Consider the following 379,903-nt stretch of genomic DNA (forward strand, 5'->3'; position numbering starts at 1 on the left):
AGTGATGTCTGGCGGCGGAAACGAAAATTACTTGATCTTCGTTTCCTTGAAGTCGACGTGCTTGCGCGCAATCGGGTCGTACTTTGTCTTTGTCATCTTTTCCGTCATCGTGCGGCTGTTCTTCTTCGTTACGTAGAAGAAGCCGGTGTCAGCGGTCGACAAAAGCTTGATCTTGATGGTCGTAGCCTTGGCCATATCGAAATACCTGCTCTTTCATGATTAAACCGCTGCGAGTCTCGCCAATTGGCTAGAAGCGGAAATTCGGCGCGACACTACGGATTGAGGGCGAAAAGTCAACCCCGCTTCTTCCTTTGAACAAGTCTTATCGCAGCAAAGAGTGCAAAAGCTGCAAAAAAGATGCCGAGAGTGAGTGGAAAGCCCTTTGGTCCCATGGCATCCATGCCAACACCGACCGCTTGAGGTCCGGCGAGCATGCCGATTGCATAGCAGAAAACAAAGGCGGCGTTTGCGGAAGCCAACTCGCGGCCGGTCAGCTCAGAGCCAAGATGTGCGAGGCCGACCGTGTAAAGTCCAGCCACGACACCACCCCATAAGAACAGGACGGCTGCCATCAGATACCAGCTTTGCATGAGGTACGGCAGTGCGATCATACCTATGAGGCCTGTCACAGCGCAGAACAGAAGCAGCTTGCGCCGGTCTGAAATACGGTCGCTTATGATGCCGAGCGGTATCTGCATCAATACATTGCCAAGCCCGATCATTGTCAGCAGCAGCGCAGCATCCCCTTCACTATATCCGACTCGCGCGCCAAAGACCGGGAAGAGAGCGAAACCGCCTGTTTCAACGGCACCGAATACGAAGACAGCCATCGTTGCTGTCGGAACGGCAAAGATGAATGGAAGGAAGGGGACATGGTCGCCTTCCTCGAAATCCGGGCTGTCGCGCCATGCGAGTAGCACAGGTATGGTAGCCACTATGATGATTGCAAAACCAACATAAAAGGGCATGCCCCCCGCACTCCCGATCTTCGAGAACAGCCACGGGCCGAGTGCGAAACCAAGCGAAAGAGATGTCGCATAAATACCGAGCACAAGTCCGCGCTTTTCAGGCGGGGCGGAGGCGTTAATCCAGTATTCAGATAAAACGAACAGCACGGTCAGGGCAAAATGTAGAACGATTCGCAAGGCGAACCATGCCCAGAGCGGCTGTAGGAAGTGGAAGCCTAGAAAAGCAACACTGCCGATGACAAGCATCAGCACAATGGCGCGAGCAACGCCGAGCCGGGCCGCTATCGGTGCCGCGAGTGGTGCGGCGACAATCGACGCAAGGCCAGCGACAGCCGTGTTGGCGCCGATCAGGCTTGCTGAGTGACCACGTGCTTCAAGAAGCACGCTCAGAAGCGGTATGCCCAAGCCAATTGCAGCGCCCATGGCGCTGATCGTAGCAATTGCTGCAGCAAGCGAACGCCAATGCATCTGGCCCTCTTTCGGCCCGCCTTCCGGTTCCCGGGAGGCAAGATCGGTAGGGTGGATTTCTTTGTTCATATGGTCAGATCACTTCGCGGACAAAGCGGCCATGCCGCTTGCTGTATTGTGCCACAGGCAAAGTGGCAGGCAGGTCGAGCCGGGTTTCTGTGAGCAGCATTCGCGCTTCCTTTAGAATGGCCTGAGTAATTCGGGCGACGTCGAGTTTATCAACTTCATCAATGGCCACCCAATCCAAATCTTCCAGTTCCCCACTCGGAACAAGTGATGCTCGTTCAAGTTCCGGCAGGCTGTCGCGAAAGGCGATAAAAAAACGCGCATCAAACCGACGGACATTGCCGGGTGGCGTTACCGCTCGAGCGAAATAGCGTAGATCACCAAGCGCTGGCAACGCACCACGTTCAAGGAATGCACACCAATCCTTGTTATCAGGCATTATTATGTTGGTGGATGGCAAACGTCGGGCAGAAGAGGTTTGATCGGAGGTCGGCTTATCAAAGGATGTACGTGCAATCCGTAGCCCGGTTTCCTCAAAAGTTTCTCGGATAGCACAAAGTCCAAGTGCACGAGCCCTGCGCTGCGAAGCGCGCGTTCCCATGCCTGTCATCAGTTTTTGGGTATCGTTCTGACTGAGTTCTGTTGCCGCCGCTACCGCGCCGTCCCCTGCGTCTGCCCGTCCACCGGGGAAGACAAATTTGCCTGGCATGAAAACCAGACTGGAATGGCGTTTGCCCATCAGAATGCGTGGTGTGCGACCAGTCCGGTCAATCAACAACAACGACGCTGCATCGTGTGGACGCAGCGCCGATTTAGTTGATGACTGATTGGAAGGGGCGGGGGAGGCCACGGCAGAACCGCCTGTTATGTGACGTCGCCGTAATCGCCTTCGCCCTGTCCACCAAAACCGTGCATGAACAATGCCCATTGCAGGCCGATGGTTGCGCCCTTGATAGGCTGTAGCAAGAGCAGGGACATGATTACAATCATCGGACCCCATATCGCCATATGAGCCCACAATGACAGGTTGGTCGTGGCTTCCACGCCCATGAATGCGCCAACTACGATGTGTCCGACGATGAGGATCGTCAGGTAGGCTGGAAGATCATCAGCGCGCTGCTCGGTATAATCTTCTCCACAGACAGAGCAATGATCTACTGGCTTTACAAAGGCGCGAAACAGCTTTCCCTCGCCACAATGCGGGCAGCGGCATTTAAATCCGCGCCAGAGAGCCTGGCCGAGAGGGCGGCTCGGACGCGCGGTTTTCTGGCTTTCGCCGCCGAAAACCTGAACATGACTATTTGTGGAATTGGCCTCTAACGTGCTCATCTGCGACCTTTTCTCTTAGGACCTGTTTTCTTGGGTCCTGTTTTGGGGGAGCCGGAAAAGCCTGCTGGCTTTCCCTTGCGCCCGCGCATTCCCTTGCTTGCCTTATGATGCGAACGTGTCGACATCGGCAGGGAATGCGGTTCGGAAACCATCTCAAAACGAAGCGCACCCGCAACGGGGAGCGCTTCTACAAGCCTTACCGTGACAGTATCGCCCAGACGGAAGCCTTTTCCGCTTCTTTCTCCGGCGATCGCATGGTTCGCTTCGTCATATAGATAGTATTCATCACCCAAAGTTGAAATGGGCACAAGTCCGTCTGCGCCATATGTCGCAAGAGACACGAAAAGACCGGCTCTGGTGACGCCTGTGACGCGGGCTTCATAATCGTCACCAAGATGGGCAGCGAGGAAGTGTGCGATAAGACGATCAACAGTTTCTCGTTCGGCGAGCATGGCGCGACGCTCAGTCGAAGAAATCAGCGCCGCAGTTTCTTCAAGTTGCGATTCTTCTATCGCGGTCAGCCCATCATTACCCAGGCCAAGGGCCTTGATCAGTGCGCGATGGACAATGAGATCGGCATAACGGCGAATTGGCGACGTGAAATGCGCATATTTGTGCAAATTCAAACCGAAATGACCGATATTATCAGGGCTGTAGATAGCCTGACTTTGTGTGCGTAGCACAACCTGATTGACCAGATCCTGATGATCTGTGCCATCAACAGCTTCCAAGATGCGATTGAACTGGCCCGGCCTGAGTTCGGCACCCTTTGCGAGGTTCATATCAAGCGTGCGCAGGAATTCACGCAGGCTTTCCTGCTTTGCCAGTGCAGGCGCATCGTGAATTCGGAAGATCAGCGGCTGGCGACGCGCTTCAAGCACTTCAGCCGCGGCCACATTGGCCTGAATCATGAACTCTTCAATGAGCTTATGCGCATCAAGTCGTTCGGGCACTATGACCTTGTCGACCTTGCCATCGGGTGCCAGCAGAATTTTCTTTTCTGGCAGGTCCAGCTCAAGCGGTTCACGTGCATCACGACCACGCTTCAAGGCTGCATAGGCATTCCATAGCGGCTTGAGAATGGTATCAAGAATGGGTGCGGTCTTATCGTCGGTCGCACCGTCAATCGCTGCTTGTGCCTGCTGATAGGCTAGTTTTGCAGCTGAACGCATCAGAATGCGGTGGAACTTGTGTGACTTCTTGTGACCGTTGGCGTCAAACACCATACGCACCGCAAGCGCTGGACGATCTTCCAGTTCACGCAATGAGCAGAGATCGTTGGAAATGCGCTCGGGCAACATCGGTACAACGCGGTCGGGGAAGTAGACCGAATTGCCGCGTTTCAGCGCTTCACGATCAAGTGCAGAATTCGGGCGAATATAAGCAGCGACATCGGCAATAGCGACGATAACAATATGTCCGCCAGCATTATCCGGGTCAGTATCGGGTTCTGCATAAACCGCGTCGTCATGATCCTTTGCATCTGCCGGATCTATGGTGACGAGCTGAATCTTACGCCAGTCTTCCCGATTGCCATCAAGCGTCGCAGGCTTGGCGCTTTCAGCTTCGCGGATGACATCATCCGGGAAAATATGCGGGATTTCATGTTCATGGATTGCAATCATCGACAGCGCTTTTTCACTGTCGATGGAACCGACTACCTGACGCACCTTGCCGGCTGGCAGGCCATAGCGACGCGACGATGTAAGCTCGACTTCAACCAGATCGTCGCTTTGAGCATCCAGCAGCGATTGTGGGTCAAGCTGCACTTCCGGCTGCTTGCGGTTAACCGGTTCCAACCGCCATTCGCCGTTGCTGAGCTTGCGTAACACGCCGAGTACTGCATTATTGCTGTGGTCGATTACTTTGATCACGCGAGCCGAATATTCCGGGCCGTCATTTTCCTTGCTGCGGAAAATCTTGGCCAATACCCGGTCACCAACACCCACGGTGGGACCGTCGGAGGCTTTATTGAGGCGCGTACGGCGGATCAGTACTATCGGCGCTTTACCATGTTCGACTTCGTCCCAATCCGTTGGACGCGCAACAAGACCACCGTCATTGTCCCGTCCGGTTACGTTCAAAGTTGTGATCGGGGGCAGCGAACCCGGTCGCGACAATTTGCGATCGCGCTTTTGAACGAGGCCTTCATCGGCAAGTTCACGCAACAGGTCTTTTAGATAGACGCGTGCGTCGCCCTTGATGTTGAAGGCTTTGGCAAGTTCACGCTTGCCAGCGCGATCAGGATTTTCCTCAATGAACTTGAGAACTTCGTCACGCGTCGGCAAAAAGGAAATCGGATCGCCAGATTTCGCCGCGTTTGATTTTGCTGTTGTTGCACGCCGTTCGGTCCGCGCGGATCGTCCGGTATCTGGTTTGGGGAAACGGCGCGCCAAGTCTTACTCCTCTGCCGCTTTCGCCTTGCTTTTTGATTTAGCAGCAGGCTTCTTTGCGGCGGTCTTTTTCGTTGTTGTCTTCTTTTCAGCAGTCGCTGACTTGCTGGCGGCTTTACGTGCCGGAGCCTTTTTGGGTTTCGTGCTGCCAGCTTTTTCCGTAATCAGGGCGAGCGCTTCTTCAAGCGTCACACTTGCCGGGTCTTTGCCCTTTGGCAGAGTCGCATTGACTTTGCCCCAGTTGACATACGGACCATAGCGGCCATCACGGACGGTGATTGAGCCGCCATCAGGATGATCGCCAAGCGTAGCAAGCGCTGCAGGTGTGGAACGCCCGCGACCAGCGCCCTTGGACTGTTTGTCGGCAAGCACAGCAACCGCACGGTTAAGGCCGACCGAGAAAACTTCGTCAGCATTTTCGAGGTTCGCGAACGTACCGTCATGGCTGACATAAGGACCATAGCGTCCAATGCCGGCTGAAATCATTTTGCCGGTTTCAGGGTGCTGTCCGACATCGCGTGGCAGCGACAGAAGGGCAATCGCCTTTTCATGATCAAGCGTATCGACCGACCAACCTTTTGGCAGGCTTGCGCGCTTGGCTTCTTTGCCTTCGCCGCGCTGGATATAAGGTCCGAAGCGTCCGGTGCGGGCAGTGATTTCTTCGCCGGTGAAAGGATCTTTGCCGAGCGACTTTGGCTCGTCAGAAGCTGCCGCATCCCCATTGCCCTCGCCTCCAAGCTGACGGGTGAACTTGCATTCGGGATAATTGGAGCAGCCGACAAATGCGCCATACTTGCCGAGCTTCAGCGAGAGCTGACCAGTTCCGCAAGTCGGGCAGGTGCGTGGATCGCTGCCATCACCGCGATCCGGGAAAGCAAGCGGTGCCAGTTCTTCATTGAGCGCATCGAGAACATTGGTAACACGCAGTTCCTTGATGTCGTCGACAGAGCCCGAGAAATCACGCCAGAAATCGCGCAGAACGTCCTTCCACGACAGCTTGCCATCGGAAATCAGATCAAGCTTTTCTTCCAGATCAGCCGTGAAATCATATTCGACATAGCGCTTGAAGAAGCTTTCAAGGAACGATGTTACCAGACGGCCTTTCGGGTCTGGCGTCAGCTTGCGCTTGTCAATGGTGATATATTCGCGATCACGCAAGGTGGCGAGTGTCGCCGCATAGGTTGAAGGGCGGCCAATGCCGAGCTCTTCCATCTTCTTGATGAGAGAGGCTTCTGAATAGCGCGGTGGTGGTTCTGTGGAGTGCTGCGTGGCATCGATCTTTTCGCGCGCAATCGTTTCACCAGAGCGGATTTCCGGCAGTTTTGCGCTGTCTTCATCCTCGTCCTCTTCCTCGCGATGATCCGTATATGCAGCAAGGAAGCCGTCGAATTTCGTGACCGAACCATTGGCGCGCAGCATTGCCGACTTCGAGCCGTTCAAGGCTTCGATGTCTGCTGTCGTGCGTTCGATGTCGGCAGCCTGCATCTGACTTGCGATAGCACGCTTCCAGATCAGCTCATAAAGACGTGCCTGATCTTCATCGAGATAGCGGCGCACTTCTTTGGGGTGGCGCATGAAGTCAGTCGGGCGGATTGCTTCGTGCGCTTCCTGAGCGTTCTTTGCCTTGCTGGCATAATAACGTGGCTTTTCCGGCACGTAGTTCGGCCCGAAACTTTTGCCAATGGCGTCACGTGCTGCAGTGATCGCTTCGGGTGCTATTTGCACACCGTCGGTACGCATATAGGTGATGAGACCGGTGGTTTCACCACCAATGTCTACGCCTTCATAAAGGCGCTGCGCCACCTGCATGGTGCGCGAAGCGGAGAAACCGAGCTGACCTGACGCTGCCTGCTGCAGGGTCGAGGTTGTGAATGGAGGTCCGGGGTTACGCTTGGTTGGCTTTGCTTCGACCGAGACTGCCTTGAAGCTTGCGCCTTCAAGCATTGTGCGGATCGCGCTTGCCTGCTCTTCATTCTTGATGTCGAGCTTGCCAAGACGTTTGCCATCGACAGCTGTCAGGCGTGCCGTGAAGTTATCATTGCGTGGTGTTTTTAAAAGTGCGGCAATGTTCCAGTATTCTTCACGGATGAAGCGCTCGATCTCGGACTCGCGATCACAGACCAGACGAAGTGCTACTGACTGAACGCGGCCAGCCGAGCGCGCACCTGGCAGCTTGCGCCACAGGACCGGCGACAAGGTAAAGCCGACCAGATAATCGAGAGCACGGCGAGCCAGATAGGCGTCAACCAGAGGCTCGTCGATGTCACGCGGATTGGCGATAGCATCAAGGACAGCCTTCTTGGTGATTGCATTGAATGCAACGCGTTTTACCGTTTTGCCCTTAAGAGCTTTCTTTTGATTGAGAACTTCCAGCACGTGCCACGAAATGGCTTCCCCTTCGCGATCAGGGTCAGTTGCCAGAAACAGGCCATCGCTGTCCTTCAGCGCTTTAACAATATCTGCCAGACGCTTGGCGGAATTGCTGTCCACTTCCCAAGACATGGCAAAGTCTTCGTCCGGGCGGACGGAACCGTCCTTAGCTGGTAGATCTCGCACATGACCAAACGAGGCCAGAACCTTATAGTTCGAGCCGAGATATTTGTTGATAGTTTTGGCCTTGGCAGGCGATTCGACAACGACAACGTTCATTAAAGCAGCCTAGATTCGCGACCTTCTAAGGCAAAATGCCTATTCATCGCGTTCAAATTGTTGCCTTTCACATGAACAGCGGTTTGCGTTTGGTCAAGAGCATGACGACAAAATTCGTCAAATACAACTTAGGATTGCTGTTACTAGTTATAAAACCAATGGTAGTATTAAGGTGGGGTATATCCGATGGGTTTGAACCAGGAGGGTGATTTTCACGTGATGGAAACAGAAACGTCGTGGGGGCATAAATGGTTCAACGGGAGACAGCTCACCGTGAGACATTGGCGTATATCGAAGAAATGTTGCAAGAACTCGTCAAGATGGCAAGGACAACCGATAGTCATCTTTTGGCCTATCTGATGGACATGGCATTGCAGGAAGCGCGAGACAATCAACATAGCTATACATATGACTGACTTTATAAATGCTCCTCTTGCGGCATAAGAGCTACCTGATTGCCGGGATAGCGTAACAGCCTCCCGGCAAGATCAAGCTCGAGCAAGATCAGTTGTGCGGTACCGGCGCTGATGCCGACATGCCTGACCAAAGTGTCCACATCAATCGGTACAGGGCCAAGTGCGTCGACCATCAGATCGCGCTCCATGTCTGTGGTGATGGGCTGCAACACTGCCGGTTCTTCATCAAGCTGGTTTAAGAGATCAGCCAGTTCCAAATCGGATAAAATGCTGCCATCGGGCATAAGTGGTGCAAGAGATTCGATAACGTCGTCTGCGCTGGTAACGAGTGTTGCGCCTTGCTTGAGCAGGGCGTTCGTACCGCGAGCACGTGGGTCGAGGGGGGAGCCCGGCACAGCAAAAACGGTACGGCCCATTTCGCCCGCCATGCGTGCGCTGATAAGCGAGCCGGAGCGTTCGGCCGCTTCAATGACAATCAGACCCAACGACAGTCCTGCGATAATTCGATTGCGTCGCGGAAAATCCCGCGCGCGGGGCTCGGCACCCATTGGCATTTCTGTAATCAATGCACCGCCATTTTCGGGAATCGCACGATAGATCGGTAAGTTCTCGGGCGGGTAGGGCCGGTCGAGGCCACCGGCCAGGACGGCAACGGTGCCGCTCATCATGCTGGCCTTATGGGCGGCTGCATCGATGCCGCGTGCCAGCCCTGAAACGATAGCGAAACCGGAATCGCCCAGATCGCGTGCTAATTTTTCGGTGAAACGTGCGCCAACGACAGACGCATTGCGCGACCCAACGATTGCTACGGGTGGTTTGCGAAACACATTCGCATCGCCCTTGATGATAACCAGCGGTGGCGGTGCTTCGCAATTTTTTAATTGTTGCGGATAGTCGGGCTCGCCCATGCCAACAAGGCGGGCTCCCATATTCTCAATGGCTTCAAGCTCACGCTCGGCATCGTCCAAGGACGAAACACGCACTGGCCGCGAGCCGCCGCCACGAATATTGAGGTCGGGCAATCGTTCGATTGCGTTGGCTGCGGAGCCACAAAAGAGAATCAGGTCGCGGAAAGCAACCGGACCGATGTTTTCGGTCCGGATAAGGCGTAGCCAGTTGATCCGCTGGCGGTCGGAGAGGCGAATTCCAGTCTTCGAATTCGCGCCCTCTTTCATCCCTTTTTACCGATCTTGCTTTCGGTGCCGCTTAGGAGCCGCGAAATGTTGGCATGATGTTTGATGAAGATGATAATTGTCATGACAGCAAATAATGCTGCAATCGCAAGATCTCCACGCACGTAAAGTGCTATTGGGACAATAAGGGTCGCGACAAGAGCCGAAAGCGACGAATAGCGGGTGAGCAAGGCCGTGATGATCCAGGCGGCGATGAATACCAGCGCACCGGGCCAGGCAAGCCCAAGCAGGATACCCAGATAGGTCGCAACGCCCTTGCCGCCTTTGAAGCCGATCCAGACAGGGAAGAGGTGCCCGATAAAAGCACCAAACCCGGCTGCAATCGCAGCATATTCACCAAAGCGCAAAGCAATCAGGACAGCGACTGTGCCTTTAAATGCATCAAGAAGAAGCGTTGCAGCAGCGAGTTTCTTATTTCCGGTGCGCAGGACGTTGGTCGCGCCAATATTGCCGGAGCCGATGGAGCGCACATCGCCAAGTCCGGCAAACCGGGTCAGGATAAGCCCGAAAGGAATAGAACCGAGAATGTAACCGAAAACCAGCGTGCCGAGCGACACCAAATTGAACAGACCTGCTTCGGCCATGAAACTCCCCATATGTTCCATATATAAATTATCGCGTTTCGAGCAAAAGTACGAAGCGGCTTTGTGTAGGATAATACGTCAAAACAAATAGTTAGAGCAGTTTCAACGATTCAGCCTCCACTGAACCGCTCTAATTAAAGCATTTCCAGCAAAAGTGCGAAGCGGTTTTGCGTTGGATAATGCGTTAAAACAAAGAATTAGAGTGGTTTCAACGATTCAGCCTTCACTGAAACCACTCTAATTGAGAAGAAAAGCCGCCCAAAAGCAAGACGGCTTGCCCAAATTTGTTAGGCCGAATAAACCGTTTTGCCGCCAACTACGGTGCGGTTCACACGTCCCTGAAAGCGAGCGCCCTCAAAGCAGCTGTTCTTCGAGCGCGAATGCAAATCCTGCTCGCGAACGACCCAAGGCTCGTCGAGATCAACAATGGCGAGGTCAGCTTTTGCACCGGGCTTGAGCGTCCCGGCATCAAGGCCGAAAATACGTGCGGGCGCGGTCGAAAGGACTTCCGCAAGACGCAGCAAAGGAATGCTGTCATTGTGGTAGAGACGAAGGGCCGCTGCGAGCAGTGTTTCCAGGCCAATCGCACCGGCTTCTGCATCTGCGAAGGGAAGACGCTTAGTGTCGACATCCTGCGGGTCATGGGCAGAAACGACGATATCAATCGTACCGTTTTTGACCGCTTCAACCATCGCAAGGCGATCTTCCTCGCTGCGCAGAGGTGGGGAAAGACGAAAGAATGTCCGGAATTCACCAATATCGTTTTCGTTGAGCGACAGATGATTGATAGAAACACCGGCGGTGACTTTCGTGCCGAGTTCTTTTGAGCGGCGCAAAGCATCGGCAGACATGGCGCAGGAAATCTGGGCCGCGTGATATCTGCTTCTGGTCAGCGCAGCAAGGCGCAGATCGCGCTCGAGCGGGATGACTTCAGCTTCACGTGGGCTGCCGGACAGGCCGAGCCAGCTTGCGAAAAGACCTTCATTCATCACGCCATTTGCGCCGAGATAGGTGTCGCGGGTTTCGCAGGCTATGACCGCGTCGAAGTCGCGGGCATAGGTCAGCGCACGCCGCATCAACTGCGTGTTGGCAATCGTATGTCGTCCTTCGGTGAAAGCCACGGCTCCCGCATTACGAAGCAGGCCGATCTCTGTCATTTCCTCGCCACGCAACCCTTTGGTGATGGCTGCCGCAGGATAGACATTGACGATGGCCGTGTCGCGCGCTGTCCGCTTGACGAATTCGACAAGTGCGACATCATCGATGACCGGATCGGTATCAGGCATCATGATGATGGAGGTGACACCGCCGGCTGCGGCCGCGCGGCTTGCGGAAGCAATGGTTTCGCGATGTTCGGCACCGGGTTCACCAATGAAAACACGGGAATCGACTAGACCCGGTAGGATCGCCATGCCGTTGAGATCGATAATTTCTGTGCCTTCCGGAGCGCCTTGATTGCGAACATCGGCACCGCTGGCAACAATCTTGCCATCCTGGATGAGCAGGCTGCCGCTTTCGTCCAGTCCACGCGAAGGGTCAACGATACGGGCATTTTCAAATAAGGTCGTGCTCATGCTCGCTCTCCGTCGCTCGTCTGGTTACGTCGGGGATCAAGCAGCGCTTCCATGACCGCCATGCGAACGGCGACGCCCATCTCAACCTGCTGCTGGATCATGCTTTGCGGACCATCGGCAACATTCGAGGCGATTTCTACGCCGCGGTTCATCGGACCGGGATGCATGACGAGTGCGTCAGGCTTTGCATATTTGAGCTTTTCGTTGTCGAGGCCATAGAAATGGAAGTATTCGCGCACCGAAGGTACGAAAGATCCTGCCATCCGCTCACGTTGAAGGCGCAGCATCATGACGACATCTGCGTCTTTCAGGCCTTCTTCCATGGTGTTGTAAACTTCAACACTCATATCGGCGATGCCGGAAGGTAGCAGGGTCGAAGGGGCGACGACGCGAACGCGTGCGCCAAGCGCATTGAGAAGCAGAATGTTGGAGCGCGCAACGCGCGAGTGTAGCACATCGCCGCAAATGGCAACGATCAGGTTTCCGATGTCGCCCTTGGCGCGGCGGATCGTCAGCGCGTCGAGCAGCGCCTGTGTCGGGTGCTCGTGCGCACCGTCGCCAGCATTGACGACTGCACAGCCGACTTTTTGCGCAAGGAGCGCCGCAGCACCGGCAGACGCATGGCGTATGACGAGAATGTCTGGCTGCATGGCGTTCAGCGTCATCGCGGTGTCGATGAGCGTTTCGCCCTTCTTGACCGACGAGTTGCCGACCGACATGTTCATCACGTCCGCGCCCAGCCGTTTTCCGGCGAGTTCGAACGATGATTGCGTTCGCGTCGATGCTTCAAAGAAGAGGTTGATCTGGGTGCGACCGCGCAGCACGGACTTTTTCTTCTCGGACTGTCTGGAGACAGCCACTTCCTGATCCGCAAGATCGAGAAGACAATTAATGTCCAGGGGCGATAGCCCCTTGATGCCAAGCAGGTGGCGATGAGGGAAAATCGGTGAGACCGTTTGATTTGTCATGGCAAGTCATCCGTATAGAGCTGCGAAAGCTGGACCGCAACCGCCGTTATAATGGCTTTGGCGGATTCACAAAGAAAAACCTGTATTCTTTGGGCATAAAGCGGTGAGCTGTCGGAAAATGTTAGTAAATTACAATGCAAGAACGCATAGAATGTCAGCTCTGCGCGCCTCAATCGGCTCGCAAGCTGATTTTGAGTTGAACAAAGCCGAACGGATAAGCCTGTGAAAACGCACGAAGTCACCAACCAGACACCGTCCATGACGGGCACCAATGCATATCTGGGCGACCCGCTTCTGATACAAATCGCAGCACGTTTTCCGAAAGAACTCCATACCGATCTGGAGAATACCGGACGTTTTGTCTTGTCAGTGGAGGCGCAAGATCTTGCGCGCTTGGCAAATACTGAGCTGCCGAAACTTCGTACGCATGACCGACAGGGACGACGCGCCGATCTGGTTGAATATCATCCAGCTTACCACGCCTTGATGCGCCGCTCGATTGCGCAGGGGCTGCATTGCTCGATATGGGAGGCGAATCCTCTTGAAACCGGACGCCGTCATCAGGCACGTGCCGCGCGTTTCTATCTGACAGCGCAACTTGAAGCGGGACATCTTTGTCCGTTGACGATGACGAACGCGTCGCTTGCCGCTGTGATGGCTTCGCCTGATCTTTACAAGGATTGGTCGCCGCAGATTCTGTCGCGCAAATATGATTCCTCGCAAAAGCCTGCGTTTAGCAAGCAGGGTATCACGCTCGGCATGGGTATGACCGAAAAGCAGGGCGGCACAGATGTGCGTGCCAATACGACCCGTGCAGAGCGCAATGAGGATGGTACTTACACGCTGAGCGGCCACAAGTGGTTTATGTCGGCTCCAATGTCGGATGCGTTTCTCGTATTGGCCCAAGCGGAAGAAGGACTTTCTTGCTTCCTGTTGCCACGTTTGACCAATGAAGCGGACGGAAATGGCTTTTTCTTCCAGCGTCTGAAAGACAAGCTGGGCAATAAGTCGAACGCTTCCGCAGAAGTCGAATTCGACGGTGCTATCGGCCATCTCGTCGGAAATCCCGGCGAAGGTGTGAAAACCATCATGGATATGGTGACGCTGACCCGTCTTGATTGTGCGGTTGCTTCTGCCGGTTTGATGCGTTCAGGTCTGGCTGAAGCCGTTCATCATGCGCGTCATCGCGTGGTGTTCGATAAACCATTGATAGAACAGTCGCTGATGAGCCGTGTTCTCGCTGATATGGCGCTGGATGTAGCGGGTGCGACTGCACTTTCCATGCGCCTTGCCCGTGCGTTCGACATGGCGGCAAGCGACCGGGCGGAAGCCGCTTTCGCTCGCTGCATGACACCAGTCGTCAAATATTGGGTCTGCAAGATCGCTCCAGCACTGCTTTATGAAGCGATGGAATGCCTTGGTGGGAATGGCTATATTGAGGAGGGCAATCTCGCCCGCGCCTATCGTGAAGCCCCTGTCAACGCGATATGGGAAGGTTCCGGCAACGTTATGGCGCTCGATGTGGCGCGGGTGCTGTCGCGCGCACCGGCACTTTTTGATGAAGTGCTAGACTGGATCAGCGAACAGTTGGGCGTGCGTGGGCAGGGCACAATTGATGTACTTCAGGCTGCATTGCAACTGACTGAGACCGATCAGGGTGTCGCGCGTCTTCTTACAGAACAGCTCGCCTATGCCGCTGCCGCCGCCGAACTGCGTAACCTTGGTGCAGATGACATTGCAGATGCTTTCATTGAAACCCGGCTCGGCGGGCAGTGGCGCTCGACCTATGGCATGTTAGACGCGCGCCACAATGCCAACAGGATTCTTGATCAGCTCTATCCGGCGTCGTAATCACTATCGTCTTGATTCGATGATCGAAGCAGGTGCAAGCGATCCAGCGCGCCTTGCAGAATGAATGAAGCAGCTGCTGAATCAATGCGTTCGGCCCGCTTGCCGCGCGAGACATCCATGCCGATCAATGCGCGTTCTGCAGCAACTGTCGAAAGCCGTTCGTCCCAGAAGACGAATGGTAGATCAGTAAGTGGCTGCATGGTACGGACAAATGCACGCGTCGCCTGAACGCGTGGTCCGGCAGTGCCATCCATGTTCATTGGCAGACCGATAATGATGATGCCAACCTTGTCGGCTCGCAAGGCTTTGAGCAGCACCTGTGCATCGATTGTGAATTTGGCGCGTTTGATAACAGTGCGAGGGTTGGCGAATGACAGGCCAAGATCGGAAACTGCAAGGCCGATGGTTTTGGTGCCAAGATCAAGCCCCGCAATGGTTTGGCCGGGCTGCAGGATTTCCAAAACGTCTTCGATTTCAACGACGGCCATTGTTCCTCATAGCTTTCTGATCAGGGCAATTTGATCAGGCGTCATATTGCCTGAAACTTCATTGGCGTAATATCTGTTTTAAAACTGAAAATCGAGCCGCAAGGAGTACTGCAATGAAAATCACCTGGTTGGGCCACGCAGCCTATCGTGTTGAAACGGACAAAGCGGTCATTCTGATCGATCCATTCATCAATGGAAACCCTGGCGCCAAAGGCATCGATTTTAAGGAAGCAACGCAGGGTGTCACGCATATTACGCTAACCCATGGTCATGGCGACCATATTGGCGACACTGTCGAAATCGCCAAAGAGCATGGCGCAACGGTCATTGCAAACCCTGAAATCACCGGCTGGCTCGGTCGCCAGGGCCTTGAAAAATTCAGCATGGGCAATACCGGCGGCACCATTGTTCGCGACGGCTTTAGCGTGACATTTGTTAATGCGCTGCATTCTTCAGCGCTCATGACAGAAGACGGCATCACACAATCGATGGGCAATCCGAATGGTCTGGTTTTCCATTTTGAAAATGCTCCGACACTATATCATATGGGTGATACGGATATATTTTCCGACATGGCGCTGATCAACGAACTACATCAGCCAGAAATCGGCATCGTGCCGGTTGGTGATCGCTTTACCATGGGTGGTGCTGTTGCAGCCCTTGCCTGCCAGCGTTATTTCAACTTCAGGACCGTGTTGCCGTGCCATTACGGATCATTCCCATTCATAGAAAAGACCGCCGACAAGTTCGTTGCGGCGATGGCCGATCATAAGGAAACGAATGTTCTGGTGGCCAAACCCGGCACTGTTCACAGTTTCTAGAGCGTCTTTCGATCTGATGGAATCAGACAGGCGCTCTAGCGATTATCTATAACGCGCATCTTGTCCGAAAGCCGCTTCACACTTTTCGGGATGCGCTCTAACTGCGTATGGAAGCGCAAGAAATGTTGCGCTTCCCCACCTGCACCGTTATAGCCGGTAAAAGAACCTTTTCGGGGCAGCTTCATGCTGCCCTAATCAAGCATTTGCGGAGAACAGGATGTCCGTCGATATTTCCACCGTCAAGCGTGTAGCGCATCTCGCGCGCATTGCTGTCAGCGAAGATGAAGCTGAACGCATGACCGGGGAGCTCAATGCAATTCTGGGCTTTGTCGAGCAGTTGAACGAAGTCGATATTGATGGCATTGAGCCGATGACATCGGTCTCGCCGATGAAGATGCGTTTGCGTGAAGATGCAGTAACAGACGGTGATATTGCCGATGCTGTCGTTGCGAATGCGCCGGTCACGGAAGATAATTTCTTCGTCGTTCCAAAGGTCGTGGAGTAAGTCATGGCTGTTCGGGTTTCCATCGAGACCCCGTTGCAGGATGATGTGCGTGATCTGGTTGAAGCCTTGAACGCACATATGTTGCCGCTGTCGCCGCTCGAATTTCAGTTCAAGATGACGGTTGAGCAGATGGCAGAGCCTGCGACAACGGTTTTCGTGGCTCGCGATGAAGACGGTAGGGCTGTCGGTTGCGGTGCATTAAAAATGCACGAAGACGGTGTGGGCGAATTGAAGCGCATGTTCACCCGACCTGAAGTCCGCGGAAAACGCGTAGGCTCGCTACTTGTCGAAGCGATTGTTGAGCTGGCAAGAGCCAAAGGTGTTTCGCGTCTGGTCCTTGAAACGGGCACTGGTGCCGGTTTTGATGGTGCCTGGCGGCTTTATGAGAATTCAGGTTTTGCGCGCTGCGGTGTGGTTCTGGATTATCCGGAATCCGAATACAGCGCCTTTTTTGAAAAACGCCTTGCTGAGGCGTGACTTTACAGGATTTGATGATGAGCGAACTGACCGCACTGACCATTGCCGAGGCGCGCGACAAGCTGAAGGCCAAGGCGATTACCGCGACCGAACTGACGGAAGCCTATATTGCGGCGATTGATTCCGCCAATGAGACGATCAATGCCTATGTTGCCGTGACGCCTGAAAAGGCGCGGGAAATGGCAAAAGCTTCGGATGCGCGCATTGCTGAAGGCAAAGCTGGCGCTCTTGAAGGCATTCCACTTGGCGTGAAAGATCTGTTTGCGACCAAGGGTATCCATACTCAGGCTTGCTCGCATATTCTCGATGGCTTTAAGCCTGAATATGAATCAACCGTCACGGCCAATCTTTGGGCAGACGGTGCAGTCATGCTTGGTAAGCTCAATATGGATGAGTTCGCCATGGGCTCGTCGAATGAAAATTCCTATTATGGTGCCGTAAAGAATCCGTGGCGCGCGAACGGCTCCGATGTCGATCTGGTGCCAGGTGGTTCGTCTGGTGGCTCAGCAGCGGCTGTTGCCGCGCAGCTTTGCGCGGGCGCCACTGCAACCGACACCGGCGGTTCAATTCGTCAGCCAGCTGCTTTCACAGGTACAGTTGGTATCAAGCCGACCTATGGCCGCGTGTCGCGCTGGGGTGTCGTTGCTTATGCGTCGTCGCTCGATCAGGCTGGTCCGATTGCACGCGATGTTCGCGATGCTGCGATCCTGTTGAAATCCATGGCCTCGCTCGATCTTAAGGACACAACTTCGGTTGATCTGCCGGTGCCTGATTATGAAGCAGTCATTGGCAAGTCACTCAAGGGCATGAAGATCGGCATTCCGAAAGAATACCGTGCCGACGGCATGCCGGAAGAGATTGAGGCGCTCTGGCAGAAGGGCGTTCAGTATCTCAAGGATGCTGGTGCAGAAATCGTCGATATTTCGCTGCCCCATACCAAATACGCGCTCGCTGCCTATTATATCGTTGCCCCTGCGGAAGCCTCGTCCAATCTCGCACGTTATGATGGCGTGCGTTATGGTCTGCGTGTACCGGGTAAAGACATTGCCGACCTGTATGAGCAGAGCCGTGCTGCAGGCTTTGGTAAGGAAGTGAAGCGCCGTATTCTGACCGGCACCTATGTTCTATCGGCTGGTTATTACGATGCCTATTATCTGCGCGCGCAGAAGGTACGTACGCTGATCAAGAAGGACTTTGAAAACGTCTTCGCGAGCGGTGTCCATGCAATCCTGACGCCAGTCACGCCTTCTGCTGCATTCAGCATCGGTGACAAGGAACTGGCGAACGATCCGGTCAAAATGTACCTCAACGACATTTTCACAATTACGCTCAATATGGCGGGTCTGCCGGGTATTTCAGTTCCAGCGGGTCTGAACGATCAGGGGCTGCCGCTTGGTTTGCAGCTTATCGGACGTCCATTCGAAGAAGAAACGTTGTTTCAGGCTGCAGGCGCTATTGAACAGGCAGCTGGACGCTTTACCCCTAAGAAATGGTGGTAAAATCTGAACTTCTTATTCGCCGGGCCAAAACGCCCGGCGAAACTGTTTTTATGGCTGAGTTAGCGGTTCGCGCATGGCAAACTGCTGCTCGTCACCACATTGAAGTGACGGATGAAAGCCGGGCTGCACTACACACCAAATTCCTGTGCGATATCAACGAGAATGCCGATGGAATTCTGGTGGCTGAGCGACAAGGTCAGGTGTGCGGCTGGGGCGCACGCATACCCAAATCCAATTATATCTCCGATCTTTGGATCGATCCCGCCTATCACGGCCAGGGGCTGGGTGGCTTGTTGCTCAATGCGTTGATGGCGCAGATTCTTCTTGAGAGCTTCGCAGAAGCGGAAATCGGAACGCACGCTGATAATCTTCCGGCAATCGGGCTCTATAGAAAAGCTGGCTTCGCTGTTTACTGGCAAGAAGAAGAGTGGTCTGAGAGCTTTGGTCGTCGGGTGGAAAAGGTTCGCATGAAGGTCGGCTTATAAAGCCCCCCGTAAAGCTCCATTGTCATTTGCACATATGCGCCTATCCTCTTGTAAGGAATCAATTTTCAGGAGGAGGGGCTTATGTGGATCATGCTTACTGATGTCAGCGGTGAAAGAGTTGCCGTGAATTTCAACCACGTTCTTTCCTATAACGCATATGGGACAGGAACCCGCATCGTAACGCTGAGCACCGATCTGACTTTCTTTGTTAAAGAATCCACCGAAGAGATTGAGAGCAGGCTCGGTATCGACGTGAAAAGCTGAGTTTCTAAACAAGAACGGCAACCCGGGTTGACGAGTTGCCGCTTTGGTATTTACGCCTTCTTATTCGAATGAACTCGATCAGATGTCGAGTTCTTCCACGAAAGCTGCACGATCCTGAATGAAGCGGAAGCGGGCTTCTGGCTTGGTGCCCATCAGATCGTCGACCGTGTTGCGGGTTTCATCGATATAGTCTTCATCGACATGTACTCGCAAAAGCGTACGCTTCTTGGGATCCATGGTCGTTTCTTTGAGCTGCTCGGCGCGCATTTCGCCAAGGCCTTTGAAGCGGCCAATTTCAATCTTGCCACGCCCTGTAAACAGCGTGCGAAGCAATTCATCCTTGTGTGCATCATCACGTGCATAGGCGACTTTACCGCCTTGGCTAAGACGATAAAGCGGCGGTACGGCGAGATAGAGATGACCGTTACGAATGAGGTCCGGCATCTCCTGATAGAAGAAAGTAATCAGAAGCGATGCGATATGCGCGCCATCCACGTCAGCATCGGTCATGACGATGACGCGGTCATAGCGAAGGTCATCTTCGCGATAATTCTTGCGCGTACCGCTACCAAGCGCCTGCACGAGATCAGCAATCTGCTGGTTGGCTGTTAGCTTTTCGCGGCCTGCACTTGCTACGTTCAGAATTTTGCCGCGCAGCGGCAGGATTGCCTGATTGGAACGATTGCGCGCCTGCTTGGCGGAGCCACCAGCCGAGTCACCCTCGACGATGAACAGTTCTGCGCCTGCGGCCGCATTCTGCGTGCAATCAGCAAGCTTACCCGGAAGGCGCAGCTTACGCGTAGCACTTTTGCGGACAGTTTCCTTTTCCTGACGGCGACGCAGACGTTCCTCAGCGCGGTCGACAACCCAGTCGAGCAAGCGCGAAGCTTCCTGCGGCGAAGCTGTGAGCCAGTGGTCAAACGGATCGCGGATGACATTTTCCACGATACGCTGCGCTTCAACGGTCGCAAGCTTGTCTTTGGTCTGACCGACAAATTCGGGTTCGCGAATGAAAACCGACATCATGGCCGCCGCCGAAATCATCACGTCATCGGTGGTGATAATTGAGGCGCGCTTGTTATTAGTCAGTTCTGCATAGGCTTTCAGGCCACGCGTCAAAGCGATGCGCAGGCCCGCTTCGTGCGTGCCGCCATCGCCTGTCGGGATCGTATTACAATAGGAGTTGACGAAGCCGTCCCCGCCATACCACGACACAGCCCATTCAACTGCGCCATGCCCACCCTGTTTTTCTGTGCGGCCCGCAAAAATTTCGCGCGTAACCTGATGTTCCTTGCCGAGCGACGCAGAAAGATAATCTTTCAGGCCACCTGGGAAGTGAAACACAGCCTTTTCGGGCGTTTCTTTTTTCGGGTCGAGAAGAGCTGGGTCGCAGCTCCAGCGGATTTCCACACCACCAAATAGATAGGCTTTCGAACGCGCCATGCGATAAAGCCGGTGCGGGTCGAAATGCGCGCTTTTGCCAAAAATATCCGGGTCTGGATGGAAGCGGACGCGCGTGCCACGACGGTTATGCACCTCACCGGCGTCTTCCAGACCACCCTGCGGAATACCGCGTGAAAAGCGTTGGCGATAAAGGCGGCGATTGCGCGCGACTTCCACTTCCAGAACATCGGAAAGCGCATTGACGACGGACACACCGACGCCGTGCAGACCACCGGATGTTTCATAAGCTTTGCCGTCAAACTTACCGCCCGCATGCAGCTTGGTCATGATGACTTCAAGCGTGGATTTTCCTGGCACCTGTGGGTGTTCATCCACTGGAATGCCGCGACCATTGTCGCTGACGGTTATGAAGCCTTCAGCATCGAGGCTGACTTCAATGAAGTTGGCGTGGCCTGCAACCGCTTCGTCCATCGAGTTGTCGATGACTTCAGCGAAAAGATGATGCAGAGCCTTTTCGTCCGTGCCGCCGATATACATGCCGGGGCGCAAACGGACAGGCTCCAAACCCTCAAGAACGCGAATGGACGACGCATTATAGTCGTCACTTCCCGACGAAGCAGGTGGTGCCTTGGTGGCAGCAGGCGCGGACTTTGGGGCAGATGGCAACGGCGTCGCTGCCGGCTGCGCAACAGGTCGCGGAGCGGGCGCCTTTTCAGACTGTCGCTCCTGCACCCGTTCGCGGGCATTGTTGACTACTCTGGAAAAGAGATCGTTATCGTCCATCTTTGTCCGAAAAGCTTTCTGTCTGAATTTACGATGGCTGCGTCATACACGCTTAAGCCGAAAATAGTGTGTCTGCGAATCACATAGATGATGCCACGGGAAATCACGAAAGGCGACCAAAGTTCGCCTTACGTTCTGATCTTGTCGGGCTTTATCAAAGGGTTTTATTCATCCGCACCAGGATTTGCACCAGAAACGTGGCGAAAGTCAAACCGCACGCTTTTCCGGGGCTGTTTAAGATGGAAACGAAGAGCCCATTCGCGTAAGCGCAAGGGGTAGCGAGGAAATTGCGAGTGGTGAAATGCAGGGCAGGGCAGCAGTTAGCGTAGAAGCGCATGTGAGGGGCATGGCAATCATGGTGCTCTCGGTGTTGTTGCTGCCGCTTATGGATGCCATCGGCAAATGGCTTGCCATGATGGATAATATGCCGCCCGCAACAGTCACCTTTATGCGTTTTTTCATCCAGTCCGTGCTGATGTTTCTGGCGTTGATCGTCATGGGCGGCTTGGCCGCTTTGCGGACGACGCACCTTACCGGCAATCTGGTTCGCGGTGCACTGATGGGGTTTGGCGGAACGTGCTTTTTCACCGCCGTCAAATATATGCCTCTGGCGGATGCTATGGCGGTGTTTTTCGCCGAACCACTGATCCTGACGCTGCTTTCTGCTGTGTTCTTGAAAGAAAAAGTTGGCTGGCGCCGCTTCAGTGCAGTCGGAATCGGATTGATCGGTACGATGATCGTCATTCAGCCGAGTTTTGAGATTTTTGGGGCCGTATCGCTGCTGCCATTGGCGACTGCTGTCACCTTCGCAATCTATCTTATCCTGAACCGGAAATATGGCGCTAAGGAAAGCCCTGTCGTCATGCAACTCTATGCAGGCATTGGCGGTGCTTTTCTCGCAGGTCTGGCCATGGTGCTTGGTACGGCCATCGGCATTGAGGATTTGACGTTCTCGCTGCCGCACAGCCTGCAACCATGGTTATTGTTACTTTTGCTGGGCACGATTGGCACGGTCAGTCATCTGTTGGTCGTGCAGGCGTTCAAGCTCGCGCCCGCATCCATGCTTGCGCCATTCCAATATCTGGAAATCGTCAACGCTGTTCTGGTCGGACTGATTGTTTTTGGTGATTTTCCAACGCCGTCGAAATGGTTCGGAATCGCAATCATCGTCGGGTCAGGCTTCTATGTCTTCATGCGCGAGCGACGCGTAAAGCCGGTCTGATCTTATTTTGTCTGGCGAGGGCCAAAAACGCTTTCGAAGGCCCTGCCGAGCGCGACGTCCACGTCGCCCATAGCCACCGGCAGCCCCAGGTCGACCAGGCTGGTAACGCCATATTCGGCGATGCCGCAGGGGACGATGCCGCCGAAATGTTCGAGTTCCGGCTCGACATTGATTGCAATGCCATGAAAGCTGACCCAGCGACGGAGGCGAATGCCGATGGCTGCGATCTTGTCTTCGCACATGCCACCATTGGCAAGCGGCGGCTTTTCAGGGCGTACAACCCACACACCAACGCGATCCGCACGTCGCTCACCCTTGACGTTGAATTGTGCAAGTGTCTCGACGATCCATTGTTCGAGCGCGGTTACAAAAGCGCGCACATCTTCACGGCGCCTTTTGAGGTCGAGCATGATGTAAGCCACCCGCTGACCGGGACCATGATAGGTGTATTCACCTCCGCGTCCGGTGTTAAAGACCGGGAAACGATCCGGTGTCAGCAGATCTTCAGTGTGGGCGCTTGTGCCTGCTGTATAAAGTGATGGATGCTCGACGAGCCAGACAAGTTCGTTCGCTGTGCCTTCACGAATGGCCTGTACACGCGCTTCCATGAAGGCGAGTGCCTCTTCATAATCCGTCAAACCATCAGCGATCAGCCATTCGACTGCCGGAGCGTCGGCAGATGTCGGCAGGAAATGCACTTCACCGGTCGCAACATTGTGTGTGGAGGGCGATGGTTCATCCGTATGGACTGTGAAGAGGGGGGCTGAGCTATCGTTCATGATCGCAGCATATGGCGCTTTTTTTGCGCCTTTGCCAGATGTCAAAATGCCTCTACGTATCGACGTCGAATAAACTCAGGCGATCAATTGACCTGACTTCATCTTGTGGTCGAACCCAGGAAACACATCAGGCGTGATCGGCGCCAGGACATTGATTGTCAGACCTGATGGTGCGAAATCAATGTCGCATCGTGCTTTCAGTTCTTCTGCCAACACCAACCGCAACAGGCGCTGGCCAAAACCGCGGCGGGATGGGCGTGCGACAGACGGGCCGTTGGTTTCCACCCAGCGCATCTGGAATTTCTTTTGACCCTCATCATTGACGATGTTCCAGCTGAAATCGATGCTACCTTGTTCATTGGATAGAGCGCCATATTTGACGGCGTTGGTAGCGAGCTCATATAGCCCCAGCGACAGTGCCACGGTTACGCGGTCACTCACGAACAATGAAGGACCGCTCATGCGGATACGGTTGCCAAATGTTCTGTTGAATGGAGCCAGCGCCATGTCGGATATTTGCGGGATGGTCGCGCCGCCCCAATCCTCTTGGAGCAACATATCGTGCGCTTGTGCGAGCGCATGCAGGCGTTCGTTGAAGAGCTGACTTGCCTGCTCGGAATTGCTGGCATTGCGCAATGTCTGGTTGGCAATGGATTGCACCATTGCCATCGAGTTCTTGAAGCGATGGGAAATCTCGCGGGTAACGAGGGCTTTATCGGCTTCGGTTTGCTTGCGTTCAGTGACGTCTAGCATGACACCAAGCAATGTTGGGTGTTCACCGAGCAGCGCTTTTGCGCGCGTTTCCACCCATATGGTTTCACCGGCTCTGTTAACGATCCGATATTCCATGGAATAAGGCTCGCCTGTCGCGAAGGCCTCTTCAGTTTGTTGTAGCACTGCCATTCTGTCTTCAAGCACCACCATATCGATGATCTGGTCAAAATGGATATTCTCGTTTTCCTTAAATCCAAAAATCCGCCGACACTCGGCTGACCCAGTGACGTTGCCGGTATTTAGTTCACGTGTCCAATAGCCGATATTTGCAACATCTACGATATAATCGAGATGGTTTTGACGACGCTTGGTTTCATTGGAGAGTGTGTCCCGTTCGTGTTGAAGTTCGACAAGACGTTTGAGTTCAAGCGTAACGTCGAGCTGAGTGGAGACGAAATGCTGAATTGTGCCATCAGGGCCTTTGACTGGTGAGATATGCAGTCTGTTCCAGAAAGCTTCGCCAGATTTTTTGTAGTTCAATATGTCGATATCGATCGACTTTTCCGCTGCTAAAGCGGTCCGGATCGCAGTCACATGCTCAGGGCAGGTGCCCGAACCCTGTAGAAACCTGCAATTCTTTCCGATGATTTCATCTGCCGAATAGCCTGTAACTTGCAGGAAGGCCTTGTTTGCATAGACGATGGGGTTATCCGACAAGCGCGGATCAGTGATGAGCATCGGGGTAGGCGTATGCTCTACCGCAGCCAGAAAAGGGTTGGTATCTTTCGACATCAAGCTTGAAGCGAAATTGCTGGCCGATTCCAATTCAGTTGACACGACACCCCCAACGCACACAAGCCGCTACAACTCTAGTTAGAATGTTGCGAAACTATCTGATAATTGCAGCAATTGCGAATAAAATCACATTTACTCTTAGCTATCATCACGCTGGAACGGCACCAAGCAGGTTTTACGTTAATTATGTTTGAGTTGAGCTCAGGCGCATCACTTGTCAGATATATAGCGTGCTATATATTCCTAGCTATCATTCAGCACACGTTCATCTAGCATCAGCCATGATGTGTGCAGTTGAACTGGAGAACAAGATGATTACCACCTTGAAAAAAATGATGGTTGGCTTAATCGGCGCAACTTTTATGATCGGTGCGATGGCACCAGTTTCTGCTGCTCCGGTCTTGCTCACTGCACAGGTCGCTGGCAGCGATAACGTCGTTCCTGTTCGGAATGATCGTTGGGATCGTCGCGGTCACGGCAATTGGAATGGTCATCGTCCGGGTCGTCCAGGCTGGAATGGTCACCGTCCAGGTCGTCCAGGCTGGAATGGAAACCATCGCCCACGCCCAGGTTATTGGAACGGTCATCGCGGCTATAACCACTATCGTAATGGCTATCGTCGTCATAATGACGGCTGGTGGTATCCGCTGGCAGCCTTTGGTGCTGGTGCAATCATAGGCGGTGCGATTGCGCAGCCAGCGCCTCAGCCGGTTTATCGTTATAGCAACAACCACGTTCAGTGGTGCTATAACCGCTACAGGTCTTACCGTGCTTCGGACAATACGTTCCAGCCTTACAACGGTCCGCGTCAGCAGTGCTATTCGCCTTACCGTTGATAAACTAAGCTTTCTGAAAATAGCCGCCTCAAAAGGGCGGCTGTTTTTGTTTGGCGGGTAATTCGAACGTGCTCTAGCCGCCGCGCTGTTCGTATCCTTCAACGTTCTCACCGGTCATCTTATGATGTAGATACTGCTTGAGCCGGTTGATCTGATCTTCGCTCCAGCCATCGACGTCTGCGACTTCAATCCAAGCATCTACATAGTGTTCTGGCGCATAAACGTGGCCATACCCCATGGGAGTTGTCGTCGCGAAAGCCATATCCAGCGCCAATTGTAACATCGTAACCACCGGATACCATCGCAGTTGCGGTGAAACATCATGTCCGCGAGGAGCATTCATCCACTCCGGTTGACGATAGAATGCATGACTGTCAAAGAAGACCACCGCATCGCTCGCATATTGCAAATAGACGATACGAAGTGGTCCCCACCGTGTCCCGTTGCCGGGAGCCTCTCCATTCTGGTTCATGAAACGAGCGAAAGCGCCGTCCCGGAAAACCGGCAGCCATTCCGGTGTACCTTCATTCCTGTCACGCGTGATCTGTTTCCAGTCGCGGCTCGGGAAGGGCGGACCACTCCACAATGCGCCGTTGATCGGATCTTCCAGCATCTCAAACAGTGAAACCGACTTCTCGGAATTCATTGCACCCAGACTGAGACCATAGAGATACAGACGCGGACGCTGGTCTTTCGGCAGGGTCTTCCAGTAGTTATAAACGGTTGTGAACAGTGCCCGCGAGGCGTCAGCGCCATATTCGGGCTGGAAGAGCAACGAAAGCGGACTGTTGAGATAGGAATATTGCATAGCGATGCTGGCAACATTGCCATCATGAAGAAATTCGAGGCCGTTCATTGCCGCCGGGTCGACCCATCCCGTGCCTGTTGGTGTGATGATGACAAGGATGGAACGATCAAAACCGTTCTGCCGCTTCAGTTCTTCAAGCGCGCGTTCTGCACGCTGTTTTGGTTCATCGGCAACATTCAGTCCGGCATAAACGCGGATAGGATCAACCGCCTGACGTCCTGTTAACGACGAAATTTCGTCTGCTGTCGGTCCTGACGCCACAAATTCACGGCCCGCGCGTCCCAGTTCATCCCATTTCAGGAGAGACGCAGCACTTCCGGTCTTATCGGCAGCAACAGGTCGAGGGCGGTCTGGCTCGATCAATGCATCAAACTCGCGGAATGAACGATCGAGCACCTCGAAGGTTGACTGGATAAGAAGACCGTTCGCAACTGTCCAGATCAGAACGACTGTCAGCGCTATGCCAACGACATTGGCCACTCGTCTAGGGACGACATGGTGTATCTTTGCTGAAATGTAGCGTCCAAGCCAGATCAGGGCGCGAGCCAACAGCAACAAGATCAAAAACGTAACGATAGCCAGCCCGCAAACGCTTGCGGGGTAGGCGCTTGGAACAGGCTCCATGCTCATTGCGGATCGCACGGAGTTCTGCCAACCGGCTGACCGATAAAGCGCCACTATCGCGACCACTAGACAAGTAAGTCCGACGATCAGATTAACGCGGCTGCGCAAACGATCGTTGGGCTCAGGCAATTCGAGGTAATGCCAAATCCAACGCCAAAAAACGCCAAGACCATATCCTGAACCAAATGCCACGCCACACAAAATGCCTTGCATCACATATGTTCGTGGAACGAGGCTCGGGGTGAGAGCTGCTGCGAATAGCAGAGTACCCAGGGCCAGCCCGATGCCGGAAAGGGAATGTCTGAAACGAAAAAACGCGTTTGTGACAAATGACATGAAAAACCGAAACGTTGGAATGAATTACACGGAAGAGCCTACAGTATCATTTCAACAACCGGAATCGATTTCTGGAATCATTTTTGGCTCTTTGTAACCGCTATTGAGTTGCGCGATTCTACCTTTTCGGAAGGCAATAGATCAAATTCTCTGCCAAAAAGCCGAACTCAAGCGTGGCAATTTCACCGACAAGCCCTGTGGGCTCGAAGTTTCTATCAATTGGCACTGCTTTTTTGGATTTATGTTGGAGAAACTTGATTTTATGGTGTTGACCAATGCGAAAGCCGCCCTTATGTTCCGCCGCACTTCCAGGGACGATTTGTTCCTCAAGGGAGCGCGTAGCTCAGCCGGTAGAGCAACTGACTTTTAATCAGTAGGTCCAGGGTTCGAATCCCTGCGCGCTCACCACTTCCAATGACTTAGCACCATTTCAAAAGTTACCATTTTACAGGTCACCTTTCATTTTACAGTTTGGCGCTTATTTTGTTCCCTTTCTGATCGCCTCAATCACATCACCACTGCCAAGATAATTCTTGCGAATTATGCTTGCACATTCTGATTTGGAATGACCGGATATTTCAGCGATACGCTCAATGTCCATGCCGTCAGCGTAGGCATAGGTGATGCGTTTCAGTTTAAATCACTATCTGCTGTTCATTTAGATGTTGTATGTCTTTGACGCCTAAGGAGACACGACGTGATCGGAACAACTCCAACACTTGTAACCGCCCGCCTTACACTTAGGCCGCTGAAGATAGAGGATCTGGCTGCCTACGAAACATTCTTGATGTCTGAACGGTCAACTGGAATGGGAGGGCCGTTCGACAAGTCCACGGTTTGGGGACTATTTTGCGGCGACGTAGCGATGTGGCATTTTTTCGGTCACGGCGCACTTATGGTTGAACTGACAGCCACAAAGCAATGTATTGGACAAGTCAGCGTTAACGACGGGCCTAAGTTTCCTGAAAAGGAACTTGGATGGTTCCTGTATGATGGTTTTGAGGGACATGGCTATGCTACGGAGGCCGCTAGTGCGATGCGAGATTGGGCCTTTGAGGAATTAGGGTTGCCTACACTGGTCAGCTACGCATCCCCCAAAAATCTCAGATCAATTGGCGTCGCAGAAAGGTTAGGCGGAATTCTCGATCTGACAGCTCCCAGAGACGATTTGGAAGACGTTGTGTATCGTTACGCTAAGGCATGAGAGGTGCCTTCGTTCTGACAGCAATGCCAAGAACCCCAAGGGAAAACCTCAGTCTGGTGTCGCGCCGACCATCCTTGTGCTTGAAAAGCGCAAAAATAAGCTCTTTAAATTCTTTCTCGTCCGGTTCTCGTATTTGTCGCAGTGACAATCTCACCAAGGGATGAGATGAGCGATTATGAGCCTCAAAGCCAGAATAGTCGGCAACAAGTTTGAAGCTGCCCTTTGGGCGGCATCAATCGCGCTCGTCATTCTGTTTCAGGGGATCATAACCTCTTACGCGCAAGCCTCGATGGTTGCGTGGTCGAATGGCCAAACTTCAGTCATTTGCTCGATCCATGACGGTCAAACCAATGGCGATGAAGCTCCGCTAAAGGACCTTGCGCGTTCGTGCTGTTCGGCACTTTGTCAAGCCGCGTGCGCTGTTGGTGCTGGCCTCGCTGCTCAAACACTGTCGTTTGCCTACCACGCAGTATTTGTTGCCCGTTATCATCTCGTGCGGCTCGTGGTTCACGGTCCGCCAAATTCTCTGGGCCAAACCTATCTCCCTAGAGGACCACCTGCACTTCTCAGCTGATGCATGGATCAATTCCGGCGCTATGCAGCTTGCGCGTTCTAGAGCATTTCCTGTTTAAGATGAATTGCAGAAAATGTTCTATCTATTTGTTTTTACGCATGTCTTTAACCCAAAACAGGTTCCCATTTTTGGGAGACATGCTCAAGCGTACATCTCGAAAAGCGTGAAGCGGTTTTCGGATAAGATGTGCTTTAAACAAACACTTGAGAAGCGCAGTTGCCTATCGTCCGGCTTTTTCACACAGGCTGGAGATGCCAATGTTTTCTTTTTATTTATCTGCAGACGCTGCACGAAATGAGGTGCAGCCATGACCGATGCCATATTGCCAAAAGCACAATCAAAGAGCGGCTCTGTTGAGGCAACGCGCGTTGCCGGTTCGAGTTTAAAGGCCTTCATCACCAGACTGCACTTTTATGTGGGTCTGTTCGTTGGCCCATTCATCTTGATTGCCGCAATCACAGGCACGCTTTATGTACTGACGCCGCAACTCGAAGACATGATCTATCGTGATCAATTGCGCACATCGTCATTAGGCACTGTGCAGCCATTGGCTGATCAGGTTAAGGCTGCCCGCGATTTTATCGGTGACGATCCGAGGCTGTTTGCTATCCGCCCATCGACAGGTCCGGGCTGGAATACGCGCGTTATGTTCATCGAGCCGGGTTTAGGTGAATCTGAAACTCGAGCAATTTTTGTCGATCCAATAACGCTGGCAATCAAGGGAGATCTCGTCGTCTACGGCACGAGCGGCGTATTGCCGTTGCGTGCGTCTATCGACTATTTACATCGCAATCTGATGCTCGGAGATTTTGGCCGCTATTATAGCGAACTTGCCGCTTCATGGTTGTGGGTCGCAGCGCTCGGCGGTGTTCTGCTATGGTGGTGGAAGCGGGATGTCCGGCGTAGTTCAAACGCCAAAGAAAATGCGCACTTGCGTACGCGGCGTCTGCACAGTCAGATTGGCATCTGGATCGCTGTAGGTCTGGTTTTTCTTTCGGCGACTGGCATGACATGGTCGCAATTAGCAGGTGGGCGAATTGACGATTTTCGTGCGGCAGTCGGTTGGATAACACCGTCTGTTTCGACCGCTCTTGATAAACCCGCTGTGGCTGCCGACCCGCATGCCGAACACCGTGATCATGGTAGTCAACAGGACCACAGTGCCGCTGCATCGACAATCGATTATGTCAGCCAGCTTGACGCTGTAAATCTCCTGTCGCGGCAATCCGGTCTTCAGTCGCCAATGCTGGAAATTCGTATTCCGCGAAATGCTGATCAGGCTTGGCTGGTCCGCGAATATGACCGCTCCTGGCCTACGCAGGTTGACACGCTTGCTATCGACCCGCGCGACATGGCGGTAATCAGCAGGGCCGATTTTGAAACATTCCCGATCATTGCCAAGCTCATTCGCTGGGGAATTGATCTGCACATGGGTGTTCTGTTCGGCGTTGCCAATCAGATTGTTATGGCTTTGTTGGGCTTGGCGCTGATTGGCATGATAATCTATGGCTATCGCATTTGGTGGCAGCGGCGACCGCCTGCGGGTTCTATGCCGCGAACCCTGATTCAAAGCTGGCTCTATCTCAAAGTGCTGCAGAAGCTGCTGGTCGTGCTGATCGCGGTTGTGATTGGTTGGGCTTTACCGATGATTGGTCTGAGCCTGATCGCATTTTTGCTGATTGATCTTGTGCGCTGGAAATTAGGTGGTCGGAAGGCTTTGAAAGTATGAGTAAAAATGGCACCGACAATATTGTCGGTGCCATTTTTTAACTCGCAGGGCGCGGTGGCAGACCTGCGCGAGCGCGCATCTTATCAAGCAAAGCCGCTGCAATCGGCTCATAGTTTTCATCGAAATGATGACCGCCGGACAGCTTCATAAGGTCAGCACCTTTAAGCTCTGGCGCTGTGCAGGCAGTATCATCTTCTTCTTCGCCATAGACGCAGACAACGCGATCAAGCGGGATGGTGGTAATAGCTGGTACGACGTCCTTATCGCCATCCATACCAAGCCAGCCTTCAATAGAAACCTGGAATGTCGTGGTGGTTTCAACGCCGAGAAGCCCCACCATCTTCGTGCGGTCCTGCAGGGCTGGATCGAGATATTTCCACGCAAATGGGAATGTATCAGCTCCGAAGGAATAGCCAAGAATGGTAACCGGCAATTTGCCGGTCGGATCAGCCTTCTCGATCATCGCCGTTGTGTCTCGAGCAATTTCTTCAGGCGTGCGTTCGGACCAGAAATAACGCAGAGAGTCGACGCCGATGACATGAACGCCATTGGCTTGTAGCCACTCGCCAATTGATTTGTCGAGATCGCGCCAGCCGCCATCGCCTGAATAAAAAACGGCCACCATATCGCTTTTGCCGCCCTTTGCGGGAAGGTCAACGATTGGCAACGCTTCGTTCTTTGCATCCTGATCGGCCATAGCGACGACGTTATCGACCGCCATCTTCATGCGTGCCGGGAAGTCCGACCCGGATTGCAGCACGGCAATCTTTTTCTGACGTGCATCGACAGGATTATTCACGGGCGAGCCTATCGGCCCAATCACAAGTGTCGGGGCGGGCATATTCGCTTCATAGCCGTAGGTGAAGCCGCCACCAGGCGCTTTGGTGGCTTCAGCCGCTTCGGTACAGGAGGGCAGGCGCGTTTTCGCAGGTGTAGGATCAAGAACAATAGCGCCTGCGATGGTCGCATCAGGTGAATCTGACGCTGCTGCATAGGCAATCGTTGCACCCTGACCAATGCCAGTTACGACGGGATGGAAATAAACGTCAAGATCAAGTCCGCGAAGGGCTTCTTTGGCAATAGCTTCAAAATCGGAGTCGAGATAGTTGCACTCGCCATCTTCCTTATCGAGCGCTGCCCGCCACGGACCAAGCTCGACGGGCAAAACGATTATGTTTCGCGCCAGCATCGCATCCATATAACTGCGTTCTTTGTCTCCGACGCCGCTTTCATCACTCAACAGGATGGCAAGACCGACCGGATCGCCTTTCGGCATATAAACCGGAATATTTGAAAGCCGCTCGGCGCTTGCATGAATGACAGGCTCATCGGCATTGAAGAACTGTGCCCATTGGCGTGCAATCTTGCCGGGATGAAGTGCCGCATAGGCACCTGCACCTCCAATCAGCGCCAACCCAAGAACAGTTAAAAGAATGCGTCGCTTCTTCATTTGCGGATGAACTCCAGAGGGCTACCATTGATCAGAGTTGTGGCATCGATAAGAGCACGGGGTGTTTCCAGACCACCGGGACAAACCATATAATGTGGGGTCCAGATCGGGTCGAACTTCTCTTTGAAGGCCTTGAGGCCGTCGAAATGGTAGAGGTCCGCACCGCGTCGATAGATAAACGAGCCGAAACGATTCCAGCGTGAAGCAAGTCTGCTGCGGTTTAAGCCAGAGAGCGGTGCCGCGCCCAGATTGAACCATTTATAGCCCTGATCCTTACTATACATAAGCAACTTGGCAAAAAGTGCGTCCATCAGAAGCTTGTGCACGTCGGGCATATAACGCATGAGGTCTACTGTGATTTCGTATTTGTCGGCCCCACGCCACAAGTTTGCGAAGGCAACAATCTCACCGTCTTTTTTCATCACGGCAACATCGAAGCGCTCCATGTAATCATCATCGAAATAACCGAGTGAAAAGCCCTTTTCGCTGCCGGACTTATGATCGAGCCATGCATCGGAGATTTCGCGCAGGCGAGGGACGAGGGACAGCACATCTTTCACGTCGATGACGTCAAAGGTCAGTCCGTCCTTGTCGACCTTGCGGTCAGCATAGCGGAATGGTTGACGGCGAGGACCTTCAAGCGAGAAATCAGTCAGATCGACGCGAGCAACTTCGCCGAGCTTCAGCGCGACCAATCCCATATCCAGAAACAGCGGCAGACTGTCAGGGCCAACACCATAAAACACCGTGCGCAATGCCATTTTGTCGGCAAGGCCGTGGAACGACCACGCAAGTTCTCTGGCAGCTTTTTTGTCTCCGATAGGTTCACCCAAGGCGATCAGGCTACCACCGGATTGCGCATACATAATGAACGCGTTGTTATCGGGTGCGAGCAAGAATTGTTTGTCGCCAAGCATCGCAAGTGCTGCATCTGTGTGCGGGCATGCTGCCACAAGTGCAGGAACTGCCTCTGGAATAGAATAATCGCGTTTGCGCTTGCGCTGGCTGTGCCGGTTGATCATTGAATGAAGACCGACTGCTGCGACGACTGCGAAGACCAGAACGGTCGCACGCAGGAAGCGTGGCGCATTGTCATTCCATGCAAAATCCCACCAGAGGTCATTGGAATATTCAACATGTCGATAGACGAAGAAGCCAAGCCACGTGGAAACAATAACGGTGGTACCGACGGATGTAATCCAGCTCCAGCTCAGTTCAAACGGGCCTGAGATCGGGCGACGGTAGAAGGAATCGCGAAAACCCCACAAGGCAAAGGCAAAAAGGCAGAGGATGGTTGCTTCTTCCCAGTCCAAGCCTTTTGTAAGTGAGAAAACTGCGCCGAAAAGCAGAAGGATGAGGGCCGCGATCCACGCGCGTTCAAGCCGCTTGAATAGGCCACGTGCGACGATGAGCAGAGCGACACCCACAAGACTTGCTGCAAGATGCGATGTTTCGACGAAAAATTCCGGCACCACGTCGGAGAGAATTTTTACCCGGTACCGCATATCCGGAGTTGCGCCCGACACCAGCAGAATAATGCCGCCGAGGAATATAATACTGGCGGAAAGTCCAGGTATCAGAGGTTCGACGAGGCGCTTGGCAAACTTGGCTTGCCGTCCAAGCATCTGCCTGCGCCGCATGATTTCCCATATCAAAATGCCTGCTGTGGCGACCACAAGCGGCATAACCGTATAGATCACACGATAAGCAAGGAGAGCCGCGATAGCATCGGGTTGGCTGCCGATACCGAGACCAGCGATGATTGTGGCTTCAAAAGCGCCAAGCCCGCCTGGCGCATGACTTGCGATGCCGAGCACAATGGCGATGACATAGACGAGCGCGAAGACTGCAAAGCTTGGAACTGCATCCTGTGGCATCAGCACATAGAGTGTTGCTGCCGCAGCGCCGACATCGACAAGACCTGCAAAAATCTGTGTAATCGCACCCTTGGAGTTAGGCAGGCGCAAGCTTAACGAGCCAAGGCGCAGTGTGCGCTCTCCATGGGAAAGCCAGTAGATGAGCCAGCCGATACCGCCCAGAATGATGATGCCTGCAACAATATCCAGACGAGAGTCGATCGTCGAAATCCACGGTACATCCTGTGGGTCGATAAGAAGGGCTGCTCCCACCATGATGATGAGCGCAAACCAGATGGCAAACCAGGACGTGCCGACGATCTTGCCGATGTCAGCAAGGCTGATTCCTTCAGCCGCATAAATCCGATAGCGAAGCGCACCACCAGTCAGAAGCGAGAAGCCAATCGCATTAGAAATCGCATAGCCAGCAGCCCCTGCCACCGCAGCGATACGGCGTGGGATTTGGTTGGGCGCAATCGTGTCCACCGCAACCACATCATATAGCGCCACGGCTGCATAGCTGAGCATCGTGAAAAATACAGCGAGCCCAATGGACGTCCACGAAATTGCATGAAGTGCCTCAAGCGTGTCCTTGCGTGAGGTATTCTGGAGCAGATTTTCCAGAACATAGATTGCCAGCAGGGCAATGGCGATGCCCGCTATGGGAAACAGAAAATGCTGGTATCGCTTCAGCAATCCGAAAGACTTATTCTGTCTAGTGGATGCTGAAGAAGGTTCTTCATTATCAATTAAGCTCATCGGAGCGTCGTCCAGTTGGAGCAATCTAAAATTGCGCAAGTGATCCTGATTTAGGGCGAACTTATGTTCGAGCGAGATGCCGCATTGAAAATATTCAAAGTAATGCCGAAGTTGGGTTATAAGGCCAGCAAACGGCGTTCGCCGCAAGCATTTTGAGGAAAGTCGGAAAGTTAGATATATTTTCCCTACTTTGTTCAAAAACAAATCAATAGAATGACTTATCTGGTTTAGATGAGAAATGTTCTATATGAAAACGAGGTTTTGGTGCTCAGTGTTTCTTATCTGACGGCTGCCGGTGCAGGTGCGCTGTCGTTCTTATCGCCTTGCGTTCTACCGCTGGTTCCACCCTACCTATGTTATATGGCGGGTGTGAGCGTTGAGGATTTTCGCGCTGAAAAAGAATCGCGCGTTGCTGCCGCTTCCTTGCAGCGTCGCTCACTGGCATTGGCTGCGATCTCATTTGTGCTTGGCTTTACCACAGTTTTTGTAGCGCTTGGTGCTGGTGCTTCGTCCATTGGCGCGTTCTTGCGCATGTGGCAGCAGGAAATCGCCATGGTGGCGGGTGTCGTCATCATTTTGATGGGCCTTAATTTTCTTGGTATCCTGCGGTTTTCATTCCTGTCGCGCGAAGCCCGTTTTCAGGCGCGAAGTGCGCCCGCAACGCCATTGGGTGCGTATGTCATGGGCTTGGCGTTTGCGTTCGGTTGGACCCCTTGTATAGGCCCGGTTCTAGGACCAATTCTCACATTGGCGGGCGGAAGCAGCACGGTGATCGAAGGCGCTGCCCTTCTGGCCGTTTATTCGCTGGGCTTGGGAATTCCTTTTTTGTTCGCCGCCCTTTTTTCCGGCGCATTCATGCGGTTTTTGTCGAGGTTCCGCGTTCATCTTGGCAAAGTTGAGAAGGTTATGGGCGCTCTTCTCGTTATTGCCGGTGTCCTTTTTCTTACCGGCGGCATGCAGTCGTTTTCATTCTGGTTGCTTGAGACCTTCCCGGCCTTAGGTCGATTGGGATAAGCAATCTGTAAGTTTCCATATACGCTTTAATGCTATGAGCAGATGAGCCTCAATATTTCTGGACGATACAATGACAGACCGTACCTGCCTTTCCATCGTGCTTGCCGCTGGCGAAGGCACGCGTATGAAGTCGAGCTTGCCGAAAGTACTCCATCAGGTGGCAGGGCTTCCGCTGGTCTGCCATGTGGTGAAGGCTGTTCAGGGCACCGGCAAGAGCGATGTTGCGCTGGTCGTCGGGCGTGGCGCGGATAAAGTGCAGACGGCTGTCGAAAAAGTTGCTGATGCTGTTTCCTCTTTTGAGCAGACCGAGCGTTTGGGCACTGCTCATGCCGTGCTGGCAGCGCGTGACGCTATTGCGCGTGGCTATGATGATCTGCTGATCGTCTTTGGGGATACGCCGCTTATTGAAGCGCAATCGCTGCAGGCTGCACGCGGTAAACTCGCAGAGGGTTCTGATGTCGTCGTGATTGGTTTTCGTCCGGCCAGTCCGCAAGGCTATGGTCGATTGATCGAAGAGAATGGCAAGCTGGTTGCTATTGTCGAAGAAAAAGAAACAACTGACGCTCAAAAGAAAATCGGCTTCTGTAATGGCGGGCTTATGGCTGTGCGTGGTGCGCATGCGTTGGCCTTGCTTGACGCAGTTGATAACAAAAATGCCAAGGGCGAATATTATCTCACCGATATTGTGGGTTTGGCCCACAAAAAAGGTCTGAATGTTACGGCACTTGAAGTGCCAGTCGATAATGTCATCGGCATCAACAATCGTGCAGAACTGGCGGAGGCAGAAAACATCTGGCAGAACCGTAAGCGTCTGGACATGATGCTGGCAGGTGTGACGCTGATCGCACCCGAGACCGTTTTCTTCTCGCATGATACATTGATCGAAGCCGACGTCATAATCGAGCCGAATGTATTCTTCGGACCTAAAGTCTGTGTTGCATCGGGCGCGCTGATCCACGCTTTCTCACATATTGAAGGCGCCAATATCGGCGAGAAAGCTGAGATTGGGCCGTTCGCACGTTTGCGTCCGGGCGCAAATCTTGGCGAAAAATCCAAAGTCGGCAATTTCTGTGAAGTGAAGAATGCTGAGGTCGGCAAGGGTGCAAAAATCAATCACCTGACTTATATCGGCGATGCGGTTGTCGGGGCATCGAGCAATATCGGTGCAGGTACGATCACCTGTAATTATGATGGCTATAACAAATATAAGACTGTGATCGGCGAAAACGCATTTGTTGGCTCCAACAGTTCGCTTGTTGCGCCCGTATCGATTGGTGACAATGCCTATATCGCATCCGGCAGCACGATCACGGATGATGTGCCTGCCGATGCTCTGGCATTTGGCCGGGCTAGACAGGAAACCAAAGAAGGGCGGGGAAAGATCCTGCGGGAGAAGTATGCTGCCATCAAAGCGGCTAAAACGTCTTCGAAATAAATCGACGATTAGATGAAGAGAACGGCAGTCCCTTGGGTTGCCGTTCCGCGTTAGACTCTTTAAATCGCGGCTATACGCGTGAATATCGGATTTGGAGCACCCTATGTGTGGAATTATCGGCATTATTGGCAATAACGAGGTCGCACCGCGTCTGGTTGATGCGCTAAAGCGACTTGAATATCGCGGTTATGATTCTGCCGGCATTGCCACGCTCCAGAATGGTAAGCTCGATCGCCGTCGTGCGGAAGGCAAGCTCGTCAATCTCGAAAATCGCCTTACGGGCGAGCCACTTCCCGGGGTGATCGGCATTGGCCACACGCGTTGGGCCACCCATGGCAAGCCGGTTGAGCGCAACGCGCATCCGCACATCACCGCACGTCTGGCTGTGGTGCATAACGGCATTATCGAAAACTTTGCTGAACTGCGTACCATGCTTGAAGCCGAAGGGCGCAAATTCGAGACCGAGACTGATACCGAAGCTGTCGCGCACCTCGTGACGCGCGAGCTGGAAAAGGGCAAGTCGCCGGTTGAAGCCGTGCGTGACAGCTTGCCATTGTTGCAGGGTGCTTTTGCACTTGCTTTCCTGTTTGAAGGCGATAAAGAAACTCTGATCGGTGCGCGTCAGGGACCGCCGCTGGCTGTCGGATACGGCGAGGGTGAAATGTTCCTTGGTTCCGACGCCATCGCGTTGTCACCATTCACGGACACAATTGCATATCTGGAAGATGGCGATTGGGCTGTGCTGACACGCAAGGGTGTAACCGTCTATGACGAAACCAATGCCGAGGTCGAGCGCGAGGTCCAAAAATCACAGACTGCAAATATGTTGGTGTCGAAGGGAAATCATCGCCACTTCATGCAGAAGGAGATGTTCGAGCAGCCGGAAGTTATTTCCCATACGCTTGCAAACTATCTCGATTTCACCACCGGAAAAGTGCGTGAAGAAGCAGTCGGCATTAATTTCAGCAAGGTTGATCGTCTGACCATTTCTGCCTGTGGCACCGCTTTTTATGCAGCCTCAGTTGGCAAATACTGGTTCGAGCAGATTGCGCGTTTGCCGGTCGACAGCGATATTGCATCGGAATTCCGTTATCGCGAAATGCCGCTTTCAAAGGATTCGCTGGCGATGTTCGTTTCGCAATCCGGCGAAACGGCTGATACTCTGGCTTCGCTGCGTTATTGCAAGCAACAGGGCTTGAAAATCGCCTCTGTGGTCAATGTGACCGGTTCGACCATTGCGCGAGAATCGGATGCTGTGTTTCCCACGCTTGCCGGTCCTGAAATCGGTGTTGCTTCGACTAAGGCATTCACCTGCCAGCTTTCGACCATGGCGTCACTTGCAATTGCTGCCGCAAAGGCGCGCGGGGTGATTGACGACAAACGCGAACAGGAGCTGGTGCGCCAGCTTTCCGAAGCGCCGCGTTTCATCAATCAGGTGTTGAAGCTTGAAGACCAGATTGCGGCTGTTTGTCATGAGCTGGCCAAAGTCAATCATGTGCTTTACCTCGGTCGCGGCACGTCCTTCCCACTGGCGATGGAAGGTGCGCTGAAGCTCAAGGAAATTTCCTATATTCATGCTGAAGGCTATGCGGCTGGTGAGCTGAAGCACGGACCGATTGCGCTGATCGATGAAACCATGCCGGTAATCGTCATTGCACCGTCGGATCGTCTCTATGAGAAGACTGTATCCAACATGCAGGAAGTGGCAGCTCGTGGCGGTCGTATTATTCTGATTACTGATAAGAAGGGTGCAGCGGCAGCAAGTCTTGATACGATGGCAACCATCGTTCTGCCTGACGTGCCAGAATTTATTACGCCGCTGGTCTATGCTCTGCCGATCCAGATGCTGGCTTATCACACTGCGATTCTTATGGGTACTGACGTCGATCAGCCGCGTAATCTCGCGAAGTCGGTGACTGTAGAGTGAAATAAAAACAGTCTATTATAGATAGACTTTGATAAATGGATGGAATGGCCGCAACAATGCGGCCATTTTTGTTCTAATTTTTATGCATGTCGTTATAGGATCGTAGCGGGATCAGAAATCAGTCCAGTGGACTGATTTCCCCGCGAAGGCGGTTTCCACTTTTCCGCGACAAGGTTTATCCTGCCCGAAGTAGGCGGATCGCTTCATCACGACCAAAGAGATAGAGCAGCACTCGCAGCGCTTGCCCGCGTTCGCCCTCTAGATCGGGGTCGCTTGCCAGAATATAACGGGCATCTTTGCGCGCAATTTCCAGTAAATCACCATGTGTTTCTATGGACGCAAGGCGAAAACCCGGTGTGCCGGACTGGCGGGTGCCGAGCAGTTCTCCTTCGCCGCGCAGCTTCAAATCTTCCTCGGCAATGCGGAACCCGTCTTCCGTTTCGCGCATCACCTTGAGACGTGCCTGACCGATTTCTCCGAGCGGGCCTTTGTAAAGCAGCAGGCATGTGGAAGGCTTGTCGCCCCGACCGACACGTCCGCGCAGCTGGTGCAATTGGGAGAGACCGAAACGCTCGGCATGTTCGATGACGATGATTGTCGCATCCGGCACATCAACACCAACTTCAATGACAGTCGTTGCTACCAGAAGCCGCGTTTCCCCCTGTTTGAAAGCGCGCATGGCTTCGTCTTTCTCAACGCCAGTCATGCGGCCATGAATGAGCCCGATCTTGTTGCCAAAAGCAGATTTGAGCGATTCAAAGCGTTCTTCGGCCGAGGTCAGCTCGACAACCTCGGATTCTTCCACGAGCGGGCAAATCCAGTAGATTTTTTGCCCTTCGTTCACAGCTTTACGGATGCGCTCAACGAGTTCACCCAAGCGCTCTATTGGCAGAATAGCCGTGGTGATCGGTTGGCGGCCGGCTGGCTTTTCGGTGAGCTTGGACACATCCATATCGCCAAATGCGGTTAGAACCAGCGTGCGCGGAATAGGCGTTGCCGTCATCACCAGCATATCGGGCGCGCTGCCCTTTGCCGTCAGCATCAGTCGCTGATGCACGCCGAAACGATGTTGCTCGTCAATAATAACAAAGACAAGATCGTGATACTCGACCTTTTCCTGAAAAAGCGCATGTGTGCCGATGACGATATCGACGTCACCGCTCTTGAGGCCTTCGAGAACAGCTTTGCGCTCTTTCCCTTTATCGCGTCCGGTGAGGAGGGCAGTTTTCAGGCCAACTTTTTCAGCCAGAGGCGCAATGGTTGCAAAATGCTGTCGTGCCAGCACTTCTGTTGGTGCCATCAAGGCCGATTGCCCCCCAGATTCTGCTGCATGTGCCATCGATAAAAGGCCCACTACGGTCTTACCCGAGCCGACATCGCCTTGTAGCAGGCGAAGCATACGCTCTGGAGATTTTAGATCGGTGATGATCTCGTGAACCGCCTGATCCTGACTCCCGGTCAGTTTATAGGGGAGGTGGCGCATGATTTCAGCAACGATGCGGCCATTGCCTTCAAGCGGGCGACCTGAAAGACGGCGTGTTTTGGCACGCACTAGTGCCAAAGCCAACTGCCCTGCCAGAAACTCGTCATAAGCCAATCTGCGCCGCGTGATGCTTTCGAGCGCAACATCGCTCGGGTCTTCCGGCAGATGCATTGTATCGAGTGCATCTTTGAAAGCATGAAAACGCTCGCGCGCGAGGAGCGGTGGATCTATCCATTCTGGTAGCACTGGTACGCGTGTGAGTGCTTCTTTCATCGCCCGCCCGAGTGTTTTGGACGAAAGCCCAGCCGTCAGTGGATAGACCGGCTCAACCATCGGCAGGTTAGCCGCATCTTCCAAGCTTGCGATATAATCCGGATGTACCATCGAGGCGCGCCCGTTGAACCATTCCACCTTGCCGGAGACAACGACAGTTTCACCTTCGGGCAGCATTTTTTCAAGCCACGGCAATTGCGCATGGAAGAAGGTGAGAATGATTTCACCAGTATCGTCATGGGCAATCACGCGATGGGGAACATTTCCTCTACCGCGTGGCGTGGGCTGGTGTTGATCGACCATCACCTCCAGTGTAACGATCGCGCCTTCCTGCGCAAAAGCGATGCCGGGGCGATTGCGCCGGTCGATCACACTATGTGGCGGCAGAAAGAGAAGTTGGCCAACTTTCGGCTCGGTACCGGGGACATCCGTTCCTAAAAGCTTGCCAAGCAAAGCAGCCACTTTCGGGCCAATGCCTGAAAGTGAGCGGACGGAAGCAAAAAACGGATCGAGTACAGACGGACGCATGGTGGCGAGCATTAACTGCTTTGCTTTTCTGTGCAAGCCTTTGAAATGGTTTTTGTACTATTTTTGTTCTAACGCATCGACCCGAAAATCGGAATCGATTATTGGAGAGTACGGTCACCGGTTTCAACTCTTTAGAGCGGCCTTTGCGGGACCAATTGGGTGCACAGTGCTCTGACGGCTTAAAGGGTTCCCAGATGAGCAGCAGATGCTATATACCGGCTTCGAACTTTATAAATGGAGCGCTTGAACAATGACTGGCAGCACACTTGCGGCGGGAAATCTTGATGTAAGGCGTCGCAAGCTTCTGTTTCGCGCCTGGCACCGTGGTATGCGCGAGATGGATCTGATCCTTGGACAATATGCGGATCAATATCTCGCTGGCTTCACCGATGCTCAACTTGATGAGTTTGAGCAGATTCTTGAAGTGCTCGACCGTGATCTTCTGAAATGGGTGACAGGCGAAAGCCCGACACCTGAAGAACATGATACGCCCCTGTTCCGCGATATTATCGATTTCCGCGACCGCATCGAATTCTGAGAATAAGTCCCCATGCCCGTATTCAGCAAACTCGGTCTTAAAACCAGTCCAGGCGTTAAAAGCAGCAAGCATATCGTTATCGACGGCGTCGCCGATGGTTTCGAAGCGTTTTGCCTTGCGCGTCTGGTCGAGGAGATCGGTGAACGCGGTCCCGTCATGTATATTGTCCGCGATGGCCAGCGCATTGCCGATCTGGAACAGGTACTGAATTTCGTTTCGCCTGATCTGCCGGTTCTGCATCTACCGGCGTGGGACTGTCTTCCCTATGATCGCGTATCGCCGGGGGCTGATGCCAGCGCGCGCAGGCTTGCGGCACTTGCCGCTTTGGCGTCCTTGAAAAAATCGCCGCATCCAGCAGTCATCATCACAACGGCGAATGCCATTCTGCAAAAGCTGCCGCCACAGGCCGCGATCGCCGAGCAGGTGATTTCAGCGCGTCCCGGCAATCAGCTCAACATGAACGATCTGGGTGCACGGCTGGAACGCAACGGTTTTGAGCGTGTCTCGACTGTGCGTGACATTGGCGAATATGCTGTGCGCGGTGGCATTCTTGATCTTTTTGCACCAGGTTCAGAGGAGCCTCTGCGGCTCGATTTCTTTGGCGACACGCTCGAAACAATCCGCGCGTTCGATCCGGCATCGCAGCGCACCACAGGCGCGCGCAAGGAATTCGTGCTTCAGCCTATGAGCGAAATTTCGCTCTCGCCGGATATGATTAGCCGTTTCCGCAAGAATTACGTGGCCATGTTCGGCGCGCCGCAGCGCGACGATGCACTTTATCAGGCAATCAGTGAAGGGCGACGCTTTGCGGGCATGGAACACTGGCTGCCGCTTTTCTACGACAACCTTGAAACTGTGTTCGACCACGCGGGCGATATGCCAGTGGTATTCGATCATCTGGTGCATGAGGCGCTGACAGAACGCCATACAATGGTGGTCGATCATTACGAGGCACGCCTGCGACAGGCCGAAGGTAAAGAGCCGGGCAGCGATGCTATTCCTTATAAGCCGGTTAAGCCGGAAACGCTTTATCTGACGCCACGGGAAGTTGAAGCGTTTGCCGCGTTGGTCGGCCTGCGTATCGATCTGACGCCATTTGGCACACCAGAAGTCTCTGGCCGTTCGATCATTCATGCTGATGTGCACAAGGGCCGCAACTTTGCTGAAGAACGTGCTGCAACCGATGTGAACCTTTTTGAAGCGGTGGTGAAATACATCGCCGATTTGCGCGTCGCGGGCAAAAAGGTGCTGGTGGCGGCGTGGTCCGAAGGTTCGCTCGACCGTCTGCTGCAGGTGCTGGATGAGCACGGACTTGAGAAAATCGAAACCGTTGATCGCCTTTCGATGGTCAAAGCACTCTCGCGTGACAAGATTACAGCGGCGGTTCTTGCCGTTGAGAGCGGCTTTGATGCGGGCGATCTGGTCGTCGTTGCCGAGCAGGATATTCTCGGTGATCGCCTTGTGCGCCGCACCAAGCGCCGCAAACGCGATCAGGATTTCATTTCTGAAGTAGCATCGCTCTCAGCTGGTGATATCGTCGTCCACGTCGATCATGGTATCGGTCGGTTTATTGGCCTCAAGACAATCACGGCGGCGGGGGCGCCACACGACTGTCTGGAGATTCATTATGCAGGCGATGATCGTCTGTTTCTGCCGGTCGAAAATATCGAGTTGCTTTCACGCTTTGGGTCGGAAGGGTCTGAAGCCGTTCTGGATAAGCTTGGTGGCGGCGCATGGCAGATGCGCAAAGCGAAGCTCAAGAAGCGCTTGCTGGAGATTGCGGGGCATCTGATCCAGATTGCCGCTGAACGCCAGATGCGCGGCGCGCCATCCATGACGCCACCCGACGGACTTTATGCTGAATTTGCAGCGCGCTTTCCTTATGATGAAACCGAAGACCAGCAGCGTGCAATCGATGCCATTGCCGATGACCTTGCGGCAGGCAAGCCAATGGATCGTCTCATCTGCGGTGATGTTGGTTTCGGCAAGACAGAAGTAGCATTGCGTGCAGCCTTTGTTGCAGCGCTAAGCGGGTTTCAGGTGGCGGTGGTCGTACCGACCACGCTTCTGTCACGTCAGCACTTCAAGACTTTTTCCGCACGTTTCCACGGCCTGCCAGTCAATGTAGCCCATGCCTCGCGGCTTGTTGGCGCAAAAGAACTTGCCGCCACCAAAAAGGGCCTCGAAGACGGCACTGTCGATATCGTCGTTGGGACGCACGCTCTGCTTGGCAATTCTATCAAGATCAAGAATCTTGGCCTGCTTATCATCGATGAGGAGCAGCATTTTGGCGTCAAGCACAAGGAACGGCTCAAGGAGCTGAAGTCAGACATTCATGTGCTGACGCTGTCAGCAACGCCGATCCCACGCACATTGCAGCTCGCTTTGACGGGCGTGCGCGAGCTGTCGCTTATCACGACGCCTCCTGTTGATCGTATGGCTGTGCGCACTTTCGTCTCGCCATTTGATCCACTTGTGATCCGCGAAACATTGCTGCGCGAACGCTATCGCGGCGGTCAGAGCTTCTATGTTTGTCCACGCATTGCCGATCTCACCGAAATTGAGGAGTTCCTCAAGGAACATGTTCCCGAGCTGAAAGTTGCTGTGGCTCATGGTCAGATGGCACCAGGTATGCTTGATGACATTATGAATGCCTTCTACGACGGCCAATATGACGTGCTTTTGTCCACGACCATCGTGGAGTCGGGCCTCGATATTCCGACGGCCAATACAATGATTGTGCATCGCGCGGATATGTTTGGTCTGTCGCAGCTTTATCAGTTGCGCGGACGTGTTGGACGCTCCAAGCAGCGTGCCTTTGCGCTCTTTACGCTTCCTGCCGGACGCACATTGACGGCCACTGCCGAGCGTCGCCTCAAGGTTCTACAGTCGCTCGATACACTCGGTGCAGGCTTCCAGCTCGCAAGTCACGACATGGATATTCGCGGTGCAGGCAATCTGCTAGGCGAAGAGCAGTCGGGTCACATCAAGGAAGTGGGCTTTGAGCTTTACCAGCAGATGCTGGAAGAGGCTGTTGCCACCCTCAAGGGCACAATTGAGGTCGAAGACAGCCAGTGGTCGCCACAGATTGCGATTGGTACGGCTGTTATGATCCCGGAAGCTTATGTGCCGGATCTGCAGTTGCGTCTAGGACTTTATCGCCGTCTCGCCGATCTGGCTGAGCCACAGGATATCGATGCCTTCGGCGCAGAACTGATCGACCGCTTCGGCCCGATGCCGGAAGAAGTGCAGCATTTGCTCAAGATCGTCTATATCAAGGCTCTGTGCCGCCGCGCCAATGTCGAAAAACTCGATGCCGGTCCAAAGGGCGTGGTTATCCAATTCCGCAACGCAACCTTTGCAAACCCAGTTGGTCTCGTGAAGATGATCGGGGAACAGGGATCAATGGCCAAGATCAGACCAGATCAGAGTATCGTTTTCATCCGCGACTGGGCAACACCAGAAAAGCGGCTTAACGGCTCGGCAGTTATCATGACTCAGCTTGCAAAAATCGCTACTGGTGGCTGAGTCACACAGAGATTAAACACTGAGGGTTCGGAGTCGCCTGTTGGTTCCGAAGTTTAAAACGGAGAGAACTTTGATGTTTAAGAATGCTTTGCGCATTTCCTGCACTGCTGCTGCATTTGTTTTGGCTTCCCAATCGGCTTTCGCTCTGACCACACTCAACTGCAAGGTTGAAGGTATTGAGAATTTTGTCACGCGTTTCAGCCACAACATTGTAATTCAGGAAGCTCAGACCGCAAAGACAGTCATCTTTGAAGGCCTCGATATGGAAGCTGATCCAGAGCCAAAGAAGACAAGCAAGGAAGTTCCACTCGCTGATGTCGAATGGCCGGTGATGCCAGATATGGCAACCCTGGATCGGCAGAAGCTTCAGGCTGAATACAAAGATGCCGCCAATGGCAATATGGTCGTTGTCATCAAGGGCACGGATGGCGGCGAGTATATGGAATACGAATTTGCCAAGCAGCCATGCTGGACTCTGGTTCGCGTGTCTGATCAGAGCATGTAAGCATTCTATTGATATTCAAACAAAAAGCCCGTGCTCCATCTGGACGCACGGGCTTTTTGTTTGATGTGCTTTATTGTCAGCGATCTTCGGCAATACCCGGTTCAAATCCTTCGGCCGTCTGTTGAATAGCTTCAGCAAGTACAGCGGCTGACTGCGCGCCCATGACGGCATATTTCTGATCGATAATGAAGCACGGCACCCCACGGACACCGATGCGATTGGCGGTGTCAATTTCCTCGCGGATCGTATCCGTGTCAGCATTGCTTTGCAGAAGCCGGGCGACAATTGGTGCTTCCATGCCAATGCTGGCTGCAGCATCAACAAGCACGTCGTGATCGCCAATATCCTGTCCCTGCTCGAAATAGAGTGAGAACAGGGTGCCGACGAGCTTATCCTGCTTGCCAGGACCAGCTTGTGCTGCCCAATGGATCAGGCGATGTGCATCAAGAGTGTTCGGCGCACGTGTGATAGCCTCGAAATCGAAGACGATGTCGTTCTCTTCGCCAAGCTCAGTGAGTTGCTTATGAATGTCGTCAATCTTCGAGCCAGTGCCGAATTTTTCGCGCATATAGGCCTGACGATCTTTGCCCTGCGCAGGCAAAGACGGGTCCAGCTGATAAGGGCGCCAGCGGACCTCGGCATCGACGTCGGGCGCTAGTGCAAGGGCCTGTTCCAGCCTTTTGCGGCCAAGGAAGCACCATGGGCAGACGACATCTGAAACAACATCGATGGTGATTTTTCTTGCGGTCATAAAGGTGCTCCGTTCGACGAGCAGGAGACGTATTCTCCTGCTCGCTTATCTTTATAATTCCAAAATGTAGGGTGAATTACGGCCTTATCAACTGGAGCTATTTGGCAACCTGCCACCATGTTGGGAGCTGATAACCATACAGCGATGTCTTCTCAGGATGTCCGATCCGATCCCAGCGCGCAACCCACTGATAAGGCAGGTAATAGAGCGGGATATAGTAGTCTCCGGATATGAGAATGCGGTCGAGCGCGCGTACAGCGCTCACGAAATCCTCACGTTTGCGTGCTGCAAGCATCGCTTCGATCATGGCATCAACCGCCGGATCGGCGACGCCAGGATAATTGAAGCTCCCCTGGGCTTCGCGCGATGCTGAGCCCCAGCGCTGCCATTGTTCGTTGCCCGGCGACAGCGAGCCGGTCAGGGCGCCGAGGATCATATCATAGTCGAAGGTTTGCAGGCGTTGCTGATATTGTGCATCGTCAGCGCTGCGAATTTCGGCATCGATACCAAGGCGTCCAAGATTGCGCTTATAGGCAAGCGCTACTTTTTCCTCGTCCGGCGAGCGCGTCATGATCTCAAATTGTAATGGCTTGCCGGATGGATCGATCGCTTTGCCGTGTTCGAAAGAGAAGCCAGCCTCAATCAGAAGCTCATAGGCTGTCTTTGCTGGCCCACGATCATGACCACTTCCGTCTGTGATCGACGGGTGCCAGGACCCGTCCAGAACGTCCTTGCGAACCGCATCAGGGAACGGTGCCAGCAACTCACGTTCGCGCGCGTTTGCGGGCTTGCCTACGGATGATAGCTCAGAGCCTTCCCAGAAGCTTTGCAGGCGGTTGTACTGATCGGCAAAGAGATTGCGATTGGCCCATTCAAAATCAAACAGCAGCCCAAGCGCCTGTCTCACGCGGCGATCTTCGAAAACCGGGCGGCGTGTGTTGAAGACAAAGCCCAGCATGTTTGCTGGTGTGCCTTTTTCGAAGTTTTCTTTGATGACCTTTCCTTGTATCACTGCCGGGAAATTATAGGATTTTTCCCAGCGTGTTGGATTGCCTTCAAGAAACACATCAAGCAGTCCTTTCTTGAAGGACTCAAACAAGGCCGTTTCGTTGCGATAATATTCGATGCTCAGGGTTTCGAAATTATCGAACCCGCGTCGGGCGGGTAGGTCCTTACCCCAATAGTCAGGGTTCAGTTTATAGATGATCCGCTGACCTGGCTGTATGCCGGATACAGTGTAAGGACCGCTGCCGACCGGCGCTTTAAGCGTCGAATTGCCGAAAGTCGCGGGGTCAATTGCATGCTTGGGAAGCACCGGCATGGTTGCTGCAATCAGCAGAGGAAATTCACGGTCTGACTTGTCATTGAAGACAAAGCGCACCGAGCGCTCGCCTGTCTTCTCGATCTTTTCAATCCGGCTCATACGGTTGTTATAGGGCGGGCGACCTTTTTCGGTCAGAATCTCATAGGTGAAGATGACATCATCCACAGTGACCGGCTTACCGTCGGACCATTTGGCTTTTGGGTTAAGCGTAAACTCCACCCATTTGCGTTCTGGATCGATTGCAACTTTTTCAGCTAACAGTCCGTAAAGGGTAAAGGGCTCGTCCCGTGAGCGCTGCATGAGCGTTTCATAGAGCAGATTGCCGAAGTCTAGATCGCCGAACAAACCGCGGGCGGTCGTGCGCATGCTTTTGAGCACGAACGGATTGAGACTATCGAATGTACCGACAACACCCATTTTAAGCGCGCCACCTTTGGGCGCTTTCGGGTTCGCATAAGGAAAATGCGTGAAGTCAGCGGGCAGGGCCACATCGCCATGCATTGAAAGCGCATAATTTGGCGATGCGTTATCTTCTGCCCATGCTGGAGCAATACCCGCAAAGAAGCCGAGCAGGCTTGCTAAAGCTGTGTTGCGGAAAAGAGCAAACAATCCAGTCAACTTTCTCGCGTCCCCGTTCAACTTAATAGGTCCATTGTAAATAAGTGTGAGTTTAGTATCGATTCGTGTGGCGAAATTAGCATGAACCTTGCGTTTGTGCGGATTAAGAGCGTGTCTGGCGCGTGACAGTGCTGATTAAAACAAAAAATATGGCGTATTTTGCTGTCTGAATGCAGTCGACCATCTGGATTCATATCAGAAGTCGTTGTAACACGGCCCTCGGATTGGGACGATAAGTTCCGGAGGTCACGCTGTTGCCGCATTTTCAAATCAGTGACGGTCTATCGCTGACTCAAACCAGAGACGGAAGATCAAAGCCTTGAAAGGAAACTGTTGATCATGACCAGCACGAAGACAATCGCTGCCGCATCTGCATTTGCTGGCGCGTTCGCCCTGCTTGCCTCTGCGACGATACCTGCAGCCGCACAGCAGCAGCCGCCACAGGGCTGGTTCAAGGTTTGCTCGAAGCAGGAAGATAACGACATCTGCAACACGCAGAATATTATCACGGCTGACTCCGGCCAGCTGCTAACCGCTGTCAACCTCATCGAAATCAAGGGCAAGATCAATCGTAAGATTTTTCAGGTCACTGTTCCGATTGGCCGCTTGATCCCGGCTGGCGTTGGTTTGCAGATCGACAACAACAAGCCAACCAAGCTTGAATACGGCATCTGCTTCCCAGATCGCTGCATTGCGGAAGCTCCGCTTTCCGATGATCTGATCAATGCTCTCAAGAAGGGCAGCAAGGTAACTCTGACTTCGGTCAACTACCAGAACAAGCAGAACCCGATTCCAGTCGCACTGACCGGCTTCTCAGCAGCTCTTACGGGTCCAGGCCTGAAGCAGTCTGAACTTGAAGAACGTCAGAAGGAACTTCAGGACGCTGTTGCAAAGCGCCAGAAGGAATTCGAAGAAAAGATGAAGGCTGAACAGGCCAAGGCAAAGGGTGCAGCTAACTAAGCTGTTCTGATGTCATGAAACAAAAAGGGCGCTTCAAAGCGCCCTTTTTGTTGTGCCTTCTAATCAGAAATGACCAGAAAAGTTCAGTTTGCGTGCAGTTTCACGCGATATGATCCGTTTTCCAGACGCTCAAACATATCGTTGAGCTGCGGATGGCGAAGCGGCTCATCGCTGAGATCCGGGATAAGATTCTGTTCCGAAACATAGGCCACATATTCCGAATCTGAATTCTCAGCCAGCAAATGGTAGAATGGCTGATCGCGACGCGGACGCCCTTCTTCGGGAATGGATTCATACCATTCTTCCGTATTGGCGAATTCCGGATCGACATCGAAAATGATTCCGCGGAACGGAAACAGTCGATGCTTGACCACCTGTCCGATCTGAAACTTAGCGTGTTTTATCTGTGCCATACTCATAAGACATATGTAGTTCACCGCGCGCCGAAATAAAGCTGCGGGAGGTTTCAGGTTCGTTTATTGGGGCGTTTTATTGCTTTGGTGAAGTTTTCCCGGGTTCGCCCAAGCTTGGAAGCTTGGGCATAAACTGCGAAAAACCACTGCCGGGACGCAAACCCTCGCGCATGAAGAATGCTCTGAGCGGTGCAAAAGAACGCAGCATTTCAAGTCCCACGCCGCGTGCAATCTGTGCTGGCAGCATTGGTGACAGGAGCGACCGGTTCAGAGCATCAACAGACCCTGTACGCGCCAGAATGTCTGGGCGACGACCACGATCATAAGCGCGCGTGACACGATCAGAACCCGGATCTGATGGATCACTCGCGATGGCCTTCACAAGTGTTTCCACATCGCGCGTCCCAAGGTTAAGGCCCTGTGCACCGATTGGCGGAAACACGTGAGCAGCTTCGCCTATCAGCGCAGTGCGCTTGGCGGCAAAAGCATGCGGAACCAGACCAGACAGTGGCCATGCCTGCGGACGGACGTCCAGAGTGACCTTGCCGAGCATGGACTGCATCATCTCTTCGATGCGCTGACCAAGTGTTTCATCATCAAGTGCGAGCAGCGTTTCTGCACGTCCTGGATTAACCACCCAGACGAGGCTGGATCGTTTACCCTTTAGCGGAACCTGTGTGAACGGGCCTTCCTCGGTATGGAATTCGGTCGAGATGTTTTCATGGTCGACCGTATGACTGAACGAAAGCACGACAGCTGTTTGCGGATAGCTCCAACGGCGCGTACGAATGCCTGCAGCCTCACGTGCACTTGAGTTGCGGCCATCAGCGGCAACAACAAGGCGCGTATGGAGTGTATCGCCGCCTGCAAGCGTGATTGTCACGTGGTCATCGTTGTTGCGATATTCGATTGCCGGAAGCGTGATGCGTTCAATCGCACTGTTTTTCTCAACCGCCTCCGCAAGCTTCTGATTGAGTGTTGCGTTTGGAATGTTATAGCCAAAAGCCACTTCGTCGATCTCGCCGGCCCGAAATGTAACAGCTGGGCTGCGAATGAGGCGACGCGTTGCATCAACAATGCGCATGGAGGCGAGAGGGGCTGCTTCCGGCGCAATGTCGTTCCAAACGCCAATCTCATCGAGAAAGCGAATTGCAGGCATCATGAGTGCGGTCGTGCGGCGGTCGCCCTTGTCGGTTTCGGGGCCGAGCAATGCTGTCCGATAGCCTTTTGCGTTCAAAGCAAGTGCTGCCATCATCCCGGCTGGTCCACCGCCACTGATGACGATCTCGGTAAGGGGCTTCTCGACAACCACGTCATTCATCGTATTCTATCCTTCGCCAAAATGCTGGCCGAAAGCGATTCTTATTCGTTCTGTTTCAGCCGCACTTAACCGCAAATAGGCTGAAAAGGCCAATGTCGCGTTAATTAAAACCTAATCTTTGGTGGAATGAGGGCGGTTTTGTCTCATGACTTACTTGCTCTTTTCACCTTATTCGGGGAAAGCTTTATGCAAGATCACGGCTTTTTGGCTTAGAGCCTCAGAGTCATATTGGCTGACCCGCACCCGGCAGGATGAATGCTGGAAGATTGAGGGTAGCCTTCAAGAGAAATGGCGAACGGCGTGAAAACCAGACTGACCGGAAAACTCAAAGCCAAGAAAGTGACCGCGCCGCAGGCGAAGGCATTTTCCGTGCATCTGCTCACCGCGTCGGGATCGTTTCTGGCGTTTTTGTCTATCGTCGCGGCAAGCGATGGCCGCTACACCGCAATGTGGTGGTGGTTGGGTCTGGCTCTGTTTGTTGATGGTATTGATGGCCCGATCGCGCGCAAGCTCGAAGTCAAATACGTGCTACCCAACTGGTCTGGTGAGCTGCTCGATAACATCATCGACTATGTGACTTACGTGCTGATACCGGCCTTCGCACTTTACCAAAGCGGGTTTATGGGGACGAACCTGTCCTTCATATCGGGCGCAATCATCGTGGTTTCGAGCGCCATTTATTACGCCGATACGGGCATGAAGACGAAAGAGAACTTCTTTAAAGGCTTCCCCGTTGTCTGGAATATGGTGGTGTTCACGCTCTTCATCGTCAGACCCGGCGAATGGGAAGCCTTCGCCATCGTCGTTGCTTCAGCGATCCTCTCATTCCTGCCTATCAGCTTCCTGCATCCGGTGCGCGTGGTGCGTCTGCGTCCGCTGAACCTGACCGTCTTCTTGCTGTGGTGCGCTTTCGGTGCGGCAGGCCTGTACTACACACTTGATGCGCCGCTCTGGGTGCGTGTCGGTATCACCGTGACCGGGCTTTATATCTACTTCATCGGTGCCATCATGCAATTTTTCCCCAATCTTGGCCGGACTGCTGCGGTGATTGCCGCTGAGGCTGCGACTGCTGCAGCATCGGCCCAAAAATCGGAATCGATTTTTGGAAAGCACGATACGTAGGTTCAATAGTTCAAAGTGTCCTTATGTAGCGCCCAAGAGGCGCAGGACGCTCTAGGAAAACAACGACTGGAGAAGCATCGTGATCAATGCAATTCGCGTCCATCAGACTGGTGGCCCTGACGTTCTGCAATATGAACAGATTGAAATTGGTGCGCCGGGTCCGGGTGAAGCGAAAGTGCGCCACGAGGCGATTGGCCTGAATTTCATCGATGTCTATTTTCGGACTGGGCTTTACAAGGCGGCTCAGATGCCGTTCATCCCCGGTAATGAAGGCGCAGGCACTGTCGTTGCTGTGGGTTCTGGCGTCGATAGTATCAAGGTTGGTGATCGCGTTGCTTATGCGGCGACACCAGGTTCTTATGCCGATGAGCGTATTCTTCCAGCTGATCGTTTGCTGAAAGTGCCGGAAACGATTGAGCTGAAGTCGGCCGCTGCGATGATGCTCAAGGGCATGACTGCGCAATACCTTCTGCGTCAGACCTTCGTCGTCAAACCCGGCCACACGATCCTATTTCATGCGGCTGCAGGCGGCGTTGGGCTTATTGCAGGCCAGTGGGCCAAGCATCTTGGTGCGACTGTCATCGGAACGGCAGGTTCAGAAGACAAGGTCGCGCTTGCCAAGGCTCACGGCTATGACCATATGATCAACTATCGCACGGAAAACTTCGTCGAACGCGTCAAGGAACTGACCGGCGGCGAAGGTGTGGACGTCGTCTATGACTCGGTTGGGCGCGACACCTATATGGGCTCGCTCGATGTGTTGAAGCCGCTTGGCATGTTCGCCTGCTTCGGCCAGTCTTCTGGAACAATCCCGCCATTTGATTTGAACATTCTTGCGCAGAAGGGATCGCTTTTTGCGACCCGTCCTACATTGTTCAACTATGTGGCGAAGCGCCCTGATCTGGAGAGAACTGCAAACGATCTTTTCGACGTTGTAGCAAACGGTGCAGTTAAGATAGAAATCAATCAGTCTTACGCGCTCAAAGATGTGCGTAAAGCGCATGAAGATTTGGAAGCGCGCAAGACGACGGGCGCGAGTATTCTGCTCCCATAAGGATATCGAATTGTGCTTCGGCAATATCGGCGGTGTGCATATGTCCTCCGCCGATTTCTTTTTGGCTTTTCAATTGCGGTCTTGCTGGATAAGGTCGTAAAAAAATAACCTCGGGGAACAATGTCAGCGCCTTTATCCGACCGGCCTCTTTTAGATGTCCGCCGGCTCACCAAAGTATTTGGTCAACTCAGAGCCTGCGACGCGGTAGATCTCGTCATTGCAGAGGGGGAAATCCACGCGCTTCTGGGCGAAAATGGTGCTGGGAAATCCACCTTCGTTAAAATGCTATTCGGTGCGCTACAGCCGCTGGAGGGCGAAATCGTCTGGAAGGGCGAACGCGTTACGATCACCCAGCCCGCCACAGCAAGAAAGCTGGGCATCGGTATGGTTTTCCAGCATTTCTCTCTATTTGACTCGCTGACTGCTGCCGAGAATATTGCATTGTCACTTGACGGTTCACTGCCGCTTCCTGAAGTGGCGAAACGTGCGCGCGAGATCGGAAAAGCATATGGCCTGCCTATTGATCCGCAGGCGCATGTTGGCGATCTTTCGGTGGGTGAGCGTCAGCGTATCGAGATTGTGCGTTGTCTCCTGCAAGAGCCGGATCTGATCATTCTCGATGAGCCAACATCGGTGCTGACACCACAGGAAGCAGATCGGCTGTTTGAGACGCTGGAGCGCCTGAAATCAGAAGGCAAGTCGATCCTTTATATCAGCCATCGGCTTGAAGAGGTGAAGCGGCTTTGTGATCGCGCAACCGTGCTTCGTCATGGCAAGGTGGTCGCTCATTGCGACCCGCGAGAGCAAACGGCGGCATCGCTTGCACGCATGATGGTTGGCAATGACATCAAGGTCGTAGCCCGCAAACCGATTGATGTAGCTGAAACCACGGCTACACCATTGTTTGAAATTAAAAATCTGTCTCAGGCACCGCGCGGCCCCTTTTCGACGGCTCTCGACAATATCTCGCTTTCGGTAAAAGCAGGTGAGGTTGTCGGTATCGCGGGAGTGGCGGGCAACGGGCAGGGCGAGTTTTTTGAAGCTGTATCCGGCGAGTTTCTTCAATCATCAGAGTCAGCCGTGCGTATTCGGGGCAAAGATGCAGGTAAACTCGGCATCAGCGAAAGGCGTTTGATGGGTGCAGCCTTTGTCCCCGAAGAACGACTTGGTCACGGTGCAGTGCCATCCCTGCCGTTGACGGATAATCTCTTCCTGTCGCGCTATAAAACTGACGCGAAAACGTTTTTGCGCGGTGGTAAACTGAAGCTGATTGCCGAAAGCGCGCTGCGTTCCGCTGCAAAGCGCATTATCGAGACGATGGATGTTCGCAAGAGCGCTGAAAACCCACCGGCCTCTGCATTGTCTGGTGGCAATCTCCAGAAGTTCATCATCGGTCGTGAACTTGATCGCGCTCCATCTGTCATGGTTGTGAACCAGCCGACATGGGGCGTGGATGCCGGGGCTGCTGCGCATATCCGTCAGGCACTGCTCGATCTGGCGCGCTCCGGCTCTGCCGTTCTTGTCATCAGCCAGGATCTCGATGAACTGCTTGAAATTAGCGACCGTATTGCTGTCATGAATCATGGCGCGCTTTCTGATCCCATGCCCATCGCTGAAGTGACGCTGGAAAAGATCGGCCTTCTCATGGGCGGGGTATCCGGCACGGATCAGGCAGGGGCAGCATAATGCGTATAGAACTGGTCAAACGGCCTCAGCCTTCAAAAATTTTTAGCGCAGTATCGCCTTTGCTGGCGCTGGCGCTCACGATGGTGTTCGGCGGTCTCGCCTTTGCACTGATGGGCAAAGACCCGTTTCAGGCGCTTTATGTCTTCTTTGTCGAGCCATTGCTTGATGTGTGGTCATGGCACGAGTTGCTGGTCAAGGCGACACCACTTATCTTGATTGCTGTTGGCCTTTGCGTGTGCTTCCTGTCCAATAACTGGAATATCGGCGCCGAAGGTCAGTTCATTATCGGTGCGATCACCGGCTCCGTTTTGCCAGTCATGTTTCCAGAATTGCAGCTTTGGATCGTTCTTCCGCTGATGATGCTGATGGGTATGGCGGGCGGTGCCGCTTATGCATCCATTCCGGCGCTGCTCAAAGTTCGTTTCAACACCAATGAAATTCTGACCAGCCTCATGCTGGTCTATGTCGCGCAGCTGCTCCTTGACTGGCTGGTGCGCGGACCATGGCGCAATCCTGAAGGCTACAACTTCCCGGAAACACGCCAGTTCAATCCAAGTGCCGTTTTGCCGGAAATCTGGAGCGCATCGGGTCGCGCCCATTGGGGCTTCATATTTGCAATCGTTGCTGCTGTTGCAGTGTGGTTCCTTCTGGCCAAAACGCTGAAAGGCTTTGAGGTCAAGGTCATCGGGCAAAGCCCAAGGGCAGGCCGGTTTGCTGGCTTCAGTTCTGGCAAGCTGGTCTTCTTTGTCTTCGCTGTTTCAGGTGCGCTCGCAGGTCTTGCCGGTATTGCGGAAACATCTGGCGCCATTGGACAGCTTCGCCCGGTCATTTCTCCTGGCTACGGCTTTACGGCAATCATCGTTGCTTTCCTTGGTCGTCTTAATCCGATCGGCGCTATCGCTGCAGGCTTTGTGCTTGCGCTGTCTTATCTGGGCGGCGAGGCCGCACAGGTTGCCATTGGCATATCGGAAAAATCAGCCCGTGTGTTTCAGGGCATGATCCTGTTCTTCGTGCTCGCCTGCGACACGCTCATCCATTATCGCATCCGCTTTGTAGCGGGCCGTTCAGCAGGGAAGGTGTGATCAATGGACCTGACACAGGCAATTCTTCTCACCATTGCAACCGCGGCAACCCCCTTGTTGATAGCGGCAATTGGTGAACTGGTCGTCGAGCGCTCTGGTGTGCTGAACCTTGGCGTCGAAGGCATGATGTTGATGGGTGCGGTTTCAGGCTTTGCCGCCGCACAATACACAGGCTCGGCCTGGCTTGGCATGCTGGCTGCTATCTTTGTAGGCAGTCTCTTTTCAGGCATTTTTGCATTTCTGACGCTCACACTTGTGACCAATCAGGTTGCGACCGGTCTGGCGTTGACCATTCTCGGTATCGGTGCTTCGGCTATGCTTGGTGAGAGCTTTGTCGGTATGCCGGGTGTGCGGCTTGAGGCAATCAGCATTCCATATCTCAGTGATATTCCTTATGTCGGCCGTTTCTTGTTCGGGCAGGACCCGATCTTTTATATATCCATTCTGCTGGTTGTTGGGGTGACGTGGTTTCTGTTCCGCACGCGGGCGGGTCTGCAATTGCGTGCCATTGGTGACAGTCATGGCTCGGCCCATGCGCTCGGCGTGCATGTGGTACGCACCCGTTATCTTGCTGTGTTGTTTGGTGGCGCTTGCGCCGGGCTTTCTGGTGCACAGCTTTCGCTCGTTTATGTGCCGCAATGGGTTGAGAACATGTCGGCAGGGCGCGGCTGGATAGCGCTCGCGCTTGTCGTGTTCGCCTCATGGCGTCCGTGGCGTGTGCTGATCGGCGCTTATTTGTTTGGTGCGGTCACAATTGGCCAGCTGCACGCGCAAGCGCTTGGCTTCGGCCTGCCATCGCAGTTTTTGTCGGCCTTACCTTATATCGCGACAATCGTGGTTCTGGTTATCATCTCACGCAACAGGCGTTTGACGATGATGAACACGCCTGCATCGCTCGGCAAGCCTTTCGTGCCGGACAGGTGACAGTTTTGAACGGCATCTCGGCTCCCACGGGTAGCTGTTTTATTTTGAGGGTGAAAAAGGAGCGCAGGGAACATGAAAAAGACGTTGTTGGCAATCGCCACCGCGGCCAGCTTTATGCTTGGTGGGGCGGCACATGCAGAAGACAAGCTGAAGATCGGCTTCATCTATATCGGACCTCCAGGTGATTTCGGCTGGACATACCAGCACGACGTTGCCCGCAAGGAGATGATCGAAGCTCTCGGTGACAAGGTGGAGACGACCTTCCTCGAAAACGTGCCCGAAGGTGCGGATGCCGAACGCTCGATTGAGCGTCTGGCGCGTGCAGGCAATAAGCTGATCTTCACAACCTCTTTCGGTTACATGGACCCGACACTCAAAGTGGCGGCCAAGTTCCCGGATGTGAAGTTTGAGCACGCAACCGGCTACAAGACTGCAGACAACATGTCAGCATACAATGCGCGCTTCTATGAAGGACGCTATGTACAGGGCCAGATTGCTGCCAAGCTGTCGACCAAGGGCGTTGCAGGCTACATCGCGTCAGTCCCCGTGCCGGAAGTCGTACAGGGCATCAATGCATTCATGCTCGGCGCACAGTCGGTCAATCCAGACTTCAAGGTCAAGGTCATCTGGGTCAATTCCTGGTTTGATCCGGGCAAGGAAGCGGATGCTGCTAAAGCTCTCGTCGATCAGGGTGTAGACATTCTCACCCAGCATACGGATTCGACCGCACCGATCCAGGTTGCGCATGAGCGTGGCATCAAGGCATTCGGTCAGGCTTCGGACATGATTAAGTTCGGTCCTGAAACCCAGCTTACGGCAATCGTTGATGATTGGGGCCCATACTATATCGACCGTGCCAAGGCAGTTCTTGATGGTTCGTGGAAGACTCAGAACATCTGGTGGGGCATGAAGGAAGGCCTCGTGAAGATGGCGCCTTACACCAACATGCCTGATGACGTTAAGAAAATGGCTGAAGAAACTGAAGCCAAGATCAAGTCGGGTGAACTTAAGCCGTTCACTGGCCCGATCAAGAAGCAGGACGGCTCCGAGTGGCTCAAGGAAGGCGAACAGGCTGACGACAAGACCTTGCTCGGTCTGAACTTCTACGTTGCTGGCGTTGACGACAAGCTGCCGCAATAAGCTGTGACACATTTAAATAAAGAAAGGGCGCTTCAAGCGCCCTTTTTATTTGCCGAGCGCGTTTCGATCCTCGCTTCACTCCGGCTGGCATATGCTCTAAAGCGACAGTTTCATACCTTCATGACTGTCAACGAAGCCCAGCGATTTGTAGAAGCGTATGGCATCGGAACGAGATTTATCGGTTGTAAGTTGCACCAGACCGCAGTCATGTTCGCGACATTGCTCAATTGCCCATTCGATCATTTGCCTGCCGATGCCGCCGCCACGTGTGTCACTGGCGATGCGCACACTTTCGATTTGCCCGCGCCACATACCTTTGCGCGATAGCCCCGGAATGAAGCTGAGCTGTAAGCAGCCTGTTACTTTTCCATCATGCTCGACGACGGCGAGTAATTGGTTGGGGTCGCTATATATGGCTTTAAACGCATCAGTGTAGCATCGGTTGAGCGGACTGCTGTTGTCCTCGCGTGTGGTCCCTAGCGCATCATCCGCAAGCATGGCTACAATTGCCGTAAGATCAGCCTCAATGGCTTTGCGAATGGATATGGTGGCATCGGTCATAAGAAACTTCCACGGGCTTGGATTCTGAAAAAACCAAACCTATGCGTTCGCATATCGTTACGAAAGACAAAACAAATAAAAAAGCCGGAGCAAAGCTCCGGCTTAAAGTTTTACTCAACCGAATTTATTCGGCTGCGTCGGCAGGTGCTGCGTTGAGCATGCCGTAACGTTCTTCGCCAATCTTGGCGAGCAGATCGAGCTGGGTTTCGAGGAAGTCGATGTGACCTTCTTCATCTGCCAGAAGCTCGTCAAAAAGCTGCTTGGAAACATAGTCACCGAGTTCATCGCAGATTTCGCGGGACTTCTTGTAGGATGCGCGAGCGTCGTATTCGCCCTTAAGATCGCATTCCAGAACTTCCTTGACGTTCTGACCGATGCGCAGTGGCGCAACCTGCTGCAGGTTCGGATGGCCTTCAAGGAAGATGATGCGGTCGATCAACTTGTCCGCATGCTGCATTTCTTCGATGGATTCTTCACGTTCTTTCTTAGCAAGACGCGTGAAACCCCAGTCGTTGAGCAGACGGTAGTGCAACCAGTACTGGTTTACTGCGCCAAGTTCGAGAAACAGTGCCTCGTTAAGCCGCTCGATGACCTTTGGTTCGCCTTTCATTCCATGAACTCCCGAATTTGTCTCGTAGAGAACGCACACGATCCATGAACAGGACCACGTTTTCGTCCATTTGGTTGTGACGAAGATGGTATTCTTCGGTCACCCTTATGATCGTTTCTACGACGTTTGGGAAGCAGCCACAGCAGCGACCGCTCTTCGACATGGCGTTATAGACGGTGCCAGGAACAATTAATCGCCAGCAATCTTCATCGAGAAGCTGTGTGACGACGATCTCAATATCTTTATCGGTAATAACGTTGCAGCTGCAGACTAGCATGAAAAGTAAACTCCAGCATCTGCAATACGCTGTGATTGTATAAAACTCACAATGCGGAGTGACGCACTTTGTTCGTTGCTATTTTGACCATTAAAAATACGGCGTGTCGCGCCGATTTTTACTTCAATATTGGCAAAATGCCGTGTTGAACCGAACAAAGGTTCCTCCAATCGCAGGGGTTAAAGGCCCGAACATCAAAGGTAGACTTAGGTAAGTCTTCAAAAACCCACCAATTTAAGTCAGGTTATGGCTGGGGAGGGGTGGTTCTGTCAAATTTTATGTTTTTGAAACGTTCTAAAAATCAATAACTTAGAATTATTCTAAATATGAGTTAAGCGCCCATCTTTAAACGTTAATTAGACTTTTACATAGGGTAAAACAGGGCAGTTTTTGCCCTGCTTAAAACTTATGCGCCATTTCGCCGCATGATGTGGAAAACATCGCGCGAGAGTGGCTCAAACGCCTTCCACGGCCTCGAATCCCTCGAACTGTGGTGGACCTGCATAGAGTGGCTTGTTGTTGCCAGCGTTGCGGTGAGCGTTGCGGAATTGTTCGGATTTTGTCCAAAAGACGAAATCATCACGTGTGCGCCAGACAGTGTGGGAAGAATAGAGCGTATAGCCTTCTTCCTCGTTGGTCGCACCACGCAGCAGGTTGAAGCTTTCAAAGCCGGGAAGCTCAGAAAGTTGGGAATCGCGGTTTCTCCAGACTGTTTCGAAATCGGCTTCGTTGCCGACGAGAACTTTGAAGCGATTCATTGCGATGAACATTGCTGATCCTTTTCTTTGCAAAGATGGACTGGCTACAAAATTTTTCAGAACAATTGCACAGATGTTGTGCCGTGTCCTGTTGGTTTTCCGGCGAGTGCGGTGGTAGGGCCCGCACTCGCCGCGCCGTATCTCGGGATATGAAGGCCACAGCCGCGGTCAGAGATGGGTGGACTTCGTAGACACGACGATCAGTGTTCGGAAGGTTATAGCCTCCCGAAAAGTGTTAGAACTGGAACTGTGTCGAGACGAGGAACGTACGTCCCTGACCAGATCCAGAGGTGCTCAGGAAGGGCGTATAAGTCTTGTCGAACAGGTTGTTCACCTTAAGCGTCAAATCGACATTCTCGGTAAACTTGTAGTTCGCGAAGACATCGACCAATCCATAGCTGTCTGTCTTTTCGACACCAGCGAAAGCAACAGTCTCGCCGGAAGATACGTAAGAGTAACGACCGCCGACGGTCAGTTTGCGTTCAAGGAACCGCGCGCCACCCGTAACGGAGAAGATGTCGTCAGGGAGATACTGGCCAGCACCGAGACCTGGGGTCTGGGCTGGAAGATCAGACTTCGAGTGGGTGTAGGTCAATCCGCCAAATGCCATTCCAGCGTCATACATCGCTTCAAGTTCGAAGCCTCGTACCTGGGATGTGCCGTCGATGTTCACAAACTGATATTTGCGATAGGTCGGGTTAAACGCAGACGCGATGTAATCCTCGACATCCATGTCATAGTAATCGGCTTTCAGGCGGAATGAATCCCCAGCTAAGAAGAGGTCATTCTTTTTGACGTTGACACCGATCTCCCAGCCCTTCTGAACCTCTGGAGAGAGAGTAGGGTTAGGAAGGAAGCTGACGCTTGTCGAACCTGGATGGTCGCCGCCAAGCATTGTTTCCTGCAATGTTGGTGCGCGCATGGTCTGCGAATACGTAATATATGGCTGCAGCCAGTCGGTCGCATTGATCGCCAGTGTGATCTTTGGATCAAGACGTTGCTTTGACAAGTCTACGTCGTAGACGCCGTTATTGCCAAAGCCTGGCAGGCCGCTATCTGCGGTGCCAGAAGACTTGTAGAAATCATAACGAAGCCCGGCGATAAGATCGACAATACCATAGCTGAAGGTAGTCTCGGAAAAGATACCACCGGTGCTGCTGCGACCATCGACAGGGTTCACGCCAGAATTGCCGCCGGTAACATCGTCGCGGAAATATTCAACACCGTAATTCCACTTAATGCCCAGATCGCCGGCCGTGAAGCGAGATGTATTATGAATGTCGAAGCCGATGCCCTTATCGGTGATTTTACGACCAGTTGCAGAGCCCGGGAGACCTGTGCTCAAGCTATTGTAGTAGGTCATATCGTAACGATTGTAATAACCATTAATATGAAGGTCTATCAGATCATTATCTGACGGATTATAGCTATAGTTAGCGGTGAAGGTCTTGTTCTTGATGTTCTGGTCGTAAGAATTTGCGCCAAAATCGTTGTTGTAGAACACTCCACCAAGCGCCAGCTTGTGATCTTCGCCAAAACCAAACTCGGTTTTAATCAAGCCTGACGTCAGTGTCTGGCCGGTGTCGGCCTGTTTGATGCCGTCACCATTCTCGAAATCTTTTGAATCGCGTCGGCTGATCGCGCCAGCGATACCCATAGAGCTCACTTTTGCACCAGCGGCGAGCATTTCCGAGAAGCCAACGCCATTGCTGCCCCAAGAGGCTCGACCGAGGACACCATATTGCTGACCCTGACGAACGATGTCATCAACGCCAAGGGTGCGGAAATTTACGCTACCAGCGAGTCCACCACCGCCGGCGCCTGTGACTGCTCCGCGCGAAACGTCGATATCGGCAAGCAGGTTAGGATCGATATAGGTAAAGCCTTGCGCCTCATGACCGGTAAAGCGAAAGTTCTGACGCACGCCGTCGACCATCATGTTAACGCGTCCCGAACCTTCAAAGCCGCGAATATTGACGGCCACGCCTGGTTGCGAAGCATTCATGCGGGTAAACGTGCCGGGTACATCGCGAAGCAAATCATCAAGCTTCACATCACCGAACCGGTTGACTTCTTCTTTTGAAACGGTGCTTACCGCTGCTGGCGCCGAATATGGCGCATCAGCTTTAGCGGCAGTCGCATTCTGAATCGTGATTGTTTTTAGCGCGACACCGTCCGCTTCTGTCGCTGCAGCCTGTTCCTGCGCGAAAGCGTTCTGCGTCATTGCTATTAGAATAACGGCAAGGCTGGTACTCGCCAAGAATGACCGCTTATGTTCCCCGTTTATTGCCCGCATTGCCTAGTATCTCCTGAAGGACAAAGCAAAATTCTCACGCCCGTCTGAGGTGAGAAAGTTAAATTTCTCAATAGGTTACATCCTCCCCATCCCGAGGGGAGCGTCAGCGCTGGCTGGAAGGAGAAACCTTCGGGCTTGCTCTGGAAAAAACAAGATTTAAACTTGACTCGATTAATCCAGTAAGGCAGTGATTATTAAACATGACTTTAGATGTCAACTAATGATTTGGTCGACATTCGGTCAGTTAACAAGACGGCTCCATAACTGGCGCAGAGGCAGAACAATGAACAGGCGTATTCACATCGACATGCAGGTGCGGTTGCCGCGGGAACGCGTCTCCAGCCGCATGCCCGAAATCCAGTCCCGCCTTGCAGCGGACGGACAAAACAAATCGCGCACTTCTGAATCTCCGCTCGAGCCGCAGCTCCAGACTTATGGCAGCCGTGAACTCTTCAACGGTTCCCGCGAAGTGGCGATAGAGCATGGCGGCTCTCTCTATCGTTTGAAGATCACCCGTCAAGGCAAGCTCATCCTGAACAAATAGGCAAACAACAGATGACGACCCAGACCAAGCCCTCCCCAGAGCAGATTCTCAAGGCACGGGCAGATAACCCGAAAATGCGCGAGCGTGATTTCGCTCAAAGTCTCGGGATATCAGAGGCCGATTTCATTGCGGCTTACACCGGTGCAGATGCTGACAGCTCGATCTCCGCGCGCCGCATCCGTGCAGATGTGGAAACCTTGCTCAAACATGCGCCTTCGCTTGGCGAAGTCATGGCGCTGACGCGGAATGAGAGCGCTGTGCATGAAAAGATTGGCCCTTTTGAAAAGACGATATGGGGGCCGCATGCGTCCCTTACGCTTGGTAAGGAAATCGATCTCCGTATTTTCCCAAAGCATTGGGTGCATGGCTTTGCTGTAGCAAAACTTGATGGTGAACATGTTCGCCGCAGCTTGCAGTTCTTCGATGCGTCAGGCGAAGCCGTTCACAAAATTAATCTTCGCCCGGCGTCCAATCTGGAAGCCTATGAGCAGATCGTTTCCGAATTGCTGCTTGACGATCAGGCTCCTGCAATTGAAACAAAGCCAATCGCTGTAAAGCCAGAAAAAGCTGACGTTTCAACAATTGATGGCGATGCATTCCGTGAACGCTGGGGCTCTCTGACCGACGTTCATCAGTTTGTCGGTCTCTTGAAAGATTTTGGTGTCGATCGTCATCAGGCCGTGCATCTTGCCGGACAGGACTTTGCTTGGCGCGTTGATCTTTCGGCAGTTGAAGCCATGATGAACCACGTGGTTCAGGAACAAATTCCGATCATGTGCTTCGTTGGAAGCCGTGGTTGTATCCAGATTCACACTGGCAAGATCGCGGAGATCAAGATGATGGGCCCGTGGCTCAATGTGCTTGATCCAACGTTCCATCTGCATCTTCGAGCAGATCATATTGCTGACGCTTGGGTTGTTCGCAAGCCGACGAAAGACGGCCATGTCACTTCGCTCGAAGCTTATGACGCCAATGGCGAACTGATCATTCAGTTCTTCGGTGAGCGTCATGAAGGTGAAGTTGAACTTGCTGACTGGCGCATGATTGCCGAAAATCTCCCGCGTCTGCCTCAGTCGACGGCTGCTTAAAAAGTAGCCAAGCCTTTGTTTTGAGGTGCGGTCCGGAAGTGTCTTTCATTTCCGGACCACACTCAGAACCATAGTTTTTACGCACGTCTTTGGCGGACCCTCGGTTCTTAATTTTCCGCGACGTGCTTTAGGGAAACAGCAAATGTCAATCATTTCATCCAGCATCGGGCGCTGCGCAATTTTGGCTGTACTGGCTGCTTCAGTTGCCTTTGGCGGAATAGCAAAAGCCGATACGGTTGAGAAAATCGCCGATACATCGCGTCTCGTTTCCGTCGGCGGCGCCGTCACTGAAATTGTCTATGCGCTTGGTGCGGGCGATAGGCTCGTGGCCCGCGACCAAACCAGCACTTATCCAGAAGAAGCTAGGAAGCTTGTTGATGTCGGCTATATGCGCCGTCTTTCGCCAGAAGGTGTTCTTTCGGTCAATCCCACTGGTATCTTGATGCTTGAGGGTAGTGGCCCGCCAGAGGCGCTTGAAGTTCTGAAAAAGGCTTCGGTTCCGATGGTTGTTATTCCCGAAGAGCATACCGGCGAAAGCGTAATTGCCAAGATTGAAGCTGTCGGTAAGGCACTTGGACTTGAGGAAAAGGCCAAAGTGCTGGCAGCAGATGTATCGCGCGATCTGGAAGCTGCGCAGAAAATTTCTGCAAACCAGAACCCTCGAAAGCGTGTGCTGTTCATCATGTCGGCGCAGGAAGGGCGCATCATGGCGTCTGGTACCGGCACAGGTGCCAACGGCATCATCGTCCTTGCGGGTGGTGTGAATGCCATAGAATCCTATCAGGGCTATAAGCAGCTGACAGATGAAGCTGTCGAAAAGGCGGCGCCTGATCTGATCCTCACCATGGATATCGGCAAAGACAGTGTTCAGAAAGAAGACCTTCTGAAGAACCCGGCGCTTGCCAATTCCCCTGCCGGGCGTAGTGAGAATATCGTTCAGATGGATTCACTTTATCTGCTCGGATTTGGTCCGCGCACGGGTGCAGCCAGCCGCGAGCTATCTGAAAAGCTCTATGGCAAGCAGGCCGCAAACTAAAACTTATGTCTGCACCGGCAGGCATATCGCGGAAGCCCGCAATGAGGACATTTCAAAATGACCAACCAAGATCGTGTGGCAAAACCCGGGGGCTTTGCCATGCGTGATCAAGCCATCAGCAAGCATGCCGGAGATCGCTCTGTACGTGCGCGTCTAGCTATTTTAATTCTTGCTGTATTTTTGTGCCTCACAGCACTTTTCAGCCTGACAGCAGGGGCTTCGGACGCTTCTGTTTGGAGTGTTGTGCGTGCACTTGTTTTCGGCACACAGGAAAGCGCTGAAGCATTTAGGCGCGATCATCTGATCATCATGGAAATACGTTTGCCGCGTATTATCATGGGAATTTTGGTTGGCGCCGCACTTGCAGTTTCGGGAGCCGTTATGCAGGGACTGTTCCGCAATCCTCTCGCTGATCCAGGTCTTGTTGGCGTTTCTGCCGGTGCCAGTCTGGGTGCCGTGTCGATGATTGTTCTGGGCGGTACGACGCTTGCGCCGCTTTATCTTCTGCTCGGCCTTTATGCCTTGCCACTCGCCGCATTTTTTGGCGGGCTTATCACCACGCTTCTTCTTTATCGCGTGGCGACCCGGCGTGGCCGCACGTCTGTAGCAACAATGTTGCTGGCCGGTATAGCGCTTGGTGCTCTCACAGGCGCTGCCACAGGCGCGCTAGTCTATATTTCCGACGACCGCCAGTTACGTGACCTGACTTTCTGGGGGCTTGGCTCGTTGGCCGGGGCAACATGGGGCAAGATCGGCACCGCAGGTCCGATTATTACGGTTGTTCTGGTCGCAACGCCGTTTTTGGCGCGCGGCCTTAATGCGTTAGCCTTGGGGGAGGCTGCTGCTGGCCACCTTGGTATTCCTGTTCAGCGCATCAAGAACGTAGCAATTGTCACAGTGGCAGCCGCGACCGGCGCAACGGTGGCCATATCCGGTGGTATTGGCTTTATCGGTATTGTGGTTCCGCATATGCTTCGTCTGAGTATCGGGCCGGATCATCGCTATCTGTTGCCTTCGGCAGCACTTCTCGGGGCTATCATGTTGCTGCTTGCTGATGCTGTAAGCCGAACGATCGTCGCACCTGCGGAATTGCCAATCGGCATTATCACGGCCGTCTGCGGCGCTCCGTTCTTCCTCTGGATATTGCTGCGGCAGCGCGGCGTTCTTGATCTGTGAGGCACGAGATGATTGAAACCAAAAAACTCGGTGTTTCCATCGGCAGCGTACAGATCATCGAGAACATCGATTTTGTTGCACGGCCCGGTGAGGTGACAGCAATCGTCGGTCCCAACGGCTCTGGAAAAACCACTTTGTTGCGCGCACTTTCGGGCGATCTTTCCTACACGGGTTCGGCTTATCTCGACGGTGAGGATTTCGCCCGGATCAAACCATGGCGGATGGCAGCGCGTCGTGCAGTATTGCCTCAGGCCAGTGCTTTGTCTTTCCCATTCACGGTCCGCGAGATTGTGCATATTGGACTGACGGGTGGCTTTAGCGGCGTAACAGGCGCTGAACAGGAAAGGCTACCTGATCTTGCGTTACAGAAGGTCGATCTTGCTGGCTTCAGTGGCAGGCTGTATCAGGAGCTCTCCGGCGGTGAACAGCAGCGTGTGCAACTTGCGCGCGTATTGTGCCAGGTCTGGAAGCCGGTTGTTGATGGCAAGTCACGTTATCTGTTTCTGGATGAGCCGATTTCGAGCCTCGATATCAAACATCAGATCACAGTGATGGAAATCGCGCGCGATTTTGCTGCAGCAGGCGGCGGTGTGGTTGCTATCCTTCATGATCTCAATCTGACAGCTATGTTCGCCGACAGCATTGCAGTCATGCACAAAGGCCGACTCGATGCTATCGGTACACCGCAGCACACTCTGACGGATGACCGGCTTGAACGGGTTTATGAATGTTCTTTGAGAGTGGGGGTTCCGCCAGCAGAGGGGGTTCCGTTTGTGCTGCCACAGTCGGCTTATGCTACTGCGCTATAAAAAGCTCTAACAATGAGTAAAGGCTGAGAACTTACCCAGTTCTCAGCCTTTTTGCATTTTCCGGTTGCCGCTAAACGTCAGCTGGCAACGCGTTCCACTTCAACTTCATCGATACCAAGCAGGGCGCGAACATTTGGACGAGCCTTAACCAAATCCGCAATGCTGTATTTCATCAGAACGCCGAAGAAGGCATTGAGTGCTTCACGAAGGGCTGAATTCAGGCCGCAGCTATCAACAAGCGGGCATTCAGTAGCGTCGTTTTCGAAGCACTCGGCCATGGCAAAGTTTTCTTCTGTCACGCGCACAACGTCGAACAGCGAAATATCCTTAGCCGCACGTCCGAGACGCACACCACCATTGCGGCCGCGTACTGTCTCAACCAGCTTATGCTCGACGAGAGGCTGCAAAATCTTGAAAAGAAAAAGCTCCGAAACACCATAAGCGCGGGCAATTTCCGGAACGCGGCTCAGTTTGCCGTCATTGGCGGCACAATACATAAGCATGCGAATGGCATAATTCGTCTGACGAGTAAGACGCATTGATTATTCCTTTCAGCACATACTCAAGCTTTCCACATGGTCTTTTCCATAGGAAAACTCTGCTTTTGTTACGTCACAGTCCCATCCGAAACCGGAATTTTCAAGGGCATGTGCCAAGCGAGTGCATTCATCTCGAATCCACTTTAGAACTATTCTTAAAATATATGAAGTCTTTTATCACCTTTAAAGAGGAAAAAAGCGCTTCAATCATCACGTGATCGCGATCAGTCGTTGTCGATGATGGCTGCTCTCATTGGCAAACATCAATCCATTCAGCCGCAACAAGTTCAGCCATTTTTTGCGGTGTTATCCGCACCGCACTATTTGTGGCGCCAGCGGCTGGCACAACTTCTTTAAAACTTTTGAGCGACAAGTCACAAAAAACGGGCAGGTTACTCGGCAACCCAAACGGACACACGCCACCAACAGGATGGCTTGTCTCGTTCAAAACGCTTTCGGCATCCAACATACGTGGCTTGGTACCAAAGCGGTCCTTAAATTTACGATTATCAATCCGCGCGTCTCCACGCGTAACGATCAGAATGGTTTGATCTTTCGCTGCGAAGGAAAGTGTTTTGGCGATCTGTCCAGGCTCCACACGATGTGCTTCAGCGGCTAATGCAACCGTCGCGGTGCTGGTCGGCAATTCGATCACTTCGATTTCTGGTGCCTTGTCCGCGAAAAATGCCTTGACCGATTCCAGGCTCATGAGTTCCCTTTTCTTTATGACTATTACTTTCAAGTTTAGACTTCATTAACGATGAGAGCAAGACTTTCAGCGATTTAATAGCGGATGATAGCAAGTGGCAGATTGACGCTGCTATTTGATAACGATAAAGAGGCGTTCAAGTCTGCTTCGTTCAGATGCGGAGGGGTGGCCGAGCGGTTTAAGGCACCGGTCTTGAAAACCGGCGTGCGAGAGATCGTACCGTGGGTTCGAATCCCACCCCCTCCGCCATGACCATTGTTTTCATTAGATTTTTTGATCTTTTTTATCGTTTGTCATAACCGCGATAATTGTTAGGGTGCCGTGATTATGCTGCCCTTTCCCCTATGCGCTCATCAATCCACTTCTCGACCTCCTCCCTCACATATGCGATTCTTTTGACGCCAATTTTCACGGGAGGCGGAAATTTACCCTCTTTAGCCATAAGCGATATAAGCACCCGTGACATTGTGGTCGCCTGCGATGCTTCCCTTGGTGACATGAGTCGCGGCTGATCTTGGTTGCTCATGATTTCACCTCAACATGGTGCGGGATGCTTGGGCGCCATTTGTACGCGTTATTCATGGTTATTCTGCCTCCCACAGCCAAACGAGATTTGAAGTCAGGGCAATGACATGCCCGATTTGAGGAATTGTAGGGAGAAGAACAGCGGCTGCAACAGACGCAATCATTCCGGCGGATAGCGCTAAATGTACGTGATAACGTGGCATGCCCTATTCTCCAAAACCGGTGAGGAGAAAGTGAAGCACGATCACTAGGAAGCCGAAACCAGCAAGAAACGGGACGTATTCGTGTTTCGCTATGCTCACAACGCCCAGATAAGCTGTATGAGCGAAGTGTTCGCCATGCTCTAATGGCTTGCCTAGCTTTTCACCGACAGAACGGCGAAGGTTGAGGAAAGACTTAAAAAATTGGTTCATCCTAAAAACCGATCAGGTGGGGCGTGAGCGAACACGCCCAACGCCCGATTGGTTGAAACTGTTAGGGATTTAGTTCACGCCGCCTTGCGTTTGCGGGTTCCACTGTTCAAGCTGAAAGCTTTCCATCCAGAATGACACAACGTGTTCGCCGTCCACACGAATGACACGGATATCGAGGCGAGAACCAAAATCAGATGATCCAGTGGAACCGTTGAGGTTTCTCAGCGGCGTTGGAGCTACTTCAATGACCATATGCGGAACACCGCGACCATTATAAGCGCCACCTTTGCGGGGTGTGATGATGTCACCAACCTTGAAAGGATTTCCAACTAAATAGCGGTCCTTCACTTCGCGGAGGGTGCAAATCTGGGCTTCCGGCAACGCCTTATTTCTGACTTTCTTGATTTCTTTGTCTGCAAGAGCGCCGAGAATATCGGAGAGATTAAATTCTGGAACAGGCATGTTGATTTCCTTTAGATGTTTGTCTTGGGGTGAATCTGGTCGTTCGGAGCGACGAATTGTCGTTTCCGTTCGGCCAAAACTGGAGATTGGTTTGTAATTACTGGTGGTAATTGACTGGACGTCCAAAGACGTCCCGTTTTCGAGCAGGAAGCTCTTTTTTCAGGCGCTTCGGCTGTCTTTCATGCTTCAAAAAAACGGCGCTTTTGATGTTTCCTTTCGGCTCAATGATGCCCGTATGTTTGCGTCTTTGGCCGTTAATTTTGGCGCGAATGGTGGCTTCCGCTTTGGTCTTGCTCTTGTGTTCATCGTCGGTGATTGCTTGAAGGTTGCTTTCGCAGTGCTTACCCCCAAGCCACAGCGGCGTTTTATGGTCGAACTGCGGTTTAGCGCCGGGTCCAAATCTCACGCCAGAGACTGCACAAATCCCGCCTTGTCGCTCAATTACCCTGTCCTTAACGCTGTTGGGTATTTTGGCGTCATCGCTTTTTCCTACCCATTCGTTGACCGTGCGGCTCATTTACCACCTCGTTGTGAAGCCAAGCTCATAAGCCAGCTTTTCTGCCATCAGCGTTTCAAGCTCGATTTGTAGGTGGCTGCTTGCCTTCTTTCGGCGTCTTGCGATTTCGATTTCTGCCGCTTTGGCTTTGATTTCAGCGTCTAAATCGCGCTCTTCAAAGGCAGGCAAAACGCGATTCAAAAGCTTTGCAATGAATGAAATAATCATGAAAAATATCCCGGTAATTTATCTGTGTCGCTCCATCGGATCTGGTGCCTGTCTCCGTACTCTTGAATACAGGTTATAAGATCTGCCATCTGCCGGACGGTTAGACGTGAGGATTTGAAACCCAGAGGAAAAGGGCCGGATGCGTCTAGCCCTTCACAGAATTTCACTTGATGACCCAGAACATGCATAAAAGCGCATTTCCAAGTCTCAGGGTTCCACTTGCGCCCCTCTGGCTTCGCCCGCGAAATATCTGAAAGCATCGCCCACATTTTCGCGTTCTGATCGTTCGAACGGTTTGCCTCTCTGATCGAAACAACAGCGTCAGTCGGTGCAATCTCAATCAGATGCTTTGCAAAGTGGCGCTGGCTGTCTCCGCGAAGAATTACTGTCTGCGACATGGCCGATCTTAGAACGGGATTTCGTCGTCAAGGTCACGGCTAAATCCGCCCGATTGACCGTTGGGCTGGACCAGCGTTTCTTGTCGCCGGTCTGACTGATCGGATCGCTCGCTTTGGCTATCGAGCATCTGCAATTCTCCTCGGAATTTCTGCAAAACAACTTCGGTCGAATACCGATCATTGCCGTTCTGATCTTGCCATTTCCGGGTCTGGAGAGCGCCTTCAAGATAAACCTTTGCGCCTTTGCGGAGATATTGCTCGGCAACCTTTGCAAGATTTTCATTGAAGATGACCACGCTATGCCATTCAGTGCGGTCTTTACGCTCTCCAGTGTTCCTATCACGCCAGCTTTCTGACGTGGCAATTCGTAAGTTGGCGATCATGTCGCCGTTGTTGGTACGGCGTATTTCTGGATCCGCGCCCAGATTGCCAACTAGAATAACTTTATTTACTGATGCGGCCATTATGCTGCAGCCTCTGTCTTAGAAGTTGGTTTTTCAGCGAGCTTCATTTCAATGATCTTTTTGAGCTCAAGCGCGTCACGCGGGCATTTTGCCCAGAACACCTGCAGTGGCTGCTTGTTGGCATCGTGCCAACGCCTGACAATTTCGACCGACGATGATTTCACGAAGTCAGCTGCTCTGTCTGCAAATTCACCAAGGGGCACATTTTCAAGCTGCCATCCATCGCCCCATGTGATGGTGATCGCATTATGTGCACCTATGCGCTTGGCGCGTTCTTCCTCCGCGTTGTGCGCGACAATTTCAGATGCAGTCAAATCAAGCGTCTTGGCCCGGTCGAGTTCTTCCTCAACGTAAATGCCACTGAACTGATCAGGCCAGCCCGCACGCAAAGCTTGAGCTTCTGCGCATTTGGTGATCATAACGACAGGCATTTTCGCCCAATTTCCCGACGTATCGAGTGTTTGGCGCCCGGTTTTCTCGCCGCGTCCTGTTTCTGGATTTTCTGCCCATTCGTCTTTAAGGGGCGCAAATTCATCCCAATACGCCTCGCCGACAACTTTGAACCATTCGCCCTTGTTATCTTGCTGCCAGAGATAAACGCGTGCGTAATCAATGCCTTTCGGGTTCGTTGGAGCCTTCATTTCCTCGTTAAAGATAACTTCGGCGGGCTCAGATGCTGGGCGATAGTTCTTGCAGCGCTGCGCAATGACACGAAGTCCGTCGCGAGAAACGACAATTGACATGCGGCGCTTAGACTGGTCGCGCGCTGCCTTGCCGAATACAAGCGGCATGATCTGCTTGCGGAATGGATCAAGGCCATACGAGCGGGCCGCTTCCATGAACAGATTGAACTCGTCGTCATTGCAGTCTTTTGCAATCGTGTGCTTAACAAGCGCGATCTGCTTAGGGGTATGTTCAAGAACGGTAACTGTTCCCATTATTTCCTCCGTACGGTCAGGATTATTGAGCCATTGTCGAGGCGAGCGCCTGGAATTGTTTCGCCAGCCTCAAGGGCTTCGAGCAGGATTTTTTTGTTGAGTTTCGGTGCGGGTGTTTCCTGTGGCGTCCAAAACCTCGAAGGTATTTCCGCCTCTGTTTCAATGACTGTTCCAGGCTTCACCTTGCGTAAGGTCAGGGTCGCTGTAGGCAAGCGCATAGTTTCCTGCTCTGCGATGAGCATGGCCTGCTCAATTGATGTGCGCAGAAAGTCCTTCTGTTTGCGGATCGCGTTCCGTCGCTCTGTGAAGGCCTCGATTTTAGCCGTCAAACCTGCATCGAGGACGTCATCCTCATCAATCTTGTCGAGTGCTTTACTGATCACTTCCAGAAGATTTGTTTCGCTTTCTATGGCGATTTCAAAGCTCTCTTCGTCGTCAATTCCCGCCTCTTTGAGCTGCGCTAAAATTGTCTTAGCGGCTTCTTTCTGACGCAAAAGCGAATGAGAAATACTCTTCATGCTGCCACCTGCGCTTGCGAAGTTTCAACGCGCTCACAGCGTGTAATTTTCCACGTTGAGTAATCGCCGCAAGAGGTTTCAAGCCAAGCATAATCGCCTTGAATGGCCAGCACTCGGCCCTCTGGTTCACCGGGAACGGATGAGTTCTTGATTAGATCTCCGACCTGAATGTCGTTCCGCACGAGCGTCACTTTATCCGTATCGATGAGGATCGCGGAATATCCGTTTGGCTGGAGAATGCTAAGCTCGGTCTCAGAATACTGATACTGAACAACGCACTCGATGCTCACGACATCGCCTTTGCGAAATCTTGTCATGTCAATGAACTCCAAAGGCCCGCAATGAAAAATGGGAAAACAAATGCAAAAATAGAAAGGCTAATTGCTTCAAAATGGCTGAGTTCACGCATCAAAGAGTGCGTCCCGCCGAATTAGCGTGAAGCGACAGGCGCGGAATGAATGTTTCACCGACCAGAATTTGCTGCTCATGCTCGTATTCGACTTCACCGGCAAATTCGTCGGTTACATCTCGGCACGTGCCTTCAATGAAATTTACACAAAAGACTTTCAGCACATTGCCTTCACGATAAGCATCAAGGGCGCTTTCGCGGGTCAGGTCTGTAAACTTACCGCCGCCATCAATTGAAATTTCGCCAGCATGATCAAGCCAGATGACCTGATAAACATCGCGGTCAAGGAAGAGGTTGACGGTTCGTGCCGGTATGTGCTGTTCGATGTTCACTTGCTTGCTCCATCGTTCGTTGATGGATGCATAATACCAAAACGGTATTATCTGTCAATACCAAAATGGTATATAATTTTAATAAATACCACTGTGGTATTGCTTTGCTTTACGAGAAAATTAATCCTGCTAGAATCGCCATATCCCGAAAGGGCATCGCAGTATGAAAAACCCCGCCGTTCTGGTGAAGGGCGGGGCTAATGAGAGGATTGATGAATATGAATACTGAGAAAGCGAACGAGGAGTTATTTCTCAAAAATTTATCGGAAGCCATCTCTTCGAGGTCAGCCAATAAAGATGATGTACTGCGTATAATGGAATGCCCGGCCATCGAAATAATTTGCTACGATGGTAGGGTCTTTAAGGTGTACGCAAACGGCCTGACGGAAGGCTTCCCGGACGGCACTATAATCAATCAAATACCCACGATGCTTAGTCTCGTTCAGGCGTATGGTCTTGAGGCTGTAGATGAACGAATTCCGGGCTATCCGATGCCGGATTACTCTACAGATTAACGGGATTATGTCTCAGATCGCCAATATGAAGCTCTGCGCCTGTAGGTATTTCGCATTGCTGTATTCCCCACAAGTTGCCATCAAAAATTTTTACCGTTTCGGGTGTGAAGTACAAGATTAAGTGATTTCCATTTTTCTTCTTATACATTGCGGATTTTGCTACGGCTTCATGCCCTTCGCTTGCGCTACCAATCATAAGACACGATGAAAAGCACTCCATAATTTGAGCTTCTTTCGCTAGATGATTGAGATGGTCTTTAATTTCAATCTTACGCCACATTCTAAGGCTCCTTTTTTGAAATCAAAAACTGCATTCAAGATTCCCATTTTGGAGTCGAGGCAGCGGCTTGGTGCAGGCGTAACAACCTCGTGATTAAATCGATGTAAATCCATTTATTGCACAATTACAATGATTTGCTAATACAACAGCGTATGTAACGCGTACAGGTGGCGCGTCCACAGGCTTATCCACCGCGTTAACTACTCTGTAACCATGTTCTTGATTTGTTCGACCAAAAGAGTCAGCATTCCTGACATATTGAGGAGTGCTGTTTTGGATATTGATTATGACGTAAGGAAAGATTGGTCTTTGTTGGCCGATGATGAGAAGGATGCTCTTATTCTTTTTTTGCGGCAGCGAGTGAACGCATTAGCCTTAAAACAACCTCTTGATCATCCTCTCCAACCTGAAAAAATAGCTCATTGAACTCATTCCATTTCTGGTCTTCAGGGATTTCCTTACTATCTGGAAAAAGAAGGGTTTCTGCTGAAATGGAAAGGTGAGGAGCCAATCTTTCGGCCCATTCCTTTGTGAGTTTACGTGCGCCATCTTCCAGCCGCTTGATCTGCGGTTGTGAGGTTCCAGCCATCTCAGCCAACTGCGCTTGGCTTAGGCCCTTCTCTTCTCTGAGGCGACGAATTTCATTCATTTCTGGATGATATGCCGAAACGGTATTATATACAAAAACCATAGTGGTATTTTTACTCTTGCGTTCAAATACCAAAATGGTATTAAAGGGTATGGAAAAGCTACGCTCTTACCTTCATAAAAACGGCATATCTCACGAGGCCTTCGGCGGAATTGTTGGGGTGACACAGGTCACTATCAACAGATACGTTCGTGGTGATCGTTTCCCTTCGCCCCAGATGGTCCTGAAAATAGCCAAGGCGACAAAGGGCGAGGTCTCTGTAAATGATTGGTACTCACCCTTAGCAGTAGGCTCTTTTCGTCGCCAATCTAAATGCGCCCGCGATGTGGCTGCATGAAACCCCAAAACCCCTAGTCATATAAGGAATACCCAATGAGCGACGATATCACATCCGACGCCCAAGTTATTGCAGTCGGCCAGCTTCGCGCCTTCATCGAGCGCATTGAGCGCCTTGAAGATGAAAAGAAAACCATCGGTGACGATATCAAGGAAGTCTATGCCGAACTCGATGGCAGTGGCTTCGATAAGAAAGTCGTCCGAACAATTATTCGCCTACGCAAAAAGGAAGACCATGAGCGTCAGGAAGAAGACGCCATGCTTGACCTTTATATGTCGGCGTTGGGCATGGAGTAAGTCGGGGACAGGTAAGTCAGCAATGTCTGGCTTTCGCTCAATCTCCTATTCCGGAATTAGTGGGGCGCTTTTCGCGCGTTCTTTCAAGTTCAGCACGAAATCCCACTATGGAGGGCGCGGCGTGCTGGCGTGCGGTTGCAGGTCTCTTAGCGTGAACCTTGAACACCAGACCGCGCCTTTCCGCGTCCTCGTCATTTCTTCGGAATATCGCGGCTTTGCGAGCGTTTTGCAGAACCCTCCAAGCCGCGTTGCCCAGGCTAATTATTGTTTCAGTATTTTCAGCCGAGTTTTCGCTCGGTTCATTTGTGTAATGCGTAAAGTCTTCTGATGATTTCGTAAGTCTCTCTTTCATCGCGTCAACAATAGCGATGGAGAGAGACAAGGTGTTGTCAAAGCGTGACAAGAGTACGTCAATGAGTGACACGACATTTTCAATGAACGCAATAAAACAAGCGTTCCCTGAGACAAGGTATGGCAGCGTAAAGAACGCTCAATATGAGGCGTTTCGCTTCCTTACTTCCCGTGTGTCTAAACAAATTACTTTACGCCGTATCCGTTCCATTTGGGAAGGGAAGGCGCGCCGCATAGACGGTGAAGAGAAAGACGCCCTTCGACGGGCACAGCTAGAGGAAACCAAACGTGAGCAACAGTTCCTTCGCAAGCGGCTTGCAGAAATTGATACTGCACTTGCCGCAGTGGCTCAGGCTGATGATTGCGCGCCGTTTCCAGAGGTCCGCTAACCATTGCGCTGCACTGGCTGAGTGGATTTGTCCAGAACTCCGCGAGGATTAGAAATGGCTGATCATATCATTATGAATGAGCACCTTACAAAAGCTGGCTTTGATGGTGCTGTGAGCAAGACATATCTTGGACAAGCGCATTTTGCCGGAACGGGGCCAACAGGAAAGACGTGCCGTGAATGCATCTTTTGGCATCAATGGAAATGGAAGAAACCTGCCAATGGCAAATACGAGCGAGTTTCTTGTTCCCCAGATCGCTATGGGAAAGCGCATAGAATTCATGCTGGTGAGCCAAAGAAGGCACGTTGCAATCGTCCGATAGCAAACAAGGCCAATCGTCTCATACCTCACTTTGCGGAAGCCTGCCGACTGTTCGAGCCGGGCAATAATATCATGCCTTTGCACCAGTATAGCGGGGTCTCCAATGATTACTCTGCATGATAAGCTTAACCGCGTTGAAAAAATCATTCGCGAAAAGCAGTGGTGGCTTGGTGATTTCTCATCAGGGCGAAATAAGCGCCCCGATTTGGAGATAGCAGACAAGCGCGAAGACGTGAGGATTTTGTCTGCAATCGCAGGCGACATTCGTGCAGGGATTGCTCGTCGTGCAGCAGAAGGCGAGGCGGCATGAGGCGCGCAGCTAAGCGAGATTTCAGCGAGCCGGAAATAGTCACAGCACTCACTCAGTGCGGGTTCAGCGTTTATCGTCTGGATCAGCCTGTAGATTTGCTCGTGGGCTTTCGGGGTAAAAGCTATCTGGTCGAATGCAAGACCGGACACAAAGGCTATGGCAAATCCCTCAACGACAATCAGCAGAAGTTTGCAGACCAATGGCGCGGGTCGCCAGTGGTGAAGCTCTGTAGCGCTCAAGAGGCGATTGATTGGGCTGTCGATGTGGCGGCAGGAGCAAAGCAATGAGCATTTCATCAGCTATTCGCCGCATGCTTGAAGCTGGTTTGACCATTGAGCAAGCCCTGATTGCTTCCGAAGCTATGGAGCAAGAAATCAAGCCTGCTCGCACGGCGCGTCAGGATCGCAACCGCCGCTATTATGAGAAGAAAGCGTCTGAAAAGCGTCTTAATAAGACGGAACAAGACGTTTCAGACGTTTCAGACGTGGTTTCCCCTAAAAAAGAAACCTCCCCCACACCCCCTAAAGAAAAAACTACCCCTTCCACAATTTCGGAAGCTAACGCTTCCTCAATTTCGCTCGAAACCGAGTTCGAGCAACAGTTTTGGCCAGCCTATCCCCGTCGGGTCGGCAAGGGGCAGGCTCTCAAAGCCTTCCGTGCTGCTCGAAAGCAGAACGATATCGAAACGATCATGGCCGGCGTTCGCCGATATGCCGGCAGCCGCCAAGGCGAAAGCCCTGAATTCACGAAACACGCTTCCACCTGGCTAAACGGACAATGCTGGCTCGATGAGCTGAGCGTAAAGCCAGCTTCACAGCAAAACCAAATCCAACAATCCGAACTTGATGACCCGCGCGTCATGTGGCTGCGCCTTGGTCAAAAGCTGGAGCAACGAAATGCAGCAAACCCAGATTGCGACGAACGATTTGTACACGAAACTAGCGGACATGCAGGACGTGCAGCGGGCAATGATGCGCCTCTCCGAATTGCCTTCTCGCAGACTTCCTGAGGGTTTGAGCGACGCCGAGAAAGTTGAATTTCGCCGCGTTCAGGTTGAGAACATGTTGGCAGCACTCAAGGGTGTCACGGCTTATGCACTCTCCGAAGCTGTTGACTGCGTCATGCAAAACAAACTCGGTCACAAGTTCAAGCCAGAGCCGCCAGAACTTCGCGGTCTGTGCGATGAGATCATGAGGCCAATCAGCGAAGCACGGGCATGGGATTCCCATGATAGGAAAATCCGCGATGAAATGGCGGCGGACATGAAGCGCGCCAGCGATAGCGAGGTACGTGACGAAGCTTTCCGCGAACGCCAGCGCAAACGCATGGCCGATTTCCACGCCTTTATGGATATCGATAAGAAAGGTGCTGAACACAATACATTTGATGCAGCCTTAAGCCGCTTGCAGGCTTTAGCCGAAGCAAACGGTAAGACATTTGATTTGTACGGGCTCCCGTCCTCACCAAGCGATTATTTTAAGCAAGTTGGGAAAGCAGCATGAAGACAGAAGCAATTTTGATTGACGAGTACATTGCAAAAAGAGGCGTCCGCAGGTTCGAGCGTGGTGCATCGTCTGGGTATGACTCCTTGCAGCGCTTTTTCTTAGAGCGCGGTTACGACATGCGGCGCATTCAAACCACTTATGCTCTTTGAAAGTTAGGCCAGAAAGGGCCGGGGAAGCGCATGGGGTGGGTAAAGCTCATCGCAATTGTCGATGAAATGCGCTTGGCCGAAGGGCTTGAGCCTTTAGCAGCCTCTCACAAACTCGCCGCATAGGATCTGCCATGACACGGAAACAATCACCGGCACTAAAGTGGCAACCACAACAAGCAGTGGTCCACATGCGAGCTGATAATCCAGATTTTAATTCGTCGCGCGCTGAAACAAGCGGCAATCGACGCAAAATCAAACTTCCACATAATGCCAAGGAAAGCGCCATCATCACGATGGCAGCACGCGGCCATTTGAATGCAGCCCAGCTTCAGGCAGCAAAACGGTTTTGCCATTATTACGAGCGTTTGGGCGGGTCCGGTGCCGGGTCTTTCGATTATAGCAGGGAGCCTGTAGACGGTGGCGGGGTGCGAACGACTATAAGCGAAAGCCAGATTGAAGCAGGGCAACAGCTTAAGCAGTGCAGGGAGTTACTCGGAGTAGTGGGGTATGATCTGGTCAGCAAAGTCGCAGGGCAAGGCTTAAGCCTAGACGGAATTTGCAGCGATAAACGGCGTAAAAACTATGCCGCTGATCACCTCCGAGATTGCCTTGATGTCTTGGCCGTCCATTGGGGATATATTTCACCAAAAATCACGAGTTGGAGGGCTTGACCCGGTAAACCGAAAGAGTGATTAAGTAGTTATGGTGGTGATTTGCGCGTAGATTACTTGTCGCGCGCGAGTCTTTGTATTTTAGAAATTTCTGAACTTAAGCTATTTAGATTTTTATTTTATCTCGTCTATCTGGCGAATCATGCTTTACCGTCTACTCAACTTTATTTGTTGCGGGAGCAGACGGTTGGAAAAGACTGCACATTATCGTAGAGCCTTGTGGGTGGCAGCTGGAGGATCAACTCTTGAGGCGGTGTTGAAAGCCGCACTTAAACAATGTCCCCAACCCATCGACACAAAGTTTGCTTATTCGAGCACTGTGGAAGCGCATATTGCGTCAAGAAGCCCGGATAGCACGGGGGCATACATCACTATATACTCTGCTGGGCGTAAGGCTGGGACAGTGCAAGCTGGGGGAGCTAAAGTCGGGCGTCAGCCACCCCCGAAAGGGCAAGAATTTCTCAGAACGGGCATTTACATAAAGGTTTCAGGCAACAATTTGGCATATGTCGCTGACGGACACACAAATGATGGCCAAATCACTCTGCTGTTGCAGAAATTCTTTGAGCACGCGAAAAGGCCTAAGAGAGCCACACAGTTTGGATTATATCCAAAAGGGGATAAAAAACTCATAAAAGAGCTGATTAAGTCTGGCGTGAAGACGATTGACCTCGGTCTGGCATCGTATCTGCCAACCGTTAAACAACTTAACGAAGACGCAAAAAAATCAGGCGCTTTTGTTGTTATTGATCCCCTTTTGAAGGCGCTATCCGCGTTAGGAAAAGCAGCCGCCAATCAATCCGAAACCGACGCTATGAGCGACATTGAAGCAACTATACATCTCGGATACGATGGGCGCACCTCTAATCAGTTGGTACCCCAGCTCATGTCAAAGCTGGCAAATCAAGTTGCTGACGCGAACGACGAGTTTAAAATTGTCACACGTGACGGAAATATTATCACTCGCAGTAAGATTGCCATTCGGGCGGACGTCGATATCAGCGGTGATGATATCGCCCTTGATCCGCAGGACGCATTTAAGGTTCTTTCGGGGGTAATGAAGCAATGGAAGACAGCTGGCGTGTTCGACTCCTAACGGTGGTCAACTGGGTTTTCTTCATATCGGCGTTTGCTTTCTCAGTATGGGCGGGTCGGAAGTATGGCAACCTATTAGAACAAGCTGAAAGTGCACTCTCAGGTATCTTGGGAGTGTTCTCAATTCTAGCTGGTGTTTTGGTGGCAGTTATCTCGATAATTGGCGACCCATCAATGCTGCTAAGTGGTAGCTGGCGAACAGGTTACACTCACGCTGAACAAATTCAGCTGAGGCTTGCGAGATTTTCACACCTTGTGTTTATTTACATCGTAACTTTAGTTCTTGTCTTGGTCGCAACCGTAGTGCAGGAGAACAAAGTTTCTGGTTTTTCTGTATTGTACCAATTTGTGATGGGATTTACTGTATTTGCTGTAATTCTTTCACTTCCTTTGCCTTACATACTGATGGCTATCCAAAAGGACCGCATGAAGGCCGAGGTTAAAAGGCGTCAAAGCGGTGTGCAGAGCACCGACTAAATTTCGTTGTCAAACAAATCCGAAAAGTAATTTGAAGTGGGCTCTTAAAAGCCCACTTTTTATTTTGTTCTTGCTGATTGCGCTAAGAAAGAATGGCGTTTGAAGTTGCACTGATTTGAAACAGTGTCGATAGCTATAAATCGCCGCTCTCAGCAAACTAATCAAAACTTGGTCCAAGTAATGGCTCTCTCACCAGAACAGATTAAAGCTATAGCGGATAGGGCGGAAGCCAGAGCAGGCCAGCCGGTTAAGAAGGGCAGGCCAACAGACTTCACACCAGAGATGGCAACTTACATCTGTGGTGAACTATCAGCCGGGGTTTCATTGCGCACTATATGTAATGATCCCGGCATGCCTGATCGTGGCACAGTTTTTCGATGGCTTTCAAAGGATGAAGACTTTCGCAACCAGTACGCACGCGCACGCGAAGCTCAGGTTGACGCGATGGCCGAGGATATTCTGGAGATTGCGGACGAAGGAAATGAAGAAGACACTCAGAGGGCTAAGCTCCGCATTGATGCCCGTAAGTGGCTCATGTCAAAAATGGCACCGAAGAAATACGGCGATAAGCTTGCAATCGGTGGTGATGCCGAAATGGACGCTATCAAGGTTCAGGCTGTCAAACGTGTGATTGTCGATCCTAAGGCGGATTAATGAAGCCCAGAGAATTGGAAATTCCAACAGCGAGAGTGTTTCTCCCGCTGCTCGAACCCGCGCGCGATAAAGGCGCATGGGGTGGTCGAGGTTCCGGCAAGTCGCATTTCTTCGCCGGGATGATGATAGAGGACAGTCTCGCAGAGCCGGGCAACAGCGCAGGTGAAGGCTTAAAGTCTATCTGCATTCGGGAGGTCCAGAAAGATCTTGCTCAGTCGTCAAAGGCGCTGATTGAGGCAAAGCTATCATCATTCCGGCTAGGAGAGGCCGACGGGTTCAAAGTTTATCGCGACGTGATCCGCACGCCCGGCGATGGTCTGATCATGTTCAAGGGCATGAATGACTATACCGCTGATAGCGTTAAATCGCTGGAGGGCTTCAAGCGGTCTTGGTGGGAAGAAGCACAAACTGCCTCCTCAACATCAATTCAGATGCTTCGCCCGACAATGCGAACCTCTGGCGCACAAATGTGGTGGAGCTGGAACGCCAGAAAGAAAAGTGACCCCGTTGATGTGATGTTGCGGGGAGAGGAAAAGCCAAAGGGCGCTATCGTCGTACAGGCAAACTGGCGGGATAACCCTTGGTTTAACGATGAGTTGGAGCAGGAGCGGCAGGACTGCTTACGCATGACGCCTGATGATTATGCGCATGTGTGGGAAGGTGGTTATGTCACTGTTGCCTCTGGCGCATATTATGCGAAGTGCTTGAACGAAGCGCGGCTCGAACGCCGCATAGGGCGGGTTAGTTTCGACCCACTGATGCGGGTTAAGATTATCTGCGATCTTGGCGGAACGGGCGCTAAGGCTGATGCTTTCGCAGCATGGCCTGCTCAGTTCATTGGTAGAGAGATACGCACGCGCGATTATTATGAGGCACAAGGCCAGCCAATCGCAACGCATGTGGCGTGGCTGCATTCGAAAGGATACGGCCCAGATCGAGCAGATATCATTCTGCCTCATGATGGCTCAACCAATGACCGCGTGCATGACGTGTCCTTTGAAAGCGCGTTTCGTGATGCTGGCTATGATGTGACTGTCATTCCCAATCAAGGCAAAGGCGCAGCAAGAATGCGTATTGAGGCCGCGCGACGAATGTTTCCCTCTATCTGGTTCGATGAGGAAACAACAGAAGGCGGTCTCGATGCGCTTGGCTGGTATCACGAGAAGAAAGACGACACACGCGGCATTGGTCTCGGCCCAGAACATGATTGGTCGAGCCATGGAGCCGACGCTTTCGGCTTAATGTGCGTTGCGTATGAACAGCCTGCGGGCAAGCCGAAGGAAACGGGCCGCTATCGTGGCTCATTCGGCAATTCCCGTTCATGGATGGCCGGTTAAGGAAAACTCAATGACAGATGATGACGACGATAAGTCGCCGGTCGAACAGGCTGGCGAAAGCGACCTGTCGCGCCTTGATCGTGAAGCCCTGACGCGCAGGCTAAAGGGGTGGTATCGGCAGGACGTGACGCACGCCAACGAATGGCGAAAGGAAGCCCGCGAGGATTACGCTTTCTATAACGGCGACCAGTGGAGCCAAGCCGATGAGCAGGCGCTGAAAGAACAGGGCAGACCTGTCATGACATTCAATCGCGTTGCGCCTTTGGTGAACGCGGTTCGTGGGTCAGAGGTGAACAACCGGCGCGAAGTCCGTTTCATTCCGCGTCAGCTTGGTGCAGCGGAAGCGAATGAGCTTTTAACCAGTGCAGGCGAATGGTTCCGCGACGAGACAGACGGTGAAAGTGTTGACTCTGATGCGTTCGAAGACGTTTCGATTTGCGGTATGGGCTGGACTGACACACGCTTAGACTTTGACGATAACCCGGACGGCGCGCCGTGCATGTCTCGTCTCGATCCGCTCAAATTCGTTTGGGACAAGAATGCGGTAAAGCCCAATCTTGAAGACGTGACGCATCTCTTTTACGTCGATGAGAAGCCACTGTCCGAAGTACAGGAGATGTTCCCGGATATCGCGCCGGAAATGCTGCATGCAGGTTGGGCGAAGTCCCTTATGGATGATCCAACAGGCCTGCACGACCAGACTGAGGCCAATTTCTACACCGGCGATCAAAACGATATCGCAGACCAGTACCAGAACAATCTTTGCACCATCGTAGAATGTCGGTGGCTGGAGCGTGAAACCTATTATCGCGGTCCAGACATGCAGACTGGACAGATGCGGGAATACTCAAAGCAGCAGATCGATTTGCTCACAAAGAATATTCCGGGCTTCAAGCATGTGAAGCAACGGCGCAAGGTTGTGAAGCGCGTTTTCATTGGTCGAGAAGTTCTTGGCGATCCCGACAAGCCTTTGATCCCTGCCGGCACATTCGGCTGGGAGTGCATCACGGGCTATCGGGATAAGCTGAAAAAGCAGTTCTATGGTGTTGTGCGTCCAACGAAGGACCCGCAGCGATGGTCAAACAAGTTTTTCAGCCAAGTAATGTATCTGCTTAACAGCCAGTCGAAAGGTGGCATTATTGCAGAGCGGGGAGCGTTCGAAGACGACCGGCAGGCCGAGGAGAGTTGGTCGAGAGCTGACAGCATCACATGGGCGAAGCAAGGCAAGCTCAGTGCGGATGCGATCCAGCCAAAGCCAACTGCACAATTCCCGACCGGCTTTTTCCAGCTGTTCAATGAAAGCAAGGAAGCAATCAACGATGTAACCGGCCTATCGGCTGAATTCATCGGGACGCGTGAAGTCGATCAGCCTGGCATTCTCGAACAGACCCGAAAACAGTCGTCGCTCAACCTCCTAGCATCGCTGTTTGACAGTCTTAGGCGCTATCGTAAGCGGCAGGGAAAAATCATTCTGCACCTCATTCAGAATTATCTGTCTGATGGGCGGCTTATTCGTATCGTGGGACAGGACAAGCAGGAGTATGTGCCTCTTGTTCGTCCAGACAAAACGAACATCGAATATGAAATCATTGTCGATGATGCACCGACCAGCCCGAACGAAAAAGAACGGACATGGGCGGTTCTTCAACAGATGATGCCATTGCTGCAGAACGAAATGACACCGGATGTCATGCTGCAAATGCTGAAATATTCCCCGCTGCCCGCAACGCTTGTGGATCAGTGGACGAAGGAACTCCAGCAGAAGCAGCAAGAGCAAGCACAGCAGCCGCCACCACCAGACCCACGTCAGCAGGAATTGCAGATGCGCGTGGCGGAAAAGCAGGCGGATTTGCAGCACAAGCAGGCCAAGAACCAGCTCGATCAACAGTCGGGCCAGATCGCGCTCTATGTACAGCAACAACAGGCGCAAATGGATCTGCAAACTACGCAGGCTAAAAACCAGCTCGCACAGCAACGCTTGGCGATTGATGCCACTCAGAACGCAATCCGCCAACGCAATGCGGATGCGAATGTAACGCGCGCCGCAGGCGGCAGATAACCCAACAGGTGAACAATGGACGAAGAAATTGACAACGGCTTCACAGCCGACGAAGCCGCTTATTTTGAAAGCGAAGGCGAGAATATAGCGCCTAGCCTTGGCGGGGATGGTATTAGCGAGGCTGATCCCGCGCATACCGATGCGCCTGATCCTGATGCGCAGGAAGCGGGCGAGAAAGACGCTGAGAAAAAGGGCGGTACCGTCCCGCATGGTGCACTTCACGCCGAGCGTGAGGAGCATAAAAAAACCAAGGCGATTCTTGATGAAGTCCAGCGCACTCAGGCGGTTCTAAATGACCGGTGGAACACGCTGCTCTTACTCCAGAATGGTGGTACGCAGCCAACAGCCGAAACCAAGCCGGCAGAAGACACTCCACCCGATCCTGCCGCCGATTTCTTGGGCTATGTCATGTGGCAGGGCCGTGAAATGCAGCGCAGACAGGCGCAAGAGGATCAGGAAAGGCAGCAGAGCGAAACGGAACGGGCTGAGGCTCAGGTCTGGGGCGCTTGGGATTATTCCGTTGCTCAGGCAAGGGCGGCAAAACCTGATTTCGATCAGGCGACACAGTTCCTTTCCGACATGCGGGAAAAGCAGCTTGAAGCGCTGGCGGTTGTGAACCCACAGTTTGGTGACGTTCGCGGGCGTGTGGCGCAGATCAATGTCGAGTTGAAAGACATTGTGCGGCAGGCTGGGCAGTTGGGGCGCGATCCAGCAGAGCTTATCTATCAGATGGCGCAGAGCTTTGGTTATGCTCCTCATGCTGCACCATCAGACCCGCAGAACATCCAGCAGCAAACGCTGGATAAGGTGGCGGCACTTGATGAAGCTCAACGCGCTTCACGCACGCTTGGCGCATCGAGCGGGACAAATACCGGCGACCCACTGACGGCGGAAGCAATCGCCAATATGTCACCAACCGAGTTTACCGCATGGATGGCCGATCCAAAGAACGAACGTCTATTCGACAAACTAATGGGCGGTGACAACGCCTAAACTGTATGAGGCCCAGAGCATGGCCCTAAACTGCTCTTCGTTTTGCTGGAGCGTCATACCAGCACCGCGACGGCGGTTATCGTCTTCGTTCGCTCACAACGTCATGTGCGGCATCAAAACCCAAACAATTCAGGATAATTCCACATGGCTACGACCAATTTCGGCGTCAATGACGCTTTGGCTAACAAGCTGTGGTCGAAGAAGCTCAGTGTAGAGACCTCGAAAGCAACTGCTATCGCGCCTCTTATGGGTACTTCGACCAACAGCATCATTCAGATCAAGAACGAAACCCAGAAGGCCGCAGGCGATAAGGTGACGTTTGGTCTCCGCAAGCAGCTCGTCGGTGATGGTGTTTCAGAAGACGAAACGCTGGAAGGCAACGAAGAAGGTCTTTCCACCTATTCGGATGCGCTCATGATTAATGAGCTTGCCCATGCTGTAAAGGTCAAGAACAACGGCAATACTATCGACGCGCAGCGCGTGCCGTTCAATCTGCGTCAGGAAGCCAATGACGGCCTGACAGACTGGTTCTCGGACCGCATGTCTATGATGGCTTTCATTCAGTGGGGCGGCTACACAGCGGCGAAGCTTCCATTTGAAGGCCGCTTGATCAACCTCAAGCCAGTCCATTACGGCTTCAACACGCCGCTCGTACCGTCGCCGGGCCGCATTATCCGCGCAGGCGGTAAAGCATCCGACGAAGAACTGACGGAAGACGATATTTTCGACCTTACCTTGATCGACAAGGCGGTTGAACGTGCAAAGCTTGCCAATCCAAAGCTGCGCCCGGTCAATGTGAACGGCGAAAAGGTCTATGTGATGTATCTGCATACAACGCAGGTTACGTCATTGCGCACCAACACCAGTGACGGCCAATGGCTCGACATTACCAAAGCCGCATACACCGGATCGCGGAAGAACAACCCGATTTTTGATGGTTCGCTCGGCCTCTACAACGGTGTCATTCTGCGCGAAGCAGAACACGTTGTTCCGGGTGTCGCTACCAATGGCAAGATGGTGGACACGGTGCGCCGCGCTGTTCTGCTCGGCGCTCAGTCGGCTGTTGCTGCCTATGGCATGAAGAACAACCCCGACAAGTTCAAACGCGTTGAAGAGCTGTTCGACTATCAGCGTCAGCTGGGTGTTTCTGCACAGACCATTCTGGGCATGAAGAAAACCAAATTCGACGGTGAAGACTTCGGCACAATCGTTGTTTCCACCTACGCGAAACCCGCAGAATAAGGAGGCTTAAAACATGGCCACCAATGATCCACATCAGCCAAAGCGTGGGCGTCAGCTTGATATTCAGGTGTCGCACATTCTGCGCAAACGCGTGTCGTATGACGACCTTGGCCTTGAGGGCGAAGTGGGCGTCTTGCCTGACCGTGCCGTCATTCTCAACGCGCGCGTTTATGTCGTGACACCATTCTCAGCCGGTACAATGGAAGTCGGTGACGAGAACGGCGCTCCCGATGCTTTCGGGGCTGCAATCGCGCTCGGCACTGTTGCCATTACGAGCTTCGGTTCTGCCGCAGAGGCATATCGTCCGATTGAAACCGTTGTGACCTTCACGCGCAGCGAAGAGGCCACAGCCGGCGAAGCGATTATCGTCATCGAATACGCGGTCGATAATTGAGGGGAGGGCTTCGGCCCTCCTTTCTTTTTGAAAGGAAATCCGAATGAAAATAACCGGAACCTGTTCGCGCTATCAGTATCAGCGCATGTTGGTGGGTAAGCTCTTTGTCAATGGTGTTGAAGTCACGCCGGGCGGTGGCAGTTCGTCAGTGAGCTGGACTGATATCACTGGCAAGCCTTCCACCTTTCCGCCGACAATTGGCACCACCGCCACCACGGCCTTGGCTGGCAATACCCAGCTTTTGGCGCTTGGCACCACTGCCGCGACCGCAGCAGCTGGCAATCACAGTCACGAGGCGGCGACCACTACGAAGTTAGGCTTTCTCAAGATGGCCGCAGCGCAGGACAACAGCACCGCCACAGACATTGCTGGAATTGTTGCGGACTTCAACCGCGTTTTGTCAAAACTCAAAGCCGCTGGCCTGATGGCCGCCGCGTAACAAGCGCCCTCCGGGGCGCTTTTCTTTTATGTGAGGTATTTCGATGGCTATTACCGTTCAAACCGGCGGACCAAATAACACAATTCCGTCGCTACTCGATCCTGCAGATCGCACGTTTTACGACATGTTGACGGTGATATCGGACGAGATTGACGATACGACCGGGGAATACCTCAATCAAATCCAGACCTGCATATTTAAAGCGATACGCGTCTGCGAGCGTGAGCCCTATTACTTCAATGAAACGCGGGACACGACCTTCCAAACGGTTGCAGGTCAAGAATGGTACGATAGCCGTGACAACCCGAATATTGCCTCCCTTGTGCGCATTGTTGCAGCCTATAGCGAAGACGGCGATGCACAGCGCCGCGTGTTGACCCGCGTAAGTCCGGACGAGCTGGAAACCCTTTCTTATGGCACCGCCGCAAAGGGTCAGCCGAACAGCTTTACATACTTTGGGCAACGTATCCGGCTCTATCCAATCCCCGGCGAACAAGAATACACAATCCGGCTCCAGCTTGGACCGTACCGTCTCGCCCCGGTTCAGTCCGCAGACGACAGCAATGTGTGGTTTACGGAAGCCTTTGACATGGTGAAGGCCCGCGCGAAGTTCGAGCTTTACCGCAACTACCTGCAAGACGAGCAATTAGCCGTCGCATCCCTCGATGATTATCGGGAGCAAGATGGCCTGCTTAAAGCCGAAACATCCAGACGAAATGGGAGCGGTCGCATAAAAGCGACTGCGTTCTAACATGCTGATATCCGCCGCAGAGTTTCGGCCCGATGTTGCTGATCTCAATTCTGCTTTCACCGATGACGTATTGAACGTTCTTCCGGGGCAGGATGGTTACATTCCCATGCCCGCCTTTAGCGATTTTACGCAGGCATTTCCAGAAAAGCCATTAGGCGCGTTTGCGTTTCGCTCGCTCGATGGTGGGGTCTTTGTGTTCGCAGGCACTGGATCAAAGCTTTACCGGCTCGATGCGACAGATCTGTCATGGGCAGACGTTAGCAAGGAAGACACGAGCTACTCAGCAGACAATGAAGCTCGATGGTCGTTTGCTGCATTTGGCGATTTTGTGATTGCAGTCAACCAGAACGATAACCCCCAAGTCTTCGAGATAGGCAAGGACGAGAAGTTTCGTGATCTTGGGGGCAACCCACCGCGCGCCGGTCTTGTGCGCATCTGGGATAACTTTGTGTGTCTCATGTGCATGCCAGACCTACCGAATGGTGTGCAGTGGTCTGCGCTTAACGATGCGGAGTTTTGGACGCCGGGACAGCGTAACTCTGACATTCAGATATTCCCGGACGGCGGCACGGTGCAGGGGTCAAGCGAGGCGACCAATCCAATTATCTTCATGCAGAACGCAATCTATCTGGGAACCTTCATTCCCGGCTCTCAGTTTGTGTTTTCCTTCGTGAAAATTCAAGACAAACGCGGCGCAAAGTCTCCCTATTCAATCGCCAGCCGTGGGGCTTTCACATTCTATGCAGATGAGGGCGGCTTCTTTCAGATCGGCTCTGACGGGGGTATCAATCCAATCGGCTTTGAAAAGGTCGATAGATCGATTTTCACCAAGCTCAATTCATCGAACATTTCCGACATGATCGGGGTGATCGATCCATTTTATTCCCGCGTTTATTGGGCCATGGATTACAACGGCACCGGAATTTATAATGAGATGCTGGTGTATGATTGGGGTTTGCAGCGCTGGAGCCTAATCGAAATTCGCGCCAGTGCGATTATGCCGATCTATACAGAAGGCTACACGCTCGACGGGCTTGATGCTGTCTCAACTGATGTGGATGCACTGCCCTTTTCTCTCGACAGTAAAGCGTGGCAGGGCGGCGCGCCTATTCTCGGCGCGTTCTCACCTGATTTGAAGCTTGGTTCGTTCTCTGCTGCCAATATGGAAGCCACGATTACCACCCAGGAATTCGGGGCCACCAATGGTCAGTTGAACAAAACCGAGGCTGTTTATCCGGTTGTGGATACGGATCAGGTGTTTGTGAGCGTCGGGATACGCATGCGGCGAAACCAGTATGAACCCGTTCATTGGCTGGGTGAACAGACACCATCAAACAACACCGGCCTTGTGCGTAAGCGATCCCGCGCACGGTTCCATCGGTTCCGCATGAGGATACCAGCCGGGGAAACTTGGAGCCACGCAAAAGGCTTTGACGTCGATTTCATTCCGGCAGGGTTTCGATGACACTTTCAATTCATCTTACTCAAGATTGGCCGCTGGAGCGTCTGGCGAAATACGGACCAGAAATCACTGCAGCCATGAACAAGCTTGTGGCGCGGTTCCCAGATGAGCTGTCAGTACGAACGATCGCTGATCAACTCTTATCTGGAGAGCAGCAGCTTTGGCTAATTCTCGACGAAAACGAGAAATTCCAAGCTTTTGCTACATCAGAAATCATCGTCAGCGAATTTACAGGCCGTAAGCGAGTGATGCTTTGCGAGCTAGCGGGTGATGGAGGCACTGACTTGGTTCAGATGATTGAGCCATTCGAGGCATGGGCGCGAGAGATCGGCGCTGATGAAGTTTGTTTTGTCGGTCGAAGCGGCTGGCGCAAGGCATTTGCAAAACACGGCTATGAGCCGTTTGTCATGAGATTTAAAAAGGATTTGAACAATGGGCGGTAGCTCCTCCAAACAGACCACCACAAACGCACCTCCATCGTGGGCGCTGCCAAACGACAAGCAGGCTGCAGGCGATGCTCTCAATCTGTATAATTCGGGACAGGGTGGGAACGTCTATCAGGGTCAGCGCGTCACAGATTTGAGCGGCCAGACCACAGGTGCCGTCAATGGCCTGACAGATGCGGCAGGCATGTATAAATCGGATGCTGTCAACAGACTGGCAACCGGTCAAACCTCCAGCGGCACCAACCTTGCAAATATGGCTTCTGGCAAGATGGTCGGCAATAATCCCTATTTCAATGACTCCTTGCAGGGCCAGCTGGACCAGACCGCCAACCAGACAATGAGCCAGTTTGCAGGCGCAGGCCGTTATGGTTCTGCGGCCAACACCAACGCCATGACCACATCGCTCGGCAATGTGCGCAGCAATGCCCTGTCTAATCAGTACAATCAGGATGTTCACAACCAGATTGCAGCAAACCAGCAGATTGACGCGGCCAATCAGGGTCAGTTGAACAGCCTCAACAATCTCTATCAGGGCTACAGCAACGCCGAACGCAACGCGCTCACTGGTGGGCAGGTCATCGACAAGAACAATCAGGATAAGCTTAACGCTGATTGGGACAAGTGGTCTGAAACAGACAATCGGGGCTGGAACCGGATCAACATGCTCAACGGCGCTACGCAAGGTGCAGCAGGTAATTACGGGACGCAAACAACAACGTCAAAGCAAAGTGGCAATCCGCTGCAAACCGCTGGCGGCATTGGTTCGTCCATTATGAAAAAATAGGTGAAGTCATGCCAATCGACAATTCTCAGCAGCCGGGACTTATCAACCGGCTGATTGCATCAGTGTTGCCCGGTCCCCAGAATTTCCTTACCAACCCGCAGGCAGCACTCTCGCAAAACAATCAGGCGCAACCACATGCCGAGCCGGAGAGCTATCAGAATGTTCCGGGTTCGCTGTCTCCACGGTCACCGGATCAGCACCCAGATCCATGGGCCGGAATGCGCCAGCCCACTGGAAACCCTACTTCGCAGCAGTCTGGCAGCGGTAGCGGCTTTATCGACAAGTGGAAGGACTTCGACAAGTCAGACACCGGGCGCTGGCTGGGAAACATGTTTCAAGGCTGGGCGCAGGGCAACTCTGTCAGCGATAGTCTTGCAAAAGGTGGTCTGTCTGTCGCACAGGGCGGGCGCGAAAACCAGACTATCAAATATCTGACGAACAACGGCTATAGTCAGGAAGATGCGCAGGCCATTAACGGTAACCATGATGCGCTCAATCTTGCGCTCAGCAATATCTTCCGCAAGCAAGACCCTTCATATGCATTGCAGACGCAGCAGGCGCAGGCCAATCTTGACAAAACGCAGGCTGAAACGCGTCAGTTGAATGCCAAACCCACCACGAAATACGGCTTCTCTACGTTGCCTGATGGCACAATGGTGCGCACCAATGAAGCGGCGGGCAGTGTTGAGCCGATTTATAACCCATGGGGGCAAGGCGGAACTTCGGGCCGTGGTGCGCCGGGGACGCCACTGTCAGCGGATGAACGGGCGCAGTTCGGTATTTCTGACACGGATAAAACGCCGTACATCCATAATGAAAAGGGTCTTCCAGCACCTCTATCGCCAAGCCTCGTCAATCTCAGCAATGCCGGAGAAACGGCAGAGGAAAAGGCACTAGGAGAGGCCAGAGCCAAGAATATCATTGGCTATATGGACGCTGGACAGGATGGTCGAAAAGAGTTGCAGTCTCTCAATCTCATTGAAGACGCATTTAATGCGGGCAATGGCAATATTGCGACAGGTCCGGGAGCAGATAGTGTCGTCAAAGCCAAGAGCATTATGCAAAATCTTGGTTATGACGTCAAAAGTCTCGCTCCTTCAGAGCTGGTTGGCAAGTTGGGAACACAGTTTGCGTCAACCGCCGCCAGCGGCATGACTTCTCGCCCTACTCAGTTCGACTTCCAGACATTCCTAAAAAATAATCCGGGTCTTGCTCTGAGTGAGAAGGGCAACCGAGCGATGATCGACATCTATAAACAGCAGGCGCAGCAGAAAATCGATCTTGCTCACATGGCGCAGTCCTACAAAGGCCATACCGCTGATTGGAACGATGTGGTTGCTCAATATGACAAAGAGCATCCGATCATTTCACCATTCACACATAAACCGCTCGGCGCGAATGAAAGAGTTGACGGTATGGACGAGAAAGCGCCGGCCCCGCAAGGTGTTGACCCGTCTATATGGGGCGTGATGACGCCAGAGGAGAAAGCATTATGGACGAAATGACACTTGAACAGAAACGCGCTGTAGCAATGGCCTCGGCGCGTCTGCGCTTGCAGCAGCAGGGCGGAAATCAGTCCTTTACCAATGACGGCACAGTCGGCCCGACGATTGCCAGAGGTGGCACGGCAATGCAGCCAGACGGCAGCGTCAATTCTGAGAACGTCATGCGCACCATGATTGACAGTATGCCCGTTGCTGGTCGGTTGCTCACCAAAGCGGGCGCTGTAATTGATGCAACGCTCGATGACACGCCAATCGGAAGCCATGCCTATCCGGGTAAATCGTGGGACGAGCGGTACCATCAAGCCTATGATGATGGTCAGGGCAAGCGGGATGCGTTTGCCAATCAGCACCCCTATGCAAGCACCGCAGCCGGATTGACTGGTGGCGTGCTTGGCACCCTGCCGATGCTTGCGGCGGCACCAGAGGCCGCAGGCTTGCGGTTGGGCGCGGGGCTGCTTGGGCGCAGTGCTATTTCTGCTGGAACCGGCGCTGTTATGGGCGGTGCAGATGCGGGCGTGCGCAGTGATTTTGATCCTGAAAAGATGAAGTATGGCGCTATCTCTGGCTTCTTGGGTGGCGCGGCTGCTCCTGCTGCCGGACAGCTAGTAGGCGGTGCCATTGGCAAGGGTGTGAATGCTGTAAAAGCATGGAATACCGCCCGCAATGCAGGTTTAACGGCGGGTGCCCTAAAATACCTCGCCGAGAAGGCGGGGCAGGACGGGCTTAGCGCATCGGCAATTCAGCAGCATCTTGACGAACTTGGCCCAGAAGCAATGTGGATGGACCTTGGCCCGAATTTGAAGGGAACCGCAAGCGCGCTTGCAAATCATCCCGGCGAAGGACAGGCCATTATCAAAGACGCATTGACCAGTCGTCACGCAGGTGCAAACGCGCGTATTCAGTCCGGTATCGATGATGCTCTTGGCCCGGTTACTGGACCGCGTTCGATCAATGATCTGGTGCGTGAAGGGCAGCGCGCTACCGAGCCCGCCTATGAGGACTCTTTCAAACAGGCTGTTCCGGTCGATACATCGCACATAGCCAATCATCTCGAAACGCAGTCCGCTATCTTGCGTGGACCGGCACAGTCTGCCGCGAAGAACATTCGCAATATGCTCAATGTGAACAACGGCAATACGCTGGATACTAATCCGTACACACTGTTGCAGACCAGAAAAGCAATTGATGGCCTTCAAAAAAATGAAGTTAACCCGCAAGTGTCAAGAATACTCACCGAAACGCGGCAGATGATCGATGATAGTTTGGCGCAGCATGTTCCGGGTATCAAGATGGCCGACGCCCAGTTTCAGGAGCTTGCACGACAGGATGAAGGGCTTGATATCGGTCTAAAGGCGCTCGACAGTGGTCGCGAGGCATTACGGCCTGAGGAACTACAGCAGGAGGTTCTAAAAGGCGTTAATCCAGAAGGCTTGATGGTTGGCCCATCTGCAAAAACGTTCCGTATGCAGCAATCCGCCCGTGCTGACATTGATCGTCAGATCGGGACCAAGGCCAACGATTTGGTTGCGCTCAAGAATATTATCAAGGGGGAGGGTGACTGGAACCGCGACCGAATGGGTACGCTATTCGGTCAGGATCAGACAAAAAGTGCGCTTGATCTTCTCGACAGGGAGGCATTGTTTGCGACGACAAAACATGATGTCGTAGACAACAGCTTCACGGCAGCACGGCAAGCAGCTCAGAAAGAGCTTGCCCCGCCTGCTCCTCCTGCTTTCGGTATAAAGGAGGCATATTCTGCTCAAGGGTCATTGGGGGCGTTGCGGGCTGCTGGCGTAAAAACCGTTGGTCATGTGATGAAATTGATCCAGCAGCAGGCCATTGAGAAGCGAAACACCCAGATTGCGCAAGCGCTAGCCAGCAATCGGCCCGCCTATGCTGAAGCCCTAAACCTGATGCAGCACATGAAAGTAGGTGCTCCACAGGTTCAAAAGGTTATTGAGGCTATCACGATGGATCGGGCAACCAAAGGAGGGAATATGACCCACCAATTACTTTCTCGCCTCGATGCGCTGGCAAATTAGGCATATTGTGAAAATGAAGCACCCACCAAATATGAACCCCCAAGCAAAATCTCCACCGAAAAAGTTTTGGAGCGTGATCGCCCCCATGCTGATGACGTGCATGATCAGCGCCATAATAGCGACAGCGATAACGTAAAGGATTGCGTACATCTTCATTCCTTTCAAACTTGAGAGGAATGTAGTGTATCGCTGTCGCTAATTGGTATCCCTATGAGTTGGGGTTCTAATTACTGTTGCAGGTAACCGTATTGCCGAAACTATTGCAGGTAGTCATCACATTCCGAGGGACGGAATTTGCTGTTATCATTCTGGACACAGCCATTTGATTGCTTGCGCGATCTTTTGAAGATCGTGACTCCGTCATGATACATTGCGCCATTTCAGGGGTCCCGGCTTTGAAGCCATAGGCAGAACAACGTTTGCTGTAATAAGCTATCTGCTGTTCGGGCGTGGCGGTTAGAAACCACATCGGGGACTCAGGCATACCAACCCCGCCGCTCTGACACCCTGAAACACCCAGAAGAACAGCGATAAGAATAAACGTCTTCTTCAAAATTTCCTCCATCAAAAACGGAGGAAACTTATTCTAGGAGGCGCGCTAATAGGTATCGCTAACAGTTGGGTAATTAAGCTGCGTGTTTTTCGGTTTGCACAGTGAGTTGCAGGCCGAGAGCTTTCATGACTCCGAGAAGTGTGGAGAGCTTCGGATCGCCCTTTTCACTGAGAGATATGTAAAGTGCCTCGCGGGTAATGCCAGCTTCTTTTGCAATGTTGGTCATGCCTTTGGCTCTAGCGATATTGCCGAGCGCAACAGCAATGACCTTGGTATCGCCATCTTCGAAGGCGGCTTCAAGGTACGCTTCAATAGCTTCGTCGTTTTGCAGATAGTTTGCTGCATCCCATGGAATGGTTTTAATGGTCATATTAAACTTCCTTTGCCATTTCTACGGCAGCTTTTATGTCCTTGCTCTGCGTTGACTTATCACCGCCGCTTAGGAGAATAACCACGGTATTACCGCGTTTTACGAAGTAAAGCCGATAGCCGGGTCCGTAGTCGATACGCACTTCGCCTATTCCGTCGAAATATTTCACGTCGCCAAACAGGCCAATTGACAAGCGGTCGATGCGAGTTTGAACGCGTGCTCTTGCGCGCACATCTTTAAGGTTCTCGAACCAAGTTTTGAATTTGTCTGTTTGGCTAACTTCGATCATGTGTAATTTTTATATTACATAAATCGAGTTGTCAACATATAACTTGATGACCCGCCGTCCAATATGGGCGGCTTTTTTTATGGAGCAAACCGTATGACCCCAATTGAACAATATATCCGGCAGGCCGCATATCAGCGCGGCATCAACCCGGACATTGCAGCGCGTGTTGCAGGTCACGAAGGCATGAACGTCTTTGACCCGTCAAAGCCCGATCACGGTGGCGATGGCGGTTCGTCCTTCGGTCCTTTCCAGCTCCACTATGGCGGTATTAATCCGGCTATGCCTCACGCGGGAATGGGCGACGACTTCACCAAAGCAACCGGCCTTGATGCGCGCGATCCGTCGACGTGGCAGAAGCAAGTCGACTTCTCACTTGACCACGCTAAAAAACGCGGCTGGGGCAACTGGATGGGCGCGAAGGCGGCGGGCGTTGGACCTTGGGACGGCATCAACATGGCATCTGGCAATGTTGCAGCACAGCCAGCCTCTCCGCCACAGGCCCCCGGCACGCCAGCACCAGCTATGGGTCAACCTATCAACGTTGGAATGCCACCGGCCCAGCCAATGCAGCAGCCGCAGCAAGCGCCGCAAGTTGCGCAGAACCAACCACCGCAGCCAAGCATGACGACCGCGTTCAACGACTTCAAAAGCGGTGACGTTAAGGGCGGCTTGTCGAATGTATTTGGCTCTTTGTCGGGGATGGCGGGCTCATTCGACGGTGGGGCAGCAGCACCAGCACCGGCTGCACCACTTCAAGGACCATCACAACAGCAGATGCAGGCACTTAGCCAGGTATTATCTGGACTTGGTCGCCGCAGGAACAATCAGGCTTAGGAGGTAGACATGTCGAGCATTTACGACTGGAGTCTGCAGGCGGCGAACAATGCCAACTCAGACGATAATATCAATTGGGCAGAAGGCCAGCCCCCAAGCTCGGTTAACAACTCAGCCCGCGCGATGATGCAGCGCATCAAGGAATACATTACCGATATCGGCGGCGCTGCGACTGTGCAGGGAACACCGAATGTCATTTCGGTCTTTGCGAAGTCGCCATTCAATAAATATGTCGACGGTATCCGCATCAATCTGCGTGCAGTGAGCACAAACACCGGTCCGGCATCTCTCAACGTCAATGCTGTGGGTGCAAAGCCGATCTATTGCATCAGTCTTTCCGGTGTTGTCCCTATAGGAGCCGGACAGATACAGGCAGGCGGTATTTACGACTTCATTTATTGCTCGGCACTTGCTGACAATGCGGGCGGCTGGTTCATGTTCAACCCGACCCAAACGCAGAGCATTCCTGCCGGTCTGATTTTTGCGGTAGCCGCTCCTATCGTGCCGCCTGACTGCCTTTACTGTAATGGTCAGGCTATTTCTCGTACGACCTTCGCACGACTCTTTAACGTGATCGGTGGTCGCTATGGTGTTGGCGATGGCAGCACAACCTTCAATGTGCCGGATTTGCGAGCCGACTTTATCCGTGGTTGGGACGATGGCAGGGGCGTTGATCCGGGGCGTGTCTTTGGCAGTGAGCAGGGTAGTCAAAACCTTTTACACGAACACCCTTTTTCAGGGCAAACCGCCGCAGCTGGTGGCCACGATCATGACGCGGGGCCGCGTGAAGGCGGATATGGCGGCGCCGTTCACATCAGCAGAGCAATGTCGAGTTGGAGCGGCAACGCACCAAATCGCACCTCATGGGCTCCAGATCATTCTCATCCGTTCGCAGGCACGACAGCCGGAGATGGCGGGAATGAGGCGCGTCCGATCAATAAAGCAATGTATTTTGTGATCAGAACATGATGCAGGTGACAGATAACATCATCCTCACGCCGGTTTCAGCGATTACTGACACGGCCAACGTTCGCGTGGTTCTCTACGCGAATAACCGGCTTATTCACGCGCCGCTTGGTGAAATCCTGAAACCACTTCAAGACCAGATCAACGCGCTCACTGCGCGCGTCCAGACATTGGAGGGCCGATAATATGGCCGTGCCTTATCATACACATGACTTTGAAATCCCGATTGCAACGAAAGATGATGTTGTAGCGGGTGTGTCGAACAGCAAGGCGCTGACGCCTGCCTCTGTGGGCAATGCTGCCGCGCGAAACGTTGAAGACTTTGCAACGGCGGAACAGGGCGTGAAGGCCAGCACTGCCGTGCAGCCTGACGACTTGGCGAAAGTCGCAACGAGCGGCGACTATAACGACTTGAACAACCGGCCAGCGCTGGGAAGCGTTGCGAGCCGCGACATCACAGAGGTCGCCACAGCTGCGCAAGGCGCACTTGCTGACACAGCGGTCCAGCCACATGATATTGGCACAGCTGCAGCGCATGATGAAGCTGACTTTGCGACGGCTGGACAGGGCGCGACGGCTGATAGTGCATTGCAGGCACCGGGCGGCACGGCGGGGCAGGTTCTCACGAAGTCGAGTGACGGTGACAATGAAGTCGAATGGAAATCGGTGGCATCTGCAACCGCAGTTTCTTACGGTCCTCAAGAGCTTGTTGAAGCCGAAAAGAAACAAGTTCGCGATAACATCGGCATTGCGTCAGGCTTTTCAACCGCAGGCGAGTTGATAGTTACCGCTTCCGATGACGAGAGCGGCTATGTGTCTCTGACGCCGGGCGACAACACTCATACAGGCTATGTCGGTGGTTACTTCCCCGATAAAAAACGCAGCTGGTATCTTGGCTGGGGCGTAGAAAATGGTTACGTCACTATTGGCCTCGAAAACGGCACGAAGGGCATTTCGGTCGTAGGTGGCGGCTTCGATATTTCCAGTGGTCTCTTGACGGCACATTTGGGGGCTATGTTTAGCTCTGGAACGTCGAGCACACAATCTTACCCAATTCAAATGGGCTGGACTGGTGCGGCCTATGCGCATTGGAGATGGGTCTTAGAGCCAAGCTCATCGGGAAGCGGAATAACGCTTTCAAATTTCAACGCACAATCTGGCGCATACAACAAAACAGCGATGACCATCAATTACGATGGGGCTGCGAATTTCCCGATCAGCATTGTATCCGCTTACATTGAAAGCCGAGGCAATGTGAAAGCAAACAACGCTCTTGTGTGCGGCCCTTCCTATATGGACACGAGCGGCAACATCAATGGCACCGCGTGGGGTGGCCCTCTCAGTTCTTACATTGAAGGTCGATGTGCAGCCTTTGCCGACGACAGAAAGAACGGCTCTGTCACGGATACCCGCATCGCTGGCTGGGTCGAGTGGGCGTACTCGGATGTTATACTCAATCAATGGAACCAAGCGAGCGGATACGTCTTGACTGCATTTATGAGGGCTGGCGCGGGCAACCTCACAACCTCTCACTTTGCAGCGCGTCAGCCGCAAGTTTTTATCGCTTATGTTGGCTGGAGAGCCTTAGGACCGTACTAATGAAAAATTTTGGAAAATTAACTCCCATCTCGAAACGCTTCGACATTCCGGGGCCAATGCACATCAACGAGAATGGCGATACAGTCCACGGACCAATGCAGTCTGTAATTGTTAGCCTGTTCTGTACTAAAGACGGCAAAGATATCTGCGATGCGGCGAAGGATGATCCTCATCCTTTTTACATTGCGGTAAATGAGGACGGTCTAATCTTTTCAATGACAGATGACATTGAGCATTCTCAACTCGGTGGTTTTGACGTCATTGGCATAGATAGCAATTATGGTTTCACCTTTGGCCCCGGCGGCACTGTCTACGGCAAGAAATGGACCGGCTCGGAAATCGTTGATCCGATCAGTCTCATGACAGTCGAAGAATTGCGCACGATCATGCCGGAGCTTGAACGATGGCGGCTCAATGTCGTGATTAATCTGCGGTCTGGTTTGCATGACAAAATCGTCGCTGGATTGGAAGCTTTGCCAGATCCGAGCAAAACAATTGCTTTGGCCAAAATCGCCGACAAGCCTATGTTCCTACGCATTGATCCATTGTTTGATCAGATTTTGTCGATCCCTGAAATCGGTCTCACAGATGAAGACATTGATACGATGTGGAAGCAAGCCGCAGAATTGAATTGATACTGCCGTAAAATTCAAAATGACGCCGCCCTTTGAGGCGGTTTTTTATTGCCGAAAGTTTGAAAATGGAAATTAGTCTATTAATCCCGCTGATCCGGCAGGTCCTGCAGGCCGTGGGAAGTTACCTAATTGCACGAGGATATCTCGATACCGGCGCAGCGGACGCGCTCACCGGCGCACTGGTGAATGGCATCGTCTTTGTATGGTGGCTTGTTGAACACCTCCACATTCGCCAGAGGCTTAAAGCCACGGAAGTGCAGGAGGCCAAACAGCTATGAGTGATGAATGGCGATGGTTCCTTGATACTGACGTGCAAGTCGTTGGCTTCTGCATCTCAACACTGATTGTTGCATTTCGCATTCTCTCAAAGGCGATCAAGGACGGTGACGATGAGTTGCATCACCGCATCAATCAGGTCCGTGACGAATATGTTAGGCGGGTCGAATTCGATGCGCATTTCGATCTGTTGCGGGAGGACGTGCGCGAACTTCGTGAAGACCTGAAAGGGACAAACAAACGGCTTGATCAGCTTATGTCAGTTCTGGCGCAGGATAAGAAATAAGGGAGGCACTCTGAACCAAGGAAGGGGGGGCTCTGTTAATTCAGAGTGCGACACCTGCATAAACGGGTAAATGCAAGCGTGACGTCAATCAACCACGTTGGTCGGAGAATGCCAATCGCAAGAGGGTGGGAGCAAGATGAGCGGAAACAGTATGCCAAGTTCCAATACATCCCCCCTATCGAGGGCGTGACTTTCAGGGGATCTCTGATCGCAAGTGTCGTTTTAGTAGCTCTACAAATGGTTGCCTTCTCCGATACTGCGCCAAGCAGAGATAAAAATTTGATTCACTTAGCTTCAACATGAACCTCTGTGCAGCACTTACCAATGCGTGTGGAACTTCTATAATGTTTAGAGAATCAATCGGGGGTCCTGCCATGAAATTAAAGAATATCCAGTTTGGTAATGAGGCATTCCGTAAGCTAAGAAATCTTAAGATTAATTTCGCTCCTCGCATAACCGTCATTTCAGGACACAATGGGATTGGAAAGTCCACCATTCTAGGTCTTGTCGCGAATTGTTCGGGCCTATCGGGCGGCAGTGAGAAATCTTTATTCTCAAAACTCTTTCAATCAAACTTCCAAGAAGTATTTTATTTAGATTATCATAATGATCTTGAGAAATATTCCAAAAAAACTCCTAAGTTTATAATTAGTTACGAAATGCCAGATGGAGAAATTTTCTACAAATCTTGCAGTGTCAGTTCGCAAAGGCATCAGATAGACGCTTCGAAGTTCAAGAATCACATGGTTAAAGCTCCGCCTGCCAATAAAGCAGAAAAAGCTGCTGCAGGGGGAGAAGACGCACTCACCGAAGATGAGTTGGACGATGTTCTGGATCTCGTCGGCCCCGTAGTAGAAAAAGAAAAAGTTGACATTTGGCGACTGAGAATCATTCCGCGAAACTATGAGGGATCGCCTATACCCGGCACGATGAAGGAACTTGAAGAAAAGTATAGTATTGGTGGGTCTATGAAAGTGCCCATTCCGACTCTTTATCTCGGTATGAGTAGAATGTCTCCAATCGGAGAGTTTGAATCGGAGTTGATCCTAAAATCAAGAAAGAACATTTCAGAAGAAGATGCGAAATATATTATAGATTGCTTTAATGCTGTTTTACCATATTCAAAGCAAGAGATGAACCCTTCCGGCACAGTCACATTCCATGCTTTTTCTCAGTCGAAGAAACAGTCGATAGCACCCAACTTTGATCATAACTCGCTAGCAATCTCGCTCGGACAGGATTCAACAAGCTCGATAGTAACTGCTTTGGCGTCCTTCAATAAGCTTCAGCGGTCGGAAAATTACGAGTATAAGGGCGGAATACTTGTAATAGATGAAATAGAGGCCGGGTTACACCCGCGAGCTCAAATAAACTTAATGAATCTATTGAAGCGGGAAGCGAAGAGATTAAGTTTACAAATAATCGTGACGTCCCATTCTCTGACAGTCATAAAGAATATTTTTGATGGGAACGCGTCAGTAGAAGAAAAATATCAACAGGACTCTGTTCTTTATCTAAGTGATACGGCACTTCCAAGACTCATGAATGACGTCAGTTACACGAAGATTAAGAATGATATGGTTCTTTTGCCTCTTAGTGACGACCCTGTATCAAAAGAACCTGAATTGAATGTATATTTTGAAGATAATGAAGCATTATTTTTCTTTGAATCCATATTAAGATACAAAGAGATAACGGATACGTATAGTAGTTTTGGTTATAAATTGAATTTAGTATCCGCCAATCTAGGTGTCCACAATATTTATGCGCTCAATAAAGCATCAGAGCATTTTCGCCAGTCACTTATCGTTTTAGATGGCGATATGTCAGATACTCACGATTCCCATAACAAAAAGGGAAAGATAGTCAAAGCGGACAACATATGTGCGCTGCCCGGCCGACTTAAGCTGACTACAGGCGAATATCTTGAGGATTTGCCTCCCGATCGCATATTTTTCCGGTACCTTAAAGACAAGCTAGACAACGCTCAGGCAAATGCAGATTTTTGGATTGGTATGCCGGATCAGTTTACAACTGACAACGTCAGGGAGAATGTTATTTATTCGCGAGATTATGAAACCATTCCAGAACATCAGCGTAAGCGTGAATTTTATAAAAAATGGTTTAAGCACAATCAAGGAGCGATCGAAAAGTCGAACTTGATAAAGGCGTGGTGCAATGAGCACGCTGATGACGTTGACGCCTTTATAGACAAACTTACCAAGAGGGTTGATACACTAAAAAATAATTCTGGCCAAAACGCTTGAGAATTGATATTATTGAGAAAATTGAGAAGCGATTGGTATGATCATCAGACAAAACACGCCGCTGAGATATCCGGGGGGAAAAGCAAAATTCTCGCCATACATAAAATGTCTGATGAAAGAGTATCAACTTGTGGGAGGTCACTATGTTGAACCGTTTGCAGGCGGAGCTGGTGTTGCATTGGAAGTCCTATTCTCCAAGCACTCAACGGATATTCATATCAACGACATCGACCCTGCGATATACGATTTTTGGAACTCCCTTGTAAATCAAACGGACGATTTCCTGCGCCTGCTTAATGATACGGAAGTCACCGTCTCAGAATGGCATAAGCAAAAGGCAATTTTAGACAATCCGCAAGAGTACAGTAGGCTCGACCATGGTTTCGCGGCGCTTTTCCTCAATCGCACAAATCGTTCAGGTATTCTGAAAGCGGGCATAATTGGGGGGAAGGCCCAGACGGGAGCGTACAAGATTGACGCTAGGTTTCAAAAGAAAAATCTCATCCGAAAAATCGAAAAGATTGCAGAGTATTCGTCCAGGATTCACACTTACAACTTGGACGCCGTGGATTTCTTGAGGAAGATAGACAGGATAATTCCCGATAAATCATTAATTTACCTTGATCCGCCTTATTACGTCAAAGGGCAAGGATTATATCGCAACTATTATACGCATGAGGATCATGTCGAGATTCAGCAAGCGTTGATTAATGTGAAGAATAAGTGGATCGTATCATACGACAACTGTGACGAAATTCGCGATCTATACTCCAGTTATCGGCAGGACGAGTATCTGTTGAATTACTCAGCCTATCATAAGAAGAAGGGTGCCGAAGTAATGATATTCTGCGAGGAATTTAGTGATTTTACAATGAAGATAGGTTCTTTGAACGTTCCCCGGCCACGACGGCGGGCAAGCGTCTCCTCTGAGCCTTCTGTTTAGGTGCCATCATTGGAAATGTATCCTACAGTGCTCGTTGGTCAAGTCTTTCATAATTTTGTGGGCACAGCCACCATCAACTACGGCGCAAGAATTCGTTCCACTCGTCCATCATTGCTCGCCGTTTTGCTAAAGCAGTGCCGCGTCTGTACGCGGCTTCTGTTTTATCCCTCAGTACATGCGCTAATGCCGCCTCCGCGATATCGCGCGAGTAATTTGTCTCGTCGCCTGCCCAATCTCTGAATGAGGATCTGAGGCCGTGCAAAGTAGCGTTTCCAGCACCGGAAGAGCGAAATATTTTAATAAGCGCCGTATCGCTGATTGGAGTTGCTTCTTTCTCACCTTCAAATATGAGATCGCCGGTCGCACTCTGTCTCTGTATGTTCAGAATGTCGACGCCTCTGTCAGACAATGGAATTTCGTGGTCTCTTGCCGCCTTCATACGCTCGGCGGGGATGGTCCACAATTTTTCTTTGAAATTGATTTCGGACCATTTGGCAGAGCGGGCTTCGTTAGATCGCGCGGCGGTCAGGGCGATAAATTCCACTGCGCGCGCCGAAACTGTGTCTGATTGACGAAGGTTCGCTATAACCGCTGGAAGATCCTTATAGCTCACTGCCGCGTGATGCCCTCGTGAAAGCTTGCTACGCGCGGGGAGAAGCTCTTTGAGGCCTCCGCGCCAGTCCGCAGGATTATCGCCGACAAATAGCCCTCTGGCTTTTGCATGGTCGATTACTGCTGCTATGCGCTGACGCGTTCTGTCTGCTGTTTCCGGTATTTTTGTCCAGATAGGTTTGAGAACGGCCAAGACGTCGTCGCGGGTAATGTCAGCTATTGCTTTCGTATGCAGATCCCTTGCATACTTCTCGAGCGTCATGTTCCACTGGCTTTTGTGCTTCTCGTTCTTGAAGCTTTCCCGCTTCACAGTAAGCACATCGTCCATCACCTCTGCGAAGGTTGTCTTACGGGCCATGTTTTCACCGCGTGCGAGGCGCTGGCGTATATCTTCGGCCTTTTCGCGGGCGAGTGCCAGCGATACCGGTGCGGTGCCTTGGCCGTAGCCGCCTAGGCCCGTTTCCGTTCTCTGGCCTTTTCGTTTATGTATGAAAATCCACTGTTTAGAGCCGCTAGTTCGAACCCGTAAATAAAGGCCGTCGCCGTCTGAATAAATGCCCGGCTTCGTGAGGGTCTTTATCTTCGTTTCAGACAGCTTATTACGCGGCATTGTCGTTTCCCGTTGCCATAACTTCACGATGGAAAATACGGAAAAAATAGCAAATTGCAATGAGACCAGTGTAATAATATCAATAGCTTATATATCATGGCGGGCACCCCCTCCGCCATTTAGTTTTCTATGCACATCTCTATTTGTCGAAAGCCCATGAAACTCTGGGCTTTGACTTCTATTTCTACATCCATCCTCGTCTATACATAACCACTGCAAGGGGCACGCTTTGTGTATATTCTGTGTAGTGAATGGGCGGGATGAAACGACGTGTATACGGTGTGGAGAATGCTTACATTGCCATACGCGGCGATCAAAAGAGCACATCCAAAAGAGACATCTTGCCACGCTGCTGAATCGCTAGGATTTTCGGCTTTTATTGCGCCTGTTGGTGTTACAGTCTGGTACAATTGCTAGGGAGGACAGGGTAGGGGATGAAAGCTTTGTTGAAAATTACGATCCAGTTGAAAGTTGTCGTGCTTTTGTTGTTCGTGGCGTCAACTTAGGGGATGGCTGCCACGGCCGAAACTCTGTCCAAAGAAAAGGAAGCCCTTTGGATAGAGGAAAATCGACCGCTTCTCCTTGAGCGACTGAAAGATTCTGCCGATGCTAGGTTCAGCGACGAATTTGTGTCCTATAGGTCAGGCTCTCCAGTCGTATGCGGGAGAGTGGAATCGAAGAATAGCTTTGCTGGCAACGGCGGCAGCAGGCGCTACATGGGAGCTGGGAAAAGCATAGGCGCATTCACCGAAGACGATACCGTTGAATTCGCAGAAGTTTGGGATGCGGCCTGTTCTTAAAAGATTGAAAAGGCAATGATTTGTGGGCGCCAATGGGCCCTCTCTGTTGAATATGGAACCAATCTAGCCGCCGCTCATTGGGCTATTGCATGGTTTCGAGATAAACGGGAGGTATTGATCCATGAAACAGGTCAGCCCGCGTGAAGCACGGCAAGGCCGAGAGGGCAAACCAGTTCTGATTATCTTGCTGGTGAGTATTGCCGCAGCAGCAGTGGTTTGGTTTCTCGTCGAAATTTTCGGTAATGTAATTGCTCCTGACGTTCCTTCAAATAGCGAAGGCTCAATTCCGCCAGCAGCAACAGAAACGGTGCCTCCTGCATCAGGGCAGGGCCAGTAAAACGATCCCTAATTAGGGCATCAAAGGCTTTTCTATCCCAGCGAGTTGGAACAAAAGCCGTTCCTTTCCGTTGAAGGGAATGGAGCAATTCTGGGCCGAATTTACACACGACAATTTAATAAGCTTGCCAGTTGTTCTGGCGCGTATGCTGCTGGCAACGTTGCTGGGAGCAATCATCGGGCTTGAACGTGAATGGCGGCAAAGACCTGCCGGATTAAAGACCCATATGATGGTCTGTTTGGCTTCGGCGCCCTTTACCATCGTCTCACTTGAACTGGTGAATGTGCCTGAGTTTGATGATCAGAATATCCGCATGGACCCGTCACGTCTGGTAGAGGCGATCACAAGCGGTGTCGCATTCCTGGCTGCGGGCTTCATCATTTTCGCCAAAGGCAAGATAACAGGAATAACCACAGGTGCCGGCATGTGGTTAGCCGCGGCAATTGGCTTGGCCAGCGGCCTTGGGCTTTGGCATATCGCAATCATGGCGACAGTCATTGCTGTCGCCATGTTGATCCTTGTCGGTAAACTGGAGCAAAAGGTTGCTTCGGACAATAGCAAACCGAGTTAAGCACTCTGCTTACAAGAAACAGCTCAGAGCGGAGCGAGAGCCTGTTCGATTGTGTCCTTCAAAACGAGCCGCTGTTTGCGAAGGTTCGTTTCCTCCTCCTGGCTGACGGGTGCGATCTTAGTTTCCGCGCGATGGATACGGTCATTGACTGAATCGTATTCTTCAAGAATGCGGGCAAAGCGTGGATCAGCTGCCTTCAGCGCATGAATAGTGACAAGCTTTCCTGGAAACTCCTCACCGAGGGTGTGTGGTGTATTGGACATATAGTTCTCCTTCCTTTGATAAGAAGCAGGTTGGCAGTTGTCCGACGGAGTCTCATTGATCCCGATCAATAGGGAGGAATATCAGCACATGCAGATAACGCATGGCTGACATGCAAAGTCCGATGTTTAAACAGCGACTGAACAACACCATCTTTTAGGAAGCGGACCAGTAGAGCGTCCGTGATGGAGATGAAAATGTTTGCCCGTTTTAATAATCGTTTCGGTCGTGCTTTTGCGCAATTCGGCAGTGCCGTCCGCGCGTCTGCTGCCCTGCGAGTCGGTCATCAACCGACTGCCAGAGACCTTGAGACGCTCGGCATCGACGTGGCTCAGTTCCGTAAAATCAATGACTAAGATTATAATTGCTGAATGACATAAAGCCCCGGTTTGCCGGGGCTTTTTGCTTTTTAGTCTTCGTCGGTAGCCATTTGCTTGAGCAATTCGCCTTTGCCACGTTGACGCATAATCATCGGCACGACCACAGCGGCGAGTGCCAATGCGATCAATGTCACCGACACCCATGAGTTTATCAGCGTCATCGGGTTTCCCTGACTAATCTGCAGTGCTTGGCGGAGGCTTTTCTCTGCCATCGGCCCAAGAATAAGTCCCACGACGACAGGAGCAATCGGGTAGGAAAAGCGCCGGAGCACATAACCGAGCAGGCCGAATGCCAAAAGCAGGCCAAGCTCGAACGAAACCGGGAGGCCGAATAGCATCGATGTCGATGCATTGGCGCCAATGGTGCCGAGTGTGGCGAACACCAGAATGCCCGCATAAAGCCAGTGGCGTGGGATGGTGAGCATCTTCACCCATAGACCGATAAGCGGCAGGTTCAGAACCAGCAGCATCAGATTGGCGACCAGAAGACTTGCGACAAGCCCCCAAACCAGTGGAGCATTTGTCACAAAGAGCAACGGTCCAGGCTGCAGACCGAATTGCTGGAACCCGGCAAGCATGATTGCAGCCGTCGCTGTCGTTGGCAGCCCGAGCGTAAGCAAGGGCACGAGAGTACCTGCAGCTGATGCGTTATTCGCGGCTTCCGGCCCTGCAACGCCCTCGATCGCGCCTTTACCGAACTCTTCCGGATGTTTGGAGAATTGACGTTCTGCCGAATAGGAAAGGAAGCTCGACACGTCTGCGCCGCCTGCAGGCATTGCGCCGATAGGAAAACCGATTGCCGTTCCTCGCAACCATGGCATCCAAGAGCGCTTCCAGTCATTCTTGGTCATCCAGACAGAGCCTTTGACCGCAATGACTTCATCGTCAGGACTCAATTTCTTGGATACGACTGCAAGCGTTTCTCCGATCGCAAAGAGTGCCACCGCGAGCGTGGTAACATTGATGCCGTCGAGAAGGTTCGGTGTCCCCATCACAAGACGTGCCTGTCCGGTCAGTTGATCTATGCCGATCAGGCCAAGCGTCAGGCCGACGAAAAGTGAGGTGAGGCCGCGCAAAGTGGAATCGCCAAAGGCTGCCGACACCGTCATGAAAGCGAGCAGCATCAATGCGAAATACTCAGATGGACCGAAGGAGAGGGCGAATTTCACCACCCAGGGGGCAACGAATGCCAGTGCCAGTGTAGCGATAAGCCCTGCAATAAAGGAGCCGATGGCGGCGGTCGCCAGTGCTGGCCCTCCACGCCCCGCTCGGGCCATTTTATTGCCCTCCAATGCAGTAACGATGGAAGCGCTTTCTCCCGGTGTGTTCAGCAGGATCGATGTGGTCGACCCCCCATACATACCGCCATAATAGATACCCGCGAACATGATGAGCGATCCAGCAGGATCGAGCTTATAGGTAACGGGTAGAAGCAATGCCACAGTGAGTGCGGGACCGATGCCCGGAAGCACCCCAACAGCCGTACCAAGCGTGACGCCAATCAGCGCATAAATAAGGTTCGCTGGTTCAAGCGCCACCAGAAGTCCGTTGGCGAGAAGAGTGACAGTATCCATTGTTATCTCGCTCTAAACCAGATGCTCAAGCCAGCCTGATGGCAGCGAAAGCTGCAGGCCGCGTGCAAAAATGAACCAGATTACGAATGCAAAGACGATGCCGACAGGGACGCTGATCCAGAATTTGCGATAACCAAATCCGCGCGCTGTTGCTGCAAAGAGCAAGCCTGTTGCAATGGAAAAGCCCAAGGTCTTCATAGTCAGCATTTGAATGACCAACCCACCGACGATCCAGGCCATTGGCGCAATTTCCTGATGCTCGCGCTCTGGAAACTCACCCTTAAACGCGCTGATCACCGTCCATATAGACAGAATGAACAGCCCGGCTGCTATAATGTAAGGAACGGTTTTCGGTCCGACCGGTGAGTACGAAAGAACGTTATTTCCATAGGCCGTGGACCAGGCAATTGCGATAGCAACCGCCCCCAGAATGAGGGCGATCACAAGAGCTGCGTAATCTGGCGCCGTTCCTGTGGAACGGCGCTCTGCCTGCTGTTCACGTCCTGTCATTTGACGAGGCCGATTTCCTTGAGGATAGTTTCAGTAGACGCCACATCTTTGGCAAGCTGCTCCTTGAACGCATCGCCTGCGAGATAGGTGTCGGCCCAGCCTTTATCCTTGAGGGCCTTCTGCCAGGATTCCGACTTTACCATCTTCTCAACATCGGTATTGATAACCGCTACTTGTTCCGCAGTAATGTCGGGAGCAGCGCCCACCATGCGCCAATTCTGGATCGAAACATCAACACCGCTTTCCTTGAAGGTCGGTGCATCGATGCCCTCAAGGCGTTCGTCACTGGAAATACCGATAATGCGAAGCGTGCCAGCCTTGATCTGTGGATCGAACTCGCCGTAGCCTGAAATGCCCACGGTGACCTGATTACCTAGGATAGCTGCAAGTGCCTCACCGCCACCGGAGAAGGCAATGTAATTGACTTTTGTCGGGTCAACGCCAATGGCTTTGGCGAAAAGTCCAGCGGTGATGTGATCCGTACCACCAGCAGAACCGCCGCCCCAGGAAACAGAACCGGGATCGGCTTTGAGCTTGGTGACGAGATCACCCAGATTTTGAATATCGGAAGAAGCTGGAACAACGATGGCTTCATACTCGCCGGTAAGGCGAGCAATCGGGGTGATCGCATCAAGATTGACGGGAGAATTGTTGGTCAGAATTGCGCCGACCATGACATATCCACCAACAATAAGCTGGCTCGGATCACCTTTGTTCTGATTGACAAATTGGGCGAGGCCAATGGTGCCGCCTGCACCCGGAACGTTGATAACCTGAACGCTACCGGAAATCTTTTCATCCTGAAGCACGCTTTGCATTGTGCGTGCTGTCTGATCCCATCCGCCGCCCGGTGCTGCTGGCGCCAGAACCTTATAATCTTCCGCCGAAGCTGCTCCCGCTATCGCGAGCGCCGTCACGGATGTGATGGCCAGAATCCATTTACGCATAAGTCCTCCCTGAATGCACTTTGCGTGCATTTGCTGCTGTCTTTTGACAGCCCTCCTCAAAATCCTCTGCTTCCCGGGCAGAGACTACTGATCTGGAGACTACAGCAGAGAATTGCAATATACCAGCAAGGCTCCCGGCAACTTTTTACTCGTTTAACAGCATTAGCAAAAAGTCTGATGCGACCGTTTTATATAGCCGAATAAGTCTTCGGCTTCGCTTGACGCGTATAATGCCAGAATGTAATACAGTTACGACGGTTCCCCCGACCGAGAGTGAAGGGGATTAATAGGGAACACGGTGAGGACGACCCAAAAGGGGCCGAGACCGTGGCTGCCCCCGCAACTGTAAGCGGATTGCCGTTCATCCTCGTGACGCCCTAAAAGCGTCATGCCACTGAGTCTCTACAAAATGGCTCGGGAAGGCAGATGAACAGCGAACATCCGCGAGCCAGGAGACCTGCCGTCTAACGTAGTCCATTGTCACGGGCGGGGATGCCCGGAGCAGGAGTTGGTTATGACAGCTTTAAACGTCGCAAGACGTCGCCTCCCATTGTCATTCATATCCCCGGATATGTCAGTCTGCTTCATGCGCCGGATCGCTTCCGCCGTTTGATGCGGCTTTTTCTCATGTCATTTCGGGGATTTAAATGAAACTTTCAGGCCAAGTGCCATATAGCGCACTTCTAGGCGCAGTCGTTCTTTTCGCAACCGGTTTCGCAGCGCAGGCAGCTGAAACCCAATATCCGCTAACACTGAAAAACTGCGGTCGCGATGTAACCTTCAAACATGCACCGGAGCGGGCAGTGGCCGTTGGTCAGAGCAGCACCGAGATTCTCTACAGCCTTGGCCTGGGCGACAAAGTTGTGGGTACGGCCGTTTGGTTCGGCCCAGTCCTCAAAGGCTTTGAGGATGTGAATGCCAAGGTAAAGCGCCTGGCAGATAACGATCCGAGTTTTGAAAGCGTACTGGCGCAAAAGCCAGATATCGTTACAGCGGATTTCCAGTGGCACGTTGGCCCAATGGGCATTGTCGCAAAGCCGGAACAGTTCGAAGAATTAGGTATTCCTGCCTACACATCGCCTTCCGATTGCGTTGGCAAAGATAATTCAGGTGGCGGCGATGGTATTCGCACAGCGCCATTCACGATGAATATCGTCTATCAGGAAATCGGCGAACTGGCTCAGATCTTCAATGTACAGGATCGTGGTGAAAAGCTGATTGCAGACCTCAAGGCACGTGAAGACGCGGCCCGCCAAAAGATCGGCTCCTCTGATGGCAAGCTCTCAGCGGTTGTCTGGTTCTCCAGCACGCAGGTTGATGCTGATCCGTATGTTGCCGGTAAGTTCGGCGCTCCTGCCTATATTCTTTCTGCACTCGGCATCAAGAATGTGATTGAGAGTGAAGAAGAATGGCCAGCCGTGGGCTGGGAAACCATCGCCAAGGCAGGGCCGTCGATGATCGTTGCAGCGAAGCTTGATCGTCGTCGTTATCCTGCTGATGACATTGCAGTCAAACACGAGTTTCTCAAGTCTGATCCGGTGACGAAGTTGATGCCTGCTGTTGAAGGTGGGTATGTTTTTGATATCGATGCGCAGTCGATGAGCACGTCGTTGCGAGTGATCGAAGGCATTGAAACGCTGGCTGCTGATATCGCCGGTTCGGATATGAACAAGTGACGTCAAAGGCAGCCACAGCGGGCATTTCACTGAAAACCACGATGAGTTCCCGGGTGCTTTTGGGAGCACTTGCGCTCGTCCTGCTCTTTGTTGCTTTGTGGCTGGGTGCTGCCATTGGCGAAACCGCAATACCTCTGGACGTGGTGGCTAAAACCATCGCCAACCGCGTCTGGAATGCCGGTTACCCACTCGCGCCGATTGATGAAGGTATCGTTTGGAGCTATCGGCTGAGCCGTGCTGTTGTCGCAGCTTGCTGCGGTGCGGCACTGGCCTTGTCAGGTGTGGTTCTGCAATCGCTTCTCCGCAATTCGCTGGCTGATCCCTATATTCTGGGTATTTCTGCCGGGGCTTCAACGGGGGCAGTGAGCGTTGCTATTCTCGGAATTGGTGCTGGTGTGCTCTCGTTGTCAGTGGGAGCGTTTATTGGCGCAATCGTTGCTTTTGTTCTCGTTTCCTTGCTCGCATTGCGGGCAGGGCGCGGAAACAGTGCGATCATTCTAGCCGGCATTGCTGGTTCGCAGCTTTTCAACGCGCTGACATCTCTCATCGTCACGAAGGCAGCAAACGCCGAACAGGCGCGCGGTATCATGTTCTGGTTGTTGGGGAATCTTTCTGGTGTGCGCTGGCCGGATGTGGCGCTCGCTTTGCCCGCCTGTGTGGCGGGGCTTCTGATCTGTCTTTGGCATGCCCGTGCGTTAGATGCTTTCACCTTCGGTTCGGAATCCGCTGCGTCGCTTGGAATTCCCGTGCGGCGCGTCTATGCCGTTCTGATTGGTGTCAGCGCCATGATGACAGCGGTGATGGTGTCGATTGTCGGTTCCATTGGCTTCATCGGTCTGGTCATTCCCCATGCGGCCCGCATGCTGGTCGGTGTGCGTCATGGCAGATTGTTGCCTGCGGCAGCACTTATCGGGGCAATCTTCATGATCCTGGCCGATATTGTGTCCCGCATTATCATTCCCGGTCAGGTTTTGCCGATCGGAGTCATTACGGCATTGGTCGGTGCCCCAGCATTTGCGCTGCTGCTTGGACAGAGAAGGGCACAATCATGATGCTTTCTACAAACAACGTCTGCTGGTCGGCAGGAGGCGTTGAAATCCTGCGCGATGTTTCACTCGATGTGACAGAGGGCGAATTTCTCGGCATCATCGGGCCAAATGGCTCGGGTAAAACGAGCTTTCTGTCTTTGCTCTCAGGTGTAAGGCGAAGCCGCTCAGGTGAAGTCAGACTTTGCGACAAGCCAATCCAGAAATTCAACCGGCGTGAGATTGCGCGCAAGCTGGCACTTGTTGAGCAACAGGCCGGAACGACTGAGCGTATCACCGCGAGGCAGGCGGTGGAGCTGGGGCGCACACCATATCTCGGCGCTTTATCTCCATGGTCAGAACAGGACGATGCCATTGTCGATCGCGCCCTGACCAATGTCGATATGGCACATCTGGCGGATCGTTACTGGCATACGCTCTCAGGTGGAGAGCGTCAACGTGTGCATATCGCCCGTGCATTGGCACAAGACCCGCAGATATTACTTCTGGACGAGCCGACAAATCACCTCGATATCGGTCACCAAATTGGGTTGCTCGATCTGGTCAGGCGCCAGCAATTAACTGTTGTCGCCGCACTTCATGACCTCAACCATGCTGCCATGTTCTGCGACCGTATTGCAATTATGAACAAGGGGCGGATTGTAGATTTGGGGACGCCGCGCGAGGTTTTACGAGCCGAATGTATTCGCAGTGTTTTCGGCGTCGAGGTGGATGTCGAATATCACGGTGTGCATGGATGTCATATTCGCTATCGTGTGCCGGGTTATGCCGCGCTAGAACTTAAGCAATCGGCATAGAAATCATTCATTCGCCTTTGGTAATATTCGTCAATTAAGATCGAAATAAATAGGCGTTATTTAAAGTAGTTTCTAATATATAGAATGATTATTTTTTACTAAGTTTGTGAAAAGCTTCATTTTTTTCTTAAGTTTATCACGTCGTTGTGAGTGGTTTAGTTGACAAACTGTTTCCATTTCATTGACGGTTTGTTTATATGGGCGCATGTCGCATTTGGAAAAACGCTTTCTCAATTGTAAAAATTGAGATCACGTCACCAGAGTGATCGATGCAATCATATTGCGATGCATCGTTATTTCGGGTTCCAGATGTGTGAACCTAAATCGGTTTCCATGGGCGATTTCGTGGATCGATGATGGTTCAAATTTGAATAAGGTATAGATGTTGGCATGTCTGTGCTGCGGGGGCAGAACCTAAAGCGGGCATGTGGCTAATGTAATTTTTCAAATGAATTAGTTTAAGATTTATTCAACGGAGACCAGCCTTTTCGGATGGTCGCCGTACTTTATTCAGGGATACTGTGCGCCTGTGACCGTCAGATAAACCGCATAGAGCGATTTGGTTGCGGTGATAAACAAACGATTGCGGCGTGGTCCACCAAAGGTGACATTTGCCACTGTTTGCGGTGTCTTGATCTTGCCGAGAAGCTCGCCCTGCGGTGAGAAACAATGAACGCCGTCGCCCGCACTGGTCCACAGATTGCCGTCTGTGTCGAAACGGAAGCCATCTGGCAGGCCATTATCGACGGTGCAGAGAATCTTGCCACCTGTCACACTCTTGCCGTCATCCGCGACATCGAAAACGCGGATATGGCGTGGTGCATTCTCGTCATGACTATATGCACTATCGGCAACAAAGAGCTTTGTTTCATCGGGTGAAAAGGCGAGGCCATTTGGTTGATTAAAGTCAGTGATGACTGCCTTAAGCTCGCCGGTTGTCGGATCGAGGCGATAAACATTGCGTGTCGCTTGTTCCGGTTCGGCCTTGTAGCCTTCATAATCCGCCATGATGCCGTAGGTCGGATCGGTGAACCAGACAGCCCCATCTGAACGCACGATGACATCATTGGGAGCGTTTAGTTTCTTTCCCTGATAGCTGTCGGCCAACACGGTGATGCTGCCGTCGATTTCCGTGCGTGTAACGCGACGTCCGCCATGCTCGCAGGTAACGAGCCGTCCCTCGCGGTCGCGTGTGTTGCCATTGGCGAAATTGGACGGTTGCCGAAAAACAGAAACTCCGTCTTCAGGAACCCAGCGCAAGATACGCTCGTTAGGAATGTCGCTCCACAACAGACAATTATGATCGCTGAACCAAACCGGTCCTTCGGCCCAACGACAGCCCGTATAAAGTTCATCAAGATCGGCGCTTGCCACGATCATCTGCTTGAAGCGCTCGTCGTGGATTTCGTAAATTGAATTATTCTGGGACAAGAAAATTACTCCAGGAATGCTGTTTAACGCTCAGGTCTGCGGCTGCTGGCCAGGAAGATCACCGCAATGATGGTGAGTCCGGTCAGAACGAGACGAACACCGGCACCGAAGCCATAGGTGTTGAGCATGGAGACTATGAGGAACATGAATAGTGCGGCACCCCAAATACCGGGGATGTTGGAATCGCCGCCTGCAACAGCTGTGCCACCGATGATGACCACGGCAATCGACATCAGCAGATATTCAGCGCCCATGTTGAGTGCCGCTCCGCCCGAGAAACAGGCAAGCAGAAACCCACAAAGAGAAGCGAGAACAGCGCAGAGCAGATAGGTGATGAAACGCGTACCATCGACCGGAACGCCTGCCATGCGTGCAGCAAACGGGTTTTGCCCAATGGCCGAAATCCACCGACCATAGATGCTTCTTTTAAGAAGCACCCAGCCAATGAGGGATAGTACCAGCGCCACGATTGCGACGTTGGGGATGCCAAGCGTTGACGACGTGGTGAACTGAGCCAAAACTTCCGGCGGCTTTACACGTAAGCCCCGATTGCTCCAGATTGCAGTCGACTGAATAAGGAAGCTCATCGACAGGGTCGCGATGATGGGTGGAATGCGCAGCAGCTTGATCAGCGCATAGTTGCAGATGCCAATTCCAAGCCCGATCAGCAGGGCAACAGCCAAACCTGCCAATACCATATTGTCCTGGGAATCCATCAGCTTGAGAGCCAATGTTGCAGCCAGCGTCATAGTAGCAGGCACTGACAGATCGATGTTGCCGGGTCCCAGCGTTATGACGAACATCTGCCCAAGACCAACAATCACGGAGAAGGAGGCGAAAGTGAAGGCCGCATAGGACAGACCATGTGCACCGGCCCCGCCTGTAAACAGGACAGTGATAATCCAGACCGCGATCGTCGCAACGAAAGACCAAATCCATGGACGACTTGTGAGAACAGAAATTGCGGTCATTGCTTTTTCTCACGGCTGTCGAGACGGTTGAGGAAGAGACGCAGGGCCAGAACGACGATCAGAATTCCTCCTTGCGCGCCAATCTGCCAGTCTGGCGAAATACGCATGAAGGAAAGGAATGAACCTGCAAGCGTCAGCGTCAGTGCGCCGATGACGGCACCGATGGGAGAGATACGTCCGCCGACAAATTCACCGCCTCCGAGAATGACACCTGCTATCGAGAGCAGCGTATAGCGCAGCGCAATATTGGCATCGGCTGAAGTCGTGAGGCCAACAAGTGCAATACCGGCAAGAACGGCAAAGAAAGCAGCCAATGCATAGGTACCTGCACGGATTGCGGTGATGGACCAGCCCGCGCGCTCGATGGAACGCGTATTGCCGCCTGCGCCGCGCATCAGCACGCCGAAAGTGGTCCGCATGACGATGAAATGCGTGACGATTGCGATCAGCACACTGGCAACGATAGCCATTGGCACAAATGGCGGCTTGGTGGTCATGATCCAGCGCGCCCAGTCTGGTGCCTGACCGCCGGGCGAGGGCAATAGCAGAACGGCCAGTCCGCCCCAGACAAAGCTCATACCAAGTGTCACGACAATGGACGGCAGATTGCGCAGGTGGATGATTGCACCCAAGGCCGCGTAGGCGGCAATGGCTGCGGCCAGGATAAGCACGCCGATGACCGGATTGGTGTTGAGATAAGTCGCGGCCACACAGACCACGAAGCTCACAAAAGTTCCCATCGAAAGATCAAGGTCGTTGACCGCCATGATGAGCATTTGCGCAATCGTAGCGAGTGCAATCGGCACCGCCAGATTGAACAGGAGATTGAGGCCGGTATAGCTCATGGCGCGGGGCTGCATGTAGAAGACAGCGGCCAGCAACAGAGCGAGTGAGAAAACCGGTGTTAGGAGGCGAAGGGATGATGCGGAGAGACGCATTATTCGTGTCCTCCCTCAAATGATGCAGCAAGCACGCTTTTTTCCGTGATTTCATCGCCGACGAGTTCTGTCACGATTGCACCGTCGCGGAAGACATAGACGCGATCACACAGTTCGATTTCGTCCATTTCGGTGGAATACCAGACAAAGGTTCGGCCATTTTCAGCTTCATGACGCAGGATTTCGTAGACTTCCTGCTTGGTGCCGACATCGACGCCGCGCATGGGGTCATCCATCAGAATGGCATTGGCGCTTGTCGCGAGTGCGCGCGCAAAAAGCACTTTCTGCTGGTTGCCGCCGGAGAGTGACAGAATACGATTGCCCATATCCGGTGTGCGGATCTGGATCTTGTCTTTCCACTGTGCGCCAAGCGTGTCTTCGCGGCTCTCATCAACGAGTTTCATGGATGACAGACGGTCAAGCGAACCGATTGTGAGGTTGTGAAGGATGCTCCAGAGCGGAAACGTTCCGTTGAGGCTGCGATCACCCGCAACGAAGGCTATCTCGCAATTGCGTGCAGGCAGCCAGTTTGGTCGGCGAGCATAATAAAGATCGAGCAACATCTTTGTTTGGCCATGACCGGCAAGCCCCGCAAGCCCGATAACTTCGCCTCTGAAAGCCTGAAACGGCTTAATGTCATTGGCACGCTTGGTGGATGCAAGCACAGGTTTGCCGCTTGAATCGACCTTTGCAGCCCGACGAGCAGATTTCTCGCGTTCCACGCTGCCCATGGCTTCCACAAGGCTACGATTGGTGAAATCTTTTGCCGCACGATTGGCAACGACCTTACCGTCCTTCATCACGACGATGCGGTCTGAGGTCGAGAGAATTTCACCAAGCATATGTGAAATAAGGATAACCGAGCCGCCTGTACCCACAAAGCGGCGGACATAGGCCATCAGCTGAGCCGCAATACCCGCATCAAGCGACGAAGTAGGTTCATCGAGAATAACCAGTTTAGGTGCTATGCTTGGTGCTGTAAAATTAATGGAGATTTCCACCATCTGCCGTTCGGCAATCGTGAGCTCATCGATTGTTGAAGAGCAATCAATCTTATGGCCGGGAAAAATCTCGCTGAGCTTGTGCGAAATGAGGTCAACCGCCTTGCCGCGCCAGTTCGCGCCCGTAAGGTCGCGCTGCATGATGCGCACATTTTCGGCAATCGTCAGATTAGGAAAGAGTGATAATTCCTGAAAGACGCAGCGAATACCGTGCTTGCGCGCAGTCACCACGCCGTGGCCTTCTTCGCCATGGTAGGAGATGCTGCCTTCATGCGGCGAAAGTCCGCCATTAATGACGTTGACGATGGTGGATTTGCCCGCGCCGTTATGGCCGACAAGTCCCACGCATTCGCCTTCATGGATCACAAGCTCAGCGCCATCCAGTGCCTTTACCGCACCGAACTGCACGCGAATATTGCGTGCGGCGACAACCTCGCGTTTGTCGATTGTTTCAGACATGCACCCGAACTGTATTAGAGATGAGGGAGGGGCAGGCATGAGACACGCCTACCCCGTGAGGAAAAGGATTACTTCGCTTCCGCGATGACCTTCTGTGCGTCTTCAAGCGAATATTCGACATTCGCAACGCCACCCTTTTGGGTGTTGCCGAGGTCCTTTTCGAGCGATTCCTGGCTGACGCTCAGGAACGGAACGACGAGGTCTTTCTTGACTTCCTTGCCGTCGAGGATCTGTTGCGCGACCCAGAAAGCAAGTGTTGAAACACCCGGCGCAATCGAAACCGACATGGTTTCATAGTTGTTCGCGTCTTTCTGCTGCTTCCACCACTGCAGTTCGTCCTCACGATTGCCCATGATGATGATCGGTGTTTCGCGCTTTGCAGCAGCAAATGCTTGCGCAGCGCCATAACCATCGCCACCCTGCGTCACGACTGCATCGATTTTAGGCAGGCTTGGCAGAACACCGGCAACCGCGCGCTGTGCAACGTCGGCCGCCCAATCGCCATGGACTGAGCCGACGATCTTGAAGTTCGGATGCTTTTTGACGCCTTCCTCGATACCAGCATGCATCTGGTCATCCACCGAAACGCCAGCTAGGCCGCGAATTTCAAGCAGATTGCCGCCTTCAGGCAGGCGCTTTGCAAGATATTCGACCTGACCTTCGCCCATCGCCTTGAAGTCCACCGCAATGCGCCATGCGCAAGGCTCGGTTACGATGCCGTCGAAGGAAACAACCGTGATGCCCGCATCGCAAGCTTCCTTGACTGCACCATTGAGTGCCGTCGGCGAAGCTGCATTGATGACGATAGCGTCGTAACCCTGCAAGATCATATTCTGAATTTGCGCGGCCTGCTCTGTCGCCTGATTTTCTGCGGTGGTGAAAGCGTCTGCTGCAGAAACCGTACCGGCAGTGACAGCTTCTTTCGTCACTTTGTCCCAGCTCTGAAGCATGGCCTGACGCCATGAGTTGCCAGCATAATTGTTCGAGAAGGCGATCTTCTTCGACGCTGTGTCGGCAAATGCACCGCCAGTCGCCATCACAGTGGCGAGTGCTGCGGATGCCAAAAGAATTTTCCCAAGCTTCATTTTATTCCTCCCAGTTACAAATTTGCGGTGCCGCAGCGTTCTTGACGCTTCGGTCCGTTTGAATCCTTATGTGCGAAGCCTCCCGCACAACCGCTCCTCAACGGTCCCAGTTTGCGCATCACATTACCTATTGTCTTGTGGGCAATTTTCTGGTGAAGCGAGAATGAAATAAATGCGTTGTCCTGTGAAGGCTGATCGAAGCAACCATGGTGCGGTTTCCTGCAGCATAATTGCGGGAACCCGCAAGACGTGTCACAGCATAATTTCTTAAACTGTAATCAGTTTAAGATGAAATTACGCAGCTATTTAAGATATTAGAGCGACTTTAATACGCCCGGTAGGGCGCAGCGCTCTATTGGCTAACGGCGTATGATAAGAAGCAAAGCAATCTGTCTTTGGGAGGAGAGTCGCTTGCTGGAATTAGCGCCTGAGCGCCTGCTCGACCATTATCTCAATATTTCGAGATTGCTGGCTGGCCAGCTGGATTTTGATTCCATCATTCAAGCGGTGGCAGCCGAGATCAATCATATCCTGCCCTATGACCACCTCGACGTTTGTATCAAGATGGTCGATGGCAAGTTTCACATCGCTTATGAAAGCGGGATCGAGACGGCCTGGAGCCGAAATCCGCCTGCGCTTCTATCAGGCAGTCCAATTCGCACTCTTCTATCGGGTGAAGTTGAATATCTGCTAACGGACGATGCGCGCACCGACACTCGGTTTCATTTCGAGGGGTCGTTTTCAACGCCGATCATCGAACATGATCTCAAGGCCCGTCTCCATGTACCGCTAAAGGCGCAAGGGGATATTATCGGGGCGCTGAGTTGCTCCAGTTTGCAGTCGGGCTGCTATTCAACACGGGATGTTGAAAACGCGCAGTCGATTGCCGATCTTCTGGCTCCATATTTCTTTGCGATCCGTGCTGCGGAACAGGCCAAACGGTCAGCTATTGTCGAGACGGAAGCGCGGGCGAGGGAGGAAGGATTGCGCTTTGGCGCCCTCAAACTCACCGAAGCGCTGGAGATTGAGCGGCATCGCATCGGCATGGATCTGCATGATCAGACGCTGGCAGACCTGACCCGTTTAGCGCGTCATGTCGAACGTTTGACGCGAGCCCCCGATCTTTCCGGCGAGCAACTGGAACCACTGTTTCGTGGCCTACAGCACTGCATGCAGGATTTGCGTCAAATCATTGAAGAAGCAAAACCTTCTGTGTTGCAGCTTTTTGGCTTCGCGCAGGCGACAGAGAACCATCTTGATCGTTCAATTCGCGAAAGCGGGGCTGCAATCGAGTGGTTTCTCGACGACTATAGCGAAGGTATGACGGAGAAGCTTGAGGAGACGGTTGCGACCTCGCTTTTCCGAATTGTGCAGGAAGCGATCAACAACGCGATCCGCCATGCGCTCGCCGGAGAAATCCGCGTTCGTCTTCGCGATAAGGGCGGGCGGCTTCTCGTCGAAGTTATGGATGATGGTATTGGTATGGACCGTCAGGCGCAGCGTACTGGTCATGGTATCGACAATATGCGCACACGTGCGCGGCTGATTTCGGCGAGCTTTGCCATCAGAAAGAATACGGAGGGCAGCGGCACATGCGTGACGATCCATCTGCCACTGGAAACATGTCAGTCAAGTGGAGGCTAGGATGCAGGTTCTGATCGTGGAAGATGATCCGTTGCATCGCACTTATCTGGGCGAAGCGATCCGCGCAGCATTGCCGGAGTGCAACGATGTGCTGGAAGCAGACAATGGTTCAGCGGGCGAGAAGCTCGCGCGGATGCATCGTTCTGCCCATATTGTAATGGATTTACAAATGAGCGGGCGAAATGGCATCGAAGCGGCTCGCACAATCTGGAAGGAAAATCCGGAAACCCGCATCCTGTTCTGGTCGAATTATGCTGATGAAGCCTATGTGCGCGGTGTCTCGCGCATCGTGCCGGAAGGGGCCGCCTACGGCTACGTGCTGAAGTCGGCATCTGATGACAAATTGCGACTGGCGTTGCGAAGCATTTTTGTCGAAGCGCAATGTGTGATCGATCGCGAAGTGCGTGGTTTGCAGCAGAAAAGCCTTGGTCACGCCAGCGGTTTCAGCGAAAGCGAATATGAAATTCTGATTGATATCGCACTCGGGCTGACTGATCGGGTGATCGCACGGCGGCGCAATCTGTCACTGCGAAGTGTGCAGAACAGACTACAGCAACTCTATGAAAAGCTGGGTGTTTATCAGGATAAGGGTGAGCCGGAGGAAGGACGTTTCAACCTCCGAGCTCGTGCAGTGACAGTCGCGTTTTTGCGCAAGCTTTTGAATTACAGCGCGCTGGAGCGCGCCGAAATTGAACTTAACGACTGGCTCAGCCGACAGCCGTCTTTAAACGACGCTGTTCCAGATCGAGGCCGAGCTCCTTCGCGCGAGCAATGATTGGCGCAAAGCGACGCTGCTTCTTTTCTGCGTGATTTGAAGCAATGTCAGCAATGCGGTGCTTGAGGAACGGGTTGAGGAAGCGCTCGCGAACGGTAACAACATAGGCTTCCGCCTGTTCGCCAAGGCCATCTGCGGCAAAAACCGGCAGAACTTCTTCGCGCCAAAGCGCTTCAAGTTCATTGCGGATCGTTTCGTCGTTCATTGCTTCCAGCACGATTTCATCTTTCGGACGATTGCCGTTCAGCCACTGTTCGGCAATGAAACTATGGCCGAGGTTGAGCAAGTAAAGCTTGAGACGCTCATAGAGCGCAAGATTATCCGTCAAGACGATATCGGGATGCGTGCAGGGCAGCGTCAGGCCATTCGCCTGCTCGATTGCCCAGATTGCATAGGGTTCGGCAATTGCGCCGACCGGATCAATCGGTTCTGATACGATGCGGTCAACGAGGCTGTTGGCAAAGACGCATTTGCTTTCGACCCATTGCGTGAAAGCCTTTGGCAGGCTCCATCTCTCAGCGAGATCAAGCACAATTGCGCGCAGCTTGTCGCCATTACGTGAGATCAGCTCACAAGGAAAAAGCGACAGCGGTGCATCTGGATTGACTTGCCAGCGATGGTGCAGCAGCACAAGCAGCTTGGCTGGAAAGCTCTTCGGAAGGCGGTCGGTTTCGGTGAGCAGAGTAACGTCATCGCTTGCGTCAAGTTCAAAACCCTTGTCGCCCGTATTGGACAGGATGACCTTAATCTTTGTTGCCAGCGTGCGGACCGTCTGCCAATCCGTATGAGCGGAATAGGCGGCAGTCACGCTTTTGGCTTGATGTTTCTCATCAATTGGTTCGTCACCTGTAAGGCCGCGAATGATGACCGGATAACCTTCGCCGCTATTAAGCGCTGCGATGCGCCGCGCACTTTCTGGATTGGAGGTGGTCTGAACGATTGCGATCGTTCCGATTGCGTCGCCCTTTGCAAGCGCTTCCGAAATGAAGAAATCCGCATGTCCGAGCAGAAAGCGGCTCGTTCCGAACTGTAGAATCGATGGCTGATCGGTCATGAAGTCCTCCCTTGAATAGGTTGGAATAGCTATTCCAGCGAGTAAAATTGGTCAAGCCACTCTTTAAAAGTCATCTAAAGCAAGCTGCGACAAAACTGACAAAATCATCAAAATCATGCAATAACAATGATATAGGTGATATTGCACTTTTTGCGTCTTCAAAATATGGTAAGGCCAATTTGGGAGATAGCATGAGTGAGCACATCGGCTCCGTGGAACCACGGAGGCTTTACCAACAGATTGCCGACCGGGTCAGGCTGTTGATCCGTGAGGGGCATTTTCCGGCTGGAAGCAGGCTTCCCGCTGAGCGTGAACTTGCGCATCAGCTGGGCGTGTCGCGACCGTCATTGCGTGAAGCACTCATCGCGCTTGAAATTGCAGGCAATGTTGAAATCCGCATGGGCTCCGGCATCTATGTTGCGGCCGAAGAAACGCGACTTCCAGCACAAGGCGGCTCGATTGGCGAAAGTCCGCTTGAAATCATGCAGGCGCGCTCACTGATTGAGGGTAGTGCTGTGCTCATGGCGTGCAGCCATATCACGCTTGATGCGCTGGATCGCCTGCGTGGCAACCTTGATGCCATGCGGTTGCAGATTGAGGCCGGTCGCAAACCCATCGAACTGGATCGACAGTTTCATCTCATTATTGCCGAGCAGTCTGGGAATTCGGTCGTGATGCGTATTGTACGCGACCTGTTTGATGAGCGGCATAGTCCACTCACAGCGCAGATGCGTACGCGTTACGAGAACGCCGAAACATGGACATATGCTTTGGCGGAACACGAGAAGATTTTTGCTGCCCTTGAAGCGAGGGATCCGCTTCTGGCACAGGCAGCGATGCGAACGCATCTGGATACATCAAAGCAGCGATGGATGGAGAACGAGCCTCGGGATTAGGTTCGAACATTTGCTGTAGCGGATTTGGGAGTGAGGTCAGAACTATGAACGATAAGGCTATTTCGGCTGTGACGCCGGTAATCCTTTTACATCCGTCCGACGATGTGGCGGTAGCGCGCATTTCGGTCCGTGCAGGAGACCCAATTGGGCTTGGCGATATCATCGCGCGCGATCTGATCGGGCGTGGCCACAAGGTGGCTTTGCGCGATATTTCGGCCGGCAAGGAAGTGCACAAATATGGTCAGGTGATTGGTGTTGCCATTCAGGATATTGCTGTTGGCGAGCATGTTCATCTGCATAATCTCGCAATGCTTCCATCAGAACATGAGCATCAGTTTTCGGTTGATATCGAAGAACGCGGAATGCTGCCGCAAGCAGAGCGTCGTCAGTTCATGGGTTATGATCGCGGGTTCGGCGGTGTTGGTACGCGTAACTATATTGGCGTCATTTCATCGGTAAACTGCTCGGCCACGGTTTCGCGCTATATCGCGGATTATTTTAACCGCATGGGCGGTCTCGATGGCTTCGAGAATGTCGATGGCGTGGTGGCGCTAACCCATGGCAGTGGCTGTGCGCTTAACACCAAATCGGAAGGCTATCGCCTGCTGACCCGGACAATTCAGGGCTACGCCAAACATCCGAATTTCGGTGGCATTCTGCTGATCGGTCTTGGCTGTGAAACCAACCAGATCGCGCCGATTATGGAGCATTATCGCATGGAAGAGGGTACGCGCCTGCGCACCATGACGATCCAGCAACATGGCGGTACCCGCAAGACCATTGATCACGCAATTGCCGAAATCAAGGAAATGCTGCCGCTGGTGAATTCTGCCAAGCGCACACCACAGCCTTTGTCGAAGCTGAAAGTCGCGCTCGAATGCGGTGGCTCTGACGGTTATTCGGGTATTTCTGCAAATCCGGCTTTGGGTTATGCGTCTGATCTTATCGTGCGTAATGGTGGCACGACCGTTCTATCTGAAACGCCAGAAATCTATGGCGCAGAACATCTGCTGACGCGCCGCGCTGTTACGCCTGCGGTAGCTGAGAAGCTGTTGCAGCGTATCGATTGGTGGCGTGATTATACGGCGCGCAACGGTGACGAGCTGAACAACAATCCATCGCACGGAAACAAGCTTGGTGGCCTGACCACGATTCTTGAAAAGTCGCTGGGTGCTGTTGCCAAAGGTGGCTCGATGCCGCTTAAGGCCGTCTATGAATTTGCTGAGACCGTCACGGAACAGGGTTTCACATTCATGGATACGCCGGGCTATGACCCGGTTGCTGTGACGGGGCAGGTTGCCGGCGGTTGCAATGTGATCTGCTTCACGACTGGTCGCGGATCGGTCTCAGGTTTCAAGCCAGCGCCCTGCATCAAAATCGCGACCAATTCCGAAATGTACGAGCACATGAAGGAAGACATGGACTTCAATTGCGGTGGCATCGTCACAGGGGACGAAACCATCGAAGAGTCCGGTACGCGCATTTTCGAACACATTATCGCAGTCGCTTCGGGTGAGCAGACGCTCAGCGAAATCTACGATTATGGCGATAACGAATTCGTACCTTGGCAGGTCGGTGCCGTAACCTGATCTGCCCTTTATTCAATGACGACTGACAGGAATATTTCGATGGTCAAAGCTCTGCGTATCGAGAGCGAAAACGTTACCCGTTTTGCTAAAATTCCCGAAGCACCCCTCCTGCCTGGTCATGTCCGGGTTAACGTGCGTCATGTGGGACTTTGCGGCAGCGATCTGAATACGTTCAAAGGACTAAATCCTCTGGTCGAACTTCCCCGTATTCCGGGTCACGAAATTGGCGGCGAGATCATCGAAGCAGGTGAGGGCGTGAGTGCTGCTTATGCCAAGGGTAAGCGCGTTATCGTGTTGCCTTATACCAATTGCGGTACCTGCTCGTCGTGCCGTAAAGGCCGATTGAATGCCTGTCGCTACAATAAGACTCTCGGCGTTCAGCAGAATGGCGGACTGGCAGAACAGATTGTCCTTCCAGCCGAAAAGCTCATTCTGAACGAAAGCTTGGCACCACGTCATCTGGCATTGGTTGAACCGCTTTCTGTTGGATTTCATGCTGTTGAGCGCGGGCGCGTCGAGGCTGGCGACACGGTTGCCGTTCTCGGCTGTGGCATGATCGGTATGGGCGTGCTGATCGGTGCGATTGCGCGTGGAGCCAAGGTTATCGCGATTGATCCAAGTGCGGAAAAGCGCGAACTGGCGCTGAAGTTTGGCGCTACGCACGCTCTGCCGGGTGGTGAAGGTGTGGTTGCATCCGTGCAGGAACTTACCAATGACGATGGTGTGGATATTGCTTTTGAAGCGGTCGGACTGCCGATCACTTTCACTCAGGCGGTTGACCTCGCAGGCTTTGCTGGTCGTGTGGTCTATGTCGGCTATTCCAAGTCGCCAGTGACCTATCAGACCCAGTTCTTCAATCTCAAAGAACTTGACATCATGGGCTCGCGCAATGCGACGCTCACCGATTTTGAAGCTGTCATCGCGCATCTTGAAAAGCTCGGAAACGATGCAGCTCTGCTTATCTCGAAGGTGTTTCCATTTGAGGAAGCTGAACAGGCGCTGTCTTATTGGGACGGCGACCGTAACATCCTGAAAATCATCATTGAACGCAACTGAATCGAAGCAAATGCTCCGTGTCGGGAAGGACGGCATTGAGCGCTAGTGGAGGAAACCGGCCTCGTGGCCATTGTTTGAAGACCCCAAAAGGGAGGAATATCATGAAGAAACTCGTTACCGGCATGATCGCCGCTGGCATGTTGTTGGCAGGAAGCGTGGCAGTCTATGCTGCCAACGTGTCGATCAAAGTTGCCTATGAAAACAACCCGGGCGAGCCTTTTGATGAGGTGATGCATTACTGGAAAGACGATCTTGCCAAGCGCAGCAATGGCGAAATCACGCTTGAGCTTTATCCAAGCTCGCAGCTAGGTTCCAAGAAGGATGTGACCGAGCAGGCCATGATGGGCCTCAATGTCGTGACGATTTCCGATGTTGGCTTTCTGGCAGAATATGATCCGGACCTCGGCGTGCTTTATGGCCCGTTCCTGACGGATGATCCGGCACAACTTTTCAAGGTGTATGACGGTCCTTGGTTCAAGGAGAAAAGCGAAGAACTGAAAAAGAAGGGCATTCACATCGTAATGCCGAACTATCTTTACGGTATTCGTCAGATCATTTCCAAGAAGCCGATCCGCACGCCTGAAGACCTTAAGGGCCTGAAAATCCGCGTGCCAAACAACGTCATGCAGATCAAAACCTTTGAAGCCATGGGCGCTACACCAACTCCTATGCCTCTGGGAGAAACCTTCCCGGCACTGGCGCAAGGTGTGATCGATGGCGTCGAAAATCCAATTTCGGTTCTCTATGGCCAGAAATTCCAGGAAGAAGCCAAGTATCTGAGCAAGGTCGGGTATCTGACCAACGTTGCACTCATCGTCGGTGGTGAAGCCTTCTTCTCGACGCTGCCAGAAGAACAGCTCAAGATGATCCATGAATCTGCTTATGATGCAGGTCTCTACAGCCAGAAGCTTACGATCGAAAAAGACAATGAAATGATCGAAAAGATGAAGGAAGCAGGCGTCGAAGTGATCGATGTCGATCGTGCTCCTTTCAAGGCGCTTGCTGAAAAGGTCTACACGCAGTTCCCGGAATGGTCGCCAGGTCTTTACGAAAAGATCAAAGCTGAACTGAACTAATCCCCTTCAATCCGGATATTGCCATGTCGCAGATTGGGTCGTGACCCTCGCTGCGGCATGGCTCCGTCATGGAATTTAATCCGATGAAACTTTTTGAAAAACTGATCGACTGGTTGGCCGCAGCGCCGCTTTTCGTGTTGCTGGCGATGTTCAACGCCGCGGTCGTCATGCGCTATTGGATGCATCAACCGCTGCAATGGACTGAAGAGATGGCCGGTCTGTTGATGATCTGGATCATTATGCTGGGCAGTGTTGCGGCTGAGCGCACTAACCAGCATCTCGCAATTCCGATGCTCGTGGACATGTTCTCATACAAGGTCCGCGACATCATCAATTCTGTGATCGGAATTCTCTCCGGGCTCTTTCTGCTTTATGTGTCCTATGCCGGTTATAAGCTTTCGGTCGCAGCGCAGTTCAAAGTGACCGATGTGCTTCGCGTTTCCTATTTCTGGATCGACATCGCAGTGCCTGTCGGCTTTGTGATTATCGCTTGTTACATGTTCGCTGGCGCTTTCAAAACCTTGCGCGCCGCCTTTGCGGGAGGCAAGGCATGAATCTGACCACTATCGTTCTCATCATGCTGGCGCTGATCGCGCTCAACATGCGCCTGTACGTTGCTATTCTGATTGCCGTTTTCACTTACTTCATCTTCTTCAATCAGATGCCAATCGCAATCGCTGTTCAGCGTTTTATCAGCCCTGCACAGAATACGTCTCTGCTCGCTATTCCGTTCTTCATCATGCTTGGCACCGTTATGTCGCATACCGGTATCGCCGAGCGGCTAATCAAGGTTGCTGATATTCTGGTCGGCCGTATGCGCGGTGGTATGGCGCTGACCAACATCATGGTTTCGACCCTGATGGGGGGTGTCAGTGCGTCCAATCTTGCAGATAGCGCCATGCTTACCCGCATGATGGTTCCGGAAATGGTCAAGCGCGGCTATGACAAGGCATTCTCCTGTGCCGTGACAGCTGCTGGCTCGCTCATTACACCGATCATTCCTCCCGGTATTGCGCTGATTATTTATGGTCTGATTGCTGACGTATCGATTGGCAAGATGTTCATGGCGGGTGTCATTCCTGGACTTCTTGGCGCGGTCATTCTGATGATTGCAGCCTACATCACTTCGGTAAAGCGTGGTTACAAGCCAAGCCGGGAGACGCGGATGAGCGGTGCGGAAGTTGCATCCACTCTTGCATCTGCCTGGCCTGCGGTATTCCTGCTGTTCGCCATTATCGGCGGTATCCGCATGAATATCTTCACGCCGACAGAAGCCGGCGCGGTCGCGGTTACGCTCGTGCTGATCATCGGGTTTGTGATCTATCGCGAAATGCGTGTGTCACACGTAGTCGACTCGCTGATCGAAACCGCGAAATCGACGGCTTCCGTCATGCTGGTTATCATGGCCTCATCGGCACTCGCATGGGTGTTTTCGCTCGAGCAGGCCGGTCAGTCACTGATGCAGCTGATTTCGTCCTTCACGAGCAATCCTTATGCATTCCTGCTAGCGGTTAACGTGATCCTGCTGCTTCTTGGCGCATTGATCGAAGGTACAGCACTGATGATTGTGCTGGTTCCACTGTTGATGCCAACTGTGAAGGCTTTGGGCATTGATCCGGTGCATTTCGGCATTGTCGTCATCGTCAATCTTTCGATTGGAACGCTGACACCGCCCGTTGGTACTGTCATGTTGATGGTGTGTAATATCGCAAAGGTCAGAGTGGGTGACTTCACCCGTCAGGCATTCAGCATGTATCTGGCACTGTTCATCCTGCTTGCGCTGGTAACTTATGTGCCATTCATCTCTACGTTTCTGGCACATTAGAGCGCGTTTCGATCTGATTGGATCAGATTGGCGCTCTAACGCATTCTATTGAAAGCATAATCTTATCGATCCTCGTTTCACTCCGGTCGGATTATGCTCTAATGAAAAAAGCGCGGGAGGCTTCCCGCGCTTTTTGTTTTACGCCCAAGGGTTATCTACACGCGGCCATATTGGCCGCGTCATTTTTTGGTAGTTCGTAGCTCTCGGATTGACGGGATAAGAACTCGGTGCGTCGACATAGATGATCTCGGCTGCAATGGGCGCAAACCCTGCATGAAAATGATTGGTCGATTTGACGACCAAAATGTCTTTTAGCATCGGATCAATACCGATATTGGAGAAAACATCCGGCTCAAAAGTTTGTGTGCGGTTGGTATTGAGAATGACGTCGATTTCGGTCCCGTCAATACGCACAACTGCCGACGGTCCGAGCGTCACACGACTAAGACCAAAGCTCTGCCAGCCTTCGGGCAAAACTTTCATAACCGTCACGCGCGCATCAATTGGTTCTCCGGCCTGTGGACCAGATTTGCCGCCTATGCGCAGATCAATCACGGCGCCTTCGCCTGCCGCATGGCAGAAAGTGACGGCCAGTGTATCCCATATGGTCGCAACCGCGGCTTTCCGGATACCGCGCTCTATCAAGCGGCGCAGAATATGGGTGCCGTCGCCCGCAACGCCACCACCTGGATTATCCCATACATCGGCAATGACAGCGGGCTTTGCCGGGTTGACCGCATGTGCCGCAATCGCGCGGTCAATGCCGTCATCGATGCTGTACATGGTCATCAATGTCTGCTCGCGCATCCCGATAAGCTCTTGCCCCAGTTTTTCTGCGAGCGCATCGCCTTTTGCGCGGTCGTTGTCGGTGACGACAAGAATGCGCGTCCCCATTTCAGGAACATCCGCTGCCATGAAACCATGAATGACGGAGATGGATAGAATTCCGTCCCGGCCATGCATGGCCTTGATACGATCGATGAACGAGCGCATCGGTTCCTTGCTTGTGGGGAACACCCCGATCATGCGGCAGTCAAAGGTGGAAATGATCGGCTTGATGTTGCCCTTTAAGGTATCGAGCGCCATCGACACGACATGTTCGCCGCGTTCATAAAAATCCGTGTGAGGAAATTCGAGGAAAGCAGCGTAAATATTCAGGTTCTGGACACGTTTTTGGGTGAGATGGCTATGCGGGTCGAACTCGCTGGCAACCAGAATATCCGGTCCCACGATTGCGCGTACACGCTCAAGCAGATCGCCTTCGCAATCATCATAGCCTTGGGCAACCATGGCGCCATGCAGGCCAAGTACCACGGCGTCCACCGGCATCGCAGCTTTCAACTGTTCAAGGATTTCATCACGCAGTTCTTCAAAGGCTTGCTTCTGCAGCAAGCCGCCAGGTTCAGCCCAAGTGGCTGTGCCTTCGATTACTGTCAGCCCTTCTGCAGCGGCTCGCTTTCTCAATGCCACGATTGGCGATGAACACAGCGTCGGCGTATCAGGGTGTTTGCCCGGTGCGGCATAAAAAGCCATTTCAAACGACGCGCGGTCGGTTGGTACGGGCGAAAATGTATTGGTTTCAGTAGCAAGCGACGCGGTGAAAATACGCATATTGTCTGCCCGGGCTATTTTTGCGGTGCGTAGGCGATGGCTTCGATCTCGATCTTGATGTCAATCATCAGACGGGATTCGACCGTTGTGCGTGCAGGAGGATCTTTCGGAAAATACGTCGCGTAAACCGCATTCATACGCCCAAAATCACGCGCATCTTCGAGCCAGATGGTCGTTTTGACGACGTCTTCCATGCTGGCCCCTGCAAGGGCCAGCGCTGCTTTGACATTTTCGAGCACTTGGGCGGTTTGTGCTTCGATCCCACCCTCGACAATTCTGCCATTTGCGCCCATTGGCACCTGACCGGAAATATAGACGGTGTCGCCAGCACGCACGGCGGGGGATAGCGGCACATGTGATGCGCCGAATGCCTGTTTCTTGGACATGTTGAACTCCGCTTATTTTACAGCGCCGAGCGAAAGACCTTTGATGAGGTAACGCTGCAGCCATATGAATAGGATCGCGACGGGTAGAGTGGCGACAAGCGTTGCGGCCATGACATAGTGCCATTCAACGGTGTATCGGCCTGCCACCAGCGAGAAAACCTGGATTGGAAGCGTGTAACTGTCCTGACTGCGCAACATGGTCAGAGCCACCACGAATTCGTTCCATGCATTGATGAAAGTGAAGATCGCAGTTACGGCGATGGCAGGTATGCAGAGCGGCAGAAACACTTTGACGAGCGTTTTGAAGCGGCCAGCACCTTCCATCCAGGAGGCTTCTTCAAGGTCCTTGGGAATGGTGTCGAAATAGCTTTGCAACATCCAGACGGTGAAGGCGATGTTAAAGGCCATGTAAATCGCGCCAACCGCCGAGACGCTCTCGATCAATCCGTAAGCTGCAAGCAGACGGAACAGGCCCAGCACCAGAACGATCGGCGAAATCATCTGTGAGACAAGCAGGAACTGACGGAACGCACCATGACCTGCAAAGTGAAAACGCGACATCGCATAGGCAGCCGGGATAGACACGATGATTGCGCCAACCGATGCGATGACCGACACATAAAACGAGTTCAGCAATGCGTTGCCGAAGCCAGTGCGTACCCACATTTCAGAAAAATTCTGCCAGCGGAATTCGCTTGGCCACCATGTTGGCGAGAGCACTTCCTGTGGCGGTTTCACGGCAGTCAAAAACATGACCGCAAAGGGAAACAGCGTCAGCACGATCAGCGGCGCGAGGATAATCCAGGCGAGGATGGTGCGTTTGACTTTGGATGCGATCATGTGCGTTCGCTCCGCATGGATAGCCGGATATAGATGGCTGTGAAAACCAGAAGAATGGCGAGCATGATCAGCGAGACAGCCGAAGCTTCACCGAGTTTTCCGAGCCTGAAAGCCAGCTTGTAAAGATGGGTCACAAGAATATCGGTCGTGTTTGCCGGTCCACCCTGCGTCATGACCCAGATGATCGGGAATGAGTTGAACACATAGATCGTGTTGAGAACGATTGCGATGTTCACGAAAGGCTTGAGCAACGGCAAGGTGATTTCACGAAATTGCTGCCAGAGGCTGGCGCCTTCCAACGACGACGCTTCATAAAGATCGTCTGGAATGGAGGAAAGGCCACCAAGAAAGATTGTTGTTGTGAACGGTACAGTAACCAGAATGCCGACAAGTATCTGCATCGGAAAGGCTGTTGTGGCACTGGCCAGCCATTGGATGTTGCTGTCAATGATACCGAGATTGCGCAATGCCGAGTTAAGCATGCCGCTTTCACCGTTCAGCGCCCAACGCCAGACGATGGCTGTCATAGTCAAAGAGACGGCCCACGGCAGCATAACAATGACGCGCGCGACGGACCGACCGTAAAAATCCATATTCAGGATGATCGCAACCGGTATGGAAACGACAAGCGCACCACCGACAACGGCTACGGTCCAAACGGCTGTTCGCCACAATGCGTTCAGAAAATCCGGTGACGCGAAAAGGGCTGAGAAGTTTGCACCATCGTTGAAATCGCGTAATTGCCCGAAACGGTTTACATCGTGCGTGGCAATCTCAAAGAGATGCACGACCGGCCAGAAGATCACTACCGCAGCCAGCAGCAGGCTTGGCAGGATCAGAAAATAGGGCAGGGTGCGATTTTGCATCGGCCAAAAATTCCACGGAAGAAAAGGGACCCGGCAGCAGAACAGTTTAAACTGTCTACAGTTTCCGTCCGCTGCCGGGGTGATGGGATTACTTCTTCAGGATTGCATCCGCCTTAGCGGCAGCTTCCTTAAGAACAGCTTCCGGTTCGCCTTGACCAAGATAGATGCTCTGCATCGCATTGGACGTAATATCGGCGATTTCTTCCCAGCCCGGAATGATTGGCGCAAAGCGCGCATCAGGGAGCAAGGCAGTGAAAGCAGCGAGATCGGCATTATTGACGTAATAATCCATCTTCGCTTCTTCCTTGTTCACAGGAAGGAAACCTTCACCCTGTGTGAACTTGGCGCGCCATTCTGTCTGGAACAGGAAGTCGAGAACCTTCCAGGCCTCTTCCTTGTTCTTCGAGTTCTGGAACATGATAACGGAGTCCGTTACGCCATAAGTACCACGTGCGCCCGTTGGACCAGCAGGAATTGCAGTCACACCATATTTCAGATTTGGTGCTTCTTCTTTGATCTGGTTCGACAGGAACGGCGCAGTGATCATCATGCCGACCTTGCCCTGCTTGAAGAGGTTCTGAACATCTTCACGCGCATAGGACGTAACGCCCGGCTGGGTAAGACCACCATCGATCATCGACTTGTAGAGCTTGGCAGCTTCAAGCGCACCCGGTGTACTCAGGCCAGAAGTGCCATCCTTGTTGAGGATTTCTGCACCCTGCGACCACATCGCATAATAGTAATAAACGTCAGTTTCGATTTCTTTGCCCTGTAGACCGAAACCGTAATTCTCACCGCCAAGTGCCTTGATCTTCTCTGCTGCGGCCTTTACCTCATCCCAGTTTGCTGGTGGATTGGCGACGCCAGCCTTTTCGAGCAGGTCTTTGTTGTAGTACATAGCGCGAGCCGATGCAGCGATCGGCAGGCCGTATGTCTTGTCTTCCAGCACCGAAGGCGACAGGAATGTTTCGATGAAACGTCCCTTGAATGCATCGTCCATATAGCCATCAAGTGGCTCTGCGATGCCCTGCTGTACGAAGTCGATCAGCCAGCGCGTGCCAATGATCGAAAGATCGGCATTGGTGCCAGCTGAAATGTCGGTGGTCAGTTTCTGAAGAAGTACATCCCATGGCACGATCTCGAACTTGAGCGTGATGCCTGGGTTCTCGGCTTCGAAAGCCTTCTTTACTTCTTCAAAGTATGGGCCGGTCTTCGAGCTGTATTCAGCGACCGTCATACGCACTTCGCCAGCCTGTGCAGCTGAACCAATTGCCAGAATGCTCAATCCAGCCAAAAGGCCGGCCTTCCATTTATTGATAGACATTTTCCCGTTCCCTTGTTTGCCCATGCTTCATGTGAAGACGTCTTGATTTTTGTTATTTTCTTACATTATCGGCAAATTTTGCGCTTTCAAGTAAAAAGTTTTGTTGCAAACTTACATTTTCACTTTTAGGCTGGTCTGAATAAGTATGCGCGAAAAGTGCTTTTAAAGGGGAAGAGAGTGGAGCATTCAGGCGAATTTGCCGGAAAATCCGTATTGATTACCGGCGCCGGGGGCGGTGTCGGCACAGCGCTTGTGAAAATGTTTTCATCGCGCGGAGCGAAAATTATCGGCTGTGATTCCAGTCTGGAAGTCATGCAGGCTGATAATTTTTACAGTCGTCATGTATTTGACCTGCTTGACCGCAATTCGCTGCAGTCTGCCGTAAACACCATTACAGATGCCGACGGCGTGCCTGATATTGTTATCAATAATGCCGGATGGACCCGAGCGGAATCATTTGAAGAGCTTGATCAGGCGCGAATCAACCAGGAGATTGATCTCAATCTGACTGGGGTCTGTTCATTTTCTACAGCGCTTGCACAGAAGATGGCGGCTAACGGCTGTGGGGCTTTTGTCTTTATATCATCAGTTAACGCACTTTCGCATTTCGGCAATCCAGCCTATGCGGCGGCCAAGGCCGGTATCAACGCTTTTGCGCGCGCTCTCGCAGTTGAATATGGGCAACAGGGGTTGCGTGCCAATGTTGTATGCCCCGGCTCTATTCATACGCCTGCATGGGATCATCGCATCGCGAAAGACCCCGCTATTCTCGACAAGCTCAAGCGCCTTTATCCGCTGGGACGTATTGTCAACGTTAATGAGGTGGCCGAAGCGGTTGCCTTTCTCGCATCTAACCGGGCGTCCGGCATAACCGGCACAATTCTGCCGGTCGATGCCGGACTCATGGCCGGTTGCAGACCTTTTATTGAAGATATCTTAGGTGGGAACTGAGTGATGAAAAATGTTTCCCTGCGTGGAATTACCAAATCTTTCGGACAGATGAATGTTCTGGATCGCGTTGATCTGGAGATTGAGGATGGCGAATTTCTCGTCCTCGTTGGTCCGTCCGGCTGTGGTAAATCCACACTTTTACGTATGGTCGCGGGACTGGAGCCAATTTCCGGTGGCGATTTGATTATTGGTGGCGAACGCGCCAATGAATTGCCACCGCAAAAACGCAATATCGCGATGGTGTTTCAGTCTTATGCGCTGTTTCCGCATATGACGGCGCGCGAAAATATCGGTTTTGGTCCACGCATTCGGGGTGAGGATAGCTCGACCACGGCGACAAAGGTGGACAAAGCCGCATCGATTCTCAATCTGCATTCTTATCTCGATCGCTATCCGCGCCAGCTTTCCGGCGGGCAGCGTCAGCGTGTTGCGATGGGCAGGGCAATTGTACGCGAACCGTCAGTGTTCCTGTTCGACGAACCCTTGTCCAATCTGGATGCACAGCTTCGTGTTCAGATGCGCACTGAAATCAAGGCACTGCATCATCGGCTGAAATCAACTGTAATCTATGTGACGCACGATCAGATTGAAGCCATGACCATGGCCGACCGCATCGTGGTTATGAATCAGGGCAAGATTCAGCAGATCGGTGCGCCGCTGGAGTTATATGACCGTCCTGCCAACAAGTTTGTAGCTGGATTTATCGGCTCACCTTCGATGAGCTTTATCCCCGGTGCTGTGATCGAGGGTGGTAGGTTCCGCACAACTGACGGCGAAGAGATTGCTACGCCGGGCCGTACGACGTCAGAGCGCGGTGCGGAACTCGGTATCAGGCCGGAAAATTTCATTGTCGCGAAAGACGGCGAGGGGCTTACGCTTGCTATTGAGGTCGTCGAACCCACGGGGCCGGAAACCCATGTTTATGGGAAAATTGCCGGTGAAGCTGTGCGGGCAGTATTCCGCGAGCGTATTCACCTTGCACCGGGAGAGCGAGTCCCTGTAACGGCAAAGCCTGAACACATCCATCTCTTTGATAAGGAAAGCGGTTTGCCGCTGTAGAATTCGCATGAGCAAGGTTGCAGACATCATCACAAGGCTTCATGCCGCAGCACAGGAAGGGTCAAAATCTGACCGCCGACTGGCTGCATTGGTGTTGTCTGATCCTGATTACGCATCCAAAGCTGCTATATCTGAAATAGCGGCGCGTGCGGAAGTAAGTGAGCCCACAGTCACGCGGTTTTGTCGCGGGTTGGGGTGCGATGGCGTACGCGATTTCAAGTTTTTCCTAGCGCAAGCGCTGGCAATTGGTGGTCAGTACCTGACGGCGGAAGCGCCCGCTCGCGATATTCGCGAGGCGCGCATTGCCTCTGCTGTTACAGATGCCGCAGTTGCGGCTATTCATCGTGCCAGCGATAATCTCGACATGTCTGTCGTCATGAAAATTGCCGAACGGATTGCCGTTTCGGGCTCGGTCCTTTGCGTGGGCTCGGGTGGCATTTCTTCCATGATGGCGACAGAGTTGCAAAATCGGCTGTTTCGACTTGGCATTCCGGTTCTAGCGCAGGTGGATGGTCAGTTGCAGCGCATGTATGCGGCGGTGGCAACGCGTGAGACGACGGTGATTGCATTTTCGGTTTCTGGTTATGCCCGCTCTGTGGTCGAGGCGATTTTGGTTGCCCGGCAATATGGTGCGGAAACTGTGGCTATCACCGCACAAGGATCTGATCTCGCAAAAGCTGCCAATACCGTCATTCCGTTTCAAGCCGATGAAGATGGTAATTTGTATAAGCCGACATCGTCGCGATTTGCCTTGATGGCAATACTGGACATGATTGCAACTGCAACGGCTGAAGTTCATGGGCCGAAGGTGCTTGAGAGTCTGCGTCGTATCAAGCACAGTTTAAACACACTCAAGATTGATGATCCGCGCTTGCCCCTGGGTGACTGATGAGTGACTGATGGGAGACTGACCAATGACACGGCCTAAAACTGTCTATGAAATCGATACGCCTGCGATTCTGATTGATGTTAATCGTGTCCAGGCCAACATCAAGAAAGCGCAAGCTCACGCCGACGCTATTGGCGTAAAACTTCGCCCGCACATCAAAACGCATAAACTGCCGTTCTTTGCGCGCCGCCAGATTGAGGCAGGTGCTGTAGGGATTACGTGTCAGAAGCTTGGCGAGGCCGAAGTTATGGCCGATGCGGGAATTATCGATATTTTTCTGCCATACAATATTCTCGGTAAGGAAAAGCTCGAGAGACTTTATTCTCTCCATCAGCGCATTACGATTTCTGTCACGGTCGATAATGCCACGAGCCTTGATGGACTGGAAAAGCGTTTCACCAATGAAGGGCGCCCGCTCACTGTGTTGGTAGAATGCGACACTGGTATGGGGCGCTGTGGTGTTCAGACGCCAGAAGAGGCGCTGGAACTAGCGCGCCATATCGATCAGAGCAAGGGGCTCAAGTTTGGTGGGTTGATGACGTATCCAGCGACGGGCAAAGCCGAACAAGCTGAACAATGGCTTGTTGAGGCACGTAATCTGCTCGCTGCGAACGGCCTCCAATGTGAAACCATTTCAAGCGGCGGTACGCCGGATATGTGGCGTTCTCCGAAAGAAAGCGTGGTCACCGAATATCGGCCCGGCACCTATATTTATTTCGATCGTTATCAAGTCGGGCAGGGGGCAGCAACGCTCGATGACTGTGCATTGACTGTGCTTTCAACGATCGTCAGCCATCCAACACTCGACCGTGCAATAATTGATGCCGGTTCCAAGTCGCTTTCGAGCGACACCTTGGGACTTGCTGATTTCGGAGAACTGGCCGGGAGGCCAGATGCGCGTGTCACAGGCCTGAGTGAAGAACACGGCACGCTCAAGGGCGATATTGCCGGGTTGAAAGTGGGTGACAAGGTGCGGGTCATTCCCGACCATGTGTGCGTTGTATCCAATCTCTTTGATGAAGTGCATCTCATATCAGGCGACGATGTTATCGACATCTTGCCGGTAGCTGCACGTGGAAAGCTGAATTAATAAAGGGGCCAGTATGAAAGAAGCCATCAATCCATTTGCCGGCGACAAGGATCGTGAGCAGATTTGGGAAATGCTCGTTCGCCGCGATATCGAGGCGTTTGTCGGCCAAAACTGGGCGCTTGTTGCCGATGATTTTGATGAGCCGCGGTTCCTGGGCATTCATGCCCATGGAGAAGCTAATCCTGACAAATGGGATGCTGCGTTTCCAACTTTAACCGCCTATCGTGATGAATGGTTACGCCAGGCTGCCGATAGTGTAGCGACCGAATATGCCGAATCTCTGGCTGATGGCGTGTTTCGTGCAACGAATCTTAGCGTTATTGACATCAATGGCGACATTGCTATCGCGCGCAAAAAGTTCGATGGAACGATCGCAAAGGCCGACGGAACACATGATCGGCTGGATTGGCAGACACTTTATTTTTGCCGTCGGCACGCTGAACGTTGGCGTATAACGGGCTTCATTGGATATATGGTTAATAGCTAATTTAGACCGGTTTCGATGTGAGAATTTTATGGGCGCGGATTGCTTGATCAGCGCCCATTTTTATGGCAAGTGGCACCAGATAAGGCAAAAGTATAATCACACAAATTTACTGCAATTAAGCGAAATTATATTCTACGAATACTAAATTGCCTCATGTCGCAGCTAATTGCATATTTGTCGCAGCTCGCTCGTGTGCAGCGCTTTCACAGGATTACTATTGTTGGTAGGCTGGCCGATTATTTCTGATAATCGGATGTGTCGGTTAGTCCGCATATTTCGTCGCGCAACCCATCAAAAACAAACAAGGGGACGGGTCGCGCAGAGATGAATCCATGACTGTGGGTGGACATGTCGGGAAATGGTCTATATAAATACGTCACACCAATCGCTAATCATTCTCTGCGGGTCGTTCGCTGCCTGCAAGTTGCGCATGTCCAATTCGCGCAAGAATGAAGAAATAATGATGTTAAAAAGGAGATTAAACCCGCCAGCACAGCGGGGTTAAGCATAATGCATGGTATTTTATACAAGGAAGATAGTATGAAGTCGCCTGCTAAGACAAAGATAAGCTTGAGTGGCGTGTTTAAAGTCTTCGGCGACGATCCGGAGCGCGCAATGCAGGAATTGCGTGCAGGCAAATCAAAGGCCCAGATTCACAGTGATCATGGTGCCACAATCGGCGTAGATGACGCGACCTTCGATATTAAAGAAGGCGAAGTATTCGTCATCATGGGCCTCTCAGGCTCAGGTAAATCTACACTTCTGCGCCTGCTCAATCGCCTTATCGAACCGACGGCCGGTTCCATCGAAGTGGATGGTCGTGACATTGTCAAAATGTCAAAGCGCGAGTTGATCGATCTTCGCCGCCGTGACATGAGCATGGTGTTTCAGTCTTTTGCGCTGCTTCCCAATCGCACGGTATTGAACAACGCCTCTTTCGGTCTTGAAGTGGCTGGAATGGGTGAAGCCGAGCGCCACGAGAAAGCATTGAAAGCGCTGGCCGCTGTGGGGCTCGAACCCTATGCCAATAGTATGCCAGATCAGCTTTCAGGCGGCATGAAGCAACGTGTCGGCCTTGCGAGAGCGCTGGCGAGTGAGCCAACAATCCTGCTGATGGACGAAGCTTTCTCCGCGCTCGATCCTTTGATCCGCACGGAGATGCAGGATGAGCTGAAACGCCTTCAGGCCGAAAACAGCCGCACAATCATTTTCGTGAGTCACGATCTCGACGAGGCAATGCGAATAGGCGACCGTATCTGCATCATGCAGCACGGCAAGGTTGTTCAGGTTGGAACGCCGAACGAAATCGTTTCTTCACCTGCCAATGATTACGTCCGCTCATTCTTCCGCAATGTTGATGTTTCGCGCGTTTTCAAGGCGTCGGATGTCGCTCGGGATGACGAGCTGATCATGTTCGACCCAGCACAGTTGGCTTCGGCATTAGAGCGCCTTGATGCGAGCGGACAGACATATGGTGTCCTGCTTGACGCTGACAGAATTTATCGCGGCGTCGTTACCCGTGATGCTCTTGCCAGTGGAAGTTTCAAACCGGGCGATGATCAACTCGACAGTGCAGCTGCCATTCAGGCTGATGCGCCACTCTCCGGACTTCTAATGCGTGTTGCTGAAAGCCCATGGCCGGTACCGGTGACAGACCGGAACAACCGCTATCTTGGGGCGATCAGTAAATCAGCTCTGCTTGAAACGCTCGGTCGCGCTGGCTGAATTCCATCGCGCAAATGCCTGCCGGGCAAGAGCCCGACAATTAATAGGATTGGTCCAATCCAGAGGCAACAAAATCTGAAATGGACGGTAAAATATGGAATTGAATTTTAGTATTGGCGGATGGGCAGACGTGGTGGTCAACTACATTCTTGACCACTTTACGCCAGCGCTCGATATGATTGCCGCCACAATTGGTTTCGTCACAGACGGAATTCAAAATGCACTTCTTTCCATCCCACCTGTAGCGGGTATCGGAATTCTCACATTGCTCGCGCTTTGGCGTGTGGGCTGGAAGTTTGCGATTTTCACTGCACTTGCGCTGGCACTCATCATCCATATGGGGCTGTGGAACGGCACAATGGAAAGCTTGTCGCTGGTACTGGCGTCCACAATTATCGCGGTGGTGATTGGTATTCCGCTTGGTATCGCCATGGCCCGCAGCGATGCGGTGGCCTCCATTGTTCGCCCGGTGCTTGATCTCATGCAGACTATGCCTGCATTCGTGTATCTCATTCCAGCCGCTATGTTTTTTGGTCTTGGCGCTGTGCCGGGCACGATTGCAACCGTCATCTTTGCGATGCCGCCGGTTGTGCGTCTAACCAATCTTGGTATCCGTCAGGTTCATGCGGAGTTCGTTGAAGCAGGATTGGCATTTGGTTGCACCTCACGGCAGCTGCTGTTCAAGGTCCAGCTTCCAAATGCTATGCCATCAATCATGGCGGGTATGAACCAAACCATCATGCTGTCACTTTCGATGGTGGTCATCGCATCGATGATTGGTGCCGGTGGTCTTGGGAACACGGTTCTTACGGGCATTCAGCGTCTTGATGTGGGCAAGGGTTTTGAGGGTGGTCTCGCCGTGGTCATTTTGGCCGTTATTCTCGACCGCATTACGCAGAGCTTTGGCAAAGGAAATTCCGGGGGCGTGTTGGGCTTCTTCAAAAAGCTGTCCTTTATGAAAAAGACGACAGGTGAGCAGTCCTCATCTGCGCTCCGTAAGCAGGAAGTATGAATACAAAGCATTTCCAACAAAAGTGCATGAGCCTTCTGCGTTGGATAATGCGTGAACACAAAAAGATTGAGCGGTTACTGCGCATTCATCTTTGCTGTGACTGCTCAAATAAACGGGAACGACAGTTAATCGGAAAAGGAGAAGCCATGTTAGGCAAGCTAACAAAATTCGGTCTCGCAGCAGTAGTTGCAGGCAGCATGACTGCCGGAGCAGCTTTCGCGCAAGACAGCAAAACAGTCAAAATTGGCTGGGCTCCATGGTCTGACGCAGAATTTGTGACCAAACTTGCTGCGAAGCTTATCGAGGACAATCTCGGTCAGAAAGTGGAGCTGGTGCAGACTGACGTAGCGCCGCTTTATCAGGGCGTTAGCCGTGGCGACATCGATGCGATGATGATGGCCTGGTTGCCTGAAACTCATGCCGATTATTACAAGCGCGTCGAAGACAAGGTCGAAAATCTTGGCCCGCTATATGAAGGCGCAAAGCTTGGCTGGATCGTTCCGGACTATATTCCTGAAAGCGAAATCAGCTCGATTGAAGATCTGAAAAAGCCAGAAGTTCGGGAGAAGCTTAAGGGCGAAATTCAAGGCATCGATCCGGGCGCAGGTTTGACCCGTCTTTCGGACGAAGCAATCAAGAAATACGGGCTGGACTATAAGCTCAATATTTCCAGTGAAGCCGCGATGCTGACGACCGTCGACCGCGCAACCCGTTCCGATGGCTGGTTTGTTGCAACGTCGTGGAGCCCGCACTGGATGTTCGGCAAATATAAGCTGCGTTATATTGCTGATCCGGAAGGCGCATTGGGCGGCGCAGAACACGTTGACGCGATTGCACGTAAGGGCTTCAAGGAAGATAACCCAAAGGCGGCCGCTTTCCTCACCAAGATGAGCATTCCGATCAACGAGCTTGAAACAGCAATGTTTGAAGCGCAGGAAACATCTTACGAGAAGGCAGTCGACAAGTATATTGCCGAGCATCCTGATCGGATCAAGGAATGGCTGGCTGAATAAACAGCGGTTCGTTAGAGTGGTTCCAGTTAAGTTACAATCGTTGGAACCGCTCTAATTATTTGCTCTTACGCATTATCCTGGAGCGTGTCGCGCTTAATCGCACCCATAACGCTCGCTCCAGATTCTTTTAACTGTCGCATGTTCGCGGGAGTTCAAAGGAATCCATTTGAGCGCGACATGCTTTAAGCAAAGCCGCTCGCTGTTTTGCTGCAAATACTTTAGAGCGCGTTTCGATCTGATTGGATCAGATCGGCGCTCTAATTATCTGTTTTAACGCGCACCTTTGTCCGAAAACCGTTTCACACTTTTCGGGATGCGCTCTAATGAATATAATAAAGCCCCGGTATTTGCCGGGGCTTTTTGCATTTGTGATGTTTAGTAAAATGAAAAGGAGCAGGCTCCTCCCCAAGAACCTGCTCCTGAATGCATCGCCCCCCGCCAAGGGTTGGTCGATGCTTGACCTGATACTGTCAAGATTAGGACTAACTCATTGAGGTCGCTAAATCTTGTGTGGGCAACTTTAACGCACGTTTTATTATGGATGCAACCAGATTCTTGCTCGCCTTATGCCGAATTTGACATTTTTAGGCTTTAACGGAAAAGCTGATATTTCTGCGAGGTTTTCACTCAAGTCCGCAAGCGCGGAGAAACAGTGTTGAAACTTCTTTCTCAATGCGTTCAAGATCGAGTGGCTCGTCCTTGCTCAGTTCCATCATGCTGCGCACTTGTGTTTCAAAGTCAGCATAATGCTGTGTGACAGCCCATATATGCATTTGAAACAACAGCGGATCGACTGACTTGATACGACCATCATCGACCCATGACTGGATGAGCTTTACCGCATTGTGCGTCGCACTGACGTGTTTTGTCCAGTGACGGCGGAGATAGGGCGCACCGTTGGCAATCTCGGTAGTAAATAGCCGGGAGGCTTTAGGGTTTTTCTGACTATAGACGAGTTTTGCGCGAATATATTGCCGGATCACCTTGGCGGGATCCTGCTCGGTGCTGGCTCCGAGGAAAATCTCTTCCCACTCATCAAGGATGAAGACAATAATGTCCTCGTAGAGCTCTTCCTTGCTGGAAATATAGTAGTGAAGCTGCGGCTTGGTGAGGCCTGCGCGTTGAGCAATCCCTTGCGTTGATGCGCCCACCAGTCCTTTTTCCGCAAACTCATCGATAGCGGCTGTGCGAATAGCACCTTGAATGCGACGCCTACGGCCGAGAACTTTGTCTCGTCCGGTTAGTTCGTTGTCGTCATTCTGGTCATCTGTTGTCATATGTGCCAGCCGCTATCTAAAATATAGGCGCTTATTGGCCCAGTTGCTTCTTGATGTCGAGACCTGCGCCTTTGTTTACGAACGCGTCGGTGGCAACCTTGGTCATGTCCAGTTCGTCACCGCTGACGATGCCCGACTTGCGAGCCAGTTCGTAGAACTCCTTGACCCGGTCCATGTCGATTGCGCCGATGCCCTTTTCCAGCGTGTCGCCACTGTCTATGAGCTTGAGGTCCTTAAGACGTGCAAGCTCTGCATCGAGCGTTTCCTTGCTCATATCAGCATTGTCTTTGAGGATCATCTCATAGGCCTTGCTGTTGTCGCCATAGAGGAAGTTGGTCCAGCCTTCGATGGAAGCGGTCACAAAACGCTGTACGAGATCAGGGTTCTTTTCGATCAGATCCTGACGCGTTTCGATGGTGTTGGCATAGGTGCTATAACCCTGATCTGCGAGCAGGAAAGTTGCAACCTTGGCACCTTCTTTCTCGGCATAGATTGGTTCAGCGGTCGCATAGGCCTGCTGCACCGTCTTTTTGTCGCTGAGGAACTGAGCCAGGCTATAGCCATAAGGACGAAGCTGCTCGTCCTTGAAGCCGAAATCTTTGACCAGCCACGGCCAGAACGAGAACTGGCCATCCTTGGAAATCAGGATCGTCTGCGCATCGGCGAGGTCTTTGAAGTCCTTATATTCGCCTTCATGCGCCATCAGCGCCTGCGGGTCTTTCTGATAGAAAGCTGCAACAACTGTGGTCGGCACGCCATTGGCGACGTTGTTGAACGACAAAAGCAGATTGCCGGTCAGAAGAAAATCGAGACGGCCAGCCGCCAGCATCGGACGATTGTTGACCTGCGGTCCACCCATTTCGATCTTCACGTCGAGGCCGTATTTTTCATAGGTGCCGTCGGCAAGAGCCTGGTAGAAGCCGCCATGACCTGCCTGTGCCAGCCAGTTGGTGCCGAGCGTCACTTTGTCGAGCGCATAGGCCATCTGTGCGGAAAGGCCCATGGATAGTGCAGCGAGCGCTGCAACGAGTGTCTTTTTCATTTTGGTTCCCCTTGTTTTAATTCTTCAATGCCATGTCGGCCGTCCAGCCGCGAGTTTTGCCGGGATTGAGCAGACCGTAAGGATCGGCCTGCTTCTTGAATTCGATCTGAACATTGTCGATTTCCTTCATGCCACCGTCTTCGATTGTGTAGGCATGTGGATCATAGATGTCGCAGCCGTCGACCTGTTCCAGCTCCTCGATGAGGCGATACATTTCATCACGGCCTTCAAAGCGCACCAGCGGTAAGGCAAAAATTTGAACTTCACCGTCAAGGCGCGCCATTTCGTGATGCATATATTGCGTTTCGCCATAGCGTTCGATCTGGCGATTGACCAGTGCCACGTCAAACGGGCGAGGATAGGCAACCTGCAAATAGGTCCAGCCGGGTTCAGCTTTCAGCGCCTGGAGGGTTGTGTGGTTCCAGCCACATTCATAAGCGGGTTGGAGACCAGCCTTGTGCAATTCATCGAGCGTCATCGAGAATGAAACCTTGCCGCCGAACTCGGTTGCAAGCGCCTCAAAACGTGCGACTTCCTCTGGTGCGATCATCGCGAAAACGGCATCCTTATCGGATGGGAAGAGTTCGCCAAACTTGGTGTAGAAGCGCGCAAAACGGCGATCCACAGTCGTCAGTAGATAGCAGTCGAGGTTGTTTTCCAGCGCCTTCAGGCAGAAGTTCAGCGTTGCTTCGTAAGTATCGAACAATGCAGCCGTGTGCACCCATTCCGTTGCCTTCGTCAGGCCGATTTCAAGCTCAAGAATGATGCCGTTTGTGCCATAAGCGTGCTGCACCTTATGGATATCACGACCTGTCAGTTCGATGATCTTTGGCTCTGGCTCAACCGTCAGCACCTTCACGGAAAAGACATTGCCGTCATCACGCAACATGCCATGACGCAGCGAACCGATTCCGCCTGAACCGCCCGAGAAAAAGCCGCCAATGGTGGCGATGCGGCGGGTGGATGGATACATCAGCAATTCCTGACCCGTTTCACGCACCGCATCGTCGAGGCGCGAAATACGTGCACCACCTTCAACGCGAACCTTACCTGGTTCAATTGCGATGATGCGGTCGATCTTGGTCATATCGAGAATAATGCCACCTTCAAGTGGAACGCATTGGCCGTAATTGCCGGTGCCGCCACCGCGAACGGTGATCGGAATGCGAAGCTTGGCTGCAGCCGCTGCCACACGGCGCACTTCATCCTGATCTTTCGGGATAACGACGAGATCGCCCAAATAATGGCCGATATCTTCGGTCAGGATCGGGCTGTACCAGAAATAATCGCGCGAACGCAGTTCGACCTGCTTGGGGTCGTCATAAATGCGGATGCCTTCGATTTCGGTGCGAAATGCGACCCAGTCATAGATGCGCTGTGGTGCGGCAGAATTCATGGGGTTCTCCGATTAAATTTTTGTACCATTACGCCATATGACGCGACGCGCCTGCGGACGGCTGATAAGGTCGTTAATGTCTGTAGCGTCATGCCAGATAAGATTCGCAGTCCCGCCTGCCGACAGCGCCTGTACGCGGTCGCTTCCGATGAAACGCGCGGGCAGGGTGGTGATGCTGTCGAGCCATTCATCCGGCTCAAGGTGGCAGACCGGGGCTGCGAGGCGCAGAACCGAAAGCGGATCGTAATCGCCATAGGGATAGAAAGCGTCGCGCACATTGTCGGAACCAAGCATGGCGTCCATGCCTGCCCGACGCGCTTCTTTGAGCGGCGCTACACCACGCTGGCGCGGCGATTTTCCGCCAAGCCTGTCTTGCAGATAGAGATTGGAAGTCGGCAGCGAAACGAGAGCGGTTCCCGCATCCGCAGCAGCATCGAGAATGCCGCTTAGTTCTTGCGGTGAACGCAGAGATAGTGAGCAAGCATGGCCGCAAAGAACGCGTCCACTCATCTTGTGGCGTTTGGTTGCAGCCACGATCAGTGAGAAGCCATCAGCTTCTGGTTCAAGCCCTTCATCGACGTGAAAGTCGAGCTTGAGATCATGCTGCACGGCAAGACGAAACATCTCTTCGATTTTGGCTTCAAGATCTGCATTGCGATAGAAGAAAGCGCCAAGAACGCCGCCATCTTTTGCCACCCGCTCGGCAATTGCTGGGCCTGCGTCGAGCACAATATCGCCATGGATGAGAGCGGCAAGCTCAAGATCGATGCGGTCTTTCCATTCCTGACGCAACTCGTTCAGCACCGGCCAGGCGGTCGGTACATCAGGTGTGGTCCAATCGACATGACTTCGCATGGCACCAACGCCCTGCGCATAGGCTGCTTCAAGACCGTGTGTGGCGCGTGCGCGAATATCGTCGGCGTTCCAGCTCTCACGGTCGATATTCATCAGGTCGATCGCATCGAAGAGACATTCGACCTTGGCACTACCCCGTTGGGCAATACGCTCAATGGTGAACGTCTTGTCGAGATGCACATGAACATCAGCGAGAAGCGATGTGATAAAGCCGCCATTCTTTGTCTGTGAAGGCGTCAGCGATGCAATGCGTCCGCCATCGATCCCGATGTTGTAGTGACCGCTGATGCCAGCAATTGTGACACCCATTAACATCTTAGCGTTCACGACGGATCTCGCTTTCATGCCAGCGTCCAAGGACAAGGCGCGACAGCCAGCTTGTGATGAGGAAGATCACGATGCCGAGCAGTGAAACGAGAAACAGTGCAGCAAACATGCGCGGGATTTCGTTGCGGAAGCTCGATTCCAGAATACGCGAGGCGAGGCCGGTGCTTTGGCCGGCGCTGCCTGCAACAAATTCTGCCACCACAGCACCGATCAGCGAAAGCCCACCAGCGATCTTGAGCGCTGCCATAAAATAAGGCAGGGCGCTTGGCGCAAGCAGATAGCGCAAACGCTGCCATGGCGAGGCACGATAGAGCTTAAACAGATCGCGCAGATTATGATCCGCACTACGCAGACCGATGACGGTGTTTGACAGGATCGGGAAGAAGGCGACGATCCATGCACAGATCAGCAATGCGGAAAACGTATCGCGTACATAGATCAGAATCAGCGGTGCAATGGCAATGACCGGCGTTACCTGAAGAATGACGGCAAATGGAAAGAAAGCCATTTCAATCGGTCGCGACAGCGCGAAGATCATGCCAAGCAGAACGCCGCCGACAATCGCGCAGAGCAGCGAGATCAGCGTGAGCTTGACCGTAAACCACATGGACGTCATCAGCGACGGCCCGTCTTTCACCAGTGTTTCTGCGATGAGCGACGGGGCCGGGATCAGATAATGCGGCACATTATAATAGCGCACCAGGCCTTCCCAGATACCGAGCGCGATGATGATTGCAAGCGTCGGCATGATGATGCGCAAATTGCGATCGCGGCGGGCGAGGCGGTGTTGTTCTGAATTAAGGACCGGCAGTTCGGTTTGCATCTGGTTCATTTTCTCGCCCGTAAGTTTTTTCGTCGCATTATCCTCACGCAAAACCGCTTCACACTTTTGCTGGAAATGCATCAATGGTCTATATCTTGAGACGAAAGTGTCGCGGTGAGTGCATCGGAAACGCGTGCGCAATCCTTTGCATAAGCTTCCGTGGTGCGGAAGTTTTCAGCGCGTGGATAGCTGCCCTCAATGGCAATATCGGCAACAACACGCCCCGGGCGTGCTGCCATGACGATCACGCGGTTGGACAGATATACAGACTCATAAACGCTGTGCGTGACGAAGATCACCGTCAGCCCATGCTCTTGCCAGAGCCGCAACACGTCATTGTTAAGCTTGAAGCGGGTCATTTCATCCAATGCTGCGAACGGCTCATCCATAAGCAAAAGACGAGGGCGCGTGACCAGCGCGCGGGCAATCGACACGCGCATTTTCATGCCGCCGGACAGCTCGCGCGGATAGGCGCTGGCAAAACGGGATAGCCCGACCTGAGTCAGCACCTCGTCCACGCGCGGCGTGGCTTCTTTGCGAGAAAGGCCGGAAAGACGAAGAGGCAGATAAACATTGTCGAAAACGCTGGCCCACGGCATCAGCGTTGGTTCCTGAAACACAAAACCGATATCCTGAGCGCCAACTGGGCCTTTGCCCGGTGTGTGGCCGTTGACGTGAATATCGCCTGCGGAAATGGATTCCAGACCTGCGATCATGCGAAGAGCTGTGCTCTTGCCGCAACCCGACGGGCCGAGAAAGCTAACGAACTGGCCTTGTTCGATTTTGAGCGACATATCGCTCACGGCCATGACACCGGTGCCGTACTGCTTATAGACGCCGTTGATATCGATCAGGGAAGATGGGGTTTGCGAGTTGGGGGCCACGCTCATCATCCTTACCAGGCAGGTTTGTTTGCGAACCACGAGAGTGGCGCACGTTCGATTTCATCCAGCACCTCCACCAACCGCTCAGCAGCGAAATCGATGGTTTTGCGGCCTTTTTCGGCCGTTGCAAGCGTTGCATCACCCGCCGCGCCGTAAGGATTGATGTCCTGTATCTGCCAGGCGGGCTTTGCGCCGCCACTCAACGAAAGATGCTTGTATTCGCTTGCAAAAGCTTCCGTAAGCGTTCGGAAATCCTGCGCCTTCGACATGTCGACCAAATCTGGATGCAGTTCCAGCATCACTGATGTTTCCATGTCGCCCGCGTGAATGCCGTGCTTGAGATCGTGCTCGCTGTAGATGCCTTCGGGCATACCGAGTGCAAACCAGTTGACGCTGACCACCATCATGTTGTGTTTGATGCGCAGCTCTCTCGCGACAATATCCATGACACTGATCTGGCCGCCATGGCTGTTAAGCAGCACCATCTTGCGCACGCCGCTTGCGGCGACACAGTCGCCAATCTCGCACCACATGCGGATGATCGTTTCAGCAGAGAAAGTCAGCGTGCCGGGATAAAGGCTATGCTCATTGCTCTTGCCAATGGCCTGAGTTGGGAGAAACAGCGCGTGGCTTTCGTCAGGCAGGCGCGCGATGGTTTCCTTGACCATGCCGTCCACAATTGCCGCGTCGACAGCGACCGGCAGATGGGGCCCATGCTGTTCAATCGCCCCCACGGGCAGAACTGCCACGAGCTTCTCACGATCAAGGCGTGAGAACGCTTCGCTCGTATAATCGGACCAATATCGTTTCAAGGTGGCGCTCCTTGTTTGCCTCGGGGCTTGCTTTTGGGCTGGCTGCTGGCGACGGGCTGCATGCTGAAGCACAGAACTTACTAAACAATCTGACCGATCGGTCAAACTAAATGTTTAAAATTTCAAGGATGCATGCAATTAAGGTGTGAATCCGTGACGAATTCGCCACGCGACAGCCCGCCATCATGATTATGATGCGTGGGAATTTTCCGGAGGTCCTATGGACAACAGATGCATAATTATTGGTGCGGGCCACGCCGGCTCGCAGGCTGCAATCAGTCTGAGGCAGGAAGGCTATGCTGGCGAAATCGTGCTTATCAATGATGAGCAGGATATTCCCTATCACAAGCCGCCTTTATCCAAATCTTATCTGAAAGCTCCTGAAAGTGGTGTTCTGGTGCTTCGGCCGGAAAACACCTATCGCGATAACAATATTGAGATGCTTTTCGGTCACCGCGTCGATGGCGTTTCGCTGACTGACAAGACTGTCACTCTTGACGACGGTGTTATCCTGACCTGGTCGGAATTGGTGTTCGCCACTGGCGCGCGCCCGCGTATCCCGGACGTTCCGGGCGTCGCTCTTGAAGGTGTCGTCACGCTGCGCCGTCTGGATGACGCGCGCCGCATAGCAACAATGATGCCTAATGTGCAGAATGTCGTGATTATCGGCGGTGGGTTTATCGGCCTCGAAATGGCGCATAGTGCCATAGCACTTGGTAAAAAGACCGTACTGATTGAGGCTGCTTCGCGCGTTCTTGGGCGTTCTGTTGCAACGCATATTTCTGCCCATGTCGAAGCACGCAGCCGCGCTGCGGATATTACGCTTTTGACCGGACTTGGTGTCACTTCTATTGAAGGTGAAAATGGACGTGTGACAGGTGTAACGGCGGCAGACGGCACAGTTTATCCTGCGGATATGGTGGTACTTGGTACGGGCGCAGTTCCAAATGTCGAACTTGCGACCGAAGCCGGACTTGCCGTCGATAATGGCATCATAGTCGATGAGCATATGCGCGCATCCGTCGAGCATGTTTATGCAATAGGTGATTGTGTCAGCTATCAACATTTTCATGCCGGACGGCGCGTGCGCCTGGAATCGGTTCAGAATGCCACCGATCAGGCCAAGCATGTTGCACGTTCGATTGTCGGGCGCGGCACGCCTTTCCGCGATGTTGCGTGGTTTTGGTCGGATCAGGGTGACATGAAATTGCAGACGGCTGGGCTGTCCTTTGATGCCGACCGTCATATTCTGTCGGGCAATCTGGAAGATAATGCTTTCTCGGTGTTCCATTTTGCAGGCGACAGGCTGGTTGCTGTCGATTCAATTAATCGTCCGACCGATCACATGATTGCACGGCGCCTTTTGGCTGCGGGGATAAATCCCACAGAAGATGACATTGCATCAGGTCCAGCGCGTCTCAAAGAGCTGCTCGCGTCAGCACCGAAGGTTTGAGGATTTACGATGACTGTTTTGAAACATCTGTTGCCTGCCGATATGGCGGCTCCCTTTGCTGCCTATAGCCACGGCGTGAAGGTAAGTGCCGGTGCAGAGCTGGTTTTCTGTTCTGGCCAGCTTGGCATTGGACCAGATGGTTCGGTACCTGAAGACGTGGGCGCACAGGCAGAGCTTTGCTTTGAGAATATCCGCCGCATCCTGCGCGACGGTGGCATGGAACTCTCTGACATCGTGCGTATCAATGCCTATGTAACGGATCGTGCATATATGCGCCCTTATATGGACGTGCGTGACCGGCTGTTTCCTCAGCCAGCACCAGCCTCGACATTGATGATTGTTTCCGGCTTTACGCGGGAGGAATTCAAGGTCGAAATCGAGGCTGTTGCGGCGCGCTGATACGATACCACATCACAACAATGCGTATCGCCTTTGCCTGAAAGGAATGGTAGGGTTGTCCGACATCCTCCACTCCCTTCAGGCTCATTCATGTCTCAGTTAAAGTCCTCCGCTGCGCTGCGGGAAACATCGCCGCGTGCATCCGCAAGGCCTGCAGAACTTGCACTCGCCATCGGCGGCTTCGGTATTGGCACCGGAGAGTTCGCGATCATGGCGCTTTTGCCCGATATCGCGCGCGATCTGAATGTCACCATACCAAGCGCCGGGCATCTTATCAGTTCCTATGCTTTGGGTGTGTTGATTGGTGCGCCTGTACTGGCCGTTCTGGGTGCAAAGCTCGATCGTCGCAAGCTGCTGTTTTTGCTGATGGGGCTTTTTGCTTTCGGCAATCTCGCCAGCGCATTCATGCATGACTATACCGGTCTTTATATAATGCGCTTTGTTGCAGGCTTTCCGCATGGCGCTTATTTTGGCGTGGCCTCGTTGGTAGCGGCATCATTGGCGGAGCCTGGCAAGCGTGCGCAGGCTGTTGGGCGTGTTATGATGGGGCTGACCATTGCCACATTGTGCGGAACGCCTTTGGCGACATGGCTGGGACAAGCTGCTGGTTGGCGCGCGATGTTTGCAGCCGTTGGCCTGATTGCCATTCTCACAATGGTGCTGGTCATGATTTATGTGCCGAAGCAGCCTGCCGATGAAGGCGCATCTCCATTGCGAGAACTGGGTGCATTTCGCCGCAAACAGGTTTGGCTGACGCTCGGTATCGGCGCTATTGGAACCGGCGGTCTGTTCTCCGTCTTTACCTATGTGGCTGCCACAGTGACGGAAGTCTCGCATATCGACGCAAAGTGGATGCCGGTTGTATTCGCCACATTCGGTCTTGGTATGGTGTTGGGCAATGTCGTTGGCTCAAAACTGACCGACCGCACTGTCATGGGAACAGTGGGAATGGTGCTGCTTTATGATATGGCCGTCATGCTGGTCTTTCCGTTTCTGATGCAACATCCAGCCACGGCGTTTTTAAATATCCTGCTTGTTGGCGGCGGGTTTGCTCTTGTTCCAGCTTTACAGACACGCTTGATGGACGTGGCCGCTGACGCACAGACGCTGGCCGCAGCGCTCAATCATTCTGCACTCAATCTCGCCAATGCAATTGGCGCATGGCTTGGCGGGTTAGCGGTGGCGTGGGGCTTTGGCTGGACATCGACGGGAACTGTTGGCGCGTTACTGGCCGTTGCAGGCCTCGGCGTGTTCGCGTTGTCGGTTGTATTGGATCGCGCAGGCCGGGCAAAGGCATTACTTGCATCTTAATGAAGTGCACAAAAAACAACACCCGTCGCAGGGGAAGCGACGGGTGTGTTTAGGGTAAGACCGGATTGGGAGGAGGAGTTCCGATCTTTATAATCACCGCGGCTAATGGGAGGAGGGATGCCCCGGCGATAATTGGAAAACTGTGAGGACCGCACGGTTTGTAGGGCGCGGTCCCTAATAGGCCATCTAGGGGCCTGTATTCGGCGCTTGCTTTCCGAAATCAGCGTCGCTTGTTATACAACCGCTTTACGCTTTTCGGAATTCGCTATCAGCGAGCAGCAGCCTTGCGTGCGACGAACGGAATTTCCGAAGGCATGATGCCGAGGTCGTTCAGTTCACGTGGGCTCAGGCGGCTCAGTTCGTTTACAGTGTTACGGTAACGGCGCCAGTTGTTGTACGAGCGGATCAGGTTCATTTCTCTCACCTAGTCAAAAAATCAAATCTCTTTGTTGCCAACAGCATATAGGTGGGTTGATCTGAAAGTTGCAGAGACAGATTTGCATAGCTGCTGTGCAATTTAGCCTGTCGATTGCACGTCTTTTGCGCAGCTTGGTCATTATGTGATCACAATCATCAGGCGCACTGACCAAATCACTCTTTTTTCGGTGGTTTGCGGCCATTTAAAAGCATGGGGCCGCGCAGAGCATTCTCGCGCATGCTCTTTGTTATCTCTGATGAAAAGCCCAGATCTTCATAATCGCAGTTTTCGGTTTTGATGCGCTCAATCGCATTGCTTGCGGTTTGTTCGTCGTCGATCTGAAACCCGCTGTCTTTGATGTCATTGAGTGTTGCAGGAAGATTTTCATTAAAGGCAAGTATTTCACTTGCGATTTGATGTTGTGCAATGATTGAAGCGCGTCCGAGATCGAATTCGGGCGATAGTTCTGTGATGCCGACCCAAAAATCACGCGGCGTTTTCAGGGTAAAATCCATCTGGTTTATTTTCCCATCTTTCACCGCATCAAAGAACTGTTTGCCGAGTTCAAAGCCCCGGCGCGTAAACTGTATGCCGGTTATATTGTGGCCCATAGCGGCTTCATGCAGATAGCCGCATTGAAAATGCTTCCATGATCGCTCTGCAAAAGAAAGGTAATCTGCCTTGGATGGTTCGTCACTATAAGCTACGGATGCACTCGATAAAGACAGAATGATTGCCAAACCAATTTTACGTCTACACAAGAGAATATTCCTTCGAATGAAATGACTGTGCAATGCGCTTGCTGCCTATTGCCATGTTTGCATGAAACTTAAAGTTATTCTTTCGGCTTATTGGGAAAGAGCTGTGCAATTTTTGTCGCAAAATCCCCGGGAATTGTCGTCTTGTGACAATAATTCTACATGACTCCAGAAACGGTTTAAGCTAAGTGACTTATGTCGTGTGGTGGAGCATTACGTTTTACGAGGATGTTCCGTCACTGTTTGTCTGCGGGAGAGAGCTGACGCAAGTTGGCCACCGAAGGGGAAATCGCCCGAAATCTCTCAGGTACCATGAACCGCAGACGGGTAAGGCAACTCTGGAAAGTCGGGGGAAACCCCGCGCCGAAGGTGTAAGTATGGCTTTCTGTACAGCCATGCGAGTCTCTCAGGCCTGAGACAGAGGGGCACGAAGCAACCGCATTTCGCGGGGGCATACGTGCGACTCTGGAGTTGTTATGGGCGATACCGCATTTTTGAATACTCTGCCTTTGCATGACCTGCATGAAGAAGCTGGCGCACGCTTTGGCGGCTTTGCTGGCTGGAACATGCCGATCACTTATCCGCTCGGCGTGATGAAGGAGCACCTTCACACCCGAGTTCATGTCGGTCTTTTTGACATCTCCCATATGAAGCTGATCGAAGTGTCCGGCCCGGAAGCGGCGGAACTTCTGGAGCAGACCTGTCCGCTTGATCCCTCCGCGCTTGGGGTAGGGCAGTCGAAATATACTTTCTTCCTCAATGAAAAAGGCGGCGTTCTTGACGATCTTATCGTCACGCGCCTTGGCGAAGATCGCTATATGGTTGTCGCCAATGCGGGCAATGCAGATGCGGACATTGAGCATCTCAATGAAGAAGCCGCTGGCAAGGACGTAAAGGTCAATCCGCTTGACCGCGTTTTCATCGCCATTCAGGGACCAGAAGCAGATAGCGTCATTAAAGATTTGGGACTTGCTGGTTCCGATCTTTCTTTCATGAACGGTTTTGAGCCAAAGGCTGGCTGGTTCATGACCCGCTCAGGCTATACCGGTGAAGACGGCTTTGAAGTTGGCCTGCCTGCCGACGAAGCGCGTGAACTGGTGAAGAAGCTTCTCGCCGATGAGCGTGTCGAGTGGATCGGCCTTGCCGCCCGTGACAGCTTGCGCCTTGAAGCCGGACTGTGCCTCCATGGTCAGGACATTACGCCGGAGACCGATCCGGTTTCGGCTGGTCTCACCTGGGCAATTTCCAAGCCAGTGCGCGAAAAGGCTGCTTTTAACGGCGCGCCAGCCGTGCTTGCGAGACTTGAGCAGGGCGTTGACGCAAAGCGCGTTGGTCTGAAGGCTGAAGGTCGCCAGCCAGTGCGCGCAGGCGTTGATCTTTTTGACGAGAGCGGCCGTCAGGTCGGCACCGTCACTTCGGGCGGTTTTGGTCCGTCCGCTGGTTTTCCGGTCGCCATGGGCTATGTCGAGCTTAGTCTCGCAAAGCCCGGCACCCGCATTTTCGCCGAAGTACGCGGGAACAAGGTTCCCGTTGACGTCTCAGCGCTTCCCTTCACACCACATCGCTATCGCAAAGGATGATATCCATGGCCAATATCCTGTTCACCGAAGATCATGAGTGGATCAGCGTCGAAGCTGGCGTTGCCACTGTCGGCATTACGATCCACGCACAGGAACAGCTCGGCGACCTCGTATTCGTTGATCTGCCGGAAGTCGGTCGCACCGTTTCCAAGGGCGAGGGCATCGTCGTTGTAGAGTCCGTCAAGGCTGCTTCGGACGTTTATGCGCCGGTCAATGGCGAAGTGGTTGAAGTTAACGACGCCGTATCGAGCGATCCAGCACTCATCAATCAGGCCGCAGAAGGCGAAGGCTGGCTGTTCAAGCTGAAGCTTTCCGATGAAGGCCAGCTTTCGGGTCTTCTCGATAAGGCCGGTTACGACAAACTCGTAGGATAATGAAATGACGCAACAGGTTCTCCCCTTTGTTGCCCGTCATATCGGGCCAAGAGTCGAAGACGAGCGCGCAATGCTTGCAGCGCTCGGCCTTCCTTCCATGGAAACGCTGATCACGCAGGCTGTTCCGGCTTCTATCCGGCTCAACCGCGCGCTTGATCTGCCAGCAGCTTTGAGCGAGCATGCAGCGCTTGCGGAACTCAGCGAAATTATGGACCGCAACGTGGTGAAGAAGAGCTTCATCGGTGCGGGCTATCATGGTGTGCTGACGCCGCCAGTTATCCAGCGCAACCTGTTTGAAAATCCGGCATGGTACACGGCCTATACGCCTTACCAGTCGGAAATAAGCCAGGGCCGTCTGGAACTGCTGTTCCATTTCCAGACGCTTGTTGCCGAGCTTTCCGGCCTGCCGGTCGCCTGTGCATCGTTGCTGGATGAAGCAACTGCCGTGGCCGAAGCTGTTGGCGTTGCCGTTCGTCATCATCGCGACAAGCGTGAGCGCGTTCTGCTTGCAGGCGATCTGCATCCGCAAACTGTTGACGTGATCAACACACGTGCGGAACCACTTGGCTGGCAGGTTGAAGCTGGAAGCACGGTTGATGACAACACCGCTGCTGTCATTGTACCTTGGCCGGATACCCGCGGCGTTTATGGCGACTTCACCGCGGTGATTGCTGAAGCCAAAGCCAAGGGTGCTCTGGTGATCGCTGTCGCTGATCCACTGGCGCTGACTATTCTGGAAGCCCCTGCAAAGTGGGGCGCGGATATGGCTGTCGGCTCCATGCAGCGCTTCGGCGTTCCAATGGGCTTTGGTGGTCCACATGCTGCATATCTTGCAGTATCCGAGCCGCTGACCCGCATCATTCCGGGCCGCATTGTCGGGCAGTCGGTTGATGCACATGGCCGTGCCGCCTATCGTCTGGCGCTTCAGACACGTGAGCAGCATATCCGTCGTGATAAGGCGACTTCCAACATCTGCACCGCACAGGCGCTGCTCGCCAATATGGCTGCATCCTTCGCCATCTGGCATGGCCCGACAGGCCTTCAGGCCATTGCAACGCGTGTTGCCGGTCTTGCGTCGCGCTTTGCCACGGGCCTCAAGGCTGCTGGCGTCGAAATCGCAGGCGACAGCCTATTCGACACTGTCACGATTAAGGTTACGGGCAAAGCCGCAAGCATTGCAGACGAAGCCGACAAGGGTGGTCGTTTGATCCGTATCGTCGATGCGGATACGGTTGGTGTGACCTTTGATGAAACCTCGACCGAAGACGATCTTGCAGCACTTGCCGTTCTGTTTGGTGCAAAGCCAGTCGGCAATGACGATCTGCTCGTGCCATCCAAGGGACGTGGCGAAGGCTTCCTGACTCAGGATGTGTTCCATTCGCATCGTTCCGAAACAGAGATGATGCGCTTCCTGCGTCGTCTGGCTGACAAGGATCTGGCGCTTGATCGTGCGATGATCCCGCTTGGCTCCTGCACGATGAAGCTCAATGCGGCAGCAGAAATGATGCCGGTGAGCTGGAACACGGTTGCCAATCTGCATCCATTTGCTCCAGCCGCGCAGACCACCGGCTATGCCAAGATGACGTCTGATGTTGAAGCATGGCTTTGCGAAATCACCGGCTTTGCGGGTGTTTCGCTGCAGCCAAATGCCGGTAGTCAGGGCGAATATGCGGGTCTTCTCGCAATCCGTCACTATCACCAGTCACGCGGCGAAGGTCATCGTAACATCTGCCTTATTCCATCCTCGGCACATGGCACCAATCCTGCCAGTGCATCGATGGCAGGCATGAGCGTTGTCGTCGTGAATTGCCGTCCTGACGGCGATATCGACATTGATGATCTGAAAGCCAAGGCTGAGAAGCACCGCGACAATCTTGCGGCGTTCATGATTACCTATCCGTCGACCTATGGCGTGTTCGAAGAAGGCATCAAGGCTTTCTGCGAAATCGTCCATGACAATGGTGGTCAGGTCTATTTCGACGGCGCAAACCTCAATGCGCTCGTTGGCCTTGCTCGCCCTTGCGATATTGGCGCTGACGTCTGCCATATGAACCTCCACAAGACCTTCTGCATTCCGCATGGCGGCGGCGGTCCGGGTGTTGGTCCGATTGGTGTGGCCAAGCATCTGGTGCCTTATCTGCCGGGTCATGTTGATCTCGGTTCCAAGCATGCAGTCTCGGCTGCACCTTTTGGTAGTGCATCCATTCTGGTCATTACGTGGATGTATATCCGCATGATGGGCGGCGCGGGTCTCAAGAAGGCAACCGAGGCTGCAATCCTCAATGCCAACTACATCGCGCATCGTCTGAAGGACGCTTACCCGATCCTTTACACCGGCGCGCATGATCGCGTGGCGCATGAGTGCATCGTGGATACGCGCGTGCTCAAAGACAACGCAGGCGTAACCGTTGAAGACGTGGCCAAGCGCCTGATCGACTACGGTTTCCATGCACCGACCATGTCGTGGCCGGTTGCCGGAACGCTGATGATCGAACCGACTGAGTCCGAGCCGAAGTCGGAAATTGATCGTCTTTGTGATGCTATGATTGCCATTGCAGGCGAGGCGAAGAAGGTTGCCGACGGCATCTGGCCAAAGGATGACAATCCGCTTGCCAACGCGCCGCATACGGCAGGTGATACGCTGGCAACAGAATGGACGCATCCTTACACCCGTGAGGACGCTGTGTTTCCAGCACGTGCCTTAAGCGGAGATTTTGACACGACGGCAAAATACTGGCCGCCGGTCAGCCGCGTCGACAATGTCGGTGGTGACAGAAATCTCATCTGCTCTTGCCCGCCAGTTGCATCTTACGGCTGATACAGCTCATCGGTCGTATTTTAACGCTTTGTAAAGCGACAGGTCGGAGCGGTACTCTATCGCTCCGACAGAAATAAAATTACCGGGTCCGGATGCCGCTTTTGTTTGTCGGCGAAAGAATTGGGAACGTCTTTTTGCAGCGGGAATGATGATGAGAACCATGTTCTTGGACAGTCATTTCCGTCAGAAAACTGCCATTGTTTTTGAAAGCGCTGCGGTAACGTAGCGCTTTTTATTTTGGTTCTAACTTACTGAAATTTAGGCAAAAAAAGAGCCGGACTAAAAAGTCCGGCTAAGTTATGAAGGTGCCATAAAGGCAAACCTCCAGAGGGGAACACTTACCGCGCGCAATGGGAGGAGGCGCAAGCGGTAAGCACCTGTCATATGGATCAGTTGAAGCTATTCTTCAACCCCTGAAACGCGAAATTTTTGACCATTTCGGAAAATTCTGAAACTTTTCGGAGTTTTGACAATTTCAGGCAGTTGATTGGTCAATGTTTGAGCTCGTTATGCAGGCTCACGGTGCTCCAAATCGAAACAATCTCCTGTTGTATTGCCCAGGCAACTGCGACTCGTGAATCAAGCCCCTAAGTTTTGCGGGTGTATTCGCGTGGCCTCATGTCTAGAGTATAGTCGGGAAATTGATCGGCATCGCTGCGAACGGGAGAGTTCATGGATTTGCGGCTGCTTCTACTTATGGTTATCGCCGGGATAGGGCTTGGCGTACTGGCAATTCATTTTTTGGGTGGGGGAACAAAGCGCAGCATTCTTGCTGACGACGAAACGGTCAAAGAGCGTTTCCATCTTGATTATCCCGAAATCGAGATGGGTGAAATTTGTTACACCGAAGATCGCGGCACAGCATTTTTTCCGCTGGCAGGACTTGGAACGGGGCTGGTGCATAGCGTTGGGGATCGGTTTTTGACGCGCTGTCTGGTTGCGTCCGATGTTCTCGCACTTGTGGAGAACGGCAATACCGAACTCATACTGCATATGAAAGATTTCACCTGGCCCAAGGTCAAACTGGTCTTTACCGATGCGATAGATCGGAAGAAGGTGAAAGACTGGCTGTCGGTTCCATCTCACGAGGGGAAGCTGCATGAATAGCAATCCGGTATTCTTAGATGTGACGCGCCTCGCAATTCCACTTTATGTATTGGGAATTTTGATCGAGCTGGTTGCGATCCGCTACTGGAAACGGAGGGGAGAGTTCGAAACACGCGACGCTCTGACCAGCCTGTTGATGGGGGCGGGGAATGTTGCAGCAGGTCTGCTGCTCGGTTTTGTCTCCGTCGTTGCGCTATTGTGGGTGTGGCAGTTCCGGTTCTTCGACCTGGGCCTGCATTGGTGGGTTTTCGTTGTCGCCTTCATTTTCGATGATCTGCGTTACTACTGCTACCATCGCATAGCGCATCGCGTGCGTTGGGTTTGGGCCGAGCACGTCAACCATCATTCAAGCCAGCATTATAATCTAACAACCGCTTTGCGGCAGTCGTGGACCGGGCAGATGACCGGCATGTTTGTGCTGCAAGTGCCGCTGGTTTTGCTCGGGTTTCATCCTGCGGTGATCGCCTTTGTTTACGGCTTTAATCTGATTTACCAATTCTGGATTCATACCGAAGCCATCGACAAATTGCCCCGGCCGATTGAGTATATCTTCAATACGCCGTCGCATCATCGCGTGCATCATGCAACGAACCCGCGCTATCTGGATGCCAATTATGCAGGCACCCTCATCATCTGGGATCGAATGTTCGGCACCTTTGTGGAAGAATTGCCGGAAGATATGCCTCGTTACGGCATTGTGAAGAACGTCGGAACGTTCAATCCCGTGCGCGTAGCGTTCCATGAATGGTTCGGTATGTTGAAGGACGTGTTCTCGCCGGGCCTGACCTTGCGCCAACGTCTTCTATATATGGTCGCGCCACCCGGCTGGAGTCACGACGGAAGCCGTAAAACATCGGAAGATTTGAAGGCTGACTATGTGAGGCTTAACCCGTCGGAAGCGGGCAAAGCGGGATTGCCCGGAAATATTAAACGGTAATTCGGTAGAGTTTCGGACGGTAGCCGAGGCTTGATAGCCGCCATTCAATACGCGAAAAGGCTTCAGTATGAAGCCTTTTCAAAGGCTTACTATACCTCAAAAGAACTTGCAGTCTCATCAGGGGTAGCTAACTTACATCGCTGTAAGTTTCTGAAATAGTTAGAATAATTCTAAAACATTCCCATGGTAGTCAACTTCATTTGGCTTGCAGTGGTGCGCGCGTAGATATAGAAAGATGACAAATAGACGAAGGCTTGTGCCGGTTGTGAAGAGTGTCAATCAAGGGGCGGATTGATCACTCTGCCTTTTGGATGAACTCGAATGCTCGTACCATTTCTCATCATGTTCCGCGAAGGCGTGGAAGCTGCGCTAATCGTTGGCATTATCGCGAGCTATCTGCACCAGACCGGACGCAGCGCCTGGATGCCGGTTGTTTGGATTGGTGTGCTGCTGGCCCTGGCGATGTCGCTGGCAGTTGGCGCAATCCTCCAGCTTGTAAGCGCAGAATTCCCGCAAAAGGCGCAGGAGCTTTTCGAGGCCATTATCGGGCTCATAGCCGTTTTCGTGCTGACGTCCATGGTTTTCTGGATGCGTAAGGCGGCTCGTTCCATCAAAGCGGAACTGCATCATTCCATTGATGCGGCATTTGAAACGCCCACGCATAAGGGCTTCGGCCTGATCCTGATGGTGTTCTTTGCTGTGGCCCGTGAGGGGCTTGAGTCGGTCTTCTTCCTGCTCGCCGCATTCCAGCAGAGCGAAGGTGGCGCGGCACCGCTTGGCGCATTGCTCGGTGTTCTGCTTGCCGCTTTGGTTGGTTACGGTATCTATCGTGGTGGCCTGAAACTCAATCTGCGCCGCTTCTTCCGCTGGACCGGTGTTTTCATACTGATTATCGCAGCGGGCATTCTCGCAAATTCGGTGATGGCGCTGCATGAGGCTGGTATCTGGAACCACTTCCAGACGGTCGTGTTCGACACGAGCGAAATCCTGCCGCTCGACAGCACGCTTGGCTCGGTTCTGGCTGGTATTTTCGGCTATATCGCAACGCCGACGATCAGCGAAGTGGTTGCCTATCTCGGCTTCCTCGTGCCTGCGCTCATTATTTTCCTGATGCCGTCTTCCGCACCTGCGCAGAGCGCAGCCGCGAAGCACACAGTTTAATCGAAGAGATTTTCCATGACCAAGCCGCAAAGCCCAAAACCTGTTGCACCATTCTCCCGCAACCTCGTGCGAGCGGTTCTGGTACTGGCCATTCTGCTGGTGCTGGCGGCAGGTGCTGCTTTCTATTACGCCTCGCGCGTTTCAGATAAATCGCGCCATGCAGATGGTGATGGCAAAGTGCAGATCGTGGTCAACGCGAAAAGCTGCGATCCAAATGAACTGACGGTTCCGGCTGGGCGCACGGTTTTTGAAATCGTCAACAAGTCCGACCGCTCGGTTGAATGGGAAATTCTCGACGGCGTGATGGTTCTCGAAGAGCGCGAGAATATCGCACCGGGCTTCAAGCAGACACTTTCCGCCAAGCTTTCGCCGGGCGAATACCAGATTACTTGCGGCCTTCTTTCCAATCCGCGCGGAAAGCTGATTGTGACACCATCGGCAAGCAGCGAAGCCGAAAAGGGTAAGATGCCGCTGACCGCTTTCCTTGGTGCGTTGGCTGAATATCAGATTTATCTGGCTACCGAAGTCGCTGAGTTCCAGAAGGCTGTTGCAACGCTTTCGGATGCCGTTTCAAGCGGCAATATCGAAGCCGCACAGGCTGCTTATGCACCGGCGCGCGAAGCCTATGCCCGTATTGCTCCCGTTTCAGAAGCTTTCTCTGATCTTGATACAGCGATCAATGCGCGCGCCGATTTCTTTGAAAAACGTGAGCAGGACCCTGCATTTGGTGGCCTGCATCGCATTGAATATGGGCTGTTTGAACAGAAGTCGCTGGACGGCTTGCAGCCCGTCGCCACAAAGCTTGTTCAGGACGCGGCTGGTCTGAAAGATCGTATCCGCGCGTTGCGTATTTCGCCTGACCGGATGCTGGCAGGCACATCGTCAGCGCTCAACCGCTTTGCGTCTACCGCTGCTGACGCAGGTGACGATCGCTACGCACACACAGATTTGCAGGTATTTGCAGGCCTTGTTGAAGGCTCCGCAAAGACGGCGGACGTATTGCGTCCGATCGTCGTCAAAGTCGATCCCAAGGCATTTGAAGGGATTGATGCTCAGGTGTCTGCCGTGAAGGCGCTGCTAAGTGCTCAGAATGGCAAGGCATACAACACGCTTTCTACTGACGAGAAGGCGAAGATCAAGGACGGCGCGACTGCTCTCGCCGACCAGTTTTCAAAACTCCGCGATCAACTTGGAGTGGATTAATGACCAAGAAATTTTTCAAAGACGATAGTTCTGAAACAGACAATCCAACGTCGCCAACGCGCCGCGCCCTTTTGCTCGGTGCCGGTGCTACAGGTGTCGCGAGCGTGCTTGCATCGCAGGCGGCTAACGCACGCGCCTCTAACAACGCGCTTTCATCGGAAAGCGTGACCAATGCACCTGAAAGCGACAAGCTGCAGGAGAGCCAGCCATTTTATGGCGTGCATCAGCCCGGCATTGTGACACCACGCCCTGCAACTGGTCTCGTGGCCTCTTTCGATGTTCTGGCGCGTGATCGCGCGGGTCTCGAACGCATGTTCAGACTTTTGACAGAGCGCGCAGCTTTTCTCATGGAGGGTGGCGAGCCACCGGCGCTTGATCCAAAGTTTCCGCCATCCGATTCCGGCATTCTCGGGCCGACCGTTACCCCTGATAACCTGACGATCACCGTGGGTCTGGGCAGCTCGCTTTTTGATGATCGTTTTGGGCTCAAGCCGTTCAAGCCAAAACAGTTGCAACGCATGACGGGGTTCCCCAATGACGCGTTGCAAAAGGATTTGTGTCATGGCGATCTGGTAATTCAGTTTTGCTCCAACACTGCAGACACGAATATCCATGCGCTGCGCGATATCATGAAGAACATGCCTGATCTTCTGATGGTGCGCTGGAAACAAGAAGGCTCAGTGCCGGTTCAGCCGCCTCATTCGCCCAAAGCGAAGGAAAGCGCGCGCAATTTCCTCGGTTTCCGCGATGGCTCTGCCAATCCTGATGCTGCCGACAAGGGATTGATGGATCGAGTTGTCTGGATTCAGCCGGGCAAAGATGAGCCGGAATGGGCTTCTCACGGCAATTATATGGTCGTGCGTCTCATCCGTAATTTCGTCGAGCGCTGGGATCGCACACCGCTGCAGGAACAGCAGACGATTTTTGGTCGCCATAAGGATAGTGGCGCGCCATTCGACGGTAAAACCGAAGCTGACGTTCCGGACTATTCGAAGGACCCGGAAGGCAAGGTTACGCCGATGGATTCACATATTCGGTTGGCCAATCCACGCGATGCCAATGCCGAGCAGCATCTGATTTTGCGGCGTCCATTCAACTATTCCAACGGGGTCACGAAGTCCGGCCAGCTCGATATGGGGCTGCTGTTCATCGCTTATCAGGCCGATTTGGAAAAGGGCTTTATCACCGTTCAGAAGCGCCTCGATGGCGAACCTCTGGAAGAGTATATCAAGCCCGTCGGCGGCGGTTATTTCTTCACGCTACCCGGCGTGAAAAATCAGGATGACTTTTACGCAAGTGTTCTTTTGCAGGCGAGTGGGCCGCAGAACGCGCGTGGGTGAAGGTCTTATCACCACGGAGAGGTAAACATGAAATATCGTCTGCCACTGCTCGCGTCGGCTTGTGTCGTCGCTCTGTCCCTCAGCTTCGGTGCTGCAAAGGCCGAAGTCTCCCCACTCGATCTGGTTCAGCCGATTGCTGATTACAAGATCTACGTTCAGGACAATCTTGATATTCTCGTGAAAGACACAAAGGCTTTCACCGATGCGATCAAGGCTGGCGATCTGGCGAAGGCGAAAGAACTTTATCCATCCTCGCGTGTTTCTTACGAAAAGATCGAACCGATAGCAGAGCTTTTTGCAGACCTCGACGCCTCCATCGATAGCCGCGCAGATGACCATGAAGATGCAGAAAAGTCTGACGACTTTACTGGCTTCCATCGTCTCGAATATGGCCTATTCTCGCAGAACTCGACTGAAGGTCTCGATAAATATGCCGATAAGCTCTATTCGGATGTTGTCGAGCTGCAGAAGCGCATCAAGGACATGACCTTCCCACCTGAAAAGGTTGTTGGTGGTGCAGCAGCCCTTATGGAAGAAGTCGCAGCAACCAAGATTTCGGGCGAAGAAGATCGCTACAGCCACACGGATATCTGGGATTTCCAGGCTAACGTTGATGGTTCGCAGAAAATCGTTGAACTTTTCCGTCCGCTGATCGAGAAGGAAAATCCTGAGCTTCTCAATAAGTCGGATGCCAACTTCAAAACCGTCAACGACATTCTTGTGAAATACAAGAAGGGTGATGGCTATGAATTATACGATAAGTTGACCGAGGACGATCGTAAGGTCATGGCAGGCGCTATTACGACGCTTGCAGAAGATCTTTCGACGCTGCGCGGTACGCTCGGCCTGAATTAAGGCGCTTAAACAGTATGTAAAATGGCGGGCTTTGCCCGCCATTTTCATTTGTAATGAACGATACTTATAAAGAGATATTGCCCGCCGCGAGATCAGGCCATAGGCTGGGTTGTCTGGATTCATCGAGGAGGATTATGGTTATGACCAAGCTGTCGCGAGCAACGCTCAAGAGCTTCAACAAAGTTCACAAGCCTGGTTATGATCCGGCAGACCTTGTACCCGGGATAGTTCATTTTGGCGTGGGTAATTTCCATCGCGCGCATCAGGCCGTTTATCTCGATGATCTGTTTGGTCTGGGGCTCGATCACGATTGGGCTTTGGTCGGCGCTGGCGTGCGGGCCAGCGACGATGCAATGCGCGATACGCTTAAAGCCCAGGACTGGTTGACGACTGTTGTTGATCAGGAAGCGGAACACTCGGAAGCGCGAATTACCGCTTCCATGGTTGATTATGTGACTATTTCGACGGAGGAGGGGCGTAAAGCCCTGATGGATTATCTCACGTCGCCCGATATTCGCATTGTTTCTATGACGATCACTGAGGGCGGTTATTATATTGACCCGGCTAGTCAGCACTTTGATGCGGCTCATCCTGATATTGTCGCTGACGGAGCATATCCTGATAAACCGAAGACCGTCTTTGGTCTCATGGTGCAGGCGCTGAAACAGCGCCGCGCGGCAGAAGTTGAACCCTTTACGGTGATGTCCTGTGACAATATCCCGGGCAATGGTCACGTGACGGAAGATGCGGTTGTCGGGCTCGCAAAACTCAGCGATCCAGACTTCGCAGACTGGATTTCAGCGAATGTCGCATTCCCAAACTCCATGGTGGATCGCATCACACCTGCAACAGGTGTACGTGAACGCGAAATCGCTTTGAATGAGTTCGAAGTGGAAGACGGCTGGCCAGTTTTCTGCGAAGGTTTCAAGCAGTGGGTTGTTGAAGACAATTTCCCAACCGGGCGTCCAAGGCTACATAAGGTCGGTGTTACCTTTTCCGATCAGGTTGATGCCTATGAGCTGATGAAAATTCGCATCCTCAATGGCGGCCATGCGGCAATTGCTTATCCGGGTGGACTTCTCGACATTCACTTCGTTCATGAAGCGATGGAAAACCCGTTGATCCGGAAATATCTGGAAAAGCTCACCAAGGAAGAAATCATCCCAGAAGTGCCGCCAGTGCCGAATACTGTTCTGGAAGACTACCGTCTGCTCATCGACAAGCGCTTTGCCAATCCGAAGATCGGTGACACGATCCGTCGTCTGTGCCTCGACGGCTCGAACCGCCAGCCGAAATTCATTCTGCCGACTGTTACGGACCGTCTGGCCAAAGGCCACTCGGTCGCTGGGCTTGCTTTGGTGTCTGCTCTCTGGTGCCGTTACTGCTACGGAACGACAGATAGTGGTGCGGTTATCGAGCCGAATGATCCGTCATGGGATCGTCTGGTGAAGCATGCGGTACTTGCCAAGGATGAACCGTCACGTTGGCTCGAAATGACCGATATTTTCGGTTCACTCGCTTCCAATCAGGCTTATGTTGCCGCGTTCTCTGCAGCGCTTAAGCGCATCTGGCATGATGGAACAGCCAAAACGCTTGAGCGTTACCTGGCAGACGAAGCGCTATAATGCCATATTGGTAAGGGAGGACGACACGCCGTCCTCCCTTAATGCTTTTAAGATTTATTTTGAAGTTCTGCGCAATATTCGAGAATGTCACCGGGCTGACAATCCAGATAAGTACAAATAGCTTCTAGTGTACTGAAGCGAATTGCCTTCACTTTTCCCGATTTCAACAGAGACAGATTGGCTTCGGTAATTCCTATTGCCTTCGCCAATTCGTTGGAACGTACTTTGCGTTTTGCCAGCATTACATCCAGCCGAACCACGATTGCCATGGGTTTAAACCGTTAACGCAAGTTCGTCATTGATGAGCCTCGCTTCGTCCATCGCTTTGGCAATCGCCAGAATAATAAGTCCGAGACAGACTGATCCGAACGTAGATGAGCTAATACCTAACGTAATCACGCGTTGCCCCTCAGGATTATTGTAGGTTAGGGCAACGGCAAATAGCGGGGAGGTTAACAGATCAATTCCTGCATATATAATGAAACTGAATCCTGTGTCCCGCAAAGCGGCGATGTTTTCGCGCGAAAACAGAATTCCCCGCGCATAGAGTGAAAAAAGTTGCCTTAGACGAAAAAGTGCAAAAATGATCGGTGATATGGCAAGCAGAGAAATCAGGAAACCAAAAATACGTTGGCCAGAAGTGATCTCCGATATGTGCCAGTTTGTACCGTTCACAAACGCGAGCAGAGCGCTAAGGTCCGCCGTCATCCAAAATGTGAACAGCAGCAGCGGAAGGATAGGAACCAAAGCCGCGCATAACCAATATAGACGCTGACCCGTAGTGCTAAGTGGGGATTTATTCATTTTGTATGACCTTGATTGCTTAATTAACAGCTTCATATTATACAGAAAATAATTATTGTAAAACGATAATTACAGCACGCCCGGATAAACCCTTACCGGGCGGTTGTCTTTCACCGACTCCATCACCACAAAGGTGGAGGTGCTTGCCACATTCGGCAGGCTCGAAATCTTTTCGCCCAGCACCTCGCGGTAACGTCGGATGTTGGGCGTTCGCACTTTCAAGAGATAGTCGAAGGAACTCGCGATCATGTGGCATTCTTCGACTTCGCGTATCTTGCGCACAGCGACGTTGAACGCTGTGAGTGCAGTCTCACGTGTGTCCGATAGTTTTACAGTCGTAAAAGCGATATGATCGAGGCCGAGTTTTTCCGGATTTATGGCCGCGCGAAAGCCTAAAATATAGCCCTCATCGACCAGCCGTTTGACGCGCGCCTGACACGGTGTCTTGGAAAGACCGACTTTTTTTGACAACTGGGTCATAGCGATGCGACCATCGTCGCTCAGCACTTCAAGAATGCGGCGATCGAACTGATCCAGATCGTCTACAGAGTCTATCTTTCGCATTCAAACTGCCTCTAGAAGTCACTTTAATAAGATCGAATTGTCTTTATATGGATCAAATGAAGGCAGAATGCAATTTGCGCTGATGATAGTGTGCCCCCACATAAAGGCACAGTTGAACTGGGCCTGAGCCTGTTTTCGCGAGCATTGCACCATGACTGATAAGATATCCGCTCCCACTCCTGTTTTCCAGAATTTCGCGCCGCCGATCCGCGAGGAGACGTCCCTGCGCAAGGCAATCACCGATGCCTACCGTCGGCCTGAAGCAGAATGCGTAACCGCGCTGGTTCAGCAGGCAACCTTGCCTGAAGAAACGGTAAAGCAGGTTCGCGCGACAGCTCGTAAGCTGATCGAAGCGCTGCGCGCCAAGCATAAAGGCACAGGCGTCGAAGGTCTGGTGCATGAATATTCACTGTCGAGCCAGGAAGGCGTGGCGCTGATGTGCCTGGCCGAAGCTCTGCTGCGTATTCCGGATATGGCAACGCGCGATGCGCTGATCCGTGACAAGATTTCGAACGGCGATTGGAAGTCGCATGTCGGCGGTGGTCGCTCGCTGTTCGTTAATGCCGCGACCTGGGGCCTTGTTGTCACCGGCAAGCTGACGAACACCGTTAATGACAGCGGCCTGTCGGCAGCACTCACGCGCCTCATTGCTCGTTGCGGTGAGCCGGTTATCCGTCGTGGCGTGGATATGGCCATGCGCATGATGGGCGAGCAGTTCGTCACTGGCGAAACCATTGATGAAGCACTCAAGCGTGCAAAGTCGCTTGAAGAACGCGGCTTCCGCTATTCCTATGATATGCTGGGTGAAGCAGCCACCACGGCGGCTGATGCAGAACGCTATTACAAGGATTATGAGGTTGCGATCCACGCGATTGGTCGCGCGTCGGCCGGTCGCGGCATCTATGATGGCCCGGGTATTTCAATCAAGCTTTCGGCACTGCACCCGCGTTATGTTCGCGCGCAGAGCGAGCGCGTCATGGACGAGCTTCTGCCAAAAGTGAAAGCGCTCGCAGCTCTTTCCAAGAAGTACAATATCGGCCTCAATATCGATGCTGAAGAAGCAGATCGTCTGGAGCTCTCGCTCGACCTTCTGCAGAGCCTTTGTGAAGACCCAGATCTCGCTGATTGGGAAGGCATCGGCTTTGTGGTCCAAGCTTATGGCAAGCGCTGCCCGTTTGTACTTGATTTTATTATTGATCTTGCGCGTCGCACCAATCGTCGCGTCATGGTTCGTCTGGTCAAGGGCGCCTATTGGGATGCGGAAATCAAGCGCGCGCAGGTAGACGGCCTTGAAGATTTCCCGGTCTATACCCGCAAGGTTCATACCGACGTTTCCTACATTGCTTGCGCCCGTAAGCTGCTTGGCGCGCGGGATGTAATCTTCCCGCAGTTTGCAACACACAATGCGCAGACGCTCGCCACGATCTACCATCTGGCAGGTCCAGACTTCAAAACCGGCTCTTATGAATTCCAGTGCCTGCACGGCATGGGTGAGCCTCTTTATGATGAAGTGGTTGGTGCATCAAAGCTTGGTCGTCCGGCACGTATTTATGCTCCAGTTGGTACGCACGAAACGCTGCTTGCTTATCTGGTGCGTCGTCTGCTTGAAAACGGTGCCAACTCGTCCTTCGTCAATCGCATTGGCGATAAGAGCGTGTCGGTTGATGAACTGATTGCCGATCCTGCAGAAGTCGTTCGTTCGATGGCTGTGGTTGGCGCGCGCCACGACCAGATCAATCTGCCTGAAGGCCTTTACGGTATTCGCAAAAACTCGGCAGGTTTCGATCTTTCCAACGAAGAGCAGCTGGCCGCACTGAGCGAAATACTTAAAACCAATGCCTCGCGTGCCTGGACTGCCGAGCCGCAGGTTGCGGGTGCCAAGGTCAAGGGTGAAACACGTCCGGTTCTTAACCCCGGCGACCATTCCGATGTGGTTGGCAAAGTCACGGAAATCGCAGTAGCCGATGTTGCAACGGCAATGAAGGCGGCCGAAAAAGCAACCGCAAGCTGGTCTAAAGTTTCGCCGGCTGACCGTGCAGCTTGCCTCGATCGCGCGAGCGACATCATGCAGCGCGAAATGCCGGAGTTGCTTGGCCTCATCATGCGTGAAGCTGGCAAGTCCATGCCAAATGCGATTGCAGAAGTGCGCGAAGCTATCGACTTCCTGCGTTACTATGCAGAACAGACCCGCCGCACACTGGGCGTTGCTCACAAGCCGCTCGGTCCCATTGTTTGCATCAGCCCGTGGAACTTCCCGCTGGCAATCTTTACCGGACAGATTGCAGCCGCTCTTGTTGCGGGCAATCCTGTTCTGGCAAAGCCTGCCGAAGAAACCCCACTCATTGCAGCGCAGGGCGTTCGCATTCTGCACGAAGCTGGCATTCCTGTTGATGCATTGCAGCTTCTGCCTGGCGATGGCCGTATCGGTGCAGCACTTGTTGCAGCGCAGGAAACCTGTGGCGTGATGTTCACCGGCTCGACCGAAGTTGCACGCCTCATTCAGGCGCAGCTTGCTTCGCGTCTGCTGCCAAATGGCAAGCCGATCCCGTTGATCGCTGAAACAGGCGGCCAGAACGCAATGATCGTGGATTCTTCTGCGCTTGCAGAGCAGGTCGTGTTCGACGTGATTGGCTCGGCTTTCGACAGCGCCGGTCAGCGTTGCTCGGCGCTGCGTGTGCTTTGTCTGCAGGAAGATGTTGCCGACCGCATTTTGACGATGCTCAAGGGTGCGCTTAAGGAGCTTTCCATTGGCCGTACCGACCAGCTCAAAGTTGATATCGGTGCAGTTATCACACAAGAAGCCAAGGACATTATCGAAACGCACGTTCAGGCGATGCGCGATATGGGTCGCAAGGTGGAGCAGCTTCCGCTTGGATCGGGAACCGATAAGGGCACTTTCGTAGCGCCAACAATCGTTGAGATTGATAGCCTCCGTGATCTGAAACGCGAGGTGTTTGGCCCGGTTCTGCACGTGGTGCGGTACAAGCGTGATGACATGGATCGCCTGATTGATGACATCAACGCAACCGGTTATGGTCTGACCTTTGGTCTGCATACACGCCTTGATGAAACCATCGCTCATGTTGCCGACCGCATCCGGGTTGGTAACATCTATATCAATCGCAATGTTATTGGTGCGATTGTTGGCGTCCAACCTTTCGGTGGTCGTGGTCTGTCCGGCACGGGCCCGAAGGCTGGTGGTCCGCTCTATCTCGGTCGCCTTGTCGAAACAGCGCCAATCCCGCCGCGTATGGCTTCGGTTCACACCGATGCTGCGCTTAATGATTTCGCAAAATGGCTCGGCAATCGCGGCATGAACGAACTGGCGCATGCAGCACGCGAAACTGGCAGTGTTTCAGCACTTGGTCTGAATATTGAGCTTCCGGGTCCGGTTGGCGAACGCAACCTCTATGCGCTGCATGCGCGTGGTCGCATTCTGCTGGCCCCACAGACAGAAACAGGCCTTTATCGCCAGCTGACGGCAGTGCTCGCCACGGGCAATACGGCTGTGATCGACGAAGCGTCAGGTCTGCGCAGCGTGCTCAAGGATCTGCCTGCAAGTGCTGCTTCGCGTGTCGTATGGACAAAGGACTGGCAGGCGGATGCGCCTTTCGCCGGTGCGCTTGTTGAAGGAGAGGGCGAGCGCCTGATTGAAATCAACAAGAAGCTGGCCGCGCTTCCTGGCCCGCTCGTGCTGACACAGGCTGCAACCTCGGCGCAGCTTGCTGAGAGCGCTGATTGCTATTGCCTGAGCTGGTTGCTCGAAGAGGTTTCGACTTCCATCAACACAACAGCCGCGGGCGGCAATGCCAGCCTCATGGCCATCGGCTGATAAGCCTTTATAACACTTCGAAAGAGGCGACCTTCGGGTCGCCTTTTTTGTTTGCATATCATTGCAAGGCTGTGCAGAAACAGAATTATTAGATTGTTTCCAGAGTTTTCAGAATGAAATTTACAAAAGCAGATTGACACATAAGCCTAAAAGGCAAAGACTGTGCACAGGCTTGCAAAAAGCCACAGCGTGGAGGCGCTGATCATAGGGAGGAATAATGATGCGTTGGGCACTTATGGCCGCGGCGTTTGCCGCTGGCGTTTCATCATTTGCGGTTTCTGCACAGGCTTCAGGCAATCTCAATCTTATCTGTTCGGCAGACGTCGTGATCTGCGAGCAAATGAAGAATAATTTCGAGAAAGAAACGGATATCAAAGTCAATATGGTGCGCCTGTCTTCCGGCGAAACCTATGCGAAAGTGCGCGCTGAAGCGCGTAATCCAAAGACTGATATCTGGTGGGCCGGCACTGGCGATCCGCATTTGCAGGCCGCATCCGAAGGGCTGACGCTCGAATATAAGTCACCAATGCTTGACCAGTTGCAGGATTGGGCAAAAAAGCAGGCAGAAAGCTCTGAATTCCGCACTGTCGGCGTTTATGCTGGTGCGCTAGGCTGGGGCTACAACACCGACATTTTCAAGAAAAAGAACCTGAAGGAACCGGCCTGCTGGGCTGATTTGCTTGATCCGTCCTATAAGGGCGAAATCCAGATGGCCAACCCGAATTCATCCGGCACAGCCTATACGGCTCTTGCAACGCTCATACAATTGATGGGTGAGGAAAAGGCGTTTGAATATCTGGCAAAACTGAACGCCAACGTCTCGCAATATACCAAGTCCGGCTCTGCGCCCGTAAAGTCGGCAGCGCGTGGCGAAAACGGCATTGGTATTGTCTTCATGCATGATGCAGTTGCGATGACTGCCGAAGGCTTCCCGATCAAATCCATCGCGCCTTGCGAAGGGACGGGATACGAAATCGGCTCCATGTCAATCATCAAAGGTGCCCGCAATCTCGAGAATGCCAAGAAATGGTATGACTGGGCGCTAACAGCAGAAGTGCAGTCTAAGATGAAGGATGCAAAATCCTTCCAGCTTCCATCCAACAAGAACGCCGAAGTGCCGAAAGAGTCACCGCGCTTTGAGGATATCAAGCTGATCGACTACGACTTCAAGACCTATGGCGAACCGACCAAGCGCAAGGAAATCCTTGAACGCTGGGACAAGGAAATTGGTGCCAAGGCCAATTAAAACTTAACCGCATCCGCGGTTGCAATCCACTTTCGTGACGAACCCTCCCGCCTTCATCAGGCGGGAGACGGATAATTGCGTCCACTTTGCAGGCCATGAGCAAAAAATGAGCAGAAAAGCGGATAGAATATGAAACAACACAATCGACGGCTTGATGTGGTTCTGGCGCTGGCTTTGATAGCGTTTCTTATCTTGCCCTGGTACCGCATCGAGCAAGGCTTCTTCCGTTTCAGCTGGCTTGACGGGTTTTTCAGTCAAGCCGAAAACGCGCCGGGCATTTTGCAAATATTCGCTTACGGTCGACCTTGGCTCGCTGTAGTCGCGGTGCTTATGCTCATATGTGGGTTTGCACGTTTTGCGATGTCCCCGGAAAAACGCACCTCTGTTCTGATCGGTGCGAGCCTTTTGGGTGCTGGATTCCTCGCGCTGCAGGGGCTGGCAATCGGCTTTGCCGGCTGGAACTGGGCCTTAAGCGAAACATTCTTCGGGCAGCTTGCAGACGGGCAACCAGCGTTCGGTGCGGGTGCTGTTCTGACAGGTCTATGCTTTCTTTTGATTTTTTCGTTCGCTCTTGCTGAACGTGGGGTGATGAAAGGCGATGCTTTTGTTGTCTCTTCCATCACGTTGCTGGTAGCCCTTGTCAGCGTCTTTGTATTCTATCCGATCATCAGCATGTTTGCAGGTTCGGTTCAGGACTTTGATGGCTCTTTTAATCCCGATGGTTTCATCGGCAACATTCAGGATTCCTCGATCTGGAGCCTTGCCTGTGTGATTGGCGAAGGGCGCTGCGGCGTTGCATGGCGCACGCTGTGGCTGGCACTGATGACCGCCACAGGTTCAACAGTGCTTGGGCTTTCGTTTGCGCTTGTTGCAACGCGTACGGGTTTTCCGTTTAAGAAGGGCCTGCGTATTCTCACGGTGCTGCCGATCATCACGCCACCATTTGTCATTGGTCTAGCGCTCACATTGCTGTTCGGTCGCGCTGGTGTGGTAACTGAACAGATTTCCTACTTCTTTGGCGTTGAACCGGGCCGCTGGCTTTATGGCCTTACGGGTATCTGGATCGCACAGGTGCTTTCGTTCACGCCCATTACCTTTCTGGTTTTGATCGGCGTTGTTGAGGGCGTTTCTCCTTCAATGGAAGAAGCATCGCAAACTCTGCGTGCTGATCGCTGGCGAACGTTTAATCGTGTGTCGCTGCCGCTTATGGCGCCGGGTCTTGCCAATGCATTCCTGATTGCTTTTATCGAAAGCATGGCGGATTTCGGTAACCCGATGGTGCTGGGTGGCAGTCATGGTGTGCTTTCGACCGAGATATTCTTTGCCGTTGTAGGCGCGCAAAACGATCCGTCGCGCGCTGCGGTTCTCGCGATCGTTCTGCTCTGCTTCACGCTGTCCGCGTTTCTTATCCAGCGTTTGTGGCTATCGGGCAAGAACTTTGCGACCGTCACCGGCAAGGGTGATTCCGGCATACATGCCGCGCTGCCAAATGGACTCAAGATCGGCGTCTATGCTCTTGTTATTCCATGGATGATCTTCACGGTCGTTGTTTACTTGATGATCCTTATTGGTGGCTTTGTGCGTACATGGGGCCTCGATAATTCACTGACCTTTGATCATTATCGTCGTGCTTTCTCGGTTGCGTGGACCGATAGCGGCTTTGCCTGGACAGGCGTTGCATGGAACTCCTTCTGGACCACGATGGAGATATCGCTTATCTCCGCACCGCTCACCGCGGCGGTTGGGCTGCTCACTGCTTATCTGATCGTGCGGCAGCGGTTTTTTGGGCGCAGTGTGTTTGAGTTCGCACTGATGTTGAGCTTCGCCATCCCCGGAACGGTCATTGGTGTCAGTTACATCATGGCTTTCAATCTGCCGCCCCTTGAAATGACGGGCACAGCACTGATCCTGATTGCCTGTTTCGTGTTCCGCAATATGCCCGTTGGCGTGCGCGGTGGGATTGCTGCGATGAGCCAGCTGGACAAGAGCCTTGATGAAGCTTCGCTTACCCTGCGGGCAGGTAGTTTCCGCACCATCCGCAAGGTGATCCTGCCGCTTCTGCGACCTGCGATCACAGCAGCGCTCGTCTATTCCTTCGTGCGTGCCATCACATCGATCAGCGCCGTGATCTTCCTTGTTTCGGCGGAATACAACATGGCGACCTCTTACATCGTAGGCCTTGTCGAAAATGGCGAGTTCGGTGTGGCGATCGCCTATTCTTCGGCACTCATCCTCGTCATGGTGGTTGTGATCGTCACCTTCCAGCTTCTTGTCGGCGAACGCAGGCTGCGGCGCGAAAATCGCGTCGCAACGCTCACGCCGATCAAAACCGTTCAACAGGAGAAAGCCGTATGACCACGATTCGTCCCGGCTCCGTTACCTTTCAAAACGTGACGAAGAAGTTCGGTAATTTCACCGCTCTGCCTGATCTTTCGCTCACCGTTGAACCCGGCACATTGGTTACGTTGCTCGGCCCATCCGGTTGCGGGAAGACCACGACCCTGCGTCTGCTGGCGGGCCTTGAACATCCAACCTCAGGCCGCATTCTGATCGGCGACAAGGATGTGACAATGCTTCCCGCCAACGAGCGCGATGTATCGATGGTGTTTCAATCCTATGCGCTGTTTCCGCATATGAGTTCGCTCGATAACGTTGCTTATGGGCTTGAATCTTCTGGATTAAAGAAGAAGGAAGCGCGTGAGCGGGCGGAGGAAGGGCTGAAGCTTGTTGGCCTTGCCGGTATGGGACATCGCCTTCCGGCGGAGCTCTCCGGCGGGCAGCAGCAGCGGGTTGCAGTTGCGCGTGCTCTTGTGCTGGAGCCGCAGGTGCTGCTGCTTGATGAACCGCTTTCCAATCTCGATGCGCGGCTGCGTCGTCGCGTGAGGACCGAAATCAGAGAACTACAGCAAAGGCTTGGTTTTACAGCAGTTTATGTCACCCACGATCAGGACGAAGCTTTGGCTGTGTCCGATACAATTATTGTCATGAAAGACGGCGATATAGCGCAGCAAGGCAGCCCGCGCGATCTATATGAGTCTCCCGCCTCTGCCTTCATTGCAGACTTCATGGGTGAGGCCAATGTCGTGCCCTGTGAAGTCGTTAGCGCAGAAAATGGAGAAGCTGTCATTCGTATTGGGAAGCTCAGTCATCGCCTTGCATCATCACATGCAAGGCTAGGACCAGCACAGCTGGCCGTTCGCCCAAATGCGGTGAGCCTGCAAGCAAAAGCTGGTGGAGATTTTCCGGGCCGCGTGGCCCATTCCGCCTATCTCGGTGATCATATCGAATATGAAATCGAGACTGAACACGGCAAGCTTTTCATTGTCGATCCGGCTGTTGAAGAAGCGCTTCCGCCACAAACGGATGTTGCTATCCATTTCAAGCCACGCGGCCTTGCCATCATCAACAATTGAGCGCATGAACCATGCGCCTTTATTCCCTCCGACTGGAAACCAAGCATGACATCAGACATTTCAAAAGAGCTTGAAGCACGGTTTAAGCTTGCGCAAGACATTGCGCGCGAGGCTGGTGCGCTGGCACTCGATTACTTCAATCGCCGCGAGACGCTTGTGATTGAAATCAAGCGCGATCCGCAGGATGTGGTGTCCATTGCTGACCGCAATGTCGAGCAGCTGATTAACGAGCGCGTTTCGGCAGCTTTCAGCGACGATGGCTTTCTGGGTGAAGAATATGGGCTGAATGCAGGTAGCTCAGGCTTTACATGGGTGGTCGATCCGATCGATGGCACCAGCCCGTTCGTCAATGGAATGCCGAACTGGTGTGTTTCCATTGCGGTTCTCAAGGATGGCGAGCCAGTCATTGGTGTTATTCAGGCACCTTGTTTTGATGAGCTTTACGCATCGGCTAAGGGGCAGGGTGCAACGCTTAATGGCAAGAAACTGACACTTGACCCGTCCCGCAACATTCGCAACTCGGTGACAGGCATCGGCGCGAATAATTATGTCACGCCGCAAGTGGTTGCAAAAATTGTAGAAGACCTGCTTGAAGCGGGTGGCACATTCATCCGCAACGGCTCAGGCGCGCTTATGATTGCTTATGTCGCGGCCGGTCGTCTGGTTGGCTATTATGAGCCTTACATGCACGCATGGGATTGCATGGCCGGTTTCTGCCTCGTCAAGGAAGCGGGCGGCTATGCGCATCCATTTCCAACGGAAGGTGAGCAACTGACCAAGGGCAACAAGGTGTTTGTAGCTGCGCCCGGTGCAATTGATGATCTGAAAAAGGTTGCAAAGCTGTAAATGAAAAGGCCCTGCGTTTGCAGGACCCGGTCATCTATAGAATAGCAATTTCAGCTTGAAAATTGCCGCTTCCGTGCAAACTATTTAGTCCGGCAGCGGCCCGTTTTTGTGGTTTCTTTATCACCGTCATCATAAGCGATGCCAATTTTCTCGCCGGCTAAAGATGAAATCGTGCCACGATACCAATCGCCTGCACCTTTATAGTTGCACTCGACTTTCGTGCCAATTTTCCAGTCATAAGGACGAACCGCGCTAATGCTGACACTCTCACGATCGCCATCGTCATAACGAACAGTAATTTTATCACCCTGCAACTTTTCAATAACGCCCGGAAACCAGCAACCAGCTTTTTTGTAATTTCCAAGCACCCAATCGCCCACCGTCTGTGCACTAGCACCGTAAGCAGTGGACAACAAAACGCCTGCCGCCAACAGCATCGAAGTCATAATTTTCATAACGTGCCCCTCGGGATATCCCCATGCTAGCCCCCAAATAGACTCAGCAACGCTAATTTATAGGACCTTGCTGAAAGCGCCATGAAGATTTAGCACTGTTTAAAATACAGGCGAACGCATCCTGTCCATAACTTTCTCAAGATGGATGACCCGCTTAACTCAGATGAATGTCTATGAGTTGCGCAGAAAATCTCGGACGCGCAGCCGCCCCCGCTAGCCCTGCATATGCGAGGCATTTTTTATGCGGATGGGTTGTCGCGTTTATAAATCCAATCATGATCCGGGTGGTTCTTGAACCGCCATTTGCGGATGGGACCAGCCATGACGTTGAGGTAATACATCTCGTAGCCATAAGGCACGCCGCAAGGATGGTGTCCCTCTGGCACGAGAACGACATCACCGTCAGAGACGGCCATGGTTTCATCGAGACTGCCATCTTCGGTAAAGACCCGCTGAATACCATAGCCCTGCGATGGGTTGAGGCGATGATAATAGGTTTCTTCCAGATAGGTCATATCAGGGAAATTATCTTCATCGTGCCGGTGCGGCGGATAAGATGACCAGTTGCCCTGCGGAGTAAAGACTTCCGTCACAAGCAGGCTGTCGGCCACATCGCGGCCTTCCATGGCAATGTTGAAGATGTTGCGGGTGTTGGCACCTTGTCCACGCGTATCGAATGTCAGGCCTTCCGGTCCGATTTTTTGTGCCTTGCGGCCCGGTTTGCCAGGTGCTGTGCAAACAGCAAGCACGCAATCCGTTGTCGCAACGGCATCCCAATCGCTCTCAGCTGGCACATAGAGGCAATGCGGGGCGAGTTTCTCAAACACGCTCATCCGCTCGCCCATTTCACCGAAATCCTCACCGGAGGCTTTGAGCTTTGCTTTGCCCTCGACCAGAACCAGAATGACTTCTCGGTCACCGGTTTTCTCCGTTGCGGTTTCACCAGCTTTCAGACGATAGAGGCCAAAGCCGACATAACCCCAATTGGCGCTTTCCGGCGTGATGTCGTGCACCTTGCCATGCGTGCCATTGGGTTTGCGTAACAGATTGGCCATTGCTCAGTCTCCTTTATCGAGTCCTGCTTCGTGCGCGAACGCCTTCAAAGACTTCAGCCCCAGCGACTGATATTCAAATGGATTGCGGACATCCGGGTCCTGCTCCGCTTCGATGACCAGCCAGCCCTGATATCCATGTTCAGCAGCAACCTTGAGCACCGGCACAAAGTCGACACCGCCTTCATGATCACCTGGAACAGTGAAAACACCGCGACGCACACCTTCGAGGAAAGACAGGCTTTGATCGCGTACTTCCGTCGCAATCGCCGGGCGCACATTCTTCGCATGGATGTGACGAACGCGGCCCATATGGTTCTTCGCAACGCGTTCCGGATTGCCGCCGCCAAACAGGCAATGGCCTGTGTCGAGCAGTAGCTTGGTGTGAGGCCCGGTATGCTTCATGAGAAGATCGATCTCGTCTTCGCTTTGAACAATCGTGCCCATGTGATGATGGTAGACGAGTGCGATACCTTGTGCTGAGGCATATTCGGCTAGTGCTTCAACGCCTGCGCCAAAAGCCTCCCAGCGGGCTTCTTCCAGAACGGGACGCTCAGAAAGCGGCTTATCGTCATCGCCGTGAATGGCGTTCGACGTTTCGCAAACAATGATGACTTTGCAGCCCATTGCCTTCAGAAGATCAAGCGCTGGCTGCATAGCAGCCTTCTCGTCTTCGACCGAACTGGTCAACAGATTGAGTGAATGCCAGCCAGATACAAAGTGCAGATTGCGTGGTTCGAGTACTGCTTTAAGTTCGCGTGCTACCTGCGGAAATTTATGACCTTTTTCTATTCCGTCAAAGCCGATCTTTGAAGTCTCGTCTAGGCATTGATCAAGGCTTATATGCGCGCCGAGGCTGCGATCATCATCGTTCGACCAGGCAATCGGGTTGGTGCCATAGAGGATCATCGGTCAGTTTCTTTCTTTGATCTGGGCTTCATAATTTTCGCGTGCGGCACGCACTTCTTTGCGTTCCGATACTTCTGGCACTGCCACATCCCACCACCAGCCGCCAGTTTCAGGCGTTGGATAAGGATCGGTATCGATGACGATCACGGTCGTGCGCGGACTGTTGCGAGCCTCGGCAAGTGCATCTTCGAGCTCGCGGACTGAGCCAACCTTTTTGCTATCCGCACCCATCGCACTAGCATGGGCTGCGAAGTCGATATTGGATGGGTTCACATGGGTTGTGTGGTCGAGGAGGTTGTTAAATTCAGCGCCGCCCGTTGCCATCTGCAACCGGTTGATGCAGCCATAGCCGCGATTATCGGTGAGGACGACGGTGATTTTGATGCCCATCGTCACTGAGGTGGCAAGCTCGGAATTGGCCATCATGTAAGAGCCATCGCCTATCATCACGATCACGTCGCGGTCCGGTTCAGCCATCTTGATGCCGAGGCCGCCCGCGATCTCATAGCCCATGCAGGAAAAGCCATATTCCATGTGATAGGACATGGGGCGACCGGCTTTCCAGAGCTGGTGCAATTCACCCGGCATGGTGCCAGCCGCGCACATGACGACGGTGTTTTCTTTTGATTGGCGCTGAACTGCGCCGATCACCTGCATGTCGGTGGGAAGCTGATTGGCATCACCAGGAGCTGCAGTGAAACGATCCGCTGCTTCAAACCAATGCGCTTTGAGCGTGTTGTCGAGAGTGCTGCGTTTATAGTCTTTAAGGCCATTAGAGAGCGTTATAAGCGCAATTTTTGCATCTGCAACGAGCGAAATTGCGGCATTCTTGTGGCTATCATATGGCTGAACATTGACCGAGAGCAGCTTTCGGCCCGGATGTTTGAACAATGCCCAAGAGCCGGTGGTGAAATCCTGAAAGCGTGTTCCCACCCCAATGACCAGATCGGCGCTTGCTGCAATTGCGTTTGCACTGTCTGCACCGGTAACGCCGACCGGCCCGAAATTGAGCGTATGATCCCACGGCAGAGCTGATTTGCCTGCCTGTGTTTCGATAACCGGAATATTGTGGGTTTCGGCAAAGCTTTTCAGCGCTTCATGGGCGCCTGAATAATGTACGCCACCGCCTGCAACGATAACCGGGGTCTTGGCAGCTTTGATTGCGGCAATTGCCGTTGCCAGCTCGTGTTCATCGGCTGGCGGTCGCCGCCAATGCCAAACCTTTGGCGCGAAGAACTCTTCCGGCCAGTCAAAGGCTTCTGCCTGCACGTCCTGACAGAAAGACAGCGTTACAGGCCCGCAATCGGCAGGATCGGTCATTGTGCGGAAGGCACGCGGCAGGGCGGTCAGAAGCTGTTCTGGACGGGTGATGCGATCAAAATAGCGGCTCACTGGGCGGAAACAGTCATTGACGGTCATGGTGCCGTCGTTGAAATCCTCGATCTGCTGTAGAACCGGATCAGGGCCGCGATTGGCGAAAACATCGCCGGGAATAAACAAAACCGGCAGGCGATTGACGTGAGCGAGAGCTGCTGCCGTCACCATATTGGTTGCACCGGGACCGATGGACGATGTTACGGCGCAGGCGCGTTTGCGGCCTAGCTGCTTGGTATAGGCAATGGCTGCGTGCGCCATAGTTTGTTCATTATGGCCGCGCCATGTAACGAGCTTATCGCGGATACCATGCAGCGCTTCGCCAAGCCCTGCCACATTGCCATGGCCGAAAATAGCCCAGACACCAGCAATGAAAGGTTCACCCTCCGGGGTCATCTGGTTGGCAATATAGCGCACAAGCGCCTGTGCGGCTGTCAGTCGAACGGTCTTCATCTTTCCTCCCGGCGGAAATCCGCATTCTCGCAAACTCAGAAGACAGGCCTCCACCTGTGCCAGAGATGCGCTTATTTCTGTCGCAGCCTATCCCAAAGATCGCAGAAACCGCGATAACGTTTTGCCATTTCAGCAACCGCGTCGGCGTCACTCATCTTGCCTGCGAGCCATTGGCGGGCAACATCACCCAGAATGGTGCGACCAATGGCGAAACCTTTAACGAGATCAAAGCCTGCCGCGACTTTAAGGCTTGCTTCAAGTTCTCTAGCAGGGGCATCAAGTCCCAGAACCACAATGCCGCGCGTATAAGGGTCGTTGCGAGTGATCGCGTCGCAAGCGTTGCTCCAAGCTTCTTTTGTCTTCAGCGGTTCGAGCTTCCACCAGTCTGGATAAACACCGATTTCATAAAAGCGTTCAATGACCGCGGCAGTGCTCAAGTCATCAATGGGTGCGACCTTGGACGGAATGATTTCCAGTAGAAACTCGAGACGGTTGCGACGAGCAGCCGTGAAAAGTCGCTTCACGGTGGCTTCCTGTTGTGCCTTTACGTCGGCGCTGTCATCAGGGTGATAGAAGCATAGAACCTTCACGACGTTTTCGACGGGCCATTCAACAAGGCCACCGCAATCGGGGCCGAGTTCAGGCTCAAGCTCCAAAGGGCGTGAGCTGGGCCACTCTGTTGGGCGTCCGATCCACAGGCCAGTGCCAGCAGCACGGTAAAGCGCATCGCGTCCAAGACGACCATCGCAAAGAATGCCATAGCCATTTTCTCCGCCTGAAACCTCTAATGCAGCATTCAGGCATAATTCCTTGAATTCACCAATCTTTTCATCGGTGGAACCGGTTTCCTGTGCCATTTCTTCAAGCTGAATACGGTGGTCAAAAGCGAAGACGCGCATATGCGGCCATTCACGATTACGATTTGTGGACCAGTGTACCTGTTCAAGCGCCAGATCTTTACGCAGCGCCTTGTCGCGAATGCCGGTCTTGAAGAAATATTGCAGCTCTTCCCAGCTTGGATAAGCAGGTGTGCAGCCATGACGCGACACTGCAAAGGCACCGCATGCATTGGCGAACTTCAGGCTGGTTGGCCAATCTTCACCCTTGAGCCAACCGCGCAACAGGCCAGACATGAAGCCGTCACCTGCGCCAAGCACGTTGAACACTTCGATCGGAAAGCCCTGTCCAGATTGTCCCTTGTCGAGATTGTCGGGAATTTCGCCGTCAAAGACGACAGCGCCGAGTGAGCCGCGTTTGCAGACAAGCGCTGCCTGCGTCACTTTGCGGACGGCTTTCAATGCTTCAAGCGTATCGGTAGAGCCGCCTGCAATGTGAAATTCTTCTTCGGTGCCGACAATGAGATCAAAGAGATGCAGCGTCGATTGCAGTTTGGTGGTGACAGAAGCGGACTCGATAAAGCGGTTCTCACCATCGCCATGCCCGGAGAGTCCCCAGAGGTTGGGGCGATAATCGATATCAAGCACGGTACGGCTATTATTTTCGCGGGCAAGCTTGAGTGCCTTGATGACAGCCGCTTCGGTGCGCGGATGCGATAGATGTGTGCCGGTAGCTAACACACAACCAGCCTCGGCGATGAAATCGGGATCGATATCGTCTTCGCAAAGCGCCATGTCAGCGCAGTTTTCGCGGTAGAAGATCAGCGGGAAATGTTCCTGATCGCGAATACCGAGAATGACAAGTGCTGTCAGGCGCTGTGGATCGGTGACGATGCCGCGTGTATCTACGCCTTCACGTGCGAGTTCGCGCAACAGAAAGCGCCCCATATGTTCATCACCCACGCGGGTAATGAGTGCCGATTTAAGGCCCAGTCGCGCAGTGCCAGTCGCAATATTGGTAGGAGAGCCGCCGACATATTTGTTGAAGGATGACATCTCTTCGAGAAGGCCGCCAACCTGTGCACCGTAAAGATCCACCGAAGATCGGCCAATCGTAATCAAATCCAGCCGCTTCATTAAAGTCCTCCCTCGGCGCATGCTTTTATCAGAGCGCCGCACGTCAGAAAGGACGCACAAAGGACGCTCTAACTCTTTATGATCTACGCATCGTGCTTTCCAAAAATCTGAATCGACTTTTGGGCCGATGCGGTAGCCCGGAAAGGCTGCCTGGGACTCACGACACGCAGTAGCCATTCTATTTCTGATTAAAATGGATTTATTATTCCATTTCAACCGAAAAATAGAATGCCGATTAAATATTAAGACTGCTGCTCTGTGCCGACAGCGACAGCAAGCGTAATGGCAAGACACAGCGTTGCGGAAAGAGAACGGAAAGCACCGAAATCAACTTCAGAGACAAGCAGCGACTGGTTGGCAAACTTACTCATTGGGCTGACAATTGTGTCTGTTATCGCAACGACGTCTATGCCTCGTTCACTCGCGTTTTCTGCCATGGCAATGGTTTCTGGCGAGTAGGGCGAGAACGAAATCGCGAGCAGCACATCGCCTTTGCGGATAGCGTGTTGGTTTTCCAGCTTGCCAACGGTACTGTGAAGCATTGCCGGAACCTGCATCTTTTCAAGCGCATAGGCCAGATAGCTCGCAACCGGAAATGCGCGACGAACACCAATAATATGGATGGTTTCGGCATTCGCCAGCAGTTTGACGGCCTTTTCAAGTGCGTCGGGTTCAATCGTCTTCAGAAGGCCTTCAAGCGATGTGCGTCCGGCTTCTGCGAATTCGGCCAACAAGGCAGGGGCGCTGCCCGCTGCTGTTTCGCGTAAATGCTCAAGGCGCGTGGAATAATCGGGCCAACCGCCAGCATAGGAGTCGCGAAAAAGTTTCTGCATTTCCGAAAAGCCGGAAAAGCCCAATATCTGACAAAAGCGCATGAAGGCCGAACTTTGAACGCCTGCACCTTCTGCCATTTCCGCGACCGTCGAGACAGCGATGCGGTCCTGATTGGCAGCAACAAAATCGGCGCATTGTTTGAGACGTTTTGGCAATCGGTCTGCCACTTCGAGCAGTCTCGCTTCAAATTCTTTGACATTCGTCGGGGCTGGCACACTGGCGGAAGTATCGGCTTGTGCTGCAACAGCTTGTTCGGTGTCCATTGCCATCCTTTCAGAAACGTTCTCTTGACATCCCATATATCACAATCTAGCAAAATAGAATAAATATTCCATTGCGCTTTGCATCCGTGAAATAATCAGGAAATGCGCAGAACGGAATAGAGAATCTGTTTTGTCGGTCAATCGTCGTTGGCCGTTTTGGGAGGATGAAGGCAATGGTTACACGTCTTGCTCTGCTTGGCGCTGGTCGTATCGGAAAAGTACATGCGGGCGCAATCGCTTCCGACAAGAGGGCTCAACTGATTGCGGTGGCTGATGCCAATCAGGACGCAGCGCGTGCAATTGCCGATGCGGCTGGTGCGGAAGTTCGTACAATCGACGAGATTGAAAAGTCGACGGATGTGGACGCTGTGCTGATCTGCACGCCAACCAACACACATGCTGATCTGATTGAACGTTTTTCGCGCGCCGGTAAGGCTGTTTTCTGCGAAAAGCCGATTGATCTCAATATCGAGCGCGTGCGGACTTGCCTCGGCGTCATCAAGGAAACTGGCGGCAAGGTCATGCTTGGTTTTAATCGCCGTTTTGATCCGCATTTTGCCGCTGTCCGCAAGGCGATCAATGATGGCCGTATCGGCAAGGTCGAAATGGTGACAATCACCAGCCGCGATCCGGGTGCTCCGCCTGCGGAATATATCAAGGTATCGGGCGGCATCTTCCGCGACATGACCATCCATGATTTTGACATGGCGCGTTTTCTGCTCGGCGAAGAAATTGCAACGGTGTCTGCGTCTGCTTCGGTTCTGGTGGACCCAAAGATCAGTGAACTCGGCGACTTCGACAGTGCCAGCGTCATCCTGACCACCGCGTCGGGTCGTCAGTGCGTGATTTCCAATTCGCGCCGTGCATCATATGGTTATGACCAGCGCATTGAAGTGCATGGTTCGGAAGGCGCTGTCTCGGCTGAAAACCAGCGCCCTGTTTCCATTGAAATAGCATCGAAGGATGGCTATACACGCCCACCGTTGCATGATTTCTTCATGACGCGCTATACGGATGCGTATGCTGCCGAAATTGCAGCTTTCATCGATGCTATTGATAGTGGCAAGGCACCGACGCCTTCGGCTGAAGACGGTTTGCAGGCTTTGGCGCTTGCGGAAGCAGCTCTTCTTTCTGTCAAAGAAGGTCGAACCGTGAAAGTTGCGGAAGTTCTGGCTTAAGCATTCATTTTCATTTGCCTTTCTCTGCGATCGACTGCGATATGCGGGACATGGCTTATGAAATCGACAAGCTGCCGCTCGAAGAGTTTTTTGTGCCGGTGGCGAATGCCACGGCTGCACTGACTAGACTTGACGAGCGGCTTGCACGATCTCCGATCCGCGATGGAATGCTTGAGCGCATGCATATGCATGATGCCGTTGCATCCATGTGGCTTGAGGGTGAACTGGTGCATCTCGAAGATCTCGTGCTGCATGATGCGCTCATGGACACGCGCACACCGAGCCACGCGCTGACGATTGCGCATTCCGTGTTGCGTTTGAGACGTCAGATTTTTGGCCGAGCACCGGGTTGGGCGTTGAGTACTGCAGGGATGCAGCAGGTTCTCGGACGGAATATTGACGTTCGCAGCGAAGAAGGGCGTGACTATAGTCAACGGGAAGACGATGAGAGCGATCCTCTTCTCGATGATGTAGATGCCTTGCTGGCGCGTACCGATGCTCTGCTGAAAGGCATCGTCAAAGAGCAACCCAAACTACAGCCAGTTGACGCGGATTCGCTTCTTTACGACGACGATTGGGATAGCGATGCCCGCCTGCAGGAGTGGCGCGATCTTTTTGCCAGAACGGCTCACTTCCCGCCACTTTTACGCGCCGCACTGATGCATGACGCATGGTATTCACTCGAAGTCGTGCAGCGATCAAACTGGATCGGTCGGCTACTTGCTGCCGCATATTTGCGCCAGTCGGGCATTGCTGCCAATCATTTGCCCGCGCTCAATATCGGTCTTCGCACAAAAAGGCCTGATGAACGGCGTTCAACCAACCGATTGGCGCGGCTTAAGACGTTTTTGGCGGCGATAGAAGAAGCTGTCGAAATGAGCATGAAAGAACATGACCGTTTAATGCTTGCGCGTGAACAGATGCAACGCAAGCTTAAGGGCCGTCGTTCCAATTCGCGGTTGCCGCAACTTGTGGATATGATGATGCGCAGCCCACTGGTTTCAAGCCAGATGGTTGAGAAAGAACTGGAGGTTACGCAGCAGGGCGCGCTGAAGCTGATTTCCGATCTCAATCTGCGGGAGATAACCGGGCGCGGACGGTTTCGCGCCTGGGGCATTCTGTAATTTACTTCTTCATGCAGTGATTTCGCAGATGGTTGGCAAATAGCTGGTATTCATTGCGCCGGGCCGCATTGGCGCGCCATGCTAAGGCGAGGGAGCGGAAATTATTCTGTCCTTCGTAAGGGACAATACTGATTTCACTGCCGCGTGTGACACCTGCCTTGATCGCGACCTCCGGCAACAGCGTTACTCCCATGCCGAATTCTACCAGCTGGACCAGCGTCATGATGCTTGTTGCATGAACATCACCAGCAGCATGTGCGGGCTTCGAACCGATAGCTGCCATCACATGTTCCCGCAGACAGTGACCGGTTTCAAGCAAGAGAAACGGCTGATCCTGCAAGTCGCTGGCATCAATTCTATCGCGATTCGCAAGGGCGTGGTCTCTGCGCACGGCCAGAAAAAACGGGTCCTTGCCAATCTCTGCGACCTCAAAGTCATCGAGATCATAGGGATGAGCGACCAGCGCCACATCTAGCGTTCCAGAACGAAGGCTGTCGAGGAGAGTGCGGGTCAGACCTTCGCGAACGCTTAATTGCAGCTCGGGGAATGCCTGCGCAGTCGTGGGCAGTACCTTTGGCAGCAGGAAAGGGGCAATAGAGGGGATAACACCCAGTCGAAGACGCGTCGTCAGCGGGCGTTCGGCCTGCTTTGCATGTTCCGGCAATTCTTCAATGGAGGCCACAATCTCGCGTGCACGGTTGAGGAAATCTTCTCCGGCAGGCAGCAATTGCATTCGCCGCCCAGTGCGATCAATCAGGGTAACGCCAATCTCGGCTTCGAGCGTCTGAATGGCCGCGCTTAAGGTGGATTGAGTGACACCAACTGCCTCGGCTGCGCGCGAGAAAGAGCCCGCTTTGACAAGGGCTATAAAATAGTGGAGTTGACGAACACTGATATTGAGCATGGTCTTCAGTCTGAAACTTATCCCCATCGTTAAAATCGATGGATTGGATCGTTTTAATCGCTTTGACCGATTGATTTAGAGTGCCTATATATGACTCGCAAGCAGTTAGTTCTGAAATTTCTGAATTTTCTGCATAACAACGAATTTACAGGCAGGTATGAGATGCTCGGTATCGGTGACAAGCTTCCTTCTTTCAAAGTAACTGGCGTTAAGCCTGGCTTCAACTTCCACGAAGAAAACGGCGTTTCGGCTTTTGAAGAAGTTACCGAAGCAAGCTTCGAAGGAAAGTGGAAGGTCATCTTCTTCTACCCTAAGGACTTCACTTTCGTCTGCCCAACCGAAATTGCTGAATTCGCACGTCTGGCTTCGGATTTCGAAGACCGTGACGCAGTTGTTCTCGGTGGTTCGACCGACAACGAATTCGTGAAGCTCGCATGGCGTCGCGATCACAAGGACCTCGACAAGCTGCCAATCTGGTCGTTTGCTGACACCAACGGTTCGCTGGTTGACGGCCTCGGCGTTCGTTCGCCGGATGGCGTTGCTTACCGCTATACCTTCGTTGTCGATCCGGATAACACCATCCAGCACGTTTACGCAACCAACCTCAATGTTGGCCGCGCTCCTAAAGACACGCTGCGCGTTCTCGACGCTCTGCAGACTGATGAGCTTTGCCCATGCAACCGCGAAGTCGGTGGCGAAACGCTCAAGGCTGCTTAAACGGCCAAAATGATCTGAGACAAGGCGGGTTAAGGCCCGCCTTTTGTTTATCTAATACACAAAATGACAAATAATGAGGGTTCCATGTCCATTGATGATCTGAAGTCAAAAATCCCGGATTTCGCCAAGGATGTTCGTCTCAACCTTTCTTCCATGGCGAGCGACGAAACGCTGACGCCACAGCAGAAATACGGCCTGTTCATTGCCTGCGGTATTGCTTCGCGCAATGCGGATGTGCGCAAGGCGCTGGTTGCTGAAGCAGCTGGTAAGGTTGATGCGAGTGTTGTGCAGGCTGCAAAGTCGGCTGCATCGATCATGGGCATGAACAATGTCTATTATCGCTTCGTGCATCTTGCCACCAACAAGGATTACCGCACCATGCCAGCCAAGCTGCGCATGAACGTTATCGGCAATCCAGGCGTGGACAAAGTCGATTTTGAACTGTGGTCGCTCGCTGTTTCAGCAATCAATGGCTGTGGGATGTGCATCGATGCGCATGAAGACGTCTTGCGCAAAGCAAATGTGACAACCGAAGTGATCCAGACCGCTGCGCGGTTCGCGTCGATCATCCAGTCGGTTGCTATTGCTCTGGAAGCTGCTGACACCGAATAAGGTTCAGTCGAACCTACATAAAACAAAAGCCCGCGTGGATCGCTCCTCGCGGGCTTTTTATTGGCAGTCGCGAGGTTTATTCGCCGCGCTTGAACGAAATGAATGCAAAGCCAATCAACGAAATGACAGCCGCAGCAGTCATGTAATAGCCGACATAGGCGAAGCTATAATGGGTTGCGAGCCAAGTTGCGATGTAAGGTGCAACCGATGCGCCGAGAATACCTGCCAGATTGAAGGTAAGCGAAGCGCCGGTATAGCGAACCGAGGTCGGGAATGGTTCAGCAAGAGCTGCGCCAATTGGACCATAAGTCAGACCCATCAGGCCAAAGCCGATAATGAGGAACGCGAGAACGCCGGCAGTTCCGCTGAGGAAAAGCGGAGCCATGATGAACCCGTAGAGGCCGATCAGGACCGTGACAACGATCATCACAGGACGCATACCGTACTTATCGGAAAGCAGCGCTGCAATTGGGATGGTGAGGCCGAAGAAGATCACCCCAACCATCTGCAGGATGAGGAACTGTTCACGGCTATAGCCGAGCGCACGCGTACCCCAACCGAGCGAGAACACGGTCATCAGATAGAACAGAACGAAGGTTGCAACAGCACCGATGGTGCCGAGGAACAGGCTCGCCTTGTACTTCTTGAAAAGCGTTGCGACTGGAACTTCAACGCGTTCAGCCTTGTCGATTGCCTTCTGAAATTCTGGTGTTTCAGCAATCTTCAGACGAATGAAGAGGCCAACACCAACCAGAAGAGCACTGGCGATGAAAGGAATACGCCAGCCGAACGACATAAACTGTTCTTCGGTCAGCAGTTCAGCAAGGATAAGGAAAATACCTGTTGCGAGAATGAAGCCGACAGGCGCGCCGAGCTGCGGAAACATGCCGTACCAAGTACGTTTGCCTTCCGGCGCGTTTTCGGTTGCGAGCAAAACAGCACCGCCCCATTCGCCACCAAGGCCAAGACCCTGACCCAGACGGCAGAGAGCAAGCAAGAGAGCCGCCCATACGCCGATGGATTCATAGGTTGGCAGGAAGCCGATTGCGACTGTGGAAATACCCATCGTCATAAGGGCAGCGACGAGCGTTGCCTTACGGCCAACCTTATCACCGAAGTGGCCGAACAACGCACCGCCGATCGGGCGTGCAAAGAAGGCAATTGCGAATGTTGCTAAGGACTGGAGCAGTGCCGAGTTACCGTCACTTGCCGGGAAAAAGAGGTGCGGAAATACGATTACCGCGGCGGTGGCATAAATATAAAAGTCAAAGAATTCGATTGTTGTGCCGATCATGCTCGCGGCCAGAACGCGGCGCGCAGAATTTTTCTTCGGAACAACTGCTTGAGCGACAGTCATTGTTTCATATCCATATTTGTGGGCTGTACGTTTTGGGGGAAAGCCCGAGATACTGCCTTCTTAGTGCCACAAAATATGAAACCGCAAGCTTAAAAGGGCTTTCGCGTAATTTTCTGATTTCGATTGTGCTGTTTTCGAAACAAAATGAATGCACTACGTAGTTTCAAGGAAAAGAACCAGGGCCTTTTAATTGCCTTAAGGCAGCCTTAAGCTGATTTCCGCAACTTGGAATCACGATGACTGCACAGTCTTTCAGATACGGCATTATTGGCATGAATTTTCGCAAGCACTCTGTTTTGCGAATGCCTTCCCGTATGTTGATTGCTCTATTCTCGTTGCTGTTTCTGGTTTCAACGCAGCTTTGTTATGCCATGGCACATGATTTGCCACAGACTATTGCTTTCACCGATTGTCACACGACTGCGCAAGTTGGCAAACATGATGGCGGGCATTCTACGCCGACTGACCATGGCAAGAAAGCGTCCGCCGCTTGTGTAATGATGAGCTGCGGCGGCATCATACAGCTCGCTTCGGATGTTGCACTTTTCACGCCTGATCAGGAGTTCGGCTTTCCCCCACGCGTTGCAACATTAAACAGTAGCGATCCATTTGGCGTGTTACGTCCTCCAATATCTTACCAGATCTGATCCTCCGAAACGCTGCCACTTCTCGGCGGTAATGAGTGCATCCCGAAATTCGTAAAGCGATTTCGAGCTTGGTGCGCGTTGATAGAGATTTATCTGGAGAATAATCATGACGAGTATGACTCGCCGCCGTCTGCTGACGCTTGGTGCAAGTGCTGCTGTCTTATCTGTGGTGCGGCCTTTTGAGGGCTTTGCGCAGGACGCCCATCAGCAACATATGCAGCACGGCGTGGCCAAGGCACAGACAAAAACACAGGCTTTGCCGATCCCGTCACTAATAGAACCGGATGCCGCAGGCCTTGTGAAGCTGAAGGTTCAAAAGGGGCGACATTCCTTCATCGAAGGAAGCGATGCTGCTTCTGCAGGGATTAACGGCGCTTATCTTGGTCCGGTTGTCCGGCTGAAGAACAGAGAGGCGGTCACGCTATCGGTTGAGAATGGTATGGATGAGGACACAACCCTTCATTGGCACGGTCTTTTCGTTCCCTCCATTCTGGACGGGGGGCCGCATAATGTGATCGCAGCAGGTAAAAGCTGGGAGCCGAAAGTTACCGTCAATCAACCTGCTTCGTTTAACTGGTTCCATCCGCACCTGCATGGCGACACTGCCCGACAGGCTCATATGGGCATTGCCGGGCTGATGATTGTTACGGATGGCAAGGATAGTGAACGTGGCCTGCCTGAGAGCTATGGAGTTGATGACATCCCGCTCGTCTTGCAGGATCGCAGAGTTGTTGACGGAGACAAGGTTTATCAGCCCGATATCATGGATCTGATGCACGGCTTTCGCGGCGATAAGCTAATCGTCAACGGCGTGATTGCCCCACAAGCGCAAGTTCCGCCATCCATTGTGCGGTTACGTATTCTGAACGGTGCCAATGCGCGCAATTTCCATGTGCGTCTCAGCGATGATCAGCCATTGCACGTCATCGGATCGGATGGAGGCTATTTAAGCAAGCTCGATACAGTCCAACGCCTGACGATCAGCCCGGGCGAGCGCTATGAAATTCTCGTCGATTTTTCCAAAACGAAAGGCGCTCTGGATCTGCTCACGGCCAGCGATGACAGCGGTGGTGACGACCTGTCTTTGATGCAGTTCATCGTGGATGACAAAATCGACGGTCCGGTGAAAGCTTTGCCTACTAAGCTTGATGGTCCTGATAAGCCTGACGAAAAGCTTTCGGTGCGCAGGCGGTCATATTTCTTCGATGAACGTATGGCCGAAAACATGAAACTTATGATGGGCGGTATGTCGAGTGATCCACATGCCGGACATAACATGCCAGCTATGAGCGATCACGACATGCATTCGGGTCGGAGCAATACCGACGCCGGACCTTCATTGCAGGCGCTCACATCAGGCGTTCAAATGGCGATCGCAGAAAAGCCTTTCGATATGAACCGCATTGATGCCGAAGTTAAGCTTGGATCCTGGGAAATCTGGGAGTTGACGACCAAAGAAATGGCGCATCCTTTCCATATTCACGGCGCGTCGTTCCGCATTCTTTCGCTGAATGGCGAGACACCGCCGGTCCATCAATCAGGCTGGAAAGATACGGCTTTGATCAATGGCAAGGCCGAAATTCTGGTCCATTTTGATCGCGAAGCTACGCGCAATCATCCGTTCATGTTCCACTGTCACGTGTTGGAACATGAAGACGTTGGCATGATGGCGCAATTCGTAACGGCCTGATCAACAAGTATTCTGCGCGTCGTTCACAAACGACGCGCAGTTTTATAAGTTTCGAACAATTCGCTTCGCTGTGCGTTTACCGCTTATCACCAACCAAATAAGAGGAGGAGATAATGCGATCTTTCGTTCTAGCTTCAACGATGGCACTTATTGCAGCACCAGCCTTTGCCCAAGACGTGACCGTTAAAATGTACGAGGCTCTGGAAACCGGGCAGGGGAAGGAGATGGGAACCGTAAAAGTGTCCCAGGGTACTGACGGCCTTTCATTCAAAGCGGATTTAAATGGAATGCCCGGTGGTGAACATGGCTTCCATGTTCATGAAAAGGGCAGTTGTGCGCCTGCGGAACAGGATGGGAAAATGGTTCCGGCGCAAGCAGCCGGCGGCCATTACGATCCGGAAGGTTCGAAACACCATATGGGTCCGGAAGGTCATGGTCATATGGGCGATTTACCACTGTTGAAGGCTGATGCGGACGGTAAGGTCAGTGAAACGGTTGTTGCCCCTCGCCTTAAATCACTGGACGACATTAAAGGTCGAGCACTGATGGTGCATATGGGTGGAGACAACTATGCCGACCAACCCAAGCCACTTGGTGGTGGCGGTGCGCGTTTCGCCTGTGGCGTAATTGAGTAAAGCTTCATTTGATTTCCCTGCATAGATGCTTCGCACTTTTACTGGAAATGCTTTAACCCCAATTCTCTATGCGGATTTTTGAACCGTCGGAGAAACGCGAAATATGGAACGGCGACGGATCGACCACTGGCGTTTCGCCGCTGACCATATCTGCAACCAGCCGTCCGGCACCGGGGCCGATGCCAAAACCATGTCCCGAAAACCCTGTTGCAACGATAAGACCATCAATATCGAGCAGGGGTGAAATTACTGGAATGACATCCGGCATAGTATCGATGAGGCCGGCCCATTCCTGAGCAATTGTTGCTGATGCAAAGGATGGAATAGCAGCCTTGAGTTTGGCCAATACTGCCGCATTCGCAGCGCGGTGCGGTTCAGGATCAAGTGTGCGGATTTTTTCAAAGACCGAAACTTGATCTGCGGGCCGAAGCTTCCATTGGAAGGCTTCTTCGATGAACCGCTCACCAAAACGGAACCGCAATGATTTCCATTCGGTGGAGAGCGATGGAAGGAAGTCGCGGAAAAAACGGAAACTGTCAGGCACGATATCCGCAATCGATCCACCAAGGCTAGCGACCGTGTAGCCGCCATCAAGCCGCTTACGCAGCGCGAAATCTGAAAACGCAATTGCCGGGTCCACATTTGCCTCAATAGGGGCAGTGCGAAACACCGATGATTTGACTTTGAGTTGCGGAAGGCGGGCCTTGAAGTCCGATATGATCAATCGCGACCAGGCCCCGCCTGCCACCACAATTGCCTCACAGGCAACGCGGCCTTTCTCGGTCAAAACTGCTGAAACGCGGCCATTGGTTGTCTCTATGCCGCGCACCGCACAATTTTGCAAAATGACAGCGCCCAGTTCCTGCGCCTTGGCGGCGAAAGCCGGTACTGCTTTCTGTGGCTCTGCACGCCCGTCAAGCGGGGTGATCATGCCGCCTTTGAGCTGACGCGTGAGACCGGGGGTAAGGCTGGCCGCCTGTTTGCTGCTTAAGAGTTCTGTCTCTATGCCGTGCTCGCCCGCGATTTTAATCCACTGAGCATAGCGTTCGACTTCCTCTTCTTTCTCGGCGGTATATGCGATACCCGTGATACGAAAACCGGTTTCTCGCCCGGTACGCTCATTCATGCCTTCCCAGAGGCGCATACTCTCGACAATCAGCGGCATTTCCCGGCTGTCACGACCAGTCCGGCGGCACCAGCCCCAATTGCGACTTGATTGCTCGCCCGCAATTTCACCTTTTTCAAACAGAGCAACAGGTATCCCGCGCTCGGCCAGGAAAAGGGCTGTCGATACTCCGATCACACCACCACCGATAATGGCAACCTTCGTTTCCTGCGGCAAACGCTCAGCGGTTGCCACCTTGTCGGTGATCGGCCCCATGATCAGACTCCTGCAATGCGAATATCGAATTTGGATGAAAGCAACATTGCGCGATTTGCGAGCTTGTTCAACTGGATAGTGCAGCAAATTGTTGCGTCTTCAAGTGCGTTTCGGAAAATGCCTGACACCTTTGGTCGGGTTTTATTGGCAAAGTCGTTCAAGTGCATTTATATGCGGTTCGATGATAACAGGACTCTCGGCCTCATCTATGGACGCACACACTTTGCAAGACACCAAGCTTGGCAACAATATGGCTCCAGCGCTAACGCTCTCAGGCATTAGTCGCCAGTTTGGAACAGTGCGTGCCGTTGATGATATTTCGCTCGATGTTCAACCGGGAGAGATCATCTGTCTCGTCGGTCATTCCGGCTGTGGCAAGACCTCGCTCCTGCGGATTATTGCAGGGATCGACGCGCCGGATGAAGGTCAGCTTGCCATGGGTGGCAAGACGCTGGTCAGTTGCTCCATCTTCGTGGAACCAGAAAAACGCAACATAGGTGTGGTGTTTCAGGATTATGCGCTTTTCCCGCATCTGACCGTCAGGGAAAATGTGCTGTTCGGTTTGCGCAAGATGCGCAAGGATGAGGCGAAAGCGCGGGTTGATGAGTTACTTGCGCTGGTTGGCCTTGCCGCCATGGGGGATCGCTATCCGCATATGCTTTCGGGTGGCGAGCAACAGCGGGTCGCTCTCATCAGAGCACTGGCACCAAAGCCTGATCTGCTGCTGATGGACGAACCCTTCTCCAATCTTGACCGCGGTTTGCGTGCTCGTGTGAGAAGCGAGACTGTTGCTTTGCTTCGTGCATTGGGTACGCCGGTCATTATCGTGACACATGAGGCCGAAGAGGCGTTGTCCACAGGCGATCGCGTGGTGTTGATGCGTTCCGGAAAGATCGTTCAGGCCGGTTCAGCCCGCGAACTTCATAACCAGCCTGCAACGCGCTACGCTGCGGACTTCTTCTGCGATTTCAATGCTCTTGAAGGTAAGGTAAACGGTGTTGTTGTCCAAACGCCTGTCGGCACATTGACGCTTCCGGATGATATGCGAACAGAAGGAGATGTCGCTGTCTATCTGCGTCCACGGGATATCGAGGTCATATCCTGTGAAGCGTCTGCAAAAGACGGGTTGAGCGGACATATAGAAAACCGAACCTATTTGGGCGAAACCGAGGAACTGACAGTTCGTCTGGATCAACAGGACTTCCGTCTTCGTGTCCGAACAGATCAGCATGTCGCAGCCGATGCAGCGTATGTCACCTTACGGATCGACTGGAGCAAAGCACTGGTTTTTGCGAAAAAATGAGTAAATAACTCATATTTCTTGGCGTGAATTATTGACCCTGAATATGCCAGTTCCTATAATCTTGATGCATTACACATAGTTTCAAATGAACCAAATTCTACCGGAGGTAAAATGCCCAAGATCGCGCGTGCTGGATTGGCTCTAATGGCAGCGACGTTTCTCTCAGGTGCAGCTAATGCAAATGAGGTGAATATTTACACGACGCGTGAACCTGGTTTGATCCAGCCTCTGCTGGATGCCTATAAGGAAAAGACGGGCACCACCGTCAATACCGTTTTCCTGAAAGATGGCCTTGCCGAGCGCGTTGCATCTGAAGGCGACAAATCGCCTGCTGATATCCTTATGACAGTGGATGCAGGTAATCTGGTTGATTTCGTCGATAAGGGCCTCACTCAGCCGATTGATTCAGCTGCTCTCAAGGCAGCTATTCCTGAACAGCTCCGCGATGCCAACGATAACTGGTTTGGGCTGTCGATGCGCGCTCGCGTTGTCTATGCAGACAAGGATCTCGAACTCGACAAGATCACCTATGAAGAACTGGCTGATCCAAAGTGGAAGGGCAAGATCTGCATCCGTGCTGGCCAGCATCCCTATAACACTGCTCTGATTGCCGATTATATCGCTCATCACGGTGCAGAAAAGACCGAAGAATGGCTGACTGGCCTCAAGGCCAATCTGGCGCGTAAGGCAGCCGGCGGTGACCGTGACGGCGCTAAGGATATTGTTGGCGGCATCTGCGATATCGCAGTCGCGAACTCCTACTATGTCGGTCTGATGCGCTCAGGTAAGAGCGGCGACGAGCAGAAGGCGTGGGGCGATGGCATCAAAGTCATTCTCCCAACCTTTGCCGACGGCGGCACGCAGGTGAACATCAGCGGTGCAGCTGTTGCCAAGAACGCGCCAAACAAGGATGAAGCCGTCAAGCTTCTCGAATATCTTGCATCGGACGAAGCCCAGCAGCTTTATGCAAAGGCTAACTACGAGTATCCGGTTAAGGCAGGCGCTCCGGTTGATCCAATTGTCGCATCTTTTGGTGAACTGAAGATCGACAAGGTCCCGCTTTCGGAAATCGTAAAGCATCGCAAGCAGGCCAGCGAACTGGTCGACAAAGTCGGCTTCGATAATTAAAAGCTGACTAGCAGTGAAAAAATAACGCCGGTGCAAAACCATTGCGCCGGCGTTGTAATATGAAGGTCGACAATAGCATGCCGGAACCTTTGCAAGCCGCATCGTCATCCATGCCTTATCGCACCCGCTCGGGGAGAGGCTGGTTGTGGCTCTCAGGATTGATTACGCTGTTGGTTTGCCTGCCGGTGCTCGCACTTGTCATCGAAGCGCTACGCGGTTCTTCCGGCCTTTGGAGCCATCTTTTCTCGACGATCTTCGCTACAGCCTTCACCGATACGATCATTCTGCTGGCGGGTGTCGGGCTTATCACTGCATTTGTCGGCACGTCTGCTGCATGGCTTGTAACGGCTTATGATTTTCGCGGGCGTGGTGTGCTCGAATGGGCGCTTTTGCTACCCCTCGCGGTGCCTACCTATATTATCGCCTATGCCTATCTCGATATTCTGCATCCGATCGGGCCGATACAAAGCGCGATCCGCTTTGTGCTTGGCTATGATACGCCGCGCCAGTTTCGCTTGCCGGATATAAGGTCGATGACCGGCTGTACTATTTTGCTCGGCTTCGTTCTCTATCCTTATGTTTATATTCCGACACGGGCGATGTTTCTCACACAGTCCGCCAGCCTGATTGAAGCAGCGCGGACATTGGGCGTCAGCCGCAGAGGCATTTTCTGGCGTGTAGCATTGCCACTCGCGCGCCCCGCAGTTGCCGTCGGTGTAAGCCTTGCTTTGATGGAAACACTCAATGATGTTGGTGCTGCCGAGTTTCTTGGTGTGCGGACATTGACGGTTTCGATCTACACAACATGGGTCACGCGCTTTGATTTGCCCGGTGCCGCACAGCTCGCCCTGGCGCTTTTGTTATTGGTTGTCGCACTTGTATCAATCGAGCGCTGGGCGCGGCGCAAGCAACGCTTTTCATCCAATATTCGCCACTCGCGTGGCTTTGAACCGCTTAGGGTAAGCGGCATCAATGGCCTCTGGCTTTTTGTGCTCTGTGCTGTACCAATTATCGTTGGCTTTGTCATGCCTGCGACCTATCTCGTGATTGAGGCGGTCAAACGCATGCGTTTTGCGGGCATTTCTCCTCGCCTTGCCGGTGAAGCATTCAACACGGTGATGCTGGCTTCGGTCGCGACCATTCTGGTTCTGTTGTTTGGCATGGTGGTGGCTTATGCGATGCGGCTCTTTCCGGGAACTGCCTCGCGCTGGTTCTACCGTTTTTCGACCATGGGCTATGCGGCACCCGGTACGGTGATAGCAATTGGCATCATGATCGTTTCAGGTGCAGTCGATCGTTTGTTCGATGGAGTTTTCACCTATTTCTTTGGTATTTCAACAGGGTTACTGCTGATCAGTACGGGAGCTGCCATCATCTACGCCTATGCGGCGCGCTTTCTGGCAATCTCTGCCGGAGGCATAGATGCAGGGCTCGAACGTATTCCACAATCGCTCGACCATGCTTCACGCACGCTGGGGCGCGGGGTAACCACAACATTCTGTCAGGTACATTTGCCGCTTTCAAAAACGGCTATCGTTGCCGCTGGACTTTTGGTGTTTGTCGATTGCGTGAAAGAACTACCTGCAACACTTCTGTTGCGCCCCCTCAATATAGAGACTTTTGCCACCCATCTTTATGGCGAAGCTGCGCGCGGAACCTATGAAGAGGCTTCCGTTGCCGCTTTGGCAATTGTGGCAGTCGGCATATTGCCGGTTATTCTGCTTGCGCGTGTCGGGCGTCGATTGGGTGGACAACGCAGTTAACAGCGGAAGTTCTGCAATATCAAATTGTTACAAAGCCGTTATGTATCGCGACTTTAACGCAGCCATACTTTCCCGCTTTCGAAGTTCCATAAATGCAAAAAGTCTAGCTCTATCAAGGGCTTTACAGCGGTGTGTCGGTACACTCTGACCGAGATAGCTCAATGATTTCAACACGATATTTCGCGTGAACGCAATAATATGTGACTGTATTATGAAGGGGTTTCCATGCTTCTACCACGTTGAAGCCACAAAGCGAAAGCTGAATGGGCGCATGGAAACAACGTCTCGGATTTAGACACTATAGCCATACGGGCTGGTCTTAAACACTCCGGGCATGACTTGGATGATGAAAACAATGCTGGATACGCAACAATGGCTCCCGGTCGAGTTGCTGAATATTGGTTTGGCTGCCGCCGTTTTCTTCGCCTGCCTTGTGCACTCTTTGTGGAAGGCGGTCTTTGATGAACTCAACCCCGTTTTCTGGCGCCGTACCGCGGCAGTTCTTTGGGCGGGTGTTGTCATCGTCGCTCTGAGCAGCGGAATTGAAAGCTTCAACTGGCCAATGATTATTGGTTGGATGATGGTGGTAGGCGGTGTCGTTGCGACAGCCATCCGCACAGGCATGGGCTATTATCGCCAGTATTCGGCGCAGAATGTGCGCCGTACCAAATTTACAAATGCGCGCTTTTTTGGCCCACGCGTTTCTGGACGGTGACAGCCATGTTTGCAAAGACTGTTCAAATGCCTCTGCGGCAACACCGTCCACATAGTCTGCGTTCGTTCTTTATCCGCGCTTTTGGTTCTGGACGATACCGTAGATATTCGTAGAGCGGGTGCCTGAACGGCAATAGCCCAAAATAGGGCCTTCGGCTTCAGTGAGAGCCGAGGCCATGTCATCAACATTCTCCTGGGTCAGCTGGCCGCCAACAACCGGGATGTAATAGGTCTTGATGCCAGCCTTTTCGGCAACCTTGGCAACTTCGGCAAAACTTGGCTGATCTTCTCCGCCTTCACCATCGGGACGATTGCAGATAATCGTCTGAAAACCTTCAGCCGCAATATCACGTACATCATCCGGCGAAATTTGCCCGGTGACTGAGTAATTGTTGTCGATCTGCCGAATATCCATCGTTTTTCCACCTGTAATATAAGTCGCTGAAAGGCTCATTTCCGGTTAGCGGGTATAGCTCGTTATCGGCATGATCCGCAAGTGTTGAGCCGCTGGACTTGCTTGCTGCAGAGGTGTTGGATAGTAATTCCACATGCGGGCAGAAACGACAGGCGGCGGAACGATATGACGATGCAGAACATCAGCCAAAGTGTTCCGCGTCTTGCTCGTCGTGAAACCGGTTTTCACGAAAGCGACCGTGACGTCCCGGAAGAAGTGCCTGTAGCCATGAGCTATAATGGCACAACGCATGCCGTCATGATGGCTACACCCAATGATCTCGAAGATTTCGCAGTGGGTTTCAGCCTGACCGAAGGCGTCATAGACTGCATATCGGAAATCGAAGATTTGAACATTGAAGTCTTTGAAAAAGGCATTGATATTCAGATGCGGCTTGTCGGACAGCGGGAGGAAATGCTTGTCGCTCGTCGCCGTTTCATGGCCGGGCCGGTCGGTTGCGGCTTGTGCGGGATCGATTCCATCGATCAGGCAATACGTCCATTATCTGTGATCAAGGCGGATAGCTTTCAGGTGAAAGCTGGATCGATTGTTGCTGCAATGGATGCCTTGGGTGGCGCACAGCAATTGAATAAGCAGACACATGCGGTGCACGGTGCTGGTTTTGTCGTGCCGGATGAGGGGCTTTTTGCGGTTCGCGAGGATGTTGGCAGGCATAATGCGCTCGACAAGCTAATCGGCGCGCTGGCCCGAGCGAACAAGCCTGCAAATAGCGGATTGGTGGCCATTACAAGCCGTGTCTCAGTCGAGATGGTGCAGAAGGCCGTTATTCTCGGAGTGCCGCTGCTTGCGGCGATTTCGGCACCGACGGCGCTTGCCATTCGCACAGCAGAAGACGCTAATCTGACGCTTGTGGCGCTCGTCAGAGGCGACGATTTCGACGTCTATACCCATCCTGAGCGCATCATAAGCGAGTAGCCGACCCAGCAATCGCAAGGTCGGCCAATCTTTACTTAAACAAGCGCCGCAATGCGAGCGCGTTCGCTAACAATCTGCAAAGCTGCATGGGCGGCTTCGACGCCCTTCACCTTGAAATGATTGAAGAAGAAGTCGTGATGCTCCTTGCTGTCGTGGTAATGATGCGGGGTGAGCGATACGCTAAGCACCGGAACTTCGGTCTCAAGCTGTACCTGCATCATGCCATTGATGACGGCAGTAGCAACGAAATCGTGGCGATAAATGCCGCCATCAATCACAAAAGCAGCGCCCACAATGGCAGCATAGCGGCCGGTCTTGGCGAGCGTCTTTGCATGAAGTGGAATTTCATAAGCACCGGGAACGTCGAAAACTTCAACTTCCACATTGGTGCCGGTTTTGGCTGCAAGCTCGGCGATGAAGCTTTTACGTGCTTCATCGACAATGTCCGCATGCCAGCGTGCCTGAATGAAGGCAATTTTGAAGGATGTCTTGTTCGGATAGCTCTGGTTCATAGGTTCCTCACGAAACTAGAATCAGGGCGCACAAAGGAACGCGAGTCACGCCGATTTGAGCGTAACCAAACATTCTTTCGCTCTCTTCCATCCGGACTTTAACCGTCGGCTCCGGCATCTCACCGGATCTGCTGACCCTGAAACAAACTGCCGAATCGGCTTTCTGTTGCAGGCGCTCGCGGGCTCGAAGATCGCTCTTCATACCGCCGGTGGGGAGTTTCACCCCGCCCCGAGAACAAACCCGCACACCATTGTGCGAGCGAACGAAAATTATGCATTCTCGAGGATAATGTCTAGCCCGCTCACGGTAATTTTATACTACTTTAAAAAGCAGAATGCGTTGCGCTTTGCCAATTTTCTGAACTGAGCGAAGTTTTGTCATCAGAAATATGATGAACGAACCAAGTGTTTAATTTTGCTAGTATATTTGGTAGGTTTTTTCAGCTTTCCACACTTGCGGATTGGGCTTCCCGATTTTTCTCACCTAATCCATATTGACACATATCCCGTATTTGAGCCTATCCTAAGAACACATCTTGTCTTGCAGATGATTTTCATTCAAAAAAGACAACGTTGTCAATCGCAGTAGGAGCTGCGAGAAATAAGTGGGATGGAGGTCTCAAAGCAGATTGAACGATCCTCTGGGTGTGCGGGCCTGACGCCTGACGACAGCATCCGACGAAATTTTGTTTTGTAGAGTTCTACGGGAGGTAGACACATGCATAAGTTTTTCAGAATGGCCGCGATGGGCACAGCTGCCTGTGCGATGCTTGCAGCAATGGCACCTGTTACGGCCAGCGCACAAGACAAGCAGAACGTTGAAGTCCTGCATTGGTGGACAGCTGGCGGCGAAGCTGCGGCCCTCGATGTTCTGAAGAAAGACCTCGAAGGCAAAGGCATCAGCTGGACGGATATGCCAGTTGCAGGCGGTGGCGGTACGGAAGCCATGACGGTTCTTCGTGCCCGCGTTACCGCAGGCAATGCGCCAACTGCAGTGCAGATGCTCGGCTTCGATATCCGTGACTGGGCGGAGCAGGGTGCTCTCGGCAATCTCGATGAGGTTGCAGGCAAAGAAGGTTGGGACAAGGTTATCCCGGCACCTCTGCAAGAATTTGCCAAATATGACGGCCACTGGATTGCAGCGCCTGTAAACGTTCACTCCACCAACTGGATGTGGATCAACAAGGCAGCACTCGATAAGGCTGGCGGCAAAGAGCCAACCAACTGGGATGAACTCGTAGCGCTCCTCGACAAGTTCAAGGAACAGGGCATTACCCCAATCGCTCACGGCGGTCAGCCATGGCAAGATGCGACGATTTTTGATGCCGTCGTGCTCTCCTTTGGTCCGGACTTCTACAAAAAGGCTTTCGTCGATCTCGACCCGGAAACTCTGGGTAGCGATAAGATGAAGGAAGCTTTCGACCGCATGACCAAGCTGCGTTCTTATGTGGACGACAACTTCTCCGGTCGTGACTGGAACCTTGCTTCGGCAATGGTTATCGAAGGCAAGGCTGGCGTACAGTTCATGGGTGACTGGGCAAAAGGCGAATTCATCAAGGCTGGCAAGAAGCCAGGCGAAGATTTTGTCTGCATGCGTTACCCAGAAACACAGGGTTCTGTGACCTTCAACTCCGACATGTTCGCGATGTTCAAGGTTGCCGACGACAAGGTGCCTGCACAGCTCGAAATGGCTTCGGCTATTGAAAGCCCAGCATTCCAGTCGGCCTTCAATGTGGTCAAGGGTTCGGCTCCTGCACGTACCGACGTGCCTGACACCGATTTCGACGCTTGCGGCAAGAAGGCCATCGCTGATGTGAAGGAAGCTGCAGATAAGGGAACGATGCTCGGCTCCATGGCTCATGGCTATGCAAATCCGGCTTCCGTCAAGAATGCGATCTATGACGTTGTAACCCGTCAGTTCAACGGTCAGCTCTCATCTGAAGACGCTGTCAAGGAACTGGTTACCGCCGTTGAAGGCGCGAAGTAAGCAGACAGAGATTGTCTGGGGAGCGTCCGGGATACACCCGGATGCTGTCATTGCATACGCTATAATTCAATGAAAATAATGGCTTAATACCGCCCATAACACCTGCGCTCTAAGGGCTTGTCTTAACGCACATCTGATCCGAAAATCATTGTTACTTTTCGGAATGCGCTCTTAAACAAGCTGACAGCAGGAGGCAGTAGCTTAAACAGGATGGCGCAAATATGCAGCGTAACAGCCGACTACAAGAACTGGTGCCCAAGCTGGTTCTCGCGCCGAGCTTCTTGATTGTCCTCGTCTTTGTATATGGATTTATTATCTATACAGGCGTTCTTTCTGTCACAAACAGCCGCATGTTGCCGTCCTACGGCTTTGTTGGCCTGTCAAATTATGAAAAGCTTTGGGCATTGCCACATTGGTGGCGTGCGGTAACCAATCTTGCGATTTTCGCGTCGCTTTACATTATCATTTGTTCGGTTATCGGCCTCTTTCTGGCAATCCTGCTCGATCAGAAAATCCGCGGAGAAGGCTTTCTGCGTCCGATCTACCTTTATCCGATGGCGCTTTCCTTCATCGTGACAGGTACGGCGTGGAAATGGTTTCTCGATCCGGGTATCGGTCTTGAGCACACTGTTCGATTATGGGGCTGGGAAGGTTTCACCTTCAACTGGATCAAGAGCAACACGATGGCAATTTACTGTCTGGTGATTGCTGCTGTCTGGCAGTCGTCAGGCTTTGTAATGGCCATGTTCCTTGCTGGTCTGCGTGGCGTTGACAACGAGATCATCAAAGCGGCACAGATCGACGGAGCTTCGACCGGAACAATTTATCGCCGCATCATCATTCCTTTGATGCGCCCGGTGTTCTTGTCGGCTTTTGTGGTGCTCGCGCATCTTGCAATCAAGGCCTATGATCTTGTGATCGCCTTAACTGGCGGTGGACCCGGACAGGCAACCGAATTGCCCGCGACCTTCATGTATTCCTATACGTTCACCCGCAATCAGATGGGTATCGGTGCATCTTCGGCAATCATCATGCTTGTTATGATATTCTCGATTATCATTCCGTATCTCTATTCGGAAATTCGCGGGGGGTCACGGTCATGAGCGCCCAGACCCAGGAAAACGCCATCAACAGTGGTAAGCTGACACGCGCTTTGATCTATTCTGCGCTGCTGCTCTTCGCAATTTACTATCTGCTGCCGCTCTATGTGATGCTGGTGAATTCCTTCAAGCCGCTGGAGGAAATTCGTCAAGGCGGCATGTTGGGCCTGCCACAACAATGGACAATTGAACCCTGGCTTTCGGCATGGTCGACTGCACAAATCGGCGTGCAGCCTACAGGCCTCAAGCCCTTCTTTATCAATTCGATCCTGATGGTCGTGCCTGCCGTCGCCATCTCCACTGTTGTTGGCGCACTCAACGGCTATGTACTTACCAAATGGCGCTTTCGCGGCTCCAATATTTTCTTCGGCCTGTTGCTGCTGTCCTGCTTCATTCCGTTTCAGATTGTCCTTATCCCAATGGCGCGCGTTCTGGGAATGCTCGGTATTGCGGGCACAATCTGGGGTCTGATCCTCGTTCACGTGGTCTATGGTATCGGCTTCACGACGCTTTACTTCCGCAATTATTACGAGGCATTTCCGACCGAGCTGGTACGTGCGGCGCAAATCGATGGAGCCAGCTTTTTCCAGATTTTCTGGCGCATTCTTCTGCCATCGTCTGGCCCGATCATCGTCGTCTCAATCATCTGGCAGTTCACCAATATCTGGAACGACTTCCTATTCGGTGCTTCCTTCTCTGGTGCAAATTCAACGCCCATGACTGTTGCGCTTAATAACCTCGTTTCCTCCTCCACAGGCGTCAAGGAATATAACGTTCACTTTGCAGCTGCCATTCTGGCGGCGTTACCAACGCTGATCGTCTACATTGTTTCCGGGCGCTACTTCGTGCGCGGCCTGATGTCCGGTGCCGTTAAGGGATAAGTCTGACATGTCATTTCTGAAAATTACTGATCTTTACAAATCCTACGGCAATGTCTCGGTCTTGAAGGATATCAATATCGAGATTGAGGAAGGCGGCTTTCTGGTACTCGTCGGCCCATCAGGCTGCGGCAAGTCCACATTGCTGAACACAATTGCCGGTCTTGAGCCTATTACGTCCGGCGATATTTTGATCAATGATCGTTCTGTTTCCGGCCTGCATCCTTCGCAGCGCGATATTGCGATGGTGTTTCAGTCCTATGCGCTTTATCCGAACATGACCGTGGGCGGAAACATCGCTTTCGGGATGGAAATTCGCAAAGTGCCTAAGCCTGAACGCGAGAAAGCCATTCAGGAAGTCGCAGATATTCTGCAGATCGGCCATCTGCTGGACCGCAAACCAAGCCAGCTTTCTGGTGGTCAGCGGCAACGTGTAGCGATGGGGCGCGCTTTGGTGCGCAATCCACAGGTCTTCCTGTTCGATGAGCCGCTCTCGAACCTCGATGCCAAGCTGCGCGTTGATATGCGTACCGAGATCAAGCGGTTGCATCATCGCATGAAGACCACGATTGTCTATGTGACCCATGATCAGATTGAAGCGATGACGCTTGCGACCAAGATCGCTGTTCTGAAGGACGGCGTTTTGCAGCAATTCGGCACTCCGGCTGAAATCTATAACAACCCGGCCAATATGTTCGTCGCGGATTTTATGGGCTCACCTGCGATGAACCTTCTTCATGCCGGCATCGAAAAGAACGGTTCAGAGCTTGCGGTCGTGCTTGAGCAGGGCGAGGGTGAAACGCTAAGGCTTCCGCTGAAAACAGCACCACAAAGCCTCAGTGAGTATGTGGGCAAGCAAGTCATGTTTGGTATCCGCCCTGAAGCCCTGACCGATCCTGATGGTGCTGACCGCAATGCTCATGCGGTGGTTGAAGGTGAGTGCCTGATTGATGTTGTGGAACCAGCAGGATCGGACACGTTCGCTGTGACGCGCATTGGTGGCAAGCAGGTAGTCGCGCGTTTACGTGCTGATGCCCGCATTGTTGCAGGCCAAAGGTCGCGGCTCGCATTTAATCTCGACAAGTCGGTGTTTTTCGATCCATCAACTCAAGGTCGGATTTTATAGCGGTTCATTTTAACGGGCTATTCTTTGGAATAGCTCGAACAGCGGATTTGACTAGCTTCCAATGCATGGAAACTGAACAGAGAGTTCATGTGATGCATTGGAAGACCAAACTGGCAATCGTGTTGACCGCCACTGTTGTTTCGGGCGTAGCTCATGCTGAGAGCAAAAGTCAGTATGAAGCATTAAGCACGCATCTGATTGCGGGAGACAGGACAACCGCTCTACTGAAACTTGATGCCTGTCAGCAGAAAACTGGTAGCAAGATCAAAGGAACGGCCATTACGGGTGGTGTCGTTGTTCAGTCCTTTATGAAGCTGTCGAACCCCAATCCGTCGATTATATTCTCGGATGCGCATATGACTGTTCGCGAAGACGGTACACCTGTTCTTGAATTTGTCCGTTATCGCGTGATGTCAGACGACAGTGCAACGGTTACCGTTCAAATGCTCTCTCCAAGAACATATGACGTTATAACCGAGAAAAAGGTTTTTGACTGCAAACTGGGTGATGGTTTGACTTTTGCCTATGGTGCGCCTCATTAGAGCGCCGTGCGCCCTCTTGGGCGCACAAAGGTCGCTCAAACAGATTAAATTTGCTGCACACTGCAACCATTCGGAGCGCCGATCTGATTGAAACAGATTGGCGCTCCAAATGAAAAGGGCGCTCCCAAAATTAGGAACACCCTTTTTCATGCTTGCCTGGAGGGCAAAATTCTATTTTGTGGATGCTGCGTCTAACGCAGGAAGTCCAACCCAAGAAGACCGATTGCCAGTGCGGTATTCAGCGAAATGATCATCATTCCATAGACGATCGCTGTTCTTGTAATATCGCTCATTTTCTACCTCCTTGAACCGCGACGCCTCCACATCGGATTCTAAAGCTCGAGAACTGTAACGAAATGTAACAGCCCGTTACGGGTAGCGCAACCCATTTTACATAAATGTGAACGAGTGTAACAGCCCGTGAGAAAGTGCCCAGATCCCCGATATTGGTTGGTTTGTAAGATAGTCACCGCATTGTGACGTGAAATTAACTGGCAAATTTCGCGCGGACGCTACATAAAGCAGAAGTTGTGATTGACTGACGAAGTCGTCCTTAATTCTCTGCTTTTATTCGGATTTTCATCTTGAACCGGATCGTTCCACTCGTGCTCGCAATTGCTCTTTTCATGGAGCAAATGGACTCGAACGTTATTTCAACATCGCTTCCTGCAATTGCCGCGGATATCGGCACCAGTCCAATTGCGTTAAAACTCGCATTGACGGCTTACCTCGTCTCTCTTGCGGTTTTTATTCCGGTGAGCGGATGGATGGCCGACCGATTCGGTGCCAAGAATGTCTTCCGGGCGGCGATTGCAATTTTCGTGGTTGGCTCGCTGGCTTGTGCTGCGTCCAACTCGCTCGCTGCTTTTGTGGTCGCAAGGTTTTTGCAGGGCATGGGTGGCGCGATGATGACACCGGTCGGGCGATTGGTCCTCATCCGTTCGACACCCAGAAGCGAACTCGTCTCAGCCATGGCGTGGCTCACGATCCCTGCGATGGTTGGGCCGTTGGTTGGCCCGCCTGTGGGCGGCTTCATAACGACTTTCTTCTCGTGGCACTGGATATTTCTGATCAACGTTCCGATCGGCGTAATTGGAATTTGGTTTGCGACCCGGTTTTTGCCCGACAATGATGAGCGGATCATAAAGCCTCTCGACTGGCCGGGGTTTTTTCTGTCTGGCATTGCGATGTCGGGCGTGGTTTTCGGCCTGTCGGTTGTAAGCCTTCCGGCTCTGCCGCCGATGATCGGTGTTGTGACAGTCGCTGTCGGGCTGATTTGTTCGGTTCTTTATATCCTTCACGCGCGTCGTGTCAGCGATCCGCTTCTCAACCTGAAACTCTTCGATAATCAAGTCTTCCGCTCTGCGGTTTTCGGCGGCAGTGTGTTCCGGCTGGGTATTGGCGCAATTCCGTTTCTGCTGCCTTTGATGTTCCAGCTTGGTTTTGGCATGACGCCGTTTCAGTCAGGCATGATGACATTCGTTTCCGCGATTGGTGCTATCAGCATGAAGTTTGGGGCTAAGCGCGTCTTTAGTCTGTTCGGCTTCCGCAGAACACTGATGTATGGTTCACTGATTTCAGCGGCATTCATCGCCGCAAACGGCCTGTTCTTTCCTGAAACGCCTTATGGATTCATCATCGGCTTTCTGCTGATTGGTGGATTTTTCCGCTCGATGTTCTTTACCGGCGTCAATGCTTTGGCTTTTGCCGAAATTCCCGATGCCAAGACAAGTCAGGCGACACCGATTACAGCCGTTGCGCAGCAGGTTTCAATTGCACTGGGTGTTGCGATGGCGGGTGGCATTCTTGAAATCAGCACAGCTGTGCGAGGAGCTCCGCTGCAGCTTGCGGATTTCCATATTGGCTTTTTCGTTGTTGCGGCTGTTTCGGCCACAGCGTTCTTCTGGTTTGCAAAGCTGGCGCCAGATGCTGGACGTGAGCTTTCCGGCCCGGCAATCCTCAAGTCAAAGAGCAAAGAGCGCACAGCTTTAGAGGCCGCGGATTCCGCTAACGGCAAATAAAAAGGCGGTTTTGAAAGCCGCCTTTTTCTCAACCTATCTTATCGCGCTATGACTAACCCTTAAAATCGCGGGCAAGCAGATAAAGCTCGACCGATTCTGCACGCGATGCTGGTGGCTTGATATGATGAACGGAACGGAACTTCTGTTTCAGCATTGCCAACAGATCGTTTTCAGTGCCTCCCTGGAATGTCTTGGTGAGGAAGTGCCCACCCGGCTTCAGCACTGATACCGCAAAGTCGGCCGCCACTTCACAAAGATGCACGGTACGCAAATGGTCCGTACGGCGGTGACCAGTCGTCGGTGCCGCCATGTCCGAAATCACCAGATCAGGCTTGTCACCGAGCGCCTCCATCAGCTTCTCTGGTGCCGTTTCATCGAGAAAGTCCATTTCCAGCAAAATAACGCCGGGCAATGGATCAACATGCAGATAGTCGATGCCGACAACTTGCGGGTTTTCATCGGTGGAACCGACAATCTTAGCTGCGATCTGCGACCAGCCGCCGGGAGCTGCGCCCAGATCGATGATCTTCTGGCCTTTTTTCAGAAGGTCGTAGCGATCGTTGATTTCAATCAGCTTATAAGCCGCGCGTGAGCGATAGCCGTCTTTCCTCGACTTGTGCACGTAGGGATCGTTCAGGTGACGTTCCAGCCAGCGCCGCGAGGATTCCTTGATGGTTCCGGCTTTTTTCTTCACGCGAACGCGCAGATTGCTTGTGCCAGCACCACCGCGACCACCGGTTTTCGTGCCGCCTTTGTTTCCGCCTGCTTTGCTCATCTTCAATGCCTGTTTCTTACGTCGGTTTTACCGCCAGCTTTGGCAGTTTGGGCGCGGTTATGGCGCCAGGCACCGTCACGCGACATGAGTTCGGTCAATATGCCCTCGCGTAGTCCGCGATCAGCAACGAGAAGTTTTTCACTGGGCCAGACATTGCGTATGGCATCGAGAATGGCACAGCCAGCCAGTACGAGATCGGCTCGGTCGGCACCAATACAAGGATTGGCAACCCGCGCGTCAAAATCCCATGACAAGAGACGGCTTGTCATCTGTGTCACTTCTTCTGATCCCATCCACATACCATCGACGCGACGCCGATCATAGCGTTCCAGTCCGAGATGGATTCCGGCGAGTGTGGTCACGGTGCCGGATGTGCCAAGCAGGTGAAAACGTGAACTTGCGGTGAGCTGGCCCAGACAATGACGTTCCGCAAACCCGGACAGAAGCTCCGTGACATGGCCGACCATGGCGTCGAAGCTTTCTTGCGTGACGTTACGTCCACCAAAGCGTTCGGCCAAAGTGACAACACCGACGGGGAGGGAAGTCCATGCCGTGATATGTTCGGCAAGACGCGGCGAACGGCGCTGGGATACATCGATCAGTGCGATTTCTGACGAACCGCCGCCAATATCGAAAAGCACGACTGCGTCGGTCTCGCGCGTTACCAGCGTTCCACAACCAGATACAGCAAGGCGTGCTTCTGTTTGGCGGTCAACGATTTCAAGCTCAAGCCCGGTTTCTTCACGGACCCGAGCGAGAAACTCTTCGCCATTGGCTGCCGAGCGGCAAGCCTCAGTGGCAATCAAGCGTGCACGTCTGATCTTACGTGCTGCAAGCTTATCGCGGCAGATTTTGAGCGCATCAATTGCACGCTGCATGGCATGTTCGCTCAAACGACCAGATGAGCTAAGACCTTCGCCAAGGCGAACAATGCGCGAAAATGCATCGACTACGCGGAATTGGCCCGGGCGTGTTGGCGAGGCGATCAGCAAGCGGCAATTGTTGGTACCAAGATCCAGCGCTGCATAAAGCGGTGCTTCCTGCACATTGCTGCGCGGAAGATGCGTTCCACTTTGATTGCGCTTGGATTGCTGTGATTGCCCCTGAGAGTTATCTGAGCGGGGAGCAGCATTCTGGGCCTTCGCTACATTGTCTGCATGCAAAGGCAAACCGCTTTGCTGCCGGGCCTGCTTTTTCTTGCGGGCGCGGCGACGGCGATTCGATATTTTCCCAACTGGTTTGCCGTCGACAGATTTGGCATCGACAGCAGGAGCTTCAGCAACGACTGGCTTTTGCGTATGCGCTTCCGTACCGCGAGATACTTTCCCGCGATTGCGACGGCGTGCACGCTTGCGCTGGCTTTGCGAGCCCTTGCTTTCCGTGTCTGAGCGTCCTGAATCGGAGGCATTGGGTGCCTTGCCGACTTCTGAAACGGCTTCCTTGCGCGGTTTGCGCTTGCCGTTCTCGGGCGGATTCCGGGTCTGTAGATTGCCCGTTTGTCCACCGGACGCCCCTTGATGCGCCATTCCTGCAGGGCGCTCCTCGGGGTTCTTCAAGGTTTTTATCCTTATGGCGCCGCGCGAACCTGAAAGGACGCAAGCAAGGCGCTTCAATTTTTACGTTGTCCTTAATGTAACAGCGCTTTGGGCATTTACCAAGGGGCAGGCAGGGAAGTGACATTGGAAAATTGATAAAACCACGAATGAATTTAATAGGGCACATATGATCAGGGGCTTTCGTTGTGCACAAAAGCCCCTGATCTCGAAGTATAGGTTGTTCTGGTGAGCGTTAGATATCGTAGCTATGTGCCGCATTGATCGTAGCTACGAATTGTTTGGTGCGTTCGCGCGCCGGATTGACGAAGACATCATGCGCGCTGCCAGTCTCGATAATGTTGCCTGACTCCAGAAACACGACATTTTGCGCGATCTTGGAAGCAAGACGCAAATCATGCGTCGCAATGACCATTGTCGTGCCTTCCTTGGCCAGTTTGCTCAACACATCTACAACTTCGGATGCGAGCTCTGGATCAAGTGCTGACGTCGGCTCATCACACAGAAGCACACGCGGCGAAGGAGCCAGCGCACGCGCTATGGCGATGCGCTGCTGCTGTCCGCCGGAAAGGGTTGCAGGCCATGCATCGGCCTTGTGCGCCATTCCGACTTTTGTCAGCAATTCCATTGCCCGTTCCTGCGCCTTTGCCTTTGGCCATTTCAGGACCGTTACGAGGCCTTCCATGACGTTCTGGATTGCAGTCTGGTGCGGAAAGAGCTGGAAGTTCTGAAACACCATGCCGGTTTGGCGGCGGATCGACTGGATCGCCTGCCAGCTTGGCTTATGATCAGGATCGAGCGTAATGCTTTGTCCGCCAAGAACCAGCGTGCCGGAAGTCGGAATCTCAAGCAGATTGATGCAGCGCAGCAAGGTGCTTTTGCCGCCGCCCGACGGACCGACAAGTGCCGTAACCGTGCCTTCGGCGATCTTCACATTGATATCATTGAGGATAACAACGTTATCGAAGCTTTTTACGATATTTTTGAGCTCGATCATGCGTTTGTCTCCAATGTTCCGCCATAGCGTCTGAAGCGCTTTTCGAGCCGTGCCTGAAGATGGGACAGGACAGTGCTGAGCGCCAGATAAATCAGCGCAGCTTCGATATAGAGGATCAGAGGTTCATAGGTCGTAGCAACAATGCGCTGTGCTGACTGGAAAAGCTCTGGCACCGTAATTGCTGCGGCAAGCGAGGTATCCTTTACCAACGAGATAAAGGTATTCGACAGCGGCGGAACAGCAGTGCGGGTAGCTTGTGGCAGAATGGTGCGGGTCAGTGCCTGACGCCAGCTCATGCCAATCGAATACGCGGCTTCCCACTGGCCTTTCGGCACAGAGGAAATAACAGCACGAATGACCTCGGAGCTGTAGGCACCGACGTTGAGCGAAAAGCCAATGACTGCTGCCGTAAAGGCGTCGAGATAAATGCCAGCGCTTGGAAGGCCATAAAAGATCACGAACAGCTGAACCAGCATTGGTGTGCCGCGGAAAATCCACACGTAAAAACGTGCGATGAGCGACACCCAAACAGGGGAAAACAGGCGTACGAGCGCTGTAAGAAGCCCGAGGGACAGCCCAAATATGAAGGACAGAATTGTCAGAGGGATGGTGAACATCAGCCCGGCCCACAGCAGGGTGGGCAGGGAATCCGCCATGAGTAGAAGCCAATCGGGCACGTGTTCGGTCCTTAAATGGGAGATTCCAGAAATGGATGCGCTTCAGAACGGTATATAGGCACAACGAAAGGAAGCCGGAAACATGTTCCGGCTTCCTTAATTGCACTTATTTGAAAATTATTTCGAAACGTCCTGGCCGAAATACTTCTGCGAAATCTTGTCGTAAGTGCCGTCAGCCTTGATTTCATCAAGAGCCTTGTTGATTGCAGCGACCAGATCGTCATCACCCTTGCGAACAATGATGCCTGAAGCGTCTGCATTTTCCTTTTCAGCGACAACCTTCACAGGTGCGTTTGGCTGATGCTTTTTGAAATCAAGGTACGACAGGCTGTCATTGAGCGTCGCGTCGGCACGGCCGGTCAGCACCAGCTGGACCGATTGATCAAAGCCGTCGGTTGCAACCAGTTCTGCGCCAGCTTCTTTGGCAATGCGACCATAATTACTGGTCAGCGACTGAGCAGACTTTGTACCCTTCAGGTCAGCAAAATCCTTGATCGTATCGTTCTTGTCATTGACGATAAGAACAACCTTGGAAACGATGTAAGGGTTGGAAAAAGCGAATTTCTTCTGGCGTTCTTCAGTGATACCAACCTGATTGATGACTGCGTCATAACGCTTGGCATCGAGACCGGCAATAAGACCGTCCCACTTACCTTCGACGAATTCAGGCTTCACACCGAGCTTCTGAGCAACAGCTTCACCGATTTCCACGTCAAAACCGACAAGTTTGTTTTCCTTGTCGTGGAAGGTGAACGGTGCATAGGTGCCTTCTGTGCCGATCTTCAGCACGCCTGCCGATTTGATGGCGTCAAGGTTTTCACCGGCCAGTGCGGTCGAGAGGAGGGCTGCCTGGAGAACACCAACGGTGGCGAGGATTTTTGCGAACTTCATTTTGAGGCTACCTGTAAAATTATTCGGTGAGACGTAAAATACAGGAATTTAATTCTAATGAAGCGTCTAAAATCGCAGCCTTAGCCCCCCATGAAGAAATTATTTCTATTTTATTATCAATTACAGCAATCTGAATCCGCATATCGGGATCTGGCAATTTCTGGTTCTAAAGTACGGCGCATTTTATAATATCCATGCGATCTTTATATTCACGCATGATTTTGTCCCAAAACCGGTTCCCACTTTTGGGAGACATACTGAACCACAATGAAAAACGCCGCCTTTCGGCGGCGTTTGTAGATCGATTGTCTCTGTAATCAGGCTTTACCAAAACCACCGCCTGTTGGCGTCACAACGGTAAAGGCTTCACCTGCTTCAAGCACGGTCTGGTCGCAATTGCCGAGCACCTCAACGGTGCCATCCTTGCGGCGCACTTCGTTGCGTCCGGTCTGACCCGGTTCGCCGCCTTCAAGACCGAATGGTGCTACCCGACGATGACCAGACAAAATTGCAAAGTCGAGCGTCTTCAGTGCACGGATCGTGCGCTTGGTGCCATCACCTGCATGCCACTTGCCCTTTCCACCAGAGCCTTCGCGAATATGGAAGTCTTCCAGCAATACCGGGAACCGTGTTTCCAGAATCTCTGGATCGGTGAGGCGGGAATTGGTCATATGCGTATGGACCGCATCAGCACCATTAAATCCCGGCCCAGCAGGGGCACCGGAGCAGATGGTTTCGTAATACTGATACTCGTCATTGCCGAATGTCAGATTATTCATGGTGCCTTGCGCTGCAGCCATCGCCTTGGTTGCGCCAAACAGACAATTGGTGACTGCCTGACTGACTTCGACATTGCCTGCTACAACAGCAGCCGGGAAGCGTGGAGAGAGCATCGAGCCTTGCGGAACGATGATTTTGATCGGCCTCAGGCAACCGGCATTCATCGGAATGTCGCCCTCAACCAACACGCGGAACACGTACAGCACTGCAGCACGCGTTACGGGTTCGGGTGCATTGAAGTTGTCTGGACGTTGTTCTGAGGTGCCGGTGAAATCGACCGTTGCTTCGCGCTTATCGCGGTCAATTGTGACCCGAACTTCGATCTGGCAACCCTGATCCATTTCATAGGTGAAATGACCGTCTGGCAGCTTGTCGAGAACACGGCGCACACTTTCAGCTGCATTGTCCTGAACATGGCCCATATAAGCTTTGACGACATCTTCGCCGAAGAGGCCGATGATTTTTTTAAGCTCAGCGACGCCCTTTTCATTGGCCGCAATCTGCGCTTTCAGATCGTTGACGTTCTGAGTGAGGTTGCGCACCGGATAGGTCGCTCCTGTCAGAAGTGTTGAGAGAGCATCTTCGCGGAAAGTGCCGCGATCAACCAGCTTGAAGTTGTCGATATAGACGCCTTCCTGCTCAATGTTCACTGCCAAGGGCGACATTGAACCAGGCGCGATGCCTCCAATGTCGGCATGGTGACCACGGCTTGCAACCCAGAACCGAATTTCACGATTTTCATCGTCAAACACTGGCGTGCAGACGGTCAAATCGGGCAGGTGCGTTCCACCATTGTAAGGCGCGTTGATCAGGAACACGTCGCCCGGCTTGATATCTGTGTTCTCACGGATAGCCGTTGCAACGGACGCATCCATGGAGCCGAGATGCACTGGCATGTGCGGTGCATTGGCAACCAGGTTGCCTTCTGCATCAAACACGGCGCAAGAGAAATCGAGACGTTCTTTGATGTTGACCGAATAGGCCGTGTTCTGGAGCGTTACGCCCATCTGCTCTGCAATAGACATGAAGAGATTGTTGAAAATCTCAAGCATGACCGGATCGGCTTCTGTACCGATTGCTGTGCGCAAAGGGAGTGCCTTGATACGTGTCAGAACGATATGATCATGCTGGGTCAGGCGGGCTTGCCAGCCATCTTCGATGACAATCGTCTGGTTCTTTTCGATGATGATTGCAGGGCCGGTAACAGTCTGGCCACGCTGGATCTTCTCGCGAATAACAACGCCTGCATCATGGAATTCCCCATGCGAAAAGAAGCTAGAGCGCTTCGCGGTTTCCGCCTCCAGATCGCTTTCGAGAGAGAGGCTCGTTTCCGTTTCGCCTGCACCACCGCCAACTGCTTCGACTTCAACAGCATCGATGACCAATGCCTTGTTTTCTGCAATGAACCCGAAACGGCGCTTATGTGCGATTTCAAATTCAGAACGCAAACGTTGGGCGTTGTCCTCAGAAGGGAAGGTTGCTTCAATTGAAAGCACCGTATCCGTACCCGCATAACGGATATGCGCACGCAGATGTCGCTTGATGGCATCGGTTTCGATGCCTTGTGTTGTGAGTTCCGCAACGCATTCTAGTGCGAGTTCTTCGGCAAGGACATTCAGTGCGGCAGGTGCCGAAGCATCAAGTGATACGCCTAGAGCTTTCTGACGCGTTGCGCGAATATCCGCGAGGCCCATGCCGTATGCTGAAAGTAGTCCCGACATTGGATGAAGAAGGATGTTCTTCATGCCGAGTGCGTCAGCAACGAGGCAAGCATGCTGACCGCCAGCGCCCCCGAAGCAGCTTAACGCGTAGCGGGTGACATCATAGCCGCGCTGGACGGAGATTTTCTTGATCGCCTCGACCATATTGGCCACAGCAATGCGGATGAAGCCGTCTGCCACTGTCTCCGGCGAACGACCGTCGCCAATCTGAGCGGCCAGATCTGTGAACAACTCACGCACGCGCGCGACATCGAGCGGTTGATTCTGCTCAGGTCCAAAAATCGCAGGGAAGTAATCGGGGATTAATTTGCCAAGCATGACATTGGCGTCTGTGACAGCGAGTGGCCCACCATTGCGATAGCAGGCAGGGCCGGGGTTTGCACCCGCCGAATCTGGTCCAACGCGGAACCGTCCGGCATCGTAATGCAGGATAGAGCCACCGCCAGCAGCGACTGTATGGATCAGCATCATCGGCGCACGAACACGGACGCCCGCGACTTCTGTCTCAAAGGCGCGCTCATATTCGCCATCAAAATGGGCGACGTCGGTTGACGTGCCGCCCATATCAAAGCCGATGACTTGACCGAATCCGGCAGTCTCACCGGTACGGGCGAGACCTACGACACCACCCGCAGGACCGGACAGAATTGCATCTTTGCCCTGAAACAGATCAGCGGCGGTAAGGCCACCCGATGACATCATGAACATAACGCGAGCGCCAGTGCGTTCGACGTCGAGTTCATTGGAAACCTGTGCGACATAGCGGCGAAGGACAGGTGAAAGATAAGCATCGACCACAGTCGTATCGCCACGCCCGACCAGCTTGATCAGGGGAGAGACTTCATGGCTGACGGATACTTGTTCAAATCCGATTTCGCGCGCAATGCGAGCGATTTCGGCTTCATGCTCAGGAAACTTATAGGCATGCATGAGGGCAATTGCGATCGACTTATAGCCCTGTTCTTTAAGAAAACGCAGCGCAGCTGCGGCCTCGGCAGGATCGAGCGTTTTTTCGACTGTGCCGTCTGCACGGACGCGCTCATTCAGCTCGGTCACACTATCATAAAGCGCTTCTGGCTTGATTATTTCGGTCGCAAAGATGTTTTTGCGTTCCTGATAACCGATGCGCAGAGCGTCGCGGAAGCCCTTGGTGGTGATAAGTGCCAGCCGTTCGCCCTTGCGCTCGAGAAGTGCATTCGTGGCAACGGTCGTGCCCATGCGCACTTCGCCAATCAGCCCTGCTGGAACTGGCTCCCCAGCGGTCAGGCCAAGATGCAAACGGATGCCGTGAACGGCCGCATCCTTATAGGCTGACGGGTTTTCGGAGAGAACCTTGCGTGCATGAAGTGTGCCCTGCGGGTCGCGTCCGATGACGTCGGTGAACGTGCCACCACGGTCGATCCAGAAGTCCCACACCCCGCTTCCCGTTCCGCTCATTCTTGGCTCCCTCATGCATGAAGACAGTGTATTTCTAAATCTTTTCGGATTTTCATACTCCCACTTTATTGACAAAATGTCGATAAGATGGTGACATAAAATTCACATAAATAAGGGAGCAGCCATAATGGGGAATAAGAGAGACTCGGAAATAGCGGCAGAAATGCCAGAGCAGGGCTTCGATGAAGTTTCACTGCCAAAGCATCTGCGTTCTGTTGCCTCTCTCGGTCCTATTGTTTCGTCTGCTCATCTCGCCGAAGGCGGCTCTCCCGGTATGTCCGAAGTTGAGTATGGCCTTATCCTTGCATCGCATGCTTTCTCGCGCTGGATGGTTCGCTGCATGGCAGCCGCTGGTTTGCCGGGACTTTCTCCCATCGAAGTGCTGATCCTGCATTCGATCCGCCACCGCGGACGGGAGAAGAAGCTCGCGGATATATGCCTCGTGCTGGATATAGAAGACACGCACATCGCAACTTACGCTATCCGCAAGCTGGAAAAAGCCGGACTGCTGACAACCGGCAAGGCTTCCAAGGAAAAGACGGTCAAGATTACGGAGAAGGGCGCAGAGGCTTGCGCCCGCTATGCGCAAATCCGCGAACGTCTTCTGGTTGATTCCACAGCCAATGCGCGTCCATCTGAAGAGACCTTATCTGAAGTGGCAGCACTGCTGCGTTTCATGTCCGGTGCATTCAATCAGGCCACACGGTCTGCCATCACGTTATAAGAGAGTTACGCTTTTGAACGGAACCGAGTTGAACTTATCTGTTTCAAAACCTCTGCTGACGGTCGAGGGCCTCAGTGTAGAATTCGGCTCGAGCCGGGTGGTCGATGATTTGAGCTTTTCCGTCGCGCCCGGACGTACTCTGGCTGTCGTTGGTGAATCGGGTTCGGGCAAGTCGATTACGTCGCTTTCCATTATGCGGCTCGCAGATATGAGCGGTGCAAAATTTCCGTCCGGTCGCATTTTGTTCAATAGTCCGGATGGCGAGCGCGATCTGTTGAAGGCTGATCAGAAGGCTATGCGCGGCATTCGCGGCAAAGACATCGCGATGATTTTTCAGGAGCCGATGACATCGCTCAATCCGGTGTTTACCATCGGAAATCAGCTTTCCGAAGTGCTTATGCTGCATGAGGGCATGTCTAAAGCTGCTTCTCTCGCAGAAGGTAAGCGCCTTTTGGAAATGGTGCGCCTGCCGGATGCGGAAGGGCTGCTCAAGCGTTATCCGCACCAGCTTTCCGGTGGGATGCGTCAGCGCGTGATGATTGCCATGGCGCTTGCATGCCGTCCAAAGCTTCTGATTGCCGACGAACCAACTACAGCGCTCGATGTCACCATTCAGGCTCAGATCCTGCATATTATTAAGGATTTGCAGAAAGAGCTTGAAATGGCAGTCATTTTCATCACGCATGACATGGGCGTGGTGGCAGAAATGGCTGATGATGTCGTCGTCATGTGGAAGGGAAAGAAGGTTGAAGAGGGTCCGGTTGGCCGTATCTTCGAAGCGCCGCAGCACCCTTATACGCAAACGCTTTTGTCTGCCGTTCCCAAGCTTGGCAGCATGACAGGCGAAGCATTCCCTAAGCGTATGCCGGTCATGATGATGCGCGATGGTGTGCCGGTTCTTTCCGGGGAAGAGCGCATTCAGGATACGGCGAGCTATAGCGACAAGCCTCTATTGGCTGTTGACGATCTTTATGTGCGCTTCCCGATCAAGAAAAACCTTTTCGGTAAAGTCACCCATGTCTGCAACGCCGTATCGAAAGTGAGTTTCGATATATATCCCGGCGAAACGCTGGCGCTCGTTGGCGAGTCCGGTTCCGGCAAGTCAACAATTGGGCGCACGATCCAACAGCTTCAGTCTCCGCTGGCTGGCGATATTCGATTCAATGGCAAGGCCTACTCTCAGATGAGTTCTTCCGAGCGCTACGCTATGCGCCGTGAAGTTCAGTATATTTTTCAGGACCCGTTCGCATCGCTCGATCCGCGCAAGACTGTCGGATTTTCCATCGCTGAACCAATCCGCACTCATGGTCTTCTCGACAATAGCAAGGCCATTAATGCACGCGTGGCTGAGTTGCTTGAGCGTGTAGGTCTTGGACCGGAACACGCAACGCGTTATCCTCACGAATTCTCAGGCGGTCAGCGACAGCGCATCTGCATTGCGCGCGCACTGGCTTCAAAACCCAAGCTGATTATTGCCGATGAGGCGCTGTCTGCCCTCGACGTCTCCATTCAGGCTCAGGTGATCAATTTGTTCATGGATCTGCAGAAGGAACATGGATTGGCTTATCTCTTCATCAGCCACGACATGGCTGTTGTTGAAAAGATGAGCCACCGCGTTGCTGTTCTGTATCTCGGTCAAATCATGGAACTCGGTTCGCGCAGGCAGGTTTTTGAGACGCCATCGCATCCTTATACGCAGCGTCTGTTGTCGGCTGTTCCTGTTGCCGATCCTTCGGTTCGGACTGAGCGCGCCGCATTGGAAGGTGAAATTCCGAGCACCACGCGTCGTATCGATGACAAGCCGACAATCTATAATCATCGCGAGGTTGCGTCAGGGCATTTTGTCGCCGAAAGCGCCTGACCGACCGAAGTAGTTTTCGTCGCATTATCCCTACGCAAAGCCGCTTCACACCTTTGCCGGAAATGCTCCACAAACCCAAAGGGGAAAAATAATGATAAAGAAAACACTGAAAGCTGCTCTGCTGGCTTCCGCTCTGTCAGCGGCTGTGTTCGCATCTGCTCCGGCGTTTGCCGCCGGCAAGCTGACCATTTCATCACCGCAGGACCCGGGCAGCTGGGACCCGATCGACACATTCCTCGTCAACTGGGCGTCGGTCGCCACCAATATTTTTGACGGTCTGGTTTATCGCGGTCCTGATTTGAAGATCGTTCCAGGCTTGGCGACGTCATGGGAAGAACTCGACGAAGGCAAGCGCATCCGCTTCACCTTGCGCGAAGGCGTCAAGTTTCATGATGGTGAGCCATTCAATGCGGAAGCCGTAAAATTCACCTTTGATCGTTTGCTTGGCGAAGATGGCGCGAAAGGTCCGCAGCGTTCCAACTATATCGCAATCGAGAAGGTTGAAGTTATCGACGATAAAACTGTCGATTTCCACCTGAAAACCCCTGATCCGGTCCTGATCACCAAGCTCGCCGGTTATGGCGCGATGATCGTTCCGCCGAAATACATCACCGAAAAGGGTGACGACTATTTCAACACGCATCCGGTCGGAACTGGCCCGTTCAAGGTTGTTTCCTATGAACCGAAGGTCAGCATCAAGCTCGAAGCCTTTGCGGATCATTGGGGTGGCGCACCAAAGCTTTCAGAAGTCGAATACCGCTTCATCACAGAGCCTTCGACTGCTGTAGCCGAACTTCAGGCCGGTCGCGTTGACATTGTCATTCCACCGACAATTCCAATTGGCATGATCCCGACAATTGAAGGCGATCCGAAGTTGGAACTCGTAACGACCTCGGGGCCAACGGTTTACGCTCTGCGTTTCAATACAGCTGACGGTATCACCAAAGATGAACGTGTCCGCAAGGCGCTCATCATGGCCGTGGATCGTGATGCGATCATTCAGTCGATCCTTGCTGGACAGGCTGAAGCTATCGCAAGCTTCCAGGGTTCGCTCTCGTTTGGTTTCGATCCGAACATGAAGCCACTACCTTACGATCCTGAACAGGCTAAGAAGCTGCTCGAAGAAGCCGGCGTGCAGCCGGGTGCAACGGTGCAGATCGACGTGCGTGGTCAGGATGCGAGCTTTAATGAAGTTGCACAGGCCGTCGCAAGCTTCCTGCAGATGGTTGGCGTTAATGCAACCATAAAGCCTTATGACACCAACGTTCTGCTCAACGACATCATCCCGCAGGGCAAGACCGGCGCAATGTTCCAGCAGGCCTGGGGCGGCTGGACCTTCGATTACGATAACACTGCTTACTCGATGTATCATTCGGGCGAAAAGTGGAACCCGTACGACAAGGACGAAAAGCTCGACAAGATGCTCGAAGCACAGCGTTCTGTTCTCGACCGCGGCGAGCGCGAGAAGCTGCTTCAGGAAATCGCGCAATATGCAGCCGATCGGGCTCTCGAAATGCCGCTTTACAACCTGAAGGCAATCTTCGGCGTCAACAAGCGTGTGAAGAACTTCGTTCCGGTTCCTGACAGCCGTCTGCGTCTGACCGACGTAACCGTTGAGTAGTAACTAATACGGCAAGCCGGTTATCATCGGCTTGCCGCAGCATTTCGGAGGCGCTCTGGTGGCCGGATTTCTCATAAAACGAATTTTGCAGGCGTTATTCGTATTGATCGCGATGACGCTGCTCGTCGCATTTGCGATCCGCCTCACAGGCGATCCGGCACTGATGCTGACGCAAGGTGCGGGTAGTATTACTGAAGCCGATCTTGTGCGTATCCGTGAAGGGCTGGGTTTGAACCAGCCGTTCCTCGTGCAGTATTGGCAGTTCCTCAAAGGACTGTTCACACTTGATCTCGGGCGGAGCTTTCTTGGCGGTACTCAGGTCTCGGTTCTTGTTGGAAGCGCGCTGCCTGCAACATTGATGCTGGCCTTCGCGTCTTTGTTCGTTTCTATTGTGATCTCGGTACCGCTTGGCATTAAGGCCGCTGTATCGCGCGGCAAATGGGCCGATCAGCTCATTCGTATATGTTCGCTCGTTGGCCTGTCTTTTCCGAACTTCTGGCTTGCCACCATGCTGGTGCTGTTGTTTGGTATCTACCTGCAATGGCTGCCACCGAGTGGCATGAGCGGTATTGCAAGCTTTGTGATGCCAGCGTTGACCATGGGCATCATTCTGACGGCAACCAATGTTCGTCTGGTGCGGACATCAATGCTCGAAACCCTGCAGTCGCAATATATCATGGTCGCCCGTGCTAAAGGCTTGAGCGAGAACAAGGTACTCTACAAGCATGCATTGCGTAACTGCGCCATTCCGCTCATTACCTATATCGGTCTTCAGTTTGGTGGACTTTTGGGCGGCATCGTTGTGGTTGAACGCGTGTTCAACTGGCCCGGCATGGGTACGCTTGCCTTTGAAGCTGTTGCCAGCCGCGATTATCCGGTTTTGCAGGCCACAATCGCAATTCTGTCGATGCTGATTATCGGCGTTAATCTTCTGGTGGACATCGCCTACGGCCTTGTCGATCCGCGCATTCGTACGGAGTAGAGCAAATGGCGACCAAAACATCGAGCCTCGTGTACTCGCGCTTTGCAAGCCTGGAGTTCATGGTTGGCTTTGCGCTCACCGGCGTAATCTGTCTTGCAGTAATTTTCTCAGGCTATTTGTTTCCAGCCGGTGCCAACAAGATTGATCTCATGGCGCGTCTCATGCCGCCATTCGTCAATCCAGCACATATTTTCGGCGCCGATCCGCTTGGGCGTGATGTGCTTGCGCGCGTAGTCATCGGCGGCAAGATTTCGCTGTTCGTTGGCTTTGTCTCGGTGATCGGTTCAGTAATCATTGGCACCATCATGGGGCTCGTTGCGGGTTATTATCGCGGTTTTTGGGACATGGCGCTCATGCGCTTTGTCGATGTGCAGCTCGCAATGCCGTTCATCCTGCTTGCGATTACCTTCATGGCCATTCTTGGTGGCGGACTGCTCAACACGATCATTCTGCTGATCGTCTCTCAATGCGTGCAATATGCACGATTGGTGCGTGGTTCCGTGCTGTCGCTGCGCGAACGTGAGTTCATCCTGTCGGCTCGTGCGATTGGCGTGAAGGACTGGCGCATCATTTTCCAGCATCTTCTGCCTAACTTGCTGGGTCCTGTCATCGTTTTGATGACGCTGAATGTCGCCAACAATATCCTGCTTGAATCCAGCCTGACCTTCCTGGGCTTCGGCATTGATTCAACCATTCCCAGCTGGGGTGGAATGCTGGCCGACGGTCGTACTTATCTGCAGACTGCGTGGTGGGTAAGCCTTTTCCCGGGCCTTGCCATTCTTTTCACCGTGCTCGGTCTTAACCTTCTGGGTGACTGGCTGCGTGATAGCCTCGATCCAACTGGCAGGACTTCGCGATGAGCGTGATTTTTGAAAAGACCTATCCGCGTTCGATCAATTTGCTGATCGAACGCTTTGCAAAGCCGGAAATGCGTGGTGCGAAGGTTGAGGCCTGGTTGTTCGATGATCAGCCAAGCCGTTATTCAGCGGAAACCAAACTGCGTGAAGCAGGGATCAATGCCAAGCTGCGCTCTGCCTATAAGCCGCTTCTGCATTTTTTTCTTGAAGAGGTAGATGGCGCCGCACTCAAAGCGGCATCAATTCGCTATCCTCGTCATAATAATTGCGTAGAAAACCGCTTTTTGCTGGAAACCTATCCACTATCGGCGCTTCTGCCACAGGCTGAAATTAGCTTTAGCGCATCCGGCAAGGACGATTTCATCTATGAAGTTGACCTTACTTTTTTTGATGGACGTAATGAAAGCCGCCGGGTCTTCGCGCCCAATCGCGTGCATGAAGATTTTATCGGCGAAACGCTTGTTTCACCGACAGGTTGGCTGATCGTCGAACATGAAGGCAGCGTTGAAAATGCGCGCTTTGAGACAGCTTATGAGAAGCTGTTTCATGATACGATTTCGATCGTTGCGGCCCAAGACTGGGGTCGGGGCGAACCCTATTTTGAAGAGCTGAATATTTCAGTCAGCTTGCCGATCACGGATCGGCGCCTTCCGTATGATGAGGAAGCGCTGAGCCTTACTGAGGCGCTGCACGAGGATATTTATTTCTCGCTTCTCGAAGTATTCCAGAAGAAGTCAGGTCGCCCTGTCGGCGATCGTGGATTGCAGCCGGGTCAGATTGTACCGGAAGTGCGCTTCCGTGATACAGAAGCTTCAGTCAAAATTGAAACACGTCCGCTTTCGACGACAGATGCCTTGACTGCCGAGCAGGTGCTTGAAAATGCACAGGCACCGCTTTCCGCTGATCAAATCCGCCGTGAGATTGCAAAGCTTGGCGGCTCGCCTTTTGAAGCAAAAACTCGTTCAGGCCGCACCGTGCGCGCAACCTTTGTCAAAGGTAGCGATGCACCGATGATGATCAGTGCTGGTCAGCATGCGAATGAGACCACAGGCGTTGTCGGTGCATTGCGTGCAGCAAATCGTCTTGCAGCACGTAATGGAGCGCATTTCTCAATTTCGCCGCAGGAAAACCCTGACGGATATGAAATTCACAAGCGTCTCTGTGTGTTGCAGCCGCATCATATGCATCATGCTTCACGTTATACTGCTTTGGGTGACGATCTGGAGTATCGCAGCGGTGAGGGGCTTTATGAGAAGGCTATTCGCGTAGAGGCGGAAGCGCTCACGAATGCGAAGCTTCACGTCAATTTGCATGGTTATCCATCGCATGAGTGGACACGGCCGCTGTCGGGTTATGTCCCACGCTCCTTTGCGATGTGGACACTACCGAAGGGCTTTTTCCTGATTATTCGCCATCATGCGTCATGGGAAAAAGAAGCCGAACAGCTTATGGATTACGTGACCAGGCATCTTGGCGCGATCAACGGTCTTGTTGAATACAACGACGCTCAGATCAAGCTTTTCGAGCAACATGCAGGCGAAACCGGTTTTCGCATCATCAACGGTTTTCCGTGCATGGTCGGTGTTGATGACCGTCACACGGTTCCATTGACCCTGATTACCGAATATCCGGACGAAACCATTTATGGCGATGCCTTTGTGAAAGGTCATACGGCGCAGATGGAAACCGTTCTTTCGGCTTATGATGCCTTGCAGCAACTGTTCCCAAACACACCTGTCGCTTAATCAGAGATAATAAATACCGATGCGATTGCCGCCGATCATTTCGACGGCAATCTCCATCTCGTAAATATCGCGCAAAATATCCGGGTGAATGATTTCTTCCGGTGACCCTTGATGAACGACCTTGCCCTTGCGCATGGCAACGATATGGTTGGAATAGCAGGACGCGAAATTGATGTCGTGTAGGACCAGTACAACTGTTTTCCCAAGTTCGTCTGCCGCACGCCGCAACAGTTTCATCATTGAAGCTGAATGCTTCATATCGAGATTGTTGAGCGGTTCATCAAGCAGGACGTAATCGGTATTCTGACAGAGAACCATCGCTACGAAGGCGCGCTGACGCTGCCCGCCTGATAGTTCGTCCAGAAAGCGTTCACCCAGTTCTTCAAGCCCGAGATAGCCGATTGCTTGTTCAACGTGATTGAAGTCTTCGCGCGTTGGCCGCCCTTTGGAATGCGGGTAGCGCCCAAACGTCACCAGATCGCGCACGGTCAGGCGTGAATTGATCGCGTTTTCTTGCCTTAAGATCGAAAGTCGTTTTGCCAGCACATCGCCCGGCGTGGTTGAAACATCCAGCCCATCTACAGTGACACGGCCTTTATCCATTGGCAGCAGGCGACTGACCATTGAAAGCAAAGTCGATTTTCCAGCGCCATTTGGCCCGATGATTGAGGTAATGCCACGCGCTGGCAATTTGAGCGTGACATCATCGACAACGATTGCATCGCTATAGGATTTACTGACTTTGTTTATTTCGATCAACGTGCGTTCCCCCTGACGAGAAGGATAATAAAGACGAGCCCGCCCAGAAACTCGATGATGACACTGAGCGCGGTGTTGAATGAGAAAACGCGCTCAAGAATGGTTTGACCGCCGACAATACAAAGGATTGCCAGCAAGACGGCGACGGGCAACACGACGCGGTGCTTTGACGAACCAGCAATCATGTAAGCGAGATTGGCGACCAACAGGCCAAAGAAGGTTATCGGCCCAACAAGGGCAGTCGATACGGAAACGAGGATCGTAACGATCAGCAGAATGCGGTGCACAACGCGACGATGATCGACGCCCAGATTGATGGCTGGGTCGCGGCCAAGTGCCAGAACGTCGAACATATTGAGAAAGCGCAGACCGTAAACTGTAACTATCGCCACAATGATTGCCGCAAGAAGCAGAATATCCGCATTCACACTGTTGAAACTTGCAAAGAAGCGGTCCTGAAGTACGGCGAATTCGTTCGGGTCGATCATCCTCTGCATGAGGTTCGACAGGCTGCGGAAAAAGACACCAAAGACAATCCCGACGAGCAGGACGAGATGCAGGCTGCGGGCAGCGCCCGAAAACAGCCATGCATAGAGCGTGCTGGCAAAAACCACCATGATGGCGGTTTCGGCAAAGAAACGCGCATTGGGTCCGATCCCGTTCAAATGGATGGCACCAACTGCAAAGACTGCAAGTGTCTGGATCAAAATATAAAGTGCATCAAACCCCATGATCGAGGGGGTGAGGATGCGGTTATTTGTGACTGTCTGGAACAGTACCGTCGAGACCGCAATCGAATAGGCAACAAGCACCATTGCCGCAAGCTTGGTGCCGCGAAAGCTTAAGATGAAAGACCAACTACCTTTTGCACCCAGCGTCATGAAGGCGATGCAGGAAGCAATAACAAGGATTGCAAGAAGCGCGATGATTAGGCCGGGACGTTTAAGCAAGGCGTGATCCCCGGCGCAAAAGCAGATATAGGAAGATCGCACTGCCGACGACGCCCATCATGGTACCGATGGGGATTTCATAAGGAAAGCGGACCAGACGCCCGACGATATCGCAGGCAAGTACAAGACCCGCACCCAGCACAGCCACCCATGGCACGGAACGGCGCATGTTATCGCCAATGAACATGCTCACCACATTGGGCACGATAAGCCCCAGAAACGGGATCATGCCTACTGTTACAACCACACAGGCGCTGACCATTGAAACGATCACAAGCCCCAGTGTTACGACGCGGCGATAGTTTAGGCCGAGGTTCGTTGTGAAATCCTCGCCCATACCGGCAACTGTGAACCGGTCAGCCGCGATATAGGCAATGACGGTCAGGAAAAACGACAACCACAGCAATTCGTAGCGCCCCCGCAAGACACCGGAGAAGTCTCCCGTTGTCCATGAATTTAGTGCTTGCAGCAGATCATAACGATAGGCAATGAAGGTCGTCACGGCACTGATCACACCACCCAGCATGATGCCGACAAGCGGCACTACGAGAACCGAACGAAGAGGAATACGACGCAGAATGCGTAGGAAAAGGGCCGTGCCTGCGAGAGCAGTGACAGATGCTACCAACATCTTGCCGAAGACCGGTGTGTCGGGTGCAAATAGAATAACCAGCAGAATGCCGAGGCTCGCAGATTCAACTGTGCCAGCAGTTGAGGGCTCGACAAAACGATTGCGGGTGAGCATCTGCATGATCATGCCCGCCACGGCCATCGACATGCCGGCAAGAATGATTGCAAGCGTACGCGGTATGCGGCTGATCAAAAGAACTTCGGCCGCCCGATCGGTGCTATTTGCACCAAACAGTGTGCTGAGCGATACATCGCTGACGCCGATAAACAAGCTGATAAAAGCCAGTATGACGACAACAACTATAGCTGCGGCGAGTGCCTTCACGCTCAATTCCCGTTCTCTTGCCTTGTCATGAAATCGGGCCACAAATTGTGCGGCCCGAAATGACTGGGTTAGAAGATATTGGAGCGGCTTTTGATCTGATTACATCAAATCGCGCTCTAATGGTTTGTTTCAATGCGCATCTTGTCCGAAATTCGGTTCCCACTTTTCGGGATGCGCTTTATTTCGTTTTGTCAAAAGCTTCCGAAAGCTGCCGGATTGTGCTGTGCAGCGCACCAAGGCCACCGCCGACGAGATACCAGTTCTGCGCATTCAGATAGACGACCTGATCTTTCTTCCAGGCGTTGGTCTGACGCACGAGTTCATTGTCGAGCAATTGCTTGGCAGATGTGCCTTCACGACCGATTGCCGCGTCGCGATCCAGTACGAAAAGCCAATCCGGATTGGTTTCCAGAATGAATTCCGAGCTGATTGGCTGACCATGATTGCCAACGGAAAGGTCAGGGGCCGCTGGCTCGACACCAAAGCTGTCATGCAGCACGCCAAAACGCGAGCCGGGGCCGTAGGCGCTGATCTTGCCGCCAGACGTCAGGATCATCAGGCCTTTGCCTTTACCTTTGGCCTTGTCTTTCAGCGCTGCGAGTTCGCTGTTGAGCTTTTCAACTTCGGCCTTAGCTTCCGTCTCCTTGGAGAAAATCTGGCCAAGCTTTTCGACATTGGCTTCGGTGCCGGAAATAAATTCCTTGGCAGGGACGGTTAGGTCGATTGTCGGGGCAATTTTCGCGAGTTCACCATATTTCGCGGCCGAGCGACCACCTACGATGATGAGGTCGGGTTCTGCGGCATTGACGGCTTCGTAATCTGGCTCAAACAGCGTGCCGACTTTGGCGTAATCAGCACTGTCATATTTCTTGAGATACTCTGGGAAAGCGATGCTGCCGGGAACGCCAATGATCTTAACTCCCAGACGGTCAAGGTTGTCGAGCGTCGCAAAATCGAACACAACGACTTTCTCAGGATTTGTCGCAATGGTCGTTTCGCCTTGCGCATGTTTGACAGAGACGTCAGCGGCGTTAGCGCCGGAGGCAAGCGCTGCGACAACAAGTGCTGCGCCGCATAGACGGGAAAAGTGTTGGCTGAATTTCAGCATGGCGTTCAATCCTTTCGTCAATCTTGTGCTTTATAGTCCAGTTTTCCTCCAGTCAAAGCCGGAAGATGGTAATTCAGTTGTTTTGTGTGCCTGGCGTCTCGTTGAGCAGGATGAACTTCAAACTGTCTTCAACCGTCAGTGGGATCATCGAGCCGTGGCTTTCATTGTCGAAACGACGATATGCAACCTCAAATCCGGGCAATTGCTTGAGTTCGGCTTGAATATCCGTGCCTGATGGGCCACCCCGTAACGTCTTCAGGCGATCTGTTTCCTCTTGCGATTGGCTGGGACGTTCGCCGCGCTTGCCAGAGGATTCGATCAGGAGACGCAGAGGTTTTGGATCGACCTTGAAGGCTTTCACAAACTGATCCTTATCGGCCAAAATTGCGCGACCGTTCCACCAGATTGATGGATCACCGGCGCTGTAAGTCTGGAAAGAATCTGTGTGATTGAACAACGCATAAAGCGTAAAAAGACCGCCAAGCGAATGGCCGAACAGAGCTTGTTTGGTTGGATCGATTGGAAAGCGACCTTCAATTTCCGCTTTAACCTGATGATCTAAAAAATCGAAAAAGGCGTCGCGTCCGCCAGTCTTGGGAACATTGAATCGGACTGGGATCAGATCATTTGGTGTTGGCGGCGTGAGATCGAAATAGCGCAGACGAACAATCTCGTCCTTGTCTTCAGTTGGATAGCCGATGCCGACAAAAACGGCGTTAAGCTTCGGATTTTCTTCCATCAGTTTTGCAGCAATTGGAAGCATACGATTTCCGTCAGTCATATAAACGACGGGAAAGCCATCCTTGGGCGCTTTTTCTGCCGGAGCAGCAATAAAAATTCGATAGTTGATGCCGTTCGCCTGCATGTCAAAAGAACCAACTTGCGGCCTCTCTGCCTGCGCGGTTGCATTCACAAGAAAGCTTCCGAGCATGAGGCAAACCTTTATAAAAACGTTCTTCTTCTTGCTCACGAGAGCATCCATTCCATAAATAATGACGCCAGCCAAAAGTAGCTGGCGCCATAGAGTGTCTTAGAAGCGCGAGGTCATGCCGAGCCAGAGGCGACGGCCTTCAACAACATTGTTGAATTCGTCGACACCGATTTTCTTATCGAAAATATTGTAGACGGCCGCATTGAGGGTCACGTTTTCGCTGAACTCGTAAGAGCCGCCGAGGTCAAACGTTGCGTAACCTTTATACTTGCGCGCAAGGACTGTCTTTCCATCCGCTGCGTAGACGGGTGTACCTGCAGTTCCAATACGAGCACCTGCATTTGTTTCTTCACCGTTATAGTTACCAGCTGCCCAAGCTTTAAGGCCATCAATCGGAGTTTCCCAATCACCACGCAGGCTGGCCATATGTTTTGGCGTGCGAGCAAGCGGCAGACCGGCATATGTACCGGTTTTCTGCTCGGAGTCGGTATAGGTATAGTTACCGCGCAAAGTGACTGTATCGGTCAATTCCCAATCAGCGGTAAGTTCCACGCCCTGCATGACAGCATCGTCAATATTGAAACTACGCCACAAACGGTAGTTTGTATCCTGTTCCCAACGTACTGGAAGACCAGTTGCAGGATCTGTTACAAGTTCGTTTGCGATCTTGTCTTTGAAGTCAGTATAAAAGTAGGTCGCACCAAGACGTAAGCCTGACTGATTATCCCAGAGCACACTTGCTTCATAGCTAGTGCTTTTTTCTGGCTGCAATCCGGGTGCACCAAGAATGACACCGCAGGTGCCGTTTGGACCGTAACTACATCCTGCTCCACCCGTTGTGTAAGCATAACCGGGCGCGATCGTGCGAATTTCTGGTGCACGGAAACCGGTAGATATACCGCCTTTGAAGGTGAGTTGTTCAGTTGCATGCCAAACGGCGTAACCACGGGGACTCCAATGAGCGCCATAGATTTCATGGTGATCCATGCGAAGACCACCTGTTAATGCAAAGTCAGGCGTTAGCCACCACTCGTCTTCAGCAAAAAGTGCCCACTGCTTGACAGAGAACTCCTCATCAAGACCGGTACGATTACCTGGATTCTGATCGGTCAGTACCGATTCGATAAACTGCCCTCCCGTCACCAAAGTGTGGCTGCCGTAAAGTTCGAATGGCGTGGTGAACTTTCCATCGAGAATGGAGTTGCGGATATGAGGAGAACGCAGATTTTCGTCATATGCCGCACGAGCTGCATTCCAGTTGAAGTTGGTGCGCTCTGCAGTTTCCTGCAAGAACGAGAACTCTGACGTGGTCGGACCCCAACGACCAGTGTGGCTTATCGACCAATGGTTGCGGTCATTCAGATTATAAGCATCTGTTCCCGAAGCCGCAGTCTTGCCAACCGTTGCATCACGACGCAACTTCGTCTTCCCGACCTCAAGCATGATGTCGTGGTCTTTATTCGGAGTGATGGTGATACGACCCGTAATGTCGATATCGCGCTGTTCCGGCGTGCCACTGGTGATCTGATCTTCCTGTCGCTTGAGGCCACGCCCCCAGACCTGAACGCCAACAAGGTTAGGAACGAGAGGACCGGTAATATAATAAGAGCCTTGCAGCGAGTTTCCGAACTTGGAGTGTTGGTTCAACGTTGTGTCTACGCTGAGCGAACCGCTCCACTTGTCCGATACCTTTTTGGTGATGACATTGATAACACCGCCCATGGCGTCCGAGCCATAAAGCGAAGACATGGGCCCACGGATGACTTCGATTCGCTCTATCGCATTGGCAGGAGGCAGGAAGCTTTGTTCGAAACCGGCATTGCCGTTGGTACGAGCATCACGTGTACTCTGGCGTTTTCCATCAACCAGAATGAGCGTATAGGCACCCGGAAGTCCGCGAATATAGATATCGCGCTCCGCTGCAGGACCAGTCACTGCGACGCCCTGAACTCCTTTCAAGGCATCAGTCAAATCACGATAGGCGCCTTTTTCCAGTTCTTCACCTGGAACAACCGAAATGCTTGCAGGTGCGTCAGTAATGTTCTGTTCAAACCCCGTTGCAGACACCACGATCTGATTGAGTTTGATGCCGCCTTCGGGGCTTACTTGTTCTGCGGCTTGCGCTTCGGCCTGTTTCTTTTTCGCGGCTTCTTCCTCAGCTGAGGTTGTCTGTGCGAGAGAAACAGTTCCACTCAGAATAAGTGCGGTTGAAAGGCATGTGCCCGCAAGAATGGCTTTTGCGAAAAGCGATTTGCTGGCCAATTGCCTGTTCTGCGTACCATGAGCGCGCAATCCCCGAAACAAGCTGGTCATAAATGTCACCCTTAAAGTTGAGTTTTCTGCTCTCCTTATGTATGGCAATAAGATGACGTCAACGGTCATCTTTTATAACGATTCTAAGTTTTGTAAAACGCAACTGAACGGATGAAACAGCAATGTCTGGCAAGCGCATGAAATCACAGGCAGAGGCGGGAATGGCGGACGGGGAAAGCTTGAAACTCGGTCAATTACGTCTGTTGATCGCGCTCGATGCCCTTCTTGTGGAAGGAAGCGTTGGAGGTGCTGCCAAACAGATGGGGTTGAGTATGGCTGCTATGAGCCGATTGCTTGGCCAAATCCGTGAAAAGTTCGATGATCCTATTTTCATTCGGTCTGGACGCAACATGATTGCCACGCCCAAAGCCGAAGCTTTGCGGGGGCGCTTACGTCGTTTGGCAAATGAAACCGAAGCACTGATGAGTTTTGATGGCGAGGACACGTCGAAAGCTCATTGCAAAGGCAGACATGGTTGGGCACGTACGAGCGCCATTGCTGCACCCCCGCCGCTCGGAATCCGGAGAGTCGTGAAACTTGAAAATCACCCAACACCGGAACAGCTCGCGGCACAATTCGCCAATATTCAGGATGAAAACGATCCTGCGCGACGACTGGCAAAATACATAGCAATCACCGGGCGAAAGGTTGGCTATACGCGCCCGCTGGAAATGTATGAAGCAGAAGATGCTTTTAATACGATATTCGCAGGGGAGGCAGACCCCATGCAAATCAGTGCCTTGCTACGACTGATTCATTATCGTGGTGAAACAGCACCTGAACTCGCGGGCATGACACAGGCCGCACGCAAATATTGCTCAACAAAGGCAAATACTCGCTTACCTGCGCTTGATTGGCCTGCCTACCTTTCACCGAATTCTCATCAAGCACCGTGGTTTATGCTGGCGGCAATTCTTGTCGCTCAGGCAGGTTATCCGGTGGCGCTTCACGGCAACTGTGGCACGGGCGAACTTTCAGGCAAGCTTGAGCTGGCCGCTGAAGCTCTCAACATGCCAATTGCCAGTTCGCTTTCGTCGGCTGAAAGTGCCTTGAAAGCACACGGCATCTGCTTCATGCCGGTGGCGGGGTTTGCAGCGCAAGTCCATGCTTTGCTCTCGCTCTATCCGCTATTTGATTCAAGATCGTCCATCAACAGCGTCGCGCATCTGCTCAATCCGATGGGGCTTCCAGCTTCTTTCCTTGGTGTGACGCAGCCGGCTTACCGTGAATTGCATCGTGATGCAGGAGCCTTGCTCGACTTGCCTTCTGTTTCAGTCGTTTCGACAAGCCGCGATGTGGCTGAGTTAGTCCCACATCACACGCATACAATCCACAGATTGTTTAATAGTCAGAAATCAGAGCTGACTCTGCCTATGTTGTCGAAGGTTGGAACTGAGAAACACACTAGCCAGACGACTTTTGAATATTGGCTTGCCGTCTGGTCCGGTACCGCCAGCGATGAGCGCGCTGAGTTGACGGTTATCGCATCAACGGCCATGGCTTTGATGACTGTTCTCCAGGCCGATAATGACAGCTATGGTCAATTCCATAAAAAGGCAGAGGAGCTTTGGAAGGCTCGTCACCAACACTGATTGTCGATGTTTTTGTGATCAATTTTTAAGCAGGCGTCGAAAACTATTCTACTTATACCGTTTTAGGAAAAAGCATTCCGGTTATGGAGGCAGAACAGCAAGCCCATGCTTTGTTTGATGTTTTTATAAACCCTATCGTTCCGCCGTAATTCATAATGCGCAGCGGGGCGATTTGATGGTCAATCCAATATTTGGTGCAACAAGCACGTCCATTTTTGAATCCATGTCGCGCCTTGCCGCAGAAACTGGATCAATTAATCTCGGACAGGGGTTTCCGGAAGGCTTTGAGCCGCAGGAGCTTGTTGAAGCCGCAATTCGGGCATTGCGTGATGGCCCGCATCAGTATCCGCCGATGCTTGGGCTTTCATCTTTGCGCAAAGCGGTTGCAGACAATGCGCGACGGTTTCTCGGATTGGACATAGATTGGGAGACCGAGGTTCTGGTCACGTCCGGTGCTACGGAAGCTCTGACCGATACGTTTCTGGCGCTGCTTGACCACGACGATGAAGTCATCGTCTTCGAGCCTGTTTATGATGCCTATGCGACCCTTATTCGCCGTGCGGGCGGCAAGGTCGTGCCGCTTCGCCTAGCACCGCCACACTGGGAATTGCCGCGCGAGGCGCTGGAAAAAGCTATTACAGCAAAGACAAAGCTGATTGTCGTCAATACGCCGATGAACCCGATTGGCAAGATTTTTGATCCGCAAGAGCTTGAGTTTCTAGCCTCCCTTGCGATTAAGCACGATCTGACGATTATCTCGGATGAGGTCTATGAGCACCTGATCTTCGATGGCAGACCCTTTCACTCGCTCTTAGCTGTGCCTGATATCCGAGATCGCGTCGTGCGGATCGGTTCCGCTGGAAAAAGCTTTTCAGTAACGGGCTGGAAAGTTGGCTATGTGACAGCTTCCGCAAAACTCCTCGCGCCGATTGCCCGCGCTCATCAATACGTGACCTTTACCACTCCGCCTGCCTTGCAAGCCGCTGTCGCTGTCGGTCTTTCATTGCCTGACGGTTATTTCATCAATCTGCGTGAGACGCTGGCAGCGCGCCGGGATCTGTTGCTCAGCGGCTTGCGGGGCGCGGGTTTTGAGATTGCGGATGCCCCGGCAACCTATTTTGCCGTCGCCGATATCAGCGCGCTTGATCCCGATGGCGATGATCTCGCCTTTAGTCGCCGCCTGACGCTTGAGGCCGGTGTGACACCAGTCCCGGTTTCTTCCTTCTACGGTGAGCGCGACGTGAAAAGCCATGTTCGCTTCTGCTTTGCCAAGAAGCAAGAAACCCTTTCAGAAGCTGTCTATCGGCTTGGCCAGTGGTCAGCAAAACAAAACTGGCGCGCGGCTTCCTGAGGCACGTCTCCCAAAAGTGGATGCCGGTTTTGGGATAAAGACATGCGTAAAAAACACCCGCTTAAGAAACGGCCCAAAAAGATCATTTCGAGGAACATTTGCATGAAATATACCCCTTTCATTCGTGGCGCTCTATCAGCGGTTTTGCTTTCTATTCTGGCAGCATCGCCTGCGTTGGCCGAAAAGATACGCCTCGGTGTCACGTCCGGTCCGCATGCCCAGATCGCTGAAGCTCTGGCGCCGATCGCGAAAGCCAAGGGACTTGAGATCGAAATCGTTGAGTTTTCCGATGGCGCGATGATTGATCCGGCAACGAATGATGGTGATCTCGATGCAAATGGTTTTCAGCACACGCCATATTTGAACCAGCAGAACAAGGATCGCGGGCTTAATCTCGTAGCCGTTGGCGGTAACACAGTTCTTCTGCCGATGGCGGGCTATTCACATAAGTTCAAGACGCTCGCAGACCTGCCGGAAGGTGCACAGATCACAATCCCGAATGATCCAAGCAATGCCGGGCGCGCGCTGAAGCTGCTTGAAAAGAGCGGTGTTCTCAAGCTTACACCCGGCGTGACATTCAATGCCACAGAGCTCGACATTGTTGAGAACCCGAAGAAAGTAAAAATCATTCCAATGGAAACCGCCCAGCTTGCTCGTTCATTGGAAGATGTCGATTTTTCGGTAATCACATCTCACTTCGCGCTGAGCGCCGGTCTAGTTCCAAGCCGCGACGCAATCCTGATTGAAGACCAACTGTCCGACTATTTCTGCCTCATCGCCGTTGCGGAAAAGAACAAGGATGCGCCTTGGGTCAAGACCTTGATCGAATCCTACAAGTCGCCAGAAGTCAAAGCCTTTATCGAACAGAAGTTCGAAGGCAATATCATTGCGGGATGGTGAGATGAACCTTTCGGTTCGCATAGCTAAAACAGCACGGAGCCAGGTCGGCTCCGTACCGCCGATCATTGAGGTTAAGTCGCTGACCAAGACCTATGATCCGAAAGCTGGCGCGGTTTTAGACGACGTTTCGTTGCAGGTCGGCAAAGGATCTATACACGGTATCATTGGTCGTTCAGGCGCTGGTAAAAGCACGCTGGTACGATGCCTTAATGGTCTTGTGCAGCCAACAAGAGGTGATGTTTTCGTCGCTGGACGTCAGGTGAGCCAACTGGAAAGTCGTGAACTGCGACAGGCTCGTCGCGATATATCCATGATATTCCAACATTTTAGCCTTCTTTCCTCTCGAAGTGCTGCAGCTAATATAGCTCTCCCTATGGAATTGGCTGGAGTCCCGCGCGCAAGCATCCGCAAGCGCGTTTCTGAACTGCTTGATCTGGTAGGGCTGGATGGAAAGGCCGATGCTTATCCGTCCGAGTTGTCTGGCGGGCAGAAACAGCGTGTGGGCATTGCACGTGCTTTGGCGTTGGAGCCAAGTGTCCTTTTATCAGACGAGGCTACGTCTGCGCTTGACCCTGAAACAACCGAACAAATTTTGGCACTTCTCAAGGATATCAATCGTCGTCTTGGCCTGAGCATCGTTTTGATAACCCACGAGATGGATGTGGTGCGCCAGATTGCGGATCATGTGACAGTACTCGAGGGGGGGCGCGTGGTTGAGAGCGGCCCGACATTTGATGTTTTCGCTTTTCCAAAATCGACCATCGCACGGTCGTTTCTCTCGAGCATCGTAGCGCATGATCTGCCGCCTGAAGTTGCGCAAAAACTGATGCCAGAAGCAATTCCCGGATCGAACCCTGTATTGCGGATTATCTTTTCGGGTGAGGCTGCCCATTCACCGGTGGTGGCAACACTTGTTCAGCGCTTTGGTATCAACCCAAATATCTTGCATGGGCGCATCGATTATATCGGCGGAAAGCCGCTCGGAATCATGACGCTGATCGCTGAAAACGGCGAGCCTGATCTTGCTGACGTCCTCGCATATCTTACTTCGCTCGATCTGCATGGAGAGGTGCTCGGCCATGTTGTCTGATCTGCTTTCACCTGCGCTTGTCAACCTGCTGCTGGAGTCACTCAAGCAGACGATCATGATGGTGGCTGCTTCCGCAATTCTCTCGACCCTGATCGGCTTGCCGCTCGGCATCGCGTTGGTTGTGACTGCTCCGGGACAGTTCCTTGAGCGACCAGTTTTCAACCGCATTGCGGGCACTATCGTCAATTTGGTGCGGTCCACGCCTTTCATCATTCTGATGGTGGCAATCATTCCGTTTACCCGTCTTGTGGCAGGCACGACGGTCGGCACTTACGCGGCAATCGTGCCACTGACAGTTGCAATCATTCCGCTCTATGCGCGCCTTGCTGAGACCGCAATGCGTGAGGTAGATCAAAGTCTTATAGAAGCTGCTGAAAGTATGGGTGCAACGCCGTTGCAGATCATATTCAAGGTTCTTCTGCCCGAGGCTTTACCTGGAATTATTGCAGGCCAGACTGTCACACTGGTGAGCCTTGTCGGTTATTCGGCCATGGCGGGTACAGTTGGGGGTGGCGGTCTTGGCGATCTCGGTATCCGCTTTGGTTATCAGCGTTTTATGCCAGAAGTGATGATCGCCGTTGTGATCATTCTTGTTGCCATCGTTCAGTCCATTCAAGTTACGGGCGATTATGCCGCTCGGGTCGTCAATCATCGCGTAGCGCGCAGCCGCCGCTCACGCTGAAATTTAGAGGAGACATAAAATGACCGCACACTCACATCCGATCAACCTGCCGCTGCTTGATATCTCTCGTTACAATGGTTCACCTGAAGAAAGGAAAAGCTTCATTGATGAGCTTCGCCGCACGCTTCATGATCATGGCTTTTTCTACCTGACAGGCCATGGTGTTGACCCTGAACTGATCTCTGATGTTGTGGCTACGGCCAAGCGCTTCTTCGCCTTGCCCACGGAAGAAAAGCTCAAGATCGAAATGATCAACACATCGCATTTCCGCGGCTATAACCGTGCCGGTCTTGAACGCACCCGTGGCGAGCAGGATTGGCGTGAGCAACTCGATATCAACACCGAAGCAGAACCCACCGAATTGGGTCCTGACAGCCCGGCATGGAAGCGTTTGATTGGCCCTAATCAGTGGCCAGAAGCACTGCCTGAATTGAAGCCACTATTGCTTGCCTATCAAGCGGAAGTCACACGCGTTGGTATAGATGTTCTGAAAGCCATTGCGCAGGCGCTTGGTCAGAGCGAAGATTTCTTCGCACAGATTTATGAGCCTCACCCGTCCCAGCTTCTGAAAATTATTCGCTATCCGGGTCGTGATGTCGCTGAAAGCGAGCAGGGCGTTGGTGCGCATAAGGACGGCGGCTTCGTGACTGTGCTGCTTCAAGACGTTGTACCGGGTCTGCGCGTGCAGCGTGAAGACGGTGTCTGGATTGATGCACCGCCGGTGCCGGGTACGTTTGTTATCAACACTGGTGAGTTGCTTGAACTGGCAACCAACGGCTTCGTGAAAGCCGATGTTCATGGCGTTGTCGCACCACCTGCTGGAACTGAACGCTTCTCAGTCGCCTTCTTCTTGGGCGCTCGCTATGACGCGACGATCCCTGTTATCGATTTGCCGGAAGAACTGAAGACGAAGGAACGCGGCGTAACAGTCGATCCGCTCAATACGCTCTTCCGCGAAGTAGGCCAGAACAACCTTAAGAGCCGTCTGCGCTCACATCCAGATGTGGCACGCGCCCATCATCAGGATCTGCTGGATTCCCCGGAATTCGCCAGCTTGAAGCTGGGCTCCTCTTACTAATTAAACCCATTCCTTGACGGTTGACTGTAGTCATTTTGTATATTCCGTCAAGGAACAGGTTCGGGGCTACCAGGGCATCATGTGCCTGATGTGCCGCTTATGGTAGCTGGCAGAAATCCCAGATAAAAAAGCGCCGGATAACCGGCGCTTTTTGTTTGCTCTGATGAGGTTTATCAGCCGCTGATGAGCTTGACTTCCATGAAGTCTTCGAGACCCCATTTTCCGCCTTCACGACCATTGCCGGACTGCTTGTATCCGCCAAACGGGCTTCCGGGTGCACGCGACGTTCCGTTGATCTGGATCATGCCTGCACGGAGCTTGCGCGCAACACGTTTGGCCCGCTCTGGATTGCCGGTTTGGATATAGGCCGCAAGCCCATAAGGTGTGTCGTTGGCAACGGCGATTGCTTCTTCTTCTGTATCGAAAGGGATCATCGCCAGCACAGGGCCAAAGATTTCCTCACGGGCGATTGTCATATCATTGTTTACATCAGCAAAGATTGTCGGTTTGACGAAGTCACCTTCCGAAATACCATCGGGACGTCCTGTGCCGCCGACAATCAGACGCGCACCTTCATCAATACCCTTCTGAATCAGCGCCTGAACCTTTTCAAACTGGATCGAAGAGGAAAGAGGACCGATATGTTCGCCGTCCTTGGCCGGATCATCAACAGTGGTTTTCGCGGCTGCTTTTTTGGCGAACTCGACCGCCTTATCGTAAACCGAACGTTCAACCAGCATACGTGTTGGGGCATTGCACGACTGGCCGGTATTCTCAAAGCAATGGTTCACACCGCGCTCGATGGCCTTTTCAAGGTCGCTATCAGCGAACACAATGTTTGGCGATTTGCCGCCGAGTTCAAGCGACACGCGCTTGACGGTTGCTGCAGCCGCGCGAGAAACAGCGGTGCCTGCGCGGGTTGAACCAGTAAATGACATCATGTCGATATCGGGATGCTGCGACATCGCTTCACCGACAACCGGGCCCTCGCCATTGACAAGATTGAACACGCCTTTTGGCAGACCTGCCTCATCAACAAACTCAGCAAACAGCATGGCTGACATCGGTGCGATTTCGGACGGCTTGAGGATAACCGTGCAGCCCACTGCAATTGCGGGAATGACCTTGAGTGCGATCTGGTTCATCGGCCAATTCCATGGCGTAATCAGACCGCAGACGCCAATCGGTTCACGCACGATGGCCTGATTGGAATGCTTTTGTGAAAGAATTTCTTCAAACTCGAAATTCTCAAAAGCTGCGATGAACGCCTTGGTATGCGACAGCCCGGCAGCAGCCTGAGATTCACGTGCGAGCTTGATTGGCGCGCCCATTTCCTTGGAAATTGCCTGAGCCATTTCTTCAAGACGGCGTTCATAAATTTCAACAATACGGCGAATATAGCCGATACGTTCTTCAGCGGGCGTTTCGCTCCATGATGGAAACGCTTTGCGAGCGGCTGCAACTGCGAGATCAATATCAGCGGCTGAACCTGCAGAAATTACTGCATAAGGCTTTTCGGTCGCCGGGTTGATGACCTCAATCGATTTTGCTTCAAGTGGGGAGCGCCACGCGCCGTCGATATAGAAATCCGTTTTTTGATCCAGATTTTTCTGAAGCATGATGAAGTCCTCCTTGAATGCCGTCTTTGATGGGAATGTTGTCTTTGAAAGGCGATATTCCACCCGTTTCCCTGATTTGCGCGGAGACTAGCCGCCATAAGAGGCTGCGTCAAAACAGAAGGTTCGATGGATGTATCAATTTTTCTTATTCATTATCGTAAGCTTCAAACTCGATGCCCAGCGTTTCCAGTCCCTCTTCAATGTAATCACCTAGGAGGGGGATACCGAGCAGATACTTTGCCTCGCGTCCATTGTGGCGATCACTTGCGGTTAAGAGAGCCTCTTCCCATTCCTCAGCACTGAAGTCGCCGCGCCCGACCCATACCAAGGCCAATAACTCTACGCTTTCGTCTTCATTGAGAGAACGAATGGCTGCCACCAATTCCTTACGCGTGGGATTGTCGATGGAGGCATCAAGGATATCAATATCGCCGTCATCGGAGGCATTTGAGCCGGAATTTTCATCAACTGCGGGCACCTGAACGTCATATTCACGCGCTTTGGAGATAATGAATTCGATATTCTCGATATTATTGACCAGCTCAACCATGATGTGCCTCCGTTGACGTCATTCACTACTTACCGAACGCGGGACGATAGGTGTGGTTCCGCATTTCTCTAAAGCGCACGTGCTGCACCTCTTCCTGCAGCTCGGCCAGAGAATATGCAGCCTCCGAGGAAAGTCCCTTCCAACGCATTATACCCGTGATAACCACCACCACCAAAGCCTGCTGCTTCTCCAGCTGCATAAAGGCCCGGAACAGGCTCGCCTTTCTCGTTGAGAACAGCAGAATTTAGATCTGTATGCAGTCCACCGAGGGTTTTCCGGGTCAGGATATGCAGTTTGACGGCAATCAACGGACCGTTATTCGGATCAAGCAACGCGTGAAGCGGAACCGCGCGTGTCAGCCGGTCGCCAATATAAGCACGTGCATTGTGGATGGCTGTGATTTGTGCGTCCTTGGAATAACGATTGGTAACTTCGCGATCACGCGCTTCGATCTGGTTGCGGATATGAGCGAGGTTCAGCAGCTTTTCTCCGGTTAGCCGGTTCATCTTGACGACAAGTTCTTCAATACTGGTTGCAGTAATGAAATCCTCGCCATGATCGATGAATGCCTTAACAGGAGGTGGCGGCGATTTGCCAAGGCGGCTTTTGATCAGAAGCTTCCAGTCTTTGCCGGTGAGGTCCGGGTTTTGCTCGGAGCCCGAGAGAGAAAACTCCTTGCGAATGATCTTCTCAGTGAGGATAAACCACGAATAATCATAACCCGTTGCCAGAATATGCTTAAGTGTGCCGAGGGTATCGAAACCAGGCAGATAGGGTGAGGGTAGGCGGTTGCCTTCCGCATCGAACCACATCGATGACGGTCCCGGCAGAATACGGATGCCATGATTGGGCCAGATGGAGCTCCAGTTGCGAAGACCTTCCGTATAGTGCCACATACGGTCGCCATTAATAACGTGTCCACCTGCAGCTACGGCTATGTCGATGCCGCGGCCATCCACATGCGCAGGCACACCTAGCACCATATTTTCGGGTGGGTTGCCGAGCCTGTCGCGCGGCCATGCCTTACGGACACGTTCTGGATCGCCGCCGATACCGCCCGATGTTACGATCACGCAACTGGCTGACAGTTCAAATTGACCGGCGGTGTCACGTGATGACGATTGTCCGCGTGCGACTGTGGAAGGCACAAGAATATCCCCGCGAACTCCACTTGCCTGTCCGTTGGTCATGACAATTTCATTGACACGGTGGCGGCATTTCAGTGTGAGAAAGCCATTTGAAATAGCCTCCCGCATCAGACGTTCAAAGGGAGCGACCACTCCGGGGCCAGTGCCCCATGTCACATGAAAACGCGGAACGGAATTTCCGTGACCGTGTGCTTGAGCACCTCCGCGTTCTGCCCAGCCAACAACGGGAAACCAGCGCATACCGAGACTGTGCAGCCAAGATCGCATCTCACCGGCTGCAAACTGCAAATAGGCTTCAGCACATTGTTTGGGCCAATAATCTTCCGGGCGATCAAATTGCGCTGATCCAAGCCAGTCTTGCCGAGCCAGATCAAGGCTATCCTTTATGCCTAGACGTCGTTGCTCGGGACTGTCGACCATAAACAGCCCACCAAGTGACCAGAACGCTTGTCCGCCGACCGAATTTTCGCCTTCCTGTTCAAGCAGGATGACTTTCCGCCCGGCGCTCGTGAGCTCTTGAGCAGCTACAAGCCCCGCCAGACCTGAGCCAATGATAATTGCATCCGCATTTTTCATACCCGCGTCCTCCCTCACCGGGAGAGTGGCTTATGGGAATGCTGCTGGCAAGGGCTTCTTAAGCCACGAAGAAGGGTACAATCCAATCAGCAATCAGCTTGATTGAAAGTCCGAAAAGCGTCAGCTGAACCAACAGGAAAAACGGACCGTCTGGCATGATGCGGGTGAGCTTTGCGCCGACAAATGTTCCAATAATTGCGGCAGGCAAAAGCCAAAGACCGAGCGACCAGTCGAGATTGGAAAACTGCTGCAATTGCCAATAGGGGATCAGTTTAACCGCGTTGACGATCGCAAAAAGGATGGTCGAAGTGCCGGCAAAGACGAGCTTTTCAAGATGCTGTGGCAACACATACATCTGGAAGGGCGGAGCACCAGAATGCGAAACAAAGCTCGTAAGACCAGTCAGAATGCCCCAGAACGTTCCGCCGGGAATATCCGCCTTGCGCGCCTGACGGCGATATCTGGCGCCCACCCAGACATTGAAGCAGAAAAAGAGGCCAACAAGTCCCACAAGCATCCCAATGAACGTGCTTGAAAGATGTGAGCTGAACAACCAACCAAGCCCGATGCCGACAATAGCGGCAGGAGTAAGGATCGCCAGATTTCGCGCTGAAAAATGATGGCGGTAGAGATATAGGCCGAACATGTCGCTGACAACATAGATTGGCAGCAGAAGAGCGGCGGCTGTGACCGGCGATATAACCAACGCCATCAGTGGAACCGAAAGCGTTCCAACTGACGGCAAGCCGCCTTTCGACAGCCCAACCAGAAAAGCCGCAATAACGGCAACTGTCATAAACAACGGGGTATGTTCAAGCATTCAGACAGTTACCGTGATGCAAGTAAAATAATGGCTTATCAGCGCTTCTATCAGCTATGTGCCCATTCCCAATAGAGCGAACGCGCGCGCTTGGTAACAGCACCATACTCCAGTTTGCGTTCATCAAAGCCGATGATTGGCACAACCTTGCTCATATTGCCGGTCGAAAAAATTTCATCTGCTTCGCGGAAGTCCTGAACCTTAAGTGTCGTTTCGTGAACGTTGACGCCCGCTTCACGCAGAAGTCCAATCACGCGTTGACGCGTAATGCCGTTGAGGAAGGTGCCATTGGGAACAGGCGTGAAAACTTCGCCGCCACGAACCATGAACACATTTGACGTCGCAGTTTCTGCAACATTACCGAGCACGTCGGTCACAAGCGCATTGTGGAAGCCCTTGGCCTTGGCTTCTCGCAGCATGCGGGCGTTATTCGGATAAAGGCATGCAGCCTTGGCATTGACCGGCATCACTTCGAGATAAGGACGACGGAACGATGTTGTCGTAACAGTAAAGCCTTTTGGCTCGACCATGGGAATGGCTTCGAGACAAAGGGCAAAATCGGTCGATTCAGGAGCAGCAGCAACCGTGCTGGCGTCTCCGTCCTCTGCCCAATACATGGGGCGGATATAGACGTCTGTGTCGGGAGCAAACTTCTTCAGGCCTTCGCGGGCCAGCGCTTCAATGTCATTGCCGCTCAGAGTGGGGGCGAGTCCAAGCGCCCGTGCTGAATCATTTGCGCGGGCGGCATGAAGATCAAGATCCGGTGTGACGCCTTCAAATAGACGCGCACCATCGAAAACGAGCGACCCGAGCCAGGTTGCATGCGATGCTGCACCAAGTATGCGCACATCGCCTTCACGCCATTCACCCTTGTAATAGGTCCACATTGCTCGCGTCTCGGTCATTCTATTCGTCCTTTTAAATCTCGTTCTTCCGCGCAGACCCGCGTTCGACGCTTTCGACATCAGACTAATTTTCTGGAAGACGCGCGAGTGCTGGTGGGAATTCCGAGCATGTTATAGCACGTCGCCTGAAACTGGGAACCCGTTTCAGGCCTTTCAAATAATCGGAAAGATCACGAGTGTGCGATATGTGCTGCCTTATTTTTCTTCAGCCAAGGCAGGCGATGGATCGGAAGTGGCAACGGCTGCTGGACCTTCCACGCCGCGCTGGCGTTCGCGTACAAACGTGAACAGGCCTGAAATCGTGATCAATATGATGCCAATAAGCATCGGAAGGTCGATATGGTCGTGGAAGATGAAATAGCCAAACAGGATCGCCCAGAGCATTTGGCTATATTGTGGTGAGGCAATCGCGCTTGCAGGTGCACGATGCGCTGCAAGCATCAGCAGAATGTTGGCAAGCGCCGCAAGCAGGCCATAACCAGCGAGATAGCCCCACTGAATGGCAGACGGGGCTTGATAACTTGGGATCATAAGTACGCCACAGATCAGGATCGGTCCGACAAGCCCGGCCGTGTAAAGTGAGATGCGCTTTTCCTTTTTGCCCATGGCGCGGAAAATGATGATGCTGAATGCGCCGCCCAAGCCTGCACCCAGTGCACCCAGATGACCAATAGACAATTCACGAAAGCCCGGACGCAAAACAACCATAACGCCGATAAAGCCGATCACGACCGCTGACCATCGACGCCAGCCAACCTGCTCTTTGAGGAAAATCACCGAGAGTATCGTCACAAATGCCGGGAGCAGGAAGATAAGCGCAAAAGCTTCGGCCATAGAAAGATGCGTGAAGGCTACGACACTGCCAATGACACCCATTGCAGCGGTGAGTGTACGAAGTAACCAGAGCTTTATATTTGTGGTTCGAAACATATCGAGCCACTGATCTTCGGGTTTCTTGACAAAGGGTATGGCGAGAGAGCCCAGAACAGCACCATAAAAGGCTATTTCATAGGGCGATAGCGTGCCGTCGAGAAACTTGACGCAGGCGTCGCTTACAGCGAATGCAGCATAGGACGCAAACGCGAGGAAAATACCGTAAAGCATGGTGGTGTCCGCAATGGGCTAGAGATAATCTCCTCCGCTGACCGGATTAATCGATTAAAGCCGGTTTTGCAAAAGGCAATTTTATAAAATTCAAAATAATGACCGGTCGCAATCCCCTACGACGTAGGCGATTGCGGCGTTTTCAAGAAGGCGAGCTCCATCGAAAACGCATGCCTCATTTGCAATCATATCCGTGGTGGAATTTTGTGCAAAAGACTATTTAACAGGCATCCAACGAGGAGAAAAGAAATGAACATTCGTCAGAAATTCCAGCAGTACGTTTCCCGTCGTCGCGCAATGCGTGAACTGGGTGCAATGGACGACCATCTTCTTGCCGATATCGGCGTTTCGCGTTCGCAGATCCAGAGCGCAGTTTTCGGTAAGTAATCACTGATGGCGCGGCTGATAATTAATCGCCCCGAAAGTGAAACTGAAATAAAATAACAAAGCGTCGGTACTCCAGTCCCGGCGCTTTTGTTTTTTATATGTATATTGCAAATTTATTCTATCGGTCGCTCATTTTGAACGCCTAGGAAATTTCATAAGAAATCTGCTATCTGCAAGTGGCGTCATATTTATTCGCGCCCGACAGCGATTCCATCCAATGAGACAAAACGATATTCTATTTGGGACATCTGCCACTTGAGTGGAAGGTGGCTGAAGGAGTATTGATGTGATGCGGGGGCTGGCGATGAAGATGGGTCTGTGAATAGTTATTACTGCTAACTCACCTGTCTTCATTGCCGCCAATTTATTGAGTCTTTCATGACCGAAAGTTATTTTAACTGTTAATGTGAAGCATAATTGCATTTTGTTTTATTGCCGAGCATTCACTCTGACTGATTATATGCCTTGCGTGTCGGGCGGTCACACGGTTATGTGGCTGCCCGACGGCACAAGGACCTCACCATGCTCAATCTCATCATAAATGGAACTTTGATCGGCTTAGGCGCGACGATCATTATGGACATCTGGGCATTGGTTCTTGCGCAATTTCCGGGGCAGTCTCGCCCAAATTGGGGCCTTGTGGGTCGCTGGTTCTGGCATTTACGAAACGGCCAGATATTTCATGATGATATTGCGGCTTCAAAACCCTATGCGCATGAAGTTGCCTTGGGTTGGATCGGTCACTATGCGGTTGGCATTCTCTACGGCATTATATTTGCGCTTTATGGCGGCGCGGCATGGTTTGCGAATCCAATTTTCCTTCCCGTCTGGATATTCGGTATCCTGACCGTGGCAGCAGGCTGGTTTCTTTTGCAACCAGGCTTGGGAATCGGCTGGGCAGCATCGCGTTTGCCAAATGCCGGAAATGTCCGTATTCTCAATCTCGTCGCCCATACATTTTTTGCCCTTGGCATGTATGGCACAGGTATTATTCTGAAAACATTAGCTTAATCATATAGATAGGTTTGGTAGCTGTAACTTAGGCAGCTACCATTTTTGAAGCACTTTCAAAAAATAAAGCCCGAATAGGTGACTGGCGCGCTTTCGAAAGTCAGTCCAAACTAAATCACGTTAATAAACAGGCATTCTTGCGGCAGAACTGTGTTTTTGATCGCGTTGGGTGTATGGGGAACAAATCCGCTCGCGCAAAATGCGGCTGCGGCTAACAAATACGGCAATCGCAATAGATTGCACCGATTTTATCCAGCTGATCGCAAGCAATTGCCCTCGGCTGATCATTGGTGCCTTTGAAAGCGAGCTTTTGCCCTGGAGGGATCATGCTGGAAAAGCTGTTCAAATTGCAGGAACATGGCACGTCGGTGAGAACGGAAGTCATCGCTGGTGTGACGACCTTCCTGACGATGTCTTACATTATCTTCGTCAACCCTGATATTCTGTCTACAACAGGCATGGATCGCAACGCAGTCTTCGTTGCTACATGTCTTGCGGCTGCATTGGGCTCGATTGTCATGGCGCTCGTGGCCAACTGGCCAATTGGCATGGCACCAGGCATGGGCCTCAATGCTTTCTTCGCCTTTACCGTTGTCGGTGCTATGGGCTTCTCATGGCAACAAGCACTCGGTGCGGTCTTCATTTCAGGCATTATCTTCCTGTTCCTGACGGTAACGGGTATCCGGCGTTGGCTGGTCGAAGGCATTCCGCATTCGTTGCGTAGCGCGATTGCTGCTGGTATCGGCATGTTCCTAGCCCTGATTGGGTTGAAGAGCGCAGGCGTCGTCGTTGACAATCCAGCAACGCTCGTAGGTCTTGGTGACTTGCGTGAATCTGGTCCTCTTCTCGCTATCGGTGGCTTCTTTATCATCGCAGCTCTTGACGCGCTCAAGGTTCGCGGTGCGATCCTGATCGGTATCCTTGTCGTCACCATCGCATCGATATCGCTGGGCATCACCCAGTTTGGCGGCGTGTTCTCCGCCCCTCCAAGTCTTGCGCCAACCTTCCTGCAGCTCGATATCATGGGAGCGCTGCACACCGGTATCCTGCACGTCATTCTGGTTTTCGTCCTGGTTGAAGTGTTTGATGCGACGGGCACGCTGATTGGCGTTGCCAAACGTGGCGGCCTGATCGAACCAGGCAAGCCAAACCGTCTTGGTAAGGCTTTGTTCGCAGACAGCACGGCAATTCTTGGTGGCTCGCTGCTGGGCACGTCTTCAACGACAGCTTACGTCGAAAGCGCTTCGGGCGTTCAGGCCGGTGGTCGTACAGGTCTGACGGCGCTTGTTGTTGCTCTGCTGTTCCTCGCGGCGCTCTTCATTTCGCCACTGGCTGGTTCCGTACCTGCCTATGCAACAGCGCCGGCGCTCGTTTATGTCGCTTGCCTGATGATGCGTGAATTGTCGGAAATCAAGTGGGATGAAATCACGGAAGCAGCACCAGCAGCTCTTACCGCGCTTTCAATTCCTTTCACCTACTCGATCGCAAACGGTCTTGCTTTTGGCTTCATCAGCTATGTTGTCCTGAAGGCTGTAACCGGCAAAGCGCGTGAGGTGCACTTGGCGACTTGGATCGTGGCGGCATTGTTCGTGATCCGCTTCGCATTCTTCCCAGAATAACAACAAACGCCGGGGCAACACCCCGGCGTTTTTCTTGGTGCATTATCTGGAACACATCCTCAAAAAGTGGGAACCGGTTTTCGAAATGAGATGTGCACAAAAACAAAGATATACAGCATTTCCAACGATTCATCTTAAAAAGGAAATGCTCCAGTCTACCTTATTTGGGAGTTAAGGGCATGACACCGGAAGAATTGAAATTGCTCGAGAAGCTTTTTGATGTCATCGAGCAAGACATTATTCCCCTGACGGAGCAGGGCGTTGCAGATGGCAACAAGGTTTTCGGGGCAGCATTATTGCGCAAGTCTGATTTGTCTCTAGTACTTGCTGAAACCAACAACGAGACCGAGAATCCGCTCTGGCACGGTGAAGTGCATACGTTGAAGCGCTTCTATGAAATGCCGGAGCAGGGGCGCCCGGATACGAAGAGTATGGTTTTTCTGTCAACGCACGAGCCTTGCTCCATGTGCCTTTCGGCAATTACCTGGAGCGGCTTTGATAATTTCTATTATCTGTTCAGTCATGAGGATTCCCGCGACGCGTTTTCGATCCCACACGATCTGAAAATACTCAAAGAAGTCTTCACTCTAGAACCAGGCGGCTATAACCGCGACAATAGCTTCTGGCACAGCCATTCGATCCCCAAAATGGTGGCTTCGCTGCCCGAGCCGGATCGTTCCCGCTTTGAAAAGCGACTTGATGCCATTCGTGCCAAATATGACGCGATGTCTGGTGCCTACCAGTCTTCAAAAGTCGGAAATGCCATTCCATTGAATTAGAGCGCGTTTCGATCTGATTGGATCAGATCGGCGCTCTAATTATCTGTTTTAACGCGCATATTTGTCCGAAAACCGTTTCACACTTTTCGGGATGCGCTCTAAATCAAAGGCCGCATATCAAAAATGATATGCGGCCTTTGATTTTAGATCTTGTCGAGTAGGTTGCGCTTCTGCAGGTTCTGGATCAGCGCACGAATGCCAAACGTCCATTCTGCGCAATTATCGGTGCGATCCACCCAATTGACCAGACGCCCAAGCTTTGGTGTCGAAATTTCTACCTTGTCACCAATTTCATGGGTAAAGCCCTGACCCGCGCCACGACGGTCTTTGACCGGCGCAAACATGGTGCCGAGGAAAAGAACGGCGCCGTCTGGATATTGATGATTACGGTTCATCATCTGCCCGGCAAGATTTTCGGGGTCGCGGCTGATTGCTTCCATCGGGCTTTCGCCGGTCATCTCAAAACCATCAGTGCCGTTTACATTCAGCGAAAGCTTGAGCTTGCGCAGGACGTCCATGGTGAAGTCGCCGTCAAACAGTCGGATGAACGGACCAATTGCGCAAGATGCGTTGTTATCCTTGGCTTTGCCAAGCAGCAATGCAGAACGTCCTTCGACGTCGCGCAGATTGACGTCATTTCCGAGCGTTGCACCAACGATACGGCCGTCAGAAGCGACAGCCAGAACAACTTCCGGTTCTGGATTATTCCACTGAGAAATTGGCAGAATGCCAACGGTCGCGCCACAGCCGACTGCAGACATTGGCTGTGACTTTGTGAAAATTTCAGCGTCCGGGCCAATGCCGACTTCCAGATACTGCGACCACAGGCCCATTTCCTGAAGCAATGCTTTGACTTGTGCCGCTTTTTCGGAGCCTGCAGCAACACCGCGCAAGCTGTCCCCGATCACCGGTGCCAGACGATCGCGCACTTCGCGAGCACGGCTTGGATCACCCTTGGCCTGTTCTTCGATTACCCGCTCAAGCATGCTGTCAGCGAAGGTCACGCCTGCGGCCTTGATCGACTGCAGATCAATTGGCGCAAGCAATTTACCCTTTTCGCCGGAAAGATAGTCGTCAAGCGCGCCGAGATCAGCAAATCGGCTTACTTCTTTCAACTCGCCAACCAACTCCTTACGCTCCAGCAAACCTGAGACGGTTGCAGAAATGTTTGAAAGATTATGCACACGGCCGTTTGCGATCAATACGGGGCAGGGACCATTTTCTTCCTTCGACCATACACGTCCGATGAGCACTGCCGAAGCGCTGTCTTCTGGCAGGATGACGGACGAGTTCAGAGTATGCTTGTCTTGCACGGATATTCCTCCCGGTTCGTTCAGTTCAAGATGTGAATGATTGGATTTGCTGAATGAAGGCGTGATGTTCAAATCAAATGCTGGCCGCTTTTGGCCACGCTGAAAACATCACAATCTAGTTCCTCCAAGATTATATTGTTGGGTTGTCTGATAACTATATATTCAATGGTTGAAAACTCTTTTATGCGTCGGGCGCCAGAATTGGAATGAAATAGCATGCCGTGCAGCTGATGTTCGCGTAGATCAGAGATTTATGATGACACAGGTCATGATCGTATGGCTTGAGGTTATAAAATGCGAGAATCGTTCGATATGAATACTGACCGACAAGTAGCACTGAAACAGGCGCTTGGATTGGATATGGTGCTGACCGATCCAGAGGCGATGCCGCGTTATTGCCGCGACTTTCCTGGCGATGTGGAGAATGCCGCCGTAGCCATTTTGCGGCCGCGTAACACAGAAGAGGTCTCGCAAGCTGTCAAGACGTGCCGCTTGCTTGGTCTTGGCATTATTCCGCAAGGCGGCAACACAGGTTTGGTGCAGGGCGGGGTTCCCGATGGTCAAAGCGATGTTGTTATACTGAGCCTTGAACGGATGAACCGCATCCGGCAAGTCGATCCCGACGATTTTTCGGCGATTGTAGACGCTGGGTGCATTCTCCTTGAAATGAAAACGCAACTCGCCGCACAGGGCATGTTCTTTCCGCTTTCATTGGGCGCACAGGGAAGTTGCCGGATTGGCGGTAACGTTAGTACCAATGCCGGCGGTGTCAACGTTCTCCGCTACGGAATGACCAGAGAACTGGTGCTGGGTCTTGAAGTGGTAATGCCTGATGGAGCCATCTTTAATGGGCTTTCAACTTTGCGGAAAGACAATCGCGGAATTGATCTTAAGCAACTGTTTATCGGTGCTGAAGGCATTTTCGGGATTGTCACCGCTGTTGCAATAAAGCTGATGCCTTTGCCCGACAAGATTGAAACTGCAATGCTTGGGCTCAATTCGCTGGAAGATGCAATCGCGCTTTATCGTCGTGCGCGCATTCAGTGTTGTGATCTGATGTCAGCGTTCGAGTTTATGCCACCAATGGCATTTACCCTCGCACAAGAGGCAATACCTGACCTCGTAGCGCCTTTAGGGCAATATCCGGCCTATGTGTTGATGGAAATATCAGGCTCTGGTCTGGTCGATACTGCGGCACTCATGGAAGCTTTTTTGGGCGAAGCTTTGGAAAGCGGTCTTGTGCTCGATGGCACGATAGCTTCTTCACGCATGCAAGCACAAAATCTCTGGCAGTTTCGCGAAGGGATGAATGAGGGGCAGGCGCTCCGCGGCAAGCATTTGCGCACAGATGTATCTGTACCGCTCTCAAAGTTGGCCGCATTTGTGGCCGAGGCTGAGGCTGAACTGGCGGGAGCTCTGCCGGATTGTTTGGCTATTTCTTATGGTCATGTTGGGGACGGGAATGTGCACCTCAACGTCATTCCACGTAGCGATCTGGATAATGCGAGCAAGGACAAGAAGATCAAACTTGCCAAGCAAACCATCAATGGGGTGCTTGATCGCTATGCCGGTAGCATTAGCGCGGAACATGGCATTGGTCGTCTAAAGCGGGAGGATTTCGAGAACCGTCTTGATCCTGTACGCAAAGCGCTTTTAACCCGCCTGAAACACGTTCTTGATCCCGATGCGATCATGAACCCTGGGTGCCAGCTTTCGCTTGACTTGGGCAAAAACTGACGACAAATCAGTGGCAGAGGATATACAGGGAGGAGCAGGACGTGTTCGGTGAAATTAGACGCAACGAGCAGCTACCCGCCCGCATTGCTTCTGAAATTGTGCGCCAGATTACAGAAGGTAGTTTTCTGCCTGGGCATAAATTGCCCACCGAGCACAATCTCGCACAAAGCTTTGGCGTCAGCCGTTCCGTTATCCGCGAAGCAATTGCTCAGTTGCGCAATGAGGGGCTGATCGAAACTCGGCAGGGCGTTGGAGCTTTTGTCACCGAGCCAGATCGTCGTCATGCAATCCGCATCGAACCAGAAACACTTGCTGATCGAGATCATTTCCAAAGCCTATTTCAATTGCGTATGGCTCTTGAGATTGAAGCGGCTGGCCTTGCTGCTGTGCATCACACGGCTGAGGATATGTGCAAACTCGATGAAGCGCTGTCAGCGATGAACGGAAGAGAAAAATGGACGGATGAGGGGATTTCTGCCGATCTGACATTTCATCGCGCGCTTGCAGCTGCAACGCACAATGAATATTTCCCGCTCGTTTTAGGCTTCATTGCAGAGCGGATAAGTCAGGCAATTCGGGCGGCCCGCGCTCGCGCTGTGCTTGAAGAGATCGTCGAAATCACCATTGCAGAGCATACTGCTATTCGAGACGCGATTGCGCTGCGTGATCCCCTGAAGGCGCGCGAAGTCATGCGGAACCACGTCGTTGGTGCGGCAAGTCGCGTTAATCTTCAGCTCGAAACATTTTAAGGAAAATGAAGTTGCACATCATCGTAATGGGAGTTTCCGGCTCTGGAAAGTCGACTGTTGGAGAGAAGTTGGCCGCAGGGCTTGTTCTGCCTTTTCTAGAGGGCGACAGCCTCCATCCTAAAACCAATGTAGACAAGATGGCCTCCGGCATTCCTTTGCAGGATGAAGATCGCTGGCCGTGGCTCGATACAATTGGCGAAAGACTGGCGACAGCAGAAAACGGTATCATTGTGTCCTGCTCATCGCTGAAAAAAAGTTATCGTGATCGCTTGCGCAACGCATCAGATGGCCCGCTGTTGTTCGTGTTCCTCGATGGAAGCTTTGATGTTCTGTACGAGCATATGGGCCACCGTACCGGCCATTTTATGCCGGTGACAATGCTTGAAAGTCAGCTTGCGACCTTGGAAAGCCCTGTCGGCGAGCCGTTTGTATTTCGAGCTGATGTGGCTGACCCGATTGAGAAAATAGTTGCCGAAAGTCTCAGTTGGGTCCAGTCGACTGCGCGTGCAGACAATCTACTTTAACGGCCAGAAGAACATCAGCGTCGGTATCGTTACAAGCGCGATGATGATTGAAAGCGGCAGACCGAGCCGCGGATAATCGCTAAAACGATAGCCGCCCGGCCCCATCACCAATGTATTACATTGATGACCGATTGGCGTGAGGAAGTCACAACCTGCGCCGATCGCCACAGCCATCAAAAATGCTTCCGGTCTGAAGCCAAGCCCCGATGCGAAGCTCGTCGCAATCGGTGCCATAACCAGCACGGTTGCTGCATTGTTGAGGAACGGCGTCACCATCATTGCAGTGACAAGAATGAGCGCGAGAGCGCCAGCAGGCGGCAACTGGTGGCCGATGCTGGAAAGCCATTGAGCAATAAGCTCCGTGCCGCCCGTTGTGCGTAACGCATCGGAAACGGGAATGAGAGCGGCAAGCATCACAAGGATGGGCCCGTCAATTTCATCGTAGACTTCATTGATCGGGATAACTTTAAAGAGCAGCATGGCGACTGCTGCTGCGAAGAACGCAACTGCTACCGGAACTAAGCTGAGTGCAGTGGCACCGATTGCCGCAATCAGTATTGCCAACGGGATCAGACCGCGCCTCACGCTCCCCAGCATGAGTTTTCGTCTTGCGAGCGGCAACAGTTCAAACTCTGTAAGAAAGGTGGACAGGCTCGCCTGTCTACCCTGCAAGACGACCACATCACCAAAGTTAAGGCGTACTTCACTCAGACGCTCCGATATACGCACTCCTGGTCTGCTGACAGCGAGCAGATTGACCTCATGGCGGGCATATAGATCGAGCTGTTGAGCATTTAGGCCGACGAGCCGGGAATTGGTTCCAATAACGGCTTCAACAGCCTCGATCTCGGTCGACCCACTCGTATCGGATGGATTGCGGTTCTTAGACAGGCTGAGCTTTCCTGAGCTAACCACGAGATCGAGCGCCTTGGGATCTCCTTCCAGCAATACAACGTCGTTTTGGAGAAGAACGGTGTCGGGCAGTGGTGTAATGCGGCTCGTCTTCCGAATGATTGATGTCACCATGGCCTCGCCTTCCGCGGGCTTGATGAGGTCGCTGATCCGTTTTCCAATGACGGAGGAATTGGCGGCTACACTTGCTTCTGACGCATAATTCTTGATCTTGATAGCTTCGTCCAGCGAGACGCTTTCGCGTGTGCGCTGGGGTACCAGCCAATAAAAAGTAACGAGATAAATCAACCCAACCGCTGCCAACACAGCGCCAACCGGCGTGAAGTCAAACATGGTAAAAGGCTCGCCCACCATCTCGCCGCGAATACGCGAAACCACGATGTTGGGCGAAGTGCCGACCTGTGTCATCAAGCCGCCAAGAAGCGCACCAAATGCCATCGGCATTAGAAATGTGGATGGCGAAACGTTGGAACGGCGCGCAAACTGAAATGCGACCGGAATCATGATTGCCAGTGCGCCCACATTTTTTACGAATGCGGATAGAACTGTGACGATTGCCACAAGGACAGCAAGTTGCAAACGCACGCTGTTCATTTCTGGAAGAAAACGCTGGACGGCTTCTTGCATGAGGCCGGATCGAGCAACGCCTGCACTAACGATGAGTGCGCTACCAACGATGATAACGATATCGTCGCTGAAACCTGTAAAGGCCTGATCGAAGGGAACGACGCCAACCGCAACAGCCAGCAGTAGTGAGCAAAGAGCCACAATATCGTAGCGAAACTTACCCCAGATAAATGCCCCCATCATGAGAATAATCACGGCAAAGGACAGTATCTGCGGATGGGTCATTCTACGCGCATTCCTCAAAAAGAGAAAAATATTCTACCGTTGTGTAGCGCATAAAAATGAAAACGAAAACGGCTAATTAATTCGCATTCGTATCTATCGGGCGCTCAAAATCCAGAACGCCCGATATTGACATTAGTTGCCTGTGCGGCGTCCATCGGCATCAAAAATATGGATGTCTTTGGCAAGCGCACCAATCTTGATCTTTTCATCAATCGCGTGCTCTGAACGGCCTGCGACGCGGAAAATCAGCGATTTTCCATCGGCGAGTGAGCTATGAATATAGCTTTCCGCACCAACCAGCTCAATGGCATCAATGCGCACTTCGGTGTTGAACCCATTTGCGTCAGCTTCACCGTTTTCGATGATGCGGATGTCTTCAGGGCGTACGCCAAAGGTGTACTTGGTCGAAGGAAGGGGTACAGCATTGCCTGGCTGCCAGACATTGTTGTCACCGCTTTCAAGCAGGTTCATGGAAGGCGAACCGATGAAAGTCGCAACGAAGGTAGAAGCAGGCTTTTCGTAGAGTTCGATTGGGGTGCCAACCTGTTCGATATTACCCGCATTGAGAACGACAAGACGGTCTGCCATGGTCATGGCTTCCATCTGATCATGGGTCACGTAAACGCTTGTCGTTCCAAGCGCGCGCTGCAGCCGCTTGATTTCAACGCGCATCTGCACGCGAAGCTTCGCATCAAGGTTCGACAGTGGTTCATCAAAAAGGAATGCAGCCGGTTCGCGCACGATAGCGCGACCCATAGCGACACGCTGGCGCTGACCACCCGAAAGCTGGCGTGGCTTCCGATCAAGGAACGGCTCAATTTCGAGCGCCTTTGCCGCTTTGGCGATACGGCGTTCGATTTCGTCCTTCGGTGTTTTACGGTTTTTCAGGCCATAGGCGAGGTTGTCGCGCACGGACATATGCGGGTAGAGCGCATAGTTCTGAAACACCATTGCGATGTCGCGTTCAGCGGGCTCCACATCGTTTACAACGCGGTCGCCAATAGCAATCGTGCCAGAGCTGATGCCTTCAAGCCCTGCAATCATGCGCAGAAGTGTCGACTTACCGCAGCCCGACGGGCCGACGAGGACAACGAATTCACCGTCCTGGATCTCCAGCGAAACGCCTTTGATGACTTCAATGTTGCCGCCATAGCTCTTGCGGACATTATCAAGAATGATCTTGCTCATTATTTTTCCGTTTCAACGAGACCTTTGACGAACCAGCGCTGCATCAATACCACCACAAGGATCGGCGGTATGATAGCCAGAATGGCCGTTACCATGACGTAGTTCCACGGCGTGGAAGCATCAGCGAAATCCACCATGCGGCGCAAACCGATAATGATGGTGTTCATTTTTGCATCATTGGTGACGAGCAGCGGCCACAGATACTGGGTCCAGCCATAAATGAAGAGAATGACGAAGAGAGCAGCGATATTCGTCTTCGACAGCGGCAGCAGAATGTCACGCATGAAGCGAAACGGACCTGCATTGTCAATGCGTGCAGCTTCAACCAGCTCACCTGGAATGGTGAGAAAGAACTGTCGGAACAGGAACGTCGCCGTCGCCGATGCCATAAGCGGTAGCGTGAGGCCCGCATAGGTGTCGATCATGCCGAGGTCAACGATGACCTTATAGGTCGGCAGGATACGCACTTCGACAGGCAGCATCAGCGTGACAAAAATCATCCAGAAGAAGAACATGCGGAACGGAAAGCGAAAGAACACGATCGCAAATGCCGACATGAAAGAGATGATGATCTTACCGACTGCGATCAGCATTGCCACCACGAACGAATTCCACAGAAGTCGCTCGAGACTGACACCAACGACCCGCTCAACGCCACCGAAAATGGCATCGCCATAGTTCTCCATCATGTGTCCACCGGGCACAAGCTGGATCGGCGGGCGAATGATATCGCCAGAGGTCAGCGTCGAAGCGACAAAGGTGTAATAGATCGGAAAGGCTACAACGATGATCCCAATGATCAGGATCAGATGGCCTAACAGATTGGAGACTGGGCGTTTTTCAATCATGGTCGCCTCACTCACGAATAATGCACGCGCTTCTCGATGAAGCGGAACTGGAATGCGGTCAGGGCGATCACGATAATCATCAGAATAACCGACTGCGCCGATGAGGAGCCGAGGTTAAGATTGACGAAGCCGTCGTTATAAACCTTGTAGACCAGGGTTTCAGTAGCTTTGGCAGGGCCGCCGCCGGTGACGGCATGAATAATGCCGAATGTGTCGAAGAAGGCATAAACCGTGTTGACCACCAACAGAAAGAACGTGGTTGGTGCCAGAAGTGGGAACACAATTGACCAGAACCGTCGTGCACCGCGCGCGCCGTCAATAGCCGCCGCTTCAATGAGTGATTTCGGAATTGCCTGAAGGCCTGCAACAAAAAACAGGAAGTTGTAGGAAATCTGTTTCCATGCCGCAGCACCCACAATCATGGCCATCGCCTGATTACCATTAAGCAGTGGGTCCCATGCAACTCCGTAGCTGCGCAGCAGATACGCAAGCGTACCCATTGCAGGATTGAACATGAAAAGCCAAAGCATACCAGCAACAGCGGGTGCCACAGCGTAAGGCCAGATCAACAATGTACGATAAAATGTCTTGCCGCGAATGACACGGTCAGCGGCCGTTGCAAGCAACAATGCTGCGCCCATGGCTACAAATGCGGTCAAAAGATTAAAGACAATCGTTACCTTGAAGGAATGCAGATAATTGGGATCAGCCAGAACGGTGGTGAAGTTGGCGAGCCCAACGAATGTAGATTTCAGTCCAAATGCGTCTTCGCGCATGAAAGACTGATAAATCGCCTGACTTGCTGGCCAGAAAAAGAAGATCACAGTCAATATGATCTGCGGAGCCAGCAGGAAGTAGGGTAAGATCTTGTTTGGAAACGTGACTTTCTGCACGGGAAGTTTCCTTGCGGATAGCAATGCCGCCAAACCCTTTTAAGGGCAGGCGGCACGCTCTAGTTCATCAGATTATTGTGCTGCTGCAATCGCTTCGTTTGCGCGTTTTACGGCGTTATCAAGCGCAGTCTTTGCATCCTGCTTGCCGCCTAGCATGGCTTCGAATTCCTCATTGAGGATATCGCGAACCTGCGGCAGGTTGATGAGACGCACACCCTTGGAGTTTTCCGTTGGTGCTTTGCCCATCATCTGGAGGATGGGTGTTTCACGGCCCGGATTCTTTTCATAGAAATCCGAGTTCTTCGTTGCTTCATAAGCAGCCATCGTCACTGGCAAGTAGCCCGACTTTTCATGCAGCTTCTGCTGAATTTTGGTCTGCGAAAGGAAGTTGAAGAACTGAGCAATGCCCTTGTACTGCTCATCGCTGAGGCCAGCAAAGACCCAGAGGCTGGCACCACCCGGGATAGTGTTCTGCGGGCCATGACCTTCATAGTAAGGAAGCTGGCCAATGCCGTAGTTCATGCCTGACTTGATGACATCGCCGAGGCCCCCCGACGATTCCGTCAGCATTGCGCATTCACCCGAGGTGAAGAGCTGTTTGGCTTCAGAAACGCGCCCGCCGTAACGGAAAGTGCCGTCTTTGGCCAGATCAGCGATGGCTTGGAAATGCTCAACGAAAAGCGGTTCGTTGATCTTGAGTTCGACGTTGGTGCCGCCGAGGCCGTTTTCATTGGTGCCGTAGGAAACATTGTTCCAGGCAGCAAAGTTTTCAGTCTGAATCCAGGTGAGCCAGGTCGAAGTGAAGCCGCAGGCTGATGCACCGCTCGACTTGATCTTCTTGGCTGCTTCAAAAACTTCCGGCCAGGTCTTTGGTGGGTTGTTTTCGTCAAGGCCAGCTTTTTTGAAAGCGTCCTTGTTGTAATAAAGGATCGGCGAAGACGAATTGTATGGGAAGGACAGCATTGTGCCGTCTGGCTTCGAATAATAGGCAACGATACCCGGCAGGTACTGCGACTTGTCGAACTTGAAGCCGCCCTTTTCGAGCACTTCAGCTGCTGGAACCATCGCGCCTTCGGCGGCCATCATGACGCCGCTACCGGCATCGAAAACTTGAATGATTGCTGGTGGCTGCTTTGAACGGAATGCGGCGATGCCTGCATTCAACGTTTCAGGATAGCTGCCCTTATAGACCGGAACGATTTTGTATTCGCTCTGGCTTTCATTGAACTCTTTGGAAAGTTCATTGACCATTTCGTTGTTGGCACCGGTCATGCCGTGCCACCAGCTAAGCTCCGTCTGTGCGAAAGCCTGCGAACCAATGGTGAGGGCAAGGGCGCCAGTCAGCGCCGAAGTCGTGATCAGACGGGTAAGCATATTTCCTCCTCGGAAATGAGGTTGCGTGAACATCGAGAGTGGAATCCACCGCTCAGGGTGCCGGAACCTGCATTATTGTTATTACACTTATATGACTGCAATTTCACTGGATCAACTTCTAGATCGCTTTAATAGAATAAAACCGAAAATGTTAATGGTTAAAAGGAAAAAAAACGAAAAAGAATCGATAATATTGGGGAGAAGATGTGGATAGCTTTTCAAGCTATCGCTTTAGCATAACAACAACAGCTCTTGGCCCTTTAGCCAACTCACAAACTGTGCCCTCGTCCATTCTTCACTCTGCAGAATTGAAACGACCTTCCTGCTCCCATCAAGAGCGCTATATAAAATTCAGTAAACTCAGGGGCTTGCGTGAGTGCAAGAATCTCAATTATGTGGCTCCCAACCTGTGAGGATTGCCGTTGGTTGCGCTCAATATATAGTCAACCCTTACAACCAAGAATTAGAGTATTCGCATATATGGAGCAGTTTTCTGTTCCGGAAACCGCATGACGGAGTTTTTATGCCCATTCGCGCCGACTGGAATGCAGCTTCATTGTCTGCAAAGCTTTATTCCAGAACATGGGGCAAGAACGAACCTGGCGGCGTTATTATCGGGTTTGATCCGCAGGGCGTGAAGTTTGCATATGCCGGTGGCTTGGAAAGTCTCGCGACAGGCGTTCCTTTTACAGCCAACACGGTTGTTCGTTACGCATCCATAACCAAGCATATTTTCTGTGCCATGGTACTGCACCACGCTGATGTGATTAGCCTCAATGATCGGCTTGGAGATCATCTGCCGGAGCTGCAAAGCCCATTAGCTGACGTTTCTGTCGGACGGGCGCTTGATATGACGGCGGGTTTGCCGGATGTGCGCGAGTGCCTGACGCTTTTGGGGCTGTCTGTCTACACGCATACCAATGCGGAAAGCCTTCTAGAATTTCTTTCAACAATCAACCGGCTGAACTTTAACGCCGGTAGCGAAATTTCCTATTCAAATACCGGTTATAGGCTTGTTGAAGCAGCCTTTGAGCGTAAAGGACTGTTTTTCAAGGATTTTGTGAAATCCGATATCAGCGATTCCATTGATGTCCCCAATGTTTGGGCCGATCCTGTCAAAGGACTTGCGCCGGGTTATTGGAAGTCTGGAGACAAATGGCAGGAAAGTGCGGCTGGCCTTCAGCTTTCCGCGTCAGGCAGCCTTGCAGGTAGTGGTATGGCGCTGACTAAATGGGCGCAGACTCTCCTAGAAGACCAAGGCTCGTTAAACGAAATGCTTTCGAGACTTTCGACCGAGCGATTTCTCAACGATGGTCGACCGACCGGCTATGGTCTCGGTTTGCGCTGGAATGAAATTGACGGAAAGCGCTTCATTGGTCATGGCGGATCGCATCCGGGTTACAAAAGCTATTTTATGCTCGATCCGGCTGAGAAAACCGGCATGATAGTTGTTAGTAACCGCGAAGACGCTGACACTTATAAAATCGCGCGAGACTGCATGGCAGCGCTCAACGGGTTGGATCTGCCTGATACCAGCTGCACTATTCCAGACGGATTATATGTAACGGAAGCCGGGCCATTCTGGATCGAGATGCGTGAAGGCGTCGCCAATTACCTTGGTGCTGAAGATCGTCTCTACAATATCGGCGATGATTGGTTCTCGTCGTTGTCCCCGTCATCGCCAATGAAGCTGCGTTGGACTGGTGATGCGCTGCAAGGCGAAATCGGCCATGTAGCGCGCGAATTGAAGTCTGTAATCGCTCGCCCCGCAGGCAAAGAGTTTGATGGCCAGTGGGCCGCACGACTTTATGGTGCCTCCTTCACCATCGATAACGGCCATATTATTATGGGAATTGGCCCAACGCGACAGGTCATGCCATTGGAAGACCTCGGAAATGGCCGGGCGTTGTTCACATTGCGCGATGGGCCTTGGAACAAGCGCATCTGTATCCATATGCTCGACAAAGATCGTCTTGAACTGGTTCTTAACCGCAGCCGCATGATTGAATATCAGCGTTGAACAAGCTTCATTGTGTTATTTTCGGAAAATTGATTCCGAAAATGATTTGAATGGAGTGAGCCAATGCTTGAGCAGATGATCGATCAAGGTGCCGGTCGCGAACCCGCCGATATCGTATTGAAAGGCGGCCGCTTCTTCGATCTCGTGACGGGCGAACTCGTTGAAAGCGATATTGCGATTAGCGGTGATCGCATCGTGGGCACCTTTGGCACCTATCGGGGCAAGCAGGAAATCGATATTTCGGGCCGCATCGTCGTGCCGGGTTTCATCGACACGCACCTGCATATTGAATCATCCAATGTGACCCCGCATGAATTTGATCGCTGCGTACTGCCACAAGGTGTCACCACAGTTATTTGCGATCCGCACGAAATCGCCAACGTTCTGGGCGTCGAAGGCCTACAATACTTCCTCGATAGCTCGCTGGAAACGATCATGGATATTCGGGTGCAGCTTTCAAGCTGTGTGCCTGCAACCCATATGGAAACCTCTGGTGCCGAACTTCTGATCGACGATCTGCTGCCTTTTGCCGACCACCCCAAGGTTATTGGGCTCGCTGAGTTCATGAATTTTCCGGGCGTCTTGTCGAAAGACCCTGAATGTATGGCGAAGCTCAAAGCCTTTCAGGGACGCCACATAGATGGTCACGCGCCACTGCTGCGAGGGCTAGATCTGAATGGCTATATCGCAGCCGGTATCCGTACTGAACACGAGGCGACAAGTGCTGAGGAAGCGCTCGAAAAGATGCGCAAGGGTATGCATGTGCTTGTGCGTGAAGGTTCGGTTTCCAAAGACCTGCATGCTTTGATGCCGATTATCACAGAGAGGCACTCGCAGTTTCTGGCGCTTTGCACGGATGACCGCAATCCACTCGATATCGCAGATCAGGGCCATCTTGATTATCTCATCCGCACGGCAATCGCTGGTGGTGTTGAACCGCTTGCAATTTATCGCGCGGCAAGTGTTTCGGCAGCGCGCGCTTTCGGGCTGTTTGATCGCGGACTTGTTGCGCCGGGGCAGCGCGCCGATCTCGTGGTCGTCGACAGTCTTGAAGGCTGCAATGCTGAAATCGTTCTGTCTGCGGGCAGGGTGGTTTCGGAAGAACTGTTCTCAACGCGGGGATCAGTTACGGAAGTCGGTCGCAACAGCGTGAAAGCGCCAACTGTTAGTGCATCAAGCTTCAGATCACAATCCAACAGCGGAAAGACGCGTGCAATCGGCATTATTCCGGGAAAGATCATCACCGAAAGCCTCGAGTTTGATTTGAAAGTCGGACCGCATGGCGTTGAACCCGATCTTGACCGCGACGTTGTCAAAATCGCAGTGGTTGAACGGCATGGAAAGAATGGCAATATCGCCACCGGATTCGTGCATGGTTTTGGCCTGAAGGCCGGAGCCATTGCGTCAACTGTCAGCCATGACAGCCATAATATCTGTGTGGTCGGCGTGTCGGACGAAGATATCGCCGCTGCCGCTAACCGACTTGGTGAAATTGAAGGCGGTTTTGTAGTGGTTCGTGATGGTAAAGTATTGGCTGAAATGCCGCTACCAATCGCTGGGCTGATGAGCATAGAGCCTTATGAAACCGTGCGTGAACAGCTTCGCGAACTGCGACATGCGGCTGAAGAGCTCGGTTCGGTTTTAGAAGAACCATTTTTGCAGCTAGCGTTTGTTGCTCTGCCGGTCATCCCGCATCTGAAGATCACGGATCGCGGGCTTGTCGATGTCGATAAGTTTGAATTCGTCGGCAATTAGTCGGACTAATAAAATTGTCATAAAGGGTTTAAATTAACCTGCTAACGCACTGGCAAAAATCGGATTTTTGACCATGCAATTTTTGAATACCTTTGACCTTTATCCATTCCTTGATACGGCGGTGAGTTTCACCGCCGCCTTTATCTTTGGAACAATGATCGGCGCTGAACGACAGTATCGTCAGCGAACAGCAGGGCTGCGAACCAATGCGCTCGTAGCATTGGGTGCTGCGGCCTTTGTTGATTTGGCTGCGCGTCTCGCAGGCAGCGCGGAATCGCTGCGTGTGATCGCCTACGTGGTTTCCGGGGTTGGTTTTCTCGGCGCTGGCGTCATCATGAAAGAGGGCATGAATGTTCGTGGCCTCAATACGGCGGCCACCCTCTGGTGCTCGGCGGCCGTTGGAGCGTGTGCTGGCACAGATATGCTGGCAGAAGCCGCTTTGCTGACAATCTACGTTTTGCTCGGCAATACGTTGCTGCGGCCGCTTGTTAATCTCATCAACCGCATTCCCATCAGCGAGCAGGCGCTCGAACAGACCTATGAGGTTCGCGTAATAGTCTCGCATTCAGTTATGGAAGAAATGCGTGAATTGCTGGTTGAAAAACTCGAAGAGGCGAAATATCCCGTTAGCGATATAGAGCTTACAGATCGTAATGCAGAGACTGTTGAGATACTCGCAACGCTTGTCAGTACCTCAATCGATCCAGATGAAATCGACACCGTCGCGCATTTTATGGAGACACAGAACGGTGTCTTTTATGCTGGCTGGGAAGGCAGTTCTAAGGATTGATTACCGATCAATCCGCGTCGAAAGAATGATTGAAGACATGGTGCGCTCAACACCTTCGAGCGCCCCGATTTTATCGAGTACAATGTCGAGTTCCTGAATTGACGGCGCTTCCACCACAACAATCATATCGAAATGGCCGCTGACAGAATGCAGCGTGCGCACTGCCATGATGCTGCGCAACGCAGTTTCAACCTTTGGTGCAAACTTGGGCAACGCCGTTACCAGCACATGGGCACGAACCAGATCACGTTCGAATTCCGGCGCGATTCGAACGGTATAGCCCTCGATCACACCCCGTTTTTCCAGCTTTTCCAGCCTGCTTTGCACGGTCGTACGTGACACACCGAGCCGCCTTGCGAGGTCTGCAGTGGAGGCGCGGGCGTTTTCACGCAATAGGGCGATAAGGGTAAGGTCTGCATTTGTCGTCATAATGCATATTAGATACGTCATTTTGCACAAACAAACAACGTGAAATCGTCGGTTTAAATGCTTCTTTTCGCCGAAATTTGTGAGATTCTGTATCCATCGTAATTGCATTACCCAACTTATTTGTTGAAGGGGAAAATACATGAAAGAGATCGTTGTTGTAGGCGCGGGCAAAATTGGCGCGACCATTGCCGATCTTCTGGCTTCGACTGGTGATTATGCTGTAACGGTTGTTGACCGCTCGCAGGCACAGCTCGATGCGCTGGACACTGGTGCGGAAGTTAAGACGCAGGCTCTGGACATCGCAGATGCCAAGGCACTTGAAACAGTTCTGGCGGGCAAATTCGCGGTATTAAGTGCCGCTCCATTCCAGCTGACCACGCTGATTGCTGAAGCTGCAGCCAAGACTGGCGTTCATTACCTCGACCTCACCGAAGACGTTGCCAGCACCAAGCGCGTCATGGAACTGGCACAGGATGCCAAGACTGCTTTCATTCCACAGTGCGGTTTGGCTCCGGGCTTTATCTCGATCGTTGCTTATGACCTCGCAAAGCGCTTCGACACGCTTGAAAACGTGCGTATGCGCGTTGGTGCTCTGCCAGAATTCCCATCGAATGCTCTCAACTACAACCTGACCTGGAGCACCGACGGTCTGATCAATGAATATATCGAACCATGCGAAGCCATCGTAAATGGCAAGCTGACCAAGGTTCCAGCGCTCGAAGAACGCGAAGAATTCTCGCTCGATGGCGTAACCTATGAAGCTTTCAACACGTCGGGCGGCCTCGGCACGCTTTGTGATACGCTTGAAGGCAAGGTTCGCACGCTGAACTACCGCACAATCCGTTATCCGGGCCACGTTGCACTCATGAAGGCGTTGCTCAACGATCTCGGTCTTCGTCATCGCCGTGAAGTGCTCAAGGACATTTTCGAAAACGCTCTGCCAAGCACATTGCAGGACGTTATCGTAATCTTCGTGACCGTTTCCGGCACCAAGAACGGTCGTCTGGTTCAGGAAACCTACGCGAACAAAGTTTATGCCAATCAGGTTGGCAAGATCGTCCGTTCGGGCATCCAGATCACGACTGCTTCTGCCATCTGCGCTGTGCTCGATATGCTGGCAAAGGGCGAAATCGCACAGAAGGGTTTTGTTCGTCAGGAAGACATCACGCTCGATGCATTCCTCGCAAACCGCTTCGGCAAAGCTTATGCGCAAGACGATCATTCGACACGTCTTGTTGCCTGAAAGCACCGTTGAGGCCATACCTGACCCGTTGCGCTAAACGCGCAGCGGGTCATTTTGCGTTTAAGTATGCCTAAAGTTGCGATTGAATTCGTTCTGCTTTGCGGGCAAGCCGGACTGAGAACTTAACAAAGCCCGCGACTAATAACTGGAATAGGGAAGCGATGTTTAAATCAGTTTTGCTGGCCGGTCTGGCCACTGTCGTTTTTGCCATGCCTGTTCAGGCAAAGGAATGGAAAGAAATCCGTATCGCCAGCGAAGGCGCATATCCACCCTTCAACTACATGTCTCCAGACGGCAAGCTGGCTGGCTTCGATATCGACATTGCCAACGCTGTTTGCGAAGCCATGGAAGCCAAATGCGAAATCATTGCCAATGATTGGGACGGCATGATCCCCGGCCTGCAGGCAAACAAGTTTGATGCCGTGATCGCATCCATGGCAATTACGCCAGAGCGCGAACAGCAAGTCGCATTCTCCGAGCGCTATTACACCACACCGCTAGCCGTTGTCGTTCCCAAGGATACCGACATCACATCGCTTGAGCCGTCGGCATTGGACGGCAAGACAGTCGGCGCGCAGGCCGGCACCACGCAGGGCAATTATGCCGATGACGTTTACGGTAAAGCTGGTGCAGATGTGAAGCTTTACCCAACGGCGGACGAAGCCAATGCCGACCTTGAAAGCGGTCGCCTTGATGCGATTGCAGCTGACAAGTTCCTTGCAGCTGATTGGTTGAAGAAACAAGGCGCTGATTGCTGCAAGTTCCTAGGCGATATTCCAGGTTCAGAAACCAAGATTGCGGTAGCTTTGCGCAAGGGTGACGATGATCTGCGTGAACAGTTCAATGCGGCAATCAAAAAAATCCGTGATGACGGCACTTATGAAACGATCCGCAAGAAGTATTTCGACTTCGACATCTATTGATACAAAATAACCGGACGCCTCCAAATGTCTCACTTGAAACATGAGGCGTCCGGTGCTTCATTCAACGAATAAATATGCGGGCGGGAAACCTGCAAAACAGAACCATAACAACGGTCAAGGGGAATATCATGTTGAAATCCATCCTGTTCGCAGGCGTTGCCTCCATTCTTGTTGCGTTTCCAGCGCAAGCCAAGGAGTGGAAAGAAATCAAGATTGCTACGGAAGGTGCATATCCTCCGTTCAATTTCGTCGCGGCTGATGGCTCGTTGCAAGGGCTTGATGTTGAAATCGCCAAGGCGCTCTGCGCGGCAATGGAAGCCAAATGTGAAATCGTTGCCAATGATTGGGACGGCATGATTCCAGGACTGCAGGCAAACAAGTTCGATGCAGTCATCGCTTCGATGAGCGTAACCGAAGAGCGCCAGAAGCAGGTGTCTTTCACCGACAAATATTATTCGACACCGCTTTCGGTTGCAGTTCCAAAAGACAGCCCGATCACAGCGCTTGATGCAGAAGCATTCAAGGGTAAATCAATCGGCGCACAAGGATCGACTACGCAGGCGACCTATGCCGAAGACGTATACGGCAAGGCCGGTGCTGATGTGAAGCTTTACCCGACTGCAGATGAAGCCAATGCCGATCTTAAAAGCGGCCGTCTTGATGCAGTCATTTCGGACAAGTTCCCGATTTCCGATTGGATCAAGGGCGATGGTGGTGAGTGCTGCAAATTGATTGGCGATGTGCCGGGTACGCAGACTGACACCGCTATAGCGGTGCGTAAGGACGACAACGATCTGCGTGAGCAGTTCAACGCAGCAATCAAGAAAATCCGTGAGGACGGCACCTACGCAACTGTGGTGAAGAAATATTTCGACTTCGATATTTACTAGAGCGCCGTGCGGCCATAGGGCGCGCAAAGATCGCTCTAACAGTTTAGACTTGCTGCATAATTTTACCTTAACCTGCTTCATGTTTAGGGAATTATGCAGCAATCCAAGATAAGTTACTTGTAAAAAGTTTCACTCTTTGATGTATGCAAGGGCGCGCTGGCAAATCGTCAGCGCGCTCTTTCGTTTTATGGGATTGGCGGGAATACCATGCAGCAACAAGATGTCATCGTTCTGGGCGCGGGTATTGTGGGCGTTTCCGCAGCTTTGCATTTACAAGCGCGGGGCCGTTCTGTTGTTCTGGTTGATCGAGGTGAACCGGGGCAGGGCACGAGCTTTGGTAATGCCGGCCTCATCGAACGCTCAAGCGTTATTCCATATTCATTCCCGCAGGGCTTTGGCGCGCTTTTGCGCTATGGCCTTAATCGCCGTTCAGACGTGCGTTATGATCCGTTTTATGTACCGCGCATTGCACGTTGGTTGTTTCAATATTGGCGTGAATCCTCACCTGAACGGTTGAAGATTGCAACAAACGCGATGCTGCCGCTTATTGAAGCGAGCGTTAGAGAACATGACACGCTGATAGCTCAAGCTGGATGTGAAAGGCTTGTTCGTTCGCAGGGCTGGATCGAAGTGTTTCGCAATGAACACGCATTTAATGCAGCCGTTCAGCGCCTTCCGCAATTGCAGCCATATAATCTTGCCTATGATGTCCTTGATTCTGATGCTCTGAGGCAGAGGGAAACAACAATTGGCGCGGTTGCTGGCGGCATTCATTGGCTTGATCCGAAGACAATCGTAAACCCGGGCGGCCTTGTGCAAGCCTACGCCGATCTTTTCCGTCGGAACGGCGGAACTCTTTTGCATGGGGACGCAGCCTCGCTTGTTGAAACCGAAAATGGCTGGCAGGTGACAACCGAGCAAGGTCCAATCTCTGCACGCGATGCTGTGGTGGCGCTTGGCCCGCAATCGGGGTTGATTTTCCAGAAGTTCGGTTATGCAATCCCGCTAGGTATCAAGCGTGGTCATCATATGCATTTTGAAATGCAGGATGGTGCGCGGCTCGGTCACACCTTGGTCGATGAGGAAGCGGGTTATGTACTTGCGCCGATGGTGCAGGGCGTACGCCTTTCGACAGGTATCGAGTTTGCTTCACCCGACACGCCTGCCAACTTTATCCAGCTTAAGCGAGCCGAAAAGGTGGCGCGCCGACTTCTGCCACAACTGGGAGAGGCTGTCGAAGCGCAACCATGGCTTGGTTTGCGGCCTTGTTTGCCAGACATGCGTCCAGTGATCGGGCCAGCACCACGCCATAAAGGGCTGTGGTTTGATTTCGGCCATGCCCATCATGGTTTGACGCTTGGACCAGCCAGCGGCCGCTTGTTGGCCGAAATGATGACGGGCGAGAAGACATTTACAGATCCGACGCCATATTCGGCAAACCGTTTCCTATAAGCGGTTTCAAATCTTAGAGAGCGGTCTTGTCAGCGGCGGTGTCCCGGGGTTATCAATTCGACCTCCGTCCAATCCGCGTTCTGCGGCCAAACCGATCCGGAAAAATCTCGTGAAAATGAAAACTTTGGGCCGCACGGGCCTCAATGTAACTGAAATCTGCCTTGGAACCATGACATGGGGCGTGCAGAATACTGAAAACGACGCCCACGAACAGCTTGATTATGCCATTGATGCCGGTGTTAACTTCATCGACACGGCCGAAGGTTATGCCATTCCGATGAGCTCGGAAAGCTATGGCAAGACTGAATCCTATATTGGCAACTGGTTCAAAAAATCAGGAAAACGCGACCGCGTCATCCTCGCCAGCAAAATTGCAGGCGGTGGACGTCAGGAATGGATTCGCGGTGGTGCAAAGCCAAGTCGCGCAAGTGTTGCCGAGGCGGTTAATGACAGCCTGACCCGTCTTAAGACGGACTACATCGATCTTTACCAGATCCACTGGCCATCCCGCCCGCACTACCATTTCGGTCAAGGTTGGAGTTTTGATCCATCCAAAGTTGACCCGAAGGCCGAAACCGCGCAGATTCACGATGTTCTTCTCGGTCTCGAAGATGCAGTTCGCGCAGGCAAAATCCGACATGTCGGCCTTTCCAATGAAACAGCCTGGGGCACGATGCAATGGCTGAAAATTGCCGAAGAACACGGGCTGCCGCGTATGGCGTCAATCCAGAATGAATATGGCTTGCTGCAGCGCCAGTTTGATTTCGACCTGGCGGAAGTTTCCATATTCGAAGACGTTGGTTTGCTCGCTTATTCCACACTCGCTGCCGGGGTTCTGACTGGAAAGTATCTTGGCGGAAAGATCCCGGAAGGCTCACGTGCCTCTGTTACTGACGGCGGCCTTTGGCGCGATAACTCCTATTCAGAACCTGCCATTCGCGCTTACATTGATGTTGCGAAGAAGCACGATCTCGATATCGCGCAGATGGCAATCGCCTTTTCGCTGACACGCCCCTTCATGACCTCGGTCATTATTGGTGCGACATCAGTGGAGCAGCTCAAGACCGATATCGCTGCAAGCGAAGTAAATCTTTCAGACGATGTTCTGGTAGACATTGAAAAAGTCTATCGTACCCATCCACGTCCACTTTAATTATAGAAGGCCAGCCACATATATGGTGGCTGGCCTAACCTTTAAGATAAATCTCGTGTTTTACATGCCAGTCATCAATTGGCGTGTTGCTTGATGAACTCACAATAACAAGACGGTCAAATCGCAGCTTTCGCCTTGAAAGCTTATTGGCGAGGCGTTGCATTTCGGTCTGTTTGAGCGTTGAATCGTCAACACCATAGGCCAGCGAGACATGCGGCATGAAGCTTTGCAAGCTGGCTTCACTGGATATCTCAAGAGAGTCTTGTTTAAGCCGCATCAGGGGCGGTGCTTTCTCAAGCCTCGCATAGAATGAGCGAAAATAGGCTTCGCTTCCGGTCACATCTTCAATCAACAGCTCAAGCGGCCTGCGTCCGATCGCAAGGCTGATCACTTTTGGCAGAAGCTCTTCTGCTGAATAGCTCATGTCAGGGACAAGCGTTGCATGTGGTTCGAATACTGTTGAATTGAAACGCTGGCTTAAATCCCGGACAATTTCTTCAAGAAACTTAAGATCGTCCTGTGCGGGGCGGAGCCATATCGAATAGTCAGACATTCAGGGTTTGCTTCCGTTAGCAGCATTATCAGCTTTGAGTGGCCGCACGCTTCCACGCAGGATCAACGGCGTATCAATCATCACCATTTGAGGGGGGGCGTTGGGTGCACTCTGCCGTTCGTCGAGCAGGCGAACAATCTCGGCTGACAAACGCTCGGCATTCTGGTCGAAAGTTGTGAGCCTGTAGGCACCCCAGCGCGCTTCAGTGACATTGTCGAAGCCAATCACCGAAAGATCATCTGGTATCGAGAGATTGAAGACATCACGAGCGCAATCAATCAGACCGAAAGCCATCAAGTCGTTCACACAGAACACAGCTTCAACCCGGTCACGCTCGCTCAAAAGCAAGGATGCTGCGGCAAAGCCACCGTCGTAGTCTGTCAGTTCGCCACGCTGAACACTGACCTTGAGACCAATGCTTTCGGCACGTGTGATGTAAGCTTCTTCGCGTTCCAACAAATTGGGACTACGGACATTGGACGTGACCAGCCCCAATCGTTTCATGCCACGTGCCGCGAATACGTCAACCGCTGTTTCTGCAGCCTGTCGGTTATTGATACGGATATGATCGGGGCCATCCTCGTTACGACCAACGACAATTAATGTATGTCCATTGCGTTGCGCGAGTTCGACAAACGATGACGACGGCATACCGGACAGAACGACAGTTGCTTCAGCTCGATAGCGGAGAAGCGTCTGGTGCGCCGCGGACAGATTTTCACCATGTTGTCCGGTTGGAATCAGTACGGGAACGCTGCCACGCGCGGTCAACCTGCGTGAAAGCGCTGCAATCTGGCGCGAACGGAAAGGACTGGCTGGATCAGCAGCGATCATGCCAACAATTCGGCTGCGCTTGGCCAACAGGCCACGTGCAAGATCATTGACCTGATAGCCGAGCTTTTCGGCTGCTTTCAGCACCTTTTCTCGCGTGGAAGGCGACACACTGGCACCCGGCGTAAACGTTCGAGACACGGCAGAGCGAGATACACCGGCTTCTACCGCGACCTCATGCGCGCTGATAAAACGGGGCAGATTTTCTGAAAGCTCATCATGACCGCGATCACTATCTGCCATTGCTATCGACCCACTTTGGAAAGCACATCGGCTCTCAGGAAACGCTCAACCACAAACATGAAGGCAATTGAAGGCACCAGCAGGATCAATGCGCTGATCGATGCGATCTGATAATTGCCACCCGAGCTTGCTGTATAGAGCATGAGCGGTAATGTTGTAATGTCGGGTGCGCCCACAAAATATGTCCCGGTGAATTCATCGAGTGATTCAAGAAACACAAAGATTGCGCTGGCGAGCAGGCCAGGCGCTGCAATCGGTAATGTGATGTGGAAGAAAGTCTTCATGGCTGATGCCCCCATGGAGCGCGCTGCCTCTTCCAGCTCTCGATCAATCGCTGAGAACGCAGCGGTCGCGATCCACACGGCATAAACCAGACCATGCGTCACATGCACCAGCACAACGCCGGTAATCGTTCCATTCAGACGCAGCGAATAGAACATCTGCGCGATGTTGACGTAAATCGGCAAGTTTGGAAAGGCTTGCGGGATCAAGAGGATCAGCAACACTAGCCCGCGAAACGGTAGTTTCAATCGTGCCAGCGCATAGCCAGCCGGAATAGCAAGGCCGAGCGAGACGACGACTGTCAGGCTTGCAATAACCACGCTGGTCCCGAGCGATGAAAGCGCATTGCCCCGCGCCGAAAACACATTCGCCCAGAAGGAAAAGCCGTACTGAATAGGCAGCGTATGCGGGAAATACCAGCGTTCAGCGACAGCCCAAAGAAGCAGATTGGCCAACGGTCCGAAGATGGCGAAGGCCAGTAGGCCAAGCACGATGCCGCGTGGTATCCAACGCCAGTCAAATGCAGTGCTCATCAGCCGTGCTCCTTCATGGTTTGTCTAAGATAAATCCACGCGACCAGACTGGTCATCAGGAGCGAGATGGTGCCGAGCGCATTGGCAACGCCATAATCGCCATAGGCATTGATGCGGAAAGCCATATTGGCGGTGATCATCGTTGGAGATTGGGCATTGATCATAAGCGGAACGGAAAGCACCGACATCATGGTGACGAAACTGAGGATCAAGCCCACCAGCAGTGTCGGGCGCACTTGGGGCAGCACGATTTCGATCAGAATGCGCAGGCGTCCTGCGCCAAGATTACGTGCCGATTCAATGGTACTGCGATCAATCGATGCCATTGCGCCAGCCAGTAGCAAAGTGACAAATGGCGTCTGCTTCCAGACAAATGCGATCACGATGCCGCGCCAGTCGAGAAAGCTCATGGCTTGGAGCGGTGTCAGAACACCGCTTTCGATCAGCAGGCTATTCATCAGACCATTTTTGGCGAGAAATGTGCGCAATATCTGGCCGACGACGATGAAGGGAATGAACAGTGGCCAACGATAAAGCCAGCGCAGAACGGTTACGGCGCGCTGATTGGATCCAAGGGTCAAGTATCCGCCAATAGCAATCGCAAAAAGCGCGATCAGCGCTGAGGAGAGGGTGACAATCACAACGGTAAACAGCATATCGCTTGAATAAAGCTCAAATGCCTTTGTGAAGTTGCCGAAGCCCCAGTCTTCACCAACATGAAATGCGCCGGTTATCGAACCAAATAGCGGCACGATGAACAGAAGCAGCACGATGGCCAGCGCTGGAGCGACCAGCAGAAAACCCGTCATTCTCTGCGACATGAATATTCCCCGAATTTTTGAATTATCGACCGGATGCGTGTTTCACGCACCCGGTCTACGCCTTTATCAGTTGCCAACCTGACGTTCGTAAGCTTCCAGTATCGCAGTGTTGTATGGGGCGATTGGGAAAGGCTTGCCGTAATTGGCCAGATCTTCAGGCGAAATGTCGGTGAAAAGCTTGTTCCACGTATCGGCATCAAGCTCCGCCTTGACGTGATCTGCATCAATGCCCGGATACCAGTTGAAACGTTTTACAATGCCTTCAGCCTGAACTTTCGGGCTAGTTGCCAGTGCCACGAACTTCTCAGCAAGTTCCTTGTTGGCGCTCTTTTCAGGGATCACGTAATGCATCGGCTGGCCAGGCATGCCAGGCGAAGGCAGAACGAGCTTCATTTCTGGTGGAAGCTGACCATTGGCTTTCCAAGAATAGAACATGTCCACCCAGACTGGACCCATAGCGATTTCCCCACGGCTCAGCATGTCGAGCGTGCCTGCATTGCCGGGCGTCAGCGTTGCATTGGTGGTGAAATCGTTGAGTGAGGCAAAAGCCTTGTCCCAGTTTTTGGCTTCGCCTTCTTCAAACGGGCCTTTCATGAGTTTGTCGGCATCGCCGCCATAGGCATAAATCCAGCCCATCACAAAGCTTACACCGGAAGCGCCGCCCTTGATGCCATTATAGCCGAATTGCTTCGGGTTTTCCTTGGCCCATGTAACCAGCTCGTCATAGCTCTTTGGTGGATTGGCAACGAGCGCAGGATTATACGCAAGGGCAGTCTGGCTGTTGAACATTGGCATGACATAGCCATCAACATCGGTACCAAGCGCCATTTTGGCGTTGCCACGCGTTACGAGCTTGCCGCTGTCGATCTTGCTGCGGTAGTTTTCTAGAAACTTCTTTTCGACCATTGGGCCAGCAAACTTCTCATGGACGACGGCGACATCCGCGTCCCACTTTTCAACCCCAGCCTTGGACTGTGCTTCAAAGCGCTCGAGAATCTTCTGTGAACCCGCATCGCCGGGGCCGGTGCCAACAACGCGAACCGTCGTGCCGGGATTTTCCTTCTCGAACAATGGGCCGAGATACTCGTTCACATAGTCGACCATATTCTGGTCGCCTGCGGTTAGCACGGTCAGTTCATCGGCTGCGGCGGGTGATGCCGTCAGACCAAGGACGAGAGCTGTTTTCAGAATCGTCTTCATCGAATAATTCCTGCTTTTTTGATCCGCATAGCGGAAGATTTCGACGGTTGGATATTGGATATCCGGTGAGGTGTGATCGGGAATTTTGTGCGGCTGCGGACGGTTGACGGCCCGCAATCCTGTGGTGAGCAGTTGACACTGCTAAGATCGCCTTTCGAGTCAGCCCCTGGAGTGGTGCACACCTGTGCAATGCTCAAGAGCCTACAGTTTGGTCGATCAAATCACTTGTCGAACAAAAATAAAGCCTGTTCGGGAATGCGAATTTCTACCTGTGAACCGGGCTGGTGACTTTCCGCTGAATCGACCAGCAAGTGTCTGCCGCCTGCGCTCACCATGTGCCGCCAAAGACCGCCAGGATAGCTGGTTTGGTCGACCGTTCCGGACAGGATGAGTTCAGGCGTTGTGGCGAAGTTGGGCGATCCCGGCACTGCGAGCTTTGCTGCTTCACTGCGAAAACGTGCTGTTGCTATTCCATCCGACAAATTACGGCGGCCTGCCGGAATTATACTCGCCTTGTTATGTGGTCCGGCAGCAATCTCGATACGGTCAGCTTTGACTGTAACAGGCAGCTCAATGAGGTTTTCGGCTCCCATGAAAGCGGCAACAAAATCGGAAGCCGGATGATTATAGACTTCTTCCGGTGCCCCGGCTTGCGCCACTTCACCATTGTTCAGGATCACGATGCGATCTGCCATAACCATTGCTTCTTCGCGGTCATGGGTCACGTGAACCGCCGTAATACCCAGACGACGCTGCAAGGCGCTGATTTCATGACGAACCGACAGGCGGATGCGCGCATCCAAATTAGAGAGCGGTTCATCGAGCAGCAGAATATCAGGTTCAATAGCCAGTGCCCGGCCCAGTGCAACACGTTGGCGCTGACCGCCTGAAAGTGCGGCAGGCTTGCGATCGAGAAGAGCATCAAGCCCCAAAAGGCGCGCTACTTCCTGAACTTTTTGACGAATTTTGTCCTTTGACGTTCCACGAATTCGCAGACCGTATCCGATATTCTGCGCCACCGTCATATGTGGCCAGAGCGCATAGGATTGAAAAACCAAAGCCATGCCGCGCTTGTCTGGCGGAAGGCGAGTGACATCCTTACCACCGACGCGGATCGCTCCATTGCTCGGCGTGCTGAAGCCCGCAATCGCACGCAGCAAGGTTGTCTTTCCACATCCCGACGAGCCAAGCAGCGCTACGAATTCACCTTTCTTGACCGAAAGGTCTACACCTTTAAGAATCTCATTATTGCCATAACGGACGCGTGCATCCGCTACCTCCAAAAACGCAGGCATTTGCGTATCCTCCCCAGGATCGACGGCCGGTATTATTTTTTCTGCACAGCCGTGCAATCTGGATTGAAGCATTTTTAATTTACCTCGACAAGCGACAAATTGAATTGCAGCGGAAAATCGTGAGCAGCATATATTTGCCGCCCGTTGATATGGCTATCTAACGAGGTTTTATAACAGTCGTATGACTGGCGCTGCGCAGGTGTGCAAAACGTGGACAGCTTTGTAAAGCTGTCCACGCTGCACGCAAGCTGTTCCGATACGTTAGGCATGTCTCCCAAAAACAGAAACCAGTTTTGGGATAAAGACATGCGTCGCGCTTTAAGACAGCCTACAGGTAATTCATTCAGGCCGTTTCAGCATCATGTCGTGCTTCTGTTCGGGCGGTGCGCCAAGAGGAGAACAGAAACGCTACAATGAAAATTAGGGTCATCAGCAGAACGATTGTAGGAGCAGGGGCGCTGTCGATAAAGAAAGACAGATAGACACCCATGAATGATGAAAAGACTGCAACAACGACTGCGACAATCATCATACTGCTGAACCTGCGGGTGAGCAGAAAAGCGATTGCGCCGGGCGCGATGAGCAAAGAGATGGCAAGAATGATGCCGACTGCTTTTAGAACACCGACAATCGTCAGCGAAATGAGACACAGAAGCCCATAATGCAGAAGCCTTACCGGCAATCCGACCGCACGCGCTTGCGCCGGATCGAATGCATGAAGCAGAAAATCGCGCCATTTGACGATGAGAACGCCGGCTGTCACCGCAGCGATGATAGCTGTCTCGATAAGATCGCCCGTGTTGATGCCCAGAATATCACCGAACAGAATGTGATCGAGGTGCACATTTGCACGTACCGATACGTAAAGCACGAGACCCAGCCCGAACATACCGGAGAAAACAATGCCCATCACTGTGTCTTGCTTGATCCGGCTGTTTTCTTTGAGAAATCCGGTTGCCAGAGCGCAAATCATGCCTGCGACGAAAGCACCGATGCCAAAGGGCAGTCCCACCATATAGGCAATAACGACGCCCGGCAGAACAGCATGACTGATAGCATCGCCCATCAGTGACCAGCCTTTAAGCACCAGAAAGCATGAGAGCAGGGCGGTTGGTACTGCAATCAGCACCGAAGCGATCAGCGCATAGACCATAAAATCGAACTGAAATGGCATTAAAAGCATGTCAAACCAGTTCATGACTGCGCCTCCCGCAATGCGCTTGCGGCGCGTCTTCTGGCCGCCAGCATTCCATGTTTTGGTGCGAGAAAGAACACAGTGAGGAAAACGAATGTCTGCAATACGACGATAATCCCACCAGTGGCCCCGTCCATGAAATAGCTGACATAAGCACCGATAAAGCTCGTCAGCGCACCGATAATGACTGCAATCCATAAAAGCCGTGAGAAACGGTCTGTCAAAAGATAGGCCGTCGCACCTGGTGTCACGACCATGCAGATGACAAGAAATGCGCCCACCGTCTGCATTGCTGCAACCGTTGAGGCCGAAAGCAGCGTGAAGAACATGATTTTGAGTGCGGTTGGCTTCAAGCCGATCGATCGCGCATGGCTTTCATCAAAAAAGACCACCATGAGGTCTTTCCATTTCAACAGAAGCAATGCGAGCGACACGAAGCCGATGATCGCTAATTGAACGATGTCGCCGGGGGTGATGGCGAGAATATTGCCAAGCACAATTGTCTGGATGCTGATCGAGGTTGGCCTCAGCGAAATCATGAAAAGACCAAGGCCGAAAAACGCTGTGAAAATAAGCCCAATGATTGCATCTTCTTTGAGCTTGGTGCGCTGATTGAGAAACAGCATCGCCGCCGCCGCAAGCCCGCCGGAGAAGAATGCACCGATGGAAAAGGGCAGGCCCAGCATATAGGCACCCGCAACGCCCGGAACGATGGAGTGGGAGAGGGCGTCACCGATGAGTGACCAGCCTTTAAGCATCAAATAGGCCGAAAGAAACGCGCAAACACCACCAACAAGGGCAGAAACCCACATCGCATTTATCATGTAGCCGTAGTGAAACGGTTCGAGCAGCAGAGCCATCAATCGTGTCCCTTTGCATTTTGCTCGTAGAGAACGAAAGGGCGCTCATCATCGGTAATTACGCCGACAGCTGAGCGATTTTGTTTGGTTGCTTCGTCTAAAACCAGATGGCGCAGAACGCCACCAAACGTCTTTTCTAGATTGGCTTGCGTGAAAATCTCTTCCGTTGGGCCATAGGCGAGCACGGTATTTTTAACCAGAACCGTTCGATCACAGAATTCCGGTACACTGCCTAGATTATGTGTTGAAACCAACATCACGCGACCTTCGTCACGGAGTCCGCGTAGAAGTGTGACAATTGCTTCTTCCGTCTTCACGTCCACACCAGTGAATGGCTCATCGAGTAGGATTACGCGGCCATCCTGAGCAAGGGCGCGGGCAAGGAACACACGCTTCTTTTGACCGCCCGAGAGTTCACCGATCTGACGCTTGCGATATTCGAGCATGTTCACACGGCGCAAGGCGGTCTCGACCGCCTCGTGATCAGCGCGACGGGGAATTCGCATCATGCCCATATGGCCATAACGCCCCATCATGACGACGTCTTCGACCAGAACAGGGAAGTTCCAGTCAACTTCTTCACTTTGTGGCACATAAGCGACAAGGTTTTTCTTGAGCGCTTCTTTAACCGGCACGCCAAGGATTGTGATTTCACCTTTGGCGAGGCGCACAAAGCCCATAATAGCTTTGAACAAAGTCGACTTGCCCGAACCGTTCACACCCACAAGTGCTGTAATCGTTCCGGTCGGGATATTGAACGTCGCATTGCGCAAGGCAGTGTGACCGTTGCGATAGGTTACAGTCGCATCTTTCACGTTCAAACCTTTAGCCGCGCTTTGTTCAAGCGCGGCGAGATTTTCAGCGTGATGACTGATCGGGACATTCATTGTTTGAGGCCTTTTGCGATTGTGCTCGAGGTGACTTTCAGCAGGTCAAGGTATGTTGGCACGGGGCCATCGGCTTCTGAAAGAGAATCAACATAGAGGACACCGCCGTATTTCGCCCCAGTTTCACGCGCAACTTGCTCTGCTGGAGCGGCGGAAACCGTGCTTTCAGAGAACACAGCGGTAATGTTGTTCTCGCGCACGGCATCAATCACCTTGCGAACCTGCTGTGGCGTGCCTTGCTGATCAGCATTGATCGGCCAGAGGTACAGCTCCTTCAGGTTGAAATCTCGTGCGAGATAAGAGAACGCGCCTTCACTCGTCACCAGCCAGCGCTTGTCTGCCGGAATTGAATCAAGCTCGGCATGGATCGGATCAATTGCAGCTTTAATCTGGGCTTTGTAATTTTCAGCATTCGCCTTGTAGGTTTCCGCATTCTCCGGATCATATTTTACAAAGGCATCACGAATATTGTCGACATAGATGAGAGCCGAGGTTGGGGACATCCACGCATGGGGATTGGGTTTGCCACTATATGGGCCTTCATTGATATCCATCGGCACAACCCCGTCGGACGCAACGGCACTCGGCACGTCTTTCAGGCGTGAGAAGAATTTTTCGAACCATAGCTCCAGCCCAAGACCATTCCACAGGATAAGCTTGGCATCTTGCGCTTTTATAAGATCGCCGGGCGTTGGCTGGTATTCATGAATTTCAGCGCCTGGCTTGGTAATTGATTCAACCGTTGCCGCGTCACCTGCAACATTGCGTGCAATGTCCGCAATCACTGTAAATGTGGTTACAGCTTTGAATTTTTCAGCTGCCAAGGCAGCTCCAGATACCGCACAAAACAACACACTCCCGGCAAGGCCAGCGGTGAAAGCCCGCATGAAAGGTCGAATCATTCCCATCTCCTTAATGCTAATAATTTGCAATTGCATAAATTAGATAATGGCGACTCACAAGCGCTTTTGCAAATCATTTGCAAAAGAACCGAATTTAGTTGGTCACAAATATTTGCCAGGAAATGCACCTATAAATTGTATTTCAAATTAATATTGTGTAACTTCGCGCATGGCGGGTACGTCGGACTTAAGGGCGTTTCGGACGATTTTTATATCAACTGCACAAGTAAATTCCGTGATTAACGACGTGCATACACTAGAATTCATTCTCATATTGATTTTTTGAGACGGGGACAGGGATGCGTTCAAATACTGATAATATTAATAATTTACATGAACTTGTGTCTGGTGCAAAAGGGCGAGTAGGATCAAATCTGCACCCCGGAATGGTGGATTGTGTAGTAAGTCGCTTCACCTATGGCATGACTGAATTCGGCCAGCATACTTATTCCTCGGATCAAAATTGCGCAGTGATTTTGCTGGAGCCTGTGCGCAATCTAAAGTGGAAACCTGGATGTGGTGAAGAACGAGTGTCTAGTTTTACTGCTGGAACAGCTTTCGTTATTCCCGCCAACCAAACCCTGGAAATCTGGTGGACAGAAGCTGCGGAGTATTTGCAGCTAACTATCCCAATAGCTGCCAATTTGGTCGAGATTGATAAAGAGAGCGGGACAGATGCTGTGTCTACGGTGGCCGAGATTGTTAATTTCGCTAGTAAGCAGTGTCTGCAGGTATGCCAGCTTGTGATAGAGCAGTTGATGGAACCCGCAGGGGGAGAGCAAAACTATCTTGCCTCCCTTTATTCTGTTCTTGTCCATCTTTTGCAGCGAAATGCGATGATCGTTCAATCTTCAATGGTGACGTCAGCCGGCCTCAGCAGCTATGCAGCTCGTCAAATAGAAGCTTATTTGAAAGATAAGTTCCGTGAGCCAGTGTCAGTACCTGATATGGCTTCGGCACTGGGTATATCAGCGGGGCACTTTGCAACGCGTTTCCGGGAAAGCTTCGGACAAACCCCACATCAGTATCTCATGAGCTTGCGGCTGGATGAGGCCGAGCGATGGCTGAGAGAAACAGATATGCCAATCAGCACCATCGCGGCACGATTAAGTTTCTCAAGCCAGAGCCACCTCACAACAGCATTGCGGAAATACAGACGCCTTACACCTGGTGAGATTAGGCGCCGGAGCTCACACCTAAGATACCGCACGCCCTGAACCGGGACAAACGGAGAGCGTCTGTTATTTAACCGTTGGCAATGACGCTCTTAACCTGCCGTCGTCGTCGAACCGCGCTTTAGCCATTTGCGCCAGATGTGAACTTCGCTTCTGCGTCGCAAGCGACGTACGCGATGAGAGTCGTGAGATAAGACGATTAAACCGAGCGGCAACATCCAAAAGCCGAGGACCGGCAAGAATCCCAATGCTCCACCGACGACGAGTGAACCACCAAGTGTTCGTCGCATCATGACCGATTGCGGCATCGGGATTCGCTTTCCAAGAATCACAATTGCGCGTTTTCGTGGTTTGGGTTCGTATTCTTCGGTCACTCGACATTTCTCACAGGTTAAAATGGGGCGCTTCGTATCTAGAAACGTACCAGAGAATATAGGGTTTCACGATCAGAATGCAAAAAGTTGGAAAAAATCGAAATTAGGGCTTTGCAAATCAGAAATCCTCCTGCTATACGCCACCTCGCTGACGCAACGAGCACCTCTTCCCCGGTAGCTCAGTGGTAGAGCAACCGGCTGTTAACCGGTTGGTCGCTGGTTCGAATCCGGCCCGGGGAGCCACTTACTTTTTGTAAGTATTTGGAGAGACTAAGTTTCTCTGTAAGGCTCAAAATCATATCAGTTCCGTTTTCGAATATATAAGTGGACATTAGACACGCTCGCGATCATTGATCGATGGCTATGGATCGAACTAATGATTCGCTTCTTTGCCTACAAAACAATCTCAAACAGATTTTACTTTATAGAATCGCAGCTTGTTTCATCAAGCGTGGAACCGGATTGCTATCCTCGCAGTTATATCTCTACGTAAGCAGGAGAGAAATATGCTGACCGCAGGTGTGATGTGGCTGTTTGGCGTTCCATTGGTCGCCGTGATTCTAATTTATTTTCTTATTCTTCGTAAGCGCTGATGAGGTTCCAATTTCGAAAACATCAACGATATCGGCATGTTGAAAATACAAAGTGATGACATCGTATCCTGTTGTTCGACTATCCTATCCAACATCGCCAAGTCTCATGAATGGAGAAAGATATGAAGCTTTCTGTGATTTCGCTGGCCGCTGCCATGGCTATGTTTTCATTTGGCGCGAATGCAGCGCCTGTTTCCATGCCAGAGCCGACCAATCAGACCGGGTTGACGCATAAAGTCGATTATCGCTGTGGACCAGGCCGTGTAACGGACCGTCGTGGACGCTGTGTACGTGTGCGTCGCAATGCACCACCGCCACCGCCTCGCTGGCATCGCGATCGACCGTCCCGCGACTGGAGAGGCGAGCGTCATCATAGGTCTGAGAGGCACTATCGCGACCGCGGTAATCGCTACTTCATTCCCAAAAAACGGGAGTCTCACAATTAGAGATATTTAAAATATTCGATCTATAATATTGCCCTGTCAGCTCAGTAGCTGGCAGGAATTTTATTATCTCTTGACTTGGGGATGCATAACTACATTATTAATACTAAGATTAACTGGGTGGGCACTATGAAAAGATCTATTCTTGCTGCTGTTATCGCCTTTTCCGTTTCGCCGGTTGCTGCGGATAGTGTCTATGACAAGTGCATTAAGCAGTCCGATGGAACCAATACTGCTTGGGGGCAGTGTGGTGGTGACTGGTTAAAGCGCGCTGATAATAAGCTGAATGCTGCGTGGAAGAAAGTTTATGGGCGGGCCGACGGACAAACCAAAACTGACCTGCTGGCTGAGCAGCGGCTGTGGAATAGCTATAAGGAATCGTCCTGCAATTTCTACGCAAATGGCGATTGGGGCAGGGAAGGCCAAGTGCTTCATTATCCCGGCTGTAGAGCGAGCGTGATCGAAGCTCGCACAAAACAACTACAGGAATACGACTCGTTCTCCCCCGGCCCATAGAGCCTTAGCGGCCATACCTTGTCGAATTAAATGCAGGTGTCGGAACGTGGTCATTCGGAGAGGTCCACACTTCCCTGCCTGCGCTTTGGTGCTCGACGAGGAAGCTGACCCGAAGGACGACTTGGGTAGGGCTTTATATTCTCTGGTTCCTGCCAAGCATTTATTGGCGGCAACGGTGTTCTTGATCCTTGTTGATGCAAGTAAAGCCCCGCCGTCAAATAAGCATCCTCCAGAGCGCCGTGGCGGGCTCCTACGCGCGACAAACCAATTCTGGAAAGACAATGGTCCAGCTTGGCGGATTCGCCTCCCCAGAGGAGCCTGGCGCGCATCATTGTGCAACGAACCGGCTGGGTAAGCATCTCAACATCCGCTTTGCGAAATTCTCTTTGAATATAACGCATATCGAATTCAGCGTTGTGGGCGACCAGTTCGTCTGCCCAGCTGAACCATTGGTGTAATGAGCTTGCGCGATCAGCAAACAGATCCTGATAGCGTGTCATCCAGTTATCGAAGCCATGAACCGCTCCGGCTTGCGATGAGCTGTCTTTTCTGGGATCGAAAATCAAATAGAGCGACTCGCTTAGTAGCTCATCACCTTCAATCTTCACTGCGCCAAGCGTGATAATTCGATCATAGGGCAATAACCCCGTCGTCTCGGTGTCAAATACAATGATTTTTTTCTTGCGGGTATGAATTGCAGGGGTTGGAATATCTGTCATGCGGTACCTTGTGTATGCTGAACCAAAGCAAGCATATTTTCTGGACAAGTTGAAGGTTTGCAGAGTTGTCAAAGCGACGAAAAGACCTGCTTAAATCTGGTTCCAAAAGCTGTATACGATTGAGCTAAAATATCTGGCACTTAGCCACCTGCAAATTTCGGATGCAGTTACAATCATGGAAGCCGCGTTGTCCATTCAAGAATTGAGCGTTCTGCCTCAGGCTTTCGAAGCATCCGAGTTGCGCTATTCCCCGCGCTTCGGTGATTGTCTTACATCTGCCGCAAAAGAACTTCTCGCAATCACAGCTCGATTGCCGCGCGAAGTACGTTATCTTTCCGACATGCAGAAATGGTTGCTCAGCCAAGCGACGTTTGCCGTCCATTTCGAACACGTAACCAATCCGGATAATCCACCTATCTCGCCGACGAACCTGCTTAACTTTCTTAAAGGCACACCTATTGCCAGCAAAAACACGACGTTGGCATTTCTGCAGGAAACTCGCCACTATAAGTTGCTCGAGGCAATTCCAACCTCTGATCGCCGACAGCAATTGTTCCGTGCGAAGCCGGAAACGGAAGCACTGATCCATTTGTGGCTGACGACACATCTTGCTGCATTGGACTTGATGGACGGCGGCAATCGCGCTCTACTTATGCAGACGAAGCCTGAATTGTTACGATATGCTCAGCCGCTTATGACCCGCGAAGTTTTGCACAACAGCGACTGGTGCAGGCCTGTGGCGAGCATCGCAAATTTTACGCGCGCGGAATCTGGAAACAATATCCTGCACGATGTCGCTTCGCGTGCACCCTGGGAGCTTTCCGGCGACCGTATATGGATAGGGCAGGTGACATCAAACGGCATATCCAACCGATATCGAATGTCACAAAGCAACACGGCACGGATTCTCGCCCGCGCACGCGACGCCGGCCTTATGGGCTGGGAACGCACCGGCAATCGTGGCGATTGCTGGCTGTCTGCCACTTTGGTCAATGATTATCGCTATTGGCAGGCGCTCAAATTCGCAGCTATTTCCAAAGCCATGCGCAGTGCAGTGGCAGCTCTGGGGAGAGGGATCTGAAACAGATCAAAAAAAGCGGCTGGACTTTCAGGTCCAGCCGCTATTCCCCGCCCAAAACTAAACCTAGAGCGTGTCGCGCTCAATCGCACCAATGGCGCTCGCTCTAGATTCCTTCAATTATCGACATGTTCGCGAACGCTAGATGAATCCATTTGAGCGCGACATGCTCTATTCCTCGATGGTATAGGTGCTGAGCTCACAAAGGTTCTGCGTGTCTGTCGTCGTGTCCAGATCGTCACTTTCCTGAAATTCAAAACGCATGTCGTATTTGCACACGCGACGACCGTCGGCGATTGTAATTTCGATTGTTTCGCCTGGATTGAGCACCTGTTGTCCAAAAACGTCGCCTTCCCAGTTGTTGACGCCAACTGGAGAAGTATAAAAATGCGTCAGAACAGAATTCGTACCATTCTTTAGGTCAAAGACCAGATCATCTGCTTTCGCTACACCGACAAGCATAAACAGGGCAGCCGATGCTGCGCCCGCAATTTTTATTCTTTTCATGATTATTACCCACCCGCTCAACATCGAGCCTCTGAACATTATTATCAAATATTTAGGCCGTAAATGATTATGATCATTAAACAATAACCCTTTTTTGGGCGGAATATCGTTTGGGTTTTGCCGATGGTGTTTCTGAAACCCAACCCGTCGGGGCATCTCATAAAAATTATCGCTTATCTCGAAGCCTGATTGAACCAAATCGCTACAGTTGCGTTGTTCATCTGTCATTAACCATGATGGAGGCTAACATGTTGCTATATTCGAAGATTGAAACAGGCGTTGCAGCTGCATTTCTTATACTCGTACCGCTCGCTCTGTTTCTGGTATGAGTAGTATAGGCCACGCATTCCAAGGGCGACATTGAAAGCCACGCGCTTTAAATGTCGCCCAATTCTATTCTAATCACATTGATTTTATTTAATGTTTGGATCCTAATTTATTCATCTCGCGTTCACTCCAGCGACGATACATTCGTATCAACACAAAAGGAGTGTTCCATGATTAAGAAAGCCGTTCTCGCCGCCATTGCTCTTTCGTTTGTTGGTGCGCCTCTTGCACAGGCTCAGGATTACCATCAACCACGTAAGCCCGGTTACAATCGTGTAGAGCCTGCTCGTCCATCACATGGTAAGGAGTTCCAGCGCTATGATCGCCGGGATCAGGGGCACAAGCGTTGGTCGCGTGGTGAACGCTACAGTGACTGGCGTCGTCATCAGGAAATTCGCGATTACAAGCGATATGGTCTTCGCAAGCCAGGCCGTGGCCAGCATTGGGTAAAGGTAGATAACCAGTATTTGCTGGTCACTGCTGCAACCGGTCTTATCGCGGGTATCCTTGCTGCACGGTAAAGCCGACAGCAATCAGAGTTTCTAAGCATGAAAGGCGGCATTAGCCGCCTTTTTTCGTTTGAGTACGTAAACTAAAACACGCTAAGCCACTGGAAAACCCTGAGACGAGCGCTGTGTATGACTTGCCGAATTATATGCAAGTCTGCAATGTAGATTTATTGGAAGCGTTATCCCTGTCACATGATGACAGGTTCTGCGCTCAGATGATGGCGCGTTACCGCGATTCAAGTTAGGACTGGATCGTTGGGACCGCTTCCCACTTTTGCTGGAAATGCTTGAAGCGGAGAGACTATATGAGCGGCTTTCTTGCCCTCCTGGATGATGTTGCAGCGATAGCAAAAATTGCTGCGGCATCAGTGGACGATATATCCGCCAACGCCGTAAAAGCGGGCAGCAAAACCATCGGTGTATTGATTGATGACGCTGCAGTCACACCCAATTATGTGGTTGGCATAACGGCTGCACGTGAATTGCCAATGATCGGCAAAATTGCAATGGGCAGCCTTAGAAATAAAGCTCTGCTTATTCCTGTTCTTCTGGCACTCGATTATTTTCTACCAATAGCAATTACCGCGCTTTTGATGATTGGCGGTGCCTATTTGTGTTTCGAAGGTGCCGAAAAGGTCTGGCATAAATTGTTTCCTGGTGAAGACCAACATGAAGATGGCTCTCAAGAGGATAAAGACCCAACTGCGCTTGAAGAAAAGCGCGTCGCTGGCGCCATTAAAACCGATCTCATTCTTTCCGCTGAAATCATGACGCTGGCTCTTTCGATGATTGAAACCAACTCAATCTGGATCGAGCTTGCCACACTTATAGTCGTTGGCATCATGATTACCGTTCTGGTCTATGGCGTTGTAGCAGTTATCGTAAAGCTTGATGATTTCGGCGTGTTAATGGCGCGAAAGGGTCGTCTTTCGGCTACACGGGCATTAGGACGTTTTACAGTTCGCGCGGTTCCCAAGCTGCTGTTAGTGCTTACAATCATTGGCACAGCTGCAATGCTCTGGGTTGGGGGCAATATATTTATCCATGGGTTGCACGGATTGGGCGTTCATCAGCCTTTTGCGTGGATTACGGAAACTGCCGCCGACCTGGCAGCCTATGTTTCAACAGGCCTCGCCAGCACCGTAAACTGGTTTGCAACAGCCTTTGCAGATGGTGTGTTCGGTTTTGTGCTTGGTTCGCTGATTGTGATTTTCATGGCCAAAATTGCAGAGCCGCTTTGGAATGCCACGACGGGCAAAGCTTGAACCAGAGTAAAGAGCAAGGGAAATCCTCGCTCTTTACCTAATGGAAGTCAGATCATTCCGCCATTTGCACGTAGAACCTGACCGTTAATCCAACGTCCGTCTTCCCCCACCAGAAACGCGACTGCTGCAGCGATATCTTCAGGAGTTCCGAGCCTTTCCAACGGGTTCATTTTTGCCAACCGCTCGATAAGGTCGTCGGATTTGCCGTTCAAGAACAAATCTGTTGCTGTTGGCCCGGGAGCGACCGCATTGACAGTGATGCCGCGACCGCGCAGTTCTTTTGCGAGAATTGCTGTCAGTGTTTCAACGGCAGCTTTCGTTGCAGCATAGACACCATAATTTTCAAGCTTCAGACCCACCACGCTTGTCGAGAAATTGACAATACGTCCACCATCACGCAGGCGCTGGGCCGCTTCCCGCATTGTATAGATGCTGCCTTTGAGATTGATCGCAATCTGGCTTTCGATAACTGAATCGTCACCATCCTTCACAGAAGCAAGCTTCATAATTCCAGCATTGTTGACCAGCACATCAACGCCACCAAAGGTGGATTCAGCGCTTTCAAACATGTGCTTAACGGCTGCCGGATCGCTGACATCTGCCTGATGCGCAACCGCGTGGCCCCCGGAGTGGATAATCTCAGCCACCAATTCTTCGGCTGCTTTTTTGCTACCTGCATAATTGACGATAATAGTGAAATCATCTTTTGCCATTCGGCGTGCGATAGCAGCACCTATGCCACGTGATGCACCCGTAACGATTGCAACCTTGTCATTGTTTGCAGGCATTAGCTTAACTTCCTTTTGGAACGCATCTCAAAGAGAGATGCGCGTTGAAAATAAATGTTTGAGCGTCGATTGGCAAAAATGAACGCTCCACGTTCGAGACAAAACATAGCGCTTCTATAATGCCGGATAATCATGCATAGTTCGGCATCACTATCCGAATATGGCGAATAATATTATGGACCGATTTGATGCCATGCGGGTTTTTACCCGGGTTACAGAACGACGCAGTTTTACACTTGCTGCGGAAGATTTGGGGCTGCCAAGATCGACTGTAACGGATGCGATCAAGCAGCTGGAAAAGCGTCTTGGTGTCTGTCTGCTTCAGCGCACGACCCGTCATGTAAGCCCAACACTTGACGGTGAAGCTTATTATCGGCGCTGCATTTCTATTATCGAAGAATTGGAAGACGCGGAAGGCGCCTTTGCAGGAACCAAGCCGAAAGGAATATTGCGCATTGATGTGCATGGCACGCTTGCCCGCCATTTTCTTCTACCGGCCTTGCCACGCTTCTTCGAAACCTACCCCGAAATTGAGATCTACATGAGTGAAGGCGACCGTTTCGTCGATCTCGTCCGTGAAGGCATGGATTGTGTGTTGAGAGCCGGCATACTGCAGGATAGCGACATGATTGTTCGCCGCGTTGCCTTGCTAAAAGAGATCACGCTGGCTTCTCCAGCCTATCTGGAACGCCATGGGATGCCCAGGCATCCTGACAGTTTGATACACGGTCATCAGATGGTTGGATTTCACTCAACATCGACCGGTGGTTTGCTGCCTTTAGAGTTTGCAGTCGCGGGTAGGGTCGTTGAGATCAGTTTGCCTGCGCCGATATCAGTCAATGCCGCCGAAAGTTATGTTTCGGCTGCGCGCCTAGGGTTAGGCCTGATCCAAGTTCCGATCTATCATGTTACAAAGCTAATGGAATCCGGAGAACTCATTGAAGTGCTTACGGATTTCCCTCCAAAGCCGACGCCTGTTTCGCTGCTTTACAGACGAGAGCGTCAGCTTTCGCCACGCGTGCGCGTGTTTATGGAATGGCTGCAACGAGAGTTCAAAGATGCACAAGCATCCAACACTGATCTTGCATTCTTGTAGTCTTGACGTATGTCAGTGCGCGGGGGAGCGTTTTCGAACATGGTGTGTTTGCAATCTTTCAGGCTAAACATGCGATATGGAGCTATCCGGGCCGGCTTGAACGCAATTGCCTTTTCGGGTCTGGGTAAAATTTTTCCGGCTGCTGGTGGACGCGGCGTGGTCTTCACACTGCATCATGTTGGCCCAAACCAGACTGATGGATTTCAGCCCAATTCCATTCTGACGGTTACACCTGAGTTTCTTACAGAGACAATTCAAACTGTGCTTGAAGCTGGCCTAACGCCCGTTCATCTGCATGATTTGCCTGGACTCCTCACAGACCGCTTCGATGATCAAAAATTTGTGGCCTTCACATTCGACGATGGTTATCGAAACAATGCAGAGATTGCAGCCCCGATTTTCCTTAAGTTTGGTATTCCCTATACAGTTTTTCCGACAATGGGCTTTGTCGATCGTACCCATACAATCTGGTGGGAAACGACAGAAGTGCTATTGAGAAATAATCCGCAGATCAGGTTCGATTTTGGTAAAGGGCTGGAGACAATACGCACCGAAACGGTAGCGCAAAAATATGCAGCGTTTGACAGATTAGCTGCATTTGTTCGTTTTTTTGATGAAGATGAGGCTGTTCGGCGTGTTGACGAACTTGCAACCACGCAATGCAACATTGATCCGCATATAATTGTCGAAAACCTGGTTATGGACCGTGCACAGCTAAAATCGTTGGCGAACGATCCGCTCGTTCACATTGGCGGACACACGATCGCGCATGTTAACCTTCGACGTGTGAATGAAGAACGTCTTGCCCACGAAATAGATGGATCAACCGCTGCAATTGAGGACTGTGTCGGCTATCGACCCAAATCATTCTCATACCCTTACGGTTGGTGCTCGGCGGTCGGCCAACGAGAAATAGAAATGACAGCCAAGGCTGGCTTTGTGGCAGCTGTTACGACTCAGCCAGCAGTTTTGCAGCAATCAGACGCTTTAAAGCCAACGGCTATAAAGCGCATATCGCTCAATGGTAACTTTCAGAAGCAACGCTATGTCAAAGCGTTGATCTCAGGCCTTGCATTCAAGTTTTTATAGATTTGGCTCAGATTCAAGCAGTTCCATGCACAATGCCTTGCTGGCGTCCGAAATATCGGGATTGAATACCAGCCAATAGCCTTTCGTACTCTCGAGGGTCACATCACAAGCAGGAACAAGCTGCCCCCGTTTAATCGCTCCGTCGATCAGTCCGGCCCACCCAAGGGCTACCCCTTGTTCAGCAATTGCCGCCTCTAGCACCAGATTATAGGTGTTGAACACCAACCCATAATTACCGTCGTCAATTTCCTCGTCAATCGCATCAAGCCAGGTCTGCCACGTAAACCAACGATCACCCTGCAAGGTATCGAGATGCAAAAGTGCTGTTGATCTTAACCCCTTTCCATTCGGAAACGGCCCGTGCTGATCGAGAAAGCCGGGGGAACAGACCGGCACAACGGACTCTCCCACAAAAGCAATCGCGTCTTTTGGAAAGTCCTCCCGTGAACCAAACAGAATGGCGATATCTGCCTCTCTGTGATCAAGCGGCTGCAACATGGATGATGCTGTGATGCGAACATCCACCTCTGGATATTTCGGACGGAATTTTGCGACACGCGGCATCAACCAGAAGGCGGCAAAGCCATAATCCGTGGCTATCCGAAGCCCCGGTGTCCGTTGTCTGCGTCTGATTTGCTGAATGGCCTCTTCGATTCCATCAAGGCCAAGACGCACTGCCTCATAAAGTATGCGCCCCTCGGGCAATATTTCTACGCCACGTGCGCGTCTTGCGAATAGTGAAACGCCCAGCCGGTCTTCCATTCGTTTTATTTGATAGCTGACCGCTGGTTGAGTCATGCCCAGTTCGCGCGCCGCAAGGGTCAGATTTTCCAAACGCCCGACCGCTTCAAAAACGCCAAGACTGCCAAGATCCCAAGATGAAGAAACCATAAATATCCTTTATGTCTCCAATAAAAAATGAATGTCTTTTCCCTTATCCTTAAAGATGTTTTCCTTAAAGGCAGAATGCAAGACATAACGAAATTTGATTTTATGGATCGGATTTCGTCAGAGCCAAACAGGGGAAAATGAATGCGCTATCTCAAACTGACGACACTTGCACTGGCAGCGTTCACGGGGCTTACGGGCGTGGCTTCTGCAGCAGATTCTGCAAAGTGCGAAACTATTCGTCTCTCTGATCCGGGTTGGACAGATATTACCTCAACAAATTCCATCGCCAGCGTACTGCTCGACGGTCTGGGCTATAAGGCCGACGTGAAAACGATGTCGGTGCCCATTGGTTATGAGGCCCTTAAAACTGGCAACACCGATGTGTTCCTTGGCAACTGGATGCCAGCGCAACAGAAGTTCCGCGATGACCTCGATAGCGCCAAGGCTGCTGAAGTACTGGTCAAGAACCTTGAAGGCGCAAAATTTACTCTGGCTGTACCAGATTATGTCGCCAAAGACGGCGTGAAGGACTTTGCAGATCTCGCGGCTCACGCCGACAAATTTGGTAAAGAAATTTATGGCATTGAGCCGGGCGCCCCGGCCAATCAGAACATTCAGAAAATCATCGAAGACAAGAAGTTCAAGCTCGATGGCTGGAAGATCGTAGAATCGAGCGAACAGGCTATGCTTGCGCAGGTTGATCGTAGAAACCGGGACAAGCAATGGGTGGTCTTCCTGGCTTGGGCGCCGCATCCGATGAACACCAAGCTCAATATTGAATATCTGTCTGGTGGTGATGATTATTTCGGCCCGAACTATGGCGGCGCCGAAGTTTATACGCTGTCGCGCACTGGCTGGGCGGGCGAATGCCCGAATGCAGCGAACTTTTTCAAGAAGCTCGTTTTCACTGTCGATATTGAAAATGAGGTGATGGACAAGATCCTGAATGAAGGGACCGAAGGTCCAGCGGCGGCTACCGCATGGCTGAAGGCTAATCCGGAACATATCGATAAGTGGCTCGAGGGTGTCACCACCTTCAAAGGCGAACCAGGAGCGGCAGCGGTAAAGGCAAAACTTGGCCTGTAAAATCCGCTAGAGCAGTTCCAGTTAAGACTGAATTGTTGGAGCCGCTCTATCGGTTTGCTTTTACGCATTATCCAACGCAGAAGGCTCACTCACTTTTGTTGGAAATGCTCTAAGCATTCTTTTTCGGCGGGCGTTTTCAGCGTCCGCCGCTCTGCGTTGATTTCTTTTAATTTATGGTCACAGCCAAATGAAAAAGCCGAATATCCTCGTTCTGATGGTTGATCAGCTGAACGGAACCTTCTTTCCTGATGGCCCCGCGGAGTTTCTGCACACGCCGAACTTACGCAAACTAGCCGAGCGCTCTGTGCGTTTTGCAAATTGCTACACAGCAAGCCCGTTATGCGCTCCGGCACGCGCATCGTTCATGTCGGGACAACTGCCTTCCCGAACCGGCGTCTATGACAATGCAGCGGAGTTTTCGTCCGAAATTCCGACCTATGCGCACCATTTGCGCAATGCGGGTTATCAGACGGCCCTATCAGGCAAAATGCATTTTGTCGGCCCGGATCAGTTGCACGGCTTTGAACAGCGCCTGACGACAGACATTTATCCTGCCGATTTTGGCTGGACACCTGATTATCGCAAGCCGGGCGAACGTATTGACTGGTGGTATCATAATCTTGGCTCGATCACCGGTGCTGGAACGGCAGAAATCACCAATCAGCTCGAGTATGACGATGAAGTCGCCTATCAGGCAGAAGCCAAGCTCTACGATCTTGCGCGTGGTCATGATGAACGCCCCTGGTGTTTGACCGTGAGCTTTACACATCCGCATGACCCCTATGTCGCCCGCAAACGTTTCCATGATCTTTATGCAAATATTCCAGAGCTTGATCCGAAAATTGGGCCTTTGCCGGAATGCGAAATCGACCCACACAGCGAGCGTCTGCTGCGCGCCTGTAAGGCCGAAGACTATGATATTACTAGCGAGCAGATAAGAGCCGCTCGGCAGGCATATTTTGCCAATATCTCCTATGTCGATGACAAGATTGGCAATCTGCTTGATGTGCTTGAGCGGTGCGGTATGAGCGAGAACACACTGATCGTATTCACTTCCGATCATGGCGATATGCTAGGGGAACGTGGTCTGTGGTTCAAGATGAACTTCTTTGAAGGCTCTGCACGCGTACCGCTGATGATTGCCGCACCCCAGTTAACGCCGGGATTGGTAGGAGAAGCCGTCTCCACGCTTGATGTGCTGCCAACGCTTTCTGATCTCGCGGGTATAGACCTTAAAGGTATCATGCCGTGGACGGACGGTGTATCGCTTATCGATGTTGCTTCAGGTGTGCAGCCGCGTGGCGCAGTGCCTATGGAATATGCCGCTGAGGGCACCATCGCGCCGATGGTTTCTTTGCGGGAAGGCGAGTGGAAGTTGAATCTTTGCCGATTTGACCCGCCGCAATTGTTCAACCTTGTCAATGATCCGGATGAACTAAAAAATCTGGCTGCTTCGCCTGAACATAAAGAAACACTAGAGCGACTTTCGGGCCAAGCCGCGCAACGCTGGGACCTTGAACTTTATGATAGCCAGATACGGGCAAGCCAGGCGCGCCGCCATGTGGTTTATCCAGCACTCCGCAACGGTGCTTACTATCCATGGGATTATCAACCATTACAGAAGGCATCAGAACGCTATATGCGCAATCATATGGATCTGAATGTTCTGGAGGAAAATCAACGTTTTCCGCGTTAGAGCAAAGCTTGTTCGTTGAATCTGCTCTAACTATTTGTTTTTACGCATTATCCTTATGCAAAACTGCTTCGCGATTTTGCGGCAAATGCTTTAAGTCTGATAAAAAAGCTGATCAAAGATCAGCCTTTTTATTTAACGGAGAATATCGGAGAGGCGCTTTTGCTCTTTTTCCATGCGATCAAGATTGAGGCCGGCAAGTAGGTCCAGAATATGCGTCTTCATCAGGGATTCAGCTTCTTCAACTTTATGCTGCTCAATAGCGTCAACAAGCGCATTATGCGCATGGCTTTCACAGGTCGTTTCCCGGCGCTGCCAATAAAGCGCAATGATAAGCGATGAGCGCGGCAACAGCTCTGCAACGAAACCCGCCAGAATGGAATGTCCCGCAATCTCTGCAAGATCAAGGTGAAAGCGTGCCGAAAGCCTGATTGCATCGCTGTCGCGGCCAGCATGAAGCGCCGCGTGTTCATCATCCAGATGTTTGCGAAGCTTGGCAATATCCTCTGCCGTTGCCACCTTGGCTGCAAGTGCTGCGACTTCGGGCTCAATCAGTGTCCGAGCCTCAAACACTTCTCGCGCTTCTTCCCGCGAGGGTTCTGCAACAAATGCGCCGCGATTGGGTTCAAGGCGCGCAAGTCGATCATGCGAGAGCGCCTGTAGGGCTGATCGCACGACTGCACGGCTGACAGAATATATCGTTGCCAGCTCATCTTCCGGCAGTTTGGTGCCGGGTAGTAACTGATGGCCAACTATTGCGTCACGCAGGCCTTGATAAACGGAGTGCCAGCGCGCGCCCCCATTGCTATTGCCGTTATCAGTTGTGTCTGGTGCGTTAGAGCCAAAAAAATTCATTTGTGTCCGGTTGCCAGGTTATTCAGTTCGCTGGAAACTCTACGAACACGCAGAGCTTCTCACGTACATATCGAACTCACCTCAATAATTGTCAACAAATTCGGCAATTTGATCTACAACATGGGATCGATAGGTTAGACAAAGCGGCTCCCGCCAACCCTCAGTCACTGGAACCGCTCCGTCTTTATGCGCAATTCACCGGCCTGGTGAATATGGTTCAAATATTCCTTCAAAAGCCTTCGTCCGTGGCGGAAGGTATCCGCCTCGTTTGGATGTCTTCAAACCTAAGCTTACCAGCCCTTCACAGAGCTTGACTGCAGCCGTCACGCCATCAATCACCGGCAAACCATGTTCTTGCGATAAGGACGCAGCGAGATCGGCCATGCCCGCACAGCCCAACACAATTGCTTCAGCATGATCATCCCGAATTGCACGCGCTATCTCTTCAGAAATTCGCTTTCTCGCATCAGAGCCGGGAACTTCCAATTCCAGAACAGCAACATCGCTGGCTCTTACACGAGTGCAACGCGTCGCCAAGCCATAACGAACCAGATTATGCTCGATTGCAGGCACCGAGCGGGAGAGGGTGGTCACTACACTGAACTTGCCTGAAATCAGGCTCGCCGTGTGGAACGCAGCCTCACCAATGCCAATCACAGGCATTGTGCTGGCACAACGTGCAGCATCTAATCCCGTATCGTCGAAACAAGCTATGATGCAAGCATCAGCCGACGAATGCTTCTGCATTTCTCCGATCAAGCCAGGAATTGCAAATACCTCGTCGAAGTAACCTTCTATGCTGGGTGGGCCGTCCTTGGGATTGACGGCTATGATATTCGTATCGGCCATTGCTACGCTGCGCGCAGCTTCGCCGATCTTCCGCGTCATGGAAGCGGTCGTATTCGGGTTGACGACAAGTATGTCCATTTCCTCAAACCATCTTTTTTTATCGTTGTTGATGGCTTGAAGCGCACAGCGATTATAAATTCCGCTCCACGCTTCAAGTTGTTATTTTAAAAGGAAATCTTGATCTTGATTTCCGAAAATGCTTTAGGCACAGCATTGCCTCTAAGCCGAATTCGAGCAGCCGTGCATGCCCCCACGACACGGCTGCTGATCTTGTGTCGCGAATTAGATTTCGCCCCCCAGATAGAGTTTCTTCACGCGCTCGTCTGAGATAAGCTCTTCTGAATTACCCGAGAGCACAATCTTGCCGGTGGTGAGCGCATAAGCCCGCTGTGAGATACGAAGCGCCATGCGCGAGTTTTGCTCTACGAGCAGAACACTCACTTTTTCATCACGATTGATGGCCACGATTGAACGAGCGATGTCCTGCACCAGCTTAGGTGCGACGCCCAGTGATGGTTCATCAAGAAGCAACAACTTAGGTTTTGCCATCAGCGCGCGCCCGATGACGAGCATCTGCTGTTCACCGCCACTCATAGTGCCAGCTGCTTGCGAGTAGCGTTCTTTAAGACGAGGGAAGCGGCCCATCACCATTTCCAGCGTGTTGGCAATTTCCGCCTCACCGGATCGCGTAAAAGCCCCCATCAAGAGATTGTCGCGTACGCTCATATAAGGAAAGACACGGCGTCCCTCCGGAACCATAGCGATACCCATTTCAACAATCGTATCCGAACGGGTGCCATCAAGACGACGTCCTTCGAAATAAATCTCGCCTTTGCGCAGTTTGTTCAGCCCTGTAATCGCTCGCAGAATTGAGGATTTTCCAGCACCGTTCGCACCAATTAGGGCGACTGTTTCACCTTGGTTGACCGTTAGCGAAACGCCTTTGAGGGCATAGACGTGATCATAATAGAGTTCAGCATCAGTAACTTTCAGAAGCTCTGTCATGATCAGTATCCAATCGTTTCATCTTCTGCGCCAAGATAGGCCTCGATGACTTTCTCGTTCTCCTGAATCTCCTTGGGCGTGCCTTCCGCAATCTTCTGACCGAAATTGATGACAACGATCCGGTCGGAGATATTCATGACGGCTGGCATATCGTGCTCAACGAGAAGAACGGTAACGCCACGGTCTCGCACCGCGCGCACCATTTCCACCGCCTTGACGGTTTCGTCGTGGTTCATGCCCGCAAAAGGTTCATCAAGCAGCAGGATTTTAGGCTCCGTTGCCAGTCCGATCGCAATGCCAAGTGCGCGAAGATGGCCATGTGGGAGGTTCTGCGCAACTTCATTGCGCTGACTGCCAAGTCCAAGAAAATCCAGAATTTCGTCCGCAGAGCGGCCAAACTCCTCCTGATCTTGTCGAGCCAGCCCCGTGCCGACATAACATCCGAGGAAACTTGCTTTGGCGCGCAAATGATGAGCGACAATCACATTGTCACGCACCGTCATGCCTTTGAAGATAGTTGTTTCCTGAAATGTGCGAACCACGCCTTTACGGGCAACAATATGCGGAGCAAGCCCCGATATACGTTCACCTTTAAAGCGAACTTCGCCAGTCGTCGGTGTGATAAAGGATGCGATCAGCTTGAAAAGGGTCGACTTTCCCGCACCGTTCGGTCCGATCACCGATAGAATTTCTTTTTCCTTGACCGAGAAGGAAACGTCGTTGACCGCCACAAGTCCACCAAAACGCTTCGTCAGCCCTTTAATTTCTAGAAGTGCACTCATGATCTCGATCCTTTCTTGCCAGTCAGTCGAAGGCTGAGCAGGCCGTTAGGCAGGAACAGCATCAGAATGATCAACAGGCTTGAGAAGATAAGGAGCTGGAACTTTCCGGTCTGGAACAGGAAATCCCAACCGAAATAGAGAACAAACGTGCCGATGATGGGACCGAAAACATAGCCAAGGCCGCCAAGGAAGCAGTTGAGCATGAAGTTAACGGAGTCCGTGACGGTGAAGCTTGACGGATAGATTGACTGCGAGATTGCCACAAACATCGCGCCCCCAAGACCGCCAAGGAAAGAGGAAATGGCGTAGGCCAGTACGCGCAGATAGGTGATGTTGACGCCAATGGAGGAGGCGAGTTCTTCATTCTGTTGCAGCGACTGGCAAAGCCCGCCAATACGCGAATGAATAAGCCGATAAAGTCCGGCAAAGCACAGCACCATCAATACAACCGACACATAATAGAAAGCTGCACGCGGGTTCTGTAGCGTTGCGAAATCGGGCAAAATGGTCAGACCGAATATGGATATGCCACCGGGCATCGGAATGCTTACCATGCCTTTCGCACCATTGGTGATTGGCAGGGCCATCGCCAGCAGACGCGCAACTTCTGTGAGCACCAGAGTGACCATGGCGAAGTAAACGCCGCGCAGTCGCAGGATCGGAATGCCGATAAGGATGCTGGCGAAGGCGCAGAACAGACCGGCCAATGGTAGTGTCAGCCAGAAAGAAATGCCGTATTTGACCATAAGAATGGCCGAGACATAGCCCCCCATCAGTGCATAGGCACCCTGACCGATATTGATGCGGCCAATGTAGAAGGTAAGCCACACACCACCGCTGACGATAGATAACAGAGCTACCGAGGTCAGGGTATAATAGAGGTCGCTACGTCCGGTCACTTCGATGAGCAGCGGAATGCCAATTAGCACGAGTGCGAGAAAGGCAACGACACCGAGAATTTTTGTTGTCTTTGTCATGATTGCCCCCATCAACCCCAAGGTTTGCCCATAAGCCCATTCGGGCGAAGACTGAGGAAGACCATCAGTCCGGCAAAGATGACGAGATAGGTGATATCACCGTAAGGGCGCAGCACGGTGAGGCCGACCGACTCCAACATGCCAAGGATGAAGCCACCGGCAATTGCACCGCTGACGACACCTGCGCCACCAATCATCACCATCATGAAAGCCTTGATGGAAATTGCTCCACCAATGCCTGAATTAACACCGGTAATGGCGACCAACAGACCACCGACCAGGCCTGCCAGCATAGCCCCCATTGCGAAGCCGATCATGGAGTAACGGTCAACATTCACACCCATCAACTGCGCAGCTACGCGGTCTTGAGCGAGCGCGCGCATGGCGCGACCGGGTTTCGTGAATTGCATAAAGAGAACGAAAGCTGCGATGAAGATGACGGCGAGCGCGCCGATCAACATGCGGTCATAAGGCATTATCAGCCAATCAGAAACGAAGACACCGTTTATGATTTTCGGTACGCCACGCTGCTTTTCGCCAAAGAGTAGAAGGATAATTGCATCAAGAAAGAACGCGACCGCCGCTGCAAGCAGCATCGTACTTTCATCTCGCAGACTTCGTTTAATAACGGGTCTGAACAACAGCTTCTCAATCAACGCGCCCACAATCATCAATGTGACTGCTGAAGCGAGCAATGCCACGACAAATGGTAATCCAAGCTGGCCATAGATCGTGTAAGTGACGAATCCGCCGAGCACATACATCTGGCCGTGCGCGAAATTGAGGACGTTCATCAGAGCGAAGATCAGCGTCAAACCTAACGCGATCAGTGCATATTGCGCACCAAGATACAGCCCATTGGCTATAATTTGTTCCATGAAGGCAGACTCCCCCTGCGGAGACAGGGCTACGCCAAAGCCTCCGTGACAGTTCTTTATGGTTGGGAGGCCTGATGCGGAATATATCGACACCGCATCAGGCAATTGTTTTAAGCGCTGTCGTTTAGTCGACCTGCGCCACAAACAGCGTTTCGAACTTGCCGTCCTTGTATTCTGTCACAACCATAGGAATGCCGATCTGGCGCTTCTGACCAAATGACGTTGTGCCAACATAAGTCAGCTTCGCGTCATCACCCTTCACGAAAGGATTCTTTGCCGAGAAGGTATCCATGGTCTTCATGAATTCTTTGACATCACCGATTGCTGCCGGATTGGCTTTGATCGTTTCGATAATGTAATCGAGCGCATAAACCTTGGTGTTGGACTCGTCATTATACTCGCCATAGGCTTTGGTGTAGCGATCAACGAATTCCTTCATGGTGTCAGACGCGATTTCTGGCGTAGAAGCACCGCCTACGGAAATGAAGCCATTCGCGAGCTCGCCCGCGCCTTCTTCAAGAACCTTGGCATCCTGTGCGGTTTCGGTTGAAATGAAGCCTTCGTAACCGAGTTCGCGTGCAGCACGGATCAAAAGAGGCGCATTCCCGGGCGCAACGCCAGAAAGAACGAGAAGATCAGGCTTCTGCATGATAATTGGCGTCAGAACCGGCGTGAAGTCACGTGTGTCGTTCTGATAAGCGTCGCTGGTAGAGACCACTTCAAGGCCAAGAGCTTTGGCGGCCTCAATGCCGCTATCGCGCTGGCTCAGTGGATCAGATTCATTGGCGGCGACGAACGCAACGCTCTTAATGTCCTTATTGTCCTTGAGATATTTATAGATCGCCGGACCTGACTGATAGTTAGCGATCATACCAAGAACGGCATTGGATGCTGGCGGCGTGTAAAGTTCTTTCGGGAATGAATAAGGGAAGTAAATAATCCCTTTGGACTCGGCGACTGGACGAACAGCGGCTGCGCCGTCATCGACATTAGGCCCGACAACGTAATGTACGCCTTCCTGAGCCATTTTTTCCATGCCAGCGATGGCGCGTTTTGGATCTTTCTGATCATCGAATGTGACGATATTAATTTTGTAAGTATCGTCACCGATTTTCACACCACCGGACTCATTGAGCCAGTCGGCACGTACCTGCATCGAACGAACGTTGGAAGTACCCCATGATGCAGCCGGTCCACTCGTTACACCGACAAAGCCGATTTTGAGTTCTTTGTCTGCTGCTTGGGAGGCATTGGCGGACATGAGCGCAAAAAGTGACACGGCGCCCAGCGCCGCAGTTTTAATAACTGCGCGTCTGTTAAACATTTTTATTCCCCTTGTTTAAATCACCCCTCTCTCGTTTGATGGAGAAGAGCATGATGGATTGAACGCCACATCTTAAAAATTGTCAACAATATTAATTATCATCATAAACAATATGGAAGTAGCGTGGTCACAATGCTTATTAGAAAGGGATAAAATACTTCATTATAACGGCTTGTCCCTGATCATTTCCTGCAAACGTCACATGCCCAATCAGGGGAATGATCTCATTCAATATTGAATCGTTGAAACCACGCTATCTATTTGTTTTAACGTATTCGTCTTCCACGAAACCGCTTCGCACTTTTGGCTCAAATGATTTAGGGTTTGTTGGATGCAAATTGAATTGCACTCACGTTTGATGCCAACTCCAGACTGAAGAGATCTCATGTCCGTCCAGCGCGTAAGCTTCTACATTCTTCTGGCTCTGGTCACTATAGCCTTCGCATGGCTGCTTATTCCGTATTATTCCGCAGTGCTTTGGGGCGTCATCCTCGCGGTCATTTTCTACCCTGTTCAACAATGGCTGCTGAGAGTTCTGAATGGCCGACGCAATGTTGCCGCGCTGTTGTCGGTGTTGATGTGTATTTGTCTGGTGATCATTCCAACGCTTTTGATCTTTGGATCGCTGGTTCAGGAAGGCAACTCGCTCTATCAGCGGCTCAGTACGCGTGAGTTTGATCTCAATAGCTACATCACCAGCATATTAGGAGCGTTGCCTGACTCACTTGAAGAATGGATGGTTCGTTTTGAACTCGGCAGTTTTGCTGAATGGCGTTCGCGCATTTCATCCGCCATTTTGCAGGGCAGTCAGATCTTTGCTGGCCGGTTGGTGAGTCTGGGCCAAAACACGCTCCAGTTCTTCATAAGCTTCGGCATCATGATTTATCTGCTGTTTTTCCTGTTCCGCGATGGCGCTGAGCTGGGTGCCAAAATTCGCCAAACAATTCCTCTTAGCGAAGAATATACCGGCCAAATTCTGGAAAAGTTCACTGCGGTTATTCGCGCCACGGTTAAAGGCAACATCATCATTGCGCTTATTCAAGGAACACTTGGCGGCTTGACCTTCTGGTTTCTGGGCATCGAGGCGGCATTGCTTTGGGGCGTGATGATGACGATTTTCTCACTGCTTCCGGTTGTCGGCGCTTCTCTCGTATGGGGACCGGCCGCCATCTGGTTCATGGTCAACGGCATCTGGATAAAGGCAGCAGTTCTGATATTCGTAGGCGTTTTCGTGATTGGCCTGATCGACAACTTCTTGCGCCCCCCGCTGGTTGGTAAAGGTACGCGCATGCCCGACTTTGTCGTGCTTATCTCGACAATCGGCGGTATTTCGCTGGTGGGAATTAATGGCTTTGTCGTTGGTCCGATGATCGCTGCCATGTTTATCGCTGCCTGGTCTCTTCTCGCACAAGAACAGAAGACAGATATCGCTCCGCAAAAGAAAACTGATTGAAAAGACTCGGGAAGTGCAGAGGGATAAAGCGCCGTGTGTGCACTTGGGCGCTACATAAGCACGCTCCAAACTATTGAATCTACGCAGCGCGTAGGCATTTCACAGATCTTCGGATGTGCTTTAAAAACAAGAAAGCCCGCTGCACTGGGAGGAGGAGTGTGCAACGGGCTGATCTGTAAAGCGCGGCTGGGAGGAGGAGTGCCGCGCTTCGCGTTCAGTTTCTGGGAGGAGGAGTGAAACTGAACAAGCCCAAAATAGGAGCGAGGCCCGCCACTTACAAGAGGCGATGCTGCAAGGCAGTTATGCATTTATGAATAGCTCAAAAAAAGAGACCGCCCCGCAGCGATAAACGCGCTGGGGCGGCTCGATCCTCCTCCAAGTGGAGCCGACAATAACCGCAAGCGATCAAAAAGCAACCCCTTAATATTCAGCTCTAATTTTCAGAAATTACTGAAATTAATGTACATTTAAGTGTTGATGCAAAATAGCTACCAAGCTTTAATTGCAACGTCTTCATTACCTAACTTACATAGTGTAATTATTTCACCGTTCTGCAAAAAATTACACTATTTGGCATCAGATATGACTTAACCCGGCAAACTTAACGCTGCATTCTTTAATCGATTAAAGCCACGCAGTGCCACGTATTTCACAACCTGCGCGCACCCCTTATCCCCATTCATATAATTAAAGTTGACTCATAATATCAGGATTAATATAGCCTCCAATTAATATGAGTCTTTTTATCATCTTAGTGACATGGCGGTGAAGGCCAATTCGGGGGTTGCAATGAAAATGAAGTCGAGACTTGGCAGCTATCTGTTGGAAACAACAGTTTTGAGTGGAGCAATTGGTTTAAGTCTCCTGATTGCGATGCCCGCTTTTGGGCAGACTGCTCAGAATCAGAAGACAGCTGAGGAAAGACAGCAAGCTCAAAAGAAAGAGCAGGCACTTCAGCTCGATACAATCACCATTTCACCCAATATTCAGAACCAGGCCGCTATTGATGCGATGGCATCAACGAGTGTCATCACGCAGCAGCAGCTGGATCGCATTCAGGCAACTACTGCCGCTGATATTTTCCGTTCGACACCAGGTGTCCATGCCTCTTTGAATGGTGATGATCCGGCGACATCCATCAATATTCGCGGCCTTCAGGAATATGGCCGTGTCGCAGTAACGATTGACGGCGCACGTCAGGACTATTGGCGCGTCGGTCACGGCTCAGGTTCATTCTATATTGACCCGGAAATGCTCAAACAGGTAACGGTTATTCGCGGGCCTGTTTCCAATGCCTATGGTTCTGGGGGTATCGGCGGTCTTGTCGCCTTTGAAACCAAAGATGCCGGCGATTTCCTGCGCGACGACGAAACCTGGGCGTTGAGCGAAAAGCTGCGTTACGAAAGTAACGGAAACGGTTGGATGACCAGCACGGTTGGCGCCTATCGCTTAAACCCAAATTTCGATGTCATTGGCAATATCAACTATCGTGATAGTGATGCCTATAAGAATGGCGATGGCGATGTTGTCCGCTGGACAGGAGAACGCGTCGTCAGCGGTCTGGGCAAAGTCACGATCCGCCCGGCCGATGGTCACGAAGTAAAACTCGGTTTCCAGCGCCAGAAATATAACGACATCATGACAGGCAGCAGCGGATCAACATCCAGCACATTGTCGCGTTATAATGCCGAAACGATCGTCAGCACCTATACCGGCAACTACACCTATAAGCCTGACGATAATCCGTTTTGGGACCTGTCGGTTAATGCCTATTACAGCGACACCGACAATGATCAGTATCAGGTTTGGCCAAAGGCCAGTATCGGCAAGACGCGTTATTACGACGTTTCGACAGCCGGTTTCCGCGCCTATAACAGCTCGCGCTTTGAAACGACGACCATGAGCCATACGCTTACCTATGGCGTTGATTATTATAAGATGCGCGGTAAATCCGACACCGACAACTTCGGCAACGGTGAACAACAGGCTTATGGCGGTGTTATTCAGTGGCAGGGCGATTATCAGAAGTGGCTCGAGCTGATCGGTGCCCTCCGTTACGATGGCTATCGTCTCGACGGCACGACCAAGGCCACCAATGTTCTGCCTTCGGAAGACGTCAGCGTTGATGGCAATCGTGTTTCTCCGCGTTTCAGTGTCGGTGTAACACCGTGGGATGGCGTTCAGTTCTACGGCCTTTATTCGCAGGGTTATCGAGTTCCCCACATGCAAGATATGTTCAGGCAGAACGGAGCGCACGGTTCGGGATATGAACCGAACCTGCTCTTGAAGCCTGAAGTCGCAACCTCTTATGAATTCGGTGTCAATCTTCGCCAGGACGGCATTCTGGATGCAGGCGATCAGATCCGCGCCAAGCTCAACTTCTTCCATACAGACGTCAAGAATTACATCAACACCGTCAAGACCGGCAGTGTGACGACATCTGAGAATGTCGGCGATGCACGTCTGCGCGGGGTTGAGCTTGAAGGCACCTATGACAACTGGTGGGGCTACGTGAACCTCGCAGCTTCTTACACCGACGCGGAAATGAAGGATGGTGTCTACAAAGGCGAAAGCCTAAGCAACACACCGCTCAACAACCTTAGTGCAACGCTCGGCCTGAAGGCGTTTGAGGAAAAGCTCGTCTACGGTGTCGAATATGAAAGTGTGGGCAAGGTCAATCGCGCGCTTACAACAGGCGGCGTCAAAGTCTATCCGCGCGTGGATCTCGTAAATGTCTTTGCCAACTGGCAGGTTACGGACAATGTGAAGCTCGACTTCGGCGTCGATAACCTCTTCAACAAAGCCTATACGGATGCACAGACTGGCTGGGCTACCAGCACGGATATCGAACAGGCAAAGGGGCGTACCTTTAAGGTCGCCATCACCGGTCGCATCGGCGGGTAACTTTGCAGCAGGCGAGGCGATTTGCCTCGCCTGCCATTCCCTAACAAGCCTTAATCAAAATGATAAACTTTTCCAGAATACTCATGTTTATGCTATGAGATTGTGGAAAGAAAAGATTGAGAAAAGCCGTGTCTAAGATGTCATCAGTACCGACCTCCAAGCTGACAAGCCATTCCCATATTAGCCTTCAAAACGGTGAAGCCTATCTGCCGAACATTATTGATCGGCTGCATTCCTATCAGGCGCGATATGGTAGTCATGAAGGTCGCCATTCATTCGGTTACGATTTCGGCCGAATCGAAATCGATGCCGCTGATAGCGGTTATCGCGTTTCGCTTTTCGCTGATGAGGATATCGGCCTGCATCGTCTGAAAGACCTCGCGGCGGTGGCGATCAAGCTCTACACCAAAGAAGAAGCGCCGGAGATTGTGTGGCAAGGCGATCATGCAGGCGAACAGGTTTTGCCACAGTTTCGGTTGATGCGTGTGCTGTCGACGAGCCTGTTCACACCGCATATGTTGCGCGTGCGGCTGGCCGGTGAAGATTTGAAGCGGTTTTCACTTTTTGGCGCAATGCATGTTCGCTTGCTGCTTCCAACAGAAGAGGTATCTCAGCCAGTGTGGCCTATCATGGGACCAAACGGCCTGCCGTTCTGGCCCGATGAAGCGCGCAAACCGGCATCACGTGCCTATACGATCCGTGGTTTGGATATTCATGCGGGCTGGATCGAAATCGACTTCTATCTGCATGAAGTGGAAGGCTTGGCCTGCAAGTGGGCTAAAGGCGCGCAGATTGGCGACACTATCGGCCTGATGGGACCTGTGGGACGTCCGCTGCGCCAGGCAACCCGTTACCTGATTGGTGCCGACGCGACCGGATTGCCAGCTATTGGACGCATGCTTGAGGAGTTTTCCGCAGACGTAACGGGTCGCGTTATCATCGCAGTCGATAGTGAAAAAGACGTACAAACTTTGCAGCATCCACAAGGTGTTTCTGTCGACTGGATTGTGGATTCAGATCAGAAACGTGCCGCAGAAAAATTGACGCAAGTTCTCTGCGAAGCAGAATGGCCAGAAGGCCCGGATAGTTTCGGCTGGTTTGCGGGCGAGGCGGATCAGGCCAAAATTGTTCGACAGTATTGGCGGCAAACACTCGGTAAGAGTAGGGAAAGTACACTTGTTGCCGGTTATTGGCACAAGGATGCCGTTGGTTTCATGGCTGGCTAAAGTAAGCGGAATCTAGAGTGAGCGGTAGAAATACAATCAAACGCCGCCCACTCTATCGTAAAATGTCCTTACCAAAAGAATGCCGATCCCGGAGGTCATAATAACCTTTCACTCGCAAACGGAATGCGCTAGGCACCCTACTAATTGTGAATAGAAGGAGCCATGCCATGGCCGATTTGTTGAAACGCTTTGCCAGCTATTACCGACCGCATCGCGGTTTGTTTGTACTGGACTTTTCAAGTGCTGTGGCCGCGGGTCTTCTGGAACTTGCCTTTCCGATTGCAGTAACGCTCTTCATCGACAGGCTGCTGCCAACTGGCCAGCTCGGCCTTATTTCACTGGCAGCCATAGGTTTGCTGGGGATTTACGTGCTCAATGCGTTTCTTCAGGTTATCGTGACCTATTGGGGACACATGCTCGGCATCAATATCGAGACCGAGATGCGCCGTAAGGCTTTCGACCATTTGCAAAAGCTGTCCTTCGGCTTCTTCGATAATCAGAAAACCGGCCATTTGGTTGCCAGATTGACCAAGGATCTCGAGGAGATCGGCGAAGTCGCCCACCACGGACCGGAAGATCTGTTCATCGCTATCATGACGCTGATTGGTGCGTTCTGCCTGATGATGTGGGTTCACGTTCCATTGGCGTTAATCACAGCGGTTATCGTGCCTCTTTGTGCTTATGTCACGCTGCGCTACGGTGGCCGCATGACCACCACATGGCATGCGCTCTATCGTCGTGTCGGCGATTTTAACGCCCGTATCGAAGAAAATGTCGGTGGCATCCGCGTCGTGCAAGCCTTCACCAATGAAGACCATGAACGCAAACTCTTTGCGGAAAGCAACGAGAACTATCAGAAAACAAAGCTCGCCGCCTACAAGATCATGGCAGCCTCTATGTCGCTATCTTATCTCTCCATGCGCTTTGTGCAGGTCGTTGTTATGCTTGCCGGTGCCTGGTTTGTCTTGCGCGGCGAGCTGACTGCTGGCGGATTTGTCGGCTTCCTGTTGCTCGTCAATGTCTTCTTCCGCCCTATCGATAAGATCAATTCGGTTATCGAGACTTATCCGAAGGGTATTGCCGGTTTTCAACGCTATATTCAGTTTTTGGATACACGTCCTGATATCGCCGATCGTCCGAATGCGAAATCGGTTGCACGCCTCAAAGGTGATATCGAATACCGCGATGTAGGCTTCGGTTATAATTCAGAGCGACCGATTTTCGATGGCCTGAACATGGCTATCAGTGCGGGCGAAACAATCGCTTTTGTTGGTTCGTCCGGGGCAGGCAAGACGACGATTTGCTCGTTGTTACCGCGGTTTTACGAAGTCAGCGGTGGGGCAGTTCTGGTCGACGGCATCGACATTCGCGATATGACCTTGAAATCGCTGCGTTCCAATATCGGAATTGTTAGTCAGGATGTCTTTCTGTTCGCAGGAACAATACGCGAAAACATTGCCTATGGTCGCCTGGACGCAAGCGATCAGGACATTGCCGATGCCGCTCGTCGTGCGCGTCTTGATGCGGTCATTGCTGCAATGCCAGAAGGCTATGACACGGTTATCGGCGAACGTGGCGTCAAGCTATCTGGTGGACAGAAGCAACGTCTCGCGATCGCGCGCATTTTCCTGCGCAACCCACCGATCCTGATCCTCGATGAAGCAACTTCTGCACTTGATACGGAAACTGAACGCGCGATCCAGCAATCTTTGTCGGAGCTTTCCGTAGGTCGCACGACGCTGGTAATCGCGCACCGGCTTGCCACCATCGTCAACGCAGATCGAATTATGGTTGTCGAGGGTGGTCAGATTGTCGAGCAGGGCAGTCATGCTGAACTTCTGTCTGTAAAGAATGGACGCTACAAACGCCTTCATGCGGTACAGGCAGGTTCATCAGGTGACGGGATGTTTTCCGCCGCCGGATGATTGCTGAGTTTGTCCTGAATTGATCTTTTAGGAAAACTTATTATCTATTTGTAATATATGAAATAAAAGAAACGCCCTGAATATGGCAATTCAGGGCATTTTGCTTATCTAGTTTTAATCCGATTTCTATTTTACCACTTGGTATGAACCTTCAGAAGCGCCTTACGGCCTTCGCCATATCCGCAGACGAAGACACCCTGACATCCGGCAACATAATTCTTGTCGAACAGGTTCGTGACGTTGAGATCAATGCCCCAATTGTCCTTTTCATAGCCGACTTTCAAATCGGCGAGGGCAACAGCTGGCACTTTTAGCGTGTTCTCTTCGTCGGCATAAGAGGAACCGACATAGCGGACACCGCCACCCAGAGTTATACCTTCCAGCTTGCCTTCCGGCACCTTGTATTCAACAAAGACCGAAGCCTGTTGTTCAGGCAAAAGATATGGCCTCTTGCCAACGAGTGCTTCATTGCTCTGGTTCTCTTTGATCTTCAAATCATAAGCGGTCACTGAAGCTGTCAGTTTCCATGCATCGGTGATGTTTGCCTGAACTTCCAGCTCGAAACCGCGCGAATTGACCTTGCCAAGCTGTTCGCGAGCGAAGCTGCTGCCAGTCAGTGCGTTTTCTTTGGTCAGATCAAACAGCGATGCCGTAATAAGACCATCGAAGAGTTCGGGGCGATATTTCACGCCGACTTCATACTGCGTGCCTGTTTCTGGCTGGGCATAGCTGCCGTCATAAAGCGTTTCGATGATCGGATTGAAGAAAGTTGCAACGCTCAGATAAGGCGTGAGACCGTTGTCAAACTGATACCCCACACCGGCACGGCCAGAAAGGCGACCTGTATTATACTCATAGGCGGGCAGACCGGTCGCATCGGTCCAGACATAATCGTAGCGACCATTCGCCGTCACAATCCAGCCATCACCAAATTCGATACGATCTTGTGCATAGACGCCAAGCTGATGACGGCGCAAATCCTGATCGATGTAAGGATCCCACATCGGCCCCTGTGGCTCACCATAAACAGGATCATACGGATTGATCGGCGTCGCACCGCCTGTTTGCTGCATCTGATTGATGCGGAAGTAACGGTACTCAGCGCCGAACAGCAAATTATGAGTCAGAGCGCCGGTAGTCACGACACCTTCAAGCTGATTATCGGCCTGAAACGTATGTACAGTCGTGTCGTGTTTGAAGTTGATGCGCGAGACATTCGGATCGCCGGGAGCAGGTTGTGGGAGATAATTATAGCCATATGCATAAAGGCTATGTTCTTTGACATGCGCAAAGCCGTAGCGAACATTCTGGCGAATGGTCCAGTTATTGTCGAACTGGTGTTCGAATTCATAACCGATCTGGGCTTGCTCTCGCTTATAATCGTCCAGATCTGGTTCAGTCAGATTTGTCTTACGCGAAATCTTGCCGAACTCGGTAGGAACGACTGTACCATAATATGGGAGGAAACCGCCGCCATCATGTGTCAGGTCGAGATGCGTATAATTGGCCAGAATGGTCAGACGCGTTGTTTCATCCGGCTTATATTCAATGCTCGGTGAAATGATGCCGCGGAATTCCTTGGAATAGTCAGTGTAGTTGTCGCCACCCTGAATCTTGCCGTTGATGCGGTAATTGACGGTTTCGGTAGCTTTGTCGCCGATATCGAAGCCGAGATAACCGTTACCATAGCTGTTAATGCCAGCTTCCAGATAGCGGATGCGCTCACCGGTCGGACGTCTACTGATATAGTTGACGATACCACCTGGATTGGTGCCGCCATAAAGTGCTGAAGAAGCACCACGCAGAACATCGATGCGCTCTATATCGAAGCTATCGATAAGGAAGCCACCGAAACCATAGCTGAAGTTTTGAAGGCCATTCAGGTAGGTGCCGTACTGCGTCGCTTCAAAACCGCGAATGTAAATCCAGTTCGTATCGTTATCGACGCCGAAAGGCTGGCTAAGTACGCCCGGCGTGTAACGCAAAGCTTCATCAAGCTTCTGTGCGCCAATAGCGTCCATTTGATCGCGCCCAACGACAGAAACAGACTGTGGGATTTTTTCGATCGCCACACTGCTTTTCGAGCCTGTGGTCGTTGCAGCCGGAACAAAGCCTTCTACCGGTGCAATGCCATCCGATGGTTTGCCACTGCCAGTTTGTACGACAACTGTATCAAGACGGATCGATGTGTCAGCATCCTGTGCGTAAGTCGACGCGCCTGTGAGTGGAAGCAGGGCGAGAGCCGTTCCGCTTGCCAACAGCATCATCATTTTTTGCTTCATCGATATTGTCATACGGCTATGGCCCCTCATGTAAATTGATAAGTGCCTGCGTAACGCGAGAGTTTCCTCTCCGGGTATATTCTCAGGCACAATCATTGCGAACTCTGAGCAAGTTGCAAGTTAATATGAGTATTTACATCAGGATATATCGCGAAGATTGATAGATATTCTGCTAAATTGAACGATATTTCGCTAATATGACGAAACAGCCACAGGATCGTTTTATGATTGCAAACGTAACCATGCGGCTGGCGTGATACCGGTCAACTTCTTGAATACGCGTGTAAAATGGGCCTGATCAGAAAAGCCGGTGACAGCCGCTATATGAGGCAGAGAAGCACGAGGCTGCAGGAGAAATAACTGCGCATGTTCAATGCGCCGCTTCATCTGCCATGCATGAGGTGAAACGCCGGTTGATGCTTTGAATGCGCTGCAGAAATAGGATTCTGACAGCTCTGCCAGTGAAGCCAGCTCCTGAAGGCGGATAATGCGATAATAATTATCCTCGATGAAATCAGTGACACGTCGCAGCTGCCACGGAGAAAGCTTGCTCGTGCGTGCTGCCTGTTCGGGGCGCGCTTCAAACAGCTCGCTGACAAGCGCATTGATCAGTCCTTCGCCATATAGCCCATGCAATGGCGCGTCAGACAGGCATTCTTCAGCAAGCAGAGTGCCGATCTGTTCTATCTTTGTGTCGGAGAAGAGCAGGCGCGGGCGCTCCATGGCATTAACGTCAAGCGCATTGCCAAAGCGCTGTTGGAGCACGCAGGTGTCGAGATGCAGATCAAGATGTTTCAGCTTTCCCGGTCTGGTGACGCGACTCCAGATCGTCATACCAGCGGGTATATAACAAAGTTTTGGTTGCTCTGCGGTTTGTGCAATGGCACGGGAGCTTTGCTCAGGCCTGATAGCCAGTTCACCACGGCTTTCAAGCACCAGAAAAAGTCGTGGGGCTTGCGAAACATATTCTCCACGCGCATCCGGACCGCATTCGACTGACCACACATCCGCGATGGCGCCGTTCCAGACGCGATAATGAAGATCATCCAGCAAACAGACGTCTTCGATGCGGCTTTTCATATGCGGATGGAAGCCCAATAGGATTTTTCCCGATGAAACAATTTTAACATGTATATATTCGTCATGTTTTGCTATCAACCGGCCAAACATAGTTTTAACGCACGGCTGCTATCCGAAAACGGGATAAATTAATGACTTCCGCATTGTTCGAACTTGAGAATGTCAGCTTCGCAGTTCCCGGGCGCACGTTGTTGCAGCCGTTGACCATGTCGATCCCAGCGGCAAGCCTGACAGCACTCATCGGACATAATGGATCGGGAAAGTCGACGCTTCTGAAAATTCTGGCCCGTCAGCATCCCGCGTCGGGAGGAACAGTGCGTTTTGCCGGCAAGCCATTGAACGATTGGGGGGATCGCGAGTTTGCGCGCAAGCTCGCTTATCTACCGCAACAAACAGCGGGAGCATCGGGCATGTTGGTTAAAGAGCTGGTGGCACTTGGTCGTTATCCATGGCACGGCGCTCTTGGTCGCTTTAGCGCTATTGACCGTCAAAAGGTCGATGAAGCCATCGAATTGACGGGTATTACGCGTTTCGTGGATCGCATGGTCGATACGCTTTCGGGTGGCGAACGTCAGCGGGTTTGGCTGGCAATGTTGGTCGCACAGGATGCAGAATGCCTGCTGCTGGACGAACCGACATCGGCGCTCGATATTGCTCACCAGATTGAAGTTCTCTCGCTTGTGCAGAAACTCTCGCATGAAAAGAACCTGAGTGTATTCGTCGTACTGCACGATGTGAATATGGCTTCGCGTTTCTGCGATGCTGTATTCGCACTACACAGCGGTCGTCTCATCGCGCAATCGACACCGACCGGCATTATGGTTCCGGAACAGCTTAAAGAGATTTACGGCATTCAAATGGACGTTATGCAACATGCATCAACAGGCCACCTGATCGCGGCACCTCGATAAAAGGAAGTGTTAGCCGTCGGATTTGTAATCCGCTCGATTTATGCCGTGGCGTTGCATCTTGTCGTAAAAGGTCTTACGCGGGATGCCGAGGGCTTCGAGCGTTTGCTGCACATCGCCATTGTTTGTTGCAAGCGTCTCGCGGATGAGTGTCGCTTCATAAAATTCAAGCCGCTTTGGTAGCGTTGCTTGTTCATCCAGAACCAGCGCAGACTTGGCAGGAGCGGACACGCCCAACGAAAATCTCTCCGCGAAATGCACAAGTTCACGGACATTGCCAGGCCAGTTATGCTCCATGAGATGTCGGTGCGTGGAGGCATCCAGTACGGGAATATCTCGATTAAAGCGCCGCGCAGCACGCGCAAGAAAATGCGAGAAAAGAAGGGGAATATCCTCGCGGCGTTCGCGCAAGGGCGGAATGGTCAGTGTGACAACATTCAACCGATAATAGAGGTCTTCGCGAAAATCACCCCGTTGGTCGGGGCTGCCGAGATCAATCTTGGCCGCTGCGACAACGCGAAGATCAACTGGCCGGATTTCATTGGTTCCAAGTGGGGTAATCTCGCGCATTTCCAGCACGCGCAACAGTTTTACCTGTGTTGCGGCTGGCATACTTTCGATCTCATCAAGAAACAGAGTACCGCCGCTCGCGTGCTCAATACGACCAACACGTTTTTTCTGAGCGCCGGTGAAAGCTCCCGCCTCATGGCCGAACAATTCGCTTTCGATCACAGTTTCAGGCAATGCTCCGCAGTTGAGTGCAACGAAATTGCCTTTTCGTCTTCGGCCCCAATCGTGAAGCAATTGAGCTACAACTTCCTTGCCGCTGCCGGTTTCGCCTGCAATCAGCACATCGACATCCGTGTCGGCAATGTCGCGTATCGTGCGGCGAAGATTTTCAATTGCAGGCGTTTGGCCTATGAGCGGCATATCATTCTGCGCTTCATCGGCCATCTGACGCAGACTGCGGTTTTCCAGAACAAGCTTGCGCCGCTCTCCGGCTCTCAGAACGCTGTGAACCAACCTATCCGTCGCGAAAGGCTTGGCAATAAAGTCATAAGCGCCATCCTGAATGGCCTTAACTGCCATAGGAATATCACCGTGACCTGTGATCAGAATAACTGGTAAATCGGGATCAATTTCACGAATGCGGGCAAATAGCTCAAGCCCGTCTATCTGTGGCATTCGCACATCTGTAACGATCACCCCTTCGAATGAACCGCTGATAGCGGCCAATGCTTCGCTGGCACTAGCAAAATCCAACACTTCATAACCCGCGAGTTCCAATGTCTGTCTGGTTGCACGGCGTAGTGATTTGTCGTCATCGACGAGTATGACTGGAATGTTCATCATGCTTTCTTAAATTCCACGCGGAATAGAGTGCCATACGCGCTGCTTTTCACTGAAATCTTGCCGCCGTAATCGGTCAGAATTTCCTTGACGATCACCAGACCAAGCCCAAGCCCCCGTTCCTTAGAGGTGTTGAACGGCGTAAAAAGGTTATCCAGAATTTGCTGCGGAATACCGGGGCCATTATCAGAAACTGTGAGCACAACGCTTTTTGACAGAGCTTTTGTTCTAACCTCTATGTGACCTTCATTGCCTTTATTTTCAACAGCTTCCAGAGCGTTTTGAAACAAGTTTATAAGCACTTGTTCAAGCCGAATTGAATGTCCGGCTACGCAGAGGTCAGGCGCAGGCAGTTCGATATTGAGCTGATCCATGCTTCCCGCAAACCGGCTGCGAAGCAGCACCAATGCGCCGGAAATTACTTGTGCAAGCGGCACAGGCTCGGAGGCACGATGACCTTTACGAGCGAACGCGCGCAAATCGCCTGTAATGGTTCCGATGCGTTCCGTAAGCGATGCAATCTCAGCTAGATTATCAGCCGCTTCATCCAGGCGCTTTCGATCAAGGAAGGTGCGGGCATTGTCTGCATAAGCGCGGATTGTCGCGACGGGCTGATTAATTTCATGTGCGACACCCGCTGCTACTTGCCCCATAATGGCCAGTCGGTTTGCATGAACGAGGTCTTGTTGAACACCTTGCAGCATGGTCTCCGTTTTGTGGTGGTCGCCGATTTCCGCTTCGAGACGGTCACGCGCTGTGATGAGATCACGAGTCCGCTCCGCTACTCGCTGCTCCAGCTCAATCTGTCTGCGTTGCGCATCGGCAATTCGTGCAACAACACGTTGGCGACGACGCAACAGGATACCTGCAACAGTGGCGATGCTCGCAAGTAGAATGAAGGCAATCAGGCGCGCTTCACGCATAGCCGCTTCAACCGGCTGCCTGATGGGAGCAAGGCTATACATCAACCATGGTGTGCTCGGCACATGGGAGCGAATGGCCAGAAAGTCCGTGCTGCGTGCCGAGCCGGGCAGAATGGCATCGACCAGCACCATATCATCGCCAGCCACAGGCTTTAGCGATAGTGGTAATGGCTTCAAAGGCGCATTGCCAAACTGGAGGCTATTACGGATGGTTTCGACATTCTGAGGCTGTAATTCACCAATGGTCATGAACCGCCAAGACGGCATGGTCGTGATCAGCACGATATTTCTATTGTCTGTCACAAAAGTCGGGCGACCGGTTTCGTTCCAATCGCTTTCCAGCTGATCGAACGATAGTTTCACCACAACGACGCCAAGCGGTCCGTTTGGCCCGTCTACCCGACGCGAAATGTAAAGTCCTGGACGAAGGCTAACGTTACCGAGCGCAAAATATTCGGCATTGGTATTTTTCAGAGCATCATTGAAATAGGGACGAAACTTATAGTCGTTGCCGACAAAGCTGTCAGGCTCGCGCCAGTTGCTGGCCGATATCGCATAGCCGTGTAGGCCGACAAGATAGATCACAGCAGCTTGCGTGCCTTCAGCGAGCGCCTCCAGTTTACGGTTTAACTGGTCCACAACCACCGCACTTGGCATTGCAAGCGCATCCGCCAGTTCTTTGTCTTTGGATAGAACCAATGGAAGTGCACGCTGTTTCTCCAGAACAGTGCGGAGGAGGGCTGTGTTTAGATTAGCATCTATTCGCGTCTGTTCGCCCAATGAGAGCAAAGCACGATCGCGCGCCGCATTGCCAACAAACCAGAAAGCCATTGCGAAAATGGCAGCGCAAATCACACCAAATATCCACCATGTCCGGCGATTGCTGGCGGGTGACGGGCTTGTTTCGATCGTTGAGACAGGCGCTTCTTTCATAAAGCTTATTGTGCATTATTCCGCACTTCATGAAAAGATATATGTGCGATAAATCGCACAAATGAAACGCAATATTCGGCGAACAAAGAAATTACCGTTATATTTCAATATATTAATCACCTAATGAAAACTGGCATAGTCCTTGCAAATCATGATGTGAGCGGCGGCGAGGGCTGCTGAACAAGAGGACGAAAGGCTCGGGAGGCTGGACGGGATCCAGATAGAGCCAAACGGAGGACATCATGATTGCCGTACCGAATGGCGCTGTGGCTGAACCACGCCGCCCAATCCCGTTTTATAAGCAACTTTATGTGCAGGTTCTGTTCGCGATTGCTGCAGGTATTTTGCTTGGACATTTCTATCCTGAGCTTGGCACCTCTTTGAAGCCTTTGGGCGATGCCTTTATCAAGCTCGTGAAGATGATCATCGCTCCGGTGATCTTCCTGACGGTAGCAACCGGCATTGCCGGTATGACCGACATGAAGAAAGTCGGGCGCGTGGCCGGTAAGGCCATGATCTACTTCCTGACGTTTTCCACACTGGCACTGATCATTGGTCTCATCGTTGCCAATGTTGTGCAGCCGGGCGCAGGCATGCATATTGATCCGGCCTCGCTTGATCCAAGCGCTGTCGCAAATTATGCCGAAAAAGCGCATGAACAGACGATCAGCGGCTTCCTGTCCAACATCATACCAACCACAATCGTTGGCGCATTCGCTTCTGGAGACATTCTTCAGGTTCTGTTTTTCTCGGTCCTGTTCGGTGTCTCTCTTGCCATGGTTGGCGATAAAGGCAAGCCAGTTACAGACTTCCTGCAGATGCTGACTGCACCCGTTTTCAAGTTGGTTTCGATCCTGATGAAAGCTGCGCCAATTGGTGCCTTCGGCGCAATGGCATTCACAATCGGCAAGTATGGCATCGGGTCTATTGCCAATCTGGCAATGCTCATCGCTACATTCTACATCACGGCATTGTTGTTCGTACTCGTGGTGTTGGGTGCTGTTGCTCGCTATAACGGGTTCTCGATCATTGCGCTCATTCGCTACATCAAGGAAGAGCTCCTGCTGGTTCTTGGTACATCTTCTTCGGAAGCCGCGTTGCCGAGCCTCATGGACAAAATGGAAAAGGCAGGTTGCAAGCGCTCCGTCGTTGGCCTCGTTATTCCAACTGGCTACTCGTTCAACCTTGATGGCACGAATATCTACATGACGCTTGCAGCACTGTTCATCGCGCAGGCGACAGATATTCCACTCTCGTTAACCGACCAGATTCTGCTGCTTCTTGTGGCTATGTTGAGTTCTAAGGGGGCAGCGGGCATCACCGGTGCTGGCTTCATCACCCTTGCTGCAACACTATCGGTTGTTCCAGCAGTTCCGGTTGCCGGTATGGCGCTGATCCTGGGCATCGACCGCTTTATGTCGGAATGCCGTGCACTGACCAATCTTGTCGGCAATGCAGTTGCAACCATCGTGGTTGCGCGTTGGGAAAACGAACTGGATGTCGAGCGTCTTAATGCCGCGATGAATGGCAAACCGATAGTCATAGAACCGGAGCCAGTGGGCGAACTGGTTTTGCAACCTGCAGAGTAATATCTCAGGCAACAGAAACGGCCCGCTTTTGGCGGGCCGTTTTGTTTCATTTATTGTCTTCTGCGGCTTTGCCTTGCGTAATCAGGCGTGCACTGTGCTGGCCAGATATGAAGGTCCAGAGCCAACTCCATGCAACTGCGGCTCGGCTTCGCGTACCAATCAGGAAGAAGATATGGGCAATACCCCATACCCACCAAGCAATTGCACCGGTTAGTTTGATGCGTCCCATATCGACCACAGCCGCACCACGACCGATGGTCGCAAGATTTCCTTGGTGGCGATAGCGAAATGGCGCTGGAATTGCCTTTCCCGACGTGCGGCTGCGAATGACCTTTGCAACATAGGCTCCCTGTTGCTTGGCCGCCGGAGCAATACCCGGGACAGGTTTTCCGTCCGGGCCTTCAACCCACGCCGTATCGCCAATCACGAAGATGTTTTCATGACCAGCTACGGTCAGGTCGGGTAGAACGCGAACGCGGCCGGCGCGGTCGCTTTCAGCGCCCAACCATGCTGCTGCAGGTGATGCAGCAACACCAGCAGCCCAAATGGCTGTTTTGCAAGGGATGAACTCTTCACCAACGGTCACTCCGTCTTCGGTGATTTCCTTGACGGGCACGCCGAGACGGACTTCAACACCAATCTTCTGCAAGGCGTTTTGCGCGTAAGTCGAAAGATCTTCGGGGAACGCCGCCAGAATACGTGGTCCCGCCTCAACAAGCAGAATGCGTGCTTGCCGCGTATCGATATTGCGAAATTCCGGCCACATGGTCTGCTTGGCGAGTTCTGCAATAATGCCCGCCAATTCAACGCCGGTCGGTCCCCCACCAACCACCGAGAATGTTAGCAATGCCTTTTGCTTTGCAGGATCGGTCTCGCGCTCCGCACGCTCAAATGCGAGAAGCAAACGGCGGCGAATGGTCGTGGCGTCCTCCAGCGCTTTCAAACCCGGAGCAACCTTTTCCCAACGATCATTGCCAAAATAAGCGTGGCGCGCGCCCGTTGCGAGCACGAGTGTGTCGTAAGCAATTTGCTCGCCGTTTTCGAGTTGCACTTTTTGTGCCGCAGTATCCACGCCGACAACTGCGCCGAGCAAGGTTGTGACATCTTTGCGATCCCGAAAAAGGTGGCGGATTGGCCAGGCAATTTCAGACGTGGCGAGGATTGTTGTCGCAACCTGATAAAGCAGCGGCTGGAAAAGATGATGATTGCGTTGATCGACAAGCGTAATGCGAACATTCGCGCCTTTCAGATCATGGATAAATTGCAGGCCACCAAAGCCTGCACCAACGACGAGGATATGGGGGGTATCCGGTCCGCTCATTGAGATTTTACACCTGCATTTTGGCGTGAAGCCTGTTCACGCTTGTCAAAAGATAGTCGCGCTTTGTAAACTAACGCTATCAGGTGGATGGTAAAGAGCCTAACGGCAAAGTGAAACTAATTCTTGACGAAATAATTCAAGGTTATTGCCGGGAAAAGTGCTTTCAAGTTTCGCATGCGCTGCCATCCAGATAGGAACGGCAGAGGCAAGCACTGATTGTCCTTCAGATGTTAGAACAAGAAGCCGCTCGCGACGATCTTTCGGATTAACGACAACTTCGACCCAGCCATTTCGCTGCAAGGGTTTTAGTGCTGCGGTGAGGGTGGTCTGATCCATGGCGAGAAGCTCAGCCACTGGTTTCATAGGAGGTGGGCTAGGGCGATTGAGTGACATGAGCAGCGAGAATTGCCCGTTATTCAAGCCCGATGGGCGCAGCTCCTCATCAAAAAAGCGCGCAAGTGCGCGTGCTGCACGCTGAACATGCAGACATAAACAAGTGTCACGCACAAGAAGCGTGGTTTCAAACGGGACGTCGCGAACTTCTGGCATTGCCTAGTAATGTTGATATCAATCTATTTCGTCAAGCCAGTTAGTTAGCCTCATCATTAAAGGACCGTCTTAAAAATCATCGCCGTGATGCATATGACGAAGATAGGCGAAAGCTGTTCCTGCCAGAATCGGCAGAATGACAAGCGCCATCCAGAAAATAATATTGCTCATTTTTCCCTCCCTTTTCCGCCAGTTTAACATATCCGCCGGATAAAGGAAAAACGCGCGAAATGACGGCTGGTTCCCAGAACGTATCGATTGTGATGCTTTCCACTCGGAGCTCATCATTTGCATTGAAAAGACAGTTCTTTTCGTCTTTGGCTCTTTAAGGGCGATCTGATCGCCTTCATTACGTGAGTGAACAGAATAAAATTCCGCAGTGTTGGAATGGCGAGTGTTTAAACACTCTTGTCAGCGCGCATCAGTTTGAGTAGAAGTAGCGTCACATCAAGAGTTGGGGCGACGCCCAACGCCAACCTGCCTTTCCGGGCAAGGTGGTACTTCCTTAAAAAAGGAAGGATGTGGCCAACCGGCAAGTATACGGATAAAGCCACGCGCGTCTGCTCTGATATAAAGAAGGACTGACGCGACATGCCTATTAAAATTCCTGACGATCTGCCCGCAACCAGTGTTCTCGAAGCCGAGGGCGTTATGGTCATGCGTGAGGCGGATGCTATCCGTCAGGATATCAGGCCGTTGAAAATTGGCCTTCTTAATCTGATGCCGAATAAAGCGACGACGGAAACGCAGATTGCGCGGCTGCTGGGGGCTACCCCGCTACAACTCGAACTAACGCTCGTGCGTATAACCAATCACGTTGCACGTCACACGTCAGCCGACCACATGCTTTCCTTCTACCGTCCATGGGAAGAGGTGCGTGATGAGCGCTTTGATGGCTTTGTCATTACGGGCGCGCCAGTTGAACGCATGCCATTTGAGGAAGTCACTTATTGGGATGAGATGCAGCGCGTTTTCGACTGGACGCAGACGCATGTTCATCGCACGCTGAATATCTGCTGGGCTGCGCAAGCGGCTGTGCATCATTTTCACGGCATGAGTAAATATGATCTGCCCGGTAAAGCCTCCGGTGTTTACAGCCAGCAGAATTTGGCACCGTCTTCGCCTTATTTGCGCGGTTTCTCAGATGACTTCGCAATCCCAGTCTCTCGCTGGACTGAAGTACGCAAAGACGACATCCCGTCAGAAAGCAGCCTGAGGGTTCTGGTTGACAGTCCAGAAAGCGGCCTGTGCTTGCTGGAAGATCCGCAGCATCGCGCGCTACACATGTTCAACCATGTTGAATATGATACGACATCGCTTGCAGATGAGTATTTCCGGGATATCCAGCTTCAACCCGAAACACCACCGCCTGCCAATTATTTTCCAAATGATGATGTCAGCCGTAAGCCACAGAACTGCTGGCGTGGCCACGCGCATCTGCTTTTTGGCAACTGGATCAATGAGATGTACCAGTCAACGCCTTATGACCTCGAAAATATCGGCAAGCCTTGAACAAAAAAGCTAATCCCCTCGAGGGGATTAGCTTTCTAAATATCAAGATTGACTGGCGAAGCGGTCAACCCATTTGTGCCATTGCTCTTCGCTGCCATGGAAGACGTTCAAATCGATCTTACCATTAACGCCCTGAGACAAGCCTGAGCCAGAATACTGCCAGAAGACCCAGCGACGGCCCGGGTAGACTTTTGATGGATGCTGAGCCACCGCACGCAGCCAGAACGGATAATCCATGAATGCACCTTTGAGATTATCATCATAGAAATCTGGTGCCGTGTAGATAACCGGTCGCTTACCGTAATGGCGCTCAAGCGCATCCATAAAGACCTGCATCTTTTCGCGTACCTGTGCCGGAGATGGGCGGCGCTTGCAGGATGAATCACCATTCCATTCCACGTCGATAACAGGTGGCAATGCGTCAGGATCGACCGGCACGTTGCGGATAAACCAATCGGCCTGCTGGCTTGCGACGCGGCACCAATAGAAGAAGTGATAAGCGCCGCGCTTCAGGCCTGCTGCCTTTGCATCGCGCCAATTCTTGCGGAACATCGGATCGAGATGATCACCACCGTCCGTTGCTTTAATATATGCGAAGTTAGCGCCATTCTGGCGCAACGTAGCCCAGTCAATATTACCTTGCCAGCGTGAGACGTCGACGCCATGCACTGCGTGCCTACGCGGCGATACGCTCCCGAAGTTGATTGGCTTCGCATCGCGAAAACGCTGGCTATAGACGCGCGAACGTTGCTGAGGCGCAAGACGCACAGGCGGATAGGCGGCAACTTCCGGCTTGGGAACTGAAATAGGCGCCGCCACCCTTTGTTCAGGGCGCTGCGTCAAGGGAGCGGGAGGCTCGGTTTTAAAAGGGCCTGCATCGGGAACGGGACCGGCCCAAGCAAGAACTTCTTCCTGCGGGGCGGCGGGCATCGATTGCGACGCCCTCGCTGTTTCTATCACAGGTGCAGATGGCCGGACCACGGAGCTGGTCAGCTCAGCAGATGGCTGCGGCATGAGACTGTCGATGCCGGAACTTGACGTGCAACCCGCCAGAGCGGTGCAGGCAAGGGCAATTGCTGACACAACTGAAAAACGCATGATACCCGTACACAAAACTCAGGCGCTCTACAGCCAGACCAAAAAAGGTTGCAGAAATGCCATCCACCAAAACTCGCAACGCTCCTCCCGAGCAAATTGCTAACCAAAGATTACCGCACAAAGCTGAATCCAAAGTTTACGAAAGACTTAAGGGCGCATGAGCGAGTGACTGTGATGGGATCAACTATTATGAAACTAAAACAATATGTTATGTTATTAATATAATATATTACTTAAGAGAGGGAGGTTTCCACCTGTTGAATGTCAGATAAATTTCCAGATTTTTAGCAGAAATGTCAGGCGGTTTTCGCGGTGCGATCAAAATCCTGCTCAAAGACCTGTTCTGCAAAGGGCTTTGGCTTCACGCTTTCAATTTGCATCATGAGATCGGCAATTTTCTCAGGATTTGAAATACCACATTCATAAATCTGAATGATTTCTCGCGCCATTTCCTCTTTCTGAGGAGAGGTTATCGGGCAACGCCCTAAACGTTGACACGTCTCTATAAAGGCCGCCTGCAACTGTTCCAGTTCAGCGGGCTTGAAACGCTTAAAATAATAATCTCTCGAAAACGGCATATCATTTCATTCGCAGTTTGGTCGTGATTGACCGAATTTCATAACCTGGACGATAGTTTAGAGCGCTTATCGATCTGATTACACCAGACCGGCGCTCCACTCACTTGTCTTAACACCCATCTTACCGAAAACCGTTTCACACTTTTCGGGATGCGTTCTAAAAGCATGTCCTTAGTAAATCTGAACGCATTACTACCATACATATGGATAGTTTACATTCAGTAACTGGTTTCAACTGCGCATAAGCTCTACTCGCGCTGCGATTGCAGCAATTTTCTCTGGGTCGCACTCGCCTGATTGAAATGTCCTGATAATGGCGCGTGCGAGATCGTTTTTGGCCTCATGCGTCGTTGGACAACGCTCCAACAAAGCACAGCTTCGATTATAGGCGGCTTGCATCAACTGCAAGTCCTCGGGCGTGAACGTTCCGTGATATTGGCTGCCTTTGAATGGCATGGTGTTCTCCCCCTGAATTATTTGATTGAAGCTCGAATTTCAAAGGAAAGCAACAGCATTTTAAACTGGGTTTGTTAAACTGTTTTCGTGATGTCTCCGCCTGGAAGGCAAACCTTCACAAGCCTGAGATACAACGCTATAAGCCAAGACAAAAGCCAAATGAAAAGGATGCGATAGTGAAAATCGGCGTCGTTACAGTATCTGACCGTGCAAGCCGCGGCGAATACGAAGATTTGAGCGGTCCGGCAATCGAATCCTGGCTAAAAAGCGCGATTGTAACGCCCTATGAAATCATCAAACGCGTCATTCCGGACGGCATGGAATCTGTGCGTGATACGCTGATCGATCTCTCAGACAATATCGGATGCGATTTGATCCTGACCACAGGTGGCACAGGTCCTAGTTCACGTGACGAAACACCGGAAGCAATGATTGCCGTTTTACATAAAGAGTTGCCGGGTTTTGGCGAGCAGATGCGCCGCGCGAGCCTTGAACAAACACCAACCGCGATACTCTCGCGTCAGACTGCGGGCAGTCGCGGAAAGAGTTTTATAATCAACCTGCCGGGCAAACCCGTATCCATCGCGATGACCTTGCAGGCCATTTTCCCGGCTGTGCCTTATTGCCTTGATTTAATTGGAGCAGGCCGCATCGAGACCGATCCCACAGTTGTCAAAGCCCATCGTCCCAGCTGAAATCCAGCGCTGAATATTAGTTGCGCGGGATTAGAAACTATCGTTAAACCGCTGTCGCGACGAAATTGCGCAACCCAGCCTTGCGCTTTTGCATGATATGCACACTTGCATTTCCCTGATTTGAAGCTGAATATTAGCGAAAAGAAGGGGAATTCAGTGAAGCCATTCGATGAGATGCTCAATCATGGCGGGAGTGTCCGCCAACCTTACGAATTTCTCAAGCAGTGGCTCGACCAGCAGGATCAACACAAACTTCTGCAGAAAACGCAGGATGCTGAAAGCGTCTTTCGCAAGACAGGCATCACATTTGCGGTTTATGGCGATGAAGACGCAGCGGAGCGTCTGATCCCATTCGATATCATTCCGCGTATTATTTCAGGTCAGGAATGGCGACGACTTTCACAAGGCATCGAGCAGCGTGTGATGGCGCTCAATGCTTTTCTGGACGATATCTATCATCGACAGGAAATCGTCCGGGCAGGGCGTATCCCAAAAGAACTCATTACCAATAATGAAGCATTTCTTCCGGAAATGATCGGGTTTCGCCCACCCGGAAATGTCTATACGCACATTATCGGCGTCGATATCGTGCGCACGGCTGAAAACCAATTCTATGTGCTTGAAGACAATGCGCGAACACCTTCCGGTGTTTCCTATATGCTGGAAAACCGCGAAACTATGATGCAACTGTTCCCAGAGTTGTTTCAGAATGTGAAGGTTCGCCCAGTCGAGAACTATCCGCAATTGCTGCGCCAATCACTCGCAAGTGTGGCACCACCCGGAACGCAAGGTGTGCCAACGGTGGCAGTGTTGACACCTGGCATCTACAACTCGGCCTATTTCGAGCACGCCTTTCTGGCGGATCAAATGGGCGTGGAACTTGTAGAGGGGAGTGACCTGCGCGTTGTGGATGGGCGTGTCGCCATGCGCACTACGAAAGGCTATCGCGCCATCGATGTGCTTTATCGTCGTGTCGACGATGATTATCTTGATCCACTAACATTCAGACCAGATTCCACGCTTGGCGTCGCAGGCATCATGGATGTCTATCGCGCTGGAAACATCACAATCGCCAATGCGCCGGGCACAGGAATTGCCGACGATAAAGCGATCTACTCTTATATGCCCGAGATCATTGAGTTTTATACCGGTCGCAAGGCTATTTTGGAAAACGTTCCGACCTGGCGCTGTTCAGAGCCTGACAGTCTGGCCTATGTGCTCGATAATCTTGCCGATCTCGTCGTCAAGGAAGTGCATGGCTCAGGGGGCTACGGCATGCTGGTCGGCCCGGCCGCGACCAAGGCTGAACGCGACACTTTTGCGGAGAAACTGAAAGCCCGTCCTCGGAACTATATTGCGCAGCCGACATTAGCACTTTCAACGACACCGATCTTCACTGAAAGCGGCCTTGCTCCACGCCACGTCGATCTTAGGCCGTTCGTACTGGTGTCAGACCGCATTCGCATCACACCCGGCGGATTGACGCGTGTGGCGCTGAAGGAAGGCTCGCTCGTTGTGAACTCCAGTCAGGGCGGCGGCACAAAGGACACTTGGGTACTCGACGACTAAAGCATTTCCAGCAAAAGTGCGAAGCGGTTTTGCGTGGGGAAAGGCGCAAAAACAAATAGTAAGAGCGGTTCTAACGATTCAGTCTTAACTCGACCCGCTCTAATACCAAGGCGCTAAGATGCTGACGCATTAAGCCTTGAAAATGTTCAATCGCCACACAGGCTTAACCAAAGTCCGATGAGTCTTACTCAATGAACTTTGGTATAAGATAATAGTTTTTGGAATTGCGCATCAAAACCGGCGATAAGACCGGAGCGTGTTGAAGGGGAATGAATTTATGCTTCTTGGCCGTACGGCAAACGGGCTTTACTGGATGTTCCGCTATATCGAGCGCGCTGAAAACATGGCGCGTCTGGTTGATGCGGGATTGCGTATGGCGCTTACAAAAACATCGGATGCACCGGAAGAGTGGTCTTCTGTGGTGGTATCGGCAGGCGCAAGCCAGACGTTCTCGGCGAAATATCACGCTTATAATGCTGCAAACGTCGCTGACTTTCTGCTTCGGGATATGGATAATCCGTCAAGCGTCATGTCCTGCATAGAAAACGCACGTTCCAATGGACGTATGGTGCGAACTGCACTAACTCGCGAAGCATGGGAAAGCGTCAATGAAGCGTGGATGGTCCTTAAAAAGTCGCTCTGTAAGCCATTGAAAGAAGCCGATTTACCGCCGCTGCTCGATCAGATCAAACGCGAGACAGCACTGATCCGCGGTGCGTTTCACGGGACGATGCTGCGTAACGAGATCTTCGATTTTGCGGGGCTCGGCACTTTTATCGAACGCGCAGACAATACGGCACGTATTCTCGATGTGAAATATTATGTGCTCCTGCCGGCTGTTTCTTATGTCGGAACCACGCTGGACAATTATCAGTGGGAGTCGATTCTGCGATCAGTCTCGGCACATCGGTCGTATCGCTGGGTTTATGATGGTGACTATCGTCCTGCGCATGTGGCGGACTATCTGATCCTCAATGGGCGTATGCCGCGATCGCTCAATTATTGCTATCAGAGCATTAACGGACATTTGAACTATCTAGCCAAGGATTATGGCGATAGCGCTGTTTGTCACCAGACGGGCGAGATAATCTATGCAACCCTGCAAAATCAGGAGATTGGTGCAATTTTCGATGTCGGTTTACATGAGTTCCTGACTGATTTCATTTCCCGCAACAACCGGCTCGGCAACGAGATCGCGGAAACCTATAATTTTTATTGAGGTGATTGCTTGTTGCTCAATATCCGGCATGTTTCGCATTATCGATATGAAAACCCGGTTCCCTATGCGGTTCAGCGGTTGCGGCTGCGCCCGCCGACTTTACCCGGCCAAGTGGTCAACCACTGGGAACTTAAGATTGAAGGCGGCGAGCCTGAAGTTTCCTATATCGATGGCTTCGGCAACAAGACTGATCTTGTCCAGCATGCCCGCAATGTGAACGAGATCATCATTACCGCGAGCGGCAATGTTGAAGTGGAAGATCGTGTTGGCGTTCTGGGTCCAGTGTATGGCTATGCGCCTCTGTGGCTGTTTGAACGCGAAACCCACCTGACGATGCCCGGCGATCGCATCCGCGCACTTTCTGGTGATCTGCCGAAAGATAAGGAACGTCTTGCATTGTTACATGAACTGATGAATTCAGTTCATACTGCAGTTGCCTATATGCCTGGCACGACTAGCGTCGCGACCAACGCAGAAAGTGCACTCGAGGCGGGTAGGGGCGTTTGTCAGGACCACAGTCATATCTTTCTCTCTGCAGCGCGATTGCTTAAAATTCCGGCCCGCTATGTGTCCGGCTATCTGTTAATGGAAGGCATCGATGAGCAAACCGCGAGCCATGCATGGACAGAGGCGCATATCGATGGACTTGGCTGGGTTGGGTTTGATGCTGCCAATAATGTCTGCCCAAATGATCGGTATGTTCGTCTGGCAACGGGGCTTGATTATCGCGATGCAGCGCCAATTTCCGGGGTAAGGCTTGGAGGCGCTGTTGAAAGCCTTGCGGTCCACATCAATGTAGGGCAGTGATTGTTTGGAGCATTGTGCTTGATGACTGAATGAGAAGTAATGCTCTAAGTGTTTGTTTTGTCGCATTGTCCTACGCAAAACCGCTGCGCACTTTTGCTGGAAATGCTCTATGATTATAAATTGCATGCCGGAAACTGCTGATGACTTATTGCGTTGGAATGAAAATTGATCGCGGCCTTGTGTTTATGTCCGATACAAGGACGAATGCAGGTCTCGATAATATCTCGACATTCTCGAAGATGCGTAGCTGGAACAAAGCTGGCGAACGTGTGATTGTGCTTTTATCGGCGGGTAATCTCGCTACCACACAAGCCGTTGCGAGCCTGCTTGAAGAGCGCATGAAGGCGCCAGAGGACAGGCACCCATCAGTATTCGACGCACCCTCCATGTTTCAGGTGGCACGTCTCATTGGCGATACGGTCAAGGAAGTCATTACGAACTCGGCAACAGGCGGGCAGAGTGCGGACGCATTTGGCGCATCGTTCATTCTGGGCGGGCAAATCAAAGGCGGACAGCCTCGGCTCTTCTATATTTATCCCGAAGGCAACTTCATCGAAAGCTCGGTCGATACGCCATTTTTTCAGATTGGTGAGAACAAGTACGGCAAGCCAATTTTGGTGCGCGCTTATCAGGAGACAATGAGTTTCGAGGAAGCGGTCAAGCTGCTGCTCGTTTCTTTTGACTCGACATTGAAGGCAAATCTCTCGGTAGGGCTGCCGCTTGATATGCAGATTTATGAGACCGACAGCCTCGAGCTCGGCGAACACAGGCGCTTTGAAGCAAGCGACCCTTATTATCAGACGGTTTCGGAAAGTTGGTCTGAAGCGCTGAAGTCGGCGCTCGAGCAGTTGCCGTCTTTCAGTTTTGATCAGTAGAGAAAAGACAGGGTCAGAGCACATCCCGAAAAGTGTTAGAGTACCGATCTATTGAATCTGATCGGTACTCTAATCCACTCGGCTTTTACTTTTTAGTCTTTTGTTACGGTCGCAACATAGTTCGCATCGGCGACCATATCGAAGTTGTGAACGTTTGAAGCCGTCACAGCCGTTTCGATCTGCTGATAAATGACCGTTATCGGGCTATCTTCCTGAAATTTCTTTTGAAGATCATGATACATGGCTTCACGCTTGGTCGTATCACGTTCCTCTGCCGCTGCCATGGTTTCGGCTGTCAGTTCTGGAATATCCCATGAAGCCTGCCAGGCTGTTGTCCGCAAATTTACCTCATCACCGTTATTCGGATTGTTAGTGAATGTGACGGCATTGGTGTGCGGGTCCCAATAATCTGGACCCCAAATACCCAATGCAAGCTGATGCTTGCGGGCACGAACCTTGGTGGTCGTAAGCTTGCCATCGCCTTGTAGGATTTCGACACTGACCCCGGCCTTGGCCATGGTTTGCTGGATGCTTTCAGCAATGCCAACGTATGGCTGGTTGTTACGAACATCAAGCGTGATGCTCAAGCCATCTTTTAGCCCTGCTTTTTCAAGCAATTCCTTTGCTTTCTCAACATCATACTTGAAAGGTTTGTCATCGACTGCACCAAACATGCCGACCGGCAAGAAGGATTGATGCTTGCGGCCAATTCCTTTGATCAGGGTTGCTTCAATCGTATCGTAATCAATCAGATACTTCAGTGCTTGTCGCACTTCAGGCTTGGCTAGTTCTGGCACATTCTGGTTCGCGCTAAGGTAATAAATGCGGCCCTTTGGAGCGTTGATAACGCTGAACTTGGCATCCTTGCCAAGTTCTTCAATGTCACCCGGTTCGAGATTGCGCGCAATGTCGATATCTCCAGCCTGTAGCAGAAGACGCTGCGACACGCCTTCCTTCACGTGACGATAGATAACGCGCTTCATGGCCGGCTTGGTGTCAGAATAATTCTCGTTTCGCTCCAGAAGCATAACTTCATTGGCGCGCCATTGCTTCAAAGCGAATGGCCCAGACCCAGCGTAATTATTCTTCAGCCAGTCATAACCGAAGTCCGTATCATAAGCATACGTGTCCGTCTTCTCGGTCTTCTGTTCATGTTCCTTGACCAGTTTGCTATCGACAATCGATGCGACGCTGGAGGTCAAACAGTTCATGACGAAACTTGGCGCAAAGGCCTTGCCGGTCGTGAAAACGAATGTCTTGTCATCGGTTGCAACGACGTTTTGGTCGACGTTTTCAGCATTGATGCCAAACTGGCTCAGAATAAATGCAGGGCTCTTGTCGAGTTTGATTGCGCGTTGGAGCGAATAGGCGGCATCATGCGCCGTAATGGGGTTGCCGGAGGCAAATTTTAGGCCATCGCGAATTTTGAACGTGATCGATTTGCCATCGTCGGAGAAAGTCCAGCTCTCGGCGATCTGTGGAATGATCTTGGTTGGATCTTTCGTGTCTGTCGTCACCAGTCGTTCATAAGTGCTGGTCAGCATTTCAGACGTAGTGATTTCAAAGATTTCTGCTGGATCGAGCGAAATAATATCGTCGATACTCATCGCAATGACGAGCGTGTCGGCTGGCGTAGCGGCTTCCACGGCCTTTGGTGAGGCTGACAGGCAAAGAGCGAATGCCAGCGCCGCAGGAATGGACGTACGCATCAGTCTGGTGGTGAGTGTCCCATTCTGCCAAGCAATAACAGGTAATGTAGTTCCGAATTTCATGTGTTTTCCCCTGGAGATCACGTCCGTTGCTCGGACATGCTCATCAATTCCCAACTCGTTCCGGTGACGACTCTCCTGAACGTGGAAGTATTAGATTCCGTTTTTAAAGGGGGCACAATGGCGGGAGATATTTAGCCGTAAAATAAAAACGGCTGGAAAATTCCAGCCGTTTCATAAATCAATGGCAATGTATTATGCGAAGATCTTGAAGCGTTCGCCATCATCCATAAAAGCTTTGTCGCCAAAAGCCTGCTCATTCGAGCCAAATGGCATCTGCGCACGCAGCTTCCATGACGATGGAATATCCCAGGTCTTGGCAACTTCGGCGTCGATCAGCGGATTGTAATGCTGGAGGCTTGCACCGATGTCTGCATTGGCAAGTGCCGACCAAACCGAAAGCTGTGCCATGCCGCCAGCCTGTTCCGACCAAACCGGGAAATTGTCTGCATAAAGTGCAAAGTTCTCCTGAAGGCCCTTAACGACATTCTGGTCTTCAAAGAACAACACAGTGCCTGCGCCAGCAGCAAAGCTGTTGATTTTGGCTTCGGTCTGCTCAAAAGCATCAGCAGGAACGATCTTGCGGAGCTCTTCCTTGGCGATGTTCCAGAGTTTGTCGCTCTCAGCACCAAAAAGAACAATAGCGCGCGAGCTTTGCGAATTGAAGGAGGATGGCGAATGCTTAATTGCTTCGCGGATCAGCTCGGCAGTCGCATCCTGGGAGAGGGGAAGGTTTTTGCCGAGTGCGTATTGTGTACGACGCTTCTTAAGGGCGGCGATATAACTATTGCTCATCATCAGTGTCCTGTTTTTACGGCGATTCTGTGCTGTAAACTTATTGCAGCGCTTGGGAAAATCTCATGCAAAATATTGTGATTTTTGAACAAGAAGCCAGCCCATGTTTCTGAAACACACTGTCAACAGATGACGCGTTTCTTCGCTTAATTGTTTCAGTTCTGTGAACTGAACGATGCGGATTTTTGGGATAATTTAGCTTTTGCCTTTCGTTTTTATTCGAAATCTGACAAAATTTATCGGAATATGGGAACGTCAAAGAAAAAGTCGGTGTGAACCGCCAGTTCATAACCGACTAAGCGCTACGAGGTTACGATCGTTTGAAGTCATTTATTATTATCGGAGGCGGTGCGAGTGGTGTTCTCATGGCCGCACAATTGCTTGGCCGTTCCCCAGAAACGACGGTTCGTGTTTTCGAGCGTTCAGGTGATTTAGGGGCAGGGATTGCCTATTCAACGCAAAATCCCAATCATCTGTTGAATGTCCGCGCCAGCAATATGAGCGCGTTTCCAGATCAGCCAGAACATTTTCTCAACTGGCTTCAAAACAATTCTCACTCTATGACGGAAGCTGCGTGGCAGCCGCAATCCTTCGCGCCACGCGCTCTTTATCGGCTATACCTCAATGATTTGCTCAAACCATATATCGAGAGCGATGCGCCGCGAATTTTTATTGAAACTTCAGATGTTTCCGACGTCTCTTTTGAAGGCCTGCGTCCGCAGGTAACAAACTCTACAGGTGAAAGCTTCCCTGCAGATACTATTATTGTCGCCACAGGCAATGAAGCCGCAATTGCGACATCTGGCGTTCATGTGACCGAATACTGGTCCAGCGACGGCTATTTCGACATTCCTTCCGATCATCCGGTAGCGATTTTTGGCACAGGATTGTCCATGGTCGACAGTGTGATTTCACTGCTAGACAGGGGGCACAAGGGCAAGATTCATGCGATTTCCCGGCGAGGTTTGCTGCCTGCACGCCATGCACCGGCTGAACCATTCCCAATCGACGCGGATGCCCTACTGGTTGCCGATGGATTGCCTAGTCTTTTGCATGTTGTTCGTAAGATGATTGTTCAATGTGAGGCGGAGGGTAAAAGCTGGCGCAGCGTAATTGATGGATTGCGACCTCACACGAAGAACATCTGGAACAGACTGCCTGCGAGGCAACGCCAGAGCTTTCTGCGACACCTTCGGCCATGGTGGGACGTACATCGTCACCGGATGGCCCCGGAGGTCGCTGATCGCATTCAAATTGCACAGCAATCGGGGCAGCTCACAATCACCGCTGCACATCTCACTTCTGTTAAGAACAAAGCTGATCATGTCATAATTAGCTATCGCAAACGATGGGGCGTCGGACTTGAGGAGCTTGATGTTCAAACGATCATTGATTGTCGTGGCGGAAGTTCGCGATTTTCAACGACGCGCAATCTCGCGCTGACTAGTCTTATGGAGCACGGACTTGCAAAGCCTGACGCTGTCGATCTAGGCCTTGATGTTACAGCAGATCTGCAGGTCTTGAATGCGCGTGGCGAACCGTCAGGGCCAATCTTCGCGATTGGACCGGTAACAAAAGGTGTCTTCTGGGAAGTGACGGCCGTGCCGGATATTCGCGTTCAAGCAGAGAAACTCGCTAAGACGCTTCTGGAAGGTTAGGAATCACTAATTAATCCGCCAACGCACACGGTGCAGGCTGTCATTCGGTTGCAAAAATTGCGCGTCAATATGCCCGATAAAATGCGGTTGTGTGGAAATCTGGCACTAAGGAAGCTGTTTTCTGGCGTGTTTGCAGACTAAAATGATTCAAAATATCGCGATAAGCCATTGAAAGCTATTGCCATAATAACCCCTAGCCGGTCATAATAAAGACATCGGAATATATGATTCCTCTCGACAACTTACCGGAGCGTTCCTGTTGCTGTTTTCATGAGCGGTGCCTGCTTCGGATCAACATTGATTACGGAATGGAGGCCTGTGGCGCATGACGATGGACGGCAGAATGCTTTTCTTGCTTGTCCTTTTACCCTTTCTTGGCAGCGCTATAACAGGTCTATTCAGGGGTGTTGATCGCACAGGTTCAGCATGGTTTACAGCAGCGATTGCGCTTGTAGCCTTTATCATTACAGCAAGCCTTTACCCCATCGTCGCGGACGGAGGTGTTGTTCGCGGATCAATTGACTGGCTTCCGAACTACGGCTTGAATGTAACGTTCCGGATGGATGGTTTTGCGTGGCTATTCGCCATGCTGATTACCGGCATCGGTCTGTTGGTTGTCATTTACGCACGCTATTACATGTCACCGGAAGATCCGGTCCCGCGTTTTTTCTCGTTCCTGTTGTCCTTCATGGGGTCGATGCTCGGCGTCGTCCTGTCGGGCAACATTGTTCTGCTCGCCGTGTTCTGGGAGCTGACCAGCATCTTCTCGTTCCTGCTCATCGGCTACTGGTATCACAATGCCAGCGCCCGCGATGGCGCGCGTATGGCTTTGACAGTAACCGGTATTGGCGGCTTCTGCTTGCTTGCAGGCGTGCTTTTGCTCGGTCACATTGTTGGCAGCTACGATCTCGACAAAGTTCTTGAAGCAGGAAATGTCGTTCGCGCGCATCCACTCTACACGGTCGCGCTGGTTCTTATTCTTATGGCCGCTTTCACCAAGTCGGCGCAGTTCCCGTTCCATTTCTGGCTACCCAATGCGATGGCAGCGCCGACGCCTGTGTCCGCCTATCTTCATTCGGCAACGATGGTGAAAGCGGGCGTCTTCCTGCTCGCGCGCTTGTGGCCAGTATTTGCGGGCACCGAAGAATGGTTCTGGATCTTGGGTCTTGCCGGCCTGACAACCTTGTTGATCGGCAGCTTTTTTGCGGTATTCCAGCAGGACCTCAAAGGTTTGCTGGCTTATTCAACCATCAGCAATCTTGGGCTTATTACCGCCCTGTTGAGCCTTGGCAGTCCGCTTGCTGCTGTTGCAGCGATCTTCCACATGGTCAATCACGCCATCTTCAAGGCGTCTTTGTTCATGGCAGCGGGCATCATCGACCATGAAACTGGCACGCGTGACATGCGCAAGCTGAGTGGTCTTGCTCGCGCCATGCCTTATACCGCGACGCTTGCAATGGTTGCGAGCGCTTCCATGGCCGGTGTTCCGCTGCTCAACGGCTTCCTATCCAAAGAAATGTTCTTTGCCGAAGCCGTCGAAACGCACATGGCATCGTCGTTGGATACAATCACGCCTTATATTGCCACATTAGCAGGTATATTTACGGTCGCTTATTCGGTGCGTTTCATCTACTCGACCTTCTTCGGCCCTGCACCGCATGACCTGCCGAAAGCACCGCACGAGCCGCCACACTGGATGCGTCGCCCGATCGAGCTTTTGGTCTTGCTCTGCCTGTTGATCGGCATCATTCCGAATATCGCAATCGGACCTTTCCTGCACTCGGCTGTGGTTTCAGTGCTTGGAGATGCAGCACCGCAATATAGCCTTTCAGTCTGGCACGGATTTAACCTTCCGCTGATGATGAGTATCGTTGCCATGATTGGCGGTATTATTCTGCATTGGGCGCTGAAAAATTATCTGGCGACCAGTGAAGATGGACCACCCTTCTTCCGTCATTTACAGGGTCAGCGTATTTTCGAGCGTGTGCTCGTCACGGTCTCATGGAACTGGGCGCGTAAGGCCGAAAATTTCTTTAGCACGCGTCGTCTCCAGCCACAGCTGCGTATTGTCGTGGCCGTTGCTCTCGTTGCAGCCGCATGGCCAATTTTCGAAGATGGCATCCATGCGGGTATGCTTGGCGTGCAGCCTGTCGATCCAATTTTTGCCGGGCTTTGGATTTTGGGCGGAGCATGTGCAATTGGCGCTGCTTATCAGGCAAAATATCACCGTCTTGCAGCTTTGATCCTGCTCGGCGGGGCAGGGCTTATCACCTGTATAACGTTTGTATGGCTCTCAGCGCCTGATCTTGCCGTAACGCAGTTACTGGTGGAAATCGTGACGACCGTACTGCTCCTGCTTGGTCTTCGCTGGCTGCCCAAGCGCTGGGAAGATCCAGATCCAATTCCGGTGAAATTCGGGCCAAGAATTCGCCGTTATCGCGATTTCGCGCTGGCTATTGGCAGTGGTGTCGGTGTGTTTATCATCTCCTATGCGATGATGACCCGCCCATCGCCTGTCAGCATTGGCGACTACTTCCTGCAAAACGCCTATTCGGGCGGCGGCGGCAAAAATGTCGTAAACGTCACTCTGGTTGATTTCCGCGCCTTCGATACTTTCGGTGAAATCGCGGTTCTAGGCATCGTTGGCCTAACTGTGTTCGCATTGTTGCGCCGTTTCCGTCCGGCACCAGACAGCACTGGCTCAACTGCACAGCAGAAGATTCAGGATGCGTATGATGAGGCTATGGAAGATCGCGAGAAGGGCGAAACCCTCACCGATTATCTGGCTGTACCTTCTGTGATCATGCAGTGGCTGTTCCCGGTCATCATCGTGCTTGCAGTTCATCTAATCCTGCGCGGTCACGATCTGCCGGGCGGCGGCTTTGCAGCCGGTATCACTTTGGCCGTTGCATTCATTCTGCAGTATCTTGCGGCTGGTACGCGCTGGGTTGAAGACCACCTGCGTATTCTTCCTGTGCGCTGGATCGGTTTCGGCTTGTTGATAGCGGCGGCAACTGGTGCAGGTGCATGGATATTCGGTTACCCGTTCATGACCACGTTCTTCCAGTATGCAGATATTCCATATGTAGGAAAAATGCCCGTTGCGAGCGCATTGATCTTCGATATCGGCGTCTTCGCTCTCGTCGTGGGCGCCACGGTTCTGATGTTGATTGCGCTTGCTCACCAGTCGATCCGTAAACATCGTGTTGAAAAACTTGCCGCTGCGAAGGAGGAGAACTGATGGAACTGGTTCTCGCTATAGCAATCGGCGTGTTGATGTCGTCTGGTGTCTGGCTGATCCTGCGCCCACGCACGTTTCAGGTCGCCATCGGTCTGGCGCTTGTCTCTTATGCGGTTAATCTGTTCATCTTTTCGATGGGCCGTTTGCGCACCAATGCACCTCCTGTTCTTGATTCCGGCATTAATGTTCAGGCCGCGCAATATACCGATCCTGTGCCTCAGGCACTAGTTCTGACAGCGATCGTTATCGGCTTTGCAATGACTGCGCTTTTCCTTGTCGTGTTGCTCGCATCGCGCGGAATGACACGCACCGACCATGTCGACGGCAAGGAGAATTGATGATGGATTGGAAGTCACACCTCATCGTCGCGCCCATTCTCTTGCCGCTTGTAACAGCTGCATTGTTGCTGATGTTCGACGAACGCAAGCGCAAGCTCAAAATGACGATCAATACGATCTCTATCATCGGCTTGATCTACATTGCGTACACGCTACTCGGCGTTGCGAGCGAAAAAGCACCGGAAGCATCAGTTTATTTGATCGGCAACTGGCCCGCACCATTCGGCATTGTGTTGGTTCTCGACAGGCTTGCTGCGTTGATGCTGATGCTAACCAGTGTGCTTGCACTGGCAGCACTCAGCTTTGCGCTTGCCCATTGGCACAAGGCAAGCCCGAATTTCCATACGATTTTCCAGCTTCTGCTCATGGGCCTTAATGGCGCGTTTCTGACAGGCGATCTGTTCAATCTCTTTGTTTTCTTTGAGGTTATGCTTGCAGCATCTTACGGCCTGGCGCTCCATGGTTCAGGTCCAGCACGCGTTAAAGCTGGCATGCACTATATCGCGGTCAATCTGGTTGCTTCGTCGCTATTCCTGATCGGGGTCAGCCTGATTTACGGTGTGACGGGTACGCTTAACATGGCGGATCTGGCGCAGAAGATTTCGCAGGTTGCACCAGAAGATCGTATGCTCCTTGAAGCAGGCGCTGCCATTCTCGCCGTTGCGTTCCTCGTGAAAGCCGGTATGTGGCCACTCAATTTCTGGCTCGTACCTGCTTATACGGCAGCTGCTGCTCCGATTGCGGCTATTTTCGCGATCATGAGTAAGGTCGGCATTTACGTTCTTTTGCGTCTTTCACCGCTCATGTTCGGTATTGGAGCTGGCGAATCCTACGGGTTTGGTAACGACTGGCTCTATTACGGCGGGATGGTCACGCTGGCCTTTGGCTTAATTGGCGTGGTCGCATCGCAGGCTATGGGTCGTCTTGCGAGCTACAGCATTCTGGTATCCTCCGGCACATTGCTTGCCGCCATCGGCAGCGGCAACACCGCGATGACAGGTGCAGCACTCTTCTACATGGTCAGCTCCACACTGACGATTGCTGCTTTCTTCCTGCTGATCGAACTTGTCGAGCGTGGTCAGGATGCTGCGGCAAACGTTCTTGCGGTCACGATGGAAGCCTATGGCGACGACGAGGAAGAAGAAGAGGAAGAGGAAGTTGGCGTAGTACTGCCTGCAACCCTCGCCATTCTCGGCACCTGCTTTGCCGTGGTGGCTATACTTCTGATCGGCTTGCCACCATTCTCTGGCTTTATCGCGAAGTTCCTGATCCTTGCAGCCGTTTTCAACGGCGATGGAGCCGCACCGACATTGGCTATGCCAGTCAGCCCGGCAAGTTGGGCACTGATCGCGCTTATCCTGCTTTCTGGACTTTCGGCGCTGATTGCGATGACGCGCACAGGCATTCGCACATTCTGGGCGTCGCTTGAGGGCAATGTCCCGCGCGTTCTGGTCCGCGAAGTGGTGCCTATAGCCGGTCTACTGGCCGTCTGCCTGGCACTCACCATCGCAGCAGGTCCGGCCATGCGTTATATGGATGCAACAGCTCGTTCGCTGCACAATCCGAAAGACTACATCAACAGTGTCTTGGACGCCCCGCGTGTGGGCGGAGCAACGGTGGAGGTAAAATGAGAAAAATTCTACCTTTCCCGCTGCTCTTCGTATCTTTGATCGTGTTTTGGCTTCTGCTGAACGGGTTTACACGCGCTCAGCTGATCCTGGGCATCATTATTGCGCTCTTTGCCTGTCACGCGATGACAGCGCTTCAGCCACAGAAAAATCATTTGCGCTCGATTCCGACCATGTTGTGGCTGTTTTGGGCCGTCAGCATCGACATCCTCACATCGAACATTGCAGTCGTGAAACTGATCCTGTCTCGGCGTAAGGAGCGCCATCCGGGATTCGTGGTCATTCCGCTTGATCTTGAAAACCGGACAGGGCTGGCAATCCTTGCTTGTATCATCACAACGACGCCGGGTACTGCATGGGTTGATTACAACGTTGCCCGTAAGGCGCTGACGATCCACGTTCTTGATCTGGAAGATGCCAAAACTTGGCGAACAACGATCAAGCAACGTTATGAACAGCCACTCATTCGCATCTTCGGGGCGCGAGACATAGTGAAAGAGGAGCAATCGGCATGAGCGCAGTTATTCTTTTCTGGTCACTACTCGCCGCACAGATCATGCTCATCGCCGCCATGGGCTGTGTGGTTTATCGCTTGCTCATCGGACCACGTGCGCAAGATCGCGTACTGGCAACTGACGCCCTTTACCTCAACGCGCTTTTATTGCTGCTTACTTTTGGCATGCGCACAGGCAGCGTCATCTATTTTGAAGCCGCACTTATCATTTCATTGCTCGGTTTTGTAGCCACCGTTGCACTTGCCAAATTCCTGATGCGCGGGGAGGTCATCGAATGATCGGAGCTGCTGATCTGCCCGTCTGGGCCGCAATCGTCATTTCGTTTTTTCTTGTTTCCGGCGCCTTCCTGACGCTCGTCGGTTGCATTGGACTTGTTCGTTTTAAGAGTTTTTATGAACGCATTCATGCGCCGACTATTGGTTCTTCGTTCGGCGCCGGTGGAATCTTGATTGCTTCAATCATGTTTTTCTCCATCTTGCAATCCAAGCCGATTCTGCATGAAGTGTTGATTACCGTCTTTGTGGTCATCACAACGCCGGTAACGCTCATGTTGCTAAGCCGCGCGGTGATTCATCGTGATCAAACGCAGGACAGCAAAGAGCTTCCTTCATCTTCCGACCAGAAATGATGGTTGGAAGCATCGGCTTGAGGCATTTGGAGGAGTGCTGAAGGCTGCGGCCAATTGTCCATATGCACCTTGCATCCAGACATGCGGATTGAAGGTTGAGGCCATTTGAATTATCTGAATTTCAGTAATTTCTGAAAGTTCAGAATTTACGGGAGAGAGAACTTGGAATTATCGCCAATTGTTCAGTCGTTTGTACTCCACTTCGGAGAGATGGGTAGCCGCTGGGGTATCAATCGTACGGTTGGACAGATTTATGCGCTGCTCTATCTATCGTCTGAACCCTTGTGTGCGGATGATATCGTTGATGCGCTTGGTGTTTCGCGCTCCAACGTTTCGATGGGCATCCGCGAGTTGCAGGGCTGGAATCTTGTGCTGTTAAAGCACATACCCGGTGATCGTCGCGACTTTTTCACGACGCCGGGCGATGTATGGGTGATTTTGCGAACGCTTGCCGAAGAACGCAAGAAGCGCGAGATCGATCCGACCCTTACAGTTCTGCGCGAAGTCCTGATGGAACAGCCGCAGGACGCCGGCGACCAATATGCGCAAGACCGCATGAAGGACATGTACGCGCTCATCGAGCGGCTAACCAACTGGTACGACGACGTCAAGAAACTCGATACCGACAGATTGACCAGCCTGCTGGCGCTTGGCGCCAAGGTGACCCGCTTTCTGGAGACGACCGACAGGATCGTGGCTCTGGGAAGGGGTAGAACATCGGCCAAAAAGGAGCCTAAGCGAGAGTGAAACCCGTTGCCCCCCGAACGGAAGAAGCGGCACGACAAGACGGCGAAACCTCTGGCGACAAACGTCGTCCGCGTCGGCGTCCAGTTCCGTCTCTGCTAGAAACGGGGGCAAGGTTTCAAGCTGTGGCAGCACTTTTATGGCTGCCACAGGCTGCACTTCTCGCCTATGGCGTAGGCTATCTCGCTAATACAGGCTTTGATGCCACAATCTATTATCTTGCTGCGGGACTATTTCTTATAGGCTGTGTGCGTAACCTTCTGGACGCACATGGCGCGAAAAAGGCGTTCGATGCAGCCAGAAGTGAGTTGGCCAAGCTACGAGAAAAAGCTGTAACGGCGTTATCGCAACGCTCTCCCCTTGATACGTCCCGTCCGTCTTCCGGTGAAGCTGCAAGCATACTCGCTGAACAGGCTGAGATGATTGTTCCCTATCTCTCTCGTTTTGTACCAGTTCGCATTCGGGTTATGCTCGTGCCACTGGCAATCCTTGCCGTCGTGTTTTGGTTTTCCTGGATAGCAGCAGCGATCCTGCTGATAGCAGCACCTTTGATCCCGATTTTCATGGCGCTTATTGGCTGGCGTGCAAAAGCTGCCAGTGAAAAGCAACTCATTGCTTTGGGCGACATGAACGGTTTTCTGCTTGATCGTCTGCGTGGGCTTGCAACAATTCGCAGCTTTAATGCTGTCGATATGACCGCGACACGTCTCCGCGATAATGCCGAGACACTACGCAGCAAGACAATGATTGTTTTACGTATCGCTTTCCTGTCATCTGCCGTTCTGGAGCTCTTCGCAGCCCTTGGCGTTGCCATGGTGGCGGTTTACATCGGCTTTCATCTGCTCGGACCTTTAGGCTTTGGTGCTTGGGGAAATAAGCTAAGCCTCTCTGAAGGCTTGTTTATTCTCCTGCTTGCCCCCGCATTCTTTGAACCTCTGCGCGATCTCTCCGCCGTTTGGCATGACAGGGCATCTGGCGAAGCCGCCATTGATGCACTCGAGGAACTTTCAATGCACGAAATGCCTGTGGTTGGTGGCATTGCTGCTGTGGAGAAAGTCGAGAACGCGCCGTCGCTGATGCTTCGGAATGTCCGCTTTCGGTATTCCACTGGTGAGGATGTCTTCAGCGGTTTTAATCTCGATATTGAATCGGGAGAGCACGTGGCACTTCTCGCGCCGAGCGGTTATGGCAAGTCGACATTGCTTGCGTTGATTGCTGGATTGGCGGCACCACAGGAAGGTGAAATCCGGATTGGCGGTGTTCCGCTTCAAAATGAAACGGCTGCAACCCTGCGTACAAGAATGCGATGGGTCGGCCAGAAGCCGCATATTTTTGCAGGCAGCGCCCGACACAATATAACTCTTGGTCGCGATGCCTGTGTCGAAAAAACCGCTTCTATCATCGACCAGATGGCCTTGAGCCATGTGGCAGGCATTACCGGAGCCGGAGTAATCGGCGAAAATGGTGCCGGGCTTTCCGGTGGTGAAGCACTTCGATTGGCCTTAGCGCGGATTGCTGTGGATCAAGATGCCGATATCATTCTCGCTGACGAACCAACGGCACATCTTGATCATGAAACAGCGGATCGCATCGCTGATACTCTGATCAGTCTTGCCAAGGGCAAGACGCTCATCATTTCAACACATGATGAGACGCTCGCAAGCCGTATGGATCGCGTGGTTCGGCTCAATGATTTGAGTGGCAATGGGCAAATCTGGCAGAAAAGGGCAGCAGAATGAAGGGACTTCAATCGCTCGGCCCGATCCTGCAGCTTTTCTTCCGCACAAAAGGGTTGATGCTTTATGCGGGCATTGCAGCCGCAACAGCAACGGTTCTCGCGGGCATCGCGCTGCTCGGGCTTTCCGGTTGGTTTATTACAGCCACTGCTATTGCCGGTTTAAGTGTTGCAACTGCCGTAGTTTTCGATGTTTTTGCGCCAGCTGCCGGTATTCGACTTCTGGCAATTTTACGTACAGGCGCGCGCTATCTGGAGCGTCTTGTAACGCATGATGCGACGCTCGCCATTCTCGCAGCGCTACGCGAAAAGCTGTTCCGCAGCTGGGCCCGCCCGGCAGCGGCCAGTGCATTGCTCAAACGACCGGCACGGCTTCTGTTCAGGCTGACTGCTGATATCGATGCACTTGATTCACTTTATCTGCGCGTCCTTGTGCCAGCAGGGGCAGCACTCGCAACAGCGATCACCACTGGTGTGGCGCTTGGTCTGATGTATCCGCTTTTTGGTTTGATCATTGCGTTGACGTTGCTTTTTATCGGACTGGGACTGCCACTTATTGCGGCTAAACGGGCTGAAAAGCCAATGCGCCAGCGCGCCAAAGGCACTGAAGCATTGCGTGCGCGGACGGTCGATCTGGTCGCAGGTCAGACTGAACTCTTAATGGCTGGGCGCATGAACAGTCAGAATGCAAGCATCATGCGGGCCGATAGCTACATCGCATCAAGCGACCGCGTTCTCAACCGCATTGAAATTTCGACCGGTGCCGGTCTTGGCATTCTTCATGCTGGCCTACTGGCGGGCGGACTGATCGGTGTCGGGTTACTCATGCAAGTTGGATTGATCAATGCCCCGGTAGCGGCGCTCGGATTACTTATTATCCTTGGCGCGATGGAGCCATTTGCAGCACTGCGCCGTGGTGCAATGGAACTCGGCCGCACAATACTCGCTGCGCGCCGCGTCGCTCCCGCACTTGATGCACCGGACAACATCCAATCGCTGGCAGCGCCTGCAAAAGGCTATGCCGTGAACCTGGAACATGTCACCGTTCGCCATGAAGGTGTTGTAGCGAAAGCTCTTGATACGGTTGATCTGAACATCTTTACAGGCGAACGCTTGGCGATCATCGGCACCAGTGGTGCTGGTAAGTCTACTCTTTTCAATGTGCTGGCTGGCGAGATCACTGCCGAGGACGGGAATGTCCGGGTTTTGCCAGCACGACTTCTGACGCAGCGAACTGAGCTGTTCAAAGACAGTCTTCGTAACAATCTCAAGCTCGCGAAGTCAGATGCAAGCGATGCGGAGTTAAACGCCGCATTAGAGGCCGCCGGTTTAGGCGACTTCATGGACGCCCAGACCGAGGGAATGGATACGGTTTTGGGCGAGGGGGGACTTGGGCTCTCTGGTGGTCAGGCCAGACGCCTTGCTTTGGCCCGACTGTTCCTGACCGATGCTCCTTTATGGCTCCTTGATGAGCCCACTGAAGGACTCGATCAGGCAACTGCCGAGGATGTGCTTTGCCGCCTCAGTGAACAGGCCAAGGGCCGTACCTTATTGATTGCGACGCATATTCAACGCGAAGCACGCATTTGTGATCGTGCAATTGTTTTGGATCAAGGCGCGCTCGTTCATTCGATGACCAAAGGAGAACCCTCTTTCGACAAAGCCCTCAAATCTTTGAGGTGAATTTTAAGTAGGGGGGCTGTGAGCCGGTTCAGCATCGGTAGCAGCTCGTAACATCAGGAGGGCCGGATTTGCCGGCTTAAAGAGATGGAATTCGATATTGTCTCCCTGTCGAGATTGCAGTTTGCAATTACGGCACTTTATCACTTCCTCTTCGTACCTCTGACATTGGGTCTGTCCGTGCTGCTTGCCATCATGGAAACCGTTTATGTCATGACCGGAAGGCTCATCTGGCGGCAGATGACCAAATTCTGGGGTACGCTGTTTGGTATCAACTTCGTTATGGGCGTCGCTACCGGCGTTGTGATGGAGTTTCAGTTCGGCATGAACTGGAGCTATTACAGCCATTATGTCGGCGACATATTCGGAGCGCCGCTTGCTATTGAAGGCATGATGGCCTTCTTCCTTGAAGCAACCTTCGTTGGCCTGTTCTTCTTTGGCTGGGATCGTCTGTCCAAGGTCGGTCACCTCATGGCGACCTATGCGGTCGCAGCCGGGTCAAACTTCTCCGCGCTATGGATTCTGATCGCCAACGGTTGGATGCAAAACCCGGTTGGTTCAGCATTCAATCCCGAAACGATGCGTATGGAGATCACCGACTTCTTTGCGGTTCTGATGAACCCAGTGGCGCAGGCGAAATTCGTGCACACCGTTTCGGCTGGCTATGTAACGGCTTCGATTTTTGTACTCGGCGTTTCTGCCTGGTATCTGTTGAAGGGTCGCTCCACCGAGCTCGCCAAGCGGTCGATGACTGTTGCGGCGTCGTTTGGTCTCGCGGCTTCTCTTTCAGTGGTCGTTCTCGGCGACGAAAGCGGTTATCTCGCCAATGAACATCAGAAGATGAAAATCGCGGCCATCGAAGCCATGTGGGAAACAGAGCCGGCTCCGGCTTCATTCACTGTCTTCGGCTTTCCAAATCAGGAAGCACGTGAAACCCATTATGCCGTGCATATTCCTTGGGTCATGGGTCTGATTGGTACACGCTCGCTGACAACGCCAATCGAAGGCATTGAGCAGCTCGTCGAAAATGCGCAGGGCCATATCCGTAAGGGTATCATCGCTTATGATGCGCTTCAGAAAATCCGTGCTGCAGGCGATACCAGCGTTGTGCCGCAGGACGTCAAGGATGTATTCGCTGATAATAGCCAGTGGATGGGTTATGCGCTGCTTCTGAAGCGCTATGTCGATGATCCGCGTCAAGCAACTGATGCGCAAATCGCGCAGGCGGCCAATGACACCGTTCCGGGCGTATTGCCCTTGTTCTGGGCGTTCCGCATCATGGTCGGCATCGGCTTCTTCTTGATCCTGTTGACCGGCACATTCTTCGTGCTGTCTGCGCGGCGCAAGCTGGATCGCCATCCATTCCTGCTCAAAGTTGCAGTCTTTGCCATTCCACTGCCATGGATCGCTGCGGAAATGGGCTGGATTGTCGCTGAGTTCGGACGACAGCCTTGGATTATTGAAGGTATTCTGCCAACAGCGGTTGCCGTCTCCAATCTTGGTGCCTCGACGGTTCTTTTGACGATCGTCGGATTTGTAGCGATCTACACAGTCCTGTTTATCATCGAAATGGGCCTGATGTTGCGCGCGATCAAAGCCGGGCCTGAACCCGACAGCAAACCAGAAGCAAAGCTTGCACCTGTAAGCATTGCGCCAGCGGAGTAAAGATCATGATACTCAGCGACTTGTTGGACTATGAAACACTCCGCATCATCTGGTGGGTGCTGCTCGGTGTATTGCTGATCGCCTTTGCTGCGATGGATGGTTTCGATCTTGGCGTCGGGATTTTGTTGCCGTTTGCCGGTAGAACGGATGTCGAGCGGCGTATTGTCATCAATACCATCGGTCCCATTTGGGAAGGCAATCAGGTGTGGTTGATCCTTGGCGGCGGCGCTATCTTCGCCGCTTGGCCACCGCTTTACGCCGTATCCTTCTCAGGATTCTATCTGGCAATGTTTCTTATATTGTTTGCCCTGATCCTGCGTCCGGTTGGCTTTAAGTTTCGCTCGAAACGCGACAGCGTGGCGTGGCGTACGGGCTGGGACTGGGCGTTGTTCATCGGTGGCTTCGTGCCTTCGTTGATCTTCGGCGTTGCTGTCGGAAACGTTTTGCAAGGCGTGCCATTCCGTTTCAACGACGATCTTCAGATCTTCTATGACGGAACATTCTTCGGGTTGCTCAATCCGTTTGCACTTCTCTGCGGTGTGCTTTCCGTCACGATGCTGACGATGCTCGGCGCGGGATGGCTGGTGTTGAAAACCACTGGCGAGGTGCAGGCAAGGGCGCGTTCATTTGGCAGCATTGCAGCGTTGCTGACGACCGTACTTTACGTGGTGGCAGGCATCGTCAGCTGGCTCTGGGTATCGGGCTACACAATCACCAGTGCTGTGGTGACAGGGGGGCCATCGAACCCCCTGCGCAAGGCCGTTGAACTGGATCACGGTGCATGGTTCGTTAATTACATGAACTATCCGATCCTCCTGATCGCACCGGCCCTTGGCATTCTCGGTCCGCTGCTTCTTTTCATCATGTTTCGCAGCAAACGAGACATCGCGCCGATACTCACCGGACAGCTATCCGTCTTCGGCATTATCGCTTCAGTCGGTGTCTCGATGTTCCCGTTCATTCTGCCATCTTCGATCGATCCCCGTTCGAGCCTGACAGTCTGGGATGCATCGTCGAGCCACATGACCTTGTTCATCATGCTGGTTGTAACCTTGATCTTCCTTCCACTCATCGTCGCCTATACCTCGTGGGTTTATAAGGTTCTGTGGGGCAAGGTTGATAAGGAAATGATCGAAGACGAAAGCAACCACGCTTATTAGAGCACCGTGCGCCCACTTGGGCGCACAAAGGTCGCTCTAACACTTTAAAATGAGAGCATAATTTTACCTCAAACTAAGAAAGGAAGAGCAAGATGTGGTATTTCTCCTGGCTTCTGGGCCTGCCGCTTGCTGTAGCTTTCGCCGTATTGAACGCCATGTGGTATGAGTTGATGGACGACAGGGCGCGTAAGCGCCTTGCTGGAGATCCAACCGCTGAACTGGCGCGCGAAGGCACCAAGCATCATTAGACTACCAACAGAAATGGCCCGGAAACGGGCCATTTCTTTATTTGGTGTCAAAACCAAATCGATTCCTACAATCCGGCAACAAACACAGCCATTGGCGCTGTGGACAAAATGCCTCACATGGCAGCAAAGCGCATAATTTTCTCCGCGTTTACATCTAGTCAGTACCAGCTGGTACTGACCTTTTCGTCAACGAAAGGAAATAATGTTGCGCAATACGCAATCAATCTTCTCATAAAAAACATATATGAAATCAGTTGTATAAGCTTGTTTCGACAGCGGGTTTCAACGGTCCATATTTCTCGTGGGAACTAGCCGGATTTTTATTGAGCAAGGCCAGTCAAGAATAATCTTGCTTTATTCTGAAAGCCGTTCCACCCTGAATGAAGTGAAATCGGAGGAGGAAAACCGGCTTCACGTCGCATGGGAGGAATGAAGCCAATCTGTTTAGGTTTGGCTATCGGAAGAGCGTAGATGCTTTGCCGGAACAAAATCACAATCCACCCGTTCGACATTTTGTGCCAGTTTTGCGAGGTATGCCCGCATGAGCGACGATGTCGTCCTATCCCTGCATGTTCCTGAACCGGAATGGCGGCCCGGCGATGCGCCGGATTTCTCCCATGTTAAAATCCCGCGAGCAGGCAGCGTGCGCCGCCCTGAAATAGATGAAAAACCGGAAGCCATGCGCGATCTGGCGTTCAGCATCATCCGGGTGCTCAATCGGGATGGCGAGGCGGTTGGTCCGTGGGCTGGAACCCTCACTGACGATGAGCTGAAAGAGGGCCTGCGACACATGATGATACTGCGCGCTTATGATGCGCGCATGATGATGGCGCAACGGCAGGGTAAGACATCATTCTATATGCAACATCTGGGGGAAGAAGCGGTCAGTTGCGCTTTCCGTAAGGCGTTGCGTAAAGGTGATATGAATTTCCCGACCTATCGACAGGCGGGGCTTCTCATCGCTGACGAATATCCACTGGTCACGATGATGAACCAGATTTTCTCCAACGAACAGGACCCGCTGAAAGGCCGTCAGCTGCCGGTGATGTATTCGTCACAGGAGCATGGCTTCTTCACCATTTCCGGTAATCTTGCCACGCAATATACGCAGGCTGTTGGCTGGGCCATGGCATCGGCCATCAGCCACGATACCAAGATTGCCGCTGCCTGGATTGGCGATGGCTCGACCGCAGAAAGTGATTTTCACGCGGCACTTGTTTTTGCATCCACCTACAAAGCGCCTGTGGTGATGAATATCGTCAACAATCAATGGGCGATCTCGACATTTCAGGGCATTGCGCGGGGCGGCTCGGGTACGTTTGCAGCACGCGGCCACGGTTTCGGCATTCCGTCATTGCGTGTAGATGGTAACGATTATCTGGCTGTCCATGCCGTCGCCAAATGGGCTGTCGAGCGCGCAAGGCGTAATCTAGGCCCGACAATCATTGAATATGTGACCTATCGGGCCGGTGGGCACTCAACATCCGACGATCCGTCCGCGTATCGTCCGAAAGCTGAAAGCGATGCTTGGCCTTTGGGCGATCCAGTCCTGCGATTGAAAAACCATCTCATTTTGCGCGGCGTTTGGAGTGATGAACGCCACAAGCAGGCCGAAGCGGAAGTGATGGACATGGTTGTGGCAGCGCAGCGCGAGGCGGAGGCCATCGGCACATTGCATGACGGACGCAAGCCTTCCATGCGCGACATGTTTGAGGATGTCTATGCCGAAACGCCGCCGCATCTGATCCGCCAGCGCCACGAAGCGGGGTTCTAAGACATGACCAAGACGACGAAAATGACCATGATCGAGGCCATTCAGAGCGCCCATGACATTGCCATGGAGCGCGATCAGAAGGTCGTCGTGTTCGGTGAGGATGTCGGCTATTTTGGCGGCGTGTTTCGTTGCACTGCCGGTTTGCAGAAAAAATATGGCAAAGAACGCTGTTTCGACGCGCCTATCAGCGAACTTGGTATTGTCGGAACAGCCATCGGTATGGCGACTTATGGCCTGCGGCCCTGTATCGAAGTGCAATTCGCGGATTATGTCTATCCGGCTTATGATCAGATTGTCTCCGAAGCGGCACGCTTGCGCTATCGCTCGGCGGGTGAATTTACCTGCCCTCTGGTGATCCGTATGCCTTCGGGCGGCGGCATCTATGGCGGACAGACCCACAGCCAGAGCCCGGAAGCACTTTTCACCCACGTTTCGGGTTTGAAAACGATAATGCCTTCAACGCCGGCCGACGCGAAAGGCTTGCTGCTGGCAGCCATCGAAGATCCTGATCCGGTGATCATGTTTGAGCCGAAGCGGCTTTATAACGGCCCATTCGATGGCCACCATGACAAGCCAGTCACATCGTGGAAAAAGCACGATTTGGGTGATGTGCCCGAAGGCTATTACACTGTACCACTTGGCAAGGCCGCAATTCGTCGTGAAGGCAATGAAGTGACCGTGCTGGCATACGGCACCATGGTGCATGTGGCTCTTGCAGCGGCAGAAGAGACAGGCGTCGATGCTGAAATCATCGATCTGCGTACGCTGTTACCACTTGATACAGAAACCATTATGGCTTCCGTCAGGAAGACTGGACGCTGTGTGATCGTGCATGAAGCAACACTTACCTGTGGCTATGGTGCGGAACTTGCAGCCCTCGTGCAACGCGACTGCTTCTATCATCTCGAAGCGCCAATCGTTCGTGTGACCGGCTGGGACACGCCATACCCACATGCGCAGGAATGGGCTTATTTCCCTGGTCCTGACCGGGTTGGGCGCGCGCTCACATCGATCATGGAAGCTTGAGGGGAGAGAAACATGGCTCATTTTACAATCAAGCTCCCCGATGTTGGAGAAGGTGTTGCCGAGGCCGAGCTTGTCGAATGGCATGTGAAGGTCGGTGATATCGTGCGCGAAGATGACCTGCTTGCCGCCGTTATGACCGATAAGGCGACGGTAGAGATTCCATCGTCACGTGCCGGTAAGGTCGTACTGACCAATGGCGAAATCGGTGAAAAAATTGCGGTAGGCTCCGAACTCGTACGACTTGAAATCGAAGGCGCTGCGGATAGCAAACAAGAATCTGTAAAGCCAGAATCGGTTAAGACTGAGCCATCGGCTTCAGTCGAGCCTCCCAAGGCAAAGGCTGAAGAAGCGGCACCGGTTCTTTTACAAACACCGGTTCCAGAAAAGCCCGCCGCGCCCAAACGCGAAGCCATAAATCGTACCTTCACCGGAGCAGGGCCCTTGCGCGCAGAGGGCGAAAAGCCGCTCGCGACACCTTCGGTCAGGCTGCGAGCACGGGATGCAGGCATAGACCTCAGACGTGTTCGTGGCACAGGCCCTGCAGGGCGTATTACACATGAAGACATGGATGCATACTTCAAGCTGGAAGCAGGTGGTTCGCCGCAAACAGCTGGATATGTTGCCGATACCTCGATTAATGAAATCAAAGTAATCGGGCTTCGACGCAAAATTGCCGAACGCATGGCGGAAGCCAAACGTCATATCCCGCATATCACCATCGTCGAAGAGGTCGACGTTACGCAGCTCGAAGAACTGCGCGCGGGTCTCAATAATGAAAAGAAGGAAGGGCGCCCGAGATTAACGCTGCTGCCTTTTGTCATCCGCACAATCGTTAAGGCTGTAAAAGAGCAGCCGGGACTGAATGCACATTTTGACGACGAAGCCGACATTATCCGTCAGTTCGGTGGCGTGCATATGGGGATTGCTACGCAAACGCCGAACGGGCTGATCGTTCCGGTCGTGCGTCATGCTGAAAGCATGAGTGTGTTTGCGGCTGCAACCGAGCTCACGCGCGTTACAGAAGCTGCACGCAATGGCACTGCAAAGCGCGAAGAACTGTCCGGCTCCACAATCACAATCACATCGCTCGGACCGCTCGGTGCAATCGCCACGACACCAATCATCAATCGACCGGAAGTTGCGATTGTCGGTATTAACAAGATGGCCGTCCGCCCGATGTGGGACGGCACACAATTTGTGCCGCGCAAGATGATGAACCTTTCGTGCAGCTTCGACCATCGCGTGATTGATGGCTGGGACGCTGCCGTCTTTGTGCAGAAACTAAAAAGCCTGCTCGAAACACCTGCGATGATCTTTGTGGAAGGCTGACACTATGAGTGAAATTTCCTGCAAACTTCTGATCATTGGTGGTGGTCCCGGCGGATATGTCTGCGGCATACGTGCAGGACAGCTTGGCATTGATACCGTACTCGTCGAAAAAAAGCGTCTCGGCGGCACATGTCTGAACGTCGGCTGCATTCCGTCGAAGGCGCTGATCCATGCAGCAGACGAGTTTCATCGCCTCACAACATTCGCAAACAAGAGTTCTATTGGCATTACGACACAAAACCCCGCAATTGACTTTGTCAAAACGCTTGAGTGGAAAGACGGTATCGTCAACCGGCTTAACAGCGGCGTGGCGGGTCTTCTAAAACGCTCCCATGTGCGCATGTTTCAGGGACAGGCCCGGTTCATCGATGGCAAGACCGTGCTGGTCGATACCGATACCGGACGCCAGACAATCCATGCTGAAAACATCGTCATTGCGACGGGTTCTGTGCCGGTAGAAATTACCTCGTTGCCGTTTGGCGGCAATATTATTTCATCGACCGAAGCACTCGCTCTCGAAAAAATACCAGAAAAACTGGCAATCGTTGGCGGCGGTTACATAGGGCTAGAGATAGGCACGGCATTTGCCAAACTCGGCTCGAAAGTCACGATCGTTGAAGCAACTGACCGCATTCTGCCGCTATATGATGTGGAACTGACGCGACCAGTCATGGCGCGGCTGAAACAGCTTGGTGTTGAGGTACTCACCAATACCTCCGCCAAAGGCATGAAGTCGGACAGCACAGCATTGGAGGTCACCACATCTGATGGCGCGACCCGTTCTATCGATGCGGACAAGGTTCTTGTCACGGTCGGCCGCAAGCCGCAGACGGATGGCTGGGGTTTGAGTGAAATCCGGCTTGATATGGAAGGGCGTTTTATCCGCATTGACGACAAATGTCGCACATCCATGCGCGGTGTCTATGCGATTGGAGATGTGACCGGCGAACCGATGCTTGCGCATCGAGCTATGGTGCAAGGCGAAATGGTGGCTGAAATTATTGCAGGCGGCAAGCAGGTGTGGGATAAACGCTGCATTCCTGCCGTCTGCTTTACAGATCCTGAAATCGTGACTGTGGGCTTATCGCCTGACGATGCCCGCAAGGCTGGCCACAACATTCAGACCGGAATTTTTCCGTTTCAAGCCAATGGTCGTGCGATGACCATCGAGAGAGAGGACGGCATGATCCGCGTTGTCGCGCGAGCTGACAATCATGCCATCCTTGGTATTCAAGCAGTTGGGGCTGGCATTTCGGAACTATCAGCAGCCTTTGCTCAAGCCGTCGAAATGGGTGCACGTCTGGAAGATATTGCCGGTACGATCCATGCCCACCCGACGCTGAGTGAAGGCTTTGCCGAGGCCAGCATGAAGGCGCTCGGCCACGCGCTGCATGTCTAGCTATTTGCCTTCCGCTCGTGCCGCCAGACAAAAATGGCGGCACCGGCAACCATCGCCGCGAGTGCGAACCATGTAATCGCATAAGAAAGATGGTTGTTGCGGAAAGTGACGACAGTAAGACCGCCAATTGGCACGTTGCCCGGGTTTGACTGTGCGTCAGCATCGATGAAATAAGGCGCTACGGTGCCAAGGCCTTCTTTGGCGGCAAAAGCCACCACGTCGCGCGAGTTCCATTCATTGCGGTCGGGATCGTTGGGGCGAAGGAAAAAGCCATCCGGCTCAGGCATACGCAAAAGGCCAGTTACAGTCGTTTCCCCGGCAATCTGCGTCTCGGCCAGCAATGCAGGATCACGCTTGGTGTCTGGTATAAAACCGCGATTTATGAATGTCAGAGCACCATCGTTAGAGCTTAAAGGGGTAAGAACCCAAAAACCTGAACCACGCTCGGTCAAAGCACGAACAAGTATTTCCTTGTCGTTAAGATAGGTTCCGGTCAGTGCGACATGCCTGTATTCATCTTCAGCCTGATTGACATTGGCCCAGTCATCACGCCCCGGAGCTGCAATTGGTTCGGCATGCACGCGTGCATCAACGCGCGCTATGAGATCGAGCTTCCATTGTAAGCGCTCTACCTGCCAAATCCCCAGACCAAGAAACAAGGCAAACAAACCAAAAGCCAGAATTGACAAAAAGCCGAGGAAGAACCGCGACTTCTTCTTTTGAGGGACTTCATTTGTTTGGGCCGGGGCGGACATGGCAGTTTCCTGAACTTGGGGGAGGGACAAACTGCCCTCAGATACCCCAGAAGGCATACTTTAGAAAGTGCAGCGCACGGCAAAAGAATGTTACTGAAAGAGCATATTAGAGCATGTCGCGGAAAAACGAAGAGATAGAGCGCGTGCAGTGGTTACGATTAGATGCGACATGCTTTAGCCAAAAAAACAGCGCCTGATGTCCTCTGAGCGGACATGGCGCTGGCATATATAAATTAGGTTATGCGCTTTTATGAACTCTGCGTCTGCGATGCGAATAACCACCTTTAGAAAGGCGCAAAACATTGCAAACCTGTGTCCGATCTTCGGACGGCTTTTCCATCTGGGATTTTATGTTTTGCAATACCTGCTGTGTGACCACTCGATCTCTGTCGCTAGGTCCAACGATTATGCTTTTCATCGATCATTCTCCCTGTTTTTGGGCGCGGCGATAACTTCGAAAGCTACGCCGTCCGGTAGTCAAGAATGTACGAATGAACCAATTATTAACCTAAATGGATAAGTTGACAAGCGGCGTTTTGCAACCCTGCGTAAGCCCTTGTCCGTGCGTATAAAAAAGCCGGAACGCTCACGCGATCCGGCTTTTTGACACTCTTATTTTGACCAATCAGTCGCGACTACCAGTCAGAATTTCGCGCTTGCCGACATGGTTGGCAGCGCCAACCAGGCCCTCCTGTTCCATGCGTTCAACGAGCGACGCAGCGCGATTATAACCGATGCCTAGACGGCGCTGGATGTAGGAAGTCGAGCATTTCTTGTCGCGCATCACGACCTTGACGGCCTGCTCGTAGACATCGTCGCCATCTTCCGAACCCATAGCAGAGCTGTCAAACACCGCCGCGTCCTGCGCTGTGTCATCATCTTCTTCATCTTCGGTTACAGTCGCCAGATAGTCTGGGCGGCCCTGTTCCTTCAGATGATTGACGACCTTTTCGACTTCTTCATCAGAAACGAATGGTCCATGGACACGGACGATACGGCCACCACCGGCCATATGCAGCATGTCTCCTTGGCCGAGAAGCTGTTCTGCGCCCATTTCGCCGAGGATCGTGCGGCTATCGATCTTGGACGTGACCTGGAACGAAATACGGGTCGGGAAGTTTGCCTTGATCGTGCCAGTGATAACGTCAACCGAAGGACGCTGCGTTGCCATGATAAGGTGGATACCTGCAGCACGCGCCATCTGCGCCAAACGCTGCACGGCACCTTCAATATCCTTGCCAGCAACCATCATCAGGTCGGCCATTTCGTCGATGATAACGACGATATATGGCATTGGCGTCAGATCGAGTTCTTCCTGAACGTAGGTGGGTTCACCTGTTTCCTTGTCAAAGCCCGACTGCACCGTGCACATCACGGTTTCGCCTTTGCCCTTGGCGGAAGCTGCACGCTGATTGAAGCCCTCGATGTTGCGCACGCCAAGACGTGCCATCTTACGATAGCGGTCTTCCATCTCGCGCACGGCCCATTTGAGAGCCACAACAGCCTTCTTCGGATCGGTAACAACAGGCGTCAGCAGATGCGGAATGCCATCATAGATGGAGAGTTCCAGCATCTTTGGATCGACCATGATCAGACGGCATTCTTCCGGCTTGAATCGGTAGAGCAGCGATAGGATCATCGTGTTGATGGCAACCGACTTACCCGAGCCTGTGGTGCCAGCTACGAGCAGGTGAGGCATCTTGGCCAGTTCCGCGATAATCGGCTCGCCACCAATGCCTTTGCCAAGGCAAAGCGGCAGACGATAGTTCGAAGATTCGAACGTCCGGGAGTCGATCATCTCACGCAGATAAACCGTTTCGCGATTGGCATTCGGCAACTCGATACCAATGACATTACGGCCAGGAACAACAGCAACGCGGGCCGACAATGCCGACATTGAGCGCGCAATATCATCCGCCAGACCGATGACGCGGGAAGACTTTACACCCGGTGCAGGTTCAAATTCATAGAGCGTAACGACAGGGCCGGGGCGAACATGAATGATCTCGCCACGCACGCCAAAATCTTCCAGCACACTTTCGAGCAGGCCAGCGCTACGCTCAAGCATTTCCTGAGTGATGACATTGCCATCCAGCGAAGGAGGCTCCTGAAGCAGATCGCGCGGCGGAAACTCGTAGTCGCCATGCATGACGACAGCTTCCGTACGGGGGAGGGGCTGAGGCTGATAAAGCGCAATAGAAGGTGCAGTTTTTGCAGGTGCAGCAACCGGCGCGGGCTGTTCTGCCTCTTCAACAAACTGCTCTTCGACAACATTCAGGACCACATCGGTTTCGATAGGTTCCTGAGATGCTGCGACGACTTCCTCGACCTTCGGCGCTTCCGCTTCCGCAGTTGGTGTCGCAGGTGCTTCAACCTGAACAGCAACAGGCTCAGGCATGACGGGCGCTTCAATTCTCACTTCTGCGACAGCTGCTACAGCAGGCTGCGGTGCAGGCTCGGTGACGGCTGGCTGCGCGACCGCAGCAACTGGTACTTCTTCAACTTTCTGCTTGTTCCACTCGACAGTGCGGAACTGCGCAATGATGGATTCAACTGTTGGAGCAGGGCGCTTTGGTGTTTCTGCGACGACAACGGCAATAGGCTGTGCCGGAGCTGAATCAAAATCGAAGCTTTCCCAGAACGCGAAATCTGACAGATGAGCGAATGCAGAAACAGTTGCATTACTGATTGGGTTGCTTGAGCTAATCGGCTCAACCTCCGCCGTCACAGCGACCTGCGCAGGTGCAGCTTCAACCGGCTGTGCGAGCGGAGCGACAAGGGCGGCCGTCACAACAGGTGGAACAGGTGCGACGGGCGTGCGAACCATATTTTGTGATACCGACTGCTGAAGAGCAGCGACAGCCATCGGCTGGGCTTCTGCAGCCTTCTCAACTTCAGCAGGAGAGGCTTCTGAAACGACACCCTTCGTACGACCGTTGATATCCGGCAGATCTTCGCCGCGACGTCGAACGAGTTCAACCTCCGGCGTACGGGTAAAGCGTACATTTGCTCCAAGCGAAAAATGCGCCTTCCACGCTCCATCCGAATCCGGTGAATGCGCTCCCAACGGGTCGCGTTGCGGCTTCTGCTCGGAAGCAGCTTCTGCACGATTACCATTAGTATGGGGAAAGTTTTCTCTCAAATTACGCATGATACCTGAACCATAGATATGTCGCCCGAATAAGCCTTAGTAATAAAAAATGAAGGTTAACAACCCCCTTCATAATTCACTCAAAACCGACAAATTTCTCAGATGGGGTCAGTCATAAAGTAGTCTCGAAAATGATAGAGTAACGGTAATTGCATATAAATACCGGATAGATACAAAAGATTATTAATTTAAAATATGACGATCAAGCCACCTCACGGCAAGGTTTACAGTTGCGATTGCGACTGTATGCGCACCCACCGTAAGACTCAGTGTGACACGACTTGCTCGACTCGCCCGCCAGTGCGCAGCATCCATTTGGGACACGAATGCCGAGTCGGAGTATAGCAGCCCTTTGAGAGTGTCATGAAAGTCGCACCGATACATTACTTATGCTCACTTTAAGCAAAAGCCGGGCTTTTTCGCCGGACTATCATTGACAGATGTCATTGAGAGGCGCAGCAAAAGCACCGTAGAATTTCGGCCGGAAAGAGGGGATCAGCGCGGCATGAAAGTTACTATCGAACAAACGCTCGATCAGGCCGGAGCCGGCCCCTTCCAGCGTAACCTTCTCGGCGTATTTGGATTGGTCTGGGCTGCAGATGCCATGCAAGTGCTGGCCGTAGGCTTTACTGCCGCTTCAATTGCAATGACTTTCGGCTTAACCGTCCCGCAAGCTCTGCAGACCGGCACATTATTCTTTCTCGGGATGCTTATAGGTGCTGCGCTCTTCGGCAGGCTCGCTGATAAATATGGTCGTCGTCGCGTCCTTCTTATTACAGTTGCCTGCGATGCCGTGTTTGGCCTGCTATCCGCTTTCTCACCCAATTTTGCCATTCTGCTTGGGTTGCGCTTTCTGACGGGGATCGCTGTTGGCGGCACCTTGCCTGTCGATTATGCGATGATGGCGGAGTTCCTCCCCTCAAAGAACCGCGGGCGCTGGCTGGTGATGCTTGAAGGTTTCTGGGCCGTTGGCACCGTCATCATTGCGTTGGCCGCATGGGCTGCAAGCCTTGCAGGCGTTGCAGACGCGTGGCGCTATATCTTTGTCGTGACTGCTGCTCCTGCGTTGATCGGCATCTGGTTGCGTTTCTGGGTGCCGGAATCGCCAATGCACCTGCTCAAAATAGGCCGGACTAAAGAAGCCAAAGCCGTTATGAATCGCGTTCTGCGTAAGAACGGTAAGGCCGAACTGCCACCCAAGACGATTCTTGTGGCGCCGCTTATGGTGACCAACGAAAAGCTGTTATCGCCGAACTTACGTCAGCGAACGCTGACCACCTTAGCGATCTGGTTCCTTGTATCGGTCTCCTATTACGGCATCTTCACATGGATCCCGGCAAAGCTTGCCGGTGACGGTTTTGGCTTTGTGCGGGGATATGGCTTTCTGGTTATCGTTGCTCTGGCGCAGTTGCCAGGTTATGCGCTTGCAGCCTATGGCGTCGAAGCATGGGGTCGCAAGAAAACGCTGATCGGCTTTCTCTTCATCAGTGCGGCTGCCTGCGCGCTCTTCACAGTTGCGGTTAGCTCGACCTTGGTTGGTGCTTCAATCCTGATTATGAGCTTTGCTCTGCTCGGAACATGGGGCGCTCTCTATGCCTTCACGCCTGAGCTTTACCCAACAGCCTTGCGCGCAAGTGGAATGGGTGCGGCAGGCGCTATGGCTCGTCTTGGTGGATTGCTCGCACCGTCTGCCCTCGCTTTGGTCATCAGCCAAAGCTTCAACATGGCAGTGGCAATGTTTGCTGGATTGCTGGCATTGGCCGGGATCATCGCATTTTTCATCAATGTGGAAACGCGGGACAAGGCACTGAACTAATAAGTGATAGCCCGGATTTCAGATGTGGAATCCGGGCTTTTCCTGATAAATTAAACTGTCAATTAGATAGATTTACCCATTGTTTTTTATAAATTTTATACTGGTCAATATTGGCTAGATATCTTTGATTTTGCATCACCGGAATTGTGGCCCCAGCTAATAAACCTGCACCTAATGCCGTTCCAGTCGAGCCCGAAACAGCAATCACTTCGCGCTCTGAAAATCCAGCCAATGCTGAGAGATAGAAACTGTTTGCCGCAAATGGCCCCTCGACAATAATCGGCCCACCCGCACCCAACAGATCGAGACATGCTTCCGTCATCAGCGCCGCGTAAAGACAGGCAGCAATATAAAGCGCTTCCGAGCTGGCACTTTCTGTATTGATCCAGCGCAGACTTGTGTCCGGGTAAGGACCGCAGCCCGGAACAGCAGATGGCAGCGCCATGATGCCACGCTTCAGAACCTGCTCAACCACTCTGGCACTCTCCTTCAATGAAGGTGCATCGATGCCTTCGGTCATAAGGTCGAATTCCCGCCCACCCATATAGCGGGCGGAGGGGACAGCACGACCATAGGCATCGACATTTGCCAGCGTATCGCGCTTCGGATCGAGGCCCTCAAGATTACCGCCCACCGCAAAGCTCACCACCCAAGTACCAGTAGAGACAACTGAGAACGGCGGCTTACGATCCATGAGATGTGATAGCAGCGATGCATTTGAATCGTGAAGCCCGCAGTGAACCGGTACGGGGGGCGATAATCCGATTTCATCGGCTATTTCCGGGCGCAGTGTTCCAAGCGCATCAAAAGCGGACCGCAAGGGCGGAAACTTGCCTTCAAGGCCTAGACTTTCGACCAGCGACGAAAAGCTACCCCTCTTTGGACACCACAGGTCTGTGTGGCAACCGAGCGATGTAACTTCCACAGAAGCAATTCCGGTAAGCCGATATGCCCAATATTGCGGGTAGGTCAGAATGCGGTGCACATTCGCAAAATCATCGGGAAATTCCTTTTTCAGATAATGAAGTTGCGCACCGACATTAAGCCCCAGCGATAGTGTCGGCGAGAAGGTTTCTTCAAAAGAAGGTTTGATGCGAGCATAAGCTGCATGAATTTCAGACCCGTAATCGTGCTCATAGTCGAGTAAAGGCATGGCAAGCTCGCCATTTTTATCAAGCAGGGCAGCGCATGCACCGTGGGTCGTTATTGATATGGCATCAAAACCCGGCTCTCTGGCAAAGGCTTTCAGGCTCTCGATGAAGAAGCGCCACAAAGCCTCAATGTCATAATGCGGATATGGGCCATCGCGTAGGACCGTGTTCGGTGTGCGACGAACCGCAATCTCTTCTCCCGTTTCTGAGTTCAAAAGAACGGTCTTGGCATTGGTCTTGCCGATATCGAGAATGGCAATGCGCTTCATGGCATATGAAATACGAGGTTGAGGTTGGAGGAGATCGGCGCGTTATCGGGGTTGGTTTCCATGATGTCCGCCATATACGCCCACCACTTTTTCATCACCGGATGATCGGGCAAGACTGCCATGTCATGCGGCTTGGTGCGTGTCAGCACACCAAACAGAATATGCGTATCCTCATCCAGCCATATTGAATAATCAGAAACGCCCGCCTCATGCAGAAGATCAACGAGTTCAGGCCAGATTTCGTCATGGCGGCGGCGATATTCAGCCTCCATGCCGGGATATAGCTGCATCCGGAAAGCATAGCGCTCAGTTGTCATGTCCTGTGCCTCGCCTTGAATTTTCGGCCAAGGATCGGAAGCGAAATTGTGATGATCAACAAAAGGCCAATGAAGATAGACATTACAATACCTGGCACATTGAGAAGCCCAAGCCCGAAGGTCACGAGCCCCATAACGAAGGCGGCAATCACTACGCCGATGATGCTGCCTGCGCCGCCCAGGATAGACACACCGCCAAGCACGACCATTGTGACCACCTCAAGTTCCCATCCCTGTGCGATGGAAGGCCGGGTGGAGCCAAGGCGAGACGTAAGACAGACGGCAGCAATGCCGCTCATGACACCGGTTAGCAAAAACAGGGTAAACTTCATCCGCGCTACCGGAATACCTGAAAAGCGCGCTGCGAATTCATTGTTACCGATGGCATAGATCCGCCGGCCGAAACTAGTGCAGTGAAGGAGCGTGCCGAAAATGATGGCAGCCACTATGAACAGCACAAATTCAAATGAGAAAACCCAGAAAACATAACCCTGCCCGAAATAAGCAAAGCTTGCCGGGTAGCCACCATAAGCTTTATCGCCAAGCACGATATAGGAAACACCGCGAAAGAGGCTCATAGTGCCAATGGTGACCACAATGGAGGGGAGTTTCAACCCTGCAACAAGACCCCCATTAATTGCTCCGCAGACAAGACCGGTGCCAATACCTATCAGGACCAATCCGGGCGTGCCGACGCCTGCTTGTGCCGCAGCTCCCATCGTTGTGGAGGCCAGTGCGATAATTGCTGCGACCGACAGATCAATTTCGCCGGATATGATCAATAGCGTCATGGCAAAAGCGATGAGTGCTTTTTCCGTAAAATTGAAGGTCGCATCCGACAAGTTCCAAGCATTGAGGAAAAATGGCGAGGCAAAGGCATTCGCAATGAAGATCGCAATGGCAACGCCAAGCAGCAACATTTCCCAGCTGGCGAACAGGCGCGTATAGGAGGTTCCAAGCCGATCAGGGATTTGACGGCGTTCGGTTATTTCGTTCACGCGGCTGGCTCCTCATAAGTCTTTGCGGCTTTCTCACGCAAAATGATGCGTCCACCGCGCTTTTCCTGTCGTGCATTGAAGATCACAGCGGCGATGATGACAGCGCCGGAAATCGCCATTTGCCAGAAGGGAGAAATATTGATGACGGGCAGGGCGTTCTTGATCACGCCGAGAAACAAAGCGCCAAGCACCGCACCAACTGCTGTGCCGATGCCGCCCACAATTGAAATGCCGCCAATCACACATGCTGCAACACTATCGAGCTCGAACCCGTTGGCGATATCGACATAGGCAACTGCATAGCGCGATACCCAGAGGTATCCGCAAAGCCCAGCCAGAGAACCTGAGAGTACGAAGGCCAGAAAGCGTGTGCGCCCGACATCGATGCCTGCATAGACCGCTGCTGTTGGATTGCCGCCGGATGCATAAAGCGCGCGTCCAAAGAAACTGCGTGTCAGCAGCACAAAGACCAGCGCAACAATTACGATGGCTGTCCAGCCCAGCAAAGGCAGGCCAAGGAAGACGGTGCGTGGCGTATTCAGAAATGGCGCTGTCATCTGGTGCGCATTCACCCACGCACCGCCGGAAAGCACAAAGGCCATGCCGCGATAGATGGTGAGTGTGCCAAGCGTGACCACAATCGCCGGGATATCAAGTTTCCAGACAAGTATACCGTTGATTGCGCCGAGGATCGCGCCGATGCCAATGGCGGTTATGATCAGGAGGATCAGCGGTAGCTCCGGGAAGGTTGCATTGAGCATCGCCACAGCCATACCGGTAAAAGCCAGGTTGGCCGCAACGGAAAGATCAATGGATTTAGTGAGAATGACCGACATCTGGCCCAGTGCCAGTATGATCAGGATCGACGTGTCATTGAAGATATTTGCCAGATTACGTGGTGAGGCAAAGCCAGGTGCGCGCAAAGAGAACAACCCGATCATAATCGCAATGATAACAAGCAGCAGGACTTCGCGCTGTTTGAGAAGCTGTTTCATATTCATCCCGCATTCCCCGTTGCAGCACGCACCAACACTTCTGCATCAAGCCCTGCTCGATCAAAAATACCTTCCATCAAACCTTCCCGCATGACCATGACACGATCCGACATACCAATGATTTCAGGCAGTTCCGACGAAATCATAATAATGCTGAGACCTTCGGCAGCAAGCTCACTGATGAATTCATGAACGGCGGCTTTGGAACCTATATCGATGCCCTTGGTCGGCTCATCGAGAATGATGATCTTTGGATTGGTTGCAAGCCACTTGCCAATAACAACCTTCTGTTGATTGCCACCAGAAAGCGTTCCGACAGGTACAGAAAGTGCTGCGGCGCGAAGATCAAACCGCTCGGCATATTTGCGCGCGAGCTTGAATTCTTCCGCCATGCGCAAAAACCCGTTACGCGATGTGCGTCCAAGCGAGGGCAGGGAAACATTCTGGAAAATCGGCATTTGCAAAACTGCGCCGTGCCGACCGCGCTCTTCGGGAACATAGACAATGCCATGCGCGATGGCTTCGCCAGAGCGGCGTATTCTGATTTCCTTGCCCTCCAGGGTTACACGCCCCTCAGAAGGTGTTGTCATGCCAAACAATGATTGCGCGAACTCTGAACGACCTGCACCAACAAGCCCATAAATGCCGAGAATTTCGCCACGCCTGAGATGAAATGAAATGTCGCGAAACTCTGTTGGATGCGAATAATTTTCAACACTGAGAACCGTGTCGCCAAGCGCAAAATCCTGCTTGGGAAAAGCTTTCGCGACAGAACGTCCAACCATCAGCCGGACGATTTCTTTTTCGTTCATTTCGGAGAGAAGTCCGTGTCCCACCGCACAACCATCGCGGAAAACCGCATAATGATCGGCGACTTCATAAACTTCATCAAACTTGTGGCTGATAAACAGGATCGCTTTGCCTTGCGCCTTCAGGCGCTCGACGATCCGAAAAAGATCGTCGACCTCTTTGCGTGAAAGTGCTGCCGTTGGTTCGTCCATGATGACGATCTGCGCATCAACCGACAGCGCACGTGCGATTGCCACAAGATGTCGTTGCGCAATCGAAAGCTCCTTGAGCTTGATGCGGGCATCGACAGTAATTTCAAGTGAGGAGAGCAGGGCCTGTGCCCGTGCATAAACGGCACTCCAATTCACAAAACCAAGCTTTGTGCGTGGCGCATGACCAAGATAGATATTTTCACCGACGGATAATTCGTCAAAAAGTACGGTTTCCTGATGAATTGCTGTTACGCCCGCATTGGTCGCATCCTGCGCTGTCGCAAAACGCAATGCTTTGCCGTCGATAACGATTTCGCCGTCATCGGGCTGGTAGATCCCGGTCAGGATCTTAACGAGGGTCGATTTGCCTGCACCGTTTTCACCAATGAGTGCAGTTACCTTGCCGGGGTAAAGCGCAATATTGACATTATCGAGCGCGCGGACGCCGGGAAATGTCTTGGTAATGCCGCGCATCTCCAGCAACGGTTGAACCGTTCCATCAACAGGCCCCGCAGACAAGGTCGATTGCCCGCTTTTTTGCAAAGCTGCATTCATCAGAAATACCTGAAATAAATTCGGAAGATGATGGCGGTGTCAGGTGCTGCCTTACACCGCCAACCTCAATCAAGTCTCAATCTGAAATCAGAAGACCTTGGAGAATTCGTCGATGTTCGAGGCATCATAAACGAACGGATCGCTCATCGCCGCTTCGCCGTTTTCGCCAATCTTGATCTTGCCCATGCGGCCAGCTTCGATTTCCGAGCCCGGCTTGCCGTCTGCATCACCCTTTACGAGGTGATAGGCAATCTGCGTTGCGGAATAGCCGAGATCAATCGGGTTCCAGATCGCAAATTCCTTGGTCGCACCCGACTTGATGGCACCAGCCATTTCAGATGGAAGGCCAAGGCCGGTCACATAAACATCGCCGATCTTGCCTGCATCTTTAACTGCCTGCGAGGCCGCGAGTACACCAACGGTGGTCGGCGCCACAATCACCTTCACATCTGGATTGGAGGTGAGGAGGCCTTGCGCTTCGCGATAGCTCTTGTCGGCAAGGTCGTCACCGTAAACGGTGGTTACGAGATTGAGGCCCGGAAAATCCTTGAGCTGCTTCTTCATCTCGTCAATCCAGATGTTCTGGTTGGTCGAGGTGGTCGTTGCCGACAGGATTGCGAAATCACCCTTGCCGTCCGGCAAATGGTGAGCTGCAAGCGTCAGGCACATTTTGCCGATCAGATCATTTGACGAGGGATTAAGATGGACAATGCGACCTTCGGCAGCAACACCGGAATCCCAAGAGATAACCTTGATGCCGCGCTGTGCGGCCTTCTTGAGCGCTGGAACAACAGCATCCGGATCGTTGGCCGAGATAGCGATTGCGTCGACACCCTGAGCGATCAACGAGTTGATGACTTCGATCTGGCCTTCAGCAGTGGTCGTTGTCGGGCCAGTATAAATGACCTCAACGCCACCCAATTCTTTGGCGGCTTCCTGTGCGCCCTTATTGGCCGCTTCAAAGAAGCCGTTACCAAGCGATTTCGCGACAAGTGCGATCTTCATGTCGGCAGACTGAGCGGCAGTCGCCATGAAGGCAACCGCAAGCGCTGTGCTCATTGCCAGTTTCTTGAAAAGTTTCATGTCCTATTCCTCCCGATTAAGAACATTAAGATTGATAAGTCCGGTTCAGGCGACTTCTGTGGCTTCCCCCCGTTCGCTGCCCTTACCGGCATTGGCAGAAACCTGAGCCACGATGAGCTTGATGCCTGCATTTTCCACCATCCGCCGCGCCTCATCCGAGATGCCATCATCGGTAATCAGCGTGCTGATACGGTCGAGAGGACAGAGAATAAGGCTGGAGCGACGGGTGAATTTCGATGAATCGACCATCAGAACAATATCGTCTGCCTGGCCCATCAGTTTTTGTTCACTCTGAATGATCAGTGCGTCCGATTCCATCACGCCGAGAGGGCTGACGCCCTGACAGCCCATGAACATGCATCGACCGTAGAAATTACGGATCACATCGTTATCAAAGGGCGAAAGAATAAGGCTCTGATCGCGATAAATGGCTCCGCCAGGCACGATAACTGTGCTTTTGGACTGACGCAGAAGGTGTTCGGCAATGGCAAAGGAATTGGTCAGAACCTGCAATCGACGCGCTGCGAGGTAGTGCACCATCTGAAAAGTGGTTGAACCACCATTGATAATGATGCTGTCGCCTTCCTCGCAAAGCGACACAGCTTCGCGAGCGATTGCACGCTTGCGGTCAGTATTTTCCGTTTCCGATACTTTAAAAGGTCGGCCAGCAAGACTGCCAAGCTGTGGTGGATGAATGGCCTCTGCGCCACCACGTACTCGCTTGATACGGCCCTGCATATGAAGCGATGCAATGTCGCGCCGAAGAGTCGCTTCGGACGCCTCCGTCAATTCCACCAGATCCTGAATGGTGATCACCGGCTTCTCCTGAACTGCGCTCAGGATAATACGGTGGCGCTCTCTTTCGTGCATGGCTCCTCCTTTTTCTTGTATCAAACACAAATGCGGGCAGTGTCAATCATAAACAATCATATTTATGCAGAATAAGAATAGTATTGCTTATTTTTGATCGTTTGTGATTGACATTAATTTGCACATTACGCCATATCTGTCGCCAACATGATCGTTTGTGCGCGAAAAAGAAAGTGCGCAATCAGGTCTTCACCATAAAACGGGAGGATGACATGGTGGCCGAAAGCAGGTTTTTGGATAACCGCTGGGATGATGCCAAGGCAGCGACGCTGGATGAACCGGGTAAATTGCTTTATCGCTCCAATCTCCTTGGCTCCGACAAGCGCATCACCAATTATGGCGGCGGCAATACGTCTGCAAAGGTGGAGGAAATTGATCCGCTGACAGGCCAGAAAGTTCAGGTTCTCTGGGTCAAAGGTTCAGGCGGCGATGTTGGCACGATCAAGCTGGATGGCTTTGCCACGCTTTATCAGGATAAGCTTGATGCACTGAAGGGTATTTACAAGGGGGTTGACGATGAAGACCGCATGGTCGGCTTTCTTCCGCATTGTACCTTCAACCTCAATCCGCGCGCCGCTTCCATTGATACGCCGCTACATGGTTTTGTACCATTCATCCATGTCGATCACATGCATCCTGACGCGATCATCGCGATCGCCGCATCTAAGAACTCCCGCGAACTGACCGCCGAGATTTTTGGCGATGATATTGGCTGGCTGCCTTGGCGCCGACCGGGCTTCCAGCTTGGCCTCGACCTCGAAGCCTTTGTGAAGTCAAATCCGAAGGCAAAGGGTGTAGTCCTTGAAAGTCATGGTCTTTTCACTTGGGCCAATGATGCAAAGACCTGTTATGAAACGACCCTGGCAATCATCAACAAGGCTATCGAATGGCTTGATCAGAAGACCGACGATAAAGCTGCTTTCGGTGGAGCTGTCGCACAAAGCCTCGAAGCATCGGAACGTCGCGCCATTGCCGCGCGTCTTATGCCGGAGATTCGCGGTCTTATTGGAAACAGCGAACGCAAGCTTGGTCATTTTGATGATCAGGAGGCTGTGCTTGAATTCGTTAACGCGAAACATCTTCAGCCGTTGGCTCGCCTGGGCACATCCTGCCCGGATCACTTCCTGCGTACGAAAATCCGCCCGCTTGTAATCGATTTTGACCCAGCCAAGCCCGATGTGGATCGTATAGTTGACGGACTGGACGCCGCGTTGGAAACCTACCGCGCTGACTACGCCCGCTATTATGAGAGCTGCAAGCGCGATAATTCGCCAAAAATGCGCGATCCAAACCCGGTAATTTTCCTGATCCCGGGCGTTGGTATGCTGTCATTTGCACGCGACAAGGCTACCGCGCGCATTGCCGGTGAGTTCTACGTCAACGCGATCAACGTCATGCGCGGCGCATCTGCCGTGTCCGAATATCAAGGCTTGCCGGAGCAGGAAGCCTTCGACATCGAATATTGGTTGCTCGAAGAAGCAAAACTCCAGCGGATGCCAAAGCCGAAAAGCCTAGCAGGGCGTATCGCACTCATTACCGGTGGAGCAGGTGGTATCGGTTACGCGACCGCAGAACATCTTGCAGGCGAGGGTGCTTGCGTGGTTCTGGCTGATATTGACGCAGGGTCGCTCAAATCCGCTCATGATAATTTGTCGAAACGCTTCGGCGCGGATCAGGTGCGTAGCGTCGAGCTGAATGTGACCGATGAGAAGGCCGTGATAAGCGCCTTCATCGAGGCAAGTGTTGAACTTGGTGGCATTGATATTCTGGTTTCCAATGCGGGTATTGCATCATCGGCACCCATCGAAACTACCGAGCTTTCGATGTGGAATCGCAATATCGACATTCTCGCTACAGGGTATTTTCTTGTCTCTCGTGAGGCATTCCGGTTATTCCGGCGTCAAAAACTTGGGGGAAATGTTGTTTTCGTGGCATCCAAGAACGGTCTGGCCGCGTCACCCGGCGCATCCGCTTATTGCACTGCAAAGGCGGCCGAAATTCATCTGGCACGTTGTCTGGCACTCGAAGGCGCAGAGATCGGCATTCGGGTGAATGTCGTCAATCCTGATGCTGTTTTGCGTGGCTCGAAAATCTGGGATGGTGAGTGGCGGGAGCAGCGCGCAGCTTCTTCCAAAATCGACGTCACGGAGCTCGAGGAACATTACCGCAAGCGCTCCCTTTTGAAGCTCAATGTGCTGCCCGAAGATATTGCGGAAGCCATCTACTTCCTCGCGAGTGATGCCTCGGCCAAATCTACCGGCAATATCATTAATGTGGATGCCGGAAACCAGCAAAGCTTCCCGCGCTGATCATTGAAAAGGCTGGCGAGGCGATCTTGCCTTCCTGCCTTTTATCCAAGAAATTGAGGGCATTCTGGGAGGAACCATGTCCGAACAACGTATTGCAGCCGATTTCATCGCTGAGCATAATTTCGGTTACGAAAGCCCATTGAAGAGCGATTATCAGGCGCTTGGCGACCACCTTGCACGCCGCGGCATTGAAATCGAAAAAATCACCGAAAAGGTCGCGAAGTATTATGTTGCCGTACCGTCTTGGGGTACGGGAACGGGCGGCACCCGCTTCGGTCGCTTTCCGGGGCGTGGTGAACCACGGGGTATTTTTGACAAGCTCAATGATTGCGCCGTTATCAACGAGCTATCGCGTGCAACGCCAAATGTCTCGTTGCATATTCCATGGGATAAAGCCGATCCGAAAGAGCTGATGGCACATGCCGCTGCCCTGGGTCTTGGCTTTGATGCGATGAACTCCAACACGTTTGCGGATTCAGCCGATCAGCAACATTCTTATAAGTATGGCTCACTTACGCATGTGGATGCGGCAGTCCGCGCGCAGGCCGTTGAGCACAATATTGAGTGTATTGAAATCGGAAATGCTATTGGCTCCAAGGCGCTGACGGTTTGGCTTGCTGACGGCTCAAACTTCCCGGGCCAGCAGAATTTCACCCGCGCTTTCGAGCGTTATCTGCATTCGATGAGCGAGATTTATAAGGCGCTGCCGGATGATTGGCGGTTGTTCTCTGAGCATAAGATGTACGAGCCTGCCTTCTATTCGACGGTCGTGCAGGACTGGGGTACAAATTACCTCATAGCCTCAACGCTTGGTCCAAAAGCGCAATGTCTGGTTGATCTTGGCCATCACGCCCCAAATGCCAATATCGAAATGATTGTTGCCCGGCTGATGCAGTTTGGAAAGCTTGGCGGCTTCCACTTCAACGACAGCAAATATGGTGATGATGATCTTGATGCGGGGTCTATTGATCCTTATCGCCTGTTCCTTGTTTTCAACGAATTGGTGGATGCGGATTATCGCGGTGTGAAGGATTTTCATCCTGCCCACATGATCGATCAATCGCATAATGTGACTGATCCGCTGGAAAGCCTCATCTCTTCAGCCAACGAAATACGCCGTGCTTATGCGCAAGCACTGTTGGTGGATCGCGAGGCTCTCGAAACCTATCAGCAGGAAAACGATGCTCTGATGGCATCAGACACGCTGAAACGTGCGTATCGCACAGATGTTGAGCCTATATTGGCCGAAGCACGTCGCCGAACTGGTGGGGCGATTGAACCAATTTCGGCCTATCGCGCCAGCGGCTATCGCGAAAAAGTTGCCAAAGAGCGTCCTGAAAGCAAAAGTGACGGCGGCGCATTCAATTAAAGCAATTCAATCGGGGATCGTCCTTGTAAGAACGATCCCCGATTGGTTTCGACTATTGCATAATTACACTGTGATAGCGCACGGCGCTCTATTGCGCTTTTCTGAATGTCAGATTGTAACGATAACGCCCCAGCTGCGGGTGTTCGCCGTCTTTAAGCGCCAGAATGCCATGATAGAACAGCCTTGAGGGGCCACCCCAGACAACCACGTCACCATGATGCAGCAAAAATTTGCGCACGGGGTCATTGCGCTGCGAACCACCAAACTGAAATGTCGCGGGAAGGCCAAGCGATACGGACACAATCGGATTGGTGAAATCCTTCTCGTCCTTATCCTGATGAAGCGACATCTTTGCACCCGGTTCATAGCGATTGATGAGGCAGGCATCGGGTGAAAATGCAGCATAACCCGCTTCCTGCGCAACAGTTTCAGCCAGATTAAGCAAAGCATCCGGCATCTCGGGCCATGGCCTGTCAGTTTCTGGATCGGCTGGACTGTAACGATAGCCGCGGCGATCTGTGACCCAACCGAATGAACCACAATTGGTCATCGCCACAGACATGCGAAAACCGCCCGGGGTGGTCATGTGGCGAAAGGGTGCTTCTTCAGCGACACTTCGTAATGCACTGATAACGTCTTTAGCGTTCGCAAGAGCAAAACCGCGCAAAAGCATCGCTCCGTCTGTCAGATTTTCACGCGTTTCGAGATTGGAAAAGAGATCGTTCATTGAGCGATCTTAGCATAAAGTCCTGCCACCGCTTCCCGAAAATTGCTTCCAAATTTGTCCTCTTGACAATGCACAAGACTCGTAACATATAAAGTTACATGAAAAGAGACAGCAAATTATCGGGCGTTCTGCACGTCCTCCTTCACATGGCTGAATATCAGAGGCCGGTGACTTCCGAGATGCTGGCGAAAGCAATGGGCACCAATCCTGTTGTGATCCGTCGCGTTATGGGCGGCCTGCGCGAGCAGGGCTATGTTCGCTCCGAAAAAGGACATGGTGGTGGTTGGGAGATCGCCTGTGATCTATCAAAGGTCACGTTGCGACACATCTATGATGCTATCGGCAAACCGTCGCTGCTTGCCATGAGCAATCGCACCGAAATGCCGGGATGCATCGTTGAGCAGGCAGTGAATGCCTCTCTGAACAAAGCGTTTCATGACGCAGAGGAACTCCTGTTGAAACGCTTTGGAGAAGTGTCACTCGCCATGTTGAGCGAGGATTTCCATAAACGCGCCCTCGAACGCGGCGCGACATTCGATTTGGAGACAGCTCATGACGCATCATGATGCAATCATTATCGGCGGAAGTTTTGCCGGGCTCACCGCTGCCACCTACATCGCTCGTGGCAGACGATCTGTCCGCGTGATCGACGCAGGCAAGCCCCGCAATCGCTTTGCTGAGCACTCGCATGGCTTCTTTGCGCAGGATGGCAGCAATCCGGCAGCCATGCTTGAAACGGCAAGAACTCAGGTGCTGGCCTATCCCAGTGTCGAAATAACCAAAGGACAGGCCATTGGTGGAACCGGGGGGATTGATGAGTTTTCAATCGAACTCGATACAGGCGAGACAGTGCGCGGACGCAGGCTCATTTTTGCCTTTGGTATCTCGGACGAATTACCAGATGTGCCGGGACTCCCGGAACGATGGGGCAATTCGGTTATCCATTGTCCATATTGCCATGGCTATGAGTTCAGCGGCAGAAAACTTGGTGTACTGAACCTTTCACCAATGTCAGCCCATCAGGCCATGCTAATCGCAGAATGGGGGCCGACAACATTCTATTTGAATGGTGGCAATGAACCAGACGAAGCGACACTCCTGGAACTGGAAAATCGCGGCATAACTATAGAACCTGCCAAAGTTGTGGGATTACGAGGCGAGGGGACTTCTCTGTCGGAAATCGAATTGGCTGATGGCCGGATGACTTCCGCAGAGGCGCTATATATTGCTCCCCGCAACCGGCTCAACAGTTCTCTTGTCGAACAATTCGGCTGCACACTCGAAGAAATGCCGCTTGGTAAAACTATCAAGACAGACGAGATGAAAGCGACAAGTGTTGCGGGAATTTATGCGGCAGGCGATGTTACACGCGGCGCGCATAGCGTTGCCTGGTCTGTTTCGGATGGAGTTACCGCAGGCGTCTCGGCTCACCGTTCGCTTGTTTTTTAGAGTTGTAATACATTATAAAAAAACGGGGCCAATGCCCCGTTTTTATTGCTAATTTATAACTATGCATCAGTTCCGAAACGTTCTTCGCTCAGTGCTGCCGCCATTAGCGCTTTGGTGTATTCCTCATGCGGATTATCGAAGACCTGCTCTGTATCACCTTGCTCCACGATCTTACCGTTCTTCATCACGATCACGTAGTCTGATACCGCCCGGACCACTGCCATGTCATGGCTGATGAAGATGTAGGAAAGTCCATAATCCTTTTGCAAATCACGCAAGAGAGTGACGATCTGCTTCTGAACCGAACGATCAAGCGCACTTGTCGGTTCATCAAGGACGATCACTTTCGGTTTAAGGATCATGGTACGGGCAATCGCGATACGTTGACGTTGACCACCGGAAAACTCGTGCGGATACCGGTTGCGCATCGCGGGATCCATGCCTACTTCCTTAAGCGCTTCACAGGCACGGCGGTCGCGTTCCTTGGCCGACAGGTTCGGCTCATGGATCAAAAGCCCTTCGGTAATGATGCGGCCCACAGTCATGCGTGGGCTTAGAGAACCGAACGGATCCTGAAACACAAGCTGCAATTCGCGGCGCTTTGGCCGCATGGCCTGCGATTCAACAGGCAACTCCTTGCCAAGATAAGCCACACGTCCTTCGGACGGCAGCAATCGCAGGATAGCACGACCAAGCGTCGATTTGCCCGAACCGGATTCCCCAACAATACCGATGGTTTGGCCCTGTTTAAGCGTCAGTGAAACATCGTTGACGGCAGTGAGATAGGTTGCAGCACCCAGCCATGGTTTGTTGATAAGGAAGTTGACCTTCACATTATCAGCGCGGATCAGCACAGGTGCCTCATCAGGCGGTGAGAGCTTTTCGCCTTCCGGTTCGGCATCGAGAAGCATTTTCGTATAAGGATGCTTAGGCGCAGTGAAGAGCTTGTCAGTTTCGTTGGTCTCAACGACCTCACCATAACGCATGACATAAACCCGATCCGCAAACCGGCGGACAATCCCGAGATCATGCGTGATGAAGACCACGGCCATGCCGAGCCGCTTTTGCAGATCTGCCAGCAGGTCGAGTATCTGTGCCTGAATGGTGACGTCGAGCGCAGTCGTCGGCTCGTCAGCGATCAGAACATCCGGCTCGTTGGCGAGCGCCATGGCAATCATCACACGCTGGCGCTGTCCACCCGAAAGCTCGTAAGGATAACTGTCGATGCGGCGTTCGGGTTCTGGAATACCAACCAGTTTTAGCAGTTCAAGAATACGCGGACGCGCTTCCTTTTTGCTCATACCCCGGTGATAACGCAACGGTTCTGCCAACTGATCGCCGATGCGATAAAGCGGATCGAGTGAGGTCATCGGCTCTTGAAAGATCATTGTGATCTTTGCGCCGCGTATCTTGTTGAGTGCCTTATCGGTCATGCCGATCAGGTCCTGCCCGCGATAAAGCGCTTGCCCTGTAGCCCTGCCGTTCTGGGCCAGCAGGCCCATCATTGCCATGGTTGTTTGGCTTTTACCGGAGCCAGATTCACCAACAATGGCTACCGTCTCACCAGCTTTGACGTCCAGATTGATGCCGCGCACGGCATCAACTGGACCGTCATTTGTATCGAAGGTAACGCGCAGATCGCGCACGCTCAGAATGTTTTCGTTCGTCATCTCAGCGATCCTTCGGGTCAAGGCTGTCACGCAGGCCATCGCCCAAGAAGTTCAGCGCAAACAGAATGATGGTGAGAGTTGCGGCAGGCCAGATCAATTGCCAGCTTGCGCCGCGCATGTTCTGTGCACCTTCCGAGATGAGAAGACCGAGCGAGGTGAGTGGGTCCTGCACACCGAGACCGAGGAATGACAGAAGGCTTTCAAGAAGAATTGCCTTGGGCACCAACAGTGTCACGAAGACGATGACCGGTCCGAGCGCGTTCGGAATGATGTGTCGTGTAATGACGCCACGCCGTGTTGCGCCTAGCGCTTCCGCTGCCTGCACGAATTCCTGTCGTTTAAGGCTCAATGTCTGCCCACGCACGATGCGCGCCATATCCAGCCATTCGGTTGCACCAATGGCAATGAAGATGATGAAAATCGACCTCCCAAAGAAGACGAGCATCAATATGACGAAAAAGATGAAGGGCAGGGAATAGAGAATATCGACAAGCCGCATCATGATGTTGTCGGCACGGCCACCGAGGTAGCCCGATATCGCGCCATATCCAACGCCGAGCACCAAAGCCATTGCCGAAGCCAACAGGCCGATAGCGAGTGACATACGAACGCCAATGAAAATGCGTGTCATCAAATCGCGGCCAAGATTATCTGTACCGAGTACAAAATAGTTGCGCGAGACGTTGAGTGTAAGCTTGCCCGATAATCCATCTGCAGCAAGTTCGATTTTCGGATTGCTAAACAGGTCAGAGCGCTGGAAATAACGCAACACGCGCTCATCGGTCGGGCGCTGGGCGGTGAAGTTAACCAACACACTGTTGCCGTTCAATTCCGGCTCCGCTGACGCGTCAAGGCGGGCGCGGGCAAGTTCACGTTCCAGTCCGGGCATAATCGTATCGGCACGCGGATATGCTTCCAGACTTGGAGCCACGCGCACGAACTGCGGATAGATTTTGTCATAAGGATGCGGGCTGATCATGGGTCCAAAAATGCCGACAAGTGCCAGCACGATGAGGACGATGGCACTTGTAACAGCCGCCTTGTTCTTGCGCAGACGCAACCAAGCATCCTGCCAGAGCGAGCGGCTTTGGACTGAACCCAATTTTTCTGTTTCCACGGCTGCAGTAAAATCAGTCATAGCGAACCCTCGGATCAAGCCATGCATAAAGGAGGTCGACGATGAGATTAAACACCACGACGAAAACGGAAATAACAACCACGGTGCCCATGACCATCGTGTAATCGCGGCTCAACGCGCCCTGCACGAAGTAGCGACCAATGCCGGGAATACCGAAGATGGTTTCAACGACAACAGAGCCGGTAAGAAGTGCCGCGGCTGTCGGGCCGAGATAGGAAACAGCGGGCAGCATCGCAGCACGCAAGGCATGTACGCCGACCACGACGCGCGATGGCAGGCCATAGGCGCGGGCGGTGCGAACATGATTGGCGCGCAAGGCTTCAATGGTTGCGCCGCGCACGAGGCGCGCAATAACGCCAACCTGCGGCAAAGCCAGAGTTAGCACCGGCAATATCCAGTACGTGATATTCGCAGACGACCAGCCCCCGGCTGGGACCCAGCCAAGAATGACACCGAAAAGCAGGCTGAGGAGGGGAGCAACAACGAAGTTGGGCGTTGTGATACCGAAAGTGGCAAGTGCTACAACGAAATAATCAATGGAAGAATTCTGTTTCAGCGCTGCAATTGTACCGAGAAATGTTCCGATAATCGCAGCAAGACTAAGCGCCAAAGCGCCAAGCATGACCGAAACCGGCAGACCGGAAGCAAACAGGTCATTCACGGTAAAATCGCGACGCGTGAAGCTTGGTCCAAGATCACCACGCAGCAGATTGCCTAGATAAATCAGATACTGCTGCCAAAGCGGCGCATCCATATTATAGGCCTTCTTGAGGTTTTCAAGAATAAGGGGGTCGATCGGACGCTCCAGATCGAAAGGCCCGCCGGGTGCCAGTCTTATAAGGAAGAATGTCAAAGTCACTATGATAAAGATCGTGGGTATTGCACTACCCAATCGTCGGAGCGTGTAGCCCAGCATTTTTATTTCCCTTCTTTGCCGGAACACTCAAAATGTGATCCTGCAAATCCCATTTCCGCATAATTTTTAGATCGGACCCGATTGAAGAAAATTATGCAGCCTTTTACGTTTTAGAGCGTCTTTTTGTGCGCCTTTAGGCGCGCGGCGCTCTAAGGGCGTTCCTGTTTTTGTTTAGCCTTTTATCGACAGCCAATGCGTGGCGTGCGAATTCATCAGGTTGTCGTCGTAGCCTTTGACCTTGTCGGCAACCAATGCGGTAGATGAATAGTAGAGCAGAGGAATAGCAGCCCCGTCTTGGAGCAAAATCTCCTCTGCGTTGGTGAGGATTTTCGCCCGTTCACCCAAATCTGCCGTGGTGGCTGATTTCATCATCAGCGCGTCATAATCCTTGTTCGACCATTGCGCATAGTTGAAGTAGCTGTCGCTCGCGAAGAGTGACAGAAACGAGTTCGGATCGTTGTAATCCCCAACCCAGCCATCGCGTGCGATATCGAACATGCCTTTTTGCTCAAGGTAATTGAAATAAGTCGTGCCATCGACTTCGTCGAGCGTAGCATTGATACCAATATCTTTGAGCATGTCGGCAATCGCCGCCATCGTGTTCTTGTGATTTTCCGACGTGCTATATTTCAGCACTATCGACAGACTACCAGGTGTGACGCCCGCATCTGCCAACAGCTTTTTTGCCTTCTCCTCGCGATCAAGAATGTCTTCTTTGGCGTAGCTCAGCTGCGGTCCGTCTTTGACGTAATTATTGATGCCGGGAGGCACCATCGAGCTGGCAGGGAGCATTGTACCGCGCCAGACTTCCTGTGCAACCAGACCTTCATAAAGATCTTTTAAAACACGGTCTTCCTGAACCGTTGTGGTGAGCTGTTGATCCAGCGTTGATGGATCCATGTCATTTCCACGGTTAAGTACAATTGCAGCTGAAGAGGCGCTGCCAAGCGAAACCAGACAAACGCCTGTCAACAAAATTTCGCGAACCATCGAAAACTCCCATAAAACTTTAAAAATATATGCCCCATGAAAAGGGGTCCTCCGACCCTCCCGCGGTCGAAAGAAAAAGGGGCTGCGCCACTAGAGCGCCGTGTGCCCTTTCGGACGCACAAAGGACGCTCTAACTCATTTGATCTACACATCCTGCTTTTCAAAAATCGATTTCGATTTTTGGGCCGATGCTGGCGGCGCAGCCCGAATTGAAAATTACTGTTTGAACGAAAGCCAGCGGGTTTTGTGGCTGTCCATAATGTTATCGTTCCAGCCGTCGACCTTGTCGGAAACAAGAGCGCGCGAAGAATAATAAAGGATCGGAATATTGCTCATATCATCGAGTTTGAGCTGCTCAGCTTCGGCGAGAACTTTTGCACGAGCATCGAGATCAAGTATTTTGGCAGCTTCAGCCATTTTCGCATCATATTCAGGGTTTTTCACCTTGGAATAGTTGAAGCTGACATCGCTCTGGCTGATATAGAGGAAGTTCTGCGGATCGTTGTAATCACCGATCCAGCCAGCGCGTGCGATATCAAATGGACCATCTTCACGCAGGAAGTTGAAGTAGGTAGCGCCTTCGGTTTCGTTGAGCGTTGCTTTCACACCGATATTACCGAGCTGATCAGCAATTGCCGCCATTGTATTCTTGTTATTTTCAGATGTGTTGTAGAGCAACTCAATCGAAAGCGTGTTTGGTTCAACGCCTGCTTCCTTCAGGAGTTCCTTGGCCTTGTCTTCACGATCGAGCATATCGTCGGAATAGTCGAGCTTTGGCGCATCCTTGACGTAATGATTGATGCCCGGAGGAACCATAGAATAGCCTGGCAGCATGGTACCCTGCCAAACCTGATCGGCAATGAAGTCTCGATCAATCGCCATTGAAAGGGCCTGACGAACACGGGGATCTTTTAGCTTGCTGTCGGCAGTCTTGCCTTTGACTGGCAGATAGTAGACGCCAAGATATGGCGCCATGCGGAACTCTTTGGAGAGGTTCTTTTTCACATAATCCATCTGCTCAGCTGGAACGTCAGAACAGATCTGAACTTCCTTGGCTTCGAAACGGCGCATGCAGCTGGCGCGATCTTCGAATGGAATCCAGTTGATCGTATCGATCTTGACCTGATCTGCTTCGTAATAATTCGGGTTTTTCTTCATGACGATCTTGTCGTTTGGCGTGAAGCTGACAAGCTCATAAGCGCCATTCGTCACCATCTTGCCCGGTGTCGTAAACTTGTCGCCATTTTCCTCAACGCTCTTCTGGTGCAGCGGGAAACCCGTCTGGTGCGTTAGAAGTTCAAGGAAATAAGGAGCAGGGGAGTTCAGCGTCACCTTCAGCGTGTGATCATCGACTGCTTCAACCCCAAGCTCATCAATTGGCTTTTTGCCACCAGCAACATCTTCAGCATTTTTGATCACAAACAGCATGCTGGCATAACCCGCAGCGGTCTTTGGGTCCATCAGACGGCGGAACGCAAATTGGAAATCACCGGCTGTAACCGGATCGCCGTTCGACCACTTGGCATTATCGCGTAGGTGGAAAGTGTATGAAGTGCCATCTTCCGAAATATCCCAAGACTTTGCCACACCCGGTACGGCTTCGCCATCTGCATTCTGAATGGTCAGGCCGTCGTAAAGATCACGAAGCACATTACCTTCAGAAACTGTGGACGTGCGATGATGGTCTAGCGTTGCCGGATCGGTATCGTTGCCACGATTTAGAACAGTCTCAGCCGATGCCGCTCCCATCAGCGCCAGAAGACACACGCTTGTCAGTAAAGTTTTGCGAAACACGAAGAACCCCTCCTTGGTAATTTTTGAAATGGCGTGCATCTTATGGATAAGATTGACTCTTGCAAGAGAAGTTCTTAACGCATTGAATTAGTGGATGGATTTACTACGGTAGCACTAATTTAGAAGACAACAAAAATGGTACGCAGTAGCTATCAAACACGGATTTACGGATAGTATAAGACGAAAAAAAATCACGAAAAATCCTTATTTTGCGGCACTTTTGCGCTGCTGCTGTCAGTAGTTTTATTCAGTTCTTGACATACGATTCGCTTAAATTTTGATCAGCGATTTCGAGTTGTGGAAAACATTGAACGTAAGCGTTGTTTGCCCGATCATCGGGACATCACATTAAACTCGTCGCAGACGTTTTATCACAATAAGGCGCTGGTTTTTTATTGTTGAGTATGTTCCATAAGATAGATTATGCGATCAGTATGTGTAGGGGCTATTTAGTAATGCGACAGTTGGGCCAGTTAGAGATGCGACGTGTCGCCTCTTGAGGTGCTGGTCAATGTCAACGTTGGAGGCAAGG

The 379,903-nt window shown here is 52.3% G+C and carries 351 protein-coding genes, 3 tRNA genes, 1 pseudogene and 4 riboswitches; of the genes and pseudogenes, 198 read left to right on the plus strand and 157 right to left on the minus strand.

The window, feature by feature from the left end; all coding sequences use genetic code 11:
- Positions 1-27: 27 nt before the first annotated feature.
- The 6 genes from rpmG to topA form a co-directional block, all read right to left on the minus strand.
- A complete protein-coding gene (rpmG, locus tag QBD00_RS07550) occupies positions 28-195 on the minus strand; it encodes a 50S ribosomal protein L33 (RefSeq protein ID WP_007878621.1) in 168 nt (55 codons plus the stop codon).
- Between the two features lie 98 nt (positions 196-293).
- Positions 294-1,436 (minus strand): MFS transporter, encoded by a 1,143-nt coding sequence (locus QBD00_RS07555; RefSeq protein WP_151092876.1) that lies wholly within the window; start codon positions 1,434-1,436, stop codon positions 294-296.
- 73 nt (positions 1,437-1,509) lie between these two features.
- Complete coding sequence (locus tag QBD00_RS07560; protein ID WP_412534999.1) at positions 1,510-2,292, minus strand: NUDIX hydrolase; 783 nt, start codon at positions 2,290-2,292, stop codon at positions 1,510-1,512.
- A gap of 14 nt (positions 2,293-2,306) precedes the next feature.
- Positions 2,307-2,771, minus strand: coding sequence for a DUF983 domain-containing protein (locus QBD00_RS07565; protein ID WP_151092787.1), 465 nt, complete (start codon positions 2,769-2,771; stop codon positions 2,307-2,309).
- Positions 2,768-5,167 carry a ribonuclease R gene (gene rnr / locus QBD00_RS07570; protein ID WP_318579082.1) on the minus strand — a complete coding sequence of 800 codons (2,400 nt, stop codon included), beginning with the start codon at positions 5,165-5,167 and terminating at the stop codon, positions 2,768-2,770. The genes QBD00_RS07565 and rnr overlap by 4 nt, the downstream gene beginning before the upstream one ends.
- 3 nt (positions 5,168-5,170) lie before the next feature.
- Positions 5,171-7,813 carry a type I DNA topoisomerase gene (topA, locus tag QBD00_RS07575; RefSeq protein WP_151092791.1) on the minus strand — a complete coding sequence of 881 codons (2,643 nt, stop codon included), beginning with the start codon at positions 7,811-7,813 and terminating at the stop codon, positions 5,171-5,173.
- Between the two features lie 248 nt (positions 7,814-8,061).
- Between topA and QBD00_RS07580 the strand changes: the two genes are divergently transcribed.
- Positions 8,062-8,229, plus strand: a complete 168-nt coding sequence (locus QBD00_RS07580; RefSeq protein WP_191793122.1) for a hypothetical protein — start codon at positions 8,062-8,064, stop codon at positions 8,227-8,229.
- A 2-nt stretch (positions 8,230-8,231) separates the two neighbouring features.
- Here QBD00_RS07580 and dprA read toward each other — a convergent pair whose 3' ends face one another.
- The 4 genes from dprA to QBD00_RS07600 all read right to left on the minus strand — a co-directional run bounded on the left by dprA (position 8,232) and on the right by QBD00_RS07600 (position 12,548).
- Positions 8,232-9,404: a DNA-processing protein DprA gene (gene dprA / locus QBD00_RS07585; RefSeq protein WP_318579083.1), complete on the minus strand. Its 1,173-nt coding sequence runs from the start codon at positions 9,402-9,404 to the stop codon at positions 8,232-8,234.
- Positions 9,401-10,006 (minus strand): glycerol-3-phosphate 1-O-acyltransferase PlsY, encoded by a 606-nt coding sequence (plsY, locus tag QBD00_RS07590; protein WP_151092795.1) that lies wholly within the window; start codon positions 10,004-10,006, stop codon positions 9,401-9,403. Before plsY ends, dprA begins: the two co-directional genes overlap by 4 nt.
- Before the next feature lie 287 nt (positions 10,007-10,293).
- Entirely contained in the window at positions 10,294-11,580 is a 1,287-nt protein-coding gene (locus QBD00_RS07595; RefSeq protein WP_318579084.1) for a dihydroorotase, read from the minus strand.
- A complete protein-coding gene (locus QBD00_RS07600; protein WP_191793125.1) occupies positions 11,577-12,548 on the minus strand; it encodes an aspartate carbamoyltransferase catalytic subunit in 972 nt (323 codons plus the stop codon). Before QBD00_RS07600 ends, QBD00_RS07595 begins: the two co-directional genes overlap by 4 nt.
- A 222-nt stretch (positions 12,549-12,770) precedes the next feature.
- Here QBD00_RS07600 and QBD00_RS07605 point away from each other — a divergent pair, with 222 nt between their 5' ends.
- Positions 12,771-14,399, plus strand: coding sequence for an acyl-CoA dehydrogenase family protein (locus tag QBD00_RS07605; RefSeq protein ID WP_318579085.1), 1,629 nt, complete (start codon positions 12,771-12,773; stop codon positions 14,397-14,399).
- Here the strand turns inward: QBD00_RS07605 and ruvX are convergent.
- Positions 14,384-14,887, minus strand: coding sequence for a Holliday junction resolvase RuvX (gene ruvX, locus QBD00_RS07610; RefSeq protein ID WP_318579086.1), 504 nt, complete (start codon positions 14,885-14,887; stop codon positions 14,384-14,386). The two genes, QBD00_RS07605 and ruvX, sit on opposite strands and share 16 nt — an antisense overlap.
- A gap of 113 nt (positions 14,888-15,000) precedes the next feature.
- On the opposite strand from ruvX, the gene QBD00_RS07615 reads away from it, so the two are divergent.
- The 6 genes from QBD00_RS07615 to QBD00_RS07640 all read left to right on the plus strand — a co-directional run bounded on the left by QBD00_RS07615 (position 15,001) and on the right by QBD00_RS07640 (position 18,938).
- The gene (locus QBD00_RS07615; protein ID WP_318579087.1) at positions 15,001-15,708 is read left to right on the plus strand and encodes a metal-dependent hydrolase; all 708 of its coding nucleotides are present in this window, start codon (positions 15,001-15,003) and stop codon (positions 15,706-15,708) included.
- 217 nt (positions 15,709-15,925) lie between these two features.
- Positions 15,926-16,213 carry an Asp-tRNA(Asn)/Glu-tRNA(Gln) amidotransferase subunit GatC gene (gene gatC / locus QBD00_RS07620; protein WP_151092807.1) on the plus strand — a complete coding sequence of 96 codons (288 nt, stop codon included), beginning with the start codon at positions 15,926-15,928 and terminating at the stop codon, positions 16,211-16,213.
- 3 nt (positions 16,214-16,216) lie between these two features.
- On the plus strand, positions 16,217-16,690 hold the full coding sequence (locus QBD00_RS07625; protein WP_318579088.1) for a GNAT family N-acetyltransferase: 474 nt from the start codon (positions 16,217-16,219) through the stop codon (positions 16,688-16,690).
- Positions 16,691-16,707: 17 nt separating this feature from the next.
- The gene (gatA, locus tag QBD00_RS07630) at positions 16,708-18,189 is read left to right on the plus strand and encodes an Asp-tRNA(Asn)/Glu-tRNA(Gln) amidotransferase subunit GatA (RefSeq protein ID WP_151092811.1); all 1,482 of its coding nucleotides are present in this window, start codon (positions 16,708-16,710) and stop codon (positions 18,187-18,189) included.
- A gap of 50 nt (positions 18,190-18,239) precedes the next feature.
- Positions 18,240-18,674 (plus strand): GNAT family N-acetyltransferase, encoded by a 435-nt coding sequence (locus tag QBD00_RS07635; RefSeq protein ID WP_235901797.1) that lies wholly within the window; start codon positions 18,240-18,242, stop codon positions 18,672-18,674.
- Between the two features lie 81 nt (positions 18,675-18,755).
- The gene (locus QBD00_RS07640; protein WP_024900242.1) at positions 18,756-18,938 is read left to right on the plus strand and encodes a hypothetical protein; all 183 of its coding nucleotides are present in this window, start codon (positions 18,756-18,758) and stop codon (positions 18,936-18,938) included.
- Positions 18,939-19,016: 78 nt separating this feature from the next.
- On the opposite strand, the gene parE is transcribed toward QBD00_RS07640, so the two are convergent.
- On the minus strand, positions 19,017-21,125 hold the full coding sequence (gene parE / locus QBD00_RS07645) for a DNA topoisomerase IV subunit B (protein WP_151092816.1): 2,109 nt from the start codon (positions 21,123-21,125) through the stop codon (positions 19,017-19,019).
- 301 nt (positions 21,126-21,426) lie between these two features.
- Between parE and QBD00_RS07650 the strand changes: the two genes are divergently transcribed.
- Positions 21,427-22,347: a DMT family transporter gene (locus tag QBD00_RS07650; protein WP_191793130.1), complete on the plus strand. Its 921-nt coding sequence runs from the start codon at positions 21,427-21,429 to the stop codon at positions 22,345-22,347.
- Between the two features lie 2 nt (positions 22,348-22,349).
- On the opposite strand, the gene lipB is transcribed toward QBD00_RS07650, so the two are convergent.
- Both lipB and QBD00_RS07660 read right to left on the minus strand, forming a co-directional pair.
- Complete coding sequence (gene lipB / locus QBD00_RS07655; RefSeq protein WP_412535000.1) at positions 22,350-23,126, minus strand: lipoyl(octanoyl) transferase LipB; 777 nt, start codon at positions 23,124-23,126, stop codon at positions 22,350-22,352.
- A 75-nt stretch (positions 23,127-23,201) separates the two neighbouring features.
- Entirely contained in the window at positions 23,202-24,632 is a 1,431-nt protein-coding gene (locus tag QBD00_RS07660; RefSeq protein ID WP_318579289.1) for a PAS domain S-box protein, read from the minus strand.
- A gap of 314 nt (positions 24,633-24,946) precedes the next feature.
- On the opposite strand from QBD00_RS07660, the gene QBD00_RS07665 reads away from it, so the two are divergent.
- A complete protein-coding gene (locus QBD00_RS07665; protein ID WP_151092821.1) occupies positions 24,947-25,471 on the plus strand; it encodes a BA14K family protein in 525 nt (174 codons plus the stop codon).
- A 73-nt stretch (positions 25,472-25,544) separates the two neighbouring features.
- Here the strand turns inward: QBD00_RS07665 and QBD00_RS07670 are convergent, their stop codons facing one another.
- Positions 25,545-27,239 (minus strand): alpha/beta hydrolase, encoded by a 1,695-nt coding sequence (locus QBD00_RS07670; protein WP_318579089.1) that lies wholly within the window; start codon positions 27,237-27,239, stop codon positions 25,545-25,547.
- Between the two features lie 332 nt (positions 27,240-27,571).
- Here QBD00_RS07670 and QBD00_RS07675 point away from each other — a divergent pair.
- The 4 genes from QBD00_RS07675 to QBD00_RS07690 all read left to right on the plus strand — a co-directional run bounded on the left by QBD00_RS07675 (position 27,572) and on the right by QBD00_RS07690 (position 30,746).
- Positions 27,572-27,647 (plus strand) — tRNA-Lys (locus QBD00_RS07675).
- A gap of 289 nt (positions 27,648-27,936) precedes the next feature.
- Positions 27,937-28,443, plus strand: coding sequence for a GNAT family N-acetyltransferase (locus QBD00_RS07680; RefSeq protein ID WP_191793206.1), 507 nt, complete (start codon positions 27,937-27,939; stop codon positions 28,441-28,443).
- Between the two features lie 175 nt (positions 28,444-28,618).
- Positions 28,619-29,017 carry a hypothetical protein gene (locus QBD00_RS07685; protein WP_318579090.1) on the plus strand — a complete coding sequence of 133 codons (399 nt, stop codon included), beginning with the start codon at positions 28,619-28,621 and terminating at the stop codon, positions 29,015-29,017.
- Positions 29,018-29,324: 307 nt separating this feature from the next.
- The gene (locus QBD00_RS07690; protein ID WP_318579091.1) at positions 29,325-30,746 is read left to right on the plus strand and encodes a PepSY-associated TM helix domain-containing protein; all 1,422 of its coding nucleotides are present in this window, start codon (positions 29,325-29,327) and stop codon (positions 30,744-30,746) included.
- Between the two features lie 37 nt (positions 30,747-30,783).
- On the opposite strand, the gene QBD00_RS07695 is transcribed toward QBD00_RS07690, so the two are convergent.
- On the minus strand, positions 30,784-32,196 hold the full coding sequence (locus tag QBD00_RS07695; protein ID WP_264234174.1) for a virulence factor family protein: 1,413 nt from the start codon (positions 32,194-32,196) through the stop codon (positions 30,784-30,786).
- A complete protein-coding gene (gene mprF, locus QBD00_RS07700; protein ID WP_318579092.1) occupies positions 32,193-34,811 on the minus strand; it encodes a bifunctional lysylphosphatidylglycerol flippase/synthetase MprF in 2,619 nt (872 codons plus the stop codon). The genes QBD00_RS07695 and mprF overlap by 4 nt, the downstream gene beginning before the upstream one ends.
- 264 nt (positions 34,812-35,075) lie before the next feature.
- Here mprF and QBD00_RS07705 point away from each other — a divergent pair, with 264 nt between their 5' ends.
- The 3 genes from QBD00_RS07705 to glmS all read left to right on the plus strand — a co-directional run bounded on the left by QBD00_RS07705 (position 35,076) and on the right by glmS (position 39,187).
- Positions 35,076-35,825: a cytochrome c biogenesis CcdA family protein gene (locus tag QBD00_RS07705; RefSeq protein WP_318579093.1), complete on the plus strand. Its 750-nt coding sequence runs from the start codon at positions 35,076-35,078 to the stop codon at positions 35,823-35,825.
- Between the two features lie 70 nt (positions 35,826-35,895).
- A complete protein-coding gene (glmU, locus tag QBD00_RS07710; RefSeq protein WP_318579094.1) occupies positions 35,896-37,260 on the plus strand; it encodes a bifunctional UDP-N-acetylglucosamine diphosphorylase/glucosamine-1-phosphate N-acetyltransferase GlmU in 1,365 nt (454 codons plus the stop codon).
- 103 nt (positions 37,261-37,363) lie between these two features.
- Positions 37,364-39,187, plus strand: coding sequence for a glutamine--fructose-6-phosphate transaminase (isomerizing) (gene glmS, locus QBD00_RS07715; RefSeq protein ID WP_318579095.1), 1,824 nt, complete (start codon positions 37,364-37,366; stop codon positions 39,185-39,187).
- A gap of 175 nt (positions 39,188-39,362) precedes the next feature.
- Here the strand turns inward: glmS and recG are convergent, their stop codons facing one another.
- Positions 39,363-41,483, minus strand: a complete 2,121-nt coding sequence (recG, locus tag QBD00_RS07720) for an ATP-dependent DNA helicase RecG (RefSeq protein WP_318579096.1) — start codon at positions 41,481-41,483, stop codon at positions 39,363-39,365.
- A gap of 238 nt (positions 41,484-41,721) precedes the next feature.
- Here recG and QBD00_RS07725 point away from each other — a divergent pair, with 238 nt between their 5' ends.
- The 3 genes from QBD00_RS07725 to QBD00_RS07735 all read left to right on the plus strand — a co-directional run bounded on the left by QBD00_RS07725 (position 41,722) and on the right by QBD00_RS07735 (position 46,042).
- The gene (locus QBD00_RS07725; RefSeq protein ID WP_264230662.1) at positions 41,722-42,009 is read left to right on the plus strand and encodes a succinate dehydrogenase assembly factor 2; all 288 of its coding nucleotides are present in this window, start codon (positions 41,722-41,724) and stop codon (positions 42,007-42,009) included.
- A 12-nt stretch (positions 42,010-42,021) separates the two neighbouring features.
- On the plus strand, positions 42,022-45,537 hold the full coding sequence (gene mfd, locus QBD00_RS07730) for a transcription-repair coupling factor (RefSeq protein WP_151092833.1): 3,516 nt from the start codon (positions 42,022-42,024) through the stop codon (positions 45,535-45,537).
- A 73-nt stretch (positions 45,538-45,610) separates the two neighbouring features.
- A complete protein-coding gene (locus tag QBD00_RS07735) occupies positions 45,611-46,042 on the plus strand; it encodes a hypothetical protein (RefSeq protein ID WP_318579097.1) in 432 nt (143 codons plus the stop codon).
- A 76-nt stretch (positions 46,043-46,118) separates the two neighbouring features.
- Here the strand turns inward: QBD00_RS07735 and QBD00_RS07740 are convergent, their stop codons facing one another.
- Together QBD00_RS07740 and QBD00_RS07745 are read right to left on the minus strand one after the other, a co-directional pair.
- Positions 46,119-46,793 carry a DsbA family protein gene (locus QBD00_RS07740; RefSeq protein ID WP_318579098.1) on the minus strand — a complete coding sequence of 225 codons (675 nt, stop codon included), beginning with the start codon at positions 46,791-46,793 and terminating at the stop codon, positions 46,119-46,121.
- A 97-nt stretch (positions 46,794-46,890) separates the two neighbouring features.
- Positions 46,891-48,618, minus strand: coding sequence for an extracellular solute-binding protein (locus QBD00_RS07745; protein ID WP_151092884.1), 1,728 nt, complete (start codon positions 48,616-48,618; stop codon positions 46,891-46,893).
- Positions 48,619-49,074: 456 nt separating this feature from the next.
- On the opposite strand from QBD00_RS07745, the gene QBD00_RS07750 reads away from it, so the two are divergent.
- Positions 49,075-49,695 (plus strand): invasion associated locus B family protein, encoded by a 621-nt coding sequence (locus QBD00_RS07750; protein ID WP_095444193.1) that lies wholly within the window; start codon positions 49,075-49,077, stop codon positions 49,693-49,695.
- Positions 49,696-49,778: 83 nt separating this feature from the next.
- On the opposite strand, the gene hspQ is transcribed toward QBD00_RS07750, so the two are convergent.
- Together hspQ and QBD00_RS07760 are read right to left on the minus strand one after the other, a co-directional pair.
- Entirely contained in the window at positions 49,779-50,114 is a 336-nt protein-coding gene (gene hspQ, locus QBD00_RS07755; protein ID WP_318579099.1) for a heat shock protein HspQ, read from the minus strand.
- A 70-nt stretch (positions 50,115-50,184) separates the two neighbouring features.
- Positions 50,185-51,429, minus strand: coding sequence for a UbiH/UbiF family hydroxylase (locus QBD00_RS07760; protein WP_151092839.1), 1,245 nt, complete (start codon positions 51,427-51,429; stop codon positions 50,185-50,187).
- A 288-nt stretch (positions 51,430-51,717) separates the two neighbouring features.
- On the opposite strand from QBD00_RS07760, the gene pcsA reads away from it, so the two are divergent.
- The 6 genes from pcsA (at position 51,718) to QBD00_RS07790 (ending at position 58,437) form a co-directional block, all read left to right on the plus strand.
- A complete protein-coding gene (gene pcsA, locus QBD00_RS07765) occupies positions 51,718-52,551 on the plus strand; it encodes a phosphatidylcholine synthase (RefSeq protein WP_264230665.1) in 834 nt (277 codons plus the stop codon).
- Positions 52,552-52,630: 79 nt separating this feature from the next.
- On the plus strand, positions 52,631-53,605 hold the full coding sequence (locus QBD00_RS07770; RefSeq protein ID WP_151092843.1) for a quinone oxidoreductase family protein: 975 nt from the start codon (positions 52,631-52,633) through the stop codon (positions 53,603-53,605).
- Between the two features lie 120 nt (positions 53,606-53,725).
- A complete protein-coding gene (locus QBD00_RS07775; RefSeq protein ID WP_318579100.1) occupies positions 53,726-55,291 on the plus strand; it encodes an ABC transporter ATP-binding protein in 1,566 nt (521 codons plus the stop codon).
- Positions 55,291-56,373, plus strand: coding sequence for an ABC transporter permease (locus tag QBD00_RS07780; protein WP_318579101.1), 1,083 nt, complete (start codon positions 55,291-55,293; stop codon positions 56,371-56,373). Before QBD00_RS07775 ends, QBD00_RS07780 begins: the two co-directional genes overlap by 1 nt.
- Positions 56,374-56,376: 3 nt before the next feature.
- Complete coding sequence (locus QBD00_RS07785; protein WP_318579102.1) at positions 56,377-57,297, plus strand: ABC transporter permease; 921 nt, start codon at positions 56,377-56,379, stop codon at positions 57,295-57,297.
- 72 nt (positions 57,298-57,369) lie between these two features.
- Positions 57,370-58,437 carry a BMP family ABC transporter substrate-binding protein gene (locus tag QBD00_RS07790; protein ID WP_151092851.1) on the plus strand — a complete coding sequence of 356 codons (1,068 nt, stop codon included), beginning with the start codon at positions 57,370-57,372 and terminating at the stop codon, positions 58,435-58,437.
- A gap of 96 nt (positions 58,438-58,533) precedes the next feature.
- Here QBD00_RS07790 and QBD00_RS07795 read toward each other — a convergent pair whose 3' ends face one another.
- The 5 genes from QBD00_RS07795 to QBD00_RS07815 form a co-directional block, all read right to left on the minus strand.
- A complete protein-coding gene (locus QBD00_RS07795; RefSeq protein WP_191793311.1) occupies positions 58,534-58,998 on the minus strand; it encodes a GNAT family N-acetyltransferase in 465 nt (154 codons plus the stop codon).
- Between the two features lie 124 nt (positions 58,999-59,122).
- Positions 59,123-59,608, minus strand: a complete 486-nt coding sequence (gene bfr, locus QBD00_RS07800) for a bacterioferritin (RefSeq protein ID WP_095444203.1) — start codon at positions 59,606-59,608, stop codon at positions 59,123-59,125.
- Positions 59,574-59,885, minus strand: a complete 312-nt coding sequence (locus QBD00_RS07805; RefSeq protein ID WP_151091846.1) for a (2Fe-2S)-binding protein — start codon at positions 59,883-59,885, stop codon at positions 59,574-59,576. The genes bfr and QBD00_RS07805 overlap by 35 nt, the downstream gene beginning before the upstream one ends.
- A gap of 455 nt (positions 59,886-60,340) precedes the next feature.
- Positions 60,341-60,655, minus strand: a complete 315-nt coding sequence (locus QBD00_RS07810; RefSeq protein ID WP_095444204.1) for an antibiotic biosynthesis monooxygenase family protein — start codon at positions 60,653-60,655, stop codon at positions 60,341-60,343.
- Between the two features lie 223 nt (positions 60,656-60,878).
- On the minus strand, positions 60,879-62,903 hold the full coding sequence (locus tag QBD00_RS07815) for a TonB-dependent receptor domain-containing protein (RefSeq protein ID WP_318579103.1): 2,025 nt from the start codon (positions 62,901-62,903) through the stop codon (positions 60,879-60,881).
- Positions 62,904-63,222: 319 nt separating this feature from the next.
- Between QBD00_RS07815 and hemP the strand changes: the two genes are divergently transcribed.
- The 5 genes from hemP to QBD00_RS07840 all read left to right on the plus strand — a co-directional run bounded on the left by hemP (position 63,223) and on the right by QBD00_RS07840 (position 67,592).
- On the plus strand, positions 63,223-63,483 hold the full coding sequence (gene hemP, locus QBD00_RS07820) for a hemin uptake protein HemP (RefSeq protein WP_151091849.1): 261 nt from the start codon (positions 63,223-63,225) through the stop codon (positions 63,481-63,483).
- A gap of 11 nt (positions 63,484-63,494) precedes the next feature.
- Positions 63,495-64,571 carry a hemin-degrading factor gene (locus QBD00_RS07825; protein ID WP_318579104.1) on the plus strand — a complete coding sequence of 359 codons (1,077 nt, stop codon included), beginning with the start codon at positions 63,495-63,497 and terminating at the stop codon, positions 64,569-64,571.
- A gap of 142 nt (positions 64,572-64,713) precedes the next feature.
- The gene (locus tag QBD00_RS07830) at positions 64,714-65,607 is read left to right on the plus strand and encodes a heme/hemin ABC transporter substrate-binding protein (RefSeq protein WP_318579105.1); all 894 of its coding nucleotides are present in this window, start codon (positions 64,714-64,716) and stop codon (positions 65,605-65,607) included.
- Positions 65,608-65,664: 57 nt separating this feature from the next.
- Entirely contained in the window at positions 65,665-66,783 is a 1,119-nt protein-coding gene (locus tag QBD00_RS07835) for a FecCD family ABC transporter permease (RefSeq protein ID WP_412535001.1), read from the plus strand.
- A gap of 8 nt (positions 66,784-66,791) precedes the next feature.
- On the plus strand, positions 66,792-67,592 hold the full coding sequence (locus QBD00_RS07840) for a heme ABC transporter ATP-binding protein (protein ID WP_318579106.1): 801 nt from the start codon (positions 66,792-66,794) through the stop codon (positions 67,590-67,592).
- Positions 67,593-67,669: 77 nt separating this feature from the next.
- On the opposite strand, the gene rirA is transcribed toward QBD00_RS07840, so the two are convergent.
- The gene (gene rirA / locus QBD00_RS07845) at positions 67,670-68,131 is read right to left on the minus strand and encodes an iron-responsive transcriptional regulator RirA (RefSeq protein WP_151091862.1); all 462 of its coding nucleotides are present in this window, start codon (positions 68,129-68,131) and stop codon (positions 67,670-67,672) included.
- 250 nt (positions 68,132-68,381) lie between these two features.
- Positions 68,382-68,840 carry a YbaK/EbsC family protein gene (locus QBD00_RS07850; protein WP_264230957.1) on the minus strand — a complete coding sequence of 153 codons (459 nt, stop codon included), beginning with the start codon at positions 68,838-68,840 and terminating at the stop codon, positions 68,382-68,384.
- 159 nt (positions 68,841-68,999) lie between these two features.
- Between QBD00_RS07850 and QBD00_RS07855 the strand changes: the two genes are divergently transcribed.
- Positions 69,000-69,089: transfer RNA gene (locus tag QBD00_RS07855), tRNA-Ser, on the plus strand.
- A gap of 76 nt (positions 69,090-69,165) precedes the next feature.
- Here QBD00_RS07855 and QBD00_RS23600 read toward each other — a convergent pair.
- The 11 genes from QBD00_RS23600 to QBD00_RS07905 all read right to left on the minus strand — a co-directional run bounded on the left by QBD00_RS23600 (position 69,166) and on the right by QBD00_RS07905 (position 74,023).
- The gene (locus tag QBD00_RS23600; protein WP_412535002.1) at positions 69,166-69,366 is read right to left on the minus strand and encodes a helix-turn-helix transcriptional regulator; all 201 of its coding nucleotides are present in this window, start codon (positions 69,364-69,366) and stop codon (positions 69,166-69,168) included.
- Positions 69,367-69,571: 205 nt separating this feature from the next.
- Positions 69,572-69,778, minus strand: coding sequence for a hypothetical protein (locus QBD00_RS07860; RefSeq protein WP_318579107.1), 207 nt, complete (start codon positions 69,776-69,778; stop codon positions 69,572-69,574).
- A gap of 69 nt (positions 69,779-69,847) precedes the next feature.
- Positions 69,848-70,240, minus strand: a complete 393-nt coding sequence (locus QBD00_RS07865; protein ID WP_318579108.1) for a hypothetical protein — start codon at positions 70,238-70,240, stop codon at positions 69,848-69,850.
- Positions 70,241-70,337: 97 nt separating this feature from the next.
- The gene (locus QBD00_RS07870) at positions 70,338-70,757 is read right to left on the minus strand and encodes an HNH endonuclease signature motif containing protein (RefSeq protein WP_318579109.1); all 420 of its coding nucleotides are present in this window, start codon (positions 70,755-70,757) and stop codon (positions 70,338-70,340) included.
- The gene (locus QBD00_RS07875; protein ID WP_318579110.1) at positions 70,758-70,964 is read right to left on the minus strand and encodes a hypothetical protein; all 207 of its coding nucleotides are present in this window, start codon (positions 70,962-70,964) and stop codon (positions 70,758-70,760) included.
- Complete coding sequence (locus QBD00_RS07880) at positions 70,961-71,362, minus strand: recombination protein NinB (RefSeq protein ID WP_194779337.1); 402 nt, start codon at positions 71,360-71,362, stop codon at positions 70,961-70,963. The genes QBD00_RS07875 and QBD00_RS07880 overlap by 4 nt, the downstream gene beginning before the upstream one ends.
- Before the next feature lie 8 nt (positions 71,363-71,370).
- Positions 71,371-71,826: a single-stranded DNA-binding protein gene (gene ssb, locus QBD00_RS07885; protein ID WP_318579111.1), complete on the minus strand. Its 456-nt coding sequence runs from the start codon at positions 71,824-71,826 to the stop codon at positions 71,371-71,373.
- Entirely contained in the window at positions 71,826-72,764 is a 939-nt protein-coding gene (gene bet, locus QBD00_RS07890; RefSeq protein ID WP_318579112.1) for a phage recombination protein Bet, read from the minus strand. The genes ssb and bet overlap by 1 nt, the downstream gene beginning before the upstream one ends.
- Positions 72,764-73,282, minus strand: a complete 519-nt coding sequence (locus tag QBD00_RS07895; protein ID WP_318579113.1) for a siphovirus Gp157 family protein — start codon at positions 73,280-73,282, stop codon at positions 72,764-72,766. Before QBD00_RS07895 ends, bet begins: the two co-directional genes overlap by 1 nt.
- Complete coding sequence (locus QBD00_RS07900) at positions 73,279-73,599, minus strand: hypothetical protein (protein WP_318579114.1); 321 nt, start codon at positions 73,597-73,599, stop codon at positions 73,279-73,281. The genes QBD00_RS07895 and QBD00_RS07900 overlap by 4 nt, the downstream gene beginning before the upstream one ends.
- Before the next feature lie 91 nt (positions 73,600-73,690).
- Entirely contained in the window at positions 73,691-74,023 is a 333-nt protein-coding gene (locus QBD00_RS07905; protein WP_318579115.1) for a hypothetical protein, read from the minus strand.
- A gap of 212 nt (positions 74,024-74,235) precedes the next feature.
- On the opposite strand from QBD00_RS07905, the gene QBD00_RS07910 reads away from it, so the two are divergent.
- Positions 74,236-74,538 (plus strand): hypothetical protein, encoded by a 303-nt coding sequence (locus tag QBD00_RS07910; protein ID WP_318579116.1) that lies wholly within the window; start codon positions 74,236-74,238, stop codon positions 74,536-74,538.
- On the opposite strand, the gene QBD00_RS07915 is transcribed toward QBD00_RS07910, so the two are convergent.
- Both QBD00_RS07915 and QBD00_RS07920 read right to left on the minus strand, forming a co-directional pair.
- Positions 74,528-74,818: a hypothetical protein gene (locus tag QBD00_RS07915; protein ID WP_318579117.1), complete on the minus strand. Its 291-nt coding sequence runs from the start codon at positions 74,816-74,818 to the stop codon at positions 74,528-74,530. The genes QBD00_RS07910 and QBD00_RS07915 overlap by 11 nt on opposite strands.
- A gap of 337 nt (positions 74,819-75,155) precedes the next feature.
- The gene (locus QBD00_RS07920; RefSeq protein WP_318579118.1) at positions 75,156-75,542 is read right to left on the minus strand and encodes a helix-turn-helix transcriptional regulator; all 387 of its coding nucleotides are present in this window, start codon (positions 75,540-75,542) and stop codon (positions 75,156-75,158) included.
- Positions 75,543-75,558: 16 nt separating this feature from the next.
- Here QBD00_RS07920 and QBD00_RS07925 point away from each other — a divergent pair, with 16 nt between their 5' ends.
- From QBD00_RS07925 to QBD00_RS08045, 25 genes are all read left to right on the plus strand, one after another.
- On the plus strand, positions 75,559-75,804 hold the full coding sequence (locus QBD00_RS07925) for a helix-turn-helix transcriptional regulator (protein WP_318579119.1): 246 nt from the start codon (positions 75,559-75,561) through the stop codon (positions 75,802-75,804).
- Positions 75,805-75,839: 35 nt separating this feature from the next.
- Positions 75,840-76,100 (plus strand): DUF2312 domain-containing protein, encoded by a 261-nt coding sequence (locus tag QBD00_RS07930; protein ID WP_318579120.1) that lies wholly within the window; start codon positions 75,840-75,842, stop codon positions 76,098-76,100.
- Between the two features lie 413 nt (positions 76,101-76,513).
- Positions 76,514-76,840 carry a hypothetical protein gene (locus QBD00_RS07935; protein WP_318579121.1) on the plus strand — a complete coding sequence of 109 codons (327 nt, stop codon included), beginning with the start codon at positions 76,514-76,516 and terminating at the stop codon, positions 76,838-76,840.
- A gap of 54 nt (positions 76,841-76,894) precedes the next feature.
- Positions 76,895-77,281, plus strand: coding sequence for a hypothetical protein (locus tag QBD00_RS07940; RefSeq protein ID WP_318579122.1), 387 nt, complete (start codon positions 76,895-76,897; stop codon positions 77,279-77,281).
- The gene (locus QBD00_RS07945; RefSeq protein WP_318579123.1) at positions 77,265-77,471 is read left to right on the plus strand and encodes a hypothetical protein; all 207 of its coding nucleotides are present in this window, start codon (positions 77,265-77,267) and stop codon (positions 77,469-77,471) included. Before QBD00_RS07940 ends, QBD00_RS07945 begins: the two co-directional genes overlap by 17 nt.
- Positions 77,468-77,758 (plus strand): hypothetical protein, encoded by a 291-nt coding sequence (locus QBD00_RS07950; protein WP_079212960.1) that lies wholly within the window; start codon positions 77,468-77,470, stop codon positions 77,756-77,758. Before QBD00_RS07945 ends, QBD00_RS07950 begins: the two co-directional genes overlap by 4 nt.
- The gene (locus QBD00_RS07955) at positions 77,755-78,480 is read left to right on the plus strand and encodes a hypothetical protein (RefSeq protein WP_318579124.1); all 726 of its coding nucleotides are present in this window, start codon (positions 77,755-77,757) and stop codon (positions 78,478-78,480) included. Before QBD00_RS07950 ends, QBD00_RS07955 begins: the two co-directional genes overlap by 4 nt.
- The gene (locus tag QBD00_RS07960; RefSeq protein ID WP_318579125.1) at positions 78,368-78,973 is read left to right on the plus strand and encodes a hypothetical protein; all 606 of its coding nucleotides are present in this window, start codon (positions 78,368-78,370) and stop codon (positions 78,971-78,973) included. Before QBD00_RS07955 ends, QBD00_RS07960 begins: the two co-directional genes overlap by 113 nt.
- The gene (locus QBD00_RS07965; protein WP_318579126.1) at positions 78,970-79,125 is read left to right on the plus strand and encodes a hypothetical protein; all 156 of its coding nucleotides are present in this window, start codon (positions 78,970-78,972) and stop codon (positions 79,123-79,125) included. Before QBD00_RS07960 ends, QBD00_RS07965 begins: the two co-directional genes overlap by 4 nt.
- Positions 79,126-79,256: 131 nt before the next feature.
- Positions 79,257-79,796 (plus strand): hypothetical protein, encoded by a 540-nt coding sequence (locus tag QBD00_RS07970; protein WP_318579127.1) that lies wholly within the window; start codon positions 79,257-79,259, stop codon positions 79,794-79,796.
- 187 nt (positions 79,797-79,983) lie between these two features.
- Positions 79,984-80,892, plus strand: a complete 909-nt coding sequence (locus tag QBD00_RS07975) for a hypothetical protein (RefSeq protein ID WP_318579128.1) — start codon at positions 79,984-79,986, stop codon at positions 80,890-80,892.
- A complete protein-coding gene (locus QBD00_RS07980) occupies positions 80,862-81,368 on the plus strand; it encodes a hypothetical protein (protein ID WP_318579129.1) in 507 nt (168 codons plus the stop codon). The genes QBD00_RS07975 and QBD00_RS07980 overlap by 31 nt, the downstream gene beginning before the upstream one ends.
- Positions 81,369-81,548: 180 nt before the next feature.
- Positions 81,549-82,022, plus strand: coding sequence for a terminase small subunit protein (locus QBD00_RS07985; RefSeq protein WP_318579130.1), 474 nt, complete (start codon positions 81,549-81,551; stop codon positions 82,020-82,022).
- A complete protein-coding gene (locus tag QBD00_RS07990; RefSeq protein ID WP_318579131.1) occupies positions 82,022-83,359 on the plus strand; it encodes a phage terminase large subunit in 1,338 nt (445 codons plus the stop codon). The genes QBD00_RS07985 and QBD00_RS07990 overlap by 1 nt, the downstream gene beginning before the upstream one ends.
- 10 nt (positions 83,360-83,369) lie before the next feature.
- A complete protein-coding gene (locus tag QBD00_RS07995; RefSeq protein WP_318579132.1) occupies positions 83,370-85,418 on the plus strand; it encodes a portal protein in 2,049 nt (682 codons plus the stop codon).
- 15 nt (positions 85,419-85,433) lie between these two features.
- Entirely contained in the window at positions 85,434-86,411 is a 978-nt protein-coding gene (locus QBD00_RS08000; protein ID WP_318579133.1) for a hypothetical protein, read from the plus strand.
- Between the two features lie 144 nt (positions 86,412-86,555).
- The gene (locus QBD00_RS08005) at positions 86,556-87,653 is read left to right on the plus strand and encodes a N4-gp56 family major capsid protein (protein WP_318579134.1); all 1,098 of its coding nucleotides are present in this window, start codon (positions 86,556-86,558) and stop codon (positions 87,651-87,653) included.
- A 13-nt stretch (positions 87,654-87,666) separates the two neighbouring features.
- Complete coding sequence (locus QBD00_RS08010; protein WP_079212948.1) at positions 87,667-88,047, plus strand: hypothetical protein; 381 nt, start codon at positions 87,667-87,669, stop codon at positions 88,045-88,047.
- A gap of 43 nt (positions 88,048-88,090) precedes the next feature.
- Positions 88,091-88,486 carry a head fiber protein gene (locus QBD00_RS08015; RefSeq protein ID WP_318579135.1) on the plus strand — a complete coding sequence of 132 codons (396 nt, stop codon included), beginning with the start codon at positions 88,091-88,093 and terminating at the stop codon, positions 88,484-88,486.
- Between the two features lie 43 nt (positions 88,487-88,529).
- Positions 88,530-89,237, plus strand: a complete 708-nt coding sequence (locus tag QBD00_RS08020) for a hypothetical protein (RefSeq protein ID WP_318579136.1) — start codon at positions 88,530-88,532, stop codon at positions 89,235-89,237.
- 1 nt (position 89,238) lies between these two features.
- The gene (locus QBD00_RS08025) at positions 89,239-90,702 is read left to right on the plus strand and encodes a hypothetical protein (protein WP_318579137.1); all 1,464 of its coding nucleotides are present in this window, start codon (positions 89,239-89,241) and stop codon (positions 90,700-90,702) included.
- Complete coding sequence (locus QBD00_RS08030) at positions 90,699-91,142, plus strand: hypothetical protein (protein WP_318579138.1); 444 nt, start codon at positions 90,699-90,701, stop codon at positions 91,140-91,142. Before QBD00_RS08025 ends, QBD00_RS08030 begins: the two co-directional genes overlap by 4 nt.
- Positions 91,132-91,929: a tail fiber domain-containing protein gene (locus QBD00_RS08035; protein WP_318579139.1), complete on the plus strand. Its 798-nt coding sequence runs from the start codon at positions 91,132-91,134 to the stop codon at positions 91,927-91,929. The genes QBD00_RS08030 and QBD00_RS08035 overlap by 11 nt, the downstream gene beginning before the upstream one ends.
- Positions 91,930-91,937: 8 nt before the next feature.
- Positions 91,938-93,434: a hypothetical protein gene (locus tag QBD00_RS08040; protein WP_318579140.1), complete on the plus strand. Its 1,497-nt coding sequence runs from the start codon at positions 91,938-91,940 to the stop codon at positions 93,432-93,434.
- Positions 93,422-95,476 (plus strand): hypothetical protein, encoded by a 2,055-nt coding sequence (locus QBD00_RS08045; protein ID WP_318579141.1) that lies wholly within the window; start codon positions 93,422-93,424, stop codon positions 95,474-95,476. The genes QBD00_RS08040 and QBD00_RS08045 overlap by 13 nt, the downstream gene beginning before the upstream one ends.
- 626 nt (positions 95,477-96,102) lie before the next feature.
- Here QBD00_RS08045 and QBD00_RS08050 read toward each other — a convergent pair.
- Both QBD00_RS08050 and QBD00_RS08055 read right to left on the minus strand, forming a co-directional pair.
- Positions 96,103-96,399 carry an addiction module antidote protein gene (locus QBD00_RS08050; RefSeq protein WP_318579142.1) on the minus strand — a complete coding sequence of 99 codons (297 nt, stop codon included), beginning with the start codon at positions 96,397-96,399 and terminating at the stop codon, positions 96,103-96,105.
- 1 nt (position 96,400) lies between these two features.
- A complete protein-coding gene (locus tag QBD00_RS08055; protein ID WP_318579143.1) occupies positions 96,401-96,688 on the minus strand; it encodes a type II toxin-antitoxin system RelE/ParE family toxin in 288 nt (95 codons plus the stop codon).
- A 93-nt stretch (positions 96,689-96,781) separates the two neighbouring features.
- Between QBD00_RS08055 and QBD00_RS08060 the strand changes: the two genes are divergently transcribed.
- From QBD00_RS08060 to QBD00_RS08100, 9 genes are all read left to right on the plus strand, one after another.
- Positions 96,782-97,522 (plus strand): hypothetical protein, encoded by a 741-nt coding sequence (locus QBD00_RS08060; RefSeq protein WP_318579144.1) that lies wholly within the window; start codon positions 96,782-96,784, stop codon positions 97,520-97,522.
- Between the two features lie 9 nt (positions 97,523-97,531).
- Complete coding sequence (locus QBD00_RS08065) at positions 97,532-98,491, plus strand: phage tail protein (protein WP_318579145.1); 960 nt, start codon at positions 97,532-97,534, stop codon at positions 98,489-98,491.
- The gene (locus tag QBD00_RS08070; RefSeq protein WP_318579146.1) at positions 98,488-98,673 is read left to right on the plus strand and encodes a hypothetical protein; all 186 of its coding nucleotides are present in this window, start codon (positions 98,488-98,490) and stop codon (positions 98,671-98,673) included. Before QBD00_RS08065 ends, QBD00_RS08070 begins: the two co-directional genes overlap by 4 nt.
- 1 nt (position 98,674) lies before the next feature.
- Entirely contained in the window at positions 98,675-100,087 is a 1,413-nt protein-coding gene (locus QBD00_RS08075) for a hypothetical protein (RefSeq protein WP_318579147.1), read from the plus strand.
- On the plus strand, positions 100,087-100,722 hold the full coding sequence (locus QBD00_RS08080; protein WP_318579148.1) for a hypothetical protein: 636 nt from the start codon (positions 100,087-100,089) through the stop codon (positions 100,720-100,722). Before QBD00_RS08075 ends, QBD00_RS08080 begins: the two co-directional genes overlap by 1 nt.
- A gap of 65 nt (positions 100,723-100,787) precedes the next feature.
- A complete protein-coding gene (locus QBD00_RS08085) occupies positions 100,788-101,000 on the plus strand; it encodes a hypothetical protein (protein WP_318579149.1) in 213 nt (70 codons plus the stop codon).
- Complete coding sequence (locus QBD00_RS08090) at positions 100,997-101,284, plus strand: hypothetical protein (RefSeq protein ID WP_318579150.1); 288 nt, start codon at positions 100,997-100,999, stop codon at positions 101,282-101,284. Before QBD00_RS08085 ends, QBD00_RS08090 begins: the two co-directional genes overlap by 4 nt.
- A gap of 374 nt (positions 101,285-101,658) precedes the next feature.
- Positions 101,659-103,551 (plus strand): AAA family ATPase, encoded by a 1,893-nt coding sequence (locus QBD00_RS08095; RefSeq protein ID WP_318579151.1) that lies wholly within the window; start codon positions 101,659-101,661, stop codon positions 103,549-103,551.
- Between the two features lie 37 nt (positions 103,552-103,588).
- Positions 103,589-104,494, plus strand: coding sequence for a DNA adenine methylase (locus QBD00_RS08100; protein ID WP_318579152.1), 906 nt, complete (start codon positions 103,589-103,591; stop codon positions 104,492-104,494).
- 73 nt (positions 104,495-104,567) lie between these two features.
- Here QBD00_RS08100 and QBD00_RS08105 read toward each other — a convergent pair whose 3' ends face one another.
- Positions 104,568-105,716 carry a tyrosine-type recombinase/integrase gene (locus tag QBD00_RS08105; RefSeq protein ID WP_318579153.1) on the minus strand — a complete coding sequence of 383 codons (1,149 nt, stop codon included), beginning with the start codon at positions 105,714-105,716 and terminating at the stop codon, positions 104,568-104,570.
- A gap of 921 nt (positions 105,717-106,637) precedes the next feature.
- Here QBD00_RS08105 and QBD00_RS08110 point away from each other — a divergent pair.
- Complete coding sequence (locus QBD00_RS08110; RefSeq protein WP_151091976.1) at positions 106,638-106,853, plus strand: hypothetical protein; 216 nt, start codon at positions 106,638-106,640, stop codon at positions 106,851-106,853.
- 79 nt (positions 106,854-106,932) lie between these two features.
- The gene (locus QBD00_RS08115; RefSeq protein WP_318579154.1) at positions 106,933-107,424 is read left to right on the plus strand and encodes an MgtC/SapB family protein; all 492 of its coding nucleotides are present in this window, start codon (positions 106,933-106,935) and stop codon (positions 107,422-107,424) included.
- 23 nt (positions 107,425-107,447) lie between these two features.
- Here the strand turns inward: QBD00_RS08115 and QBD00_RS08120 are convergent, their stop codons facing one another.
- Positions 107,448-107,687: a YdcH family protein gene (locus QBD00_RS08120; RefSeq protein ID WP_095444228.1), complete on the minus strand. Its 240-nt coding sequence runs from the start codon at positions 107,685-107,687 to the stop codon at positions 107,448-107,450.
- A gap of 195 nt (positions 107,688-107,882) precedes the next feature.
- Between QBD00_RS08120 and QBD00_RS08125 the strand changes: the two genes are divergently transcribed.
- On the plus strand, positions 107,883-108,041 hold the full coding sequence (locus QBD00_RS08125; RefSeq protein WP_167388234.1) for a hypothetical protein: 159 nt from the start codon (positions 107,883-107,885) through the stop codon (positions 108,039-108,041).
- 53 nt (positions 108,042-108,094) lie between these two features.
- On the opposite strand, the gene QBD00_RS08130 is transcribed toward QBD00_RS08125, so the two are convergent.
- From QBD00_RS08130 to QBD00_RS08140, 3 genes are read right to left on the minus strand one after another with little or no spacing between them, the layout of a single operon-like run.
- Positions 108,095-109,639, minus strand: a complete 1,545-nt coding sequence (locus QBD00_RS08130) for a tripartite tricarboxylate transporter permease (RefSeq protein WP_151091980.1) — start codon at positions 109,637-109,639, stop codon at positions 108,095-108,097.
- A gap of 12 nt (positions 109,640-109,651) precedes the next feature.
- Positions 109,652-110,149, minus strand: coding sequence for a tripartite tricarboxylate transporter TctB family protein (locus QBD00_RS08135; RefSeq protein WP_264230697.1), 498 nt, complete (start codon positions 110,147-110,149; stop codon positions 109,652-109,654).
- Positions 110,146-111,096: a tripartite tricarboxylate transporter substrate binding protein gene (locus QBD00_RS08140; RefSeq protein ID WP_318579155.1), complete on the minus strand. Its 951-nt coding sequence runs from the start codon at positions 111,094-111,096 to the stop codon at positions 110,146-110,148. Before QBD00_RS08140 ends, QBD00_RS08135 begins: the two co-directional genes overlap by 4 nt.
- Before the next feature lie 238 nt (positions 111,097-111,334).
- Positions 111,335-111,576: riboswitch (cobalamin riboswitch) on the plus strand.
- Positions 111,577-111,743: 167 nt separating this feature from the next.
- On the opposite strand from QBD00_RS08140, the gene QBD00_RS08145 reads away from it, so the two are divergent.
- From QBD00_RS08145 to QBD00_RS08155, 3 genes are read left to right on the plus strand one after another with little or no spacing between them, the layout of a single operon-like run.
- Positions 111,744-112,772, plus strand: coding sequence for an ABC transporter substrate-binding protein (locus QBD00_RS08145; protein ID WP_151091986.1), 1,029 nt, complete (start codon positions 111,744-111,746; stop codon positions 112,770-112,772).
- A 41-nt stretch (positions 112,773-112,813) separates the two neighbouring features.
- Entirely contained in the window at positions 112,814-113,824 is a 1,011-nt protein-coding gene (locus QBD00_RS08150) for a FecCD family ABC transporter permease (RefSeq protein ID WP_210318319.1), read from the plus strand.
- Complete coding sequence (locus QBD00_RS08155; RefSeq protein WP_318579156.1) at positions 113,821-114,615, plus strand: ABC transporter ATP-binding protein; 795 nt, start codon at positions 113,821-113,823, stop codon at positions 114,613-114,615. The genes QBD00_RS08150 and QBD00_RS08155 overlap by 4 nt, the downstream gene beginning before the upstream one ends.
- A gap of 510 nt (positions 114,616-115,125) precedes the next feature.
- On the opposite strand, the gene QBD00_RS08160 is transcribed toward QBD00_RS08155, so the two are convergent.
- From QBD00_RS08160 to QBD00_RS08180, 5 genes are all read right to left on the minus strand, one after another.
- A complete protein-coding gene (locus tag QBD00_RS08160) occupies positions 115,126-115,995 on the minus strand; it encodes an SMP-30/gluconolactonase/LRE family protein (protein ID WP_318579291.1) in 870 nt (289 codons plus the stop codon).
- Positions 115,996-116,069: 74 nt separating this feature from the next.
- Entirely contained in the window at positions 116,070-117,017 is a 948-nt protein-coding gene (locus QBD00_RS08165; protein WP_151091992.1) for an ABC transporter permease, read from the minus strand.
- Positions 117,014-117,955: an ABC transporter permease gene (locus QBD00_RS08170; RefSeq protein ID WP_318579157.1), complete on the minus strand. Its 942-nt coding sequence runs from the start codon at positions 117,953-117,955 to the stop codon at positions 117,014-117,016. The genes QBD00_RS08165 and QBD00_RS08170 overlap by 4 nt, the downstream gene beginning before the upstream one ends.
- Positions 117,955-119,415, minus strand: a complete 1,461-nt coding sequence (locus tag QBD00_RS08175) for a sugar ABC transporter ATP-binding protein (RefSeq protein WP_318579158.1) — start codon at positions 119,413-119,415, stop codon at positions 117,955-117,957. Before QBD00_RS08175 ends, QBD00_RS08170 begins: the two co-directional genes overlap by 1 nt.
- 68 nt (positions 119,416-119,483) lie before the next feature.
- Positions 119,484-120,500 (minus strand): substrate-binding domain-containing protein, encoded by a 1,017-nt coding sequence (locus QBD00_RS08180; RefSeq protein WP_151091998.1) that lies wholly within the window; start codon positions 120,498-120,500, stop codon positions 119,484-119,486.
- A gap of 411 nt (positions 120,501-120,911) precedes the next feature.
- Between QBD00_RS08180 and QBD00_RS08185 the strand changes: the two genes are divergently transcribed.
- Both QBD00_RS08185 and QBD00_RS08190 read left to right on the plus strand, forming a co-directional pair.
- On the plus strand, positions 120,912-122,144 hold the full coding sequence (locus QBD00_RS08185; RefSeq protein WP_318579159.1) for a sensor histidine kinase: 1,233 nt from the start codon (positions 120,912-120,914) through the stop codon (positions 122,142-122,144).
- Position 122,145: 1 nt separating this feature from the next.
- Positions 122,146-122,919, plus strand: a complete 774-nt coding sequence (locus QBD00_RS08190; protein WP_191793306.1) for a response regulator transcription factor — start codon at positions 122,146-122,148, stop codon at positions 122,917-122,919.
- On the opposite strand, the gene QBD00_RS08195 is transcribed toward QBD00_RS08190, so the two are convergent.
- Positions 122,852-123,973 carry a mannitol dehydrogenase family protein gene (locus tag QBD00_RS08195; protein WP_318579160.1) on the minus strand — a complete coding sequence of 374 codons (1,122 nt, stop codon included), beginning with the start codon at positions 123,971-123,973 and terminating at the stop codon, positions 122,852-122,854. The genes QBD00_RS08190 and QBD00_RS08195 overlap by 68 nt on opposite strands.
- 191 nt (positions 123,974-124,164) lie before the next feature.
- Between QBD00_RS08195 and QBD00_RS08200 the strand changes: the two genes are divergently transcribed.
- From QBD00_RS08200 to QBD00_RS08225, 6 genes are all read left to right on the plus strand, one after another.
- Positions 124,165-124,869 carry a FadR/GntR family transcriptional regulator gene (locus tag QBD00_RS08200; protein WP_095444242.1) on the plus strand — a complete coding sequence of 235 codons (705 nt, stop codon included), beginning with the start codon at positions 124,165-124,167 and terminating at the stop codon, positions 124,867-124,869.
- A gap of 44 nt (positions 124,870-124,913) precedes the next feature.
- Positions 124,914-126,458, plus strand: coding sequence for an altronate dehydratase family protein (locus tag QBD00_RS08205; RefSeq protein WP_318579161.1), 1,545 nt, complete (start codon positions 124,914-124,916; stop codon positions 126,456-126,458).
- Positions 126,459-126,497: 39 nt separating this feature from the next.
- Positions 126,498-127,514, plus strand: a complete 1,017-nt coding sequence (locus tag QBD00_RS08210; RefSeq protein ID WP_318579162.1) for a zinc-binding alcohol dehydrogenase family protein — start codon at positions 126,498-126,500, stop codon at positions 127,512-127,514.
- Positions 127,515-127,615: 101 nt separating this feature from the next.
- Positions 127,616-128,590 (plus strand): C4-dicarboxylate TRAP transporter substrate-binding protein, encoded by a 975-nt coding sequence (locus QBD00_RS08215; RefSeq protein WP_264230706.1) that lies wholly within the window; start codon positions 127,616-127,618, stop codon positions 128,588-128,590.
- 83 nt (positions 128,591-128,673) lie between these two features.
- Positions 128,674-129,144 carry a TRAP transporter small permease gene (locus tag QBD00_RS08220; RefSeq protein WP_318579163.1) on the plus strand — a complete coding sequence of 157 codons (471 nt, stop codon included), beginning with the start codon at positions 128,674-128,676 and terminating at the stop codon, positions 129,142-129,144.
- Positions 129,141-130,415 carry a TRAP transporter large permease gene (locus QBD00_RS08225; protein WP_318579164.1) on the plus strand — a complete coding sequence of 425 codons (1,275 nt, stop codon included), beginning with the start codon at positions 129,141-129,143 and terminating at the stop codon, positions 130,413-130,415. Before QBD00_RS08220 ends, QBD00_RS08225 begins: the two co-directional genes overlap by 4 nt.
- A 138-nt stretch (positions 130,416-130,553) precedes the next feature.
- Here the strand turns inward: QBD00_RS08225 and QBD00_RS08230 are convergent, their stop codons facing one another.
- The 5 genes from QBD00_RS08230 to QBD00_RS08250 all read right to left on the minus strand — a co-directional run bounded on the left by QBD00_RS08230 (position 130,554) and on the right by QBD00_RS08250 (position 135,442).
- Positions 130,554-132,026, minus strand: a complete 1,473-nt coding sequence (locus tag QBD00_RS08230) for a M81 family metallopeptidase (protein ID WP_318579165.1) — start codon at positions 132,024-132,026, stop codon at positions 130,554-130,556.
- Between the two features lie 14 nt (positions 132,027-132,040).
- Positions 132,041-132,412: a RidA family protein gene (locus QBD00_RS08235; protein WP_128093808.1), complete on the minus strand. Its 372-nt coding sequence runs from the start codon at positions 132,410-132,412 to the stop codon at positions 132,041-132,043.
- A gap of 12 nt (positions 132,413-132,424) precedes the next feature.
- On the minus strand, positions 132,425-133,252 hold the full coding sequence (locus tag QBD00_RS08240) for a carbohydrate ABC transporter permease (protein ID WP_191793300.1): 828 nt from the start codon (positions 133,250-133,252) through the stop codon (positions 132,425-132,427).
- Positions 133,249-134,118: a carbohydrate ABC transporter permease gene (locus QBD00_RS08245; protein ID WP_151092014.1), complete on the minus strand. Its 870-nt coding sequence runs from the start codon at positions 134,116-134,118 to the stop codon at positions 133,249-133,251. Before QBD00_RS08245 ends, QBD00_RS08240 begins: the two co-directional genes overlap by 4 nt.
- Positions 134,119-134,206: 88 nt before the next feature.
- Entirely contained in the window at positions 134,207-135,442 is a 1,236-nt protein-coding gene (locus tag QBD00_RS08250; protein WP_151092016.1) for an ABC transporter substrate-binding protein, read from the minus strand.
- Positions 135,443-135,619: 177 nt separating this feature from the next.
- Between QBD00_RS08250 and QBD00_RS08255 the strand changes: the two genes are divergently transcribed.
- The 8 genes from QBD00_RS08255 to QBD00_RS08290 all read left to right on the plus strand — a co-directional run bounded on the left by QBD00_RS08255 (position 135,620) and on the right by QBD00_RS08290 (position 143,668).
- Entirely contained in the window at positions 135,620-136,393 is a 774-nt protein-coding gene (locus QBD00_RS08255) for an SDR family oxidoreductase (RefSeq protein WP_151092018.1), read from the plus strand.
- A 3-nt stretch (positions 136,394-136,396) separates the two neighbouring features.
- On the plus strand, positions 136,397-137,452 hold the full coding sequence (locus tag QBD00_RS08260; protein ID WP_151092020.1) for an ABC transporter ATP-binding protein: 1,056 nt from the start codon (positions 136,397-136,399) through the stop codon (positions 137,450-137,452).
- Positions 137,453-137,459: 7 nt separating this feature from the next.
- Positions 137,460-138,341 (plus strand): MurR/RpiR family transcriptional regulator, encoded by an 882-nt coding sequence (locus QBD00_RS08265; RefSeq protein WP_151092022.1) that lies wholly within the window; start codon positions 137,460-137,462, stop codon positions 138,339-138,341.
- Between the two features lie 25 nt (positions 138,342-138,366).
- Positions 138,367-139,431: a D-TA family PLP-dependent enzyme gene (locus tag QBD00_RS08270; protein ID WP_318579166.1), complete on the plus strand. Its 1,065-nt coding sequence runs from the start codon at positions 138,367-138,369 to the stop codon at positions 139,429-139,431.
- A gap of 13 nt (positions 139,432-139,444) precedes the next feature.
- A complete protein-coding gene (locus QBD00_RS08275; protein WP_318579167.1) occupies positions 139,445-139,918 on the plus strand; it encodes a hypothetical protein in 474 nt (157 codons plus the stop codon).
- Between the two features lie 540 nt (positions 139,919-140,458).
- Entirely contained in the window at positions 140,459-141,643 is a 1,185-nt protein-coding gene (gene proV, locus QBD00_RS08280; protein WP_151092028.1) for a glycine betaine/L-proline ABC transporter ATP-binding protein ProV, read from the plus strand.
- A gap of 94 nt (positions 141,644-141,737) precedes the next feature.
- Positions 141,738-142,655: a proline/glycine betaine ABC transporter permease gene (locus QBD00_RS08285; protein WP_318579168.1), complete on the plus strand. Its 918-nt coding sequence runs from the start codon at positions 141,738-141,740 to the stop codon at positions 142,653-142,655.
- A 146-nt stretch (positions 142,656-142,801) separates the two neighbouring features.
- The gene (locus QBD00_RS08290) at positions 142,802-143,668 is read left to right on the plus strand and encodes a glycine betaine ABC transporter substrate-binding protein (protein WP_151092032.1); all 867 of its coding nucleotides are present in this window, start codon (positions 142,802-142,804) and stop codon (positions 143,666-143,668) included.
- Positions 143,669-144,291: 623 nt separating this feature from the next.
- Here the strand turns inward: QBD00_RS08290 and QBD00_RS08295 are convergent.
- From QBD00_RS08295 to QBD00_RS08325, 7 genes are all read right to left on the minus strand, one after another.
- A complete protein-coding gene (locus QBD00_RS08295; protein ID WP_318579169.1) occupies positions 144,292-144,945 on the minus strand; it encodes a TetR family transcriptional regulator C-terminal domain-containing protein in 654 nt (217 codons plus the stop codon).
- Between the two features lie 31 nt (positions 144,946-144,976).
- Positions 144,977-145,987, minus strand: a complete 1,011-nt coding sequence (locus QBD00_RS08300) for an ABC transporter substrate-binding protein (RefSeq protein WP_318579170.1) — start codon at positions 145,985-145,987, stop codon at positions 144,977-144,979.
- A 16-nt stretch (positions 145,988-146,003) separates the two neighbouring features.
- Complete coding sequence (locus QBD00_RS08305; RefSeq protein WP_318579171.1) at positions 146,004-147,383, minus strand: FAD-binding oxidoreductase; 1,380 nt, start codon at positions 147,381-147,383, stop codon at positions 146,004-146,006.
- Positions 147,384-147,395: 12 nt separating this feature from the next.
- The gene (locus QBD00_RS08310) at positions 147,396-148,583 is read right to left on the minus strand and encodes an amidohydrolase family protein (RefSeq protein WP_318579172.1); all 1,188 of its coding nucleotides are present in this window, start codon (positions 148,581-148,583) and stop codon (positions 147,396-147,398) included.
- Positions 148,555-149,397: an ABC transporter permease gene (locus QBD00_RS08315; RefSeq protein ID WP_264230717.1), complete on the minus strand. Its 843-nt coding sequence runs from the start codon at positions 149,395-149,397 to the stop codon at positions 148,555-148,557. The genes QBD00_RS08310 and QBD00_RS08315 overlap by 29 nt, the downstream gene beginning before the upstream one ends.
- Before the next feature lie 71 nt (positions 149,398-149,468).
- Positions 149,469-150,278, minus strand: a complete 810-nt coding sequence (locus QBD00_RS08320; protein WP_151092040.1) for an ABC transporter ATP-binding protein — start codon at positions 150,276-150,278, stop codon at positions 149,469-149,471.
- A 5-nt stretch (positions 150,279-150,283) separates the two neighbouring features.
- Positions 150,284-151,084, minus strand: a complete 801-nt coding sequence (locus tag QBD00_RS08325; RefSeq protein WP_318579173.1) for a creatininase family protein — start codon at positions 151,082-151,084, stop codon at positions 150,284-150,286.
- Between the two features lie 220 nt (positions 151,085-151,304).
- On the opposite strand from QBD00_RS08325, the gene QBD00_RS08330 reads away from it, so the two are divergent.
- The 3 genes from QBD00_RS08330 to QBD00_RS08340 all read left to right on the plus strand — a co-directional run bounded on the left by QBD00_RS08330 (position 151,305) and on the right by QBD00_RS08340 (position 154,247).
- The gene (locus QBD00_RS08330; protein WP_151092044.1) at positions 151,305-152,537 is read left to right on the plus strand and encodes an NAD(P)/FAD-dependent oxidoreductase; all 1,233 of its coding nucleotides are present in this window, start codon (positions 151,305-151,307) and stop codon (positions 152,535-152,537) included.
- 9 nt (positions 152,538-152,546) lie between these two features.
- On the plus strand, positions 152,547-152,936 hold the full coding sequence (locus QBD00_RS08335; RefSeq protein WP_318579174.1) for a RidA family protein: 390 nt from the start codon (positions 152,547-152,549) through the stop codon (positions 152,934-152,936).
- A 90-nt stretch (positions 152,937-153,026) separates the two neighbouring features.
- Positions 153,027-154,247 (plus strand): MFS transporter, encoded by a 1,221-nt coding sequence (locus QBD00_RS08340; RefSeq protein WP_095444269.1) that lies wholly within the window; start codon positions 153,027-153,029, stop codon positions 154,245-154,247.
- 268 nt (positions 154,248-154,515) lie between these two features.
- Here QBD00_RS08340 and QBD00_RS08345 read toward each other — a convergent pair whose 3' ends face one another.
- On the minus strand, positions 154,516-154,662 hold the full coding sequence (locus tag QBD00_RS08345; protein ID WP_084486680.1) for a DUF1127 domain-containing protein: 147 nt from the start codon (positions 154,660-154,662) through the stop codon (positions 154,516-154,518).
- A 176-nt stretch (positions 154,663-154,838) separates the two neighbouring features.
- Positions 154,839-155,405, minus strand: coding sequence for a hypothetical protein (locus tag QBD00_RS08350; RefSeq protein WP_191907260.1), 567 nt, complete (start codon positions 155,403-155,405; stop codon positions 154,839-154,841).
- A gap of 258 nt (positions 155,406-155,663) precedes the next feature.
- Positions 155,664-155,753: riboswitch (glycine riboswitch) on the plus strand.
- Between the two features lie 146 nt (positions 155,754-155,899).
- Between QBD00_RS08350 and gcvT the strand changes: the two genes are divergently transcribed.
- The 10 genes from gcvT (at position 155,900) to QBD00_RS08400 (ending at position 168,423) form a co-directional block, all read left to right on the plus strand.
- Complete coding sequence (gcvT, locus tag QBD00_RS08355) at positions 155,900-157,003, plus strand: glycine cleavage system aminomethyltransferase GcvT (protein WP_151092050.1); 1,104 nt, start codon at positions 155,900-155,902, stop codon at positions 157,001-157,003.
- 5 nt (positions 157,004-157,008) lie between these two features.
- Positions 157,009-157,377: a glycine cleavage system protein GcvH gene (gene gcvH / locus QBD00_RS08360; RefSeq protein WP_151092052.1), complete on the plus strand. Its 369-nt coding sequence runs from the start codon at positions 157,009-157,011 to the stop codon at positions 157,375-157,377.
- Positions 157,378-157,381: 4 nt separating this feature from the next.
- A complete protein-coding gene (gene gcvP / locus QBD00_RS08365; protein WP_318579175.1) occupies positions 157,382-160,195 on the plus strand; it encodes an aminomethyl-transferring glycine dehydrogenase in 2,814 nt (937 codons plus the stop codon).
- A gap of 672 nt (positions 160,196-160,867) precedes the next feature.
- A complete protein-coding gene (locus QBD00_RS08370; protein ID WP_151092056.1) occupies positions 160,868-161,302 on the plus strand; it encodes a hypothetical protein in 435 nt (144 codons plus the stop codon).
- Positions 161,295-162,239: a sterol desaturase family protein gene (locus QBD00_RS08375; protein ID WP_318579176.1), complete on the plus strand. Its 945-nt coding sequence runs from the start codon at positions 161,295-161,297 to the stop codon at positions 162,237-162,239. The genes QBD00_RS08370 and QBD00_RS08375 overlap by 8 nt, the downstream gene beginning before the upstream one ends.
- A gap of 321 nt (positions 162,240-162,560) precedes the next feature.
- On the plus strand, positions 162,561-163,400 hold the full coding sequence (gene efeU, locus QBD00_RS08380; protein ID WP_064321829.1) for an iron uptake transporter permease EfeU: 840 nt from the start codon (positions 162,561-162,563) through the stop codon (positions 163,398-163,400).
- A 15-nt stretch (positions 163,401-163,415) separates the two neighbouring features.
- Entirely contained in the window at positions 163,416-164,603 is a 1,188-nt protein-coding gene (efeO, locus tag QBD00_RS08385) for an iron uptake system protein EfeO (protein ID WP_318579177.1), read from the plus strand.
- Positions 164,603-165,943, plus strand: a complete 1,341-nt coding sequence (efeB, locus tag QBD00_RS08390; RefSeq protein WP_318579178.1) for an iron uptake transporter deferrochelatase/peroxidase subunit — start codon at positions 164,603-164,605, stop codon at positions 165,941-165,943. Before efeO (QBD00_RS08385) ends, efeB begins: the two co-directional genes overlap by 1 nt.
- Before the next feature lie 27 nt (positions 165,944-165,970).
- Positions 165,971-166,798, plus strand: coding sequence for an iron uptake system protein EfeO (gene efeO, locus QBD00_RS08395; RefSeq protein ID WP_318579179.1), 828 nt, complete (start codon positions 165,971-165,973; stop codon positions 166,796-166,798).
- Between the two features lie 140 nt (positions 166,799-166,938).
- Positions 166,939-168,423, plus strand: coding sequence for a mannitol dehydrogenase family protein (locus tag QBD00_RS08400; RefSeq protein ID WP_318579180.1), 1,485 nt, complete (start codon positions 166,939-166,941; stop codon positions 168,421-168,423).
- A 47-nt stretch (positions 168,424-168,470) separates the two neighbouring features.
- Here QBD00_RS08400 and QBD00_RS08405 read toward each other — a convergent pair whose 3' ends face one another.
- The 3 genes from QBD00_RS08405 to QBD00_RS08415 form a co-directional block, all read right to left on the minus strand.
- Positions 168,471-168,692, minus strand: coding sequence for a helix-turn-helix transcriptional regulator (locus QBD00_RS08405; protein WP_318579181.1), 222 nt, complete (start codon positions 168,690-168,692; stop codon positions 168,471-168,473).
- Positions 168,693-168,696: 4 nt separating this feature from the next.
- Positions 168,697-169,227 (minus strand): DUF2975 domain-containing protein, encoded by a 531-nt coding sequence (locus QBD00_RS08410; protein WP_264230727.1) that lies wholly within the window; start codon positions 169,225-169,227, stop codon positions 168,697-168,699.
- A gap of 69 nt (positions 169,228-169,296) precedes the next feature.
- A complete protein-coding gene (locus QBD00_RS08415; RefSeq protein WP_318579182.1) occupies positions 169,297-169,791 on the minus strand; it encodes an Lrp/AsnC family transcriptional regulator in 495 nt (164 codons plus the stop codon).
- A gap of 151 nt (positions 169,792-169,942) precedes the next feature.
- On the opposite strand from QBD00_RS08415, the gene putA reads away from it, so the two are divergent.
- The 5 genes from putA (at position 169,943) to QBD00_RS08440 (ending at position 179,128) form a co-directional block, all read left to right on the plus strand.
- A complete protein-coding gene (putA, locus tag QBD00_RS08420; RefSeq protein ID WP_318579183.1) occupies positions 169,943-173,623 on the plus strand; it encodes a trifunctional transcriptional regulator/proline dehydrogenase/L-glutamate gamma-semialdehyde dehydrogenase in 3,681 nt (1,226 codons plus the stop codon).
- Positions 173,624-173,843: 220 nt separating this feature from the next.
- The gene (locus tag QBD00_RS08425; protein ID WP_095445648.1) at positions 173,844-174,869 is read left to right on the plus strand and encodes an ABC transporter substrate-binding protein; all 1,026 of its coding nucleotides are present in this window, start codon (positions 173,844-173,846) and stop codon (positions 174,867-174,869) included.
- A gap of 129 nt (positions 174,870-174,998) precedes the next feature.
- Entirely contained in the window at positions 174,999-177,224 is a 2,226-nt protein-coding gene (locus QBD00_RS08430; protein WP_318579184.1) for an iron ABC transporter permease, read from the plus strand.
- Positions 177,221-178,282: an ABC transporter ATP-binding protein gene (locus QBD00_RS08435; protein WP_264230729.1), complete on the plus strand. Its 1,062-nt coding sequence runs from the start codon at positions 177,221-177,223 to the stop codon at positions 178,280-178,282. The genes QBD00_RS08430 and QBD00_RS08435 overlap by 4 nt, the downstream gene beginning before the upstream one ends.
- A gap of 45 nt (positions 178,283-178,327) precedes the next feature.
- Positions 178,328-179,128, plus strand: a complete 801-nt coding sequence (locus tag QBD00_RS08440) for an inositol monophosphatase family protein (protein ID WP_095444285.1) — start codon at positions 178,328-178,330, stop codon at positions 179,126-179,128.
- A gap of 80 nt (positions 179,129-179,208) precedes the next feature.
- Here the strand turns inward: QBD00_RS08440 and QBD00_RS08445 are convergent, their stop codons facing one another.
- From QBD00_RS08445 to QBD00_RS08470, 6 genes are all read right to left on the minus strand, one after another.
- Positions 179,209-179,583, minus strand: a complete 375-nt coding sequence (locus QBD00_RS08445; protein WP_318579185.1) for a tudor domain-containing protein — start codon at positions 179,581-179,583, stop codon at positions 179,209-179,211.
- 239 nt (positions 179,584-179,822) lie between these two features.
- A complete protein-coding gene (gene iolB, locus QBD00_RS08450; RefSeq protein ID WP_318579186.1) occupies positions 179,823-180,638 on the minus strand; it encodes a 5-deoxy-glucuronate isomerase in 816 nt (271 codons plus the stop codon).
- Positions 180,639-180,641: 3 nt separating this feature from the next.
- The gene (gene iolE / locus QBD00_RS08455; protein ID WP_318579187.1) at positions 180,642-181,544 is read right to left on the minus strand and encodes a myo-inosose-2 dehydratase; all 903 of its coding nucleotides are present in this window, start codon (positions 181,542-181,544) and stop codon (positions 180,642-180,644) included.
- Between the two features lie 3 nt (positions 181,545-181,547).
- Complete coding sequence (iolD, locus tag QBD00_RS08460) at positions 181,548-183,371, minus strand: 3D-(3,5/4)-trihydroxycyclohexane-1,2-dione acylhydrolase (decyclizing) (RefSeq protein ID WP_318579188.1); 1,824 nt, start codon at positions 183,369-183,371, stop codon at positions 181,548-181,550.
- A gap of 71 nt (positions 183,372-183,442) precedes the next feature.
- Positions 183,443-185,344 (minus strand): bifunctional 5-dehydro-2-deoxygluconokinase/5-dehydro-2-deoxyphosphogluconate aldolase, encoded by a 1,902-nt coding sequence (locus QBD00_RS08465; protein WP_318579189.1) that lies wholly within the window; start codon positions 185,342-185,344, stop codon positions 183,443-183,445.
- Between the two features lie 242 nt (positions 185,345-185,586).
- Positions 185,587-186,441, minus strand: a complete 855-nt coding sequence (locus QBD00_RS08470) for a MurR/RpiR family transcriptional regulator (protein ID WP_318579190.1) — start codon at positions 186,439-186,441, stop codon at positions 185,587-185,589.
- A gap of 173 nt (positions 186,442-186,614) precedes the next feature.
- Here QBD00_RS08470 and iolG point away from each other — a divergent pair, with 173 nt between their 5' ends.
- Both iolG and QBD00_RS08480 read left to right on the plus strand, forming a co-directional pair.
- Positions 186,615-187,619, plus strand: a complete 1,005-nt coding sequence (iolG, locus tag QBD00_RS08475) for an inositol 2-dehydrogenase (RefSeq protein WP_318579191.1) — start codon at positions 186,615-186,617, stop codon at positions 187,617-187,619.
- A gap of 50 nt (positions 187,620-187,669) precedes the next feature.
- Positions 187,670-188,743: an RHE_PE00001 family protein gene (locus QBD00_RS08480; protein ID WP_318579192.1), complete on the plus strand. Its 1,074-nt coding sequence runs from the start codon at positions 187,670-187,672 to the stop codon at positions 188,741-188,743.
- Position 188,744: 1 nt separating this feature from the next.
- Here the strand turns inward: QBD00_RS08480 and QBD00_RS08485 are convergent, their stop codons facing one another.
- The gene (locus QBD00_RS08485; protein ID WP_191793320.1) at positions 188,745-189,647 is read right to left on the minus strand and encodes a hydrogen peroxide-inducible genes activator; all 903 of its coding nucleotides are present in this window, start codon (positions 189,645-189,647) and stop codon (positions 188,745-188,747) included.
- Between the two features lie 162 nt (positions 189,648-189,809).
- On the opposite strand from QBD00_RS08485, the gene QBD00_RS08490 reads away from it, so the two are divergent.
- On the plus strand, positions 189,810-190,364 hold the full coding sequence (locus tag QBD00_RS08490; RefSeq protein ID WP_024896329.1) for a peroxiredoxin: 555 nt from the start codon (positions 189,810-189,812) through the stop codon (positions 190,362-190,364).
- An 84-nt stretch (positions 190,365-190,448) separates the two neighbouring features.
- Positions 190,449-190,976, plus strand: coding sequence for a carboxymuconolactone decarboxylase family protein (locus QBD00_RS08495; protein ID WP_095444295.1), 528 nt, complete (start codon positions 190,449-190,451; stop codon positions 190,974-190,976).
- A gap of 76 nt (positions 190,977-191,052) precedes the next feature.
- Here QBD00_RS08495 and QBD00_RS08500 read toward each other — a convergent pair whose 3' ends face one another.
- Positions 191,053-192,333 carry an MFS transporter gene (locus tag QBD00_RS08500; protein WP_151092094.1) on the minus strand — a complete coding sequence of 427 codons (1,281 nt, stop codon included), beginning with the start codon at positions 192,331-192,333 and terminating at the stop codon, positions 191,053-191,055.
- A gap of 236 nt (positions 192,334-192,569) precedes the next feature.
- Here QBD00_RS08500 and QBD00_RS08505 point away from each other — a divergent pair, with 236 nt between their 5' ends.
- The 3 genes from QBD00_RS08505 to sodC all read left to right on the plus strand — a co-directional run bounded on the left by QBD00_RS08505 (position 192,570) and on the right by sodC (position 195,305).
- Positions 192,570-192,980, plus strand: coding sequence for a hypothetical protein (locus QBD00_RS08505; RefSeq protein WP_235901766.1), 411 nt, complete (start codon positions 192,570-192,572; stop codon positions 192,978-192,980).
- 106 nt (positions 192,981-193,086) lie between these two features.
- On the plus strand, positions 193,087-194,670 hold the full coding sequence (cueO, locus tag QBD00_RS08510) for a multicopper oxidase CueO (protein ID WP_318579193.1): 1,584 nt from the start codon (positions 193,087-193,089) through the stop codon (positions 194,668-194,670).
- Between the two features lie 113 nt (positions 194,671-194,783).
- A complete protein-coding gene (gene sodC / locus QBD00_RS08515; RefSeq protein WP_318579194.1) occupies positions 194,784-195,305 on the plus strand; it encodes a superoxide dismutase [Cu-Zn] SodC in 522 nt (173 codons plus the stop codon).
- A 52-nt stretch (positions 195,306-195,357) separates the two neighbouring features.
- Here the strand turns inward: sodC and QBD00_RS08520 are convergent, their stop codons facing one another.
- A complete protein-coding gene (locus tag QBD00_RS08520; RefSeq protein ID WP_318579195.1) occupies positions 195,358-196,686 on the minus strand; it encodes an FAD-binding oxidoreductase in 1,329 nt (442 codons plus the stop codon).
- 208 nt (positions 196,687-196,894) lie between these two features.
- Here QBD00_RS08520 and QBD00_RS08525 point away from each other — a divergent pair, with 208 nt between their 5' ends.
- The 4 genes from QBD00_RS08525 to QBD00_RS08540 all read left to right on the plus strand — a co-directional run bounded on the left by QBD00_RS08525 (position 196,895) and on the right by QBD00_RS08540 (position 201,595).
- On the plus strand, positions 196,895-197,989 hold the full coding sequence (locus QBD00_RS08525) for an ABC transporter ATP-binding protein (protein WP_318579196.1): 1,095 nt from the start codon (positions 196,895-196,897) through the stop codon (positions 197,987-197,989).
- Positions 197,990-198,100: 111 nt separating this feature from the next.
- On the plus strand, positions 198,101-199,117 hold the full coding sequence (locus tag QBD00_RS08530) for a Fe(3+) ABC transporter substrate-binding protein (RefSeq protein WP_024896321.1): 1,017 nt from the start codon (positions 198,101-198,103) through the stop codon (positions 199,115-199,117).
- A 77-nt stretch (positions 199,118-199,194) separates the two neighbouring features.
- A complete protein-coding gene (locus QBD00_RS08535; protein ID WP_318579292.1) occupies positions 199,195-200,880 on the plus strand; it encodes an iron ABC transporter permease in 1,686 nt (561 codons plus the stop codon).
- 355 nt (positions 200,881-201,235) lie between these two features.
- The gene (locus tag QBD00_RS08540; RefSeq protein ID WP_151092104.1) at positions 201,236-201,595 is read left to right on the plus strand and encodes a hypothetical protein; all 360 of its coding nucleotides are present in this window, start codon (positions 201,236-201,238) and stop codon (positions 201,593-201,595) included.
- Positions 201,596-201,664: 69 nt separating this feature from the next.
- Here QBD00_RS08540 and QBD00_RS08545 read toward each other — a convergent pair whose 3' ends face one another.
- The gene (locus QBD00_RS08545; RefSeq protein WP_151092106.1) at positions 201,665-202,009 is read right to left on the minus strand and encodes a TIGR01244 family sulfur transferase; all 345 of its coding nucleotides are present in this window, start codon (positions 202,007-202,009) and stop codon (positions 201,665-201,667) included.
- Between the two features lie 165 nt (positions 202,010-202,174).
- On the opposite strand from QBD00_RS08545, the gene fdhD reads away from it, so the two are divergent.
- Entirely contained in the window at positions 202,175-202,984 is an 810-nt protein-coding gene (gene fdhD / locus QBD00_RS08550; protein ID WP_318579197.1) for a formate dehydrogenase accessory sulfurtransferase FdhD, read from the plus strand.
- 35 nt (positions 202,985-203,019) lie between these two features.
- On the opposite strand, the gene QBD00_RS08555 is transcribed toward fdhD, so the two are convergent.
- A complete protein-coding gene (locus QBD00_RS08555; RefSeq protein WP_094574265.1) occupies positions 203,020-203,496 on the minus strand; it encodes a 6,7-dimethyl-8-ribityllumazine synthase in 477 nt (158 codons plus the stop codon).
- A gap of 75 nt (positions 203,497-203,571) precedes the next feature.
- Positions 203,572-203,737: riboswitch (FMN riboswitch) on the minus strand.
- Positions 203,738-204,214: 477 nt separating this feature from the next.
- Between QBD00_RS08555 and QBD00_RS08560 the strand changes: the two genes are divergently transcribed.
- The 6 genes from QBD00_RS08560 (at position 204,215) to QBD00_RS08585 (ending at position 211,150) form a co-directional block, all read left to right on the plus strand.
- A complete protein-coding gene (locus QBD00_RS08560) occupies positions 204,215-205,483 on the plus strand; it encodes an ABC transporter substrate-binding protein (RefSeq protein ID WP_318579198.1) in 1,269 nt (422 codons plus the stop codon).
- Positions 205,484-205,704: 221 nt separating this feature from the next.
- Positions 205,705-206,586: a carbohydrate ABC transporter permease gene (locus tag QBD00_RS08565; RefSeq protein WP_024896313.1), complete on the plus strand. Its 882-nt coding sequence runs from the start codon at positions 205,705-205,707 to the stop codon at positions 206,584-206,586.
- On the plus strand, positions 206,583-207,464 hold the full coding sequence (locus tag QBD00_RS08570; RefSeq protein WP_318579199.1) for a carbohydrate ABC transporter permease: 882 nt from the start codon (positions 206,583-206,585) through the stop codon (positions 207,462-207,464). Before QBD00_RS08565 ends, QBD00_RS08570 begins: the two co-directional genes overlap by 4 nt.
- 7 nt (positions 207,465-207,471) lie before the next feature.
- Positions 207,472-208,587, plus strand: coding sequence for a sn-glycerol-3-phosphate ABC transporter ATP-binding protein UgpC (locus QBD00_RS08575; RefSeq protein ID WP_318579200.1), 1,116 nt, complete (start codon positions 207,472-207,474; stop codon positions 208,585-208,587).
- Positions 208,588-208,679: 92 nt separating this feature from the next.
- On the plus strand, positions 208,680-209,129 hold the full coding sequence (locus tag QBD00_RS08580) for a VirK family protein (RefSeq protein WP_318579201.1): 450 nt from the start codon (positions 208,680-208,682) through the stop codon (positions 209,127-209,129).
- A 584-nt stretch (positions 209,130-209,713) separates the two neighbouring features.
- Positions 209,714-211,150, plus strand: coding sequence for an MFS transporter (locus QBD00_RS08585; protein WP_318579202.1), 1,437 nt, complete (start codon positions 209,714-209,716; stop codon positions 211,148-211,150).
- Positions 211,151-211,202: 52 nt separating this feature from the next.
- Here QBD00_RS08585 and QBD00_RS08590 read toward each other — a convergent pair whose 3' ends face one another.
- From QBD00_RS08590 to QBD00_RS08615, 6 genes are all read right to left on the minus strand, one after another.
- Positions 211,203-211,925 (minus strand): RlmE family RNA methyltransferase, encoded by a 723-nt coding sequence (locus tag QBD00_RS08590; RefSeq protein ID WP_151092120.1) that lies wholly within the window; start codon positions 211,923-211,925, stop codon positions 211,203-211,205.
- A gap of 2 nt (positions 211,926-211,927) precedes the next feature.
- Positions 211,928-213,481, minus strand: coding sequence for a Ppx/GppA phosphatase family protein (locus QBD00_RS08595; RefSeq protein ID WP_318579203.1), 1,554 nt, complete (start codon positions 213,479-213,481; stop codon positions 211,928-211,930).
- A gap of 232 nt (positions 213,482-213,713) precedes the next feature.
- The gene (locus QBD00_RS08600; protein WP_318579204.1) at positions 213,714-214,475 is read right to left on the minus strand and encodes an amino acid ABC transporter ATP-binding protein; all 762 of its coding nucleotides are present in this window, start codon (positions 214,473-214,475) and stop codon (positions 213,714-213,716) included.
- Positions 214,472-215,152: an amino acid ABC transporter permease gene (locus QBD00_RS08605; protein ID WP_095444316.1), complete on the minus strand. Its 681-nt coding sequence runs from the start codon at positions 215,150-215,152 to the stop codon at positions 214,472-214,474. The genes QBD00_RS08600 and QBD00_RS08605 overlap by 4 nt, the downstream gene beginning before the upstream one ends.
- Before the next feature lie 117 nt (positions 215,153-215,269).
- Positions 215,270-216,043 (minus strand): amino acid ABC transporter substrate-binding protein, encoded by a 774-nt coding sequence (locus QBD00_RS08610; RefSeq protein ID WP_151092126.1) that lies wholly within the window; start codon positions 216,041-216,043, stop codon positions 215,270-215,272.
- 317 nt (positions 216,044-216,360) lie between these two features.
- Entirely contained in the window at positions 216,361-219,996 is a 3,636-nt protein-coding gene (locus QBD00_RS08615) for a hydantoinase B/oxoprolinase family protein (RefSeq protein ID WP_318579205.1), read from the minus strand.
- Between the two features lie 112 nt (positions 219,997-220,108).
- On the opposite strand from QBD00_RS08615, the gene QBD00_RS08620 reads away from it, so the two are divergent.
- The 6 genes from QBD00_RS08620 to QBD00_RS08645 all read left to right on the plus strand — a co-directional run bounded on the left by QBD00_RS08620 (position 220,109) and on the right by QBD00_RS08645 (position 227,771).
- Positions 220,109-220,705 carry a winged helix DNA-binding protein gene (locus QBD00_RS08620; protein ID WP_167382733.1) on the plus strand — a complete coding sequence of 199 codons (597 nt, stop codon included), beginning with the start codon at positions 220,109-220,111 and terminating at the stop codon, positions 220,703-220,705.
- A 13-nt stretch (positions 220,706-220,718) separates the two neighbouring features.
- The gene (locus tag QBD00_RS08625; protein ID WP_151092130.1) at positions 220,719-222,566 is read left to right on the plus strand and encodes an ABC transporter ATP-binding protein; all 1,848 of its coding nucleotides are present in this window, start codon (positions 220,719-220,721) and stop codon (positions 222,564-222,566) included.
- A 91-nt stretch (positions 222,567-222,657) separates the two neighbouring features.
- Positions 222,658-224,187: an ABC transporter substrate-binding protein gene (locus QBD00_RS08630; RefSeq protein WP_264230748.1), complete on the plus strand. Its 1,530-nt coding sequence runs from the start codon at positions 222,658-222,660 to the stop codon at positions 224,185-224,187.
- Positions 224,188-224,245: 58 nt separating this feature from the next.
- Positions 224,246-225,169: an ABC transporter permease gene (locus QBD00_RS08635; RefSeq protein WP_095445649.1), complete on the plus strand. Its 924-nt coding sequence runs from the start codon at positions 224,246-224,248 to the stop codon at positions 225,167-225,169.
- 5 nt (positions 225,170-225,174) lie between these two features.
- The gene (locus QBD00_RS08640; RefSeq protein WP_318579206.1) at positions 225,175-226,029 is read left to right on the plus strand and encodes an ABC transporter permease; all 855 of its coding nucleotides are present in this window, start codon (positions 225,175-225,177) and stop codon (positions 226,027-226,029) included.
- Entirely contained in the window at positions 226,026-227,771 is a 1,746-nt protein-coding gene (locus QBD00_RS08645; RefSeq protein WP_318579207.1) for a peptidase M14, read from the plus strand. Before QBD00_RS08640 ends, QBD00_RS08645 begins: the two co-directional genes overlap by 4 nt.
- On the opposite strand, the gene QBD00_RS08650 is transcribed toward QBD00_RS08645, so the two are convergent.
- From QBD00_RS08650 to QBD00_RS08675, 6 genes are all read right to left on the minus strand, one after another.
- Complete coding sequence (locus QBD00_RS08650; RefSeq protein WP_318579208.1) at positions 227,772-228,530, minus strand: ABC transporter ATP-binding protein; 759 nt, start codon at positions 228,528-228,530, stop codon at positions 227,772-227,774. It abuts the gene before it with no gap.
- Entirely contained in the window at positions 228,527-229,480 is a 954-nt protein-coding gene (locus tag QBD00_RS08655) for an iron chelate uptake ABC transporter family permease subunit (protein ID WP_318579209.1), read from the minus strand. The genes QBD00_RS08650 and QBD00_RS08655 overlap by 4 nt, the downstream gene beginning before the upstream one ends.
- A complete protein-coding gene (locus tag QBD00_RS08660) occupies positions 229,473-230,435 on the minus strand; it encodes an ABC transporter permease (RefSeq protein ID WP_318579210.1) in 963 nt (320 codons plus the stop codon). Before QBD00_RS08660 ends, QBD00_RS08655 begins: the two co-directional genes overlap by 8 nt.
- A 178-nt stretch (positions 230,436-230,613) precedes the next feature.
- Positions 230,614-231,543 (minus strand): siderophore ABC transporter substrate-binding protein, encoded by a 930-nt coding sequence (locus tag QBD00_RS08665; protein WP_191793274.1) that lies wholly within the window; start codon positions 231,541-231,543, stop codon positions 230,614-230,616.
- A gap of 73 nt (positions 231,544-231,616) precedes the next feature.
- The gene (locus QBD00_RS08670; protein ID WP_318579211.1) at positions 231,617-232,474 is read right to left on the minus strand and encodes an alpha/beta hydrolase; all 858 of its coding nucleotides are present in this window, start codon (positions 232,472-232,474) and stop codon (positions 231,617-231,619) included.
- Between the two features lie 99 nt (positions 232,475-232,573).
- A complete protein-coding gene (locus QBD00_RS08675) occupies positions 232,574-234,787 on the minus strand; it encodes a TonB-dependent receptor domain-containing protein (protein ID WP_318579212.1) in 2,214 nt (737 codons plus the stop codon).
- Positions 234,788-234,909: 122 nt separating this feature from the next.
- Between QBD00_RS08675 and QBD00_RS08680 the strand changes: the two genes are divergently transcribed.
- The 6 genes from QBD00_RS08680 to QBD00_RS08705 all read left to right on the plus strand — a co-directional run bounded on the left by QBD00_RS08680 (position 234,910) and on the right by QBD00_RS08705 (position 241,480).
- The gene (locus QBD00_RS08680; RefSeq protein ID WP_318579213.1) at positions 234,910-236,379 is read left to right on the plus strand and encodes a glycosyl transferase family protein; all 1,470 of its coding nucleotides are present in this window, start codon (positions 234,910-234,912) and stop codon (positions 236,377-236,379) included.
- A 175-nt stretch (positions 236,380-236,554) separates the two neighbouring features.
- Complete coding sequence (locus QBD00_RS08685; RefSeq protein WP_318579214.1) at positions 236,555-237,730, plus strand: aminotransferase; 1,176 nt, start codon at positions 236,555-236,557, stop codon at positions 237,728-237,730.
- 102 nt (positions 237,731-237,832) lie between these two features.
- Positions 237,833-238,630: a MetQ/NlpA family ABC transporter substrate-binding protein gene (locus tag QBD00_RS08690; protein WP_151092153.1), complete on the plus strand. Its 798-nt coding sequence runs from the start codon at positions 237,833-237,835 to the stop codon at positions 238,628-238,630.
- A 1-nt stretch (position 238,631) separates the two neighbouring features.
- The gene (locus tag QBD00_RS08695; RefSeq protein ID WP_318579215.1) at positions 238,632-239,720 is read left to right on the plus strand and encodes a methionine ABC transporter ATP-binding protein; all 1,089 of its coding nucleotides are present in this window, start codon (positions 238,632-238,634) and stop codon (positions 239,718-239,720) included.
- A complete protein-coding gene (locus QBD00_RS08700; RefSeq protein WP_318579216.1) occupies positions 239,710-240,402 on the plus strand; it encodes a methionine ABC transporter permease in 693 nt (230 codons plus the stop codon). Before QBD00_RS08695 ends, QBD00_RS08700 begins: the two co-directional genes overlap by 11 nt.
- Before the next feature lie 19 nt (positions 240,403-240,421).
- The gene (locus tag QBD00_RS08705) at positions 240,422-241,480 is read left to right on the plus strand and encodes an isopenicillin N synthase family dioxygenase (protein WP_151092160.1); all 1,059 of its coding nucleotides are present in this window, start codon (positions 240,422-240,424) and stop codon (positions 241,478-241,480) included.
- Positions 241,481-241,653: 173 nt separating this feature from the next.
- Here QBD00_RS08705 and QBD00_RS08710 read toward each other — a convergent pair whose 3' ends face one another.
- From QBD00_RS08710 to QBD00_RS08735, 6 genes are all read right to left on the minus strand, one after another.
- On the minus strand, positions 241,654-243,099 hold the full coding sequence (locus tag QBD00_RS08710; RefSeq protein WP_095445651.1) for an aldehyde dehydrogenase family protein: 1,446 nt from the start codon (positions 243,097-243,099) through the stop codon (positions 241,654-241,656).
- Between the two features lie 145 nt (positions 243,100-243,244).
- Positions 243,245-243,649 (minus strand): DUF3775 domain-containing protein, encoded by a 405-nt coding sequence (locus QBD00_RS08715; protein ID WP_318579217.1) that lies wholly within the window; start codon positions 243,647-243,649, stop codon positions 243,245-243,247.
- A gap of 68 nt (positions 243,650-243,717) precedes the next feature.
- Complete coding sequence (locus QBD00_RS08720; protein WP_318579218.1) at positions 243,718-245,373, minus strand: FAD-binding dehydrogenase; 1,656 nt, start codon at positions 245,371-245,373, stop codon at positions 243,718-243,720.
- Positions 245,374-245,431: 58 nt separating this feature from the next.
- The gene (locus QBD00_RS08725) at positions 245,432-246,193 is read right to left on the minus strand and encodes a sulfite exporter TauE/SafE family protein (RefSeq protein ID WP_151092166.1); all 762 of its coding nucleotides are present in this window, start codon (positions 246,191-246,193) and stop codon (positions 245,432-245,434) included.
- 50 nt (positions 246,194-246,243) lie between these two features.
- Positions 246,244-247,098: a branched-chain amino acid aminotransferase gene (locus QBD00_RS08730; protein ID WP_191793268.1), complete on the minus strand. Its 855-nt coding sequence runs from the start codon at positions 247,096-247,098 to the stop codon at positions 246,244-246,246.
- Between the two features lie 195 nt (positions 247,099-247,293).
- Positions 247,294-248,202 carry a DMT family transporter gene (locus QBD00_RS08735; RefSeq protein ID WP_318579219.1) on the minus strand — a complete coding sequence of 303 codons (909 nt, stop codon included), beginning with the start codon at positions 248,200-248,202 and terminating at the stop codon, positions 247,294-247,296.
- Between the two features lie 249 nt (positions 248,203-248,451).
- Here QBD00_RS08735 and QBD00_RS08740 point away from each other — a divergent pair, with 249 nt between their 5' ends.
- From QBD00_RS08740 to QBD00_RS08755, 4 genes are all read left to right on the plus strand, one after another.
- A complete protein-coding gene (locus tag QBD00_RS08740; RefSeq protein WP_084486677.1) occupies positions 248,452-248,589 on the plus strand; it encodes a DUF1127 domain-containing protein in 138 nt (45 codons plus the stop codon).
- 522 nt (positions 248,590-249,111) lie between these two features.
- A complete protein-coding gene (locus QBD00_RS08745) occupies positions 249,112-249,600 on the plus strand; it encodes a DUF2938 domain-containing protein (protein ID WP_318579220.1) in 489 nt (162 codons plus the stop codon).
- Positions 249,601-249,926: 326 nt separating this feature from the next.
- On the plus strand, positions 249,927-251,219 hold the full coding sequence (locus tag QBD00_RS08750; RefSeq protein ID WP_095444340.1) for an NCS2 family permease: 1,293 nt from the start codon (positions 249,927-249,929) through the stop codon (positions 251,217-251,219).
- 179 nt (positions 251,220-251,398) lie between these two features.
- A complete protein-coding gene (locus QBD00_RS08755; RefSeq protein ID WP_095444341.1) occupies positions 251,399-251,998 on the plus strand; it encodes a deaminase in 600 nt (199 codons plus the stop codon).
- 143 nt (positions 251,999-252,141) lie between these two features.
- On the opposite strand, the gene QBD00_RS08760 is transcribed toward QBD00_RS08755, so the two are convergent.
- Positions 252,142-253,311: a fumarylacetoacetate hydrolase family protein gene (locus QBD00_RS08760; protein WP_318579221.1), complete on the minus strand. Its 1,170-nt coding sequence runs from the start codon at positions 253,309-253,311 to the stop codon at positions 252,142-252,144.
- 294 nt (positions 253,312-253,605) lie between these two features.
- Between QBD00_RS08760 and QBD00_RS08765 the strand changes: the two genes are divergently transcribed.
- Genes QBD00_RS08765 through QBD00_RS08775 form a run of 3 tightly spaced genes read left to right on the plus strand, consistent with a single transcriptional unit; the run spans position 253,606 to position 256,321 of the window.
- Positions 253,606-255,048: an FAD-binding oxidoreductase gene (locus QBD00_RS08765; protein WP_318579222.1), complete on the plus strand. Its 1,443-nt coding sequence runs from the start codon at positions 253,606-253,608 to the stop codon at positions 255,046-255,048.
- A 41-nt stretch (positions 255,049-255,089) separates the two neighbouring features.
- Positions 255,090-255,797, plus strand: coding sequence for a FadR/GntR family transcriptional regulator (locus QBD00_RS08770; RefSeq protein WP_151092179.1), 708 nt, complete (start codon positions 255,090-255,092; stop codon positions 255,795-255,797).
- A 5-nt stretch (positions 255,798-255,802) separates the two neighbouring features.
- Positions 255,803-256,321 (plus strand): gluconokinase, encoded by a 519-nt coding sequence (locus QBD00_RS08775; RefSeq protein WP_264230766.1) that lies wholly within the window; start codon positions 255,803-255,805, stop codon positions 256,319-256,321.
- Here the strand turns inward: QBD00_RS08775 and QBD00_RS08780 are convergent.
- The 5 genes from QBD00_RS08780 to ugpB form a co-directional block, all read right to left on the minus strand.
- Positions 256,313-258,085: an SLC13 family permease gene (locus QBD00_RS08780; protein WP_151092183.1), complete on the minus strand. Its 1,773-nt coding sequence runs from the start codon at positions 258,083-258,085 to the stop codon at positions 256,313-256,315. The two genes, QBD00_RS08775 and QBD00_RS08780, sit on opposite strands and share 9 nt — an antisense overlap.
- A 132-nt stretch (positions 258,086-258,217) precedes the next feature.
- Positions 258,218-259,273 carry a sn-glycerol-3-phosphate import ATP-binding protein UgpC gene (locus QBD00_RS08785; protein WP_095444347.1) on the minus strand — a complete coding sequence of 352 codons (1,056 nt, stop codon included), beginning with the start codon at positions 259,271-259,273 and terminating at the stop codon, positions 258,218-258,220.
- Positions 259,273-260,121: a sn-glycerol-3-phosphate ABC transporter permease UgpE gene (ugpE, locus tag QBD00_RS08790; protein ID WP_094574358.1), complete on the minus strand. Its 849-nt coding sequence runs from the start codon at positions 260,119-260,121 to the stop codon at positions 259,273-259,275. Before ugpE ends, QBD00_RS08785 begins: the two co-directional genes overlap by 1 nt.
- A gap of 11 nt (positions 260,122-260,132) precedes the next feature.
- Entirely contained in the window at positions 260,133-261,014 is an 882-nt protein-coding gene (gene ugpA / locus QBD00_RS08795; protein WP_095444348.1) for a sn-glycerol-3-phosphate ABC transporter permease UgpA, read from the minus strand.
- 72 nt (positions 261,015-261,086) lie between these two features.
- Positions 261,087-262,388 (minus strand): sn-glycerol-3-phosphate ABC transporter substrate-binding protein UgpB, encoded by a 1,302-nt coding sequence (gene ugpB / locus QBD00_RS08800; protein ID WP_167388238.1) that lies wholly within the window; start codon positions 262,386-262,388, stop codon positions 261,087-261,089.
- A 523-nt stretch (positions 262,389-262,911) separates the two neighbouring features.
- On the opposite strand from ugpB, the gene QBD00_RS08805 reads away from it, so the two are divergent.
- From QBD00_RS08805 to QBD00_RS08815, 3 genes are all read left to right on the plus strand, one after another.
- Entirely contained in the window at positions 262,912-264,408 is a 1,497-nt protein-coding gene (locus QBD00_RS08805) for a serine hydrolase domain-containing protein (RefSeq protein ID WP_318579223.1), read from the plus strand.
- 63 nt (positions 264,409-264,471) lie between these two features.
- Positions 264,472-266,163, plus strand: coding sequence for an adenine deaminase (gene ade, locus QBD00_RS08810; protein WP_318579224.1), 1,692 nt, complete (start codon positions 264,472-264,474; stop codon positions 266,161-266,163).
- Between the two features lie 73 nt (positions 266,164-266,236).
- Positions 266,237-266,953 (plus strand): MgtC/SapB family protein, encoded by a 717-nt coding sequence (locus tag QBD00_RS08815; protein WP_191793260.1) that lies wholly within the window; start codon positions 266,237-266,239, stop codon positions 266,951-266,953.
- Here QBD00_RS08815 and QBD00_RS08820 read toward each other — a convergent pair whose 3' ends face one another.
- Positions 266,954-267,382 (minus strand): Lrp/AsnC family transcriptional regulator, encoded by a 429-nt coding sequence (locus tag QBD00_RS08820; RefSeq protein ID WP_039860826.1) that lies wholly within the window; start codon positions 267,380-267,382, stop codon positions 266,954-266,956. It abuts the gene before it with no gap.
- A gap of 139 nt (positions 267,383-267,521) precedes the next feature.
- Here QBD00_RS08820 and QBD00_RS08825 point away from each other — a divergent pair, with 139 nt between their 5' ends.
- From QBD00_RS08825 to QBD00_RS08845, 5 genes are all read left to right on the plus strand, one after another.
- A complete protein-coding gene (locus QBD00_RS08825) occupies positions 267,522-268,625 on the plus strand; it encodes a saccharopine dehydrogenase family protein (protein ID WP_151092192.1) in 1,104 nt (367 codons plus the stop codon).
- A gap of 161 nt (positions 268,626-268,786) precedes the next feature.
- Positions 268,787-269,548 carry an ABC transporter substrate-binding protein gene (locus QBD00_RS08830; RefSeq protein WP_191793259.1) on the plus strand — a complete coding sequence of 254 codons (762 nt, stop codon included), beginning with the start codon at positions 268,787-268,789 and terminating at the stop codon, positions 269,546-269,548.
- Between the two features lie 128 nt (positions 269,549-269,676).
- Complete coding sequence (locus tag QBD00_RS08835) at positions 269,677-270,438, plus strand: ABC transporter substrate-binding protein (protein WP_191793258.1); 762 nt, start codon at positions 269,677-269,679, stop codon at positions 270,436-270,438.
- A gap of 207 nt (positions 270,439-270,645) precedes the next feature.
- On the plus strand, positions 270,646-271,890 hold the full coding sequence (locus tag QBD00_RS08840) for an FAD-dependent oxidoreductase (protein ID WP_318579225.1): 1,245 nt from the start codon (positions 270,646-270,648) through the stop codon (positions 271,888-271,890).
- 115 nt (positions 271,891-272,005) lie between these two features.
- On the plus strand, positions 272,006-273,043 hold the full coding sequence (locus QBD00_RS08845; protein WP_318579293.1) for an aldo/keto reductase: 1,038 nt from the start codon (positions 272,006-272,008) through the stop codon (positions 273,041-273,043).
- 34 nt (positions 273,044-273,077) lie between these two features.
- Here QBD00_RS08845 and QBD00_RS08850 read toward each other — a convergent pair whose 3' ends face one another.
- From QBD00_RS08850 to QBD00_RS08895, 10 genes are all read right to left on the minus strand, one after another.
- Positions 273,078-273,596: a 2'-5' RNA ligase family protein gene (locus tag QBD00_RS08850; RefSeq protein WP_318579226.1), complete on the minus strand. Its 519-nt coding sequence runs from the start codon at positions 273,594-273,596 to the stop codon at positions 273,078-273,080.
- Positions 273,597-274,670 (minus strand): LacI family DNA-binding transcriptional regulator, encoded by a 1,074-nt coding sequence (locus QBD00_RS08855; protein ID WP_318579227.1) that lies wholly within the window; start codon positions 274,668-274,670, stop codon positions 273,597-273,599. It lies immediately after the preceding gene.
- 2 nt (positions 274,671-274,672) lie between these two features.
- A complete protein-coding gene (locus tag QBD00_RS08860) occupies positions 274,673-275,485 on the minus strand; it encodes an ABC transporter permease (protein ID WP_095444359.1) in 813 nt (270 codons plus the stop codon).
- Positions 275,485-276,306 (minus strand): sugar ABC transporter permease, encoded by an 822-nt coding sequence (locus QBD00_RS08865; RefSeq protein ID WP_318579228.1) that lies wholly within the window; start codon positions 276,304-276,306, stop codon positions 275,485-275,487. The genes QBD00_RS08860 and QBD00_RS08865 overlap by 1 nt, the downstream gene beginning before the upstream one ends.
- 66 nt (positions 276,307-276,372) lie before the next feature.
- Positions 276,373-277,506 (minus strand): extracellular solute-binding protein, encoded by a 1,134-nt coding sequence (locus QBD00_RS08870; RefSeq protein WP_318579229.1) that lies wholly within the window; start codon positions 277,504-277,506, stop codon positions 276,373-276,375.
- Between the two features lie 221 nt (positions 277,507-277,727).
- The gene (locus QBD00_RS08875; RefSeq protein ID WP_318579230.1) at positions 277,728-278,801 is read right to left on the minus strand and encodes an ABC transporter ATP-binding protein; all 1,074 of its coding nucleotides are present in this window, start codon (positions 278,799-278,801) and stop codon (positions 277,728-277,730) included.
- Positions 278,802-279,144: 343 nt separating this feature from the next.
- Positions 279,145-279,999, minus strand: a complete 855-nt coding sequence (locus QBD00_RS08880) for a metal ABC transporter permease (protein WP_318579231.1) — start codon at positions 279,997-279,999, stop codon at positions 279,145-279,147.
- Positions 279,996-280,856: a metal ABC transporter permease gene (locus QBD00_RS08885; RefSeq protein WP_412535003.1), complete on the minus strand. Its 861-nt coding sequence runs from the start codon at positions 280,854-280,856 to the stop codon at positions 279,996-279,998. Before QBD00_RS08885 ends, QBD00_RS08880 begins: the two co-directional genes overlap by 4 nt.
- Complete coding sequence (locus tag QBD00_RS08890; protein WP_095444364.1) at positions 280,856-281,743, minus strand: manganese/iron ABC transporter ATP-binding protein; 888 nt, start codon at positions 281,741-281,743, stop codon at positions 280,856-280,858. The genes QBD00_RS08885 and QBD00_RS08890 overlap by 1 nt, the downstream gene beginning before the upstream one ends.
- Positions 281,740-282,645, minus strand: a complete 906-nt coding sequence (locus tag QBD00_RS08895) for a metal ABC transporter substrate-binding protein (protein ID WP_318579233.1) — start codon at positions 282,643-282,645, stop codon at positions 281,740-281,742. The genes QBD00_RS08890 and QBD00_RS08895 overlap by 4 nt, the downstream gene beginning before the upstream one ends.
- A gap of 299 nt (positions 282,646-282,944) precedes the next feature.
- Between QBD00_RS08895 and QBD00_RS08900 the strand changes: the two genes are divergently transcribed.
- On the plus strand, positions 282,945-283,862 hold the full coding sequence (locus QBD00_RS08900; RefSeq protein ID WP_318579234.1) for an AraC family transcriptional regulator: 918 nt from the start codon (positions 282,945-282,947) through the stop codon (positions 283,860-283,862).
- Between the two features lie 50 nt (positions 283,863-283,912).
- Here QBD00_RS08900 and QBD00_RS08905 read toward each other — a convergent pair whose 3' ends face one another.
- A complete protein-coding gene (locus QBD00_RS08905; RefSeq protein ID WP_095444366.1) occupies positions 283,913-284,194 on the minus strand; it encodes a hypothetical protein in 282 nt (93 codons plus the stop codon).
- A gap of 168 nt (positions 284,195-284,362) precedes the next feature.
- Here QBD00_RS08905 and QBD00_RS08910 point away from each other — a divergent pair.
- The 3 genes from QBD00_RS08910 (at position 284,363) to QBD00_RS08920 (ending at position 285,746) form a co-directional block, all read left to right on the plus strand.
- Positions 284,363-284,437: transfer RNA gene (locus tag QBD00_RS08910), tRNA-Asn, on the plus strand.
- 472 nt (positions 284,438-284,909) lie between these two features.
- Positions 284,910-285,233: a hypothetical protein gene (locus tag QBD00_RS08915; protein ID WP_095444367.1), complete on the plus strand. Its 324-nt coding sequence runs from the start codon at positions 284,910-284,912 to the stop codon at positions 285,231-285,233.
- A 126-nt stretch (positions 285,234-285,359) separates the two neighbouring features.
- Complete coding sequence (locus QBD00_RS08920; RefSeq protein ID WP_318579235.1) at positions 285,360-285,746, plus strand: lysozyme inhibitor LprI family protein; 387 nt, start codon at positions 285,360-285,362, stop codon at positions 285,744-285,746.
- A gap of 50 nt (positions 285,747-285,796) precedes the next feature.
- Here QBD00_RS08920 and QBD00_RS08925 read toward each other — a convergent pair whose 3' ends face one another.
- A complete protein-coding gene (locus tag QBD00_RS08925) occupies positions 285,797-286,465 on the minus strand; it encodes an exonuclease domain-containing protein (RefSeq protein WP_318579236.1) in 669 nt (222 codons plus the stop codon).
- Between the two features lie 187 nt (positions 286,466-286,652).
- On the opposite strand from QBD00_RS08925, the gene QBD00_RS08930 reads away from it, so the two are divergent.
- Positions 286,653-287,546, plus strand: a complete 894-nt coding sequence (locus tag QBD00_RS08930; protein WP_318579237.1) for a hypothetical protein — start codon at positions 286,653-286,655, stop codon at positions 287,544-287,546.
- 168 nt (positions 287,547-287,714) lie between these two features.
- Here QBD00_RS08930 and QBD00_RS08935 read toward each other — a convergent pair whose 3' ends face one another.
- A complete protein-coding gene (locus QBD00_RS08935; protein ID WP_151092220.1) occupies positions 287,715-288,050 on the minus strand; it encodes a hypothetical protein in 336 nt (111 codons plus the stop codon).
- A 497-nt stretch (positions 288,051-288,547) separates the two neighbouring features.
- On the opposite strand from QBD00_RS08935, the gene QBD00_RS08940 reads away from it, so the two are divergent.
- Positions 288,548-288,898, plus strand: a complete 351-nt coding sequence (locus QBD00_RS08940; protein ID WP_151092224.1) for an RcnB family protein — start codon at positions 288,548-288,550, stop codon at positions 288,896-288,898.
- A gap of 293 nt (positions 288,899-289,191) precedes the next feature.
- On the plus strand, positions 289,192-290,151 hold the full coding sequence (locus tag QBD00_RS08945; protein WP_318579238.1) for a DUF808 domain-containing protein: 960 nt from the start codon (positions 289,192-289,194) through the stop codon (positions 290,149-290,151).
- 47 nt (positions 290,152-290,198) lie between these two features.
- On the opposite strand, the gene QBD00_RS08950 is transcribed toward QBD00_RS08945, so the two are convergent.
- Positions 290,199-290,939, minus strand: coding sequence for an SDR family oxidoreductase (locus tag QBD00_RS08950; RefSeq protein WP_318579239.1), 741 nt, complete (start codon positions 290,937-290,939; stop codon positions 290,199-290,201).
- A gap of 175 nt (positions 290,940-291,114) precedes the next feature.
- Here QBD00_RS08950 and QBD00_RS08955 point away from each other — a divergent pair, with 175 nt between their 5' ends.
- Together QBD00_RS08955 and QBD00_RS08960 are read left to right on the plus strand one after the other, a co-directional pair.
- The gene (locus QBD00_RS08955) at positions 291,115-292,035 is read left to right on the plus strand and encodes a LysR family transcriptional regulator (protein ID WP_318579240.1); all 921 of its coding nucleotides are present in this window, start codon (positions 291,115-291,117) and stop codon (positions 292,033-292,035) included.
- Positions 292,036-292,296: 261 nt separating this feature from the next.
- A complete protein-coding gene (locus tag QBD00_RS08960; protein WP_318579241.1) occupies positions 292,297-293,124 on the plus strand; it encodes a polysaccharide deacetylase family protein in 828 nt (275 codons plus the stop codon).
- Here the strand turns inward: QBD00_RS08960 and QBD00_RS08965 are convergent.
- Positions 293,119-294,015, minus strand: coding sequence for a LysR substrate-binding domain-containing protein (locus tag QBD00_RS08965; protein ID WP_318579242.1), 897 nt, complete (start codon positions 294,013-294,015; stop codon positions 293,119-293,121). The two genes, QBD00_RS08960 and QBD00_RS08965, sit on opposite strands and share 6 nt — an antisense overlap.
- 141 nt (positions 294,016-294,156) lie before the next feature.
- Between QBD00_RS08965 and choX the strand changes: the two genes are divergently transcribed.
- Both choX and betC read left to right on the plus strand, forming a co-directional pair.
- Positions 294,157-295,101, plus strand: a complete 945-nt coding sequence (choX, locus tag QBD00_RS08970) for a choline ABC transporter substrate-binding protein (RefSeq protein WP_264230781.1) — start codon at positions 294,157-294,159, stop codon at positions 295,099-295,101.
- Between the two features lie 187 nt (positions 295,102-295,288).
- A complete protein-coding gene (gene betC, locus QBD00_RS08975; protein ID WP_318579243.1) occupies positions 295,289-296,797 on the plus strand; it encodes a choline-sulfatase in 1,509 nt (502 codons plus the stop codon).
- Positions 296,798-296,929: 132 nt separating this feature from the next.
- Here the strand turns inward: betC and QBD00_RS08980 are convergent, their stop codons facing one another.
- The 7 genes from QBD00_RS08980 to QBD00_RS09010 all read right to left on the minus strand — a co-directional run bounded on the left by QBD00_RS08980 (position 296,930) and on the right by QBD00_RS09010 (position 303,464).
- On the minus strand, positions 296,930-297,649 hold the full coding sequence (locus QBD00_RS08980; RefSeq protein WP_151092246.1) for a GntR family transcriptional regulator: 720 nt from the start codon (positions 297,647-297,649) through the stop codon (positions 296,930-296,932).
- 195 nt (positions 297,650-297,844) lie between these two features.
- Entirely contained in the window at positions 297,845-298,576 is a 732-nt protein-coding gene (locus QBD00_RS08985) for an aspartate/glutamate racemase family protein (protein ID WP_095444380.1), read from the minus strand.
- 204 nt (positions 298,577-298,780) lie between these two features.
- Positions 298,781-299,503 carry an ABC transporter ATP-binding protein gene (locus QBD00_RS08990; RefSeq protein ID WP_318579244.1) on the minus strand — a complete coding sequence of 241 codons (723 nt, stop codon included), beginning with the start codon at positions 299,501-299,503 and terminating at the stop codon, positions 298,781-298,783.
- Positions 299,504-299,505: 2 nt separating this feature from the next.
- A complete protein-coding gene (locus tag QBD00_RS08995; protein ID WP_191793243.1) occupies positions 299,506-300,285 on the minus strand; it encodes an ABC transporter ATP-binding protein in 780 nt (259 codons plus the stop codon).
- Positions 300,282-301,262, minus strand: coding sequence for a branched-chain amino acid ABC transporter permease (locus tag QBD00_RS09000; RefSeq protein WP_318579245.1), 981 nt, complete (start codon positions 301,260-301,262; stop codon positions 300,282-300,284). Before QBD00_RS09000 ends, QBD00_RS08995 begins: the two co-directional genes overlap by 4 nt.
- An 11-nt stretch (positions 301,263-301,273) precedes the next feature.
- Entirely contained in the window at positions 301,274-302,140 is an 867-nt protein-coding gene (locus QBD00_RS09005; protein WP_024896230.1) for a branched-chain amino acid ABC transporter permease, read from the minus strand.
- A 124-nt stretch (positions 302,141-302,264) separates the two neighbouring features.
- Positions 302,265-303,464 carry an ABC transporter substrate-binding protein gene (locus QBD00_RS09010; protein ID WP_318579246.1) on the minus strand — a complete coding sequence of 400 codons (1,200 nt, stop codon included), beginning with the start codon at positions 303,462-303,464 and terminating at the stop codon, positions 302,265-302,267.
- Positions 303,465-303,849: 385 nt separating this feature from the next.
- Between QBD00_RS09010 and QBD00_RS09015 the strand changes: the two genes are divergently transcribed.
- The 4 genes from QBD00_RS09015 to QBD00_RS09030 all read left to right on the plus strand — a co-directional run bounded on the left by QBD00_RS09015 (position 303,850) and on the right by QBD00_RS09030 (position 310,972).
- Positions 303,850-304,917 carry an AI-2E family transporter gene (locus QBD00_RS09015; RefSeq protein WP_151092252.1) on the plus strand — a complete coding sequence of 356 codons (1,068 nt, stop codon included), beginning with the start codon at positions 303,850-303,852 and terminating at the stop codon, positions 304,915-304,917.
- A 789-nt stretch (positions 304,918-305,706) separates the two neighbouring features.
- The gene (locus QBD00_RS09020; RefSeq protein WP_318579247.1) at positions 305,707-307,821 is read left to right on the plus strand and encodes a TonB-dependent hemoglobin/transferrin/lactoferrin family receptor; all 2,115 of its coding nucleotides are present in this window, start codon (positions 305,707-305,709) and stop codon (positions 307,819-307,821) included.
- Between the two features lie 137 nt (positions 307,822-307,958).
- Entirely contained in the window at positions 307,959-309,047 is a 1,089-nt protein-coding gene (locus tag QBD00_RS09025; protein ID WP_318579294.1) for a siderophore-interacting protein, read from the plus strand.
- Between the two features lie 167 nt (positions 309,048-309,214).
- A complete protein-coding gene (locus QBD00_RS09030; RefSeq protein WP_191793240.1) occupies positions 309,215-310,972 on the plus strand; it encodes an ABC transporter ATP-binding protein in 1,758 nt (585 codons plus the stop codon).
- 131 nt (positions 310,973-311,103) lie between these two features.
- Here the strand turns inward: QBD00_RS09030 and QBD00_RS09035 are convergent, their stop codons facing one another.
- A complete protein-coding gene (locus QBD00_RS09035) occupies positions 311,104-313,266 on the minus strand; it encodes a TonB-dependent siderophore receptor (protein WP_318579248.1) in 2,163 nt (720 codons plus the stop codon).
- A 210-nt stretch (positions 313,267-313,476) separates the two neighbouring features.
- The gene (locus QBD00_RS09040) at positions 313,477-314,334 is read right to left on the minus strand and encodes an AraC family transcriptional regulator (protein ID WP_318579249.1); all 858 of its coding nucleotides are present in this window, start codon (positions 314,332-314,334) and stop codon (positions 313,477-313,479) included.
- Positions 314,335-314,465: 131 nt separating this feature from the next.
- Here QBD00_RS09040 and QBD00_RS09045 point away from each other — a divergent pair, with 131 nt between their 5' ends.
- Complete coding sequence (locus QBD00_RS09045; RefSeq protein ID WP_318579250.1) at positions 314,466-315,245, plus strand: ATP-binding cassette domain-containing protein; 780 nt, start codon at positions 314,466-314,468, stop codon at positions 315,243-315,245.
- 9 nt (positions 315,246-315,254) lie between these two features.
- Here QBD00_RS09045 and QBD00_RS09050 read toward each other — a convergent pair whose 3' ends face one another.
- Both QBD00_RS09050 and QBD00_RS09055 read right to left on the minus strand, forming a co-directional pair.
- Complete coding sequence (locus QBD00_RS09050) at positions 315,255-316,595, minus strand: sigma-54-dependent transcriptional regulator (RefSeq protein ID WP_412535004.1); 1,341 nt, start codon at positions 316,593-316,595, stop codon at positions 315,255-315,257.
- Positions 316,592-318,448 carry a sensor histidine kinase gene (locus QBD00_RS09055; RefSeq protein WP_318579252.1) on the minus strand — a complete coding sequence of 619 codons (1,857 nt, stop codon included), beginning with the start codon at positions 318,446-318,448 and terminating at the stop codon, positions 316,592-316,594. The genes QBD00_RS09050 and QBD00_RS09055 overlap by 4 nt, the downstream gene beginning before the upstream one ends.
- Before the next feature lie 242 nt (positions 318,449-318,690).
- Here QBD00_RS09055 and QBD00_RS09060 point away from each other — a divergent pair, with 242 nt between their 5' ends.
- Positions 318,691-320,037, plus strand: coding sequence for a dicarboxylate/amino acid:cation symporter (locus QBD00_RS09060; protein WP_095444392.1), 1,347 nt, complete (start codon positions 318,691-318,693; stop codon positions 320,035-320,037).
- 46 nt (positions 320,038-320,083) lie between these two features.
- On the opposite strand, the gene QBD00_RS09065 is transcribed toward QBD00_RS09060, so the two are convergent.
- Positions 320,084-321,358 (minus strand): NAD(P)/FAD-dependent oxidoreductase, encoded by a 1,275-nt coding sequence (locus tag QBD00_RS09065; protein WP_151092266.1) that lies wholly within the window; start codon positions 321,356-321,358, stop codon positions 320,084-320,086.
- A 99-nt stretch (positions 321,359-321,457) separates the two neighbouring features.
- Positions 321,458-321,907, minus strand: coding sequence for a MarR family winged helix-turn-helix transcriptional regulator (locus QBD00_RS09070; RefSeq protein ID WP_151092268.1), 450 nt, complete (start codon positions 321,905-321,907; stop codon positions 321,458-321,460).
- A gap of 439 nt (positions 321,908-322,346) precedes the next feature.
- Positions 322,347-322,457, plus strand: a riboswitch (SAM-I-IV-variant riboswitch).
- Between the two features lie 41 nt (positions 322,458-322,498).
- On the opposite strand from QBD00_RS09070, the gene QBD00_RS09075 reads away from it, so the two are divergent.
- A complete protein-coding gene (locus QBD00_RS09075; protein ID WP_318579253.1) occupies positions 322,499-323,419 on the plus strand; it encodes a homoserine O-acetyltransferase/O-succinyltransferase family protein in 921 nt (306 codons plus the stop codon).
- Positions 323,420-323,461: 42 nt separating this feature from the next.
- On the opposite strand, the gene QBD00_RS09080 is transcribed toward QBD00_RS09075, so the two are convergent.
- From QBD00_RS09080 to QBD00_RS09090, 3 genes are all read right to left on the minus strand, one after another.
- Positions 323,462-324,517 carry a GH25 family lysozyme gene (locus QBD00_RS09080; protein WP_318579254.1) on the minus strand — a complete coding sequence of 352 codons (1,056 nt, stop codon included), beginning with the start codon at positions 324,515-324,517 and terminating at the stop codon, positions 323,462-323,464.
- Positions 324,518-324,813: 296 nt separating this feature from the next.
- Entirely contained in the window at positions 324,814-325,095 is a 282-nt protein-coding gene (locus QBD00_RS09085) for a hypothetical protein (RefSeq protein ID WP_318579255.1), read from the minus strand.
- A gap of 231 nt (positions 325,096-325,326) precedes the next feature.
- Positions 325,327-325,551, minus strand: coding sequence for a hypothetical protein (locus QBD00_RS09090; protein ID WP_151092276.1), 225 nt, complete (start codon positions 325,549-325,551; stop codon positions 325,327-325,329).
- A 176-nt stretch (positions 325,552-325,727) separates the two neighbouring features.
- Here QBD00_RS09090 and mog point away from each other — a divergent pair, with 176 nt between their 5' ends.
- From mog to QBD00_RS09115, 5 genes are all read left to right on the plus strand, one after another.
- On the plus strand, positions 325,728-326,246 hold the full coding sequence (mog, locus tag QBD00_RS09095; RefSeq protein ID WP_318579256.1) for a molybdopterin adenylyltransferase: 519 nt from the start codon (positions 325,728-325,730) through the stop codon (positions 326,244-326,246).
- A gap of 156 nt (positions 326,247-326,402) precedes the next feature.
- Positions 326,403-327,815, plus strand: a complete 1,413-nt coding sequence (locus QBD00_RS09100; protein ID WP_264230792.1) for a circularly permuted type 2 ATP-grasp protein — start codon at positions 326,403-326,405, stop codon at positions 327,813-327,815.
- Between the two features lie 277 nt (positions 327,816-328,092).
- Positions 328,093-329,034: an alpha-E domain-containing protein gene (locus tag QBD00_RS09105; RefSeq protein WP_264230793.1), complete on the plus strand. Its 942-nt coding sequence runs from the start codon at positions 328,093-328,095 to the stop codon at positions 329,032-329,034.
- A 9-nt stretch (positions 329,035-329,043) separates the two neighbouring features.
- Positions 329,044-329,841, plus strand: coding sequence for a transglutaminase family protein (locus QBD00_RS09110; RefSeq protein WP_318579257.1), 798 nt, complete (start codon positions 329,044-329,046; stop codon positions 329,839-329,841).
- A 140-nt stretch (positions 329,842-329,981) separates the two neighbouring features.
- Positions 329,982-330,716 (plus strand): proteasome-type protease, encoded by a 735-nt coding sequence (locus QBD00_RS09115; RefSeq protein WP_151092285.1) that lies wholly within the window; start codon positions 329,982-329,984, stop codon positions 330,714-330,716.
- A 92-nt stretch (positions 330,717-330,808) separates the two neighbouring features.
- On the opposite strand, the gene QBD00_RS09120 is transcribed toward QBD00_RS09115, so the two are convergent.
- Entirely contained in the window at positions 330,809-332,488 is a 1,680-nt protein-coding gene (locus tag QBD00_RS09120; RefSeq protein ID WP_318579258.1) for an ABC transporter substrate-binding protein, read from the minus strand.
- 192 nt (positions 332,489-332,680) lie between these two features.
- Complete coding sequence (locus tag QBD00_RS09125; RefSeq protein WP_095445660.1) at positions 332,681-333,280, minus strand: nitroreductase family protein; 600 nt, start codon at positions 333,278-333,280, stop codon at positions 332,681-332,683.
- 320 nt (positions 333,281-333,600) lie between these two features.
- Between QBD00_RS09125 and QBD00_RS09130 the strand changes: the two genes are divergently transcribed.
- The 17 genes from QBD00_RS09130 to lpdA all read left to right on the plus strand — a co-directional run bounded on the left by QBD00_RS09130 (position 333,601) and on the right by lpdA (position 354,048).
- Positions 333,601-334,938 (plus strand): FAD/NAD(P)-binding protein, encoded by a 1,338-nt coding sequence (locus QBD00_RS09130; RefSeq protein ID WP_318579259.1) that lies wholly within the window; start codon positions 333,601-333,603, stop codon positions 334,936-334,938.
- A gap of 325 nt (positions 334,939-335,263) precedes the next feature.
- Positions 335,264-338,179: a monovalent cation/H+ antiporter subunit A gene (locus QBD00_RS09135; RefSeq protein WP_095444404.1), complete on the plus strand. Its 2,916-nt coding sequence runs from the start codon at positions 335,264-335,266 to the stop codon at positions 338,177-338,179.
- The gene (locus QBD00_RS09140; RefSeq protein ID WP_007879195.1) at positions 338,179-338,517 is read left to right on the plus strand and encodes a Na+/H+ antiporter subunit C; all 339 of its coding nucleotides are present in this window, start codon (positions 338,179-338,181) and stop codon (positions 338,515-338,517) included. The genes QBD00_RS09135 and QBD00_RS09140 overlap by 1 nt, the downstream gene beginning before the upstream one ends.
- Positions 338,518-338,519: 2 nt before the next feature.
- Entirely contained in the window at positions 338,520-340,148 is a 1,629-nt protein-coding gene (locus tag QBD00_RS09145; protein ID WP_151092383.1) for a monovalent cation/H+ antiporter subunit D, read from the plus strand.
- Positions 340,145-340,660: a Na+/H+ antiporter subunit E gene (locus tag QBD00_RS09150; RefSeq protein ID WP_151092295.1), complete on the plus strand. Its 516-nt coding sequence runs from the start codon at positions 340,145-340,147 to the stop codon at positions 340,658-340,660. The genes QBD00_RS09145 and QBD00_RS09150 overlap by 4 nt, the downstream gene beginning before the upstream one ends.
- Positions 340,657-340,938, plus strand: a complete 282-nt coding sequence (locus tag QBD00_RS09155; RefSeq protein ID WP_024897889.1) for a K+/H+ antiporter subunit F — start codon at positions 340,657-340,659, stop codon at positions 340,936-340,938. Before QBD00_RS09150 ends, QBD00_RS09155 begins: the two co-directional genes overlap by 4 nt.
- Positions 340,935-341,288 (plus strand): monovalent cation/H(+) antiporter subunit G, encoded by a 354-nt coding sequence (mnhG, locus tag QBD00_RS09160; RefSeq protein ID WP_024897890.1) that lies wholly within the window; start codon positions 340,935-340,937, stop codon positions 341,286-341,288. The genes QBD00_RS09155 and mnhG overlap by 4 nt, the downstream gene beginning before the upstream one ends.
- Before the next feature lie 162 nt (positions 341,289-341,450).
- Positions 341,451-342,035 carry a GbsR/MarR family transcriptional regulator gene (locus QBD00_RS09165; RefSeq protein WP_191793232.1) on the plus strand — a complete coding sequence of 195 codons (585 nt, stop codon included), beginning with the start codon at positions 341,451-341,453 and terminating at the stop codon, positions 342,033-342,035.
- Complete coding sequence (cydD, locus tag QBD00_RS09170) at positions 342,032-343,771, plus strand: thiol reductant ABC exporter subunit CydD (RefSeq protein ID WP_318579260.1); 1,740 nt, start codon at positions 342,032-342,034, stop codon at positions 343,769-343,771. Before QBD00_RS09165 ends, cydD begins: the two co-directional genes overlap by 4 nt.
- Positions 343,768-345,450: a thiol reductant ABC exporter subunit CydC gene (cydC, locus tag QBD00_RS09175; protein WP_318579261.1), complete on the plus strand. Its 1,683-nt coding sequence runs from the start codon at positions 343,768-343,770 to the stop codon at positions 345,448-345,450. Before cydD ends, cydC begins: the two co-directional genes overlap by 4 nt.
- Positions 345,451-345,534: 84 nt before the next feature.
- On the plus strand, positions 345,535-347,112 hold the full coding sequence (locus QBD00_RS09180) for a cytochrome ubiquinol oxidase subunit I (protein ID WP_095444412.1): 1,578 nt from the start codon (positions 345,535-345,537) through the stop codon (positions 347,110-347,112).
- Positions 347,113-347,117: 5 nt separating this feature from the next.
- Positions 347,118-348,272: a cytochrome d ubiquinol oxidase subunit II gene (cydB, locus tag QBD00_RS09185; protein WP_318579262.1), complete on the plus strand. Its 1,155-nt coding sequence runs from the start codon at positions 347,118-347,120 to the stop codon at positions 348,270-348,272.
- A gap of 92 nt (positions 348,273-348,364) precedes the next feature.
- The gene (gene cydX / locus QBD00_RS09190) at positions 348,365-348,520 is read left to right on the plus strand and encodes a cytochrome bd-I oxidase subunit CydX (protein WP_151092303.1); all 156 of its coding nucleotides are present in this window, start codon (positions 348,365-348,367) and stop codon (positions 348,518-348,520) included.
- A gap of 541 nt (positions 348,521-349,061) precedes the next feature.
- On the plus strand, positions 349,062-350,294 hold the full coding sequence (locus tag QBD00_RS09195) for a 3-methyl-2-oxobutanoate dehydrogenase (2-methylpropanoyl-transferring) subunit alpha (RefSeq protein ID WP_095444415.1): 1,233 nt from the start codon (positions 349,062-349,064) through the stop codon (positions 350,292-350,294).
- A 3-nt stretch (positions 350,295-350,297) separates the two neighbouring features.
- Positions 350,298-351,320 carry an alpha-ketoacid dehydrogenase subunit beta gene (locus QBD00_RS09200; protein ID WP_318579263.1) on the plus strand — a complete coding sequence of 341 codons (1,023 nt, stop codon included), beginning with the start codon at positions 350,298-350,300 and terminating at the stop codon, positions 351,318-351,320.
- A 12-nt stretch (positions 351,321-351,332) separates the two neighbouring features.
- Positions 351,333-352,649, plus strand: coding sequence for a dihydrolipoamide acetyltransferase family protein (locus QBD00_RS09205; protein WP_264230800.1), 1,317 nt, complete (start codon positions 351,333-351,335; stop codon positions 352,647-352,649).
- A 4-nt stretch (positions 352,650-352,653) separates the two neighbouring features.
- Positions 352,654-354,048 (plus strand): dihydrolipoyl dehydrogenase, encoded by a 1,395-nt coding sequence (gene lpdA, locus QBD00_RS09210; protein ID WP_318579264.1) that lies wholly within the window; start codon positions 352,654-352,656, stop codon positions 354,046-354,048.
- Here lpdA and QBD00_RS09215 read toward each other — a convergent pair.
- From QBD00_RS09215 to QBD00_RS09225, 3 genes are all read right to left on the minus strand, one after another.
- Positions 354,045-354,803, minus strand: coding sequence for an SURF1 family protein (locus tag QBD00_RS09215; protein WP_318579265.1), 759 nt, complete (start codon positions 354,801-354,803; stop codon positions 354,045-354,047). The genes lpdA and QBD00_RS09215 overlap by 4 nt on opposite strands.
- Before the next feature lie 238 nt (positions 354,804-355,041).
- On the minus strand, positions 355,042-355,221 hold the full coding sequence (locus QBD00_RS09220) for a hypothetical protein (RefSeq protein ID WP_095444420.1): 180 nt from the start codon (positions 355,219-355,221) through the stop codon (positions 355,042-355,044).
- Between the two features lie 207 nt (positions 355,222-355,428).
- On the minus strand, positions 355,429-357,954 hold the full coding sequence (locus QBD00_RS09225; RefSeq protein ID WP_318579266.1) for a DNA translocase FtsK: 2,526 nt from the start codon (positions 357,952-357,954) through the stop codon (positions 355,429-355,431).
- 505 nt (positions 357,955-358,459) lie between these two features.
- On the opposite strand from QBD00_RS09225, the gene QBD00_RS09230 reads away from it, so the two are divergent.
- Positions 358,460-359,770 (plus strand): MFS transporter, encoded by a 1,311-nt coding sequence (locus tag QBD00_RS09230; RefSeq protein ID WP_151092313.1) that lies wholly within the window; start codon positions 358,460-358,462, stop codon positions 359,768-359,770.
- A gap of 58 nt (positions 359,771-359,828) precedes the next feature.
- On the opposite strand, the gene QBD00_RS09235 is transcribed toward QBD00_RS09230, so the two are convergent.
- From QBD00_RS09235 to QBD00_RS09265, 7 genes are all read right to left on the minus strand, one after another.
- Positions 359,829-361,190 (minus strand): FGGY-family carbohydrate kinase, encoded by a 1,362-nt coding sequence (locus QBD00_RS09235; protein WP_318579267.1) that lies wholly within the window; start codon positions 361,188-361,190, stop codon positions 359,829-359,831.
- A complete protein-coding gene (gene rhaM / locus QBD00_RS09240; protein WP_318579268.1) occupies positions 361,187-361,507 on the minus strand; it encodes an L-rhamnose mutarotase in 321 nt (106 codons plus the stop codon). Before rhaM ends, QBD00_RS09235 begins: the two co-directional genes overlap by 4 nt.
- The gene (locus tag QBD00_RS09245) at positions 361,504-362,505 is read right to left on the minus strand and encodes an ABC transporter permease (protein ID WP_318579269.1); all 1,002 of its coding nucleotides are present in this window, start codon (positions 362,503-362,505) and stop codon (positions 361,504-361,506) included. The genes rhaM and QBD00_RS09245 overlap by 4 nt, the downstream gene beginning before the upstream one ends.
- On the minus strand, positions 362,502-363,500 hold the full coding sequence (locus QBD00_RS09250; RefSeq protein ID WP_264230967.1) for an ABC transporter permease: 999 nt from the start codon (positions 363,498-363,500) through the stop codon (positions 362,502-362,504). Before QBD00_RS09250 ends, QBD00_RS09245 begins: the two co-directional genes overlap by 4 nt.
- Before the next feature lie 2 nt (positions 363,501-363,502).
- Entirely contained in the window at positions 363,503-365,056 is a 1,554-nt protein-coding gene (locus QBD00_RS09255; protein ID WP_412535005.1) for a sugar ABC transporter ATP-binding protein, read from the minus strand.
- Positions 365,057-365,143: 87 nt separating this feature from the next.
- On the minus strand, positions 365,144-366,139 hold the full coding sequence (rhaS, locus tag QBD00_RS09260; RefSeq protein WP_318579270.1) for a rhamnose ABC transporter substrate-binding protein: 996 nt from the start codon (positions 366,137-366,139) through the stop codon (positions 365,144-365,146).
- A 45-nt stretch (positions 366,140-366,184) separates the two neighbouring features.
- A complete protein-coding gene (locus QBD00_RS09265) occupies positions 366,185-367,009 on the minus strand; it encodes a DeoR/GlpR family DNA-binding transcription regulator (RefSeq protein ID WP_318579271.1) in 825 nt (274 codons plus the stop codon).
- A gap of 212 nt (positions 367,010-367,221) precedes the next feature.
- Here QBD00_RS09265 and QBD00_RS09270 point away from each other — a divergent pair, with 212 nt between their 5' ends.
- Positions 367,222-369,318, plus strand: a complete 2,097-nt coding sequence (locus QBD00_RS09270) for a bifunctional rhamnulose-1-phosphate aldolase/short-chain dehydrogenase (protein ID WP_318579272.1) — start codon at positions 367,222-367,224, stop codon at positions 369,316-369,318.
- 76 nt (positions 369,319-369,394) lie between these two features.
- A complete protein-coding gene (gene rhaI, locus QBD00_RS09275) occupies positions 369,395-370,687 on the plus strand; it encodes an L-rhamnose catabolism isomerase (protein WP_318579273.1) in 1,293 nt (430 codons plus the stop codon).
- Positions 370,688-370,775: 88 nt separating this feature from the next.
- On the opposite strand, the gene alkB is transcribed toward rhaI, so the two are convergent.
- Entirely contained in the window at positions 370,776-371,414 is a 639-nt protein-coding gene (gene alkB / locus QBD00_RS09280) for a DNA oxidative demethylase AlkB (protein ID WP_318579274.1), read from the minus strand.
- Positions 371,415-371,512: 98 nt separating this feature from the next.
- Here alkB and QBD00_RS09285 point away from each other — a divergent pair, with 98 nt between their 5' ends.
- Together QBD00_RS09285 and QBD00_RS09290 are read left to right on the plus strand one after the other, a co-directional pair.
- Positions 371,513-371,980 carry an Rrf2 family transcriptional regulator gene (locus QBD00_RS09285; RefSeq protein ID WP_318579275.1) on the plus strand — a complete coding sequence of 156 codons (468 nt, stop codon included), beginning with the start codon at positions 371,513-371,515 and terminating at the stop codon, positions 371,978-371,980.
- On the plus strand, positions 371,967-372,863 hold the full coding sequence (locus QBD00_RS09290) for an NAD(P)/FAD-dependent oxidoreductase (protein ID WP_318579276.1): 897 nt from the start codon (positions 371,967-371,969) through the stop codon (positions 372,861-372,863). Before QBD00_RS09285 ends, QBD00_RS09290 begins: the two co-directional genes overlap by 14 nt.
- Positions 372,864-372,922: 59 nt before the next feature.
- Here the strand turns inward: QBD00_RS09290 and QBD00_RS09295 are convergent, their stop codons facing one another.
- The 5 genes and pseudogenes from QBD00_RS09295 to QBD00_RS09315 form a co-directional block, all read right to left on the minus strand.
- Positions 372,923-374,533 (minus strand): ABC transporter ATP-binding protein, encoded by a 1,611-nt coding sequence (locus tag QBD00_RS09295; protein WP_318579277.1) that lies wholly within the window; start codon positions 374,531-374,533, stop codon positions 372,923-372,925.
- Position 374,534: 1 nt separating this feature from the next.
- Positions 374,535-375,671: an ABC transporter permease gene (locus QBD00_RS09300; protein ID WP_318579278.1), complete on the minus strand. Its 1,137-nt coding sequence runs from the start codon at positions 375,669-375,671 to the stop codon at positions 374,535-374,537.
- Entirely contained in the window at positions 375,664-376,587 is a 924-nt protein-coding gene (locus QBD00_RS09305; protein WP_151092341.1) for an ABC transporter permease, read from the minus strand. Before QBD00_RS09305 ends, QBD00_RS09300 begins: the two co-directional genes overlap by 8 nt.
- A 171-nt stretch (positions 376,588-376,758) precedes the next feature.
- A pseudogene (locus QBD00_RS09310) lies at positions 376,759-377,406 on the minus strand (ABC transporter substrate-binding protein); the annotation flags it as partial.
- 387 nt (positions 377,407-377,793) lie between these two features.
- Positions 377,794-379,371: a peptide ABC transporter substrate-binding protein gene (locus tag QBD00_RS09315; protein ID WP_264230814.1), complete on the minus strand. Its 1,578-nt coding sequence runs from the start codon at positions 379,369-379,371 to the stop codon at positions 377,794-377,796.
- Between the last annotated feature and the right edge of the window lie 532 nt (positions 379,372-379,903).

Source organism: Ochrobactrum sp. AN78, assembly GCF_029909885.1.
Lineage (GTDB): Bacteria > Pseudomonadota > Alphaproteobacteria > Rhizobiales > Rhizobiaceae > Brucella > Brucella quorumnocens.

What these genes read in the sequence shown, in the direction of transcription:
- QBD00_RS08305 (WP_318579171.1), bottom strand. Translation starts at nt 147,383, where the DNA reads ATGAATTCTGCCGCACCACAGCGCATCTATGACTGGGTCGCATTTCGC.
- proV (WP_151092028.1), top strand. Translation starts at nt 140,459, where the DNA reads ATGAAGTCGCCTGCTAAGACAAAGATAAGCTTGAGTGGCGTGTTTAAA.
- QBD00_RS08440 (WP_095444285.1), top strand. Translation starts at nt 178,328, where the DNA reads ATGACATCAGACATTTCAAAAGAGCTTGAAGCACGGTTTAAGCTTGCG.
- QBD00_RS08015 (WP_318579135.1), top strand. Translation starts at nt 88,091, where the DNA reads ATGAAAATAACCGGAACCTGTTCGCGCTATCAGTATCAGCGCATGTTG.
- QBD00_RS08520 (WP_318579195.1), bottom strand. Translation starts at nt 196,686, where the DNA reads ATGGGGCCGATCACCGACAAGGTGGCAACCGCTGAGCGTTTGCCGCAG.
- QBD00_RS09105 (WP_264230793.1), top strand. Translation starts at nt 328,093, where the DNA reads ATGCTTCTTGGCCGTACGGCAAACGGGCTTTACTGGATGTTCCGCTAT.
- QBD00_RS08435 (WP_264230729.1), top strand. Translation starts at nt 177,221, where the DNA reads ATGACCACGATTCGTCCCGGCTCCGTTACCTTTCAAAACGTGACGAAG.
- QBD00_RS08170 (WP_318579157.1), bottom strand. Translation starts at nt 117,955, where the DNA reads ATGCGTCTCTCCGCATCATCCCTTCGCCTCCTAACACCGGTTTTCTCA.
- QBD00_RS08415 (WP_318579182.1), bottom strand. Translation starts at nt 169,791, where the DNA reads ATGCGAAAGATAGACTCTGTAGACGATCTGGATCAGTTCGATCGCCGC.
- QBD00_RS07895 (WP_318579113.1), bottom strand. Translation starts at nt 73,282, where the DNA reads ATGAAGAGTATTTCTCATTCGCTTTTGCGTCAGAAAGAAGCCGCTAAG.
- QBD00_RS08095 (WP_318579151.1), top strand. Translation starts at nt 101,659, where the DNA reads ATGAAATTAAAGAATATCCAGTTTGGTAATGAGGCATTCCGTAAGCTA.
- QBD00_RS09140 (WP_007879195.1), top strand. Translation starts at nt 338,179, where the DNA reads ATGGAACTGGTTCTCGCTATAGCAATCGGCGTGTTGATGTCGTCTGGT.
- QBD00_RS07565 (WP_151092787.1), bottom strand. Translation starts at nt 2,771, where the DNA reads ATGAGCACGTTAGAGGCCAATTCCACAAATAGTCATGTTCAGGTTTTC.
- QBD00_RS08870 (WP_318579229.1), bottom strand. Translation starts at nt 277,506, where the DNA reads ATGAAGACGATTCTGAAAACAGCTCTCGTCCTTGGTCTGACGGCATCA.
- QBD00_RS08695 (WP_318579215.1), top strand. Translation starts at nt 238,632, where the DNA reads ATGAACCTTTCGGTTCGCATAGCTAAAACAGCACGGAGCCAGGTCGGC.
- QBD00_RS08780 (WP_151092183.1), bottom strand. Translation starts at nt 258,085, where the DNA reads ATGACCCATCCGCAGATACTGTCCTTTGCCGTGATTATTCTCATGATG.
- QBD00_RS07985 (WP_318579130.1), top strand. Translation starts at nt 81,549, where the DNA reads ATGGCTCTCTCACCAGAACAGATTAAAGCTATAGCGGATAGGGCGGAA.
- QBD00_RS08275 (WP_318579167.1), top strand. Translation starts at nt 139,445, where the DNA reads ATGAAAGAAGCCATCAATCCATTTGCCGGCGACAAGGATCGTGAGCAG.
- QBD00_RS08165 (WP_151091992.1), bottom strand. Translation starts at nt 117,017, where the DNA reads ATGACCGCAATTTCTGTTCTCACAAGTCGTCCATGGATTTGGTCTTTC.
- QBD00_RS08295 (WP_318579169.1), bottom strand. Translation starts at nt 144,945, where the DNA reads ATGACAACAGATGACCAGAATGACGACAACGAACTAACCGGACGAGAC.
- QBD00_RS08590 (WP_151092120.1), bottom strand. Translation starts at nt 211,925, where the DNA reads ATGAGCAAAGCAGGCGGAAACAAAGGCGGCACGAAAACCGGTGGTCGC.
- QBD00_RS07835 (WP_412535001.1), top strand. Translation starts at nt 65,665, where the DNA reads ATGACCAACCAAGATCGTGTGGCAAAACCCGGGGGCTTTGCCATGCGT.
- QBD00_RS08840 (WP_318579225.1), top strand. Translation starts at nt 270,646, where the DNA reads ATGCAGCAACAAGATGTCATCGTTCTGGGCGCGGGTATTGTGGGCGTT.
- QBD00_RS08940 (WP_151092224.1), top strand. Translation starts at nt 288,548, where the DNA reads ATGATTAAGAAAGCCGTTCTCGCCGCCATTGCTCTTTCGTTTGTTGGT.
- QBD00_RS09050 (WP_412535004.1), bottom strand. Translation starts at nt 316,595, where the DNA reads ATGATGAACATTCCAGTCATACTCGTCGATGACGACAAATCACTACGC.
- QBD00_RS08690 (WP_151092153.1), top strand. Translation starts at nt 237,833, where the DNA reads ATGAAATATACCCCTTTCATTCGTGGCGCTCTATCAGCGGTTTTGCTT.
- QBD00_RS09205 (WP_264230800.1), top strand. Translation starts at nt 351,333, where the DNA reads ATGGCTCATTTTACAATCAAGCTCCCCGATGTTGGAGAAGGTGTTGCC.
- cydC (WP_318579261.1), top strand. Translation starts at nt 343,768, where the DNA reads ATGAAGGGACTTCAATCGCTCGGCCCGATCCTGCAGCTTTTCTTCCGC.
- hspQ (WP_318579099.1), bottom strand. Translation starts at nt 50,114, where the DNA reads ATGAGTATGGCACAGATAAAACACGCTAAGTTTCAGATCGGACAGGTG.
- QBD00_RS07660 (WP_318579289.1), bottom strand. Translation starts at nt 24,632, where the DNA reads ATGTCGAAAGATACCAACCCTTTTCTGGCTGCGGTAGAGCATACGCCT.
- QBD00_RS08675 (WP_318579212.1), bottom strand. Translation starts at nt 234,787, where the DNA reads ATGACCAGCTTGTTTCGGGGATTGCGCGCTCATGGTACGCAGAACAGG.
- QBD00_RS07955 (WP_318579124.1), top strand. Translation starts at nt 77,755, where the DNA reads ATGAGCATTTCATCAGCTATTCGCCGCATGCTTGAAGCTGGTTTGACC.
- efeO (WP_318579177.1), top strand. Translation starts at nt 163,416, where the DNA reads ATGACCAAGCCGCAAAGCCCAAAACCTGTTGCACCATTCTCCCGCAAC.
- QBD00_RS08235 (WP_128093808.1), bottom strand. Translation starts at nt 132,412, where the DNA reads ATGTCCAAGAAACAGGCATTCGGCGCATCACATGTGCCGCTATCCCCC.
- QBD00_RS09015 (WP_151092252.1), top strand. Translation starts at nt 303,850, where the DNA reads ATGTCCGTCCAGCGCGTAAGCTTCTACATTCTTCTGGCTCTGGTCACT.
- QBD00_RS07640 (WP_024900242.1), top strand. Translation starts at nt 18,756, where the DNA reads ATGTGGATCATGCTTACTGATGTCAGCGGTGAAAGAGTTGCCGTGAAT.
- QBD00_RS08745 (WP_318579220.1), top strand. Translation starts at nt 249,112, where the DNA reads ATGCTCAATCTCATCATAAATGGAACTTTGATCGGCTTAGGCGCGACG.
- QBD00_RS08920 (WP_318579235.1), top strand. Translation starts at nt 285,360, where the DNA reads ATGAAAAGATCTATTCTTGCTGCTGTTATCGCCTTTTCCGTTTCGCCG.
- QBD00_RS08150 (WP_210318319.1), top strand. Translation starts at nt 112,814, where the DNA reads ATGAGTTCCCGGGTGCTTTTGGGAGCACTTGCGCTCGTCCTGCTCTTT.
- QBD00_RS07915 (WP_318579117.1), bottom strand. Translation starts at nt 74,818, where the DNA reads ATGTGGCGTAAGATTGAAATTAAAGACCATCTCAATCATCTAGCGAAA.
- QBD00_RS08105 (WP_318579153.1), bottom strand. Translation starts at nt 105,716, where the DNA reads ATGCCGCGTAATAAGCTGTCTGAAACGAAGATAAAGACCCTCACGAAG.
- QBD00_RS08490 (WP_024896329.1), top strand. Translation starts at nt 189,810, where the DNA reads ATGCTCGGTATCGGTGACAAGCTTCCTTCTTTCAAAGTAACTGGCGTT.
- efeO (WP_318579179.1), top strand. Translation starts at nt 165,971, where the DNA reads ATGAAATATCGTCTGCCACTGCTCGCGTCGGCTTGTGTCGTCGCTCTG.
- QBD00_RS09035 (WP_318579248.1), bottom strand. Translation starts at nt 313,266, where the DNA reads ATGACAATATCGATGAAGCAAAAAATGATGATGCTGTTGGCAAGCGGA.
- QBD00_RS08600 (WP_318579204.1), bottom strand. Translation starts at nt 214,475, where the DNA reads ATGATCGAGCTCAAAAATATCGTAAAAAGCTTCGATAACGTTGTTATC.
- QBD00_RS08855 (WP_318579227.1), bottom strand. Translation starts at nt 274,670, where the DNA reads ATGGCAGATAGTGATCGCGGTCATGATGAGCTTTCAGAAAATCTGCCC.
- QBD00_RS08265 (WP_151092022.1), top strand. Translation starts at nt 137,460, where the DNA reads ATGAGCAAGGTTGCAGACATCATCACAAGGCTTCATGCCGCAGCACAG.
- QBD00_RS08375 (WP_318579176.1), top strand. Translation starts at nt 161,295, where the DNA reads ATGAATAGCAATCCGGTATTCTTAGATGTGACGCGCCTCGCAATTCCA.
- QBD00_RS08705 (WP_151092160.1), top strand. Translation starts at nt 240,422, where the DNA reads ATGACCGCACACTCACATCCGATCAACCTGCCGCTGCTTGATATCTCT.
- ssb (WP_318579111.1), bottom strand. Translation starts at nt 71,826, where the DNA reads ATGGCCGCATCAGTAAATAAAGTTATTCTAGTTGGCAATCTGGGCGCG.
- QBD00_RS09020 (WP_318579247.1), top strand. Translation starts at nt 305,707, where the DNA reads ATGAAAATGAAGTCGAGACTTGGCAGCTATCTGTTGGAAACAACAGTT.
- QBD00_RS08850 (WP_318579226.1), bottom strand. Translation starts at nt 273,596, where the DNA reads ATGTCTGACTATTCGATATGGCTCCGCCCCGCACAGGACGATCTTAAG.
- putA (WP_318579183.1), top strand. Translation starts at nt 169,943, where the DNA reads ATGACTGATAAGATATCCGCTCCCACTCCTGTTTTCCAGAATTTCGCG.
- gcvH (WP_151092052.1), top strand. Translation starts at nt 157,009, where the DNA reads ATGGCCAATATCCTGTTCACCGAAGATCATGAGTGGATCAGCGTCGAA.
- QBD00_RS09295 (WP_318579277.1), bottom strand. Translation starts at nt 374,533, where the DNA reads ATGACGAACGAAAACATTCTGAGCGTGCGCGATCTGCGCGTTACCTTC.
- QBD00_RS07785 (WP_318579102.1), top strand. Translation starts at nt 56,377, where the DNA reads ATGGACCTGACACAGGCAATTCTTCTCACCATTGCAACCGCGGCAACC.
- lipB (WP_412535000.1), bottom strand. Translation starts at nt 23,126, where the DNA reads ATGAACGATAGCTCAGCCCCCCTCTTCACAGTCCATACGGATGAACCA.
- QBD00_RS08145 (WP_151091986.1), top strand. Translation starts at nt 111,744, where the DNA reads ATGAAACTTTCAGGCCAAGTGCCATATAGCGCACTTCTAGGCGCAGTC.
- QBD00_RS08085 (WP_318579149.1), top strand. Translation starts at nt 100,788, where the DNA reads ATGGAAATTAGTCTATTAATCCCGCTGATCCGGCAGGTCCTGCAGGCC.
- QBD00_RS08735 (WP_318579219.1), bottom strand. Translation starts at nt 248,202, where the DNA reads ATGCTTTACGGTATTTTCCTCGCGTTTGCGTCCTATGCTGCATTCGCT.
- QBD00_RS08055 (WP_318579143.1), bottom strand. Translation starts at nt 96,688, where the DNA reads ATGATCGAAGTTAGCCAAACAGACAAATTCAAAACTTGGTTCGAGAAC.
- QBD00_RS09155 (WP_024897889.1), top strand. Translation starts at nt 340,657, where the DNA reads ATGAGCGCAGTTATTCTTTTCTGGTCACTACTCGCCGCACAGATCATG.
- QBD00_RS08710 (WP_095445651.1), bottom strand. Translation starts at nt 243,099, where the DNA reads ATGCTTCAGAAAAATCTGGATCAAAAAACGGATTTCTATATCGACGGC.
- QBD00_RS09150 (WP_151092295.1), top strand. Translation starts at nt 340,145, where the DNA reads ATGAGAAAAATTCTACCTTTCCCGCTGCTCTTCGTATCTTTGATCGTG.
- cueO (WP_318579193.1), top strand. Translation starts at nt 193,087, where the DNA reads ATGACGAGTATGACTCGCCGCCGTCTGCTGACGCTTGGTGCAAGTGCT.
- QBD00_RS08030 (WP_318579138.1), top strand. Translation starts at nt 90,699, where the DNA reads ATGACACTTTCAATTCATCTTACTCAAGATTGGCCGCTGGAGCGTCTG.
- QBD00_RS08565 (WP_024896313.1), top strand. Translation starts at nt 205,705, where the DNA reads ATGCAGCGTAACAGCCGACTACAAGAACTGGTGCCCAAGCTGGTTCTC.
- QBD00_RS07735 (WP_318579097.1), top strand. Translation starts at nt 45,611, where the DNA reads ATGTTTAAGAATGCTTTGCGCATTTCCTGCACTGCTGCTGCATTTGTT.
- QBD00_RS08060 (WP_318579144.1), top strand. Translation starts at nt 96,782, where the DNA reads ATGACCCCAATTGAACAATATATCCGGCAGGCCGCATATCAGCGCGGC.
- QBD00_RS08815 (WP_191793260.1), top strand. Translation starts at nt 266,237, where the DNA reads ATGCAATTTTTGAATACCTTTGACCTTTATCCATTCCTTGATACGGCG.
- QBD00_RS07900 (WP_318579114.1), bottom strand. Translation starts at nt 73,599, where the DNA reads ATGACAAGATTTCGCAAAGGCGATGTCGTGAGCATCGAGTGCGTTGTT.
- ruvX (WP_318579086.1), bottom strand. Translation starts at nt 14,887, where the DNA reads ATGGCCGTCGTTGAAATCGAAGACGTTTTGGAAATCCTGCAGCCCGGC.
- QBD00_RS08730 (WP_191793268.1), bottom strand. Translation starts at nt 247,098, where the DNA reads ATGACCGAGACGCGAGCAATGTGGACCTATTACAAGGGTGAATGGCGT.
- iolE (WP_318579187.1), bottom strand. Translation starts at nt 181,544, where the DNA reads ATGATCCTCTATGGCACCAACCCGATTGCCTGGTCGAACGATGATGAT.
- QBD00_RS09195 (WP_095444415.1), top strand. Translation starts at nt 349,062, where the DNA reads ATGAGCGACGATGTCGTCCTATCCCTGCATGTTCCTGAACCGGAATGG.
- rirA (WP_151091862.1), bottom strand. Translation starts at nt 68,131, where the DNA reads ATGCGTCTTACTCGTCAGACGAATTATGCCATTCGCATGCTTATGTAT.
- QBD00_RS09235 (WP_318579267.1), bottom strand. Translation starts at nt 361,190, where the DNA reads ATGAAGCGCATTGCCATTCTCGATATCGGCAAGACCAATGCCAAGACC.
- QBD00_RS08140 (WP_318579155.1), bottom strand. Translation starts at nt 111,096, where the DNA reads ATGCGTAAATGGATTCTGGCCATCACATCCGTGACGGCGCTCGCGATA.
- cydB (WP_318579262.1), top strand. Translation starts at nt 347,118, where the DNA reads ATGATACTCAGCGACTTGTTGGACTATGAAACACTCCGCATCATCTGG.
- QBD00_RS07860 (WP_318579107.1), bottom strand. Translation starts at nt 69,778, where the DNA reads ATGAACCAATTTTTTAAGTCTTTCCTCAACCTTCGCCGTTCTGTCGGT.
- QBD00_RS08045 (WP_318579141.1), top strand. Translation starts at nt 93,422, where the DNA reads ATGGACGAAATGACACTTGAACAGAAACGCGCTGTAGCAATGGCCTCG.
- QBD00_RS23600 (WP_412535002.1), bottom strand. Translation starts at nt 69,366, where the DNA reads ATGAGCAACCAAGATCAGCCGCGACTCATGTCACCAAGGGAAGCATCG.
- QBD00_RS08985 (WP_095444380.1), bottom strand. Translation starts at nt 298,576, where the DNA reads ATGGACATACTTGTCGTCAACCCGAATACGACCGCTTCCATGACGCGG.
- QBD00_RS09135 (WP_095444404.1), top strand. Translation starts at nt 335,264, where the DNA reads ATGACGATGGACGGCAGAATGCTTTTCTTGCTTGTCCTTTTACCCTTT.
- QBD00_RS07625 (WP_318579088.1), top strand. Translation starts at nt 16,217, where the DNA reads ATGGCTGTTCGGGTTTCCATCGAGACCCCGTTGCAGGATGATGTGCGT.
- QBD00_RS08310 (WP_318579172.1), bottom strand. Translation starts at nt 148,583, where the DNA reads ATGAAAGCGAGATCCGTCGTGAACGCTAAGATGTTAATGGGTGTCACA.
- QBD00_RS08210 (WP_318579162.1), top strand. Translation starts at nt 126,498, where the DNA reads ATGGTCAAAGCTCTGCGTATCGAGAGCGAAAACGTTACCCGTTTTGCT.
- QBD00_RS07970 (WP_318579127.1), top strand. Translation starts at nt 79,257, where the DNA reads ATGACACGGAAACAATCACCGGCACTAAAGTGGCAACCACAACAAGCA.
- QBD00_RS09225 (WP_318579266.1), bottom strand. Translation starts at nt 357,954, where the DNA reads ATGCGTAATTTGAGAGAAAACTTTCCCCATACTAATGGTAATCGTGCA.
- QBD00_RS08540 (WP_151092104.1), top strand. Translation starts at nt 201,236, where the DNA reads ATGCTGGATACGCAACAATGGCTCCCGGTCGAGTTGCTGAATATTGGT.
- QBD00_RS09085 (WP_318579255.1), bottom strand. Translation starts at nt 325,095, where the DNA reads ATGCCGTTTTCGAGAGATTATTATTTTAAGCGTTTCAAGCCCGCTGAA.
- QBD00_RS08080 (WP_318579148.1), top strand. Translation starts at nt 100,087, where the DNA reads ATGAAAAATTTTGGAAAATTAACTCCCATCTCGAAACGCTTCGACATT.
- QBD00_RS07670 (WP_318579089.1), bottom strand. Translation starts at nt 27,239, where the DNA reads ATGTCATTTGTCACAAACGCGTTTTTTCGTTTCAGACATTCCCTTTCC.
- QBD00_RS08555 (WP_094574265.1), bottom strand. Translation starts at nt 203,496, where the DNA reads ATGAACCAGAGCTATCCGAACAAGACATCCTTCAAAATTGCCTTCATT.
- QBD00_RS08240 (WP_191793300.1), bottom strand. Translation starts at nt 133,252, where the DNA reads ATGATCGCATCCAAAGTCAAACGCACCATCCTCGCCTGGATTATCCTC.
- QBD00_RS07695 (WP_264234174.1), bottom strand. Translation starts at nt 32,196, where the DNA reads ATGAAGAAGCGACGCATTCTTTTAACTGTTCTTGGGTTGGCGCTGATT.
- QBD00_RS08120 (WP_095444228.1), bottom strand. Translation starts at nt 107,687, where the DNA reads ATGTCCAATACACCACACACCCTCGGTGAGGAGTTTCCAGGAAAGCTT.
- mprF (WP_318579092.1), bottom strand. Translation starts at nt 34,811, where the DNA reads ATGAGCTTAATTGATAATGAAGAACCTTCTTCAGCATCCACTAGACAG.
- QBD00_RS09255 (WP_412535005.1), bottom strand. Translation starts at nt 365,056, where the DNA reads ATGAATGCAGCTTTGCAAAAAAGCGGGCAATCGACCTTGTCTGCGGGG.
- rhaS (WP_318579270.1), bottom strand. Translation starts at nt 366,139, where the DNA reads ATGAAACTTTTCAAGAAACTGGCAATGAGCACAGCGCTTGCGGTTGCC.
- QBD00_RS08570 (WP_318579199.1), top strand. Translation starts at nt 206,583, where the DNA reads ATGAGCGCCCAGACCCAGGAAAACGCCATCAACAGTGGTAAGCTGACA.
- QBD00_RS09030 (WP_191793240.1), top strand. Translation starts at nt 309,215, where the DNA reads ATGGCCGATTTGTTGAAACGCTTTGCCAGCTATTACCGACCGCATCGC.
- QBD00_RS08345 (WP_084486680.1), bottom strand. Translation starts at nt 154,662, where the DNA reads ATGAACCTGATCCGCTCGTACAACAACTGGCGCCGTTACCGTAACACT.
- QBD00_RS09065 (WP_151092266.1), bottom strand. Translation starts at nt 321,358, where the DNA reads ATGAGCGGACCGGATACCCCCCATATCCTCGTCGTTGGTGCAGGCTTT.
- QBD00_RS07960 (WP_318579125.1), top strand. Translation starts at nt 78,368, where the DNA reads ATGCAGCAAACCCAGATTGCGACGAACGATTTGTACACGAAACTAGCG.
- QBD00_RS09230 (WP_151092313.1), top strand. Translation starts at nt 358,460, where the DNA reads ATGAAAGTTACTATCGAACAAACGCTCGATCAGGCCGGAGCCGGCCCC.
- recG (WP_318579096.1), bottom strand. Translation starts at nt 41,483, where the DNA reads ATGCTCGCCACCATGCGTCCGTCTGTACTCGATCCGTTTTTTGCTTCC.
- QBD00_RS09075 (WP_318579253.1), top strand. Translation starts at nt 322,499, where the DNA reads ATGCCTATTAAAATTCCTGACGATCTGCCCGCAACCAGTGTTCTCGAA.
- QBD00_RS09025 (WP_318579294.1), top strand. Translation starts at nt 307,959, where the DNA reads ATGTCATCAGTACCGACCTCCAAGCTGACAAGCCATTCCCATATTAGC.
- QBD00_RS09180 (WP_095444412.1), top strand. Translation starts at nt 345,535, where the DNA reads ATGGAATTCGATATTGTCTCCCTGTCGAGATTGCAGTTTGCAATTACG.
- QBD00_RS08495 (WP_095444295.1), top strand. Translation starts at nt 190,449, where the DNA reads ATGTCCATTGATGATCTGAAGTCAAAAATCCCGGATTTCGCCAAGGAT.
- QBD00_RS08470 (WP_318579190.1), bottom strand. Translation starts at nt 186,441, where the DNA reads ATGGACACCGAACAAGCTGTTGCAGCACAAGCCGATACTTCCGCCAGT.
- QBD00_RS08340 (WP_095444269.1), top strand. Translation starts at nt 153,027, where the DNA reads ATGTCTCAGTTAAAGTCCTCCGCTGCGCTGCGGGAAACATCGCCGCGT.
- QBD00_RS08195 (WP_318579160.1), bottom strand. Translation starts at nt 123,973, where the DNA reads ATGACCGATCAGCCATCGATTCTACAGTTCGGAACGAGCCGCTTTCTG.
- QBD00_RS08950 (WP_318579239.1), bottom strand. Translation starts at nt 290,939, where the DNA reads ATGCCTGCAAACAATGACAAGGTTGCAATCGTTACGGGTGCATCACGT.
- QBD00_RS09300 (WP_318579278.1), bottom strand. Translation starts at nt 375,671, where the DNA reads ATGACTGATTTTACTGCAGCCGTGGAAACAGAAAAATTGGGTTCAGTC.
- QBD00_RS08040 (WP_318579140.1), top strand. Translation starts at nt 91,938, where the DNA reads ATGCCAATCGACAATTCTCAGCAGCCGGGACTTATCAACCGGCTGATT.
- iolB (WP_318579186.1), bottom strand. Translation starts at nt 180,638, where the DNA reads ATGGCCAATCTGTTACGCAAACCCAATGGCACGCATGGCAAGGTGCAC.
- QBD00_RS08980 (WP_151092246.1), bottom strand. Translation starts at nt 297,649, where the DNA reads ATGAATTTTTTTGGCTCTAACGCACCAGACACAACTGATAACGGCAAT.
- QBD00_RS07965 (WP_318579126.1), top strand. Translation starts at nt 78,970, where the DNA reads ATGAAGACAGAAGCAATTTTGATTGACGAGTACATTGCAAAAAGAGGC.
- betC (WP_318579243.1), top strand. Translation starts at nt 295,289, where the DNA reads ATGAAAAAGCCGAATATCCTCGTTCTGATGGTTGATCAGCTGAACGGA.
- QBD00_RS09070 (WP_151092268.1), bottom strand. Translation starts at nt 321,907, where the DNA reads ATGCCAGAAGTTCGCGACGTCCCGTTTGAAACCACGCTTCTTGTGCGT.
- QBD00_RS08945 (WP_318579238.1), top strand. Translation starts at nt 289,192, where the DNA reads ATGAGCGGCTTTCTTGCCCTCCTGGATGATGTTGCAGCGATAGCAAAA.
- QBD00_RS08110 (WP_151091976.1), top strand. Translation starts at nt 106,638, where the DNA reads ATGAAACAGGTCAGCCCGCGTGAAGCACGGCAAGGCCGAGAGGGCAAA.
- QBD00_RS09005 (WP_024896230.1), bottom strand. Translation starts at nt 302,140, where the DNA reads ATGGAACAAATTATAGCCAATGGGCTGTATCTTGGTGCGCAATATGCA.
- QBD00_RS09080 (WP_318579254.1), bottom strand. Translation starts at nt 324,517, where the DNA reads ATGCGTTTTTCAGTTGTGTCAGCAATTGCCCTTGCCTGCACCGCTCTG.
- QBD00_RS08070 (WP_318579146.1), top strand. Translation starts at nt 98,488, where the DNA reads ATGATGCAGGTGACAGATAACATCATCCTCACGCCGGTTTCAGCGATT.
- QBD00_RS08075 (WP_318579147.1), top strand. Translation starts at nt 98,675, where the DNA reads ATGGCCGTGCCTTATCATACACATGACTTTGAAATCCCGATTGCAACG.
- QBD00_RS08270 (WP_318579166.1), top strand. Translation starts at nt 138,367, where the DNA reads ATGACACGGCCTAAAACTGTCTATGAAATCGATACGCCTGCGATTCTG.
- QBD00_RS07875 (WP_318579110.1), bottom strand. Translation starts at nt 70,964, where the DNA reads ATGATTATTTCATTCATTGCAAAGCTTTTGAATCGCGTTTTGCCTGCC.
- QBD00_RS07745 (WP_151092884.1), bottom strand. Translation starts at nt 48,618, where the DNA reads ATGCATGGCGATGTGGCCCTGCCCGCTGACTTCACGCATTTTCCTTAT.
- QBD00_RS08175 (WP_318579158.1), bottom strand. Translation starts at nt 119,415, where the DNA reads ATGTCTGAAACAATCGACAAACGCGAGGTTGTCGCCGCACGCAATATT.
- QBD00_RS08370 (WP_151092056.1), top strand. Translation starts at nt 160,868, where the DNA reads ATGGATTTGCGGCTGCTTCTACTTATGGTTATCGCCGGGATAGGGCTT.
- QBD00_RS09055 (WP_318579252.1), bottom strand. Translation starts at nt 318,448, where the DNA reads ATGAAAGAAGCGCCTGTCTCAACGATCGAAACAAGCCCGTCACCCGCC.
- QBD00_RS07945 (WP_318579123.1), top strand. Translation starts at nt 77,265, where the DNA reads ATGATTACTCTGCATGATAAGCTTAACCGCGTTGAAAAAATCATTCGC.
- QBD00_RS07650 (WP_191793130.1), top strand. Translation starts at nt 21,427, where the DNA reads ATGCAGGGCAGGGCAGCAGTTAGCGTAGAAGCGCATGTGAGGGGCATG.
- QBD00_RS07935 (WP_318579121.1), top strand. Translation starts at nt 76,514, where the DNA reads ATGAGTGACACGACATTTTCAATGAACGCAATAAAACAAGCGTTCCCT.
- QBD00_RS07880 (WP_194779337.1), bottom strand. Translation starts at nt 71,362, where the DNA reads ATGTCGCAGACAGTAATTCTTCGCGGAGACAGCCAGCGCCACTTTGCA.
- QBD00_RS08560 (WP_318579198.1), top strand. Translation starts at nt 204,215, where the DNA reads ATGCATAAGTTTTTCAGAATGGCCGCGATGGGCACAGCTGCCTGTGCG.
- QBD00_RS08835 (WP_191793258.1), top strand. Translation starts at nt 269,677, where the DNA reads ATGTTGAAATCCATCCTGTTCGCAGGCGTTGCCTCCATTCTTGTTGCG.
- QBD00_RS08465 (WP_318579189.1), bottom strand. Translation starts at nt 185,344, where the DNA reads ATGAAGCGGCTGGATTTGATTACGATTGGCCGATCTTCGGTGGATCTT.
- pcsA (WP_264230665.1), top strand. Translation starts at nt 51,718, where the DNA reads ATGGCGAACGGCGTGAAAACCAGACTGACCGGAAAACTCAAAGCCAAG.
- rhaM (WP_318579268.1), bottom strand. Translation starts at nt 361,507, where the DNA reads ATGACAACTGAGCGCTATGCTTTCCGGATGCAGCTATATCCCGGCATG.
- rhaI (WP_318579273.1), top strand. Translation starts at nt 369,395, where the DNA reads ATGTCCGAACAACGTATTGCAGCCGATTTCATCGCTGAGCATAATTTC.
- QBD00_RS09010 (WP_318579246.1), bottom strand. Translation starts at nt 303,464, where the DNA reads ATGTTTAACAGACGCGCAGTTATTAAAACTGCGGCGCTGGGCGCCGTG.
- dprA (WP_318579083.1), bottom strand. Translation starts at nt 9,404, where the DNA reads ATGAAAGAGGGCGCGAATTCGAAGACTGGAATTCGCCTCTCCGACCGC.
- QBD00_RS08830 (WP_191793259.1), top strand. Translation starts at nt 268,787, where the DNA reads ATGTTTAAATCAGTTTTGCTGGCCGGTCTGGCCACTGTCGTTTTTGCC.
- QBD00_RS08250 (WP_151092016.1), bottom strand. Translation starts at nt 135,442, where the DNA reads ATGTCTATCAATAAATGGAAGGCCGGCCTTTTGGCTGGATTGAGCATT.
- QBD00_RS08925 (WP_318579236.1), bottom strand. Translation starts at nt 286,465, where the DNA reads ATGACAGATATTCCAACCCCTGCAATTCATACCCGCAAGAAAAAAATC.
- fdhD (WP_318579197.1), top strand. Translation starts at nt 202,175, where the DNA reads ATGACGATGCAGAACATCAGCCAAAGTGTTCCGCGTCTTGCTCGTCGT.
- QBD00_RS08900 (WP_318579234.1), top strand. Translation starts at nt 282,945, where the DNA reads ATGCGTTCAAATACTGATAATATTAATAATTTACATGAACTTGTGTCT.
- QBD00_RS07555 (WP_151092876.1), bottom strand. Translation starts at nt 1,436, where the DNA reads ATGCATTGGCGTTCGCTTGCTGCAGCAATTGCTACGATCAGCGCCATG.
- QBD00_RS08330 (WP_151092044.1), top strand. Translation starts at nt 151,305, where the DNA reads ATGGACAACAGATGCATAATTATTGGTGCGGGCCACGCCGGCTCGCAG.
- ugpB (WP_167388238.1), bottom strand. Translation starts at nt 262,388, where the DNA reads ATGCTTACCCGTCTGATCACGACTTCGGCGCTGACTGGCGCCCTTGCC.
- QBD00_RS08300 (WP_318579170.1), bottom strand. Translation starts at nt 145,987, where the DNA reads ATGAAAAAGACACTCGTTGCAGCGCTCGCTGCACTATCCATGGGCCTT.
- QBD00_RS07950 (WP_079212960.1), top strand. Translation starts at nt 77,468, where the DNA reads ATGAGGCGCGCAGCTAAGCGAGATTTCAGCGAGCCGGAAATAGTCACA.
- QBD00_RS08890 (WP_095444364.1), bottom strand. Translation starts at nt 281,743, where the DNA reads ATGAATGTCCCGATCAGTCATCACGCTGAAAATCTCGCCGCGCTTGAA.
- QBD00_RS08010 (WP_079212948.1), top strand. Translation starts at nt 87,667, where the DNA reads ATGGCCACCAATGATCCACATCAGCCAAAGCGTGGGCGTCAGCTTGAT.
- QBD00_RS08845 (WP_318579293.1), top strand. Translation starts at nt 272,006, where the DNA reads ATGAAAACTTTGGGCCGCACGGGCCTCAATGTAACTGAAATCTGCCTT.
- QBD00_RS07795 (WP_191793311.1), bottom strand. Translation starts at nt 58,998, where the DNA reads ATGACCGATGCCACCATATCCATTCGCAAAGCCATTGAGGCTGATCTT.
- QBD00_RS07940 (WP_318579122.1), top strand. Translation starts at nt 76,895, where the DNA reads ATGGCTGATCATATCATTATGAATGAGCACCTTACAAAAGCTGGCTTT.
- bfr (WP_095444203.1), bottom strand. Translation starts at nt 59,608, where the DNA reads ATGAAAGGCGAACCAAAGGTCATCGAGCGGCTTAACGAGGCACTGTTT.
- hemP (WP_151091849.1), top strand. Translation starts at nt 63,223, where the DNA reads ATGAACAGGCGTATTCACATCGACATGCAGGTGCGGTTGCCGCGGGAA.
- QBD00_RS08035 (WP_318579139.1), top strand. Translation starts at nt 91,132, where the DNA reads ATGGGCGGTAGCTCCTCCAAACAGACCACCACAAACGCACCTCCATCG.
- QBD00_RS08260 (WP_151092020.1), top strand. Translation starts at nt 136,397, where the DNA reads ATGAAAAATGTTTCCCTGCGTGGAATTACCAAATCTTTCGGACAGATG.
- QBD00_RS08860 (WP_095444359.1), bottom strand. Translation starts at nt 275,485, where the DNA reads ATGAGCACTGCATTTGACTGGCGTTGGATACCACGCGGCATCGTGCTT.
- QBD00_RS07925 (WP_318579119.1), top strand. Translation starts at nt 75,559, where the DNA reads ATGGAAAAGCTACGCTCTTACCTTCATAAAAACGGCATATCTCACGAG.
- QBD00_RS08620 (WP_167382733.1), top strand. Translation starts at nt 220,109, where the DNA reads ATGGGGAATAAGAGAGACTCGGAAATAGCGGCAGAAATGCCAGAGCAG.
- QBD00_RS08955 (WP_318579240.1), top strand. Translation starts at nt 291,115, where the DNA reads ATGGACCGATTTGATGCCATGCGGGTTTTTACCCGGGTTACAGAACGA.
- glmU (WP_318579094.1), top strand. Translation starts at nt 35,896, where the DNA reads ATGACAGACCGTACCTGCCTTTCCATCGTGCTTGCCGCTGGCGAAGGC.
- QBD00_RS07990 (WP_318579131.1), top strand. Translation starts at nt 82,022, where the DNA reads ATGAAGCCCAGAGAATTGGAAATTCCAACAGCGAGAGTGTTTCTCCCG.
- QBD00_RS09000 (WP_318579245.1), bottom strand. Translation starts at nt 301,262, where the DNA reads ATGACAAAGACAACAAAAATTCTCGGTGTCGTTGCCTTTCTCGCACTC.
- QBD00_RS07810 (WP_095444204.1), bottom strand. Translation starts at nt 60,655, where the DNA reads ATGTTCATCGCAATGAATCGCTTCAAAGTTCTCGTCGGCAACGAAGCC.
- QBD00_RS07840 (WP_318579106.1), top strand. Translation starts at nt 66,792, where the DNA reads ATGATTGAAACCAAAAAACTCGGTGTTTCCATCGGCAGCGTACAGATC.
- QBD00_RS08885 (WP_412535003.1), bottom strand. Translation starts at nt 280,856, where the DNA reads ATGGCTCTGCTGCTCGAACCGTTTCACTACGGCTACATGATAAATGCG.
- QBD00_RS08535 (WP_318579292.1), top strand. Translation starts at nt 199,195, where the DNA reads ATGCCGGAACCTTTGCAAGCCGCATCGTCATCCATGCCTTATCGCACC.
- QBD00_RS08825 (WP_151092192.1), top strand. Translation starts at nt 267,522, where the DNA reads ATGAAAGAGATCGTTGTTGTAGGCGCGGGCAAAATTGGCGCGACCATT.
- QBD00_RS08775 (WP_264230766.1), top strand. Translation starts at nt 255,803, where the DNA reads ATGAAGTTGCACATCATCGTAATGGGAGTTTCCGGCTCTGGAAAGTCG.
- QBD00_RS07600 (WP_191793125.1), bottom strand. Translation starts at nt 12,548, where the DNA reads ATGACAAATCAAACGGTCTCACCGATTTTCCCTCATCGCCACCTGCTT.
- QBD00_RS08320 (WP_151092040.1), bottom strand. Translation starts at nt 150,278, where the DNA reads ATGAGCGTGGCCCCCAACTCGCAAACCCCATCTTCCCTGATCGATATC.
- QBD00_RS07685 (WP_318579090.1), top strand. Translation starts at nt 28,619, where the DNA reads ATGAGCCTCAAAGCCAGAATAGTCGGCAACAAGTTTGAAGCTGCCCTT.
- QBD00_RS08160 (WP_318579291.1), bottom strand. Translation starts at nt 115,995, where the DNA reads ATGATCGTGGCAAGCGCCGATCTTGATGAACTTTATACGGGCTGTCGT.
- QBD00_RS08130 (WP_151091980.1), bottom strand. Translation starts at nt 109,639, where the DNA reads ATGGATACTGTCACTCTTCTCGCCAACGGACTTCTGGTGGCGCTTGAA.
- gatA (WP_151092811.1), top strand. Translation starts at nt 16,708, where the DNA reads ATGAGCGAACTGACCGCACTGACCATTGCCGAGGCGCGCGACAAGCTG.
- QBD00_RS07665 (WP_151092821.1), top strand. Translation starts at nt 24,947, where the DNA reads ATGATTACCACCTTGAAAAAAATGATGGTTGGCTTAATCGGCGCAACT.
- QBD00_RS07790 (WP_151092851.1), top strand. Translation starts at nt 57,370, where the DNA reads ATGAAAAAGACGTTGTTGGCAATCGCCACCGCGGCCAGCTTTATGCTT.
- QBD00_RS08225 (WP_318579164.1), top strand. Translation starts at nt 129,141, where the DNA reads ATGAATCTGACCACTATCGTTCTCATCATGCTGGCGCTGATCGCGCTC.
- QBD00_RS08685 (WP_318579214.1), top strand. Translation starts at nt 236,555, where the DNA reads ATGGTCAATCCAATATTTGGTGCAACAAGCACGTCCATTTTTGAATCC.
- QBD00_RS08400 (WP_318579180.1), top strand. Translation starts at nt 166,939, where the DNA reads ATGACCAAGCTGTCGCGAGCAACGCTCAAGAGCTTCAACAAAGTTCAC.
- iolG (WP_318579191.1), top strand. Translation starts at nt 186,615, where the DNA reads ATGGTTACACGTCTTGCTCTGCTTGGCGCTGGTCGTATCGGAAAAGTA.
- QBD00_RS09215 (WP_318579265.1), bottom strand. Translation starts at nt 354,803, where the DNA reads ATGTCCGCCCCGGCCCAAACAAATGAAGTCCCTCAAAAGAAGAAGTCG.
- QBD00_RS09270 (WP_318579272.1), top strand. Translation starts at nt 367,222, where the DNA reads ATGGTGGCCGAAAGCAGGTTTTTGGATAACCGCTGGGATGATGCCAAG.
- QBD00_RS08335 (WP_318579174.1), top strand. Translation starts at nt 152,547, where the DNA reads ATGACTGTTTTGAAACATCTGTTGCCTGCCGATATGGCGGCTCCCTTT.
- QBD00_RS07750 (WP_095444193.1), top strand. Translation starts at nt 49,075, where the DNA reads ATGACCAGCACGAAGACAATCGCTGCCGCATCTGCATTTGCTGGCGCG.
- QBD00_RS08935 (WP_151092220.1), bottom strand. Translation starts at nt 288,050, where the DNA reads ATGAAAAGAATAAAAATTGCGGGCGCAGCATCGGCTGCCCTGTTTATG.
- QBD00_RS08740 (WP_084486677.1), top strand. Translation starts at nt 248,452, where the DNA reads ATGAACATTCGTCAGAAATTCCAGCAGTACGTTTCCCGTCGTCGCGCA.
- QBD00_RS08115 (WP_318579154.1), top strand. Translation starts at nt 106,933, where the DNA reads ATGGAGCAATTCTGGGCCGAATTTACACACGACAATTTAATAAGCTTG.
- QBD00_RS08480 (WP_318579192.1), top strand. Translation starts at nt 187,670, where the DNA reads ATGGCTTATGAAATCGACAAGCTGCCGCTCGAAGAGTTTTTTGTGCCG.
- QBD00_RS07805 (WP_151091846.1), bottom strand. Translation starts at nt 59,885, where the DNA reads ATGCTAGTCTGCAGCTGCAACGTTATTACCGATAAAGATATTGAGATC.
- QBD00_RS08505 (WP_235901766.1), top strand. Translation starts at nt 192,570, where the DNA reads ATGACTGCACAGTCTTTCAGATACGGCATTATTGGCATGAATTTTCGC.
- QBD00_RS08965 (WP_318579242.1), bottom strand. Translation starts at nt 294,015, where the DNA reads ATGGTTTCTTCATCTTGGGATCTTGGCAGTCTTGGCGTTTTTGAAGCG.
- QBD00_RS07580 (WP_191793122.1), top strand. Translation starts at nt 8,062, where the DNA reads ATGGTTCAACGGGAGACAGCTCACCGTGAGACATTGGCGTATATCGAA.
- QBD00_RS08640 (WP_318579206.1), top strand. Translation starts at nt 225,175, where the DNA reads ATGGCGACCAAAACATCGAGCCTCGTGTACTCGCGCTTTGCAAGCCTG.
- rpmG (WP_007878621.1), bottom strand. Translation starts at nt 195, where the DNA reads ATGGCCAAGGCTACGACCATCAAGATCAAGCTTTTGTCGACCGCTGAC.
- QBD00_RS09220 (WP_095444420.1), bottom strand. Translation starts at nt 355,221, where the DNA reads ATGAAAAGCATAATCGTTGGACCTAGCGACAGAGATCGAGTGGTCACA.
- mnhG (WP_024897890.1), top strand. Translation starts at nt 340,935, where the DNA reads ATGATCGGAGCTGCTGATCTGCCCGTCTGGGCCGCAATCGTCATTTCG.
- QBD00_RS08680 (WP_318579213.1), top strand. Translation starts at nt 234,910, where the DNA reads ATGTCTGGCAAGCGCATGAAATCACAGGCAGAGGCGGGAATGGCGGAC.
- QBD00_RS08230 (WP_318579165.1), bottom strand. Translation starts at nt 132,026, where the DNA reads ATGCGTATTTTCACCGCGTCGCTTGCTACTGAAACCAATACATTTTCG.
- QBD00_RS08425 (WP_095445648.1), top strand. Translation starts at nt 173,844, where the DNA reads ATGCGTTGGGCACTTATGGCCGCGGCGTTTGCCGCTGGCGTTTCATCA.
- QBD00_RS07760 (WP_151092839.1), bottom strand. Translation starts at nt 51,429, where the DNA reads ATGAATGACGTGGTTGTCGAGAAGCCCCTTACCGAGATCGTCATCAGT.
- QBD00_RS08645 (WP_318579207.1), top strand. Translation starts at nt 226,026, where the DNA reads ATGAGCGTGATTTTTGAAAAGACCTATCCGCGTTCGATCAATTTGCTG.
- QBD00_RS08805 (WP_318579223.1), top strand. Translation starts at nt 262,912, where the DNA reads ATGCCCATTCGCGCCGACTGGAATGCAGCTTCATTGTCTGCAAAGCTT.
- QBD00_RS09305 (WP_151092341.1), bottom strand. Translation starts at nt 376,587, where the DNA reads ATGCTGGGCTACACGCTCCGACGATTGGGTAGTGCAATACCCACGATC.
- QBD00_RS07635 (WP_235901797.1), top strand. Translation starts at nt 18,240, where the DNA reads ATGGCTGAGTTAGCGGTTCGCGCATGGCAAACTGCTGCTCGTCACCAC.
- QBD00_RS07690 (WP_318579091.1), top strand. Translation starts at nt 29,325, where the DNA reads ATGACCGATGCCATATTGCCAAAAGCACAATCAAAGAGCGGCTCTGTT.
- QBD00_RS08615 (WP_318579205.1), bottom strand. Translation starts at nt 219,996, where the DNA reads ATGAGGGAGCCAAGAATGAGCGGAACGGGAAGCGGGGTGTGGGACTTC.
- QBD00_RS07980 (WP_318579129.1), top strand. Translation starts at nt 80,862, where the DNA reads ATGGAAGACAGCTGGCGTGTTCGACTCCTAACGGTGGTCAACTGGGTT.
- QBD00_RS08405 (WP_318579181.1), bottom strand. Translation starts at nt 168,692, where the DNA reads ATGGCAATCGTGGTTCGGCTGGATGTAATGCTGGCAAAACGCAAAGTA.
- QBD00_RS08875 (WP_318579230.1), bottom strand. Translation starts at nt 278,801, where the DNA reads ATGCCTGCGTTTTTGGAGGTAGCGGATGCACGCGTCCGTTATGGCAAT.
- QBD00_RS08050 (WP_318579142.1), bottom strand. Translation starts at nt 96,399, where the DNA reads ATGACCATTAAAACCATTCCATGGGATGCAGCAAACTATCTGCAAAAC.
- QBD00_RS08135 (WP_264230697.1), bottom strand. Translation starts at nt 110,149, where the DNA reads ATGACAGGACGTGAACAGCAGGCAGAGCGCCGTTCCACAGGAACGGCG.
- QBD00_RS08665 (WP_191793274.1), bottom strand. Translation starts at nt 231,543, where the DNA reads ATGCTGAAATTCAGCCAACACTTTTCCCGTCTATGCGGCGCAGCACTT.
- QBD00_RS08000 (WP_318579133.1), top strand. Translation starts at nt 85,434, where the DNA reads ATGGACGAAGAAATTGACAACGGCTTCACAGCCGACGAAGCCGCTTAT.
- topA (WP_151092791.1), bottom strand. Translation starts at nt 7,813, where the DNA reads ATGAACGTTGTCGTTGTCGAATCGCCTGCCAAGGCCAAAACTATCAAC.
- QBD00_RS08765 (WP_318579222.1), top strand. Translation starts at nt 253,606, where the DNA reads ATGCGAGAATCGTTCGATATGAATACTGACCGACAAGTAGCACTGAAA.
- QBD00_RS08915 (WP_095444367.1), top strand. Translation starts at nt 284,910, where the DNA reads ATGAAGCTTTCTGTGATTTCGCTGGCCGCTGCCATGGCTATGTTTTCA.
- QBD00_RS08445 (WP_318579185.1), bottom strand. Translation starts at nt 179,583, where the DNA reads ATGAAAATTATGACTTCGATGCTGTTGGCGGCAGGCGTTTTGTTGTCC.
- QBD00_RS08200 (WP_095444242.1), top strand. Translation starts at nt 124,165, where the DNA reads ATGAGTGAGCACATCGGCTCCGTGGAACCACGGAGGCTTTACCAACAG.
- QBD00_RS08180 (WP_151091998.1), bottom strand. Translation starts at nt 120,500, where the DNA reads ATGAAGCTTGGGAAAATTCTTTTGGCATCCGCAGCACTCGCCACTGTG.
- QBD00_RS08880 (WP_318579231.1), bottom strand. Translation starts at nt 279,999, where the DNA reads ATGAACTGGTTTGACATGCTTTTAATGCCATTTCAGTTCGATTTTATG.
- QBD00_RS07995 (WP_318579132.1), top strand. Translation starts at nt 83,370, where the DNA reads ATGACAGATGATGACGACGATAAGTCGCCGGTCGAACAGGCTGGCGAA.
- QBD00_RS09040 (WP_318579249.1), bottom strand. Translation starts at nt 314,334, where the DNA reads ATGAAAAGCCGCATCGAAGACGTCTGTTTGCTGGATGATCTTCATTAT.
- QBD00_RS09290 (WP_318579276.1), top strand. Translation starts at nt 371,967, where the DNA reads ATGACGCATCATGATGCAATCATTATCGGCGGAAGTTTTGCCGGGCTC.
- QBD00_RS08410 (WP_264230727.1), bottom strand. Translation starts at nt 169,227, where the DNA reads ATGAATAAATCCCCACTTAGCACTACGGGTCAGCGTCTATATTGGTTA.
- efeU (WP_064321829.1), top strand. Translation starts at nt 162,561, where the DNA reads ATGCTCGTACCATTTCTCATCATGTTCCGCGAAGGCGTGGAAGCTGCG.
- lpdA (WP_318579264.1), top strand. Translation starts at nt 352,654, where the DNA reads ATGAGTGAAATTTCCTGCAAACTTCTGATCATTGGTGGTGGTCCCGGC.
- QBD00_RS09145 (WP_151092383.1), top strand. Translation starts at nt 338,520, where the DNA reads ATGGATTGGAAGTCACACCTCATCGTCGCGCCCATTCTCTTGCCGCTT.
- QBD00_RS08500 (WP_151092094.1), bottom strand. Translation starts at nt 192,333, where the DNA reads ATGACTGTCGCTCAAGCAGTTGTTCCGAAGAAAAATTCTGCGCGCCGC.
- QBD00_RS08285 (WP_318579168.1), top strand. Translation starts at nt 141,738, where the DNA reads ATGGAATTGAATTTTAGTATTGGCGGATGGGCAGACGTGGTGGTCAAC.
- QBD00_RS07865 (WP_318579108.1), bottom strand. Translation starts at nt 70,240, where the DNA reads ATGCCTGTTCCAGAATTTAATCTCTCCGATATTCTCGGCGCTCTTGCA.
- QBD00_RS08100 (WP_318579152.1), top strand. Translation starts at nt 103,589, where the DNA reads ATGATCATCAGACAAAACACGCCGCTGAGATATCCGGGGGGAAAAGCA.
- QBD00_RS08005 (WP_318579134.1), top strand. Translation starts at nt 86,556, where the DNA reads ATGGCTACGACCAATTTCGGCGTCAATGACGCTTTGGCTAACAAGCTG.
- QBD00_RS08720 (WP_318579218.1), bottom strand. Translation starts at nt 245,373, where the DNA reads ATGAAAAATGCGGATGCAATTATCATTGGCTCAGGTCTGGCGGGGCTT.
- QBD00_RS09045 (WP_318579250.1), top strand. Translation starts at nt 314,466, where the DNA reads ATGACTTCCGCATTGTTCGAACTTGAGAATGTCAGCTTCGCAGTTCCC.
- QBD00_RS08750 (WP_095444340.1), top strand. Translation starts at nt 249,927, where the DNA reads ATGCTGGAAAAGCTGTTCAAATTGCAGGAACATGGCACGTCGGTGAGA.
- QBD00_RS09060 (WP_095444392.1), top strand. Translation starts at nt 318,691, where the DNA reads ATGATTGCCGTACCGAATGGCGCTGTGGCTGAACCACGCCGCCCAATC.
- QBD00_RS08670 (WP_318579211.1), bottom strand. Translation starts at nt 232,474, where the DNA reads ATGCTCGGAAGCTTTCTTGTGAATGCAACCGCGCAGGCAGAGAGGCCG.
- QBD00_RS07725 (WP_264230662.1), top strand. Translation starts at nt 41,722, where the DNA reads ATGACTGGCAGCACACTTGCGGCGGGAAATCTTGATGTAAGGCGTCGC.
- QBD00_RS09125 (WP_095445660.1), bottom strand. Translation starts at nt 333,280, where the DNA reads ATGAGCAATAGTTATATCGCCGCCCTTAAGAAGCGTCGTACACAATAC.
- QBD00_RS07740 (WP_318579098.1), bottom strand. Translation starts at nt 46,793, where the DNA reads ATGACCGCAAGAAAAATCACCATCGATGTTGTTTCAGATGTCGTCTGC.
- QBD00_RS09285 (WP_318579275.1), top strand. Translation starts at nt 371,513, where the DNA reads ATGAAAAGAGACAGCAAATTATCGGGCGTTCTGCACGTCCTCCTTCAC.
- QBD00_RS07825 (WP_318579104.1), top strand. Translation starts at nt 63,495, where the DNA reads ATGACGACCCAGACCAAGCCCTCCCCAGAGCAGATTCTCAAGGCACGG.
- mfd (WP_151092833.1), top strand. Translation starts at nt 42,022, where the DNA reads ATGCCCGTATTCAGCAAACTCGGTCTTAAAACCAGTCCAGGCGTTAAA.
- QBD00_RS08820 (WP_039860826.1), bottom strand. Translation starts at nt 267,382, where the DNA reads ATGACGACAAATGCAGACCTTACCCTTATCGCCCTATTGCGTGAAAAC.
- QBD00_RS07910 (WP_318579116.1), top strand. Translation starts at nt 74,236, where the DNA reads ATGAATATGAATACTGAGAAAGCGAACGAGGAGTTATTTCTCAAAAAT.
- QBD00_RS08755 (WP_095444341.1), top strand. Translation starts at nt 251,399, where the DNA reads ATGACACCGGAAGAATTGAAATTGCTCGAGAAGCTTTTTGATGTCATC.
- QBD00_RS08315 (WP_264230717.1), bottom strand. Translation starts at nt 149,397, where the DNA reads ATGAACCAGATGCAAACCGAACTGCCGGTCCTTAATTCAGAACAACAC.
- gatC (WP_151092807.1), top strand. Translation starts at nt 15,926, where the DNA reads ATGTCCGTCGATATTTCCACCGTCAAGCGTGTAGCGCATCTCGCGCGC.
- QBD00_RS08125 (WP_167388234.1), top strand. Translation starts at nt 107,883, where the DNA reads ATGTTTGCCCGTTTTAATAATCGTTTCGGTCGTGCTTTTGCGCAATTC.
- efeB (WP_318579178.1), top strand. Translation starts at nt 164,603, where the DNA reads ATGACCAAGAAATTTTTCAAAGACGATAGTTCTGAAACAGACAATCCA.
- glmS (WP_318579095.1), top strand. Translation starts at nt 37,364, where the DNA reads ATGTGTGGAATTATCGGCATTATTGGCAATAACGAGGTCGCACCGCGT.
- QBD00_RS08020 (WP_318579136.1), top strand. Translation starts at nt 88,530, where the DNA reads ATGGCTATTACCGTTCAAACCGGCGGACCAAATAACACAATTCCGTCG.
- QBD00_RS07870 (WP_318579109.1), bottom strand. Translation starts at nt 70,757, where the DNA reads ATGAGCCGCACGGTCAACGAATGGGTAGGAAAAAGCGATGACGCCAAA.
- QBD00_RS08580 (WP_318579201.1), top strand. Translation starts at nt 208,680, where the DNA reads ATGCATTGGAAGACCAAACTGGCAATCGTGTTGACCGCCACTGTTGTT.
- gcvP (WP_318579175.1), top strand. Translation starts at nt 157,382, where the DNA reads ATGACGCAACAGGTTCTCCCCTTTGTTGCCCGTCATATCGGGCCAAGA.
- QBD00_RS08575 (WP_318579200.1), top strand. Translation starts at nt 207,472, where the DNA reads ATGTCATTTCTGAAAATTACTGATCTTTACAAATCCTACGGCAATGTC.
- QBD00_RS08865 (WP_318579228.1), bottom strand. Translation starts at nt 276,306, where the DNA reads ATGTCGCAGAGAATGACGGGTTTTCTGCTGGTCGCTCCAGCGCTGGCC.
- QBD00_RS09200 (WP_318579263.1), top strand. Translation starts at nt 350,298, where the DNA reads ATGACCAAGACGACGAAAATGACCATGATCGAGGCCATTCAGAGCGCC.
- QBD00_RS08065 (WP_318579145.1), top strand. Translation starts at nt 97,532, where the DNA reads ATGTCGAGCATTTACGACTGGAGTCTGCAGGCGGCGAACAATGCCAAC.
- QBD00_RS07780 (WP_318579101.1), top strand. Translation starts at nt 55,291, where the DNA reads ATGCGTATAGAACTGGTCAAACGGCCTCAGCCTTCAAAAATTTTTAGC.
- QBD00_RS08725 (WP_151092166.1), bottom strand. Translation starts at nt 246,193, where the DNA reads ATGCTTGAACATACCCCGTTGTTTATGACAGTTGCCGTTATTGCGGCT.
- QBD00_RS07775 (WP_318579100.1), top strand. Translation starts at nt 53,726, where the DNA reads ATGTCAGCGCCTTTATCCGACCGGCCTCTTTTAGATGTCCGCCGGCTC.
- QBD00_RS08525 (WP_318579196.1), top strand. Translation starts at nt 196,895, where the DNA reads ATGGACGCACACACTTTGCAAGACACCAAGCTTGGCAACAATATGGCT.
- QBD00_RS08630 (WP_264230748.1), top strand. Translation starts at nt 222,658, where the DNA reads ATGATAAAGAAAACACTGAAAGCTGCTCTGCTGGCTTCCGCTCTGTCA.
- ade (WP_318579224.1), top strand. Translation starts at nt 264,472, where the DNA reads ATGCTTGAGCAGATGATCGATCAAGGTGCCGGTCGCGAACCCGCCGAT.
- QBD00_RS09120 (WP_318579258.1), bottom strand. Translation starts at nt 332,488, where the DNA reads ATGAAATTCGGAACTACATTACCTGTTATTGCTTGGCAGAATGGGACA.
- QBD00_RS08220 (WP_318579163.1), top strand. Translation starts at nt 128,674, where the DNA reads ATGAAACTTTTTGAAAAACTGATCGACTGGTTGGCCGCAGCGCCGCTT.
- QBD00_RS08430 (WP_318579184.1), top strand. Translation starts at nt 174,999, where the DNA reads ATGAAACAACACAATCGACGGCTTGATGTGGTTCTGGCGCTGGCTTTG.
- QBD00_RS08895 (WP_318579233.1), bottom strand. Translation starts at nt 282,645, where the DNA reads ATGATTCGACCTTTCATGCGGGCTTTCACCGCTGGCCTTGCCGGGAGT.
- QBD00_RS08485 (WP_191793320.1), bottom strand. Translation starts at nt 189,647, where the DNA reads ATGCTCAATATCAGTGTTCGTCAACTCCACTATTTTATAGCCCTTGTC.
- QBD00_RS08785 (WP_095444347.1), bottom strand. Translation starts at nt 259,273, where the DNA reads ATGAGCAAGATCATTCTTGATAATGTCCGCAAGAGCTATGGCGGCAAC.
- QBD00_RS08545 (WP_151092106.1), bottom strand. Translation starts at nt 202,009, where the DNA reads ATGGATATTCGGCAGATCGACAACAATTACTCAGTCACCGGGCAAATT.
- QBD00_RS07830 (WP_318579105.1), top strand. Translation starts at nt 64,714, where the DNA reads ATGTCAATCATTTCATCCAGCATCGGGCGCTGCGCAATTTTGGCTGTA.
- QBD00_RS07595 (WP_318579084.1), bottom strand. Translation starts at nt 11,580, where the DNA reads ATGAGCACGACCTTATTTGAAAATGCCCGTATCGTTGACCCTTCGCGT.
- QBD00_RS07615 (WP_318579087.1), top strand. Translation starts at nt 15,001, where the DNA reads ATGAAAATCACCTGGTTGGGCCACGCAGCCTATCGTGTTGAAACGGAC.
- QBD00_RS09090 (WP_151092276.1), bottom strand. Translation starts at nt 325,551, where the DNA reads ATGCCATTCAAAGGCAGCCAATATCACGGAACGTTCACGCCCGAGGAC.
- bet (WP_318579112.1), bottom strand. Translation starts at nt 72,764, where the DNA reads ATGGGAACAGTTACCGTTCTTGAACATACCCCTAAGCAGATCGCGCTT.
- sodC (WP_318579194.1), top strand. Translation starts at nt 194,784, where the DNA reads ATGCGATCTTTCGTTCTAGCTTCAACGATGGCACTTATTGCAGCACCA.
- QBD00_RS09250 (WP_264230967.1), bottom strand. Translation starts at nt 363,500, where the DNA reads ATGAAACAGCTTCTCAAACAGCGCGAAGTCCTGCTGCTTGTTATCATT.
- QBD00_RS09115 (WP_151092285.1), top strand. Translation starts at nt 329,982, where the DNA reads ATGACTTATTGCGTTGGAATGAAAATTGATCGCGGCCTTGTGTTTATG.
- QBD00_RS07850 (WP_264230957.1), bottom strand. Translation starts at nt 68,840, where the DNA reads ATGAGCCTGGAATCGGTCAAGGCATTTTTCGCGGACAAGGCACCAGAA.
- plsY (WP_151092795.1), bottom strand. Translation starts at nt 10,006, where the DNA reads ATGGCCGAAGCAGGTCTGTTCAATTTGGTGTCGCTCGGCACGCTGGTT.
- QBD00_RS08190 (WP_191793306.1), top strand. Translation starts at nt 122,146, where the DNA reads ATGCAGGTTCTGATCGTGGAAGATGATCCGTTGCATCGCACTTATCTG.
- QBD00_RS08155 (WP_318579156.1), top strand. Translation starts at nt 113,821, where the DNA reads ATGATGCTTTCTACAAACAACGTCTGCTGGTCGGCAGGAGGCGTTGAA.
- iolD (WP_318579188.1), bottom strand. Translation starts at nt 183,371, where the DNA reads ATGAAGACCGTTCGACTGACAGCCGCACAGGCGCTTGTGCGCTATATT.
- choX (WP_264230781.1), top strand. Translation starts at nt 294,157, where the DNA reads ATGCGCTATCTCAAACTGACGACACTTGCACTGGCAGCGTTCACGGGG.
- gcvT (WP_151092050.1), top strand. Translation starts at nt 155,900, where the DNA reads ATGGGCGATACCGCATTTTTGAATACTCTGCCTTTGCATGACCTGCAT.
- QBD00_RS08245 (WP_151092014.1), bottom strand. Translation starts at nt 134,118, where the DNA reads ATGCAAAATCGCACCCTGCCCTATTTTCTGATCCTGCCAAGCCTGCTG.
- QBD00_RS08530 (WP_024896321.1), top strand. Translation starts at nt 198,101, where the DNA reads ATGCCCAAGATCGCGCGTGCTGGATTGGCTCTAATGGCAGCGACGTTT.
- QBD00_RS08090 (WP_318579150.1), top strand. Translation starts at nt 100,997, where the DNA reads ATGAGTGATGAATGGCGATGGTTCCTTGATACTGACGTGCAAGTCGTT.
- QBD00_RS08205 (WP_318579161.1), top strand. Translation starts at nt 124,914, where the DNA reads ATGAACGATAAGGCTATTTCGGCTGTGACGCCGGTAATCCTTTTACAT.
- QBD00_RS08290 (WP_151092032.1), top strand. Translation starts at nt 142,802, where the DNA reads ATGTTAGGCAAGCTAACAAAATTCGGTCTCGCAGCAGTAGTTGCAGGC.
- QBD00_RS07930 (WP_318579120.1), top strand. Translation starts at nt 75,840, where the DNA reads ATGAGCGACGATATCACATCCGACGCCCAAGTTATTGCAGTCGGCCAG.
- ugpE (WP_094574358.1), bottom strand. Translation starts at nt 260,121, where the DNA reads ATGATTGAAAAACGCCCAGTCTCCAATCTGTTAGGCCATCTGATCCTG.
- QBD00_RS08610 (WP_151092126.1), bottom strand. Translation starts at nt 216,043, where the DNA reads ATGAAGTTCGCAAAAATCCTCGCCACCGTTGGTGTTCTCCAGGCAGCC.
- QBD00_RS08995 (WP_191793243.1), bottom strand. Translation starts at nt 300,285, where the DNA reads ATGAGTGCACTTCTAGAAATTAAAGGGCTGACGAAGCGTTTTGGTGGA.
- QBD00_RS09265 (WP_318579271.1), bottom strand. Translation starts at nt 367,009, where the DNA reads ATGCACGAAAGAGAGCGCCACCGTATTATCCTGAGCGCAGTTCAGGAG.
- parE (WP_151092816.1), bottom strand. Translation starts at nt 21,125, where the DNA reads ATGGACGATAACGATCTCTTTTCCAGAGTAGTCAACAATGCCCGCGAA.
- alkB (WP_318579274.1), bottom strand. Translation starts at nt 371,414, where the DNA reads ATGAACGATCTCTTTTCCAATCTCGAAACGCGTGAAAATCTGACAGAC.
- QBD00_RS08700 (WP_318579216.1), top strand. Translation starts at nt 239,710, where the DNA reads ATGTTGTCTGATCTGCTTTCACCTGCGCTTGTCAACCTGCTGCTGGAG.
- QBD00_RS08025 (WP_318579137.1), top strand. Translation starts at nt 89,239, where the DNA reads ATGCTGATATCCGCCGCAGAGTTTCGGCCCGATGTTGCTGATCTCAAT.
- QBD00_RS08990 (WP_318579244.1), bottom strand. Translation starts at nt 299,503, where the DNA reads ATGACAGAGCTTCTGAAAGTTACTGATGCTGAACTCTATTATGATCAC.
- QBD00_RS08715 (WP_318579217.1), bottom strand. Translation starts at nt 243,649, where the DNA reads ATGGTTGAGCTGGTCAATAATATCGAGAATATCGAATTCATTATCTCC.
- cydX (WP_151092303.1), top strand. Translation starts at nt 348,365, where the DNA reads ATGTGGTATTTCTCCTGGCTTCTGGGCCTGCCGCTTGCTGTAGCTTTC.
- QBD00_RS08215 (WP_264230706.1), top strand. Translation starts at nt 127,616, where the DNA reads ATGAAGAAACTCGTTACCGGCATGATCGCCGCTGGCATGTTGTTGGCA.